Consider the following 461,373-nt stretch of genomic DNA (forward strand, 5'->3'; position numbering starts at 1 on the left):
CAAGAATTTCCACGCCTTCCAGGCCCTGGACAACATCAGCCTGGACATCCAGAGCGGCGAGCTGGTGGCGCTGCTGGGCCCGTCGGGCTGCGGCAAGACCACTCTGCTGCGGATCATCGCCGGCCTCGAAACCCCGGACCAGGGCAACATCGTGTTCCACGGCGAGGACGTTTCCGGCCACGACGTGCGTGATCGCAACGTCGGCTTTGTGTTCCAGCACTACGCCCTGTTCCGCCACATGACGGTGTTCGACAACGTCGCCTTCGGCTTGCGCATGAAGCCCAAGAACCAGCGCCCGAACGAAAGCCAGATCGCGACCAAGGTCCACGAGTTGTTGAACATGGTGCAACTGGACTGGCTCGCCGACCGTTACCCCGAGCAGCTTTCCGGCGGCCAGCGCCAGCGCATTGCCCTGGCCCGCGCATTGGCGGTGGAGCCCAAGGTATTGTTGCTGGACGAACCCTTCGGTGCCCTCGACGCCAAGGTCCGCAAGGAACTGCGCCGCTGGTTGGCGCGGTTGCACGAAGACATCAACCTGACTTCCGTGTTCGTGACCCACGACCAGGAAGAAGCCATGGAAGTCGCCGACCGGATCGTGGTGATGAACAAGGGAGTGATCGAGCAGATCGGCTCACCGGGCGACGTCTACGAAAACCCGGCCAGCGACTTTGTCTATCACTTCCTCGGCGACTCGAACCGCCTGCACCTGGGCGAGGATCGGCATGTGCTGTTCCGCCCCCATGAAGTCTCGCTGTCGCGTTCGGAGCTGGAAGATCACCATGCCGCCGAAGTGCGCGACATCCGCCCATTGGGTGCGACGACCCGAGTGACCTTGAAGGTGGAAGGCCAGAGCGAGCTGATCGAAGCTGAAGTGGTGAAGGATCACGACAGCCTGGTGGGCCTGGCGAAGGGCGAGACGCTGTTCTTCAAGCCGAAGGTCTGGCAGAAAGTCGCCAACCTCTAAGATCAGAAGCGTCGCGAGCAAGCTCGCTCCCACAGGGGATAGGGGTTGACCTGAAAGTTTGTGGGCACCCCAAAATCCTTGTGGGAGCGAGCTTGCTCGCGATGGCGTCCTCGACAGCACCCCGGCCCGAATCTGAATAACCCCGCTTGGCCTTGCTTCGATCTGTTCTACTTTTGCACCTGTTCTTGAATCAAACCCTACCTAGACTCTGACTTGCCAGGAGGCAAGTGAGAGTCCAATGACGGACCGATGTTATCTCCTGGCGCCCTGATGCCAAGGAGATGAGCATGAGAATGGAAGTCAGTCGGCATGGCCCGTTTGGCTGTGCATTGTTAAGTGTCTTGCTGGGCTCCTCTGCCAGCGCCGCCCCCTCGTTGTCACCGCAGATACCCTTCGATGTCACGGTTACCAAACCGGTTTCCCTGCCCAGCCTGCAAGCCAATTTCGATGACCTGTCATGGCAGACGTTCATTGCCTTGAACTGGCCGGCGCTGGACAACGGCGATCCCAATACCGGCACCTCCATCGGCAAGCAGGATGGCGCTACGGTGTGGGAAAGCTGGAAAGAGAGTTACCAGATCTTCCGGGCCAAGGGCCAGGCACCGCTGCCCTGGAATGCCCCGGCGACCCTGCCCGAGGCTTGCAAGTCGCTCAAGCCAGGTCGCCTCTTGCAGCAGATGGGCAAGGTTCCCGATGTCCTGGATGAGTTTATCCAGCCCTTCGAGAGCGGCCCGTTGGTGGATCAGAACGGCACCTACACGCGCAACGAAATCGTGGTCAATCAATCGATGTTCAACGGGATCGTCGACAACGGCCTGTACAGCATCGAAGGCCAGCAGAAGTTTTTTGCGGCGAACCCGACCAACACCGTGGCGTTCAGCTGCGGCGCCAACGAGACAAAACAGGTCGGTGCGCTGATGGTGAAGGCGTCGTGGAAAGTGCTGGGCCCCAACGACAATCGGCAGGATTTTCACACCGTCGATGCGCTGGTCTATACCCCAGGAAACAGCGATCCGAGCCATGGACCGATCGTCGAGGAGTCGTGTGTGTCCGAGCCGGTCGGGTTGGTGGGGTTGCACATGGTCCATAAGACAACCAGCGCGGCACAGTGGGTCTGGTCAACCTTTGAGCATGTGAAAAACGTGCCAGAAAAAACCACGCCCGTTGCCCAGCGTACGGGCCCGTATCTGTTCTACAACGCGGCCAGCAAAAGCGACATCAACCAGCCTCCGCCACGGCCATGGAACCCGGCGGTCAAGGCTACCCCCTCGCAAATCGTGCGCGAAGTGCCGCTGACCGAAGCCACTAAAACCCTGAACGCGACCTATCAAGCCCTGTTGCGCACGGTCAACCCGCAGAGCGTCTGGGCGAACTATCAATTGATCAGTACCCAGTGGCCGTCGGCACCACAGCCGAACTGCCAGATATCAGCCGCCAACCCGCTGGGCAGTCCCGCCCCGTTGTTCCTGGCCAACGCCACGCTGGAAACCTACATCCAGGGCACCGTGCCCCAGGCGTCTTCCAGTTGCATGGCGTGTCATGGCAATGCGGCCACCCATGTCACCGAATCCCCGCGCACCAGCTTCGCGGATTTCACCTATTTGCTCGAACGCGCGCAGTCCACGGCTGGACAAGGAGTCAAGCATGAGCAGTGATCTGGAAAATTTCGTAGGTCTTTCATCGGTCCTGACCGGTATCTCCACTGAGCGACTGGCGCCGGAGATCGACCAGGTGGGTTTGCCGCCGCTGTTTCTTGAATTCATCACGCCAAGAATCACGCCTGATGTGCTCAGTGCATTGCTGACCCAATACGCCAACCTGGCGGGGGATAATCAATCCCCGGATCAGATCGCCCAAGCGGTGTTGATGGACGGAGCGCTGCCGGCCGGCACGCAGACCGCCAAGGCCGCGCGTTCGATCATGAAGCTGTGGTTGTTGGGCGTTTGGTACCAACCCTATGACGCAGCGAGTTTCAAAAAGGATGAGCAGACCGTGGTGTCCGACCAGGCCTATATCAATGGCTGGGCCTGGAAAGCCGCCCAGGCTCATCCCATGGGCTACAGCGAGATGTTCTTTGGCTACTGGAACACGACGCCGCCCAGCCTTGAGGATTACACCGGGGTACCCGCCAACGCGCAGCAAGGAGCTTCGTCATGAGTACCGAACAAGCAGAGGTGGTCATCGTTGGTGCAGGACTGGCCGGCAGCATCATCGCTTATCAGTTGGGCATGGCCGGCGTGGATGTACTGGTGCTCGAATCGGGTCCGGAGATCCCGGCCAATCGTACGCAATATCTGGAGCGCTTCTACACCGCCACCCTGAAAACACCGGAATCGCCTTATCCTCCGGTATCGACCCTGGATACGCCGCGTGATCCGACCAGGGAAAACGCCCCGCGGGCAACCATCGCCGATCTGATCCTGGGTTGGAACAAACCAGAGGTCAGTTACTTGGTGCAGAAAGGCCCGTTGCCCTTCAACAGCACCTATGAACGGGTGGGCGGCGGGACGACCTGGCATTGGGTCGGGACGTGCCTGCGCATGGTGCCGAACGATTTTCGCCTGAAGAGCAAGTACGGCGTTGGGGTGGACTGGCCGATCGGCTACGACGATCTGCAAAGTGCCTATTGCCGGGCCGAGGCGGAAATCGGTGTGTCGGCCAATGTCGCCGACCAGGCTTATCTGGGCATGACCTTTCCCGAAGGTTATTCCTTCCCGATGCACAGCATTCCACTGTCGCTGGTTGACGGCAGTTTTGTCAGCGCTGTGACCGGGCAGACGTTCGACGGTTTGCCGCTGGTGGTCAGCCCGACCCCGGCGGGGCGCAATTCCCAGCCCTACGCCGGGCGGCGGGTGTGTGCCGGCAATACCAACTGCACACCGATCTGCCCGATCCAGGCCAAGTACGACGCGACCGTGACCATGAACAAGGCTTTGGCCACCGGTAAGGTCCGGGTCATGTACCGGACCGTGGCCAGCAAAGTGACTGTGGGCCCGGACAAGAACATCAATGGCATCGAATTCATTCAATATCAGCTTGGCGAGGGGCCCAAGACAGGAAACGGCGTGGCCATCGGGCAGCGTTATGTGATCGCCGCCCATGCCATCGAAACCCCTAAATTATTACTCAACTCCAAGAGCCCGGCCTGGCCTAAAGGTGTGGCCAACAGTAGCGGGCAGGTGGGCCGCAGTCTGTCCGACCATCCGATCTACCTGGCGTGGGGGCTGATGCCGGAAGGCAAGACAGTTTTCCCGTACCGTGGCCCGGTGTCCACCGCCGGTATCGAGAGCCTGCGTGACGGTGCCTTTCGCAGCCAGCGAGCGGCATGGCGCATTGAAATCGGCAACGAGGGCTGGAACTGGCCGGTTGGCGATCCTTACGTCACCGTAGCCGATTTTATCGACGGGGCGAACACAAGCCGCACCAACCCATTGCCATCGAAAGAGACACCGCCGCCACCCACTCAAGCGCTTTACGGCACGGCACTGATCAAAAAACTCAACGAGCTGTTCATTCGCCAGTTTCGGATCGGCTTCCTGGTGGAACAGGTGGAGGACCATCCCGACCAGTCCGACAGCTACATCGTGCCCTCGACGGATAACTACACGGACGGGCTCGGCATTCTTCGGCCGGAAATCCACTACAACCTTTCCGATTACACCAAGGAAGGTTTCAGACAGGCGAAGATATTGGCGAGCCACATCATCAAGGACCTGCTCGGTGCCGTGGAGCTGACGGCCCCCATTGGCAAAGGGACGTTCAGCTACAAAGGCGACGATTACAGCTTCCAGGGCGCCGGGCACCTGATGGGGACCTATCGCATGGGCGACGACCCCACCAAATCGGTGGTGGACAAATACCAGCGCAGTTGGGACCACAAGAACCTGTTCCTGGTGGGCGATGGCGTCTTCCCCAGCACCGGCACCTCGAACCCGAGCCTGACGATTGCGGCGCTGTCGTTCCAGGCCGGCGACACTGTGGCCAATGACCTGAAGGCGGTGACAATGCAGGTCCAGGCCAATAAAGCCTGGCAAGGCACCGGTGTGCAGGTCAACGGGCTGGTGCCGCGCCTGGTGCGCTACGTCAGCGGGTTATGGTGTGCCAGTCCGCAGGGCGGCAACGTCGATGGAAACGGCGGTTCGCGGCACATCGACTACGCCAGCTATGCGTTGCCCGGTGCGGCCGAAGGCGCTTTGATCGGTCGTGTGGGCGACAGTGGGACGCCGTTCCTGGTTGGCGATCTGGCGCAGGTTCCTGCCAGCGAGCAAGGGGAGTTGCAACTGTGCATCAACGATGACCTGACCGGGCAATACGGGTCTGGCTTGAAAGATAACACCGGCGCGCTGACGATACGGGTCGAGTTTGGTGCGCTGTAACGCTTGAGCGGTAACGATGCAACTCTTGTGGGAGCGAGCTTGCTCGCTCCCACAGGGGCGGCGGGGTATTGCGTTGTGTTCAGGCGGCCGAACGCTGGTTGCGCAACGCCACTGGCCCGACACGTTCTTCAATGGCTCGCTTCAGTTCGCCGCGAAGCCCCAGCAGGAAACCCGCTTCAACCACCACGAACAACGGCCCGACAATCAGCCCGGTGAGGTCATCGACAAACGCCGGTTTGCGGCCTTCGTAATAGTGACCGACAAACTGGATCACCCAACCCACCACGAACATCCCCAGGCCACAGCCCAGCCACACCGAGGTGCTTTGCGCGGCGAGCATCTGGCCCAGCCATACTGCCAGGCCCAGTAGCACCGTCATCAACACCCCCAGGCGCAACTCCAGGCGCAGATAGAACCAGGCACTGGCCACCGCTACCAGCAGCGCCGGCGACACCAGGAGCGCACCCACCTGCCAGCCTGGCCGTGACAACAACACGGCGACGGCGACGAAAATCAACGGAATGCCAATGAAGTGGCTGGCGATGTTGCGTGGGTCACGGTGATAGGCGGCGTATTGACTGAGATGATCGACGAGGCTTTTCATTGTTGTTCCTCCTGAGGTGATGCCTGCATGATGCCCAGGATCTATAAGGCGCTCTGTCAGTTAGCCGACACTTGTCCGGAGTTTTCATGAGTTCGCATCCCTGGCACGCGCACCTGATGGCTGGGCACTGGTACAGCCATTTGCCTGTTGAGTTACAGAATAGTCTGCTGGGGCTGTCGCGGGTGCGCCGCCTGCCGCCGGGGCATCGGCTGTTTCAGCGCGGTGATCCGCCTTGCGGGATGTACGCCGTGCTGGAGGGTGCGGTGCGGATCGGCGCGGTGAACGAGCAGGGCAAGGAAGCGCTGTTGAGCGTGGTGGAAGCCCCCCACTGGTTCGGCGAAATCTGCCTGTTCGATGGCCAGCCGCGGACCCATGACGCGGTTGTGGCAGGCCAATGTACGCTGCTGCACGTGCCCCAGGCGCCATTGCTGGCGTTCCTGCAAGAACAACCGATCTACTGGCGGCATCTGGCGTTGCTGATGAGCCACAAACTGCGCCTGACCTTCATCAACCTCGAACACCTGAGCCTGATGCCCGCCCCGGCGCGCCTGGCCCACCGCCTGTTGCTGATCGCCGAAGGCTACGGCGAAATCGAACCGGCGCGCCGGCTCTTGCAACTGCCCCAGGAACAACTGGCGTTGATGCTCTCGCTGTCGCGCCAGACCACCAACCAGATCCTCAAGGACCTGCAGGCCCAAGGCATTCTCCACCTGGGTTATGGCGAGATCGAAATCCTCGACATCGAGCGGTTGCGGGCGTTGACTGCGATCTGAAGCCGACCTGAACTATGTGGGAGCGAGCCTGCTCGCGATAAGGCCGGCCGAACCAACGCAAATCCCTAGCGCAACCCATCCCGAAACTGCCCCGGCGTCATCCCGGTCCAGCGCTTGAATGCGCGGCTGAAGCTGCTGGTGTCGGCAAACCCCAACAGATAACTGACCTCGCTCAGCGAGCAATGTGGATCCCGCAGGTGCAGCAGCGCGAGGTTTTCCCGGCACTCGTTGAGCAGGGCGTCGAAGCGGCAGCCTTCGTCGGCCAGGTGCCGTTGCAGGCTGCGCAGGCTCAGGTGCATGGCCTGAGCGATGCGCTCGGCACTGGGTTCGCCTTCGGGCAATTGGGCCTCGATGGCGGCACGCACCTTGCGTTCCCAGGTCAACGGTTTGAGCTGGGCGAGGGTGCGCTCGAGCACCGTTTCGTTGTGTTCGGCCAGCTCCGGATTGGCGTCGTCCAAGTGGCTGTCGAAATCCGTGAGGTTGAACTCCAGGCAATCCTGGGCCGCGCCGAAATACACCGGCGAGCGGAACACTTTGTGCCAGGGGCCGGGGTCCGCCGGTTCCGGACGCCGCAGGTACACCGCCAGCGGCGCGTAATCGCGGCCGAGGCGGTTGCGACAGGTGCGCACGTAAATCGCGGCGAACGCATCGATGGCTTCAAAGGCCGGCGCCGGACGGCCCTGGGGCACATCGAGACTGAAGCGGTAGCGGTCTTCGCCGCGGCTCAGTTGCAGCGTCAGCGCATCGCTGACCACCGGGTGATAGCGCACGATCCGCTCGAACACTTCCCGCAGGCTGCCGCTGGCCACCAGGGCATAGCCCAGTGCGTGAAACGTGGTGGGGCTGACGAAGCGCGATACTCGCAAGCCAATCGCCGGGTCGCCGCTGGCCTGTACCGCCAACGCCCACAGGCGCGTGGTTCCCGAGAGCGGGTAGCGGGCGTTCGGATCGTCCATCCACTGCGGGTCGAGGCCGGCCTCCAGGCACAGGGCATGGCTGTCCAGGCCCAACGCATCGAGCTGTTTGCGCAGCGCACGGGTCCAGCTGGCGAGGGAGGTCGGTTCAGTCATGACGATTGGCGCTTGCGGTCAACAGGTTGGCGTTTACGGCTACCACCCGAGGGGACAACGCCCGGCAGGATGAGCACATCGATAACAGAGGATGTAAGCCATGCAAGGCACTTGCGCAAGCCCCGAGCGATTGAATGCACAACAGCGAGCCGCCCATATTCGCCAAGTGGTCCTGGCCCGGGGCGAGCAATTGCGTCAGCGCTACCCGATTTTGCGCCACCAGGATGCACTGGGTGCGGGCATCCTGGCGTTCGCCCTGGCCGGGATGATCGGTTCGGCGCTGCTCTACATCAATGGCCATCTGGCCGGGTGGGCGTGCCTGCTGCTCAACGCTTTTTTCGCCTCACTGACCCACGAGCTGGAGCATGACCTGATCCACAGCATGTACTTTCGCAAGCAGCGCCTGCCTCACAACCTGATGATGGGGCTGGTGTGGCTGGCACGACCCAGCACCATCAACCCATGGATCCGCCGCCACCTGCACCTCAACCATCACAAGGTCTCCGGCAGCGAGGCCGACATGGAGGAGCGCGCCATCACAAACGGCGAGCCTTGGGGGCTGGCGCGGTTGCTGATGGTCGGCGACAACGTGATGTCGGCTTTCATCCGCCTGCTGCGGGCCAAGACCTGGGCGCACAAGCGCAGCATCCTCAAGCGCACGCTGAAGGTGTACTTCCCGCTGGCGCTGCTGCACTGGGGCGCCTGGTATGTGTTCCTCGGTTTTCATGGGGCCAACGGTGTCGCCAGCCTGCTGGGCACGTCGATTGACTGGTCGACGACTACGCTGGCGACGATGCAGGTGATCGACATCGCCGCAGTGGTGATCATCGGCCCGAACGTGCTGCGGACTTTTTGCCTGCACTTCATCAGTTCGAACATGCACTACTACGGCGACATCGAGCCGGGCAACGTCATCCAGCAGACCCAGGTGCTCAACCCGTGGTGGCTGTGGCCGTTGCAGGCGTTCTGCTTCAACTTCGGCAGCAGCCACGGGGTCCATCATTTCGTGGTGAAGGAACCGTTCTACATCCGCCAACTCACGGTGCCGGTGGCCCACAAAGTGATGCGCGAGATGGGCGTGCGGTTCAATGATTTTGGGACGTTTGGGCGGGCCAATCGGTTTGTGGGCGAGAAAGGGCCGGTGACGGAAGAGGTGAATACGGTACGGGTTTGAGACGGCTATTGAAAAAGCTCTTCGGCAAGCCCCGATATTTCAACCAAATCTGAATCCTGTGGCGAGGGAGCAAGCCCTCGCCACAGATTGTTGCAACCGGCCGCTCACCTCGGCGGCCACGCTTCGTTCGCCCTTGGGGCAGTCCCTCAGGCCTCCCGGCTGCATTCCAACGCATCCCATGGAAGCGTCTAATCTTCTCCTCTCGTCGGCCAACATCATAAAGCCCTAATTTTTTCCAACGGCGTGCCGACAGATTGGTATGCGTGCACCAAAGTGGAGCGGGTCAAAAGCCTGCTCGCGCTTTTACATGAAATGTTGCAACCGGAATGCACCCCCACTCCCTGCATAAGAAGCCTAACTAAATGAATCTAAAGTTCAGCCACAAAATCCTTCTTGCCGCCTCCGGTGTCGTGGTTCTGGCTTTTGCCCTCTTTACGCTCTACAACGACTATTTGCAGCGCAATACCATCGGCCGCAGCCTCGAGTCATCCATCGAGCAATCCGGTGACTTGACGGCCAGCAGCGTCCAGAACTGGATGAGTGGCCGGATCCTGGTGCTGGAAAACCTGGCGCAGAACATCGCGCATCAAGGTGCCGGTGCCGACTTGCCGGGGCTTGTCGATCAGCCGGCACTGACGTCGAATTTCCAGTTCACTTACGTGGGCCAGACCAACGGCGTCTTCACCCAACGCCCTGACGCAAAAATGCCCGACGGCTACGATCCGCGCCAACGTCCTTGGTACAAACAGGCCGTCAGCGTCGACAAAACCATGCTGACCCCGCCCTACCTGGCGGCGGTCGGCGGCCTGGTGGTGACTATCGCTTTGCCGGTGAAGCACAACGGCGAACTGCTCGGCGTGGTGGGCGGCGACCTGAGCCTGGAAACCCTGGTGAAAATCATCAACTCGGTGGATTTCGGCGGTATCGGTCATGCGTTCCTGATCAGCGGCGACGGGCAGGTGATCGTCAGCCCGGACAAGGACCAGGTGATGAAGAACCTCAAGGACATCTACCCTGGTACGCCGGTGCGCATCGGCAAAGGGACTCAGGAAGTTGAGCTGAACGGGAAGGACCGTATTCTTTCGTTTACCCCGGTCACTGGCTTGCCGAACGCCGAGTGGTACATCGGCCTGTCGATCGACAAGGAAAAAGCCTACGCACCGTTGAGCCAGTTCCGTACGTCTGCGTTGATTGCGATGTTTGTCGCGGTAGCGGCCATCGCGTTACTGCTGAGCATGTTGATCCAAGTATTGATGCGTCCATTGACCACCATGGGGCGCGCCATGCAGGACATCGCCCAGGGCGAAGGCGACCTGACCCGGCGTCTGGTCGTGCAGGGCAAGGATGAATTCGCGGTGTTGGGTGGTTCGTTCAACCAGTTCGTGGAGCGGATTCACGCTTCGATCTCCGAAGTGTCTTCCGCCACACGACAGGTGCATGATTTGTCCCAGCGGGTGATGACGTCGTCGAACGCCTCGCTCATCGGCTCGGATGAACAGAGTGCTCGCACCAATAGCGTGGCTGCGGCCATCAACCAGTTGGGCGCCGCGACCCAGGAAATCGCCCGCAATGCCGCCGATGCCTCGCAACATGCCAGCGGTGCCAGCGAGCAGGCCGATGATGGTCGTCAGGTGGTGGAAAAAACCATTCACGCGATGACCGAGTTGTCGCAGAAAATCAGCCTCTCGTGCACTCAGATCGAAACCCTGAACGCCAGCACCGACAACATCGGGCACATCCTGGATGTGATCAAGGGCATTTCCCAGCAAACCAACCTGTTGGCCTTGAACGCGGCTATCGAAGCGGCCCGGGCCGGTGAAGCCGGACGTGGTTTTGCGGTGGTGGCCGACGAAGTGCGCAACCTGGCGCATCGCACCCAGGAGTCGGCGGAAGAAATCCACAAGATGATCACCTCGCTGCAGGTCGGTTCCCGTGAAGCGGTGACCACGATGAACGCGAGTCAGGCCTCCAGTGAAGAAAGTGTGGAGGTGGCCAACCAGGCCGGTCTGCGGCTGGTCAGCGTGACGCAGCGAATCGGTGAGATCGACGGCATGAACCAGTCGGTGGCCGCCGCGACCGAAGAACAGACCGCTGTGGTGGAAACCCTCAACATGGACGTCAGCCACATCAACCTGTTGAACCAGCAAAGCGTGGCCAACCTCAATGAAACCCTGAAGGATTGCGATGCGTTGTCGCAGCAGGCCAATCGGTTGAAGCAGTTGGTGGACAGCTTCAAGATCTGAGGCCTCAGTCGACATCACCGCAAGCTGAGCCACCGCCATCGCGAGCAAGCTCGCTCCCACAGGGGATTGGCGGTGGCGTCCACCTCTGCCTCCAGAGGGGATTGGCGGTGGACCTGGGTTCGCGCCCACCTCTGTCTCCACAGGGGATGGGTGGTGAGCCTGGATCTTGGGTTCACTTCAGCTCAGTGTGGGAGCGAGCTTGCTCGCGATGGCGGTGGCACAGCCAACATCACTGCCAACTGACCCACCGCTTTCGCGAGCAAGCCCGTTCCCACAGGACATTGGCGCTTACTTGAACATCACTTGCACATTCGCCATCGCTTCATCGGCAAACCCTTGCAGGAAGTCCCTGAACCCCGACGGTGTATGGGCGTCGGTGTGGTCGGCGATGATGGTCCAGGTGGCGCGGCAGCGGTTGTCCGTCAGGGGCTCGACGCGCATCGCTGCCCAGAGGTTGTCGATGCCCAAAGTGTTGTAGATCAGCGTCCAGGTCATGTGCATGGCCTGATCGTCATGGCTATTGAGCTGTTCCACCACCAGGTTCTGGCCATCGCGGAAGAACTTCTTGCGCAGGGATCTCACGCCATTGCCGGTCATCTCAATACGCTCCAGTGCCGGGATGAATCGATCGAATCCACCAAAGTTACCCACCACTTCCCAGACGCTCGCCGCATCGCGTGCTACTTCCACCGAGGTTTCGACCTGGCAGATGTGGGGGTTCTTGATCAGGGTATCGGGTTGAAATGCATTCATGGTCTTGCTCCTTGCTTTGGGTTGGGTGGTTCAAATGAAATCGATGGCTTTGAGGTAGTCGGCGCCGCGACGTAGCAGGGCCGGGGATTTCTCCGGGTAGCGGGCACCCATCTGCCGCACGCCGGCACGGGCGTTGTCGTGGCTGATCAGCGAGATATCACCGATGTCTTCCTCGAAGCCGTTGAGGTAGAAGCCCAGCACGCCGAACAGCGCGTTGTCGGCGTCTACCCGGCCCAATTGCTGTTGCCAGTCGGCGACGCTCACCAGGGAAAACTCCCGGCCGCTGTCGCGGAACGACGCCACATAAGCATCCCAGCTCAACGGCTCGGGGTTGTGCAGGTTGAATACCGCCTGCGTTGGCTGGTAGCGGCTGGCGTGGAAGGCGATGAAGCGCGCCAGGAAATCCACCGGCATCAGGTCGAAATTGAGGGACAGGTCTGGCACCTGCCCCAACTGGATCGAGCCCTTGAGCATCAGCATCAAGCGGTTCTTGTGGGGCTGGCAAACCCCGGTCAGGCTGTTGAAGCTGATGTTGCCGGGGCGGAACAGATTGACCCACACCCCGCGCTCGCGGGCCCGCTGCAGGATTCGTTCGCCCACCCATTTGGACAGGTTGTAGCCGTTCTTGATGTAGATCGGCGGTGTCTTGGCGGCGGGCTGTTCGAGCACCTGGCCGTCGGCATCCAGGGCACTGGACGCCGAAAGCGTGGAGACGAAGTTGAAGATTTTCTTGCTGCGCCCTTCACACAGGCGCAGGCATTCAAAGATCGGCTCAACGTTGTCCCGCGCCAAAGACTCGTAGTCGAGCACATGATTGACGTGGGCAGCGTTGTGCACCAGTGCGCCGAAGGTGCGATCGATGCGGGTGTAGACGTCATCCGGCAAACCCAATTGCGGCTGGGTGATGTCGGCGGCGTAGACACTGACGCGGCTCAGATCCAGGTGGGTCAGGCGATTGTCCTGCAAGGCCTGGGCAAAGCGCTCGGCCGCGCTTTGCCCCGCGGATGCACGCACCAGGCACGCAACTTCGGTGGCGCCCCAATCCAGCAACGCCTCGACGATATGCACCCCGAGAAAGCTGTTGGCGCCGGTCACCACCACCTTGTGTACATCACCACACTGGCTGATGGGCAGCGGATCGAGGTTGAGCTCGGCTTCGGCGTCGATGAAGGCCTGGGGGCTGAGGGCCGAGGTGCTGCTTTGCTCTGGTCCGTCCAGCAACTTCGCCAAGGTCATCAGCGTGGGTGCTTCGATGAACCGATTGATCGACAAGCTGCGCCCGAAGGCCTCGCGGATGCCCAGCAGCAATTGCGACAGCAGGATCGAATGCCCGCCGAGGTTGAAGAAGCTCTCGTCGGTGGCGATGTCTTCGACTGGCAGCTCCAGCAGCTCGGCCCACAGTTGCTGCAACTGCTTTTCCAGGGCGTTCTGCGGCTGGCGTCGCTGGCTGCCGACTTGTACTTGCACCGCCGTGGCGAGCAGGGCTCGACGGTCGACCTTGCCATTGCTGGTGTAAGGCAGACTGGGCAACTCGACGTAGGCCGCCGGGTGCATGTAGCTGGGCAGCGTGTTTTGCACGTGCTCGCGCAGGGCCTGGAGGGCGGTGCCCGGCCGGTCTTCCCGGGGGTGAACCAGGAACGCCAGGATCCGCCGCCGTTCATCGATGCCCACCGCGACTTGGCGAAATAACTGGCTGTCGCGCAGGCAATGCTCGATCTCTTCGGGTTCGACCCGAAAGCCGCGGATCTTCACCTGGTTATCACGCCGTCCGCTCAGTTCAATGCCACTGTCGGTCCACTGGCCGATATCGCCGGTGCGATAGACCCGCAGCGTTTGCCCGGCGGGCAGCGTCAGGTTGAGATAGCGGTTCGCGGTCAGCCCCGGATCGTTCAGATAACCCAGGCCGACACCCGGCCCGGCGATGTACAGCTCACCCGGCGTGCCTTGCGGTACGGGTTGCAGTTGTTCGTCCAGGATCAGTACCCGGCCATTGGCGATGGGCACGCCGAGGTTGCGGTTATTGTCGCCGACGCTGAACTGCCGGGTGGTGGCCAATACCGTGGTTTCGGTCGGCCCGTAGATGTTGTGGAACTTGCATTGCGGTGCCAGCCGTTCAATCACGAACGGCTCACAGACATCACCACCGGTGATCAGGTGTGCCAGGCCGATCGGCGCGTCCAGTGGCATGACGCTCAGCAGCGCCGGCGGCAGGAACGCGTGGGTCACCTGCTGCGCGCCCATCAGCTCCACCAGTTGTTGCGGATCGCGCCGCTGGTCTTCGCTGGGGACCACCAGCAACGCGCCCTGGATGAAGGTCGGCAGGATATCCAGCAGTGAGGCGTCAAAGTTGATGGTGGAAAACTGCAGCGCCCGACTGTCGCGCTGCAACCCGACGTAATCGCCGTACCAGGCACAGAAATGGCTGAGGTTGCGATGGCTGAGCAACACGCCTTTGGGCTGGCCAGTGGTGCCGGAGGTGTAGATCGCCACGGCCGGTTCGTCGATGTCCACCACGCGACGGATCAGCGAGACCGGGATGCCGGGCTGGGGCGTCGGCAGCCGATGCACATCCAGCGTCGGCAGCACGAGGTCGCCCAGGTCGGTGTTGCCGTCATGCAGCAACAGGTCCGCCTTGGCGTTCTCCAGGATAAAGCGCCGGCGCTGTGCCGGGTGCTGCGGGTCGAGCGGCAGGTACACAGCCCCACAACCCAGTACTGCCAGGATTGCCGCATACAGCGGCGCGGACTTGGGCAGGCACACGCCGATCACCAGCGGGTGGTCGGAGGCTTCCCGCAGCATGGCCTGCACCGACTGCTGCAACCTCAGCGCCAGGCTGCGCAAGGCTTTGTAGTCGGTGAGTTGCCCATCGACCCATAGGGCCGCTTGTGTCGCCTCATCGAGCATGCGCTGTTCGATGCTATGCATCACCGGCACCTCGGCCGCGGCCAAGAGCCAGGGCACCGCTGGCCGGTTGAAGCGGTGCTCGAAGGCCAGCGGCTCCAGCGCATCAAGGCCGAGCCAAGGCTGCTCGGTCATCTGCGCCTGTATCGTCGGCCAGTGATCGAAGCAGGTTTCATCCCGGGAGAACTGACTGACCAGGCGTGCGCCGTTCTCGACCACCGCCGCCAACGTACGCAGGCGCAAGGACTGACCATTGCCGCAGGGTTGCGGCGCGATGACTTCCTGGCTTAACAGCTGCTGCACGGCGTCGCGAAAAACCAGCACCGGTTGTGGCAATGCCTGGCCGGGCACAACCTGCAAGGCCACGCGCACCTGAAGGTGCATCCGGGCCGGGAGGGTGTTCGGCACCGTACCGTCTTCAATCAATAAATCCAAGGCACCGTGGCTGGCCGACGATCCAGGAACCACGACCCCGTGGCCGTGCAGTTCCAGTTCCCGAGCCAGTTCGACCATGGCCTGGCTTACGCCAGACACTGCAATTTCGAGGCGTCTCATCGAAGTGTCCTCATGGGGTCAAGTAATCGGCGAGGGCGTCGCGCACGCAGGGGGACGCGAGCATTGAGCTGCCGCGCAAAAAGCGCGTGATATTGCCCACCAACGGATGGAAACGATTGATGGGATAGGCCAGCGCACTGGCGTCTTCACGCAACGACTGACGCACCGATTCGTCGACGGGCAGGTGCGCGATCAACTCGAAATCGAACGCCTGTTGCAGATCGCTCGCCAGGTACTGGGCGATGAAACCGGGCATCAATTGCGCGAGCACTTGACGGTCTGTTTCGGGCGCGGTGCGCCAGTAAATCTGCACCAGCCGGGTCCAGAAACCGGAGTGTCGTCCCTCATCGAGCAAGTGGTCGGCCATCAGTCCCTTGATCGAGGCCTTGACCGAATCGTCCCGGGCGAAAGCCGCCACTTCGTTGGTCACGGTGTTCTCGGCGATGGCGATGCAGATCAGCTCCACGGCGCTGAGCAAATGCTCCGGCGCCTGGGCCAGGGTCGCGGGTATCGCGCGGCTGAGCTCGATCTGCGTAGGCAATGGGATCGGGGCGATGCCGGTCATGTCGATGGTCTGCTGCATGAAATCCATCGCCACCAGCGCGTGATAATCCTCGTCGACCACCACGGTCATCGCGTCATAGCGGCAGGCGAAGGGGAACTCGATGCCGAAGCTGTTCTTGGCGATGCGGCGGGCGGTGTGGTCCACCAGTTCCGTCTCGAAAATCACCACATCGTTGATGAACTTGTAGAGGCTCTGCACCAGCACAAAGTCGCGCAGCTGCGGGCAGTGGCTGAGAAAGGTCTGGCTGTGCACCAGTGGCTGACGGCTCATGGGGAAGATCAGCTTGTCGTCGTCCTCAACCCGGCGCCGTGGTCGGGTGCGGATGGTGGCGCGGCTTTCCCAGGCGTCGGCGAAGGATTGGTATTCGACGGCGTTCATGGCGTCACCTGCGCAACCGGTTGGGCCATGCTCTGGCGCAAGCCATCCCACAGGGCCGCGCGGCTGTGGACGGCGGCGAGGGCGGCGGCCAATACCTCGGTTTCGCGCTGCGGGTCGCCATCGATCAGTCGGGCCAACAGTTTTTCCGCTGCCGGGCCATGGTCCTCGGAATCGACTTCGATGTGCCGCTGCAGGTAGTAACGAAAGGTCGGCGCCTGGTCCAGGCCAATGCCCCAGGCGTCCAGCATGCGCTGGAACATTTGCGGGATGACACTCTCGCGACCGTGCACGAACGCGGCGGCTACACTGTGGGCCGGGGCGTGCAGGGCGGTGTGCAGGGTCTGGCGGACGAAGCGTGCCGCCGCCGGTTCTACTTCGACACTCTCCAGCGCTGTCTCGGGGCTGACGCCTTCCTTTTGCAGGGTGATGAATTGCTCGATGGCGCGGGTATCGGCACCGACCTCGCGCATGGCATCCAGGTACAGTTCGAAATGGCTGCAGTAGCCTGCTCCAGGGCGGTCATCCGATTCCTCGCCCAAGACAATTTCGTTGATCAGGCGTGCCGCGTGCGGGTCTGCCGGCGGCAGCCAGGGCAGGTGCACACAGGTCAGTTCCCGTTGCAGCCGTTTGGTCAGTGACATGAAGTCCCACACGGCAAACACATGGCTTTCCATAAAGCGGCGTAACAGATCGATTGATGTTATTTCGGAAAAAACCGGGTGTTGGCCAAGTTCGTGTTTTTTCAGAGATAGTTGTTCTTTGGTTGGCTGCATTGGAACGTCCTCATCAATGATGTTGTGTCCGGAAAGTTGCCCGTTATTTATCAAGGCGAGCGGGCGCCTGAACCGGAATCCATGAATTACCCAAGTAGCTTAAGTGTTTGCCTTTAGTACGCGTCGCCAGCCTGTAGTGCTTGATTCTGAAGCGTTGGCCGAAAACGGAAACGGTCGATAACAACCCGGCGAATAAAAAACTAATACACAAAACAAGTAAGCGGCAAGAAGTTTTTTTATTATTTAAAGTGGTGAATTTATTGGGCGCGAAGTGGCCTGTTAAAACTTTTAATATAAGTTTTATTCAGGCGAAGAAGCTCCTTCCGATTTAGGGGTATCAGAATCGAATAGTTCGAGTGAATGCCTCACTCGGAGCACTTCAGAGATCAGGGGATTAAGAAGTTTGTGATTTAAGGGAGGGACACCGGTCGGACATCCGATCATCCCGCCAGTGGGCGACGCTCCTTGCGTATTGGCTTCGATTCGCCTGGTCTATCGCCAGGCGCTGACTTCTTCAGGTCTTTTTTTGAATCGACAAGCGCAAGAGTGAGCCCAAATCGATGGCAGTGCCATTGAACTGATGGGGCGCCGCATCGCCGCCACGGTTTGGTCGCGTCAGGTAGGCGAGAAGTGGGTCGCAAGGATATGTAAGAAGTTTTTACGCCGGCGGGACCGCCGGCGCAGGATCATCGGCCCGATTGTTGTTCCAGATACCGACGCATGGTGACACAGGCCTTTTCCAGGTGGCGTTCCAGCAAGGTAATGGCGTTATCGACGTCTTTGGCGCGCGCGGCTTCAAGCAGCGCGTGATGATCGTCCTGAGTCAGCTTGCCCAGTCCCATGGACGACAGATGAAAGCGCAAGAAGCGCTCTTCTTCATTGAGCTCGCGCTCCACCAGGTCCAGCAGCTTGCTATTGGGTGCCTTGTGATAAAGCGACATGTGAAACAGCCGATTGAGCTTGGCGATCTGGGCGTGATCGGTTTCTGTTTCCAACTGCTCGATGTACTGGGCTGCCAGTGTCAGGTCGCTGTCATCGAGCAGTGGAATGGACAGGCGCAAGGCGAAAGACTCCAGCACTGAACGCAAGGCGTAGGTTTCGACAGCATCATTGGTGATCAGCGGGGCCACCACGGCACCCTTGTGCTGGACCACGTTGAGCAGTGACTGCGCCTCAAGCTGGCGCAAGGCTTCGCGCACCGGCATGCGGCTCACGCCGAACAGATCGGCCAGTTCCTGCTGACGCAGGGCCGTGCCGCAGGGCAGGCGTCCGTCGAGAATAGCCTCACGCAGAGACTCTTCGATGATCGAGCGAGCCTGGGAAGCGGGGATGGGCCCGTTGACCTGGATGGTGCTGAGTGGTTTGGGCTTTTGTGTCACGACAACGCATCCTGACTGGTAGTAACGAAAATTGGATCCACGCGAACGTTAGTTACAGATTCCCCAACCGTCAAAGTCTCTCGGCCCCGGCTTCTGAACTAAAGTTTAGTCTGCCTGCGGTGATTGCACCCTGCCATTGTCTTTTAGTGGGCCAGGCTTCACCATCCAACGAAATTCCAACGGCCCCTTTCGGACGCACTCCCTTGGCTGCACCTTCCCCTGCTCTCAGGTCCTTGCGCTGGCTGTGTTCGGCATTGTTGCTGGCCGGCCTCATGCTGGGCGGCCTGCAGGCCGACTGGGACTTTGCGCAGATCAGCAGGCGGGCGCAAGCCTTATATGGGCCACTGGGCGAAGGGCAACAACGGATCGACGCCTGGCAGCAACTGTTGGCGACCCAGAAGCAAGTTCCAGAGCTCGAGCAGCTCAAGGTGGTGAACCTGTTCTTCAACAAGCAGGTGCGCTACGTGGAAGACATTGACCTGTGGCATGAGGTCGATTATTGGGAAACGCCAATCCAGGCCTTATGGAAGGGCGCTGGCGACTGTGAAGACTATGCCATCGCCAAGTACTTCAGCCTGCGCCATCTCGGGGTCTCCAGTGACAAACTGCGTATCACCTACGTCAAGGCCCTGCGGCAGAACCGTGCGCACATGGTGCTCACTTATTACGCCACGCCCGAGGCTATGCCGCTGGTGCTCGACAGCCTGATCGACGGCATCCAGCCGGCCAGCCAGCGAACTGACCTGCTGCCGGTCTACTCTTTCAATGCCGAAGGGCTGTGGCTGCCGGGCGCCAAGGGCAACAAGAAAGTGGGTGATACCAAGCGCCTGTCCCGGTGGCAGGATGTGTTGAAGAAAATGCAGGCCGAAGGTTTCCCGGTCGAGACGACTAACTAGGAGCGCGCGCTCAGATGTCCTTGTTCAAACAGCTGTTGATCGCTATCTGTCTGTTCCTGGTGGTTGCCTTCAGCGGCAGCTTCATGGTCAGCCTCGAAAGTTCGCGGGCCCAGTACGTCAACCAGTTGCGCTCCCACGCCCAGGACGCGGCTACGGCGCTGGCGTTGTCGCTGACGCCGAACATCGACGACCCGGCGATGGTGGAACTGATGGTCAGCTCGATTTTCGACAGCGGTTACTACGCCAGCATCCGCGTGGTCGATGTGGCGACCGACAAGACCCTCGTCGAGCGCACTGGTGTTCCGGATGCCGGCAGCGTGCCGCAATGGTTCGTCAAACTCATTGGCCTGGAGCCAGCGGGCGGCGATGCCATCGTCAGCCGCGGTTGGGAGCAGGCGGCGCGGGTCGAAGTGGTCAGCCACCCGATGTTCGCCCTCGCCAAGCTGTGGCAGAGCGCCTTGGGCAGCCTGGGTTGGTTGCTGCTGTGCGGCGCCGTGAGCGCGGTGCTGGGGGCCTTGTTGCTACGGCGCCAGCTCAAGCCGCTGGACTACATGGTGCATCAGTCCCACGCCATCGCCCGTCGTGAGTTCTTGAGCCTGCCGGAACTGCCGCGTACGCCTGAATTGCGTCGCGTGGTGCAGGCGATGAACCAGATGGTCGAGAAGCTCAAGGCTCTGTTCCAGGAACAGGCCGAGCGCAGTGAGAAGCTGCGGGTCGAGTCCTATCAGGACAACCTCACGGGCTTGGCTAACCGGCGTTATTTCGAAATGCAGCTCAATGCCCGGGTGAGCAACCCGGAGCAGGCCAGCTCCGGTTATCTGCTGTTGCTGCGGGTCAAGGACCTGGCCGGTTTGAACCAGCGGCTGGGCGGGCAGCGCACCGACCAGTTGCTCCAGGCGGTGGGCGAGCAATTGCTGCGCGAATGCGCGCGGTATCCGGAAACCCATAACCTGGTCACGCGTATTCGCGGTGGTGAGTTCGCGGTGCTGGCACCTGGGCTGGTGCGCGAGGAAGCGCTGCAACTGGCGCAGAACCTCGAAGCCGCATTGGCGAGCCTGCACGCCACCGGCGCGACTGACGTGGCGTCAGTGGCTTCCATCGGGCTGGCGCCGTTCGTCCATGGTGATTCGCCGCAAGCGGTGCTCCAGCTCGGCGACCAGGCCTTGGCCCAGGCCGAAAGCCAGGGCGAACCGGGTTGGGCCTGCCTGGAACACAGTGCGGTGGCCAGCGTAGGTGATGATCACCATGCCTGGCACACTTTGCTCGACCAGGCCTTGAATCATCAGCGTTTCGAGCTGTACTTCCAGCCGGTGGTGGCGGCCCGGGACACCCAAGTAGTACTGCATTACAAAGTGCTGTCGCGGTTGCTGGACGAGCAGGGCCAGACCATCCCTGCCGGGCGCTTCCTGCCGTGGCTGGAGCGTTTCGGCTGGACCGCGCGGCTGGATCGCTTGATGCTCGAACAGGTGCTCAAGCAAATGACCGGGCACGAACAATCCCTGGCGCTGAACCTGTCCTCGGCGACCCTGGCCGATCCTCAGGCACTGAACGGGATCTTTGAAATCCTGCGCGCCCATTCCAACCTCGGGCCGCGCCTGACGTTGGAGATCGGTGAAGAGCAATTGCCGGAGCAAGCCGTCCTGGAGCAATTGACCCGGCGCCTGCGCGAGCTTGGTTTTTCCCTGAGCCTGCAGCGTTTCGGTGGACGGTTCAGCATGATCGGCAACTTGTCGCGGTTGGGGTTGGCCTATCTGAAAATCGATGGCAGTTATATCCGTGCCATTGATCAGGAGAGTGACAAGCGCCTGTTCATTGAAGCGATCCAGCGTGCTGCTCACAGTATTGACCTGCCGTTGATTGCCGAGCGGGTTGAGACGGAAGGGGAGTTGGCGGTGATTCGGGAGATGGGGTTGTTTGGGGTGCAGGGGCAGTTGGTGGGTGAGCCTAAGCGTTGGGAGTGAGGCTGGCTGGTGAGGCGGCCTGTGCCCTTCTGACCGTGTACATATCCATTCCTGCGGTAACGGCCACTGGCGGTTCCGCCCTTACGGCGGGTCACTTTTGGCAAACGCCCCAAAAGTAACCAAAAGGTCTTGCCCCACCACTCGGCACCTCGCCTAGGCTCGGTGTGCCCGAACGCAGGCATTGCTCCGTGGGCCCGCCGCGAAGGGCCATCCATGGCCCAGCGCGGCTATCCCGGCATCCATGCCGGGATGCCCACTCCACAATGCCTGCGTTCGGCCAGCGTGGTTAACGGGGCGCCGAGATCAACGTCTACCGCGAGGCGGCCTTAGAGCCGACCTGGTTCTCCCGGTCGTACTCCGATCCCATTGTAGGAGCGAGCTTGCTCGCGATGGCGGTGGGTCAGTTTGCGGTGATGTTGGATGTGCTGGCGTCATCGCGAGCAAGCTCGCTCCCACAGGTTTTTGTATCGTGTGCGAATGTTGTGAACACCCGCAAACCTATGTGAGAGCGAGCCTGCTCGCGATGGCGGAGGGTCAGTTTGCGGTGGTGTTGGATGTGCTGGCGTCATCGCGAGCAAGCTCGCTCCCACAGGTTTTTGTATCGTGTGCGAATGTTGTGAACACCCGCAAACCTATGTGGGAGCGAGCCTGCTCGCGATGGCGGAGGGTCAGTTTGCGGTGATGTTGGATGTGCTGGCGTCATCGCGAGCAAGCTCGCTCCCACAGGTTTTTGTATCGTGTGCGAATGTTGTGAACACCCGCAAACCTATGTGGGAGCGAGCCTGCTCGCGATAGCGAAGGGTCAGTTTGCGGTGATGTTGGATGTGCTGGCGTCATCGCGAGCAAGTTCGCTCCCACAGGTTTTTGTATCGTGTGCGAATGTTGTGAACACCCGCAAACCTATGTGGGAGCGAGCTTGCTCGCGATAGCGAAGGGTCAGTTTGCGGTGGTGTTGGATGTGCTGGCGTCATCGCGAGCAGGCTCGCTCCCACAGGAGAAACGCGATCACTCAGAATCAGGTCGGCTCTAAGGCCGCCTCGTGGTGGACGTTGATCTCGGGCACACCGAGCCTAGGCGAGGTGCCGAGTGGTGGGGCAAAGCGTTTTTGGTTACTTTTGGCGCTTTTCCAAAAGTGACCCGCTGTAAGAGCGGAACCGCCAGTAGCCGTTACCGCAGAAACGGATATACACCCCCTCTGAAAGTAAGGTCCTAGGAGATTTCCTTCGAGTTGTGGCGAACTTGGTGAACTTGTCCGGCGTCTGCCCCGTGACTAGTCTGGGTTTGTCACTGAAAAAACGGTGACACGGACGTGCAAGTCCGAACAAACTGTTTAGGATGCGACGCTACATCGCTCAGGGGCTTTCTTCTGCCTACTGGCTTTATGGCGGCTGCACGTAGGAGATCCTTGGATCTGCTGGGTGTCCTAAACAGGCCCGGTCTTGCACACCTGCGTACGGCCGCCACCTTATTCGCGTGCAAGCGAACGGTGACGGTTTCCACTTAACTGTTTAGGAAGTCTCTATGTTCAAGGTCACTCCGAATCCGCCAGGAAACCCTGGCAATATCTCCGAAAAATCCTCGAAATCCAAAAAACTCGACGAAGCCGCCGAACGCGCCCTCGACTACTACCTCAATCCCAAACCAACCGATGAAGCCTCGGGAAAACCCCAAACCGCCCAGCTCTTCATGGTCTCCCCGGACATCGACACCGAAACCCTCCTGGCCAATGCCTCCGAAGACCTGCTGTCCATCAGCGCCATCGCCGCCGACCTGGCGGATGACGTCGACGGCTCGAGCCGCAGCGTGATCCTGGCAATCAGCCGAATGGCCGATGGGGTGCATCTGTTGGTGGAGCGGGCGATGGATCGGCTTGAAGTGCAAGCGTCGAGCTGACAGGCCTGCGGTGGATTGACGAACGCCATCGCGAGCAAGCTCGCTCCCACACTGGATCTGCGTCGAACCGACAGATCGAGATCAAAACCGATCAACTGTGGGAGCGAGCTTGCTCGCGATGACTTTCGCCCAGACAACTCGCCACAGGGATTTGTGCTCTGCCCGGAACGCGTCAATCCAGGCGGCAGGCTAGATCAACCCCTTCTCATCATCATCGATCAACCGGCTCAACCCACCCAATGCTTCCCGGGCCTGGGTGCGGTCCATCAGCTTGGCCTGGGCCGCCGGTGGCAGGTCGGTGACGCGGATGACGCCTTTGCTGGTCAGCACCTGGATCAAGTCGTCGAGTACCCGGATCATCTCCAGGTCGCTCTGCTTGAGCTGTTTGAGGCTGTTTTCTACCGCCTGGTTGGCGAACCAGTCCTGGATCTCGTGGTTGTCGGCCGGCAAGGTCTCGGTGGCTTCGGCGTAGGCGGTGGCTTCTACGCGCACCAGCAGGCCTTGTGCATCGCGTTGCACATAAAACATCGGGCATCCCTCATGTATGAAGCGGCGTCATGCTGGGCAGCATAGGCCAACTGTGGGGGAGTATGGAGGGTGAAGACGAAATCGTCATCCTGGGAGCAGCCGTGCACGACCGCCCTGTGAAGGGCGGCCGTGAGGGCCCGGTCAGCTGTTGTTGTGATCGACCTTGATGGTCGGGTCACTGCCGGCGATCAACGAGTTCAGGTTGACGTTCGACCAGTTGTTGCCTTCGAGTTTGATCGTCACGTCCGGTGTGGCCGCTGCGCCGTTGGCCGCGTTGAACTGGCCGGTGGTGCTGACCTGCAGCGAAGTCACGCCATCGACTGTGCTGATTTTCAGGAAGTGGTCGATGGTGCTGCCGGTTTCGCCCTGCAGCAGATCTCGCAGGTCGATCCGGTCGCCGTCGCTGGCCTTGAAGTCCTTGATCACGTCAGTGCCGGTATCGCCGGACTTCCAGACAAAGGTATCGCCTCCCAGGCCACCGATCAGGGTGTCATTGCCCGGGCCACCGGTCAGCGTGTCGTTGCCAGAGCCACCGAGCAGGATGTCATTGCCCTTGCCGCCATTGAGCGTGTCGTTGCCGCCCTGGCCGAAGAGGATGTCATTGCCGCCACCGCCCAACAGGGTGTCATTGCCATCGTGGGCGCCGGACACATCGAACGCGGTGTAGTGTTCGGTGATGTACTGGTGCACGTTGCTGGTGGTGACCTTGCTGACGTCCACGCCGCTTTGCTGGGCCACGAACGCCTGGATGGCCTGGTAACCCTCGCCGGCGATGCCGTTGAAGCTCACCAGGTCGCCGAACAGGATGTCGTTGCCCTCGCCGCCGTTGACCGTGTCGGAGCCCGGCAAGGTCGCTTCGGTGTGGCCGATGATCGAGTTGGCCAGGTTGTTCGGGTCGATGTTGGTCTGCGGTGTCGAGTCCGAATCGTAGGGTTTGAGGTCGTTCAAGGTCACGTCGTTGTTCAGGCCGATGGCCTCGACGGTGCTCAGGCCCTTGAGCAGCGTGAAGCTGTCGGTCGAGCCCGCTGCCGAATCGACATAGTTCCAATACTCGCCATAACCGGTACCGCCCTGGTTCGACAGTTCAAAGGTGCCATTGCCCTCGGCATGTACCGTGCCCACATAGCTATCGGTCCATTTCTTGCCGCTTTTGGTCGACAGGTACATCTCGCCGTTTTCGTAGATGGTGTACTTGTGCGTGCTGTCGATCGTCTGGGTGTAGTACTTGCCGACGCTGTAATTGGCCGCGCTCAAGACGTCGTCGAGCTTGACGGTGCCGTAAAGCGTCGGGTTGGTCTGTTCGCCGGTCTGGTAGTAAGTCGGCTTGCCGTCGGTAATGAAGTACGTCAGGTTCTTCGCCCCGGTATTGCTCAGGGCTTCGGTACTGTTGAAGAAGTTCGCCGTGGTCTTGAACACGTCTTCGTAGTTGGTACCGCCACCGGACACCATCGAGTCGAGCACCCCTTTGAGCAGGGTCAAGGCATTCGGATCGTTGAGGTTGACCGAGATCGACTTGTTCACCTGGCTGTCGAAGTCCGCCAGGAAGATGTTCACCGTCCCGGCATTGCTGCCCATGCTCTGCTTGAGGGTGTTGAACACCGAGGTCAGCGAGGTCTTGGCCGCGGCGATGGACGAGTCGCTCATGCTGCCGGAGCTGTCGACCATGAAGGCGATGTTGTAGTTGACCCCCGGTACCACGGTCAGCCCGCCGATGTCGGCGACCACGATATCGTTGCCGTCGGTGCCGGTGACGTTGTCACTGCCCGACGTGGCGGTGACCGCGTTATAGGTCGCTGGGTACACGGTGACTGGGATCTGCGCCGTGGTGGTCGCCGAACCGCCGAGGGCTTCGGTGGAGGTGGAGGTCACGGTCAGGTTGAGCTGGCCGTTGTAATAGGTCGGCGGGGTCAGGGTCAGGCTGCCCAGGTTCCAGCCACTGACCGACGCTTCACCATTGCTGCCCACGGTCGCAAAGTGGCCCGCGCCATCGCTCAGCACACTGCCTTCCGGCATGCCACCAATCTTCACGCTCAGGCTTTCGGAGCCGTCGGTGTCAGTCAGGGCGGTGGTGATTTTCGACAGGTGCACGCTGGTGCCTTCGGCGCCTTCGTTGAGTTTGAAGCCGTCGTAATAACCTTCGCCGTTGGTGCCGTGCAGATCGGAGACGGTCACGCCAGCGTTCGCCAGGTCGGTCACGCCGGTGTACAGCGGCACGCCCGCGCTGCTCAGGTCGACCGGCGTGCTGCCGTTGACCGACAGGTTCACGTCATAGCTGCCCGGGCCGGTCTGGTTGTGGTGGTAGATGTCCAGGGTGTAGTAGCCGCTGGAGGTCGGGGTGAACGAACCGTTCAACTTGCCGCCCGCGCCCCAGGTAATGGCCGCCACGTCTTTGCCGCCGATGGTCACCAGCAGGCTGTCGTCGCCGGTACCGCTGAAGGTGTAGGTCTTGCCGGCCTCGAGGAAGATCAGGCCCGAGGTTTTCGAGGCGGTGCCCGGGTTGACGTTGCTGTCAGACTGCACGTTGGTCACGGTGCTGGTGCTGTTCGGTGTGCCGGCGGCATCGATCACCGATTTAAGGGTGCCGGACGGCGCACCGCTGCCATCGGTGCCCAGGCCCGACAGGCCGGTCCAGACTTCCTTGATCAAACCGGTGGAAGTCACGGCGTTGCCGGCCACGTCGAGGGTCGGTGCGTCGGCGACTGGGGTGATGTCGATTTTCACTGTGCTGGTATTGCCCAGCGCCTGGCCGTCGGTTGGCTGGAATTTGACCTGTGCGTAGTCGGCCTGGTTGTTGCCCGTGCTGCTGCCAACATAACCATTGGCGCCGGACTCGTTGGCGTCCGGAGTGAAGCGCAGCTTGCCGGCGTCGATGTCAGCCTTGGTGAAGGTCTGGTTGTTGGCCACGTCCTTCCAGGTTGCACCGTCCAGGTACTGCAACTTGCCATCGGCCGGCAGCTCGGTGATTTTCACACCCAGGTTGGCGGCGGAACTGTCCACGTCGCTGACGCCGAAGGTCGACCAGCCGAGCACCAGCGAAGTGTCTTCGGTACCGGTCACGGCGCCGCCGGTGGCAACCGGCGCATCGTTGACCCCGACCACGTTCACCGTGGTGGTGGCGGTATTGGAGTAGCTGCTGCCATCGGTCACCGTCACGGTGATGATGCGCGGCACGGTGCTTGGATCGTCACTGTTGTTAATGAAGCTGATGTTCTTGATCTGCTGCATATAGTCGGCCAGCGTCGCGTTGCCCGACAGAGTCAGCGTGACTTTGCCATCGGTGCTGTTGGCGTTGATGCTGATGCCGTTGACGCTGTTACCCAGGTTCAGCGCATCGCCGGGCTGACGGTTGGTCAGCACGATGGTGGCACCGGTCAGCATGGTGCTGTCCGGGTCAGTGATGCTCAGATCGGTGTCGGCGATGGACACGCCCGGCCCGGTGGTGCCTTCGGTGAACGTTACCTGGTAATCGGCACCGGTCTTGCCACTTGAGTTGTTGGCGTCCAGGTCGAGAGCCGGAGGCGCATCGTTGTCGATGATCGAGGTGCTGACGCTGCCGTTGGTGCCGCTGACCGCCAGGTGCTCGAAGTTGCCACCAGTGGCCGAGTCGATCTTGACCACGAAGTTTTCCGTGCCTTCGGTGATCTTGTCGTCCAGCGTTGCCACATTGAAGGTCGCGCTGGTGGCGTTGGCCGGGATTTTCACGGTGTAGACACCAGTGAAGTCCGTGCCGTCGGCGGCGGTGCCGCTGTAGACGATCTTGAGTGTCACCTCGGTTTGCGCCGGGTTCGTCAGGCTGACGGTGTACGTGGCAGCCTGGCCTTCGGTGACCGACGTGCTGCCGGTGATACTGACGGTGGTGTTGTCGACGGTGTCGCCCACGGCCGTCGACGCGCCGGTCTTATCGACCGCGATGGCTTCGAGGTTGCCGCCGGAGGCCGATTTGATCGTCTCGGTGATGGACGGTGCACCGGTGTAGACATCGTTGCCGACGGCTACATCCAGAGCGCCCGAGCTTGCGCCGGCGGCGATGGTGATGGTCTTGCCGCTGTCGAGCGTGACGGTCACAGGACCGTTCTGCGCGGTGACCGGTTTGCCGTTGGCATCGGTCAGCGTGGCGGTGTAGGTGATGGTGCCGTTTTCGTTCACGGTCGGCGTGGCGGTCAGCGTCACGGTGGTGGTGTCGTTGACGTCGCTAACGATGGTTGTGGCAGGAGCGGTGTTCGGGGCGATGGCTTCCAGATTGCCGCCGGATGCATCTTTGATCGACTCGGTGACAGTGGTCGGACCTTGGTACACGTCATTACCAACCGCGACATCCAACACGCCCGAGCTTGCGCCGGCGGCGATGGTGATGGTCTTGCCGCTATCGAGCGTGACGGTCACCGGACCATTTTGCGCAGTGACCGGGTTGCCATTGGCATCGGTCAATGTGGCGGTGTAAGTGATCGTCCCGTTTTCGTTCACGGTTGGCGTGGCGGTCAGCGACACGGTGGTGGTGTCGTTGACATCGCTGACCACGGTGCTGACCGGAGCAGTGTTCGGGGCGATGGCTTCCAGGTTACCGCCAGAGGCCGAGGCAATCGACTCGGTCACGGTGGTCGGACCTTGGTAGACGTCGTTGCCAACAGCCACATCCAATACGCCCGAGCTTGCGCCCGCGGCGATGGTGATGGTTTTGCCGCTGTCCAAGGTCACGGTGACCGGACCGTTCTGCGCGGTGACCGGGTTGCCGTTGGCATCGGTCAGGGTCGCGGTGTAGGTGATGGTGCCGTTTTCGTTCACGGTTGGTGTCGCAGTCAAGGTCACCGTGGTGGTGTCGTTGACGTCGCTGACCACAGTGCTGACCGGAGCCGTGTTTGGCGCGATAGCTTCCAGGTTACCGCCGGAGGCCGAGGCAATCGACTCGGTCACGGTGGTCGGACCTTGGTAGACGTCGTTGCCAACAGCCACATCCAATACGCCCGAGCTTGCGCCGGCAGCGATGGTGATGGTTTTGCCGCTGTCCAAGGTGACCGTCACAGGACCGTTTTGCGCGGTGACCGGGTTGCCATTGGCGTCGGTCAGGGTGGCGGTGTAGGTGATGGTGCCGTTTTCGTTCACGGTCGGCGTAGCGCTCAACGTCACGGTAGTGGTGTCGTTGACATCGCTGACCACGGTGCTGACTGGCGCGGTGTTTGGAGCAATGGCTTCCAAGTTACCGCCCGATGCCGAGGCAATCGACTCGGTGACAGTGGTCGGACCTTGGTAAACGTCGTTGCCGACGGCCACGTCCAATACGCCCGAGCTTGCGCCCGCGGCGATGGTGATCGTTTTGCCGCTGTCCAAGGTGACCGTCACAGGACCGTTTTGTGCGGTGACCGGGTTGCCATTGGCGTCGGTCAAGGTCGCGGTGTAAGTGATGGTGCCGTTTTCATTCACGGTCGGCGTGGCGGTCAACGTCACGGTGGTGGTGTCGTTGACATCGCTAACGACGGTGCTGGCTGGAGTCGTGTTTGGTGCGATGGCCTCAAGGTTGCCGCCAGTCGCTTCTTTGATCGACTCAGTCACCGTCGTTGGGCCTTGGTAAACGTCATTACCAACCGCGACGTCCAATACGCCCGAGCTTGCACCGGCAGCGATGGTGATGGTTTTGCCGCTGTCCAAGGTCACGGTGACCGGACCGTTCTGCGCGGTGACCGGGTTGCCGTTGGCATCGGTCAAGGTCGCGGTGTAAGTGATCGTGCCGTTTTCGTTCACGGTCGGCGTGGCGGTCAACGTCACGGTAGTGGTGTCGTTGACATCGCTAACGACGGTGCTGGCTGGAGTCGTGTTCGGAGCAATGGCTTCGAGGTTGCCGCCAGTCGCTTCCTTGATCGACTCAGTCACCGTCGTTGGCCCTTGGTAAACGTCATTACCAACAGCGACGTCCAGTACGCCTGAGCTTGAACCGGTTGCAATGGTGATCGTTTTGCCGCTATCGAGCGTGACAGTGACCGGACCATTTTGCGCGGTGACCGGGTTGCCGTTGGCATCGGTCAGGGTCGCGGTGTAGGTGATGGTGCCGTTTTCGTTTACGGTCGGCGTAGCGCTCAACGTCACGGTAGTGGTGTCGTTGACATCGCTGACCACGGTGCTGACCGGAGCAGTATTCGGGGCGATGGCTTCCAGGTTGCCACCGGAGGCCGAGGCAATCGACTCCGTCACGGTGGTCGGACCTTGGTAGACGTCATTACCAACCGCGACATCCAACACACCGGAGCTTGCACCCGCCGCGATGGTGATGGTTTTGCCGCTGTCCAAGGTGACCGTCACAGGACCGTTTTGTGCGGTGACCGGGTTGCCGTTGGCATCGGTCAATGTGGCTGTGTAAGTGATCGTGCCGTTTTCGTTCACGGTTGGCGTAGCGCTCAACGTCACGGTAGTGGTGTCGTTGACATCGCTGACAACGGTGCTGACCGGAGCAGTATTCGGGGCGATGGCTTCCAGGTTGCCACCGGAGGCCGAGGCAATCGACTCCGTCACGGTGGTCGGACCTTGGTAGACGTCATTACCAACCGCGACATCCAACACACCGGAGCTTGCACCCGCCGCGATGGTGATGGTTTTGCCGCTGTCCAAGGTGACCGTCACAGGACCGTTTTGTGCGGTGACCGGGTTGCCATTGGCGTCGGTCAAGGTCGCGGTGTAAGTGATCGTACCGTTTTCGTTTACGGTCGGTGTCGCGGTCAACGTCACGGTAGTGGTGTCGTTGACGTCGCTGACCACGGTGTTGACCGGAGCCGTGTTTGGCGCGATGGCTTCCAGATTACCGCCGGTGGCAGTACTGATGCTTTCGGTGACGGTGGTTGGGCCTTGATAAACGTCATTACCAACAGCGACGTCCAATACGCCCGAGCTTGCGCCGGCAGCGATGGTGATGGTTTTGCCGCTGTCGAGTGTGACGGTTACTGGGCCATTCTGCGCAGTGACCGGGTTGCCATTGGCATTAGTCAGGGTCGCGGTGTAGGTGATGGTGCCGTTTTCGTTCACGGTTGGCGTGGCGGTCAACGTCACGGTAGTGGTGTCGTTGACATCGCTGACGACGGTGCTGGCTGGAGTCGTGTTCGGAGCAATGGCTTCGAGGTTGCCGCCAGTCGCTTCTTTGATCGACTCAGTAACTGTCGTTGGGCCTTGGTACACGTCGTTGCCGACGGCCACATCCAATACGCCCGAGCTTGCGCCCGCGGCGATGGTGATGGTTTTGCCGCTGTCCAAGGTCACGGTGACCGGGCCATTTTGCGCGGTGACCGGGTTGCCATTGGCGTCGGTCAAGGTCGCGGTGTAAGTGATGGTGCCGTTTTCGTTCACGGTTGGCGTGGCAGTCAGCGTCACCGTGGTGGTGTCGTTGACATCGCTAACGACGGTGCTGGCTGGAGTCGTGTTTGGTGCGATGGCTTCCAGATTACCGCCAGTGGCAGTACTGATGCTTTCGCTAATGGTCGTTGGGCCTTGGTAGACGTCGTTGCCGACAGCGACGTCCAATACGCCGGAACTTGCACCCGCCGCGATGGTGATGGTTTTGCCGCTGTCCAAGGTGACCGTCACAGGACCGTTTTGTGCGGTGACCGGGTTGCCATTGGCATCGGTCAAGGTCGCGGTGTAAGTGATCGTGCCGTTTTCGTTCACGGTTGGCGTGGCGGTCAGCGTCACGGTGGTGGTGTCGTTGACGTCGCTGACCACGGTGCTGACTGGCGCGGTATTCGGAGCAATGGCTTCGAGGTTGCCGCCAGTCGCTTCTTTGATCGACTCAGTAACTGTCGTTGGGCCTTGGTATACGTCATTACCAACCGCGACATCCAACACACCGGAGCTTGCACCCGCCGCGATGGTGATGGTTTTGCCGCTGTCCAAGGTGACCGTCACAGGACCGTTTTGTGCGGTGACCGGGTTGCCATTGGCGTCGGTCAAGGTCGCGGTGTAGGTGATGGTGCCGTTTTCATTCACGGTCGGTGTCGCGGTCAACGTCACGGTAGTGGTGTCGTTGACATCGCTAACGATGGTTGTGGCAGGAGCGGTGTTCGGGGCGATGGCTTCCAGGTTACCGCCGGAGGCCGAGGCAATCGACTCAGTCACCGTGGTTGGGCCTTGGTACACGTCGTTGCCAACAGCCACATCCAACACGCCCGAGCTTGCGCCTGCGGCGATGGTGATCGTTTTGCCGCTGTCGAGCGTGACGGTCACAGGACCGTTCTGCGCGGTGACCGGGTTGCCATTGGCATCGGTCAATGTGGCGGTGTAAGTGATCGTCCCGTTTTCGTTCACGGTTGGCGTGGCGGTCAGGGTCACGGTGGTGGTGTCGTTGACATCGCTGACCACGGTGCTGACCGGGGCAGTGTTCGGAGCAATGGCTTCCAAGTTACCGCCCGATGCCGAGGCAATCGACTCGGTGACAGTGGTTGGACCTTGGTACACGTCGTTGCCAACGGCAACATCCAGCACACCCGAGCTTGCGCCGGCGGCGATGGTGATGGTTTTGCCGCTGTCCAGGGTCACGGTCACCGGACCATTTTGCGCGGTGACTGGGTTGCCATTGGCGTCGGTCAAGGTCGCGGTGTAAGTGATGGTGCCGTTTTCGTTTACGGTCGGTGTCGCGGTCAACGTCACGGTAGTGGTGTCGTTGACATCGCTGACAACGGTGCTGACCGGAGCAGTGTTCGGGGCGATGGCTTCCAGGTTGCCACCGGAGGCCGAGGCAATCGACTCAGTCACCGTGGTTGGGCCTTGGTACACGTCGTTGCCGACGGCTACGTCCAATACGCCCGAGCTTGAACCAGCGGCGATGGTGATGGTTTTGCCGCTGTCCAAGGTGACCGTCACCGGGCCATTTTGCGCGGTGACCGGGTTGCCATTGGCGTCGGTCAAGGTCGCGGTGTAGGTGATGGTGCCGTTTTCATTCACGGTCGGTGTCGCGGTCAACGTCACGGTAGTGGTGTCGTTGACATCGCTAACGATGGTTGTGGCAGGAGCGGTGTTCGGGGCGATGGCTTCCAGGTTACCGCCGGAGGCCGAGGCAATCGACTCAGTCACCGTGGTTGGGCCTTGGTACACGTCGTTGCCAACAGCCACATCCAACACGCCCGAGCTTGCGCCTGCGGCGATGGTGATCGTTTTGCCGCTGTCGAGCGTGACGGTCACAGGGCCGTTCTGCGCGGTGACCGGGTTGCCATTGGCATCGGTCAGCGTGGCGGTGTAGGTGATCGTGCCGTTTTCGTTCACGGTCGGTGTTGCGGTCAGCGTCACCGTGGTGGTGTCGTTGACATCGCTGACCACAGTGCTGACTGGCGCGGTGTTTGGCGCGATGGCTTCGAGATTACCGCCGGAGGCCGAGGCAATCGACTCGGTGACAGTGGTCGGACCTTGGTACACGTCGTTGCCAACGGCAACATCCAGCACACCCGAGCTTGCGCCGGCGGCGATGGTGATCGTTTTGCCGCTGTCCAAGGTCACGGTCACCGGACCATTTTGCGCGGTGACTGGGTTGCCATTGGCATCGGTCAAGGTCGCGGTGTAAGTGATCGTGCCGTTTTCGTTCACGGTTGGCGTGGCGGTCAGCGTCACGGTGGTGGTGTCGTTGACGTCGCTGACCACGGTGCTGACTGGCGCGGTATTCGGAGCAATGGCTTCGAGGTTGCCGCCAGTCGCTTCTTTGATCGACTCAGTAACTGTCGTTGGGCCTTGGTATACGTCATTACCAACCGCGACATCCAACACGCCCGAGCTTGAACCGGTTGCAATGGTGATCGTTTTGCCGCTATCGAGCGTGACAGTGACCGGACCATTTTGCGCGGTGACCGGGTTGCCATTGGCGTCGGTCAAGGTCGCGGTGTAAGTGATCGTACCGTTTTCGTTCACGGTTGGTGTTGCGGTCAGCGTCACCGTGGTGGTGTCGTTGACATCGCTGACCACGGTGCTGACCGGGGCAGTGTTCGGAGCAATGGCTTCCAGATTGCCACCGGATGCCGAGGCAATCGACTCCGTCACGGTGGTCGGACCTTGGTAGACGTCGTTGCCGACGGCCACATCCAACACGCCCGAGCTAGCGCCAGCGGCGATGGTGATCGTTTTGCCGCTGTCGAGTGTGACGGTGACCGGACCGTTCTGCGCCGTGACCGGGTTGCCGTTGGCATCGGTCAGGGTCGCGGTGTAGGTGATGGTGCCGTTTTCGTTTACGGTCGGCGTGGCGGTCAAGGTCACCGTGGTGGTGTCGTTGACGTCGCTGACCACAGTGCTGACCGGAGTCGTGTTCGGCGCGATAGCTTCCAGATTACCGCCGGTGGCAGTACTGATGCTTTCGGTGACGGTGGTTGGGCCTTGGTAGACGTCGTTGCCGACGGCCACGTCCAATACGCCCGAGCTTGCGCCCGCGGCGATGGTGATGGTTTTGCCGCTGTCCAAGGTCACGGTGACCGGACCGTTCTGCGCCGTGACCGGGTTGCCGTTGGCATCGGTCAGGGTCGCGGTGTAGGTGATGGTGCCGTTTTCGTTCACGGTGGGCGTAGCGGTCAAGGTCACCGTGGTGGTGTCGTTGACGTCGCTGACCACGGTGCTGACTGGCGCGGTATTCGGAGCAATGGCTTCCAAGTTACCGCCCGATGCCGAGGCAATCGACTCGGTGACAGTGGTCGGACCTTGGTATACGTCATTACCAACCGCGACATCCAACACACCGGAGCTTGCACCCGCCGCGATGGTGATGGTTTTGCCGCTGTCCAAGGTGACCGTCACAGGACCGTTTTGTGCGGTGACCGGGTTGCCATTGGCGTCGGTCAAGGTCGCGGTGTAAGTGATCGTACCGTTTTCGTTCACGGTTGGTGTTGCGGTCAGCGTCACCGTGGTGGTGTCGTTGACATCGCTGACCACGGTGCTGACTGGCGCGGTATTCGGAGCAATGGCTTCCAAGTTACCGCCCGATGCCGAGGCAATCGACTCGGTGACAGTGGTCGGACCTTGGTAAACGTCGTTGCCGACGGCCACGTCCAATACGCCCGAGCTTGCGCCCGCGGCGATGGTGATGGTTTTGCCGCTGTCCAAGGTCACGGTCACAGGGCCGTTCTGCGCGGTGACCGGGTTGCCATTGGCGTCGGTCAGGGTCGCGGTGTAGGTGATCGTGCCGTTTTCGTTCACGGTTGGCGTAGCGGTCAACGTCACGGTAGTGGTGTCGTTGACGTCGCTGACCACAGTGCTGACCGGAGCCGTGTTTGGTGCGATAGCTTCCAGATTACCGCCAGTGGCAGTACTGATGCTTTCGCTGACGGTGGTTGGGCCTTGGTAGACGTCGTTGCCGACGGCCACGTCCAGTACGCCCGAGCTTGCGCCCGCGGCGATGGTGATGGTTTTGCCGCTGTCCAAGGTCACGGTCACCGGACCGTTCTGCGCGGTGACTGGGTTGCCGTTGGCATCGGTCAGCGTGGCGGTGTAGGTGATGGTGCCGTTTTCGTTCACGGTTGGTGTCGCGGTCAGCGTCACGGTAGTGGTGTCGTTGACGTCGCTGACCACAGTGCTGACCGGAGCCGTGTTTGGTGCGATAGCTTCCAGATTACCGCCAGTGGCAGTACTGATGCTTTCGCTGACGGTGGTTGGGCCTTGGTAGACGTCGTTGCCGACGGCCACGTCCAGTACGCCCGAGCTTGCGCCCGCGGCGATGGTGATGGTTTTGCCGCTGTCCAAGGTCACGGTCACCGGACCGTTCTGCGCGGTGACCGGGTTGCCGTTGGCATCGGTCAGCGTGGCGGTGTAGGTGATGGTGCCGTTTTCGTTCACGGTTGGTGTCGCGGTCAGCGTCACAGTAGTGGTGTCTATCGAATCGGTAATCGTAGTCACCGCAGGCGCGGTGCTCGGCACCAAATTCTCAAAGTTGCCGCCAGTCGCACCGGTAATGGTGGTGCTGACGGTGCTGCCGTTGTTGTAGACGTCATTGGCTGGCGTCTCGACATTGACGGTGCCGGTAGTCTGGCCGGCGGCGATGGTAATGACCGAGCCGTTGCTCAAGGTCACGGTCACCGGCGTCTGGGCCGGGTTAGTCAGCGTGGCGGTGTAGGTGATCTGGCCGCCTTCGGTCACGGTGTTGCCCGCCGTCAGGGCGACGGTGGTGGTGTCGATGGTGTCGGTGATCTGGGTCACGGCCGGCGTGGTGGGCAAGGTCACGGCAATGCCGGTACCGCCGGTGGTGCCCGTGACGGTCACACTGATCTGGCTTGGGTCGTTGTAGACCGTGTCGTTCGGCGCGAGTGGGACGTTGACGCTACCGGTGAGTTGACCCGCCGGGATCACGATGACCGCGCCGTTGGACAAGGTCACGGTCAGGTTGGTCTGCGGGGCCTGGGTCACGGTCGCAGTGTAGACCAGCACACCGCCGGCCTCGGTCAGGGTTGGCGTGGCGCTCAGGGTCATCGTTGCATTGAGCACGGCGTTGGCGGTCGTATCCGTGGTATCGCCACCGAGGATGTTGTTATCGGTGGCGGCAGCCGCAGCGAGACCTTCCGTTGGGAAACCGACGGTTGGGTCGACGCTGCCCGCAGTGGCATCCAGCACCACAAAGCTGTGGCCGCCACCGGCGGCACCACCAGTCCCCGCAGCGGTAGCGCCGGCGGCGGTGGCTTCCAGGTCGGTCGTCGGGTCGACGCCAGCGGCGATGGCTTGCTGCAGCTCTTCTACCGACGGTGCGGCCTGGGCAGTGGCTTGTGCCAGGTCAGTGGAAGAGTCCGGAGCATTGGCGCTCCACTGAGTGTCGCGGCCCAGGTCCAGGGAGCGACCGTCGGCCAGCTCCAGTGTGACGGCACCGGCAGGGCCGGTGTCCAGCTGCTCGCCCGTGTACAGGCGATCCCCTTCAATGAGTACGCGCCGAATGCCCTCGGGGGATACGGCGAAAACCTGACCAACAATGCTTTTGACAACGGCAACAACACTGCTCATTGAAGATTCTCCGGGTGCCACGCTCAGTAGACTTCCATGGACCCGGCAGCCTGCAGGCGGCAGCGGTCTGGACGTTCTTGCTCACTAAATAAGGTTGTTTTGACGCTTTTGTGTGTCAATAATTTGGCTGTAGATTTCCACATATTTTGTTTGTGCCAAACTATTGACCTTCTGCTGGCCATCCTAAACAATTGCTTTCGTAATGTCACATTGATATTTAAGCGGCGACCTGTTCTTTCGGTGCGTGTTCCAGCTCCTGTTTTGAACTTTCCGACATACGGTCATTCCGGTTGCCATCATCCGATGCAGCGCCACGTTTCGCTGTGATCCAAGACAAGTGTTTCAGGAAGAAATCCACCATGCGTTCGCCCTTGTTCATGGCTTTACCCTTTGCCCTCGCCGCCAGTTTCGTACAAGCACAAACCTTGCCGCAGGCCATGCAACAGGCGCTGGATGTCCATCCTGAAATTCAGGCCGGCGTGAACAGTCGCCTCGCGGCGGACTACCAGCTCAAGGCGGCCAAGGGCGGCTATCTGCCTAGGGTGGACCTTGCCGCCGGGTACGGTCGTGAAGGCACTGACAGCGTCACCACCCGCTCGGGCGGTAACAATCATTGGGAAACCCTGAACCGCAGCGAGTCGAGCCTGCGCCTGTCGCAGATGGTTTTTGACGGTTTTGCGACGTCAAGCGAAGTCGGGCGTCAACAAGCCACCGTCAACGCCCGTGCCTATTCGTTGCTGGACGCTTCCGAGCGCACCGGGTTGACGGTGGCCCAGGTCTACCTGGACGTGCTGACCCGTCGCGAGTTCGTGCGCCTGGCCGAGGAAAACCTCAAGAGTCATGAGCGCATCTTCGACCAGATCAAGCTGCGCACTTCCCGTGGCGTGGGCAGCGGTGCCGACCTGGACCAGGCCGAGGCGCGCATGGCCCAGGCCCGCAACAACCTGATCACCGAACAAACCAACCTGGCCGACGCCCAGACCAACTACCTCAGCGCCGTCGGCCAACTGCCGGACCAGTTGGAGCGCCCCGCCGACTTTATGGCGCTGTTGCCGGCCAACCTGACCGAAGCCCGTGCCCAGATGCTGGAAAACAGCCCGGTGCTGCGTTCGGCCGAAGCTGACATCGCCGCTGCCGAGCAACAGTACGAAGCCGCCAAGTCGAGCTTCTACCCACGTTTCGACGCCGAGCTGGGCCGTACCGCCGACAACGACCTGGATGGCCAGAACGGCCACAATAATGAATGGCAGGCCATGCTGCGCATGCGTTTCAACCTGTATGCCGGCGGCAGCAACAAGGCGGACCTGGAATCCAAGTCGTACCTGTCCAACCAGGCCCTGGATATTCGCAACAATGCGCTGCGTCAGCTCAATGAAGAGCTGGGCCTGGCCTGGAACGCCTTGAACAACGCCAACGCCCAGGTGCCGATCGCCCAGCAATATGTCGATCACAGCACCAGCGTGCGCACCGCCTACCAGAGGCAATTCAGCCTCGGCGAGCGAACCTTGCTCGACTTGCTCGACAGCGAAAACGAACTGTTCAGCGCATCCCGGCGCCTGGCGGAAATCAAGAATGTGCAGCTGTTCACGCAGTACCGGATCAAGGCAACCATGGGTCAGTTGTTGAAAAGCCAGGGTGTGGTCGCACCGTTGGCATCGGTTGTGCAGAACGACGTGAAACCCAAGGTTCAGTTGCCTGGGATGAATTGAGTCTACAACCCCGTTTTAATCAGTCAGAGTGCAGAGCGTGGAATCAGAAGTCAGTCCAGTCGAACTCGTTCATGACCCGCGCACGCTGCACGACGACCCGTTGCTGGACGGTCTGCTGGCGCTCTGCATGCTGCATCAGAAGCCGGCCAGCGCGGCGATGCTCACCACCGGCCTGCCGCTACCCAAGCAACGGCTGAGCGTCGAATTATTGTCGCGTGCGGCGGCCCGTGCCGGTTTGCAAGGCCGGGTGCTGCAACGCAAGCTCGAGCAAATTCCGACCATCGCCATGCCGGCGCTGTTGCTGCTCAAGGACGGTCGCAGCGCCGTGCTGCTGGGCTGGAGCGGCGACGATCAGGCGCGGCTGCTGCTCAGTGAAAGCGATGGTGGGGAGGTTACCGTCAGTCGCGAGCTGCTGGCCGATGACTACATTGGCAAGGTCTTCTTTGCCCAGCCGCAGCATAAATTTGACGTGAACCACGGCACGCTGATTCCTCGGGCGCGCTCGTGGTTTCGCGACACCCTCAAGCGATCCCGCTGGCTGTACGCCGACGCCATCGCCGCCAGCCTGCTGATCAACATCATCGCCATGGCCGCGCCGCTGTTCGTGATGAACGTCTACGACCGCGTGGTGCCGAACCAGGCCGAATCGACCCTGTGGGTGCTGGCCGTCGGTATCACCGGCGCCTATGTGTTCGACCTGATCCTCAAGATGCTGCGCAGCCTGTGCCTGGACCTGGCCGGCAAGAAAACCGACCTGATCATTTCGGCGACGCTGTTCGAGCGCATCGTCGGCATGTCCATGAAATACCGTCCGGCGCGGGTCGGCAGCTTTGCCCAGAACATCCATGAGTTCCAGAGCCTGCGGGACTTCCTGGCCTCGCTGACCCTCACCAGCCTGATCGATCTGCCGTTCACCTTGCTGATCTTCATGGTCATCGCGATTATCGGCGGGCATCTGGTGTGGATTCCGGTGCTGGCGTTCCCGATTGCCCTATTGATTGGCTATGCCTTGCAGAAGCCCCTGGTGGCAACCATGGAGCGCACCATGGCCTTGGGCGCCGAGCGTCAATCCAGCCTGATCGAAACCTTGGCTGGCCTGGACGCAGTGAAGGTCAACAACGCCGAGAGCGAGCGCCAGTACCAGTGGGAACAGACCATCGGCACCCTCAGCCGCCTCGAACTGCGGGTGAAGATGCTGTCCGGCCTGGCGATGAACATCACCTTGCTGATCCAGCAACTGGCCGGCGTGGTCATGATCGTCTTTGGCGTGTACCTGATCATCGCTGGCAACCTGAGCATGGGGGGGCTGGTTGCCTGCTACATGCTCAGCGGCCGCGCCCTCAGCCCATTGGCTTCGCTGTCGGGCCTGCTGACCCGCTACCAGCAGGCGCGGGTGACCATGACCTCGGTCGACCAGATGATGGAGCTGCCTCAGGAGCGCAATTTCGACGAGCGTCCGCTGAGCCGTAAGGTCTTGCAAGGCGCCGTCGAATGCCGTCAGTTGAATTTCACCTACCCGAACCAGCAGAACGCCGCGCTGAAGAACATCAACCTGGTGATCAAGCCGGGCGAGAAAATCGGCATCATCGGCCGCAGCGGTTCGGGCAAGAGCTCCCTGGCCAAGTTGCTGGTGGGCTTGTACCAGCCGGACGACGGCGCGTTGCTGGTGGACGGCGTGGACATCCGCCAGATCGACGTCAGCGAGCTGCGCTACAACATTGGCTACGTACCCCAGGACATCCAACTGCTGGCCGGTACCCTGCGGGACAACCTGACCTCCGGCGCCCGTTACGTCGAAGACGAGCTGGTGCTCCAGGCCGCGGAACTGGCGGGCGTGCATGAGTTCGCGCGCCTGCATCCGCAAGGCTATGAACTGCAGGTCGGCGAGCGCGGACAGAACCTGTCCGGCGGCCAGCGCCAGAACGTCGCCCTGGCCCGCGCATTGCTGCTCAACCCACCCATCCTGTTGCTGGACGAGCCCACCAGCGCCATGGACAACACCGGTGAAGAACGCTTGAAACAGCGCCTGGCCGCCGTGGTGGAGAACAAGACGGTACTGCTGGTGACGCACCGAGCGTCCTTACTGTCGCTGGTGGATCGCCTGCTGGTGATCGACCGTGGACAGATTCTCGCCGACGGCCCGAAAGCCGCTGTCATGGAAGCGTTGAAGAAGGGGCAGATCAGTGTTGCTTAAATCCGGTTTGAAGGGGGCCGTGGGCCGCTATTTCAAAGGCTCCGATTCGCTGCACGGGCAACCGCTGCCCGAAGTCAACAAGGCCTTGATCGAAGACGCCCCACGGGTGGTGCGCCTGACCATCTGGGGAATCATCGGCTTCTTTGTATTCCTCGGGCTGTGGGCTAACTTCGCTGTGATCGACGAAGTGACCAAGGGCGACGGCAAGGCGATTCCATCGTCCAAGATCCAGAAAATCCAGAACCTGGAAGGCGGGATCGTCGCCGAGCTGTTCGTCAAGGAAGGGCAGATTGTCGAGGCCGGCGCGCCGTTGATTCGTTTGGATGACACACGGTTTGTCTCCAACGTCGGCGAAACCGAGGCTGACCGCCTGTCCATGCTGTTGCGGGTCGAACGCCTGAGCGCCGAGGTCGATGATCGACCGCTGAATTTCCCGGCCGATGTGCTCAAGGCGGTGCCGGGCCAGGCGGCCAGCGAAGAGTCGCTGTACATCAGCCGCCGTCAGCAGCTGCACGATGAAATCGGCGGCTTGCAGGAACAGTTGATCCAACGTCAGCAAGAGCTGCGCGAGTTCGTGTCCAAGCAGGCGCAGTACCGTTCCGGCCTGGCGCTGCAACGCCAGGAAATCAACATGTCCGAGCCGCTGGTGGCCCAGGGCGCGGTATCGCCAGTGGAAGTGCTGCGGCTCAAGCGCGCCGAAGTCGAAACCCGCGGGCAACTGGACGCCACGACGCTGGCAATCCCCCGCGCCGAATCGGCGATCAAGGAAGTGCAGCGCAAGATCGACGAGACCCGCGGTAAATTCCGCAGCGAAGCTCTGACCCAGCTCAACGAGGCCCGCACCGACCTGAACAAGGCCCAGGCCACTGGCAAAGCCCTGGAAGATCGGGTGAGCCGGACCCTGGTGACATCGCCGGTACGCGGCATCGTCAACAAGTTACTGGTGAACACCATCGGCGGGGTGATCCAGCCCGGTAGCGACCTGGTGGAAATCGTGCCGCTGGACGACACCATTCTGGTGGAAGCGAAAATCCGTCCCCAGGACATTGCCTTCCTGCACCCCGGCCAGAGCGCCACGGTGAAATTCACGGCGTACGACTACACCATCTACGGCGGGCTGAAAGCCAAGCTGGAACAGATCGGTGCCGATACCATCACCGATGAAGACAAGAAAACCACCTACTACATCATCAAGCTGCGCACCGAACGCAGCCACCTGGGCACCGATGAAAAGCCGCTGCTGATCATCCCCGGCATGGTCGCGTCGGTGGACATCATCACCGGCAAGAAAACCGTGCTCAGCTACCTGCTCAAGCCCATCATCAAGGCCCGGGCCGAGGCGTTGCACGAGCGCTAGCGCTCGTTCCCACGCTCCGCGTGGGAATGCCTCCTGTGGCGCTCCGCGTCACGCTTTTGGAACGCAGAGCGTCCCTGGCTGCATTCCCACGCGGAGCGTGGGAACGATCAAAGTCCGGCGCACCGTCATCGCGAGCAAACTCGCTCCCACAGGTTCTGCCATATGGATATGCATTTTTAATATTTAAATTAACTTTCTTATACCTTTAAAGTCATCCCCCTGCGTACCTGCCGACCAATCGGCGCGCCGCACGACACAAACCGACACGGGACCTCCGTGAGTTTTTGATCGACGCGCGCCTGTAGAGCGCGCTGTGCGTGGGAGTGATGTATGCCAGCCGTCTCTTATTCTCCAGATTCACCTACCGCGAACATTGCGCCGCAGTCGTTCGAAATCCGCCCGTTCCGCGATGCCGTAGGCGCCGAGATTGTTGGCTTGGACTTGTCCCGACCGGTCAATGACCAGGACTTCGCCCGCATCCACCGTGCGCACCTCGACTATCACGTCGTGGTGTTCCGCGAGCAGCGCATCACCCCTGAACAACAGATCGCCTTCAGCCGCCGTTTCGGCGTGCTGCAAATCCATGTGCTCAAGCAGTTCCTGCTGGCTGGGCATCCGGAGATCCTCATCGTCTCCAACATCATCGAAAACGGCCAATCCATCGGCCTGGGGGATGCGGGCAAGTTCTGGCACTCCGACCTTTCCTATAAAGAACTGCCCAGCCTCGGCTCAATGCTTCACGCCCAAGAGCTGCCGAGCGAAGGCGGCGACACACTGTTCGCCGACATGCACAAGGCCTGGGACGGTCTGCCCGAAGCCTTGCGTAAAGCGGTTGAGGGCCGTTCGGCGGCGCATTCCTACACGGCGCGCTACAGCGAGACCAAATTCGAAGGCAACTGGCGCCCGACGCTGACGCCGGAGCAACTGGCCCAAGTCGCCGAAGTGGTGCATCCGATCGTGCGCACCCACCCGGAAACCGGGCGCAAGGCGTTGTTCGTCAGCGAGGGGTTCACCACCCGCATCGTCGGGCTGCCGGAGGATGAGAGCAACGCACTGCTGGCCCAGTTGTATGCCCACAGCGTGCTGCCCCAGAACATCTATCGCCATCAATGGCAGCCCCATGACTTGGTGTTCTGGGACAACCGCTCGTTGATCCACTTGGCCGCCGGTTGCCCGAGCCATCTGCGCCGCAAGCTGTATCGCACCACCATCCAGGGCGACGCCCCTTTCTGATCGGCTGCGCCTCGTGCACAGAGTCCGGAGAATCACCATGTCCAAACGCATTGCTTTTGCACCGCTGGCCGCAGCCATCGGCCTGGGGTTGAGTTTGCTGGCCGGCAGCCTGGTCGCGCCCGCCAGTGCCCACGCCGAGGGTGAGATTCGTATCGCCGAACAATTCGGCATCGTTTACTTGCTGCTCAACGTGGTTCGCGATCAACAGTTGATCGAAAAACATGGCAAGCAGGAAGGCATCGACATCAAGGTCGACTGGACCCAGTTGTCCGGCGGCGCGGCCGTCAACGATGCGTTGCTGTCGGGCTCCATCGACATTGCCGGGGCCGGTGTCGGGCCGTTGCTGACCATCTGGGACCGCACCCGTGGCAAGCAGAACGTCAAGGCGGTGGCTTCCCTGGGCAACTTTCCCTATTACCTGTTGAGCAACAACCCCAAGGTCAAGACCATCGCCGACTTCACCGAGCAGGACCGCATCGCGGTGCCGGCGGTGGGCGTTTCGGTGCAGTCGCGGTTCCTGCAATACGCTGCCGCGAAGCAGTGGGGCGACAAGGATTTCAATCGCCTGGACAAGTACACCCTGGCGGTTCCGCACCCGGACGCCACGGCGGCGTTGATTGCCGGTGGCACCGAGTTGACCGGGCATTTCTCCAACCCGCCTTTCCAGGATCAGGCCCTGCAAAATCCCAGCGTTCACGTGGTGCTCAACTCCTACGACGTGCTTGGGCCGAATTCGCCGACGGTGCTGTTCGCCACCGAGAAATTCCGCGATGAAAACCCGAAAACCTACAAGGCGTTCGTCGAGGCGCTGACCGAAGCGGCCGAGTTCGCCCAGAAGGACAAGGGCGCGGCGGCGGACACCTACCTGCGAGTGACCAAAGCCAAGATCGACCGGGCGACCTTGCTGAAGATCATCGATAACCCGCAGATCGAATTCACCGTCACCCCGAAAAACACCTACCCGCTGGCCGAATTCCTTTTCCGCGTTGGCGCGATCAAGAACAAACCTGCGTCATGGGAAGACTATTTCTTCCTGGACGCCAAACCGTTGCAGGGGAGCTGATCGTCATGAACGCGCGTTTGCAAGGCCTCGCGGCCAGCAACCCCACTCGCACCGGCACTGCGTTGTTGTCGGTGGATAACGTCAGCCTGGAATACCGCACCCCGCAGCGGGTGGTGCGGGCCACCCATCAAGTGAGTTTCGAAGTCGACCCGGCGGATCGTTTTGTACTGCTCGGCCCGTCCGGTTGCGGCAAGTCCACCTTGCTCAAGGCGATTGGTGGTTTCATCGCCCCTTGCGAAGGCGAGATTCGCTTGCAGGGGCAAACCGTCAGCGCGCCGGGGCCGGACCGGATCGTGGTGTTCCAGGAATTCGACCAACTGCCGCCGTGGAAAACCGTCAAGCAGAACGTGATGTTCGCACTGTTGGCGTCGGGCACGCTCAAGCGTCGCGAGGCCGAGGAGCGGGCACTGCATTATCTGGACAAGGTCGGCCTGGCGGCGTTTGCCGATGCCTATCCCCACACTTTGTCTGGAGGCATGAAGGCCCGCGTCGCGATTGCCCGGGCGTTGGCGATGCAACCGAAAATCCTGCTGATGGACGAACCCTTCGCCGCCCTCGATGCCCTGACCCGGCGCAAGATGCAGGAAGAATTGCTGCTGCTCTGGGAGGAGGTGCGCTTCACCTTGCTGTTCGTCACTCACTCCATCGAAGAGGCATTGGTGGTAGGTAATCGCATCCTATTGCTGTCACCGCACCCGGGACGAGTTCGGGCGGAAATCCACAGCCATCAATACGACTTGCACAGCCTCGGCGGCGTGGGGTTCCAGCATACGGCGCGGCGCATCCACGGGCTGCTATTCAATGAAGGCCAGCCGCTTGAAGCCGAGCGCGAGCTGGATTTCACCGATATTCGTATCGCGTACTAAGGGGAACGTTTCATGAGCCAATTATCACCTGCTCGCGAAGAATACGAAGTCGACCTGCAACCGTTGACCCATGTACCGCTGGAGCGAGAGCTACCCCTCGGCCAGCGCCTCTGGCAACAGGGCTGGCTGCGTAAAAGCCTGATCCTGTTGCTGCTGGCGGTGCTGTGGGAGAGTGTGGCGCGGTATCAGAACAATGACCTGCTGCTGCCGGGCTTCCTGCAAACCGCCAGCGCCTTGTACGACGGTTTGCTCAGCGGCGAGTTGCTGGGCAAGGTGTGGATTTCCCTGGTGGTGCTGATCAAGGGCTACCTGCTGGGCATCGTCCTGGCGTTTGGCCTGACCACACTGGCCGTGTCGACCCAGTTCGGTCGCGACGTGCTCAGCACCCTGACGTCGATGTTCAATCCGTTGCCGGCCATCGCCCTGCTACCGCTGGCGCTGCTGTGGTTCGGCCTGGGGCAGAACAGCCTGATTTTCGTGCTGGTGCATTCGGTACTGTGGGCGTTGGCGTTGAATATGTACGCGGGTTTTCTCGGCGTGTCGGAAACGCTGCGCATGGCTGGGCGCAACTACGGGCTCAAAGGTTTGCGCTTTGTGTTGTTCATCCTGATCCCGGCCGCGCTGCCGTCGATCCTCGCCGGGTTGAAGATCGGCTGGGCGTTTGCCTGGCGTACCCTGATCGCCGCCGAGCTGGTGTTCGGCGCCACCAGTGGCAAGGGTGGCTTGGGTTGGTACATCTTCCAGAACCGTAATGAGCTGTACACCGACAAGGTGTTTGCCGGGTTGGCGGTGGTGATTTTGATTGGGTTGCTGGTGGAGAACCTGGTGTTTGATTCGCTGGAGCGGGTGACGGTGAAGCGTTGGGGGATGCAGCGCTGATCAGTACTCCTCGCCGCAGTTCGAGGTGTCTGGGCTGACGTCATCGCGAGCTTGCTCGCGAAAGCGATCTTCAATCCACCCAGGTCTCTCAACCTGACACTTGAACCTCAATCCGATCCCCGTGGCGAGGAATTGCTCCCGCTGGCTTGAGAAGCAGGCCTCTCTTTGAGCGGATTTTATTTATCGCTGCCCAGCCTATTAGCCAAGTAAAGCTCCCTGCATTTCCTTTAGACTGGCCGCCCTCAAGCAAGCCTTCAGGACATGGAATGCCAACCCCTCCCAGCACCCTTCGCAAAGCCCTGGTCGTTTGGTTATATGCCGCCGCCCTGATGCATCTGCTCGCCGGCGCTACGCTGACCTGGGCCGGTCATTCGGGCCTGTTCGATGGTTATCTGCAGAACATCGAACAGGCTTTCTGGGGCGCCGACGTGGTGGTGCCCGCAACGGCCCGCATGCAGCAAGTCTGGTGGCTGGCCTTGTTCGGCGCCACGTTGCAAAGCTACGGGCTGTACATGCTCGCCCTCGTCCATATCGGTAATCGATTGAAGAGCGCCATGCCTTGGGGCTGGTTGATCGCCGGCATCGTGCTCTGGGCGCCCCAGGACATGTTGATTTCTGCCCAGGCCCGGGTCTGGTCGCACCTGTGGTTTGACGGCTTCGCACTGCTCGTATTACTGCCGCCGCTGCTCTGGCTCTATCGCCACGACCGCCGCATATCCCTGACTGACAACGCGTCGAGTGATTCAAACCATGCCTGACTTTTCACTGCTGGACTGGGCCATCACCCTGCTGATCGCCCAGGCGATCCTGGGTGCGCTGGATACCCTGTATCACCACGAACTCACCGTTGCATTGCCCTATCGCCACAGTGCCCGGTTGGAATTGTCCATCCATGCCCTGCGCTCGTGTTTCTACGGGATCCTGTTCCTGGGCATTGCGCATTTGGCCTTTGAAGGCACGTGGGCGATTGTCATCGCCTTGCTGTTCGCCTTGGAGATCGGCCTGACGCTCTGGGACTTCGTGGTCGAAGACCGGAGCCGCAAGCTGCCGCCCATCGAACGCATCATGCACACGGTGCTGGCGGTCAACGGCGGTGCCTTCTTCGCGCTGTATGGTGTGCAACTGGCGCAGTGGTCGAGTTTGCCCACCGGCCTGAGTGCGATCGACCTGGGCTGGCGCGGTTGGCTGCTGACCTTGTTCGCCATCGGCGTCACGGCTTCGGGGATTCGTGACGGGTTGGCGGCCTTGCGCATGCAACGCGCGGGCAAGCCCGCCAACCCGTTTGCCGGTGGCGCCTACAAGCGCGTGCTGGTCACGGGTGGCACCGGGTTTATCGGTGAAACCCTGGTCAACCAACTGCTCGACGCCGGGCACACGGTCAGCGTATTGGCTCGCGATCCCTTGAAAGCGGCCTATCTGTTCGACGGCCGCGCCCGTTGCCTGCGTTCGCTAGGCAAACTGGGCCATGACGAAACCTTCGATGTGGTGATCAACCTGGCGGGCGCACCGGTTGCCGGCCCACGCTGGAGCCTTGCGCGTCAGGCGCAACTCATCGCCAGCCGGGTCAATACCACCGAGGCGTTGATGGCTTGGCTGAAGAACGCCCGGCACAAGCCTGCGTTGTGGGTCCAGGCCTCTGCCATCGGGTTTTACGGCGTGCGTGACGCCAGCGAAAGCCTCGATGAAAGCGCCACCCGAGGCGATGGCTTCATGGCCGAGCTCTGTGCGCGCTGGGAAGCCTCAGCGTTGCCCGCCACCGAGTTGGGTGTGCGTCAGGTGGTGATGCGCCTGGGCGTGGTGTTCGGGCCGGGCGGCGCATTGCTGCCGCTGCTGATTCCGTTTCGCCTGGGGTTCGGCGGGCGGATGGGCGATGGTCGGCAAATCATGAGTTGGGTGCACCGCGACGATGTGATTGCCGTCATCGCCCGCACCTTCGATGACGAAAGCCTGAACGGTACCTACAACCTGGTGGCGCCAGAAACGGTCAGCCAGGCGCTGTTCGCCGAAAGCGTCGGCAAGGTGCTCAAGCGCCCGGTGTGGTTCCACATCCCCGCCGCGCCGGTGCGCGCCCTGGCCGGCGAAATGGCCCAGTTGTTCTTCGACGGCCAACGTGTGCTGCCAAACCGTCTTGTCGAGGCGGGCTATACGTTCCGCTACCCGACACTCGACGCAGCCTTGCGCGACCTGGCCTGAGGAGCATCCATGAGCAAGCCGCGGATGTACCTGCTGGCCGGCAACGGTAGCGCCGCCGATTGGTGGGATGACGCGTTGCCGCACTTTGAACGCTACGACGTGGTGCCATTGGAGTTACCAGGCTTTGGCAATAACCCACAGGTCCCTTGCGAAGACTTGTCGGCCTACGCCCAGGCGTTGCTGGCGGCGACGGACAAGGGCAGCGCGATCATGGCGGTTGGCGTGAACGCCTTGCTGGTGCTGCATGCGCTGCAACGCCGGCCGGGGCACTTTTGCCGCAGTGTGTTGCTGGCGCCGGTGGGCGCGTTTTTGTGGCAGCGGCGACTGCCGGCGTTGATGTCGCCGTTGCCGATTCGCAAGACCATTCACTGGTTGCTCGCGAACAAGCCGACGCTGTTTGCCCACAAGTTTTCCCGCCAGACCTGGACGCCCGCGCACTACCAACGCATGGGCGCTGGATATGCCCGCTGCCGTGCCTTTGTGCCGCACTGGGACTTGGTGCGTGCCGACACCGCGTTGCCGTTACTGGAGTGGATCACCGACCCGGTCGAACTGGTGTGGGGCGATCAGGACAAGGTGCTGGGCGTCGAGCAGGCGGCGGCATGGTCGGCCATTCTTGCCCGTGCCGATTTGACCATCAACCTGAAACCCGGTTGGGGCCATTACCCGTGGATCGACTCACCCGCTGAATTCGCCGCGTGGTTGGAGTCCGGCGAACGTGGGTTCGTTGCGCACACCAAAGGCGGTCGCTTGCGTCTGGCGGCACTGGCTGGGCAGCCGGTGCCGGCGGCGCTGTCGCTCAACGATTGCAACGACCCGCGCTTGCCGAGCTTCCTGGACAGCCAGCCGAACGCAACCTGGGCAGTACGCTCCTCCAGTTATGGGGAGGATCAGGCCGATGCAGCCAATGCCGGCTTGAGCACCACCTACCTGCGTGAGCCGACGGACAACGTGATGGCGCGCATCGCCGAGTTGAGTGCGGCAGGTGTCGAGGAAGTGGTGGTGCAGCGTTTCATCACGCCACGGCTGTCCGGGATTGCATTCGTGCGTCACCTGTCAGTTGAATTGGAATGGGTCGAAGGTCACCTGGAGTCGTTGGCCGATGGCATGGTGAGCCCGGAGCGGGCGATCATTTCCCGTCTCGGCGAGTCATGGAACAGCGGTGCATTCAAGCCAGCCCATGGCCTCACCGCCGAGGCGTTATGGCGGTTTCTCCAGGGCGTGTTGCGGGTCTTTCACTACGTGCCCGGCGACGTTGAATGGGCCTGGGACGGCACGCAACTGTGGCTGCTGCAGTACCGGCCGATCAGCGACTACGGTTGGCGCCGCCACCTGACCGCCGCCAACATCGCAGAGATCCTGCCGCCGCAGCCCAGCGTGTTGGTGGAGTACGCCCAGCGTCGTGCGGCGGCGAGCATCCCGGCGATCATGGCGCGTTGGGATTCACGGGTGTTGCAGGACAACGAGCCCTTCACGGCGGTGTTTGGCGGTGCTTCGTATATCAACAACGACCTGTTTCTCGCCCGCTTGGCCGACTGGGGCATCAGCGCCAGCAACTACGCCGGTGAGGTCGGTGGTGCCACCCCACATCTACCTTGGCGGCCCCTGCGCCTGCTGCGTTCGTTGCCGTTGTTCCTGCGTATGCAGCACATTGCGCGTGGTCATTTGCTGACGCTGGAAAACGGCTTGCAACGCTTCGACCGAGAGCTGTACGAACTGACCGGACAAGGCGCGGACGGTCAGCAACTGGCCGACTGGTTTACCCGCTTCTACGTGTTCGTGGTGCAGGGCAACCTGTGCATCGCGACGGCGTTGGCCAGCAGCGGCGGCGATCTGCTGGGGCGACCGCCGACTGCCTATGACGACCTTGAACACAGCCCCCATCGGCTGCCCTGGGAAACCGACCCGGCGACGCCACGCCCAGCACCGACCGAACTGCCATTGCAGGCCTTCCCCCAATGGTCCCTGGCGATTCGTGTTGCCCATTCGACCGGCCTGCCGGGTTTGCGCGGTTACTACCTGCAAGTGCGCGAATGGTATCGCGACAACCTGATGCGAATCTTCTTTCGCCTGCACCACGCCATGCCGACGGGGGACCGGGCACAGTGGTTCGCGCCGCACCCGGACATTCGCAGCCGCGACGGCAGCTTCTGGCAGGACGGTCGTGAAGGCACCGAGCAGGCAAGCGGCTTTTTGATCTACCCGGGTCAGGCTCAAGGCATTTTGGGTGAAGACATTCTGCTGGAAGACACCCTCGACCCTGGCCGTCATGCCCACTATCAAAGCGCCCGGGCAGTGATTGCGCGCATGGGCGGGCGCTTGTCCCATGGCTCGACGCTACTGCGTGAACTGCGCAAACCTTCGGCGGTATTGCCTCAGGTTGATGTAGCTTGGTTGGGGCGTGAGGTGGTGTATTGCGATGGTGAGTTGAGGTTGGTGGAGTAGGCCTGCGCGATGTCTGTCGATCACAGAACCTGTGGCGAGGGAGTGCGTTCAGCTCAGGGGCTGTTCTCAATCCTCAGAAACGAAAAAACCGGCCGAGGCCGGTTTTTTCACCCCAACGGCCAGAGAACTTAATCTCTGCGTACGGGGTTGAGTGGGGTCATCTTAAGTGGAAGAGGCCGTGGGGGCAACGCTATAAGTGCTGATGTTAATCGACCTGTGGCGAGGGGATTTATCCCCGCTGGACTGCGCAGCAGTCCCGAAACCTGACAACCTCGTTGAGCCAGGGAAATTGAATAAATCGCTTTGGGTCTGCTGCGCAGCCCAGCGGGGATAAATCCCCTCGCCACAGGTCGAGTATGACCACCAGATTTCTCACCTCTCACGACCTCTCCCTTGACGCCCCCCACCGCTGTCGTAGACTCCGCCCATCCGTCAGGGAGTAACGGTCATGCGGCGTTTGAGTAGTTGGGTTGTGGGATTGGCTTTTGTAGCGAGCGGTACCCAGGCGCAAACGCCTGTAGCAGACGATCCGTTGCTTGAGAGCAACGTCTCGGCCAGTGCGTCGGGCAACGAGGCGCGAGGGGTGCTTCGGGCGCGGGATCAGGCGGTGCTGGCCAGCGAGTTGGCCGGGCGTATCGTCGAGTTGCCGTTCAGTGAGGGCGAATCGTTCAAGAAGGGTGACACCCTGGCGCGGTTCGATTGCTCGGCGTATCAGGCCCAGCTCAATGCGGCCCAGGCGGCCAGCCGTGGTGCCGGTGAAGAGTTGGCGCATAACCGGCAATTGGCGGAATTGAAATCAGTCGGGCGGTTTGAAGTGTCGCGGGCCGAGGCCCGGCTCAACGAGACTCAGGCGCAGTCCCAGGTGTATCAGGTTCAGGTCAAGCGCTGCAGCGTGATCGCTCCGTTCGACGGGCAAGTGGTGGCGCGCAAGGTCCAGCGTTATGAGAGCGTGGCGGCCGGCGCGCCGTTGCTGGATGTGGTCGACAACCGCACCTTGGAGATCCATCTGCTGGTGCCGTCGCGCTGGATGAGCAGGCTCAAGCCCGGCCAGCCGTTCACGTTTATCCCCGATGAAACCGGCAAGCCATTGCAGGCAACGGTCAAGCGCCTGGGGGCGCGCATCGATGAGGGTAGCCAAACCCTGCTGCTGGTGGCGACCGTGCCGGATGCCAGCGGCTTGCTGTCCGGCATGAGTGGTACCGCGCGTTTCGCGGAGTCCAAGTGAACGCGCCGATAACGGGCAATGCCGAGCAGGTGTTTGCCCGCTTCCTCGACCTGGAACGCCAGACGCGGGCCGCGCGTACGCCGGCGCAGTTGAGCTACAGCCTGGTCAACGACGGCCAGGCCTTGTTCGGGTTTCGCCACGCTGCGTTATTGATCGCCGGTAAGGTCCAGGCCGTGACCGGCATCAGTGCCGTGGAACCGAATGCGCCGTTCGTGGCGTTCGTCGAGCAGGCGGTGGCGCAGTTGTTCAAGCAGGGAGTGTTGAACCAGGCCCGGGTGATTAGCGCCGATCTGGTCAGCGAATCCATCCGGGCAGACTGGCGAAGCCTGTCAGCCGGCCAAGTATTCTGGCTGCCATTGATCGATCATCAGGGCCAGGTGTTCGGCGGTTTGTGGCTGGCCCGCGACCTGCCGTGGACTCCGCCCGAGCAAGTACTGCTATCGCAACTGGGCGACACCTACAGCCATGCCTGGCTGGCGCTGCAACCGCGCAAGCCGTGGCGCCTGCGTTGGACACGTAAGCGCCAGGTGGCCCTGGTGGCGGTGCTGTTGCTGGGTTTGTTGATTCCGGTGCGCCAGTCGGTGCTGGCCCCGGCCGAGGTGGTGCCGTTGGGCGGACAGGTGGTGGCGGCACCACTGGACGGGGTGATCGCCGAGTTCCTGGTCAAGCCCAACCAGGCCGTCAAGAACGGTGACCTGCTGCTGCGCTTCGAAAGCACTAGCCTCAAGGCCCAGGCCGATGTCGCCGAACGTGCGCTTGGTGTGGCTGAGGCGGAACTCAAGGCCAATTCCCAACGCTCCTTTGCCGATGCGGAGTCGAGTTCGAAGATCGATCTGCTGGCTGCCCGTGTCGAACAGAAACGCGCCGAGCGCAACTACGCGCTTGAATTGCTCAAGCGCAGCGAAGTGCGTGCCGAGCGCGACGGCATTGCGGTGTTCGCCGATGCCGAACGCTGGCTCGGTAAACCGGTGCAGACCGGCGAGCGGTTAATGGAAATCGCCGACCCGAACCAGGCCGAGTTGCGTATCGAGCTGGCGGTGGGCGATGCGATTGCCCTGGCGCCCGGAGCGCAAGTGGCGCTGTTTCTCGACAGCGACCCGTTGCAACGGCACCTGGCCTGGCTCGAGCGTTCGGCCTACGAGGCGCAACCCACCGCCGCCGGGCAGCTGGCGTATCGGTTGGATGCACGTTTCGATGCGACGGCGCCACGCATCGGCTTGCGAGGCACGGCGAAAATTTTCGGTGACCGCGCCCCGCTGGCGCTGTATCTGTTGCGTCGGCCACTGGCCGGGCTGCGCCAGAGCGTAGGCCTGTAGCATGGACTTGCCGAGCCTGCGGCCGGACCTGCAATTGTCCCCGGCGGCGTCGGACCCGGACGGTTCGCCCCAGTGGACCCTGGCCGACCCGGTGCGCGGGCGTTATTTCAAGCTTGGCGCGGCGGCGATGCGCATGTTGCGGCACTGGTCCCTTGGCGACCCGGAACAGGTGCTGCAAGCCGCGAACCGCGAGCCGGGCCTGCCGCTCAATGGCGAATCGCTGGAGCAGTTGCTGGGCTTTTTGCGCGGTCACGATCTGATCAGCGCGATGGACCCGCAACAGCGCGACAGCTATCAATTCAAGACCGCTGCCCTGCGCCAGAGCCTGTGGCAGATCCTGCTGCACCAATACCTGTTCTTTCGCATTCCATTGTGGCGCCCGGACGCTTTTCTCAACCGCGCCTGGCCCTGGTTGGCGCGGTTTGGCCCGGGGATCCTGCGCTATGGCCTGCCGCTGACCCTGGGCCTGGGTATTTTCCTGGTGTCACGGGATTGGCAGCGCTTCGTCGCGACCTTTCCGCACCTGTTCAGCTTGGGCGGGGCGCTGGCGTTCGGGGTGGCGTTGTTCTTCGCCAAGCTGTGCCACGAATTCGGCCATGCCTTCATGGCCAAGCGCGCCGGGTGTCGTGTGCAAAGCATGGGCGTGGCGTTCATGGTGCTGTTGCCGATGTTCTATACCGACGTCAGCGATGCCTGGAGGATCAATGATCGTCGCGCGCGCTTGCTGATTGGCGCCGGTGGGGTCTTGGCCGAGCTGCTGCTGGCGTGCATCGCGTTGCTGGCCTGGTCGCTGCTGCCCGACGGGCCGGCGCGCACGGCGGCGTTCATGCTCGCCAGCGCCACGTGGATCACCACGCTGATCATCAATTTGAACCCGTTCATGCGCTTTGATGGCTACTTCCTGCTCAGCGATTTCTGGGGTGTGGATAACCTCCAGGGCCGCGCGTTCGCCTTGTGTCGCTGGCGTTTGCGCGAAGCCTTGTTCGGCTACGGCGCGGCAGCGCCGGAACCCTGGTCACCGAAGATGCGCCGCCGCTTGCTGGTGTGGGGGTACGGGTCCTGGTTGTGGCGCGCGGCGTTGTTTTTCGGCATTGCCCTGGCGGTCTATCACTTGTTCTTCAAGGTGCTGGGCATTTTCCTGATGTTGGTGGAATTGGTGTGGTTTATCTTTATGCCCATTGTGAATGAGTGGCGGCAATGGTGGAGCCGGCGCGAGCAGGCCCATGGTCCGCGAGTGATGCTGACCGGGCTGGTATTGCTGGCATTGGTGTTGGCGTTGTTACTGCCCTGGCGCAGCGCCGTGGAAGTGCCGGCCATGCTCGAGGCCGGGCGTGCCAGTGCCTTGCATGCGCCAGTGGCGGCACGGGTCAAGCAGGTGAATGTGCACGACGGTCAAACCGTGGCCCAGGGCGATGTGCTGATTGAGCTGGAGTCGCCGGACATGGCCTCGCGCCTGACCATCGTGCGCCGGGAAATCGAGATCCAGCAGTTGCAGATGCGCCGTCAGGCCGGGCGCAGCGAAACCGCCGCCGATGCCGGCATCGTCGAGCAGCAATTGGCCGAGGCGGTGGCCGAATACCGGGGGCTGGTTGCCCAGCGTGAACGCCTGTTGCTGCGTGCGCCCCATGCCGGCCAGGTACGTGACTTGCTGCCGCAGTTGTCGGTGGGGCGCTGGTTGTCGCCCACGCAGTCGTTGGCGCGGGTGGTGCAGGCTGATTCGCGGTTGCGCGGGTACTTGACCGAAGCCGAGCTCTGGCGGGTCGGGCCGGGTGCCACAGGACGTTTCATCGCTGACGATCCGATGCACACCTCCATTGCCGTGCAACTGAATGAGATCGACACCAACGGCGTGGCCTGGGTCGAACAGCAGGCGTTGACGTCCGACCACCACGGGCCGATTGCTGTACGTCGCGATTCGCAACAACGGGCCGAGCCTGTGCAGGCGCAGTATGGCGTGCGTTTGAGTGCTGTTGACGACACGTCCGCTCCGGTGCAACCGCTGCGAGGTGTGGTGGTGTTGCAGGGGCAGGGTGAGTCGGTGCTGGGAGCGGCCTGGCGTCGGTTGGCGGCGTTGGGCGTCAGGGAAAGCGGGTTTTAAGGAGCGAGTATGAATTCAGTGGCGGCAGAGGGGTTGGTGGTGCGGCCATCGCAGGTCAGCGATGGGCCATTTTTGCAGAGTCTTTACCAGGCGGCGCGGCCAGACCTGCAATGGATCGACGGCGAGCACGAGCAAGTCCAGCAAGTGGTTGCCCAGCAATTCCAAGTGCAGGAGCAAGGGTTGGGCGAGAATTTCCCCAACGCCATGCATTACGTCGTGGAAAAACTCGGCACCGCTATTGGCGCCTTGAGCACTGATTTTGGTCCCAATGAAATCCGCGTGCTGTACCTGGCCTTCATCCCCCAGGCCCGTGGGAAAGGTTATGGTCGGGCGGTGCTGCAAGGGGTGCAGAAAGCCGCGCAACAGATCCGCTGCCCGGTGGCGACCGTGGTCTGGAGCAGCAACCCTCATGCTCGCCAGCACTATCTGGCGCTGGGTTTTGAAGTGCAGGAACGCAACCCGGCGGCGGAGCGGTTGGTTTGGTATCCGAAGGGGAACTGAGCAGTTTCTGGCTCGCCCGTTATCCATTGTGGGAGCGAGCTTGCTCGCGATAGCGGTGGGTCAGTTTGAAGTGATGTTAGCTGTGCCGCCGCCATCGCGAGCAAGCTCGCTCCCACAAAAGGATCATCAGTCTTTAGTTAAATGCGATGTAGAAATACCCCAGCGCCGGATCCCGTCCCATGGGCGGTATCCGCGACACGAACACCCCTTCTAGCCTGCCAAGTTCAGGCACTTGCAGCGCGCACAAGCCATCGACGAAATCGGTGCTTTCCAGGCTATTGAACTCCACACTGAACGGTATGCGTTCGGTGTTGGGCATCTTCGATCGTGGTGTTTCTTCGAGGCTTTCGATTCGCACCGGCAAAGAGCTGCCGTCGGGCAGGGTCAGGCTGCTGGTCTGGCCCAGCAGCGGTTGAAAATGGCGGCTATGAACCTGTTCCAGCATGTCGACACTCCAAAAAACGGAGGGCCGCAGCCCTCCGGCTGTTCATCAGTTACGAGACGGGAAGAGACCATTCAAGGCGACACTGAAGTTGATCGCCAGGAACGGGTTCATGATCGCCAGCGGCAAGCCGTTGCCCGCCGGGGAAATCGTGCCGTCGATGGTAGTGCTCACGCCCTTGACCGGTACCGGCGAGGCGCCTATCTGGTCGGAATAGATATTCGCCGCGCCCGGTCCGGTGCCCGAGGTGCCGATGAACGAGTTGGTGGCCGTTGGCGTATTCACCGGGTTGCTGGCCGGGTTCGCCAGTTGCAGGGTGGTGGAGGCGGTGAGTCCCGCCATAGTGTGAGTGTGGGTGGGCAGGTTGTTGAGCGTCGGGGTGACGTTTTCGGTGCCGGCGACTTCGCCGATGACCCGCTGCGTCAGGCCCAGGCCGCTGCCTTGCCCCAAGAGCATGCGGCCTTGCAGATTGGGGAGCATGAAGTTGGTGGTGCCGTTGCCTCCGTAGTATGTGCCGAGCAAGGAGAACAACGCCTGGTACTGGGAAATGCCGAGTGTCTGCCCGTTGCACAGTGCCCACCCATTGGGGGCGAAGTTAAAGGCGAACGGCTGGATGGTGCCCATAAAGACTTCCATAGATTCCTCATCCCTTCAGATTGTTTAGTTGGCAATGCCGACAGGGTCCAAGGGAGAGGATTGCGATCAGCCCGACTTCTTCACTCCCTGGCCTGGTCACGCACGGCTGAGCGTAGACCGGGATGTTTGATTCTGCAGGTTGGAAGGGAGGAAAAATGCTGCCGATCTGCTTAATCGATTCAGGTTCGTATTGCGCCTATACCGTCCATCTTTTTTACAGATTCGGATGAATTTGATATCAAAGTACTACTAGGCGGCGATTGTTTCCTCGGCTACGCTTTGCGCTACAAAGGGACTACATACGGTGAAGGGATTGTCGCAGTTTCACTTTATTTCCGGTTTACCGCGGTCGGGGTCAACCCTGCTTTCTGCCATTTTGCTGCAGAATCCGCGCTTCCATGCCGGCATGACCAGCCCCGTCGGTTCGCTGTTCAGCAGCGTCCTGCAGCAATGCAGTGCCGGCAGTGAGTTCGGCTCGGTGATCGACACCGACCTGCGTCGCCGCCTATTGCGCGGACTCTTCGATTCCTACTACGCCGACAAAGCCGATAAACCGGTCATCTTCGATACAAACCGTCAGTGGTGCGCGCGCCTGCCGGCCTTGCACGACCTGTTTCCTCAAGCCAAGACCATCGCTTGTGTGCGCAACGTCGCCTGGGTACTCGACAGCCTGGAGCGGCTCTACCGCGCCAATCCGTTCGAGAACACCAAGCTGTTCAACGACGATGATGAGCGCAACACCGTCTACAGCCGCTGCGAAACCCTCGCCCAGCGCAACCGCCTGGTGGGATTCGCCTGGACGGCGCTCAAAGAGGCCTATTACGGCGAGAACGCCGAGTCCCTGTTGATCGTTGATTACGACCTGCTGAGCCAGGCGCCTGAGCGGGTGATGCGACTGGTGTACGAATTCATCGGTGAGCCCTGGTTCGAGCACGATTTCAATCATTTGACCTACGACGCCCCGGCCTTCGATCAGGCCCTGGGCGTTGCCGGCCTGCACAAGGTCAAGCCCAAGGTCGCGCCGCAGGCTCGGCGGACCTTGCTGCCGCCGGATCTGTTTGAAAAGTATGCCGAGTTGTCGTTCTGGCGCGATGGTTCCGCCAGCGCTGCCAATGTCATTCGTATGAAAACCGACGCCGCGACCAGCTGATCGCGGTTTTTTTCATTTGCGTGTTCAAGAAGTTCGAGTCCAGGTGATCGTCATGTGGTGGAGCAAAGCTAAGTCGCGGGTAACCGAGGGCACACAGGCCCTGGCATCGCCAATGATCATGTCCCTGGAGCCGCGAATGCTGTTCGACGGCGCGGTGGCCGCTACCGTGGCCGAGGCCGCGCAACCGGACGCCCATCCCACTGCCGATGCAGGCAAGACACCCACGGCTGACCAGGCTTCCGACACCCATGCACCGCAGGGGCAGGTCGACGCTACCCAGGCCGCCGTGCCGGGCAAGACCGTGGTATTTGTCGATTCCCGGGTCAAGGATTCCGCCAGTCTGCTCGAAGGCGTCGCGCCCGGTACCCAGGTCGTGCAGCTGGATGCTACCAAGGACGGCTTGCAGCAGATCGCCGATTACCTGGACACCCACCAAGGCATCAGCTCGGTGCAGATCATCGCCCACGGCAACGCTGGTGATCTGTGGCTGGGCAACAGCTACTTGTCGGCGGACAACGTCCAGGCCCGCAGCGACGTGCTGGCGCAGATCGGCCAGGACATGAACGCCGGTGGCGATATCCTGATCTACGGTTGCTACACCGCTGAAGGGGAACGTGGCCTCAGTCTGGTCGATTCATTGGCGCAGTTGACCGGCCGCGATGTGGCGGCGTCCAACGACCGCACCGGCCTCGGCGGCGACTGGGACCTGGAAATCGCCACCGGCAACATCGAAAGCGCCAATGTGCTCTCGGCCAACGCCATGAGCGAATACCAATGGGGCCTGGCCACCTGGACCGCCACCAACAACCTCAATTCGGGTGTCGGTTCTTTGCGCGCTGCCCTGGCCTCGGCGCAGAACGGCGACATCGTCACCTTCAATGCCGGCATGACCGTCGCGCTGACCCAGGTGTTGGACGTCAATAGAAACATCACCATCGATGGTGATCTCAACAACGATAACGTCGCCGATGTCACCCTCGATGGCCAGTTCCGGACCCAGGTCCTCAACGTGACGGCCGGCACCACGGCCACCCTCGATGGCCTGGTGATTACCCGGGGCATGGTGGCGGGCAACGGTGGTAACGGTGGCGACGATGCGCTCGTCGCCAAGGGTGGTGGTATCTACAATGCCGGTACCTTGACCCTGCGCAACGTTACGGTCACCTCGAACGCCGCTTCTGGTGGTGGCGGCGGCGGGGGCGTGACCCCGCAATACGCCGGTGGTGGCGGTGGCGGGGGTGGCGCGATCTCTGGCGGTACCGGCGGCAAGGGCGGCGATACCCTCAATGCCACGGGCTCTAACGGCTCGACTGGGCAGGGCGGTGCCGGTGGTGGTTTCTTCAACATGGGCGGGCGTGGCGGTTCCTCCACCGGTGGGGCTGGCGGTTCCGCCTATCCGGGCTATAGCACCGGCTCCGCGGGCGGTACGGCCGTCAGCGGTGCGCTGTCTATCGGCGGCGGTGGTGGTGGCGATGGCTATAACGACATCGGCGGTGCTGGTGGCGGAGCGGTCGGTGGTATTTATAACGATACCGGCGCGACCCTGCGGATCATCGGTAACTCGGTGATTTCCAACAACATCGGCGCGGGCGGCGGCGGTGGTGGCGGTGGCGCCGGTGGCGGCTACAACCACACGGGCGGTGCCGGCGGCGTTGGTGTCGGCGCCATCTGGAACAAAGGCTCGATCCTGATCACCGCAGCCAACTTCGCGGCCCTGGCCGGCAACGTCGGTGGCAGTGGCGTGGGTGGCACGAGTGCGGGTACCGCTGGTGTTTCGCCGGCGTCGGTGTCCAACGTCTACGGCGATGGCGGCACCATCAACACCAACTATGTGCCGGACGAGACGCCGCCCACCGCGACCGTCGTGGTGGCCAATACCAGCCTGAACTCCGGCGCTACGTCGACGGTGACCATCACCTTCTCCGAGGCCGTGACTGGCCTCACCGCAGCAGACCTGACGGTGCAGAACGGTAGCGTCGGCACCTTCACCAGTGGCGACGGCGGCATTACCTGGATCGGTACGCTGACCGCGGCCAGCAACATCGCCGATACCACCAACGTCATCACCCTCAATAACACGGGCGTTGCCGACCTGGCCGGCAACGCTGGCGTGGGCACCACCGACTCGAACAATTACGTGGTCAACGACACCGTGGCGCCCACGGCGTCCATCGTGGTGGCCGATACCGCTCTCAAGGTTGGTGAAACCTCGCTGGTGACCATCACTTTCTCCGAGGCCGTCAGTGGGTTTACCACCGCTGACTTGACGGTGGCCAACGGCTCGCTCAGCGGCTTGAGCAGCAGCGACGGCGGTATCACCTGGACGGCAACCCTGACCCCGGACGCGGCCATTACTGACACCACCAATCTGGTGATCCTCAACAACACCGGCGTTGCGGACTTGAGTGGCAACGCTGGCGTGGGTACCACCAACTCCAACAACTACGCTATCGACACCCAGCGTCCGACCGCGACGATCGTGGTAGCTGACACCGCGTTGAGTGTCGGCGAAACTTCGCTGGTGACCATCACCTTCAACGAGGCGGTGAGTGGTTTCACCACTGCCGACCTGACGGTCGCCAATGGCACGGTTACCGGCCTGAGCAGCGGCGACGGCGGTATTACCTGGACCGGCACGCTCACGCCAAGTGCCAGCGTCAGCGACACCACCAACCTGATCACCCTGGATAACACCGGCATTGCCGACTTGTCTGGAAACACCGGCAGCGGTACCACCGACTCGAACAACTACGCGATCGACACGCTACGCCCCACCGCCACCATCGTGGTGGCCGATACCGCGCTGAGGATCGGCGAAACCTCGCTGGTGACGATCACCTTCAGCGAGGCCGTGACCGGTTTCACTCTGGCCGACATGACCGTGGCCAACGGCAGCCTGAGTGGGCTGAGCAGCAGCGACGGCGGGATCACCTGGACCGCGACGCTCACCCCGAGCGCCAGTATCACCGATGCCACCAACCTGATCGTTCTGGCCAATACCGGCATTGTGGACGCGGCCGGCAACACCGGCACCGGTACCACCAGCTCCAACAACTATGCCGTCGACACCCAGCGTCCGACCGCGACTATCGTCGTGGCCGACAATGCCTTGAGCGTTGGCGAAACCTCCCAGGTAACCATCACCTTCAACGAAGCGGTGACAGGCTTTACCACCGCCGACCTGACGGTCGCCAACGGTACAATCACCGGATTGAGCACCGGCGATGGCGGCATTACCTGGACCGGCACGCTTACGCCAAGTGCCAGCGTCAGCGACACCACCAACCTGATCACCCTGGATAACACCGGGGTTGTGGACTCGGCGGGCAACGCTGGCAGCGGGACCACCGACTCGAACAACTACGCCATCGATACCGCGCGCCCGACCGCCACCATCGTGGTCGCCGATACGGCCATTGCCGTAGGCGAAACCTCGCTGGTGACCATCACCTTCAACGAGGCGGTGACCGGCTTTACCCTGGCCGACCTGACCGTGGCCAACGGCAGCCTGAGCGGGCTGAGCACCAGCGACAACATCACCTACACCGCGACCTTCACGCCCAGCGCTGGCATCAGCGATGCCACCAACCTGATCACGCTCAATAACATGGGCGTGGTGGATGGCGCGGGCAATACCGGCAGCGGTACCACCGACTCCAACAACTACGTCGTCGACACGCTGCGCCCGACCGCGACCATCGTGGTCGCCGATACGGCACTGAGTGTCGGTGAAACCTCGCTGGTCACCATCACTTTCTCCGAAGCGGTGACGGGTTTCGACAATTCCGACCTGAGCGTCGCCAACGGTACGCTGAGTGCGGTCAGCAGCAGTGATGGTGGCATCACCTGGACGGCCACCTTCACCCCGGCCCTCGGGGTCAGCGACACGTCCAACGTCATCACCCTGAACAACACCGGGGTCAGCGATGCGGCGGGCAACAGCGGTTCCGGCACCACCAACTCCAACAACTACCAGGTCGACACCAACGTTCCGACGGCGACCATCGTGATTGCCGATAGCACGCTGAGTATCGGCGAGACCTCACTGGTCACCGTGACGTTCAACTCGGCGGTCAGCGGCTTCGACAATTCGGACCTGACCGTCAGTAACGGCACACTCAGCACCATGAGCAGCACCGACGGCGGCGTGACCTGGACAGCCACGTTCACGCCGAGCGCGAGCATTTCCGATACCAGCAACGTGATCACCCTGGACAATACCGGCTTGATCAACGGCGCGGGCAACGCGGGCGTGGGCACCACCGATTCGAACAACTACGTCGTCGACACCGTACGTCCAACGGCGACCATTGTCGTCGCCGACACGGCCATTGCCGCGGGCGAAACCTCGCTGGTGACCATCACCTTCAGCGAGGCGGTGACGGCGTTCACCAGTGCCGACCTGACGGTCGCCAACGGTGTGATCTCGGGGCTGAGCAGCAGCGACGGCGGCATCACCTGGACCGCAACCTTCACGCCGACCAATGGCGTCTTCGATACCAGCAATGTCATCACGCTTAATTCCGGAAGCGTCGTCGACCTGGCGGGCAACATCAACACCGACTCTGCCAGCTCCAACAACTATGCGCTCGACAGCCAGCGTCCGACCGCCACCATCGTGCTGAGCGATTCGGTGTTGAAACCGGGTGAAACCGCCCAGGTGACCATCACGTTCAGCGAGGCGGTGACCGGTTTCAGCAACGCTGACCTGAGCGTCGCCAACGGCACGTTGAGCGCAGTCAGCAGCAGCGATGGCGGCCTGACCTGGACCGCGACCTTCACGCCGACCCTGGGCGTGACCGACGCCAGTAACCTGATCACCCTGGACAATACCGGCGTGAGCGACGCGGCTGGCAATACCGGGACAGGCACGACCGACTCGGCCAACTATGTGGTCGAGACGCAGGTACCGACGGCTACGATCGTGGTCGCCGACAACGCACTCAAGGTGGGGGAAACCTCACTGGTGACCATCACCTTCTCGGAAGCGGTCAGCGGGTTCGACAATGCCGACCTGAGTGTCAGCAATGGCACGTTGAGCAACGTCTCGTCCACCGATGGCGGTGTGACCTGGACGGCCACGTTTACCCCGGCAAGCAACATCACCGACACCAGCAACCTGATCAGCCTGGACACCAGCGGGGTGGTCAATGTCTCGGGGAACAGCGGTGTCGGCGTGGTGGACTCCAACAACTACGCGATCGACACGGTTCGCCCTGGCGCCACCATCACTGTGGGTGACACCACTCTGGGCATCGGCCAGAGCACGACGGTGACTATCAGCTTCACCGAGGCGGTGTCCGGTTTCGACTTGTCGGATCTGAGTGTCGCCAATGGCGTATTGTCCAATCTTGCCAGCAATGATGGCGGCCTGACCTGGACCGCGACCTTGACGCCAACTGCCGGCGTCAACGATGCCACCAACCTGATCCTGCTCGACGCCAGCACTGTGCAGGACATCGCCGGCAACGCCGGCGTGGGTATCGCGATCTCTGCCAACTACGCCCTCGACGCCACCCGGCCGACCGCGACCATCGTGGTCGCCGACCCGAACCTGACGGTGGGCGAGACGACCCAGGTGACCTTCACCTTCAGCGAAGCAGTGACGGATTTTGACTTGTCGGACCTCAGCGTCACCAACGGTGAACTGACCAACCTGACCACCAGCGACGGCGGCAGGACCTGGACGGCGACATTCACCCCAACGGTGAATCTCACCGACCCGAGCAACTTCATCGCCCTGGACACCAGCAACGTCAGCGACCTGTCGGGCAACGCCGGGGCCAGCGTGGCGGTGTCGAACAATTATGCGATCGATACCGTGGTGCCCAACGATGTGAAGCCGCCGCCGGAGTTCCTGACATCGGACCCTGTGACGGTCATTCCACCGTCCGAGGTGCCATTGCAGCCAATCGTCTTCACGCCACCGACGGGCGACCTTGGCACGCCGCTGGGCTTCCCGCCACTGTTCGAACAACGGGACGTGGGCGGTGGCCTTCGGCCGATAGGGGATATTTTCATCAACCGTGGCGAATTGGCGCCGAGCTATATCGCCCAGGTTTTCAGCAGCGACGCCGCGGGTGATGGCTCCGGCCAAGGCTTCCTGGGCTTTGGGGGTGGCGATGGCGGGGTGTTTGGCAGCAGCACCATCTCGGGCCTGTTCAATCGCGACACCGGTTCCGAAAGTGAATCGATGGACGCCTTTGGCAGCCAGTCGATGCAGGGCGGCGATGGTTCCCAAGGCGCGCGCGGGCTGTTCGGCGCGCCGACCCTGGGCCAGCAGCTGGAGCACCTCAAGAACATGGAGCAACGTCAGGTCGACGGCTTGGCAATGGCTTTACAGCAGGTCGGCATCAGCCAAGTGCAGGCCTGAGAACTCTAAAAATATAGTGGGCAGCCAGGGGCAATCCAGGGAATGAATAGAAGTCAGAAGTTATTCGGTGTGAGTTTGCTGGCGTTGGTGGTCAGTGGATGTGCGGTCACCAGCGAGCCGATCGATCGCAGCGTCAGCGAACAGCGCGCCCGAACCGACCTGCAGAACATGTACAAGGACCAGGAGCCCCTCAGTGGTCCCCTGACCCTGCACCAGGCCATGGCCCGGGCAGTGAAGTACAACCTCGAAGGTCGCTTGAAGATCATGGAGGAAGCCCTGGCCAAGCGTCAGTTGGACCTGGCCAGTTTCGACATGCTGCCGCGCATGGCCCTGGACGCCGGTTATGTGGGGCGTAACAACGTCAATGCCTCCAGCAGCCAGAGTGTCGAAACCGGCACCCAGTCCCTGGAACCGTCGACCTCCCAGGACCGCGACCGCGAGGTGGCGGACCTGACCATGGTCTGGAACGTGCTCGATTTCGGCGTCAGCTACATCAGCGCCAAGCAGGCCGGGGACCAGCGCCTGATCGTGCAGGAGCGCCGGCGCAAGGTGATCAACACCATCGTCCAGGACGTGCGTTCGGCCTACTGGCGGGCCATGGCCGCCGAGCGCCTGCTCAAGCAGATCGACAGCCTGATGGCACGGGTCGAGACTGCGCGTGGCAACAGCCAGAGCATGAGCGAACAGCGCATAGGCGACCCGGTGCAAGCCTTGGGTTACCAGCGCTCGCTGATCCAGGCCACCCGCCAGCTCGAAGAGCAGCGCCGGGCGCTGTCCCTGGCCAAGACCGAACTGGCGACCTTGATCAACTTGCCCTTGGGCACCGAGCTGACCCTGGCGACCCAGGATGAATATGACATCCCGGAACTCAAGGTCGACCTGGCCCGTCTCGAACAGGAAGCCCTGGCCAGCCGTCCGGAACTGCGCGAGCAGGACTACCAGACCCGCATCACCGCCGCCGAAACCCGCAAAGCCATGCTGCGCCTGTTGCCGGGGCTGGAGTTTTCCGCCGGCGGGCATTACGACAGCAACTCGTTCCTGGTGGAGCAGGGCTGGGCCGACTATGGCGTGAAAGTCACCTGGAACCTGTTCAACGTGATCTCCGCTCCGGCGGCCATCGACGTAGCCAAGGCTGGTGAGGAAGTGGCATCGGCGCGGCGTCAGGCGATGTCGATTGCCGTGCTGGCACAGTTGTACGTGGCCAATGCCAACTATCGCGAAGCGCTGCGCCAGTTCAAGACCAGCCAGCAACTGTCGGACATCGACGGGCAGATTGTCGGTCAGTTGCGCAGCCGTCACCAGGCTGCCGGCATCGGCGAGCTGGATCTGATCCAGGGTGAACTGAACACCCTGCAGGCCGATCTGCGCCGAGACCTGGCTTACGCCGACCTGCGCAATGCCTACGGGCAGATCTTCGCCAGCGCCGGCCTCGATCCACTGCCAAACGAAGTGCAATCGACCAAAGTACAGTCGATCGCCACAGCGCTGGCCAATCGTGAAGCGGCCTGGGCCCAGGGCAATATCGAGGTGCCGACAGCCGCAGTCACTCAATAACGGGGCGCGAGCATGACGCGCCCGGCGTATTCCCGGTTGCCGGTGACGGTGGACCTGCCGGTGCTGTTGCAGGCGCTGGCAGCCATTGAAGACGAGCGTTGGCAGGGGCATTTCAACAGCGCCTTCTACAGTGGCGACTGGAGCGGCGTGGCGCTGATTTCGGCGGCCGATGCCTTGACCGAATTGTCTCCCGGGCGTGGTCAGCCTGTGACGCGCGCGCCCTGGTCAGACGATCGGCGTTGGCGCGAAGCGTTGCGTGATTGCTCCCTGGAGATCGTCTCGGCCCGGCTGCTGCGGCTCGGGCCAGGTGGGTGCATTCACGAGCATCGTGACTATGACCTGGGCGGGCCTAACGCTGACCTGCGCCTGCATATTCCGCTGCTCAGTCCGCCGCAAGTGGATTTCTGGCTGGATAACCTGCGTATTCCTATGGCCGCGGGTGAGTGCTGGTTTCTCGACTTGTCGCGACCTCATCGGGTCGATAACCGCAGTGCAGAATCCAGGATTCACCTGGTGCTCGATTGCCGCCCAGGGCCATGGTTGGAACAGCAGATCGCCGAGGGGCTGCCCAGCACACCCGCCGCTGGTGTTGGGCAAAGCGATTTTGCACGATTTCAGCGGTGCGTAGAGACCGACCCTGACCTCGCTCGGACTTTGCAGAGCCTGCATGACCTGGACGCTTTCGTTGAGTGCGCGCTGGCGCTGGGGGCCGAGCAAGGGCTTCATTTTACCCGGGAAGAATTGCGGGCTGCGATGCGCAACGGTCGCCAACGGTGGAGAGGCCAATGGAAAACCTGAATCTGCATGGTTGGCTGCCGATCCGCCTCTGGCAAGAAGCAGGGCAATGGCAGGTCGATTGGTGCTGGTTTGGCGACACGCCATTGTCGCAGCCTTTTTTTGGCGATGCCGTGGATGACGCTCTGCGCCTGCCCTTCAACCAGGCGTTTCGCCGCCAGACCTCCTTGGACGTTCTCAGTCAGTGGCAACAACAAAGCCCGGGCCTTGCGCCCGGTGCGTTCATTTTTCATGCCTCGCGTTGTGGCTCGACCCTGATCAGCCAGATGCTGGCGCAACTGGACGATCACATCGTCATCTCCGAGCCTCCGCCCCTGGATACGTTGCTGCGCTGCGATTTACCGTCTGCCGAGCGGTGCGTGGCACTCAAGGGTTTGATGTCGGCCTATGGGCAGCGCCGTCGAGGTGTGGAGCAACGCCTGGTGATCAAGCTGGACGCCTGGAACATCGGTGAGCTGCCACTGCTGCGTGAATGTTTTCCCGACACACCCTGGCTGTTCCTGTACCGCGACCCCTTGGAAATAGCCGTCTCTCATCTGCGTCGTCCGGGCATGCACATGGTGCCGGGGATGATTGGTGCGAGTGTGCTGGACGATGGGGCGCCTTTCAGCAATCAGGAAGATTTCATCGCCCGCCGGTTGGGGCGGCTGTTGCAGGTAGGGCTGGAACAATGCCGGGCTTTTACCGGGCTGGCGGTCAATTACAACGAGCTGCCGGGGGCGATGGCCGGCAGGCTGGCAGCGTTCTTCGAGCTGGATGACGCGCAGCGCGGACGCGCGTTTGCGTCGGTGGGGCAGCATGCCAAGCAGCCGGAGCAGGTGTTTGCCAGTGACAGCGAGGGCAAGCGCCGGGAGGCTTCGGCGCTATTGCGTGGGCAGGTCACGCGGTGGGTGCAGGGGCCCTATGAAGCACTCGAAGCATTGCGCCGCAAAGACCCACCCTCAGTCCATCATCAATGCATCAAGACTTGTTGGGCGACAACTCCGCCATCCCCTTGAGCAATTCGATCGGCAACGGGAAAACGATGGTGGAGCTTTTATCCCCGGCAATCGCCCCCAGTGTCTGCATGTAGCGCAGTTGCATGGCACCCGGCTGGCGCCCGAGCATTTCAGCGGCTTGCATGAGTTTTTCCGAGGCCTGCAGCTCGCCTTCGGCATGGATCACCTTGGCCCGGCGCTCGCGCTCGGCCTCGGCTTGGCGGGCGATGGCGCGGATCATCGATTCGTTGAGGTCCACGTGCTTGATCTCGACGTTCGCCACTTTGATGCCCCAGGCATCGGTCTGGGCGTCGAGCACTTGCTGGATGTCGCTGTTCAATTGCTCGCGTTCGGCCAGCAACTGGTCCAGGTCATGCTTGCCGAGGACCGCACGCAAGGTGGTCTGGGCCAGTTGACTGGTGGCCATGAGAAAGTTCTCGACCTGGATGATCGCCTTCTGCGGGTCGAGCACGCGGAAATACAGCACCGCGTTGACCTTTACCGAGACGTTGTCGCGGGTGATCACGTCTTGCGGCGGTACGTCGAGCACAATGGTGCGCAGGTCGACGCGGATCATCTGCTGCACCACCGGAATCAGCAGGATCAACCCCGGGCCCTTGACTTGCCAGAACCGGCCGAGCTGGAAGACCACGGCACGTTCGTATTCACGCAGGATCCGAAACGTCGAAGCCGCCAGCGCGATCAATAGCAACAACAGCATCGTAAAACCGATTTGCATACCCATCTCAGACTCCTTGTGAGTCAGCCGGGGCCACTTCCAGCAGCAACCCCTTGCGGGCGATGACCCGCACCGCCTGCCCAGGCCGCAACGGCGTCGTGCTTGCCACCTGCCAGCGTTCGCCTTCCAACTGGACCCAGCCATGATGATTGTTCCCGCCCTGCAACGCGGTCACCGTCGTGATGTTGCCCAACAGCGCGGCATCGCCTGTGACGGGGCGGCGTGGTCGGGTTTTCAACGCGCGGATCAGCAGGACAATCAGCAGCAAGGCACTGACCAGCCCCAGGCCGATCATCAGGGGGACCGGTACATCGGCGTCGGTCAGGATGACCGAGCCGATCACGCACAAAATAATCCCGCCCAAACCGGCAACGCCGTAGTTGGGCAGCGCTGCCTCGGCGATCAGCAAAGCCACGCCCACGGCAATCAACCAGAACCCCACGGGGTTGGCCACCAGCAATGCGAGGCCATCGGCTGCCAATGCTGGCCCGCTCATGGCCAGCAGCGCGATTATTAAGTAGTGAATGTTCACGGGACCTCCGCAACGCATTCGGCGTGATGTTATTCAAAGTCTAGTCGAGCCTAGGGTTGATTGAATTTTGATCAGTCTGACGGTCGCCAAGGGGCTAGACTGAGGGATGTACCCAGCCATCCGTCTTATGCTCAGGAGCCCCGCATGGAATCGCCGATCCACAGCCTGCCCGCGCTGTTCAAACAATTGGGCCTGTCTGACGACGCCGTTGATATCGACAAATTCATTGCCGCCCATTCACCCCTCAAGCCTGAACTTCACTTGGCTGATGCGTTTTTCTGGAGCGAAAGCCAGCAGCAGTTGCTGCGTGAAGAAATCCTCGAAGATGCGGATTGGGCGGAAGTGGTGGACCAGTTGGACGTATTGCTGAGGAAGGGACGTAGCGAGTGAGGCACGCACCATTTGGAAGGTGAACCAAAAACCACAGGTTTAATTGTTTATTCCATAATTGAATTAATAAATATCTTCTTATTCCTTAAACAATATAACTCTCCTGCCTATACTCGTCCGGGAACAGACACGCAGGAGAGCAACCCATGCGCAACGAATCGATTCGCTACCTGATTGTGCCGGGCTGGCAAGGATCGCCGGAAAATCATTGGCAAACCCACTGGCAAAACAGCCTGCCCAACAGCGCCAGGGTCGAGCAGGCGGACTGGTTGACGCCCCGGCGTGAAGATTGGGTGGCGGCGCTGGCCGAAGCCATCGCTGTCGACAGTACGCCGGTGATCCTGATTGCCCATAGCCTGGGCTGCATCACGGTTGCCCATTGGGCCGCCACCGCGCCGGTGCAGTTTTTGCGGCAGGTCCGCGGGGCGTTGCTGGTGGCGCCGGCGGATGTCGAGCGGCCAGCCTGCGCCCCGGCGCTGCGCAATTTTGCGCCGATCCCCAGCGATCTGTTGCCGTTCCCAAGCCAAGTGGTGAGCTCCGACAACGACGCCGCCGTGAGCGCCCCGCGCGCCCTGGAGCTGGCGCGCAACTGGGGAGCCGAGGCCGGCATCCTGGCGGGGGCGGGGCATATCAACGTGAAGTCCGGTCACCAGCGTTGGGAGCAGGGTTTCGCTTACCTCTATCGTCTGCAAAATCGCATGGAGCATCACGCCTTGCGTCGCGCCTGAATTTTTAGCGCCCCCCGTCTCCCGGCGGTTTGGGGCGGGAGCCTGCCATGAGCTTGCATGAAACCTTCGGTCAGCCATTGCTGACCTTTCCCGATGCGGAAAAAAGCCCCCTGAGCATTCGCGCCAAGGCGCTGGTGTTCGTCGACCCACGTTCGCGGCAGTTGCGCCAGGAGCTGGAGCAACTGGCGCCGCGCTCAGTCTCGGTGCTGATACGCGGCGAGACCGGTACTGGCAAGGAACTGCTTGCCCGGCACATCCATCGCGAAAGTGATCGCGCCGGGTTGTTTGTGTCGGTCAATTGCGGTGCCATCAGCCCGACCTATGCTGACGCCGAACTGTTCGGCTATGCCGCTGGCAGCTACAGCGGCTCGGCCAGTAGCCGGGCCGGTTGGTTCGGCTCGGCCAATGGCGGCACCCTTTATCTGGACGAGATCGGCGATTTGCCGCTACCGATCCAGATCAAACTGCTGGCGGCCCTGGAAAACCATGAAGTCACCCGCGTCGGCGCCCATCAGCCCAGCCCCGTGGATGTGCGGTTGGTAGCGGCCACCAGCATTGACCTGGGGCAAGCGGTAGCCGCCGGGAAATTCCACGAGCGGCTCTACCACTACCTCAGCGAAGGTCGACTCGAGCTGCCGGCCCTGCGCGAGCGCTCGGGCGATATTCTGTCTCTGGCCGAATACTTCCTGGGCATTTACACCCAGCGCCTCGGCCTGAGCGTGCCGCTGATCAGCGAGGCGGCACAGCACGCGCTCGAACAGCACAGCTGGCCGGGCAATACCCGTGAACTGGAAAACGTCATTCATTTCGCGTTGCTGGTGAGCACGGGGGAGGAGATTTTGCCGGAGCACCTGAACTTGCCGTCCCAGTCATCGGCCCTGGAATTGATCGACCGCCAGGTGGCGCAGGTCGTTGCACAAGGCACGGACGCCGAGCGCACAGCCCTCAAGGCGCTGCTCAATCAATTGAGCCAAACGCTGTAGAAGACACCGCAATTGTGGCGAGGGGATTTATCCCCGCTGGGCTGCGAAGCAGCCCCCTGAGCGATAAAACTCAATCTGCCTGACACACCGGGGGGCGGCATTCAGGGCCGCTTCGCGCTCCAATGGGATAAATCCTCTCGTCACAAAGCGCGGCTTTTTCTATATGAGTAAAATGAATATGAACTTGAATAAAAGGTATTGTTAAGGAATAAAAAATGTCGGTATCTTCCACTTCACGTCAGCGATAGCACTTCGCTGGCACTCCCACATTTGGCCGTCGTCCAAGACGACAGTGATTTTCGATAAGGACACTGCATGAAAAAGGTTCTGTTGTTCACCGCATTGGCGGCAGCCCTGGCTTCGGGCCTGGCCCAGGCGGCGGAGAAACTGGTCGTCGCGGCCACTCCGGTGCCCCACGCTGAAATCCTCGAGCTGATCAAGCCGGCCCTGGCCAAAGAAGGCGTGGACCTGCAGATCAAGGTCTTCACCGACTACGTCCAACCCAACGTGCAGGTTGACCAGAAGCGCCTGGATGCCAACTACTTCCAGACCCTGCCATACCTCAAGAGCTTCAACGAAGGTAAAGGCACTAACCTGGTGACCGTGATCGGCGTTCATGTCGAACCGTTCGGTGGTTACTCGAAGAAAGTCAAAAGCCTGGCCGAGCTCAAAGACGGCGCCACTATCGCCATCCCCAACGAAGGCAGTAACAGCGGTCGCGCGCTGATCCTGTTGCAGAAAGCTGGCCTGATCGAACTCAAGGACCCGAAAAACGCCTTGGCAACGCCGAAAGACATCGCCAAGAACCCGCACAACTTCAAGTTCAAGGAACTGGAGTCGGCCATGTTGCCGCGTGTGCTGGATCAGGTCGACCTGGACATGATCAACACCAACTATGCCCTGGAGGCGGGTCTTAACCCGGCCAAGGATGCGCTGGTGATCGAGGGGGCGGATTCGCCTTACGTCAACTTTCTGGTAGCCCGTCCGGACAACAAGGACAGCGACGCGATCCAGAAACTGGCCAAGGCCCTGACCAGCCCGGAAGTGAAGGCGTTCATCGAGAAGAAATACAGCGGCGCGGTACTGCCGGCGTTCTGATTTACGCAGTAAACCTTCTCACGGTTTCAAGCGCCGACGGCTGATACAGCGTCGGCGTTTTTTTGTGCCCGCATTTTAACTGTGGGAGTGGGCAAGCTCGCTCCCACACAGGGGCCGATCAAACCACCCTGGTCTTCAACGCCCTGCGCAACGCCACCAACAACTTCACGATGTCTTGCGGATCCAGTCGCTGCGGCACTTTTACGTCAGCCATGTTCTCTTCCTTGTGATGGTTTGGCCGGGAGTCTGGCCAAAAGCTGTGCGTCCTTGAAGGGGGATTTCGAAAAAAAGATCCGTCCTACGGCGAAAAGAAAAATAGTCGTCTTCTTTCCCCGCGGCAAATTCGAAGGATAGTTTTTTGCGTGATATCGATATGCTTTAACAGTATTTAAATTGCGCTTCTTATGCCTTTAAAGTCAGTTCCTGCCGAGTAGCTATCCGCTGCCCATGGACCGCACCACCGCCGCTTACCGAGCGGCGTCCAGGATGTTCAATGACTTTCGATTACGCTTTTATCCTCAGCACGCTCCCGGCATTTCTCAAGGCGGTGGGTGTGACGCTGCAGGTTGGCCTTATCGCCATCGCCAGCTCGCTGCTGGTGGCACTGCTCAACGCGACGATTCTGGTGTTTCGCACGCCTTACCTGCAACGCCTGGTCGGGCTCTACGTGGAGCTGGCGCGCAACACGCCCCTGCTTATCCAGCTGTTCTTCGTTTACTTCGCGTTACCGGCCCTGGGTATCAAGGTCTCGGGATTTGCGGCAGCGATCATCACCATGACGTTCCTGGGCGGGGCTTATCTCACCGAAGTGCTGCGTGCCGGTGTGGACGCGGTGCCGGCGGCGCAACTGGAATCCGGTCGCTCCATCGGGCTGTCCCGCGGGCAGTTGTTGCGTTACGTGATCCTGCCGCAGGCCGGGATCCTCAGCCTGCCGTCGCTGTTCGCCAACTTCATTTTTTTGCTGAAGGAGACCACCGTGGTCTCGGCCGTGGCGGTGCCGGAGATTCTCTACACCACCAAAAGCTACATCGCGCTCTATTACAAGACCTACGAAATGCTCGCCGTGCTGACGCTGATATGCGTGCTGCTGTTTTTGCCGTTGTCGCTGCTGCTCAGCCGTCTGGAAAGGAGGCTCCAGCATGGCCAGTTCGGGTCTTGAATTGCTGTGGGTGTCGTTGCCGCAACTGGGCAAGGGCGCTGCGCACACCCTGTCTATTTCCTTTCTGAGCATCGCCATCAGCACCGTTGGCGGTGTGCTTTACGGCGTGTTGCGTACGTTGGGTGTGAAGTGGCTGGACGTTGTCCTGCGGGTCTACCTGGAGTTGTTCCGGGCGATTCCGGTGCTGGTCTGGTTGTATCTGCTGTTCTTCGGCCTGCCGATTTTTTTCGGCCTGAGTATTCCCAGCTTTTGGTGCGCTGTCCTGGTGTTGTCGCTGTGGGGCGCCAGTGAAGTCGGTGAAGTGGTGCGCGGCGCAGTGCATTCGTTGCCGCGCGGCCAGCGGGAGGCGGGTTTGTCGATTGGCCTGAGCGGTCCGCAACTCTACGGCCATGTACTGCTGCCGCAAGCGCTCAAACGCATGACGCCGCCAACCATCAACGTCTACACACGGATTATCAAGACCAGCTCCCTGGCCGTGCTGATTGGCGTGGTGGATGTGATCAAGGTCGGCCAGCAGATCATCGAGCGTACCTACGAATCCGTGCTGATCTACGGCGCGCTGTTCCTGTTTTTCTTTTTCATCTGCTACCCGCTCTCGGCCGCCTCGCGCGTGCTGGAGCGGCGCTGGACGCAAGCATGAGCGCATTGATCGAGTTCAAGGGTTTCAACAAGTTTTTTGGTGAACAGCAGGTGCTGGACGGCATCGACCTGCACGTGCAGCCAGGTGAAGTGATCGTCATCCTCGGCCCCAGCGGTTGTGGCAAAAGTACCTTGCTGCGCTGCCTCAATGGGCTGGAAGTGGCCCATAGCGGCAGCCTGACATTCGCCGGTCGCGAGTTGCTGGACAAAGGCACCGACTGGCGCGAAGTGCGACAGCGGATCGGCATGGTGTTCCAGAGCTACCACTTGTTCCCGCACATGAGCGTGCTCGATAACCTGCTGCTCGGCCCGGTCAAAGTGCAAAAACGCGAGCGCCGCGAAGCGCGCGACCAGGCCGAAGCCTTGCTGGCGCGGGTGGGCCTGCTGGACAAGCGCGATGCCTTTCCACGCCAGCTCTCTGGCGGCCAGCAGCAACGCATCGCCATCGTTCGCTCACTGTGCATGAACCCCAAGGTCATGCTGTTCGATGAAGTCACCGCCGCCCTCGACCCGGAAATGGTCAAGGAAGTGCTGGAGGTTATTCAGGGCTTGGCCCGCGAAGGCATGACGCTGTTGATCGTCACCCACGAAATGGCCTTCGCCCGAGCCGTGGCTGACCGCATTGTGTTCATGGATGGCGGGCGAATCCTTGAACAAAACCCTCCCGAGATGTTCTTTACGAACCCGCAGACCGCACGAGCGCAGCAGTTCCTGGAGAAGTTCTCCTACGTCGCCGCACTACCCAAAACGACTCAAACAAAGGAACTGGAACTGTCATGAAAACTGCCAAGTCTTCTCTGCTGCTACTGCCGCTGCTCGGTCTCGCACTGCTGGCCGGCTGCAATAAAACCGAAGAACCGCCAAAGCCAAAAACCGCCAGCGAAAGCACCGCGCCGGCCGGCTACCTGGACAAGATCAAGGCGCGGGACAAGTTGATCGTCGGGGTTTTCACCGACAAGCCACCGTTTGGTTTCGTCGATGAGGCGGGGCGGTATGTCGGCTTCGATACCGACATCGGCCGGCGATTCGCCAAGGACCTGCTCGGCGATGAGAACAAGGTCGAGTTCGTCGCGGTCGAGCCGGCGAGCCGGATTCCGTTCCTGCAAAGTGACAAGGTCGACCTGATCCTGGCCAACATGACCGTGACTCCGGAGCGCAAGGAAGCGGTGGAGTTCACCAACCCTAATCTGAAAGTCGCCGTGCAGGCGCTGGTGCCGCAAGCCAGCACCGTGAAAAGCCTTGATGACCTGGCGACCCGCACCACCATCGTCACCACCGGCACCACGGCGGATATCTGGCTGACCAAAAATCATCCGGACTGGAAACTGCTCAAGTTCGAGAAGAACTCCGAGTCCCTGCAAGCACTGGCCAACGGTCGTGGCGATGCCTATGCCCAGGACAATCTGGTGCTGTTCAGCTGGGCCAAGCAGAACCCCGGCTATCGCGTGCTAGCGCAGACACTGGGCGCCGAAGCGCCGATTGCACCGGCGGTGAAGAAAGGCAATGTCGAGCTGCGTGATTGGGTCAACGCCGAGTTGGCGAAGCTGGGTGAAGAGAAATACCTGCTCAAGCTGTACGACCAGTACGTGCGCAAGGAATTGAGCGATGACACCAAGCCTGAGAGTGTGATTGTCGAGGGTGGTAAGTGGCAGGGGTGATGGGTTGATCTTTTGATCGCCATCGCGAGCTAGATCGCTCCCACATTAGACCGGTTCACTGTGGGAGCGAGCTTGCTCGCGATTCGGTTGATCAGGCGCCGCTCAATCCGGCCAATGCCAAGCCGGCTCATCCAACGCTCGCTGTCCGACGATTCCGGTTTGCCCAAGCTCCTTTTCCAGCACGATGCAATTGCAGTCCTCATCTTGTTCCAGGGCGGCGATCAGGCGCGTGGCATGGGACACCACCCAGACCTGGCAATTGGCCGAAGCGCGGATGATCAGCCGCGCCAAGGCGGGCAACAGGTCCGGGTGCAGGCTGGTTTCCGGTTCGTTGAGCACCATCAACGAGGGTGGACGCGGGGTAAGCAGGGCTGCCACCAGCAACAGATAGCGCAGGGTTCCGTCGGACAGTTCGGCGGCGGACAGCGGCCGCAGCAAGCCGTGCTGTTGGAACGCGATGGCGAAACGTCCGCCTTGCAGTTTCTCTATGCGCAGGTGAGCACCGGGGAACGCGTCGCCAATGGCGGCATGCAAGGCCTCGACGTCACCGATTTCAAGGATGGTCTGCAGCGCGGCAGCCAGGTCGCGTCCGTCGTGGTGCAGCACCGGCGTGCGGGTGCCCAGTTGCGGTTGGCGCACCGGGGCGTCGGCATCGCTGCGGAAATGGTCGTAGAAGCGCCAGCGACGAATGAACTCGCGCATCTGCAGGACCTCCGGCGAAGTGCGCAGGCTGCCGACCTGGTCGAACAGGCTGTCAAAGGTCGGCGTGTGCTGGGCCAGCACATCCCATGAACGGCCTTCGCGGGCACGGATCATCGGCCCATTGCGATCCACCAGCAGGCTGGCTGGCCGAAACACCGGACCGGCCCAGATGCATTCGCGCTTGATTTCCGGGTCCAGTGAAAACGCGGAAAGACTGGGTTCCGGCAGGCCCAAGGCAATCGAATAGCTGAAGTCTTCACCGGCGAATCCCAGACGCAGGCGCTTGGTGCGCTGGCGCACAACTGCCTGGACCGGCACCTCGCCGTTGCGCATGCGTCGGCTGATTTCCTCCGGCCCGGCCCAGAAAGTCGAGTCCAGTCCGCCTTCGCGGGCCAGGGCGTTGACCACTCCACCCTGGGCCGTCTCGGCCAACAGACGCAGGGCGCGATACAGATTGGACTTGCCGCTGCCGTTGGGGCCGGTGATCAGGTTCAGCCGGGCCAGGGGGATGACCAGTTTGTTGATCGAGCGGTAATTGGCCACCGCCAGGGTCTTGAGCATGGGCAGGCTCCTACGGGGAGGCGATCAGTTTGCCTGATCTGCTGCGTCCATTGTATTCGTTGAACCCTGTTCTAAGCTCACAGTCGTATCGTCACTGGTACGCCCGTACAACGCAAAGGAGTCTGCATGGCTGGTCCCCGAATCAAACTGGTAGTTGGCCTGGGCCTCTGCGCACTACTGACCGGATGCGGTGATGAAAAGCCTGCGGAAAAAGCCCTGCCACGGGTCTTCGTGCAGCAAGCCGTGCCCTCCGAGTATGCGGCTTCGGTGACCCTGACCGGCGATGTCCAGGCTCGTGTGCAAACCGATCTGTCGTTTCGCGTGGGCGGCAAGATCATCGAGCGTAAGGTGGATGTCGGTGACCGGGTCTCGGCGAGGCAAGTGTTGGCGCGGCTTGACCCCCGGGACTTGCAGACCAGCGTCGACTCCGCCGAGGCCCAGGTGGCCGCCGAGCAGGCGCGGGTCAAGCAGAGCGCGGCGGCTTTCGTGCGTCAGCAGAAGCTCTTGCCCAAGGGGTACACCAGCCAGAGCGAATACGACGCGGCCCAGGCGCAACTGCGCAGCAGCCAGAGCGCATTGAGCGCTGCCCAGGCCCAACTGGCCAACGCCCGTGAACAACTGAGCTACACGGCGCTGATCGCCGAGGCGCCGGGGATCGTCACGGCGCGCCAGGCGGAAGTCGGCCAGGTGGTACAGGCGACAGAGCCGATCTTCAGCCTGGCCCGGGACGGCGAGCGCGACGCGGTGTTCAACATCTACGAATCCTTGCTGCACGAACCACCGTCGGATCCCTCCATCGTCATCAGCTTGCTGGACAACCCGGCTATCAAGACCACCGGTACGGTGCGCGAGATCACCCCGGCGGTGTCCGCCGACACGGGTACGGTGCAGGTCAAGGTCACCCTCGACGATTTACCCGAAGGTATGCACCTGGGGTCGGTAGTCAGCGCGACCGCCAAGTCCGCCGCCAAGACCGCGGTGCAATTGCCTTGGTCGGCGCTGACCAAGAACCTCAGCGACCCGGCCGTGTGGCTGGTGGACGGCGAGGGCAAGGCGCAACTGCAAACGGTGACGGTTGGCCGATACCTGACCGGCAAGGTCATCATCAGCGACGGTCTCAAGGGCGGTGAGAAAGTGGTCACTGCCGGCGGGCAATTGCTACACCCCGGCGTGCGCGTCGAGATTGCTGAAAATACCCATGAGCCATCCCCGACAGGAGCCCAGCCATGAAGCGTTGGTGGATGGTCTCGGCCGCCCTGTTGCTGGCAGCCTGTTCGAAGGAAGAAGCGCCCCCTGCGCCGGTGCGTCCGGTGTTGTCCATCGAGGTCCAGTCGCTCGACCAACAGGCCCTCGGGCGGTTCGCCGGGAACATCCAGGCCCGTTACGAGAGCAACGTGGGATTTCGCGTGCCGGGGCGGATCGCCCGCCGCTACGTCGATGTCGGTGCCGAGGTGAAGAAGGGCGACCTGCTCGCCACCCTCGACCCCACCGATCAACAGAACCAGTTGCGCGCGGCCCAGAGTGATCTGGCGCGGATCGAGGCGCAGTACATCAACGCCCAGGCCAATGCCCGTCGACAACAGCAGTTGTTTGACCGTGGCGTTGGTGCCCAGGCGCAATTGGACATCGCCCAGACGGACCTGAAAACCACCGGGGCGTCACTCGAACAGGCCCGTGCCACGATGGAACAGGCCCGCGATCAGCTCAATTACAGCGAACTGCGCACCGATCACGACGCGGTCGTCACGGCCTGGAGTGCCGAAGCCGGGCAGGTGGTCACTGCCGGCCAGCAAGTTGTCACCCTGGCCCGTCCCGACATCAAGGAAGCGGTGATCGACCTGCCGGCCGGCCTGGCCGAGCGCCTGCCCGAGGACGTGGTGTTCGAGGTCGCCGCGCAATTGGACCCGAGCATCCACACCACCGCCTCCCTGCGCGAGATCGAACCCCAGGCGCAGAGCGCCACCCGCACCCGCCGCGCGCGGCTGACGTTGAACGACACCCCGCCAGGTTTTCGCCTGGGCACGGCCATCAGCGTCACCCTGAGCTCGACCATCGAGCCGCGCATCGAGCTGCCGCTCAGCGCGCTGCAAGAGGTAAACGGCAAGGCGCGGATCTGGCTGATCGACCCGCAGAGCCAGACGGTATCTCCCCACGACGTGCGGATTCTCGAACGTTCGGCCGATTCGGTGCTGGTGGCCAACGGTATCAAGGCCGGCGACCGGGTGGTCAGCGCCGGCGTGAACAGTCTTCAGCCAGGACAGAAAGTGAAACTCGACGAGGACGCACGATGAAAGGGCCTTTCAATTTATCCGAATGGGCCCTGCGGCATCAGTCGTTCGTCTGGTACCTGATGTTCGTCGCGTTGTTGATGGGCGTATTTTCGTACATGAACCTGGGTCGCGAAGAAGACCCGTCGTTCACCATCAAAACCATGATCATCCAAACCCGCTGGCCGGGCGCGACCCAGGAAGAAACCCTCAAGCAGGTGACAGATCGCATCGAGAAAAAACTCGAAGAGCTCGATTCCCTCGATTACGTGAAAAGCTACACCCGACCGGGGGAGTCGACGGTGTTCGTGTACCTGCTCGATACCACCGGCGCCAAGGAAATTCCCGAGATCTGGTACCAGGTACGCAAGAAGATCGACGACATTCGCGGCGACTTCCCCCAAGGCCTGCAAGGGCCGGGCTTCAACGACGAGTTCGGTGACGTGTACGGTTCGGTCTACGCCTTCACCGGCGACGGCCTGTCGATGCGCCAGTTGCGCGATTACGTGGAGCAGGTGCGCGCCGAGATCCGCGAAGTGCCCGGGTTGGGCAAGGTGGAAATGATCGGCGAGCAGGATGAAGTGCTGTACCTGAACTTCTCCACGCGCAAACTCGCCGCCCTGGGCATCGACCAGCGCCAAGTGGTGCAGAGTCTGCAGTCGCAGAATGCCGTGACGCCGGCTGGGGTGATCGACGCCGGGCCGGAGCGGATTTCCGTGCGTACGTCCGGGCAGTTCCAATCGGAAAAGGACCTGGCCAACGTCAATCTGCGACTCAACGATCGCTTCTATCGATTGGCCGACATCGCGGATATCAGCCGCGGTTACGTTGATCCCGCGACACCGATGTTCCGCTTCAATGGCACGCCGGCCATTGGCCTTGCCATCGCGATGAAGAAGGGCGGCAACATCCAGGATTTCGGCAAGGCGCTGCATGCGCGCATGAACGAATTGACCGCCGACCTGCCGGTGGGGGTCGGCGTGCACACCGTGTCGGACCAGGCCGAAGTGGTGGAGGAGGCGGTCGGCGGCTTCACCAGCGCGTTGTTCGAGGCGGTGATCATCGTCCTGGTGGTGAGCTTCATCAGCCTTGGCATACGGGCTGGACTGGTGGTGGCCTGTTCGATTCCGCTGGTGCTGGCGATGGTCTTTTTGTTCATGGAGTACAGCGGCATCACTATGCAGCGGATCTCCCTCGGCGCCCTGATCATTGCCCTTGGCCTGCTGGTGGACGACGCAATGATCACCGTGGAGATGATGGTCACACGCCTGGAAAAAGGCGAAACCAAGGAGCAGGCCGCTACCTTTGCCTATACCTCGACGGCGTTCCCGATGCTCACCGGGACCCTGGTGACCGTGGCCGGTTTCGTGCCCATCGGCCTGAACGCCAGTTCCGCCGGCGAGTACACCTTTACTCTTTTTGCGGTGATCGCGGTGGCGATGCTGGTGTCGTGGATCGTCGCTGTATTGTTCGCCCCAGTGATCGGCGTGCACATCCTCAGCACCAACGTGAAACCTCACAGCGCCGAGCCGGGGCGCATTGGCCGGGCCTTCAACGGTGGCCTGCTGTGGGCGATGCGCAATCGCTGGTGGGCCATTGGCATCACTGTGCTGCTGTTCGTGCTGGCGGTGTTTTCCATGCGTTTTGTACAGAACCAGTTCTTCCCGTCCTCGGATCGGCCGGAAATCCTGGTGGACCTCAACCTGCCGCAAAACGCCTCGATGGATGAGACCCGCAAAGCCGTCGACCGCCTGGAAGCCACGCTCAAGGGTGACCCGGACATCGAGCGCTGGAGCACCTACATCGGCGAAGGCGCGATTCGTTTCTACCTGCCGCTGGACCAGCAACTGCAGAACCCGTACTACGCGCAACTGGTGATCGTCAGCAAAGGCCTGGAGTCACGCACGGCCCTCACCGAACGCCTGCAAAAGCGTCTGCGTGAAGACTTCGTCGGCATTGGCAGCTACGTGCAGGCCTTGGAAATGGGCCCGCCGGTGGGCCGGCCGATCCAGTACCGGGTCAGCGGCAAGGACGTCGACCAGGTGCGCAAGCACGCCATCGAACTGGCTACCGAGCTGGACAAGAACTCGCACATCGGCGAGATCATTTACGACTGGAACGAGCCGGGCAAGGTCCTGCGTATCGACATCGCCCAGGACAAGGCGCGGCAATTGGGCTTGTCGTCGGATGATGTGGCCAAGCTGATGAACAGCATTGTCAGTGGTTCGCCGGTGACCCAGGTCAACGACAATATTTACCTGATCGATGTGATTGGCCGCGCTGAAGATGCCGAGCGCGGTTCGCCGGAAACCCTGCAGAACCTGCAGATCGTCACCCCGAGTGGCACCTCGATTCCGCTGCTGGCGTTCGCCACCGTGCGCTATGAGCTGGAGCAGCCGCTGGTATGGCGCCGCGACCGCAAACCGACCATTACTATCAAGGCGGCGGTGCGCGACGAGATCCAACCCACGGATCTGGTGAAGCAGCTGCAACCGGACATCGACAAATTCGCCGCCGGCCTGCCGGTTGGCTACAAGGTCGCCACCGGCGGTACGGTGGAAGAGAGCAGCAAGGCCCAGGGGCCGATCGCCAGTGTGGTGCCGCTGATGCTGTTCTTGATGGCGACCTTCCTGATGATCCAGCTGCACAGCGTGCAGAAGCTGTTCCTGGTGGCCAGCGTCGCCCCTCTCGGATTGATCGGCGTGGTATTGGCGCTGGTACCGACGGGCACGCCCATGGGCTTCGTGGCGATCCTTGGGATTCTCGCGTTGATCGGCATCATCATCCGCAACTCGGTGATCCTGGTGACCCAGATCGATGAGTATGAACGGGACGGCTACGAACCTTGGGATGCCGTGGTGGAAGCGACCCAGCATCGGCGTCGGCCGATCCTGCTCACCGCAGCCGCGGCGAGCCTGGGGATGATCCCGATTGCGCGGGAAGTGTTCTGGGGGCCGATGGCCTACGCGATGATCGGCGGGATCATCATCGCCACCCTGCTGACGTTGCTGTTCCTGCCGGCGCTGTATGTGGCCTGGTACAAGATTCGCGAGCCGAAACGCGATTGAAGGGCCGAAGTTTAGCCCTGTGGCGAGGGAGCTTGCTCCCGCTGGGCGCGAAGCGCCCCCGACAAGGCCTGCTGCGCAGCCCATCGCGAGCAAGCTCCCACAGGGATCTTTGGTGAGCACATATTCTGTGAGCAACAGAGAACCGCTGTGGGAGCGAGCTTGCTCGCGATAGGGCCCATCCAGCCACCCAGGACTTCTTATTGACGCAACAGCCGCAACCCGTTGAACACCACCAACAAACTCACCCCCATGTCGGCAAACACCGCCATCCACATGGTGGCGAAGCCGGCAAAGGTCACCCCAAGGAAGATCGCCTTGATGACCAGCGCCAGGGCAATGTTCTGCTTCAGGATGTTTGAGGTCTGCCGCGACAGGCGAACGAAGGCCGGAATCTTGCGCAAATCATCGTCCATCAAGGCGACATCGGCAGTCTCGATAGCCGTGTCGGTACCGGCCGCCGCCATGGCGAAGCCGATTTCCGAGCGGGCCAGGGCCGGGGCGTCGTTGATGCCGTCGCCCACCATGCCGACGCGGTGACCCAGGGTGTACAAATCTTCGATGGCTTGCAGCTTGTCCTCCGGCAACAAATCACCGCGGGCCTGATCCATGCCCACCTGTGCAGCAATCGCTTCGGCGGTATGGGCATTGTCGCCGGTGAGCATCAGGGTCTTGATGCCCAGCTCATGCAGTTGCCGGATCGCTTCGCGGCTGGAGTCCTTCACGGTGTCGGCCACGGCAAACAGCGCCAAGGGGCCTGTACCGTCGAGCAGCAGCACCACGGACTTGCCTTGTTTTTCCAGGGCGAAGAGTTTTTCTTCCAGCTCGGGGGAGCACAGGCCCAGGTCCTCCACCAGGCGATGGTTGCCCAGGTGATAGGTCTTGCCGCCGATGTCGCCGCGGACGCCGCGCCCGGCAAGCGCCTCGAAGTTATCCACAACCTGCTGTGCCGGTTGCTTATCCACAGCTGCATGGGCAATCGCTCGGGAAACCGGGTGGTCGGAGCGGGCGGCGAGGCTGGCGGCCAGGGCTGGAGCGGTGCTTTCCACGGTGGGGTCCAGCGCCACATAGTCGGTTTGCACCGGCTTGCCGTGGGTGAGCGTGCCGGTCTTGTCCAAGGCCAGGTAGTCGAGCTTGTAGCCGCCCTCCAGGTACACGCCGCCTTTGACGAGGATGCCTTTGCGTGCCGCGGCGGCGAGGCCACTGACGATGGTCACGGGAGTGGAAATCACCAGTGCGCAAGGGCAGGCCACCACCAGCAGCACCAGCGCCCGGTAGATCCAGTCGAACCATGCCGCGCCCATGAACAGCGGTGGGATGACGGCTACGGCCAAGGCCAGGGCGAACACCGCCGGGGTGTAGATTTTCGAGAACTGATCGACGAAGCGCTGGGTCGGCGCGCGAGAGCCCTGGGCCTGTTCCACGGCGTGGATGATCCGCGCCAGGGTAGAGTGATCGGCCGCTGCGGTCACGGTGTATTCCAGTTCGCCGGCCTGGTTGATGGTACCGGCGAATACTTTGTCGCCAACGGTTTTTTCCACCGGCAGGCTTTCGCCGGTGATCGGTGCCTGGTCGACGGTGGAGCGGCCGGCGACCACGTCACCGTCCAGGCCCACGCGTTCGCCGGGGCGCACTCGCACGCGCGCGCCGAGTGCGATGGCCTTGACCGCCTGCACCTGCCAACTGCCATCGGCCTGTTGCACGGTGGCTTGCTCCGGGGCCATTTGCATCAGGCCGCCGATAGCATTGCGCGCCCGATCCAGGGATTTGGCTTCGATCAGTTCGGCCACGGTGAACAGGAACATCACCATCGCCGCTTCCGGCCATTGGCCGATCAACACCGCACCGGTCACGGCGATGCTCATCAGGGCATTGATGTTCAGGTTGCGGTTCTTCAGGGCGATCCAGCCCTTCTTGTACGTACCCAGGCCACCGCTGAGGATCGATACCAATGCCACCAGCGCGACCACCCAGTTTGGCGCGGCGCTGGTGAAATGGATCACCTCGGCGCCCAGGGCCGTCACGCCGGACAGCGCCAGCGGCCACCAAGGCTTGGCCGGGGCGGGCAGGTGGTTGGTTTCTGGTTTCTGGCCCGGGGTCAGTGGGTCGGCCTGCATCCCCAGGGACTCGATGGCCTTGATGATCGGCGCGTCGCTGGGCAAATCGTGGGTCACGCCCAGCACGCGGTTGATCAGGTTGAATTCCAGTTGCTGCACGCCTTCGAGCTTGCCGAGCTTGTTCTGGATCAGCGTCTGTTCGGTGGGGCAGTCCATGGCTTCGATGCGAAAACTGCTCAGCCGTGCACCGTCCGTCGGCGTCTTGCCGAGGTTGACCACCGCCGGTGCCGCTTTCGACGCGCAGCAGGAGTGTCCGTGGTCATGGCCGTGGGCGGGCTTGTGGATGTGGAGGGAATCGCTCATCGGGTTACGTCCGTGAAAAGTGCCTGTTGCACAGTAAAGACCCTGTAGCCACTATAGGGTCAAGCACCTATTTGGGAGGTCCACCATGAAGATCGGAGAACTGGCGAAAATCACCGACTGCCAGGTTGAAACCATCCGTTATTACGAACGCGAAGGCCTGCTGCCGGAACCGGCCCGCAGCGATGGCAATTACCGCGTCTATACCCAGGCCCATGCCGAGCGCCTGACGTTCATCCGTAACTGCCGCACCCTGGACATGACCCTGGAAGAGATCCGCAGTCTCCTGGCCCTGCGCGACAGCCCCCAGGACCAGTGCGAAAACGTCAACGCGCTGATCGACGAACACATCCAGCACGTCAAGGCCCGCATCGATGGGCTGTTGGCCTTGCAGGCACAACTGATCGACCTGCGCCATCGCTGCGGCGAAGGGCCGGACCTGGATCAATGCGGGATCTTGCAGCGCCTGGAGGTGAGCGGGGCGGTGGCGCCGGAAGTGGAGCATTCACATGTGGGCAGGAGTCATGGGCATTGAGCCCCTGTCGTCAATCTCGAACACACTGAGCCTTTTGTGGGAGCGAGCTTGCTCGCGATAGCGGAGTTTCAGTCACATCAATGGTGCATGTGAAGCCGCTATCGCGAGCAAGCTCGCTTCCACAGGGCATGGTGGTGTGGCTTAGACCGCCATCGGCGCCGTCATCGGTGCGTGGTGCTGGTAGCCTTCGAGGGAGAAGTCGCTGGGCTCCACGAGCTCCAGCCACTCAGGCTGGTACACACCGGTCTTGGCGAACTCCGGCACACGCTCGGAAATCACCAGTTTCGGCATAGGGAATGGCTCGCGCTTGAGCTGTTCCTTGAGCATGTCCAAGTGGTTTTCGTAGACGTGGGCATCGCCGATGAAATAGGTGAACCAGCGCGGCGTGTAGCCGGTCAGGCGGCCGATCAGGCTCAGCAGCGCGGCGCCTTCGGTGAGGTTGAACGGCGTGCCCAGGCCCAGGTCGTTGGAGCGGATGTAGAGGGTCAGGGAAATTTCCTTGGTCTCGACATTCGGGTGGAACTGGTAGAGCAGATGGCACGGCGGCAGGGCCATTTCATCGAGCTGGGCGCAGTTCCAGCCGTGGAACAGGATACGGCGGCTGCCCGGGTCCTTGATGATGGTGTCGACGCACTGGCGAACCTGGTCGATTGCCTTGTACAGCACCACGTAGGCCTGACCGTTTTCTTCGCCTTCGGCGATCTGCCGGTAACCCTGGGCCAGAGTCTGCTCGATGGCCGCCGGGTTGCTCAAAGGGACCTGTTTGTAGGCCGGCCATTTGCGCCACTGTACGCCGTAGATCTCGCCCAGGTCGTCTTCGCCCTGGCGGAAGGGGTTGGCCAGCCACTGGGCATTTTCGTTGGCGTTCTGGTCCCAGACCTTGCAGCCCAGGGCGCGGAATTCGGCGGCGTTGTTGACCCCACGGAGAAAACCGCACATCTCGCCGATGGCCGACTTGAAGGCCATTTTGCGGGTGGTAATGGCCGGAAAGCCTTTCTTCAGGTCATAGCGCAGCATGGCGCCGGGGAGGCTTATGGTGTCTACGCCCGTACGGTTGGCTTGTCGGGTACCGTGCTCGATGACGTCGGCCACCAGATCGAGATATTGCTTCATGGATTACCTGTGTCCTTGAACCCGGGGCCAGCGCCCCGGGGTTCGAATTTAAACCTTGGCCGTCGTAGCTGGCGCGCGATGATAGGCCAGCCAGATCAGGGCCAGGCCGCCGACGATCATCGGCAGGCACAGCACCTGGCCCATGGTCAGCCAGTTCCACGCCAGATAGCCGAGCTGCGCGTCCGGGACGCGGACGAACTCAACGATGAAGCGGAAGATGCCGTAAAAAAGGGCAAACATGCCCGATACCGCCATGGTCGGACGCGGCTTACGCGAAAACAGCCAGAGGATCAGGAATAGTGCCACGCCTTCCAAGGCGAACTGGTACAACTGCGACGGATGGCGCGGCAACTGTGCCGGGTCGCTGAACGGCGGGAAGATCATCGCCCACGGCACGTCGGTCGGCTTGCCCCACAATTCGGCATTGATGAAGTTGCCGATGCGCCCGGCGCCCAGGCCGATCGGCACCATCGGCGCGACGAAGTCCATCAGCTCGAAAAACGACTTGTTGTTGCGCTTGCCGAACCACAGGGCTGCCAGCATCACGCCGATGAACCCACCGTGGAACGACATGCCGCCCTTCCAGACCTCGAAGATCAGCGTCGGGTTGGCCAGGTAGGCGCTCAGGTCGTAGAACAGCACGTAGCCCAGGCGCCCGCCGACGATCACGCCCATGGACAGCCAGAACACCAGGTCGGAGAGCTTTTCCTTGTTCCAGGTCGGGTCGAAACGGTTGAGCCGGCGCGACGCCAGCAGCCAGGCGCCGCCGATGCCGACCAGGTACATCAGGCCGTACCAGTGGATTTTCAGCGGGCCGATGGCCAGGGCCACCGGATCGATCTGCGGGTAAGGCAGCATTGATATTCCTCGTAAACGTCAAAAATACCCGGGCGACGCTGCCACCTCGGGATTAAGCCAGGATTGCGTCAGAACAGGAAACTCAAGCCGACGCAGAACAGCAAAGCGGCGAACAGCCGTTTGAGCAAGCGTGGCGACAGGCGGTGGGCCAGCCGCGCACCGAAACGGGCGAAGACCATACTGGTCAGGGCGATGCCCAGCAACGCCGGCAAATACACAAAACCGAGACTATGGGCCGGCAGCAACGGATCGTGCCAGCCCAGAATCATGAAACTCAATGCGCTGACCACGGCGATGGGCAGCCCGCAGGCCGATGACGTCGCGACCGCTTGCTGCATCGGCACGCTGCGCCAGGTCAGGAACGGCACGGTCAGCGAACCGCCGCCGATGCCGAAGATCGCCGAGGCCCAGCCGATCACCGTGCCGGCCAAGGTCAGGCCGCCCTTGCCTGGCACCGTACGGCTGGCCTTGGGCTTGAGATCCAGGGCCAATTGCGCGGCGACGACCAGGGCGAACACGCCGATGATCCTCTGCAGGTGCGGACCGGAAATCGCTTCAGCGGTGATCGCGCCAAAACCGGCACCGATCAGGATGCCAACGGTCATCCAGGCGAACACCGGCCAGCGTACCGCGCCTTTGCGCTGATGCTCGCGTACGGCATTGACCGAGGTGAAGATGATCGACGCCAGCGAGGTGCCGACGGCCAGGTGCGTCAAGACCTGCGGGTCGAAACCCTGCAACGTGAAACTGAACACCAGCACCGGGACGATGATGATCCCGCCGCCCACGCCGAACAGCCCGGCCAGCACGCCGGCGCAGGCGCCGAGCAGCAGATAGAGCAAAAATTCCACCAGCGTCTCCCCGCCCATCCCCCGAAATAAGAGCGGCATGGTAACGGATCCAGGGCCTTTGGCTCTACTGAAGGCGATGGATGTGGGAGCGATGTCTGGGTAGAGTGACTTATTCTTTCAACTGACTGGCATTGCTAACGGGACTTCCTGATGTGCCTGATCATATTTGCCTGGCGCCCCGGCCACGCCCAGCCACTGATCGTGGCGGCCAACCGCGACGAGTTCTACGCCCGGCCGACCTTGCCTCTGGCGCAGTGGCCTGATGCGCCCCATGTCCATGCCGGTCGTGACCTGGAGGCCGGCGGTACCTGGCTCGGCGTTGGTGCCGAGGGTCGCTTTGCCGCCCTGACCAACATCCGTGACCCGGGTCAGTTGCCGGCATTCAAGTCGCGCGGTGAGCTGGTGGCTCGGTTCCTGACCGGAAATCTTTCGATTGTCGAGTACTTGAGCGAAGTGGTGCCCCGCGCCAGCGAGTTTGGCGGGTTCAACCTGCTGCTTGGCGATGGTACCGAGCTATGGCATTTCAACGCCCGCGATACCCAGCCACAGCGGCTGGCAGAAGGCGTTTATGGCCTGTCCAATGCCGGGCTGAATACGCCATGGCCCAAGGTGCTCAAGGCCCGCGCGGCGCTGGCCGAGGTGCTGGACGATCCGCAGCCCCAGGCCCTATTGGCGCTGCTGAACGACCCGCAACCCGCCCCGGTGGCTGAACTGCCGGATACGGGCGTGGGGCTGGCGACCGAGATGCTGCTGTCGAGCGTGTTCATTGCCAGTCCGGCTTATGGAACGCGGGCAAGCACGGCGTTGATTGTCCATGCCGATGGGACACGGCATATGGTCGAGCGCAGTTTCGGGCCGCATGGGGGGCATTTGGGAGAGGTGGAGGTCCGGGTCTAGCTTTGTGGTGTCAGGTCTGGCCCTATCGCGAGCAGGCTCGCTCCCACAGTGGATCTGCGGTGAACACATATTGTGTGAACAACCGAGATCTCCTGTGGGAGCGAGCCTGCTCGCGATAGGTGCGCTACAGATTCAGAGCGTCTTGTTCGAAGCCGGATTGATCATCCGCGCCAACCCTAGGTTCTTCAGCGCCAGTTGCAAGGAGCTGTGGATCACCTGCGGGTTGTCGATGGTCATCACCTCGGCCAGCAACTCCTGGGCCTTGCTGAGGTTGATCTGACGCAGCATCCACTTCACTTTCGGCAGGTTGGTGGCGTTCATCGACAGGCTGTCGAAACCCATCGCCATCAGCAGCACCGCCGCTGCCGGGTCGCCGGCCATTTCGCCGCAGATGCTCACCGGCTTGCCTTCGGCATGGGCGTCGCGCACCACGTTCTGCAAGGCTTGCAGCACCGCCGGGTGCAGGTAGTCGTACAGGTCGGCCACCCGTGGGTTGTTGCGGTCCACGGCCAGCAGGTACTGGGTCAGGTCGTTGGAGCCCACCGACAGGAAGTCCACCTGGCGCGCCAGTTCCTTGGTCTGGTACACCGCTGCCGGAATCTCGATCATCACGCCCACCGGCGGCATCGGCACGTCGGTGCCTTCGTCGCGTACTTCGCCCCAGGCCCTGTGGATCAGGTGCAGGGCTTCTTCCAGTTCATGGGTGCCGGAGATCATTGGCAACAGGATGCGCAGGTTGTTCAAGCCTTCGCTGGCCTTGAGCATGGCGCGGGCCTGGACCAGGAAGATTTCCGGGTGGTCGAGCGTTACGCGAATGCCGCGCCAGCCGAGGAACGGGTTGTCTTCCTTGATCGGGAAGTAGGACAGCGACTTGTCGCCACCGATGTCCAGGCTGCGCATGGTCACCGGCTGCGGGTGGAACGCGGCCAGTTGTTCGCGGTAGATCGCCAGCTGTTCCTTTTCGCTGGGGAAGCGCTGGTTGATCATGAACGGCACTTCGGTGCGGTACAGGCCCACACCCTCGGCGCCACGTTTTTGCGCCCGGGCCACGTCGGCCAGCAGGCCGGTGTTGACCCACAGCGGCATGCGGTGGCCGTCGAGGGTCACGCACGGCAGGTCCCGCAGCGCGTCCAGTCCCAGGGACAGTTGTTTTTCTTCCTCCACCACATCGGCAAACTGCTTGCGCAGTACTTCGCTGGGGTTGGTGTAGACCTCGCCGTGGTAGCCGTCGACGATCATCTGGATGCCGTCGACCTTGGAATACGGCAGGTCCACCAGGCCCATCACCGTCGGGATGCCCATGGCCCGGGCCAGGATCGCCACGTGGGAGTTACCCGAACCCAATACCGAGACCAGCCCCGCCAGTTTGCCTTCGGGCACTTCGCCGAGCATGGCCGGGGTCAGCTCTTCGCTGACCAGGATGGTGTTGTCCGGGTAGACCAGGGTCTGCTGGCGTTCCTGCTGCAAGTAGGCCAGCAACCGGCGGCCCAGGTCCTTGACGTCGGAGGCGCGTTCGCGCAGGTAGGCGTCGTCCATCAGCTCGAAACGGTTGACGTGGTCGGTCACCACCTGGCGCAACGCGCCCTGGGCCCATTGGCCGGTCTTGATGACCGTGGTCACTTCGCTGCCCAGGGAGGCGTCGTCGAGCATCATCAGGTAGACGTCGAACAGCGCGCGCTCTTCAGGGCGCAGTTGCGTCGCCAGCTTGGCCGACAGGGCGCGCATGTCGGCGCGCACACCTTCAATGGCGGTCTTGAACAAGCCCAGTTCGGCATCGATGTCGGTGATGGTCTTGTCCGGCACCACGTCGAGGTCGGCGGGCGGCAACATGACCACCGCCGTACCCACGGCCGCGCCCGGTGAGCCAGGCACGCCGACGAACTTGGCTTCCTGGATGCCCTTGCCCTGGCGTCCCAGGCCGCTGATCGAGCCGGTGGCCTCGGCATGGGCAATAACCCCGGCCAGTTGCGCGCTCATGGTCACGAGGAAGGCTTCTTCGCCCTCGTCGAACTGGCGGCGCTCTTTTTGCTGGATGACCAACACGCCGACAACGCGGCGGTGGTGGATGATCGGCGCCCCGAGGAACGAGGCGTAGCGTTCTTCCCCCGTTTCGGCGAAGTAACGATAGCGGGGGTGATCCGCAGCGTTCTCAAGGTTCAGGGGTTCTTCGCGCGTGCCGACCAGGCCGACCAGACCTTCATTGGGCGCCATGCTGACCTTGCCGATCGAGCGCTTGTTCAAGCCCTCGGTGGCCATCAGCACGAAACGGTTGGTCTCGGGGTCCAGCAGGTAGACCGAGCAGACCTGGCTGCCCATGGCCTCTTTGACGCGCAATACAATAATCCCCAACGCCGCCTTGAGATCCTTGGCGGAGTTAACTTCCTGGACGATCTTGCGCAGCGTATTGAGCATGGCTCGGGGTCGAACTCCGTCGTCAGTCGCGCGTCAGCAGGCGCGGGGCAAGCTCTTTGAGAGCGCGTCGATACACTTCGCGCTTGAATGTCACCACCTGGCCCAACGGATACCAATAGCTGACCCAGCGCCAGCCATCGAACTCCGGTTTACCGGTCAAATCCATCCGCACCCGCTGCTCGTTGGAGATCAGGCGCAGGAGAAACCATTTCTGCTTCTGGCCGATGCACAGCGGTTGGCTGTGCGTGCGAACCAGGCGTTGCGGCAAACGATAGCGCAACCAGCCTCGGGTGCAGGCGAGTATTTCGACATCTTCTCGCTCAAGCCCCACTTCTTCGTTCAACTCGCGGTACAAGGCCTCTTCCGGCGTCTCCTGGGGGTTGATCCCGCCCTGGGGAAACTGCCAGGCGTCTTGATTGATACGGCGAGCCCATAGCACCTGCCCTGCATCATTCGTAAGAATGATCCCCACATTGGGGCGGAAACCATCGGGATCGATCACGGCAAGAACCTCGCAAACGCATGTCGCCGCATTGTTCCACAAAGGTTGTGAAAGCAGCAACGAACTAACCACACACGTCACCTACCTTATGTGCACTCTTGTGAAAAGTCCGTATTCTGGACACCTTTCTTCAGAATTTTCAGCGAGTAACTGCAATGCGGCTGGCTTTATTCGACTTGGACAACACGCTGTTGGGTGGCGACAGCGATCACGCCTGGGGCGATTACCTGTGTGAGCGTGGTTTCCTCGATGCCGTTACCTATAAAGCGCGTAACGATGAGTTTTACCAGGATTACCTGGCCGGCAAGCTCGACAACGCCGAGTACCTGAATTTTTGCCTGGAAATCCTCGGTCGTACGGAAATGGATGTACTGGCACAGTGGCATCTGGACTACATGCGCGATTGTATCGAACCGATTGTGTTGCCCCAGGCCATCGAATTGTTGGAAAAGCACCGTGACGCCGGCGACAAGCTGGTGATCATCACCGCCACCAACCGCTTTGTCACCGGGCCGATTGCCGAGCGCCTGGGGGTCGAGACCCTGATTGCCACCGAGTGTGAAATGATCGATGGTCGCTACAGCGGGCGCAGTACCGATGTCCCGTGCTTTCGCGAGGGCAAGGTGACCCGGCTGAACCGCTGGCTGGAAGAGACCGGGCATTCGCTCGACGGCAGCTATTTCTACAGTGATTCGATGAACGATCTGGCGTTGCTGGAAGTGGTGACGCATCCGGTGGCGGTGGATCCGGATCCGAATCTTCGGGCCGAGGCCCAGAAGCGGGGTTGGCCGGTGATTTCGTTGCGCGGCTGAAATCGTCATCGCGAGCAAGCTCGCTCCCACAAGAGATTTGCGGCGATCACACAACTCCTGTGGGAGCGAGCTTGCTCGCGATGGGGGCGGCGCGGTCTAACGCCTTAAACCGGCTTGGCGCCCATCAACCCCGCAATGGCGATAAAGCAGACAACGCTGAACAGCGCCAAGGCAAAGGTAAACTTCCCGCTACCTCCCGGCGCCTTGCGCAGTTTGTTCAGCCGCACCAGGAGCCAGAACCCTGCCAGCGCCGCCACGGTGTAGAGCACGCTGGAAGCCAACAGCCAGGTCTGTCCCAGCGGCCAGCCGACCTGATGGACCATCCACCACCCCGTGAAGGGCAGGCTCGCCAGCGCAAGGATCATCACCAACCAGATGAACAGCCGCGGGCGTTGCAGCGTACGAGCCGCCGCGGTGGCATCGCCATTGCGGCGCGTGCGCCAGACCCAGATCGCCAACCCCAGGGCGCCTGCCAACAGCAACCCCGTGGCCACGACGTGGGCGACTTTCAGCACGGTTAACGTTTCCATCGTTCGATTTCCTTATGACTTGCTCAACAGCTTAGCCCCAGTGGTGCGGGGTCACCCCAGGAACAGCTGATACGCCGGGTTATCGCTCTCATCCCAATACGGATAGCCGATTTCTTCCAGCGCGGCCGGGACCAGGTGGCGTTCATCGTGGGGCACCTGCAACCCAGCGACAACACGGCCATCCGCCGCACCATGGTTGCGGTAGTGGAACATCGAGATATTCCAGCGACCACCCAGCTTGTTGAGGAAATTGAACAGCGCCCCCGGGCGTTCCGGGAATTCGAAGCGCAGCACTACTTCGTCGATAACGTGCGCCGCGTGCCCACCCACCATGTGGCGGATGTGCAGCTTGGCCAGTTCGTTGTCGGTCAGGTCCAGTACCGGGAAGCCTTGCTCGGTCAGGCTGGCGATCAGCGCGCTGCGCGGGTCGTTTTCCGGGTGCGTTTGTACGCCAACGAAGATGTGCGCTTCGCTGCCGGTGTTGTAGCGGTAGTTGAATTCGGTGATCTGGCGCTTGCCAATGGCTTCGCAGAACGCCTTGAAACTGCCCGGTTTCTCGGGGATGGTCACCGCGATGATCGCTTCGCGGCCTTCGCCCAGCTCGGCGCGTTCGGCGACGTGGCGCAAGCGGTCGAAGTTGACGTTGGCGCCGGAGTCGATAGCCACCAGCGTCTGGCCGCTGACGCCCCGCGACTCGACGTATTTCTTGATCCCGGCCACGCCCAACGCGCCGGCAGGTTCGGTGATCGAGCGGGTATCGTCGTAGATATCCTTGATGGCGGCGCAGATCTCGTCAGTGCTGACAGTGATCACTTCATCCACGTAGTGCTTGCAGATATCAAAGGTGTGCTGGCCGATCTGGGCCACGGCCACGCCGTCGGCAAACAGCCCCACGGTGGGCAGCACCACACGCTCACCGGCGGCCATGGCGGCTTGCAGGCAGTTGGAGTCGTCCGGTTCGACGCCGATGATCTTGATCTCCGGCCGCAGGTACTTCACGTAGGCCGCGATCCCGGCGATCAGCCCGCCGCCGCCCACCGGGACGAAAATCGCATCCAGGCGCCCCGGGTGCTGGCGCAGGATTTCCATCGCCACTGTGCCCTGCCCGGCAATGGTGTGGGGATCGTCATACGGGTGAATGTAGACATAGCCCTTTTCGTCCACCAGCTTCAGCGAATAGGCCAGGGCTTCGGGGAACGAGTCGCCGTGCAGCACCACTTTGCCGCCCCGTGAGCGCACGCCTTCGACCTTGATTTCCGGGGTGGTCTTGGGCATCACGATGGTGGCTTTGACGCCCAGCACTTTGGCCGCCAGGGCCAGGCCCTGGGCATGGTTGCCTGCCGATGCGGTGACCACGCCGCGTGCACGCTCTTCGTCGCTGAGTTGTGTCAGCTTGTTGTAGGCCCCGCGAATCTTGAACGAGAACACCGGCTGCAAGTCTTCGCGCTTGAGCAAAATACTGTTGCCCAGCCGCTCGGAAAGCTGGCGAGCGGTCTGTAGTGGGGTTTCTACGGCAACGTCGTAAACGCGCGAGGTGAGGATCTTTTTGACGTACTGTTCAAGCATCGGAAAGCATCACTGAGCGGGTTGGGCAGGGCCAAGGAGTCTAACCCGGCTTTTGGCTGGACGACCACACGAATTAAGTGGTTTGAAGGCGTCGAACGCCCTGTGGCGAGGGCGCTTGCGCCCGCTGGGTCGCGCAGCGGCCCCAGAAAAAGCGATGAGCGCTTCGCACTCAAGCGCGAGCTTGCTCCCCCACCACGGTTTCTACGCCTATAATGCCGGCCTTTCGTTCCCTCTCGGCACCCTCGGAGCCCGCATGACCCAGGATCAACTCAAACAGGCCGTGGCCCAGGCCGCTGTCGACCTCATCCTCCCGAAGCTGGATGACAAGAGCATCGTCGGGGTCGGCACCGGCTCAACGGCTAACTGCTTCATCGACGCGCTGGCTCGACACAAAGGCGCGTTCGACGGCGCGGTCGCCAGCTCCGAAGCCACTGCCGCGCGCCTCAAAGGCCACGGGATCCCGGTGTATGAGCTCAATACCGTGAGCGACCTGGAGTTCTACATCGACGGCGCCGACGAAAGCGACGCCCACCTGAACCTGATCAAGGGGGGCGGCGCGGCCCTGACACGCGAGAAGATCGTCGCCGCTGTGGCCAAGACTTTCATCTGCATCGCTGATGCCAGCAAGCTGGTGCCGGTGCTCGGTGCATTCCCGTTGCCAGTGGAAGTCATCCCGATGGCCCGCAGTCATGTAGCCCGCGAACTGGTGAAGCTGGGCGGCGACCCGGTGTACCGCGAAGGCGTGCTGACCGATAACGGCAATATCATCCTCGATGTGCACAACCTGCAGATCACCAACCCGGTGGAACTGGAAAGCCAGATCAACGCTATCGTTGGCGTGGTCACCAACGGTTTGTTCGCGGCTCGGCCAGCGGATGTGCTGTTGCTGGGGACTCCTGAAGGGGTGAAAACCCTGCGGGCTGAATAATCAGGTGACTGTGGCTGACACCTGACCCTGTGGGAGCGAGCTTGCTCGCTCCCACAGGGCTGCGCCAGGCGAGCATCAAGGCTACGGCTTCTTGAATACGTAGAACAGATTCGGCTCGCTCACCACATACAGGTTGCCGTCGTCATCCATGGCGAGGCCTTCGGCCTGGGGTACGGTTTTCTGCAAGCCTTGGCGGCCCTTGCTCAATGACAGCGTGCTCAAGGGGCGGCCGTCGATATCCAGCTCGATGATCAACCGCGACTCATCGGACAGCGCCAGCAAATGGCCGCTGCGCTCATCGTACTGCAAGCTCGAGAGGTCGCGCACGAACAGCCCGGCATCGCGCTTGGGGTTGTTGATCACGTGAACTGCGTAGGATTTTTCTGGATTTTGGTGGGGAAATCCGTGCACTTCATAAATCAGCATCGGGTCGCGTTCCTTGGCCACAAACAGCCGTTTGCCCACCGAGTCGTAAGCCAGCCCTTCGAACCCTTTGTTACCGCTCATGTGCACGCCAAGGGTCATTTGCTCGGCGTCGGCCGCGTCGAGGAATTGGGTGTCGTCCTCGAGGTGAATCTTGATCAGTCGTTGTTGGCGCTCGTCAGTGATGACGTAAGTGTTTTCGCTGATGAACTCCACCGCCTCCGGATCACCGAAGCCGATCAGCGCCACGCGCCGCAGGATCTTGCCGTCCAGTGACAGCTCGATCAGCTCGGCGTTCTTGTTGGTAACGGTGAAGAGACTCTCGCGTACCGGGTCGAATGTCAGCGCCGAAACGTCGTCGTCCAGGCCTTCGATCGCCTGCGCCTCCACCGCAACCCGATATTGATCCAGGCCGATGGCCTGTTCGCTAAGGGGGTGCCAGAGGGTATTGAGATTGAACCAGGCGCGTTCGAACAGGCGCAGGTACTGCCCCACAGCGATCGAGAGGGTCAGTGCGATCGTCAGTGCCATCAGAATCAAGGGTTTGGGGCGGGTGAGTCGGCGCATCTGGGTGGGCTCGGATAAGAACAGGCGGTTGGAAATACCACGGTTGCCTGAACTGAAGCTTAATGGCTGTGTGCCACACCCTACAACGAATGAGGAATGGTCCTACAGAGTCAGCCCTGTCAGCGTTGTTTCTCGAAACGATAGAAGAGGTTCGGCTCACTGACCATATAGAGGTTGCCTGCCTCATCGACAGTCACGCCTTCGGCACGGGGGATCGTGTCTTTCAGGCCATTGAAACCACCCAGTAGCGTCATGAAGCTGACCTGCTCACCTTTTTCGTCCAGCTCCAGCAGCAGATGGGAGTCGGCCGAAAGCACTAGCAGGTGTCCGGTACGCGGGTCGATTGCCAGGGCGGAGAGGTTACGCAGGTCCAATTCATTGCTGGTGTGGATCTGCTTGTCGCCCTGGAGCAAGCGGCTGCCGTCGCTTTTCCAGGTGAACAGCGCTGGCGGGCGTTCTTCCCCGAGCACCAATTGCTGGTTACGCGGATCCCAGACGACCGCCTCGAACCCCTTGTTCTGGTTCTTTGACGGGCCGAGGTCATAGTGAGGGAAGTCTGTATTGTTCAGTTCGCGGGTGTCGGCATCGACGTGGACGATGGTCAGCGCGTGATTGCGCTCATCGGTAATGGCCAGCAGGCCGTTTTCCATATAGGCCACGCCTTCGGGATTGCTCCAACCCACCAATGGGATTTTGCGCAGTACGTCACCTTGCAGGCTCAGCTCCACCAGGAACGGGTTTTTGCCCATGACCGCGAACAGGGTCTTGGTCTGCGGATTGTAGGTCACATCGGACGCCTCATCCTTCTCCATGCCTGGCAGTGGCTTGGCGTCGATCACCGCGCGGTAGTCCGGTAGCCAAGTGCTTTCCTGGCGTTGGGCGGGGCTTTGAAAATGTTCCGACAGCCAAAGCAGGGCCCGATCATCCCAATGCATCGCAAACGCCAAGCTGTAGGCGGCACCCAGCACCAGCAGCAACCAGGCGTACCAGGGTAGGGCGAAGCGAGAGCGGATGGGTTTGACGGGGGGCAGTGCTTGGGTCTTGGCCATCGGGGAATGCGTTCCAGATAATTCGGTTACGGGAATGGCTGGCTCAGATGCCGCATTCCTCGGAATTATCCGGATGGCATGTGAAAAAAACGGTAAATGGTGGGAGACCAACCGTACCCTGTGGGATCGAGCTTGCTCGCGATGAGGTCATCGCAGCCAATATTGATGTTGGCTGGCACACCGCAATCGCGAGCAAGCTCGCTTCCGCAGGACGTACACAGGGCAGCGGTTAGCGAACGCTGCTTTCGAAGCGGCTCGCCCCTGGCAGTTCCAATACCAGTTCATCGCCCACATTCAGCGGCCCGACGCCCGCCGGGGTACCGGTGAGGATCACGTCGCCGGCCTGCAGCGAGAAGCAGCCGGCCATGTATTGGATCATCGGCACGATAGGGTTGAGCATCAGGCTGCTGTTGCCGTCCTGGCGCACTTCACCGTTGATGGTCAGGCGAACGGGGATATCGGTCAGGTCGGCAAAGGTGCCGCTCGACACGAACGGTGCGAGCACTGCCGCGCCGTCGAAGGACTTGGCCACTTCCCAGGGCAGGCCCTTGGCCTTGAGTTCGGCCTGCTTGTCCCGCAGGGTCAGGTCCAGGGCCGGAGCGAAGCCGGAGATGGCGTCCAGCACTTCTTCGACACTCGGGCGGGTCGACAATGGCTTGCCGATCAGCACGGCGATTTCCGCCTCGTAGTGCACCGAGCCGCGCTCGGTCGGAATGCTGAAGCCGCCTTCCAGTGGCACCACGCAACTGCCGGGCTTGATGAACAGCAACGGTTCGGTGGGCACCGGATTATCCAGTTCCTTGGCATGTTCGGCGTAGTTACGGCCAATGCACACCACTTTCCCTACCGGGAAATGAATACGGGTACCGTCGACATACTGGTGCTGATAGCTCATTACCGACTCCTGCTTCTGGGATTCATCAGGTGTTTTTTAAACCGCGAAAATCTTGCCCGGGTTCATGATGCCGTTCGGGTCGAATACGGCCTTCACGGCTTTCATGTATTCGATTTCCACTGGCGAACGACTGTAGGTCAGGTAGTCACGCTTGGTCATGCCCACGCCGTGCTCGGCGGAAATCGAGCCGTTGTACTTCTCGACGGTTTCGAAGACCCATTTGTTCACGGTCGCGCACTTGGCGAAGAACTCATCCTTGCTCAGGTTTTCCGGCTTGAGGATGTTCAAGTGCAGGTTGCCGTCGCCAATGTGGCCGAACCAGACGATTTCGAAATCCGGATAGTGTTCGCCGACGATCGCATCGATTTCCCGCAAAAACGCTGGGACTTTCGAGACGGTAACCGAGATGTCGTTCTTGTACGGCGTCCAGTGGGAAATGGTTTCGGAGATGTATTCGCGCAGCTTCCACAGGTTCTGCAACTGGGTTTCGCTCTGGCTCATCACACCGTCCAGCACCCAGCCTTGCTCCACACAATGTTCGAAGGTTTCCAGGGCGTGGTTGGCGACTTCCTCGGTGGTGGCTTCGAATTCCAGCAGGGCGTAGAACGGGCACTCGGTTTCGAACGGTGCTGGCACGTCGCCACGGCCCAGCACCTTGGCCAGGGCTTTGTCGGAGAAGAATTCGAAGGCGGTCAGGTCGAGCTTGCCCTGGAAGGCGTGCAGCACGGGCATGATCGAGTCGAAGTCCGAGGTGCCGAGCACCATCGCCGTGAGGTTTTTCGGGGTGCGGTCCAGGCGCATGGTGGCCTCGACCACGAAGCCGAGGGTGCCCTCGGCGCCGATGAACAGCTGCCGCAAGTCGTAACCGGTGGCGTTCTTGATCAGGTCCTTGTTCAACTCCAGCAAGTCACCCTTGCCGGTGACGACTTTCATGCCGGCAACCCAGTTACGGGTCATGCCGTAACGAATGACCTTGATCCCGCCGGCATTGGTGCCGATATTGCCGCCAATCTGGCTGGAACCGGCCGAGGCGAAGTCTACCGGATAGTACAGGCCGTGTTCTTCCGCCTTGTTCTGCAATTGTTCGGTGACTACGCCCGGCTGGCAGACGGCGGTGCGGTCTGTGAGGTTCACGTCGAGAATCTGGTTCATGTAGTCGAATGACACGACCACCTCGCCGTTGGCCGCCACAGCTGCGGCGGAAAGCCCGGTGCGTCCGCCCGATGGCACCAGCGCAACCTTGTGCGCATTGGCCCAGCGCACGATGGCCTGGACCTGCTCGGTGGTCTTGGGGAAGACAATGGCGCTTGGCGCCGGGGCGAAGTGCTTGGTCCAATCCTTGCCGTAAGCGTTCAGGGAGTCGGCATCGGTCAGGACCTTGCCAGGCTCAACCAGGGTCTTCAGCTCATCTATCAGGGCAGGATTGGTCATCGACAGAACTCTCGAACAATTCATGGTCATCCTGAGAACGCTTCACGTCGCAGGAATGAGTGTTTAGCGGGGTGCATATGCTAGCATACCGACCCCGCAGCGTAGTGCCCAACGGCTGTTCTGCGGCGACGGCTGTCACGCCGGTCGGGTCAGCATGCGCTGTCCGATTCCCTGCCATTTTTCTCCGGGACACAGGTTTACGCAGATGAGCAAGACTTCTCTCGATAAGAGCAAGATCAAGTTCCTTCTTCTCGAAGGCGTCCACCAATCGGCTGTCGACGTCCTCAAGTCGGCGGGCTACACCAGCATCGAGTACATCACCAGTTCTCTGCCGGAAGCCCAGCTCAAGGAAAAGATCGCTGATGCTCACTTCATCGGCATTCGCTCCCGTACGCAATTGACCGAAGAGATCTTCGACCACGCCAAGAAACTGGTCGCGGTCGGCTGCTTCTGCATCGGCACCAACCAGGTTGACCTCAACGCGGCGCGCGAGCGCGGTATCGCGGTGTTCAACGCGCCGTACTCCAACACCCGTTCCGTTGCCGAGCTGGTATTGGCCGAAGCGATCCTGCTGCTGCGCGGCATCCCTGAGAAAAACGCGTCCTGCCACCGTGGCGGCTGGATCAAGAGCGCGGCCAACTCTTTCGAAATCCGCGGCAAGAAACTGGGGATCGTCGGCTACGGCTCGATCGGCACCCAGCTGTCGGTACTGGCTGAAGGCCTGGGCATGCAGGTGTTTTTCTACGACACCGTGACCAAGCTGCCGCTGGGCAACGCCACCCAGGTCAACAACTTGCACGAGTTGTTGGGCATGTCCGACATCGTGACCCTGCACGTGCCGGAAACCGCTGCCACCCAGTGGATGATCGGCGAGAAGGAAATCCGTGCCATCAAGAAGGGCGGGATCCTGATCAACGCCGCTCGTGGCACCGTGGTCGAGCTCGACGCCCTGGCCGAAGCGATCAAGGACAAGCACCTGATCGGCGCCGCCATCGACGTGTTCCCGGTGGAGCCACGCTCCAACGACGATATCTTCGAAAGCCCGCTGCGTGGCCTGGACAACGTGATCCTGACCCCGCACATCGGCGGCTCCACCGCTGAAGCCCAGGCCAACATCGGCCTGGAAGTGGCGGAAAAACTGGTCAAGTACAGCGACAACGGTACTTCGGTATCGTCGGTGAACTTCCCGGAAGTGGCCTTGCCGGCTCACCCTGGCAAGCACCGCCTGTTGCACATCCACGAGAACATCCCGGGTGTGATGAGCGAGATCAACAAGGTCTTCGCCGAAAACGGCATCAACATTTCCGGTCAGTTCCTGCAGACCAACGAGAAAGTCGGCTATGTCGTGATCGACGTCGACGCCGAATACTCGGACCTGGCGCAAGAGAAGCTGCAGCACATCAACGGCACGATTCGTTGCCGCGTGTTGTTCTAAGCAGGCCTGGCTTGCAATAAAAAAACGGGAGCCCCGCAGGGGGCTCCCGTTTTTTTCTGTCGAACACATAACCGGTGGGAGCGAGCTTGCTCGCGATTGCGGTGTGTCAGAAGCAGATCTATCAACTGAACCACCGCTATCGCGAGCAAGCTCGCTCCCACAAAAGGCCTGCAGTGTGTCGGTCGGTGCTGTTACTTCACGTTCACCGTGATCTTCTTGGAAACGATCGGTGGGTCGAACGGCATATGGCCGCTGTCACCCAGTTCCAGCTGCAAGGTATGCTTGCCCGGGGCCAGTTTGATGTCGGCCTGGGTTTGTGCCTTGCCAAAGTGCATGTGGTTGGCGTCGTTTGGAATCGGCGCACCTTCGGCAGGCAATTTGTCCACATCGATCAGCAAATGGTGATGGCCTGTATTTTTAGTCACGTCGCCCGCCGGTGCCAGGGCGATTTCCTTGACGCCGAACTTGACGGTGAATGCCTGGCCGACGGTGGCGCCGTCTTCCGGGGATACGATGAACACTTCTGCGCCTTTCGGCGCTGGAGTTGCGGCGGTTGCCAGCACGGAAGCACCCAGTAACAGGCCGGCCAATGCCGCACGAGACATAAAGCTTTTCATTTTTTTCTCCAGTTTTTCCATGAAATCCGCCTGGCCATGACAACTTCATGACCAATCGTTGTCGAAGCCTGCAACAACCATAGCAAAGCGCGCCTGAAACGAGCGTCGCTTGTATAAATTACAAAGGAGTGACCATGCGTTTCCTGCCTGGCCTGATCTGCCTGCTTCCCCTTTTGAGCCCTCTGGCCCATGCCGAACTGATCGACGATATCAATGACCGTGGCGAACTGCGCATTGCCCTCGAGGCCAATACCGCTCCTTTCAACTTCAAGGAAGACGGCAAGCTCACTGGCTTCGAAGTGGAGCTGGGCCAGATGTTGGCGGGTGAGCTCGACGTACAGCCCGATTTCGTAGTCACTGATGCCGGGGACTTGCTCAGTGGTGTGGAAAGCGGCAAGTACGACGTCGCCATCAACCACATAGCAATGACCCCGGAACTGGCGGAACGTTTCGACACCAGCGCCGTTTACAGCCATCCGGATGCACAACTGTTGGCGAGCAAGGAGGAGTCGCCACGTCCGCTGGTCATGGCGCAGTCGTTCCAGCCGCAGGAAAAGAGCGAGCCGGCACCGGACCTGGTGATTCCGTTCCAGAAGGGCAACCCGGCGTTCAAGGCCAGCCTGGACAATGCCCTGGCACGGATCAAGGAGGATGGGCGGTTGGAGCAGTTGTCGCAGAAGTGGTTGGGCAAGCAGCCTGCGGAAAACAATTGATACCCGGATTCAACGCGATACTTTGAGGCGAGGGGATAAATCCCCTCGCCTCAGGGGGGTTGGATCTCAAGCTTTACGCCAGACACTCGCCAGCCAAGGCTGCTGCTCGCGTGGCAGCCCCGCCGGCCGGTAGTAATGCTCCAGCTCCACAAAACCTGCTTCGCTGAGCAGCGTGCGCCACGCCGCCAGGTCGTGATAGGCGCCGAAGCGCTGGCCGTTCCAGCCTTCCTGGTTCTCGCCCCGAGGGTTGGAGCTGAACAGCACGCCACCGGGCTTGAGCGTGGCGTGCAGTTGTTTGAGCACCCGCGGCAGTTCCTGCAGCGGAATGTGAAACAGCACGGCGTTGGCGAAGATCCCGTCGAAGCGTTCGGCCGGCAGGTCGAGTTTCAAGAAGTCCTGTTGCCACACTTCACAGCCGCTGTCCTGGCGCGCCATCCGGGCAAATTCCGCTGAGCCGTCGAGGCCGACCGCGACATGGCCCATGCCGGTGAACGTGCGCAAATCGCGCCCCGGGCCACAGCCGAAATCCAGGATATGCAGCGGTGCCTGGCCCTGGATATGGCGCAGCAACGCGTCGATATTCTGACTGACATCGTGGTCACGGGTGCCTTCGCGAAAGCTATCGGCGACCGCGTTGTAATGGCCCAGGGTGGTAGCCGTGATGGCTTGCAGGTCTTCGGCGGTATGTTTCATGAGTCATGACTGGGTTGGGAGCGTCAGCCGACTATACCGCAAGGACACTGGCGGCTTCGCAGCCAATCGCGAGCAAGCTCGCTCCCACATGAAAAACCCCGCGTCAGCGTTTGTTCAGGCCCCGCGCCAAGCGGTCTCCGCCCAGCTGAATCACCGCCACCAAGGCCACCAGCAACACGATCACCGTGAGCATGATCTGGCTGTCGAAGCGTTGGTAGCCGTAGCGATAAGCGATGTCGCCCAGGCCGCCGGCGCCAATCGCTCCGGCCATGGCCGAGGAGTTGATCATGGTCACCAGGGTGATGGTAAAGCCGCCGACGATCCCGGGCAGGGCTTCGGGCAGCAGTACATGCCAGACGATGTGCCAACGGCGGCAACCCATGGCTTGGGCGGCTTCGATCAGGCCATGGTCGACCTCCCGCAGGCTGACTTCGGCGATGCGGGCGAAGAACGGCGTGGCGGCGATAGTCAATGGAACCACCGCAGCCCAGACGCCGTAAGTAGTGCCGACGATCAGCCGGGTGAACGGAATCAACGCCACCATCAGAATCAGGAACGGTATCGAGCGAAACAGATTCACGAACGCGCCCAAGGCGCGATTCAAGGCTGGCGCTTCATAGATCCCGCCCTTGCCGCTGGTGACCAGGATCACCGCCAGCGGAATGCCCGCCAGCAGCGCGATCAGCGACGACACGCCAACCATCAGGAACGTGTCGATGAAACCCTGCAATAAACGATCAAACCACATAACCCAGCACCTCCACCCGTTGCGCCCAGTTGCCGGCACGTTGACGCAATTCCTCGGCGCCCCATGACGAGCCGCTCACCGCGAGCAGCAATTGCCCCAGCCCGTGGCCCTGAATCCGTTCGATGCCGCCGTGCAACAGCCGTACCCGTCCGCCGAGGGCGCTGAACAACGCCGCGAGGTCTGGCTCGTCACGGCCAACCCCGGTGAATTGCACGCGCAGCACGGTCGCTGCATCCGCCGATGCCGGCTGCGCTTGCAGGCGGCTTTGCAGCTCGTCTGGCACGGCGTGTTGCAATGGCGCCAACAGCGTCCGGCTGACCTCATGTTGCGGGTTGCCGAACACTTCCCAAACCGGGCCCTGCTCGACGATTCGCCCTTGTTCGAGCACCACCACCCGGTCGCAGACTTCGCGAATCACCGCCATTTCATGGGTGATCAGCACGATGGTCAGGCCCAGTCGCTGATTGATCTGGCGCAGCAGACCGAGGATCGATTGGGTGGTCTCCGGATCCAGGGCTGATGTGGCCTCGTCGCACAGCAGAATCTGCGGGTCATGCACCAGCGCCCGGGCAATCCCGACCCGTTGCTTCTGCCCGCCGGAGAGCTGCGCCGGGTAGGCCTTGTGCTTGCCTTGCAAACCGACCAGTTCCAGCAGCTCGCGGACTTTGCGCTGGCGCTGTTCCTTGGGGACGCCGGCGACCTTCAGCGGCAGCTCGACGTTCTGCCACACGGTCTTGGCTGACATCAGGTTGAAGTGCTGGAAGATCATGCCGATGCGTCGGCGCAGTTCCACCAGGCGGTCCTCATCGAACTCGCCGATGTCCACCTGATCGATCAGCACCCGCCCGCTGCTGGGTTGTTCCAGACGGTTGATGGTGCGAATCAGTGACGACTTGCCGGCGCCGCTGCGGCCGATGATGCCGAACACCTCGCCGCGTTGGATCGCCAGGTCGATGCCGTGCAATGCAGCCACCGGACCTTGGCTGCCGTCGTAGGTCTTGCCCAGACCGATGAAACGCACATGGGCACGGTTCAGCTCCGGGTGCAGTTCAGTCTGTTCCGCGCTCTGGAGCGTGGGGGCTTCGTGTCGGAGTCGAGCGTTGACGGCGTTCATGGTCAACCTTCCCAGCCGGCCTGGTAGAGCTTGCCGTGGGCCTTGTCCAGGGCGGCACGCACCGCTGGCGAGTGCTGGTAGATGTCGACGAACTTGGCCAGGCGCGGGTCGTTCTTGCTCTTGGGCTGGATCACGAACTGAATGACGTATTCCTTGTGATCCAGGCCATCGAACAGCAAGGCCGACGAGGCATCGAAGGTCTTGGCCAGGCGGATGTAGGCCGGGTAGCCCTGCACCAGGTCGGCATCTTCATAGGCCCGCACCAGTTGCACGGCTTCGACCTGGAGGATCTTGAGTTTCTTCGGGTTGGCAACGATGTCGTCTTCAGTGGCCTTGTAGCCTACGCCTGGCTTGAGGGTGATCAACCCGGCTTTGGCTAGCAGTTGCAGGCCGCGACCGCTGTTGATCGGATCGTTGGCGATGGCCACGCTCGCGCCCTCGGGCAGTTCGTCGAAGCTTTTGTATTTCTTTGAATAGAGGCCGACGTTGTTGATGATTCCCGGCGCAAAGGGCACCAGGTCGAACCCGGCGGCGGCCTTGGCATTTTCCAGGAACGGAATGTGCTGGAAATAATTCACGTCGATATCACCGGAAGCCAGGCTGACGTTCGGCGCGATCCAGTCGCTGAACTCCACCAGCTCGACTTTCAGGCCTTGCTTGCCGGCTTCTTCCACGGCGGCCTCCAGGGGAATGGCGAACGCGGCGGTAGTACCGATTTTCAACGGTGCATCGGCAGCGAACAGCGCCGAGCTGAACAGGCCGAGGGCCAGGGCCAGTGCTTTGACTGGTAGGGAGAGCGCGTGTTTGGTCATGGTTTTTCCAGTCATTTATAGTCAGGTGCGGTTTTTTTTGGCGAGGGGATCAGTGTCGGTAGGTGGAGCCGGTGTGTCGTCCAGGTAGATGGGCCCCTGCCTGAAACAGCTTTTCGCGCAGGCTGCCGTCGTCGTATTCGGTCTTGTACGCGCCGCGTCGTTGCAGCTCGGGAATCACCAGGTCGATGAAGTCCACATAGCTTTGCGGTGTGACGATGCGGGTCAGGTTGAAGCCATCCAGGCCGGTTTCGGCGATCCATGACTCCAGTTCGTCGGCCACCTGCTCGGGCGACCCCACCACGGTGATGTAGCGACCGCCGAGGGCGTGTTGCTCCAATAATTTGCGCCGGGTCCAATCGTTGTTCTGCAGGGTCTTGGTGGCGGACTGGATGGCGTTGCTCTTGACGTACTGGATCGGTTCGTCCAGTTCGTACTGGGAAAAGTCGATGCCCGTCGACGCGGAAAAATGTGCCACCCCGGCCTCGGCGCTGGCATGGTCCAGGTACTCGGCATGCTTGGCCCAGGCGGCCGCTTCGGTCTGGCCGACGATCACGTTCAGGCCCATGAACACCTTGATGTCTTCGGCGTTGCGCCCAGCCTCGACGGCGCTGGCGCGGACCTTGTCCACCTGGACCTTGGTCGCCGGCTTGTTCTGGCCGCTGATGAACACGCACTCGGCATGCCGCCCGGCAAACAGCAGGCCGCGCTCCGAACTGCCGGCCTGGAACAACACCGGCGTGCGTTGGGGCGATGGTTCACAAAGGTGATAGCCCTCGACCTGATAGAACTCGCCCTGGTGCCGGACCTTGTGCACTTTCTCCGGCTGGGCATAGATCCGCTGCTCACGATCATTGAGCACGGCGTCGTTCTCCCAACTGCCCTCCCAGAGCTTGTAGAGCACTTGCAGGTACTCGTCGGCCTGGTCGTAGCGGCGGTCATGTTCGACCTGCGCAGTCAGGCCCATGGCTTTGGCGGCGCTGTCCAGATAGCCGGTGACGATGTTCCAGCCGACCCGGCCGCGACTCAGGTGATCGAGGGTGCTCATGCGGCGGGCGAACAGGTACGGCGGTTCGTAGCTCAGGTTGGCAGTGAGGCCGAAACCGAGATTTTTTGTCACGGCCGCCATCGCAGACACCAGCATCAATGGGTCGTTGACCGGCAGCTGGATCGACTCTTTGAGCGTGACGTCCACCGACTGCTGGTACACGTCGTAGACCCCGACGATGTCGGCGATGAACAGCCCGTCGAACAGCCCACGCTCGAGCAGTTGTGCCAACCCGGTCCAGTATTCCAGGGTGTTGTACTGGGTCGAGGTGTCCTGGGGATGGGTCCACAAGCCGTGATTGATGTGCCCGATGCAGTTCATGTTGAACGCGTTGAGCAGGATTTTTTTCTTGCCGTGGGCCATTAAATGGTCCCCCGCAGCGGCGGCTTTTCATCGTTGAGGTAGAAGTTACCCACCGCGTGATATTTCCAGCGCACCGGGTCGTGCAGGGTGTGCACCCGGGCGTTGCGCCAGTGGCGATCCAGCCCATATTCGGCCAGGGTCGCCTGGCTGCCAGCCAATTCGAATAGCGTGCTGCTGGCGGCCAGGGAAATTTCGGTGCTGATGGCGCGGGCTTCGGCCACGGCAATCGAGGCGGCGGCGACCGTTTCGGCTTGGGTGTCGGCCTGGGCCCGGTCGAGAAACTTGCCGGCGCGCTCCAGCAGGGCTTCGGCGGCGTGCAGGCGGATGCTCAGTTGGCCGAAACTCTTGAGGGTGTGCGGGTCTTCGGTGGCGACGTCGCTGGTGGCGTCGATCCATGGCCGGGTCTTGCTGCGGACAAAGTGCAGGGCGTCTTCATAGGCGGCGCGGGCGATGCCGGTGTCGATGGCCGCATGGAGAATCTGCGCCAGTGGTCCCACCGGCGTCGGGCGCTCGAAGGCGCTCTGGAAGGGCACGATATCTTCGGCGGCGACGTAGACGTCTTCGAACACCACTGAGCCACTGCCGGTGGTGCGCTGGCCGAAGCCGCTCCAGTCGTCGATGACCGTCAGGCCTTTGCTTTGGCCAGGGACGAATGCCAACTGCTGCACGCCATTTTCATCCACCACCGAGGTGGGAATACGCTGGGCGTAGATCGCTCCGGTGGCGTAGAACTTGCGGCCGTTGATGCGATAGCCCTCGCCGTCGCGGCGCAGTTGGGTGGTGCGGTCGTGGGCGGTCTTGGTGCCGAGTTCGGCCAGGGCGTTACCAAAACGCTGGCCGGCCAGCACTTCGGCGTACAGGCGTTGTTTTTGTGCTTGAGTGCCGTTTACCCGCAGCACTTCCAGGGCGTAGAAATGATTTTGCGGAATCTGCCCCAGCGAGCTGTCGGCCTGGGCAATCAGCGCGATGACTTTGGCCAGCGTGACGTTGGAAACCCCGGCGCCACCATAGGCCTGGGGCACGCTGATACCCCACAGGCCGGAGCGGGAAAACGCCTCCAGCTCCGGGTGCGGCAGGCGGCGCTCGCGGTCGCGCAGGGCACTGTCGCGCTTGAAGTCATCGGCCAGGTCGCTGGCTACGATCAGGGCTTGTTCATCGCTGGTGATCACCGCGACGTGTTGAGAAAGCGTCATGTACTGCTCCAGAGGTCGGGTCGTCAGATCCAGGAATGCCGGGCCGGCAAGGTGCCGTTCAGGTGATAGGCGCCTACGGCGTGATACTTCCAGCGCACCGGGTCGTGCAGGGTGTGCACCCGGGCGTTGCGCCAGTGGCGATCGAGGTTGAATTCGGCGAGGGTGGCGCGGCTGCCGGCCAACTCGAACAGCTTTTCACTGGCTAACAGGGCGATCTCGGTGGTGAGCACCTTGGCCTCGGCCACGGCAATCGAGGCGCGGGCAGCAGACAGCGCGGTGATCGGGGCGGCGCTGACCTGGTCCAACACGTGTCCGGCTTTGCGTAACAGAGCTTCAGCGGCGTGCAGCTCGATTTTCAGCTTGCCGATGTCGGCGATCACGTACAGGTCATCGCTGGCCCGCTCGACCTTGGCGTCGATCCAGGGTCGGGCCCGTTCACGCACGAAGGCGATGGCGTCGTCGATGGCGCCACGGGCAATGCCCGCGTCAATGGCGGCCTGGATCAGTTGCGAAATCGCGCCTTGGACATTCGGCGTTTCGTTGATACGCCAGTTATCCAGCACCAGTTCGGCGTCGACCCGCACATTGTTCAGCAGCACAGTGCCGCTGGCCGTGGTGCGTTGGCCGAAACCCGACCAATCGTCGACGATCCGCAGGCCCGGAGTGCCACGGCGCACGAACGCCAACACTTGCCGGCCTTCGTCATTCAGCGCCTTGACCGCCACCCAGTGGGCGAACAGCGCGCCGGTGGAATAGAACTTCTGACCGCTGATGACAAAACCGTCACCGTCAGCGGTGATCCGTGCCTTGAGTTCAAGGGTATTGCGGGTACCACGCTCCGGCCCGGCATTACCGATGCGCCAGCCTTCGAGCACGCTCTGCAACAGGATTTTTTTCTGCCGTTCGGTGCCTGTGCCGAGGATCAGGTGGAGTACGCCGAACTGGTTCTGCGGAATTTGCCCAAGGGCCGGGTCGGCAGCGGAAATGATCGCGAACACGTCGGCAAGGGTGGCGAACGAAACTTGTGGGCCACCGTATTCCCGAGGGATGGCGATGCTGCCCAGCCCACTGCGGGTGAATTGCTCGATCTCCGACCATGGCAGCTTGCGTTGTTGATCGCGCCGCGCGGCCTGCCGACGGGCGACCTGTGCCAGATCTTGGGCCGCTTTGATGGCCTCGGCATCGTTGCGCAGCACCTGTGCGGGCAGCAGCAGTGGTGCGATGTCCAGGTCGCTCTGGACCTTTGCTTGCGCCAGATCAGACATCACAGCCACTCCGTGGCTGCAAGCAGTGCCGTGGCGCTCTGCACTGGGGTGATTGCGTTGCGTTCCATACCCACCTCACATCTCAAGAAAACGCCGCGATGAAGGCGACGAGCGAAAATCAAGAATGTCCGGTGGTCCGGTTTATATACCCTAAGCGTGTGTAAATTATTTTTGAACTAACTTTTAGGAATATGTATAGGCTGGATTTAAATTGGGGCTATACGCGCACTGGGGCGAAGCGGCTTTTGTAGCGAGCGAGCAAGCCCCCTCGCTACAAAAGCGTTCCTCGCAAAAGTCCCGTATCAAGTTTTTTTGCGGCGCGGCTCAGCCGCCATGAGGGCTTCTTTGGGCGGGGTTTTCAGGTAGGGATTGATACAGCCGATCTTCAGTGTCCGCGGCGGCGCCCAGTGGGAGTTGTTGCCCACGCGGTCGAGGATGCAATAGGTCACTTCCAGGCGCAGGTCTTCCCCGGCTTCGAGAATGATCTGTGGCGGCACCCAGATGTTGATCGGCTGGCCTACCTCGCACGGTTTGATCCGGGGCAGGTCCATGCGTACATCGCCCCAGCGCAGGGTGACCGCATCGTCGGCGGCCATGTTCAGGTAGGGTTCGATAGTCAGCGGTACGCCGCGTTTGATCTGGCTCGGGTTCACGCCCTGACGCCGGATGGCTTCGGGAATACGCACCGGCGCCAGCCCTTGGTTTTCGTCGCCGCTCAGGGCTGACGGGTGGCCGCCCGGGGAGTCGAGCTTGACGTACACCCGTCGCGCTGCGGACAGTGCCGGTCCACGCCCGACCTGCATCACGCGGTAGTGGATGCACGAGGTCCCGCTGACGATGAAACTCTCCGGTACCCGCAGCGTAACGCTGCCTTGCAAGTCCGCCTGCGAGAGCAGGCGGGAACCCACGTAGCAGTTGTCCCAGAACAGTTCGATCAGATCTCCCGCGTCCATGCCGGGGTAGGGGGCAATGGCAATCTCCAGGTGAGCGGCGCTGGTGCGGTTGATGCCGTTGTGGCGGGTATTGGCCAGGTTGGGGGCGGCCAGTTCAGGAATATTCGACGTACATGTCATGGTGCTCTCCTTGATGCTTGAAAACGAAGTCCGTTTCGGGAAGATCAAAGGCGCTTTGATAATCGCGACATATTTTTATGTGCGCAGTCGTGATGGCTGACTGTAGTTAATCACTGCGCAGAATCAAATAATGCGCGTCGCCTGTTGGCCACTAGATAAGGGGTCCGTAGTTTCAGTGTCAATAGAGGCCCTTGCTTAATAATTGATTGTATAAGGCTTCAGAAATGTCCTACGCACCGGTGCCAATAATGCCTGGCGTCGAAGGCCCTTTTCCTAGGCTTGCCTTTTTTGCGTAAAGCGCTTGAAGGCGCCCTGGGGACTAAATTGGATCGCTGCCCAGATCGAAGGAAGTGTTACGGTGGGTATGCGCATGTTGCACATCTTAAATGTCGGCACGCTTGTTGAACGCCGTGCGCGTTGCAAGTTGTCTCGCTATTGATAAGTTGCAGGCCGTTCGATGTTGGCTCTGTTGCAGTTGTTTCACTTCCGTCCCTGGAAGTGAGGCAGCTGTAATAACTTACTGGGCGCCGTGTCCGGCCGAGAGGAACTTGCTGAGAAACTGTCGAGTGCGTTCTTCCTTGGGGGCTGCAAACAACGCCTTGGCTTCGCCTTGTTCGACGATCACACCCTTGTCGAAAAACACCACGCGGTTGGCCACGTCCCGGGCGAAGCCCATTTCGTGGGTCACGATGACCATGGTGCGTTTTTCTTCGGCCAAGCCGCGAATGGTTGCCAGGACTTCGCCCACCAGTTCCGGGTCCAAGGCCGAGGTCGGCTCGTCGAACAGGATCACCGCGGGCTCCATCGCCAAGGCTCGGGCGATCGCCACACGTTGTTGCTGGCCGCCGGAGAGGCGCCGAGGGTAGGCGTCTTCCTTGCCAGACAGGCCTACCTTGGCCAACAGTTTGCGGCCCAGTGCTTCGGCTTCTGCGCGCGGGGTCTTTTTCACCACCAGCGGACCCTCGATCACGTTCTCCAGCGCAGTGCGATGGGGAAACAGATTGAAGTTCTGGAACACAAAACCCACCTGCTGGCGCAAGCGACGCACCAGATTCTGCTGCTGGTTCAACGGACGGCTGCCATCGATTTCGATGTCGCCGACCTTGATCCGGCCGCTGCTGGGTTCTTCGAGGAAGTTCAGGCAGCGCAGGAAAGTGGTCTTGCCCGAGCCACTGGGGCCGATGATCGCCACCACTTCGCCTTCTTCGATCTTCAGGTCGATGCCGTTGAGCACCACCTGACCCTTGAACTGCTTTGTCAGTTTTTCCACGACAATCATGGGTCAGGACTCCTGGTCATGCCGATTGACCCGGGCTTCCAGGACGTTCTGCAGGTGCGAGAGCACGCTCGCCAGAATCCAATAGATCAGCGCGGCGGCAAGGTACATGGTGAAGATTTCGAAGGTCCGCGCAGTGATCAACTGTGCCTGGCGGAACAGCTCGGGTACCTGGATGGTCGCCGCCAACGCGGTGTCCTTGACCAGGGAAATGAAGCTGTTGCCCAGTGGCGGCAGGGCCGTGCGTGCGGCTTGCGGCAGGATGGCCCGGCGCAGGGTCTGGGCGCGGGTCATGCCGATACTCGCCGCCGCTTCCCACTGGCCGCGCTCGATGGAGCTGATGGCGGCCCGCAGGATTTCACAGGCATAGGCGGCCATGTTCAGCGAGAAGCCGATCAGGGCAGCCGGCAGCGGGTCCAGCTCGACACCCAGTTGCGGTAAGCCGTAATAGATCACGAACAACTGCACCAGCAGCGGCGTGCCGCGAAAGAACGACACGTAGATGCGGGCGATCCAGCTCACCAGTTTGAAGCGCGACAAGCGCATCAACGCCAGGCCGAACCCCAGCAGCAGGCCGAAAAACATCCCGCCCAGGCTGAGGATGACCGTGTAATACGCGCCCTTGAGCAGGAAGGGCGCGGAGTCCAGCGCGAGTTGAAAAGCCTCTTCCATTATTGAGTGACGTCAGCGCTGAAGTATTTTTCCGAGAGCTTTTTCAGCGTGCCGTCGGCGCGAAGTTTGTCGATGGCCTTGTTCACCGCGTCCAGCAGTTCAGGCTCGCCTTTGCGCAGGGCAATACCGGACTCCTGGCGGGAGAACGCTTCGCCGGCGGCGGCAGTGTCCTTGGCTTTCTTGGCATATTCGAGCGCGGCGAGGCGGTCGATCAGGATGGCGTCGATACGGCCAACGCGCAGGTCCTGGAATTTGGTCGGGTCATCTTCGTAGGTACGTACGTCAGCGCCGGGAACATTGGTTTTCACCCATTGTTCGTAGTTGGTGCCCAGGCCTACGCCGACTTTCTTGCCTGCCAGGTCAGCGGCGGTCTTGATGGTGTCTTTATTCTTGGTCAGGGTCAGCGCCTGAATCCCGGAAACGGTATATGGCGTGGAGAAGTCATATTTTTTCTTGCGCTCTTCGGAGATGGTCACTTGGTTGACCACGGCGTCCAGGCGCTTGGATTCCAGCGCCGCGAGGATGCCGTCCCATTTGGTCGGTTGCAGCTTGACCTTTACGCCCAGTTCCTTGGCCAGGGCTTCGGAAAACTCCACTTCGAAACCGGCCAACTTGCCGTCGGCGTCGACGAAACTGAACGGTGGGTAAGTGCCTTCCAGGCCAACGTTGATCACGCCGGCGTCTTTGATTTTTTGCAGTTGCTCACCGGCAACCGCTTGCCCCAACAGGCCGGCGCTCAGTGCCAGGCCCAGCGAACCCACCAACAGGTTGCGACGTAATGCAGAGAAATTCATGACAAGCCCCTGTGTTTTCTTATGAAGACGTTATTTTGGATGAGAAAAGGCGTAGCCGCGATCCGAAAAGATTGCCACATCCTGCCTTAAAGCAACCCGGGCGTCTCGCGGCAAATGCGCCTGTGGCCAGACTATAGGGTGGCGTTTATAGATTGGAAAATAATATTAAATCAATGGTATATGCCTGTTTGGAATGAATGCCTGTGGGAGCGAGCTTGCTCGCGATGGCGGTGGATCAGCCGAAATTTATTCAGCTGACACTCCGTCATCGCGAGCAAGCTCGCTCCCACAGACGTCTCCACTAAGGCTGGAACGCCGCGTTATAGGCAAACAACGCCGGCGCGCCACCGGTATGCAGGAAGAGGATCGGGCCTTCGTCGAAGCGGTCGCGGCCAATCCCATCGAGCAGGCCGGCCATGGCCTTGCCGGTATAGACCGGGTCCAGCAGCAGGCCTTCCTGGCTAGCCAGCAACTTGACCGCTGCCAGCGTACCGGCGTTCGGTTCGCCGTAGCGCGGGGCGAAGTATTCGTCCCACAGGTTCACCTTGAAGGCTGCTGGAACGGCAACATCCAGCAATTGGGCAGTGCGTTCGGCCAAACCCTGGACCTTCGGAAACTGGTCTTCCTCGCTGCGCGAAACGGTGACGCCGATGACGGGAAGCTCCGGCAGTGTTTCACTGAGGGCCAGCGCCAGGCCGCTGTGGGTTCCGGCACTGCCCGAGGCCAATACCACTGCGGCGAAATCAAGCCGGGTGTCTTTGATTTGCTCGGCCAGTTCCAGGCCCGCGCGCACATAGCCCAGCGCGCCCAGAGCGTTGGAGCCGCCGATTGGCACCAGATACGGCTTTTTCCCATTGCTGCGCAGGCGACCGGCGAGGGCCTGGAGCTGCTCATCGGCGTTGTCCAGGTTTTCGACCAATTCGACCTTGGCGTCGAACAGCTCCAGCAACAGTCGGTTGCCGTTGCCCAGGTAATTGCTGTCCTCGGTGCCTATGGGGTTTTCCAGCAACGCCACGCAACCCAGGCCCAGCTTCGCCGCCAGGGCAGCGGTCTGGCGAACATGGTTGGACTGGATCGCGCCGGCAGTGATGAGGGTATCGGCGCCTTGAGCCAGGGCATCGGCTGCCAGGTATTCGAGTTTGCGCAGCTTGTTGCCGCCCAGCGCCAAGGGCGTCAGGTCATCGCGCTTGATATAGATGTCGCGCCCGAGCCAGGTGGAGAGGCGGTCGAGTTTTTCCAGCGGTGTCGGGTGGCCGAGCAGGTCGAGACGATTAAAGCGGGCCAACTGTTGTTTGATCATGGGGCCGTACTGGTTGTAGGAGATGTCTGGACTATAGGCACGGCGATATTCATGGGCAACCGGCAATCGTTTGTCGGAGGGGGACGCATGATTTGTGAGCACCGAAAAACCTGTGGGAGCGAGCTTGCTCGCGATAGCGGTGGTTCAGTTGGCCTATCTATTTACTGACACACTGCAATCGCGAGCAGGCTCGCTCCCACAGGGGCGTGTGGTGTCTGTTGAACACTGAACGAATGCACATCAAGCAGCGTCTACCCTCCCACGGGCTCGCGTAGGAAACGTACCGTCGAACCCTGCGATTAGTCCTTAGCTGCCTATCTATGTTTAACTTGAACGTTCATTCAAGTTAAACCGTCGGTTTGCTGCCCGCTCACAACAGGAGGCTTGCCTTTGCCGAGTCCGTTTTCGATCGTCACTCTTTCCTTTTCCGCGGAGCCTCACTCATGAGTGCCTCGTCCCTTCCATCCAGCGGCCTGGTCCGCATGAATCCGCCAGTGTTTTATTTCGCGGCGACTTTCATCCTGTTGTTCGGCCTGGTGGTCATTGCCGTGCCGGAGCAGGCCGGTGCCTGGCTACTGGCGGCGCAGAACTGGGCGGCCAATACGGTTGGCTGGTATTACATGCTGGCGATGACCCTGTATCTGGTCTTCGTGGTGGTCACCGCCTTGTCCGGCTACGGCAAGATCAAGCTCGGTGCCGACCACGACGAACCCGAATTCAGTTACCTGTCCTGGGCTGGCATGTTGTTCGCCGCCGGCATCAGCATCACGCTGTTTTTCTTCTGCGTCTCCGAGCCGCTGACGCACTTGGTGCAGCCGCCCCAGGGCGAGGCCGGTACCGCTGACGCGGCGCGTCAGGCCATGCAGATTCTGTTTTTGCACTGGGGCCTGCATGGTTGGGGCGTGTTCGCTTTCGTCGGCATGGCCCTGGCGTACTTTGCCTATCGGCACAATTTGCCGCTGGCCCTGCGTTCGGCGTTGTACCCGCTGATCGGCAAGCGCATCAATGGCCCCATCGGCTATGCGGTGGACGGTTTCGGCATCATCGCCACGGTGTTCGGCCTCGGCGCGGACATGGGCTTTGGGGTGTTGCACCTTAACTCGGGCCTCGATTACCTGTTCGGTGTCGCCCACACCCAATGGATTCAAGTCGGCCTGATCGTGCTGATGATGGGCGCGGCGATCATCGTCGCGGTGGCCGGTGTCGACAAAGGCGTACGGGTCATGTCCGACATCAACATGCTGCTGGCCTGTGCGTTGCTGCTGTTCGTGTTGTTCGCCGGACCCACCCAGCATTTGCTCAACACCTTGATCCAGAACATCGGCGATTATCTCGGCGCCCTGCCGATGAAGAGTTTCGACCTGTACGCCTATAACGAACCCAGCGACTGGCTCGGCGGTTGGACGGTGTTCTACTGGGCCTGGTGGATCGCCTGGTCGCCATTCGTGGGGCTGTTCATCGCGCGGATTTCCCGTGGTCGCACCATCCGTGAGTTCGTGTTTGGCGTGTTGCTGATTCCTCTGGGCTTCACCCTGGCGTGGATGTCGATTTTCGGTAACAGTGCCATCGACCAGGTGCTGAACCACGGCATGAGTGCCCTGGGCATGTCGGCCCTGGAAAACCCGTCGATGAGCCTTTACCTGCTGCTGGAAACCTACCCGTGGAGCAAGACTGTCATCGCGGTCACGGTGTTCATCAGCTTTGTGTTCTTTGTCACGTCCGCCGACTCCGGCACTGTGGTGCTTTCGACACTGTCGGCCAAGGGCGGCAATCCCGATGAAGACGGGCCGAAATGGCTGCGGGTGTTCTGGGGCGCGATGACGGCGCTGGTGACCAGCGCGTTGCTGTTCTCCGGCAGCATCGATGCCTTGAAGTCGGCGGTGGTGCTGACCTCGTTGCCGTTCTCGCTGATTCTGTTGCTGATGATGTGGGGCCTGCACAAAGCGTTCTACCTGGAATCCCAGAAACAGATCGCGCAATTGCATTCCCTGGCGCCGGTGTCGGGTTCCCGCCGGGGCACGGGCGGTTGGCGCCAGCGCTTGAGCCAGGCGGTGCATTTCCCATCCCGCGACGAGGTGTACCGGTTCCTCGACACCACGGTTCGTCCGGCCATTGAAGAAGTGAAGGCGGTGTTCGTCGAGAAGGGCCTGACGGTGGTGACCCAGCCAGACCCGGCCAACGACAGCGTCAGTCTGGAAATCGGCCACGGAGAGCAGCATCCGTTCATCTATCAGGTGCAGATGCGCGGCTACTTCACGCCATCCTTCGCCCGGGGCGGCATGGGCTCCAAGGAGCTCAACAACCGTCGTTATTACCGTGCCGAAGTGCACTTGAGCGAAGGCAGCCAGGATTACGACCTGGTGGGCTATACCAAGGAGCAGGTGATCAACGACATCCTCGACCAGTACGAGCGACACATGCAGTTCCTGCATCTGGTGCGCTGATCGAGGCCCAAACCCAGCACACCGATTTTCATCTGCGCCGGCTTCATCGCGAGCAAGCTCGCTCCCACAAGGGCATCACTTAACCCTGTGGGAGCGAGCTTGCTCCGGGCGGCGATCCGACGATGGCGGTATGGCTGGCGGCGCGGAAAAAAACTTCAGACCAGCCCGCCGTTGGCCCGCAGGATCTGCCCGTTCACCCAGCCGGCGGCAGGGCTCACCAGGAAAGAAACAATGTTGGCGATGTCCTGCGGCTGACCAAGGCGTTCCAATGGCGGCATCTTGGCGTAGTTCTGGACCTGTTCTTCACTCTTTCCGTGCATGAACAATTCGGTCGCGACCGGGCCGGGAGCCACGGCATTGACGGTGATCTGGCGGCCGCGCAGTTCCTTGGCGAACACCTGGGTCAGGGATTCCACCGCAGCCTTGCTGGCGATGTAAACCGAGTAGCCGGGCAGGTTCAGGCCCACGGTGCTGCTGGAAAAATTCACGATCCGGCCACCCTCGTTCAGGCGGGTCGCGGCTTCGCGCAGGGTGTTGAACGTGCCACGGGTGTTGATGGCGAACGTCTGGTCGAACAGCTCGTCACTGTGCTGCGCCAGGGGCATCACCTGGAGAATGCCAGCGTTGTTGATCAACACATCGACCTTGCCCAGTTGCGCTTCGGTTTCATCGAACAGACGACGGACATCGGCGGCAGAGGATACGTCTGCCTTGATCGCTATGGCTTGGTGACCTGCCTGGCGCAATTGCACTACCAGTTTCGAGGCTTCGGTGGCGCTGTTGGCGTAGTTGATCGCGACGGCAAAACCTTCGCTGGCCAAATGCTTGGCGATTTCGGCGCCGATGCCGCGAGAGGCGCCGGTTACGATGGCTACTTTGGCTGTTTGAGTCGTCATGGCGGTGTCCTTTTAAAGTGGGTGAAGCCAGGTTCACATGTTTACTCCTGGCGATAAATCCCCGACAGTTGCCTTGACTGTTCAATAATTGCCAACAATAAGGGCGCTGGACTCCGATGGATCAAGTCAAAGCAATGAAGGTCTTCGTGCGCATCTACGAGCGCAGCAGCTTCACGCTGGCTGCCGAAGACCTGAACCTGCCCCGGGCGACGCTGACCTACACCCTCAATCAGTTCGAAGCCTGGCTCGGTGTGCGCTTGCTGGAGCGTAGCACCCGCAAGGTGCGTCCGACCCTCGACGGCGAGGCCTATTACCCACGTTGCGTGCAACTGCTGGCAGAGCTTGAAGAAGCCGAACTGGCGTTTCGCGGTGTGGCGCCCAAAGGCAAGCTAAGGGTGGACCTGCACGGAACCCAGGCCAGGTATTTCGTGATTCCGGCGCTGCCGCAGTTCATGGCCCGCTACCCCGAAATAGAACTGTTCATCAGCGAGGCGGACCGTTTCGTCGACCTGATTGCCGAAGGCGTCGATTGTGTACTGCGCTCCGGTACGCTGACGGATTCGTCATTGATCGGCCGGCGTGTCGCCAATCTTCGGCAGATCACCTGTGCCAGCCCCGGTTACTTGCGCCAGTACGGCGAACCGAAAAGCCTCGATGACTTGAAACATCACAAGGCGGTGAATTACGTCTCGCGGTCCACCGCCAAACTGTATCCGTTTCAGTTCATGGTCGATGGCGAACTCAAGGAGGTACCGATCGGGGGCACGTTGTCAGTGTCTGGCGCGGAAATCTACGCCGCCTCGGCCATCGCCGGCCTGGGCCTGATCCAATGCCCGTATTACCGAATGCATGAGCAGATCCGGCAGGGTTTGATCCAGGAAGTCCTCACCGACACCCCGCCGCCATCCATGCCGGTGTCGGTGCTTTATCCACACAATCGACTCATGTCGCCGCGGGTGCGGGTGTTTGTGGATTGGTTGGCGGAGGTGTTTGCGCAGGCGCGTTGACGCGGTCTCCGATTTCCGGGCACTGCAAGCCCGCTCCCACACCTGATATGCGAACTTTCCGCCTGACCGAGGCGTCTGTGAAATGTTAGCTTCTGCCACCAGCGTCCGAACAGAGAGCCTTTCGATGACCTACACCGCTGCCGAAAACCGCTACGAGTCCATTCCTTACCGCCGCGTCGGTCGCAGCGGGTTGGTGCTGCCGGCGCTGTCGCTGGGGTTGTGGCACAACTTTGGTGACAGCACGCCGATCGACACCCAGCGCGCCCTGCTGCGTACGGCGTTTGACCTGGGTATCAACCACTTCGACCTGGCGAACAATTACGGCCCGCCCTACGGCAGCGCCGAGATCAATTTTGGCCGTTTGCTGCGCGAAGATTTCAAGCAGTACCGCGATGAGTTGATCATCTCCAGCAAGGCCGGTTGGGACATGTGGCCGGGCCCATACGGCCAGGGCGGTGGCTCGCGCAAATACGTGTTGGCCAGCCTTGACCAGAGCCTGCAACGCCTGGGCTTGGACTATGTGGATATCTTCTATTCCCATCGCTTCGACCCCGATACCCCACTGGAAGAAACCGCCAGCGCACTGGCCACCGCCGTGCAGCAGGGCAAGGCGTTGTACATCGGCATCTCTTCGTATTCCGGTGTGAAGACCCGGGAAATGGCCGCGCTGCTCAAAGAGTGGAAAGTCCCGCTGCTGATCCACCAGCCGGCCTACAACCTGCTCAACCGCTGGGTGGAAAAAGACCTGCTGGACGCCACCGATGAACTGGGTACTGGTGTGATTGCCTTCACCCCGTTGGCCCAGGGCCTGCTGACCGACAAGTACCTCAAGGGCATTCCGGCCGATGCACGGGTCAACCGCCCGGGGGGCGGCTCATTGCAGGCTTCGCACCTGTCGCAGGAGAACATCGCCCATGTGCGCGCCCTCAATGAAATCGCTCAGCGGCGCGGCCAGAGCCTGGCGCAGATGGCCCTGGCCTGGACCCTGCGCGATCCACGCGTGACTAGCGCGCTGATTGGCGCCAGCCGGCCGGAGCAGATTATCGAGAACGTCGGAGCGTTGCAGAACCTGAGCTTCAGCGCTGAAGAACTGGCGCAGATCGACCGCTTTGCCCAGGAGGGTGGCATCAATCTCTGGGAAAAGCCTTCGTCGGCGGAATAACACCTCTGCAAGCACGGCGAACACAAAACCTTGTGGCGAGGGGATAAATCCCCTCGCCACAAAGGTGACCCAGGCTCTCAGACTCTTTTTGCCGTTCACCTGAAAAATGGCACATCCCCCAACACCGTCGCCCGGTGCATCACGCGCCGGGCCGGGCGATAGTCGTCCACGGCGAAATGCTGGGTGACGCGGTTGTCCCAGAACGCCACGTCGTTGACTTGCCAGCGCCAGCGCAGGGTGAACTCCGGGCGGGTGGCGTGGGCGAACAGCAGCTTCAGGATCGCCTCGCTTTCGCTTTCCGACAGTTCGTTTATGCGTGTGGTGAAGCCTTCGTTGACGAACAGCGAGCGACGTCCGCTCACCGGATGGGTGCGGATCACTGGATGGGACAACGGTGGGTTTTTCCGCCGCGCTTGTTCCCAGCGCGCCAGGTCCTCGGCGGTGTTGCCAAAGCGTTCCAAGGGAAACGAGCGGGTGAAATCGTGGGTTGCGGTCAGACCTTCCAGCAAGCGCTTCAACGGTGCCGACAAGGCCTCGTAAGCTGCAATGCCACTGGCCCACAAGGTATCGCCACCGAACGCCGGCAGCAGCTTGGCGCTGAGCACCGCGCCCAGGGCGGGGGTCGGTAAAAAGGTCACGTCGGTGTGCCACACCGCGTTGTCGCGAACATCGGTGACGGCGGTGTCGAGCACCAGCACCTCGGGCTGCTCCGGCACGTTGGGGTAGATCGGGTGAATGTGCAGGTCGCCAAAATACCCGGCGAAGCGCGCTTGCTGCGTCGGCTCGATTGGCTGGTCGCGAAAGAACAGCACCTGATGCTCAAGCAGGGCCTGCTCGATGATATCGCGATGTTCCTGGCTCAGGGGCTGGCTGATGTCGATCCCGCTGATCTGCGCACCAAGGGCGATGCTCAAAGGGGTAATGGTCGGGCGGTTCATTGTCGTGTTCTCGCAGTGGGGCGCCGAATGGTCGGCGTGGTCATTCGCTATCAATGGGCCTGGCCGTGCCACGGCACCCATTTGCGTTGCAGGGCGCGCAAACCCATCTCCATGGCGAAGGCGATCAGTGCGATCACCAGAATCCCCAGCACCACCACGTCTGTGACCAGGAACTGCGCTGCTGACTGAACCATGAACCCCAGGCCACTGGTGGCGGCAATCAGCTCGGCGGCCACCAGCGTCGACCAACCGACGCCCAGGCCAATGCGAATGCCGGTGAGGATGTCCGGTAACGCACTGGGCACGATCACGTGGCGAATCAACTGGGCTCGCGTGGCGCCCAACGATTGCGCGGCCCGCAACTTGGCCGGGTCGACGGTGCGCACACCCGTGGCGGTGGCGATGGCAATCGGCGCGAAGATCGCCAGGTAAATCAGTAGCACTTTCGACAACTCACCGATGCCGCACCAGATGACGATCAACGGCAGGTATGCCAACGGTGGAATTGGCCGGTAGAACTCGATCAATGGATCGAGCACGCCGCGAGCGACACGGTTGGCGCCGATGGCGATACCCACCGGCACCGCGGTCAGCACGGCGAACAGCAGGCCCACGCCGATTCGCTGAAGGCTGGCTGCCAAATGCTGCCAGAGGGTGGAGTCCATGTAGCCGCTGGTCGCCAGCAGCCAGCCCTTTTGCAGTACGGCAGAGGGCGAGGGCAGGAACAGCGGTTCGATCAGGCCACTGGCGGTGACGGCCCACCAGATCGCCAGCAGCGCGATCAGGGTCAAGCCGCTGATCCAGCGCGTACTCAGGTTGGACCTCGGGTCGATGGCCGTGCGCTTGGTTGCCGCTTCACTGACCACGGCTGGAACTTCGTAGCTGCTCATGCGCGCTCCTGTGGCCGAGTGGCGCTGCGTTGGGCGAACACCTTGGCGAGTACATGCTCGCGGGTTTCGATAAAACGTGGGTCGGACTTGATCGACCGCGCCGATTCCCCGGCCGCGTAGCGCTGGCCGAAGTCCAGGCTCAGGCGCTCGACGATCTGCCCTGGGTTGGGCGCCAGCAGAATCAGGTCGGTGGCCAGGAACACGGCTTCTTCGATGTCATGGGTAATGAGAAACACCGGTTTGTCGGTGCGCTGCCAGACTTGCAGCAGCAGTTCCTGCATCTGCTCGCGGGTGAAGGCGTCCAGTGCGCCGAAAGGCTCGTCCATCAGCAGCACGCGCGGCTCGGCTGCCAACGCCCGGGCCAGGCCCACACGCTGCTTCTGGCCACCGGAGAGCTGCCAGACGCGGCGTTGGTCGAAACCGGCCAGGTCCACCAGGGCGAGCATTTCCCGGGCTCGGGCCTCACGCTTTTCCTTGGCGACCCCGGCCAGTTCCAGGCCGAAGCCGACGTTTGCCAGCACGTCCTGCCAGGGCAGCAACGCATCGTCCTGGAACACTACGCCGCGTTCGGCACCCGGGCCCTTGACGGGTACACCGTCGAGGGTGATCTGCCCGGCGCTGGGCTCGACGAATCCGGCAATCAGGTTCAACAACGATGTCTTGCCGCTGCCGGACGGGCCGAGGGCAACCAGCAATTGCCGGGGCCCCAGGGTCAGGGAAATATCCGCCAGCACAGGTTCCGCTGCGCCGGGGTACTGTGCGCTGATGCGCTCCAGCTGTAGCAAAGCCATCGCCGTGACTCCTTCTATTGTTCGATCACTGGGTGATGTATTTGGCGCTGACAAAAGGCGCGTAGTCCGGCAGCACGGCTTCGACCTTACCCTGCTCTTTGAGGAAGGCTGCGGTGTCGGTGATGGCTTTGGTGGTCGGAGCACCGAGGCTCACGACCTGATCGGCTGCCAGGGGAAACACGTTGCCTTGCAGCAACAGCGGGATGTCGCTGGCCTTGGCGCCGGAGAGTTTCACCAGTTTGTCGATATTGGACGCATCGGCCAGCCAGGCTTGTGGGTCCTTGCGATACCGGGCATAGGCATCCAGGGTGACTTTGGCGAAGGCTGTGACAATTTCCGGATGCTTCTGAGCGAAGTCCTTGCGCACGATCCAGGCGTCGAAGGTCGGTGCGCCGAACTGGGCCAGTTCTGCGGAGCTGATCAGTACCTTGCCGTTTTCCTTGGCCACGCCCAGGGCCGGGTCCCAGACGTAGGTGGCGTCGATGTCGCCGCGCTTCCAGGCCGCAATGATGGCCGGTGGCGCGAGGTTGAGTACGGTGACTTTCGACGGGTCGATGTTCCAGTGCTTCAGCGCGGCGAGCAGGCTGTAGTGCCCGGTGGACACGAAGGGTACGGCGATCTTTTTGCCGATCAGGTCTTGAGGGGTCTTGATCCCGGAACCGTCGCGGGCTACCAGGGCTTCGGCGGCGCCGATCTGGGTGGCGATGAGGAAGGTTTCCACCGGGACCTTGCGGGTGATGGCCGCGGTCAACGGACTGGAACCGAGGTAGCCGATCTGCACGTCGCCCGAGGCGATGGCGGTGATGACATCGGCGCCGTTGTCGAATTTGCGCCAGTCGATCTTGGCTTGGGTGGCTTTTTCGTAGGCGCCATCGGCCTGGGCGACTTTGGCCGGGTCGACGGTGGTCTGGTAAGCGACGGTCAGGTCGGCCGCCTGGGCAAAAAGGCTCGCTGCGGCCAGGGAGGCGACCGCGAGAAGGCGAAGGGGGGAACGCAACGTCATGGGAAAGCTCCTCGACAGGTCGCCGGAGATTCGGCGTTCGAAGAGACTAAATGATCTAAGAATTCAAAAATAAATAACTTTTTCGAATGAGCTTATTTGCGAAAAATTCTATGCATCGGGCAGAAGTAGGGCTTGCCTGCAGCTTTTGTGGCGAGGGATAAATCCCCTCGCCACAAAAGCTGCACTTTCACGCAGGAGCCATGGAAATGTTTGGTCAGTTACTGATCGCCAGAATGCTCGCCTGATACGAACCCACGAACACATCGAAATCCCCCACCTCGTTCTGCTCCAGCTCAGTTTGCTGAACCAGGGATTCACGGGCGGCGTCTTCGAAGGCTGTCTGCTCCTGGGTTGGCAATGGCTCGGCGCGGAAGTATTCGGCGTGGGCTTTGCTTTGGCGCAGGGAGAACTGGGCAAAGCTTTCCTGATGCTCGGCCATGGCCGCCAGCACTTGGGCGGAGGGCGTCAGGGAGGGATCACGGACCTTCGCCAGTTGCGCGTCCAATGCCTGGCGGTGGGCGTCGCCACCGTGACTCTGGTCGAGCAGCGAGGCCAGCGGCGCGATTTTTTCCAGCAATTCGATGGCCCAGGCCTGCATGTCCACCGCTTGGCCTTGCCGCTGCAATTGCAGGCCAGGCTTGCGACCTTCCTTGACCACCGTCAGGAAGTTGCTCGTGGCGTTGCTGCACTCATTGTTTTCCAGCTGCGGGCTGTCGTTGAGGCCGCAATACAGCAGGAACGCATCGAGAAACCGCGATTCGGTGAGGTCGATGCCCATCGGCAGAAACGGGTTGATGTCCAGGCAACGCACTTCGACGTACTGGATGCCCCGGGCCATCAAGGCCTGGATCGGCCGCTCGCCGGTGTAGGTCACACGTTTGGGCCGGATGTTGGAGTAGTACTCGTTTTCGATCTGCAAGATGTTGGTATTGAGCTGCACCCACTCGCCGTTCTGGTGAGTGCCGACTTCAACGTAGGGCGCGTAGGGCGTTGCCACCGCTTTGCGCAGGCTATCGGTGTAGCTCGTCAGGTCGTTGTAGCACGGTGTCAGGCCGGCTTGGGCGTTGCTCTGGTAGCCCAGGTCGCTCATGCGCAGGCTGGTGGCGTAGGGCAGGTACAAGGTGTCCGGATCCAGTTGTTCCAACTGGTGCGGGCGACCGCGCAGGAAACCGGCGTCCAGGGCCGGCGAGGCGCCGAACAGGTACATCAACAACCAGCTGTAGCGGCGGAAATTGCGGATCAGTGCGATGTAGGCCGACGACTGGAAGTCACGGTCGCTGACCTCGACGCCTTCGGCCTGCCGGAGCAAGGGCCAGAGCTTTTCCGGCAGGGAAAAGTTGTAGTGGATCCCGGCGATGCACTGCATGGTCTTGCCGTAGCGCAGGGCCAGGCCCTTACGGTAGACGTACTTGAGCCGACCGATATTCGAGGTGCCGTAGTAGGCGATCGGGATGTCTTCTTCTTCCGGCAGCGGGCACGGCATCGAAGGACTCCACAGGTACTCGTCACCGAGCTTGCTGTAGGCAAACCGATGGATTTTGTCGAGGCTACGCAGGGTATCGGCTGGGTCGGCCAGGGCCGGGGTGATGAACTCCAGCAACGACTCGGAATAGTCCGTGGTGATCTGTTCGTTGGTCAACGCCGAACCCAGCGCCCGGGGATGCGGGGTCTGTGCCAGGCGCCCATGGTCCGTGACACGCAGGCATTCACGCTCGATGCCGTGCAGGCACTGTTCGAGCAGGGAGAGGTTGGCGCGCTCGCCGAGCAGGGCCAGGCGGCGGTTTAAAAGGTCGCTCAAGTTGAATTCCTTCACGCGTCAGTCGCCCCAATATGGGGGTGGGCAAGACGGTCTACAAGGGTGAAGTTAAAACTGGCGTTTTCGCCTGGTTTTTGTGTGGCTTAAGGCTAATCGTCGCAACCCCCTGTGGGAGCGAGCTTGCCCGCGATGGCGCAAGGTCAGTCAGCATGAACGTTGCTGAACCACCGCTATCGCGAGCAAGCTCGCTCCCACAGAAAAGCCCGACACCGCATTCGTGGCGTCGAAATTACCCCAAATCGATGATGGGGAGCTATAGGACAGCGAACGTGCCTTGCGCTTTTGCGACCAGTTTGTCGCCTTGCATCACCTCGGCCTCGACCACCAGTGTGCGCCGGCCCGGGTGGATGACCCGGGCGGTGCACAACACTTCGCCGTCGGAAACGGCGCGAATGTAGTTGATCTTGCATTCAATGGTCGCGCTCTGCTGGTCAAAGCCGTGGACACTGGAGCAGGCCAGGCCCATGGCGATGTCCACCAGGCTGAACAGCGCGCCGCCGTGCAGCTTGCCGCCACGATTGCGCAACGGCGGCTCAAGGCCCAGGGCGACTTGCGCCACCCCGTCCCCAAGGCTCTGCAAACGGCAGCCGAGCAGCTTGAAAAACGCACTTTCCACCAACCCGGCCGGCGCGTCCATCAGCGCTTCTTCAACTGCTTGGCGTTGGCGAACAACGAGGCCATGGCGTTGTTCGTCGGGGCCGCGCTGGTGGTTTCCTTGCGCGGCGCGGTGTTCTGCGACTGGCGCGGCGTCGAGCCCGGACGAGCCCCACGGGCACCGTCGACTTTCTCGCCCGGCGTGTCGCTCATGCGCATCGACAGGCCGACGCGTTTGCGTGGGATGTCGACTTCCATGACTTTCACTTTCACCACATCACCGGCCTTCACGGCTTCGCGCGGATCCTTGATGAATTTTTCCGACAGGGCCGAGATGTGCACCAGACCGTCCTGGTGCACGCCGATGTCGACGAAGGCTCCGAAGTTGGTGACGTTGGTCACCACGCCTTCGAGGATCATGCCCGGTTGCAGGTCCTTGAGGTCTTCGACGCCGTCCTGGAACTCGGCGGTCTTGAACTCGGGGCGCGGGTCGCGGCCGGGTTTCTCCAGTTCCTGGAGGATGTCGGTCACAGTCGGCAGGCCGAAGGTTTCGTCGGTGAATTTTTTCGGGTCCAGACGCTTGAGGAATGCGGCGTCGCCGATCAGCGAACGGATGTCGCGGTCGGTCTGGGCGGCGATGCGTTGCACCAGCGGGTAGGCTTCGGGGTGGACGGCCGACGAGTCGAGCGGATTGTCGCCGTTCATGACGCGTAGGAAACCGGCGGCCTGTTCGAAGGTTTTCTCGCCCAGGCGCGGGACTTTCTTCAACGCGGCGCGGGTCTTGAACGCGCCGTGTTCGTCACGGTGGGTGACGATGTTCTGCGCCAGCGTGGCGTTGAGGCCGGAGATACGCGCCAACAGCGCCACCGAGGCGGTGTTCACGTCCACGCCCACGGCGTTCACGCAATCCTCCACCACGGCGTCCAGGCCACGGGCCAGTTTCAACTGGGAAACGTCGTGCTGGTACTGGCCGACACCGATGGATTTCGGGTCGATCTTCACCAGCTCCGCCAGTGGGTCCTGCAGGCGCCGGGCGATGGACACCGCCCCACGGATCGACACGTCCAGGTCCGGGAATTCCTTGGAGGCCAGTTCCGATGCCGAATAAACCGAAGCGCCGGCTTCGGAGACCATGACTTTGGTCATCTTCATGGCCGGGTATTTCTTGATCAGCTCGGCGGCCAGTTTGTCGGTCTCGCGGCTGGCGGTGCCGTTGCCGATGGCGATCAGGTCCACCGAATGCTTGGCGCACAGGGCGGCGAGTACGGCGAGGGTCTGGTCCCACTTGTTGTGTGGCACGTGCGGGTAGACCGTGGCGTGGTCCAGCAGCTTGCCGGTGGAGTCCACCACCGCGACCTTGCAACCGGTGCGCAGGCCCGGGTCCAGGCCGAGGGTGGCACGCGGGCCGGCCGGCGCGGCCAGCAACAGGTCATGCAGGTTGTGGGCGAAGACGTTGATCGCCTCGGTCTCGGCGTTGTCGCGCAACTCTCCCAGCAGGTCGGTTTCCAGGTGGGTGTAGAGCTTGACCTTCCAAGTCCAGCGGACCACCTCGGCCAGCCATTTGTCGGCGGCGCGGTTCTGGTTCTGGATGCCGAATTGCTGGCCGATCATGCCTTCGCACGGGTGCATGGTGCCGGGCAGTTCATCGCCGACTTTCAGCGCGGAACTGAGGATGCCTTCGTTGCGGCCACGGAAAATCGCCAGTGCACGGTGGGACGGCATGCTCTTGAGCGGTTCGTCGTGTTCGAAATAATCGCGGAACTTGGCGCCTTCTTCCTCCTTGCCAGCGATCACGCGGGCGCTGAGGGTGGCTTCCTGCTTGAGGTAGTTGCGCAGTTTTTCCAGCAGGTTGGCGTCTTCGGCGAAGCGTTCCATGAGGATGTACTTGGCGCCTTCCAGCGCCGCTTTCACGTCCGCCACACCTTTTTCGGCGTCGACGAAGCGTGCGGCTTCGGTTTCCGGGGCCAGGGTCGGGTCGTTGAACAGGCCGTCGGCCAGCTCGCCAAGGCCAGCTTCCAGGGCGATCTGGCCCTTGGTGCGGCGCTTTTGCTTGTAGGGCAGGTACAAGTCTTCGAGGCGGGTCTTGGTGTCGGCCAGCTTGATGTCGCGTTCAAGTTGCGGGGTCAACTTGCCCTGCTCCTGAATGCTGGCCAGGATGCTGATGCGCCGTTCGTCGAGTTCTCGCAGGTAGCGCAGGCGCTCTTCCAGATGACGCAATTGGGTGTCATCGAGGCTACCGGTGACTTCTTTCCGGTAACGGGCGATAAAAGGTACCGTGGAGCCTTCATCGAGTAGCGCGACGGCCGCTTCGACCTGTTGTGGGCGTACGCCGAGTTCCTCGGCGATGCGGCTGTTGATGCTGTCCATAAAACCACCTGACAAATTGTGAAATCAGGCTCGCCACCGCGCAAACGGGGCTCGGCGAGACTGGTTGAGCGGCCTGGCGTGCGCCGCTGCCTGGGTCAAAAGGCTGCCTGTTGACCCGCGAAATTCAAAAAGTGCTGCCGGGCCAAGGGAAAAAAACGATACGCCGGGATAATGATCCGACATTCCCTGGCACAAAGGGCCGCGCATTATAACCAGCGTTCTGTCCTTCGGGGGGGCGTCGTGGTCTGTAGGCTTGATACCCGGATTCGTGGAGGTAGAGGAAAAATCTGCTAACAATGCACACGGTGCGTATAACGGCAGCTAGGCCATAATGCGCGCCAAGATCAAAGGAGCTTCCTATGAGCAGCACTGCACAAACTGCTGAAGGCGAAAAAATTCTTATCGTTGACGACGATCCCGGGCTGAGCAGCCTGCTGGAGCGTTTTTTCGTCAGCAAGGGCTACCGTGCCCGCACCGTACCGAACACCGAGCAAATGGATCGCCTGCTGGCCCGTGAGGTTTTCAACCTCGTGGTGCTGGACCTGATGTTGCCCGGTGAAGACGGCCTGACGGCTTGCCGTCGCCTGCGCGGCGCCAATAACCAGATTCCAATCATCATGCTCACCGCCAAAGGTGACGAACTGAGTCGTATCAAGGGCCTGGAACTGGGTGCCGACGACTACCTGGCCAAGCCGTTCAACCCCGACGAGCTGATGGCGCGGGTCAAGGCGGTACTGCGTCGTCAATCGGCTCCGGTCCCAGGTGCGCCGGGCAGCGAAGACGAGAGCGTGACCTTCGGCGACTATGAACTGTCCCTGGCCACTCGCGAGCTCAAGCGCGGCAATGAGATCCACATGCTCACCACCGGCGAGTTCGCCGTGCTCAAGGCCCTGGTGATGAACGCCCGCCAGCCGCTGACCCGCGACAAGCTGATGAACCTGGCCCGTGGGCGTGAGTGGGATGCATTGGAGCGCTCCATCGACGTGCAGATCTCCCGTCTGCGCCGGATGATCGAGCCCGATCCTTCCAAACCGCGGTATATCCAGACCGTCTGGGGCGTAGGTTATGTATTCGTGCCGGATGGCGCCGCCAGCAAGTGATCGGCGATTTGTAGGAGCGGGTAGCCTGGCTGGTTGAGTGTGTTCTTCCAGGCGACTCGCGGTCCGTCATTGTGCGAGCATCGCTCGCTCCTGCAAGTGTGTAGCGGTTATTCATGAAAACCCCCGTGTGGTTCCCCCAGAGTTTCTTCTCTCGCACCCTCTGGCTGGTGCTGATCGTCGTGCTCTTCTCCAAGGCGTTGACCCTGGTCTATCTGCTGATGAACGAAGACGTGCTGGTGGATCGGCAGTACAGCCACGGCGTTGCCTTGACCCTGCGGGCCTATTGGGCTGCCGACGAAACCAACCGAGCGAAAATCGCTGAAGCGGCGACCTTGATCCGGGTGGTCGGTGCCGGTGTGCCGGAGGGCGAGCAACACTGGCCTTACAGCGAGATTTATCAACGACAGATGCAGGCCGAACTCGGCGCCGACACCGAGGTGCGACTGCGTATGCACTCGCCGCCGGCGCTGTGGGTGCGTGCCCCGAGCCTGGGGGATGGCTGGCTGAAAGTGCCGCTGTACCCTCATCCGTTGCGCGGCCAGAAAATCTGGAACGTGCTCGGCTGGTTCCTGGCCATCGGCCTGCTGTCGACGGCTTCGGCGTGGATCTTCGTCAGCCAGCTCAACCAACCGCTCAAGCGCCTGGTCTACGCTGCCCGCCAACTGGGCCAGGGCCGTAGCGTGCGGCTGCCCATCAGCGACACGCCGAGCGAGATGACCGAGGTCTACCGTGCCTTCAATCAGATGGCCGAAGACGTCGAACAGGCCGGGCGCGAGCGCGAACTGATGCTCGCTGGTGTCTCCCACGACCTGCGCACTCCGCTGACCCGGCTACGGCTGTCGCTGGAGTTGATGGGCGAGCACACTGACCTGACCGATGAAATGGTCCGCGACATCGAAGATATGGACGCGATTCTCGATCAGTTCCTGGCGTTCATTCGCGACGGTCGTGACGAGTCGGTGGAAGAGGTGGACCTCAGCGAACTGGTGCGCGAAGTGGTCGCGCCCTATAACCAGGGCGAAGAAAAGGTGCACCTGCGCCTGGAGCCGATTCAACCGTTCCCGCTGCGCCGGGTGTCGATGAAGCGTCTGCTGAACAACCTGATTGGCAATGCCCTGAACCATGCTGGCACGGGCGTCGAGGTGGCGGCCTACGTCTCCGGCGACACCAGCGCGCCCTATGTGGTGTTGAGCGTCATGGACCGTGGCGCCGGCATCGATCCTTCGGAGTTGGAAGCCATTTTCAACCCTTTCACCCGAGGCGACCGTGCCCGGGGCGGGAAGGGTACGGGGCTGGGCCTGGCCATCGTCAAGCGCATCGCCTCGATGCATGGCGGCAACGTCGAGCTGCGCAACCGCGTCGGCGGTGGGCTGGAAGCGCGAGTGCGCTTGCCGTTGGGGTTGATGCTGCCTCGGGATGCGGTGTAGCCATCTCTCTCGAGTAAGGCAGATAACCTGTGGGAGCGAGCTTGCTCGCGATAGCGGTGTATCAGTCAAGATCAACTTTGCTGATCCACCGCCATCGCGAGCAAGCTCGCTCCCACAGGGTTTTGTGTCGGGTTAACCCTTGCCTTTTGTCCGAGTCATGTTCGGCCCGCCATTCTTTTCCAAGTGCTCGATGATGATCCCCGCCACATTCTTGCTGGTAGTGGTCTCGATCCCTTCCAGGCCCGGCGAAGAGTTGACTTCCATCACCAGTGGCCCGTGATTGGAGCGCAGGATGTCCACGCCGGCCACGGCCAGGCCCATGACTTTTGCGGCGCGCAGAGCGGTCATGCGTTCTTCTGGGGTGATCTTGATCAGGCTGGCACTGCCGCCGCGATGCAGGTTGGAGCGAAACTCACCCGGCTTGGCCTGGCGTTTCATCGAGGCGATCACCTTGTCGCCGACTACGAAGCAACGAATGTCCGCGCCGCCGGCTTCCTTGATGTATTCCTGGACCATGATGTTCTGTTTCAGGCCCATGAAGGCCTCGATCACCGACTCCGCCGCTGTCGCGGTTTCACACAGCACGACGCCGATGCCTTGAGTGCCTTCCAGCACCTTGATCACCAGTGGCGCGCCATTGACCATTGCGATCAGGTCGGGAATGTCGTCGGGTGAGTGGGCAAAACCGGTTACCGGCAAGCCAATCCCGCGCCGCGACAGCAATTGCAGCGAGCGCAGTTTGTCCCGGGATCGGGCAATGGCTACGGATTCGTTGAGGGGAAAAACGCCCATCATTTCGAACTGACGCAACACCGCGCAGCCATAGAACGTCACTGATGCGCCGATGCGCGGGATCACTGCATCGAACCCTTCCAGTGGCTTGCCACGATAGTGGATCTGCGGCTTGTGGCTGGCAATGTTCATATAGGCGCGCAGGGTATCGATCACCACCATTTCATGGCCACGTTCGGTGCCGGCTTCAACCAGGCGACGAGTGGAATACAGACGCGGGTTACGCGACAGCACAGCGATCTTCATGCAACACCTGTGGCAGAGGTAGTGGACACCGGGAACACCGGCTTGTCTTGAACGTATTTGATGCCCGGATTGACCACCAACTGGCCGTCGATCAAGGCTTTGGAACCCAATAGGAGGCGATAGCGCATGGATTTGCGGCAGGCCAGCGTGAACTCGACCCGCCAGATCCGATCACCCAATGCCAGCGTGGTGCTGATCACGTAGCGGACCTGGGCGTGGCCGTTGGAGCTTTTTATCGTTTTACGTGCCACCAGCGGGGCTTCGCAGCGACGATGGCGCAACTGCACCACCGTGCCCAGGTGCGCGGTGAAACGCACCCATTTTTCACCGTCGCGCTCGAACGGCTCGATGTCGGTGGCGTGCAGGCTGGAGGTGCTGGCACCGGTGTCGATTTTTGCCCGTAGGCCCGCGACTCCCAGATCCGGGAGCGCCACCCACTCGCGCAGACCGACAACGGTCAAATGGTCAAAAGTCTTCAATAAAAACAACCTGCGATCAGTACATCGGATCGTTGAACCCGCGAATCGCGGTATTCACGCAGAATAATCACAAAATGGCGACAGTTATCTACTCACCTGTTTCCGCGCGTAACTTTCCACACGGCTCGGGCCGGTGAAGTCGGCTCGGCGGGCATTCTATCTGTCGTGCCGGATTCGTGTGTCCGACAAAAACGGTAGTACAGTTCTGATTATTGGCAGAAAGAGGAATTGCAGTGGCACAAAAACAGGAAGAGGACGACAAGGTCCGTCTCGATAAGTGGTTGTGGGCAGCGCGATTCTATAAGACGCGGGCCCTCGCCAAGGCCGCCATCGAAAGCGGCAAGGTCCATCATCGGGGCGAACGCTGCAAACCGGGCAAGGAGCCGCGCATCGGCGACGAATTTGTCATTCGCACCGGGTTCGATGAAAAAACCGTGGTTGTCGAAGCCCTTTCGATCGTGCGCCGCGGCGCGCCTGAAGCGCAGGCGCTGTATCGCGAAACCGCAGCCAGCATCGCCAAGCGCGAAACCGCAGCGGCCCAACGCAAGGCCGGCGCCCTGGGTGTCAGCACCGATGGCAAGCCGAGCAAGAAGCAGCGCCGGGATCTGTTCAGGTTTCATGGCAGTAATAGCGAATAGGCGCGCAGGCCTGGATGCCTGTCAGTCAGGCGATTGTGGCGAGGGTATCTGTCCACAGGGGTGAATCGTGTGGATCTTCCCGTCAGGCAAGCCCAAGCCTTGCTTGGAACCCACCCCGAATGGCCATAAAATGCCCGCCAACAATTGTCATCACCTCAGATACCAGACCCTATGACTGATTTACCGGATACCGACTACACCCAGCGTTTCATCTTTGATGACAGCGACGCCCGCGGCGAGCTGGTGGCGTTGGAGCGTAGTTACGCCGAAGTCCTTGCCAAACATCCCTATCCGGAGCCGGTCGCACAAATGCTCGGTGAGCTGATGGCGGCTGCGGCACTGCTGGTCGGCACCTTGAAGTTCGATGGCTTGCTGATCCTCCAGGCCCGCTCCGATGGCCCGGTGCCGTTGCTGATGATCGAGTGCTCCAGTGAGCGCGAGATCCGTGGCCTGGCCCGCTATGATGCGCAGCAGATCGCGCCCGACGCGACGCTGGCCGACATGATGCCCAACGGCGTGCTGGCCCTGACGGTCGATCCGACCCAAGGCCAGCGCTACCAGGGCATTGTCGATCTCGACGGAGCGACCCTGGCCGATTGCTTCACCAACTACTTCGTCATGTCCCAGCAGACCAACACCCGCTTCTGGCTCTATGCCGACGGGCGGCGCGCTCGCGGTCTGCTGCTGCAACAATTGCCTGCCGACCGCCTTCGCGACCCGGAAGAGCGTGACGCCAGCTGGCAGCACATCACCGCTCTGGCCGGCACCTTGAGCGCCGATGAACTGTTGAGCCTGGACAATGAAACCGTGCTGCATCGCCTCTACCACGAAGAGACGGTGCGCCTGTTCGATGGCCAGCCGTTGCGCTTCCAATGCAGTTGCTCCCGTGAACGTTCCGGCAATGCGCTTGTCAGTCTGGGTCTGGAAGATGCGCAGCAACTGGTGATCGAGCATGGCGGTGCCATCGAGGTCGATTGCCAGTTTTGCAATGAGCGCTACCTGTTTGACGCGGCGGATATTGCTCAATTGTTCGCCGGTGCGGGTGTCGACACACCGTCAGATACTCGTCACTAAAACGGTTCAGCGCAGGTAAATCTCCTGGCAAACGCCGGATTTACGCCGTACTGACGGGAGGGCCCTACTTTTTTTGGGCTTTTCTGGCATAATCCGGCCCACTTTTTTCGGGTAGTAGTGCGCGACTTCCTACTACAAAACGTTTGGAGCACTCGGCCACGGGCCGACGGGGAACCTCATGACGCAAGCCAATAACGCCGTGTACATCGATCTGAGTGTCGATGATCTGGTTAAAGAAGCCCTGAGTCGCGGTGAAGGCGAGCTTGCCGATACTGGCGCGCTGGTTGTCCGTACCGGTCATCGTACCGGTCGCTCGCCGGTTGACCGTTTCATCGTAGAAGAGCCGACCACCCAGGACGCCATCGCCTGGGGCCCGATCAACCGCAAGTTCCCGGCCGACAAGTTCGATGCCCTGTGGAACCGCGTGGAAGCCTACCTGGGTGAGCGCGAGCGTTTCGTCTCCCACGTGCATGTAGGGTCCGATCCTGCGCACTACCTGCCGGTCAAGATGACCACCGAGACTGCCTGGCACAACCTGTTCGGCCGTTGCCTGTTCATCAACCCCGAGCAGTACAACGCCGGCGGCAAGGATGAATGGCAGATCCTCAACGCGCCGAATTTCGTCTGCGAGCCTGAGCGCGACGGCACCAACTCCGACGGCACCGTGATCATCAACTTTGCGGCCAAGAAAGTGCTGATCGCCGGCATGCGTTACGCCGGTGAAATGAAGAAAGCCCTGTTCTCCGTCCAGAACTTCTTGCTGCCAGCCGTTGACGTGTTGCCGATGCACTGCGCTGCCAACATGGGCGAAGAGGGCGACGTGACCCTGTTCTTCGGCCTGTCGGGTACTGGCAAGACCACCCTGTCCGCCGATGAAAGCCGCTACCTGATCGGCGACGACGAGCACGGCTGGGGCGTGGGCGTGGTCTTCAACATCGAAGGCGGTTGCTATGCCAAGTGCATCGACCTGTCCGAGAAGAACGAGCCGGTGATCTGGAAAGCCATCCAGCACGGCGCCGTACTGGAAAACGTCGTCCTGGATCCGGTCACCAAGAAAGCCGACTACGCCGACGACAGCCTGACCCAGAACAGCCGCGCCGCTTACCCGCGTGAGTTGATCGAAAAACGCGCGCCGAAAAACCTCGGTGGCGAGCCCAATGCGGTGATCTTCCTGACCTGCGACCTGACCGGCGTACTGCCGCCAGTGTCGATTCTCAGCGAAGAGCAAGCCGCCTACCACTTCCTGTCCGGCTACACCGCACTGGTGGGCTCGACCGAAATGGGTTCGGGCAGCGGCATCAAGTCGACATTCTCCACTTGCTTCGGCGCCCCGTTCTTCCCGCGCCCTGCCGGTGAATACGCGGAACTGCTGATCAAGCGTATCCGTGGCTTCGGCTCCAAGGTCTACCTGGTCAACACTGGCTGGACCGGTGGCGGCTATGGCGTCGGCAAACGCTTCAACATCCCGACCACCCGTGCGGTGATCGCGGCGATCCAGAGCGGCGCGCTGATCGGTGCGCAAACCGAACACCTGGACATCATCAACCTGGACGTGCCATTGGCTGTTCCAGGTGTCGAGACTGGCTTGTTGAACCCACGCAACACCTGGGCCGACAAAGCGGCATACGACGAAGCGGCCAAGGCTTTGGCCGGCTTGTTCACCGAGAACTTCAAGAAGTTCGACGTGAGCGATGCAATCAAGGCCGCTGGTCCGCAGCTGTAAGGCTCGGTTAGCGAATAAAAAACCGCCTTTTGTGGGCGGTTTTTTATTGGGTGGTTATTTGTATGAAAGACGAAACGCGGACGCCATATTGTCCTGTTCGCGCCTTGAGAGTCCCAATGCCTCTGCCAGGGTGGACCATTGGCTAACGGTCTCTTGGAACTGCGCAACGATGTCCTGTGCATCTGCTTGGCTGACCCGGAAATACTCGGCTACTTCTAGCGCGAGTTCCAAGTCCAGGGCGTTGTCCGCGTCGGTAATGTTGAGTTTCAGTCCATCGGCGTGTGGCACCGGGTTCATGTCGTAGGCAGCGGACAGGCGCCATCCTCGGCCAGGATCCAGGATAAATCCGTGGTTGCGCAGATGATCGTCGGTGTTGGAAACCAGGATGTTGAACACGATTCGAGACCATAGCTCACGCAAATCCGCCTTGGCTTCGGAGCCATGTTTGATCAGGACCTCTGCCAGCTCTAGATAACTGGCACCTGTTGACGCATCGTCGCCGTCCACGCGGTCGGTCATGGTCATTGCTGAGGCAAAGTGCAACCGGCCACCTCTCTCTGTGCGATCGAAGCGCTTGACCATGAAGCAGTGATGATCGCTCGCGTAGCGTCGAGCGAGAGCGCTGGCGACTCGTAAGCCACAATGATTGGCCAGGGCATTCACCACTATTTCCCAGCCGCCAACATCATAGTCATCGCGAGTGCTTGGGAACTTGGCTATCCATAAGTGCCCGTGTTCATCTGCCACACTGGCCTTCGGCCTGGCGCCCCCGAGTGAGCCACCTGGCGCGATCAGCATTTTCAGCCACTCTCGGCCATTGGGTGACGTGTTGTCCGGCTGTCTTCTTAGCCATGTGGCAATATTCCTTCATTTTTCAGCATCTACTGCCAAAATATTAGCACTTAGGTTGATGGCTTGCTGCGCTGACGTGGCGAAAGGAAAGGTGATTCTTGCGATATGACCTAATGACCTAAAACGTGAAAACTGCCATTATTCCAGCTGAAATAAAGCCAAACAGCCAGAATAATGCCACTTAAGACGCCTCGATCAACTAGGCCTCTTCCACTTCCCGCGTATCCCATCGTTGTGCCTTGATGGCCTTGTAGAGCATGCCGATGGTCAGCGGCATCTTGTTCCCACGGCCCTTGGCCCTGCGCTTTTGAAACACATCAAATCCTTCCGGTTGAAAGTAGCGGTAGGCGTCGTAGTCGATGAGGTCGATGGCGAACCGCTCCTCCAATGCTTCCATCAGATGTCGAGCGTCCGCGCCATCGCAGCCAAGATCGAGATTGATCGCCGTGTCCAGGCGAATGGTCTTGCGCTCCGGCAGGCCGATTTCTTCGTGAAGCAGTTCCATGAGCTGGCGCATGGCATGGTCGTCGGGGAAGTCGGGCGCGAGGTGCATGGTGAAATGTCCGGAGTAAAAGGGGGGCTGTAGCGGTGGGAAGTCTAGGGTGAAAGCGTTGTTCATTGGAAAAAGCAAAGATATCACCCAACTCCCAAAGGCGTTCTGCGGGCTTTTCCTGACCTTGTTCGTGCTCGATCAAAAACTGCCACTATGGAAAAAGTACAACAAACGCGGAAAACATCTAGGCGAGTTCAATCAAGGACTGGATCTTTATTTAACGTCTTACGACTGACCTCAACATTCAGCTCCGACCCTCAACGCAACCGCTGCCGCACTACCTCCAACAGCTCGCTACCATCCTGAGTCAACAGATAAAGCGCATGGACAATGCTGGGGATGTCTTTCACATCAGCGTGCTTGAAGCATAAGCAGTGAAGCGTTTCGAGCAGGTCGCTGGAGGCGCGGATGCGTTGGGCGGCGGCGTCGCAAAGGTCGTGGAGGTCGGCTTCGGTGTCGATGGCCAGGATCGGTGTGCTGTTGAGCCGCTGGTATCGGTCGGTGGACGGATTCTCTGTGTGCATTTGAGCCTCTTCAGTACGATTTTTCGAATCGCACCGCGGACTATAAAGAGCTCTTTCCAGGCGCCGCAATATGATCTGGAGGGACAGGTTATGTAGGGCATTTACCGATGTCTGACGCGTGGATTAATGATCTCTCTTGGATGTTGTTACCTATCCCCATTCTCCGAGCAACTATCAGGTGGGTCCTACAAGTACGCGGTAAAGGCTGCTTCAGAAACGGTAGGTCACTTCCCACAATTGAGTAGTAGATGGCAGCTTATTAGGCTGCCACGAAATCCTGCACATGAACCATCAGTCAGTCATTTGCCCAGGAGCGCGTCGTGAGGCTGCCTCAAGGTCCATCAGCCCTCTGCCGTAGGCTTCGCTATTGGCGTAGATACCCGTGCGGTTGGTTGTCGCCAGTAAGTGTTCACGCACTTGCTGCGGGCTGAATTGTGGGTAAAGGCTTTGCAGCGCCGCCAGTGCACCACTGACCAAGGCTGCGGCGGGAGAGGTGCCGGCGGTTTGCACGTAACGGCCATCCTTGCCCACCGTGAGCAGGCCTGCCTGGGCACCGCCATCGCCGCCGGGAACGGCCATGCACCAGGCGGCTGCTATGCCGCAATAGTTGGATTTTCCATTGATGGCGCTGCCGTCGTTTTTCAATGCAACCACAGCGATCCAGCCTTTCTCCAATTCAGGCATTGCCGCTGGCAATCCAGGTTCGGCCAAGGGCTCGCGTCTGAGTTCGTTGCCGGTGGGGAAGATAAACACCGCGCCATCCGACACCAGTTTTCGAGCAACGGCCAAGGCGTTGGGCATCACCTGGTTGTAACGCGCCTCGTTGATTTCGGTGGCGGGGATGGCGTTGGCCCATGAGTTGTTGAGCAGGCGCGCGCCCTTGTCGAAAGCGCTTTGCCAGGAGTTGGCGATTTCGCTGTCGAAGAAAAACGGCTCGTTGTCGTCACCAAAACGAAAGGGGAGCAACCGCGCGTTGAACGCGATGCCATGCATGCCCTGATCGTCCTTGTTGGCGGCGAGTATGCCGGCCATTTGCGTGCCATGGCCGACACGGTCCAGCGTTCCCGGGCGGTTTTCGACGTAGTCGAATCCGGGGTCACCCAGCCTGCCTTCGAACTCCTTCAGATTGGCGTTGAGCCCAGAATCGATCAGCGCCACGGTCACGTCCTGACCAGTGCCGCCACGCGCGTATAACGCCGACGCCTTGACGACGGCGAAGCCTTGCTGGGCGTGGTACTCCGGGGTTTCGAACGAGGCTGCTTCAATGTCGGGTTGTTCAGGCACGGTCAAACAACCGGCCAATAGAGAGGCTGACGTTATCGTCAGGGCGCGTAGTACGGAAAATGGGTGTGGCATGGTTCGTTCCTTGAACAAAGTATTAGGCCCCGGCTTCCTAAGCCTCGGTGTAACGCATGAATCGACGGCGCACCTTACCCGGCAAACGAAGTGGGAACGAGGCATCAAAGTGCCTGGATTTGTATCACCTCATGGCAAAGCCAAAGGGGGCTGAGGCTGTATCATCCGGTAGCGTTTTTTACCCCGACCTTTTCTCGACTCGCTGCGCTGCCCCGCTAGGCTTTGGGCTGCGCAGCAGTCAAAGGAGCGACCGCACATGCACAGCACCCTGGAACAGGTTTTCGGTTATCCACAGTTTCGTCCCGGCCAGGAAGCGGCCATCGGCGCCGTATTGGCCGGTCGGTCGGCGGCGGCCATTTTTCCCACCGGGTCCGGCAAGTCCCTGTGCTATCAATTACCGGCTTTGCTATTGCCGCACCTGACCCTGGTGGTCTCGCCACTGCTGGCGCTGATGCAGGACCAGTTGGCGTTTCTGCAGCGCCACGGCATCGCGTCGGCCAGTATCGATTCGGCCCAGAGCAGTGACGAAGCCAACGATGCCATGGCCCGAGCCCGTTCGGGCGAGTTGAAGATCCTGATGATTTCGGTGGAGCGGCTGAAGAACGAGCGCTTTCGCAATTTCCTGCAGCAGGTGCAGATCTCGCTGCTGGTGGTGGACGAAGCTCACTGTATCTCCGAATGGGGGCATAACTTCCGACCCGACTACCTCAAGCTTCCCGATTATCAACATCAGTTCAACATCCCCCAGGTGTTGCTGCTGACGGCCACCGCGACTCCCAAGGTCATCGCCGACATGCAGGCGAAGTTCGCCATCGCCGCCGCCGATGTCGTGACAACCGGTTTCTACCGGCCCAACCTCAATTTGCTGGTCGAGCCGGTGCTGGGTACGGACAAGCGCGGGCGACTGGTGCAATGGCTGGGTGAGCGTGCTGGGCAACCGAGCATCGTCTACGTCACCCAGCAGAGAACCGCCGAGCAGATTGCCGAGCATCTGGACCGGCACGGTATCGAGGCCGAGGCCTATCACGCCGGTTTGCCCCATGAGCAGCGCGAAGCCATCCAGCGACGTTTCATGGGCGGGCAGTCCAATTGCATCGTCGCGACCATTGCCTTTGGCATGGGCATCGACAAGAGCGATATCCGCAACGTGGTGCATTTCGACCTACCCAAGTCCATTGAAAACTACAGTCAGGAGATCGGTCGGGCCGGGCGAGACGGGCAGCCGTCCGATTGCCTGGTATTGGCTAACCGCGACAGCCTCAACGTGCTGGAAAACTTTGTGTATGGCGATACCCCGGAGCTGGAGGGCATTCGTTGCGTACTCGATGAGCTGAAGGTCGCCGCCCCCGATGGGCAATGGGAGTTTTTGTTGGGCCCGCTGGCAGACCAGAGCAATATCCGGCAACTGCCGCTCAAGACGCTGCTGGTCCAGTTGGAGCTGCGTCGGCTGATCGCACCGCGTTATGCCTATTTCGCCGAGTACCGCTTCAAGTTCCTGGCCGAGCCGCACACGCTGCTGGAGCGCTTCGAAGGTGAGCGCCGGGATTTCGTTTCGGCCATCATCCAGACCTCCAGTCGCGCCCGGAGCTGGGCCACGGTGAATTTCGACGGGATGTACCAGCAGTATCACGCCGAGCGTGATCGGGTGGTCAAGGCGCTGGACTATTTCCAGGAAAAGGGCTGGATCGAGCTGGAGAGCAAGCAGATGACCGAAGTGTACAGCGTGCTGGAGACAGACCTTGATGCGCAGGTCCTGGGGGCCGAGCTATATGCTCATTTCACCCGCCACGAGCGCGCTGAAATCGCGCGCATTCACGCCATGCTTGAGTTGTTCGCCACTGACCGTTGCCTCGGTTATCGCTTGGCGCAGTATTTCGGGGATGAGAATGCGCCCAGGCAGTGCGGTCATTGCTCGGTGTGCCATGGACATGTCACACACCTGCCGGAGCCACCTTCTTTGCCCGCGCTTGTGGATAAAAGCTTCGAGGCATTGAGCGGCGACTTTATCCACAGGCATGAGCAGCATACCGGCAGCGTGCCCTCCGCAGAGCGGCTGACCCGATTTCTGTGCGGGATCAGTGTGCCGCTGTTTACCAAACTGAAAGCGCGGACGATCAGGGGATATGCCGCGCTGGAGGAGTATCCGTACGCTGAAGTGCGCCAGTGGACTCAGGCGCATTTGTGAGCTGCATCCATCCGATGAATGCCCTGCATCACACGAATAAATTTCAAAAATAACCGGCTGCTGACTAAGGTGAAGGCTGTCTTTGGATCGCCAACAAGAGAGCAAACATGAGCCAGACACCCTTCGATATTCAGCGCGCCGCCGTGGTCGGTGCAGGCACCATGGGGCGGGGCATCGTGATGTGCCTGGCCAATGCGGGAGTGACAGTGCAGTGGGTCGACAACAACCCGCAGATGCTCGAACAGGCACTGGTGGCCGTGGCCGAGACCTATGCCCACAACGTGCGCCAAGGGCGAATCGATCAGGGTGAAGCCGACGCCCGGATTGCACGGGTGACGCGGGCAGACGATTACGCGGCGATCCGCAATGTGGACCTGGTGATCGAAGCGGTCTACGAAAACCTGGAGCTCAAGCAAAGAATCTTTCGCGAGTTGGACGGTCTGCTCAAGCCCGAGGCCATCCTGGCGAGCAACACTTCGGCGCTGGACATCGATGCCATCGCCGCCGCCACCCGCCGGCCAACCCAGGTGTTGGGCCTGCATTTCTTCAGCCCAGCGCACATCATGAAACTGCTGGAAATCGTTCGCGGCGCGCAAACTTCCAAAGCGGTGCTGGATGCGGCCCTGGTATTGGGCAAGCGCATGGGCAAGGTCAGCGTGGTGTCGGGCAATTGCCATGGCTTTATCGGCAACCGAATGCTCCACCCTTATGTGCTGGAGGCTCGCAAGATGTTGCTGGAGGGGGCATTTCCCCATCAGGTGGATACGGCCTTGCAGGGCTTCGGTTTTGCCATGGGGCCGTTTCGCATGTATGACGTGGTCGGGATCGACCTGGAGTGGCGCGCCCGTGAGCTGGCGGGCAAAGGCCAGGATGCGCCAGAGGTGCAAGTGGATAACCGGTTGTGCGCACTGGGGCGGTTCGGTCAGAAAAGCGGCAACGGCTACTATCATTACGCGCCCGGCAGCCGGCAAGCGGAGCATGATGTCGAGGTCGATGCGCTGGTGCAGCAGGTCAGCGAAGCGCTGGGCTTTCAGCGCCGCGAGATCGGGCCTGAGGAAATTCTCGAACGTTGCTTGCTGGCGCTGGTCAACGAAGGCGCGAAGATCCTGCAGGAAGGCATTGCCGAGTCGGCTCACGATATCGACCTGGTCTACCTCAATGGCTACGGGTTTCCTGCGGACAAGGGCGGCCCGATGGCCTGGGCCGACGGGCAGGGGCTCGAAGACATCCACGCACGCCTGCTGGAGCTCGAAACGAAGCAGGGTGACCAATGGAAACCCGCGCGCCTGATCGGCGAGTTGGCCGCGCAGGGTAAGGGCTTCGCACAGGCCTAGGCCCTCGCCACATCAAGACCATAGAGCGACCGTAAAGGACTTCTGATGCCCCAACGTACCGAATACCCCCACTTGCAACCCATCACCACGCGCTGGCATGACAACGATGTGTACGGTCACGTCAACAACGTCACCTATTACAGCTTTTTCGATACGGCGGTGAACACCTACCTGATCGAGGTCGGTGGCCTGGATATCCATGATGGAGACGTGGTGGGGTTCGTGGTGAGTTCGGCCTGCGACTATTTTGCGTCGATTGCCTTTCCTGACCGGATTGAAATCGGTCTGCGAGTCGCCAAGCTGGGCAGCAGCTCGGTGCAATACGAACTGGCGGTATTCAAGGCCGGGGAGGAGGAGGCTTGTGCCGCGGGGCGCTTTGTCCATGTATTCGTGGAGCGGGCGTCGAATCGACCAGTGGCGATTCCGGACCGGCTACGTGGGGCCCTGGAGCGGTTGGTGGTCTGAAACGAAAAATCGCAGCCTGCGGTCAGGCTCTGGGAAGAGCTGCCGCACGCTGCGATCTTTTAATCGCTGATAGTTAAAACCAGCGATTAGTCGCGATAGCGATGTTTATGCTTGCGATGCCCATAGGCATGGCCGCGACCTGGGTGGCCGTCGCGATAGTAGCGACGATCACCACGGCGACCTTCATAACGGTCGTCGTCATCGTCCTTGCCCATGTAGTTACCCAGCGCGCCACCAGCACCACCGCCGGCTGCTGCACCGATCAGGCTACCCGTGCTGCCGCCCACGCTGCGGCCAACCACGTTACCGCCGGCTGCGCCCAGCGCACCGCCGATCGCGGCTTCACCGCGGCTATGTTTGTCTGCACCAACTGCGCTACCACCCGCGCCGCCCAGGGCTGCGCCGATGGTGGAGCCGGTGTTGCCGCCCAGGGACTGGCCGACGACCGAACCCAAAACCCCGCCCAATGCGCCGCCAACACCTGCTTCGGCAGTGCCGCCAGCAGAAGCGACGCCACTGATCAGGCCAAGGGACAACAAGAGAATGGAGGAGAACTTCATAGAGGAGCCTCAAAGGGATGACGGCGCGATCCTGAGGCTGGCTTCGCTTGGTTACAATCGAAATCCGACGAGTAACACGACTTGTGCACAATTCTCTAAGTTATTGTTTTTTGGGTGGAACTTAAGACAAATTGACCGGTCTGTAGCTACTTCGGACAGGCCGTTTTCTATGGAAAACGGCCTTTTTTGTGGGCGCTAGAAAATACTTTGTGGGGAGGGGATAAATCCCCTCGCCACAGGTCAACCATGATCCAGGCAAGGTCGTGTCAGGCCGACTTGGCCAGGATCAACCCGTTCTCGCTCGCTGCTTCCAGGCGGATCGCCACGAATTTCGACGTTGGCGTGTGACTGCCGTCGCCGGTGCTTTCCAGTGGCACCAAAGGGTTCACTTCAGGGTAGTAGGCGGCAGCCTGCCCCGCTGGAATGTCGAACGCCAGCAGGGTAAAGCCTTTGACCCGCCGCTCGCGGCCGTCATCCCAGAGCGAGACGATGTCGGCCTTCTGGCCCGGCTTGAAGCCCAGGCGAATGATGTCCGCTTCATTGACGAACAACACATCACGTTGGCCCTTCACACCGCGATAGCGGTCATCGAGGCCATAGATAGTGGTGTTGTACTGATCATGGGAGCGCATGGACTGCATGATCAGGTCGGGCAATTGGCCGGTGGCGCGAGTGCGCTCATGCACCAGGTCTGTCGGCAACAGGTTGGGTTTGAAGTTGGCGCGACCCGACGCGGTGGCCCAGCGCCGCGCACCGGCGCTGTTGCCTAGGTAGAAACCGCCGGGGTTCTGGAGCTTTTCGTTGAAGTCCTTGAATCCCGGGACCGTGTCGGCGATCAGGTCGCGGATGCGGCTGTAGTCGGCCACCAGCCAGTTCCAGTCCACCGGGCGACTGCCCAGCGTGGCGGCGGCGATGCCGGCGATGATCCATGGCTCGGAGCGCATCTGGTTGGACAGCGGTTGCAACTGGCCCATGGAGGCGTGGACCATGCTGAAGGAGTCTTCGACGGTCACCGCTTGCGCGCCTTCGGTTTGCAAGTCGATGTCGGTACGCCCCAGGCACGGCAGGATCAGTGCCTCCTTACCGTGGGCCAGGTGGCTACGGTTGAGCTTGGTGCTGATCTGCACGGTCAGGTCGCAATTGGCCAGGGCCTGGAAGGTCCGCTGGCTGTCTGGTGTGGCTTGGGCGAAGTTGCCGCCCAGGCCAATGAAGACCTTCGCCTGGCCGTCGGCCATGGCGTGGATCGCCTCGACCACGTTGTGGCCGTTCTCGCGTGGCACCTTGAACTGGAAGCGTCGTTCCAGCGCATCGAGAAACACCGCCGGCGGGCGCTCGTTGATGCCCATGGTCCGGTCGCCCTGCACGTTGCTGTGGCCACGTACCGGGCACAGGCCTGCGCCTGGGCGGCCGATGTTGCCGCGCAGCATCATCAGGTTGGCGATTTCCTGGATGGTCGCCACTGAATGGCGATGCTGGGTGATGCCCATCGCCCAACACATGATCACGTTCTTGCTTTTGGCGTACATGCGCGCCGCTTGCTCGATCTCGACCAGGGGCAGCCCCGATTGCTCGACGATCTGCTCCCAAGGGGTGTCGTCGACCACGGCCAGGTAATCCAGCACATTGGTGCTGTGTTCGTTGAGGAATGCGTGGTCGAAGACTGCCGCAGCGCCGGTGTTCTGCGCTTCACGTTCCCATTGCAGCAGGAACTTCGCCATGCCACGCAATATCGCCATGTCGCCACCCAAGGCCGGGCGGAAATACGCGGTGTTGGTTGGTTTATCACCGTTGGTGAGCATTTCGAGCGGGTGCTGCGGGTGCTGGAAACGCTCCAGGCCACGCTCCTTGAGCGGGTTGATGCACACCACTTGGGCGCCGCGCTTGACCGCCTCGCGCAGCGGTTCGAGCATCCGGGGATGGTTGGTGCCAGGGTTCTGGCCCCAGACGAAAATCGCGTCGGCGTGTTCGAAGTCGTCGAAGGTCACCGTGCCCTTGCCCACGCCAACGCTCTGGGACAGCGCGACGCCACTGGCTTCGTGGCACATGTTCGAGCAGTCGGGGAAGTTGTTGGTGCCGTAGGCGCGCACGAACAGTTGATACAGGTAGGCGGCTTCGTTGCTGGCCCGGCCCGAGGTGTAGAACTCGGCCTGGTTCGGGCTGGAGAGCCCCTGCAGGTGCTTGCCGATCAAGGCAAACGCCGCTTCCCAACTGATGGGTTTGTAGCGGTCGGTTTCGGCGTCGTAGCTCATCGGTTCGGTCAGGCGACCTTGGTATTCGAGCCAATAGTCGCTCTGCTCCAGCAGCGAGGTCACGCTATGTTTGGCGAAAAACGCACCATCGACGCGGCGCTTGGTCGCTTCCCAGTTCACTGCCTTGGCGCCGTTCTCGCAGAACTTGACCATGCCGCTTTCCGGCGAGTCACCCCAGGCGCAGCCTGGGCAGTCGAAGCCACCGTTCTGGTTGGTCTTGAGCATCATGCGGATGTTTTTCAGCGCATTGTCGCTGGTCAGCCAGGCCTGGGCGACGCTGATCAGTGCGCCCCAACCACCGGCCGGGCCCTTGTAGGGCTTGTAGCGCGGTACGGGTTTCTGGTCGGCTTGTTGATGATTGCTCACGCTTGATTCTCCATCGCAGGGCTGTAGACCCGCGGCGCACTTTTTTGCGGCAGGTGGATGAGATTGAGGTTGTGTTGGCGGGCCCACTGCACGGCAAGGCCCGTGGGCGAGGACAGGCTGACGAGGGTTTGGATACCGGCGCGCAACACTTTCTGGATCAGCTCGAGACTGCAGCGACTGGTGACGATCGCCGCGCCACCGGCCACCGGGATCTGTTGCCGGATCAGCGCGCCGATCAGCTTGTCGAGGGCGTTGTGCCGGCCAATGTCTTCGCGGCCCAACAGCAATTGGCCCTGGGCGTCCATGAACAATGCCGCGTGTACCGCGCCGCAGTGCTGGCCCAGCGGTTGGAATTGGCCGATGCGTTGGCGCAGGCCATCGAGCCATTGCGCCGGTGGCAGCGGTGCGCCGGGTAGCACCTTGAGATCTGGCAGCGCCTGCTCCACCGCTTCCACCCCACAGAGCCCACAGCCGCTGGTGCCGGCCAACTGTCGGCGTTGCTGCTTGAGGTTCCAGAAGGCGCGGTTGGCGATGGTCACCTGGGCATAGTGCGCAGAACCTGCGCCGCTCAGCTGCAGGTCATAGATGTCCGATGAGTCTTCGATGATGCCGCTGCCGAGGCTGAAGCCGACGATGAAGTCTTCAAGGTCTGTGGGCGTGACCAACATGACGGCCTGGCTGATGCCGTTATAGGCAATCGCCAGCGCCACTTCCTCGGCCAGCGCGGTGCTGTCCGATTGGGAGCGGTCCAGATTGCAGTAGCGATAGCTCTGGCTGGCGGCCGGCGCGGATGTTTCCACTGCAGGCGCTGGACAGACCGGAGGCTTGTCGTTCATAGGCATCACTGAAAGTAGGAATAGTGTTAAGACTAAATGCGGCAATCTGCCACGTCTAATCGCTATTACTGATCTCTCAATAGATGACGTCGATCAAGATACTGTCGCTGATTTCTGATAAAGGGCAAAACAAGCCTCCGCCAAGGCCGAGCGCGGGGCGCCGCGCCGCATGATCAGCCCCAGCGGGACTAATGTCTGCGCGCTTTCGATGGGCTGGATGCGCAGGTCTTCGGTCAGGACATTCAGACCGCTGTCCAGAGGCATCACCGCACAGCACAAGCCGCCGTGCACGGCTTGTAGCAACTGGTGCACCGCGTCGGTTTGCAACAACGGTTGAGGTGTGAGCCCCCTGCTGTGGAAGTTGTGGTCGATGGATTGACGAAAATGCATGCCGCTGGTGAGCATGCCCAGGGGCAGTTCGATCAGCGCTTCCCAGCTCAGTGGTTGTTCACCGAAAAAGAAAAAACGCTGGTCGTAAAGCAGGCCCATGCGCGTGTGGCTGAAAGGCAGGGCCTCGAAACGCTCGTTGTCCAGGCGTTCTAGGTAGGAAATGCCCAGGTCGATACGGTTGTTCGCCAATTGTTCGAGGATGTGCTCGGAGCTCAAGGACGACAGTTCAAAACGCAGGCGAGGGTGCTCGGTGTGCAAGCGTTGCATCATCGACAGCGGGTCGAAGTCCGACAAGGGCACCACGCCCAGGCGCAGCGTACCCACCAGGTTGCCACGACAGGCCGCCGCTTCGGCCTGCAGACCGTCATAAGCCGCCAATACTGTGCGCGCCCAGGCCAGCACCCGTTCCCCCGGCGCGGTAAAGCCTTCAAAGCGTTGGCCACGGTTGACCAGCGGCAGGTCGAGTTCCTCCTCAAGGCTACGCAGGCGCATCGACAGGGTCGGCTGGGTAATATGGCAGCGTGCGGCGGCCTGGCCGAAGTGACGGGTTTCGTCGAGCGCGATGAGAAATTTCAGCTGCTTGATGTCCATCTTCGCTCCAAGGCGCGGGAAGGTTCGGATTCTAGCGCTTGCGCGCGGCGGGGTCATTGGTCGGTCGGGAACCGGCTACACCCGGCCTGGTCTAGTCTTTTGCGTCAGGACATTTAACCCAAGGAGCGTGCACCATGAGTCTTTTTAGCTTTGTGAAGGAAGCAGGCGAAAAAATTATCGACCTGCTAACCCCCGGTAACGCCAATGCCAGTGAGCAGTTGAAGGAACACATCAGCAAGGTGGGCCTGGGTAATCCGAATGTTCAAGCGACCATCGAGGGCGATAAGGTCACCGTTACCGGTGAAGTTGCAAGCCAGGAGGAGAAGGAAAAAATCCTGCTGGCGGTGGGCAACATTGCAGGCGTAGGCAGTGTTGACGATCAGATTACGGTGACCGGTCCGGTGGCAAAGGCCGCGCGTTTCGTGACTGTGAAGAAGGGCGATACACTCAGCGCCATCTCCAAGGCCGAGTATGGCGACGCGAACAAGTACAACAAGATTTTCGAAGCCAACAAGCCGATGCTGTCGCACCCGGACAAGATCTATCCAGGACAGGTGTTGCGTATCCCTGAGTAAACCTCAGGCCCCGAGTCGTGTTCATCGCGAGCCTGCTCGCGATGAAGGCGACGCGGTTTCAAAGCCCGGCAATCAAAGCCCGGCAATCAAAGCCCGGTAATCCCCCAATGCTTCAAACTCCCCCGTGTCCTTCGGCCCTTTGCGGCTGTCCGGCTCGCTGACTGCCAGCAGGTGGGCCACGCCGAATTCCCGGGCGCTGCGCAACACCGGCAAAGTGTCGTCGATAAACAGGCTGCGGGCCGGGTCGAAGTTCAGGTCAGCTTGCAGAGCATCCCAGAATTGCCGATTCTCCTTGGGGAAGCCGTAGTCGTGGGAGCTGATCAAACGGTCGAAGTAGGGGGCCAGTTCGATGCGCTCCAGCTTCAGCGACAGCGAATCGCGGTGGGCATTGGTGATCATCACCACGCGTTTACCGGCCCGCTGGATCGCCGCCAGGAAGGTGTCTGCGTCCGGTCGCAAGGCAATCAGGTGCGCGGTCTCCAGCTTCAGTTCGCGCACCGGCAGCTTCAGTTCGGTGCTCCAGAAATCCAGGCAATACCATTGCAACTGGCCAGCGTTGCGTTCGAACAACGGTTGCAACTCCATCTCGGCCATCGCCCGGCTCACACCGTGCAGTTCGGCGTAGCGCTGGGGCAGGTGTTCCATCCAGAAATGGTTGTCGTAATGCAGGTCCAGCAAGGTGCCGTCCATGTCCAGCAGAACCGTATCGATCTCATGCCAGGGCAGCGAGGCCATAAAACTTCTCCAGCGGTAATCGGATATCCGACACAAACAATCAGAATAGGCCGGGTATAGTAGCCCGCTATCGCCCAGGGAGCCGTTCATGCGCCAGAAACCCACCATACTCGATCGCCGGATCGTTGCCACCAGCCGCCTGTTTTGTGTGGAAGAACTGAAACTGCGTTTTTCCAACGGTGTAGAGCGCACTTATGAACGCCTGGCGAGCAAGGGCGCAGGTTACGGCGCGGTGATGATCGTGGCGATGCTCGATGCCGACCACGCGGTGCTGGTGGAGGAGTATTGCGGAGGCACCGACGCCTACGAACTGTCCCTGCCCAAGGGCTTGATCGAGCCGGGTGAAGATGTGTTGGCGGCGGCCGAGCGGGAGCTCAAGGAGGAGGCCGGTTTTGGCGCACGTCAGTTGGAGCACCTGACCGAGCTGTCGCTGTCCCCCGGTTATATGAGCCAGAAAATCCAAGTGGTGCTGGCGACTGATCTGTATGAGGAGCGGCTGGAGGGCGACGAGCCCGAGCCGATGGGGGTGGACAAGGTCAATCTGCGCGAGTTGTCTGGCCTGGCGCAAAACCCTCAATTCACCGAGGGTCGCGCCCTGGCGGCACTGTATCTGGCCCGTGACCTGCTGACTCAGCGCGGAGTGTTCCTGCCATGAATTTCCCCCATTCGCTGATGGCCCCTGTGGTCGAACTGGCGCTCAAGGCTGGCGAGGCGATCCTGCCGTTCTGGCGCGCCAATGTGCAGGTCAACCACAAGGCCGATGAGTCGCCGGTGACTGCCGCAGACATGGCGGCTCACGATGTGATTGTCGCCGGGCTGACGGCGCTGGCGCCGGACATTCCGATCCTCTCCGAAGAGGACGCCAATATTGCGCAAAGCGTACGTGCCGGTTGGCAGCGTTGGTGGCTGGTGGACCCGTTGGACGGGACCAAGGAGTTCATTTCCGGCAGTGAGGAGTTCACGGTCAACATTGCATTGGTCGAGCAAGGCCGGGTGGTGTTTGGCGTGGTGTCGATGCCCACCAACGGTCGCTTCTACGTTGGCGGCGCGGGGCTGGGGGCCTGGCGCGCCGACCAGGGTAGTGAGCCTTTGCCTATTACGGTGCGTAATGTACTGGCGCCGGGAGAAACCTTCACTGTGGTCGCCAGCCGCCGCCATACCAGTCCAGAGCAGGAACGTCTTCTGGGCGGCCTGAGCGAGAGCCTGGGCGAATTGCAACTGACCAGTATCGGCAGTTCGTTGAAGTTTTGCCTGGTAGCCGAAGGGGCGGCCGACTGTTACCCACGGTTGGCGCCGACGTCCCAGTGGGACACCGCCGCCGCCCAGGGTGTGCTGGAAGGGGCGGGTGGCGAGGTGCTGGATCTCAATGGCGAGCCGTTTTGTTATCCGGCTCGTGAATCGCTGTTGAATACGTCGTTCCTGGCGTTGCCGGCAAAAGTGGTGTGGCGTGCAAAGCTGTTGGAGCTTGCTCGCTCTTGAGCCCGGCTCGCCACAGAGGTTTCGTGGCGTTTCCAAAGTCAGCGGTGCAACACGTACTGCCCCTCAAACTCCACCGCTGGCTCATCGCTCCCGGTATTCAACACCTGGGTCTGCAAGGCCAGCCGCGCCCGTCCGTAGCGCCGGTAGGTGGCCAGGAAGCGCTTCCATACCTTCTCCTCTGGTGAGTCGCAGATGACTGTGGCGTCGCGGGTGACCGGCAACGGGTAGCTGATCTGCCCTTCCTGAATCACGATGTGCCCGTCTTCGATGCCTTCTTCACGCAAGGCCAGGTGCAACCAACCCCAGCCCCCCAGCACCGCGCCGCAGTACAGGCTGCCGCCGAACATGGTGCTCTTGTGATTGACGTTGGCCGCAAGCGGCAAGAACAGGCGCAGTTGCCGGGCCTGCCAATCGAGCACCTTGAGGCCCATGTCCCGCGTCAGGGGGATGTCGTGGTGCAGGATCGATTCCAGGTAACGACTGTCGCGGTTCATTGTGGGGCCTTTTGCTTGAAAGGAAATGACAATAACTCAATCGGACTCATCGGTCGGGCCGTGGCTGCTGTCGCCGAAGTTCAGCCCATGCTTGCGCAGTTTGTCGTGCAAGGTCTTGCGCGGGATGCCCAAGGCTTCCGCGAGGCTGCGTACCGAGCTGTGAGGTCGGGCCAGTTCGGCGGCGATCAGGGTCTTCTCGAAGTTTTCCACTTGTTCGCTCAGGCCGCCACTGACCACTTCCACCGGTACGCCGGGGCTGCCGTCCGGCGCGCTGTTGTCCAGGGCCAGTTCCAGGCCCAGGGCGAAGCGTTCGGCAGCGTTCTGCAGTTCTCGCACGTTGCCCGGCCAGGTATGGCGCAGTAGCAGCGCCCGTTGCGCCGGTTGCAACTCATGGGGCGGCAGGCCGTGGCGGGTGCTGGCTTCGTCGGCGAAGTACTGGAACAACATCAACGCATCCTCACCCCGTTCGCGCAATGGCGGTATGCGCAACGGCGCGACGTTCAGGCGGTAATACAGGTCGGCGCGAAAGCGCCCTTGATCGGCGGCCTGGCGCAGGTCTTCCTTGGTGGCGGCGATGACGCGGATGTCCAACGGGATCTGTTGATTGCCCCCCAGTCGTTCCACCACGCGCTCTTGCAGCAGACGCAGCAACTTGACCTGTACATCCAGGCTCATGCTTTCGATTTCATCGAGAAACAGCGTGCCGCCATTGGCGAACTCGAATTTGCCGATGCGGCGTTTCTGCGCACCGGTGAACGCGCCCGGCTCGTGACCGAACAGCTCGCTCTCCACCACCGACTCGGCCAGGGCCCCGGCGTTGATCGCCACGAACGGCCCGTTGCGCCGGCCCGAAAGGTCGTGCAAGGCACGGGCAACCACTTCCTTTCCTGCACCGGTTTCCCCGAGGATCAGCACGTCGGCGCGGGTCGCCGCCAGGGCCCCGATCTGCTCGCGCAGGCGCAACATTGGCGTCGATTGGCCGACCAGTCGGGCGCTGAGTTCATGACGATCGCTCAGGGCCAGGCGCAGGCTGCGGTTGTCCAGCACCAGTCGGCGCAAGGCCAGGGCCCGGCGCACGCTGTCGAGCAGATGATCGCTGGCGAAGGGTTTTTCCAGGAAGTCATAGGCCCCGGCGCGCATCGCCTGCACGGCCAGCGGCACATCACCGTGGCCGGTGATCAGCAGCACAGGCAGCTCCGGATCCTGGGCGTGGAGTTCGCTCAACAATTCGAGGCCGTCCATGCCGGGCATGCGGATATCACTGACCACCACACCCGGCCAGTCACGTGGCAGTTGCCCCGCCAGGCCCTTGGCCTCGGCCAGGGGCAGGATCTTCAGGCCGGCCAGGTCGAGGGTCTGGCTCAAGGCCTGACGCAAGTGGGGATCGTCGTCGATCAGCACCACCTCAATCCGGTTATCGATGGTCATACGCTACGGTCCTCGGACGGTTGCAGGCTCACTCCGGGGGCGCCGGCGCGCAGCTTCAGGGTGATCAGGGCACCGCCTTCCTTATGGTTGGCGAACGACAGTTCGCCGCCGAAGGCGCGCATCAGGGTGTCGCAGATCGCCAGCCCCAGGCCAAGGCCCTGGGTGCGGGTCTTGGTGGTGTAGAAGGGTTCGCCGGCGCGGCCAAGGGCTTCCATGCAAAACCCGGGGCCATTATCGCGGATATACAGGTTGACGCCGGTTTCGGTGGCCTGGGCACTGATCCAGAGTTTGCGCGGCGGGCCTTTCTCTGTGAGGGCATCGAGGGCGTTGGCCAGCAAGTTGCCGAGTACCTGGCGCAAACGGGTTTCCCCGGCCTCGACCCACAGTGTTGCGGCCGGCAGGTCGCGGACCAGCTCTACCTCCATGCTGCGTCGGCGCTTGGCGAGCAGCGCCAAGGCATCGTCCAAGGCCGGTTGCAGGGCAACGCTTTCCGGGGCATGCCGGTCGCGCCGGGCAAAAGCGCGCAAATGGGCGATGATCGAGGCCATGCGCCCGGTCAGTTCGCTGATCAGCTTGAGGTTGCCCCGGGCGTCCTCGGTACGCTGGTGGTCGAGCAGAATCTCGGCGTTTTCCGCATAACTTCGAATCGCCGCCAGCGGCTGGTTGAGTTCGTGGCTGATGCTGGCCGACATGGTGCCCAAGGCTGACAGTTTGCCGGCCTGCACCAGGTCATCCTGGGCGCGAACCAGTTCCTGCTGGGCCTGCTCGCGCTCCAACACTTCCTGCCTCAGGCGCCGATTCAGGCCCTCCAGATCACTGGTACGCTCGGCGACCCGGCCTTCGAGTTCGTGGCGAGCCTTGGCTTCGAAGGCGATCCGATCCAGGTAATGGCGCCTGCGCTGCATCATCAACCCGAGCAACAGCATCAACACCAGCAACGCCGCGCCGCCGATGGCCACCACGGTGCGCACCGGCCGGTCGATCAGCGTACGGGGGGCGAGGATGCTCACGCTCCAGCCAGTTTCTTCGATGGACTGGGTCTGGGTCAGCCAGGCGTTGGCATCCAGGTTCAACGGCTTGGGGTCGCGGGTCGGATAGGGTTGTACGGCACTGATGGCCTTTCCTTCTTCGTCACTCAAGGGGCGGGTCGCGCGGAATCGCCATTCCTGCCGTGAAGTGAGAATGACCACGCCGTTGTGATCGGTCACCAGCAGCTGCTCCGGGGTTTTGCCCCACAGGCTTTCGGTGTGGTCCAGGTCAACCTTGACCACCAGTACGCCGATGACTTTTTCCCGGTCGCGCACGGCGGCGGCGAAGAAATAGCCACGTTTGGCCGATGTAGTGCCCAGGCCGAAAAAGCGCCCCAGGCGTCCGGCCATGGCTTCTATGTAGTACGGCCGGAAGGCGAAATTGCGCCCGACGAAACTGTCGTGCTTGTCCCAGTTCGACGCGGCCAGGGTCTTGCCGGTGGCGTCCATCAAGTACATGACTTCGGCGCCGGTCTGGGCGCTTATGTTTTTCAGCAGCCGGTTGGCGTTGCCTTGGATGATGCCATCGTCCGGTGTCGACAGCGCCGCGCGCAAGGCCGGTAGCTCGCCGAGAATCTGCGGCAGTACTTCATAACGGTGCAACGTACCCAGCAGGTTGGCGACGTAGAGGTCCAGGGTCTGGCGATTCTGCCCGGCCAGTTCGCTACGGTAGTAACGCTCGGCGAGGTGCTCCAGCGGCCACAGCAATGGTGCCAGGCATAGCGCAAGCAAGGCCAGGCTGCGCCAACGGGGTCTGCGGGGAAGAGTGGAGTTCATGAGCATCAGGCGCCTGTGGGGACAGGCGCATTATGCCTAGGCTTGCTCGGCAAGACACTGGTGCAACGCGCTTCGCCAGTCTGGTTGGCTCACCCCCCATTCACGGAGCAGACGCGTGCAGTCGAGGCGCGAATTCAGTGGGCGGGGGGCCGGGGTCGGGTAAGCGCTGGACGGGATGGGTTCGAGCACGGCACAGGTCTTGTGTTGCTCGATCAGGTGTTCGCCGATGGCCTGGGCGAAACCGAACCAGGATGTCTCGCCCCGGGCCGTCAGGTGATAGGTACCCCAGGCGCCGCACTGACCGGTACGCCAACGCTCGATGAGCTTCGCGGTGCTGTCGGCGATGGTGCCAGCCCAGGTCGGTGCACCGATCTGGTCGGCCACCACGCGCAACTGTGGTTTTTCCTGGAGCAGGCGTTGCATGGTCAGCAGGAAGTTACGACCTGCCGTGGAATACACCCAACTGGTGCGCAGAATCAGGTGCTGGCCGCCGGCCTGGCGAATGGCGTCTTCGCCAGCCAGTTTGCTGCGCCCATAGACGCTCAACGGGTTAGTGGTGTCGTCTTCGGTGTAGGGGGCGGGCTTGCGGCCATCGAAGACGTAGTCGGTGGAGTAGTGGATCAGCGGGATACCCAGCTCAAGCGCCACCTGGGCCAGGACGCCCGGTGCGCTGGCGTTGATGGCGAACGCCAGCTGCGGTTCACTCTCGGCCTGGTCGACGGCCGTGTGGGCGGCGGCGTTGATGATCAAGTCGGGACGCAGGGCGCCGATGGGCGAGCCAATGAGATCCGGGCGCGCCAGGTCGAGCTGGTCGCTGCCGCATACGATCAACTCGCCCATGCCGGCCAGGCGCGACTGGAGTGCTCGGGATACCTGGCCGTTCTGGCCGATGATCAGAATACGCAAGGCAACACTCATGGGAACAGGTCCGCCTCGCTCAGGGTTTTGCCGGCCTGATCCTTGGGCGACAGGATCGGTGCGCCTTGCAGTGCCCAATCGATCGCCAACTGCGGATCGTCCCAGCGAATGCAACGTTCAGCCGAGGGGGCGTAGTAGTCCGTGGTTTTGTAGAGAAAATCCGCTGATTCGCTCAGCACCACGAAACCGTGGGCAAACCCCGGCGGAATCCACATTTGTTGGTGATTCTGCGCCGACAGGTGCACGCCTACCCATTGACCGAAAGTCGCTGAACTGCGGCGAATATCCACCGCCACGTCCAGGACTTCCCCCGCCGTGACGCGTACCAGTTTCCCTTGGGCCTGCTCGATCTGATAGTGCAGGCCGCGCAGAACGCCTTTGGCCGAGCGCGAATGGTTGTCCTGGACGAATTGCAGCGCACACCCTGTGGCTTCGGCAAATGCCCGGGCATTGAAGCTTTCATAGAAAAAGCCACGATCGTCACCGAAGACCTTCGGCTCGATGATCAGGACTTCCGGCAAGCGGGTGGCGATGACGTTCAATGGGTTTCTCCGGCGATCTTGAACAGGTACTGGCCGTAACCGGTCTTGCCGAAGTACTTGGCACGTTCAAGAACGTGCTCGCGGCTGACCCAGCCCTGTTGGTAGGCAATTTCTTCAAGGCAGGCGACTTTCAAGCCTTGGCGGTGCTCGATGGTTTGCACGTATTGCGAGGCTTCCAGCAGGCTGTCGTGGGTGCCGGTGTCGAGCCAGGCGAAACCGCGGCCAAAACGCTCGACATGCAGGTCGCCGCGTTGCAGGTAGGCGTTGTTGACGTCGGTGATCTCCAGTTCGCCGCGTGACGAGGGCTTGATGGTCTTGGCGATCTGGATCACGTCGTTATCGTAGAAGTACAAGCCCGTCACGGCATAACTGGACTTGGGCACGCTGGGTTTTTCTTCGATGGAAATGGCTCGCCCTTCAGGGTCGAAGTCAATCACGCCAAAACGCTCGGGATCCTTGACCCAATAACCAAACACCGTCGCACCGCTCTGCCGATTGGTGGCGGTCTGCAATTGTTCGCCGAAATGCTGGCCGTGGAAAATGTTGTCGCCCAGGATCAGGCAGACCGGATCGCTGCCAATAAATTGCTCGCCGATCAGGAACGCCTGGGCCAGGCCATCAGGTGACGGCTGTTCGGCGTAGCTGAAGTGCACGCCGAACTGGCTGCCGTCGCCCAACAGGCTTTGGTATTGCGGTAGGTCCTGTGGGGTGGAGATCACCAGGATGTCCTTGATGCCGGCGAGCATCAGTACCGAAATCGGGTAATAGATCATCGGTTTGTCGTAAACCGGCAATAACTGCTTGGAAACCCCGAGGGTTATCGGGTGCAGGCGTGTGCCGGAGCCGCCGGCCAGAACAATACCTTTCATCATGCAATCGCATCCTTGTTGTCGAGCGAGCCCAGGCGCTCGCCTTGATAGCTGCCGTCCTGGACACGCCGGCACCACAGCAGGTTTTCGAGGTACCACTGCACGGTTTTGCGCAGGCCGGTCTCGAAGGTTTCCCGGGGCGTCCAGCCCAATTCCCGTTCGATCTTGCCGGCATCGATGGCGTAGCGCAGATCGTGGCCGGGGCGATCTTTGACGAAAGTGATCAGGTCGGCATAGCCCGCGACCCCTTCGGGTTTGTGGGGCGCCAGCTCTTCGAGTAACGCGCAGATGTTGCGCACCACTTCGATGTTTTTTTGTTCATTGTGGCCGCCGATGTTGTAGGTCTCGCCGACCACGCCTTCGGTGACAACCTTGAGCAGCGCCCGGGCATGGTCTTCGACGTACAGCCAGTCGCGCACTTGCTGGCCATCGCCATACACGGGCAGCGGTTTACCGGCCAGCGCGTTGAGGATCACCAGGGGAATCAGTTTCTCGGGGAAGTGGAACGGCCCGTAGTTGTTCGAGCAATTGGTCAGCAGCACCGGCAAGCCGTAGGTGCGCTGCCAGGCACGGACCAAGTGATCGGACGCGGCTTTGCTGGCCGAATAGGGGGAACTTGGCGCATAAGCCGTGGTTTCGGTGAACAGATCGTCCACCCCGTGCAGGTCGCCATACACTTCGTCGGTGGAAATGTGATGGAAGCGAAACGCGCGTTTCTGCGCCTCGGGCAGGCTCTGCCAATAGGCCCTGGAGGCTTCCAGCAGGCTGTAGGTGCCGACGATGTTGGTCTGGATGAAGTCCGCCGGCCCGTCAATGGAACGATCGACGTGGGACTCCGCCGCCAGGTGCATGATGGCGTCGGGCTTGAACCGCGCGAGCACCGCGCTGACGGTCGGTTGATCGACGATATCGGCCTGCACGAATTCGTAGCGGCTGTCGTGATCGATACTGCTCAGCGATTCGAGATTGCCGGCATACGTCAGCTTGTCGAGGTTCAAGACCTGGTGTTCGGTATCCAGGATCAAGTGCCGTATGAGAGCTGAGCCGATGAAGCCGGCACCGCCAGTGATAAGAATGCGCATCCGGTTAAGCCTTTTCCGTGAGAGCCAAAGCATAGGAGCATAGCTTGTCGGCATGTCGGGGACGGTGCAAGCGAGATGTTTTGGGCGCTTTCCATGGGCCTGGTAATCCACCTGTAGCGGGGAGCCTGCTCCCGCTGGGCTGCAAAGCAGCTCCGGTTTTGGCAGTTGCTGTGCAACCGAGCGGGAGCAAGCGCCCTCGCCACTACAGCGCTCTGTCGGCCTGTCAAAAATGCGTCCGCGCCCACATCTCAATACAGAGGGGTTGCTTATCCCTCGACTCAGTGGCGAGATAGACATCCGATAAAACCACCTCAGGGGTCGTTGTATGCCGCTCGCCACGTTGGTTCACCGTGCCAGTTTGCCAAGCCCACAGATCAGCGCCGCACAGGCGTTGGTACTGCTGCGCTCGAATTACGGACTCAGCGGTGACCTGCGACCCCTTGGCAGCCAGCAGGACCTCAACTACCGCGTCGACAGCGAGCGCGGGCGGTTTGTATTGAAGATTTGCCACGGCGACTACGCCGTCCGTGAGCTCCAGGCCCAACATGCGGCCCTCAAGCAACTGGCCGGGCACAGCGCAGTGAAAGTGCCACGGGTGATGACTGCCAATAACGGCCAGGACCTGCTGACCCTGGAAGTCGACGGGCAAGCAGTCCATGTCCGGCTGCTGGAGTACATCGACGGCCAATCCCTCACCCAACTCAAACACCTGGGGCCGGAGCTGGTGACCGGTCTGGGTCGCTTGTGCGCGGAAATCGACCTGGCCCTGGCGACGTTCGAGCATCCAGGCCTGGAGCGCACGCTGCAATGGGACGCCCGTCACGCCAATACGCTGATCGGCCATCTGCTGCCGGTAATCCAGGATGACCAACGGCGCAATCTGATCGCCGAGGTCGCGCAACAGGCCGAGTGGCGTTTGCAGCCGCTCAAGGCCAGCCTGCCGGTGCAGGCGATTCATATGGACATCACCGATGACAACGCGGTCTGGCAGCGCGATGCCCAGCGCCAGTGGCAATTGCAGGGTGTGATCGATTTTGGCGACCTGGTCCGTACCTGGCGCATCACCGATCTGTCGGTGACGTGTGCGGCCCTGTTGCACCACGCCGACGGTGATCCGTTCTTTATCTTGCCGGCGATCAAGGCGTACCACGCGGTCAATCCGTTGCAACACGAAGAGCTGCTGGCGCTGTGGCCGCTGATCATGGCGCGTGCCGCTGTGCTGGTGCTCAGTGGTGAGCAGCAGGTCTCTATCGACCCGGATAACCAGTACAGTCGCGACAACCTGGAACATGAATGGGAAATTTTCCGGGTTGCCCACTCGGTGCCCCTCGAACTGATGGAAGCGGCGATTTTCACCGCCGTCGGCCAAAGTTTGCCGGCCATTGCCAGTGAAGGTTTCGCGCCGCTGTTGCCAACCCTGGTGGGGCGTGAATTTGCCCTGATCGACCTGGGCGTGCTGAGCCCGCATTTCGAAGCCGGTAACTGGGAGCAGCCGGGAATCGACCAGCGTCTGTTGAGCGAGGCCGCTGCTGTTCACGGGCTGGCCGCCAGCCGTTATGGGCAGTACCGGTTGTCTCGCACCCGACCGGACAGCGCCGTCGAACCTGAGACTTATCCATTGCACGTGGAGTTGAGTGTGCCTCGGGGCACGCCACTGGAGGCACCGTTCGCCGGGGTCGTGCACAAGACCGCCGACGGCATGCTGCAACTGGACAGCGTTCAGTCGAGCGTGCGGCTGTGGGGCGTCACATCGCCGTTGCATTCGGGGGCGGCGCTGGTCAAGGGGCAAGTGCTGGGCGAAGTGGAAGGGCCGTTGCGGGTCCAGTTGTGCCGGGGCGCGCAGTTGAATCCGCCGCTGTTCTGCACGCCATCCCGGGCCCCGGCCTGGCAGGCGCTTTGCCCTTCGCCAGCGGTGCTTTTGGGGCTGGCTTGCGATGCCGAGCCGGAGATCGATCCCCAGGCGTTGCTGGCCCGCCGCGACGCAAGCTTTGCCCGCTCGCAGAAGCACTACTACGTCGATCCGCCACGCATCGAGCGCGGCTGGCGCAACCATTTGATCGACATGCAGGGCCGCTCCTACCTGGACATGCTCAACAACGTCGCGGTGCTTGGGCACGGCCATCCACGCATGGCGGCGGTGGCTGCCCGGCAGTGGTCGCTACTCAACACCAACTCACGTTTCCATTATGCGGCGATCGCCGAGTTTTCCGAGCGCCTGTTGTCGCTGGCGCCGTCCAGCATGGACCGGGTGTTCCTGGTCAACAGCGGCACCGAGGCCAACGACCTGGCAATCCGCCTGGCCTGGGCCTACAGCGGTGGACGGGACATGCTCAGTGTCTTGGAGGCCTATCACGGCTGGTCGGTGGCGGCCGATGCGGTATCGACGTCCATCGCCGACAACCCTCAGGCCCTGAGCAGCCGCCCGGACTGGGTGCATCCGGTGACCGCGCCAAACACCTATCGGGGTGAATTCCGTGGCCCCAACAGCGCGCCGGACTACGTGCGCAGCGTAGAGCACAATCTGGCAAAAATTGCCGAGAAAAAACGCCAACTCGCCGGCTTCATCTGCGAACCGGTATACGGCAATGCCGGTGGGATCGCCCTGCCGCCAGGGTACTTGAAACAGGTCTACGCGATGGTGCGCGAGCGCGGTGGTGTCTGCATCGCCGACGAGGTGCAGGTCGGTTATGGGCGCATGGGCGAGTTTTTCTGGGGCTTTGAGGAGCAGGGTGTGGTGCCGGACATCATCACCATGGCCAAGGGTATGGGCAACGGCCAGCCGCTGGGAGCGGTCATCACTCGACGGGAGATCGCCGAGGCGTTGGAAGCCGAGGGCTATTTCTTCTCGTCCGCCGGCGGCAGCCCGGTCAGTTGCCGGATCGGCATGGCCGTGTTGGACGTCATGGAAGAAGAAAAACTCTGGGAAAACGCCCAAGTGGTGGGCGCGCATTTCAAGGCACGGCTGCAAGCCTTGATTGACCAGTATCCATTGGTCGGTGCGGTGCATGGCTCCGGGTTCTACCTGGGTGTGGAATTGATCCGTAACCGCGACACCCTGGAGCCGGCCACCGAAGAAACCACGGCGCTGTGCAGTCGTCTTCGGGAGTTGGGTATCTTCATGCAACCGACTGGCGACTACCTGAACATCCTCAAAATCAAGCCACCGATGGTCACCACGCGTCAGAGCGTGGATTTCTTCGTCGATATGTTGGCGAAGGTGCTGGACGAGGGGCTTTAAGGCGGGTCTTGCCCCCGTGGGAGCGAGCTTGCTCGCGATGGCGTTTTCCATGTCGACATTTTGTTGACTGACCTACCGCTATCGCGAGCAAGCTGCACCCTCGCAGTATCAATATCCACAACTCGATTTTTGTCGGTGTTTCTCGCTATTTTTCCATGGCGATGTGTTTTTTATACTTTAAAAGCAGATTTTTATCGATTATAAAGTCGGCATTGCGCGACGCATTCCCTCCCTCGCGTGCCGTTACCCTTTTGTATCGCTCACGGAGTCCTGACTCATGACAACTTTGCACAGCACTCCCCGCGCGGATGGTTTCCACATGCCTGCCGAGTGGGCACCCCAGACCCAGGTCTGGATGATCTGGCCCGAGCGCCCGGACAACTGGCGCCTGGGCGGTAAGCCTGCCCAGGCTGCCCACGTGGCGGTGGCCAAGGCCATCGCTCGTTTCGAACCGGTGACTGTGGCAGTGTCCGCGGCCCAGTACGAAAACGCCCTGGCGCGCCTCGACGTGCCGAATATCCGCTTGGTGGAGATGTCCAGTGACGACGCCTGGGTCCGAGATACGGGCCCGACTTTTGTCATCAATGACGACGGCGAGGTCCGTGGTGTCGACTGGGATTTCAACGCTTGGGGCGGTTTCGACGGCGGCCTGTATGCGCCGTGGAATCGTGATTCGCAAGTGGCCAGCAAGATTCTCGAGATCGAGCGCAGCCCGCGTTATCGCACCGAAGGTTTTGTACTCGAGGGCGGCTCGATCCATGTCGATGGCGAAGGCACCCTGATCACCACCGAAGAGTGCCTGCTCAACCGCAATCGCAATCCACACCTGAGCCGCGAAGATATCGAGGCGATGCTCAGCGCGCAGTTGGCGGTGGACAAGATCATCTGGCTGCCGGACGGTCTGTTCAATGACGAAACCGATGGCCATGTGGATAATTTCTGTTGCTACGTGCGTCCTGGCGAAGTGCTGCTCGCCTGGACCGACGACCCGCAGGATCCGAACTACGCCCGCTGCCACGCTGCGATGAACGTGCTGCAAAACAGCACTGACGCCAAGGGGCGCCCGTTCACAGTGCATAAAATGCCGATTCCAGGGCCGCTGTATGCCACCGAAGAGGAATGTGCAGGCGTGGATGCGGTGCAAGGTTCCCAGGAGCGCAATCCGAGCGTGCGGCTGGCCGGTTCCTACGTGAACTTCCTGATCGTCAACGGTGGCATCATCGCGCCGAGTTTTGACGATCCGTTGGATACCCAGGCCAGGGAAATTCTGCAGAACCTGTTTCCCCAGCACGAAGTGGTCATGGTGCCAGGGCGTGAACTGTTACTGGGGGGCGGGAATATCCATTGCCTTACCCAGCAGCAACCCGCGCCACACGTAAAATGAGTGGTGATGTAACAGCCTGGGGATAGCGATTGCGGCGGCCCTGTGTCGGCGTTTTTGGATCCATTCTGGCAAGCCCGCGGCCCGATTGGGGGCGCGGGCTTTTTTGTGCCTGTTTATTGGCGTCGCCGATACATTGGCATAGCTCTTGTATCTATATTTAGGCAGTTCTGGGGAGCGGAGCTGAGTTGTTTTGTCATAAACCTTGGATAAATTGGCCGCTCATCAACCAGGAGAGGGCGCTGGAATGAATATGATAAGCGAGCGCACATGCCATCCCTTGGCCGTTAATGGTGAGTCGCTGCAAGCTTTGGCTCAGTGGTTGAAGTCCAACGGAACGCGTCAGATCAGAGAACCTGATCCGCGCCGGGTGATCGTTGAACGCTACCCCGCTGGTCTTTTCAGCGAGGCGGAGCTGGAAGCGTTGTGGGATGTGATGCAAGGATAGAATTCGACGGATTGATAAAAGGCGCTGGCCGGGATGGCAGCGCTTTTTTTATGCCCCCAGGATTTAAAGTGCACACAAATCCCTGCGGGAGCGAGCTCCCACACTGGATAGTGGTTTTAGATAAATGGATCATTCGACCGCTTTTCGAAATAGATTGAAAGTCATTCCAGCGTTTTTCCGCAACACCCACGAGGCTACCCTGCTGCCATCGAATCCTCACGGCCAGCGGAGTTCTCATGACCATCCTTCATTACATCTACGATCCGCTGTGTGGCTGGTGCTACGGGGCCAAACCATTGGTGCAGGCCGCCCGGCGAGTGCTGCCAGTGATCGCCCATGGCGGTGGCATGATGACGGGTACCAATCGGCAGCAGGTCTCGCCGCAGTTGCGCAATTACGTGATGCCCCACGACCGGCGCATCGCCGAATACACCGGGCAGACGTTTGGTGAGGCCTACTACGAAGGCCTGCTGCGTGATACCGGTGCGGTGTTCGATTCGGCACCGCCGACCGCCGCCATCCTTGCTGCCGAACAACTCGGCGGCCTCGGCCTGGAGCTGCTCGGGCGCCTGCAGACTGCGCATTACGTCGAAGGTCGACGTATTGCTGACAACGCCGTGCTACTGGAACTGGCTCAATCCATTGGTCTTACAGCCCAAGTGTTCCAGCCGGCGTTCGATACGGCTGATGTGCAAGGCCATATCAAGGCCAGTCGCGCCCTGCTGGCCAAGCTCGGTGGCCAGGGCTTCCCGACGTTTGCCTTGGAGCGGGCCGGCCAGTTCACGTTGATCGACGTCGGTCCCTGGCTCGGCAAACCCGAGGCATTCGCCCAATGGTTGAGGCAAACCCTGCCGGTGCAGGCCTCTACGCCGGCCCCTGCCTGTGGTCTGGACGGCTGTTCTCCTTGAACGGTTCTTAGATGTTTTTCGCCTAATTACCGACGATTCACGAAATTGACACATTGTTGAGGGCGCGACTAGGATTCGCCCACGCCTGTGGCTAACAGCCATGACTCTTAAATAATAAAAAGGCCCGACACGATCACTCGTGGGCGGGCCTTTTCATTATTTCAGGAGCAAGAGTCCGAAAAAGAGCGCAAAAGCGCCATTTCGGCTGCCAGTCGCAGTGCGTATCAACCCGTACAAGGAAAATAAACATGTTGAACAAGCGCATTGGTTTGATCGCACTGGGGATTTTGAGCACGACGCACGCCATGGCCAACGACCAGGCTGAGTCCAAGGGGGTCGTTGAAGACAGCAGCCTGAAGGTGCTGTTGCGCAACGCTTACATCAATCGCGACTACAAAGACGGCAACCAGGACAAGGCCGAATGGGGCCAGGCAGCTATCGGTACATTCTCGTCCGGTTTCACCCAAGGCACCGTGGGTGTGGGTGTGGACGCTTTCGGCCTGTACGCATTGCGCCTTGATGGCGGCAAGGGACGTAGCGGGGCGGGCGGCATCGACTTCTTCAAGCAAGGCGACAGCGGCAACGCGGCCGATGATTTGTCCAGGTTTGGTGCAGCGGTCAAGTTCCGGGTCTCCAATACCGTGCTGGCCTACGGTGACCAGATGCCGGCCCTGCCGGTATTGAGCTATGACAACTCGCGCCTGCTACCGGAAAGCTACACCGGCACGCTGATCACTTCCAAAGAGATCAAGGGCCTGGAGTTGAACGCCGGTCGTTTCACCGCCGAGTCGCGCAAGAGCGCCGAAGGCCGTGACAGCGGTGGCCTGAAGTCGATCAACGTATTGGGTGGTAGCTATCAGTTCACCGAGCAGTTCAAGGCTGCGCTCTACGCCTCGGACGTCGAAGACGTGTTGAAGAAGCAATACGTGAACGCCAACTATGTGTTCCCGTTGGCCAAGGATCAATCCCTGACCCTGGACTTCAACGGTTATCGCACCAAGCTGGACAACAGCTACGTTCGCGAAAACAACGTCACCGGCGACGACAACAAGATCTGGAGCCTGGCCGCCACCTTTGTCACAGGGCCGCACAGCTTTACGCTCGCCCACCAGCGCAGCACTGGCGACAGCAACCTGGGCTACGCCTACGGCGGCTATCAACGCGAGCAGAATCGCGTGGGCGACGGCGGTAACACGATCTACCTGGCCAACTCCTACTGGTCCGACTTCAACGCTGAAGACGAACGCAGCTGGCAGTTAGGCTATGGCCTGGATTTCACCTCCTTCGGCGTACCGGGCCTGACCTATAACGTGGCTTATGTGCGTGGCGATAACATCACCACGTCCACCAGCGAAGGTGGCACCGAGCGCGAGATCTTCAACCAGTTCAAATACGTGGTCCAGAGTGGCCCGGCCAAGGACTTGAGCGTAAGGTTGCGCAGCTCCGTCCTGCGTGTGTCGCAGAAGTCCAGCGAGTACAACGTCAGCGGCAACGAGCTGCGGGTGTTCGTGGATTACCCGATCAACGTCTTCTGATGCCTGATTGTGTGACAAGCGCGTGATGAAACCCCCGACACCAAATCGGGGGTTTTTGCCTTTTGACGCCAGAAATATCGCAAAAAACGCCTGTTTTCTTGAGAAAAAATCGCACTAATGAAACTTCAACCGCCGTTTCAAACACGACTTGAAGTGCCTCAAATTCTTTCTCATGGACGTAAATCCTGCACCTACTAGATTAGGCCGCTCAACGCAGTGGAGACCTATGAAAAATGATCGTTCTGAACAGGGAAGTGGGCGAAGCGCTAAGACGTGACAAATACGTCAACGTTCGCGGTGGGGACTTCAACCTCTACGGTCATTTCGGTGATTTTGTCCGGCTGACCAAAAGCTGGGAAAACATGGAGCCCGACAGTTACTACGGCCAGGCCGAGTCAGGCATGCGTTTTCGCCGCTACAGCGATTTCGAATACAACCCCACGACCCGTGAGCTCAAGCAGCTCGAACACCGGGCCTACATTCAGTCCAAGACCAACAACAGCTATGTCGGCGGGCTGGAGCGGCACTTCCAGGACTTCTCCAACGAAGTGATCAACTCACCCGTGATGCGCAGCCTGATCGACACGGACTTCGAGGTTTACAAGAACGTCCTGCCGCAGGAACTGCACGATGAAATCTGGCAATGCCAGATCCATCAGATCCGCATCGAGATCAAGCCCGGCAAGCAGCTGGAAATCACCCCCGAAGGGATTCACTGCGACGGCTATCCATTCAGCGGCGTGCATTTCTGGGGGCGCCATAACGTAGCTGGCGCGGAAAGTCGTCTGTACTCTGCTCAGGAAGAGCAACTGGCGGCGACCACCTACGAGGACATCCTCGACACCACGTTCTTCCTCGATCGCGACATGCGCCATTACGTGACACCGGCCCGCAACGTTCACGCCCATGAAATGGCCTTCCGGCAGATCCTCGCCATTTCCTTCTCGCGGCCCGGGACCGCTTTCGACATTGTTCGCTGAACGGATCGAACCCATGGATGATCCGGTGCAGCAGGTTCTGCTGCGCCGGGCCCAGGTCAGGGACGCCGAACGACTGGAGCGGTTTTTTCGCGGATTCGACGAAGTGTCGTTCTGCGACTGGCAGGACGCCCGATTTTTGCGGGGGGTGTTGTTGCAGGACACCACCACCGCGTACCTGGCGGTCGATGCCAGCGGGGATGTGGTCGGCGCAGTGATCGGTGGCATGCTCGGCACCCGCGGCACGATCAATCACCTGGCCGTCAGCCCGGCACATCGCACCCGAGGCTTGGGCCAGCGTCTGGTGGAGGCCGCTTCGGCCGACATGAAACGGGTGGGCGTGCTGCGCATGTTCCTGTTCGTCGACGATGCTAATCTGGCCGGCAAGCGTTTCTGGGCTGCCCAGGGGTTCTGTGAGCCCCGGGGTGAAATCACATTCGAGAGGGATTTATGAACAAGACTTCCAGCCAGCCGCTGGTGGTCGAACCACAAGCCTCGCGTACCTTTGCTGAAGCCAGTCCGGTGGTAGCGGGTTATTTCACGGTTTCGTTTGTGTTCGGTCTGATGGCGGTCAACGCCGGGCTGCCGCTATGGTTGCCCGTGGCGATGTGCTTGTTCGTCTACGCGGGCGCTTCGCAATTCGCGGCATTGGCGTTGATTTCCAGCGGCGCCTCGTTGACCACCATCGTGCTCACCACGTTCTTGATCAATGCGCGGCATATGCTGATGTCGGTCTATATGGCCAAGGCTTTGCGAGCGCTGGGGCTCAGTCGTTTCGAGCGCTGGTGCTATGCGGTGGGGCTCACGGACGAGTCGTTCGCTTTCCACAGCGTCAAGCTCGGCAGCGGGGCGCCTGTGAGTGTGCGTTACCTGATCGGCTTCAACCTGTTTTGCCACACGTCCTGGGTGCTGGGTGGGTTGTTGGGGGCCGTGTGCGCGCAATACGCGGCGCACCTGATCAAGTATCAGCTCGATTACGCCCTGACCGCGATGATGCTCTACGTGCTGGTTTCGTTGTGCGACACCCGTAACAAGTTGATCGCGGCCCTGGCGGCTGTGGTCTGTATGGGCGGGCTGAGCCTGCTTGGCAGTTCGCCGTTCAATGTCTTCATCGCCACATTCGTTGGCTGCGGGGTGGGCGTATGCCTGACCAAACGTTCCTGATCCTGGTTGTCGTGCTGATGATGGCCGTGACTTTCCTGCCTCGCGCCCTGCCGTTGCAGGTCAACACTGAACACTGGCCACCGTTTGTCGCGCGCGCCTTGGAATACCTGCCGGTGGCGATCGTAGCGGCCATCAGCCTCACCCCGTTGTTGATCAAGGATCAGCGGATACAGCTCGATCGCCCGGAATTCTATGCCGCGATTCCAACGCTGTTATGTGCGTATTTCAGCCGCAACCTGTTTCTCAGTGTGGCGGTGGGCACGGCGTCGTACATCGCGCTCGGTTCGTTCCTGTAGCGTCAGGTCCACCACATCGTTCAGCGCCTGGCCGGACAACTCTGGATTGTTCACCGCCAGGCGAACCTCAAGGAAATCCTCGAAGTCCGGGAAAATCGCCAAGCCATTGCGCAGCGCCGCTTCCCTGGACACCAGCCCCAGGCCGTCGAGTTGAGTGATCAACGACAACGTCAGCGTTTCACTGCAGGAATACACCATCCGCTGGCTTGACCCGTATTCGCCCAGGCCCGCATCGAGAAAACGAAGAAAGCTGTGGGAGTACGGACATTCTTCTGCCGGACGCACCTGAAATTTATCGCCGAGCAAACCGAGGGAATCGTCCTCGTCGCCACAATGGGCGCCGACCACCTGCACTTGGACGTCAGGCATCGTGATGCTTGAAAAGCCACTTTGCTGGGCCCCGATCAGGATCGCCAGGTCAAAATCTTCGTTCTTGAGCTTGCTCAAGTTCTCCATCGACTCGGCGTAACTGAACTCCAGCTGGTACTGGGGGAATACGGCAATCAACCGATCGATCATCCGCCGGTTGAACTCCGCCGGCAGGGTGGTATTGAGCGCCACTTTAAGCGTGCGCTGTCGAGGGCTCTTGAGTGCCGCGACTTTCTCCTCCAACTGTCGCGTGGCCACCAGTACTTGATCCATAAAAGGGGTCAGTTCCGAGCCTTGGCTTGTCAACGTCAGGCCTTTGTTCGAACGTCGGAACAGCCGGAAACCGAACTGCTCTTCGACCTTGTTCAACTGCGCCGCCAATGCTTGCACCGTGAGACACGAATGTTCGGCTGCGGCCGACAACGAGCCGGTCTGCACGATGCGCATGAGGTTGCGTAGAGTTCTGCTATCCATGGGGTAATGCCCTCTGCATAAGTGGGCTCGCTATTGTTGTGCACTTGGTCGGGCCAGGCAGTGCATGGTCGCTATCATCATGCAACTTGCCACGGTTGTCGCGATTTTGTGCCGAAATGCTCCGACAAGCGATGGTTGGAGCTTATGTGGGATTTGCGGTTTTTGCCGGTTTGGCGTGTATGGGATTGTGTAATTTGTCAGGGGCAAAAGGTCACAAGGAAATGTCCTACGAATTCAAATCCGGCATTTTTTGTTCGCCTGCGAATTAAATTTCAATTTATATCCATATATGTACTATTCTCCCAGTACCACCCCGTGACAATGGAGCCCAGACCCATGGCTACTTCCTCCATCACCCTCAACGCACAGCAACAATTGGACTCCCCGGACGCGGGTCGAGTCGCGTTGAAGTTTTTCTTCAACCTCATGGCGTTGTGGGGCTGCAGCGTCGAGCAGCAGCGCACGTTACTGGGCAAGGTCGGCAACACGACCTTCTACAAATACAAACAGTTACCAGAAAACGTAAGACTGCCTCGTGACACCCTCGAGCGTATTTCCTACCTCATGGGTATTCACAAGGCGCTGAGCATCATCTTCAGCAACAACCGGGACCGCGCCTATCAATGGGTCAGCAGCCCCAATACCGCGGCGCCGTTCAACGGTCAGTCGGCATTGGCCTACATGCTGGCCGGGCGGGTGGTGGACATTGCCGACGTGCGCCGCTATCTCGATGGAGTGCGCGGTTGATGACACCACCAGTGACGGATCCGCAATGGAAACGGGCCTATCGGATCGTCAACAGCAGTTTCCCGCCGATCACGCTGTTCGAAGATGTACTCGATCCCGACGACCTGCCAACCGCTTATGCCCTGGAAGCGCTGACCAACGACCGGCTCATGGCGCAGGCCGGCGTGTTGTCCCGGGTGCGCCCCGAGGACCGTGTTTCCGGGCCTGGTTCCTCGCCGGTGATGGCGGCGTTTACCCACATAGGCAAAACCAGTCGCTTCAGCGATGGCACCTTCGGCGTCTATTACGCCGCCAGTAGTCAGGAAGCTGCCATTGCCGAAACCTGCTATCACCAAGCCAGATTTCTCGGTGCGACCAACGAGCCTGATCTGGAATTGACCATGCGCACATACGTCAACAAGGTCATCAAGCCCCTGCACGACATCCGCCACGACTATCCCCACCTCCACGACCCGGACCCTAGCGCCTACGGCCCGTCCCAGGTGTTCGCCCGGCAGCTGCGCGAAACCTTGTCCTGGGGCCTGCTCTACAACAGCGTCCGCCTGCCTGGCCACGAATGCGCTGCCGCGTTTCGTCCGCCAGCGGTTTCGATTCCGGTGCAGGGTAAACATCTTCGGTATGTCTGGAGTGCGCAGAAGCGGGAGATATCGTTTGTGTTTGAGGTGAGTCAGGTGTGAGCCGGACTATAAAAAGCCTCTGACGAATCGGCAACGGAACCTATTTAGAGGAATGAATAGATCCGTGGCGAGGGAGCTTGCTCCCGCTTGAGTGCGCAGCACTCATAAAAAGGGCTGCTGCGCAGCCCTGCTTGATCAGATCTTGAACTGCTGCACCGAAGCCTGCATCGACCCCGCCGCATTGTTCAATTGATCCGCCGTTTGCGTCAGGTTGTGAATCGAGCGAGTGTTTTCTCGAGATTGCTCGGCAATCGACTCCACTCGCCTGGCCATTTCATCGCTGGCCTTCGATTGTTCGGCAATGGTCTGGGAAATTTCCTCCACCACTTCGGCGGCATGTCGGGCGCCAGTACGGATTTCGCTGATGGAAACCCCGGCCTGCTGGGCCAGGTTCACACCTTCGTCCACGCGGCTGACACAAGCCTGCATGTTCGCCACCGCATCTCGGGCGCTGGTCTGGATGCGCTCGATCATCGCGGTAATTTCCTGGGTCGACTGGGTAGTGCGTGCCGCCAGGTTACGCACTTCATCGGCCACCACCGCAAAGCCGCGCCCTGCCTCGCCAGCACGGGCCGCTTCGATGGCGGCGTTGAGGGCCAGCAGGTTGGTTTGTTCGGCGATGCTCTTGATCACCTGAATGATGGAGTGAATGTCTTCGGACGAAGCGTCCAGAGCCGTGATTTTGCCGGACGATTGGTTAACCACTTCGGCGATCCGGTTCATGCCTTCCACGACCCCGAGAATCACCTGGCCGCCGCTGCTTGCCAACTGTTCGGATTGTGCCGAAATCGTCCGTGCGCTGTCGGCGTGCTGATGGATCTGGCTGATGTTCGCTATCATCTGCTCCATGCTCGCCGCCATGCTGGTGGCGCTATGGGCCTGCTGATCGGCGCTGGACACAATGTGCCGCGCCGTATCGCCCAAGGTCCGGGACGTACCATGCAACTCGTCGCTCTGGTTGCGGATCGTGGCGATCATCTGCCGCAAATTGGCCTGCATCTGCTCGATCACGCTCTGCAACTGACCGAGTTCATCTTTGCCATGCGCGCCCATCGACCGCTGCAAATCCCCTTGGGAAATCGCCTGGGTGTTGAGGATGATTTTGTTCAGCGGCGTAAGCACAGCCTTGAGCAGAGTCCACGACACCAGCGCCAGCGCCACGCACGTGGCCAGCAACGTGACGATCAGCCAACTTTGCGACGCTTGAATACTGTTGTCCTGATGCTCGCGCGACGACTGCGCCTGGTTTTCGATCAGCTCACTCACCGCCTCGTTGCGCTCTTCCAGTGCCGAAAACGCCGCGTCGAATTCGGTACGCAACGCATGCCCATCCTGAGCGCCGCTCAGCGCCTTGCCGATCACCTGTTTGGCTTTATCGATGTAGGTCTCGACCTGGGGCTTCAACTCGACAATTGCCTGGGCGACATCCTTTGGCAGCTTCGCCTCAGCATTCTCGGCGATAACTTTGCGCATCCGCTGCGTATGTTCATCGAACGCCTCCGTTACGTCCTTGGCCGCTTGAGCATCCCCCGGCGCCACCAGCAACGCCGCCAGCACATCGGCACGGATGGCGTCGTGCATCATGTCGGCCTCCATGTGCTTGCGCATGGCCGAAATACTGGTCTCATTCTGCACCAGGGCTTCGGTCATGGAGTGATACCCCCACAACCCGATGCCACCGAGCAAAAGGGCAAAGAAGAGGCTGATCAACCCCGAGCCTATGATCTTGCTGCGGATCTTCATCGCTTCGTGCTCCTGGAGCGGGGATTTGGGGAAGTGTAGTTGAGCGTCAGCGCAGCGCTTGGGATGGGCGATGCTGTTATCGAGGGTATCGGCGGGAGAAATGATTAGGTGAATGTTGCGCTACGCCTCTTGGCGAGGGAGCTTGATCCCGCTGGGCTGGAGCAGGCTCTCTATTGCCTGAGCCCCTTCTCCGATAGAAGGCAGCTAAAACCACGAGGCGTGCGAGAGCGAAGAGAAACGTTTATTCGGCTTATGATCATGCATCGACATACGTCATAAGGTAGTCCTGATGACCACTGCCCATGTTTTCATCGCCACCAGTCTGGATGGCTTCATCGCCAGGCCCGATGGTGACATTGACTGGCTTTTGCAGCGCGACGATCCAACTGAGGACCATGGCTATTCAGACTTCATCGCTGACAAGGATGTGATTGTGATGGGGCGGGGAAGCTATGAGAAGGTGCTGACCTTCGACACTTGGTTCTATGAACGACCCGTGGTGGTGCTGTCTGAACGGCTGGCGGATTCGCCAGTGCCCGAGGCGTTGAAGGGCAAGGTACGTTTCTCCAACCTTGCACCCATGGAACTGATGGAGGACTTGAAGAGGCAAGACGTGCGTCGGGTCTATGTCGATGGCGGGCAGGTGGTGCAATCATTCCTGCGCGATGGATTAGTCGCCGACATGGTGATTACCACTGTTCCTGTGCTGATCGGGTCGGGAAGGCCATTGTTCGGGGCCCTTCAGCAGGACGTTGAATTGAAACTGGTATCCAGCCGCTGCTTTCCTTCTGGGTTGGTACAGTCCACTTATCGGCTGGCCGCATGACTGGCCGCGTGTATGTCCAAGCCAAAGCAAGAAGGTTTTTCCGCTCTGAGAAGAGGGTCTGAAAGACGAAGTGCTCGGAGCACGCAGTGAGCTGGCTATGTAGGAGGCAGTGTTGTGCAGGGATAACTGGGCAATCACTGCTTCAGAAACAACAAAGCCCTCGCATTTCTGCGAGGGCTTTGTTTTGTATGGTGCCGGCACCAGGAGTCGAACCCGGGACCTACTGATTACAAGTCAGTTGCTCTACCAACTGAGCTATACCGGCGTGTGGGCGACGATTATAGCGATTGGGGGCGTTCTGTAAACCCCTGAATTCTGACTATTTTTGCATGGGGCTCGAGGCGTTGCAGAGTGGCGGTGATATCCAAGGGGGCAGGTGGGTGAAGTCCATACTGCGCGATACCGTGGGCTGTTGTACTACGCAGGATTCCAGACGTAACGACAGGCCCCGGGCCGTACCGAATTCGACGGTTATGTCGTTTCGCTCAGATGCTTATGCACAATGGGAAGGACGAAGCGCGTGGCACCTTGCGATTTTGTGACAGCTTTCTCGTTTGCTCGCAAATACCTGTTTTCATGGTTTTTTATCCATGTGAACAAAAAACGACCAGCCCTGAATCGGTCAGGAAATCGCGAATTTCTTGGATCCAGGCAGATTCCATCAACAGAGTTATCCACAGGCTGTTTCGCCTCAGTAACGCTCTGCCAGCAACATCAGGTTTCGTGGCGTCAGGGGCATTTCGCAGAAGGTGCCGAGGCGAACGTCGTAACCTTTTTGAGTGAGCAAAAGCGCTCGATCCAGTACCAGCCACAGTTCCAACGGGCGTCGGAAAAGCCCTCGCACCAATTCCAGATTGCGCACCTCGGCCAGGCGTTGGTGGCCCGCCGCTTCCAATGCGGCCCAATTCGGTGAGCCGACTGTGGATAAGTCCTTCAGGGCTGCCAGATCAATGCAGTACTGGGCGAAGGATTTTTCCAGCCAGGCACTGGGTAATGAGGGGGTAGGCAGGTAGTCGTCGCTTTCTCTGATCTGCCGTTGCAGCAGGTCGAAGCCCAGGCGCCAGGCCATGGACTGGTCCCGTTGCCGTCGGACGCGTGCGCCAGCGGTGACGGTTTCGCTCATTGGCAGGCCCAGATCGTCGAGCGACAGGTGTAGGGCGGAGCCAAAGGCTGCGTCGGACAGCGGTTGATATTGCTCGGTGCCGATGCGGTTGTAGCAGCACGGAGCGATAGCCAGTTGTCCACAACCGGTGGCGCTCGCCAAGTGCATCAGGCGCACATGCAGGTCGCCACAGGCGTGCAGGGCCACGGGTGTGTGTTCGGGGTAGATGACATTCGAGGCGTCCGCCGCCAGTACATCCTGCCGCAGGTGTGTGGCGAGCAGATGGTGACGTTGGCTCAGTTGCTGGCCGCTGGCGACCAGGGCCGGGTCGTATTCCAGGCAGGTCAGTTGTTGTTCGCCGTGCAGCAGGCGTCGGCCGAGATGGCCTTTGCCGGCGCACCAGTCCAGCCAATGAGTCGGTTCTATGGCGAAGCGCAGGCGGCTGGCGAATGCCTCGATTTGCTGCCACTTGCGACCGGGTACGTCGACGTTGAGGCGGTGGGCCGGCGCTTCAAGCACTTTGGCCGGTAATTGTGCGACGGCACTCAATGCGCGGGAAAGCGCTGCCAGTTCTGGAAATGGCGCTGGCGCGTCTTCAATCAACCACGGCTGATGATGGTCGTTTTCCGCAGCCTCCAGCGAACGCTGGCGTAGCCATTGGGCCAGTTCCGGGTGGGACTTTTCCCAGGGCAGCTGTAGATGGGTGAACGGACGCGGTTTCCACAGTGCCTGGTGCTCCGTGAGAAAAGCGTCCAACGCGGTGAAACGAGCGAGCAGCGCCTCGCCCGTCAGCACGCCGCTGTCAGCGTCCTTGGCAGGCATCGACGCGCAACCAGCGCTCCAGTTGCTTGAAGCCTTGCACCAACAGGAACGACATCACCAGGTAGAACATGCCAGCCGCGAAGAAGATCTCCACCGGCAGGTAAGTCCGGGCAATGATGGTGCGGGCCATGCCGGTGAGTTCCAGCAAGGTCACTGTGCTCGCCAGGGCGCTGGCCTTGAGCATCAGGATCACTTCGTTGCTGTAGGCCGGCAGGCCGATGCGCGCGGCGCGGGGTAGCATGATGTAGAGCAGCGCCTTGGGCCGCGACATGCCCAGGGCTCGCGCGGCTTCGATCTCGCCCCGTGGGATGGCCTGGATTGCGCCGCGCAGGATTTCGGCGATGTATGCGGCGGTGTGCAGAGTCATGGTGGCGGTGGCACACCAGAATGGATCGCGCAGGTATGGCCACAACACGCTGCTGCGCACGGCATCGAATTGCGCCAGGCCGTAGTAGACCAGGAACAGTTGAACCAATAACGGCGTGCCACGGAAAAAGAAGATGTAGGCGTAGGGCAGCGCCCGCACGTACCACAGGCGTGAAGAACGGGCGATGCCCAGTGGAATCGCCAGCAGCAGGCCGGCGATCACGGCGATGGCCACCAGCTCCAGGGTCAGTGTGGCGCCCTGGGCCAGCTTCGGCAGCCACTTGATGATGACGTCCCAGTTCATTGGGTGCTCCTGGTAAATCCACGGGCGGCGCGTCGTTCCAGCAGGTGCATGCCGATCATGGCGAGCACCGTCAGCCCCAGGTACATGAACGCGGCCACCGTATAGAAGGTGAACGGTTGCTTGGACACGGTCACGCCGATTTGCGCGTGGCGCATGATTTCTTCCAGGCCGATCACCGAGACCAGCGCTGTGTCTTTCATCAGAATCATGAACAGGTTGCCCAGGCCGGGCAGCGCGATGCGCCACATCTGCGGCAGGATCAACCGGGTGAAGATCCGCCACTTCGACAGGCCCAAGGCTACGCCGGCTTCGCGATGGCCCTTGGGAATCGCCAGGATCGCGCCGCGAAACACTTCCGTGGCGTAGGCGCCAAAGCACAGGCCCAGGGCGATGACGCCGGCGGCGAATGCGTCAAGGGCCAGCTCAGGGTTGCCGAAGTACTCGCCCAAGGCGCGCATCAGGTTGACGGTACCGAAGTAGATCAGCAGCACCCAGAGCAATTCCGGAATACCGCGCACCAGTGTCGAATACGTGCCGCCAAGCCATTGCAGCGGCTTGTACGGGGAGGTCTTGGCCAAGGCGCCGAGCAGGCCGAGCAGCAGCCCAAGGCACAGGGCCGAGAGCGCCAATTTGACGGTCATCAGCGCGCCGGCGGCGAGCGCCGGGCCGAATCCGTAGAGATCGATCATCATGGGTGTGTGTTCATATCGCGGCAGGCTTTGCTAAGGACCGGTGCTGCAAGAGCGGCACCGGCCAGGCACGTCAGGATCAGTAGATGCTGAACGGGAAGTACTTGTCGTTGATCTTTTTATAGGTGCCGTCGGCGACGATTTCTTTCAGCGCGGCGTTCAATTTCTCGCGCAGCGGGTCACCCTTGCGTACGGCGATGCCGATCTTGTCGCTTTCCACCAGTGGGTCGCCCTTGAATTCGTAAGCACGGCCAGCGTCGGTTTTCAGCCAATCGTAGTTCGCGTATTTATCCGCCAGGATCGCGTCGACGCGGCCGGAGGTCAGGTCCAGGTAGGCGTTTTCCTGGGTGTCGTAGAGCTTGGTGGTGACACCCTCATAATGGTCTTCAAGGTAGGTGCCAGCCAAGGTGGAGCGCTGTGCACCGATGACCTTGCCTTGGAGCGAGTCTTTATCGGTTTTGAAATCGACGTTTTTCGGTGCGATGAACTGCAGTTTGTTGGAGTAGTACGGGTCGGTGAAATCCACGGCCTGCTTACGCTCTTCGATGATTGACAGCGAAGAGATCAGGAAGTCGAACTTCTTGGCGTTCAGGGCCGGGATGATGCCGTCCCAATCGGAGGTGACCACTTCGCATTCGACTTTCATCTTGGCGCACAGGGCATCGCCGATGTCTTTGTCAAAACCCACGACCTGACCGCTGGCGTCCTTGTTGTTGAACGGCGGATAGGCGGCTTCGATGCCCATCTTCAGTTTGTCGGCTGCCATGGCGCTGGTTGAGAAGACCAGGCTGGCGGCTGCGGCCAGGAAGAATTTCTTGTAGGTCTGCATGTGTACTGCTCCGTTAGCGGTTGCTAGACATAAATTGTTTGCAGCGTGCCGAAAGCGGGTTCTCGAAGACCTGCTGGGGCGATCCTTGTTCCTCGACCAGGCCCTGATGGAGGAACACCACTTCGCTGGAAACCTGACGGGCAAATCCCATTTCGTGGGTTACCAACAGCATGGTGCGACCTTCTTCGGCCAAGGCGCGGATCACACTAAGTACTTCCTGGACCATTTCCGGGTCAAGGGCGGAGGTGGGTTCGTCGAACAGGATTACTTTGGGCTGCATCGCCAGGGTGCGGGCGATGGCGGCGCGCTGTTGCTGGCCGCCAGACAGCTCGGCAGGGTAGGCGTGACGCTTGTCGGCGATGCCGACCTTGGCCAGCAGGGCTTCGGCCACTTCGACGGCTTCGGCCTTGCTCTGGCCGAGCACTCGGCGCGGCGCTTCGATGATGTTGTCGAGCACGCTCATGTGCGGCCAGAGGTTAAAGTTTTGAAATACAAAACCGATCTCGCTGCGCAGGCGGTTGATCTGTTTGCCGTCGGCGGCCACCAGCTCACCGTTTTTTGCCGCCTTTAACTTGAGCTCTTCGCCGGCCACCAGAATCTGCCCCTGGTTGGGGTTTTCCAGCAGGTTGATGCAGCGCAGGAACGTGGACTTGCCGGACCCGGAGGAGCCCAGGATCGAGATCACATCGCCGTCGCGGGCGGTCAGCGAGACGCCTTTGAGCACCTCCAGCTTTCCGTAGCGTTTGTGCAGGTTGCGGATTTCAAGCGCGGGCGTGGCCTGAGCCATGTGCGGTCCTCATGGTGTGTGCTCCCTTGCTGTTAGCGGCCTTCCTTGGCGAGGCGGCCAAGCTAGCATGCGTCCGAAAGGCCGCCAACAGCGCTACGGGTGGTAAACCGGTGATGTGCGGCAGGTTGTCGCATAGGCGCAGCAGACTGTCGCGCCATCAACAACCGAACAGCCGTTTGAACCCTGTCTGCCGGTGAAGATTCCGGGGGAGTAGCGTAAAAAAAGGCGCGATGGTGCCAGCTTTGGGCGGGGGTTGGAAGGGTTAATCGGATGAGCGTGTCATTCCAATCCGCAGTCGACTCAACTTCCAATCGATCTAAACCGCAACGTCCATGAATCGATCAAATAAGGTGGATTTCCCTGAATCAGGAATTGCCGCCATGAAGTCTATCTACTGTCTTATCGCCATCGGCGCACTGCTATTCCCTCTTACGCTCAACGCCACAGACCTTACCCCTATCGACAACACAGGCGTTCAGGTCCAGCCGTTGCAACAGAACGGCATCACCTATCTGTCCGGCGGTATCGGCGAGGATGAAGCCCGGGCGATCGGACAGGCCCAGGGTTATAACCTGCACATGACATTTGCGATTGGCGTGGAAAACAAATACATCCCGGATGTGGATGTCACCGTCCAGAACGCGTCGGGACAAACGCTGCTGACACTGAATGACGCAGGGCCGCTGGTTTACGTGCAACTGCCGCCAGGCAAGTACACCGTAATGGCGACCCGCAACGGTGAGGTGCGCCGCGACACTGCTCAGGTTGGCAGCGGTGCCGCACGCAATTTGGTCTTCCATTGGAACGGTGACGAATAGCCGGTCGACTTATTCGCTAGCGGGCTCTTCCATCGACTGGCGATACCGATCCAGCGCCTCGCTGAAGTCCTTGATGAATTCCGGCGTGCTGAGCCAGCGCTGGGCGGTATCGCGGTCCATATCATCGACCCACATGCGGTAATCCACCAGCATGTCGGCGGCCAGGTTAGTGGCTGCCATGCTTTTGTTTTCGGCGTTTTTCAGGTCCAGCAGGCTCGGGCGTTCGCTGATCATCACGCTCAGGGACGCGAGCAGTGTGTCGAGCATTTCGCTGCGACTGATGGCCTCAGCTTCGCGCAGTTTGACGAACAGCTCCAGTACGTAGACTGGCGGTTGGGCGGTCGCGTGGGCCGGGTCCCCATACATTGGGATGGATTTGCGCCCGGTCATGCGGATCTGCTTGGCTTTGTCTTTGGCGCGCTTGGCGCGTTTTTGCTGTTTGTTCAGTGAGGCCATTGGGCTTCGGTTTCCAATTCGTTAGGGGCGGCCCGCAAGGCCTGGATTAGAGAAGGATGGGCTGCGACCGGTGATATGCAGGATAGCGTTCTTGAGGTCGCTGTTGCTGAAAAAGCGCGTAATCCTACATGGGTTTACTGAACATGCGGTTTTCGGAGGTCGACGGTCACGTCTTCAAGTCGCGCCCGTTCGCGATCCAGCTCATTGCGCAGTTCTTCTTCCGACCGCGCGCAGCACCTTCTGGCGTGCTTGGCGGATCAGTTCGCCAAGCTCGTTAATCAGCGGTGCGAGCTTTGGGTCATCTTGAGGCAGGAGGGAAGTCATCGAAAGGGCAACCGTGATGGTGGGCGGACCAAAAGGATGCTCCAGACAAAGTGTCGATGATGCCGGACGAGGCTGATTGCTCGGGAGGAAAAACAGCTGATTCGTGCAAGACGGGGATGACGCCACCTTATGTCGGTTGCCCTCTGTTTGTAGGAGCTATCCCAAGAGGGTGTCATCCATCGCGAGCGCCCTCATGACAAAGGCGCTTGGCGGGGTGATGGTCAGCTCGGGTCTTGCGCCAGCGCGTTGGACGCAGCGACGTAATCGGCTTGGAACTGCTCGCTCTCGACCCAGTCCAGTGCGGTCTGCTCGTCGACGTCCGTTGTCATGCGCCGATATTCGATCAGGGCGGTGATGATGAAGTCAGTGGCTTCTTCTTCGCCTTCCTGTTCCAGCACGAGTGCGAGCAATGGATGTCCCAGGAAAACTGCGCACATGGCCTGCTGACTGATCTTTTCTGCCGCACGCATGGCTTGGAACAACTCCGATAAATCCACGGTTTCCAGGTCGATGCGCTCGTCGTTCGGGTCCAGGAAGTCGTTCGGCGCGGCGGCACGTTGAATCCGGTTCTTCTTGGCTTTTGCCTTGGCGCGCTGGTTACGCTTCTGCTGTTTGTTTGCCGATGACATGGGTCAGATTCCTGACATGAAAATAAGGCGATCTATCCTACAGCGTCATGGCGGGCGCTTCGAATTCAATCCACTACAAACAACGTGGCACCCAGTGAGGTTGAAGAGCGATGGGGCTCGGCCTGGTCGGCTACCTGGTAGCTCATGCCTGGCTTGAGCACGAACTGTCGCCCGTCCTCCAGTTCGGTGTTCAACTCACCCTTCAGGCAAAACAGGATATGGCCCTTGCTGCACCAGTGGTCGGCCAGATACCCCGCCGTGTATTCCACCATCCGCACCCGGATATTCCCGAATTGCCGAGTGCGCCAGTAAGCGGTTCCGGTGACGCCTTTGTGTTCGGTGGGCTCGATGGTTGCCCAGTCGGTGGTGCCAAAGGGGATGTTGGTGATGTCCATGTCGACTCGCTCGCTACTAGAGGGAAGCGGAGGAATGTAGCCGAGTCGATAAGGCTGAGGAAGGAAATCCCGGGCAATAAAAAACCCCGATCAATTTCTTGATCGGGGTTTTCGGTATTTGGTGCCCAGAGACGGAATCGAACCGCCGACACGGGCATGAGTGCCGTAAACCCAGTAAAGTCAAGGAGTTCAGGCCCCTTGCTTGATGCGAAGTGTACTCATCCTGTGTACCTGAAACAAGGTGCACTGCCGCGTACTGGTGCTTGATCCTGCGCATCAGTCAAGCTTGCTTAGCAGGCATGCGCAAACAAAGCTTCAAGTTTCGTCACAAGGTTCCGGGCTCTCTTTGCTCGGTATCGGGAGGATAATTACAGGCGGCCCCTGGGGTGTGATATCTACACAGATGCGGGCAACAGAGTGGATTTCCGTTGGACCATTTTGTAAGGAGACAAACATGGCTACTGATTTCAAGGCTGCTGCGGCAAGAGCAAGTGCCGACTTTGCGAGGTTTACAGATGCAGAGCGAGAAGAATGGCAGGCGGAAAATGATCGGGCTCACCACGAGCAGCATGAACACTTCGAAGCCGCATACGCACTCGACCAGTGTTACCTGTGCCAAAAAGATTTCAAAACGCTGAGCCGGGATGAGCCATGCCTGCATTGGCTTTTGAGGCGGGGGAAATTCAAGAACAAGGACATCCTGTTGATAGCTTCAAAATACGGCTATCGGCAGATTTCCGCTTACCTAAGGTGGTGTGCAAATTGTGAACGGGTGTTGGCCAACATCAACGATCTCGTAGAGGAGGCGCCCGAAGGCAAGGTGCTGAGCTCTACGATTCGTTGGAAAAACATTGAGTGGTCCTTTGATTGTTCAACAAATGACTTTGCAGGACACAATGGCGCTCACACGAATTTCCCGCACTATCACTTTCAAATGCGAATCGATGGTCGGCAGTTTATTAATTTCAATGATTACCATCTGCCTTTTAGTGACAGCGATCTGTTCTTTTTCGAGCTTGAGAAGCAGCAGGGAATTAATATGGATTATGGAACCCATGGTGCTGGCATGCAGGCAGCGATGCAGTTTGATCCAAACGATTTGGTAGACAGTCTTTCGCCCACTAATGATGAAGAAGATGCGGCATTCGGGCTTTCAACAATGGTCATGGCTCATGACAAACCGATGAAAGGCGAGGACATCTACGCCGCCATACAGGAGTCCAAGGCCACTGGAAGGAGTATCGCCTCGATCTTGCACAAGAAATATGCAGGCACCGATATAGCGGTCCAGACGATTATTTCTCCTTCGGACACGGTTCTACCGATAACGCCAAGGACCGAGCATACTCGAAGATGACCCCCAACGGGGCCTATGGGTTTTCCCGCCAGGCCGGGGTTGTCCCATGCCGACGGACACCAGCAAGCCGCTCAATGAGGCGCTGAGAGAGCCGCTGAGGGTTGAGTCAGGTAGTGGTCAGTCTTGCCATTCGTTGAGACATTCTCTGTCAGGGCTGCTTAAGGCCGCTGCGATTCCTGAGGTAATCACTCAGAGCATTGCAGGCCACAGCTTGGGGGGCCGTCACCTACGATCTTTATGCGGGGTCTCAACGGCTTTCTGCGACGGCCCTGCATGAGGCCCTGTCCGCAGCTTTCAGCCTAACAGCGATTTGATCGTTTACGGGTCCCAGTGTAGCCCAAGCAGTTCGCGTGGCGGTTTGATCGTGCCCTTCCTCCCCTTAGATGTTTGGGCGTGGCACAACTATGGAGCTTCAGATGAAAGCAGCTGAAAAACCAGCCGGGAAGCGCGTCACACGGGTCAGTTTTACACTCGCTGTGCGTGATCGAGAGCAGGGAGAGCGCGTTACTTACACGATCGGACCAATCGATTCCGGTGAGCGAATCGAGAGTATGTGGTGTGATATCTCCTCTGATTTTCTTACGATTACCATGATGGTGACACCTAAGGGCCATGCCGCAGGTATGTCTGGTTCAGTGGATGAGCTCATCTCGGTCATAAAAAAAAGTCAGCCTGAGCAGCCCATCAAATCGCCCGGTAGTAGACGCAATAAGGCGAATCGGACCGATACTGAAGGTGAAATCGCTGTATTGGACGAAATTTTAAGAACCATGCTGGGTCATGCTGAGAGCATTTCTGAGCGGATCACCATTTTCCGAATCATCGAAATCACTGGGCCCATTGGGCTCTATGTCTACTTCCCTGAATCTGACAAAAAGAAACTGTCGGTTGCAAACTGGAAAAATAAGTAGCCGAACTGGACTTTATGGGCGTCGAGCTGGACGTACTGACCGGCCGCCAGAATACGACCTTCTGTTCGTAGCGACTCGGGTAGCCCGTGCGGCTGGCTTGAAGAACCCGAGTCATGCAGTCGGTCAGTTCCACGCCATCAAACGGGGCGTGAAGGTACAGGTTAGAGAGGTTGAGGTATCCCTTTCTAAATTAGAGAGGGATGGGCGACTGATCCCGATCAACTCGTGGCTCTTTGATGAGTCCCGTGTGTATGCCCTGCTCCTCCGTGGGAAAGCCCCAGCCTCTGAGACGTTCCGCAAGTGGGTCACTGAGGAGGTCCTACCGACCATCCGCAAGACTGGCCGTTACGACGCCGACCAGTCAGCCAATCCAATCGCGCAAAGCGTTATGGGTGAACTGAAGATGCTGTGACAGGACGTTGCGGACCTTAAAGCGCTGTTAGTAGCGGGCGTGAAGGGCCACGCACCGCTAAGACCGGCAAGCTAAGGCACCTTTTAAAACCCCTCACTGTTGGCGGAGCTATCCAACCGCCCGTGCGCCTTATTTCCACACAGGTTCGCTCAGGTCTAAGGGCGTCCGGAATAGCCCCAATTAAAAACACCCACTATCAGCAGGATGCCGCCAACGGTCCAGCTTTCACTCACCTGAAAGGAGCGCTCACAGCATGCAAAAAACTAAGGCAACTATCGCCGATCTCATAAAAGCTTCAAGCAATCTTTCCTCGAACGACCTCGCAGATTTCCATGCAATGCAAGCTGGTCGTAATCCCGTAGATGTGATCACGGCTGCTCACGATGAGACCACTTACGCAATCAAGCTTGGTCATCAAGTTTTGGCCGTAGGGGGTCATACCAACGGAGGCATTTGGTTCGTGACAACAAACGTCATTACGACGCTATCGCCCGGACAACGGTTTCGGTTCTACCGGATTCTCAAAGATCATCTGGCGTTCATAAAGCGCGAATCGCCTGTCGATGTGCCGTTCACAAATTTGGTGTCAATCGATAACAAGGCTCACATGCGACTCTTGGAAACCCTTGGGGCGACCTTCCAGGCCGACTGTGTGATGAGTCCCGCTGGCTTCCCTTTCAAACAATTCTGGTTATAGGAGGTTCTCTATGTGTGACCCAACAGGAGGGGTGGCTACCATGGCTATCCTCGCAGCAACAAGCGCCGCTATGAGCGCATCGGAAAACGCCAAGGCCAAAGGCCAAATGACCGATAACGAGCGCAGGCAGCAGAACGAAGTGGTCAAGCAAGCCAACTTCGCAGAGAACGACCAAAAGCTTGCCACCGTGGATAAGCAGGATGAAGCCCGTAGGCAGCTCACTGAGGTGAACCTTCAAGCCATCCGCAACGAAGGGACCATCAACGCGGCCATTGGTGAGTCCGGCCTGTCAGGCCACACCATGGACAGGCTCAAGAACTCGGTGTCAAACGATGCCAGTGCCCAACGCATGAACATCACCGACAACTACACACGCGACTACCAAGCCATCTTCGCGAATCGCGTGGGTAGCTCGGAGAGCGCCAAGGCTGCCGTCCGTGGTCTCGGTGGCAATAAATACAAGATCAACCAGATCGCCAATGCCCTGAACATTATTTCGGCAGGTGCTGGCGGTTACGCACAGGGCGAAAGCCTTGCCGCTTCTCGAAAGGCTAACAGGGCACCAACAGGCGGTCGCTCGGGTAGTTAGGCGTGTGACTGGTTGCGAAACTTTGGTCACATTTAGCGCTGATTTAAAAGTACCCACTATAAGCAGAGGGGGACTTAAAGTTATTTAGATAGTCTTTCTCTTTAAGGCCCCTCTCAGGCTTCCTTCTGGTGATGAATATCAACGACCAATAACCACCTCACCTAAAGGAGGGCCTAAGTGATGACTACTCGGCGGAAGACCTGTTTAGTTGTAATCCGCACTCTGGCTACCCACGTGTCACTTACCGATTCCTTGGTTTACTCCTTGTCGCTCTTGGAGTTAGTCAGGGTGGTCCTCTGGGCGAAGCCTTTGGGGATGTCGTCTGCGTTTTACTTGGTGGCTGTGCCATGGCCTCGTGAGGAATTCTCGCGGTCGTCAAAGCTCGCCGTTGTAAGCTACAGAACCTTTCCCGATACCGATGTCTTCCCGGACGGCGTTGAGAAGCGTAAGGGACTTATTACGAATTTCGGTCCATTCGTACTCAACATGGTCACCGGCTATTTTTAGCAGATGGTCGATAAGGCTATCTTGAGCATCCATAACGGTCTGTGGCGCCAGTATTGCGAGATAACCATACAGCCGAATTCGCTGCTCGTTGAATTCATCAAAATAGGCCTCGGCGTCCTCTTCAGTTAACCTCCCGCTCTCCTTCGAATCGAGTTTCGCAAGGAGACGTGCGACTATTTCAATTACTTCCCGATAGGCAATTATTTTGTCATTCTGGAATCGGAGGGTGTTTTCCTTGATGACGTCGAGGTCTCGCTTGGTTGCCTCAAGCTGAGCAGCAAGCTGATGTGTTTCGTTCGCCAGTATCCTACTTGCCCATATCTTTCCTAACCAAGAGGAGAGGGCAAAAACGATCACCCCGCCGGATCCCACTGATACGATTGTGGCGGTGAAAAGCTTGAATATGTCTTCCCAACTCACGATTAGCCTCCTTTTGGTATAAATCCCGAGTATGTCTGAATCGTGTAGGCCTCCGAGAGAGGCTATGAGGATTTGGGACAAAAATCTGAATGACCACCTCAATCCGGGTACGTCCGCACATACCCCCCGTGGGTGCCCTCGCGTGGTCCTAATCGCGCCGCGTGGGGTCCTTTTCGCGTGCCCTTGCGCGCTTCTGGATGAGAGCCCAAGAGAGTACCAAGGATTGGTCACGGTTCGATGGTCGTTCATAGGCGTTCCCTCCTCTGATAGGTGTTTGAAAGGCCTAATTGTTCGTGGTCCTTGGGGTGTGCATCAGCGACTACGGCTGGTGGTTGGATGAGTGTAGTTGTTTAGAGGGTGTTGACTATTCAAACGACCACAAATACAGTGACCACACCTAAACGACTACAGGACGCTACTCGATGTTCATCCGTGCTTACCTTCGGGCTTCCACTACTGACCAAGACGCTACTCGAGCCAAGGACCAGCTCACAGCCTTCGCACAGGATCATGGGCAGCGGGTAGCGACCTACTACACTGAGACCGAAAGTGGGGCGACCCTAAAGCGGCCTGAGCTGTTCCGCCTATTGTCCGATGCGCATCCCGGTGATGTTCTCTTGGTCGAACAGGTGGACCGGCTTTCGCGCCTCACGGATGCTGACTGGCAGAAGCTCCGGGGGATCATTAAGGACAAGGAGGTCCGAGTGGTCTCGCTTGATTTGCCTACCTCGCACCAGTTCATGGCGCAGGGAAGGGGGGCGTTGGACACTTTCACATCACGGATGCTTGGGGCCATCAACGATATGCTATTGGATATGCTCGCAGCGGTCGCTCGGAAGGACTACGAGGACCGTCGCCGTCGCCAAATGGATGGCATTAAGAAGGCGAAGGAGCAAGGCGCTTACAAGGGTCGTGGGGTCGATCAGGACAAGCGTCAGCGCATTCTGGAGTGTCTGGGCAAGGGGATGGGTATACGTGAAACAGCAAGGGCGACAGGAGTCAGCACCGCTACTGTGCAGCGGGCAATGAAGACGCCAAAATAAGTTTTGCGGCCAGTGGTCGAGTCTCGCCAAGTATTGATAATCGTAGTGTTAAAGACCTGCTTTGCGGAAGTCTGATATGAGTGTTTCCCGTGATTAACGAGCTGTCCATCAGGATGTGTACGTGCTGATATACGTACCGAACCAACTCGTCCACCTATCTGTAATATTAGATAGGTAGGTTTGGACATGGTTATTTGTTCTTCTTTTAGGTCGCTATGCGGTAGATTTCCGTGTTTTGTAGAAGTCGTCAATGTTCAAAATGGCGCGCCTGATTGAGCGGTAGTCGGTTTGGGGCACATCGACGAAGTTCTCCCCCTCATCCACTTGAAACAAACCTTTGGGTGCTTTGTGCGTATTGATTAAGTCAACATAGCACCCGTAGTCAATCGCAAATACGTCGAACCTTCGTCCCGGAATATCTTGTGCTGATACGCCTTCTCTAAGAATGTGAAGAACTCTTGCGTCATACAAAAAATCTATGAGCTCATCTTTCAGCTCTACCGGCACTAAAAATGCCTTTGCCTGCCGGTGCTGAATAACTTCGTCAATGATCCAGTTCAATAAATCGGCAGCTTCAGGCTTTGACAATAGAACACTTTGCTTTCCTCGAGCATACCAACTTTTGCCAGCCGCTCTAACATCAGGGATAGATATTTTTGACTCATCCGCACGTTGAGCTGCAAGCGATAGGATATTGATAGCATCTCTCGGCACGCCTTCTGCTGATCTGACATATTCATCAAATGCGTTAGACTGTGTGAAAAGTTCCAAGGAGAGCTTTGCCGCAGAGGGGTACTCAGTAGTAAATGTGTCATCCGAGCCGGATTTCATATGTCGAAAAAGTAGCTCTTCAAAAAATTTTCGCGCACGCTGTGGTTCGTTATCGAATACAAGGTATTCATCCAGATTTATGCTGGCCGCAGCGTCCGACCCAATTTCGATACCAATATATCCTGATGACTCGGTATTAATTCTGAAATTGCACCTTTGAGCGATAGCTGCGATTTTCACCGCTACCCCAGGGATAGGGAAAAGAGTCCTTCGAAGTAAGTCGGCCAGGTAAGGCTGAAGATCCAGAGGAATCTCGCTCCATTCATCGAGAATTACCCAGAGGCGTTTTCCCGGCAATTGATCAATCAATTTTTTAGCAGACTGGCTTAAGGAGCCGAAGTGGACCCTTAAACGGCGCTTACCTGTCACCTTCTGTTTGATGGCGTCGGTGGATGAGGCGGATTGGGCGTCAGACGTTGTCATTTTTATGGAGGGTGTAGCTGAGATATTCGCGTCGAGTGAAAGGCCGGTTTTTGTGTCGCTTGATGACTGCGTGCTGGCTTCTTCCTCCACAATTCCCTCAACAACTACCTCCGTTGCCGCTTCTGCGAAACCGTCAAGACAAGGTGCAATAGCTGATAAATTGTAGTCGGTGTCGTTATAGATTACTTTTTCGAGGACAGCGTCATGGATGGCGCCCAGTGTATCTGACAGTAAGCGTGTGGCCCGTTCGTATATTGTAAGCGATGGGTCGGAGTAGATGCCTCCGGTAGAACCTATAAGGCGCATGTCCAAGAAGACCGCGCACTCTTTGTTTTTCTCGATGACCTCGGTAAGGTAGGAAAGAATATGAGTCTTCCCTGTCCCCCGCCTTCCGAAAATCACTTGGCTTTCGGCGTTGCTTAGAATGGGTATAACTGGCCCAAGATCCACGAAAGATTCAACAAGATTTATCTTGTTGTTCTCTGCGCGTTTCGTCAGCTTCAATGCTTGGACATTTACTTCGCGCATTTGGCATTCCTTGCGTACTCAGGGGGGATTCCCAGAGCCTCTACGGGCTGTGCGACTTTGTCAATGTCTCATGGGCTTTGAATGTACTGAGGTCGGTGACGATGTCTGTGAGACGCCCATAGGATGAGATACTAAAGGAGCAGACCCGAAAGCCGTGCGATGCTCGGAAGGCGCGTCAAGCAGTCTTGCTGAGTTTTCAGAAGATGACGCTCGCCATAGCTTCTACTTACAGAGCCATCATCGTGGCCGGTGATTGCGTCATGTATTTCCTCTGGGATTCCCACCTCTCGACACATGGTCTTGAAGCTATGACGGAATCCATGGGAGGGGCTCACAGGCGTCTCAAGCTCGGCGACGTCACGCAGGTAAGCGCCCCATCGTTTTCCAAAGTTATGTCCGTACCAGCCTGTAGGGTTGGGCTTGAGAGCCGGGAAGAGTTGGCCCGAGGCGGGAAGGCCATCAACGTAGTCCAAGAAGCCAAGATCGATTAGGTCCTGATGGATAGCAACCAAGCGGTGACTGCCCTTGGTCTTCAGGGTTCTGTCGTCATCCGCCCCGTCCTCAGAGATCCCAAGGAGGTCCAAGTACCAGATGCCGTCTTCGGATTTGCGCACCTCATTGGCTTTCATCTGGGCAATCTCTTCCCGTCGAGCGCCCGTGTAGCAGAGCAAGAGAGGCAGCCATTTCCAAGCTTCTCCAAACGATGCCCGAGGAGCAATCCACTCGCCCTTAAACAGTGGGCTTGAGAAGACCTGAATGAGTTCCGCTTGGGTGTAGCCTTTCCGAGTGGCTGTGCGTGATTGCTTGGCGCTCGCTTTACGCAGGGACTTCGTGATGCCCGAGGCGACCACTGGGTTCTCTGTGATGTATTCCATCTGCACTGCGTAGGCCAAGACCGAAGAAAGACCCATCAGCTTGTTCTTGATCGTTGCGCTACTCAGCAAAGGCAGATCAAGTTGTTTCGCTCGGGCAATTTGCTCGTGAGCGTTGAGTCCTTTGAGACCTTCACCTTTAGACGGCAACTGACGAAGCAGGTTGTAGAACTCTTCAATTGTCTTGCGTTTGATTTGTTTAACCGGGAGGTCGCCCAATAGCTCTACGAATCGGACGATAGTGGTCTGATATTCCCCGGCGGTCTTCTCAACGTCACGCTTTCCATCGCCCATGTGACGGTGATTACGGGCCCAGTGCTCGAAGACCACGGAAAGGGTCTCGGCTGGGCTCTTTGCCTTCGCCTTGTCGATGCTCAAGGGAGCTTCGTGGGGTAGCTCAAAGACAGCAGAGTAATTGCCGTAGTGGCGCTTGTAGGCAATCTCGGACAACTCCAAATGCTGCGCCAAGAATGCTTCGTACAGATATTTATGGAAAGGTGTGCCGGGCAAGGGTATTGGCAGTGAAACCTTCGCCAGCTCGTCGGCTATCGTTTGATCGAGATGTTGTCGAGCGCGTGACTCCAGACCGTCGGGGCCCAGTAGGGCTTTTGGGCTTCTGACGCTGAAATGATCGCGTAGCGTTTCGTGGCCTACATCCTTCGAGCCGATGAGGTATCCCTCAAATCGTCCGGTTGATTCCATATGGTCAAGCTCAGCCTTCGCCCATCTCGCGGCGAGCTGAATAGCATCTTGAAGGGTGGGGGTGTGAGCGCCGGAAAGCTGGAGGCGGATGTTCAGGAAGAACTCTTCCGATTGACCCCATGCAGCTGCAAAACGGGTCTTTGCCTCGCGGGTATCTTTCGTGCCCAAGGTGCGCTTGTAGGTCTCGCCTGCCTCAGGAAGGAGCGGCTTGATGTCCTTCGGGATACGGCGGCGAATGTAGTAGGTCCCGGTGCGGGGATCTTTCCAAGGTTGTGCCATAAATCCCATCGTGTACCCGCCATGTGTACTCATGCGTGACGGGTTACAGCACTCCAAAAAGTAAAAACCCCCGAGACCTTTCGGAATCAGGGGTTTTCGGTATTTGGTGCCCAGAGACGGAATCGAACCGCCGACACGGGGATTTTCAATCCCCTGCTCTACCGACTGAGCTATCTGGGCAACGGGGCGCATTAAACGGGTTTTTCAGGGGGTCGTCAAGCAAGTTTTCAAAAAATATTTAATTATTACCGTCGCTTACGATCCGCCCCGATTCTGAGCAGCTTATTCGGACGGCGGCACGTAGCCTTCGGCCTTGGCGTATTCTTCGCCGGAAAAGAACTTGTCCATCTCGCCTTGAAGGTATTTGCGGTCTTCGGCGTTCATCATGTTCAGGCGTTTTTCGTTGATCAGCAGGGTCTGGTGTTTCTGCCAGTCGCCCCAGGCCTTGGCCGAGACATGGTCGTAAATATCCTGGCCTTTGGCGCCTGGGAACGGAGCGCGCTCCAGGCCTTCGAGTTCTTCTTTGTACTTGCGGCACATGATGGTGCGGGTCATTGCAACTCTCCTGCGTTCAATACGGCGGCCGCGCGTTCGAGCAATGTTTTGACCGGGGCGGCGAGGCCCAGGCGCGGCGGGGTGGCGAGGTTATACCAGAGCCAGTCGGCCTCGGCCACGTGATGGCCGGTTTCCCGGACCCGGACCAGCCAGGGTTCGATCGCCAACTGGAAGTGGCTGAAGGTGTGCACCAGGCTTGGCATCTCCTGGTGTTTGCCCAGTTCCAGCGAGTGTTGCAGGGCCAGGTGCTGCAGGTCGTCGAGGTCGTCGAGTTCCGGCAGGCTCCACAAACCACCCCACAACCCGGTGGAGGGGCGACGGTAAAGCAGGATCGCGCCTTCACGGTTGGCCAGCATCGGCATCAGCGTGCGTTTTTTCGGCACTTCCTTGCGCGGCTTGGGGATCGGATAGCGAGTCTCCAGGCCGAGCATGTGCGCCTCACAGCCGTTTTTCAGCGGGCAGAGCAGGCAACTGGGTTTGCTGCGGGTGCAGAGTGTGGCGCCCAGGTCCATCATCGCCTGGGTGTAGGCATTGACCCGGTCCTGGGGTGTGAAACGCTCGGCGGTGGCCCACAGCTGTTTGGCGATTTTTGGTTCGCCCGGGTAGCCTTCCTGGGCCGTGAAGCGCGCCAGTACGCGCTTGACGTTGCCATCGAGGATCGGTGCCCGCAGGCCCATGCTGATGCTGGCGATGGCGCCGGCTGTGGACAGGCCGATACCCGGCAGTTCAGTGAGTTTTTCCACGTCACGGGGGAATTCACCGCCGTACAGGTCGACGACGATCTTCGCGGTTTTCTGCAGGTTGCGGGCGCGGGTGTAGTAGCCCAACCCGGTCCACAGGTGCAGCACTTCGTCCTCTGGCGCGGCAGCCAGGGCTTCGACGGTGGGCAGCGAGGCCATGAACCGATCGAAGTAATTGAGTACGGTGCTGACCTGGGTTTGCTGCAGCATGATTTCCGAAACCCACACCCGATACGGCGTGATGCCTTGTTGCCAGGGCAAATCGTGGCGCCCGTGGCGGTCGAACCAGTCCAGTACGGCGCTGGAAAACTGCTCGGCTCTCATCGCTTGAACAGCCCCTTGAGCGCATCTTTCAGCTCGGGACTGACCTTGTCGCCCAGCTTCTCTTCGATCTTGTCACCGAGGCGGTCGCCGGCCAGTTTCGCCGCAACCTTGCCCATTCCTTCGTTGTCCAGGCGGCAGGCCTTGGCGCCCAGTTCCAGTGGCCCGCGGCAGCGCAACGGCCATTCGATGTCGACGTAGCGTTCGTTGACCTGGCAGGCCGGATCGGGCATGTCGCTCTTGTCGCCTTCGACGATGATGCCCACACGGTAGTCCATGCCCAGCACCCGCAGGTCGATGTCGCCGTTGCCGTTGACGGTCATGCCGGGAACGCGGACTTTCAGGTCCGGGTTGCTGGCCACGCCATTATTGAAGGTGAGGTTGCCGTTGAGTTGCTGGAACGGCGTGTCCTTGCCCCGGGGTTCACCGCTGAGGGTCTTGCGATTGAGGGTGGCGATGCCTTTGCACAGCTGCTGTTCAAGGTTGGCATTGAGCAGCACGCCATCATTGATGACGAAACCGGCGTTGCCGTTGAGGCTGTCGATCAGGGCTTTCTGGCTGTTGCCGCTGGCGGTGATGGTGCTGTTGAGCGTCACCAGGCCTTTGACCGGTGGATTCTTACCCTGGCTCTCGATGATTTTCTCGGCCGGCACCCGGTTGATGCGGGTTTGCAGGTTCAACTGCGGCGTGGGCTGGCGCACGTCCAGGGTGCCTTTGGCTTCGAAGTTGCCGTTGTACAAATCGCCCCGCAGGTTCTCCAGGGTCAGCAGGCCGCCAAGGCCCGTGGCCTTGAGCGCGGCGTTCTGGATGGGCAGTTTATCGAGGGTCAGTTGGCCGAAGGTCAGGTCGGCTTCCAGGTCCAGTTTGCTCAGGCGCTCCACCGGAAACAGTCGGTCGTTACTCCAGGCGCCCTGGGTCGGAGCGCTTGGCAGTGGCGTGCTGCCGGCACCGGCCATGGCGCTGGCTTCGGTGTTGTTGACCTCGGCCTCGCGAGCCGCCTTGCTACTGTCGGCTTCGGCGGATTTGGGTGGCAGGTAGCGGTCGACGTTGAACGTGTCGGCCTTGAGCTGCGCACGCAAGGATTGCTTGGCGAAGTCTTCCACGACGATACGACCATTGAAGCTGCTGTCGTCGATTTTCAGGTTGATGTCATTGAATTCGGCGCTGGTCGGTGTGCCGGCAATGCGACTGACCAGTTCGACCTTGCTCAGGCTGCCTTCGGCCATGGCCGGCAGTTTCTGGCCGATACTGTCGACAAAGTTTGCCAGGTCGAATTGGGCGATCGACACACCGCCGCTCAACTTTGGCGTTTTGTCGAGGTCGTTGACCTTCAGTTCACCCAAGGCGCGCAGCTGGTTGAGAGACAGCTTGATGCCAGTCCATTCGGCGACGTTTGCCGCTTTATCCACAAATAACTGGCCCTGGGCAGCGAAATTCAGGCTCTTGCCCTGCAGCGGATCGCCTGTGGCTTCACCCGACAGCTTCAGGTCTTCGAACTTGTAGCGCTGCAAGGCGCGTTCGAAGCGCAGTTCGCCAGTGACTTCGGTGCGCACGCGCACGGCCGGCTGGTTGCTGGACAGGAATGCGGTAAGGGTGACCGGGATATTGGTGGAGTCATGTACCGGGCCGGTACTCAATTGGATGCTTTCGGCGGTGAACAGCTTGCCGGTCTGCTCGTCGGTGTATTCGACCCGGGCGTTGTTCACGGTCAGGCTGTCGATGTCCAGGCGGGTCGGCTGGGCTGGCTTTTCTGCCGCAGTGCCGGTGGTGGGGGCTGGCTGTTCGGCAGGGGCCGGGGCATTCGCCGTCGTTGCCGAGGCGGGTGTCTTGCCGATGTCTTCCCAGTTGCCGTGGCCATTTTTGTCACGATTGAGTCGCAGGTTCAGGCCTTCGACCCGGACGTCGCTCATCTGCACTTCCCGGCGCAGCAACGGTATCACCCGCACTGACAGGCCGAGCATCTGCAGGTCGGCGAAAGGTTGTTTCGGGTTGGCCAGTGTCGCGACGCTGGCGTCATGCAACTCCAGACCCAACCATGGGAACAGGCTCCAGCCGATGTCGCCATTGAGGGTCAACTCAATGTGGGCCTTATCGCGGGCTATCTGGCGGATCTCTTCCTTGTAGTCGTTGGGATCGAAGAGGTGGGTCAGGGCAAAGCCCAGGGCCACAATGATCAGCAACAGCCCGAGAAGTACCAGACCCAGGATTTTGCCGAACGCTTTCATGGGCGAGTCCTTATAGGTTGAGTTCAAAATTTAGCCTGGGAGTATAACGCCCTGAATTGCTGGTGCGTTGGGTGATCGTCTCTCGCTCCCTCGCCACGGGATTTATGTAGGCCTTGATTAGCGTTCATCCAGCGTGATCTTCAATTTGGCCGCCAGTGCCTGGGCTTCCAGATGCCCGGCCGGGGCCAACAGCCGCAGTTCTGCGCCGTTCTCCGCGGCGATTCTCCGCGCTTCGCTCACCAGCCGTTCAGCCACGCCCCGACGGCGGGTAATGTTTCGTACGCACATATGGGACAAGTGCCAGGTGTCCTGGTGCCGTTGCAGGCGTGCGGCACCGAGTAGCCGGTCATTGAAGCGTGCCGCGATCAGCGAGCCGTCTTCCAGGCTGCCCTGTATGAGTTGTGCGGCGTCGACAAAAGGCTCGAACAGCCAAGTTGGGGCGTCTCGGTAGATTTTGTGCAGGTCCTGCTGGTCTTGGCCGGTGGCTTCGTTCAGGTGCTCGACGACGATGGGCATACACATTCCTGAAAAATAAACGGTTCACGCCCTACAGAAAGTCAGCAATGGCGCGATATGACAGATGACACGAAAAAGGTGATATCACTTTGATTCTTCTGTAACGATCAAATGGTAACCTTTGCCCGTTCGCCCGTCCTGTTGCGGCGTAATGTCGCACTAAAATGGAGCTTCACCAGAAAATACAGTCATGCCTGCGTGCAATGAAGGCTGACGGTGATGCGTGGCTGGCGAACCATTCTAATAACTGGGGGATACACCAATGAGCACGAGCATCACGGCCGGCGGCATCGCCGACCAGCCTGCGTTCCTCTCCAAGGAACGCATCATCGCCAAGCCCGGTTTCAACCGGTGGCTGGTTCCACCGGCCGCACTGGCCATTCACCTGTGCATCGGCATGGCCTACGGCTTCTCGGTGTTCTGGTTGCCACTGTCCAAAGCCTTGGGTGTCACCAAGCCTGTGGCCTGTGCGCCGGACATGAGCTTCATCTCGCAAGTCTTTTCGTCCCAATGTGACTGGCCGATCTCGATGCTCGGCTGGATCTACACCCTGTTCTTCATCTTCCTGGGTTGCTCGGCAGCCATCTGGGGTGGCTGGCTGGAACACGCCGGGCCACGCAAGGCTGGTGTTGTATCGGCATTGTGCTGGTGCGGTGGCCTGCTGATTTCCGCGCTGGGTATCTATACCCACCAGATATGGCTGATGTGGATCGGTTCCGGCGTGATCGGCGGTATTGGCCTGGGCCTGGGCTACATCTCCCCGGTCTCGACCCTGATCAAGTGGTTCCCGGACAAGCGTGGCATGGCCACCGGCATGGCGATCATGGGCTTTGGCGGCGGCGCGATGGTAGGTGCTCCGTTGGCTGCAGCGCTGATGAGCCACTTCGCTTCGCCGACTGGCGTGGGTGTGTGGCAAAGCTTCCTGGTCATGGCCGCGATCTACTTCGTGTTCATGATCGGTGGGGCCTTGTCGTACCGCGTCCCGCCGACAGGCTGGAAGCCTGAAGGCTGGACCCCGGCACCGAAGAAAGCCGCGAACGCGATGATCACCCATCGCCACGTTCACGTGAACGTCGCCTGGAAAACCCCGCAGTTCCGCCTGGTTTGGCTGGTGCTGTGCCTGAACGTATCCGCTGGTATCGGCATCCTGGGCATGGCTTCGCCACTGCTGCAGGAAGTGTTCGGTGGCAAGTTGCTCGGCAATGACCTGCCGTTCGGCCAGTTGGACGCTACGCAACTGGGCCAGATCGCCGCCATCGCCGCCGGTTTCACCGGTCTGCTGAGCCTGTTCAACATCGGTGGACGGTTCTTCTGGGCATCCTTCTCGGATTACCTGGGTCGCAAGAACACCTATTTCGTGTTCTTCGCCCTGGGCTTTGCCTTGTACGCGCTGATTCCGAACCTCGGTCACCTGGGCAGCGTCGCGCTGTTCGTGGCGGCGTTCTGCATCATCCTGTCGATGTACGGCGGCGGTTTCGCCACGGTGCCGGCCTACCTGGCGGACCTGTTCGGTACGCAAATGGTTGGCGCGATCCACGGTCGCCTGTTGACCGCATGGGCTGCGGCGGGCGTGCTGGGTCCGGTACTGGTGAACTACCTGCGTGAATATCAACTGAGCATCGGCGTTGAACGTGCCGCAGCCTATGACATCACCTTGTATATCCTCGCCGGCCTGCTGGTACTGGGCTTCCTGTGCAACCTGCTGGTTCGCCCGGTCGCCGACAAGTACTTCATGACCGACGCCGAGCTGGCTGCCGAGCAGGCGCTGGGCCATGACAAGGGTGCAGACAGCACCACTTCCCTGGAGTGGAAAGCCGCGCCGGGCACCAAGCCCCTGGCAGTCGCTGCCTGGCTGGTGGTGGGCATTCCGTTGGCGTGGGGCGTTTGGGTAACCCTGCAGAAGACGGCGGTGTTGTTCCACTAAGACCGTTGCCCTGACCCATTGGGTCAGGGCAACCCATGTGGGAGCGAGCTTGCTCGCGATGGGGGCGTGTCAGTCGACATTTCTGTTGGCTGGCCCACCCCCATCGTGAGCAAGCTCGCTCCCACAGTTGTTTTGGGTGATCACAAAAGCTTGTATGGACATGTCTATCGCCGACAACCCGTCAGGGATATCACCTCCCGTGTTTCTGTTTGCCGCTCGCGCCCCTATAATGGCTACCTTTTTCGCCCAATGATTTTGCGGAGCTGGTGATGGCCGAACGTAAGGCGTCTGTCGAGCGCGACACTCTGGAAACCCAGATCAAAGCCTCGATCAACCTGGATGGCACCGGAAAGGCCCGGTTTGATATCGGCGTGCCTTTTCTTGAGCACATGCTGGACCAGATCGCCCGTCACGGGCTGATCGACCTGGACATCGTCAGCAAAGGCGACTTGCACATCGACGACCACCACACGGTGGAAGACGTCGGTATCACCTTGGGCCAGGCCTTTACCAAGGCCATCGGCGACAAGAAGGGCATCCGTCGCTACGGCCATGCCTATGTGCCGCTCGATGAAGCGCTGTCGCGAGTGGTCATCGACTTCTCCGGTCGTCCGGGCCTGCAGATGCACGTGCCGTACACCCGTGCCACCGTCGGTGGCTTCGATGTCGATCTGTTCCAGGAGTTCTTCCAGGGCTTCGTCAACCACGCCAACGTGACCCTGCACATCGACAACCTGCGCGGGCACAACACTCACCACCAGATCGAAACCGTGTTCAAGGCATTCGGCCGCGCCCTGCGCATGGCCGTCGAGCTCGATGACCGCATGGCTGGGCAAATGCCTTCCACCAAGGGCGTGCTGTAATGCAGACGGTCGCGGTTATCGACTACGGCATGGGTAACCTGCACTCGGTGGCCAAGGCCCTCGAGCACGTGGGTGCTGGCAAGGTGCTGATCACCAGTGATGCCGCCGTGATTCGCGAAGCCGACCGGGTGGTTTTCCCCGGCGTCGGGGCGATTCGCGATTGCATGGCCGAGATTCGTCGCCTGGGCTTTGATTCGCTGGTGCATGAAGTCAGCCAGGACCGTCCGTTCCTTGGCATTTGCGTGGGCATGCAAGCCTTGCTTGAACGCAGCGAAGAGAACGACGGTGTCGATTGCATCAACATGTTCCCAGGCCAGGTGAAGTTCTTCGGCAAGGGCCTGCATGAAGACGGCGAGCACCTGAAGGTCCCGCACATGGGCTGGAACGAAGTGAAACAGACGGTGGATCACCCGCTGTGGCACAACATCCCGGACCTGGCGCGCTTCTATTTCGTGCACAGCTACTACATCGCCGCTGGCAATGCGCGGCAGGTGGTGGGCAGCGGTCACTATGGCGTCGATTTCGCTGCGGCCCTGGCCGACGGTTCGCGATTCGCCGTGCAGTTCCATCCGGAGAAGAGCCACACCCATGGCTTGCAGTTGCTGCAGAACTTCGCGGCGTGGGACGGTCGCTGGTAATGGCCCGCAAGAAACCGCCGATCCTCACCCTCACGCCCGAGCAGGAGAGCGAGGCGAACCGCAAGATCCAGCGGTTCATGGAGGAACGTTTCGAGCTGGACCTGGGCTCGTTCGAAGCGGCGGAAATTCTTGATCTGTTTACCCGCGAGATTGCGCCGCACTATTACAACAGGGCGATTTTCGATGTGCAGACGCACCTTAAAGAAAGGTTCGAAAGCATTGAAAGCGACCTGTGGGCGCTCGAGAAAAACTGATTTTCGAGCCAAGCTGAATATTCGTCTTTGAAGGTTTGCCAGATGCTGATTATCCCCGCTATCGATCTCAAGGACGGCGCTTGCGTACGTCTGCGTCAGGGCCGGATGGAAGATTCCACGGTGTTCTCCGATGACCCGGTGAGCATGGCCGCCAAGTGGGTGGAAGGTGGTTGCCGTCGCCTGCATCTGGTCGATCTGAACGGCGCTTTCGAAGGCCAGCCGGTGAACGGTGAGGTGGTCACGGCCATCGCCAAGCGCTATCCGAACCTGCCGATCCAGATCGGCGGCGGCATTCGTTCGCTGGAAACCATCGAACACTACGTCAAGGCTGGCGTGAGCTACGTGATCATCGGCACCAAGGCCGTCAAGGAGCCTGAGTTTGTCGCCGAAGCCTGCCGCGCCTTCCCGGGCAAGGTGATCGTTGGCCTGGACGCAAAAGACGGCTTCGTCGCCACCGACGGTTGGGCTGAAGTCAGTACCGTGCAGGTGATCGACCTGGCCAAGCGTTTCGAGGCTGACGGCGTGTCTGCCATTGTCTACACCGACATCGCCAAAGACGGCATGATGCAGGGCTGCAACGTCCCGTTCACCGCCGCCCTGGCCGCCGCGACGAAGATCCCGGTGATCGCCTCCGGCGGTATCCATAACCTGGGCGACATCAAGGCGCTGCTCGACGCCAAGGCGCCCGGCATCATCGGCGCGATCACCGGTCGCGCGATCTACGAAGGCACCCTGGACGTCGCCGAGGCCCAGGCCTTCTGCGATTCCTACAAAGGCTGAGGACTCACCATGGCGCTGGCCAAACGCATCATCCCTTGCCTGGACGTGGACAACGGTCGAGTGGTCAAGGGCGTGAAGTTCGAGAACATCCGTGACGCCGGCGACCCGGTGGAAATCGCCCGTCGCTACGACGAGCAGGGTGCCGACGAGATTACCTTCCTCGACATCACCGCCAGCGTCGACGGCCGTGATACCACCTTGCATACCGTCGAGCGCATGGCCAGCCAGGTGTTCATCCCGCTGACCGTGGGCGGCGGCGTGCGTACCGTGCAGGACATCCGCAACCTGCTCAACGCCGGTGCAGACAAGGTGTCCATCAACACGGCGGCGGTGTTCAACCCGGAATTCGTTGGCGAAGCGGCCCAGCACTTCGGCTCGCAATGCATTGTCGTCGCCATCGATGCCAAGAAGGTCTCCGGCCCGGGCGAAACCCCGCGTTGGGAAATCTTCACCCACGGTGGCCGCAAACCTACGGGGCTCGACGCCGTTGAATGGGCGAAGAAGATGGAAGGCCTGGGCGCCGGTGAGATCCTGCTGACCAGCATGGACCAGGACGGCATGAAAAACGGCTTCGACCTCGGTGTCACCCGCGCCATCAGCGATGCCCTGGGCATTCCGGTCATCGCCTCCGGTGGTGTCGGCAACCTGCAGCACCTGGCCGACGGGATTATCGAGGGCCATGCCAGCGCGGTACTGGCGGCGAGCATCTTCCACTTTGGCGAATACACCGTGCCGGAAGCCAAGGCCTATATGGCGCATCGCGGTATCTGCATTCGCTGATCGCTGGACACCATGGCGGGCCCAAGGCACTCTTGGGCACACCATGGATTGCGGTAGCCCGACATGCTCAAACGTCTCGTTCTTGCCTTTGCCGGCGTCACGTTGCTGCTCGCAGGCACCACCCGCGCCGCCGATACCTCATTGGTGTTGCTGACGGAAAACTTCCCGCCATACAACATGGCGAAAAATGGCAAGAACTTCGCCCAGGGCGAAAATATCAATGGCATCGCCGTGGACATCGTCCGCGAGATGTTCAAACGCGCCGATATCTCCTACAGCCTGACTCTGCGTTTTCCTTGGGAGCGAATCTACAAGCTCGCCTTGGAAAATCCTGGTTACGGTGTGTTTGTCATGGCGCGGTTGCCAGAGCGTGAAAAGCTTTTCAAATGGGTCGGCCCTATCGGCCCGGACGACTGGATCATGCTCGCCAAGGCTGACAGCAAGATAGCCCTCGACTCGCTGGAGCAGGCGCGTAAATACAAGATCGGCGCCTACAAGGGCGACGCGATTGCCGAGACGCTGACCAAGCAAGGGCTGAACCCGATTGTCGTATTGCGCGATCAGGACAACGCTAAAAAACTGCTCAGCGGCCAAATCGACCTGTGGGCCACCGGTGACCCGGCCGGGCGTTACCTGGCGCGTCAGGAAGGGGTGGACGATCTCAAGACCGTACTGCGATTCAATAGCGCCGAGTTGTACCTGGCGTTGAACAAAGACGTGCCTGACGACGTGGTCGCCCGACTGCAAGCGGCGCTGGATGAGCTGCGCAAGGAAGGTGCGGTGGAGGCGATCATGGCGCGGTATCTCTGACCGCCGATTCGGTTCCGGATGCGCAAATCTGTGGGAGAGAGCTTGCTCGCCAAAGCGGTGGGTCAGCTTGTAGAGATGTTGAATGCACAGCCGTCATCGCGAGCAAGCTCGCTCCCACAGGTATTGTGGGTTGCCTGCAAATAATGTGTTCACCGTGGATTAATGTGGGAGCGAGCCTGCTCGCGATGGCGGCGACTCGGTTTGAGACAGGGCCTACGCTGTCGCCGCTACCGATAAACCCCATCTTTCCCATGCCCAGCCATCGCCTGATTGCTGCGCAGGCTGATCATCGACTTGATGTCGATCCATTCGATGCCTTGGGCCTTGAGCCTGGGTAGTTCGCGTTCGAGCACCGCCAGGGTTTGCGGGTAGGGGTGGCCGATCATCACCGCTGAGCCCTGTCGGCGGGCCAGGTCAATGGCGCTCTGCAGTTGATGGGCAATGGCGGCTTCGGTGCGCTCGTCGTCCAGGAACACATCCCGCGAGACGCTGGCGAGGCCGATCTTCTGCGCCTCGGCGGCGGCGACGGTCTGGGCGCTGGTGCGGCTGTCGACAAAGAACTTGTGGCGCTGCTGCAAATTCGCCATCAGCCACGCCATGGCCTGGGGTTGGGCGGTCATGCGGCTGCCCATGTGGTTGTTGATCCCGCTGGTGTAGGGCACGGCCGCGAATGCGGCGTCCAGGCGTTTGCCCAGTTCTTCGATGGGCAGCTCCGGGTGCCAGGCGAACGGCCCGGTGGCCGGGTCCATGGGCATGTGCAGCATGACCAGCTTGCCGGCGCGATGGGCTTCTCGGGCGAATTCGGCGGCGTGGGGTGTGTCGGGCATGATCGCCGCAGTGACCGGGCCGGGGAGGGCCAATACTCGGCGATCCCGGGGCAGGTTTTGCCCCAGGTCGTCGATGATCAGGCTCAGGTACGCCTTGTGCGGCGAGGAAGGGCTGGCGGGAGCCGCGTTAACGGCTCCCGCCAGCAGGCACAACAGGACGAGGATGAAGCGCCGGCCCATCTCAGCGGCCGGAGGTGATGTTCAGTCCTTTGAGCAGGCTCAGGGCCTGGGCCAACTGGTAGTCGTCATCCTGCGGCATAGGCTTGGCCTTGGCGCCGGAACCGGTCGGTTTGTCGGCGCCGCCGTTGCCATTGCCCAGGTGGCCTTGCAGGTCGGCTTCCTTGAAGTACTCGCTGTCCTGCTCGTTGGTGATCTTGGCCTTGCGCACCTCGATGTCCGGGACGATGCCCTGGGCCTGGATGGAGCGGCCGTTGGGCGTGAAGTACAGCGCGGTGGTGATCTTCAGCGCACGGTCGTTGTTCAGTGGCAATACGGTCTGCACCGAGCCCTTGCCGAAGCTGGTGGTGCCCATGACCACGCCCCGCTTCTGGTCCTGCAGGGCACCAGCGACGATTTCCGACGCCGAAGCACTGCCGCCGTTGATCAGCACCACCAATGGCACGGCTTCGCTCAGGTCGTTGCCGGTGGCCGAGAAGCGCAGCTCGGAATTGGCGATACGGCCTTTGGTGTAGACGATCAGGCCCTTGGTGATGAAGTGATCGACCACTTCCACCGCCGACTGCAACACGCCGCCAGGGTTGTTGCGCAGGTCCAGGACCAGGCCGTTGAGTTTCTTGCCGTTGTCCTTGCGCATCTTGGCCAGGGCCTTGGCGACTTCTTCGCCGGTCTTGACCTGGAACTGGGTGATGCGGATGTAACCGTAGCCCGACTCCAGCAGTTGGCTCTTCACGCTCTTGACCTGGATGACCGCACGGGTCAGGGTCACGTCGAACGGTGTGCCGCCATCGCGCACCAGGGTCAGGGTGATCTTCTGACCGATCTTGCCGCGCATTTTGTCCACGGCTTCGGTCATGCTCTGGCCGCGGGTAGGCTGGCCATTGATCTTGACGATGAAGTCGCCGGCCTGGATGCCGGCCTTGGAGGCGGGGGTGTCATCGATTGGCGAGACCACTTTGACGAAACCGTCTTCGCTGCCGACCTCGATGCCCAGGCCACCGAACTCGCCGCTGGTGCTTTCCTGCAATTCGGCAAAATCGTCCGGGCCCAGGTAGGCCGAATGTGGGTCAAGGTTGCTGAGCATGCCTTTGATGGCGTTCTCCAGCAGCATCTTGTCATCCACCGGTTCGACATAGGCGGCCTTGATCCGGTCCATGACTTCGGCAAAGGTGCGCAGTTCGTCCAGCGGCAGCGGGGCCTTGGTGGTCGCGGCCGTGGTGGCTGGCGGCAACGGAGCCGGTTCAGCGGCAAAAGCCAGGGGAGCACCGATCACAAGGGCGATCGCCAGGGCCAGCGAGGTAAGGCGGGACAAATGCAGCATGTCGAACGAACTCCTTAATAGGATGGGCGCGCTTATCCTTGCGCACGACACCATTGGGCCGGGTCACTGGGGCGACCCTGCTGACGAATAGCGAAATACAGTGCTGGCGTATCCTGCCCGCCACTGTTACCGACCGTGGAGATGGACTCGCCGGCCTTGACCACATCTCCCGCCGACTTGAGCAGCGTCTGGTTGTGGCCATACAGACTCAAATAACCGTTGCCGTGATCGAGGATCACCAGCAGGCCGGCACCGCGCAGCCAGTCGGCGAATACCACGCGCCCGCCATGCACGGCATGCACTTGGCTGCCGGCCGAAGCGCTGATCATCACGCCGTCCCACTTGGTGCGGGTATCGTCACCGCGGGTTTCACCGAAGCGCGCCAGTAATCGACCATTGACCGGCCATGGAAGTTTGCCCCGGGCCGACGCAAAAGCACCGCCGAAGGTCTCGCCATCGCTGGAAACCAGGGCACCAGGGCTGGATTTGACCGGCTTGCGCGGTGCATCGCCGGAGTCAGCTTCGGCCTGGGCTTCACGCAAACGCTTTTTTTCGGCTTCCTGCTGGGCGATCAGCGCTTTCTGGCGCGCCTCTTCGGCCTCTCGAGCCTGGCGGGCCAGGGTTTCCTCGATGGTTTTCAATACGTTTGCCAGTTCGGCCTGGTCTTGCTCGCGGGCCTTGAGCTTGCTGTCGCGGGCTTTCACGTCGTCGTTGAGTTTGGCCAGCGCCACCTGACGCTCCTTGCGCACCTTTTCCAGTTCGTCGCGCTGGGTGTCGAGGCTGCTCTTCTGCACCAGCAACTGAGCCTGCTGCATCTCGATGTCTTTTTCGACGTTGGCCAGTTGGCGCAGGGTTTCGTTGAAGCTCTTGAGTTGCTCCAGGCGGGCCTGACTCAGGTAATCGTAATAAGTGAGGGTGCGGGCGAATTTCTCGGGGTTCTGCTGGTTGAGCAGCAGCTTGAGATACTCCTGGCGACCGTTCTGGTAGGCGGCTCGGGCCTGGATGGCGATCAGCTTTTGCTGTTCAGTGCGCGCGCTCTGGAGTTTTTTTTTCTCTCCATCGAGCCGCTGCAACTCGGATTCGCTTTTTTTCAGCTCTTTTTGCAGGGCGTCGACCTGTTTCTCCAGCTTGCCCATCTCGGTCTCGGTGCCGCGCAGGTCTTTCTGCACGCTGGATTTCTCTTCCTGCAGCTTGCCCAGCAGTTTTTTCAGCTCGGCAATGTCCTGACGCGTGGCTTCCAACTGCTGTTGGGTTTGCGCGCGCTCGTCGGCAAAGGCCGGTTGGAGCAGGCAGGTCAGAACGAGGGCTATCAGGACGCGAAGCATAGAGGCGGGCGACACCAGGGAAAGGGACGGCCTAGTATGCCCGCCCCACGCTGCAAAAAAAACGCCCATTTGGGGCTGTGTGATAACTGGCCCAAAAAACACCAAAACCAATGTGGGAGCGAGCTTGCTCGCGATGGCGTCAGTACATTCAACAAATATGTCGATTGAAAGATCACTATCGCGAGCAAGCTCGCTCCCACAGGGTTTGCGGTGAATCAGACCAGGATCGACGTCCCGGTCATCTCCGCTGGCTTCTCCATGCCCAGCAACATGAGCATGGTCGGTGCCACGTCAGCCAGCACGCCACCGTCGCGGACCTTGAAGTTGCGCTTGCCGACATAGATGAACGGCACCGGCTCGGTGGTGTGGGCGGTATGGGCCTGGCCGGTGGATTCGTCGGACATCTGCTCGACGTTGCCGTGGTCGGCCGTGATCAGTGCTTCGCCGCCGACTTTCTCCAGCGCCTCGACGATGCGGCCAACGCAGGTGTCCAGGCATTCCACAGCCTTGACCGCCGCGTCGAACACACCGCTGTGGCCGACCAAGTCGCCGTTGGCGTAGTTGACCAACGATCAGCTGTCCGTAACGTCTGGTTCTCAGATGGCCTCGACGATGCTGATCGGTCACTTCCGGTGCGCTCATCTCCGGTTGCAGGTCGTAGGTCGCGACTTTCGGCGATGGGATTCAGGATGCGCTCTTCGCCTGGGAACGGTTCTTCACGGCCACCGAGAAAAAGAACGTCACGTGGGCGTATTTCTCGGTTTCGGCGATGCGCAGCTGGGTCTTGCCGTTTTTCGCCAGATAATCGCCCAATACGTTTTCCAGGCTGCCGGCGGCGAAGGCCGACGGTGCGGGGATACTGGCGGCGTATTGAGTCAGCATCACGAAGCCGGCCAGTTTTCGGCTGGCGGGCGCGTTCGAATTCCTTGAAGTCGTCTTCGACAAACACGCGGGTCAGCTCGCGGGCGCGGTCGGCACGGAAGTTCATGAACACCACGGCGTCGCCGTCTTCGACTTTGACGGGCTCGCCGATGCTGGTGGCCTTGACGAACTCGTCGCTTTCGCCGCGTTCATAGGCGGCTTGCAGGCCTTCCTGGGCCGTGGCGGCGTTGAATTCGGCGCTGGCGTCGACGATCAGGTTGTAGGCCTGGGCCACACGGTCCCAACGGTTGTCGCGGTCCATGGCGTAGTAGCGGCCGATGATGCTGGCGATGCGGCCCTTGCCAAGCGCCTGGAAGGTGGCGTCCAGCAGTTCGATCGACGAGGTGGCGCTTTTCGGCGGCGTGTCGCGGCCATCGAGGAAGGCGTGCAGATAGATTTTCTCGGCACCGCGCTTGAACGCCAGTTCGGCCATGGCGATCAGGTGATCCTGGTGGCTGTGCACCCCACCGTCGGACAGCAGGCCCATGAAATGCACGGCCTTGCCGGCGGCCACGGCTTTATCCACGGCGGCGCAGATGGTCGGGTTCTCGAAGAATTCGCCGTCGCGGATCGCTTTGGTCACGCGGGTGAAGTCTTGATACACCACGCGGCCGGCGCCGAGGTTCATGTGGCCGACTTCGGAGTTGCCCATCTGCCCGTCCGGCAGGCCGACGTCCATGCCGCTGCCGGAGATCAGGCCGTTCGGCACGGTGGCCCACAAGCGGTCCAGCACAGGCTTCTTGGCCGAATACACGGCGTTGGATTCGTGGCTGTCACTGTGACCGAAGCCGTCGAGAATCATCAGGACCAAAGGTTTAGGCGTGGTAGTCATGGAATCCACTCGTGGCTGGTTAAAAGAAGACGATGGAAAAGGGACGGGCAGTTTAAAGGTAAGTTCCGACGGCGTCACCGCCGGGCGGGGTTTGGCCGGCCTTGTGTGCTGTGTATACTGGCCGACATTTTAACGCCCTGGAACCTCCTTCGATGGTTGCTCACCTGATTGAATTTGCCACTAACCACTACATTCTCGTCGGTATCTTCGTCGTACTGCTGGCATTGCTGGTAGCCCATACGATGCAGGGCGGCGGTCGTAGCCTGAGTACCGGCGAGCTGACTGCGCTGGTCAACAAGGATGCCGGCGTGGTGGTGGACATCCGCCCGAGCAAGGATTACGCCGCTGGTCACATTGTCGGGGCGGTGAACATCCCCCAGGACAAATTGATCGCGCGCATCGGTGAATTGGAAAAACACAAGGCCAAGACGCTGATTCTGGTGGACGCCCAGGGCCAGCACGCTGGTACTCACGCCCGCGAGCTGATGAAGTCCGGCTTCACCGCCGCCAAGCTGTCCGGTGGCGTTGCGAGCTGGAAAGCCGACAATCTGCCTCTGGTGAAGTGAGATGACCCACGTCGTTGTCTATTCCAGCGATTACTGCCCCTATTGCTCCCGGGCCAAGTTCCTGCTCCAGAACAAAGGCGTGGCTTTCGAAGAGATCAAGGTCGACGGCAAGCCGCAGCTGCGCGCCGAAATGACCCAGAAGGCCGGGCGCACCTCCGTGCCGCAGATCTGGATCGGCAGCACCCACGTGGGCGGTTGTGATGATCTGTTCGCCCTGGAGCGCGCCGGCAAGCTCGACGCGATGCTCAAGGCCTGAATTTCCTATTAATAGAACCTGAAAGTAAGAAGGATCTGCGATGACTGACCAACAGAACACAGCTGCCAGCGAAGAAGAAACCGCACCGCAATTCTCCTTGCAGCGCATTTATGTCCGTGACCTGTCCTTCGAGGCCCCGAAAAGCCCGGCGATCTTTCGCCAGCAGTGGGAGCCGAGCGTAGGCCTGGACCTGAACACCCGCCAGAAAGCTCTGGAAGATGACTTCCACGAAGTGGTGCTGACCCTGTCGGTGACCGTGAAGAATGGTGACGAAGTGGCGTTCATCGCCGAAGTGCAGCAGGCCGGGATCTTCCTGATCAAGAACCTGGATGCCGCTTCGATGAGCCACACCCTGGGTGCGTTCTGCCCGAACATCCTGTTCCCATACGCTCGCGAAACCCTGGACAGCCTGGTGACCCGCGGTTCGTTCCCGGCCCTGATGCTGGCCCCGGTGAACTTCGACGCCCTGTACGCCCAAGAGCTGCAACGCATGCAGCAAGAAGGCGGCGCGACCGTTCAGTAAGCGGCGCTGTCAGCCAGGCACAAGACCTGTGGGAGCGAGCTTGCTCGCGATAGCGGTTGATCAATCAGCATTGATGTTGACTGACTGGCCACCATCGCGAGCAAGCTCGCTCCCACAGGTGTTTCTGGCAGGCTGAAATTCAAGCGAAACCGTTCTGCCGCCACGCCTCGTAGACAGCCACCGCCACGGTGTTGGACAGGTTCAGGCTGCGGCAGCCTTCGCGCATCGGTAGGCGCAGGCGTTGGTCGGCGGGCAGGGCGTCCAGCACCTCGGCCGGCAGGCCACGGCTTTCCGGGCCGAACAGGAATGCGTCGCCAGCGACGAAACTGGCGTCATGGAATGGCCGCGAACCCTTGGTGGTAAAGGCGAACAGGCGCGGATGCCCTAGACTTTCCAGACAACTGGCGAGGTCGGCGTGACGCTGCAAGGTGGCATACTCATGGTAGTCGAGGCCGGCTCGGCGCAGGCGCTTGTCGTCCATCTCGAAACCCAGTGGTTCGATCAAATGCAGGTGGCAGCCGCTGTTGGCGCACAGCCTGATGACATTGCCGGTGTTCGGCGGAATTTCCGGTTGAAAAAGGATGACGTGAAACATGCACGGCTCCGCAGATAAAGATGAGCGGCATTCTACGCTGCAAACTGATGAACGTTCGAAGCTAATGCCTCGGGTGATGGGCTCCCTGGCGATCTTCGGCGTGATGGTCGGGCTGATGATTGGCCGCCTGACCACGCCCGACCCGAGCGAGCTGCAACGGATCGAAGTGACTGACGGGGCCTTGGTGGCTTGGTTCAACAACGAACCCAAGCTGCACGGGGAAGTCATTGACGGCTCGGTGGCTCTGTTGTTCGAAGCAGAAGGTCGACCGGAGAAAGGCCAACTCAAGCTCAACGGCAAGGACGTGAACTGGCGGGTGCGTTTGAGTGACAAGGGGTTGTTGCTGACGCTGGTAGCGGCGCGTCCGTTGCGGGGGGAGTGGGCCGGCAGCGAAGTCGATGATCGCTGGCGGCTGGAGATCCATCTCCAGGAGCAATAAAAGAGGGAATCCCCGGCCTGCCTGTACCAAGGTCCCCAAAACGGGAGGGCTCGCGCTCGGCGCATAGCCCTTGGTGTAAAGAAGGGAAACCTTGACCTGCCTGTATCAAGGCCCCCAAAACAGTGGGCTCGATGAGCCCGGTATAAAATGGGGAATCCCCGGCCTGCCTGTACCAAGGTCCCCGAAACTGGGTAGTGATTGAGTTATTGCAGGGGGCGTGCCAGTTTTTAATGGCTTGTCACAAAAAATCTGCTGATGGTGCGAAAAGCCCCGTATTCCGGGGCTTTTTCTTTTGTATGGGCTGTTTTTTTCCGCGTTTACCGGTTGGCTGAGGCTCGCGCGGCATGCGCAATTGCGGTTCGCCGTGCATTGATGCGGTGCATGAAGCCTTTAAAAGCATCGCGAGCAAGCTCGCTCCCACAATGGATTTTCGGTGTTCGCGAGCGCGTGAACACCACTGAACCCTGTGGGAGCGAGCTTGCTCGCGATTGGGTCTTCAAATGCAGCGAAGGGTTACAGAGCGATCAGCCTTCATCCCCATCATCATCATCCCCACCATCGACCTTCATCCCCAATTCCTTGATCTTGCGGGTCAAGGTATTGCGCCCCCAGCCCAGCAATACGGCGGCGTCGCGACGGCGACCGGCGGTGTGCTTGAGGGCGGTTTCGATCATGATCCGCTCGAAACTCGGCACGGCGCTGTCCAGCAGGCTCGATTGGCCGCGGGACAGGGCCTGGTCGGCCCACTGGCGCAAGGCTTGCTCCCAGTTGGTCACTGGGGCCGAGTCCTGCGGCAGGCTCAGCAGTTCCGGAGGCAGGTCGCTGATGTGCACTTCACGACCCGACGCCATCACCGTAATCCAGCGGCAGGTATTCTCCAGCTGGCGCACGTTGCCCGGCCACGGCAGGTTCTTGAGGTATTCCTCGGTTTCGCCCTTGAGCAGCTTGGGCTCCACCGCCAGTTCCTGGGCCGCGCGGCTGAGGAAGTGGCGGGCCAGGGTCGGGATGTCTTCGCGACGATCCGCCAGGCGCGGGATATGAATGCGGATCACGTTCAGGCGGTGGAACAGGTCTTCGCGGAACTTGCCAGCGTGAACCAGGGTTTCCAGGTTCTGGTGGGTCGCGGCGATGATGCGCACATCGACCTTGACCGGCGTATGCCCGCCCACCCGATAGAACTCACCGTCCGCCAGTACGCGCAACAAGCGAGTCTGGGTGTCGGCCGGCATGTCGCCGATTTCATCGAGGAACAACGTGCCGCCGTCGGCTTGTTCGAAGCGTCCGCGCCGTAGGTTGGCCGCGCCGGTGAACGCGCCTTTTTCGTGGCCGAACAACTCGGATTCCATCAGGTCCTTGGGAATTGCCGCCATGTTCAGTGCGATGAACGGCGATGCCGCCCGTGGGCTGTGGCGGTGCAGGGCGTGGGCCACCAGTTCTTTACCAGTGCCGGATTCGCCGTTGATCAGCACGGTGATGTTGGAGTGGCTCAGGCGCCCGATGGCGCGAAACACTTCCTGCATCGCCGGCGCTTCGCCGATGATTTCCGGGGTGCGGGCCAGGGCCGGCACCTCTTCCATGCCTTGTTGTTCCTGGGCGTGTTGATTGGCGCGCTTGACCAGCGACACTGCTTCATCAACGTCGAATGGCTTGGGCAAGTATTCGAAGGCCCCGCCCTGGTAGGACGCCACGGCGCTGTCCAGGTCGGAATGGGCGGTCATGATGATCACCGGTAGCCGCGGATGCTGCTCGCGAATCCGCGCCAACAGGTCCAGGCCGCTGGCGCCAGGCATGCGGATGTCGGAGATGATGACGTCCGGCTGCTGACGCGCCAGGCGACTCATCACCCCATCGGCGCTGTCGAAGCTCTGGGTGGTCATGCCTTCCTGTTGCAAGGCTTTTTCCAGGACCCAACGGATAGAACGGTCGTCATCGACGATCCACACGGTTTCACTACGGCTCATGTCGATGTGGCTCCTTGTTCCAGTGGCAGGAAGATCGAGAAAGTGGTGTGGCCGGGGTGGCTTTCACATTCGATCAAGCCCTGATGCTGACTGATGATGTTCTGGGTGATGGCCAGGCCCAGTCCGGTACCGTCCGGACGACCGCTGACCATGGGAAAGAAAATGGTTTCCTGCAGTTCCGCAGGGATGCCCGGGCCGTTGTCGATGATTTCGATCTTGGTCACCAGGCGATGGCGCACGTGGCCGATGGTGAACTGGCGCATGGCCCGGGTGCGCAGGCTGATGCGGCCCAGGCGCAGCTCGTTCTGGCTGCTGATGGCCTGCATCGCGTTGCGCACGATGTTCAGTACCGCCTGGATCATCTGCTCGCGGTCGATCAAGACGTCTGGAATGCTCGGATCGTAGTCGCGCACCAAGGTGATGCAACCTTGGCTTTCGGCTTCCACCAGGCTGCCGACACGCTCCAGCACTTCGTGGACGTTGCACATCGCCAGGGACGGTAGCTTGTTCGAGCCGAGCATGCGGTCCACCAGGTTTCGCAAGCGGTCGGCTTCCTCGATGATGACGTTGGTGTAGTCCTTGAGGCTTTCTTCCGGCAGTTCACGGGCGAGCAACTGCGCGGCGCCGCGAATTCCGCCGAGGGGGTTCTTGATTTCATGGGCCAGGCCGCGCACCAGCATCTTGCTGGTTTCCTGCTTGGACAACTGGGCCTCCTCCTTGGTGATGCGCAGCAGGCGATCACGCGGGTGCACTTCCAGCAGCAGCAAGGTGGCGCCGTTGTTCAGGATCGGTGTGACCGCGTAATCCACCGTCAGGGTCTGGCCGGTCAGTGCGGTGAGCATGGCTTCGCGCTTGGTGAATGGATGAGCCTGCTCCACCGCTTGGCGAAGGGAGTTGAGCGCTTCGGCAGACTCGGTGAACAACTCACTGATGAACTGCCCATGGCTGCGCTGGCCGCTAACGGCCAGGAGCATTTCCGCCGCCGGGTTCATGTACTCGAGGCGCAGTTCGGCGTCGAGCAGGATGGTCGCGGTGGTGAGGTTGTCGAGTAGCAAGCGGTGTAGTGCGTCGCTAATGGTCATCAGGACCTCTTTTGGAGCGTAGCAAGCACGCGTATGACGCGCTGGTACAAGGAAAATGCAAAAACCAAACCAAGGCTCCGAAAAGAAGCGTTTAGAGCCTCAAAAGGGCTTTATTCGCCCGTTTACGTGGCGTTCTGCCAGTTTTTGCGGGTACTTTCGAACCAAATTGGGTTGAAATCTGGGAAGGGTGCAAACACATGCACCAATATAGTGCGCCAACCTGAACGGTGTTAGAAGAACGGCAGGATGCTGCTTTTCTCTTCTTCGGGTTTATCGGCGAGGGGGCATTCGGGGCGTTGGCCATAATCGGCGGTGGCGCAGGGCTTGATACGGCGCTTCTGCGCCAAGGACGTACGTTGCATGTGGAACGGCTGGTTGGCGGTACGTTCGACGATGCGGTCTTGCTCATCGAGGATTTCCACCGCCAGATGATGGCTGCCTCGGTCAATGTTACTCAAGGCAAACACTGGGCTGGGTCCCGGTGCGCCGGTAGGTTGGCCATCGAGTAGCAGACGGTAGCGGTGGCCCTTTTGCAATCCGGGTTCGCTGGTGACACTGACGATCAATTCCCCGGCGGTACTGCGAATCGTGGCGTCCGGCTCCGGGATCAATAGCCGGAGCATTTCATAACGAAAAAGCGGCTCGGGCAGGTTCTTCGCTGTTGGCGTCGGTGCTGCGCTGGCGGGAGGCGGCGGCATCCGATTGCCAGGTGGTAGCTCAACTTTTCGGGCATTGCCGGGTCGCGGCTGATCGGTGAAGACGCGATTGCCTTGGGCATCTATGTAGGTATAGACCTGCGCCAAGCCCGGCTGCGCGGCCAGCGCGAGGCCCAGCGCGAGCAGCCAGCGGATCATGGCTGGTGCACCCGCTGCACGGTGAAGGTCACGGTTTCGCTCTGTTGCACGAGCGTGTCCCCGTCGATGACTTGAACCGCCAGGCTATGCTCGCCCCGATCGATATTCACCAATTGCAGGCGCGGTACATTGGTTGGCTGGCCGTAGGGTTGGCCGTCCAGCAGCAGGCGGAACAGCTGAGGGCTTTGCAGGCGCGGTTGGGCGCGGACGCCAACGGTGAAAGTACCGTTATTGGCGCGCAAGGCCTCCTCGGTGGGGATATTTGTCAGCTCCAGCACCTCATAGGCATTGCGCGGCTCGTCCTTGGCGATGGGGCCCGTGGGTGCGTCCGAGCTGGTTGAGGGCTGGCGTTCGATACTGTTGAGCGGCGGCAGTTCCACCGTCTGGGCCGGTACACCTTGGGGCGGCTGGTTGCTGTAGGCGGTGTTGCCGTCGGCGTCGGTGTACTTGTAGATCTGCGCGGCGGCAGGCAGCGCCAACAGCAGCAACAGAATGATTGAAAAACCACGACCCATGGAAAATTGACCGAAACGAAAAGTGATGGGTTGCAGCATAGGTCAGGTGAAGCGGTTGGCCCAAGTTGTTGCCCTCAATCCCCTGTGGGAGCGAGCTTGCTCGCGATGGCGGTGTGTCAGTCGCCAGGATGTTGGATGTGCTGGCCTCATCGCGAGCAAGCTCGCTCCCACAGGGTGGATTGTTGTCTTTAGGATTTTGTGAAGACACACAGCTCAGCAGTCGCCCGGATCAGGGCGAGCCGGTGCACCGGGTGCTGCTTGTTGTGGTGGGTGGCTTGGGCCAGCCATTGCGGGCACTGCGGGTCGGTGCGGTAGGGGGCGAAGTCAGCCAGTTGTTGCAGCAGGCGTTTTTGCAGTCGGTCGAGTTGCGGGCGGATCTGTCCCACCAGGTCCGGGCGTGGGAGGTCCGGGGCCTTACCTTCCAGGGCCCAGTCGGACAAATTGATGTACTGCACCAGTTTGTTGGCTTCTATCTGGGCGGCGAAGAATGCTTCCACGGTTTCGCTGCTCAGCTTGTAGACCGGTGCCTGGGCGACGGCGGCGGCAATGACTTCGCGCTCGCGCTGACGGTCTTCTACCGGTTTGTGGCTGTCCCATTTACTCAGCGCCACTTGATCGGCGAGGGCCAGGCGTTCGCCAATGGCGTTGAGCAGTGGGGTAAGGGCGTCCGGGGCAGGAGCAGAGGCGGCCTCGGCGGTGGAGGCCAGCAGCGCGGCAGACAGGGCAAGGCAGAGTTTGAAGCGCAAAGTCATGGGCAGTCTCGTCTTCTATGAGGGGGCGACGAGTCATCATGCACGTAACCTGCGTCCATAAAAAAGGCCTCCCGAAGGAGGCCTCTCTTTATTCACGCCGTGCGTGGCGGCGTTTACTGGATCAGCAGCTGTAGTACAGCTCATATTCCAGTGGGTGTACGAAGGTGCGAACCTTGATTTCTTCTTCGCTTTTCAGTGCGATGTAAGCATCGATGAAGTCATCGCTGAATACGCCGCCCTTGGTCAGGAACGCACGGCCCTTGTCCAGCTCTTCCAGGGCTTCTTTCAGGCTGCCGCAAACCTGTGGGATTTCCTTGGCCTCTTCAGGCGGCAGGTCATACAGGTTTTTGTCAGCGGCATCGCCAGGGTGGATCTTGTTCTGGATACCGTCCAGACCGGCCATCATCAGTGCAGCGAAGGCCAGGTACGGGTTGGCAGCCGGATCCGGGAAGCGAGCTTCGATACGGCGGGCTTTAGGGCTGTTCACGTAAGGAATACGGATCGAGGCGGAACGGTTGCGAGCCGAGTAGGCCAGCATGACCGGGGCTTCGAAGCCTGGTACCAGACGCTTGTAGGAGTTGGTCGACGGGTTGGTGAAGCCGTTCAGGGCCTTGCCGTGCTTGATGATGCCGCCGATGAAGTACAGGGCGGTGTCCGACAGGCCGGCATAACCTTCGCCTGCGAAGGTGTTCTTGCCGTCTTTGGAGATCGACATGTGAACGTGCATGCCCGAACCGTTGTCGCCGTACAGAGGCTTAGGCATGAAGGTCGCGGTGCGGCCGTATGCATCAGCAACGTTGTGTACGCAGTACTTCAGGGTCTGGACTTCGTCAGCCTTCTTGACCAGCGTGTTGAATTTCACGCCGATTTCGTTCTGGCCGGCAGTCGCCACTTCGTGGTGGTGAACTTCGACGGTCTGACCCATCTCTTCCAGTGCGTTGCACATGGAGGTACGGATTTCGTGGTCGTGGTCGAACGGTGGAACCGGGAAGTAACCGCCTTTGATACCTGGACGGTGGCCTTTGTTACCGCCTTCCACGTCCTGGTCGGACATCCACGAACCTTGTTCGGAGAAGATCTTGAACATGGAGCCGGAGATGTCGGACTTGAACTTGACCGAGTCGAAGATGAAGAATTCAGGCTCAGGACCGAAGAAAGCGGTGTCGCCGATACCGGTGGACTTCAAGTATTCCTCGGCGCGGTGGGCGATGGCGCGTGGGTCGCGGTCATAGCCTTGCATGGTCGAAGGTTCGATGATGTCGCAGACCAGGATCAGGGTCGGCTCTTCGGTGAACGGGTCCAGGACGGCGGTTTCGTCGTCCGGCATCAGGATCATGTCGGAGGCTTCGATGCCTTTCCAGCCAGAGATGGAGGAGCCGTCGAACATTTTCCCGATTTCAAAGAATTCGTCGTCCAGCGCATCACGGGCCGGCATGGTCACGTGATGTTGAGTACCTTTGGTGTCAGTGAAGCGCAGATCAATCCACTTGACGTCATGATCTTTGATGAGTTGAACCGACTTCGACATATGTCCTCCGGGTGGCTTCGGGCGGGTAGTGGAGTGCCCTTAGATATGGGTGATGCCGGCGCGAATACTCTGCCAAGGCAACCTGCCTCACAAGGGAGCAAATTGCATGCCAGTGCCCCAGCATGGGTTTTTTGCACCAAATCCACGCTTTTGAAGGCGTAAATCGCAGATTGTCAGACAATAACGCACTGCAATGTGGCGCCGTCAATCGATAATGACCTGTTTTGGTGCATGCAAAACCATCTGCACATTAACTGGTTAAACCTTGAGCAATTTCCGCTATAATCCGCGCCCCCCTTTTTCGGCTGGCCGTTCGCGCGCTGTTTTCATGAAACTAATCGTAAAAGTCTTCCCCGAGATCACCATCAAGAGCCGCCCGGTACGGATGCGTTTCATCCGCCAGTTGGCCAAGAACATCCGCACTGTGCTCCGTGATCTGGACCCGGTCGTGGTGGTGAGCGGCGTGTGGGACAATCTCGAATTGGAAACCCGCGTCAGCGAACCCAGGATCCTCAAGGAAATGACCGAGCGCCTGAGCTGCATGCCGGGTATCGCGCACTTCCTGCAGGTCGATGAATACCCGCTGGGGGATTTCGACGACATCCTTGCCAAGTGCATGCTTCATTATGGTGATGCCCTGGCCGGCAAGATTTTTTCGGTGCGTTGCAAGCGTGCCGGCAAGCACCCGTTCAGTTCGATGGATGTGGAAAAGTACGTCGGCAGCCAGCTGCGCCGGCAGTGTGGTGCGGCCGGTATTTCGTTGAAAGACCCACAGATCGAAGTACGTATCGAGATTCGCGACCAGCGCCTGTTCGTGATCCACAGCCAGCACAACAGCATCGGCGGTTATCCGCTGGGTTCGCTGGAGCAGACCCTGGTGCTGATGTCCGGCGGTTTCGACTCCACGGTCGCTGCCTATCAGATCATGCGTCGCGGCTTGATGAGCCATTTCTGCTTCTTCAACCTCGGCGGGCGCGCCCATGAACTGGGCGTGATGGAAGTCGCGCACTTCATCTGGAAGAAGTACGGCAGCTCCCAACGCGTGTTATTTGTGAGTGTGCCGTTCGAAGAAGTCCTGGGTGAGATTCTCGGCAAAGTCGATAACAGTCATATGGGCGTCATTTTGAAGCGTATGATGTTGCGCGCCGCTTCACGAATTGCCGACCGCCTGCAAATCGATGCGCTGGTGACGGGCGAGGCGATCTCCCAGGTATCCAGCCAGACGCTGCCGAACCTGTCGGTGATCGACTGCGTGACCGAGAAGCTGGTCTTGCGTCCGCTGATCGCCAGCCACAAGCAGGACATCATCGACCAGGCCAATGAAATCGGCACCGCCGACTTCGCCAGGCACATGCCCGAATACTGCGGGGTCATTTCGGTGAACCCCAAGACCCACGCCAAGCGCGGGCGGGTGGAGCACGAAGAGAAAGAATTCGACATGGCGGTGCTCGAGCGTGCGCTCGAAAACGCCAGGCTGGTACCAATCGATCGAGTCATCGATGAATTGGGCCAGGACATCCAGATTGAAGAAGTCGGCGAAGCGCTGGCCGGTCAGATCATCATCGACATCCGTCATCCGGACGACGCTGAAGACGACCCGCTGAGTGTCGCCGGCATCGAGGTAAAAACGATGCCGTTCTATGCAGTGAACGCGCGTTTCAAGGAACTGGACCCTACTCGCCAGTACCTGCTGTATTGCGACAAAGGCGTGATGAGTCGCCTGCATGCCCACCATTTGCTCAGTGAGGGGCATGCCAATGTGCGCGTTTATCGACCGAGCTAAGTGCCCGGGGCTGTTTGCCTGTGGCCTGCGTCACCGGCCCCCCGACGCCGCCGACAGGCTGTAACGGCTTTGTCGGACTCAACGTAAATCGCTGCCACGACCTGTCAGCACACCGAATCCTCTGATCGAGATACACAAGTGATCGAAAATCTACGCAACATCGCCATCATTGCTCACGTTGACCATGGTAAGACCACCCTGGTAGACAAACTCTTGCGTCAATCCGGCACCCTGGAGCGCAACGAGCTCAACGACGAGCGCGTGATGGACTCCAACGACCAGGAGAAAGAGCGCGGTATTACCATCCTGGCGAAAAACACCGCCATCAACTGGAACGGCTACCACATCAACATCGTGGACACCCCGGGCCACGCCGACTTCGGTGGTGAAGTAGAGCGCGTGATGTCGATGGTCGACTCCGTGCTGCTGCTGGTTGACGCCCAGGACGGCCCTATGCCGCAAACCCGTTTCGTGACCAAGAAGGCTTTCGAAGCCGGCCTGCGTCCGATCGTGGTCATCAACAAGGTTGACCGTCCAGGCGCGCGTCCGGACTGGGTTCTGGACCAGATCTTCGACCTGTTCGACAACCTCGGTGCCACCGAAGAACAGCTGGACTTCAAAGTCGTCTACGCCTCGGCCCTGAACGGTATTGCCGGTCTGGACCACACCGACATGGCCGAAGACATGACCCCGCTGTACCAGTCGATCGTCGACAACGTACCGGCGCCGAAAGTCGACCGTGACGGTCCGTTCCAGATGCAAATCTCGGCACTGGACTACAACAGCTTCCTGGGTGTTATCGGTGTTGGCCGTATCGCCCGTGGTCGCATCAAGCCGAACACCCCGGTCGTGGCGATCGATGCCGACGGCAAGAAGCGTAACGGTCGTATCCTCAAGCTGATGGGTCACCACGGTCTGCACCGCATCGACGTTGAAGAAGCGGCAGCCGGCGACATCGTCTGCATCAGCGGCTTCGAGCAACTGTTCATCTCCGACACCCTGTGCGACCCGATGAACGTCGAAGCGATGAAGCCGTTGACCGTCGACGAGCCAACCGTTTCCATGACCTTCCAGGTCAACGACTCGCCATTCTGCGGTAAAGAAGGCAAGTTCGTGACCAGCCGTAACATCAAGGAACGCCTGGACAAAGAGCTGCTCTACAACGTTGCACTGCGCGTTGAAGAAGGCGACTCGGCCGACAAGTTCAAGGTTTCCGGCCGTGGTGAGCTGCACCTCTCGGTACTGATCGAAACCATGCGTCGCGAAGGCTTCGAAATGGGCGTGGGTCGTCCTGAAGTGATCATCCGTATGGTTGACGGCGTCAAGCACGAACCGTACGAAAACGTGACCATCGACCTGCCGGAAGAATCCCAGGGCGCGATCATGGAGCAAATGGGCCTGCGTAAAGGCGACCTGACCAACATGGTTCCGGATGGCAAGGGCCGTGTGCGCCTTGAGTACAACATCCCGGCCCGTGGCCTGATCGGTTTCCGTAACGAGTTCCTGACCCTGACCTCCGGTGGCGGCATCCTGACTTCGATCTTCGATCGTTACGACGTGATGAAGTCCGGTGACATGTCCGGCCGTCAGAACGGCGTGCTGGTATCGGTTGCGACCGGCAAGGCACTGACCTACTCGCTGGAAACCCTGCAGGCTCGTGGCAAGCTGTTCGTTGAACACGGCCAGGACATCTACGAAGGTCAAATCGTCGGCCTGAACAGCCGCGACAACGACCTGGGCGTGAACCCGACCAAAGGCAAGAAGCTCGACAACATGCGTGCTTCGGGCAAAGACGAAACCATCGCCCTGGTTCCGCCGGTCAAGTTCACCCTGGAGCAGGCTCTGGAGTTCGTGCAAGAAGACGAGCTGTGTGAAGTCACTCCTAAGTCCATCCGTCTTCGCAAGAAGATCCTGGGCGAAAGCGAGCGTACCCGCGCTGCCAAGAAAAGCGGTAACTGAGTTTCGACTTAGTTAATGGCTGAAAAAAAACGCCCCTGATTGTGAGATCGGGGGCGTTTTTTTATGCCTGGAAGTTATGTGGTGTCTGTCAGGGCCCTATCGCGAGCAAGCTCGCTCCCACAGTTGATTTTCAGCGGATACAGATTTTGTGTCCGACATAAATCCACTGTGGGAGCGAGCTTGCTCGCGATGACTATGGTTCAGACACCACTGAGCCGTCAGCAGATCAGAACTTGTCCAACGTCCGCGGATTGCGCTCGCGCTCTACTTCCTTGGGCTTGTAGGCACAATACCCCGGCCGTGGCCCGACCCGCGGATGGTTGCGGCAGGTGTCCGGGCGCTTCTCGTAAATGGTGCACAACCGGCTCTTGCGGTCCAGATAAAGGCAATCGTTGTTGCTCATGCGCTGGAGCGTGAAGATCTCGGACTTCTGGTTGTAACGCTCGACGATCCCTTCCTTTTGCAGGCGCTTGGCGATGTTTTTCGGCGGGTCGCCCAGCTCGAATTCATCGACGATGCCAATCCGGATCAGGTCCTTGATCTTGACCTCCACCGGCAGCGTGCAGCAGCTCGACACGCAGGAACCGCACATCGGGGCGGAGTACTTGGCCCAGGTATCGAGTCGGTCGAGTTCCGCGGCGGCGATCAGGTTGGGCTTCATCATCAAGGTTTACCAGCATGCATCAGGGCGCGCGATGATACCGGGACTGGTGAAATTTTGAACGACCATCTGCCGGTTTTTTTTAATCCCCGCTAAAACGCTCCAGGAGCGGCACGCCCCCTGCATTCATTCGTTCATATGGCAGTTCCCTGGCGGCGATTCTCCGACACCTTGGAAAAACCACCGAACCAGAGCCTGTGCCGCCTGTCAGACCGACTAGGCTCAGACAATTCCATGCTCGTTCGAGGTCTCATCAATGACTCAAGAACCACTTGTTCGCGAAGCCGAAGTCGCTGCTTTTCGCGATGCTGTGTTGACCAAACTCACTTATGCCGTCGGCAAGGACCCGGATCATGCGTTTGATCACGACTGGTTCGAAGCCATTGCCCTGGCCGCCCGCGACCACATGGTCGACCACTGGATGGACCACACGCGGCAGATCTACCGCAAGGGCCAGAAGCGCGTCTATTACCTCTCCCTGGAGTTCCTCATCGGTCGTTTGCTCTACGACAGCCTGAGCAACCTTGGCTTGCTGGATACCGCTCGTGAAGCCTTGACCGAGCTGGGCGTGGACCTGGAACGCATCCGCCTGCTCGAGCCCGATGCGGCACTGGGCAACGGCGGTCTTGGCCGCTTGGCGGCGTGTTTCATGGAAAGCATGTCCACCCTGGGTATCGCCGGCCATGGCTACGGCATTCGTTATGAACACGGTCTGTTCCGCCAGGCCATCGTCGACGGCTGGCAGCAGGAGCAGACCGAGCATTGGTTGGATTTCGGCAACCCGTGGGAGTTCGAGCGGCCGGAGGTGGTCTACCCGATCGGCTTCGGTGGCGGCGTCGAGACGGTGACCGATGAGGCCGGCAAGACCCGGCAAGTCTGGACGCCGGGTGAAACCGTGCGTGCTATTGCCTATGACACCCCGGTGGTGGGTTGGCGTGGTGCCAGCGTCAACACCCTGCGCCTGTGGCGCGCCCGGGCGGTGGAAGACCTGCACTTGGAACGCTTCAATGCTGGCGACCACTTGGGCGCAGTGGCGGAAGTGGCCCGGGCCGAAAGCATTTCCCGCGTGTTGTACCCGGCCGACAGCACTGAAGCCGGCCAGGAACTGCGCCTGCGCCAGGAATACTTCTTCGTTGCCGCCTCACTGCAGGATTTGCTGCGCCGTCACCGCAACATGCACACCTCGGTGCTGACCTTGGGCGACCATGCGGCGATCCAGCTCAACGACACCCACCCATCGATCGCCGTGGCCGAGCTGATGCGGCAATTGGTGGACGTCTACGACGTGGCCTGGGATGCGGCCTGGCAGATCACCCAGGACACGCTGTCCTACACCAACCACACGTTGCTGCCCGAGGCCCTGGAAACCTGGCCGGTTGGGCTGATGGAGCGCATGCTGCCCCGGCACATGCAGATCATCTACCTGATCAACGCCCAGCACATCGATTCGCTGCGGGCCAAGGGCGTGCATGATTTCGACGTGCTGCGCTCGGTTTCGCTGATCGAAGAAGACAACGGTCGCCGGGTGCGCATGGGGAACCTGGCATTCCTCGGCTCCCACAGCGTCAATGGTGTGTCCGGGTTGCACACGCAATTGATGCGCAGCACGGTGTTCTCCGAGCTGCACAAGCTCTATCCGGATCGGATCAATAACAAGACCAACGGCATCACCTTCCGCCGCTGGTTGTTCCAGGCCAACTCCGAACTGACCTCGATGATGGTCGATGCCCTTGGCCCGAGCGTGCTCGACAACCCCGAGGAGCGCCTGATCGAGCTGGAGCCGTTCGCCGATAAACCGGCATTTCGCAAACAGTTCGCCGAGCAGCGCCTGCATAGCAAAAAAGCCCTCGCGTACCTGATTCACGAGCGGTTGGGCATTGCCGTGAACCCGGCGGCGATGTTTGACGTGCAGGTCAAGCGGATCCACGAATACAAACGCCAGTTGCTCAACCTGATGCACACCGTGGCGCTGTACCAGGCGATCCGTGCTGAACCAGAAGTGGATTGGGTGCCGCGGGTGAAAATTTTTGCCGGCAAGGCCGCCGCCAGTTACCACCAGGCCAAGCTGATCATCAAGCTGACCAACGACATCGCTCGGGTGGTGAACAACGACCCGACCGTGCGCGGCCTGCTCAAAGTGGTGTTCCTGCCCAACTACAACGTCAGCCTGGCCGAAAGCATCATCCCGGCGGCGGACCTGTCGGAGCAGATCTCCACGGCCGGTTTCGAAGCCTCGGGCACCAGTAACATGAAGTTCGGCCTCAACGGTGCGCTGACCATCGGCACCATGGACGGCGCTAACGTGGAGATGCACGAGCGCGTCGGCGGTGAGCACATGTTCATCTTCGGCCTGACCGCCGAACAGGTAGAAGCTCGCAAGCAGAACGGTGAATTCAGTGCCGCACCGGACATCGCCGCGTCCCATCGCCTCAATGATGTGCTACAGGCGATTCGTGGCGGGGTGTTCTCGCCGGATGATCCGATGCGCTACACCGGGCTGGTGGACTCGCTGGTGGACTATGACCGCTTCCTGGTCTGCGCCGATTTCGACTCGTACTGGAGCGCCCAGGCCAAGGTCGAAGAGCGTTGGCACGACTCCAAGCAGTGGTGGCGTTCAGCGGTGCTCAACACCGCGCGCATGGGCTGGTTCTCCTCGGACCGGACCATCCGCGAGTACGCCACCGACATCTGGAAAGCCCTGGAGTAGCGTTTGCTGTAAGAAATGTGAGCGAAGCCCAACGGTGGTTGGGCTTCGTCGATATACTAAGCGCCAGTTTCGCCGGGCTGTGTGGCTGGACTCAGTACTGGGGATGCCAACAATCCTATGTGGGAGCGAGCTTGCTCGCGATAGCCGTGGGTCAGGCAATATCAATGCGCCTGACACGCCGCTATCGCGAGCAAGCTCGCTCCCACAGGGTTTGGGTGGTTTCCACTGGACTGATCCAGGCACCGCATTGCCCCGGTTACGCCCGCAACGGGCCGCTTAGGGATATCGACCATGCAATGGATATTGACGCTGTTGGGCCTGGCACTGGGCTGGGTGGTGGATGAGTCGTTCGCCGATGCGCTGATAGGTGCGCTGGTGGGACTTGGCATCGCCCAGACCTTTGGCCTGAGCCGCCTCGCAGCCCAGGCCGCCAAGCAACAGGTTCTGTTGCAAGAGGCCCAGCAGAACGTGCTCACGCTGGACGCACGCCTGGCGGTTCTCGAACGCGGTAAGGTGGCCGAATCGAGTGAGCCGGCGTCGGCGCCCGAGGTTGTCGTACCCCAGGCCGCGAAGCCCGAGACGCGCACTGAGCCAGAACTCGTCGGGAATTGCCGCCAGACCTCGAGCCGGCTGCCGCGATGGCTACCCAGGCCAGCCAGCCGTTGCCCGATGATATCTGGACCCCTGCGCCAGCGACTTCCAGCAGGCGTGCCGACCGCGACTTTGCACCGTTGCCCCTGGAACCGATGGTTGCGGAGCCCGCGGCCCCTCGTGGCCCGAGTCTGTTCGACCGCGCCATGATGGGTGCACGCAACTGGTTGTTTGGCGGCAACACCGTGCTGCGGGTCGGCGTGGTGCTGTTGTTCCTCGGTCTGGCGTTTCTGCTGCGCTATGCCACCGAAGGCATGGTGGTACCGATCGAGCTGCGGTACGCCGGTGTTGCGGCCAGCGCCTTGGGCCTGCTGGGCCTGGGTTGGTGGCTGCGCCAACGCAACAACAATTATGCATTGATGCTCCAGGGCACCGGGATCGCGGTGCTGTACCTGACGGTGTTCGCCGCCATGCGCCTGCATCCGTTGCTCGACTCCAAGGCGGCCCTGGGCTTGCTGGTGGCGGTCACGGTGTTCTCAGCGATCCTGGCGGTGACCCAGAATGCCTTGGGCCTGGCCGCAGCCGCGGCGCTGGGCGGGTTTGCCGCGCCCATCCTGACTTCCACCGGCAGCGGCAACCACGTTGCCCTGTTCAGCTATTTCATCCTGCTCAATGCCGGCATCCTTGCGATTGCCTGGTTCAAGGCCTGGCGCCTGCTCAACCTGATTGGCTTTGTCGGCACCTTCGGTATCGGTTTCGCTTGGGGCCTGCGCTCGTACGCGCCGGAGCTGCTCTGGAGCACCGAGCCGTTCCTGATTCTGTTCTTCCTGATGTACCTGGCGATTGGCTTGTTGTTCACCCGCCGCAAACTGTTGGAAATGAACGATGCTCCCGAGGATGGCAGTCGGGACGCGGTGTTGCGCTGGTCAGCGCGCAAGGGCGATTACGTGGACGGTACGATGTTGTTCGCGCCCCCGCTGGTGGGCTTCGGCCTGCAGTTCGCGTTGGTGCAGCATTTGGAATTTGCCGCTGCGTTCAGCGCCCTGGCCCTGGGCATGATCTACATGGGCCTGGCTCGGGTGCTGATGGGTGGACGCGCCTTGCTGCTGGCTGAAACCTGCCTGGCCTTGGGGGTGATTTTTGCCAGCCTGGCGATTCCATTGGGGCTCGACGCCCGCTGGACCTCGGCGGCCTGGGCCGTGGAGGGCGCGGGGATCTTCTGGCTGGGCCTGCGCCAGCAACGCCCCTTGGCCCGGGCCTTTGCCTTGTTACTGCAACTGGGCTCGGCGCTGGCCTTCATCAGCGAACTGCGTCCCGGCGAAGGCAGCCTGCTGGATGGCGCCCCGTTGGGCGCATTGATGCTTGGCGGCGCCTTGCTGTTCACCTTCTACCAACTGCGCAAGGCTGCGCCGGAGCTCACCTCGAATTGGGAGCGCCAGGGTTTACCGGTGTTGGCTGTCCTGGGGCTCAGCTTCCTGTATTTGCTGGCGCCGCTGTTTTTCTTCACCCATGGCACCGCTATCGCCTGGGCCGTGGCCGGTTTGGTGACGCTGTTTGTGGGCCTGCGCCTGCAATCGCGCAGCTTCCTGTTCACCGCGTTTGCGGTGCAACTGCTCGGTGGTGCGCTGTTCCTGTTGCGCCTGCAGGGGGCCGAGGGCGACTCGGCGGCGGTGTTCAGTGCCGGCTGGAGCGGTTTGCTCAGCGCCTCCCTGATCGGCCTGGCGTTGATTGGCGGCATGTTGCTGGCGGCGCGCGATGACATGGTGCGCAACGATGTCCGGTTGCTGCGCGGGTTGTCAGTGGTGTTGCTGGCGGGGCTGGTGCTGATCAATCTCGCGGTGCTGTTCGTCCTGCCTTGGCAAACCGCGAGCGGGGTGTGGGCGGCCAGCGGTCTGCTGATCATCTGGCTGAGCCTGTACTTGAAGCAGCGAGTGAGCTTTGTGTTCGGCCTGCTGTTGCAACTGCTCGGCGGTGCGGCGTTCCTGACGGCGGGGCCGGCGCTACTGGGGCCGCTCAATACCGAGGATTTGCGACCTCTGGCCCATAGCGGGTTCTGGACACCGCTGGTGTTGGGCCTGGCGGCGTTGGTGGGGGCGTGGCGACTGCAGCGTGGCCATGCGGCAGCGGAATTCGAAGCCATGAGCTTGCAGCGCCTGTCCGAGATGTTGTTGATCTGGGGAGCCGGTTGGTGGGCGTTGGCGTGGGTCAGCGAAGTGCTGCGCTTTGCCCCGGTGAACCTGCAGGGCAGTTTGCTGCTGTTCGTCGCGGCGATCAGTGTGGCGCTGTGGACCGTCTTGGCGCTGCGTTTGAACTGGCCGGCGCTGGGGCTGCTGTGCACCTTGTTGATTCCGGCGGCGGGCTGTGTGCTGGTGGCAATGGGGCACAGCTACTATCACCCGGCCGCGGATTTCGGTTGGCTGGCCTGGCTGGCGGTATTTGGCGTGCACTTCCTCTCGCTCAAGCGCCTGGCGCCGATGCTGCCGGCCCAGGCGCGCAGTACCGCCCATGTGCTCGGTTGCTGGTTGCTGATGGCGGTGTTGATGCTGGAGTTGCGTTACGGCCTGCTGTTGCTGTCCGAGCAGTACAACGCCTGGCGCTGGTTGGGTTGGGCGATCTTGCCGAGCCTGTACCTGGTGTTGATGGCCGCGCCGCGTGCCTGGCCGTGGCCGGTCTCGGCCCAGCCGCGCGAATATCGTATTTACGCCGCGGCACCCATGGCGCTGTTGATGCTCGGTTGGTTCTGGCTGACCAACACCTTCAGCGATGGCACCGCGGAGCCATTGCCTTATGTGCCGCTGCTCAATCCCTTGGAGCTGGGCCTGCTGTTCGCCTTGTTCGGTGTCTATGTGTGGGCCCGCAACGCCGTGGCGCAATCGACGAACCGTTGGAGTCGCGTCGGACACATCGCCCAGTTGGTCGCCGGCGTGTCGCTGTTCGCCTTCTTCACCGCCCTGGTGATGCGCAGCGCCCACCAGTGGATGGGGGTGCCGTTCGAGCTGGATGCGTTGCTGGAGTCCATGTTCGTACAGGCCGGGCTTTCCATCGTCTGGACCCTGATCGCCCTGGGCTTGATGATTGGTGGGCATCTGCGGCATCGGCGTGAAGTGTGGCTGATCGGCGCGGCGTTGATTGCCGTGGTCGTGGCCAAGCTGTTCTTTGTTGAATTGAGTAACCGTGGCGGTCTGGCGCGGATCGTGTCGTTTATCGGTGTGGGTGTCTTGCTGCTGGTGGTCGGCTACTTCGCGCCACTGCCGCCAAAGCGTCCGGAAGCGGCCTCGCCGGCCGAACCGCCGATGCCTGTCAATGAGGGAGTGTCGTCTTGAGTCGCAAGTTGAGTCGGATCGGGCTGGGTGTGGTCGGGTTATGGATGGCATTGTCGGCTACGGCCCAGGAGCAACCGGCGGACTTTGCCCATCAGGTGCCGCTGGTCTTGAGTGGCGAAGGGCCTTGGTATCGCCTCCCATTGCCGTTGGATGTTCAGTTGCAGGCGCGACAGACCGACCTGAGCGATCTGCGGGTTTTCAACGCGGCCGGGCAAGCCCAGGCCTATGCATTGGTTCACGAGTCGGCCCAGAGCCGGGAAAACCGCATCCTTACCGATGTGAAGTGGTTCCCGCTGTACAACGCCGCCGATGACAACGAGCGCGCGCCCAGTGTGCGAGTGCAATCGAACGCCAATGGCACGCTGGTGGAAGTCCAGCCATCGAGTCGGCTCGAGGCGGGGGAGGAAGAGCTGCGTGGCTGGCTGTTGGATGCCAGCGCGATCAAGGCACCGCTGCAGCAGTTGATTCTCGACTGGACCAGCGAGCGCGACGGCTTCCAGCGCTTCACCATCGAGGCCAGTGACGACTTGCAATACTGGAAGTCATGGGGTGAAGGCCAGGTGGCGCGCCTGACCTTTGCCGATGAGCGGGTCGAGCAGCATGAGGTGAACCTGCCGGGGCAACCGGCGCGCTATCTGCGGTTGTTGTGGGATTCGCCGTCCTCCGCGCCGGTGCTGACCTCGGCCCAGTTGCAAAGCGCCAGCCGCGAAAGCCTGCCGTTGCCGTTGGTCTGGTCGAAACCTTTGACTGGCGCCACCACGAAGGCCGGTGAATACACCTGGCAACTGCCCATGGGGCTGAATATCGAGCAGGTGCAGGTCGACCTGAGCCAAGCCAACAGCCTGGCGCCGGTGACCCTGGCCGGGCGCCGGGAAAGCAGTCTGCCATGGCAGCCGATGGGCAGTGGCTTGCTGTATCGCCTGACTCAGAACGGCCAGGATGTGTTGCAGAACCAACTGCAACTGTCCGGCCAGACGGTCCAGCAATTGAAACTGACGGTGGACGAGCGTGGCGGTGGCCTGGGTAGTGAAGCCCCGGCCCTGCGCTTTGCCGTACGGCCGACCCAGGTGGTGTTCCTGGCGCGCGGCGAAGGGCCCTACAGCCTGGCGCTGGGCAGCGCGACGGTGAAAGCCGCCAGCTTGCCATTGACGACGCTGGTGCCCGATTACAAACCGTCACGCCTGGCGGCCCTGGGTACGGCGACGGTGAGTGGGCTGGCAACCTCGACACCGGAGGCGGCCGCTGCAACCACGCCTGCAACGGTCGAGACCAACTGGAAGAAAATCGGCTTGTGGGCGGTGTTGTTGATCAGTGTGCTGTTCCTCGCGGCGATGGCGTTCAGCTTGTTGCGCAAGCCGCCGGTCAAGAGTTGAGGTGCATTCATCGCGAGCAAGCTCGCTCCCACAGTTGACCGAGTTGTTTCGACAAACGCGGTCTATTGTGGGAGCGGGCTTGCTCGCGATGGCGTCCTCTCAATCAACAGAAATACCCAAGCGAGCCGCTACCCCGTGAACTCAATCCTCCATTCCCCGTCTCATAGGAGGAATTAAGTCCCGACTCGCGCTAAACTGCGCTGGTTTTTCCGCCCCCTATTCTTCGGAGCCGTCCATGTCCCGCGTTACCTTGAGTCGCTATTTGATTGAGCAGACCCGTAGCAACAACACCCCTGCCGATCTGCGCTTTTTGATCGAAGTGGTGGCGCGTGCGTGCAAGGAGATCAGCCACGCCGTCTCCAAAGGCGCACTGGGTGGTGTCCTGGGCAGCATGGGCACTGAAAACGTGCAGGGCGAAGTGCAGAAGAAGCTCGACGTGCTTTCCAACGAAATCCTGCTTGAAGCCAACGAATGGGGCGGCCACCTGGCCGGCATGGCGTCCGAGGAAATGGACAATGCCTACCAGATCCCGGGCAAATACCCCAAGGGTGCCTACCTGCTGGTATTCGACCCCCTGGACGGTTCGTCGAACATCGACATCAACGCGCCAGTCGGCACCATTTTCTCGGTGCTGCGTTGCCCGAACGAATACCTGAGCCAGAACGAAGCCCTGAATGAAAAGGCGTTCCTGCAGCCAGGCACCCAGCAGGTTGCCGCCGGTTATGCCATCTACGGCCCGCAGACCATGCTGGTGCTGACCTTGGGCGACGGCGTCAAAGGCTTCACCCTGGACCGCGAGATGGGCAGCTTCGTCCTGACCCACGAAGACATCACCATTCCTGAAACCACCCAGGAATTCGCCATCAACATGTCCAACCAGCGTCATTGGGAAGCCCCGGTAAAACGCTACGTCGAAGAATTGCTGGCGGGCGAAGAAGGTCCGCTGAAGAAGAACTACAACATGCGTTGGGTCGCCGCGATGGTTGCCGATGTGCACCGGATCCTCACCCGTGGCGGTCTGTTCATGTACCCACGCGACAGCCGCGAACCGTCCAAGCCGGGCAAACTGCGCCTGATGTATGAAGCCAACCCGATGTCGTTCCTGGTGGAGCAGGCGGGTGGTGCTTCCACCGACGGTCACCAGCGTATCCTCGACATCCAGCCTGAAGGCCTGCACCAGCGTGTGGCGGTGTTCCTTGGTTCCAAGGAAGAAGTCGCCCGCGCCACGGCCTACCACAAGGAATAAGGCATGGCCGAGCCCTGGCAGCCGTTGCTCGATTGGTGGTTCGGCTCAGCCGGCACACCGGACGAAATCGCCGCTGACAAGGGCAAGCTGTGGTTCGGCAAACGCCATGATCGCCAGGCGCGCGAGCGCTTCGGCGATCTGGTCGAGCAGGTACTGGCCGGCGGATTGACCGACTGGGCGCAACGCCCGGAAGGTTGGCTGGCCTTGGTGCTCTCACTCGACCAACTCCCGCGAATGATTTTTCGCGACACCCCCAAGGCTTTTTCCGGTGACCTGCGTGCCCAAGCGCTGGTGGCCCAGGGCCTGGCGGCGGGTTTCGACCGGCAACTCAAGCCGATCCAGCGGGTGTTCATCTACCTGGTACTCGAACACTGCGAAAACCTGGCGGTGCAGAACGAAGCCGTGTCACGGTTTATCGACCTGGTCCGAGAGCAACCCGAAGCGGATCGGGCGGTGTTTGAAGACAACCTGGATTATGCCGAGCGGCATCAGAAGATCATCGCGCGGTTTGGGCGGTTTCCCCATCGCAATGCGGTGTTGGGGCGCGAGTCTACGGCTGAGGAAATCGAGTTCTTGAACAGGCCTGGGTCCAGGTTCTGATTTTTGCTGTGAGGCTGATGCCGCTATCGCGAGCAAGCCCGCTCCCACATTCGACCGCGTGCTAACAGTAGGCTCGGTTCAATGTGGGAGCGAGCTTGCTCGCGATGGGGCCAGTCCAGGCGCTAGATTCGGAAGCTGCCTACCAACTGCTTCAACCGCGCCGCCTGCTGTTCCAGGTCAGCACAGGCGCGCAAGGTAGCCTGCAGGTTTTCCACGCCTTCCTGGTTCAGCGTGTTGATCTCGGTGATGTCGACATTGATCGATTCCACCACGGCGGTCTGTTCTTCGGTGGCGGTGGCCACGGACTGGTTCATGCCGTCGATTTCACCGATGCGCTGGGTCACGCTGCCCAGGCGTTCGCCGGCCTGGTTGGCGATGCCGACGCTGCTTTCGCTCTGGCGCTGGCTGTCGGTCATGGTCAGCACCGCTTCCCGGGCGCCGACTTGCAGTTCTTCGATCATCTTCTGCACTTGCTGCGCCGAATCCTGGGTGCGGTGGGCGAGGTTGCGCACTTCATCGGCCACCACCGCGAAGCCGCGTCCGGCTTCACCGGCCCGGGCGGCTTCGATGGCGGCATTCAGGGCGAGCAGGTTGGTCTGCTGGGAAATGCTGGTGATCACCTCCAGGATCTGGCCGATGTTCACTGTGTTGCTGTTCAGGGTTTCGATGTTGCCGCACGAATCGCTGATCTTGGCTGACAACTGCTGCATGGCGGCGATGGTTTTATCCACCACGTGCTGGCCGTCTTCAGCCAGGCTGCGGGCATCGCTGGAGTGCTGTGAAGCGAGGGCGGCGTTCTGGGCGATTTCCTGGGCGGCGGCGCCGAGTTGGTTGATGGCCGCGGCTACGCTGCTGGTGCGCGACGCCTGCTGGTCGGAGTTGAACATCGACGAGTTGGACGCACTGACCACGCGCAGGGCGACTTCATTGACCTGGCCGGTGGCCGAGGCTACCTCACGGATCGAGGTATGGATGCGCTCGACAAAACGGTTGAACGATGTACCCAGGGCGCCGAACTCATCGTGGCCATGGATGACCAGGCGTCGGGTCAGGTCGCCTTCGCCTTCGGCGATGTCATGCATGGCGCGGCCCATGGTCAGCAGCGGTTGCATCAGCACGCGGATCAACATGCCCAGTAGGGCGATGATGAACACCACGGCAATGGTCATGGCGATCAGTGCCGAGGTCCGGAACTCGCTGAGCATCGCCAGGGCGGTGTCCTTGTCGAGCACCAGTGCCACATACCAATCGGCCCCCGGCAAACCATTGACGTGGGTGAAGGAGATGAACTGGGTCTTGCCGTCGAGCTCGACCTCTTTGACGCCCGGGCTGATTTGCGGTGCACCGTTGGGGTAGGCCTCGGCCAGGGTCTTGAGTACGCGCTTGCTGTCAGGGTGGATGAGGATCTTGCCGTCGGCGCTGACGATGAACGCATGGCCGTGGCCGCCGAAATTCAGCGAGTTGATGATGGCGCTGACGCTGGACAGGTCGATGTCTGCACCGGCCACGCCGATCATCTGGTTCTGGTGCTGCACGGGGGTGGCGACGGTGATCACCAGTTTGCCCGACGAGGCGGCAATGTAGGGCTCGGTCACGATGGTTTGCTGTGCGCTACTGGCGGCCTTGTACCAGCCACGGGCGCGGGGGTCGTAATCGGCGGCGCGATTGCCGGCCGGTACCGAGAACATCACGCCGTCGGTGCCACCGAAATAGCTGAGCTGAAAATTGCTGGTGTATGCCGGCAGGCCCACGGCGCGTTTGAGGCTGTCGGCGCTGCTGCCGTCTACGGCGATCTGCTGGGCCAGCGATTGCAGCAATTGGATACGGCCTTCGACCCACGTCTGGATGTTACGACTGGTCAGGTTGCCGAGTTCCTGCATGGAGGTTTCGGTGCTGGCGTGCAGGCTTTGGCGCTGCCGATAGTCGTTGAACAGGATGAAACAGGCGAATGCAACGGCTACCACGAGAGCAGCAGCCAGCAGTATTTTGTGGCTGAATTTCATGTTTCTGGTCATTAAGAACACTACCGCGGAGAGACGGGTCAGGACGGGGCGTCAATTTGCCATAACGCAGTAGATTGCGCTGTTTCTTTTTATCGGCGCAGGAACCCGTCCCATCAGCCGTCTGCGATTCCATTCCGACGAAATGCACGATGCTGTCACAAACTGAGTGTTTCACCTATGAAACACCTGGCGAAGCCCAATAAATACTGGGGCCGTCGGGGAACCAGATGGGGGTTTTCTCTTCTAAGCTTCTGGTTGGCACCCTGCCACCCCCTTCCGTTCCAGGAGTTACACCATGTCGCTGCGATCTATCGCCTTGTTGTTTGTATGCGTCGTACTGACTGCGTGCAGCAAGGTCAACCAGGAAAACTATTCGAAGCTGTCGGCTGGCATGCCCAAGTCCGAAGTCGAAACGTTACTGGGGAAACCGACTGATTGTTCAGGCGCGCTCGGCATGTCCAGTTGCACCTGGGGCGATCAGAAAAGCTTTATCAGCGTGCAGTACGCTGGTGACAAAGTGTTGATGTTTTCCGGCCAAGGCCTGAAGTAAACCGGGGATAGTGTCCTGTGTGATCGGTTCTGCCAGTCAAGTTCGCCTTCGAATTTGAGCCGACGAACTCACCACGCAGGTCACTCAGTGCCCGCGGGAGAAAAATAATGATGCGGTTAGTGTTAGTGTTTTTAGCTGGCCTGGTTTTGGCTGGCTGTGCCACTTCTGGCGAAGACCCGTTGGCACCCAAGACTGTCAACAGCGTCAACCTCAAGCGTTACCAAGGGACCTGGTACGAGTTGGCCCGCCTGCCCATGTATTTCCAGCGCAATTGCGCCCAATCGGAAGCTCACTACACCCTCAAGCCTGACGGCAATATGGGTGTGCTCAATCGCTGCCTGACTTCGGACTGGCAGTGGGAAGAGGCCAAGGGCACTGCGACGCCACAGGTGCCGGGCAAGACCGACAAGCTCTGGGTCGAGTTCGACAACTGGTTTTCACGGATCGTGCCGGGCGTGGCGAAAGGGCAGTACTGGGTGTTGTACGTCAGCGACGACTACAAGACCGCCATCGTCGGCGACCCGAGCCGCCGCTATATGTGGCTGCTGTCCCGTACGCCGACCGTCAATAGCGTTGTGCGCGAAGAGCTGCTGAGCACGGCGCGTCAGCAGGGCTACGATACGACACGCTTGATCTGGCGCGCGTCGGATCGACAGATGGCCAAGACTTCGGACTAATTGCCTCCCGAGAACCAATGTGGGAGCGAGCTTGCTCGCGATGACGGACTTTCAATCAACCTCAGTGTTGAATGAGAAGGCCTCATCGCGAGCAAGCTCGCTCCCACATTTTTTATCCGTGTCAGCCTAAAAGTTCGCGCAGGACCTGGGTAAACGCCTGGGCGCTTTCTTCTTCGCCGGCATGGCGTCCGTCGCGCACCACCCATTGTCCGCCAACCATCACATCGCGCACCTGGCGATCCCCGCCGGCAAACAGCCAGCGATTGAGAATCCCGTCACCATGGGCCGTGGCCAGGTACGGATCGTTGCCATCGAGTACCAGCCAGTCGGCGCGCTTGCCGATTTCGAGGGCACCGACCGGTTGCCCCAAGGCCTGGGCGCCACCTTCCAGCGCCGCATCGAACAAGGTACGACCGACCATTGGCTGATCCGCCCGATACAAGCGGTTGCGGCGTTGGTCCCGCAGGCGCTGGCCATATTCCAACCAGCGCAACTCTTCGACCACACTGAGCGACACATGACTGTCGGAACCGATGCCCAGGCGCCCGCCTTGGGCGAGGAAGTCCACGGCTGGAAAAATTCCGTCGCCCAGGTTGGCTTCGGTGGTCAGGCACAGGCCGGCGATGGCCCGGCTCTTGGCCATGAGGCTGACTTCATCAGCGTTGGCGTGGGTCGCGTGGACCAGGCACCAGCGCTGATCCACCTCGGTGTTTTCGTACAGCCATTGCAACGGACGAGCGCCGCTCCAGCTCAGGCAATCGTCCACCTCTTTCTGCTGCTCGGCGATGTGGATATGTACCGGGCACTGACGGTCGCTCGCAGCCAGCACTTCCTGGATTTGTCCAGGTGTTACGGCGCGCAGGGAGTGAAAGCACAAACCCAGCGCCTGCGCCGGTTGTTTGGCCAAGACCGGCTGCAGGCGTGCTTGAAGTTTCAGGTAGTTCTCGCTGCTGTTGATGAAACGACGCTGTCCGTCATTGGGCGCCTGGCCGCCAAAACCGGAATGACTGTAGAGCACCGGCAGCAGCGTCAGGCCGATGCCGGCGGCGGTGGCGGCGTGGCTGATGCGCAACGCCAGTTCCGCCGGGTCGGCATAGGGCGCCCCGTCGGTGTCGTGGTGCACATAGTGGAATTCGGCGACCGAGGTGTAGCCGGCCTTGAGCATTTCGATGTACAGCTGCCGGGCGATGATGCCGAGCTGATCGGGACTGATTTTTCCGACAAGGCGGTACATCAAGTCGCGCCAGGTCCAGAAACTGTCATTGGGATTGCCCGCCACTTCCGCCAACCCGGCCATGGCGCGTTGGAAGGCGTGGGAGTGCAGGTTCGGCATGCCCGGCAACAGTGGACCGCCCAGCCGCTCGGCGCCATCTGCGTGGGAGTCGGCCTGGACATGAGTCAGGACGCCCTCGGCGCTGACCTCAAGACGTACAGCATTGGCCCATCCACTAGGCAGCAGCGCGCGTTCAGCAAAGAAGGCGGACATGGTTCAACCTCATCGTGCGTAATTTGTATATACATATACAGACGTTTGCCTGGCCGGTAAACTCCGGCAAGCTAGCATTCTTATTTGCAGAACAAGGAACCGCCGTGCCGACTCCGCCTGCCAAACCGCCGCTGGCCGCAAACATGGGTGAAAGTCCGGCGCCCTTGTACGCCCGCGTCAAACAGATGATCACCCAGCAGATCGACAGTGGAAACTGGCCGCCGCATTACCGCGTGCCATCGGAAAGCGAACTGGTCAGCCAGTTGGGCTTCAGCCGCATGACCATCAACCGGGCCCTGCGGGAGATGACCGCTGATGGCCTGTTGGTGCGCATGCAGGGGGTCGGCACCTTTGTGGCTGAACCCAAAAGCCAGTCCGCGTTGTTCGAAGTGCATAACATCGCCGACGAAATCGCTTCCCGCGGCCATCGTCACACATGCCAGGTCATCACTCTGGAAGAAGAAGCCGCCGGTTCCGAACGGGCCTTGGCCCTGGACATGCGTGAAGGGCAGAAGGTGTTCCACTCGTTGATCGTGCATTTTGAAAACGACATCCCCGTGCAAATCGAGGACCGTTTCGTTAATGCACTGGTGGCGCCGGACTATCTCAAGCAGGACTTTACCCTGCAAACCCCCTACGCCTATCTGAACCAGGTCGCGCCGTTGACTGAAGGCGAACATGTGGTCGAAGCGATCCTGGCCGAACCGAGCGAGTGCAAGCTGCTGCAGATCGAGCGGGGCGAGCCGTGCCTGTTGATCCGTCGCCGGACCTGGTCCGGGCGCCAGCCGGTGACGGCCGCGCGCCTGATTCATCCCGGCTCCCGTCATCGCCTGGAAGGACGATTTCATAAATGAGTGACTTGAAGGTTTTACGCGCTGCGGATTATCCACGCATGCCGTGGAAAAATGGCGGCGGCAGCACCGAGGAAATCACTCGCGATGCCGGAACCGGCCTGGAGGGCTTTGGCTGGCGTCTGTCGATTGCCGATATCGCTGAGTCGGGCGGTTTTTCTACATTCACCGGTTACGAGCGGATCATCAGCGTCTTGCAGGGTGATGGCATGACACTGAACGTCGACGGTCAAGTCACGCGGCCATTGCACCCGATGGACCCCTTTGCGTTCAGCGGCGAGAGCCATGTCTATTGCACGTTGCTGGGCGGACCTATCCGTGACTTCAACCTGATCTATGCGCCGCAGCGTTACCGCGTGCGATTGCAGTGGTTGGGAGGTCGACAGCGGTTTTTCAGCGAGGCGGGGACGGTGCTGGTGTTCAGCGCGGCCCCGGGATTGGCGATCGAGATTGGCGAGTCCGCCGTCAACCTGGGCCTCTACGACTGCTTGCAATTGAGCGGTAACACCGGGCTGCTGGACATCTCCAGCCACGGCCAATGCTGCGTGATCGAGCTGACTGCCCACTGACTTCAGCCCTGTCCCCCTGTGGTGAGGGGATAAATTCCCTCACCACAGATAATTCCCTCGTCAGATAAGTCCTTCGCCGTTTCCCTCGCGCACCAACTTGTTACCGAATGCCCCACTGTGGCGCAATACCACGCGTTCATGACGGTATTCCCTCATCTCAAAAATACCCCGCAGAAATTTCATCTGCCTGCCAAACCCTTCAACTAAAGGCCTTCAGGCCAAATCCAAAAGCGTTCTTGATCCGTCCTTTCAGAAGTTGGCCGCTTGATTGCATATGCTTGTACATACAAGTAAAGACGTATGCGTATGAGTCGCCGATATTCAACGCAACGTTCGCTAAATCGCTGCCCACTGCCCGGGCTGGTATGGATTGATCGCTGAGGAGTTTTTGCTGTGACCGACGCTACCCAAAAACCTGAAAAATACCGTGACGTTGAAATTCGCGCCCCTCGCGGTAACACGCTGACCGCCAAGAGCTGGCTGACTGAAGCGCCGCTGCGCATGTTGATGAACAACCTCGACCCGGAAGTCGCCGAGAACCCCAAGGAGCTGGTGGTTTACGGTGGCATTGGCCGCGCGGCGCGTAACTGGGAGTGCTATGACAAGATCGTCGAAAGCCTCACCAACCTCAATGACGACGAAACTTTGCTGGTGCAATCCGGCAAGCCGGTCGGCGTGTTCAAGACCCACAGCAATGCACCTCGCGTCCTGATCGCCAACTCCAACCTGGTTCCACATTGGGCCAGTTGGGAACACTTCAACGAACTCGACGCCAAGGGCCTGGCCATGTACGGCCAGATGACCGCCGGCAGCTGGATCTACATCGGCAGCCAGGGCATCGTGCAGGGCACCTACGAAACCTTCGTCGAAGCCGGTCGCCAGCATTACAACGATGACCTGAAAGGCAAGTGGGTCCTGACCGCCGGCCTGGGTGGCATGGGCGGTGCGCAACCGTTGGCCGCGACCCTGGCCGGTGCTTGCTCGCTGAACATCGAGTGCCAGCAGGTGAGTATCGATTTCCGCCTCAAGACCCGCTACGTCGACGAGCAGGCCACTGACCTGGATGACGCCTTGGCGCGTATTGCGAAATACACCGCAGAAGGCAAGGCGATTTCCATCGCGCTGTGTGGGAACGCTGCCGAAATCCTGCCGGAAATGGTCCGTCGTGGCGTTCGCCCGGACATGGTTACCGACCAGACCAGTGCCCACGACCCCCTCAACGGTTACCTGCCGGCCGGCTGGACCTGGGACCAATACCGTGCCCGCGCCAAGACCGAACCCGCCGCCGTGGTGAAGGCCGCCAAGCAGTCGATGGCCGTGCACGTAAAAGCCATGCTGGCCTTCCAGAAAATGGGCGTGCCGACCTTCGACTACGGCAACAACATCCGCCAGATGGCCCAGGAAGAGGGCGTCGAGAATGCCTTCGATTTCCCAGGCTTCGTACCGGCCTACATCCGTCCGCTGTTCTGCCGCGGTATCGGCCCGTTCCGTTGGGCCGCGCTGTCGGGTGATCCGCAGGACATCTACAAGACCGATGCCAAGGTCAAGGAGTTGATTCCCGACGACGCTCATCTGCACAACTGGCTGGACATGGCGCGTGAGCGCATCAGCTTCCAGGGTCTGCCAGCGCGTATCTGCTGGGTCGGCCTGGGCCTGCGGGCCAAGTTGGGCCTGGCGTTCAACGAAATGGTGCGCAGCGGCGAATTGTCGGCCCCGATCGTGATTGGCCGCGATCACCTGGACTCCGGCTCCGTGGCCAGCCCCAACCGTGAAACCGAATCCATGCAGGACGGTTCCGATGCCGTCTCCGACTGGCCGCTGCTCAATGCCTTGCTCAACACCGCCAGTGGCGCGACCTGGGTTTCGCTGCACCACGGTGGCGGCGTCGGCATGGGCTTCTCCCAGCATTCGGGCATGGTGATTGTCTGCGACGGTACCGATGAAGCGGCCGAGCGCATTGCCCGCGTGCTGCACAACGACCCGGCCACTGGCGTGATGCGCCATGCCGATGCCGGTTACCAGATCGCTATCGACTGCGCCAAGGAACAGGGGCTTAACCTGCCGATGATCACCGGCAAGTAACCCCGGAGCCCATGTGGGAGCGAGCTTGCTCGCGATGAGGGCGTGTCAGTCGATGCAACAGGTACCGACCCACCGCCATCGCGAGCAAGCTCGCTCCCACAGGGATGAATTCCAGAGCAATCCACAGAGGTTGAACCATGGCTGTCAGTAGCACACGCGCAAGCAGCAAGCCGTTGATCGAGAAACGCTCGATCGACTACATCCCGGAAGTGGAGAGACACGGCCGATTGTTGAGCCAGTTCACCCTCTGGATGGGGGCCAACCTGCAAATCACGGCCATTGTCACCGGCGCATTGGCGGTGGTGCTGGGTGGTGATGTGTTCTGGTCGTTGATCGGTTTGCTGATCGGTCAACTGCTCGGCGGTGGTGTCATGGCGTTGCATGCCGCGCAAGGGCCCAAGCTCGGCCTGCCGCAGATGATCTCCAGCCGGGTGCAGTTTGGTGTATATGGCGCGGCCATTCCGATCGTGCTGGTGTGCCTGATGTACCTGGGTTTCACCGCAACCGGAACCGTGCTTTCCGGCCAGGCGCTGGGCCAGTTGTTTGGCGTCAGCGACAGTGTCGGCATCCTCATTTTCGCCAGTGTCATTGTGCTGGTCACGGTGCTCGGTTATCGGGTAATTCACTTCATTGGCCGTGTCGCCAGCGTCATTGGTGTGATTGCCTTTGTTTACCTGTTCGCCCGCCTGATGAGCCAGACGGACGTTGGCGTACTCCTGAACATCCGCCATTTCAGCTGGAGCAGTTTCCTGCTGGCGGTGTCGCTCGCGGCATCCTGGCAGATCGCCTTCGGCCCCTACGTGGCTGACTATTCGCGTTACCTGCCGAGCAAGACTTCCTCGGTGAAAACCTTTTTTGCCGCAGGCGCCGGCTCAGTCATCGGCGCGCAGGTGGCGATGATCCTCGGCGTGTTTGCTGCCGCCTCGGCCAATGGGCAGTTTGCGGGTCACGAAGTGGCCTACATCGTTGGCCTGGGTGGTACCGGTGCCACCGCCGCGCTGCTGTACTTCAGCATCGCGTTCGGCAAGGTCACCATTTCCACGCTGAACTCCTACGGCAGCTTCATGTGCATTGCGACCATCATCAGCGGTTTTCGTGGTCACCTGAACGTCACGCGCTTGCAGCGTCTGGTCTTCGTGCTGGCCATCGTCGGCGCCGCGACCCTGATCGCGCTGCTCGGCCAGCACTCGTTCCTCGGTGCGTTCAAGTCCTTCATCCTGTTCTTGCTGGCGTTCTTTACGCCTTGGAGCGCGATCAACCTGGTGGACTACTACTGCATCACTCGCGAGCGCTATGACGTGCCGGCACTGGCGGACCCGAACGGTCGCTACGGTCGTTGGAATGCCCTTGGTATCAGCGTCTATGTCTTCGGTGTGCTGGTTCAACTGCCGTTCATTGCCACCAAGTTCTATACCGGTCCGCTGGTGGAAGCGATGGGGGGTGTGGATATTTCCTGGATCATCGGTCTGGTGGTCCCGGCGGGGCTGTATTACGTCGCCGCCAAGAAGTGGCACAGCGCTGTACCCGATCAATTGATCCTGCCGATCGAGCAGGACGCGGTTGACGCACAACCGAGCAGGGCGGGCCGCCTCCAAGCGGTCTGATGGGACGTTGACAGGGCTGGATGCCTCTTGACTGCCGTAAGCCAATTCACTGATTAGGAGCGTCACACAATGAAATCGAACAAGACCCTGCTGACCACGTTGCTTTCCATGGGCCTGCTGGCCAGCGCTGGCGCCACACAAGCGGCGGGTTGGTGCGAGTCGGGCAAACCGGTGAAGTTCGCCGGCCTGAACTGGGAAAGCGCCATGCTGCTGACCGACGTCCTGCAAGTGGTGCTGGAAAAAGGCTACGACTGCAAGACCGACAGCCTGCCAGGCAACTCCATCACCATGGAGAACGCCCTGAGCAGCAACGACATCCAGGTGTTTGCCGAGGAGTGGGTCGGCCGCAGCGAAGTCTGGAACAAGGCCGAGAAGGCCGGCAAGGTGGTCGGCGTAGGTGCGCCGGTGGTGGGCGCCATCGAAGGTTGGTATGTGCCGCGCTACGTGATTGAAGGCGACGCCAAGCGCAAGCTCCAAGCCAAGGCTCCAGGCCTGAAGAACATCGCTGACCTGGGCCAGTACGCCGCCGTGTTCAAGGACCCGGAAGAACCATCCAAGGGCCGTTTCTACAACTGCCCGGCCGGTTGGACCTGTGAGCTGGACAACAGCGAAATGCTGAAAAGCTATGGCCTGGAAAAAACCTACACCAACTTCCGCCCTGGCACCGGCCCGGCCTTGGATGCGGCGGTGCTGTCGAGCTACAAGCGTGGCGAGCCGATCCTGTTCTACTACTGGTCGCCGACGCCGCTGATGGGCCAGGTGGACCTGGTGAAACTGGAAGAAAAACCCGGTGTGGATAAAAGCGTGAGCATCAAGGTCGGCCTGTCCAAGACCTTCCACGACGAAGCCCCGGAACTGGTGGCGGTGCTGGAAAAGGTCAACCTGCCGATCGACATCCTGAACCAGAACCTCGGCCGTATGGCCAAGGAGCGGATCGAGTCGCCGAAACTGGCGAAGATCTTCCTGAAGGAACATCCTGAAGTCTGGCACGCCTGGGTCAGTGAAGACGCTGCCAAGAAAATCGACGCGGCTCTGTAGGTCGAATACCCCCGGCCAACCCTAGGGCTGGCCGGGACGTTCACTGCATCCACTTGATCGAGAGTCTCTTATGTTTCCCGAAAGCTTTACCTTCTCCATCGCCGACTGGGTCAACGGTTGGGTCGACTCCCTGGTGACCAACTATGGCGATGTGTTCCGGCACATCTCCGACACCTTGCTGTGGGCCATCGTCAACCTCGAAGGCCTGCTGCGCATGGCGCCCTGGTGGCTGATGCTGGCCATCGTTGGCGGCATTGCCTGGCATGCCACCCGCAAGGTCGTGGCCACGGCAGTGATCGTCGGCCTGCTGTTTCTGGTGGGCGCGGTGGGCCTGTGGGACAAACTGATGCAGACCCTCGCCCTGATGCTGGTGGCGACGCTGATCTCGGTATTGATCGGCATTCCGCTGGGCATTCTTTCGGCGCGCAGCAATCGCCTGCGTTCGGTGCTGATGCCATTGCTGGACATCATGCAGACCATGCCGAGTTTCGTGTACCTGATTCCGGTGTTGATGCTGTTTGGCCTGGGCAAGGTCCCAGCGATTTTCGCCACGGTGATCTACGCTGCGCCGCCACTGATTCGCTTGACCGACCTGGGCATCCGCCAGGTGGACGGCGAAGTCATGGAAGCCATCAACGCCTTCGGCGCCAACCGTTGGCAACAGCTGTTCGGCGTGCAACTGCCCCTGGCCCTGCCAAGCATCATGGCCGGGATCAACCAGACCACCATGATGGCCCTGTCGATGGTCGTCATCGCTTCGATGATCGGCGCCCGAGGCCTGGGTGAAGATGTGCTGGTTGGCATCCAGACCCTCAACGTCGGACGCGGCCTCGAAGCGGGGCTGGCAATCGTGATTCTCGCCGTGGTCATCGACCGCATTACCCAGGCCTATGGTCGTCCTCGGCATGAGGTGAGCAAATGAGCAACGCAGCCATCAGCAAGATCGAAGTCAAGAACGTCTTCAAGATTTTCGGCAATCGCTCCAAGGAAGCCCTGGAGCTGATCCGTCAGAACAAGACCAAGGACCAGGTACTGGCCGAAACCGGTTGCGTGGTCGGCGTGAACGACCTGTCGCTGAGTATCGGCACTGGCGAGATCTTCGTGATCATGGGCCTGTCCGGCTCCGGCAAGTCCACCCTGGTGCGGCACTTCAACCGGCTGATCGACCCCACCAGCGGCGCGATCCTGGTGGACGGTGAAGACATTCTGCAACTGGACATGGACGCCCTGCGCGAATTTCGCCGGCACAAGATCAGCATGGTGTTCCAGAGCTTCGGCCTGTTGCCCCACAAGAGCGTGCTGGACAACGTCGCCTATGGCTTGAAAGTGCGCGGCGAGAGCAAGCAGGTGTGCGCCGAGCGGGCGCTGCACTGGATCAACACCGTGGGCCTGAAGGGCTACGAGAACAAATACCCGCACCAGCTCTCCGGTGGCATGCGCCAGCGCGTGGGCCTGGCCCGCGCCTTGGCGGCGGACACCGACATCATCCTGATGGACGAGGCCTTCAGCGCCCTCGACCCGCTGATCCGCGCGGAAATGCAGGACCAGTTGCTGGAGCTGCAAAAGACCCTGCACAAGACCATCGTGTTCATCACCCACGACCTCGACGAGGCCGTGCGTATCGGCAACCGCATTGCGATTCTCAAGGACGGCAAGCTGATCCAGGTCGGCACGCCCCGGGAGATCCTGCACTCGCCGGCGGATGAGTATGTCGATCGGTTTGTGCAGCGGCGTGCGGCGGTGGTTTGAGGAATTTGTGGTGGCTGGGCTGGCCCCATCGCGAGCAAGCTCGCTCCCACAATGGGATCTCTCCTGTTCACAAATTCTGTGTCCAAAGGAAATCCCTGTGGGAGCGAGCTTGCTCGCGATAGGGCCGGCAAAGCTGCATCAATGTTCAAGTTGTAAGCACGAGGTTGAAGATGTCCCAGGCTGAAAAAATCGTAATCGCCGATGCCCCGTTGCGTTGGCAGGATGTGGTCGCTGTCGCCCGCTTCGGTGCTGTGCTTGAGCTGTCGGCCCAGGCTTGGGCGCGGATCGACAATGCCCAGGCCATCGTCCAGCGCATCGTCGAAAGTGGCGAGCGGGCCTACGGCGTCAACACCGGCCTGGGGGCCTTGTGCAATGTCTCGCTCAAGGACGAACAACTCAGCCAACTGTCACGCAACACCCTGCTCAGCCATGCCTGTGGCGTGGGCACGCCGCTTTCCGATGAGCAAACCCGGGCGATTCTCTGCGCCGCGATCCTCAATTACAGCCACGGAAAATCCGGCATTCACCGCCGGGTGGTCGAAGCTTTGCTGGCGCTGCTCAATCGCGGGATCACGCCGCAAGTGCCGTCCCAGGGTTCGGTGGGTTACCTGACCCACATGGCCCATATCAGCATCGCGCTGCTGGGCGTTGGCAATGTCAGCTATCGCGGGCAAATAGTCCCGGCGCAACAGGCCCTGGCCGCAGAGGGCTTGCAACCGGTGCAACTGGGGGCCAAGGACGGTCTGTGCCTGGTCAACGGCACGCCGTGCATGACCGGCCTCAGTTGCCTGGCCCTGGCCGATGCAACGCGGCTGGTGCAATGGGCCGATGTGATCGGTGCCATGAGCTTCGAGGCCCAGCGCGGACAGATCGCCGCGTTCGATGCCGAGATTATCGCCCTCAAGCCGCACCCGGGCATGCAGCAGGTTGGGGTCAATTTGCGGGCCTTGCTCGACGGCAGTGAAGTCATCGCCTCGAGCCTGGGCATTCGCACTCAGGATGCCCTGAGCATCCGCTCGATCCCCCAAGTGCACGGTGCCGCTCGCGATCAGTTGGAGCATGCCCGTAAACAGATCGAAACCGAACTCAACGCCACCACCGATAACCCGCTGTTACTGGGTACGCCGGAAAACTTCCGGGTCATGTCCCAGGCCAACCCTCACGGCCAATCGGTGGCGTTGGCGGCTGACCTGCTGGCGATTGCCATGGCCGAGATCGGCTCCATCGCCGAGCGCCGCCTCGACCGCTTGATCAACCCCCACGTCAGTGGCCTGCCGGCCTTTCTGGTGGCCAACCCTGGCGTGAATTCGGGGATGATGATCGTGCAGTATGTCGCCGCTTCGCTGTGCGCGGAAAATCGCCAACTGGCGCAACCGGCGGTGCTCGACAATTTCGTCACTTCAGGGCTGCAGGAAGATCACTTGAGCATGGGCACCAACGCCGCCCTGAAGCTGCATCGAGCGCTGGAAAACTGCACGCAGATCCTCGCCATTGAATACTTGCTGGCGGCCCAGGCCTTTGAATTTCTCAAGGCGCAGCACTTCGGTGCTGGCACCGATATCGCCTGGAAACTGCTGCGTGAGCGCGTTCCGGCCTACGACCAGGACCGCTGGCTGGCGCCGGATATCGCCAGCGCCGCCGCGCTGCTTAAAGACCCAACCGTGTTGCACAACGCTTTACCGAATTTGAATTGATCGAAAACCGCCAGCGTGCCAAGGCATCCATCGCCCAAAAGGCGAGGGTGACGGATAACGGAACATTCCGGAGCGACCGGCGGGTGAAAACAAAACTCTCAAAAGGAGCAATACATGACTGCCTTAAACCTGATTCCCGGCCAACTGAGCCTGGCTCAATTGCGTGACATCTATCAGCAACCCGTGACCCTGAGCCTCGACGCCAGCGCCTCGGCGCAGATCGAGGCCAGTGTCGCCTGCGTTGAGCAGATCCTTGCCGAGAACCGCACTGCCTACGGCATCAACACCGGTTTTGGCTTGTTGGCCTCGACCCGCATCGCCAGCGAAGACCTGGAAAACCTGCAACGCTCCCTGGTGCTGTCCCATGCCGCCGGGGTGGGCGAGCCGATCAGTGATGCGTTGGTCCGGCTGGTCATGGTGCTCAAGGTCAACAGCCTGAGCCGGGGTTTTTCCGGGATCCGCCGGCAGGTGATCGATGCGCTGATCGCGCTGATCAATGCCGAGGTCTATCCGCATATTCCGCTCAAAGGTTCGGTCGGTGCTTCTGGTGACCTGGCACCGCTGGCGCACATGTCCCTGGTGCTGCTGGGCGAGGGTAAGGCTCGTTACAAGGGCGAATGGCTGCCGGCTGTCGAGGCGCTGAAAGTCGCCGGCCTGGCGCCGCTGACGCTGGCGGCGAAAGAAGGCCTGGCACTGCTCAACGGCACCCAGGTGTCCACCGCGTTTGCCCTGCGTGGCCTGTTCGAGGGCGAAGACCTGTTCGCCGGTGCCCTGGCCCTGGGCAGCCTGACAGTGGAAGCGGTGCTCGGCTCGCGCTCGCCGTTCGATGCGCGCATCCATGCCGCTCGCGGCCAGAGGGGCCAGATCGATGTCGCGGCGGCGTACCGTGATCTGCTGGGCGAGCGCAGTGAAGTTTCCGATTCACACCAGAACTGCGACAAGGTCCAGGACCCCTACTCCCTGCGCTGCCAGCCGCAAGTGATGGGCGCCTGCCTGACCCAGTTCCGCCAGGCCGCCGAAGTGCTGGTGATCGAGGCCAATGCGGTGTCGGATAACCCGCTGGTGTTCGCCGCCGAGGGCGACGTGATTTCCGGTGGCAACTTCCACGCCGAACCGGTGGCGATGGCGGCCGACAACATGGCCTTGGCGATTGCCGAAATCGGCTCCCTGAGCGAGCGCCGTATTTCGTTGATGATGGACAAGCACATGTCGCAACTGCCGCCGTTCCTGGTGGCCAACGGCGGGGTGAACTCCGGCTTCATGATTGCCCAGGTTACCGCGGCCGCCCTGGCCAGCGAAAACAAGGCCCTGTCCCATCCCCATTCGGTGGACAGCCTGCCGACCTCGGCCAACCAGGAAGACCACGTTTCCATGGCCCCGGCCGCCGGCAAGCGTTTGTGGGAAATGGCCGAGAACACCCGTGGAATTCTGGCGGTGGAATGGCTGGCGGCATGCCAGGGGCTGGACCTGCGTGGCGGTTTGAAGACCTCCGCGAAGCTGGAACAGGCCCGCGCGCTCTTGCGTGCAGACGTACCGTTTTATGAGAAGGACCGGTTCTTTGCGCCGGACATCAATGCGGCCAGTGAACTGTTGGCCAGTCGTTGCTTGAACGAGCTGGTCACAGCGCAATTGCTGCCGAGCCTGTAAGGGCCTCATCGTGAGCAAGCTCGCTCCCACAGGGGATCGGTGTCGAACCCCATTTGGGGTATGCCCCTGATCCCTGTGGGAGCGAGCCTGCTCGCGAATCGATTTTGAATGAGACGAGGAGACTCGGGATGAAAACCCTCTGGCAAAACTGCCACGCCGCCACCATGGCCCAGGGCGTCTACTCGATCATCGAAGACGCCGCCATCGTTACCCTGGGCGAGCACATTCAATGGATCGGCCCGCGCGCGGAGCTGCCCGCCGGAGACTACCCGGCGGTTACGGACCTCAAGGGCGCCTGGGTCACCCCGGGGCTGATCGACTGCCACACCCACACGGTGTTTGGTGGCAACCGCAGCGGTGAGTTCGAACAGCGTCTGCAAGGCGTCAGCTACGCCGAGATCGCGGCGGCCGGCGGAGGCATCGCCAGCACCGTGCGTGCCACTCGCGCCGCCAGTGAAGACGAGCTGTTCGCCAGCGCCGCCAAACGCCTGCAAAGCCTGATGCGCGACGGCGTGACCACGGTGGAAATCAAGTCCGGCTACGGCCTGGACCTGGCCAGCGAACGCAAAATCCTGCGCGTCATCCGTCGCCTTGGCGCCGAACTGCCGGTCAGCGTTCGCAGCACCTGTCTGGCGGCCCACGCCTTGCCACCGGAATTCAAAGATCAGGCCGATGATTACATCGAGCACATCTGCACCGAGATGCTGCCAGCGCTGGCGGCCGAAGGGCTGGTGGATGCGGTGGATGCCTTTTGCGAATACCTGGCGTTTTCCCCGGCACAAGTCGAGCGGGTGTTTATCACTGCTCAACAACTGGGGCTGCCAGTGAAGCTGCACGCCGAGCAATTGTCGTCCCTGCACGGTTCAAGCCTGGCGGCGCGTTACCAGGCGCTGTCGGCCGATCACCTGGAATTCATGACCGAGGACGATGCCAGGGCCATGGCCGAGTCCGGCACGGTGGCGGTGCTGCTGCCAGGGGCGTTTTATTTCCTGCGCGAAACCCAACTGCCGCCCATGGACGCCCTGCGCAAGCACGGCGTGAAGATCGCCGTGGCCAGCGATCTCAACCCTGGCACCTCGCCGGCGCTGTCGCTGCGCTTGATGTTGAACATGGCCTGCACGTGCTTTCGGATGACCCCCGAAGAAGCCCTGGCCGGGGCGACTATTCATGCCGCCCAGGCCTTGGGTATGGCGGACACCCACGGTTCGCTGGAAGCCGGCAAAGTGGCGGATTTTGTCGCCTGGCACATCGACCGTCCGGCTGACCTGGCGTACTGGCTCGGTGGCGAACTGGAAAAACGCGTCGTGCGTCACGGCGTTGAAATCGATTGAGGAGAACGGCTGTGGAGAAGGTCCTGAATTTCAAGCAAGGGCGCGTGCCGCTGTTGATCAGCATGCCCCATGCCGGCCTGCGTCTGACCCCGGCGGTAGAGGCCGGGTTGATCCCCGAGGCCCAGAGCCTGCCGGACACCGACTGGCATATTCCCCGGCTCTACGAGTTCGCTGCCGAATTGGGCGCCAGCACCCTGGCCGCTGAGTACTCTCGGTTCGTCATCGACCTGAATCGTCCTTCCGACGACAAGCCGATGTACGTCGGCGCCACCACTGGCTTGTACCCGGCGACGCTGTTCGATGGCGTGCCGTTGTTTCGCCAAGGGCTGGAGCCGTCGGCCGAGGAACGGGCGGCTTATTTGCAGCAGGTCTGGACGCCGTACCATCAGGCCTTGCAACAGGAACTGGCGCGGCTCAAGGCTGAGTTCGGCTATGCCTTGTTGTTCGATGCTCATTCGATCCGTTCGGTGATCCCGCACCTGTTCGACGGCAAGCTGCCGGATTTCAACCTGGGTACCTTCAACGGCGCCAGCTGCGACCCGGCGCTGGCCAGCCAGCTCGAAGCCATCTGCGCCCGCCATAGCGAATTCACCCATGTGCTCAACGGGCGTTTCAAGGGTGGACACATCACCCGACACTACGGCAACCCGGCCGAGCACATCCACGCGGTGCAACTGGAGCTGTGCCAGAGCACCTACATGGAAGAGTTCGAACCGTTCAACTACCGTGCGGATTTGGCGGAACCGACCCAGGTCGTGCTCATGCAATTGCTGGAAGGTTTGCTGGCGTGGGGGCGGCAGACGTACAAGAAATAAAGGCTTACGCGATTCTTCTGTGGCGAGGGGAGTCATCTGTGGGAGCAAAGCTTGCTCGCGATACAGGCGCCTCGGTTTCAGGGAAACGGCGGTGTCTTCATCGCGGGCATGCCTTGCTCCCACAGATCCTCTCGCTACAGGTTTGTTTTGTTCTTGAGCCTCGGGCGGGAACGGTCGCCACTGTGCAAAACCGAGTCGCCACAGTTCACCTTCAGCCCCTCGGCGCTGCGTAATGTTCCGGTCACGGTGCAGCAAGACACCGACCTACAATAATCCGCTGCCGCACGAGACCTTCCCGATGAAAAGACTGTTCAAACGCTGTCTGTCGATCCTCTGCGGTACCGCCATTTTGAGCAGCGGGGCGATGGCTGCCGAGCCGGCGTCCTGCCAGGCCGTGCGCATGGGCGTGGTCAACTGGACCGACGTGATAGCCACCAGCGGCATGGCCGATGTACTGCTCACGGGCCTGGGCTACGAAAGCAAGCAGACCAGTGCCGTGCAACAGATCATCTTCGCCGGCATCCGCGACAAGCGCCTCGATATCTTCCTGGGCTACTGGAAACCGGCGATGGACAAGAACATCGCCCCGTTCCTGGCGGCCAACCAGGTGAAGGTGTTGGATAAGCCGAGTCTGTCTGATGCCCAGGCCACGCTGGCGGTGCCGGACTATGTGGCCGCCGCAGGGCTCAAGACTTTCGCCGACATCGCCCGATTCAAGGATCAACTGGGCGGCAAGATCTACGGCATCGAGCCGGGCAGTGGTGCCAACACCACCATCAAGACCATGATCGAAACCAACCACTTCGGCCTCAAGGACTTCAAGCTGATCGAATCCGGCGAGGCGGGCATGCTCGCCGCGGTGCAACGGGCGGTGAATCGCAAGGAGTTCGTGGTGTTCGTTGGCTGGACCCCGCACCCGATGAATATCAACATGAACATCACCTACCTGACCGGCAGTGAAGACGTCTACGGCCCGAACGAGGGCGCCGCAACTGTCTCCACCGTGACCGCGCCGGACTACGCCCAGCGGTGTCCGAACGTGAACCGTTTGCTGGAGAACCTGAGCTTCACTGCCGCCCAGGAAAGCCAGTTGATGGTGCCGATCATGGAGCGCAAGACCCCACAGGACGTGGCCCGGCAATGGTTGCGTGATCATCCTGAGGATCTTCAGCGCTGGCTGGCCGGAGTCACCAGCTTCGACGGCAAGGATGGCGTGGCGGCGGTGCAGGCCAGTCTAAAGAACTGACACAATTTTCTGGACACTGATAACTCCTGTGGCGAGGGGATAAATCCCCTCGCCACGCCACAGGTTGCACTTCGCCCAAGGACATATCTGGTTGTCACTCCTATGGCTTACCCACTCTCCCAGGCGATGTCAGCCTTCATCGACAAAACCCTGAGCTTCAACACCTCGGACAACAGCCTTGCCGGCTCGCGTCAGGCCTACGCTCAAATGTGCCGGGCGTTCACCCCGCCGCGCCCGGAGGCGTTGGCGGTCGAGGATTTCGAGTTGGCTGGCGTGGCCGTACGGGCCTATCACCCCAAGATCGCTGCGCCGGCCGAAGGCTGGCCGTGCATGCTCTACCTGCACGGAGGCGGTTGGGTGGTGGGGGACCTGGACTCCCATGACTTCATCTGCATGGAGCTGGCCACCACCCTTGGCGTGCTGGTCGTGGCGGTGGATTATCGGCTGGCCCCGGAGCATCCGTTTCCTGCGGGGTTCGAAGATTGCCTCGCGGTGTGGCGCGATCTGACGAGCGCCCCCTTTGCCATCGACCCTCACCGTCGGCTGGTGGCCGGTGACAGCGCCGGGGGTAACCTTGCCGCTGCGTTATGCCTGGCCTTGCGCGATGCCGGGCATGCGTTGCCCCAGGCCCAGGTGCTGATTTATCCGGCCCTCGGTGGCCCGGCGCATCTGCCTTCGCGGCACGAGTGTGCCGATGCACCGTTGCTGAGCCGCCGTGATCTGGAGAGTTATCACGCTCTCTACCTGAACGACGCTCAACCGTCTGCCCAGGCCATGCCGTTGCTCGCCGATGACCTGAGCGGCCTGCCGCCGGCGCTGATCATCGTGGCGCAATGGGATCCGCTGCGCGACGACGGCGTCCTTTATAGCGAGCGGCTGAACGCCGCAGGGGTGGACGCTGTGCTGTATGTCGGCGGAGGACTGGTTCACGGTTGTCTACGTGGCCGGGGCCAGGTGCCAGAGGTCGATCAGATGTATCGCACTCTGCTGGCGTACCTGGCTGACACGCTTTGACTGCGCAGGGGGCATGCTCATTAAGGTAATTCGGGTTTATGATGCCGGACGGCAGACTAAATAGAAGTCCCTACAGGGATGACTCGACCCCTTACGGAGCGCTCAATGCAGACTTTGTACCCGCAGATCAAACCCCATGCCCGGCACGATCTGGCTGTCGATGACACCCACACGCTCTACGTCGATGAAAGCGGCTCCCCCGAAGGCCTGCCGGTGGTGTTCATCCACGGCGGCCCGGGAGCGGGTTGCGATGCGCAGAGCCGTCGCTACTTCGATCCGAACCTCTATCGCATCGTCACCTTCGATCAGCGGGGTTGTGGTCGTTCCACGCCTCATGCCAGCCTCGAGAACAACACCACCTGGGATCTGGTCGAAGACCTGGAGCGCATTCGCAAGCACCTGGGCATCGAAAAGTGGGTGCTGTTTGGTGGCTCCTGGGGCTCGACCCTGGCCCTGGCCTACGCCCAGACCCATCCGGAGCGGGTACACGGGATGATTCTGCGTGGGATCTTTCTCTGCCGTCCGCAGGAAATCGAGTGGTTCTATCAGGCCGGCGCCAGCCGCCTGTTTCCCGACTACTGGCAGGACTACATCGCACCGATCCCGCTGGACGAACGCGACGACCTGCTCAGCGCCTTCCACAAGCGCCTGACCGGCAATGACCAGATCGCCCAGATGCACGCGGCCAAGGCCTGGTCCACCTGGGAGGGGCGTACCGCGACCCTGCGCCCGAATCCGCTGGTGGTCGATCGCTTCTCCGAGCCGCAGCGTGCGCTGTCGATCGCCCGGATCGAATGCCATTACTTCACCAACAACGCCTTCCTCGAACCCAACCAGCTGATTCGGGATATGGGCAAGATCGCCCATTTGCCGGGCGTCATCGTGCATGGCCGTTACGACGTGATCTGCCCGCTGGACAATGCCTGGGAACTGCACCAGAACTGGCCCAACAGCGAATTGCAGGTGATCCGCGACGCCGGTCACGCAGCTTCCGAGCCGGGCATCACCGATGCGCTGGTGCGTGCCGCTGCGCAAATGGCCCGACGCTTGCTCGACCTGCCGCCCGAAGAAGCATGAAGGGGTTGTTGCAACGGGTTCGCGGCGCCCGGGTCGAAGTTGCAGGCGAGATCGTTGGCGCCGTAGACCAGGGCTTGCTGGTGCTGGTGGCCGTCGAGCCCGGGGATACCCGGGCCAGCGCCGACAAACTCCTGCATAAGCTGCTTAACTATCGGGTATTCAGTGACGCCGACGGCAAGATGAACCTGTCCTTGGCAGACGTCGGCGGCGGTTTGTTGCTGGTGTCGCAGTTCACCCTGGCAGCGGACACCAAAAGTGGCTTGCGCCCGAGCTTTTCGACGGCCGCGCCTCCGTTGCTGGGAGAAGAATTGTTCAACTATTTGCTCAGCCAAGCGAAACAGGTGCATGGCACTGTGGCATCAGGTAGATTCGGCGCCGACATGCAAGTGCATCTGGTCAACGATGGTCCGGTAACCTTTCTGTTACAGGTCTGAAAGTGTCTGAAACATCTTTTCGGGTCTGTTTCGAGGCTAAACGGGGAGTTTTCTCGATAAATACTTTGCTATCCCTGATGCGTTGTCACGCGGCCTACTAGATAATCGCGCGCTACGGGGGATCAGCGTTCGCTGGTCCATTTGACTTAGGTAGAGACTTGTCCTGGTCCGTTTGGGGAATCATTTTCTCCCACCGGAGTCGGAACAATGCTCGCCAACTTGGCAAGAGTGGTCCGCGGGGGTGGTTTTTCAATGCCGATACCCTGCAGATACTTTATCTGGCCGTTGGTTTTTTGATCTGTTTTCGGCGAGGGTTGCTCGTGATTGTTAGTCCCTGTAATGCACAAAAGATGTCTGCCAAACGGTTTAGAAACGCTCTGGTAGCGGGCTCGGCCCTGTTGTGCCTGTTCGGCGCGGGCCAACTGTGGGCATTCAGCCTGGATGATGTATCGGCGAAGGCTCAAGAACTGGCCGGGCAAAAATTCGAAGCCCCGCGCAGTAATCTGCCGAACGAATTCCGCGAAATGAAATTCGCTGACTATCAAAAAATCCGTTTCCGCACCGAAAAAGCCGAATGGGCCGACCAGAAGACCCCGTTCAGGCTGTCCTTCTATCACCAGGGGATGCATTTCGACACCCCGGTGAAAATCAACGAAATCACCGCGACCACCGTCGAAGAGATCAAGTACGACCCGTCGCGCTTCGATTTCGGTGACGTGAAGTTCGACCCCAAGGCCACCGAACAGTTGGGCTACGCGGGTTTCCGTGTGCTGTACCCGATCAACAAGGCCGACAAGCAAGACGAAATCATGACCATGCTGGGCGCGAGCTACTTCCGCGTCATTGGCAAGGGTCAGACTTACGGCTTGTCCGCCCGCGGCATGGCCATCGACACCGCCTTGCCATCCGGTGAGGAATTCCCGCGCTTTCGCGAATTCTGGATCCAGCGCCCGAAACCGACCGACAAGCACCTGGTGATCTTCGCCCTGCTGGATTCGCCGCGGGCAACTGGCGCCTATCGCCTGACCTTGCGCCCGGGCACCGACACCATCGTAGACGTGAAATCGCGCATGTTCCTGCGTGACCGCGTGACCAAGCTGGGCGTTGCCCCGCTTACAAGCATGTTCCTGTTCGGCGCCAACCAACCGTCCAAAGTGCTGAACTACCGTCGCGAACTGCACGATTCCAGTGGCCTGTCGATCCACGCCGGTAACGGCGAGTGGATCTGGCGCCCGCTGAACAACCCGAAACACCTGGCCGTGAGCAACTTCTCGGTAGAAAACCCGCGTGGTTTCGGCCTGCTGCAACGGGGTCGTGACTTCAGCCACTACGAAGACCTGGACGACCGCTACGAAAAACGTCCAAGCGCCTGGATCGAACCGAAGGGCGATTGGGGCAAGGGCTCTGTCGACCTGGTGGAAATTCCGACCGCCGACGAGACCAACGACAACATCGTAGCGTTCTGGAGCCCGGAAAAACTGCCGGAGCCAGGCCAGCCGCTGGACTTCTCCTACCGTCTGCACTGGACCCTCGACGAAGCCAACCTGCATTCGCCGGACAGCGCCTGGGTCAAGCAGACCCTGCGTTCCACCGGGGACGTGAAGCAATCCAACCTGATCCGTCAACCGGACGGTAGCGTCGCCTACCTGGTGGATTTCGAAGGTCCGTCCCTGCAAGCCCTGCCGGAAAACGCCGACGTGCGTAGCCAGGTGAGCGTCGGCGACAACGCCGAGATCGTCGAGAACAGCGTGCGCTACAACCCTGAAACCAAGGGCTGGCGCTTGACGTTGCGCATGAAGATCAAAGACCCGGGCAAGGCGACCGAGATGCGCGCTGCGCTGGTCCGGCCGCTTGTTCCGGTCGAGGAACCTGCCGCGTCGCATTCGGTGACCACCCTGGCCAAGGCCGACAAGATCGCCAAGCAACAGAACGAGAAAGAGAAAGAAAAAGAGCAAGGAACAGAGAAGGAAAAAGAAGCCAAGGCCGTCAAGGCGGCGTCCGCCGCTGTTGAGGCGACCCCAACCCCGCAGGAACCGGAACAGACTGAGCAAGTCCTGACCGAGACCTGGAGCTATCAGTTGCCTGCCGATGAGTAATACTTCAGTACAGCCAGAGTCTCTCAGCGAGTATCTGGCACATTTGCCCATGACCGACGAGCAGCGCGCCGAGCTGGCGGGCTGCACGTCTTTCAGCGAGTTGCACGAACGCTTGTCGTCTTCGACCTTCGATGCACCTGCCGAGGCGGCACAAGCCTCGGTGGGCCGTCGCCTGACTCTGAGCACCGCCGAGGAGCTCGAGGACGCCGAGATGCTGTCGGTCGACGCCAGCGGTCGCGTGTGCCTGAAGGCTACGCCACCGATTCGTCGGACCAAGGTCGTGCCGGAACCGTGGCGTACCAATATCCTGGTGCGTGGCTGGCGCCGCCTGACCGGCCGCACCAACCCGCCGAAGCCGCCCAAGGATGAGCGTGTGCTGCCCCATGCGCGCTGGCGTACCGTGGGGTCGACCCGCCGCTACATCCTGCTGATATTGATGCTCGGCCAGACCATCGTGGCTGGCTGGTACATGAAAGGCATCATGCCCTACCAGGGCTGGTCGTTCGTGGACCTGGAAGAAGTCCTGCACCAACCGCTGTTGCAGACCGCCACGCAAGTGCTGCCGTATGCGCTGCAAACCAGCATCCTGATTCTGTTCGGGATCCTGTTCTGCTGGGTGTCGGCAGGTTTCTGGACGGCGCTGATGGGCTTCCTCGAATTGCTCACCGGTCACGACAAGTACCGGATCTCCGGCGCCAGCGCCGGCAACGAGCCGATTCCCAAGGACGCCCGCACCGCGCTGGTGATGCCGATCTGCAACGAGGACGTGCCGCGGGTGTTCGCCGGTTTGCGCGCGACCTTCGAGTCGGTGGCCGCCACCGGTGACCTGGATCGTTTCGACTTCTTCGTGCTCAGCGACAGTAACGAAAGCGATATCTGCGTGGCCGAACAACAGGCCTGGTTGGATGTCTGCCGTGAAGCCGGGGGGTTCGGCAAGATCTTCTATCGCCGTCGTCGCCGCCGCGTGAAGCGCAAGAGCGGCAACCTCGACGACTTCTGCCGTCGTTGGGGCAGCGATTACAAGTACATGGTCGTGCTCGACGCTGACAGCGTCATGAGCGGGACGTGCCTGACCAGCCTGGTGCGCTTGATGGAAGCCACGCCGGACGCCGGCATCATCCAGACTGCGCCGCGCGCGTCAGGCATGGACACGCTGTATGCGCGCATGCAGCAGTTCGCTACGCGGGTGTACGGTCCGCTGTTCACCGCCGGCCTGCACTTCTGGCAGTTGGGTGAATCCCACTACTGGGGCCACAACGCGATCATCCGCATGAAGCCGTTCATCGAGCACTGCGCCCTGGCGCCGTTGCCCGGTAAAGGCGCGTTCGCCGGTGCCATCCTGTCCCACGACTTCGTCGAAGCCGCGCTGATGCGTCGTGCCGGCTGGGGCGTGTGGATTGCCTATGACCTTCCGGGCAGCTACGAAGAACTGCCGCCGAACCTGCTGGACGAACTCAAGCGTGACCGTCGCTGGTGCCACGGTAACCTGATGAACTTCCGGCTATTCCTGGTCAAGGGCATGCACCCGGTGCACCGTGCGGTGTTCCTGACCGGTGTGATGTCCTACCTGTCGGCACCCCTGTGGTTCTTCTTCCTGGTACTGTCCACTGCGTTGTTGGCGGTGAACACGCTGATGGAGCCGCAGTACTTCCTCGAACCGCGCCAGCTCTATCCGTTGTGGCCACAATGGCACCCTGAAAAAGCCATCGCGCTGTTCTCGACCACCATCGTGCTGCTGTTCCTGCCCAAGTTGCTGAGCATCGTGCTGATCTGGGCCAAGGGTGCGAAGGAGTTCGGTGGCAAGTTCAAGGTGACGTTGTCGATGCTGCTGGAGATGCTGTTCTCCATGCTGCTGGCGCCGGTACGGATGATTTTCCACACCCGTTTCGTGCTCGCCGCGTTCCTGGGCTGGGCTGCGACCTGGAACTCGCCACAACGTGACGACGACTCCACGCCATGGAGCGAAGCGGTCAAGCGCCACGGCCCGCAAACCCTGCTGGGCTTCTTCTGGGCCCTGCTGGTGATCTGGCTGAACCCGAGCTTCCTGTGGTGGTTGGTGCCGATTGTCGGTTCGCTGATGCTGTCGATCCCGGTATCGGTGATTTCCAGCCGTGTTGGCTTGGGCTTGAAGTCCCGTGATGAAAGCCTGTTCCTGATTCCTGAGGAATACGCACCGCCACAGGAACTGTTGTCGACGGACCAGTACACCCATGAAAACCGTTGGCACGCGCTGAAAGACGGTTTCATCCGGGCGGTGGTCGATCCGCAACAGAACGCCTTGGCCTACGCGCTGGCTACCTCGCGTCATGGCCAGGCCGAGCCGATTGAATGGCTGCGGGTCGAGCGTGTTCGTCACGCCCTGAAGGCTGGCCCGTCCGGGCTCAGCAACAGCGAGCGACTGGCGCTGTTGAGCGACCCGGTGGCTTTGTCCCGTCTGCATGAGCAGGTCTGGAGCGAGGCTCATCCCGAGTGGCTGGCGGCGTGGCGCGAATCGGTCAAGGCCGATCCCCATGCACCGTTGCTACCGCTTCAGCCGGTGAGCGCACAGCCTCAAGTGGCCTGATACGCAAAAAGCCCCGCTTCTGAAAGGAAGCGGGCTTTTTGTTGGGTGCAATTTGAGTTTTGAACAGCGCCCGTGGCAAGGTCAGGATTGTGTATTGACGTTGTCCAGGGCTCGGTTTGCCAACATGCCACTCAGCTCGATCAGTTGCAGGATGCCAAGGGCAACGTGGCGCCGCGAGCCTTTCAGGTCGAACGCAAGGTCGCTGATCATGGCGTCGGCTGAGGCCAGGTTTTCGCTGAGGTTGACCAGCAGGCTTTCGGTGTCGATGCCGTCGGCCCAGTCGAAAGTAACCAAAGCGCTTCTCAAAAGTGAGCCGCCGTCAGGGCGGAACCCTAAGTAGCCGTTACCTAAATAACGGATATACACACAAAGGGCGGCTGCGCCACCCAGCGGGAGCAAGCTCCCTCGCCACGGGTTTTGCGTAGGCCCACTAGACCCGGAACCGCCCCACCAACGTCTGCAAATGCACCCCCAACCGCGCCAGTTCAGCGCTCGAAGCGGCAGTCTCTTCGCTGGACGACGCCGTTTGCTCCGACACATCACGTACATTCAGCACACTGCGGTTGATCTCTTCGGCCACCGCACTCTGCTGCTCGGCGGCGGCGGCGATCTGCTGGTTCATCGACTGGATCGACGAGACCGTGCGGGTGATGTTTTCCAGCGAGCCACCGGCGCGGCGGGTCAGCTCGACGCTGCTGTCGGTCAGGTTGCGGCTGTTGTCCAGGGTGGTGGCGACCTGTTCCGTGCCCGATTGCAGACCCAGGATCAGCTCTTCGATTTCTTCGGTGGACTTCTGGGTACGTTGGGCCAGGCTGCGAACCTCGTCGGCCACCACCGCAAAACCACGTCCGGCTTCACCGGCCCGGGCGGCCTCGATGGCGGCGTTGAGGGCCAGCAGGTTGGTTTGCTGGGCGACGGATTTGATCACGTCCAGCACACTGCCGATCTTGTCGCTTTCTCGCTTCAGATCGCCCATGGCGGTGGTGGAGTTACCGACTTCGAGTGCCAGGCGTTCGATCTGGGCAATCGCTTCTCCGACCACCTTGTCGCCTTCGCGCGCCTGGGAATCGGCAGCGGCTGCGGCCTCGGAGGCTTCTTCGGCATTGCGGGCCACTTCCTGCACCGTGGCGGTCATTTCGTGCATGGCGGTGGCGACCTGGTCGGTTTCCACTTTCTGGCTGTTGACCCCGGCACTGGTCTGTTCGGTAACGGCCGAGAGCTGCTCGGCGGCGCTGGCGATTTGCGTGACGCCTTCGCTGATGCCGCCGATCAATTGCCGCAGGCCCACGGTCATGCTCTGCATGGCGCGCTGTAGCTGGCCCAGTTCGTCGCGGCGGTCAGAGGTCAGGTTGTGGGTCAAGTCGCCCGCCGCCACGCGTTCGGCGATCGTGAGGGTCTGGCCCAGAGGGCCGACGATCTGTCGGGTGATGACCAGGGCTGCGATGACGCCAAACAGCAGCGCGAGAACAGCGGCCACTACCAGCACGGTCTTGGCCTCGGCTGCGTCGCGGTCGCGAACGGCGGTTTGGGAGACGGTCAGTTTTTGGCTGGCGTCGATCAATACGTCGCCTTGCGCTGCCATGCGCTGGAGTGCAGCGGCGTTGTCGATCTGGGAGTCGCGGAACTGGCTGACCGCTGCGCGATAGACATTGATCGAGTCGTTGGCCTGTTGCAGGTTGGCGGCATGTTCCTCGGGCAATTGCTCCGGCAAGCGTGCGAGAAGTTTGAGGACATTGTCGATGGCCTCAAGGGCCGGTTGCTGGGCTTCGCTCTTGCCGCTATAGGTGTAGCCGCGAACTTGATAGCGCGCTTGCTGGACCGCCTTGCTCAGTGTCACAACGCTGTTGAACTGGGCGACGCTGTCGCCTTGCAGCAACGATTTCTCCACTTCAGCGACGCGGGCCACAGCGTTGTCTGCACTGGCGCCGAGCTTGCTACGGGCATCTTCGCGGCTGGCGGTAGCGCGGGTCATCTCGGCGAAGGCGTTTTTGTACTCGGCAACGGCGGCCAGTTGTTTATCGATCAGGGCTACATCGGCCGGTTGCTCGATCAGTTGGCGGGCGGTCTTCAGCCCGGCTTCGAGTTTTCCGATCAGGTCGTTGACTTGCTGCGGACCCTTCTCGCCCCGTGAGGTGTCGTAGTCCATGCGTGCCAGGCGCAAGTCCTTGGTCAGATCGTTCAGGCTGGCAATGAACCCCAGTTTGTCGCCACGGCTGATCACGTTACCCAGGCTGCTCCAGCCGGTGAAGGCGATCATCACGGTCAGGAACAGCACCAGGCCGAAGCCGAAACCCAATTTGCGATTGACGCTTACGTTACCCAGCCATCGGAACATGCCGTTACTCCCTGCAGCGTTGATTTTATATGCTGGGAGCTATATCGACCGGTAGGAAGGGTTCTGTAGAGAACAGGAGTCAGTTACTTCTCTGAATGAGAGTGCTTGCTTGCGTTCGGCTGCAAAACGGTCGTCAGTTCGAGCGCGGTGCATGGACGCGTCGCGTCCGGCGGGAGCTAGCTCCCTCGCCTTGGGTTCTATGCCTGCCCCGTTGGTTAGACCTTGAAGCGTCCCACCAGTGTCTGCAAATGAACGCCCAGCCGTGCCAGTTCGGCACTGGAGGCGGCGGTTTCCTCGCTGGAAGCGGCGGTTTGTTCGGACACATCGCGCACGTTCACGACGCTGCGGTTGATCTCTTCGGCCACGGCGCTCTGCTGCTCGGCCGCGGCGGCGATCTGCTGATTCATCGATTGGATTGCCGAGACCGTGCGGGTGATGTTTTCCAGTGAGCCGCCGGCGCGTCGGGTCAGTTCGACGCTGCTGTCGGTCAGGTTGCGGCTGTTGTCCAGGGTGGTCGCGACCTGCTCGGTGCCCGATTGCAGGCCCAGGATCAGTTCCTCGATCTCTTCAGTGGACTTCTGGGTGCGCTGGGCCAGGCTGCGCACCTCGTCGGCCACCACCGCAAAACCACGCCCGGCCTCACCGGCCCGGGCCGCTTCGATGGCGGCGTTGAGGGCCAGCAGGTTGGTTTGCTGGGCCACGGATTTGATCACGTCCAGCACGCTACCGATTTTGTCGCTCTCGCGTTTGAGATGACCCATGGCTTCGGTGGAGTTGCCCACTTCCTTGGACAGGCGTTCGATCTGGGCGATGGCTTCGCCGACCACTTTTTCGCCTTCGCGAGCTTGTTGGTCGGCGGCAACGGCTGCTTCGGAGGCCTCCTCGGCATTGCGCGCCACTTCCTGCACTGTGGCGGTCATTTCGTGCATGGCTGTGGCGACCTGATCGGTTTCCACTTTCTGGCTGTTGACCCCGGCGCTGGTCTGTTCGGTAACGGTCGAGAGCTGTTCGGCGGCGCTGGCGATTTGCGTGACGCCGTCGCTGATGCCGCTGATCAGTTGCCGCAGGCTGATCACCATCCGCTGCAGGCTGCCTTGCAGCTGGCCCATGTCGTCACGGCGGGTGACCACCAGGTTTTGACTCAAGTCGCCGGAGGCGACACGTTCGAGGGCGACCAGGGTTTGCTGCAGTGGAGCGACGATCTGCCGGGTAATGATCCATGCGGCCAGCAGGCCAAACGCTAACGCCAGGATGGTGACGATGATCAGCGTTTCTTTTGCTTGAGCCGTCTCCTGGTCGCGCTTCTCGGTTTGCGAGGTAGTCAATTGATTGTTCAGCTCATGCAAACGGTTGTCTTGCTCCACCATTCTTTTGAAGGCTGAGGCGCTGGTCACCTGCGAATCACGGAATTGGCTGACGGCTGCGCGATAGGCTTTCATCGATTCACTGGCTTGTTGCAGGTTGGCGGTGTGTTGTTCCGGCAGTTTGCCCGGTAGGCTTTCAAGGTTTTTCAAGACGTTTTCGATGGCAGCCAACGCTGGTTGCTCAGCTTCCGCCTTGCCGCTGTAGGTGTAGCCGCGGACCTGGTAGCGCGCTTGCTGGAGCAGTTTGCTCTGCTCAACCACACCATTGAACTGCGTGACACTGTCGCCTTGGCGCAGGGCATTTTCGACTTCTGTCACCTTGGCCACGGCGTTGTCGGCGTTGGCGCCAAGCTTGGAGCGGGCCGATTCGCGGTTCTGCGTCGCCTGGGTCAAGTCGGCAAAGGCACGCTTGAACTCATCGAGAATAGTCAGTTGTTGGTTGAGCAACTCCTGGTCTGCCGGGCGCACAAACCGTTTGAGGGCAGCTTTTATGCTCTCCTGGAGCTTGTCCAGGACCTCGCTGACGGCAGCTGGCCCTTGTTCGCCGCGGCGCATCTCATAGTCGAGGCTGGCGACGCGCAAATCCTTGGCCAACTCATTGAGGCTGGCGATGGAAGCCTGTTTATCGGCACGGCTGATTACGCTGCTCAGGCTGTTCCAACCTGCGAAGGTGCTCAGGAGGGTCATAAGCAGGACCAGGCCAAAGCCGAAACCTAGCTTGCGGTTGACACTTACGTTTCCCAGCTTTTCGGTTAGCCAACTGAACATGCCGATACTCCTTCGAACCTTTTATAGGTCTTATGAGAAGAGTATCGACCATGTCACGGGGATCTGTAGAAAATAGGTGGGGGCATTGCCGCGGTGAGGGCGCTCGGCTGCGAAGCGCTCGTCAGTCCAAGCGAGGTGGGTGGCCGCTCGCGCCCAAGCGGGCGCAGAGCCCTCTCCATGGGTTGTATGCCTGCTCTTGAGGTTAGACCTTGAAGCGTCCTACCAGTGTCTGCAAGTGAACGCCCAGCCGCGCCAGTTCGGCACTGGAGGCGGCGGTTTCCTCGCTGGAAGCGGCGGTCTGTTCGGACACATCGCGCACGTTCACGACGCTGCGGTTGATCTCTTCGGCCACGGCGCTCTGCTGCTCGGCCGCGGCGGCGATCTGCTGATTCATCGATTGGATTGCCGAGACAGTACGGGTGATGTTTTCCAGTGAGCCGCCGGCGCGCCGGGTCAGTTCGACGCTGCTGTCGGTCAGGTTGCGGCTGTTGTCCAGGGTGGTCGCGACCTGTTCGGTGCCCGATTGCAGGCTGCCGATCAGCGCTTCGATTTCTTCGGTGGACTTCTGGGTTCGCTGGGCCAGGCCACGAACCTCGTCGGCCACCACCGCAAAACCACGTCCGGCGTCACCGGCCCGAGCCGCCTCGATGGCGGCGTTGAGAGCCAGCAGGTTGGTTTGCTGGGCGACGGATTTGATCACGTCCAGCACACTGCCGATCTTGTCACTCTCGCGTTTGAGATGACCCATGGCTTCGGTGGAGTTACCCACTTCCTTGGACAGGCGTTCGATCTGGGCGATGGCTTCACCCACCACTTTTTCGCCTTCGCGAGCCTGCTGGTCCGCGGCGACCGCTGCTTCGGAGGCTTGCTCGGCATTGCGCGCCACTTCCTGCACCGTGGCGGTCATTTCGTGCATGGCGGTGGCGACCTGGTCGGTTTCCACTTTCTGGCTGTTGACCCCGGCGCTGGTCTGTTCGGTAACGGCCGAGAGCTGTTCGGCGGCGCTGGCGATTTGCGTGACGCTGTCGCTGATACCGCCGATCAATTGGCGCAGGCCCACGGTCATGCTCTGCATGGCACGTTGCAGTTGGCCCAGTTCGTCGCGGCGCTCGGAGCTGAGGTCGTGGGTCAAGTCACCTGCCGCCACGCGCTCGGCGACTTTTAGGGTCTGCTCCAGCGGGCTGACGATCTGCCGAGTAATGGCCATGGCTGCGATCACCCCGAGCAACAGGGCCAGCGCGGCGGCTGAAACCAGGAGCATTTTGGCTTTGTCGGCATCATGGTCGCGCACGACTGTTTGAGACAGGGTGAGGTCTCTACTGGCCCCGCGTAGCACAACCCCCAAGTCGGACATGCGCTGGATAGCGGCAGCGCTGGCGGTCTGGGCTTCACGGAACTGGCTGACTGCAGCACGATAGGTTTTGAACGACTCGCTGGCCTGTTGCAGATTGACGGCGTGTTCATCGGGCAGTTGGGCCGGCAGGCTGCCGAGGATTTTCAACGCGTTATCGATGGCATCCAGGGCCGGTTGTTCGGCGTCGGCCTGACCGCTGTAGGTATAGCCGCGAACCTGATAGCGGGCTTGCTGGATTGCCTTGCCCAGGCTTACCACACTGTCGAGTTGAGTAGCGTCGCCGCCTTGCCGTATGGCGTTTTCAACGCTGGCGACGCGGGCCACGGCATTATCCGCGCTGGCGCCCAATTTTCCGCGCGCACCCTCACGACTGGCAATGGCACGGGTCAACTCGGCGAAGGCAACCTTGTAGTCGGCGACAGCGGCCAGTTGTTTGTCGATGAGTGCTACATCGGCGGGCTGCTCGACCGGTTGACGGGCGGTCTGGAGCCCGGGCTCCAATTTGCCGATCAGATCGTTGATTTCCCCCGGACCTTTTTCACCGCGGGTCGAGTAATAGTCCATGCGTGCAGAGCGCAGGTCCTTGGTCAGGTCGTTCAGGCTGGCGATGAGCCCCAGCGTATCGCCGCGGGCAATCACGCTACCCAGGCCGGTCCATCCGGTGAAGGCGATCATCAAGGTTAAGAGCAGTACCAGACCGAAACCGAAGCCGAGTTTGCGATTGACGCCTACGTTACCTAGCCATTGGAACATGCTGATACTCCCTTGGAGGGCGAAACTGCTTTGTATAAAGCACTATCGGCCCATCAGGGGGGAACTGGAGAAATGAGCTAAATGAGCTTGGACACTGTGGCAAGCCACGGGGATCAGAACAACCGTGCGAGCAGGGCGGTGACCGCGGTCTCGACCCGCAGGATCCGCTCGCCCAATTGCACCGGTTGCAGGCCGGCCTTGGCCAGCAGGTCGATCTCGTAGGGAATCCAGCCGCCCTCCGGGCCGATCGCCAAGGTCACCGGCTCTGCCAGCGCACGCGGGCAGGGCGGGTAGTTGCCGGGATGACCGACCAGGCCCAAGGTGCCGTCGGTAATGGCCGGCAGGCGGTCTTCAACGAAGGGTTTGAAGCGTTTTTCGATGATGATTTCCGGCAGCACGCTGTCCCGGGCTTGTTCCAGGCCCAGGATCAGTTGCTCGCGAATGGCCTCGGGCTCGAGGAACGGCGTCTGCCAGAAGCTCTTTTCCACGCGATAGCTGTTGACCAGCACTACGCGCGGCACGCCCATGGTGGCGATGGTCTGGAACACCCGCCGGAGCATTTTCGGACGCGGCAGGGCCAGCACCAGGGTCAGCGGCAACTTGGCCGGTGCAGGCTGGTCGAGGGTCACTTGCAGTTCCGCCTCGCGGGCTTCCAGGCGCAGCACCTGGGCCGTGCCCATCAACCCGCCGATGCGCCCGACCCGCAGACTGTCACCGACGGCGCTGCGATGGACTTCCTGCATGTGGGTCAACCGACGATCGCTCAGGATCACGCGGTCCGGCCCGATGAAATCGGCCTCTTCGAGCAGCAGCAGGTTCACGCTTGGGTCGCTGGCGGCTGGTCGTTATGGTCGTCGGCCGGCTGTTCGTGCGGCTCTTCACTGCGTTTGCGTACCAGGGCGCCGAACAGGATGCCGATCTCGAACAATAGCCACATCGGCACGGCCAGCAGGGTCTGGGAGAAGATGTCTGGCGGTGTCAGGATCATGCCGACCACGAAGCAGCCGATGATCACGTAGGGGCGGATCTTCTTCAGGTAGGCAACGTCAACCACGCCGATCCACACCAGCAGCACCACCGCCACGGGGATTTCGAACGCCACGCCGAAGGCGAAGAACAGCGTCATGACGAAATCCAGGTAACTGGTGATGTCGGTCATCATCTCCACGCCTGCCGGCGTAGCGGCGGCGAAGAACTTGAAGATCAGCGGGAATACGAAGAAATAGGCGAAGGCCATGCCGGTGTAGAACAGCAGGATGCTGGACACCAGTAGCGGCACGGCGATGCGTTTTTCATGCTTGTACAGGCCCGGTGCGATGAAGCCCCAGATCTGGTGCAGGATCACCGGGATCGCCAGGAACAGCGAGACCATCATGGTCAGCTTCAGAGGCGTCAGGAACGGCGATGACACGTCGGTGGCGATCATCGTCGCACCCACCGGCAGGTACTGGCGCAGCGGTGTGGAGACGAAGGTGTAGATCTGCTGGGTGAAGGAAAACAGCCCGGCGAAGATGATGAAAACCGCCGCGACGCAACGCAACAGGCGGGTGCGCAACTCGGTCAGGTGCGATACCAGCGGCATCGGCTGGTCGTTCTCGGGGATATCGCTCATGGGGCTCGCGGCGGCAAAGTAGGGTCGTTAGGCACTTCCGGCGTTGTCGCCGTCGGGGCGGGTTGCACCGGTTTGGCAGGCTCGGTCACCACGGGCGCCGAGTCATCCACCGAGGCCTGTGGCGCAATTGTCGGTTCGGCCACAGGTTGTACCGGCGTCGGTTCCTGCTGGGTCGGCGTGAAGATTTTCCGCGCCTCCTGCTCCAGGGACAGAATGTGTTCGTTGTGAAGTTGCCGACGAATCTCGTCGGCCCCGATTTCACGTTCAACTTCCTGTTTGATCGCGTTGAAGCTGCGCTTCAGTCGCCCGATCCAGAGACCGGCGGTGCGCGCAGCCCCCGGCAGACGCTCGGGGCCCAGCACCAGCAGGGCGACGAGGCCGACGAGCAGCAGTTCAGTGAAGCTGATCCCAAACATTAGTCAGTGCTCACGAGTCTTTACGGACGGGCTCTTCGACTTTCTGGGCCTGCACGTCGATGGTGTGCGGCGCATTCACAGGCTGGGCAGCCTGGGGGTGTACCGGTTGGGTCGGCTGCGCCGGTTGGCCGGGGGCCGCCGTAGGATCGGTGGGCTTTTCGTCATCGTTCATGGCCTTGCGAAAGCCCTTGATCGACTCGCCGACATCGGTGCCGAGGTTTTTCAGTTTCTTGGTACCGAACACCAGGACGACAACTACCAGAATGACGATCCAGTGTTTCCAGTCAAAAATACCCATGTGGCTATTCCTCTCAACAGTTGATCAGGTGGACGGACGCGAGGCTTTCTCGACGTGCCCGGACAGACCGAAACGACGGTCCAGTTCATCCAGTACAGCCTGTGGGTGCTGCCCCAGTTGGGCAAGCATGACCAGGCTGTGGAACCACAGGTCGGCGGTCTCGTAGATCACGTCGCTGCAATCGCCGCTGATGGCGGCGTCCTTGGCGGCGATGATGGTCTCGACCGATTCTTCGCCGACTTTTTCCAGAATCTTGTTCAAACCCTTGTGGTACAGGCTGGCGACATAGGAACTGTCGGCCGCGGCGCCTTTGCGCTCTTCCAGCACCTGGGCCAGGCGGGTCAGGGTGTCACTCATGGGTATGTCCTGAATAAATGGCATGCGGGTCCTTGAGCACGGGGTCGACGGTTTTCCAGTCGCCGTTCTCGAAGACGCGATAGAAGCAGCTTTGACGGCCGGTGTGGCAGGCAATCTCACCGACTTGCTCGACCATCAGGATGATGACGTCGCCGTCGCAGTCCAGGCGCATCTCATGCAGGTGCTGCACATGCCCGGATTCTTCACCTTTGCGCCACAGCTTGCCACGGGAACGTGACCAATAGATGGCGCGGTTCTCGGCGGCGGTCAGGGCCAGTGCTTCGCGGTTCATCCAGGCCATCATCAATACGCGCCCGGTCTTGTGATCCTGGGCGATGGCCGGCACCAGGCCGTCAGCGTCCCATTTGATCTCGTCCTGCCAGTTTTTCATCTTTGACTCCGACAATGGACCGCGCACCTGAAGTCGGCGGGCCCAGCGTTGAAACAGTGTGCCAGCGCGAACCGGTGCTGGCTATCGGCGAACGACCAGATACAAACCGACGATTATCATGATACCGGCCGGCCAGTGACCCAGTTGGCTCAACGGCCCACCGGTCGCCAGTACCGCGCCGCCGCCCAAGTGGGCCGCTCCCAGCAGGCGCAGGAACCAGTCGTCCCGGCGCTTGTGCCAGGGGGGCGCAGGATCGTGGGCATGCGGCTGGGACATGCGTTCGAGCAGGTCGCGGGTCATGTTGGCCAAGTGCGGGATCTGCTCGAACTGGCTCTGGACGTTGCCCAGCAAGGTCTTGGGGCTGACGCGCTCGCGCATCCAGCGTTCAAGGAAGGGCTGGGCGGTGTTCCACAGGTCCAGCTCTGGGTACAGCTGGCGACCGAGCCCTTCGATGTTCAACAGGGTTTTCTGCAACAACACCAGCTGTGGCTGGACTTCCATGTTGAAGCGGCGCGCGGTCTGGAACAGGCGCATCAGCACCTGGCCGAAGGAAATATCTTTTAACGGTTTTTCGAAGATCGGTTCGCACACGGTACGGATTGCCGCTTCGAACTCGTTGAGCTTGGTCTCGGCCGGCACCCAGCCCGAATCGATGTGCAGTTGTGCCACGCGACGGTAATCACGCTTGAAGAAGGCGAACAGGTTGCGGGCCAGGTAATCCTGGTCTTCGGGAGTCAGGCTGCCGACGATGCCACAGTCGATGGCAATGTATTGCGGGCTCCACGGCTGTACGGTGCTGACGAAGATGTTGCCCGGGTGCATGTCGGCGTGGAAGAAACTGTCGCGAAACACCTGGGTGAAAAAGATTTCCACGCCGCGCTCGGCCAGCAGTTTCATGTCGGTGCGCTGGTCGGCCAGGGTCGCCAGGTCGGTGACCTGGATGCCGTAGATGCGCTCCATCACCAACACTTTCGGGCGGCACCAGTCCCAATAGACTTGCGGCACATAGAGCAGCGGCGAGCCTTCGAAGTTGCGGCGCAGTTGGCTGGCGTTGGCGGCTTCGCGCAGCAGGTCGAGTTCGTCGTAGATGGTTTTTTCGTAGTCCTGGACCACGTCCACCGGGTGCAGCAGGCGCGCATCGGCCGACAGCCGTTCGGCGGCGCGGGCGAGGATGAACAGCCACGCCAGGTCCTGGGCAATGATCGGCTTGAGGCCCGGGCGGATGACCTTGACCACCACTTCTTCGCCGCTCTTGAGTTGCGCAGCATGAACCTGGGCCACGGAGGCCGAGGCCAGTGGCTCGACGTCGAAACGGCTGAAGACTTCGCTGATCTTTTTGCCCAACTGCTCTTCGATCAACGCCACCGATACCTTGGAATCGAACGGCGGCACGCGGTCTTGCAACTTCATCAGTTCATCGGCGATGTCTTCGGGCAACAGATCGCGACGGGTCGAGAGGATTTGCCCGAACTTGATGAAGATCGGCCCCAGGTCCTGCAAGGCCAGGCGCAGGCGTGCACCGCGCGTCAGCTCCAGCGTGCGGCGAGGGAACCAACGCCACGGCAGCACGAAGCGCAATGCCAACAGAAACCAGGGCAGCGGCAGGGCGAACAGCAGGTCATCGAGGCGGTAGCGGATCACGACGCGCTGGATGCGCAACAAACGGCGGACGGCAAGCAGCTTCATGCGTTATCGCTTGGTTTCAAGGGTTCGGGAAAGGCGCTCGAAACGCGCCTCGAGACGTTCCAGGTCAAGCTTGATCTGGTCCAGTTCATCAAAACGGGCTTGCGCTTCGCGTTGGCCTACGAGAGTACGCGATTCTTCGGCCAGGTATTCACCCAGATTCTGCCCCAGGCTGGCGAAGCCCTGGCGATACCAGCGGCTGCGGCTACGCAAATGACCACTGAGCAACTGGGTGGCCACCGGACCGAGCCAGCGGGACACTTCGTATTCCCAGTCCAGCTCCAGGTCCTGGAGGATCTGCGCCAACTCCAGCAGTACGCCGCTGTCGCCGTCGAGCTCCACGTCGGGGCTGTGCAGCACGGCGGTCTTGTCCTTGCCCAGGGCCAGGTTCAGCAGGCTCGATGCCGGGGCGCGCAAGGTACAGTCCGCTTCGGCTTCCCAGTGCGCGGCGAGCATCAGGCCCTCGTCGCTTGGCAGGATGAACAACTGCAAGGCCGGGCTGCGGCAGTCCACGGCGATCACCTTGCCGCTCAAGTGCGTCAGGCGCGTCAGCGCCGTGCTGTCCAGGCGCAGTACGCGGTTGATACCGAGTTCGACGCTGGCAAGCAGGCCGGTGAGCAGCATCAGGGCTTGATACCGCGGTGCAAGGCGACGATGCCGGCGGTCATGTTGTGGTAGGTCACGCGGTCGAAACCGGCCTCGACCATCATCGACTTCAGGGTTTCCTGGTTCGGGTGCATGCGGATCGATTCGGCCAGGTAGCGATAGCTTTCCGCGTCGTTGGTGATCAGCTTGCCCATCAGCGGCATGAAGGCGAACGAGTAGGCATCGTAGGCCTTGGACATCAGCGCGTTGGTCGGCTTGGAGAACTCCAGCACCAGCAGGCGGCCACCGGGCTTGAGCACGCGCAGCATCGAGCGCAGGGCATCTTCCTTGTGGGTGACGTTGCGCAGGCCGAAGGCGATGGTCACGCAGTCGAAATGGTTGTCGGGGAATGGCAGCTTCTCGGCGTCGGCCTGGACGAACTCGACATTGCCGGCCACACCCAGGTCCAGCAGGCGGTCGCGACCGACCTTGAGCATGGACTCGTTGATGTCGGCGAGCACCACTTGGCCGGTCGGCCCGACGATGTGGGAGAACTTTTTCGTCAGGTCACCGGTGCCGCCAGCGATGTCCAGCACCCGATTGCCGCTGCGCACGCCTGACAGTTCGATCGCGAAACGCTTCCACAGGCGGTGCATGCCGCCGGAGAGCAGGTCGTTCATCAAGTCATATTTGGCGGCTACCGAGTGGAAAACCTCAGCGACTTTTTCCGCCTTCTGGCTTTCCGGCACGTTCTTGAAGCCGAAGTGAGTGGTGGGTTCGGCATCGCTGCCTTTGCGCTGATCAGTCATATCGCTGTCACCAAAAAAGAATGCGGGACATTCTAATCCCGGTGGAGGGCTTTGTCTTGGCAAGGCTGCAGGTAAGATGCGCCATCGCCGGGACGTTTTGACGCAGCCAGGGTCTGAAACGTTCAGGCAGGTCCCGATAACACAGGAGTCATCAGATGGCCCGTATAACAGTTGAGCGTGCCCACGGCCTGGGTAAGGAAGCGGCCCGCGCAAAGGCTGACCAGTTGGCGCAGAAGTTGTCCGATAGCTATGGCCTGGAGCCGCAGTGGGCCGGCGACACCCTGAAACTCAAGCGTTCCGGGGTCAAGGGCGAAGTGCATGTGGGCGAGGACTCGATCCGCGTCGACGTGGAACTGGGTATGTTGATGTCGGCAATGAGCAGCACGATCAAGACGGAAATCGAAAAGGCGTTGGATAAAGCGTTGGCCTGATTGATCGAAGGGAGGCGCAGCACTCAAGTTCACCACGATCCAAATGTGTGCGAGCTTGCTCGCGATTGCAGTGTGTCATTCAACAACAATGTTGCTGATCCATCGCTATTGCGAGCAAGCTCGCTCCCACAGGGGAAGTCATTGCCCTCAGGTTCTGTATCGGTTGTTAGGGTGCCCTTTCTAATTATTGTCACTATTTTGTGCCTGAGCCCGTCCGTGTGCGGGCAGTTCCTCAAACCTGTTTTCGAGTGAGGTGCACCATGGCCAAAGTTGTTCTGAAGAAAAAAACCGACGTTGAATCTTCCACGCTCAGCGACGTGAAAACGTACGCGCGCAAGATCTGGCTGGCTGGCCTGGGCGCCTATACCAAGGTCGGACAAGAGGGCGGCGAGTACTTCCAGGAGTTGGTAAAGGCTGGCGAAGTTATTGAAAAAAAAGGCAAAAAGAACATTGCCGGAAAACTTGAAGCGGCCAACAGCGAATTGATTGAAGCCAAGACTGAGGTCAGTTCTTTCAAGGCCCGGGTTGAAGTGCAACTCGATAAAGTCGAGAAGGTATTTGATGCTCGCGTTGCAAGTGCCTTGAATCGTATCGGCATTCCGTCTAAACATGACGTTGAGACACTCTCTGCTAAGCTCGATGAGCTGACAGCATTGCTCGAACGTGTCGCGCGTAAACATTAAGGAGAACGGGATGGCTGGCAAAAAAATCACAGAAAAAGAAGGCAGCTCGTGGGCCGGGAAGATTGAAAAGTATTCCCGCAAAATCTGGCTTGCTGGTTTAGGCGTGTACTCGAAGATCGACACTGACGGCAGCAAGCTCTTCGAGTCCCTGGTTAAGGACGGCGAGAAAGCCGAAAAACTCACCAAGACGGCGGTCGGCAAACAAGTCGATGCGGCCAAGGACACTGCCGAGTCCGCCAAATCGCGAATCGGTGGTGTGAAGGATCGGGCACTGGGCAAGTGGGACGAACTGGAAGGGGCTTTCGATAAGCGCCTGAACAGTGCGATCTCGCGTCTGGGCGTGCCGAGCCGCAATGAAGTGAAGGCGCTGCACAGCAAGGTCGATACGTTGACCAAGCAGATCGAAAAACTCACTGGGGCCAAGGTCACACCGGTAGCGGCCAAGACAGCCGCGGCCAAGCCGGCTGCGAAAACGGCGGCCAAGCCACTGGCCAAGGCAGCGGCAAAAACCGTCGCCAAGCCGGCGGCAAAGGCAGCGGCCAAGCCAGCGGCTAAAACCGCTGCAGCCAAACCTGCTGCCAAGGCAGCGGCCAAGCCGGTTGCGGCCAAAGCAGCAGCCAAGCCTGCTGCCAAACCCGCGGCTAAAACCGCAGCGGCCAAACCAGCCGCGGCCAAAACGGCAGCCAAACCTGCCGCCAAGCCTGTGGCCAAAGCAGCCGCTAAACCTGCGGCGGCGAAAAAGCCGGCCGTGAAAAAACCGACCGCGCCAAAAGCAGCCGCACCGAAGGCGCCGACTGCGGCCGCCAAACCGGCTACCCCGGCGAGCACGGCGAGCACGGCGAACTCCGCCGCAGCGCCAACCCCGGTCGCCACCCCAGCCGCGCCGGCTCCATCGACGCCTACCACCCAGTCCTGATTTTTAAGGACACGCAAAAACGCCCGGCCTGTGAAGGCCGGGCGTTTTTGTTTGTACGCAGATCAAAATGTGGGAGCGAGCTTGCTCGCGATTGCGGTGTATCAGTCAAGATCAATACTGCCGACCCACCGCTATCGCGAGCAAGCTCGCTCCCACAGGTTGCTTATTCGTGCTCTTCCAAGTACCGCAACGCCAGTCGCTCGGTCGCCACCTTGGTTGCCGGCGGCAGGTGCGGGGCCACCAGCATCATGATCTGATAGACCACCAGCCGTACTTCGCCGTCGCGATCCAGGATCCGCTGATAGTCCAGCGAGAACAGCAAGGTCATGGTGATCTGCTCGACCAACTGTCCCAGGGCCTGGGTGTCGCTGACCAACATGCCCTGGGCCTTGAGCTGTGCCAGCAGCGATGCCAGCGTGCGTTTGAGGGCATTGAGCAACTGGCGGATGCCCTTGGCCAGCTTTGGCAGGCGCCCCGCCAGGTTCGACAGGTCCTGGAACAGAAAACGGTATTGGGCCAGGCGTTCGACGATCAGGTGCAGGAACAACCAGTAGTCTTCCGGCGCCAGTTGGACATCGGCGGGTGGGTCCAGCAGTGGTGCCAATTGGGCCTGGAATCGTTCGAACAGCCCGAGGACCAGCGGTTCCTTGCCATGAAAGTGGTAATAGAGGTTGCCGGGGCTGATGCCCATTTCGTTGGCAATTTCCATGGTGGAAACGTTCGGTTCGCCCTTTTCATTGAATAATTGCAGGGCACATTCAAGGATGCGGTCGCGGGTTTTCATCCGGTCTTCTTAGTGATGGAGTCGTGCCACGGCCACCAACCTGGCCGTGGAGTGGGGCGTTCAGCGCACGCGCACATAGGTCCCGGGCGCCGCTTCCAGAGGCGGGTAGTTGGCGTTGCCCAGGGTCATCAGGGTTTCATGCTGGGCACCGGAACGCTCCTGGATCCAGCCCAGCCATTGTGGCCACCAACTGCCGTCGACGTGCTTGGCGTCGAAGTACCAGGCCCGTGGGTCGCTGCTCAGTTTCGGGCTTTCGACGTAATTGGCCTTGGGGTTGCTCGGCGGGTTGAGGATGCTCTGGACGTGACCGCTGTTGGACAACACGAAGCGCCGTTCGCCACCGAGCAGCAGCGTGGAGCGATACACCGCATCCCACGGCGTGATGTGATCGTTGATGCCGGCCACGCTAAAGCTGTCTACCGTCACTTTCTGCAGGTCTATCGGCGTGCCGCACACCTCCAGGCCGCCGACATGGGTCAGGGGATTGTGCTTGAAGAAGTCCAGCAAGTCGCCGTGCAGGGCCGCCGGCAAGCGGGTGCAGTCGTTGTTCCAGTAGAGGATGTCGAAGGCCGGTGGCTCCTTGCCCAGCAGGTAGTTGTTGATGAAGTACGTCCAGATCAGGTCGTTGGGGCGCATCCAGGCAAACACCCGGGCCAGGTCGCGGCCATCGAGGATGCCTTTCTGGTAGGAGCGACGCTTGGCGGCTTCGAGGGTCTGCTCGTCGATGAACAACGTGGCCGGGCTGTCGATCTGGCTGTCGAGCAGGCTCACCAGGTAGGTGGCGCTCGCCACCCGGCGCAGCTGACGCTTGGCTTGCAGGTGGCCTTGCAGCGCGGCAATGGTCATCCCGCCGGCGCAGGCGCCCATCAGGTTGACCTCGCGGGCACCGGTGATCGCCCGGCACACGTTCATGGCTTCTTCCGTCGCCTGGACGTAGCTGGACAGGCCCCATTCGCGATGGCGCACATCTGGGTTGCGCCAGCTGATGATGAACACCTGCAGGCCGTTTTTCAGGGCGTACTGGACGAAGCTGTTGGAAGGGCTCAGGTCGAAGATGTAGAACTTGTTGATCTGCGGCGGCACGATCAGCAGGGGCTTGGCGTACTGCTTTTCGCTCATGGACTTGTACTGGATCAGCTCCAGCATCTCATTGCGAAACACCACCGCGCCGGGAGTGGTGGCCAGGGTCTTGCCGACTTCGAAGGCATTGGGCGTGGTTTGCCGTGGCAACCCGTCGTTGTGCAACAGATCGTCCACCAGGTGGCTGAGGCCACGGACCAGGCTGGAGCCACCGGAGTTGAACAGTTCCTTGACCGCCAGCGGGTTGAGCAAGGTGTTGGAGGGCGACACGGCGTCATTGAGCAGAGAGAAGGCGAAGTGTGCACGAGCACGATCGTCCGGGTTCATGTCGCTTTCGTCGATCCAGCTCCTGATCTGTTTCTGCCAGCTCAGGTAGGCCTGCAGACTGCGGCGATAGAACGGATTGAGCTGCCAGGTCGGGTCGGCGAAGCGCTGGTCGGTGGGCGCGGGATGCAGGGTTTCACCTAGCAACACACGGCCCAACTGACTGCCCAGGCGCAATGCATGGCGGGCACTGTGGACCGGGTTGCGCAAGCCGTGTACGGCTACGCTGCGCAAGGTGGACAGCAGGTCCCTGCCGCGCAGTCCGGTGATCGCACTTTGTGCATTGATGAAACTGGCAGGGGCGGGCATGGAGCCCTTCGCCGGTTTGTCGCGCATGAGTCAACTCCTTCGTCATCAGGCTAAAAACAAACACACCGAACCAGACAACATAGTCGCTGTTTCGGGTTGCTGCGCGATCCGGCGTCCTGCCAGGCGCTATGGACGGTGTCAGCCACCGCCCAGGGGCGCGGGATGCGGGTGCATGATCGCGCGCTGACGTTCTTCCTCCAGAAATTTCATGATGATCGGTGCCACGGCCTCGGCCCGGGTAATCAGGAACAGATGGCCGTCATCGATGATGTGCAGTTGGGCGTTGGGAATGCGCCAGGCCAGCATGCGCATGTTGATCAACGGGATCAGTGGGTCATCGTCACCGGCCAGCACCAGGGTTGGCTGGTGGATCTTGTGCAACCAATGGATGCTGGTCCAGCCCAGGCCGGCGAACAGTTGCCAGTAGTAACCGAGCTTGCCCGCCGAGCGAACCTTGGCCGCGTGGCTGGCTGCCAGGCTCGGGTCACGGCGGAACGAGCCGCCATAAATCAGCGGAGCGATACGCATCACATGGGACGGCTGAACGTAGCGCCGGGGGCTGGCCATCATCCATAGGACTTTGGGCTTGCCCGGCACCATCACTGCTCCGGCGGCGGTGGCTGCCAGGACCAGCTTCTTGCAGCGCTCCGGGTAGTCATGGGCGAACTGCTGGGCCAGGGCGCCGCCCCAGGACACACCAATCACGTTGACCTGCCCATAGTCGAGGTAGTCGAGCATGCGCGCGGTAAGTTTTGCCAGGCCGGGAAAGCGATACGGTCGGCTGGGCGTCGACGAGCCGCCGACACCGGGCACATCGAAGGCGATGACTTCCAGGTCCGGGTCAAGGGCCTCGATGAACGGGAATACCAGCTCCAGGTTGGCACCGATGCCGTTGAAAATCAGCAGGGGCGTCAAGTGAGGCTTGCCGGGGCGTACCGCGGTGCGCAAGGTCTGGCCATCCAGATCGACGGTACGGAAAATGTACGGTTGCGGCATGCTTCAAGCCCTGTGGGTTGGGTCGCTGTCTTTCATTTTTCCCCCGACCCCCTGTGGGAGCGAGCTTGCTCGCGATGACGGCGGTACATCCAATATCAATGTTGGCTGACACACCGCAATCGCGAGCAGGCTCGCTCCCACAGGGGATCTGCCGTGAACATGAGTTTTATGTTCACCAGCGCTGTGGGCCTTGCATTCAGTGTCGGCTGGCGGGATGTATTCGTGAGCAAGCCCACTCCCGCAGCAGACGAGTTGCATCCCTTACCGCTCATGCACATAAGTGCCGGGCGCCGCTTCACCGGCCGGGTAGGTCTTGTTGCCCAACACGGTGGGGGCTTTTTTCAGTTTGCCCGAGCGCTCGGCCTGCCAGGCCTGCCAGTGCAGCCACCAGGAGTCAGTGTGCTTGGTGGAGTTCTCCTGCCAATCCTCGGCCTTGGCCGGCATATCCTCGCTGGTCATGTAGCGCGACTTGGGGTTGCCCGGCGGGTTGAGGATGCTCTGGATATGACCGCTGCTCGACAGCACGAATTCCACTTTTCCACCAAACAGCTGTGCCGACTTGTAGCAGGACTTCCATGGGGTGATGTGGTCGTTGGTACCCGCCAGGGAAAAGATGTCGGCAGTGACCTGCTTGAGGTCGATCGGCGTGCCGCACACTTCCAGTGCATTGGGCCGGATCAACGGGTTGTTTTTGAACATCTCGATGAGGTCGCCGTGAAACGCCGCCGGTAGCCGCGTGGTGTCGTTGTTCCAGAACAGGATGTCGAATACCGGCGGCTCGTTGCCCAGCAGGTAGTTGTTGACCCAGTAGTTCCAGATCAGGTCGTTGGGGCGCATCCAGGCGAAGACCTTGGCCATGTCGCGGCCCTCGAGCACGCCAGCCTGGTAGGAGTGGCGCTTGGCCGCCTCCAGGGTCTGCTCGTCGACGAACAGCGCTACGTCGGTGTCCAGGGTGGTATCGAGCACGCTGACCAGCAGGGTCAGGGCGTTGACCTTCTTCTCACCGAGGGCGGCGTAGTGACCCAGCAGCGCGGTGCAGGTGATGCCGCCCGAGCAGGCACCCAGCATGTTCACGTCCTTGCTGCCAGTGATGGCCGTGACCACGTCCACCGCTTCCTTGAGCGCCTCGATGTAGGTCGACAGGCCCCACTCGCGTTGTTCCTTGGTGGGGTTGCGCCAACTGACGATGAAGGTCTGCACATTGCTGCGCAGGCAGAAGCGCGCCAGGCTCTTGTCCGGGCTGAGGTCGAAGACGTAGAACTTGTTGATCTGCGGCGGTACCACCAACAGCGGACGCTCGTGGACCTGCTCGGTGATGGGGCGGTACTGGATCAGTTCCAGCACGTCGTTGCGAAACACCACGGCGCCTTCAGTCACGCCCAGGCTCTTGCCGACTTCGAAGGCGCCCATGTCGACCTGGCTCGGCATCCCACCGTTGTGCACCAGGTCTTTGGCCAGGTGGGACAGGCCGTCCAGCAGGCTCTTGCCGCCGGTTTCGAAGAAGCGTTTGACCGCCGCCGGGTTGGCCGCCGAGTTGGTCGGGGCCATGGCTTCGGTCATCAGGTTGATCACGAAATGCCCGCGGCTGATGTCTTGGGGCGAAAGGCTGCTGTCGTCGATCCAGGCGTGCAGCTCCTTGCGCCACGCCAGGTAGGTTTGCAGATAACGTTTGTAGAGCGGGTTCTGGCTCCACGCCGGGTCGGCGAAGCGACGGTCATCGCTCGAAGGTTGCAGCGCGGATTTGCCGAACAGGACGTTCTTGAGTTCTACACCGAAATGGGCGACATGCTTGACGCTGTGCAGCGGTTGCTTGATGGCCTGGGTCAGCACCATTCGGGCAGAGGCCAGCAGATCTTTTCTGCGCAAGCCGACGACAGGATTCAACCCCAGGGTATTTTCCGAGGCCTGGTACTTCAGGTCATCGTTGTTCTTGTTGCTCATCTACGACGCTCCATTGTCCTTCAGACGAGTACCCGGACCGTGCCGTAAAGCCACACAGCCAATACCGGATACGCTGCTCGGGTGACCGTTAATTCCGCATCGAGGCCAATGAGGAAACTTGTGCAGGGAACCCGCAGGTTCCTTTGCAGGGAACTTGCCAGCTCCATTGGTTACCCGAGTTTAATTTTTTTCGCAAGCAGGCCAGTCATTGACGTTGCCGCGCGGGCATTCAAGCAGATGAGTCTAGAAAATTCGCCCTAAAGCGCCAGCCCGTGAGTTAGAGCATCAGCTTGACGACGGACTCGCTCGGGTCACGGGTTTTTCCGGCTGCCTTGAGCTCAGCAAGATAATCGTTCCACAAGTCTTGCTGGCGTACCGCCAACTGGTAGAGGTAGTCCCAGGTGAACAGTCCGCTGTCGTGGCCGTCGTCGAAGGTCAGTTTCAGTGCGTACTGGCCGGCCGGCTCGACCTTGCTCAGGCCGACGTTGAGCTTGCCGTATTGCAGGATGGGTTTGCCATGGCCCTGGACCTCGGCGGAAGGCGAATGCACCCGCAGGAACTCGGCGGGCAGGTGATATTCCTCGTCCGGCGCGTATTTGAGCGTCAGGGTCTTGGAGGCTTTGTGCAGGTTGATGGCGGTGGGGAGTTTGGTCATGGCCTCTGATCCGTCTCTGAAGGGAGCCTTGATCTGCAAAAACGACAAAGGTCCATGTGGGAGCGAGCTTGCTCGCGATAGCGGTTTGACAGTCAACGCATTGGTTGAATGATACGCCGCCATCGCGAGCAAGCTCGCTCCCACAGGTCCGAGCAAACCTGTCGGTGACTTACAGGATATACCGTGACAGATCTTCGTTCTGCGCCAATTCACCCAGGTGGCTGTTGACGTACTCGGCGTCGATGAGGATCGGCGCTTCGTTGTGGGCGCTGGCCAGATCGCCGGCGCTGAACGACACTTCCTCAAGCAGGCGTTCGAGCAGCGTATGCAGGCGACGGGCACCGATGTTCTCGGTCTTCTCGTTGACCTGCCAGGCGATCTGCGCCAGGCGCTTGATGCCTTCCGGGGTGAACTCGATGGTCAGGCCTTCCGTCTTGAGCAGCGCGCAATACTGTTCGGTGAGAGAAGCATGGGGCTCGCTGAGGATGCGTTCGAAGTCTTCCGGTGTCAGTGCCTTGAGTTCGACCCGGATCGGCAGGCGACCCTGCAGTTCCGGCACCAGGTCGCTCGGCTTGCTCAGGTGGAACGCACCGGAGGCGATGAACAGAATGTGGTCGGTCTTGACCATGCCCAGCTTGGTGTTGACCGTGCAGCCTTCGATCAGCGGCAGCAAGTCGCGCTGTACGCCTTCGCGGGAGACATCGGCGCCGCCGACATTGCCACGCTTGGCGACCTTGTCGATTTCGTCGATGAATACGATGCCGTGTTGCTCGACCGCTTCCAGCGCCTTGGCCTTCAACTCTTCTTCGTTGACCAGGCGGCTGGCTTCTTCATCGCGCACCAGCTTGAGCGCTTCCTTGACCTTGAGCTTACGGTTCTTGCGCTTGCCCTTGCCCATGTTGGCGAACAGGCTTTGCAACTGGTTGGTCATTTCTTCCATGCCCGGCGGCGCGGAAATATCGACGCCGGCCATTTCAGCCACTTCGATCTCGATTTCCTTGTCGTCCAGTTGACCTTCGCGCAGGCGCTTGCGGAACAGCTGGCGGGTGTTGGAGTCCTGGGTCGCGGCGGACTCGGCGTTGAAGCCCATGCGCGCCGGTGGCAGCAGGGCGTCGAGAATGCGTTCTTCGGCGGCATCTTCGGCGCGGTGGCGAACCTTGGTGATTTCCTGTTCGCGCAGCAACTTGATGGCGGCATCGGCCAGGTCACGGATGATCGACTCGACGTCGCGCCCCACATAGCCGACTTCGGTGAACTTGGTGGCTTCGACCTTGATGAACGGCGCGTTGGCGAGTTTGGCCAGGCGACGGGCGATCTCGGTTTTACCGACACCGGTCGGGCCGATCATCAGGATGTTCTTGGGGGTTACTTCGACGCGCAGCTCTTCGGGCAGCTGCATCCGCCGCCAGCGGTTACGCAGGGCGATGGCGACGGCGCGCTTGGCATCGTCCTGGCCGATGATGTGGCGGTTGAGTTCGTGGACGATTTCGCGGGGAGTCATGGACATAATAATTGGCGGTCCTCAAGCAAGAATGAGCCGTGGCGTGGTGGCCTGGACGGGCTTATTCCGCGAGATCCTGCTCCTCAATGGTTTGAGTGTGGTTGGTGAAGACACAGATGTCGCCGGCAATGCCCAGGGCAGTCTCGACGATCTCGCGGGCCGACAGGTCAGTCTTTTTTAGCAGGGCACTGGCCGCAGCCTGGGCGTAGGCGCCGCCGGAACCCATGGCGATCAGGCCATCCTCGGGCTCAACGACGTCACCGTTGCCGGTGATGATCAGCGAGGCGTCCTTGTTGGCGACCGCGAGCATGGCTTCGAGGCGGCTCAGGGAGCGGTCGGTACGCCATTCCTTGGCCAGTTCCACGGCGGCGCGAACCAGGTGGCCCTGATGTTTCTCAAGCTGGCCTTCGAAACGTTCGAACAGGGTGAACGCGTCGGCGGTGGCGCCGGCGAAACCGGCGATGACCTGGCCGTGATACAGGCGGCGGACTTTCTTCGCATTGCCTTTCATCACGGTGTTACCCAGTGAAACCTGGCCGTCGCCGCCCATGACGACTTTGCCATGACGGCGGACTGAAACGATGGTGGTCAAGGGAGAGTCTCCACGCAGCGGGGCGAAAATGCCCGGATGGAACTCATATGGGGGTGGCGTGGGTTTTTTCAACTGTGGGGGCGCAGAGGGGATGAGCGGTCTGCGGATGATCGCTCCCACGCAGAGCGTGGGAGCGATCAATGCATCTAGCGGCTCTGGCGTTGTTGTAACAACAGGTTGCTGAAACCGCTGCTGGCCAGTTGTTTCTGGGCCTTGGTCAGGTCTTCGCGGTTGCTGAACGGACCGACCAGTACCCGGTACCAGGTTTCGTCCTTCACAGTCCCGGACTCCACAGACACGGACTGCCCCAGCAGAATGATCTGCGCCCGCACTTTGTCGGCGTCGGCCTCCTTGCGAAACGAGCCGGCCTGGAGGAAGAACTTCGTCACCGGCGCTGCCTTCTGCACAGGCGGGGCCGGTGGCGGTGTGATGCCGGCCAGGGCCGCCTGGGCGCGGGCGGTATCGATTTTTGCTGCTTCGGCCGGGGTCACTGGGGTAGTGGGCACTTGCGGCGTCGGCAGGGTTTTCTCCGGCACGGCATCGGGCGGCACGATGACTTCCGATTCCGGCAGCAGGGTGTAGAAGTCGTATTTGGGCTTCACCGGTTGCGTCGGGCTCGGCGGAGTCTTGTTGGCCTCGGCGATGCGCGTGGCTTTCTGTTGCTCTTGCCGTACGCGCTTGACGTCATCGCCCTGGCCCGGCTCCAGCTTCATCAGAAACACAATGAAAGCGCCGACGGTCAGGCCGATGGCCATCCACAACCAGCCCGGAATCGGCTTTTTGGCCGGGGCTTGGTAACGACTGGCGCCGCGCTTGGGTGCAGGTTTTTTCTTGGCGGCCAACTTACATGCGCTCCAGGGTTTCCAGGCCCAGCAGTTCCAGGCCTTGCTTGAGCGTACGTCCGGTCAGCGCGGCGAGGCGCAGGCGGCTCTGCATTTGCTCTGGGGTTTGTGCGCTGAGGATCGGGCAGTTCTCGTAGAAGCTGGAGAACAGGCCGGCCACATCGTACAGGTATGCGCACAGAGTGTGCGGTGTGCCCTTGTCGGCAACGTTGTTCAGCACTTCACCGAACTGCGCCAGTTTGGCGGCCAGTTCCTGTTCCTGAGCAGCTTCAAGCACGATCTGGCCGTCCACTTCACTGAAGCTCTTGCCGAGCTTGCGGAACACTCCTGCCACGCGGGTGTAGGCATACAGCAGGTACGGCGCGGTGTTGCCTTCGAAATTGAGCATCAGGTCGAAGTTGAAGCTGTAGTCACTGGTGCGGTGCTTGGACAGGTCGGCGTATTTCACCGCGTCGATGCCCACGACCTTGGCGATCTTGCGCAGTTCGTCTTCGGCCAGGTCCGGGTTCTTGCCCTTGACCAGGGTGTAGGCGCGCTCCTGAGCTTCGGTCAGCAGGTCGATCAGCTTCACCGTGCCGCCATCGCGGGTCTTGAACGGACGACCGTCGGCGCCATTCATGGTACCGAAGCCCATGTGCTCCATTTCCATTGGGCGGGTTACGAAACCGGCCTGGCGCGCGACTTCGAACACCTGCTGGAAGTGCAGGGCCTGCCGCTGGTCGACGAAGTACAGGACCCGATCGGCCTTGAGCACGCCGTTGCGGTAGCGCACGGCTGCCAGGTCAGTGGTGGCATAGAGATAGCCACCGTCGGCCTTGACGATGATCACTGGCAACGGCTCGCCATCCGCGGTCTTGAACTGGTCGAGGAACACGCACTGGGCGCCGTTGCTTTCCACCAGCATGCCCTTGGCCTTGAGGTCGTTGACCACATTGATCAGGTCGTCGTTGTAGGCGCTTTCGCCCATCACGTCGGCCATGGTCAATTTGACGTTCAGCAGTTCGTAGATTTTCTGGCAGTGGGACAGGGAGATGTCCTTGAACTTGCTCCACAGCGCCAGGCATTCGGCATCGCCGGCCTGCAGCTTGACCACCAGGCCACGGGCGCGGTCGGCGAATTCGGGCGACTCGTCGAAGCGTTGCTTGGCGGCGCGGTAGAAGTTCTCCAGGTCCGACAGCTCGTCGCTGGTGATGGGGTTTTCCTGCAGGTAGGCCATCAGCATGCCGAACTGGGTGCCCCAGTCGCCGACGTGGTTCTGGCGGATCACCGTGTCGCCGAGAAACTCCAGGACCCGGGCCACGCCGTCGCCGATGATGGTAGAGCGCAGGTGGCCGACGTGCATTTCCTTGGCCAGGTTGGGGGCCGAGAGGTCGACCACGGTGCGCTGCAACGGGCCGGCCTTGCGCACGCCGAGGCGTGCGTCGGCCAGGGCCGCGTCCAGGCGGGAGGCCAGGGCCTGGGTGTTCTGGAAAAAGTTGATGAAGCCGGGGCCGGCAATGTCAGCCTTGCTGACGTTCTCATCGGCGGGCAACGCGGCGATGATTTTCTCCGCCAGGTCCCGCGGTTTCATGCCGGCCGGTTTGGCGAGCATCATCGCGATGTTGCTGGCGAAGTCACCGTGGGTCTTGTCGCGGGTGTTTTCGACCTGAATCGCCGGCGACAGGCCTTCTGGCAGCACACCTTCAGTGACGAGTTGGGCGATGGCTTGCTGGATGAGCTGGCGAATGGTGTCTTTCATGGTCTTCTCTTTCAACCGCAGGCGCGGCGGCGCTTCGATGCGCTGGTGGAAAAACTGGGCATTATCCGTGGCGAAGGCGGGCTTGCCAACTGTAGCGGGTCGGGTGGGGATATGTGGGGACTATTCTTGATGGCCTGGATGCACTCAGCCTACCTGTGGGGGCAAAGCTTGCGATCTGCTCAATCAATACAAATCCACCGGATCCACATCCAGCGACCAGCGTACCGCTCGCCCGCTGGGCATTTGTTCCAACAGCAACAGCCAGGCACTCAATAGCCGATGCAGCGGTGCCCGGGCATTGGCTTGTAATAAAAGTTGCGCCCGATAGCGCCCGGCCCGGCGCTCCATCGGAGCCGGAACCGGGCCCAATAGTTCTATGCCGGTGAGGTTCTGCTGCGCCAGCAAACGCTCGGCCTCGCTACAAGCTTCGTCGAGGAACGCTTCGGCCTGCCCCGGCTTATGTGCTTCGGCCCGCAACAGCGCCAGGTGCGCAAACGGTGGCAGACCGGCGCTGCGCCGTTCGCTCAAGGCCTGTTCGGCGAAGGCGAAGTAGCCTTGTTCAGTCAGCTGTATCAGCAGCGGGTGGTCGGCCAGGTGGGTCTGGATAATCACCTTGCCCGGCTCCTCGGCCCGCCCGGCGCGGCCCGCGACCTGGACGATCAACTGCGCCATGCGCTCGCTGGCGCGGAAGTCGCCGGAGAACAGCCCGCCGTCGGCGTCGAGGATCGACACCAGCGTGACCCGGGGGAAGTGGTGGCCTTTGGCGAGCATTTGCGTGCCCACCAGGATACATGGCTGGCCTTTCTGGATCGTGGCGAACAGCTGGTTCATCGCGTCCTTGCGCGAGGTGCTGTCGCGGTCCACCCGCAGCACCGGGTAATCGGGAAACAGGATGCCGAGTCGTTCTTCGGCGCGTTCGGTGCCGGCGCCGACTGGGCGCAAATCCACTTTGCCGCACTGCGGACAGTGCCTTGGCACTCGCTCGACGTGGCCGCAATGGTGGCAGCGCAGCTCGCCATGGCGTTGATGTACGGTCATCCGCGCATCGCAGCGTTCGCAACCGGACATCCAGCCACAGTCATGGCACAACAGCGTCGGGGCAAAACCCCGGCGGTTAAGGAATACCAAGACCTGTTGCCCGGCGGCCAGGGTCTGGCCGATGGCTTGCTGCATCGGCCCGGAAATGCCGCTGTCCAGCGGACGGCTTTTCACGTCCAGGCGCAGGAACCGCGGTTGCTTGGCGCCGCCGGCCCGTTCGTTCAGGCGCAGCAGGCCATAACGGCCGGTATAGGCGTTGTGCAGGCTCTCCAGGGACGGCGTCGCCGAGCCGAGGACAATGGGGATGTTTTCCTGGCGCGCGCGCACCAGTGCCAGGTCGCGGGCGTGGTAGCGCAGACCTTCCTGCTGCTTATAGGAGCCGTCGTGTTCTTCGTCGATGATGATCAGGCCTGGGTTCTTCATCGGTGTGAACAGGGCCGAACGGGTGCCGATGATGATGTCGGCCTCACCGTCCCGGGCGGCGAGCCAGGCTTCCAGGCGTTCGCGGTCGTTGACCGCCGAATGCACCAGGGCAATCCGGGCGTTGAAGCGCTGTTCGAAGCGCGCCAGGGTTTGCGGGCCGAGGTTGATTTCTGGAATCAGTACCAAGGCCTGCTTGCCGGCTTCCAGGGTCTGGCGGATCAGCTGTAGATAAACTTCGGTCTTGCCGCTGCCGGTGACGCCCGCCAGAAGAAAGGCGTGATAACTGTCGAAGCCGGCGCGAATCGCCTCGCAAGCAGCCCGCTGTTCGGTATTGAGCGGCAGTTCCGGTTGGGCCAGCCAATGTTCATGGCGCGCGCCGGGGGCGTGCCTGCGAACTTCCACTTGGACCAGGTCCTTGGCCAGTAGTAGATCGAGGCTGTCCTTGCTGAGCATCAGTTTGCTCAACAGTTGATGGGCTACCCCGTGGGGGTGCTGGGCCAGGGTCGCCAGGGCCTCGCGCTGGCGCGGCGCGCGGGCAATGCGCGGGTCGTCCAGCGAGGCGCCGGGTGTCACCGACCAGAACCGTTCCTGACGCGCCTCGGCCAGTTCGCCCTGGCGCAGCAGCACCGGCAGCGCCCAGCTCAAGGTGTCGCCGAGGCTGTGCTGATAATACTGGGAGGTCCACAGGCACAGCTTGAACAGCGACGCCGGCAAGGGGGGCGTGGCATCGAGCAGGGCCAGGGCCGGCTTGAGCTTGTCGGCTGGCACTTCGCTGTGGTCGGTGACCTCCACCAGAATCCCGATCATTTCCCGCCGGCCAAACGGCACCCGCAGACGCATGCCCGGGTGCAACTGGGCGCGCAGGACTCCGGCCGGGGCGCGGTAGTCGAACAGGCGGCGCAGTGGCGAAGGTAGGGCGAGGCGCAGAATGGCGTCGGGCACGCGGGGATCTCGGTAGGCGGACAAGTTCGCAAGGCTGAGCGCGATCGAATGTGGGAGCGAGCTTGCTCGCGATGGCGGCGTGTCCGGCAACATCCATGCGGCTGATTCACCGCTATCGCGAGCAAGCTCGCTCCCACAGGGATTGTGCTTGAGGGCGCGAGCCTAGCAGACGGTTGGTACAAGTCATAGCTTGCGTGATTGATGTTGTCTGGTAGAATCCGCGGCCTAATTACGTGCGGTATTCAACAATAGTGTTGGGTGGCGGCACGCTAGCCTGAGGAAAACAGCATGAAAACCGATATCCATCCGGAATACCCAGTAATTGCCGTGACTTGCAGCTGCGGCAACAAATTCGAAACGCGTTCGACCTTCGGCAAAGCCCTGGCGATCGACGTTTGCAACGAATGCCACCCGTTCTACACCGGTAAGCAAAAGACTCTGGATACCGGCGGCCGCGTTCAGAAGTTCGCCGATCGTTTCGGTGCTTTCGGCGCTACCAAAAAGGCCTGAGGCTAATCATTTTGGATGGTCGTCTCGACTGCTCCAGACTGATAAAGAAGGCGTCCCTTGTGGGCGCCTTTTTTGTGTCTGCGATTTGGCTGGCGGGCGCCCAGGCTTTCTGTCCGGCACCCTCGGGCCTTATCCAGGTGACGGTCCAGCGGGTGGTGGATGGCGACACCCTGCGCCTGACGGATGGTCGCAGTGTGCGCATGATTGGCCTCAATAGTCCTGAACTCGGTCGGCGGGGGCGTTCCGACGAGCCTTTTGCCGTGGTGGCTCGCCGGCGCCTCGAGACGCTGGTGGCTGCCGGTGGTGGGCGCGTGGGGTTGCTGCTTGGCAAGGAGGGCAAGGACCGTTACGGCCGCACCTTGGCCCATGTCTACAGCGTCGATGGCAATAATCTCGAAGCGCAATTGCTCGCCGAGGGGTTGGGTTTTCACGTGGCGGTAGCGCCAAATGTCGATCTGGTGGACTGCCAGCGTGCCGCCGAACGTCAGGCGCGTGAAGCGGGCCTGGGGTTGTGGAAACGCTCGCCGGTACTCAAGACGCGTCAGGTCAAGGCTTCGGGCTTCGCCGTGCTCAGTGGGCGGGTGAGTGAGGTCAGGCGCAATCGAGGCGGTGTTTGGCTTCAATTGCCGGATTCGGTTGTATTGCGCGTCGAATCCAATCTGCTTGGCCGCTTTGATATGGCCTCGCTTGAACGCCTCAAAGGCAGGCGAATTGAGGCGCGAGGCTGGGTCGTTGATCGTTCGCGGCGGGGCGGGCTTGAATCAGGTCAGGCGCGCTGGCTGCTGCCGTTGACCGATCCGGCCATGCTGAGTACGGTACCGCAATAAAAATTGTAGACATTTTACAGTCTGATTGTATGCATATAGCCCTTGTGTTTCGCGGCTCTTGGCCCAAAGTCGTAGGACGGGGCGCTTGACACGGGTGACTGGTCAGTCTTGTAGGGACTTTGCGAGGCGCGTATCCTCGGCGGTCCGTCTGTCCAACACAGTAAAAAGCGGAATGCCCACATGTCTGATCTGAAAACTGCCGCTCTCGAATATCACGCTAATCCTCGTCCAGGGAAGCTGAGTGTCGAGCTCACCAAGGCCACCGCTACTGCCCGCGATCTGTCGCTGGCCTACAGCCCCGGCGTAGCCGAACCAGTACGCGAAATCGCTCGCGACCCTGAGCTGGCCTACAAATACACCGGTAAGGGCAACCTGGTTGCAGTCATTTCCGATGGCACCGCGATTCTCGGTCTGGGTAACCTTGGCCCATTGGCTTCCAAGCCGGTCATGGAAGGCAAGGGTGTGCTGTTCAAGCGCTTCGCAGGCATCGATGTGTTCGACATCGAAGTCGACTCCGAAAGCCCGCAAGCCTTCATCGACACCGTCAAGCGTATCTCCATCACCTTCGGCGGCATCAACCTGGAAGACATCAAGGCGCCTGAGTGCTTCGAGATCGAACGTGCCCTGATCGAACAGTGCGACATTCCGGTGTTCCACGATGACCAGCACGGCACCGCGATCGTGACCGCGGCCGGTATGATCAACGCCCTGGAAATCGCTGGCAAAACCCTGCCTGAAGCCAAGATCGTCTGCCTCGGTGCCGGCGCTGCGGCCATCTCCTGCATGAAGTTGCTGGTGAGCATGGGCGCGAAAATCGAAAATATCTTCATGGTTGACCGTACCGGTGTGATCCACTCCGGCCGTGACGACCTGAACCAGTACAAGGCCGTGTTTGCCCACGCGACCGACAAGCGCTCCCTGGCCGACGCGCTGGACGGTGCCGACGTGTTCGTCGGCCTGTCGGGCCCGAACCTGCTGAGCGCGGAAAACCTGCTGCGCATGGCGCCGAACCCGATCGTGTTCGCGTGCTCGAACCCAGACCCGGAAATCTCCCCGGAGCTGGCTCACGCTACCCGCAACGACGTGATCATGGCTACCGGCCGTTCGGACTACCCGAACCAGGTCAACAACGTACTGGGCTTCCCGTTCATCTTCCGTGGTGCCCTGGACGTTCGCGCCAAACGCATCAACGAAGAAATGAAGGTCGCGGCTGCCAACGCTCTGCGCGAACTGGCCAAGCTGCCGGTGCCCCAGGAAGTGTGCGACGCCTATGGCGGCATCAAGCTGGAATTCGGTCGTGAGTACATCATTCCGAAACCAATGGACGCCCGCCTGATCACCCTGATCTCCGACGCTGTGGCCAAGGCTGCAATCGAGACTGGCGTAGCCACCCTGCCGTATCCGAAGAACTACCCGCTCAAGAGCGTGGATGACGTGTTCAACGGCTAAGTCGTTGTAGCGCTTCAACGAAAAACCCCGGCTCCTGTGAGTCGGGGTTTTTTATTGCCTGCCGATTCGTGTAACCGCCGGCAATCCCCTGTGGGAGCTTGCTCGCGATGACGGCGGGTCAGCTTGTATTGATGTTGAATGCCAGGCCGCAATCGCGAGCAAGCTCGCTCCCACAGGGTTGTGTGTTGATCATTGATCGTTCCCACGTTCTGCGTGGGAACAATCAAAAGCCCCACACTTCTTTCGAAGGTGGGGCTTTTGGATGAGGTCTGCTCAGAACAAATCGATCGGCGCCGCTTCGTCCGCCGGCAATGGGCTGCCCGGCGCAACACCATTGCCCAGCTCATTGACCGACGGCGGAGTGTCTTCACTCTTGAACAGTTCGAAGTACGCGCCCGGGGTGCCAGGGGTGGCGGCGCGACCGCTGACCGGGTCGACGCGCAGGCTGAGGATGCCTTCGGGCTCCGGCTGGGTGTGAGGCGGTTTGTCCTTGAGTGCGGCGCCCATGTAGCTCATCCAGATCGGCAGTGCGACCGTGCCACCGAACTCGCGACGGCCCAGGCTCTCGGGTTGGTCGAAGCCGGTCCAGACGGTGGTCACGTAGTCGGCGTTATAGCCCGAGAACCAGGCGTCCTTGGATTCGTTGGTGGTACCGGTCTTGCCCGCCAGGTCGGTGCGACCCAGGGCCAGGGCACGGCGGCCGGTGCCGAGCTTGATCACGTCCTGCAGCATGCTGTTGAGAATGTAGGTGGTGCGCCCATCGACAATGCGCTCGGCGACGGCGGGTGCTTGCGGCAGGCCCGGGGCTGTCGTGGCTTCGCCCGGTGTCGCATTGACCGTGAACGTCTGGGTGGCCGGCGCGGCTACGCCGTCGCTGGCCTGCTCACCGGTGGGCACCCGTGGCGGGTTGGCGACGAACAGCGTCTCGCCGTTGCGGCTTTCGATCTTGTCGATGATGTACGGAGTGATCTTGTATCCGCCGTTGGCGAACGTACTCCAGCCGGTGGCGATTTCCATCGGTGTCAGGGTCGCGGTGCCCAGTGCCAGGGACAGGTTGCGCGGCAGATCCTGCTTGTTGAAGCCGAACTTGCTGATGTAGTCGATGGTGCGGTCCACGCCCAGCGCCTGCAGCAGGCGGATCGACACAAGGTTGCGGGACTTGTACAGCGCTTCGCGCAGGCGGATCGGGCCCAGGAACGTATTGGTGTCGTTCTTCGGCCGCCAGACCTTGTCCAGGTATTCATCGACGAACACGATCGGCGCATCGTTCACCAGGCTGGCGGCGGTGTAGCCGTTGTCCAGAGCGGCGCTGTAGACGAATGGCTTGAAGCTCGAGCCCGGCTGGCGCTTGGCCTGCAATGCGCGGTTGTAGTTGCTTTGCTCGAAGGCGAAGCCGCCCACCAGCGAGCGGATGGCGCCGTCCTGCGGGTCGAGGGACACCAGCGCGCCTTGGGCAGCGGGGACTTGGCTGAACTTGAGGGTGTTGTCCGCCTGGCGCTGTACCCGGATCAGATCGCCAACCTGGGCCACGTCAGACGGCTGCCGGGGGTTGGCGCCCATGCTGTTGGTATTGAGGAACGGACGCGCCCATTTCATGCTGTCCCAGGCCACATGCTCTTCCAGCTCGCCGTTGCGGGTCAGCACCTTGATGCCATCCTTGTCCACCGAAGTGACGATGGCCGGTTCCAGGCCGCTGATGGGGCGCTGTTTGGTCAGCTCAAGGGCCCAGGCTTCCTTGGTCTTGCCCGGCAGGCGCGATTCAGGTCCACGGTAACCGTGGCGCTGGTCGTAGGTCATCAGGCCTTCGTGCAGGGCGGTGTTGGCCATTTCCTGCAAGTTGCTCGGTACCGTGGTGGTCACGCGGAAACCTTCGGTATAGGCATCGCTGCCATAGCGGCCGACCATCTCGGCGCGGGCCATCTCGGCGATGTACGGGGCGTTCACTTCCGGGGTTGGTACGTGATAGCTGGCGTTCAATGGCTCGTTGATCGCCGCGGTGTAGTCGGCTTCGCTGATCTTGCCGAGCTTGTACATGCGCCCCAGGATCCAGTCGCGCCGTTCTTTGCTGCGCGCCGGGTTGGCCAGCGGGTTGAAGCGCGACGGTGCCTTGGGCAGGCCGGCGATCATCGCCATCTGCGCCAGGCTTACATCACGGATCGACTTGCCGTAGTACACCTGCGCCGCCGCCTCGATGCCGTAGGCGCGGTTACCCAGGTAAATCTTGTTCACGTACAGCTCGAGGATTTCATCCTTGGTCAACTGCCGCTCTATTTGCAGGGCCAGAAGGATCTCGGTGGTCTTGCGCGAGAAGCTGCGCTCACTGGTCAGGAAGAAGTTCTTGGCCACCTGCATGGTGATGGTGCTGCCGCCGGACTGGATGTGTCCGCTCTTGACCAACTGGCTGGCGGCGCGCATCAGGCTGCCCGGATCGACGCCGTAGTGATTGGCGAAGTTGTCGTCTTCAGCACTTAGTAACGCATTGATGAAGTTGGGGGGAATGTCGGCGAAACGGATGGGTGTACGGCGCATTTCGCCAAATTCGGCGATCAACTTGTTGTCGCTGCTGTACACCCGCAGAGGAATCTGCAACTGAATACTTCTCAGCGCCTCCACGGACGGCAAACCCGGACTAAGGTAAAGAAACGCACCGCTCAGACCCAAGAGCAGTCCGCAGAAAACGGCGACGATGGACCATCCGAAAAATTTCAGCAGACGAATCAAGGCTTTTGGATATCCAGGCAAAGAATGAAAAAGACGCCAGGTGCAGGGAAGGACCCGTGCGTGCAGCAAAGCGAAAAAAAACGCTGGGCATTATAAGCATTTTTTTTCGTCGAAAACGCCATCCGGACGTCCGTCGGGCCGGGGTGATTGAACGCAATGCATATTAGAGAGTCCGTAACTCACGGATAGTCATAGGGAATTGGTAGTGCTACGACTCTTCAATAAAAAAGCCCATACGCTTCTGGGGATAGACATCAGCTCCACGTCGGTGAAGCTGCTTGAGTTGAGCCGCCAGGGCGACCGGTACCGCGTCGAGTCTTACGCGGTCGAACCATTGCCGGCCAACGCCGTGGTTGAAAAGAATATCGCCGAGCTCGAAGGGGTGGGGCAGGCATTGTCTCGGGTGCTGGCCAAGGCCAAGACACCCTCGCGCAACGTGGCCGTCGCCGTGGCCGGTTCAGCGGTAATCACCAAGACCATCGAGATGGACGCCGGGTTGTCCGACGATGACATGGAAAACCAGCTCAAGATCGAGGCCGACCAGTACATACCTTATCCGCTGGATGAGGTGGCCATCGATTTCGAAGTCCTCGGCCCGTCACCGCGTAGCACCGAGCGAGTCGAGGTGCTGCTGGCGGCCTGTCGCAAGGAAAACGTCGAGGTCCGCGAGGCTGCGCTGGCGCTGGCCGGGCTGACGGCCCGGGTGGTCGATGTGGAAGCCTATGCGCTGGAGCGCGCCTTTGGCCTGCTCGCCACGCAGCTGGCCGCGTCCCAGGAACGGCTGACGGTGGCGGTCATCGACATCGGCGCCACCATGACCACCCTCAGCGTGCTGCACAACGGGCGGATCATCTATACCCGCGAGCAATTGTTCGGTGGACGCCAGCTCACCGAGGAAATCCAGCGTCGCTATGGCCTGACGGCCGAACAGGCGGGCCTGGCAAAGAAGCAGGGTGGCCTGCCGGACGATTACCTCAGTGAGGTGCTGCAACCTTTTCGCGAGGCCTTGGTGCAACAGGTTTCGCGGTCCTTGCAGTTTTTCTTCGCTTCGGGCCAGTACAGCGCGGTTGACCATATTTTGTTGGCCGGGGGCTCGGCGTCGGTCGCAGGCCTGGATCGGTTGATCGAACAACGCCTGGGCACACCGACCCAGGTGGCCAACCCGTTTACCAACATGGCCCTGAGCAGCAAGGTGAATGCGGGCGCCTTGGCCAGTGATGCGCCGGCGCTGATGATTGCCTGCGGGCTGGCCCTCAGGAGTTTCGACTGATGGCGCGGATCAACCTTCTCCCCTGGCGCGAAGCGTTGCGCGAAGAACGTCGCAAACGCTTTTTGCTGGCATTGGTGGGGGCGCTGGTGGGGGCAGTGGGCTTGACCCTGATCGCAGTCCAGTACCTCAACAGTGCCATCGACCAGCAAGTGGCGCGTAACAGTCATCTCTCCGAGCAGATCGCCGTGCTCGACGAACGCATCAAGCAAATCAGCGAACTCAAAGCCCGGCGCCAGCAACTGCTGGAGCGCATGCGCATCATCCAGGATCTGCAGGGTAACCGACCGGTCAGCGGACGCATCTTCGACCAACTGGCGCGGACCCTGCCGGACGGAGTGTATTTCACCGAAGTGAAAATGGAAGACAAGACGCTCTCGATCAAAGGCGCTGCGGAATCGAACAACCGGGTTTCGGACCTCATGCGCAACCTGGACGCGTCGGACCTGTTCGATGCGCCCAGCCTGACGGAGGTTAAGGCCACCACGGCTGGGCAGCTCGACCAGGCCAATGTGTTCCAGCTGACGGTCCGCCAGACTCGTCCGGCCGATGGGGAGGACGCTCAATGAAGCCGGGGGAGTGGTTCGCCGCGCTGCGCAAGATCGACATCAGTGACCTGGATACCAACAACATCGGCGCCTGGCCGGCCCCAATCAAATGGCTGGCCGGTGCCTTGCTGGTGGTCCTGGTGCTGGGCCTGGGCTATAACTTTGCCTTGAGTGACCTGCAGAACCAGTTGCAGCAAGTGCGCCAGGAAGAAGATACCCTCAAGGCGCAGTTCGCGGGCAAGGCCCACATGGCTGCGAACCTGGAGCGCTACATCGAGCAGATGAAGCAGATGGAAACATCCTTTGGTGTGCTGTTGCGACAATTGCCCAGTGACACCGAGGTCCCGGGGCTGCTCGAAGACATTACCCGCACCGGCCTGGGCAGCGGCCTGGAGTTCGAGGAAATCAAACTGCTGCCCGAAGTCGCCCAGCCGTTCTACATCGAGCTGCCGATCCAGATCACCGTGACCGGCGGCTACCACGACCTGGCAACGTTCGTCAGCGGTGTGGCCGGGTTGCCCCGGATCGTCACGCTGCACGATTTCGAGATCGCGCCGATGGAGCCCGAGGCAGGCGCGAAGCTGCGCATGAGCATCCAGGCCAAGACCTACCGGTATAACGAGCAGGAGGCTCAGCCATGAAGCCGGCCTGCCGCATTTGCCTGCTGGCAGGACTGGTCGCGTTGGCTGGTTGCAACAATGACAGCGGTTTCGACGACCTGGACGCCTACATGAACGAAGTGCGCCTGCGCCCACCCGGCAAGATCGAGCCGACGCCGACGTTCAGGCCCTACGAAACCTTCACCTACAGCGCCGCCAACCTGCGCAGCCCGTTCACCCGGCAGGTCCGGGTGGACCAGGCCAATCGGCAGCAGGGCTCACGCAACGTCCGGCCCGACCCCAACCGAGTCAAGCAATACCTGGAAGGCTTCAACATCGAGCAATTTGAAATGGTCGGTACGATCTCCAATGTCAGCGGCTCCTTCGCGCTGTTACGCGGCGCAGGCGGGGTGCATCGGCTCAAGGTCGGTGACTATCTGGGACGCAACGACGGGCGAATTGTCGCCATCAGCGCCACCCAGGTCGATGTGGTCGAAATCGTTCCAGATGGCGAAGGTGCCTGGCTGGAGCGACCACGGACCATTCCTTTGAAAGAGCATTCATAGTGGAACTCGAACAATGAACAGGATTTTTTCTGCCCTCGGTATTTCGCTATGGATAGCGCTGTTGTCGCCGATGGTTCATGCGGCCAACCTGAAGACGCTGGATGTGGCGGCGTTGCCGGGTGACCGCATCGAGTTGAAACTCGCCTTCGATGGGCCGCCGCCGACGCCTCGGGGCTACACCACCGATCAGCCGGCCCGGATCGCGCTGGACCTGCCCGGCGTGAGTAATCAACTGGCCAGTAAGCGCCGTGACCTGGGCGGTGGCAACGCACGCAGTGCCACCGTGGTCGAGGCGGGCGACCGTACGCGGCTGATCATCGGCCTTACCCAACTGGCGCCGTATGACACCCGGATCGAAGGCAACAACCTGTTCGTGGTGGTTGGCAAAGGCATCGCGCCCAAGGCCACGACCCAGGCTGCGCGTCCGGCGGTTGCCAGTGCCGCGCCTGCCAGGGCCAGCGCGCCGGTGGGCAAGGCTATCCGTGGCGTGGATTTCCAGCGCGGAACCCAGGGTGAAGGCAATGTGGTGATCGATCTGTCGGACCCTTCCATCGCTCCGGACATCCAGGAGCGTGAAGGCAAGATCATCCTCAATTTCGCCAGGACCCAGTTGCCCGAGCCGCTGCGGGTGCGCCTGGACGTCAAGGACTTCGCCACCCCGGTGCAGTTCGTCAATGCCATTGCCGGCGGCGACCGGGCGACCATCAGCATCGAACCCAGCGGCACCTTCGATTATTCCACCTACCAGACCGACAACAAGCTGACCGTCAGCGTCCGGCCGATGACGGTAGAGGACCTGCAAAAACGCAATTCCGATCGCGCCGCCTACAGCGGTGAGAAACTCTCGCTGAACTTCCAGGACATCGAAGTGCGTTCGGTCCTGCAACTGATCGCCGATTTCACCAATTTGAACCTGGTGGCAAGTGACACGGTGCAGGGCGGCATTACCCTGCGGCTACAGAACGTGCCTTGGGATCAGGCGCTGGACTTGGTGCTCAAGACCAAAGGGCTGGATAAGCGCAAGGTCGGCAACGTGCTGCTGGTGGCCCCGGCCGATGAAATCGCGGCGCGCGAGCGCCAGGAGTTGGAGTCCCAGAAGCAGATTGCCGACCTGGCGCCGCTGCGGCGTGAGTTGCTGCAGGTCAATTACGCGAAGGCCGCGGACATCGCCAAGCTGTTCCAGTCGGTGACCAGTGCCGAAGCGAAAGCCGATGAGCGCGGCACGATCACGGTGGATGAGCGTACCAACAACATCATTGCCTACCAGACCCAGGACCGCCTCGACGAGCTACGCCGGATCGTGGCGCAGCTGGATATTCCGGTGCGCCAGGTGATGATCGAGGCGCGGATCGTCGAGGCCAACGTCGATTACGACAAAAGCCTGGGTGTGCGTTGGGGCGGTTCGATCCAGAACAAGGGCAACTGGAGTTCCTCCGGGGTCACCACCGGCGACTCCACCACCATTGGCACGCCGGGCAGCACCAGCACCAACCAGCCATTTGTCGATCTGGGCGCGTCGGGTAACACCTCTGGAATCGGCATTGCGTTCATTACCGACAACGTGCTGCTGGATCTGGAGCTGACGGCCATGGAGAAAACCGGCAACGGCGAAATCGTCTCCCAGCCCAAGGTGGTGACGTCCGACAAGGAGACGGCCAAAATCCTCAAGGGCACGGAGATTCCTTATCAGGAAGCCAGCTCCAGCGGTGCTACCTCGGTGTCGTTCAAGGAGGCCTCGCTGTCGCTGGAGGTGACCCCGCAGATCACCCCGGACAACCGCATCATCATGGAGGTCAAGGTCACCAAGGATGAGCCGGACTACCTGAACAAGGTAAATGATGTGCCACCGATCAAGAAAAACGAGGTCAACGCCAAGGTCCTGGTCAATGATGGCGAGACCATTGTGATTGGCGGGGTTTTCTCAAATACTCAGAGCAAGGTTGTAGATAAGGTGCCATTTCTTGGCGATGTGCCGTATCTTGGCCGCCTTTTCCGGCGTGATGTGGTTTCGGAGACAAAATCCGAGCTGCTGGTGTTCCTCACTCCGCGTATCATGAACAACCAGGCGATTGCTGTGAGTCGTTGATTCTGTGCGAAATTTGATTCTTGTTGGGCCGATGGGCGCTGGAAAAAGCACCATCGGCCGTTTGCTGGCCAAAGAGCTGCGCCTGCCATTCAAAGATTCCGACAAGGAAATTGAATTGCGCACGGGCGCCAATATCCCATGGATTTTCGACAAGGAAGGCGAACCGGGCTTTCGTGACCGTGAGCAGGCGATGATCGCCGAGCTGTGCGCGTTCGATGGCGTGGTGCTGGCCACGGGCGGCGGCGCGGTCATGCGCGAAGCCAATCGTCGGGCGCTGCATGCCGGCGGACGAGTGGTCTACCTGCACGCCTCCGTCGAACAGCAGGTCGGACGCACCGCCCGGGACCGCAACCGACCGTTGTTGCGCACCGCCGACCCGGCCAAGACCCTGCGGGACCTGCTGGAACTGCGCGATCCGCTGTACCGGGAAATCGCCGATCTGGTGGTGGAGACCGACGAGCGGCCGCCGCGGATGGTGGTGCTGGACATTCTCGAGCGCCTGCAGCAGCTGCCTCCCCGTTAATGCGCCTCGCGAAATGCGCTATCCTCGACGTCCCGTCGGGGCCCGCCTGGAGCGTGGCGGATAGCCATCTCAAGGCGCCAGGGCAAGCACCCGGGGCTTTCGTTAATTGCAGGCAGGACGCCTGATTCCATCTTCACTGTGGGGACACATGCAGACACTTAAGGTCGACCTGGGCGAGCGCAGCTACCCGATTCACATTGGCGAAGGTTTGCTGGACCAGCCCGAACTGCTGGCGCCGCATATTGCCGGGCGGCAAGTGGCGATCATCTCCAACGAGACCGTCGCGCCTCTGTATCTGGAGCGCCTGGCCCGCAGCCTGTCGGCCTTCTCGGTCATTTCCGTGGTGTTGCCCGACGGTGAGGCGTTCAAGACCTGGGAAACCTTGCAGCTGATTTTCGATGGCCTGCTGACTGCGCGGCATGACCGTCGTACCACGGTGGTCGCCCTGGGTGGCGGGGTGATTGGCGACATGGCCGGTTTTGCCGCCGCCTGCTATCAGCGCGGCGTCGATTTCATCCAGATTCCCACCACGCTGCTGTCCCAGGTCGACTCGTCGGTAGGCGGCAAGACCGGGATCAACCATCCGCTGGGCAAGAACATGGTCGGTGCTTTCTATCAGCCCAACGTGGTGCTGATCGATACCGCCACCCTCAATACCTTGCCGGCCCGCGAACTCTCTGCCGGGCTGGCGGAAGTCATCAAGTACGGGCTGATCTGCGACGAGCCGTTCCTGGGCTGGCTCGAAGATAACGTCGATCGCTTGCGTGCGCTGGATCAAACGACCCTGACCTACGCCATCGAGCGCTCCTGCGCCGCCAAGGCCGCCGTGGTGGGTGCCGATGAGCGTGAGTCGGGGGTTCGCGCCACGCTCAACCTGGGCCACACCTTCGGCCATGCCATCGAAACCCACATGGGCTATGGTGTCTGGCTGCATGGCGAGGCAGTTGCGGCCGGCACGGTCATGGCCCTGGAGATGTCTGCGCGTCTGGGCTGGATCAGTGAGCAGGAACGCGATCGCGGTATCCGTCTATTCCAGCGCGCCGGCCTGCCGGTGGTTCCGCCCGAGGAAATGACTGAGGCGGATTTCCTTGAACACATGGCAATCGACAAAAAAGTGATCGACGGTCGTCTGCGCCTGGTGCTGCTGCGCCACATGGGCGAAGCGGTGGTGACCGACGATTATCCGAAAGAGGTTCTACAGGCCACGCTGGGAGCGGACTACCGCGCCCTGGCTCAGCTTAAAGGTTAATAAGATTCCGATGACTAGTTTGCATGCCGACGAGGCTTTCCTCGGCCATTTCCAGTTGAGTCATGACCCTTTCGCTCCACGGGTCCCGGGCTTCAAATTCTTTCCCGCCCAGCGCAAGCCGGTGCTGGGCCAGTTGCATCACCTGGCCCGCTACAGCCAACTGCTCCTGGTGGTTACCGGCCCCCAGGGCAGCGGCAAGACCTTGCTGCGCCAGGCCCTGGTGGCCAGCACCAACAAGCAGTCGGTGCAAAGCGTGGTGGTCTCGGCCCGTGGTGCCGGTGACGCCGCCGGTATATTGCGCCAGGTGGCCCAGGCGCTGAACGTCGCCCAGGCCGAGATCGGCGCGATTCTCGATCAGATCGTGCAACTGGCGCTGACCGGGCAGGAAGTCTATCTGCTGGTGGACGACGCCGAGCAGCTCGACGAGTCGGCCCTGGAAGCCCTGCTGGCCCTGGCCGCCGGGGCGCCGGAAGGTCGTCCCCATGTGTTCCTGTTCGGAGAGTCGTCGCTGATCGCCGATCTGGATCAACTGAACCTTGAGGAAGAGCGCTTCCACGTCATCGAGCTGGCGCCCTACACCGAAGAGGAAACCCGTGAATACCTGGCCCAGCGTCTTGAGGGCGCGGGTCGGGGTATCGAACTTTTCACCGCCGATCAGATCTCTGAGATTCACGAGAGCTCCGATGGCTGGCCTGGCACCATCAACCAGGTTGCCCGAGATGCTCTGATCGAAGTCATGATTGCCAGCCGCTCTGCGGTGAAGCGTCCAAGTATGGGGTTCAACATGCCGAAGAAACACGTATTGGCGATTTCCGCCGTGGTCGTGGTCGCGGTCGCCGCCGCCTGGCTGATGCCGGGTCGCAACAAGGCACCGACCACGGGCGCACCTGCCAACGAACAGGCACAACTGCCCCTCGGTCAGGGCACGCCACAACCCAACGGTGGTGCGCCGGCAGTGGAATTTGCCGGTAACACCCAGCCGATGCCGCTGCCGTTGGTCGGCCAGTCGCAACCGGTCATGCGTGGTCCCCTGGCCGAAGCCGCGGGTGGCATCACCGAAGGCGACGACGGCGCAGCGCCGCCGATCGACGACAGCAGCGATGTGCCGCCGACCGTGACCACCACTGCACCGCCCGCAGGCGTGCCGGCTGGCCCGGCGCCATCGCCTGCCCCGACCGCCAAGCCGACTCCAGCCCCGACCCAGTTGGCTAGCGCCAAGCCTGCTCCTGCGCCGGCCGCGAAACCGACGCCAGCGCCAGCTCCAGCGACCAAGCCTGCCGCTACCCCGGCCAAGGCCACGGGCGGTAGCTGGTACGCCGGCCAGGCTCCGAGCAACTACGTGGTGCAGATCCTCGGCACCAGCTCCGAAGCCACGGCGCAGAACTTCGTCAAGGAACAGGGCGGCGAGTACCGGTATTTCAAGAAAGTGCTCAACGGCAAGCCGCTGTACGTCATCACCTATGGCAGCTTTGCCAGTCGTGATGCAGCCGTTTCCGCCATCAAGGCCTTGCCAGCGAAGGTTCAGGCTGGTAAACCTTGGCCTCGCACTGTCGCCAGCGTCCAACAGGAACTGGCTGCAACTCGCTGAAGATTCGGTGGCCTTACCCAGGCCGCCTCTCCCGGCAACCTCAAAATTTCCGCAGGGGCGAGCGACCTTTCAGGCCGCGCGCCTTGTGGTGTCTGCGTCACAGTAGCGTTTGAGTCGTAGCGGTCGAACCCAAAAAAGTTTTGACTAGCACAGCATATAGCTTTAAACCTTTCACAAATGCGACATGGATTTGCGACAGTTCGTCGTCAAATTTGTGAGCCTCTGTGTCGGTGTGTACAATGACCTCCCTTTTGCCCCCGCAAAGCTGGCGTACGTTCGGCGCGGCATGCAACTGGTTGAATTGAAAAGAAATTTGCCTCGATAAGGGGCAGCCTGGTGAGAAAGTGTCTATGAAAGCAGGTCTGTACCAACCAGATGAATTCAAGGATAACTGTGGTTTCGGCCTGATAGCCCATATGCAGGGCGAGGCGAGCCACACCCTTTTGCAAACGGCCATTGAGGCCCTGACCTGCATGACCCACCGCGGTGGGATCAACGCCGACGGCAAGACCGGTGACGGTTGCGGCTTGCTGATTCAAAAGCCTGACGAGTTCCTGCGTGCCATTGCCCAGGAAACGTTTGGCGTGACCCTGCCCAAGCAGTACGCCGTGGGCATGGTGTTCTTCAACCAGGACCCGGTGAAGGCGCAAGCGGCTCGCGAGAACATGAACCGCGAGATCCTGGCCGCCGGCCTGCAACTGGTGGGTTGGCGCAAAGTGCCGATCGACACCAGCGTCCTCGGCCGCCTTGCCCTCGAGCGCCTGCCGCAGATCGAGCAGGTGTTCATCGCTGGCGATGGCCTGAGCGACCAGGACATGTCGATCAAGCTGTTCAGCTCCCGTCGTCGCTCGTCGGTGGCCAACGCCGCTGACACCGACCACTACATCTGCAGCTTTTCCCACAAGACCATCATCTATAAAGGCCTGATGATGCCGGCGGACCTCACCGCCTTCTATCCGGACCTGAGCGACGAGCGCCTGAAAACCGCGATTTGCGTGTTCCACCAGCGCTTCTCCACCAATACCCTGCCGAAATGGCCGCTGGCCCAGCCATTCCGCTTCCTTGCCCACAACGGCGAGATCAACACCATTACTGGCAACCGCAACTGGGCCGTGGCCCGTCGCACCAAGTTCGCCAATGACCTGATGCCGGACCTCGAAGAACTCGGCCCGCTGGTCAACCGCGTGGGCTCGGACTCCTCGAGCATGGACAACATGCTGGAACTGATGGTGACCGGTGGCATCGACCTGTTCCGTGGCGTGCGCATGCTGGTGCCGCCGGCCTGGCAGAACGTCGAGACCATGGACCCGGACCTGCGGGCCTTCTACGAATACAACTCCATGCACATGGAGCCGTGGGATGGCCCGGCCGGTATCGTCATGACCGACGGTCGCTACGCCGTGTGCCTGCTGGACCGTAACGGTCTGCGCCCGGCGCGCTGGGTCACCACCACCAACGGGTTCATCACCCTGGCTTCGGAAATCGGTGTCTGGAACTACCAGCCCGAGGACGTCATCGCCAAGGGCCGCGTAGGCCCTGGCCAGATCTTTGCCGTGGACACCGAAACCGGCCAGATCCTCGACACCGACGCGATCGACAACCGCCTCAAGTCCCGTCATCCGTACAAGCAATGGCTGCGCAAGAATGCCCTGCGCATCCAGGCAACCATGGAAGACAATGACCACGGTTCGGCTTTCTACGACGTCGATCAGCTCAAGCAGTACATGAAGATGTACCAGGTGACGTTCGAAGAGCGTGACCAGGTGCTGCGTCCGCTCGGCGAGCAGGGCTACGAAGCGGTCGGCTCCATGGGTGACGACACGCCGATGGCCGTGCTGTCGCAGCGCGTGCGCACGCCGTACGACTATTTCCGCCAGCAGTTCGCCCAGGTGACCAACCCGCCGATCGACCCGCTGCGCGAAGCGATCGTCATGTCCCTGGAAATCTGCCTCGGTGCCGAGCGCAACATTTTCCAGGAATCGCCGGAGCACGCCTCGCGCGTGATCCTCAGCTCGCCGGTCATTTCTCCGGCCAAGTGGCGCTCGCTGACCAACCTCGACCGTCCGGGCTTCGCGCGCCAGGTCATCGACCTGAACTACGACGAAAGCGTCGGCCTGGAAGCGGCGATCCGCAACGTCGCCGATCAGGCTGAAGAAGCCGCGCGCGCCGGGCGCACCCAGATCGTGCTGAGCGACCGCCACATTGCGCCGGGCAAACTGCCGATCCACGCCTCGCTGGCCACCGGTGCGGTGCACCACCGCCTGACCGAAAAAGGCCTGCGCTGCGACTCCAACATCCTGGTGGAAACCGCTACTGCCCGCGATCCGCATCACTTCGCGGTGCTGATCGGTTTCGGCGCCTCGGCGGTGTATCCGTTCCTGGCCTACGAAGTGCTGGGCGATCTGATCCGCACCGGTGAAGTGCTGGGCGACCTCTATGAGGTGTTCAAGAACTACCGCAAGGGCATCACCAAGGGCCTGCTCAAGATCCTGTCGAAGATGGGCATCTCGACCATCGCCTCGTACCGTGGCGCGCAACTGTTCGAGGCCATCGGCCTGTCGGAAGAGGTCTGCGAGCTGAGCTTCCGTGGCGTGCCGAGCCGCATCAAGGGTGCGCGCTTCGTCGACATCGAAGCCGAGCAGAAAGCCCTGGCGGCCGAAGCCTGGAGCCCGCGCAAGCCGATCCAGCAGGGTGGCCTGTTGAAGTTCGTCCATGGCGGCGAATACCACGCCTACAACCCGGACGTGGTCAACACCTTGCAAGCGGCCGTGCAGCAGGGCGACTACAGCAAGTTCAAGGAATACACCTCGCTGGTGGACAACCGTCCGGTGTCGATGATCCGCGACCTGCTCAAGGTCAAGACCCTCGACACGCCGCTGGACATCAGTGAAGTGGAACCGCTGGAATCGGTGCTCAAACGCTTCGATTCCGCCGGTATCTCCCTCGGCGCCCTGTCCCCGGAAGCCCACGAAGCCCTGGCCGAAGCCATGAACCGCCTTGGTGCGCGTTCCAACTCCGGTGAAGGCGGCGAAGACCCGGCGCGCTATGGCACCATCAAGAGTTCGAAAATCAAGCAGGTTGCCACTGGCCGCTTCGGTGTGACGCCGGAATACCTAGTCAACGCTGAAGTGCTGCAAATCAAGGTGGCCCAGGGCGCCAAGCCTGGTGAGGGCGGCCAACTGCCCGGTGGCAAGGTCAACGGCCTGATCGCCAAGCTGCGTTATGCCGTGCCTGGCGTGACCCTGATCTCGCCGCCGCCGCATCACGACATCTACTCGATCGAAGACTTGTCGCAACTGATCTTCGACCTCAAGCAGGTGAACCCGAAGGCGCTGGTCTCGGTGAAACTGGTGGCGGAAGCGGGCGTCGGCACCATCGCTGCCGGTGTGGCCAAGGCCTATGCCGACCTGATCACCATTTCCGGCTACGACGGAGGCACCGGCGCATCGCCGCTGACCTCGATCAAGTACGCCGGTGCGCCGTGGGAACTGGGCCTGGCTGAAACCCACCAGACCCTGCGCGGCAACGATTTGCGCGGCAAGGTCCGGGTGCAGACCGACGGTGGCCTGAAAACCGGCCTGGACGTGATCAAGGCGGCCATTCTCGGCGCTGAGAGCTTCGGCTTTGGCACCGCGCCGATGATCGCCCTGGGCTGCAAGTACCTGCGCATCTGTCACCTGAACAACTGCGCCACCGGCGTGGCAACCCAGAACGAAAAGCTGCGCAAGGACCACTACATCGGTACCGTCGACATGGTGGTGAATTTCTTCACCTACGTGGCCGAAGAGACCCGCGAATGGCTGGCGAAGTTGGGCGTGCGCTCGCTCGAAGAACTGATCGGCCGTACTGACCTGCTGGAAGTGCTCGAGGGCCAGACCGCCAAGCAGCATCACCTGGACCTGACCCCGTTGTTGGGCAGCGATCACATTCCGGCAGACAAGCCACAGTTCTGCCAGGTAGACCGCAACCCGCCGTTCGACAAGGGTGAGCTGGCCGAGAAGATGGTCGACATGGCCGCTGCGGCGATCAACGACCTGAGCGGTGCCGAGTTCGCCTTGGATATCTGCAACTGCGACCGCTCCATCGGCGCACGGATCTCCGGCGAAATCGCGCGCAAGCACGGCAACCAGGGCATGGCCAAGGCGCCGATCACCTTCCGTTTCAAGGGCACGGCCGGCCAGAGCTTCGGCGTCTGGAACGCCGGTGGCCTGGACATGTACCTGGAAGGCGACGCGAACGACTACGTGGGCAAGGGCATGACCGGCGGCAAACTGGTCATCGTTCCACCCAAGGGCAGCATCTACAAGACTCAGGACAGTGCCATCATCGGCAACACCTGCCTCTACGGTGCTACGGGCGGCAAGCTGTTCGCCGCCGGCACCGCAGGCGAGCGTTTTGCCGTGCGTAACTCCGGCGCCCACACTGTGGTAGAAGGCACCGGCGATCACTGCTGCGAGTACATGACCGGTGGTTTTGTCTGCGTGTTGGGCAAGACCGGTTACAACTTCGGCTCTGGCATGACTGGCGGTTTCGCCTATGTGCTCGACCAGGACAACACCTTCGTTGACCGGGTCAACCACGAACTGGTGGAAATCCAGCGGATCAGCGGCGAGGCGATGGAAGCCTACCGCAGCCACCTGCAACGTGTGCTGGATGAATACGTCGAGGAAACCAACAGCGAGTGGGGACGTAACCTCGCCGAAAACCTCGATGACTATCTGCGTCGTTTCTGGCTGGTCAAGCCCAAGGCTGCCAACCTGAAATCGTTGCTTTCCAGCACTCGTGCCAACCCGCAGTGATATGCGCCTGAAGAGTTTGATGAGGTTTTAACAATGGCTGAACGTCTGAATAACGACTTCCAGTTCATCGATGTCGGGCGCAAGGATCCGAAGAAGAAACTGTTGCGTCAACGCAAGAAAGAGTTCGTGGAAATCTACGAGCCTTTCAAACCCCAGCAGTCGGCCGATCAGGCCCACCGCTGCCTGGGTTGCGGTAACCCGTACTGCGAATGGAAGTGCCCGGTGCACAACTTCATTCCAAACTGGTTGAAGCTGGTGGCCGAGGGCAACATCCTCCAGGCCGCCGAGCTGTCCCACCAGACCAACACCCTGCCGGAAGTCTGCGGTCGGGTGTGCCCGCAGGATCGCCTGTGCGAAGGTGCGTGCACCCTCAACGACGGTTTTGGCGCGGTGACCATCGGTTCGGTGGAGAAGTACATCACCGACACCGCGTTCGCCATGGGCTGGCGCCCGGACATGTCCAAGGTCAAGCCGACCGGCAAGCGTGTGGCGATCATCGGTGCCGGCCCGGCGGGCCTGGGCTGTGCCGACGTGCTGGTGCGCGGCGGCGTGACCCCGGTGGTGTTCGACAAGAACCCGGAAATCGGTGGCCTGCTGACCTTCGGTATCCCCGAGTTCAAGCTGGAAAAGACCGTGCTGAGCAATCGCCGCGAAGTCTTCACCGGCATGGGCATCGAGTTCCGCCTGAACACCGAGGTGGGCAAGGACGTGACCATGGAGCAACTGCTCGAAGAATATGATGCGGTATTCATGGGCATGGGCACCTACACCTACATGAAGGGCGGCTTTGCCGGTGAGGACCTGCCGGGCGTCTACGACGCACTGGATTTCCTGATCGCCAACGTCAACCGCAACCTGGGCTTTGAAAAGTCGCCGGAAGATTTCGTCGATATGAAAGGCAAGAAGGTCGTGGTACTGGGCGGCGGTGACACGGCGATGGACTGCAACCGTACTTCGATTCGCCAGGGCGCCAAGTCGGTGACCTGCGCCTACCGTCGTGACGAAGCCAACATGCCCGGCTCGCGCAAAGAGGTGAAGAACGCCAAGGAAGAAGGCGTGAAATTCCTCTACAACCGCCAGCCGATCGCCATTGTCGGTGAAGACAAGGTCGAAGGCGTGAAGGTGGTCGAGACCCGTCTCGGCGAGCCGGACGCCCGTGGCCGCCGCAGCCCCGAGCCGATCCCCGGTTCCGAAGAGATCATCCCGGCCGACGCCGTGGTCATCGCCTTCGGCTTCCGCCCGAGCCCGGCACCGTGGTTCGAGCAGTTCAGCATCCAGACCGACAGTCAGGGCCGCGTCGTGGCCCCGGAACAAGGCCAGTACAAGCACCAGACCAGCAACCCGAAGATCTTCGCCGGTGGCGACATGGTCCGCGGTTCCGACCTGGTGGTGACAGCGATCTTCGAAGGCCGTAATGCGGCGGAAGGGATCCTGGATTACCTGGGGGTCTGATCATTTCCTGAATTGGAATGCGATCAAATGTGGGAGCGAGCTTGCTCGCGATAGCGGCGAATCAGTCGACGAAAATGTTGACTGTGATGCCCTCATCGCGAGCAAGCTCGCTCCCACAGTGGTTTTTGGTGTTGCCTGATACCGCGACAAATTGCCCCGATAGATAAAAGGCACGGCTCTTGCCGTGCCTTTTGCCTCGCGCTCTGAGAAAATGCCCGCACTTTTTTTCCGGATGCCGACATGACTGCCCTGAAGAACGACCGTTTCCTTCGCGCCCTGCTCAAGCAACCCGTAGACGTCACCCCGGTGTGGATGATGCGCCAGGCCGGTCGCTACCTGCCGGAGTACCGCGCCAGTCGCGCCAAGGCCGGTGACTTCATGAGCCTGTGCATGAACCCCCAGTTCGCTTGCGAAGTGACCATGCAACCGCTGGATCGCTATCCGCAGCTGGACGCGGCGATCCTGTTCTCCGACATCCTCACCATCCCCGACGCCATGGGTCAGGGCCTGTACTTCGAGACCGGCGAAGGCCCGCGCTTCAAGAAAGTCGTCAGTACCCTGGCCGACATCGAAGCGCTGCCGATTCCCGATCCGCAGAAGGACCTGGGCTACGTCATGGACGCGGTCAGCACCATCCGCCGCGAGCTCAACGGTCGTGTGCCGCTGATCGGCTTCTCCGGTAGCCCATGGACCCTGGCCACCTACATGGTCGAAGGTGGCTCGTCGAAGGACTTCCGCAAGACCAAGGCGATGCTCTACGACAACCCGCAAGCCATGCACCTGTTGCTGGACAAGTTGGCGCAGTCGGTCACCTCTTACCTCAACGGCCAGATCCTGGCCGGTGCGCAAGCGGTGCAGATCTTCGATACCTGGGGCGGCAACCTGTCGGCGGCGGCGTACCAGGAGTTTTCCCTGGCCTACATGCGCAAGATCGTCAGCGGCCTGATCCGCGAGCATGAAGGTCGTAAAGTGCCGGTGATCCTGTTCACCAAGAACGGCGGCCTATGGCTGGAAAGTATCGCCGATGCCGGCGCCGACGCCCTGGGCCTGGACTGGACCTGCGACATTGGCAACGCCCGCGAGCGCGTAGGGCATAAAGTCGCCTTGCAAGGCAACATGGACCCGACCGTGCTTTACGCCAAGCCGGAAGCCATCCGCGCCGAAGTTGGACGCATCCTCGCCAGCTACGGCAGTGGCAGCGGCCACGTGTTCAACCTCGGCCACGGCATCACCCCGGAAGTCGATCCGGAACACGCCGGTGCTTTCCTGAGGGCGGTGCACGAGTTGTCGGCGCAATACCACCAGTAATCGCTGTCCAGCGTCACCCCGCCTGTCCGGACCCGTGCCGGACAGGCTTTTTTTTGCCTGTTTTTTATTTGTTAAATGTAAAGCGTCAGTTGTTTTGTCTGATGTGTCTGTTTGGTTTGTTTGATAGTTATTTCCGTTCGTAAGAAGTTTCTCAAACTATGTAAGAGAAAAAGCTTCAGAGATCATTCCTTCTATTTTGAGAGATTTTTCCTACATAGGAACTGTTCAACTTTCTATAAGGTTCGGCGCTTGTGAGGTCTGGCGCTGAACGATCCGGCGGGCCTTTCAAGATGACGGTAATTCGTCTTTCAATCTCGATGAGTAGTCTGGAACTTATATGAAAAACAACTTCAATAGGGGCAATGTATTAACGGGGTGTGCTTCGTCGTTAGTTCTGTTGTCGGCCATGGTGGCGTCCCAAGGTGTGCATGCACATGGTTTCGTCGACGTGCCACCTTCTCGCGCACTGTTGTGCCAGAAAGGTGTCAACCTAAACTGCGGTGGCGCGCAATACGAGCCGCATAGTACCGGCGAGACCTTCAAGGGTTTCCCGAATGGTGCAGGTGGCGGGCCGCTGCAAGGCCCTATCGACGGCAAAATCGCCAGCGGCGGCAACGCCAACTTTTCTGCCCTTGATGCGCAATCGGCTTCGCGCTGGCACCTGACCGAAATCAGGGACCGCAACATTACCTTTCAATGGCAATATATCGCGCCGCACCGGACGAGCAAACACGAATACTTCATTACCCGCGACGGTTGGAACCCGAACCAAGCGCTCAAGCGCTCCTCGTTCGACAGCACGCCGTTCTGTACGGTGGATGGCGGTCATCAAGTTCCGGTAGGCGGTGCCCCGCACAACTGCGTCATTCCTGACAGTAAATCGGGTCATCACGTCATCCTGGCCGTCTGGACAGTGGGCGACACGGATAACGCATTCTACAACCCGGTGGATGTGAACATTCTCGCTGAAGCCGCATTGCCGGGCGGCTGGTTGCCGGTGGGCAGCATTACGCCATCGACCCCGTTGCTGGCGGGTGACAAGGTCAAGGCCCGGGCCTTCTCCGCCACCGGCGAAAATGCCGAGTACAGCGTAGAAATCAGTATCGACAACGCTGAAGAAGGCAAGCCTGAGAATTGGTCGTTCAAACTGGCCGAAGCCATCAACAACGCCCATGCCCTGATTCGTGCCGGTATTCGTGACGAAGACGGCAATATCGCGCCGGTCAAAGGTACCAACAGGCTGTATGCCCAGAAAGAAAGCGGTGTGACCGGCTATCAAGTGCAACTGGACATGCAGGAAGACGCCAACGCCAGCATGGAACTGTCCCCCCTGCAGCCAGAGTACGTACTCGACAAAGGTCGGGTCAGCATGGCGCTCATCGCGCAGACAAACCGCAGGATGAACCTTGAAGCCACGTTGTTCGATGAGAAGAACAAGCAGGTGGGTATCGTGCAGACCGTAGGTGAAGGCAATACAGGCTTGAGCCTGGACTTGCGCGGCGCCGCCCCTGGCACGCACACCCTGACGCTGGTGGGCACCACCGAAGACGGCCGCACCACGCGCCAGGAGACCCAGACGGTCACCCTGACCGGTGAGGGCGTCGGCATCGAATACGATTTCGTGTTCCCTGACGGCCTCGGCGACTACACCGCCGGCACGAAAGTGCTGCAGTCCAAGACTGACGAAGTCTTCGAGTGCAAGCCGTTCCCTGCGTCCGGCTTCTGCAACCAGTACAGCCAGTCGGCGAACGGTTTCGAACCGGGTGTCGGTGCGTCCTGGCAAAGCGCCTGGGACAAGCTGTAAGTCCTGACAGGCATGGCTTCAGGCGGTCCCCACGGTCTGCCTGAAGCCTTCACACGAGAACGCGCTGATGCATTCCCATTCCAATTATTCCCGGCGGCGGGTCCTGCTGCACTGGCTGTCGGCCGGCATTATTTTATGGGCGTTGGTGTCCGGGTTTTATGTCGCTTACAAACCGGTATCAGCCGCCACCGAACACTGGGTCGGGTCACTCAATGTGTCGCTGACGACCGTGTTCATTCCGCTGTTTGTGTGGCGGTCCTGGCTGTTTATCTGCGCGTCGAAAACCTGTGGAACGGTGTTGTCACTGACCAAAAGGCTGGCCTTGGCGATACACACGCTGATCTACCTGAGCATCGGCGTCGTGCTGGTGACGGGCGTGCTGATGATGAAAAGCGCCATCAGTGTTTTCGGGCTCGTTCGAATCCCCCAGCCGCTGGACGATCCATCGCTGATCCAGCTGGCCAACACCGTCCATACCCAGTCTTGCGTGGTGCTTTCGACACTCATCGCGCTGCATTTGTGCGCCGTGCTCTGGCATGAGTTATCCGGACGCCGGGTGGTGCGGCGAATGTCGTTCGCCAAGCGTGCAGGCGCGACTATTGAGCGAGCGCAAAGGTGAGTGTTTCCGTTTGGGTTGGCAGCCGTCTGCCGAAGGCGTTGCTGGTGCTCGTGCCGCTGCTGTACGGCTTATTGCTGGCCGGACAGGAGTGGCGTTTTCGCCAGGCATTGGCGCGTGATGTGCCAGTGGTGGATGAGTCGCAGGCTGTTCCGGTTCGTGCACTCCCCAACGTGCAAGCCGTGGCGACGGTACTCGGCCTGACGCCTGAAGGTGCCCACTCACCCAGCGCCGAACCGCTGACCTTACAGGCCAGTTTTGTCGCCGACCAGGGTTTGTCGCGGGCATTGCTGGCCGACGCCACAGGCCCGCGTATCTATCAGGTGGGGGAGCGTTTGCCTGGCGGCAGTGTGTTGCGCCGGGTCGAGGCCAGCCATGTGATGTTGTGGCGCAACGGACGTGAAGAGCGACTGGCCCTGCAACAGGAAACAAAACCCTTGCTGCGCCGATTGGACCGCGAAGGCCAGGGGCCTGCACCGCTTCAGGCCGCGCAATACCTACGCCCGGTGGCCGGGCAATCAGAGTGATCGAATCATGAACAGCTTCATCCGGGGCCGCGTATCGCGCGTCCTGTTCTGTCTCGCCGTGTCTTGCCCGCTGACACTACCTGGTTCGCTGCGGGCCGAGGAGGCCAAATGGCAACTGGCGATGAACAATGCCGAACTGCGCGACGTGGTCGAGGAAATCTCGGCGATTCTGGGCAAGACGGTGGTGCTTGATCCCAAGGTGTCGGGGCGCATTAGCGTCATGTCCCGCCAGGCGCTGGACCGCGAAGGTGTGCGTCGATTGTTCTATTCGGTACTCGATGCGCACAACTTCACCGTGATCGATGAAGGCGAGCGAATCCTGATCACGCCGGTCAGCGAGGCCAAGACCCGCGCTGGTGTCAGCGACCCGAAAAGCGCCACGCCGTCGCAGTTCGTCACCCGCGTCATCGAGCTGCAATCGAGCATTGCCGCCGATATCGCCGGGCTGGTCCGGCCGCTGGTGTCGGCCAATGGTTACCTCGGGCCATCGGTATCGTCCAATGCGTTGGTGGTCACCGATACGGCCGCCAATGTGCAGCGCATCACTGCAGTGGTGCGGCAGCTGGACTCGGGGCGCAACCGCAATCATGTGGTGGTGCGCTTGCGCCATGCCCAGGCTGTGGATATCGCGCCGGTCATGGAGGCCTCCGGGGGCAAGCGCGAGGGCGATACGGCGGGCCTGGTGATCGCCGACGCCCGCAGCAATCGCCTGGTGATCATTGGCGCGCCAGCGGTGCGTCAGCGCCTGGTCGACCTGGCCCGGACCCTCGATGTCCCCGCCACCGCTTCCCAGGACAACGCGCGGGTCATTCGCCTGCGCCACAGCGATGCCAAGCAATTGGCCGAGGTGCTGGAAGTCGTCGGGCAGGATAAGAGGAATGCACCAGCGCCGACTGGCCTGCGGGAAAGTGCCCCCGCCAGCTCATTCATGATCAAGGCCGACGAAAGCCAGAATGCCCTGGTGCTGATCGCCGAACCGGCCCAGGTACGGACCATCGAAAACATCGTTCGCGAGTTGGACCAACCCCGCGCCCAAGTGCTTATCCACGCGGCCATCGTCGAGATTTCCGGGGACATTGCCGAAGCACTGGGGGTGCAGTGGGGCCTCAACCGCGGCGACGCGACCGGGTTCATCAATTTTCCGGGAACCGACATCCCGATCATCGGCGGCATGGACGTCAACAAGCTGGATAAGTCGACCGAAGGCGGGCTTCTGCGCCTGGGCGGTGATCGCTTCAGTGCGCTGGTGTCGGCGCTGGCGAGCAATACCCGCAGCAACCTGCTGTCCACCCCCAGCCTGCTGACCCTGGATAACCAGGAAGCGGAAATCATCGTTGGCCAGAACGTCCCGTTCAAGACCGGCTCCTACGCCACCAACAGCAGCGGTGCGGACAACCCGTTCACCACCGTGGAGCGCAAGGATGTTGGCATCAGCCTCAAGGTCAAGCCCTACATCAACGAGGGGTCTACCTTGCGCCTTGAAGTCCAGCAGGAAGTCTCGGACATTGCGCCGTCTGTCTCCGGCGTGGACTCCTCGGACCTGATTACCAACAAGCGGGCCTTGAAAAGCACGATCCTGGCGGACGACGGCGAGATCATCGTGATCGGCGGCCTGATTCGCGACAGTGTCCGCACCCAGGAAAGCGGGGTGCCGCTGCTGCGCAGTATCCCGTACCTGGGGGCGCTGTTTCGCTGGAATCGCGACACCCAGACCAAAAGCAACCTGATGGTGTTCCTGCGTCCCACCATCGTACGCAGCAATGAAGACTTGGCCGAGGTCAGCCGCCAGCGCTACGACGCGCTACGGGAACTGAGCAAGCCGGGCTCGCGGAAAAACAATTCGCTGTTGCTGCCCCGCGATGCCCGCCAGTTGTTCGAGTCGTCTACCGAGGCAGCGGCGAGCGACTCGCGCCAACAGTCTCCGGGTGACTCGTGAGTGATTCGCAGGCTTTGCTGCCCTTTGGTTTTGCCAAGCGTTTTGGGGTGCTGCTCGAAGGTGAGGGGCCGGCCTCGAGCCTGGTGATGCGCGGTGATACACCACTAACCGCCGTGGCAGAAGTGCGGCGCTTGTGTGGTCGGGACTTGCCGATCCAGGTCCTGGACGCGGCACAGTTCGCCACACGCCTGGCCAGTGTCTATCGCCAGGGCCAGCGCGCCGCCGAGCAGGTTGCTCAAGGCCTGGACGAGGAACTGGACCTGCTCAGCCTGGCCGATCAAGTACCGCAGACCACCGACCTGCTGGAGCAGCAGGGCGATGCGCCGATCATTCGGCTGATCAATGCCCTGCTCAGCGAAGCGGTTCGCGAACACGCATCCGACGTGCATCTGGAAACGTTCGAGCACTATTTGTCGGTGCGCATGCGCATCGACGGTCAGTTGCAGGAAATGCTGCGCCCGCGCCGTGAGCTGGCGAACCTGCTGGTGTCGCGGATCAAGGTCATGGCCCGTTTGGACATCGCCGAAAAGCGCGTGCCCCAGGACGGGCGAATGGCCTTGCGGCTGGCCGGGCACGAAGTCGATGTGCGGGTCTCGACCTTGCCGTCGGCCCATGGTGAGCGCGTGGTGTTGCGTCTGCTCGACAAGCAGGCCGGGCGCCTGGACCTGCAACGCCTGGGCCTGCCCGACGACACCCTGGCGGGGCTGCGCCAGTTGCTCGGTAAGCCCCATGGCATTGTGTTGGTCACCGGGCCCACCGGCTCGGGGAAAACCACCAGCCTGTACGCGGCGCTCAGCAGCATCAACGACCAGAGCCGCAACATCCTCACCGTCGAAGACCCGATCGAATATCACCTGCCGGGGATCGGCCAGATGCCGGTCAATCCGAAAGTCGACATGACCTTTGCCCGCGGCCTGCGGGCCATTTTGCGCCAGGATCCGGACGTGGTGATGGTCGGTGAAATCCGCGACCGCGAGACCGCCGAAATCGCCGTCCAGGCGTCCCTGACCGGGCACCTGGTGCTCTCGACCCTGCACACCAATACCGCCGTCGGCGCGGTCACGCGGCTGGTGGACATGGGCGTGGATGCGTATCTGCTGGCCTCGTCCCTGGCCGGCATCGTCGCCCAGCGCTTGTTGCGGACCTTGTGCCCGTCCTGCAAGACGCCCTATGTGGCCGACGCCGCCACTTGTCTGCGCCTGGGCCTTGAAGCCGGAGCCGCGCCACGGCTGTTCAAGGCCCAAGGCTGCGATCAATGCCAGAAAGGTTATCGCGGGCGCTTGGGTATCTATGAACTGGTGAATGTCGGCGCTGGGTTGTCGCAGCTGATTCATCAGGGGGCCACCGAGCAGGCGTTGGCTTCTGAGGCACGCAAGACCTCGCGCAGTCTGTTCCAGGACGGGCGCCAGCGGGTGCTCGAAGGCCTGACCAGCGTCGATGAACTGCTGCGCATCACCCAGGAGGATTAGCGTCATGCCGACCTTCGACTACCGGGCCGAAGATGCCCAGGGCCGACGCTGCAAGGGCCGGGTGGAAGGCGACAGCCCCCGGCATGCTCGTCAGTTGTTGCGCGAGCGCGGCTTGCTGCCCAGCGAGCTGCGCGAAGCCGGGGAGTCGCGAACCATCGGCATCCGGCCTGCTGGGGGGCGTCTGAGTCCGGCTGATCTGGCGTTGCTGACACTGCAGCTTTCCACCCTGATCCAGGCCGGCCTGCCCCTCGAGGAAGCACTCGGTGCGGTGGCGCAACAGAGCCAGAAACGCCGCGTTGCCCATCTGTTGTCGGCGGTGCGCAGTCGTGTAATGGAAGGCCACGCGTTGGCGACTGCGCTGAGGGCCTTTCCCCAGGCGTTTCCCGAGCTGTTCTGCGCCACCGTTGCGGCCGGCGAGCAATCCGGCCACTTGGGTCAGGTGCTGGAGCAATTGGCGAACTACACCCAGGCGCGCCAGGCGTCGCGCCAGCGCATTCAACTGGCGTTGGTGTATCCGCTGATTCTGATGCTGGCCTGCGTCGCGATTGTCGCGTTCCTGCTGGGCTACGTGGTGCCGGATGTGGTGAAGATTTTCGTCGACAGCGGCCAATCGTTGCCTTGGCTGACCCAGGCGCTGATCGCGGTGAGCGATGGCTTGCGCCGCTATGGCCTGCTGCTGCTCGGCGCGTTGGCTGGGCTGCTTGGCCTATGGCGCTGGAGCCTGCGCCAACCGGTGTGGCGCCTGCGTTGGCATCGCCTGCTGCTCAGGTTGCCGTTGTTGGGCGAGGTGCTGCGGGCGATGGAAGCTGCTCGCTTCGCCAGCACCCTGGCGATCCTGAGCAAAAGCGCAGTGCCGTTGGTGGAGGCCCTGCACATCGCCGCCCAGGTAATCGGCAACCTGGCCATTCGCGCGCGCATGGCCGACGTCGCCCGTTCGGTGCGCGAGGGCGGGACCCTGACCCGTGCCCTGGAGCTCGGCGGGGATATCCCGCCGCTGATGCTGCACATGATTGCCAGCGGCGAACGCGCCGGCGAACTCGACAGCATGTTGGCCCGGGCCGCCGAACAACAGGAGGCCAGCCTCGCGGCGCGCATCGCGCTGGTGGTGAGCCTTTTCGAACCGGCCATGTTGGTGCTGATGGGCGGCGTCGTGCTGCTGATCGTCATGGCCATTCTGCTTCCTATCTTGAGCCTCAACCAATTGGTGAATTGACCCATGAAACTTGAAAACAATCGACCGGCCCGTCCTCAGCGCGGCTTCACCCTGATCGAAATCATGGTGGTGGTGGTCATCATCGGTGTCCTCGGCGCCATTGTCGTGCCGCAGTTCATGAGCCGGCCCGATCAAGCCAAGGTCACCGCCGCTCGCACCGACATCCAGGCGATTGCCACGGCTCTGGAAATGTACCGTCTCGACAACGCTCATTACCCTTCGACCCAGCAAGGCCTGGAGGCGCTGAGCAAGCGTCCGTCCGGTACGCCGGTGGCAAAGAACTGGAACCCCCAGGGTTACCTGAAAAGCTTGCCGATCGATCCCTGGGGCACGCCGTACCAGTTCCTCAACCCCGGCCTCAGGTCACTCGATGGCGGCTATGACCTGTACTCGCTGGGCGCCGACGGCGTGCCAGGCGGCGAGGGCTTTGCTGCCGACATCGGCAATTGGGCCGAGTGAACATGGGCCGTCATTCTCGGGGGTTCACCTTGCTGGAACTGATGGTTGTCATTGTGTTGATCGGGGTGGTGGTGGGCATGGTCAGTCTGGCTATCGGCCCGAGCCCGACGCGTGAGGCCCGACAGCAAGCCCAGGACTTCATCCGTGTGGTGCAGCAACTGCGCGAACGCGCGGTACTGGATGGGCAGGAGTACGGGGTGCGCCTACAGCCACGTGGCTATCAGGCATTGCGACTTGAGTCTCTGGGCTGGACAGCGGTGTCGGCAGTGCATCGGCTGCCTGAAAGCCTGACGCTTGGGCTGGAGCAGGATGGCCATCTCCTGACGCTTGACGATGCCCAAGGCCCGCCACAGTTGTTGATGCTCAGCAGTGACGAGATCAGTGCGTTCAGGTTGTTCATCAAAGTCGCAGGCCAGACTATTTCCCAGGTCGTGAGTGATGGCTTGGCGGAGCCGCTGATCGATGAATGACGCTCGCAAGCTGGCCGCCGATTGCCAGGGGTTCACGTTGTTGGAGGTGATGATCGCGCTGGCGATTTTCGCCACGTTGGCGGCTGCGGTGCTGTCGGCCAGCCAGTTCGTGCTCAAGCAAAGCGCCGGGCTTGAGGACCGTCTGTTCGGTGCCTGGCTGGCGGACAACCAGCTCAGCGAGCTGCGTCTGCAAGCCGCTACGCCGCTTGGTCAACAGCGCCTGGCTCGGCACCTGGATCAGCGCGACTGGATCTTGCAACAGCGTGTCGCCCCGGCCCGCGACCCGCGCCTGCTTCAGGTCGAGATCCAGGTCAGCCGGGCCGGAGGCCCAACTGTCGTGCACCGCACTACCGGATGGATCCGCAACCATCATGAATAGGCAGTCAGGCTTCACCTTGTTGGAACTGGTCATCGCCATCGCCATTTTTGCCCTGCTTGGCCTGGCCAGTTGGCGCCTGTTCGACAGTGTCGTGCGTACCCAGCAGGGCGCCGGTCAACATGAGCGTGAAGTCAGGGCCTTGCAGCGCGCCGTGGGAGTCATCGAGCGGGATGCGTGGCAGGTCGTTGCCGATTCCATCGTGCTCGCGTCAGGGCGCCTGCAATTGCAGCGTAGCCATTGGCCCAATCCACTGGACCAGCCACGCAGCGAGCGGCAAACGGTGAGCTATCGACTCGAGGGCGCGGTGTTGTGGCGCGACAGTCGCGGTGAAGGGCCGGTCATCGTGCAACCGCATAAATTGCTCGAGGACGTACGTAGCCTGAGCTGGCGTGTATTCGATGTGCAACGGGGCTGGCACGGCGAAACCGTGCGCGGCAATGCGCCGCTGGCGTTGGAACTGGTGATTTCCACGGGGCGTTTCCGGCAGATCCGCCGTGTGCTGCTGTTGCCTGGAGCGTTGCCGTGAACCGACAACGGGGCGTGGCGCTGATCAGTGTGTTGTTGGTCCTGAGCCTGGCGCTGCTGCTCACTGCCGGCATGCTGCGCAGCCATCGCCTGTTGTTGCAGAGCAGCGCCCAGCAGTTGCAGTACGTCCAGCTACGTCAAATGGGGCTGGCCGCTGAAGCCTGGGCGCAGGCGGTGTTGGAAGGCAGCGCGATAACCTCGTCCGGGCCGGTAGACCTGAGCCAGGATTGGGCCCGGCTCAAGCCTGCATTCGAGAGGGAAGACGCCGAGATTCACATCGATATCCAGGATTTGTCCGGGCGTCTGAACCTCAACGCGTTACTGGTCCAGGGCCAAACCGATCAAATCACGCTCGGCCGTTGGACGCGATTGTTGGCGTTGCTGGATTTGCCCGCGCTGTCGTTGCCCCAGGTCGGAGTGGTGCAGGAGTTGAGTCAACTGCGCCTTTTGCCGGGCTTCGACGGCCAGACGCTGCGGCGCCTGGAACCTTGGGTGGTGTTGCTGCCCAAGGACGCGAAGCTGAATATCAACACCGCCCCGCAACTATTACTGATGACCCTGTACGGCATGGAAGAGGGGCCGGCCAAGGCGTTGGTCAACCAGCGTTCCCACACGCCCTACGCCAGCGTGCAGGCCTTTACCAATGACCCGCTGTTGTCCGGGGTGGGCGTCGGCAGCCATGGCTTGGGCGTGAGCAGCCGCTGGTTCCGAATCACCGTGAGCGTGACCCGCGCCGGCAGCCGTCTGCGCCTGGTCTCGGACATTGAGCGCGACCCCGTTAGCGGACGCTGGACGGTGAATCAGCGTCGTTTTTTACCCATCAGCCCCAGTGAGCGCCCTTAGATGAAAACCTGGCTTTACCTGACGCCCGACGGCATGGAGGCGCCTTGCGCCAACTGGCCGTGTTGCGTGTGGTCGCCCACGGGCGAACGGCGTTACCTGCCCTTGCATGAAGCCGCCCGCGAGTTGCACGGGCGAGTCGTCGACGTGCTGTTGCCGATGGAAATGTGCAGTTGGCTGCGCAGCGATCCGTGGCCCTCTCGACGCCAGCCGCGACCCCAGGCCCTGGCGTTCGCCATCGAAGAACAGTTGAGTGAAAACCTGGAGACGTTGCACATCAGCGTCGGCGAACGGGACCGTCAGCAGTGCTATCCGCTGATGGTGACCGGGCGCTCTCGGTTCCAGGCGATGCTGGCGCTATTGGCCGAGCTAGGCCTCGATGTACGCGCGATGCATGTCGACGCCGACCTGCTGCCCGATGACAAGGCTTTCGCCGTGCGCTGGTTCGGTCGCTGGCTGTTGGGCGGAGCGCTGGCGGCACGGGTGTCGTTGTCGGCCCGGGCCATGGCAACGCTCAAGCCTGAGTTGCCCGAGGACATCCACTGGCTGGACGAGGGACGTGATCGCGAAGGCATCGATGAGTGGTTGCTCAGCGTTGGCGGACACCCTATCGACCTGCTGCAGGGCGAGTTTCGTCGACGTCGCCAGCCATTGCCGTGGCGTGGCGTAGCGGTTACCGCGTTGGGATTGTTATTGCTCACCTGGGCATTGAGCGAAGCCCGTGTACGCTTTCTGGAAAGCGAAACCCGGCGCCTGTACGTTCAGAGTGAGCAGCGCTTCAGGTCGCTGTATCCCGAGCAAACCCGGATCGTCGATCTGGCAGCGCAGTTCCAGGCGTTGCACAGTCGCCGTGGGCAAAGCCAGGACACCCAGGTCGCGCGTCTGGTCCGTCTGACAGAACAGGTCATTGGCGCGACCAACGTCGAAGTGCAGCGCATCGACTTTCGGGAAAACGAAGGTTGGAAAGTCCAGCTGACGGCCAACAGCTTCGTCGAGCTTGAGCAACTGCGTGAGCGCGGCCAGCAAAACGGACTGCCCGTTTCCCTGGGCAGCGCCAGCAAACAAAACAACCGAGTGCAGGCCACCCTCACGCTGGAGAACAGTTGATGAACTTCAATAGCCTGAAACGGGCCTGGGGAAGGGTGTCACGCCGCGAGCAAGGATTGTTGCTGGGCCTCGCCGTGCTGTTGCTGATAGTCGTGGCCTACACCTCGATCTGGCAACCCACACGGCAACGGCTGGAGGTTGCCGAGCGCCAGTATCGCCAACAGGCCGAGCTGCACGCCCGGATCCAACGCGCCGAGCCCGCCCGGGATACGGCTGCCACGACACAGCCTTTGTCGGTGCGCGTCAATGACAGTGCGACTGCGGCGGGGTTGGACATCGCCGAGATGGAGGTCGACGGCGATTCGTTGCGACTGGCCGTCAGTGGCGATGCCAATCAGTTGCTCCATTGGTTGAATCAACGTGAACAGGAGGGCGCGGCGCTGCAGTCGCTGACCTTGGAGGCACGTAATCGTGTGTTGGAGGCACGGGTGATGTTGCGTCAATGATCGACCGGTGAATGGGTGATGGCTAAACCTGCACATTCCCCGGCAACAACGGCAACTTCGCCAGTTTCACCGCCACCAGCAACGCCACCACCAGCAACGTGCCGATGAACAGACCGACACCGTTCCACCCACCCAGGTGCCACGCCACGCCGCCCGCCGTACCCGCAACACTCGACCCGGCGTAATAGCTGAACAGGTACAGCGACGATGCCTGGCCCTTGGCCTTGAGGGCGCGGCGGCCGATCCAGCTGCTGGCGACCGAATGCGCGCCGAAGAAGCCGAAGGTGAACACCAGCATGCCCAGGACCACCAGCCACAGTGGCGTGGCCATGGTCAGCGCGAGGCCGGCCAGCATCAGCGCGATGGTTGCCCAGAGCATTTTGCGCCGACCGAGTTTGTCTGCCAGCGCACCGACTTTCGCCGAGCTGTAGATACCCGACAGGTACACCACTGACAGCAACCCGACAAAGGCCTGATCCAGATGATAAGGCTCGGCCAGCAGGCGGTAGCCGATGTAGTTGAACAGCGTCACGAACGCGCCCATCAACACGAAGGCTTCGAGAAACAGCAACGGCAGGCCGGCATCGCGAAAGTGCATGGTGAAACCGTCCAGCAGGCTGCGCGGGTGCAGCGAGCGCGGCCGGAAGTTGCGTGACTCGGGCAGAATCCTCCAGAACACCGCGGCGGCGATCAGGGCCAGGCCGCCGATCACCAGCATTGCGGTGTGCCAGCTGACAAAATCGATCAAAACCCCGGTGATCAGGCGCCCGCACATCCCGCCAATGGCGTTGCCGGCGATATACAGTCCCATCGCCAGGCCGATGTGCCTAGGGTGGATCTCCTCGCTCAAGTAGGTCATCGCGACCGCTGCCAACCCGCTCAACGACAGGCCCACCAACGCGCGCATCACCAATACGCCTTGCCAGGTCGGCATCATGGCACTGGCAATCGTGCACACCGAGGCCGCGAACAGTGCCGCGACCATCACCGGCTTGCGGCCGATGCGGTCGGAAATCGGGCCAGTGATCAACAGGCCGATGGCGAGCAGGCCGGTCGCCACCGACAGGATCAGGCTGCTCTGCGCCGCGTTGATGGAAAACTCCTTGGACAGGAGCGGCATCATCGGTTGCACGCAATACAGCAAGGCGAATGTCGCAAAGCCACCGCTGAACAGCGCCAGCACCGTGCGCATGAACATCGGCGTGCCTTTCTCGATGTAGATGTCCTTCAATTCGGCGACGACATCATCCTGCACACGAGGTGGGATTTCATGGGCCAGTGGAGCGACAGCTGTTTTCACGGTGGACCTCGAACGAGCACGGCCAGGCAGGCAGGCAATGAAAAAAGCATATAGCCGGCTAATGTTTCTATCCAATATATTGTTCGACCTGTTTAAGACGTTCTGCGACCTATTGGATTGCCCATGGAATTGCGTCATCTGCGTTACTTCATCGCCGTGGCCGAAGAGCTGCATTTTGGCCGCGCGGCCCTGGCCCTGGGCATCTCCCAACCGCCCTTGAGCCAGCAGATCCAGGCGCTGGAGCAGGAGATCGGTGCGCGGCTGTTCGAGCGCACCAATCGTCGGGTCGAACTGAGCGAGGCCGGGAGGCTGTTTCTTGAAGAGGCGCGGCGGGTGCTGGTCCAGGTCGACAAGGCCGCCGACGTGGCTCGCCGTGCCCAACTGGGGGAATTGGGCGAGCTGAAAATCGGCTTCACTTCCTCGGCGCCGTTCAACTCGACCATTCCCCAAGCGATTTTCACGTTCCGCCAACGTTTTCCAGCCGTGCACCTGAACCTGCGGGAAATGAGCAGCACCCAGGTCGCGGATGCATTGGTGGACGAAGCGATCGAGGTGGGCATCATGCGCCCGCTTCCACTGCCCGACTCCTTGCAGGAAATCGAACTCAGCCGCGAACCGTTGGTGGCCGTGCTCAGCTCCAAGCATCCCCTGGCCCAGGGCAGCGAAGCGGGCCTGTTTCTCTCAGCGCTGGCCCAGGAACCCTTCGTATTCTTCCCCCGCAGCTACGGCAGCGGTCTCTACGCGCAACTCCTGAGCCTGGCCCGCGATGCCGGCTTCAGCCCGCACTTCGCCCAGGAAGCCGGCGAAGCCATGACCATCATCGGCCTGGTCGCGGCGGGGCTGGGCGTCTCGGTCCTGCCGGCGTCTTACCAGCGCATGCGTATCGACGGCGTGGTCTATCGAGCGCTGCTCGACCCGGCGGCGGTGTCGGCGGTGTGGCTGGTACAGCGCAAGGACCAGCGTTCGCCGATGGCGAAGGCGTTTGTGGAGTTGCTGACTAAAAGTACGGCTGATGTTTGAGCTGGTGCCGAGTCAATTGGACATGATGTGCGACAAGTCAGCCTGTTTGTGAAGGGCGCCGTGAGGCGCCCTTCTTCGAACTATTTACCGTATTCCTTAGCCCTCCCAAACCGTCGCAGGCTTATTGGCGTGATAATCATAAAACCCTTGGAGGGTCCAGGTATCGCCCTTGCGTTCAAACGCCGCGCGCCATGCGCCTCTGCCACTGCCGGGGGATAGCTGGGCCATGTCGTACCAGTAATATTTGTTGATTCGTTTTGTCGTGGCTCTGCCGGCTCGAATGTCATCCATGATTTCTGTCACCTTGGCTCTGGCCGCTTCGGGAAAGTTGTCATATGACATCTGGGTTTCTGCCAGTGTGCTGAGGCTCACCGTAAATTTTTCCGTTGCGGTGGATGCTTCTGCCAGTACCGGCGCAGTGCTGGTGGTCGGTGACTTGCCAGGGACCTTTTTCGTCGGGACCTGGGTCACGACTTCGATATCGAACGTGTCGTAGTTCGAGAGGTTTTTCGTGAAGTTGGTGATGTCCTCACCGGTGACTAATAAGGTCTTTCGCTGCGACTTGCCTTTGTTGGCGATGACATAAGGAATCTTATTATTCCGGATTTCCGTCAGGAGTCCGGGTATGCGTCTTTTTTTCATCTCGTCCCTGAAGGCGCTGTACTTTTTATTTTTATATTCCAGGAGGTTTTCCGGATTTCCTTTGTATTTCTCCCTGGCGGCTTCTACTTCGGGTCCCTCCCCTGAGTACAGGTCGCCCAGCTCGGCCCAGAAGCGTTTTTCCGCGACTTCGATCACGTCATGAATATCGCCCTGGATCTTATCCATGGCGGCTTTCTTTCGCCCCTGTTGAGGGGTGATGGTGATGAATAAGGCGCCGGTGAGGTTGTCTGTCAAGGAGGACATCATCATCTTCAAGTCGCCTTCGCTGTCGAAAAGCTCTTTCTTGAGCGGCAGGGTCATGTCGAATATTTTTATTTTTTGCGGGGGCGTAAGCACGATCCCTCTTTCCTCTGCGCTGATGTCCCGGGTGCAGTAGTCGACGGCCTGCCATACGTTGAATTTGTACATCAGGCTTTCGTGGGGGTTTTTATGTTGCGCGAGGCCGTGGAGTCTTTTGTTTATCTTTATCTGGTTTATTCGGGAGAGATAAGTGTCGATGTCGCGCACGTGGATGTCATTCATGCTCTCACGCAGGATGCGCTCGGCCAGCTCTTCGGGCATTGAGTGGATGATCTTCTTTACCTGATCCACCACTTCCCGAGGCGGCCAGCGATGGTCCACCAGTAAGCCTTCTACCAATGCGTTGTAGGTTTTCTGTTGCGGGGTTTCCGGCGTCCGGCCGAATAGACTTTGTATGATTCCGCCACCGAGCAGCCGTTTTGGCTCTTCGATCTGCCATCGGTTATTTTTCCAAGTCACGGGCAGTTGATGAGTACGGTTGTTCGACGCATAGATAATCCGTTCACCCGCTTGTATCGCGGTTTTACTGTAGCCACTCCCTAGCTTTAAATAGCCTTGTCCACCCGCGTCCCTGAACAGGTTACGACCCTCGGGTATCAGCCCTTTGCCGTCAAAGCCTTTCAGAAGGAACGGTCCCAGCTCCGGGTCAGGCATGCGTGGCAGGGACGACAGTTCTGGTCGGTCCTTGCTTCGGCGTCGAGCTGCGCGGGCCATGATCAGATCCTGCCCGGCCTCAGCCATGACCTCTCCCAACCCGCTGATGAAGTCACTGGTCCACTGGCTGAAGCTGCCACCCTCGTCCTTTATTGCCGACACTGCGGCGCCTCCAGCCATCACCGGCAGAATCGCGCGACCCAATACCCCGCCCAGGCGGCCCGCGTAGAACATGGCCATCGCCCCCGTCAGCAACGTGATGCCATTCCTGCGTCCCTCCTGGGCCGCTGCGCTGTTGCGCTCGGCGTTCGTCACCGTTAGCGCGTCAGCCGTCTTGAGCGCGTGGGTGACCTGGGTTTCGTGCAGTGCCTTGAGCAAGTCGCCTTTCACCACGGGGGAGGCGACCTTCAACGCGAAATCATCCTGAACCCGATGCTTTATCCATGAGAAGGTGGACTGCGTGACTTTCTTTATCTTCTCGTTGAGCGTCAGGTTTTCCGCTGCTGGCACCAGGCTGGCGAGTTGATCGGCTTGTTCCATCAGCGGCAGTTGTGAAATCAGCCAGCGGGTCATTTCCAGCGTACTGATGAGTGTCTGGACCAGGACCGCTTCCAACTCCCTTTCGCTTCCTGCGTGGATGTCCCTGAACACTTTTGCGTCCGGCGCGCCCGGCGTGTACAGCGTCAATGAAGGCCGGCTGGAGAGTTTCCTGACGCCGAAGACCAGCAGCTCTTTCAGCACGCTGTCGCCCCACTGGATCTGCCGGACCGCCACCTCGTGCCCGTTGACCTTGCGGCGTGCCTCGGGCGTCGGGCTGTCCAACGCTGCCAGCACCAGGTTCAGGCCGGTGTTGTCCTTGTCGTGGGTAAAGTCGCCCGAGATATGCGCGGCCCAGGCTTGCGCCCGCATTTGTTTGGCTTTGAGGGACATCCATTCGGCCTGGCGCTCCCGGGCCGCAAGCCGCAACGCGGGTGGGATACGGGTACCCACGTTTGTCCTTTCAATGACCTCTACGATCTGCGCAAAGCTCAGCGGTCCCTCTTCGGTGTGGTGCGCAGCATTGCGTTCGTCCGGCGTCAGGTTGGCCATCGCCCATTCCGTCATGGACCGGCAGTCATCGAATATCGCCTCCACGTTGCCTCGGGATACACCAGACCCGAACGGCGACTCGCCCGTCGGTGCGTGCGGGTCGAGGGTCTGCCTGCGGATACACAGGGATACCTGCTCAGGATCGACCGGGGCGTATTTGTCTTTGATGAACCCGGCGAGCAGCGCGCGGGTCCGGTCCCGGAGGGCGTCAAGGGAAGCCAGTGTCACGGGATCTGGCGGGGGAGGGGTATCCGCCAGGGATGTCTGCAAGTCCTGCAGCGCGTTCCACCAGGCCACGCGGTCGCTGCCGATCACGTGCGGGTTGGCGTGCAGCCAGTCGTCCAGTTTTTTCTGGTACAGCCGTAACGCGCGCTCGTCCATGGCGCCCGCCAGGTCCAGCCTATCCTTGACGTTCGCCGCGGCATCGATCCTGTCTATCCAGGTATTGATCTTCTCATCTTCTCCCGGCCCGTTCAGCAGCGCATCGCTGACGGCGGTTTTTTGCGCCGCTCGCAGGTCCGTAACCAGGTGGGCAAGGAAGTCCCCGGCGATGGGGGCGGTGGTCACTTCATACTGAACGTCATCGTCCATCTCCAGACTGGCTTTCAGCGCTGCCAGGTCGACGTATACCTCCAGCGGCTTACCCGGGCTGTACAACAGCGCGCTTCCCGGGTAGTCGACATTGTCACGCTGGGTCAACGCAACGGCGCCCGATACCGGCACGCTGAACCCCCATCCTTCGGGGGTGATACTCAGCCCATAGACCCCGGGCCGGTCACGCTCCGCCAGCCTGTCGCGATCTGTCGCGTCCGGTGCCGACAGCGCCTGTTTCGTCACGGCCTTGTGCAGCGGCAGGCTGAGTGTTCCGTCCAGTTGGTGCAGATCGGCCTGTGCCTTGAGTTGCCTACCGAATTCATCGGCCAGCCATTCGCTGACACTGCGGTCCTGGCTAGGGTCGGGTGGGTTGTCCCAGAAGTTGTCCAATGCCCGCGCCAGCAGTCGTTCATACGACGCGGGAGTGATGCTTATCAGCTGCTTGATTGTTTGCTTGGCGTCACGGCTATTCAGGGCTGCCGGCATATCCGTGACGCCGATCAGATCGGTGACGATGTCGATATTGCCCAATTCGTCGAAGAACTCGTGCGCGTTGATCTTTCCTGCCACCGCACGCCAGAAAAGCCTGTCGAGGGGGACCGTTTCCGCCACCTTGCGTTTAAATGCCGGCGCGTCGGTTGTGCCCTCAGCTTGGGGGGCGGCTTCGTCCTGCAGCCGGCACACGAGTATTTCGTTGACTGCCAGCTTGTTCGTCAGGGTGGGGAAGGCTTTGCTGAACCAGTCATTCAAGTGCCGCGCAGCCACCTTCGAGGCGCGCGGAACGGCGTCGTTCAGACGGATCATCTGTTGCTGCGAGGCATTGAGTTGGTTTACCAGCAGGGCGCTAGCGGTCTGTAATGGGGTTTTCTCCAGCATGTTCTCTTCCTGAGAAGTTTTCGGAAGGAACAACCTATTGAAGAAGCGCGAAGACGGGGCGGTATATAGATACCGCATGGAGCGGCGTCAGGCGGTGTACAGGGATTAAGGACACATCATTCAGGTGGGAGCGAGCTTGCTCGCGATAAATTCTGCCGGGTCATGCCGACGGTTATTTTTTATCACGCAAAAATGTCAGGATCGCCTCGCAGGTAGCCTGGGTTTTTTCTTCCAGTACCCAATGCCCGGTATTGTGCAATATGAAAGAGTACGGTTGCGTAGTGATGTATTTGACTTGTTCGGCCAAGGTCTTTCCTCTCGAATGGTCGCCACCGATGGTGAGCACAGGCAGCGTCAATTTATGGTGGGCGAACGCTTGGTTGTCATTCACATCATTCTCTAGCCAGGCCGAATAAAGCTTGAAGGCCGCCTCCATGCGTCCAGGCCGAGAATAATCTTTCACCAACGCAGTCCGCACGCTATCCGACACTGGGTTGTTGCGGGAAAATACAAAGTTATCAAAAAACATGTTCAGGTAAGTTTCTTCCCGTCCTTGGACCATGTTCAAGGCTGCCTCGCCAAAGAAGCGAAAATGCCATTTGCTTGCAATGCCGCCTGCCGGATCGCCGTTGTAGGCCGTTTCCCATCCCGGGATGCCAGGAATGAATCCGTCCATCAAGACAATACGTTTGGTTTCCTCCGGATAAAGTGCCCCGTAGGCGTAGGCAATAATTAAACCCATGTCATGTCCGACAACGTCGACCCGCTTGATGTTCAGGCTGCTGACCAGCTCGTGCAAGTCATGCGCCATGCTCTTTTTGTCATAGCCGCTTTCTGAGATATCAGTTTCCCCCGCGCCGCGATAATCAGGAACGATAGGCGTATGACCGGCACGCACCAATGTGCCCATCAATGCTTCCCAATTGCGCCAGCTTCCCGGGAACCCATGCACCAGCAACACCGGGTTTTCGCCATCACCGCTTATAAGATAGTGAAGGCGAATGCCGTTCACATAGGCATAGGCACGTGTAAATGTTGCTCCGTCGACAACAATGTTGTTTTGTTCCGCAGAAGATGATGTGGCCTGCTGTCGAGACGACACGGGTGGGACGCCCGACCAAGCTATTGTATCCATCAGTTTCTTATCCATTTTGGAAACCGGATTTAATTTACAAAACGCGAGTTACAGCTCATAAGGCGAGCTGGGTTGTCGAGCGTTAACCTGCAAGATATTTGAAAATGGAGAGGCCTTTTTTGCAGATGTTTAAAGCCTGAAGCCATTCCTGATCTCACCGATACTGTCGAAGATGACAGTTCCGACAAGCGGTAAGATGGCTTGCATGTTTGCGCTTACATATAAGATATCCCGTTGCTGACTCAGCAGTCGGTTAGGCCCTGCGCTAAGCTGGGAACTTCAGGTCTTTCTCCGGAGATAACAATTGATCGTCCAAAGAGCACTTTCTGGGTGGCACTCATTTATTGAGTGTTATGGCTTCAGTTTGGTCTTTAAATATTTTCGGAAGTTGAGTGGTCTGCTTTCCGAGTTTTTTTGCCGGCGGGAGGCTGTGCCAGTCCTTGGAACACGATCCTTTCGATACTGAAAACTTGTGGTGACGGGGCGCGAGCACTCCAGAAAAAGGGCTGCTACGCAGCCCAGCGGGAGCAAGCTCCCTCGCCACCAGGAAAGCGTCGGGGGGTTTCTTTAGCGCTTTACTGCACCTTCGCCAAATCCCCTTTCAACGCAACGCCCGCCATGATCGCGCCAGCGTGGCATTCGTAGGTGGTCGGGTCCTTGCGTTCGTTGCTCTTGTAGAAGCTGACGATGTTGGTGACGGCGTTGGCACCGGCATTCTTGGCGGCCTGGTGCAGGCTGATCAGGGCCGATTGCAGGACCCATTCGCAGGCGACTTCATCGGATTTGTTGAAGGCGTTGGTTTTCTTGTTGGTCACCGCGCCTGGGCTGACCACGGTGACATTGCCGGCCGGTTTGTTGCCGGCCAGGTAGAACTTCACGCTGCCGTCGATTTTGCCGGTGCGGATGGCTTCGGCGACGACTTTGTCGAAAGGCAGGAACAGCGCGGTATCACGGGCCTGGCTGAGGGTCGGCAGGGTGCTGAGCAACAGGGCGGCGGTAACGGCGATTTTCTTCAACGACATGATGGTCTCCTGACCAGGGTTACAGGGATTCGAAATCCAATTCAGTGCCAGCGACGGAAGATCAGCGAGGTGTTGACCCCACCAAAGGCGAAGTTGTTGTTCATCACGTATTCGTGACTCATCGCCCGGAATTCGTTGCGCAGGTAATCGAGCTTGCCGCACTGGGGGTCGACCTCGTCGAGGTTGAAGGTGTGCACGTACAGGTCGCGGTTCATCATTTCGATGCTGAACCAGGATTCCAGTGCGCCGCAGGCCCCCAGGGTGTGGCCGAGGAAACTCTTTTGCGAACTGATGGGCATGTGTTCGCCAAACAGGCTGCTGGTGGCCAGGGTTTCGGCGATGTCGCCCTGTTCGGTGGCGGTGCCGTGGCCGTTGACGTAGCCGATGGCAGACGGGGCGAGGCCGGCGTCTTCCAGGGCCAGTTCCATGGCCCGGCGCATGGTGCTCAGTTCGGGACGGGTGGCGTGTTGGCCGTCGGCGTTGCTGCCAAAGCCGACGATTTCGGCATGGATTTTTGCGCCACGGGCCAGGGCGTGTTCCAGTTCTTCGAGTACGAGCATGCCGGCGCCTTCACCGATCACCAGGCCATCACGGCCCTTGTCGTAGGGGCGTGGGCTGGTCTGTGGGGCATCGTTTTTCAGGCTGGTGGCGTAGAGCGCGTCGAAGACCATCGCTTCGGTCGGGCACAGCTCTTCCGCGCCACCGGCCAGCATCAGCGGCAGGCGGCCGAACTTGATCGCCTCGTAGGCGTAGCCGATGCCGTGGCTGCCGCTGGTGCAGGCGCTGGAGGTGGGGATCAGGCGCCCGGTCAGCCCGAAGAAGATGCTGATGTTGGCCGCCGTGGTGTGGGGCATCATCCGCACATAGGAATTGGCGTTCAGCCCTTCGGCCACGCTGTTGAGCAGCATGTTGCCAAAGGCCTTGATCTCGTCGGTGCTGCCGGTGGACGAACCGCAGGACACGCCCATGCGCCCGTCCTTGATCGACTCGTCGCCCAAGAGGCCGGCGTCGGCCAGGGCCTGTTCCGCCGCGCCCACCGCCAGGCGCGAGACCCGGCCCATGCTGCGCAGTTGCTTGCGTGTCCAGTGGGCCGGGACCTGGAAATCATCGATAGGTCCTGCCAGGCGAGTATTGAGTTCGGTGAAGCGATCCCACTCATCCATGCGACGGATGCCGCTGCGGTTGGCGGCGAAGTTGGCGGCGATGGTGTCCCAGTCGCTACCCAGGGAAGTGATGCCGGCCATGCCGGTGACGACGACGCGCTTCATCAGCACAGGCCTCCGTTGACGGCCAGGACCTGGCGGGTGATGTAGCCGGCTTCGGCGGACATCAGGAAATTCACCGCGCCCGCCACCTCTTCTGGAGTGCCCATGCGTTGGGCGGGGATCATTTTCATCAGTTCTTCCACGGGCACGTTTTCATCGAGCATGGCGGTATCGATCAGGCCGGGCGCGACGCAATTGACGGTGATCTTGCGCTTGCCCAACTCGATTGCCAACGCCTTGGCCGCGCCGATCAAACCGGCCTTCGAGGCACTGTAGTTGACCTGGCCGCGGTTGCCGATCAGCCCCGAAACCGAGGTGATGCAGACGATTCGCCCGGCGGCGCGACGACGGATCATCGGCATCATCACCGGATGCAACACGTTGTAGAAACCGTCGAGGTTGGTGCGCATCACGGTGTCCCAGTCATCCTCGCTCAGGGCCGGGAAGGCGCCATCGCGGGTCAGGCCGGCGTTGAGCACCACGCCGTAATAGGCTCCGTGGGTTTCGACATCGGCTTCGAGGATGGCTTTGCACGCGGCGCGGTCGGACACGTCGAATTGCAGCACCCGGGCATTGCGGCCCAGGGCCTGGATTTGCGCCTGGACGGCTTCGGCCTCGGTGCGGCCACTGCGGCAATGCAGCACGATGTCGTGCCCGGCCTGGGCCAGGCGCAGGGCGATGGCACGGCCGATACCACGGCTGGAGCCGGTGACCAGTACGGATTCAGTCATGGCTGGTTTCCTGTTGCGGACGGTTCATGAAGGTATTGGGCGCCATGGGGCGGACGGAACACGTTCAGCCGGGCCGTAGCGTGGATGCCAGGGGCGTGGATGTGGCATTCGAACACGCCCATGCCGTTGTCGTCTTCCAGGGAGCGCACGCCGTGGATGGCCAGCTCGGCGCCGGCGGGAAAATATTCGACGTTGCATTCGAACTTGCGGGTGCCGAGCAGGAACCCCAGCTCCACCGCATCGCCGCGTTGGCGTGCGTGACAACCAGCGAACGCCGCGACACTCTGGGCCATCAGTTCGATGCCGACCCAGGCCGGCAACCCGCCGTCATCGCGGCTGAAGAGGCCGCCGGGTTTGACGGTGGCGTGGGTATGGATCTGCTCGTCATCGAAGGCCAGGATCCGGTCGATGAGAATCATGTCGCCGGCATGGGGCAGCAGTTCGGCGAGTGGCCAGTCAATCATGGGGCGTCTCCGATAATCAGGCTGACGTTGTTGCCGCCGAAGGCGAACGAGTTGCTCATCAGTCGGCGCGGTGAGGTCGGGTTCAGGCGGGTGTTGGCGTTGACCCAGTCCAGTGCAGGCAGCCCGGGATCGGCCTGGCCATCCCAGATATGCGGTGGCAGGGCCTGGGCGGTATTTTGTGTGCTCAGGCTCAACCAGCAAAACGCCGCTTCCAGCGCCCCGGCTGCGCCGAGGGTATGGCCGGTCATCGGCTTGGTGGACGAACATGGCACCCCCGCCGGAAACAGCCCGGCCACTGCCAGGCTTTCCATGGCGTCATTGTGCTGCGTTGCGGTGCCGTGCAGGTTCAAGTAGTCGATCTGGCTGGCCTCGAGGCCCGCGCAGTGCAGGGCCTTTTCCATGGCCTGGCGGGCGCCGCGCCCGGTGGGTTCCGGAGCGGAAATATGGTGGGCATCGGAACTGGCGCCGTCGCCCAGCAAGGCAATCGGTGCACCGTCTCCTGGTGTCTTGCTCATGAGAAACAGCACTGCCGCTTCGCCAATGTTGATACCACTGCGGTTCACCGAAAACGGATTGCAGCGTTCACTCGATACTGCTTCGAGCGCCGAAAAGCCATTGAGGGTCAGCTTGCACAGGCTGTCCACGCCACCGCAGAGCACGGCATCGCACAGGCCCAGGTCCAGCAGGCGACGGGCGCTCATCAAGGCGCGGGCGCTGGAGGTGCAGGCGGTGGAAATCACGTAGGACGGACCGCTCAGGTCGAGCCAGTCGGCGAGAAAGTTGGCCGGCGCGCTGAGTTCCTGTTGCTGGTAATCGTAGCCGTCGGGGAAGCGCTGTTCGCGCAGGTAATGGGCAATGCCGCTACTGGCTTCGTCGATGCCCGAGGTGCTGGTGCCCAGCACGATGCCGATCCGGGCGCGCCCGTAGGCCTGGATGGCCCGGTCGATCTCGGGCCGGATCTGCAAGCCGGCTTCCAGCAACAACTGGTTGTTGCGGCTGCGTTGCGCCGCCAGAGCGTCGGGGATGGCCGCGAGTTCACCCGACACCGAGGCCACCGGCAAGGCACGTTCGGCCACCCAGCCCGCCTCGACCCGCACGCCTGAGCAGTCGCCGGCAAACAGGTTGCGCGCCACGTCATGTTTGTTGCGGCCGAGGGCGCAGATCACCCCGAGGGCATTCAAATAGGCAGTCATGGGGCGCTCTCGGTCAACGGTGTGATGCGGTAGTGCGGGCCTTGGGGCAGGCTCAGTGCGAAATCCAGCGGCCGCTGGTAGCGAACCTGCCAGCGGGCATCGAGGGTTCGCTGCCCATCCTGTTGTCGCGCGGTCGGGTAGTTGCCGGGCAGTTCGGCTTCGGGTGTCAGGGCGAACAACAGCGCGGCGAACAATTCCCGGGCCTCGGCATTGGGTGGCAGCAGACCGTCGGCCTGCCACTTGCCATCGACCAGGCGTTGGCGGGCTACGGGAATGCCCAGCGGGTCCATCATCGACCAGCGGATGCCAGCGGCTTCACGCTGTATCACCAACAGCCAATCCAGACGTTGACCGGCCAGTTGCCGCTCGATGTGCAATTGCAGTGGCAGCGCCAGGGTCGGCGCGCGCGCGGGCAGCGGCGCATGGCTGGCGCAGGCGCTGAGCAGCAACAGGCAGCCGATAAGCAGGGCACGAATCATCCGCTGGCTCCTTCGACGGGCTTGCGAGCCACCACATTGACCAGGGTTTCCTCCCGCTCGCCGAACGGCTTGGGGCGGCGCAGGCCAAAACGCTCCAGCAAGCCGAAGTCCTTGGCGCGACTCCACCACAGATATGGGTAGGACACGTTGCGGGCTTCGAATTGGAAGCCTTGGCTGCGGATCATGTCCAGGTACTGGGCGGCACTTTTCTGCACGTGCATGGGGTGACGGAACAGCCAGCGGATCACCCAGGTATCGATGTAGGCCTCGGTGGATTCGGCGAACATCAGGTAGCCACCGGGCTTGAGTACGCGATAGAACTCGGCGAGGGCTTTTTCCTGCTCCACCAGATGATGGAAGGTCTGGTGGCAGAACAACAGGTCGACGCTGGCATCCGGCACCGCCAACGTCGCGCAATCGCTGCCGATCAGTTCCACGGTCATGCCCTGGCGCGTCGCTTCCTCCAAGCTCAGGTCGAGACTATGGGGGTCGGCGTCGACCCCGATCAGGCGCTGCGGCGTGAACACCTGGCGCAGGTACTGGAACGATTTGCCCTGGCCGCAGCCGGCGTCCAGCAGCACCGGGTTGGCCGGCAGCGGGGTACTGAACAGGTTGCGCAGGTCGTTGATCGCTACCCGCAACACATGGTGCTGCCAGGTGTGGCTGCGCAGGAACCAGAAACCGAAGCGGGTCTCTTCGACGTAGTTGTCGCTCAGGTAGCTCATGGCTGCAGACTCATGGTGCCGGGCTCGCGCAGATTTCCGAGAGCATGCGCAGGCGCCGCTTGGGTTCGCTGACGAACGGGTTGCGCTGATCCCAGGCATAGCCGGCCAGGATCGAGCTGATCATGCGCCGAATGTCGTCCGAGCCTTCGGTGTAGAAAATCACGTCCTGGAACGTGCCGGCGTACCAGCCCTCGACGTAGCAGCGGAAGGTATCGACGCCGCGCTTGAGCGGTTCGGCGAACTCGCTCTGCCAGTCCACGCTCTCGCCTTGCAGCTGGCGATGCAGCACGTCGGCGGCCATGCTCGCCGAGCGCATGGCGATGGTCACACCGGAGGAGAACACCGGGTCGAGGAATTCCGCGGCGTTGCCCAGCAGGGCGAAGCCAGGGCCGTGCAGGGTCTTGACGTTGGCCGAGTAGCCGCCAATGGTCCGCGCCGGGGTATCCCACACCGCGTTCTGCAGCACTCCGGCCAGGCTTGGGGTTTCGTCGATGAAACCGCGCAGGCAGGCGTCTAGGTCGTCGGTGCGGCCGGCGAAATGTTCCGCGGCGGCGACCACGCCCACCGAGCAACGTCCGTCGCTGAACGGAATGGTCCAGAACCACACGTCGCGCTTGCTCGGGTGGGTGGTGATGAGGATCTTTTCGCGGTCGAAGGTCGCAGCGTCGATGCGATCTTCAATGTGGGTGAACACCGCTTGGCGTACCGGAAAATTGGACGGTGCCTCAAGGTCCAGCAGGCGCGGCAAGACTCGCCCGTAGCCGCTGGCGTCGAGCACGAAATCGGCCTCGACCCGGTACTCGCTGCCGTCCTCGCGTTGCACGCCCAGTCGGGGTTTCGGTGCATCGAAATCGACGCTGGCAATGGCTTGGCCATAGCGGATCTCCACACCTTGCAGCGCCGCCTGATCGGCCAGCAACTTGTCGAAGTCCGCGCGCTGCACCTGGAAGGTCGTGGGCTTGCCGTTGCTGAAGGTGTCGCCGAAGTCGAAGGCGCTGTAGCGCTCGCCCCAGGCGAACGCCGCACCGTTCTTGCGCTGGAATCCGGCGGCGTTCACCGCGTCGAGCATGCCGGCCTCTTCGACGAAGTCCAGGCAATGGGACAACAGGCTTTCGCCGATAGAGAACCGTGGGAAATGCTGACGCTCGATGACCAGTACATCGTGGCCCTTGCGCTTGAGCAGTGCGGCCGCGATAGCGCCGGAAGGGCCGGCGCCGATGATGACGACCTGGCGATATTCCGTTTCAGTAACAGGCATTGGAATTCCTCGAATATCCATAGTCATCGTGGGTCTTGTCCTTGAGCGGATATGGGGTGTTCCTGGTGCCCGGCCCACGGCGCCAGCATGAAGCTGAACGCCAGCCCCAGGCTCACCGCCAGGCCGAAATTACTCACCGCCGGTGTGCTGGACAGCGCCAGCAGGCCGAACGACAGCCAGGTGGTGATCGCCGCCAGCAACGTGCCCAGCAGGCTCACCGCCGCGCCGCCGATCTGCTCACGCATCAGGATCGCGTAGTCGACGCCGATGGCCGTCACCAACAACAGGCCGAACAGGCTGAACAGCGTCAACGGCTGCCCCAGCCAGCCGAGGCTCGCCAGGCTGCACAGCGCGGCCAGCAGCGGCAGGGCGACGATGCGCAAGGCACCGCCGACGCCGAATGGCCAGATCAACACCAGCACGATCAGCGCGCAGGACGCCAGTTTCAACTCGGCGGCGCTGATCTGCGTAGCGGCAAACACCCGGTTCAAGTCCCCCAGGCGATCCACCAGTTGGACACCGGGCAGATCCACCGCCTGCACCCGCAGCAGCGCAGCATCGTTCAAACCTTGCAAGCTGATCACCGCCGCCACGCCTTGCGCCGTCGGGCCGAGCCAGAGTGTGCGATACGGCTCGGCCAACGGACCGCTCAGCGCGGCGTCAATGTCGGTCACCGGCAGGGCCTGTAACTGCGCCAGTTCCCCTTGCAGGGCTGCGACCGGGACGCCCAGGTCCAGCAGCGGCTGCCAGAACGTTGGCAGCCGGGCCAGGGCCTCGCGCACTTTCTGCTGTTCGGCCGGCGGGCTGACCAATTGGTTCAGCGACAGGTAGCCCTGGAGTTTTTCCAGGCCGATCAACTGATCCAGGCGTTCGTTGAGGGCGGTCTGGCGCTCCAGCAGCTGTGGCTGGTTATCGGCACGGATCAGGAAGAACTGGCTGGTGGGCTGGAAACCGGTGATGCGGGCGACATCGCGGGCTTCATCGGTCAGGTGCTGGGGCGTGCCGATCCACTGGCGGATGTCGTTTTTCGTGGTCAGGTGCCAGAGCCCGCCCGCGCAGAACGTCAGCAGCAACGCCAGCAGGACCGGCGTGCGCACTCGTTTGAGCAGAGCTTCGCGGGCCTTGAGCAGGTATTGGCAGACCTTGAGCGGCCATTGCGCCGGACGCAGCTCTGCGCCCTTGAGCAGCGCCGGCAGCAGGCAGACCGCGCTCAGGTAGGCGCCGAGCAGGCCGGCAGCGGAAAATATCGCGATCTGGGTCAGGGCCGGGAAAGGCGTCCAAGCCAGGGCCAGGTAACCGATGCAGGTGGTCACAAGGCTCAGGCTCAGCCCCGGCAGGGTCAGGCGCAAGGCCGGCCAACTGCGCCACGGCTTGAGGCTCCAGCTCTTGGACAGGTAGTGCAGCGGGTAATCCACGGCCACGCCGATCAGGCTGGAACCCAACACCAGGGTCATGACATGCATGCGGCCAAACAGGGCCACGCAGGCCACCGCGCCGAACAGCATGCCCACCAACACGGGCACGAACGCCAGCCACACCCGCAGGCGTCGGAAGGCCAGTAACAACAGCAACAGAATACCGACTGTCGCCCCACCGCCGACCCAGGTGATTTCCCGCGATGCCTGTTGCTGGCCGCTGGCGGCGTACAGCAGGCCACTGGCCGCCAGCAGTTGACCTTGGGCCTGGCCGGCCTGATCACGGCTGTGTTGCAGCAACTCGGCCACTTGCAGTGGCAGGTTCATGTCGAAAGCGTTGCCATGGGTGCGGGCCCGCAGCATCACCCAATGTTTGCCGTCGGCTTCGGCGATCAACGCCCCGCTGCCCACGTCCAGTTGTATCGCGCCGCGTTGCGGCTGGCTGTTCTGGATGCGTCCGGTCAGCCCCAGCCAGTCGTCCTGGCTCGGCACCAGGCTGAAGCCGCTGAACGGATCGAACAGGGCCTGTACCCGTTGTTGGATGAACGCCTCGGGCTGGTCGATCAATTGCTGCCGGTCTGCCGTCGAGAGCATCGCCAGCCGACCGTCAAGCAATTGCCTGCGCAGGGCTGGCAGGTCAGCCTGCAACGTCCACTGGACTTTGTCGAACAGGCCGCTGGCCTGCCACTGCTCGCCCAGGTTCTGTGCCAGGGCAATGGCTTGCTGGCGATCCGTGTGACCGACCAGCACGAGCACCTCGCGATTGAGCGGCTCCTGCATGCGTTGTTCGGCGATCAGTTCCAGGGCATCGGGAGACGTACCCGGCACCAGTTCCATGAGGTTGACCGACAGTGGCGCACCGTTGCGCCATTGCCAACCGGCGAGTGCCAGCACTGCCAGCAGCAGGATCAGGAACAGGCGTGGCAACATCCGCTCACTCGGCAAAATCATGTTGCTCCGCTTCGCTCAAGGGTTGCGTGCTGGTAGCGTCCTGCATGCGCAGCACGGTGCTGTCGCCCTGGGTTTCCAGCAGTTCGATGCGCTGCACCAGTTCGCCGCCGTCGATGTTGATCTGGTTGAAGACCTGTTTGAGCAGCACCGAGCGCGGTGTCAGGGTGAGCTTCCATTGTTGCGGCTCACCGGACAGGCTCAGCTCGAAATCCCGTTGCAAGCCACTGCTGTCGCCTTGTAACACCGCCAGGAACAGACGGTTCTGTTCGGCGCCAGCGCTCTTGTTCGGCAGCATTTGCCAGGCGTTGCCATCGCGCCGGGCGATGCCTTGCGCGGTGATGCGGTAGTCCTGTTGCAGCGGGGTTTGCAGCAGCCAGAGCAGGCCGTGGTTTTTTGCCAGGACAAAACGGCCCTTGCTGGTGAGGGGCTGGGGCAGGGCGCGCAGGTGTTTTTCCTGAATGAACTGCCCGTGGATCACGTCCGGGCGGGCCAGTTGCTCACTCAGCTGTTGCAGGTCGAAGGCCTGGGCCAGGGGCGACAGGCAGCACAACAGCAGCCAGGCTGACAGGCGCTTCATGGCAGCTTCCTTTCGACGGCATCGACAAACACCCGGGGCGAGGCCAGCAGCATTTCCCGGCTGGTCATGTCCACGGCCACCTGCACGGAGCTGGCACGGGTCAGGCGTTCGCCGGTTGCCGCGTCGCTGATCAGGTAGTTGATCTTCAGCCGGTTTTCCCATTCCACCAGGCTGGCGCGCACGGTCAGGGTCTGGCCGAACACGGCGCTGCGTACGTAGCGCAGTTGCAGGTCGATGATTGGCCACGCATGGCCGGACTCGAGCATGTCGTTGTAGTTGTGGCCGATCAGGTCGAGCAAGGCGCAGCGGGCCACTTCCAGGTATTTGACGTAATGACCGTGCCAGACCACGTTCATCGAATCGACGTCGAAAAACGGCACCTCGATCCGGGTGTCGACGTGCAGGACTCCCTTACTGCGCATGCAGCCTCCAGTGTTGTGCGGCGATGCGCTGCAGGCACAGGCGCAGTTCGCCTTCCAGGGCACGGTCTTCGATCACCGGTGGGAAGTCCTCGGCCAGTTGTTCGCGCATGGCGGCCAGGGCCGGCGGCAGTGGTCGCGCGTCTTCAGCACGGCTGCGCAGCCACACGCCCTGGTTGGCGGCCAGTAGCGTCGCGGCGGCCACTTGTTCGGTCAGCTCCAGCACGCGGATCGCATCCCGGGCGGCGATGGTGCCCATGCTCACCTTGTCCTGGTTGTGGCATTCGGTGGAGCGTGAGAACACGCTGGCCGGCATGGTGTTTTTCAGGGCTTCGGCGGTCCAGGCGCTGGTGCCGATCTGCACGGCCTTGAAACCATGGTTGAGCATTGCCCGGTCGGCGCTGGCGCCGGACAGGTTGCTCGGCAGGCCATGGTTGTAACGCTCGTCCACCAGCAGCGCGAGTTGCCGATCCAGCAAGTCGGCGACGTTGGCCACCAGGTTCTTCAGGCTGTCCATGGCGAAGGCGATATGCCCGCCGTAGAAATGCCCACCGTGCAGGACCCGCTCGGCTTCGGCGTCGATGATCGGGTTGTCGTTGGCGCTGTTGAGTTCGGTTTCGATGAACGAACGCAGCCAGTTCAGGCTGTCGGCCAGCACGCCGAGCACATGGGGTGCGCAGCGCAGGGAATAGCGATCCTGCAGGCGATGCAGCGGCGCGGTCGGGGCGTCGATCGCCAGGTCCTGGCGCAGCCACGCGGCAACTTGCATCTGCCCTGGGTGTGGCTTGGCGGCGAACAAGCGTTCGTCGAAGTGTTCCGGATTGCCTTGCAGGGCGACGACGTTGAGCGCGGTGATGCGGGTCGCCAGCTGCAGCAGGTAGTCCGCGCGGGCGAAGGCCAGGCAGGCCAGGCCGGTCATCACGGCGGTGCCGTTCATCAGCGCCAGGGCTTCCTTGGGTCGCAGCACCAACGGGGTCCAGCCCAGCTCGCGGTGCACATCGGCGGCCAGACGGCGTTCGCCACGGAACATCACGTCCCGTTCGCCGGACAGGGTCGCGGCGACGTAGGACAGCGGCGTCAGGTCGCCGCTGGCACCCACCGAACCTTCTTCCGGGATCAGCGGCAGGATGTCGTGTTCGAGAAAGGCCTGCAGGCGTTCCAGCAACTCCACCCGTACCCCGGACACGCCGTGGCACAGCGACTGCAAACGCGCCGCCAGCACTGCACGGGTGGCCTGGGCGTCCAGCAGCTTGCCCAGGCCGCAGCCGTGGAACGTATACAAGTGACGTGGCAGGGCTTCGACGTGGTGCAATGGCACGGCCACCACGCAGGAATCGCCGTAACCGGTGGTTACGCCGTAGATCACGCCTTCCTTGTCCAGCAAAGAGTCGAGGAATTGCGCACCCTTGGCGATGCGCTGGCGGAACGCCGGGTCATCCTGCAACTGTGTCGGCGTCTGACGGTTGGCCAGGGCCAAGACATCTTCGATGCGCAAGGGGCGTTCGCCGAAGGTTACCGGCTCAAGAGTGGGCTTCGTCATCGGTCTTCCAGAAAGGGTAAAAGTTGAACCACTGTTGCGGCGCCTGGAGGCAATACTGCGCCAGGCGTTCGGCGTAGCGGCCGGCCCAGAGGGCGATCACTTGCTCGCGGTCGGTGCGTTTCCACGCCACGGCATCGGCGAAGGGCTCGAGGGTGACTCGATAGCGTCCCTCGTGCTTGAGGCACATCAGCAGGTTGACCGGGCATTTCAGCAGGCCGGCCAGCAGCCACGGCCCTTGGGGAAATGCGGCGCGATGGCCCATGAAGTCCACGGTCACACTGCGCCCGCCGTGCAGCGGCACGCGGTCGCCGGCGATTGCCAGCCACTCGCCGCGCTCCAGGCGTTCGCTCAGTTGCAACATGATCAGCGGGTCCAGCTCGCTGACCTGGATCAGCCGCAGGTGCGTGGCACCGGCTTCGCCCAGCAGGCGATTGAACTGCTCGGCGTGCTTGGTGTGCACCAGCACGTTCATGGTCACTTTCTCGCCCAGCTCGGCCAGGGCCCGGCACATCTCCAGGTTGCCCAGGTGTGCGCCCACCAGCATCTGCCCGCGGGTGTCACGCAAGTGATTGCGCAGCAGCGCCTTGTCGACGATTTCGATCTGTTCGATGCTCAGCTTGCCGTTCCAGACATCGAGCTTGTCCAGCAGGGAGTCGGCAAACGCCATGAACTGGCCGAACACCCTCCGGTGGGTCGGACGCAGCTCGGGGCGCTCGCTCCAGTCGGCCAGGCGTTGCTGGTATTGCCAGGCGGCCTGCCGGGCACTGCGACCGAAAACGAAGAAATACAGGACGATGCCGTACAGCAGTGGGCTGAGTAAACGGCGGCCCAGCACCTTGGCGGCGAACGCGGTGAATTTCATCAGCCAGAAACTGCCGCGTTCCTGGCGGTCGGCCCAGTGTTGCTTATCTGCCTGAAGGCTCATGCCCGCCACCGTCGCCAGAGAATCATGGGAGAACGCACCAGCATGCCGAAGAACAACCGGGTGTGCATGCTGGAAATCAGCACGTTGTCGTGGAACAGGCGAAAGTGCGAGACACCGTCCTGGGGGTAATGAACCCGGGTGTGTAGCCAGCGCATCGGTTGATTGCGCCAAGCCAGGCGTACGAGGATGTCGGAGTCGAAGTCCATGCGTTTGCCGATGTTCGCCGAGTCGATCAGCGCCAGGGTCGGTGGCAAGGGATAGACCCGAAAGCCACACATGGAGTCGCGGATTTGCAGGGACAGGCTGTTGATCCAGACCATGACGTGCGTCAGGTAGCGCGCGTACAGACGGCCTTTCGGCACGCTGGCGTCGTAGTGCGGATAACCACAGATCACCGCGTCCGGGTGGGCACGGGATTGCTCGATGAAGGTTTTCACGTCGCCAAGGTCGTGCTGCCCGTCGGCGTCCACCTGCAAGGCGTGGCTGAAACCCAGGCGCGAAGCCTCCCTTAAGCCGGTCATCACCGCGCCGCCCTTGCCCTGGTTGACGGCCAGCCTGATCAGATGAACCTGCTCGTCTTCGGCCAATTGCTCCAGCACGGACGCGCAGGCGGGGCTGCTGGCGTCGTCCACCAGCACACAGGGCAGGCCGTTGGTGAGCAACGCCTGGACCACCGCCGTGATGGCGGTTTCGTGGTTGTAGACCGGGATGACGGCGCAGGGGTTATGCATATTTTTCACCTGCCGCCCATTTATTGTGGCGAGGGGATTTAGCGAAACGTCGCATCGTCCCACTCGAGTGCGAAGCGCTCACCATCGGTCTGTGTCGTTGCACAGAATTTGGGGTTGCTGCGCAACCCAGCGGGGATAAATCCCTTCGCCACAGGAGTGCAGCGGTGCGGTTAGTCATCGGCCACCCCCAACACAATTCGCCCACTGGAACAGGCCGCCGTGTCATTGCGATAGGCGAAATACAGCTTGCCGCGCTCACGGTCGAAGCGCAGGTGCAGTTGGATTTCATCGCCGGGGCGAACCAGTTGCTGGAACTTCAGCACTTCCATGCCGACGAACCGGGGCGGCAAGTCCAGCAGTTGTCGGCCCAGGCTCATGGCCCAATCGACTTGCACCACGCCGGGCAGCACCGGTGCGGTGGGGAAATGGCCGCTGAAGTACGCCAGGTCAGGCGGCACGACCAGTTGCAAGCTCCATTCACCGTTGGTTTCGACTTGGTCCAGCACTTCGGGGGCCTTGGGACGCGGCGACATCAGCAGGGCTTCGACTTCGGCCTGGGGCAACTTGCCTTGGGCATTGAGCGGTAACTGCCGCAGCCAGCGCCAGCGTCGAGGCAGGGCGAGGGTTTCGCAATGCTCGCTCAGGTGCTTGCGCAGGCCTTCGGTAACAGCGCGCCGGCCCAGGTTGCGCAAGGCGTGCAAGCCGTTTTCGCTCAGCACCAGCAGTGCGCCAAGGGAGGCGCGCTTCTCCTGCACTACCCCCAGCCGCGCTTCGCTGACCCAGTCATGAGCCACCAGCGCCTGTTCCAACATCGGCAGGGAAATGCGTTTTTCTTCGAGCTTGACGATACGGTCCAAGCGTCCGAGTAACTCGAAACGTCCGTCCGCGGCGATTCGCGCTGCGTCGGCGGTGTGTTCCACATGGCCGGCCGGCAAGTAAGGTGAAGCGATCAGCAAGGCACCGTCGCGGTCCTGGCTCAACTCGACACCGGTAAACGGTTGCCACGGTTCGGTGCCTTGGCGCCAGGCAATGCCGCCGGTTTCCGAACTGCCGAAAATCTCCGTCGGCCATTGCCCCAAGCGCTGTTGCAGGCTTTGGGCGGCCTCGGCCGGCAAGGCGCCACCGGAGGAAAACACCCGGCGCACGCTGCTCAAGGCCGGCCAATCGAGGTTGTCACCCATGCGCTTGAGCAGCGCCGGGCTGGCGACCCAGGCGAAGGCCGGGTACTCGCGGCTGGCGCGCTGCAGGTCCTCCGGGAAGGCCAACTGCCGCCGCACGAACGCCCGCCCGGCGCACAGTGGCCACAGCACTCGGAACAGCAGGCCGTAGATGTGCTGGGTGGCGACGCTGCCGATCATGCAGGCCGGGCCCAGGTCGGCGCCCCACAACTGCTCCAAGGCGTGGACTTCGTTACTCAACTGGCGCAGGTTTTTCTCGATGCGCTTGGGCTCGCCGCTGGAGCCGGAGGTGCACAGGCTCAGCCAGCAGTGGTCGAGGTCCAGTTCGGCGGCGTCCAGTGGGGCCAGGCGCAAGTCGCCAGGCTGCGTGTCTGCGGGCTGGTCGGTCAGCCACAGGTCGACCTCCGCCGACCAGCGCTGGCGGGTTTGCGCTTGCAAATCGGCCGGCAGTAGCACGCTGGCCCCGGCGCGCCAGGCGCCCAGCAGGGCTGCGGCCAATTCGGCCGCGTCTTCCAGGTGCACGGCCACCCGCCGTACGCCCCGGGCTTGCAGGCCGGCGGCCAGGCGCAACGCATCGTCGCGCAACTGCGAATGGTCCAGCGCCGGATCGACGGTAATAGCGCGCTCCGGCTCAGCCCCGAGCAACATCTGCTCAAGTGTTATCCAATTCATGGGCGGCCTCTTACCCGTTGTCGTATGAGCCATTCAATGGCAAACAGCAGCCCCATCAATCCGTAGGAAATCAGGCCGGTGTACAACATCCACCAGCTCAGCGGCGCCCACAGGGTCAGGGCGGCGGCGAGCAAACCGTTACACAGGAAAAATACACTCCAGGCCACTGTGACCTGGCGGGTGTACACCACCGCCTTGGCTGGCAGTTGCGGTTCGCGCAGGCGGGCCAGGCGTTCGATCATCGGCGGGCCATACTTCAGGCTCAGGACGAACAGCCCGAGCATGAAGGCGCTGATCAGCACCGGATACCAGCGCAGCAGGAGCGGGCTGTCGAACAGCGCCAGCAGCAGGCAAAACACGATGGCCGTGGCCGCCATCCAGCGGCTGCCGGGCCCGCCCTTGCCGAGCAATGCCCGGGCCAGCCACAGGCTACCCAGTAGCAGGCCGAACTGCCACGGGGCGAAATGCTCCATGCCGAAATACACCGCAAAGGGGTACAGCAGGCCCGCCAGCAGCAGGCCCAGGCCAATCAGCCGGCTCATGCGGCCGGTTGGACCAGTCGATAGACCGCCTCGACCACGTCATTGACGGTACGCACTGACTTGAATTCTTCAGCGGCGATTTTCTTGCCGGTCTGACGCTTGATGTGGTCGATCAGGTCGACCGCGTCGATGCTGTCGATTTCCAGGTCCTGGTACAGGTTCGATTCCAGCGTTACGCGTTCAGGGGCCAGTTCGAAAAGCTCGACCAGAGCATCGCGCAGGGTATTGAAAATGTCGTCACGAGTTTGCATGGTCCGGTCTCAGGGGCGTTTTGCAGTGACGAAGGCCGCAAGGCTTGCCACATTGCTGAAATGGTTACGGGTGTCCTTGGCGTCGGCATCTATCTTGATGCCGTACTCCTTCTGGATGGCCAGGCCTAGCTCCAGGGCATCCACCGAGTCCAGGCCCAGGCCTTCGCCGAACAGGGTCTGGTGGTCGCCGATGTCGTCGATGTCGATGTCCTCCAGGCCTAGGGCATCGATGATCAACTGTTTGATATCGATGATCAGCTGTTTGGTGTCACGGTGCAGATCGCTCATCTTCGGCGAGCTCCTTGATGAAATAGTGATGCAAAAAATCGTTGAGCCGGCGCGAAGCCTGAGGTGGCGGGCCAAGCGCGGCAAAGGCCTGTGGATCTATATCGGCCCCCACATGAAAACTGAAGTGCACGCGGCGATGGGGGATGCGATACCAGGGTTCGGCCTTGGTCAGGGTGGTGGGGCAGACCTTGATGGTGACGGGGGTGAGGATTTTCGCACCGCGCAGGGCAATGGCCGCCGCGCCCCGATGAAAGGCTGGTGCATGGCCGGGTTGGGTGCGCGTACCTTCGGGAAACACGATCAGGCTCTGGCCGTCTTGCAGGGCATCGCTGGCGGCATCGAGCATGTCCATGCTGCCGTCGTTGCTGATGTATTGGGTCGAGCGCAGCGGCCCGCGGGTAAAGGGGTTGTCCCACAGGCTTTGCTTGACCACACAGTTGGCGTCGGGCACCAGCCCGATCAGGAACACCACGTCGATCAGCGACGGGTGGTTGGCGATGATCATCTGCCCGGGGCGGCCGAGTTTTTCGGCACCGTCGATCTGATAGGTGAGCACACCGGTGCGGGCCATGAACCGGATAAAAAACCAGAACAGCCGTCCGACCGTACGACGGGCCCGTTGTCGATGGGCTTGGGCATCGCCGGGCAGCCAGGCCAGCAACGGAAACACCAGCAAGCGCAGGCACAGCCCGCCGAGCCCGAACAGGGCAAAGCTTGCGGCGGTCGCGAACAGGCGCCAGTAATAGGCGTCGCGATGTTTACCGGTCATCGGCTGCGTTGCCAGGTCCATACACGATTCTTCCAGGCATGTTGGCAGGTGGTTGCGTTGTCCAGCAGCGTACGCAACAGATCCAGGGCATGGGGCCAGTCGCTACCAGGCATTTGGCCAGCCGCCGCGCACAGGTCCAATTGCCAGTCATTGCCCGGGGTCAGCAGCAGGCCTACCGCATAGGGAAAGGGGACGTCGTTGACCCAGGGGGCATACACGTGTGGTGGTTGTTCTTCGGTGATCACCAGCAGCACGGCCGGTGCGCCTTCGTTCAACAGTGCGGCAGCTTCCAGCACGCCGTGCTCCAGCCCGTCGCCAGTGGCGGCCAGGGCGGTCATCTCGCTGGTTTCGCCGCGCATGATCGACCATAGGCCGATTACCGCGTTATGCACCGACAGGCTGAATTGGGTAGGCGACAAGGGTTGGTCGGCCGCCAGGTCCTTGAGAATCTCGAAAGTGCGCGGGGTTTCGCCATGGCGGGAAATAAAGACCAACGGTAGATCTGGCAGGCCCTCGGCCAGTGGCCAGCCAACACTGAAGGCCATCCGCGCCAGGCGGCTGAGGCGTCGGCGTTGCATGGCCGGCAGGAACGATACGTCAGGGGCGGCATCGCTGAGCGGCAACACGACCGGCTGTCGGCTCCAGGCCTGCCAGTCGTCCACGCTTTCGAGCCCAGGGGCCCACGCGCGCCATTGGGCGATATTGAAATTGATCACAAAATTCATCCCACCCCTGCGGGCTTTTATTGTCACGGCTCAGTGGTTTGACCCGCGTCCAACCCTGCATGGTCTTGCGACCCAAGTGGCGCGCATTATCCCGGTGCGATTGGCTTGTAGCAAATACTGGTTACATTTTGCCCAACGAAATGTACGGCTTGGTCCAGTCGCGAATTATTGTCGCGATCATTGCCGGCCTGTCTGTCGGTTCTTTCTGTCTTTTCCGGGCGAATTGACGTTTCGATTGTTGGAAAAGCCACTGTTGCCGTAGTCCTTCTACGCAGAAGGTAGCTAAGCGGCATCGCGGCCAACTACACTCGGGAATCTTTGATACACGGAGGTTTTGACATGCGGCGTGTGGTGTTCAATCAGAAAGGTGGCGTGGGCAAATCCAGCATCGCCTGCAATCTGGCGGCGGTCAGCGCCAGCGAGGGGTATCGCACGCTGTTGGTGGACCTGGATGCCCAGGCCAACTCCACGCAATACCTGACGGGCCTGACCGGCGATGACATTCCCATGGGGATTGCCGACTTCTTCAAGCAAACCCTGTCATCCGGGCCCTTTTCGAAAAAGAACAAGGTGGATATCTACGAAACGCCGTTCGACAACCTGCACGTCATTACCGCCACCGCTGAACTGACGGATCTGCAGCCCAAGCTTGAGGCCAAGCACAAGATCAACAAGCTGCGCAAACTGCTTGAAGAGCTGGAAGAGGATTACGATCGGATCTATCTGGATACCCCGCCAGCGCTGAATTTCTATGCGGTTTCAGCGTTGATCGCCGCCGACCGGGTGCTGATCCCCTTCGACTGTGACAGCTTCTCCCGACAGGCGCTGTATGGGTTGCTGGCGGAAATCGAAGAGCTCAAGGACGACCATAACGAAGGCTTGGAAGTCGAAGGCATCGTGGTCAACCAGTTCCAGGCCCGCGCCAGCCTGCCGCAGCAGATCCTCGACGAATTGATTGCCGAAGGCTTGCCGGTATTGCCGGTGTACCTGAGCAGCTCGGTGCGCATGCGCGAATCCCACCAGGCCAGCCTGCCGTTGATTCACCTGGACCCGCGGCACAAGCTGACCCTGCAGTTCGTGGAGTTGCATGGGTTGCTCGAAGGCGCCTGATTGATCGAGATCTACTGTGGGAGCGAGCTTGCTCGCGATGACGGCGGCACATTCAACATGAAGGTTGTTTGTCAGTCCGCTATCGCGAGCAAGCTCGCTCCCACATGAGTGCTTTGATTCAAATCCCCTGGCTACGCAACCAACCCATCAACTGCGGCAACGGCAACGCCCCGCTCTGGCGCGCGACTTCCCGACCGTCCTTGAACAGAATCAGGCTGGGAATCGAGCGGATCCCCAACTGCGCCGATAACTGTTGATTGGCCTCGCTGTCGAGCTTGGCCATCCGGCATTTGCCCGTCAGTTGCGCGGCGGCCTGTTCGAACACGGGCGCGAAGGCCTTGCAGGGCCCGCACCAATCGGCCCAGACATCCACCAGCAGCGGCAGGTCGCCCTTGATCTGGCTGGCGTAGTCGCCTTGCTTGAGTTCGAACGGCTTGTTCAATAGCACCTGGGCCTTGCAGCGCCCGCACTTGGGCTGGTCGCCCAGGCGTTCGGCGGGGATGCGGTTGAGCCCGTTGCAGTGGGGGCAGGGGATCAGCATCAGGTCAGTCTCCAGAAAAAAATCATCGATATAGATTGAACACTATATAGAAACCACCGCAAAAACCTGTGGGAGCGAGCTTGCTCGCGATTGCGGTCTACCAGTCAATGATGCATCGACTATCAGACTGCTATCGCGAGCAAGCTCGCTCCCACAGGGTCGCTTATTGCTGCCGCTTATTTAGCGTTGGTCAGCGTGTTGTAGCTGGTCATCAGGTTGCGGTAGTCCGGGATGTGGTTGGAGAACAAGGTCGCCAGCCCTTCCACATCGTTGCGCCAGTCGCGGTGCAGTTCGCAAGCCAGGCCGAACCAGGTCATCAGTTGCGCACCCGAGGAAGACATGCGGTCCCAGGCCGATTGACGGGTCAGCTCGTTGAAGGTACCGGAGGCATCGGTGACCACGAACACCTCGAAACCTTCGGCCAGGGCCGACAGGGCCGGGAAGGCCACGCAGACCTCAGTGACGACGCCGGCGATGATCAGTTGCTTCTTGCCGGTGGCCTTGATCGCCTTGACGAAATCTTCGTTGTCCCAGGCGTTGATCTGGCCGGGACGGGCGATGTACGGCGCATCCGGGAACAGGGTCTTGAGTTCTGGCATCAGCGGGCCGTTGGGGCCTGTTTCGAAGCTGGTGGTGAGGATGGTTGGCAACTTGAAGTATTTGGCCAGGTCGGCCAGGGCCAGCACGTTGTTCTTGAAGCGGTCCGGGTCGATGTCACGCACCAGGGACAGCAGGCCAGCCTGGTGGTCTACCAGCAGAACGGCGGCGTTATCTTTGTCGAGACGGTTGTAGGAAGTAGTCATGGCTTAGCCCTCATTAAGTTTTGGTTGCCGAAGGTTTCGGCGTGGTTAAGGTTTTTAATGTCGGTGTAGCGATTGATCGGTGACTCATCCGGTCGAAGCGCTCCGGCGTCAATCCGTGTTGCGTTTCGATGGGTGTAGATTAAAACTGGCACCTTTGATGCGCTAGACTGCGAAAATCAGCCTTAGCGTTCTATTTGGAGAACGATCATCGAAGACCTCAACACGCTTTACTACTTCACCCAGGTGGTCGAGCACGGCGGTTTCGCCGCTGCCGGCCGGGCGCTAGACATGCCCAAGTCGAAGCTCAGCCGGCGGATCGCCCAACTGGAAGAGCGCCTTGGGGTGCGGTTGATCCATCGCACCAGTCGTCATTGCTCGTTGACGGAGATCGGCCAGGCCTACTACCAGCGCTGCCTGGCGATGCGGGTCGAGGCTGAGAGCGCGGCCGAAGTGATCGAACGCAACCGCTCCGAACCCCAGGGGCTGGTGCGCATCAGTTGCCCGACAGCGTTGCTCAACAGCTGGGTCGGGCCGATGCTGACCCGCTACATGCTCAAGTTCCCGCGGGTGGAGTTGTTCATCGAGAGCACCAACCGCCGGGTCGACCTGATCCATGAGGGTTTCGATATCGCGTTGCGGGTGCGCTTTCCGCCACTGGAAAACACCGACATGGTCATGAAAGTCCTGGGCAACAGCACCCAATGCCTGGTGGGCAGCCCGGTTTACCGCGAGCGCTTGTCTTCACCCGCCTCCCCGGCGGACCTCAACGGTTTGCCGAGCGTGCACTGGGGCGCGGCGCAGCGCGAATATCAGTGGGAATTGTTCGGCCCGGACGGCACCCGCGCGCTGATCCGCCATGAACCGCGCATGGTCACCGATGACCTGCTGGCCCTGCGTCACGCCGTGCTGGCGGGCATCGGTATCGCCCACTTGCCCGCCGTGGTGGTGCGCGAAGACCTGGCCGCTGGGCGGCTGGTGGAACTGGTACCTGGCTGGACGCCCAAGTGCGGGATCGTCCATGCGATCTTCGCCTCGCGGCGCGGGTTGCTGCCTTCGGTGCGCACGTTGATTGATTTTCTCGCCGAAGAATTCAGCCAGAGTGATATGGCGTAGCGTGGAGGCAGCTATGCCAGCGTATTTCCCTTGTGTGGGCTTGCTTGCGATGGTGGCCTGATAGTTGGTCGGGGGGGGACCGGGTACATATCCATTTCTGCGGTAACGGCCACTTAGGGTTCCGCCCTGACGGCGGCTCACTTTTGAGAAGCGCAAAAGTAAGCAAAACGCTTTTGCCCCACCACTCGGCACCTCGCCTAGGCTCGGTGTGCCCTCACTCCGGCATTGCTCCGTGGGCCCGCCGCGAAGGGCCATCCATGGCCCAGCGCGGCTATCCCGGCATCCATGCCGGGATGCCCACTCCACAATGCCTGCGTTCGGCCATCGTGGTTAACGGGGCGCCAAAATCTACGTCCAACGCGAGGCGGCCTGACAGCCGGCCTGGTTCTTGCGGGCGGTGTACACCAATCAGAGCTGTTTGAGCTGGACCTGTGGGAGCAAAGCTTGCTCGCGAAGGCGGCCTGACAGCTGGCCAGGCTCTCCCACTCGTACTCCAATCCCATTGTGGAGCTTGCACTCAAGGCTGCCATTCATCAGGTGCGCCGCACTGAAAAGGTGTCATGGCCTCAAAAAAGACACCACGTACCTGTTTGCAACCTCAGGAGGTCCCATGAGCCATCCTCAAGACCCAACCACTCCCCAGGCAGTGGACAACCCTAATGACGACGGCTTCGTCCTCGGCACCGCCGGCCGCGATGAAGACCCCAATGCCGCCCCGCCCTACGCCATTGATCGTCGCCACGAACGGGATGAGCTGACCCCCGAAGACGCCCGTGGCCTGCCTGGTTATCCCGAGGAAAAGCCGCCGAGCAAACCGGCTGGCGAAGAGGGGACCGAGACAGAACCGGGCATCGAGACGCCTGAGCAGGGGAACGATAAGGTAGGTTGAGCAGGGCTCACATCCGCTCACATTCTTTGCCGAAGCCTGAAGCCTTGAGTCACTAGGCTAAAAAAGCACTTGGGCGACCATCTGTCTTATTCGGCTATATCGCAATTTGCGATGGGCTGGATCTGTGTTTAACTCCTCCATAGCAAAATGCGATAAGGATGTTGCATGCATGTGATTACCGAGAAACGCATTTGGGAGGCCAAGGAAAAATGGCCTCACTGCGCCAATTCGCTGGATCAATGGTATCGGCTTATCAAACGCAACAGCCCGTCTGACTTCGCTGCGATGAAATCTATTTTTCCCGCAACCGACAAGGTCGGCCCGCTACATGTGTTCGATATTGGTGGCAATAAGTTGCGACTGATCGCTGTGGTTCGCTACCGACCTCAGCGCTTGTACATCAAATGTTTGCTGGATCATCAGGAATACGACAGAGGCAAGTGGAAGGAGGAACGGGGATGAGTGCACTGATCGAACAAGTCGCCGCCCATTGGGAGTTTGTGTCGCCCTTGCTGCGCAAACCCAGGAACGAGGAGGACTACGACCGGTTGGTTGCAGCGCTCGATGAATTGTTGGAGCGGGTTGGCGAAGACGAAGCCCATCCCTTGATGAGCCTGGTGGACATCATCGGTGAATGGATCGAGGCCTGGGATCATCAACACCGGCCAATGCCCAAGGCCACTGGCGTTGAGGCGCTTCGTTATCTGATGCGCGAACACGGTTTGAGCCAGAGCGATTTGCCGGGCATAGGCGCCCAGTCGGTGGTATCGGAGATATTGAGCGGCAAGCGCCAGCTCAATTTAAGGCAGATCCGCTGGTTGGCGGAGCGCTTCGGCGTATCGGTTGAGACCTTTATTTGATGGCTTGGCGCGGCGCACTAACTGCGGCGAGGGAGCTTGCTCCCGCGCCACAGGGGGAGGCGCTATGTCGACTGGCGGGGCTCGACGTTGTCCAGTACCCGGTTCGCCAACAAGCTACTCAGTTCGATCAGTTGCTGAATGCCCATGGCAATGTGTCGCCTGGAGCCTTTCAGATCGAATGCCAGGTCACTGACCATGGCGTTGGCCGAGGCCAGGTTTTCGCTGAGGTTGGCGAGCAGGGTTTCGGTGTCGATGCCATTGACGACGGTGAACAGTTGGCTGGGATCAGCCTCGGGTTTGCTGGGTTTGGGGTTGAGGTAGCAGTCGAGGACGCGCTCGGCCGTTTCGTCGAATTCTTTTGAGTTTGGGTGGGCTGGATCGGTATCTGGCGGGTTGGGGGTTGCTTTGAACATGGCGAATCTCCGTGATTGGTTGAGCCGCCACGACCTATCGCTAAACAAGTAAAGGTGGCGGCTGTACGCAGGTTAGCGATCCGGGTCACAGAACCCCCGGGTAGACCAGAAGGTCTCCCACGCACAGCCACCATTACGCGAGGTGCAGACGTAAAAGACTGCAATCGAGACTGGGCATTGTTGCGTCTGTGTTGAGTCGGATCGCTAAACCCGATCGCTGATTTTCAGCGACCAGGAAACGATAAAGCCCGACCCCAAGGCGCACAAACCGGCGGATTCTGGCGCAGTTGTAGGTAACGGCGCAAGGCGGCGTAGCCTGGTCCTGAATGGTCCTACATCGGAATAAACACGCTGACTGTTACAGGGAGTGGGTTGGCTTGATGTTCAAGCGTTGGACTGAGAAGTCTGTGGTGAATTGAAGATCGCCATCGCGAGCAAGCTCGCTCCCACATTGGGGAACTGTATGGCCGCGATATTTGCGACAACACCCAATCCCTGTGGGAGCGAGCTTGCTCGCGATGACTGTCGTTCAGGCAAACCTGAACGTTACGACGAACAACTGATCTCCAGATGCTTGCCCCACTCCGGCGGACGTTGCGCGTAGCTGTCCATGCCCGGTTGTTCTTCGAAGGGGTTGCTCAGCACCGTGTGCAAGCGACGGACTTCTTCGTAGTCGCCTGACTCGGCAGCGTCGATGGCTTTCTGTGCGAGGTAGTTGCGCAGCACGTACAGCGGGTTGACGGCGTGCATGCGGGTGCGGCGCTGGTCCTGATCGACAACGCCCTCGCGGCTGACGCGGGCAATGTACAGCTCGCCCCAGGCGTCGAAACCCTTGAGGTCGACGAAGTCATCGCGAAGGATGGCGATGGCTTGTTCGGGGGATTGATCGCCCAGCCGGCGGAAGAACAGGCTGTAGTCGACGCCGCTGTTCTGCATCAGTTGCAGCAGGCGCTCCACCAGTTTCTGGTCATCTTCTTCGGCGCGGGTCAGGCCGAGGCGGCGGCGCATCAGGTCCAGGTAGTGGGCCTGGAACAGCGGCAGGTACAGGCCAAGGGTTTCGCGCAGGGCTTCGACGCTGATGAACGGCGTCAAGGCCTGGGCCAGGGCGCTGAGGTTCCACTGGCCGATGGGCACCTGGTTGCTGAACGAGTAGCGGCCCTGGTCATCGGAGTGGTTGCAGATGAAGTTGGCGTCAAAATCGTCGAGGAAGGCGAACGGCCCGAAGTCGAAGGTGATGCCCAGGATCGACATGTTGTCGGTGTTCATCACGCCGTGACAGAAACCGTAGGCTTGCCATTTGGCAATCAGCTCGGCGTTGCGCTCGACGATTTCGCGGAACATCGCCAGGTACGGTTCCGGTTGTTCACGGCACTCGGCGAAGTGCAGGTTCAACACGTGCTCGGCGAGGGCGGCATGCAGCTCGGGTTTCTTGGTGTAGTAGAAATATTCAAAATGCCCGAAGCGCACATGGCTGGGCGCCAGGCGCAGCACCATGGCGGCGCGCTCCTGCTTTTCGCGCCATACCGGGGTGTCCGAACCGATTACGCACAACGCGCGAGTGGTGGGGATGCCCAGGGCGTGCAGCGCTTCAGAAGCGAGGAATTCGCGAATCGAAGAGCGCAGAACCGCCCGCCCGTCGCCCATCCGTGAAAACGGTGTCTGGCCGGCACCCTTGAGGTGCAAGTCCCAGTGCTCGCCGGCCTCGTTGTACACCTCGCCCAACAGTAACCCGCGGCCATCGCCCAGTTGCGGGTTGTAGTGACCGAACTGGTGCCCCGAATACACCATCGCCCGCGGCTCGGTTTCGGCCCACAACTTGTGGCCGCCAAAGATCTCGGCAAACAGCGGTGCCTGGGCTTCGCTTGGGTCCAGGTCCAGCAAAGCCATCGCGGCCGGGCTGGCGACGACCAGTCGTGGATTGTCGATGGGCTCGGGCAGCACGTGGGTCGATAAACCGTCGCCCAGGCGGGCGAAGCGGTTATCGAAGGTCAACGTTTCCAGCGTTTTCATGGCCGTCTCCGGCGCGATGCCTGCAAGGCATCCCGCGATCAGTCGAGTGTGTCTTGCGGCGGCTCGGGCACCGGTTTGATGTTGGCTACGGTCGAGGGCACGGGCGTGACGGTTTTTTTATCAGGCTCGGCGGGCACCAGTTTGTATTCCTGGCCCTGCAGGTTCTTCAGATAGATTTCCATCTGTCGGAAGGAGATGTTGATGTGCTCCTTCTTGAATTCACGGTTGATGAAGCGGTTGATCTCATCCAGCACCGGGTTGCGGTCACCGAGGTCGCGTACGTGCATGCGCAGCTCATGGTCCAGGGTGCTTTCACCGAAATTCAGGAAATACACGATCGGTTCCGGTTCCTTCAACACCCGCGGGTTCTCGCGGGCGGCCTTGAGCAGCAGTTCGCGCACCCGATCCAGGTCCGAGCCGTAGTCCACGCCCAGTTTCAGGGTCACCCGGGTCACGGTGTCGGTCAGCGACCAGTTGATCAACTGCCCGGTGATGAAGGTCTTGTTCGGGACAATGATGTCCTTGCGGTCGAAGTCGGTGATGGTGGTCGCGCGAATGCGGATCTTGCTGACCGTGCCCGACAGGTTGCCGATGGTGATGGTGTCGCCGATCCGCACCGGGCGCTCGAACAGGATCATGATCCCGGAGATGAAGTTGGCGAAGATCTCCTGCATGCCGAAGCCCAGGCCCACCGACAGCGCGGCCACCAACCATTGCAGTTTGTCCCAGCTCACGCCGAGGGTGGACAGGGTGGTGACGAAGCCGACGCCAGCAATCACATAAGACAGCAATGTGGTGGTGGCATAGGCGCTGCCCTGGGCCAGGTTCAGTTTCGACAGTACGAACACTTCCAGCAGGCCCGGCAGGTTGCGCGCCAGGGCGAAGGTGATGCCGATGATGATCAGCGCGCCGAGCATGTCACCGATGCTGATGGGCACCATGCTCATGTTGGCGCCGGTACCGCTGGTGTATTCGTAGAGGGTGATGTTGTCCAGGTACGAGAACACGCTGATCAGGTCCGACCAGACCCAATACAGCGCGGCGATGAAGCCGCCGAGCAGGGCCAGGCGGATCAGGCGCAGGGACTGTTCGTTGACCTTCTCGATGTCCAGCGTCGGTTCTTCGATCACCGCTTCGCCGTCGCCGGCTTCCTTGGCCGCCTGACGCTTGGCCAGGGCGCGCTGGTAGGCCAGGCGCCGTGCCGCGACCGACAGACCGCGCACGAAGGTAGCTTCGATCACCAGCCAGAACATCAGCAGGTACAAAGTGTTGATCAGCCGGTCGCTGAGTTTCAGCGCGGTGTAGTAGTAGCCAAAGCACACGGCCACGAACAGCGCGATCGGCAGGGCCGTGAACATCACCCCGACGGCCTTGCGAAACAGCGAGGTGTTCTGGTGCGTCGGGCTGCTGAGCAGCAGGCGACTGAGCAGCCACGCCATCAGGGCGTAGCAGGTCAGCACCACCGGCATGCCGAGCACGTCATCGGCCAGGGCCGAGGGTTGCAGTTCGGCCACGGCCACCACGGCCACGAGCGCCAGTACCACCAGCCCGAGGCGACGGATCCATCCCTGCAGGAATTCGACTTGGGGTTTCTCCCAACGGAAATGCAATTCGGCCACGCCGCCTGGGGCCAGTACGCGATAGGCGGTGTAGAACACCAGCCAGGCCTGGCCGATTTGCAGCAGCGCCGCGCCGAGGTTGGCGTTCTGGCCACGGGCGTCGATCTGCAAGGCGTAGCCGCACAGCGCCAGGGCCAACGCCAACGGCATCGCCAAAAGGATATTGATCAGGATTGCCTGGGGCGTGTGCCACTGGCTGTCGCGCTTGAAGTGGCCAACGTCCTGGTGAACCTTGTTCAGCCGGGCATAGAGACTCTTGCGCCGCCACAGCAGCGCCCCGATCAGCAGTGCCAAGGGCAGGAACAGCAGCGGCCGTTGGGTCAGGCCATCGGCCAGTTCACTGAGGCTCGAAGCCCAGGGCAGTGAGTCGACCTGTTTCTCCAGGCGCACCGGCACGCTGCGCATCCATTCGAAATCCAGCGGTTTGTTGCTGGGGATCCAGAACATCTGTTCTTCAAGGGTTTCGCGCAGGTTTTGGGCGGTGCTGAGCAGTTGTTTCTGGTTGAGCTGCAAGGTGATGGATTCGTTGAGCACTGCGCTCAATTCGCGGTTCAGGCGTTCCAGCAGGTCGACGCGGGTCAGTGCCAGGTCCAGCAGGGTCTTGCGCAGTTGCGGTGTGGCTTGCTCCGACGGCTGGGAGGCCAGCAGGTTGTCGACATAGGCGCTTGGATTGTTCAGCAACTCGCGCTGTTGGCTGACTTCGAACTGGTACAGGCGGATGTCGGCGATCTGGTCGGCCAGGTTCTGGTCCAGCTTCAAGCGTGGCAGGGTCTGGCGTTGCTTGTAGAGAATCTTGGAGAGCAGCAGGCTGCCCTTTAGCACGCTGATCTGCTCGTCCAGGGCGGCGTCGGTCTGGGTGACGCTGTCCAGCAGTTGCTTGGTCTGCAGGTTCTGCTGGGTGACCTCGTTGAGACGGTCGGTGCTCTTGAGCAGGTAATCGGAGAGCTTCAGGTTGGCCGCGCTTTCGGTCGCCAGCAGGCTGCTGCCGCCAGCCTTCTGGGCTTCGATGGACTGCTGGGTCACCGTCTCCTGGGACTGGGCCAGGCGCTTCTGGTTGATCAGGTTTTGCAGGTCCTGGATTTCCTGCTCCGTGCGGGCGATTTTTTCCATCAGCAAGTCGTGCTGGCCGTTGCCCAGGTCTTGCAACTGGCTGTTGCCGGCCAGTTCCTGGCGGCGTAGTGGAATCAGCGCATTGAGTGCTGCCAGTTCGGCGGTGAGCTGGTCGCGTTGTTCGCTGCTCAGGGTCTTGCCGGCGTCCCTGCCGGCCTTGAGTGTGGCGTTGATCTGTTGGATGCGGGTCTGGCTGTTGGAAATTTCCGCCTGGGCGCGCTCGGGGCGGGTTTGGGCGGTGATGACCAGGCTGTTGGCATCGGCCAGGGCTTTTTGCAGATCACCCTGCTGGGTGGAGCGATCCGTCAGCATCTGCTCGAGCTGGGGAATCGGCAGGTTGGCGTAACGTTGCGCAACCGGCACCACCGTGCTGCCCTTGAGCCGCGCCAGCTCGCGCTGGTTTTCGATGTTCTGCTTGGGAGCGGTTGCCAACTGCTGCTTGAGCGCGAGCAGCTTCTGTTCGTAGTCGGCCTTGTTGTTGAGCTGCGTCAGGGTGTTTTGCAGCACTGCCTGCAAGGCCTTCTGCTCGGCTTCCGGCAGTTTGCGGTCGGCAATCTTGTCCAGGCTGGCCTCTACCGAGGCGCTGGTGAGCGGTTCAGCGGCTTGCAGCGAGCAGATGGAAAGACTCAGGCCCAGCAGGGCGATGGCGAAAAAGGAGCGCAGGGTAGGCATAGAGACCGGTCAAGCAAGTGAGAGTGGGAGCAGTTTAGAGGAACAAGCCGGGACCCGGGCGACTTCCTTCGGGGAATCTGACGCCCACTTTGCCGATCTTGTTCCCGTCCATGACCGCGACGGTCCACAGGGTGTTGTTCCATTCCACCTGGTCACCGACTACCGGTGCGCCACCGACTTTCTGGGCGATGAAGCGGCCCAGGGACATGTCGGGATCGATACCGTCCAGTTGCAGCCCGTACAGCGCCGCAACCGCGGCCAGCTGGGCGTCTCCTTCGAGTACGAAGTCGCCGAAGAAGCGCAGATCCAGGCCCCGTTGCGGCGCTTGGCTGAACAGTTTTCCCAGGGCCGGTAAATCGTGTTCATGGCCGATAACACACAGCAAATCATCGACTTCCAGCACGGTACTACCCGACGGATGGAGCAATTGCTGGCCACGAAACAGCGCCGCGATGCGCGTGCCGTCGGGCATTTTCAGGTCTCGCAAGGGCGAGCCGATGCACCATTTTTCCGCACCGAGGCGATAGATGAACAGCTCCCACTCACTGGTGACGTGGACTTCCAGCGCGGCCCGGGAAATCGGCAGGGGCTCGGGCGGGACGGTCACGTGCAGCAACTTGGCGACCCATGGCAGGCTTGTGCCCTGCACCAGCAGCGAAACCAGCACGATAAAGAACGCCAGGTTGAAATAGAGCTGGGCATGGGGCAGGCCGGCCATCAACGGGAACACCGCCAGGATGATCGGTACAGCGCCGCGCAGGCCGACCCAGGAAATGAACGCCTTTTCGCGACCGTGGAAAGCCTTGAACGGCAACAGGCCGACCATGACCGACAGCGGGCGGGCAAACAGAATCATCCACAATGCCAGGCCCAGGGCGGGCAGGGCGATGGGCAGCAGGTCATGGGGCGTGACCAGCAGCCCCAGCACCAGGAACATGCCGATCTGCGCCAGCCAGGCCATGCCGTCGAGCATGTGCAGGATGCCGTGGCGGCTGCGCACCGGACGGTTGCCGATCACCAGGCCGCACAGGTACACCGCGAGGAAGCCGCTGCCGTGCAGGGCGTTGGTCAAGGCGAACACGGCCAGGCCGCCGCTGATGACGAGGATCGGGTACAGGCCGTTGGCCAGGTTGATGCGATTGACCAGTTGCAGCATCAGCCAGCCACCGCCCAGGCCGATCACCGCGCCGATGCCGAACTCGCGCACCAGATGGCCCAGCAGGCTCCAGTGCAGGCCGGTTTCGCCACTGGCAAGCATGCCGATCAGGGTCACGGTGAGGAACACCGCCATGGGGTCGTTGCTGCCGGACTCGATCTCGAGAGTGGCGCTGACCCGTTCATTCAAGCCCTTGCCGCCCAGCAGCGAGAACACTGCCGCGGCATCCGTCGAGCCGACGATCGCGCCGATCAGCAGGCCCTGGATCAGGTTCAGGTTGAACAGCCATGCCGCCGCCAATCCGGTCAGCCCGGTGGTGATCAATACCCCGATCGTGGCCAGCGACAGCGCCGGCCACAAAGCCACGCGAAAACTCGAGACCCGCGTGCGCAAGCCGCCGTCCAGCAGGATGACCGCCAGTGCAAGGTTGCCCACCAGGTAGGCCGTGGCGTAGTTATCGAAAAGAATACCGGCGCCGTCGACACCGGCCACCATGCCCACGGCCAGGATAATCACCAGAATCGGGATGCCCAGGCGGGACGAAAGAGAACTGACCAGAATGCTCGCACCTACCAGCAACGCGCCGATCAAGAACAGGCTGTTGATGGTCGTTGCAGTCAAAGGCGTTACTCCGGGAAAACTGAAGGGCGGGCACAGACTGACCATGCAGTCTGCGTGCCAGCGATTCTAACCTGTTGAAATGTGATGCTGTCAAAAAAGGTTGGGAGAGTGGGTAGCTGATCGTTCCACGCAGAGCGTGGGAACGATCAGATCAGAGATGGGGCTTAAAGGCTGAACCGCCCAACCATGCTGTTCAGGTCCACAGCCAGGCGCGACAGCTCGGCGCTGGCGGCGCTGGTCTGGTTGGCACCGGTGGCCGATTGCACTGAAAGGTCGCGGATGTTCACCAGGTTGCGGTCCACTTCACGGGCTACCTGGGCTTGTTCTTCGGCGGCGCTGGCGATCACCAGGTTGCGCTCGTTGATCTCGACGATGGCGCTGTTGATCGTGTCCAGGGACATACCTGCACCGCGAGCGATATTCAGGGTCGACTCGGCACGTTCGGTGCTGTTGCGCATCGAATCCACGGCGTGTTCGGTGCCGCTCTGGATGCTGCCGATCATGCGCTCGATCTCGCTGGTCGACTGCTGGGTGCGGTGAGCCAGGGCGCGTACTTCGTCCGCCACCACGGCAAAACCGCGACCGGCTTCACCAGCACGGGCCGCTTCGATGGCGGCGTTCAGCGCCAGCAGGTTGGTCTGGTCGGCCAGGCCGCGAATCACGTCCAGCACCTTGCCAATGTCACGGGACTCATCGGCCAGGTTGCCGATCAATGCTGCGGTGCTTTGCACGTCGGCGCTCATGCGTTCGATGGCGCTGACGGTTTCCTGCACCAAATCACGACCGTCACCAGCGGAAGTGGTGGCGTTTTTCGACGCTTCGGAGGTGCTGACCGCATTGCGCGCCACTTCTTCCACGGCGCTGGTCATTTCGTTGACTGCGGTGGCGGCCTGTTCGATTTCGTTGTTCTGCTGGGTCAGGCCGCGGGCGCTTTCATCGGTGACACTGTTGAGTTCTTCGGCGGCGGAAGCCAGTTGAGTGGCTGAACCGGAGATCCGCTGCAGGGTGTCGCGCAGTTTTTCCTGCATGGTCGACATTGCCCGCAGCAGGCGACCAGCCTCGTCGCTGCCGTCGACGGTAATCGGCCGGGTCAGGTTGCCCTTGGCGATTTCCTCGGCGGCGTCCAGGGCGTTGGCAATCGGTTTGGTAATGCTGTTGGTCAGCAGCCAGGCGAACAGCAGGGTCAGGCCGGTGGCGATGACCAGCAGCGCGACGACCAGATTGAACGCTTTCGAATATTGTTGCTCCGCGTTCTGGTTGAAAGCCTCGGCTTGGCGGTTATTGATGTCCAACAGGCGGCCAAGGACTGCGTTGACGGCTTCGGAGTTGCTCAGCAGTTCGGTGTTGAGCAATGCCCGCAGTTCCTCGATCTGATTACCCCGCGACAGGGTTTTCATCCGCTCTTCGAGCTGACGGTACTGACCCAGCAGTTGCACATATTGATCGTAGGCGGCCCGTTCTTCCGGGGCGCTGATGAGTTTTTCGTAGGCCGTCTGGGCGGCGCGGATCTGTTGGTTGCGTTGCTCGAACAGCTCATAGGTTTTCTGCTGGATGTCCGGTTCGCGGTTGGTCAGCAAACGATAGGACAGCACCCGCAGGCGCAGAGTGAGCTGGGTGAATTCATCCAGGGCCTTGATGCTGGGCACGCTGTTCTCGGCGATGTTTTGGCCGGACGATCGAATGTTGCTCATCTGGGTCAGGGCAAACACCCCCAGGGCCAGCATCAGGGCGCCGATCAGGGCAAACCCGAGGAACGCCCGCGGCGCGATATTCATATTACGTAGAGACATGGAAAGTACCGGGAAGAGACGCGTCCGTGCTGGGCTTGACTACTGTTCCCTGACTTATCGGTCATACGACTAAAGTCTTGAGGGCACCCTGTGCTTTTGTCACTGAGCAAAGACCGCGGTGCGACGAAGGGTCGGAACCAGATTCCCCATACGCAGTCTCTAAAACTCGCCGCAAAAGCACTGCCGCCCGGTAAAGCGTGGTATTGGCAGTGACTTTTCTTTATCGTACGCGCCCCTTGAAAAAGCCTGGAAATCAATATGTTGGAAGCATCCCTCAGCCAGCTGGAGCAACTGGTCAACGACCTGGTGCAACAGAACCGTCATCTCACTGGCCAGAACGAAACCCTGAGCGCGGAACTTGCCAGGGCCAAGGATGAAAACGAAAGCCTGCAACTGAGCCTGATGGAGCAGGAAGAACTGCACGGCGCCACCGCCGCCCGTATCCAGGCCCTGATCGAGCGCGCCAGCACCGGTCCTGTCAGCGCATGAAGCACGGTGCTGATGGGGTGACAGTCATCTCGATCCTGGGAGAGGACTATTCAATCAAGGCACCGGCCGGGCAGGAACAGGCCCTGCTGGACGCCGCATCGATGCTCAAGGCCGCCCTGGCCGACACCAAGAGGAAATACCCGACGCTGATCGGTGATCGCCTGCTGGTACTGGCAGCGATGAACCTGTGCTCGCAACAGATCGAAATGCAAAAGGTTCATCAAGCGGAACTCGACCGTTATCAAGAGCAAGTCAGCGCCACGGTCGAGGTGATTGCCAAGACGATCCAGCAGGCCTGAAACCGTTAGCGAATGTTGACTGTGTGGCTTATGTGGGAGCGAGCTTGCTCGCGATGGCGTCAGCACGGCTACCTGTGTGTTGGCTGAAACACCGCTATCGCGAGCAAGCTCGCTCCCACAGTGGATCGGTGGTGAACGCAGGTTTTGTGTTCACTGGGAATCCCCTGTGGGAGCGAGCTTGCTCGCGATTGGGTTGCAGCCGCGCCACCAAAGCTGGATCAGAACCACTCATCCCGCATCCCGAGGCACGTATCATCCCGCGCCTCAAGCAGGTCCAACTCATGGTGGCAACCCGGTACTTCCCAGGTCAGGAAGTAGCGCGCCGCTTGCAGCTTGCCTTTATAGAAGTCGCTGTCCGCCGCATTCCCCCTGGCCAAGCCTTCCTCGGCGCGAATCGCCTGTTCCAGCCAGCGCCAGCCAATCACCATGTGCCCAAACACCTTCAAGTACAGCGCCGAGTTGGCGAGGCTGCTGTTGACCTTGCCCTGGCCCAGGTCCGTCAGCAGGCCGAGGGTGACCGTTTGCAGGCGCGCTACCAGGGCTTCCAGCGGCTGGCGCAACGACGTCAGTGATTCATGGGCCTGGGCGCGTTCGCTGGTGTCGGCCACCAGGCGGATCAGTTGCTTGAGCCCGGCGCCGCCGTTTTGTGCCAGTTTGCGCCCTAGCAGGTCCAGGGACTGGATGCCGTGGGTGCCTTCGTGGATCGGGTTCAGGCGGTTGTCGCGGTAATACTGCTCCACCGGGTATTCGCGGGTGTAGCCGTGGCCGCCGAGAATCTGGATCGCCAGCTCGTTGGCCTTCAGGCAGAACTCCGAGGGCCAGGATTTGACGATGGGGGTCAGCAAGTCCAGCAGCTCATGGGCGCGCCGGCGCTCGACTTCGCTCTCAAGGGTGGTGGTGTCGTCGAACAGCCGCGCGGCGTACAGGCCCAGGTCAAACGAACCCTCGACGTAGGCCTTCTGGGTCAGCAGCATGCGGCGTACGTCGGCGTGCTGGATGATCGCCACGGGGGCGGTGGTCGGGTCCTTACTGTCGGGCACCCGTCCTTGGGGACGCTCGCGGGCGTATTCCAGGGAATACAGGTAGCCGGCGTAACCCAGCATTACCGCGCCCATGCCGACACCGATCCGTGCCTCGTTCATCATCTGGAACATGTAGCTCAGGCCGTGGTGCGGTTTTCCTACCAGGTAACCGACGCATTCGCCGTTGTCACCGAAATTCAGCGCCGTGGAGGTGGTGCCGCGCCAGCCCATCTTGTGGAACAACCCGGCCAACAGCACATCGTTGCGTTGGCCGAGGCTGCCGTCGTCATTGACCAGGAACTTGGGCACGATAAACAGCGAAATACCCTTAACGCCAGGCGGCGCGTCCGGCAGTTTCGCCAGGACCATGTGCACGATATTTTCCGACAACGGATGATCGCCGCCAGAGATGAAGATCTTGTTGCCTTTGAGCCGATAGCTGCCGTCAGGCGCCGGCTCTGCACGGGTGCGAATATCCGACAGCGAAGAGCCCGCGTGAGGCTCGGTCAGGGCCATGGTGCCGAAGAAACGCCCGTCGATCATCGGTTGCAGGAAGCGTTGCTTCTGTTCCTCGCTGCCGAAGCTTTCGATCAGGTTCGCCGCGCCCATGGTCAGGAACGGGTAAGAGGTGGAAGCGGCGTTGGCCGCCTGGAAATGCGCGAAGCAGGCCTGGGACAGCAACGTCGGCAGTTGCATGCCGCCGGCGTCGAAGCTGCGCGCGGCGTTGAGAAAACCGGCCTCGAGGAAAGCATCCACTGCCGGCTTCACTTCTGGAATCAGAATCGCCTGGCCGTTCTCGTAGCGCGGTTCGTTTTCATCGTTCTTACGGTTGTGCGGGGCGAAAAATTTCTCGGCGATGCTGCGGGCCGTGCCGAGGGCCGCGTCGAAGGTTTCGCGATTGTGTTCGGCAAACCGCTCGCGCTGGGTCAGGCCCTCGGCATCAAGGACTTCATACAGCTCGAAAGCCAGATTGCGGGAACTGAGCAACGTCTCGGACATGGCGGCCTACCTTTTTTTGGAATGGGCCGAGTCTAGGCGTGGGAATAGAGGCTGAACAGGATGATTGATTTGGGTGATGGAGGAGTGAGGGCGCTGCTAATCGAATGTGGGAGCGAACTTGCTCGCGATAGCGGTGGATCAGTCGACAACATTCCTGACTGAACCACCGCTATCGCGAGCAAGTTCGCTCCCACAGGATAGGGGGCTGAGCATCTATTGCAGATGCTCAGCTAATCCCTCGCTTAGCCGATGGTCATCAGGCTGGCGTTACCACCCGCCGCAGCGGTGTTGACGCTCAACGCCCGCTCGATCACCAAGCGCTCCAGCGCAATGTTGGTTTCGCCCTGGGACAAACCGTGCACTCCAACGATGGCGCCGGCGCGCTTGGCCACCTGCTGGCAAACGCTGCGCAGTTGGTCCGAGTCGCCGTGGTGCAGGACGGCGTCGAACAGCACGTCGTCCTTGGCCCAGTCGGCCACCCGCTGGATGCGTGCCTGAATCTCCTTCGGCAAGCGTGCGAACAAGGCTTTGCTGGTGTCGGTTTCCGGCCACACGGCCGAGCCACCTACAGCCAGCACGGCCGCCAGTTGCGTCAGCAGATCGCCTTCCACGTCCGCCAGGCACAGCACGTGCTCGCGGGGCAGGATGGCGTAGCTGTTGCGCTCGCCGGTCGGGCCGGTCAGGGTCCGGGTGATACCGCTTTGCGATTGGGCGGCGAACTGCACGCACAGGGCGCTCAGTTCGGCCAGCTTCTGGCTGTCGGCCCAGGCTTGCAGGGCCGTCAGCGGCTTGCTCATGGCATCGCGCAAACGCAGGTCCGGCGCAGTCAGGGCGTCGCCACGCACGAAGGATTGCTGGATGGCATCGGTTGGACGGGTCGACAGCAGGCGGTACAGGTACAGCGGACCGCCCGCCTTGGGGCCGGTGCCCGACAGGCCTTCACCACCGAACGGCTGTACACCGACCACGGCCCCGACAATGTTGCGGTTCACGTAGACGTTGCCGGCATGGACGTTGTCGACCACTTTGGCGATGGTCTCGTCGATACGGGTGTGCACGCCGAGGGTCAGGCCATAGCCGGAGGCGTTGATCTGGCTGATCAACTGATCCAGCTCCTTGCGCTTGTAACGCACCACGTGCAGCACCGGGCCAAAGATCTCGCGTTGCAGCTCGTCGAAGCTTTCCAGTTCGATCAGGGTCGGCATCACAAAGGTGCCCCGCTTGCACTCGTCGCTGTCGGCGATGGCCATCTGGTACACGGTGCGACCTTTGTCACGCATGGCTTGGATGTGTTTCTCGATGCCGGCCTTGGCTTCAGCGTCGATCACCGGGCCGATGTCTACCGACAAGCGCTCGGGGTTGCCGAGGCGTGATTCAGCCATGGCGCCCTTGAGCATTTCGATGACGCGGTCGGCGGAATCTTCCTGCAGGCACAGCACCCGCAGGGCCGAGCAGCGTTGGCCGGCACTGTCGAAGGCCGAGGACACCACATCGATGACCACTTGCTCGGTCAGCGCCGAGGAGTCGACGATCATTGCGTTCTGGCCGCCGGTTTCGGCAATCAGCGGGATCGGACGGCCCTGGTTGTCCAGGCGACCGGCGATGTTGCGCTGCAACAGGCGAGCGACTTCGGTGGAACCGGTAAACATCACGCCTTTAACCCGGTCGTCACCCACCAGGCGGGCGCCGACGGTTTCGCCACGGCCCGGCAGCAGTTGCAGCACTCCTTCCGGAATGCCGGCTTCGAGCATCAGGCGCACTGCTTGTGCGGCAACCAATGGCGTCTGTTCGGCAGGCTTGGCCAATACCGGGTTACCGGCGGCCAGGGCAGCGGCCACCTGGCCGCTGAAGATCGCCAACGGGAAGTTCCACGGACTGATGCAGACCACCGGGCCCAGTGGGCGGTGGGCGTCGTTGGTGAAGTCGTTGCGGGCCTGCACCGCGTAGTAGCGCAGGAAATCCACGGCTTCACGTACTTCGGCGATGGCGTTGGCGAAGGTCTTGCCGGCTTCGCGGGCCAACAGGCCCATCAGTGGCTGGATCTCGCCTTCCATCAGGTCGGCGGCACGCTCGAGGATCGCGGCGCGTTCGGCTGGCGGGGTGGCCTGCCAGATCGGCGCGGCGTTGAGGGCGCACTGAATGGCGTTGTCGACGTCGGTGATCGTGGCTTCCTGCACATGGCCGACCACGTCACGATGATCGGACGGGTTCAACACCGCTGCCGGAGTTTCTTCGCTGGCGGCACAGCCGAGCATCGGCACGGCTTTCCAATCGTTATGGGCAGTGGCCAGCAAGGCGCAGGACAGCGAAGCCAAACGATGTTCGTTGGCCAGGTCGATGCCGCTGGAGTTGGCTCGGTCGCTGCCGTACAAGTCGCGAGGTAGCGGAATACGTGGGTGTGGCAGGCCGAAGCCGCCTTCCAGCGTCGCCATCTGCTCGATGCTGGCCACTGGATCGGCCACCAGCTCCTGAATCGAGATGGACTGGTCGGCGATACGGTTGACGAACGAGGTGTTCGCGCCGTTTTCCAGCAGGCGACGTACCAGGTAAGCCAGCAATGTTTCGTGGGTGCCGACTGGTGCGTACACGCGGCACGGACGGTTCAGCTTGCCTTCGGAAACCTTGCCTACAACTTGTTCATACAACGGTTCGCCCATGCCGTGCAGGCATTGGAACTCGTACTGGCCCGGGTAATAGTTCTGGCCGGCGATATGGTAGATGGCTGCCAGGGTATGGGCGTTGTGCGTAGCGAACTGCGGGTAGATGACTTCCGGCACCGACAGCAATTTGCGCGCGCAGGCGATGTAGGAAACATCGGTGTACACCTTGCGGGTATAGACCGGGTAGCCTTCCAGGCCTTCGACCTGGGCGCGCTTGATTTCGCTGTCCCAGTACGCGCCTTTCACCAGGCGGATCATCAGGCGATGACGGCTGCGGCGCGCCAGGTCGATGACGTAGTCGATCACGTATGGGCAACGCTTCTGGTACGCCTGGATCACGAAGCCGATGCCGTTCCAGCCGGTCAGTTGCGGCTCGAAGCACAGGCGCTCCAGCAGGTCCAGGGACAGTTCGAGGCGGTCCGCCTCTTCGGCGTCGATGTTCAGGCCGATGTCGTATTGCTTGGCCAGCAGGGTCAGCGACAGCAGGCGCGGGTACAGCTCTTCCATCACACGCTCGTACTGGGCACGACTGTAACGCGGGTGCAGAGCCGAGAGCTTGATGGAAATGCCCGGACCTTCATAAATCCCACGGCCGTGGGACGCTTTGCCGATCGAATGGATGGCTTGTTCGTACGAGGCCAGGTACTTCTGGGCGTCATGTTCGGTGAGTGCGGCTTCACCCAGCATGTCGTAGGAATAGCGGAAGCCTTTGGCTTCGAACTTGCTGGCGTTGGCCAGGGCTTCGGCGATGGTTTCGCCGGTGACGAACTGCTCGCCCATCAGGCGCATGGCCATGTCGACGCCCTTGCGGATCATCGGCTCGCCGCTCTTGCCGATGATGCGGCTCAGGGAGGAGGTCAGGCCGGCTTCGTTATGGGTAGCGACCAACTTACCGGTCAGCAACAGGCCCCAGGTGGCGGCGTTGACGAACAGCGATGGGCTGTTGCCCAAGTGCGGTTGCCAGTTGCCGGTGCTGATCTTGTCGCGGATCAGTGCGTCGCGGGTGCCTTTGTCCGGGATGCGCAGCAGCGCTTCGGCCAGGCACATCAGTGCCACGCCTTCCTGGGACGACAGGGAAAATTCCTGCAACAGGCCCTGAACAATACCGGCACGGCCACCGGCATTTTTCTGGTTACGCAGCTTTTCTGCAATCGAGGCGGCCAGCTTGTTAGTGGCTTCGGCCATTTCGGCTGGCAGGCGTGCCTGTTCGATCAGCATCGGCACCACTTCCGGCTCTGGGCGGCGGTAAGCGGCGGTGATGGAGGCGCGCAGAACCGACTGCGGCAGGATGCTCTCGGCAAATTCCAGGAAGCATTGGTGGGCGTGGTCGACCTGGACGTCGCCGGCGTCATCGCTGTCGACGCGGGGCGAACCGTTCAGCTCGGTCAGGGTTGCACCACCCTCGAGTTTTTCCAGGTAATTGAAAATTGCCTGTTTGATCAGCCAGTGCGGTGTGCGATCAATCGAGGTCGCGGCCGCCTTGAGGCGTTCGCGGGTCGGGTCGTCGAGTTTGACCCCAAGGGTGGTGGTAGCCATATTTTTATCCTCATGTTTACCACGTATCGCGTGGCATCAGCTGGCGGCAAGATTAGCTGTGGGATGATTGAGGTGCAACCGGGTGCAACCCTTTTTTTCTCGAAATGACAGGCAGCTCATCCGGAAGCGAATGCTGTTCGGTTGATCCTGCACCGGCTTAGTGCTTTGGCTGCCAGCTGAGTGCTGGAAACTGCGCTAAAAGGGGGCAAGAAACACAGGTTTTGCGATAAAACCGATCAGGTGCAACTTATTCGAGCGAAACTGGTTGCACCTTATTTGATTTGTTGAATAGCATTCGCGGCCAAGGTGCAACCGGCTATCCGCCGAGGGGCATCGGCTGATGGCTTTCCTGGGGAAACATCAGTCATAAATTCGCGGGACTGCAAATCGTCGCTACAGCCTCTGTGTTGTCGGCGCTTTCAACTGCCACCGCTACATAAAAACAAAGCCAGGGCGTAACTCATGAGTGTAAGTAATCCCACCTTGATCACTTTTGTGATCTACATCGCAGCCATGGTCCTGATCGGGCTGATGGCTTATCGCTCCACCAATAACCTTTCCGATTACATCCTGGGCGGTCGCAGCCTGGGTAGCGTCGTGACGGCACTGTCTGCTGGTGCTTCCGACATGAGCGGTTGGTTGTTGATGGGGTTGCCCGGCGCGATCTACATGTCCGGCCTGTCGGAAAGCTGGATTGCCATCGGCCTGATCGCCGGTGCCTACCTGAACTGGTTGTTCGTGGCCGGTCGCCTGCGGGTACAGACCGAGCACAACGGCGATGCACTGACGCTGCCGGACTACTTCTCCAGCCGTTTCGAAGATAAGAGCGGTGTGCTGCGGATCATCTCGGCAGTGGTGATCCTGGTGTTCTTCACCATCTACTGCGCTTCCGGCATCGTGGCCGGTGCCCGTCTGTTCGAAAGCACCTTCGGCATGTCCTACGAGACAGCGCTGTGGGCCGGTGCAGCAGCGACCATTGCCTACACCTTCGTCGGTGGTTTCCTGGCCGTGAGCTGGACCGACACCGTACAAGCCACCCTGATGATCTTCGCGTTGATCCTTACGCCAATCATCGTGTTGCTGGCCACTGGCGGCGTGGACACCACGTTCCTGGCGATCGAAGCAAAAGATCCTACGTCGTTCGATATGCTGAAAAACACCACCTTCATCGGCGTGATCTCGCTGATGGGCTGGGGCCTGGGCTACTTCGGCCAACCGCACATCCTGGCGCGTTTCATGGCGGCTGATTCGGTCAAGTCCATCGCCAACGCCCGTCGCATCTCCATGACCTGGATGATCCTCTGCCTGGGTGGCACCGTGGCCGTTGGCTTCTTCGGTATCGCTTACTTCTCGGCACACCCCGACGTGGCCGGTCCCGTGACCGATAACCCTGAGCGAGTGTTCATCGAGCTGGCGAAAATCCTGTTCAACCCATGGGTTGCCGGTGTGTTGCTGTCGGCCATCCTGGCGGCGGTGATGAGCACCCTGAGCTGCCAGTTGCTGGTGTGCTCCAGCGCCCTGACTGAAGACTTCTACAAGACCTTCCTGCGCAAGAGCGCTTCACAGCTGGAACTGGTCTGGGTCGGTCGCGCCATGGTGCTGCTGGTGGCCTTGGTTGCCATCGCCCTGGCTGCCAACCCGGAAAACCGCGTACTGGGCCTGGTGAGCTACGCCTGGGCTGGTTTCGGTGCCGCCTTCGGCCCGGTTGTCCTGATTTCCGTGATCTGGAAGAACATGACTCGTAACGGCGCGCTGGCCGGCATCCTGGTGGGTGCGATCACCGTGATCGTCTGGAAGCACTTCTCGTTGCTGGGTCTGTACGAAATCATCCCGGGTTTCATCTTCGCCAGCCTGGCCATCTACCTCGTCAGCAAGATGGGTTCGCCTACCGCCGGTATGCTGCAGCGCTTCGATGCGGCCGAGAAAGATTTTCGCCTGAACCAGTAAGATCTTCCGCGAGGCCTGGATGGCTCGCTTGAAGGTGTCAATAAAAACGGCCCGTCTCCACTGGAGGCGGGCCGTTTTTTATGGGATATCAGTCGGGGGCTTGGCTGGGGTAAAGCGTCTGGTTCCGCAGTCCGCCCTTCGCAGCACATATCAGTTGCATGCCTGTCCGACATCGTCGTACGTGGTGCCTATCTTCAGGCCGGAAATATAGTTTTTTACATCCTCCATGACGCCTGGCTGATGTTTGTTATAAGCGCCCCATTTAGGTTCGTTCGCGCCTATGTTCGTGCCGTCCCAGGTTCTTCCGAAGAAACGTTCCTGGCCATTGCTGAATACCTGTGCTTGACCATCGAACCATAGCTCCGCCCAGCCGCTGCTCGATTGATTGGAGGTATGTATGGCCAAGACAAGGCAATACCATTTGAACGGCTCAATGGGTTTGCTCCAGATAATGCCGGATGTCTCGGCTGGTGTGCCGTAATAGAAAAGCCTCAGGTTGCCGTCCTTGGCGCTCATCAGGAATGGATAGTTTTGTTGATGCCCCGTTTCATAGGACTTCCACTGGAACGGGTGATGATTGCTCTGGGTGTCATTCAGTTTGAAAGACCAGCCAATGAAGTAGGTTTTATTTTTTTCGAATCTATAGAGGGTATGATTGGCACCGGTCCTGATATTGCGCGCTTCGCAGCGGGGTTCGCCGGAACTCTTATGGAATAACCAGGACTTGCCTCGGACCGTATCGTCTATCACGGTGATGCTGGAGGGAGCCGGACATTCGCTCACAGCATTTCCAAATATTTTTTCTTTACCAATAGGATTGGCGGCGTCTCCATCCCAAATCAATTGGGCTTCTGCGAGGGGGCAAAGATCAAACAAAATCATCAGACATGTAGCGGCGAACAAAGAGGGCTTCATGGTGCGCTCCTAAGTGTTGTGATCTTTTTAGCTTTTTTTGAATGTGGATAGGCTTGGCAGCCAGTGAATCGTGCTGTCGATCATTTCTTTTTTTGCTTTTTTTGAAGCTGTCAGTCCTGACAGTTTTTAACGTTGTTTTTTTATATGAAGTTGGTAAGAATTTTTTTGGTTTTGCTGGAAAGGATCTGCTGGTACTTGCGATCCTCTCCGTCATTCCTAATGTCACTTCGTGTGGGTGTCAGGCTGGTTGAGAAAGATCAACACGCCCAAAATTGCCATATAGAACCTGAACGCGGCATCCTGGCCGTTCCAGATTTCTGATTGCCACATCAGGAACCATTCCCCACCGACGACCATGAAGCCGAAAAACCAGACGAAGAAGCCCACTGTCAGACCGGCAACAGTCCACCCCTTGGCGCGGGCGAACACCGAGGCCTCGGCCCGGCGTGCCTGCCACAGTTTCACTGCGCCGTAACCCAAAAGCCCCGCTGTCAGCGCTTCGCCGAAGATGATCAGCCAATAGGCGCCATGCCACATCCAGGGTTGATCGATGGCCCGGTATCGGGCGGCATTGTCGGGGAATGTGGTGTCCATGCTCAGCACGTGATGGACGAAATTGAAGTTGGAGCTGTAGTCCGTGACGTTGTTGAACACGGTCAGGAAGGCGAACGCTGCGAGCGCCAGAATCATTGTGATTTTTGCGTAACGGATCGTCATCGGTGCGTCCTTTGCTTTTTGCGGCGAAAGAACGTTAGCACGGCCAGTTGCAGTCCCGAGCCCGTCAATGTGTAGGAAGTTGCTGATTGTTCGTGCGGCGACTTCAGTTTGCCGTCACGCAAGGAATGTCTGTCGGAAAACACAGCGGATACCGCATGCCTTTATCTTCTTGGGTGTAAGGCAAATCTGTTTTTCATGACGGTTGATCAGCTTTCCATGGGGCTCATGCACAATCCCCCGCCTCCATTTTGCAGAGGCACATCGGATGTTCCCGCCTGCCAACCAACCGCGTTTCACGTTGACGCTCGACAGCGGACCGAATGAGCTCAAGGTGCTTGAGTTCAAGGGTACGGAAGCCATCAGTCAACCCTATCGTTTTGACCTGGAGCTGGTCAGTGAGCGGTCTGACCTGGCACTGGAAGAACTTCTGCATCGCCAGTCATTTCTGGGTTTCGGTGAAGGGGAAGGTGGCATACACGGTCAGGTCTATAGCGCAACCCAGGGGGATTCGGGCAAGCGCCTGACCCGTTACCAGATAAGCCTGGTGCCCCGCCTGGCCTACCTGCGCCATCGCATCAATCAGCGGATTTTCCAGCACCTGAGCGTGCCCGATATTGTCGCCCGGGTGTTGAAGGAACACGGGATCCTGGCGGATGCCTGCCAGTTCACGCTTGGCGGGCAGTACCCCGAGCGCCAATATTGTGTGCAGTATGGCGAAAGCGACCTGGCCTTCATCGAGCGGATTTGCGCCGAAGTCGGTATCCATTACCACTTCAGGCACCGCCCTGACGGCCATCTGCTGGTGTTCGGTGACGACCAGACGGTGTTTCCCCGCCTGCCCGAATCGACGCTGTACCTGCCGGACAGCGGCATGGTCGCCGACGAGCCGGCAATCAAGCGCCTGGCGGTGCGGCTCCAGACCCGCAGCACTGCCGTGACGTTGCGCGATTACGACTTCCGCAAGCCCGGCTTGTTATTGGAAACGCACCTGGATAATCGGCAGCGTCCTGCCCTTGAGGACTATCGCTATCCCGGCGGTTTCTCTGCCCGTGACGACGGCATGTATCTGACTCGGCGCGCCCTTGAGCGCCATGGCGCCGACTACCGCGTGGCAGAGGGCAGTAGCGATGAACGCGCCTTCGTCAGCGGACATTTCATGTGCATCAGGGAACATCCTCGGGAGCAATGGAATGATCTCTGGCTCCTGACGCGTGTCGACCATCATGGCCGTCGACCGCAGGTGCTGGAAGAAGTCGCCAGTGCCGTCCCGGATGAATTCCAGGGTTACAAAAATACCTTTCTCGCCACGCCTTGGGACGTGTTCTTTCGGCCACCCCTGTATCACGAAAAGCCTCGGGCCCATGGTTATCAGTCGGCGGTGGTGACCGGGCCGGTCGACAGCGAGATCCATTGCGATGAGTTCGGGCGGGTCAAGGTGCAGTTGGCCTGGGATCGCGACGGTAAACACGACGAACATTCCAGCTGCTGGCTGCGTGTGGCCTCCGGTTGGGCCCACGATCACTATGGCGCGGTGATGATCCCCCGGGTTGGCATGGAAGTCCTGGTCGGGTTCATCGACGGTGACGTGGACAAGCCGATGGTGGTGGGTTGCCTGCCCAATGGCGCCAACCCGGTGCCGCTGGACTTACCGGCGGACAAGACCCGCAGCCTGTTGCGCAGCCGGAGCAGCCCTGGCGGGGGAGGTTACAACGAACTGCGCATCGAGGATCGCAAGGGGGCCGAGGAGATCTACCTGAGGGCCCAGCGAAACTGGACCCAGCATGTGCTGCACGACCAGCGGGTGCAGGTCGACCATGAGCGCAGCATTGTCGTCACCGGTACGGCGCGACACGAGCTCAAGGCCGATGAACAGCGCCTTACCCATGGTCGGCGTCGGGCTGAAGTCCGGCAGGATGATCATCTGCTGGTGAGTGGCGAGCGGCATATTCGTGTAGGCAGCCAGGTGCTGAGTGCCAGCCAACAGTTTCATGTCAGCGCCGGCCAACACGTGGTATTGGAGGCGGGTGCCAGTGTGACCCTCCAGGCTGGCGGTCATTGGATCAACATCGGGGCTGGCGGGATCTCCAGCAGCGTGCCGATCGAGGTCGGTGGGGCGCCGATGGCGGTCATGAGTGCGGCATCCGGCGTTCCAGACAGTGTCGAGAAGCGGGTCGCTGCGCTGCCTGCGCTTTCCCTCGCGCAAATCCTCAGTTTCCAGGGCTCGGCGCCGTTCTGCGAGGAGTGTGAACGTTGCAGAAGCGGCGTCTGCGTAGCGCCATCGGTCTTTCGCAAACCTGTCGATATCCAGGAGCGACCATGAACAGCGGTCAATCTCCCCGCGCCTGGCTTGAGGACCATCCTTTGCAGGCCGGCGAGCAACTTTTCGTCATCTTCAGCAATGCCAGTAGCGCCGGGGTGTTGTCGGCCTGGAAGCGCTCGATGAACTCGGAGGCGAGCCCGATCTGGGCCGACACGCCGTACGCCGAGTGGGAATCGGTCATGCCCTATGTAGGGCTTGTTAGCGTGGACAGCGGATTTCTTGATTGGATAGCCGCCACCGACTCGCTCGATTGGGGCTGGCTGGCGGTTTCGTGTGTGAGCCAGCAGACCCTTGCCGAACATTTGCGGGGGCTCACGCAAGTGTTGTTGCCGGGCGGCAAGCCGGTCTTCCTGCGGTTTTGGGATGGACGCTTTATGCGGTCGATCCTGCAGTCGACGGAGGTGGAGGCCGGGCAACTCTTGCCGGTCATCACGCGCTGCCTGATCAACGGGCAATCCCTTGAGATCGTGGGGAATGCCCAGCGGGCGGCCCGGGCTTTTCCGTGGTGGCAAGTACCTGTCGCGCTGTTGGAGACAATGGCCGAGGTTCCGACGGACTGTCTGTTGGATAACTTGCTCACTTGGCTGGGCGAAGAGCATCCGTATTTGTTCGAGCGGGTCGACGACAGCGTCCTGCGTTGCAAGATTGCCTACTTTCTTGAGCGATCGGAGCCGGTTGAGGCATCAAAGGCGCCATTGCTGGCGTATCTGGCGCGAGAGCTGGGCTGATTGTGGCCTGTCCGCCGGGCTGCGAACGCCTGACGTCCGACGCGCTTCGAGGTAAACTCGTCGCCCTTCGCAGGAGCCGCCATGAATTATCGCCACGCCTTCCACGCCGGCAATCACGCCGATGTATTCAAACACCTGACCTTGACCCGCCTCATCGCCTTGATGTCGCGCAAGGAGCAACCCTTCGCCTACCTCGATACCCATGCGGGCATCGGGTTGTACGACTTGCAGGGTGACCAGGCCAACCGTACCGGTGAGTATCTGGAAGGCATCGCACGATTGTGGGGCGAGGGCAATCTGCCGCCGTTGACCGCCGATTACATGAAGGTGCTGCACGAGATGAACCCGGACGGGCAGTTGCGCTACTACCCGGGTTCGCCGGAGCTGGCGCGGCGCCTGACCCGGCCGCAGGACCGGGTGCTGCTCAATGAGAAACACCCTGAAGACGGTGTGTTGCTCAAGGACAACATGAAAGGTGACCGTCGCGTGGCGGTGCACCTGGGTGAAGGTTGGCATGTGTCGCGGGCGCTGCTGCCGGTGGCGGAGAAGCGAGCCCTGATGCTGATCGATCCGCCCTTCGAGCAGCTTGACGAAATGCAGCGCTGCGCCGCTTCGCTCAAGGAGGCCATTGGCCGGATGCGCCAGACAGTGGCTGCCATCTGGTACCCGGTGAAGGACCAACGGATGTTGCGCCGCTTCTACCAGGACCTGGCCGGCACGGGGGCGCCGAAATTGTTGCGGGTGGAGCTGCTGGTGCACCCGCTGGCGACGCCCAACAGCCTGAACGGCTCCGGCCTGGCGATTGCCAATCCGCCATGGGGGCTGGAGGAAGAGTTGCGTGAGCTGTTGCCGTGGCTGTCGAAAAAACTTGGGCAGACCCAGGGTGGCTGGCAGATGGATTGGTTGATTGCTGAAGGCTGATCAGCATTGGATGGCGTCTGGAAGGACGCCATCGCGAGCAAGCTCGCTCCCACATTGGTTTTGAGGCATCAGCAATATTTGTGTTCGCCACCGGACCTGTGGGAGCGAGCTTGCTCGCGAAGCTTTTCAGCGGCAAAAGTCAGATCGGGCAAGTCACGCCTGTCCCGCCAATCCCGCAATAACCTTCGGGGTTCTTCGCCAGGTATTGCTGGTGATAGGCCTCGGCGAAGTAGAACGTCGGTGCCTCTTCGATTTCGGTGGTGATGGTGCCTTTGCCAGCCTTGGTCAACTCGGCCTGGAACACTTGCTTGCTGTGCTTGGCCGCCGCCAGTTGAGCCGGGTTGGTGGCATAAATGACCGAACGGTATTGGGTGCCGATGTCATTGCCCTGGCGCATACCCTGGGTCGGGTTGTGCAGTTCCCAGAACATCTTCAGAAGCTCCTCGTAGCTGACCTTTGCCGGTTCGTAGACCACCAGTACCACTTCGCTGTGGCCGGTAAGGCCTGAGCAGACCTCTTCATACGTCGGGTTCGGCGTAAAACCTCCGGCGTAACCCACCGCGGTACTGACCACGCCTTCGCGCTGCCAGAACTTGCGCTCGGCACCCCAGAAACAGCCCAGGCCGAAGATCGCGAAATCCACGTCCATGGCAAATGGGCCGAGCAGTGGTGCGTCGTGGACGAAGTGTTTTTCCGGCACGGTCATTGGAGTTTCGCGGCCAGGCAAAGCTTGTTCTTGAGTAGGGAGCACGTTTTTGTTCACCAGAATTTCCGAGCGCAAGACCATCATCAGTCCTCTCAGTCAGATTGAGTTGAGTGAATAAGACCGTCAGTGTGCCTTAGAAACGCCGGTTCGAGCTATAAGTTGCCGTCAGACGAGCGGCCCGCGGGGGTAACGCTTGAGCTTCTCGACCAGCTCCGCGCCGGGAATCGGGCGGTCGAACAGGTAGCCCTGGCCGACGTCGCAGCGGTGACGGCGCAGAAAGGCCAGTTGCTGGGCAGTTTCGATGCCTTCGGCCACGACCTTGAGTTTCAGGTTGTGGGCCATGGCGATCACGGCGGAGGTGATTTCCATGTCGTCCTGATTGTCCGGGATCTCATGGATGAAGCTACGATCGATCTTGATGATGTCGATCGGGAATTTTTTCAGGTAACTCAGGGATGAATAACCGGTGCCGAAGTCGTCCATGGCCAGGGTCAGGCCCAGTCGCTTTAGCTGATCGAGCTGCAAGTGGGTGTCTTCGGTGGCTTCCAGCAGCAAGCCTTCGGTCAGCTCCAATTCCAGCAGGCGGGCTGGCAGTTGCTCTTCCTTGAGGATGCTGGCGATGGAAGCGACCAGGTCCGGGTCGGAGAACTGCTTGGGCGACAGGTTGATGGCCACTTGCAGGTTACCCAGGCCGGCGGCGGTCAATTGCTTGCTCATGCGGCAGGCCTGACGGGCGATCCATTTACCGATGGGAATAATCAGGCCGGTTTCTTCGGCCACGCTGATGAACTGATCCGGGCGGATCATGCCCTTCTCCGGATGGTTCCAGCGCAACAGCGCTTCCATGCCCAGCAGGCGGCCGCTGCGCAGGCACAGCTTGGGCTGGTAGAACACGTCCAGTTCGTTCTGAGTCAGGGCGCGGCGCAGGTTGTTTTCCACAAACAGCTTGTAGCTGGCCTCGGCATTCAGCGCCTCGGTGAAGACCTGGACCTGATGCTTGCCATTGGCCTTGGCCTTGTGCAGGGCAAGCCCGGCGTTGCGCATCAGCGTCTGAGGATCACGGCCGTGCAGCGGCGCGCAGGCCAGGCCCACGGAGCCTGTCACGCTGATCAACTGGTTATCGACGAACATCGGTTTGTCGAGCGTCATCAGCAACTGGCTGGCGACCTGTTGCCCGGTCTCCAGGTCGGTGTCATCGAGCAACACGGCGAATTCGTTACTGGCGAACCGTGCGAGGCTGCCGCTTGGGCTCAGGCTGTTGCGCAAGCGTCGGGCCAGGCTGATCAGCAGCTTGTCACCGGTCTGGTGGCCGAGGCTGTCGTTGATGCGCTTGAAGTTGTCGATGTCCACCAGCAGCAGGCTGATGGGCGAATTGCTGTCCCGGGCGAAGCGTTCATCGAGGTTGCGGATGAACGCTGGGCGGTTGCCCAGGTTGGTCAGGTTGTCGGTGTAGGCCAGGCGCTCGATGCGCTGCTGGGCCAGTTTGGTCTGGGTGATGTCTTCGTAGATGCCGATGTAATGGGTCAGTTCGCGGTTATCGCCGTAGACCTTGGAAATCGACAATTGGCCCCAGTAAGGTTCCAGGTTCTTGCGCCGGCTTTTGAACTCCCCCTGCCAGCTATTGCTCTGGGCCAGGGCCGACGGTGCGTCGAACAGCAGCTCGCTGAGGTTCTCCAGGGCTGGCAGTTCCGACAGACGCTGGCCGTGGACTTCTTCGGTGGAGTATTGGGTGATGGCGGTGAAGCTCGGGTTGACGTACTCCACCACGCCGTCGCAATTGACCAGCAGGAATGCGTTGGCACTCTGCTCCACGGCGCGCTGGAACAAGTGCAGGGCGCTGGTCGCGGTTCGTCGGTTGTGGTTGTTGATGACCTGGGCGAACTGGTCGGCCAGTTCACCGGCAAAGGCGATTTCGTCCGATTGCCAGGCGCGGGTGACGCCCACCTGTTCCAGGCACAATACGCCGACCACCTGGCCGTCGATACGAATGCTGGCGTCGAGAATGGCGTTGACGTCGCGGGCGCGCAGGTTCTCGGCCAGTTCCCGGGTGCGTGGGTCGCGCATCGCATTGTGGGCGTCGATGGCGCGACAGGTCTGCAGCGCCTCCATGTAATCGGGATACTGGGTGACGTCGATCACGTCCGGCAGGAAGTATTCCTGGGAGCCGCGGCTGAAGGCCGAAATCGGCACCAGCTTGCCGTCTACCAAGTCCCAGATGCTGGCGCAGTCGATCTGGTAGATATCACAGGCGCTGCGAGTAATGAGTTCGGCGGCTTCGTGCAGCGAATTGTTAGCGCTGTAGCGCTGACGGGTCAGCAGCAGGATCAGGTCTTGTTGGGCGCGCACCCGGTCCAGATGCTGGAGCTGCTCTTGCTGGGCTCGCTGGTTCAATTCCAGGGCGATCTGCAGGCGCGAGTTCTGGGTTTCCAGGTCCAGGGACGGCATCGACGGTCCGCTTTGCAGCAAGCCGTCCACCACCAGCAGGTAACCGCGCAACAGATGGCGGGTGTGCTGCTTGTAGGCTTCACCCGTTTCCAGCAGGTTCATGGGGCCCTTGGTGGTATGAAGCGTATAGCGGATCTGGTAATGCGAGGACTGGGCCAGTTGTTGCTGGATCGCGTCGTGCAGTTGATAGCGCGCTTCGGGCTCCATCAGGCTGGCATAGGGGGCGCTGACCAGCGAGCACAGCTCTACTGCCGGCAGGCCGAAGTAACGTTCGCAGTTGGGGTCGAGGAACAATAGCGCCCAGCTTGCTTCATTCAGCCGTTCGAAACGCAGCATGCCGAGCCGCGAGGGCACCGGTAACTGCGTCACTACCTCGGCCGCCATACGGCTGGCGGCATCGGGTTGGCTTTTCATGAGGAAACTCGCTTCGAAAATGCTGATCGCGCCGGGCTGACGCCCTTGTTATTACGGACTGCGGCAAGGTTGCATCATTGCGGCACTGGCTGACAAGAGAGATGAAGGCCAAGTGCTATAAACCTTATATCGGCCGACAGGGGGATTTCTGCAGTTGCCAGCCGATCAGAGGGCATGGGGGGTTATACCACCCGTCAGCGCAATGGGATATCGACCGTTTGCAATGGGTGGCCGTCGCGGTCGTGGAAGGTGACTTGAACGCTCTGCGCCGCGACATGCAGGCGAGCGAAGTTGTCCTGGCTGACCACCGGGCTGGTGAGCGCATAGTGATATTCACCGTGCTCAGTCCGGGCCAGGGGTAGGTCAAAAATAAAATCCGAGGCTTTTGCAAACGGCAGCAATTTGCTGTTGTAAAACGGCGAGGAAACGACGGTGTTGACCTCGAAATCAGGATCCTGGCTGTGGTACAGGCGACTGGTCATGGAGCCATGGACGTCGCCGGATACGAAAATCACGTTTTTGATCCCCTGGTTGCGAATGGTTTCCAGCAGGCGAAGACGTTGTTTCGCGAAGGCCTGCCAGGCGTCCCCGTCATTGCGTTTGCTGTCAGGGAAGAACATGACGCTGGTCACGACGAATTTGACCCGGGCGGGGCTGTGGATAAGCCATTTGAGCAGGGTCTGTTCCTGTTCATCGTCCAGGATGCGTCGATCATCCGCCGCCAGGTTGCGTTGCGTCCGGCTGTCGGTGACGAACCATTCAATATCGCCGTGGGCAACGAGATACCAGTAGCGTTTCAATGACTTATTGAATGTACCCGCGCTTGAAAGTTCATGGGCGGGACTATGGCTGGCCTGGTAAAGCGAATAAGCACTCATGGCATTTGCATACAATACTTCGTCATTGCCGGTTTTATAGGCTGGCCAGTTGTCTTCGATTTCATGGTCGTCGAGGATCATGTAAGTCGGTACCGAGGACATTAACTTTCTGATGTGCGGCTGGGTAAAGGCGGTACGGTATTTAAAGAGAATGTTTTTATAGTTTCGGTCCGGAGCAATGACATTCAAATCGTCCAGATAAACCTGGTCGCCGGTCATCAAGACAGCATTGATCGGCGGGTCGGCCTGCTCCACGACACGGTTGATACCGGCAAAAGTGCGGTCTCCCAGTCCGGGAAGCAGCGGGACGCCGCGAGTGATTCGCAAGTAACGGCAAGAGCCCACGATATAAGCGCGTGGCGTACTGGTTTCATGGGGCTGCGTGCGTAGATGGTAGGTTTTCCTGGGCCATTGCAGCGGCAGTTCCTGAACCGTTTCCACGGTATGGGTTGGGCTTAAGGGGCTGAGCCAGCCTGCCTGGTATTCATAGGTGGTGTCGGGTTGAAGGCCTTGCAAGACGATGACATCGGTCATGTCGCGGTAGGCCTTGAGTTGCACGAAGTGCCCTTTCGACCAGGCAGTATCACCCTGGCGTCTATAACGAATGCCGGCGAATGCCAGATTGTTGTCATGGTCGCCGCGCAGGAATATCCGTGCGTGATCAGTTGTTGTGTGGCCGACAATAGGGCCGACGGTAGGTGTGAACATATTCGAATCCATTCGAAGTTTTTATTGGATGCAAGTATCAAGTTGCCTCGGCGGTTTGATGCTAAAGCCCGGTGATCCATAAATATTGATAGGGAAGGGGGCGCAAGTTGTGGGTAATGGCTAATAGAAGGCGTAGTCATTTAAAACTTGTGTGGTAGGAAAAGTGCCGCGTTGCCTGACCTTCCGCTATCGCGAGCAAGCTCGCTCCCACAATGGATTTGCGGTGCTGCACATCGTACTTGCAATGAATGAGGCCCCTGTGGGAGCGAGCTTGCTCGCGATGAGGCCGGCATGCCCACACCTCCATGATGTTCGACTTGAATTTCAGGCAAAAAAAGCCCCGCCAAACGGGCGGGGTTGAGGTACGAGCGTGGCGCTCGGAAAACGGTGGTCCGAATGGCCCTCCGCAAGGGAGGGCCGCCCGGTGTTACAGCAGGATGGTGCGGATGTCGCCCAACAGGTCGCTCAGACGCTTGGTGAAGCGTGCGGCGGCGGCGCCGTTGATCACACGGTGATCGTAGGACAGCGACAACGGCAACATCAGCTTCGGCTGGAAAGCTTTACCGTCCCAGACCGGCTGGATGGTGGCCTTGGAGACACCCAGGATCGCCACTTCCGGCGCGTTGACGATCGGCGTGAAGCCGGTGCCGCCAATGTGGCCGAGGCTGGAGATGGTGAAGCAGGCGCCCTGCATGTCGTCGGCGGTGAGCTTCTTGTTCCGGGCCTTTTCAGCCAGGGCAGCGGCTTCGCCAGCCAGTTGCAGCAGGCTCTTCTGGTCGACGTTGCGGATGACCGGTACCAGCAGGCCTTCCGGGGTGTCGACGGCAAAGCCGATGTGTACGTATTTCTTGCGGATCACAGCCTTGCCACTTGGGGCCAGGGAGGCGTTGAAGTCCGGCAGTTCCTTGAGCAGATGTGCGCACGCCTTGAGCAGCAGCGGCAGTACGGTCAGCTTCACGCCGGCCTTTTCCGCCACGGCTTTCTGTGCCACGCGGAAAGCTTCCAGCTCGGTGATGTCGGCCTGATCGAACTGAGTCACATGCGGAATGTTCAGCCAGCTGCGATGCAGGCTCGACGCGCCGATTTGCATCAGGCGAGTCATGGCCACTTCTTCGGTTTCGCCGAAGCGGCTGAAATCCACCGCCGGGATCGGCGGGATACCTGCGCCGCCGGTGGCGCCTTCGGCCGGTGCGTTCTTGGCCTTCTGCATCATGGCCTTGACGTAAGCCTGCACGTCTTCTTTCAACACGCGGCCGTGTGGGCCGCTCGGGCCGACGGCAGACAGCTCGACGCCGAATTCACGGGCCAGCTGACGTACCGCAGGACCGGCGTGCACCTTGGCACCACTTGGCGCAGGTGCGGCGGCAGGGGCTGGAGCCGCCTCAGCCTTGGCAGCAGGCGCGGCAGCGGCCGGTGCCGGAGCAGCTTCGGTCTTGGCAGCCGGTGCATCGGTCTGGACTGGTGCGACAGGTGCGGCAGCACCGGCCACTTTCAGCTTCAGGATCAGATCACCGGTGCCCACTTCGTCTTCCAGCTTGATCTCGACGCTTTCCACCACACCGGCGGCTGGCGACGGGATTTCCATGCTGGCCTTGTCGGATTCCAGGGTGATCAGCGACTGGTCGGCTTCGACGGTATCGCCGACCTTGACCAGTACTTCGATGATCTTGGCCTTGCCCGACGAGCCGATGTCCGGAACATGAATGTCCTGGACCGTGGCAGCGGCAGGCGCAGCGGCCGGAGCGGGAGCTGCCGCGGCAGCCGGTGCAGCAGCGGCAGGCTTTTCAGCCGCCGCCGGGGCGGCAGCAGGAGCCGTCGCTTCAGGCGCCGCAGCGGCGCCCTCGACTTCCAGCTCCAGCAGTTCGTCGCCTTCTTTCAGGCGGTCGCCCAGCTTCACTTTCAGGCTCTTGATGATACCGGCCTTCGGCGCAGGCACTTCCATGCTGGCCTTGTCCGATTCAAGCGTCAGGATGCTCTGGTCGGCTTCGATACGGTCGCCGACCTTCACAAACAGTTCAATTACTTCACCTTCACCGCTGCCGATGTCAGGTACGCGAATGAGTTCGCTCACGAAAATTCTCCTCAGCAGTCCAGTGGGTTGCGTTTTTCTGGATCGATGCCGAACTTGACGATGGCCTCGGCCACCACCTTGGGTTCGATATCGCCACGGTCAGCCAAGGCTTCCAGGGCTGCCAACACAACGAACTTACGGTCGACTTCGAAGAAGTGACGCAGCTTCTTGCGGCTGTCGCTACGGCCGAAGCCGTCGGTGCCCAGCACTTTGAATTCCTTGGAAGGAACCCACTGGCGGATCTGCTCGGCGAACAGCTTCATGTAGTCGGTAGAGGCGATGACCGGACCTTTACGGCCGTTCAGGCATTCTTCGACGTAGCTCAGCTTAGGCTTCTGGCCAGGGTGCAGGCGGTTGCTGCGCTCTACGGCCAGACCGTCGCGACGCAGTTCGTTGAAGCTGGTAACGCTCCACACGTCGGCGCCGACGTTGAACTCTTCACGCAGGATCTTCGCTGCTTCACGCACTTCGCGCAGGATGGTGCCGGAGCCCATCAGCTGGACGTGGTGCGCCGCTTCGCGGGTGTCTTCCTCGAGCAGGTACATGCCCTTGACGATGCCCGCCTCGACGCCGGCCGGCATGGCTGGCTGCTGGTAGGACTCGTTCATCACGGTGATGTAGTAGAAGACGTCCTGTTGCTCTTCGGTCATCTTCTTCATGCCGTCCTGGATGATCACCGCCAGCTCATAGCCATAGGTTGGATCATAGGTGCGGCAGTTCGGGATGGTCCCGGCCAGCATGTGGCTGTGGCCATCTTCGTGTTGCAGGCCTTCGCCGTTCAGCGTGGTCCGGCCGGCGGTACCGCCGATCAGGAAGCCACGGGTACGGCTGTCGCCGGCGGCCCAGGCCAGGTCACCGATACGCTGGAAGCCGAACATCGAGTAGAAGATGTAGAACGGCAGCATCGGCTGGTTGTGGCTGGAGTACGAAGTGCCGGCGGCAATGAAGGAGCTCATGGCGCCCGCTTCGTTGATGCCTTCTTCGAGGATCTGGCCCTTCTTGTCTTCGCGGTAGAACATCACCTGGTCTTTATCGACTGGCTCGTAGAGCTGGCCGACGGAGGAGTAGATGCCCAACTGGCGGAACATGCCTTCCATACCGAAGGTACGGGCTTCGTCCGGGATGATCGGGACGATGCGCTGGCCGATTTCCTTGTCCTTGACCAGTTGCGCGAGGATCCGCACGAAGGCCATGGTGGTGGAGATTTCACGGTCGCCCGAGCCGTCCAGGATCGCCTTGAGGGTTTCCAGGGGTGGGGTCGGGACGCTGAAGCTCTTGGCGCGGCGCTGTGGTACGAAACCGCCCAGCGCGGCACGGCGCTCGGCCAGGTAACGGGCTTCGGCGCTGCCTTCTTCGGGTTTGAAGAACGGCAGGTTTTCCAGCTCGCTGTCCTTGACCGGGATGTCGAAGCGGTCACGGAACAACTTCAGGCTGTCGACATCGACCTTCTTGGTGTTGTGCGCGGTGTTCTTCGCTTCGCCGGCACCGGTGCCATAACCCTTGATGGTCTTGGCCAGGATGACGGTTGGTTGTTCTTTGTGGTTGACCGCTTCGTGGTACGCCGCATAGACCTTGTACGGGTCGTGGCCGCCACGGTTGAGTTTCCAGATCTCGTCATCGGACAAGTCTGCAACCATTGCCTTGAGTTCAGGCGTGTTGAAGAAGTGCTCACGGACGAACGCGCCGTCCTTGGCCTTGTAGTTCTGGTATTCGCCGTCGATGACTTCGTCCATGCGGCGTTGCAGGATGCCGTCGACGTCCTTGGCCAGCAGCGGGTCCCAGAAACGGCCCCAGATGACTTTGTTGACGTTCCACTGAGCGCCACGGAACACGCCTTCGAGTTCCTGGATGATCTTGCCGTTGCCGCGAACCGGGCCGTCGAGGCGCTGCAGGTTGCAGTTGATGACGAAGATCAGGTTATCCAGTTTCTCGCGGCCAGCCAGGGAGATCGCGCCCAGGGATTCCGGCTCGTCGCACTCGCCGTCGCCCATGAAGCACCAGACTTTCTGCTTGCCTGGCTGGATGAAACCACGGGCTTCCAGGTACTTCATGAAGCGTGCCTGGTAAATCGCCTGGATCGGGCCCAGACCCATGGAAACGGTGGGGAACTGCCAGAAATCAGGCATCAGCCAAGGGTGTGGATACGAAGACAGGCCGTTGCCGTCCACTTCCTGACGGAAGTTGTTCATCTGGTCTTCGCTGATGCGGCCTTCCATGAACGCACGGGCGTAGACGCCTGGCGATGCGTGCCCTTGGAAGTAGATCAGGTCGCCGCCGTGTTCGTCGGTCGGGGCCTGGAAGAAGTAGTTGAAGCCGATGTCATACAGCGTCGCGCTGGAGGCGAAGCTGGAGATGTGACCGCCCAGGTCAGAATCTTTCAGGTTGGTACGCATGACCATGGCCAACGCGTTCCAACGTACCAGCGAGCGAATGCGGCGTTCCATGAACAGGTCGCCAGGCATGCGTGCTTCGTGGGTTACGGGGATCGTGTTGCGGTATGGCGTGGTGATGGCGTAGGGCAGTTGCGAACCGCTGCGGGTTGCGAGTTCGCCCATACGGGTCATCAGATAATGAGCACGGTCTTCGCCTTCTTTGTCGAGAACCGATTCCAGGGCGTCCAGCCATTCCTGGGTTTCGACGGGATCGAGGTCTTGCATGGCTTGCTCCAGGGCGGAAAGGCTACCAGAATCGGTTGCCTGAGTTTGCGACTGGCCTTGTGGGCAGACGATTATAAATTCTTGGATTGCCGAAGGTTGGCTCGGCGGCGTGTAGTTTTACTACAAATCGTCGGCCGTTTCAGCCTTTCGAATGTATAGACGAGTAGTAAAACTACACATGAGCGGCTCGTGGCCCCTCGTTTCGTTGTGAGAATAATCGTTACTGTTGGTCTTTAGCCAACACGAACAGGTAAAAACTTGATGCCGGCTGCCAATAAAATCAGATTTTCAGCTATTTATCATCTTTGTTCGACAGTCAATCAGGTAGTGTCTTTTGAAAAAACACTACATCCAGTCTTCCCCGCGCCGATCAAGGATAGACCATGAGCCTGCCCACGCTTGCCGAAGTACCGGCCATTCTCCAGTCATTGGTCAGTCGTGCCGAGCAGTCGTTCCGTGCGGCGGTCGCCTTGTTCAACGACGACCACGGGTTATCTGCCTGGACGCCCGAGCGTTGGGACGCGTTCAAGCGTGTTGCCGCTGCCAGTGATTTTGTCATCGAGCAGAGTCTCCGTGACCCTGCGATGCTGTTGGATCTGGTGCGCAGCGGCGAGCTGGATCGCAGCCTCAGCCCCGGTGAAATGTGCGCACAGATCGGCGCCGCAGTGCGGGCCGCCGAGACCGAGGATGAGTTGGGGCGCGTCCTGCGCCGCCAACGCACCCGTCAGCAGGTGCGGATCATCTGGCGTGACCTGACCCGCCAGGCCGACCTGGTCCAGACCTGTCGCGACCTTTCGGATATGGCCGACACTTGCATCGACCAGGCTTATCAATGGCTATACCAGCGCCTCAGCCAGCAATTCGGCACGCCCACTGGCCGGCGTAGCGGTGAGCCGCAGCAGATGGTCATCCTGGGCATGGGCAAGCTCGGTGCGGTGGAGCTGAACCTGTCGTCGGACATCGACCTGATTTTCGCCTACCCCGAGGGTGGCGAAACCGTCGGTGCGAAGCGTCCGCTGGATAACCAGGAGTTTTTCATTCGCGTTGGCCAGCGCCTGATCAAGGCCCTGGACCCGATGACCGTCGACGGTTTCGTATTTCGCGTCGACATGCGCCTGCGCCCCTACGGTTCGGCCGGTGCGCTGGTGCTGAGCTTCAATGCCTTGGAACAGTATTACCAGGACCAGGGCCGCGACTGGGAACGCTACGCGATGATCAAGGCGCGGGTGGTGGCCGGCGATCAGGTGGCGGGTGCGCAGTTGCTCGACATGCTGCGTCCATTCGTTTATCGCCGTTACCTGGATTTTTCCGCCATTGAAGCGTTGCGCACCATGAAGCAGCTGATCCAGCAGGAAGTGCGGCGCAAAGGCATGGCCGACAACATCAAGCTGGGCTCGGGCGGCATTCGCGAGGTGGAGTTCATCGCCCAGGCGTTCCAGTTGATCCATGGCGGTCGCGACTTGAGCTTGCAGCAACGCCCGTTGCTCAAAGTGCTGGGTACCCTGGAAGGCCAGGGCTATCTGCCGGCCAAGGTGGTCGATGAGCTGCGCCAGGGTTACGAATTCCTGCGTTATACCGAACATGCGATCCAGGCCATTGCCGACCGTCAGACCCAGATGTTGCCGGACAACCCGCAGGACCAGGCGCGCATTGCGTTCATGCTGGGCTTTGCCGACTGGGCAGCGTTCCATGAACAATTGATGTACTGGCGCACACGTGTGGCCTGGCATTTCGGCCAGGTCATCGCTGACCCGGATGAAGACGAGGGCAGCGAAAGTGAAGTGGTGGTGGGTGGCGAATGGTTGCCATTGTGGGAAGACAGCCAGGACGAAGGGGCTGCGTGTCGTCAACTGCAGGAGGGTGGGTTTGTCGATGGGCCCAAAGCCCTCAAGGCCCTGGCTGCCCTGCGCGCCAGCCCGCAATTGCGTGCCATGCAGCGCCTGGGGCGTGAGCGTCTGGATGCGTTCATTCCGCGGCTGCTGGCCCAGGCGGTGGAGCATGCCAATCCGGATCTGGTGCTGGAACGGGTGCTGCCGCTGGTGGAAGCCGTGGCCCGCCGTTCGGCCTATCTGGTCCTGCTCACGGAAAACCCCGGTGCCCTGCGGCGTTTGCTGACGCTGTGCGCGGCGAGCCCGTGGATCGCCGAGCAGATCACTCGTTTTCCGTTGCTGCTCGATGAGTTGCTCAATGAGGGCCGCTTGTTCAAGCCGCCGTTGGCGCCGGAACTGGCGGCAGAGTTGCGTGAGCGTCTGACGCGAATTCCCGAGGATGACCTCGAGCAGCAAATGGAGGCGCTGCGGCATTTCAAGTTGGCGCACCGTCTGCGGGTGGCCGCCTCGGAAATCGCCGGTAGCCTGCCATTGATGAAAGTCAGCGATTACCTGACCTGGCTGGCCGAGGCGATCCTCGAGCAGGTACTGGCCCTGGCCTGGCGCCAGACGGTGGCCAAGCATGGCGTGCCGTTGCGCACCAATGGCGGCCTGTGCGATCCGGGCTTCATTATTGTCGGTTATGGGAAAGTCGGCGGCCTGGAATTGGGGCATGGTTCCGACCTGGACCTGGTGTTCATCCACGATGGCGACCCACAGGCGGAAACCGATGGCCCGAAACCTATCGACGGCGCGCAGTTCTTTACTCGGCTCGGCCAGCGGATCATTCACTTGCTGACCGCCCAGACCAACTCCGGGCAGCTGTATGAAGTGGACATGCGTCTGCGACCGTCCGGGGCGTCGGGCTTGTTGGTCAGTTCCCTCGGGGCGTTTGCTCGTTATCAGGAGAACGAAGCCTGGACCTGGGAACACCAGGCGTTGGTGCGGGCCCGAGTGTTGGTGGGCAGCCAGGACGTGGGGCAGGCGTTCGAGAAAGTCCGCGCCCAGGTGTTGGGACGCAAGCGTGATTTGCCGACGCTGCGCCAGGAGGTCAGCGAGATGCGCGCCAAGATGCGCGATAATCTGGGCAGCAAGGCCACCGCCGCCGGGACTGCGGCAAATGCCTTCGAGGCCACGGCACCCTTCGACCTCAAGCAGGATGCCGGAGGTATCGTCGATATTGAATTTATGGTGCAATACGCGGCCCTGGCGTGGTCCGAGGAACACCCGTCACTGCTGCGCTACACCGACAACATCCGCATCCTGGAAGGGTTGCAGGAGGTCGGGCTGATGCCGGTTGAAGACGCCACCCTGTTGCGCGAGGCCTATAAAGCCTACCGCTCCGCCGCTCACCGCCAGGCCTTGCAGAAAGAAGCCGGGGTGATTGCAGGCGACCAGTTCATGGATGAGCGCAGGCAGGTAGTGCGGATCTGGCGAGAGCTGGGCCTGAGCTGAAGGTTTGAATGTGGGGGCGGGCATGCTCGCTAAGGCGGACTGTCAGGCAACCTTGATGTTGGGTGAGTTGGCCCCTTCGCAAGCAAGCCCGCTCCCACAGTTGTAGATTGAAGGCAACAGGCAACGACCTAAGCCACAGTGATTCTCGAGGCGGGGAGGCGTAGGCCTCCCCGTATCGTTTTTGGAAACCACATGAATATTCTGATCGTTGGGCCCAGTTGGGTCGGTGACATGGTGATGGCGCAGACACTGTTCCAGTGCCTGAAGCAGCGCCATCCACAGTGCGAAATCGATGTCCTGGCTCCAGAGTGGAGCCGACCGATTCTTGAGCGTATGCCCGAGGTACGCAAGGCCTTGAGCTTCCCGCTTGGCCATGGCGTATTGGAGCTGGCAACCCGTCGACGCATCGGCAAATCCCTGGCCGGTCAGTACGACCAGGCGATCCTGTTGCCCAACTCCTTGAAGTCGGCGCTGGTGCCGTTCTTCGCCGGCATCCCCAAACGCACCGGCTGGCGTGGCGAGTTTCGCTACGGTCTGCTCAACGATGTGCGTACGCTGGACAAAGACCGCTACCCGCTGATGATCGAGCGCTTCATGGCCCTGGCCTACGAACCGGGTGTTGAGCTACCCAAACCGTACCCGCGCCCCAGCCTTGCGATCGACCCGGTCAGCCGTGAGGCGGCGTTGACCAAGTTCGGCCTGAGCCTGGATCGCCCGGTGCTGGCCCTGTGCCCAGGTGCCGAGTTTGGTGAATCCAAGCGCTGGCCGGCGGAGCATTACGCCCAGGTCGCCGAAGCGAAGATTCGCGACGGTTGGCAAGTCTGGCTGTTCGGCTCGAAAAAGGATCACCCGGTGGGCGAAGACATCCGCTCGCGGCTGATTCCAGGCCTTCGGGAAGAGTCAGTGAACCTCAGCGGCGATACGTCCCTGGCCGAGGCCATTGATTTGTTGTCCTGCGCCGATTGCGTGGTGTCCAACGACTCCGGCCTGATGCACGTGGCCGCTGCCCTGAACCGCCCATTGGTGGCGGTCTACGGCTCCACGTCGCCAGGCTTCACGCCACCGCTGGCCGACAAGGTCGAAATCGTGCGCCTGGGCATCGAATGCAGCCCGTGCTTCGACCGCACCTGCCGCTTCGGTCATTACAACTGCCTGCGCCAGCTCATGCCATTGTCGGTGAACGAGGCCTTGGAGCGTTTGCAGGGCACACCCGTGGAGGTTCAGTAACTTGCGGGTATTGCTGATCAAGACCTCTTCGCTGGGGGATGTGATTCACGCGCTGCCGGCGCTGACTGACGCGGCGCGGGCGATTCCTGGCATTAAATTCGATTGGGTGGTGGAGGAAGGCTTCGCCGAAATCCCCACCTGGCACCCGGCCGTGGGCAAGGTCATCCCGGTGGCGATTCGTCGCTGGCGCAAGAACCTCTGGCAAACCATCAAGAGCGGCGAGTGGCGCCGCTTCAAGCAGAGCGTGCGGGCCGAAAGGTACGACTTGGTCATCGACGCCCAAGGCCTGCTGAAAAGCGCCTGGCTGACCCGTTACGTCAAGGCGCCGGTCGCGGGCCTGGATCAGCACTCGGCCCGCGAACCCTTGGCCGCGCGTTTTTATTCGCGCCGCCTGGCAGTGGCCCGTGGTCAGCATGCGGTGGAGCGCGTGCGGCAACTGTTCGCCTTGGCGCTGGGGTATGACCTGCCCAAGACCCAGGGCAGCTACGGCCTGAACGTCGATCGCCTGGTGGAATTGCCGCGCAGATACCCTTATGTCGTATTCCTGCATGGCACGACGTGGGAATCCAAGCATTGGCCCGAGCTCTACTGGCGTCAGCTCACCGAACGCATGGGGCTGCTCGGCGTGGTGGTGAAGCTGCCGTGGGGCAACCCGTTGGAAAAGGCCCGGGCCGAACGCATCGCCAAGGGCCTGCGCAATGTCGAGGTCTTGCCGAAACTGAACCTGGGCGGCGTCGGCAAGGTACTCGCCGGTGCCCAGGCCTGCGTGGCGGTGGACACCGGTCTCGGTCATCTGGCCGCGGCCCTCGACGTACCGACCATCTCGCTGCTCGGCCCCACCAACCCGAGGCTGACTGGCGCCTATGGCAAGAGCCAGGTTCACCTCGCCAGCGATTTCCCTTGCGCGCCCTGCATGCAGAAACAATGCACCTACCCGCCGACCGCCGAAGATGCCCGTCGGTTTGACCTGAAACGCGAGCAGCCCCTGTGCTTCACGCGTCTGAACCCCGAGCGTGTTGCCAGCCACCTGAGCACGTTATTGGCTGAGGAGCCGCGCTGATGCAATTGGCTTTTGTCCTTTACAAGTACTTCCCCTTCGGAGGCTTGCAGCGTGATTTCATGCGCATCGCCCTGGAATGCCAGCGACGCGGTCACCAGATCCGCGTCTATACGCTGATCTGGGAAGGTGACGTCCCGCCGGGCTTCGAGGTGCTGGTGGCGCCGGTCAAGGCGCTGTTCAACCACCGTCGCAACGAAAAACTCAGCGCGTGGATGGAAGCCGACCTGGCCAAGCGCCCGGTGGACCGTTTGATTGGCTTCAACAAGATGCCCGGCCTGGATGTGTATTACGCCGCCGACGGCTGCTTCGAAGACAAGGCGCAGAACCTGCGTAACTCGCTGTACCGGCGTTGGGGCCGCTACCGGCACTTCGCTGAGTACGAGCGGGCGGTGTTCGCCAAGGATGCCAAGACCGACGTGCTGATGATTTCCGAAGTCCAGCAGCCGCTGTTCATCAAGCACTACGGCACGCCGCTGGAACGCTTTCACCTGCTGCCGCCGGGCATCGCCCAGGACCGGCGCCGCCCCGCCGATGCCGACGAGATCCGCGCCGCGTTCCGTGCCGAATTCGAGCTGGCCGACGATGACCTGTTGTTGGTGCAAATCGGTTCCGGGTTCAAGACCAAGGGCGTGGATCGTAGTCTCAAGGCCCTGGCCGCGTTGCCCACCGAGTTGAGAAAACGCACCCGGCTGTTTGTAATTGGCCAGGACGACCCCAAAGTATTCCAACTGCAGAGCGCCGCGCTGGGGCTCGGTGACAACGTGCGGTTCCTCAAGGGTCGCAGTGATATTCCGCGTTTCCTGCTGGGCGCCGACCTGTTGATCCATCCGGCGTACAACGAGAACACCGGCACCGTACTGCTCGAAGCGCTGGTGGCCGGTTTGCCGGTGCTGGTCAGCGCGGTGTGCGGGTATGCCCATTACATCGCCGAGGCCGACAGCGGCCTGGTGCTCGACGAGCCATTCGAACAGGCCCAGCTCACCGAATACCTGGGCCGTATGTTGAGCGACGCCGACGCACGGGCGACCTGGAGCCGCAACGGTCTGGCCTTCGCCGAGACGGCCGACCTCTACAGCATGCCGCAGCACGCGGCGGACGTGATATTGGCGGAGCACGCGCAATGAAATTGATGCTGGCCGAACCGTTCAAGAGCCTTTGGGCCGGGCGCGATGCGTTCGCCGAAGTCGAGGCGCTCAAGGGCGAGGTCTATCGTGAACTGGAAGCCCGGCGCACCTTGCGCACGGAGGTGGACGGTCGCGGCTTTTTCGTGAAGATTCACCGCGGCATCGGTTGGGGCGAAATTTTCAAGAATCTGTTCACCGCCAAGCTGCCGGTACTCGGTGCGGGCCAGGAATGGAAGGCGATCCAGCGCTTGCAGGAAGTCGGCGTGCCGACCATGACCGCTGTCGCCTATGGCGAGAAGGGCAGCAACCCGGCGGACCAGCATTCGTTCATTGTCACCGAGGAACTGGCGCCGACCGTCAGCCTTGAAGACTTCAGCATCGATTGGCTCAAGCAGCCGCCGCAGCCGGCACTCAAGCATGCGCTGATCGCCGAGGTCGCACGCATGACCGGCATGATGCACCGTGCCGGGGTCAACCATCGTGACTGCTATATCTGCCACTTTTTGCTGCATACCGACAAACCGGTGACTCCGGGGGATTTCAAACTCTCGGTGATCGACCTGCACCGCGCCCAGACCCGTGCGGCCATTACGACCCGTTGGCGCAACAAGGATCTGGCGGCGCTGTATTTCTCGGCGCTGGACATCGGTCTGACCCGCCGCGACAAGCTGCGTTTCCTCAAGGGCTATTTCCAGCAGCCGCTGCGCCGGATCCTCGCCGAAGAGGCTGCGTTGCTGGCCTGGCTCGAAGGCAAGGCCAACAAGCTTTACGCCCGAAAACAGCGGTACGGGGACGCGCTCTGATGTCGGGTTGGAAACTGGAACCGGCCTATGCCGAGCTGGCGCAGGATTTCGGTAGCCTGGAGGCCGTGTTTGCCCTCCAGGGCGAGCGTCTGACGCGCGACCCGCTCTCAGAGGTGATTCGGGTGCAGCGCAACGGCGTGAATTACTACGTCAAGCGCTACGTTGGGGCCGGCAAGGGCTTGCGCCGTTATCTGGGCAAGCCAAGGGTCAAGTCCGAATGGCAGAACCTCAAGCGCTTCGCCAAATGGGGCATCCCCACCGCCGAAATCGTCGCCTGGGGCTTGGAGCGAAACGGTGCAGCCTATGCCCGTGGCGCGATGATCACCCGCGAACTGCCTCATACCGAAGACCTCTCGGCCCTGGCCGATCGTCAAGATTCGCGCCTGGCCGATCGAGCCTGGGTCGACGAGGTGAGTCGGCAATTGGCTGGCTACACGCGGACCATGCACGACCACCGTTTCACCCATAACGATCTGAAGTGGCGCAACCTGCTGATCGATGACCGAGCCAAGCTGTTCCTGATTGACTGCCCAAATGGCGATTTCTGGCGCGGTTTCTGGCTCAAGTACCGCATCACCAAGGACTTGGCGTGCCTGGATAAAGTAGCCAAATACCACTTGTCGGCCACCCAGCGCCTGCGTTTTTACCTGCAATATCGCCAGCGTGAGCGGCTCGATGCGTGCGACAAGAAGCGCATCCGTCACGTGGTGAGATTTTTCGAGGGGCGTGAATGACTGATTTCCTGGCCGCTGAAGACCGGGCGTTGCTGCAACGTCATGGCCTGGACAGCTTCGAGGCCCTGTGGGCGCGGCAACTGGACGCGGTGGATGAGCCCAATACCTCGGGTGGTGGCTGGAGCAGCGTGTTCCGGCTGGACCTGGAAGGGCAAGGCTATTACCTCAAGCGCCAGAGCAATTACCTGACCCGGACCTTGTCCCACCCGTTTGGCGAGCCGAGTTTTTCCCGGGAGTTTCGTAACATCAGCCGTTATCGGCGGTTGGGCATTCCGGCGCTGCAAGCGGTGTTCTATGGCCAGCGCAAGGTCGACGGCGAGGTGCGGGCGATCCTGCTGACCCGTGCCCTGGACGGCTGGGATGACCTGGACTCGCTGCTACAGCGCTGGCCGACCCTGACGGCGGCGCAACGCGCCACCATCTTGAAAGCCTGCGGCCAGTTGGCGCGGCGCCTGCACGGCATGCATCAGGTTCACGGTTGCTTCTATCCCAAGCACATCTTTCTGCAAACCACTGCCAGCGGCTATCAGGCGCAACTGATCGACCTGGAAAAGACCCGGCCGCTGTTGTTCGGCCAGCGGGATCGGGTCAAGGATCTGGAGCCCTTGCTGCGTCGCGCCTCGATCTGGAATCAGGACGATGTGCGCCAGCTGCTGGCGACCTACTTGGACCAGCCGCTCGACAGTGATCTGGTCGACAGCTGGATGACCCGCCTGAGCGCCCGGCGCAACCATAAGGAAGCCCGTTGATGCACTTGTCCGAATTGAAGAGCGCCGGCCGCAACCCCGGCCTGCCTCTGAGCCTGGAGCTGGCCGATGCAGCCGGCCCGGCGAAGTTGCAGCTGCTTACGCTGTTGCGGGTGTTGCCGGGGCAGCGTTATGTCGGTGCGGGCGTCTGGCGCGGGCGACCGGTGCTGGCCAAGTTGCTGGTGGGCAGCAAGGCTGCCCGGCATTTTCAACGGGAATTGCAAGGCGTGCGCCTGCTGGCGGAGCAAGGGCTGACAACCCCGTTGTTGTTGGCCGATGGCCTGAAAGAGGGCGAGGGCGGCTGGTTGTTGTTCGAGTTGCTCGAAGGTGCCGAGAGCCTGGGGGATGCCTGGAAACAGGTCGAGCACCTGCCGTTGCTGGCTGATGAACAAACAGCGGTATTGGCCGAAGCTCTGGGGGCCATTGCACAACTGCACGGCAAGGGCCTGTGGCAAGAAGACTTGCACCTGGACAATCTGCTGCGCCACGACGGCAAGCTCTATTTGATCGACGGTGCTGGCATCCGCGCTGAAACCCCAGGGCAACCGTTGTCACGGCACAAAGTCCTGGAGAACCTGGGGGTGTTTTTTGCCCAGCTTCCCAAATCCATCGAGCCGTTCAATGAAGAACTCTTGGTGTATTACCTGCTGGGCAACGCCGAACACGCGCTGCCCATGGAAGCGTTGCAAAAACAGATCGACAAGGTCCACGCCTGGCGCCTGAAGGACTTCCTGGCGAAGGTTGGGCGCGAATGCAGCCTGTTCAGTGTACGGCGCGGGCCTTTCGGCCTACGGGCGATCCGGCGCGATGAAGAAGCGGCCATGATGCCGGTGCTGGAACAGGCTGATGCCTTGCTCGACCAGGGTCACCTGTACAAGACCGGTGGCGCGGCGAGTGTCGGCAAAGTCAATGTGAATGGCCGCACGTTGGTGATCAAACGCTACAACATCAAGAACTTCGCCCATTGGCTCAAGCGCTTCTGGCGTCCGAGCCGCGCCTGGCATTCCTGGCGCGAAGGCCATCGCCTGGCGTTCCTCGGCATCGCCACGCCCAAGCCGCTGGCCTTGCTGGAGAAGCGTTTCCTGTGGCTGCGCCGCGGCGCCTATCTGGTGACCGAGCATCTGTCGGGCCCTGACATCATCGAGCGTTTCGCCCCCTACGTGGAAAGTGGTGACGCGCCAGAGCCTGAACTGCTGGCGCTGGACCGGCTGTTCGCCGACCTGATACGCGAGCGCATCAGCCACGGCGATTTGAAGGGCCACAACCTGTTCTGGCAGCAGGACCGCTGGGCGCTGATCGACCTGGATTCCATGTGCCAACACCGCACCCACGCCAGCTTCGCCCCGGCCTACGCCCGGGATCGCGCACGGTTCATGCGCAATTGGCCGGAGAGTAGTGCGTTGTATCGGGTGATTGATGGGCGGTTGCCCAAGGATGTCGAAAGCGCGCCATGAGATCGTTGCCACGCTCCCGCGTGGGAACGCTGCCAGAGACGCTCCGCGTTCCGCTTTTGGGAGGTGACGCAGAGCGTCACGGGATGCATTCCCACTCGGAGCATGGGAGCGATCAAAATCCTGGGGCCGACTTGCCGTGGTTCCTCAAAACGGTACTCCCCAAGCTTGCCGCGTGTCCCTAGAGGCTTAAGGCCGCTTTTAAGCTATAATCCCGCCCTTTCTGCCCCGCGCCCTGGCGAGCGGCACATCAATTTTTCGCGGCGCTTGTCGCCCGTTTGCAGACATAAGAGGCTAGACCCCTGTGGCATTGACGATTCTTGGCCTGTCCGGCGCCCTTAGCCATGATCCTTCCGCAGCGCTGTACATTGACGGCAAGCTGATCGCGGCGGCTGAGGAAGAGCGCTTCGTACGCGATAAACATGCAAAGAACCGCATGCCCTACGAGTCGGCGAAGTTCTGCCTGGAGCAGGCCGGCATCAAGCCTTCCGATGTTGACGTGGTAGCGATCCCGTTCGCCCCGATCAGCCTGTTCGGCGAAGCCCGTTGGCACTACGCCAAGCGTTACTGGTACGCCCCGGACCGCGCCCTCGATGCGATCCTGATGGGTAACCGTCGCTACAAGCGCTATCGCCGCAAGATCGTCTGGTGCCTGGAGCAACTGGGCTTCGATCCGAAAAAGATCAAGATCGAGCCGGTCGAGCACCACTTGGCCCACGCTTCCAGTGCCTATCACTGCTCGGGCTTCCAGGAGAAAACCGCGATCCTGGGCATCGACGGCAAAGGCGAATACGCCACGACCTTCTTTGGCTACGGTGAAAACGGCAAGATCCACAAGATCAAGGAATTCTTCGATCCAGACTCCCTTGGCGGCCTGTACGGCGCGATCACCGAGTTCCTGGGCTTTGAAATGCTCGACGGTGAGTTCAAGGTCATGGGCATGGCCCCCTACGGCGATGCCAGCAAGTACGACTTCTCGCGCCTGGCTTCGTTCGAAAACGGCGAGCTGGTGATCAACACCGACTACGCCAACGTGATCGGCCTGCGTCGCTATAAAGAGAAGGGCAAGGGTTTCTACTTCTCGCCGAAGCTGATCGAATGGCTCGGCCCGAAACGTGAAGGCGACATCGCCGACGAGCCGTACATTCACTACGCGGCCAGCATGCAGGCGCTGTTCGAGAAGCTCGCGCTGCAAATGATCGACCATTATCTGGGCGACGTACTCAAGGAAACCGGCAAGCTGGCTTTCGCTGGCGGCTGCGCGTTGAACGTCAAGCTTAACCAGAAAATCATCGCCCGCGACGACGTCAAGGAACTGTTCGTGCAACCGGCTTCCGGTGACGCCGGTACCGCAGTGGGTGCGGCAGCTTATGTGTCCCACGCCCGTGGCGTGCCGGTGGAGAAGATGGAGCACGTCTATCTCGGCCCGGCCTACAGCAACGAAGACGTGATCGCCGCCTGCGCTCGTCATCCGAGCAAGCCTGCATGGCGCAAGATCGACAACCCCCCTGAGCGCATCGCCAAGATCATGGTCGATGGCAACCCGGTGGCCTGGTTCCAGGGGCGCATGGAGTTTGGCCCGCGTGCCTTGGGCGGTCGCTCGATCATTGGTTGCCCGAGCGCCAGCGGTGTAGCCGATCGCATCAACGAACAGATCAAGTTCCGCGAGCGCTGGAGGCCTTTCTGCCCGTCGATGCTGGACACCGTCGCACCTCAGATGATCAAGGTCGATCACCCGGCGCCGTTCATGACCTTCACCTTTGAAGTGGCTGAAGAGTGGAAGACCCGTGTGCCGGAAGTCGTCCATGAGGACGGTACGTCCCGGGCCCAGGTGCTCAAGCGCGAATACAACCCGCGCTACTACGACATGATGAAGGCGCTGGAAGTCCTGACCGGCAACGGCGTATCCCTGAACACCTCGCTCAATCGTCGTGGCGAACCGATGATCTGCTCGCCGACCGACGCGTTGAACATGTTTTTTGGCTCCGACCTGCAGTACTTGATCATGGAAGATATCCTGGTGGTCAAAGACGGCGTGGATGCTTATGACACGTTCGGCTGAGCGACATGTGCTGCAGTTCTGTCACGGTTATGACGGGCCGTTCCTGGACTGCGCCCGTCAGTACGCCAGCCTGTTCGCTGGCACTGGCTATCGTGTCACCACAGTGTTTCTGACCGGGGTGGCGGATGCGCAAGTCGCCGCTGGTTGTGCCTCGGACGAGGTGCTGTTCATGGAATACAGCTCCAGCGCCATTCGCGGCCTGAAGCTGGGCGCCATCAGCGATCTGCGCAAGATCGCTGCTTCGCGCAATTTCAGTTTTTGCATTGCCCATCGCTTCAAGCCGATCTACATCGCTCTGCTCGGCACGGGTTTGCCGGTGATTGGTGTGCATCATGCCTTTGGTGACTACCAACGGCGCCCTCGTCGGATGTTCGCCCAGTTCTTTCACAAGCGCCTGAGCTTGCTCGGGGTTTCCGATGCGGTGCGTGACGATATGCGCCGCTGCCTGCCGAAATGGCCGGCCACCCGGATCCAGACCCTCTACAACCGCATCGACCTCGATGCCGTGCAGGCCAGCCAGGTCTCCCGCGAGGAGGCACGGCAGACCTTGGGGCTGGACATGGACGCATGGATCGTCGGCAACGTCGGCCGCCTGCATCCTGACAAGGACCAGGCCACGCTGTTGCGCGCCTTTGCTGCGGCGCTGGCGTACCTGCCGGCGAACAGCCAGCTGGCGATTCTCGGCAAGGGCCGTCTGGAGCAGGATCTCAGGGAGTTGGCGCTGGAGTTGGGCATTGCCGACCGCGTGCTGCTCCTTGGCCAAGTACCCGAGGCGCGCCGCTATTTCCGTGCCTTTGATGTATTTGCCTTGAGTTCCGATCATGAACCGTTCGGCATGGTGCTGCTCGAAGCCATGGCCGCTGGCGTGCCCCTGTTGGCGACGGCCTGTGGCGGGGCGAAGGAAGTGGTCGAAGGCGTGGGCATCCTGTTTCCAATGGGCGACGCCGACCACATGGCCCAGGCACTGCAACACCTGGCGGTGATGGATGATTTGCAGCGTCGCCAATGCGCCGAGCTGATGCTCGATCGCTTGCGCGAGCGCTTCTCGGATCGCGCCGTGCGCGAGGCATTCTGGCGTTTGCCTCAAGTTACCGAACTGGCGCCGAGGGGCTGATGCTCAACCGATTCCAAGGCTGGCGCGAGCGCGGCTGGACAGCCGTAGACGCATCGATTTATGCCCAGGCCTGGCAGCGTTTTGGCGGCAGCGTGGCCACCCACCCCCTGGTGGTCGAGCGTCTGGCGGCCCTGGCCGGGATTCCCGTGCGTTATCTGGCATTCGAGCAGGGCGGCGAACTCAAGGCGGCGATTCCAACCTGGGGGCGCGACCTGGCGCTGTCCAAGGATGTGCTCAAACGCAGCGGTAAAAAAGGCTTGTTCGACCTGGGCAATGCCGAACTGATTCTGCCGGCGGCACCCGATGCACTGGCGCCGTTGCGCCATCGAGGCCGTTACCTGTCGGCCCTCAACGAGGGGCGCTTCAGTGGCTTGAAGCTGCAGCAGGAACAGTTGGCCATGGCCCGCACGCCGGAGGAGCTGTCCAAGAAGTTTCGCTACAACCAGCGCCGTGAGCTGCGCTTGCTGGAAGAAGCGGGCGGGGTGGTGAGGCCGGTCAGCGAGTTTTCCAGCGCAGAACTGGCGTCGATCTACTGCGACCTGTTCCTGCGTCGCTGGGGCTTTGCGGCCACCGGTGCCGAACGCATGGGCGAGGTGATCGAGCTGCTGCGCGAATGGCTGATCGGCTCGGTGATCTTTCTCAACGATGCGCCGATTGCCATTCAACTGGTGTATCGCGTCGAAGCACCGCAGTGGATCAGTGTCGAGTACATCAACGGTGGCGTCGACCCGCAGACCCGCGAATTCAGCCCTGGCAGCGTGTTGAGCTTCCTCAACACCCAAAGCGCGTGGGAACACGCCCGTGCCGCCGGCAAGCCGTTGCGCTTTTCATTCGGCCGGGCGGACCGGGAGTACAAGGACCGTTGGTGCAACCCCGTGCCGGTGTTTACCGTATGACCGCCCCCCTGAGCCGCAAGCAACAGTTACTCAAGCGCCATCGTCGCAATAAGCGCGTGGGGTTGTTGCTCGCCCTCATCGTGCTGGTCTTGCTGGGTGTCGCGCTGGCCTGGTGGCTGCCGCTGGTGCTCGCGGTGCTCGGCTGGATCGCCCACGAGGCGTGGTTCGCCGATCATCTGTTCTATTCGCCCAAGGACGATTACCAGTACAGCTTCCCGCCCTTCACCCAGCAACCCAAGGTGCATTTGAATGCTGGGCGGCTACGGTTGGACGAGGGTGTGATCCTGGACGATGGCGCGACGCTGGTCCTCGCGCTGCGGGTCAAGAGTACCTGGCTGGGGCGCTTCCTCGACCCGGTCGTCGAGTTGTCGGGCGGCGAACATCCGGATCGACAAACCTTCGAACGTGGGGTCAACGGCCTGCGTTATCTCAACCTCAGCGAGCAGGGAGACGTGCTGTCCCGAGGCGATCTGCGTCTGCGCGGGCGCTTCTGTCGCTTGCTGGGCGAGCCGAAGCTCTGGTCTTTCGCCCCTGCGGATGTGCAGCGTCAGCGGACGATGGTCATCGCCCCCCACGCCGACGATGCGGAGCTGGCCGCCTATGGGTTGTACAGCCAGGCTGATGAAGCCTGGATCGTGACCCTGACCGCGGGTGAAATCGAAGCCGAACATTATCAGCAGATGGGCCTGGACCGCGTCGAAGCCGCGCGGCTCAAGGGCCGTTTGCGCGCCTGGGACAGCATTGCCGTGCCCCGTTGGGCCGGGGTGCCCGAATCCCGTTGTGTGCAGCTGGGATACTTCTGCCTGCAACTGGCGGCCATGCAAGCGGCACCAAGCCTGCCCCAAGGCTCTCGCGAGGCGGACCTGAGCGATACCCGGCTGTTTCGCCAGTTGAACCCGTTTGTGCTGCCAGGCGATGCCGACGGCGCACCGACCTGGAACAACCTGCTGGCAGACCTGCGCGAACTGTTGCTCAAGGCGCGTCCCGAGGTGCTAGTGCTGCCGCACCCGACGCTCGACCCGCACCCCGATCACCTCTGCGCGCATCACGCTGTCATGCAAGCCCTCGAAGGCCTGGAATGGCAGCCCGGCATACTGCTCGGTTACGCCAATCACCTGCACGACAATGACCGCTGGCCCATGGGCGATGCGGGCACGGGCATTGCGTTGCCGCCGTTCTTCGACCCGGCCCGGCCGATGCATCCCGTCAGCCTGCCACTGACATTGGCAGCCCAGCGCGACAAGGCCATGGCGTTGGGCATGATGCACGATCTGCAGCCGCAAGCGCCGTTCAAGCGGCGCCTTCGCCGCAAGATCCAGCGCCTGCTGGCCGGGCGCACCGGTTCCGCGTATGGCGAGAACGAGTTTTTTCGTAAGGCTGTGCGGCGCCATGAACTGTTCTGGTGGCTGTAAGGGCCCAAGGCGGGGCCTTTTTGCGCTGCAGCACAAAAAGGCCTCCGGTTATTTATCAAGTGGTTCGGTGCTGCAAGGAAGACGATGAAAGTTCTATTTCTGGTGCAGAAAGAACAGCGGGCCATCCTGGATCGGCTCTACGAAGGTGTGGCCGCTCATTGCGAGTGCGACCTGCGTTGGCTCGACAGCCAGGAGCAACGCAACCTGCGGGGATATTTCCGCCGCCATGTGGACGTATCGCGTTATGACCGGATCGTGTTTTTCCTGCGCTTCAAGCAGGAGATCCGTCAGGTCGGCTTCATCCGCACGATCCCCAACCTGGTGATCCTCGAGCACGACGCCTACCAGAATTACATCCCCTGCAAATACACCGGCAAGTTCAGTGCGCATTATCGTCGTCTGCCGTGGGTACGGGTGATCAGTTCCGGCTTCATGGTGACCGAGCGTCTGCGCAGTGAAGGTTTCGATGCGGTTTTCGTACCCAAGGGCTACGACCAGTCGCTATTGCAGGATCGGGGTCGTGAACGGGATATCGAGTTGGCCTTCGTCGGCAGCACCAACAGCGTCGCTTACAGCGGCCGCAAGGCGCTGCTGGATGAACTGGGTCGTGTTGAACCGCTGGTAGTGACCCGAACCAAGTCCGGTGAGGAATATTGCGAAACCCTCAACCGTATTCGGTTTTTCGTCAGCGCCGACGTAGGCATGGGCGAATTCATGATCAAGAATTTCGAAGCCATGGCCTGCGGCTGCGTATTGCTGGCGTTCGATCAAGGGGCCGAGGAGGCTCGTGCCCTGGGTCTGCAGGACATGCATAACGTGGTGTTGTACCGCGACATCCCGCAGCTGCAGGAAAAGCTTTCCCGCCTGCGTGCTGACCCCGAGCTGGCGCGCAATGTGGCGCGCAACGGTCAGGAGCTGGCGCTGGAGCAGTTCACTTTCGCGCGCATCGGGCAGAAAATCGTTGAGGCGTTGGGAGCACCTCTGCGTCCGCGTGCGCCGTTGAGTCTGCTGGAAAAGTTGCGCCAGAAGCTGGGTGTTTGATCAGGAGCCGTTTGGTCAATTGATGTTCAGGCAACGTTTGGCTCAATGGTATTTCTGATCAGCCTTTTGGTAACAGGAGCATTACCCCGTTAATAGTCAATTGCGATCGGCTCATACCCACGCCGGCTTCGCTTGTGAAGAAGCCTTGACGCTTTTTGTTATGTGCATCTGACTTGACGGTGGTGATATTGGAAGGGATGCTGCTTCGATGTGAGAACGTGCCCGTTGAGTGTCAGCACTTGGCGGGCGGCAGGCGCTGCGAGCAAATCAAATTGTCCCTGGTTCTCTGTTCGGCGCCTGCGTTGGCTGGCTTATCAACTGCTCAATGCTTCGACGCACGAGTCTTGTTTCGCGATAAAAGGTTTGCTGCTCGATGAGCATTATTAATGTCATGTGGGCGGGCGGTTTACCGTTCGCTTCGGTACACAAGGTCCATCATCAGATACTTTCGCAGGCCGAGCCTGCAACGCCCGTCAAGACATGGCTCTTGCAGGGCTCCAAGTCCGTCTGCCAGGTCGATGTGGGGTCAGTGCTGGAATGGAATCTAACCTCCGCACGGCTCAAGGGCCGACATCTCTGGCGCCTGTTCAAACCCTGGATGCGTAGCCGTTTCCGTCAGGCTTTGCTCGATAGCGATGCCCGTGTGGTGCTGCTCGATGGCCTTGGTGTCGCTCGCCTCCTGTTGCCGGTTCTCGAGGGCATGCCGCAGATACGCGTGGTCGTGATTTTCCATGGCGTGACGCGGCTCAATGCCGCAGGCCGTGAACTGCTGCGTGGGTTCCCAGCCTCGCGTCTGAGAATAGTGGCGGTCTCCGAGACCCTGGCAAAGTCGCTCCAGGACAAACTGGACCTTCAGGTCACTGTCCTGCGCAGCGCATTCGATCCAGGTGTTTTTCAGTCTTTACTCATGTCTCGCGAAGAAGCGCGCACCCGACTGGGTTTGCCTCCGACGGGCACGCGGATATTTGGCGCCGTAGGACGATTGGTGGACAACAAGGGGTTCGCCTGCCTGTTGGAAGCGTTTGCGCGAGCGGCAGCCAGCCAGCCCGACTGGCGCTTGGTGATCGTCGGCGAAGGGCCTGCGCGTGAGGCCTTGCAGGCGCGAATTGCCCAGCCGGATCTGATCGACAAGGTGGTGCTGACAGGGCATCTGGAGGATGTCGCGAAGCTTTACAGGGCATTCGACTGGGTGTTGATTCCGTCCCTCGACGAGGGGCTTGGCCTGATCCTCCAGGAGGCGGTCCTGGCTGGTATCCCGGTGTTGGCCAGCGAGCTTGCCGTATTCCGTGAACAGTTGGGCGATGCTGGCTGGTATGCACCGGTAAATGACGAAGCAGCCTGGAGCGAGGCAATCGTACGGGCTTCACTGGCCTCAGCCGACGCGGTCGCAGCGCTCCAGTACCAGGCGCTGGCGCCTGACGAGGCCTGGCTGAATTTCAGCCAGACCTCCAGGCAATTGATCTCAGGCAGCCAATAGAGCGTTTTCCAGCGCCTGCATCGGAAAGCTCTCGTTCAGGTTCTCCCGGGCAATATAACGAGCAAAGTGCTGCAAGTTGCGGTGAGCCAGGTAACGTGGCAATGGCGCGCGCAGGAAGCGCATGTCGGCCACATCGATCAAGCCCAGTTTGTTCTCAGGCGTAACGACGATATTGCCCAAGTGCAGCGAGCGGAAATAGATACCGCTGGCGTGCAGGTTGCGGATCAGCTCGACGAGTGCCGGAAGGGTCTGCTGCCAGTTGAAGTTTTCCTGATTCGATAATTGACGCAGGGTTTTTCCTGGAAGCGGCCGATACAGTACGGCGGTCATGCCGGACTTTTGCAATTTGTAGGAGGCCAGGACGTCGAGCGTCGGTACGCCGAGCGTTTGCAAGCGGGCCGCATTATTGATGAATCGCGTTGAGTAAGGCCGTAAAAGAGCCGAAGAAAAAAGCCGCTTGCGGCGAAACAATTTGAGGATGTTCCCATCCTGCAACAGATAGACTTTTGGGCCGTAGCTGTCGGCCTCCAGAATGCTGGCGCCTTCAATCAATTGATTCAAAGCGGCTTGGGGAAGCCGTGAGGATTGCATCGTAGGGAAACCTTGTTGAAAGAACCGGTGCCGTGGCGGGCCATGATGCCCAAAAGTTTTTGTTTTAACCATGCCGGTTCGGCTGGTAGACCGTTTAGGAGCGATAGATGCAAGCAACACGTTGGGCGCAGGTATGGATGGCTTTTGGCTTTTTATGGTTTTTGCTGGCGATAGCCTTGGCACCGACCAATAAAGTTTATCAACAGGGGTTGGTTGCATTTGTCTGGTTACCGGCGATTCTATTCGCCTGGCCGGCGCGTCATCGACTGCTGGAGCTGTGGCGTGCACAACGCTTGATCTACACGGCATTGCTGGCGCTGGCGGTCTGGGCCTTGATTACCTTGTTCTGGGCCGAGGCGCCGGAGCCCGCCCGAGAGGCCAAGCGGTTGCTCTATATCCTGGTGTTCCTGTTGTTTTTCCCTATCTTTGCCGACGGCCAGCCTGAGCGCGTGATTCGTCTCATGCAATGGGGCGGGGTGGGTCTTGCACTGACCGCTTTGATAGCCATCGTCCACTTCTACGGTATTGCAAACCATCCCTGGATGGCACGTCTGGAGGGCTTGGGTGAGCTGTCCCATCCTATTCTTGGCGGTTATGTGATTGGGTTGGCGGCGATTTGGATGCTGCACTGGGTGCCGCGGCGTATTGGGCTGCAAGCAGTTTGGGCGATTGCCTTGGCCCTGCTGGGGGTATTTGTGGTGCTGTGCCAGAGTCGTGGTGCGGCGCTGGCCTTGTTGCTCAGTGTGCTGGTTATGCCACTTTACTGCCGGGACCAGCGCACCCGAGTGATCGCCGCCGCAGCCCTGGTACTGGCCATGCTGACCTTCTGGCTGCTCGAACCGCTGGTCATGGCACGTGGTGCGTCCTATCGCCCCGAAATTTTCATGTCGAGCCTGCGCATGATTGCCGAGCACCCATGGGGAGGTCTGGGGCTGGCGAGCGACTACAGGGTTGCCACGGTCGGTCACTCTTTCGATCATGCCCACAATTTGTTCAATCACGTCGCCATTCTGCTCGGGTTGCCGGGCCTGTTGCTCTGGTGCATCGTCTGGTTCGCCGTGCTGCGTGAAGCTTGGCGGGCCCGGGATACCCTGCTGGGCCGCGGCGTACTCGGTATGTGGGTGTTTTCCTTCCTGGCGATGCAGTTCGACGCCGCGAGCCTGACCGGAACCCCGCGTGCCGAATGGTTCATCAGTTGGTTGCCGATAGGCCTGGCTAGCGTTTTGACCTGGGCGCAGGCCAAGTCCAATGGCTGTGATAAAATTCCGCGTTCTTCCTAACCAGTGAGCCCGACGATGAGTGACGCACCGCCCAAAGCGGAACAGGATTCCAGCCTGAAGATCTATTTTCGGTTGCTGGGATACGTCAAACCCTACGCGGGCATTTTCCTGCTGAGTATCGTAGGTTTCATAATATTTGCTTCCACCCAGCCCATGCTGGCCGGGATCCTCAAGTACTTTGTCGACGGCTTGAGCAACCCCGATGCGGTGCTCTTTCCCAACGTACCGTACCTCAAGGACGTGAAGCTGCTGATGGCCGTGCCGTTGCTGATCGTTCTGATCGCTGCTTGGCAGGGCATTGGGTCGTTCCTGGGCAATTATTACCTGGCCAGGGTTTCCCTGGGGTTGGTGCATGACCTGCGGGTCGAGTTATTCAACAAGTTGCTCGTGCTGCCCAACCGCTATTTCGACACTCACAACTCCGGGCACCTGATTTCCCGTATTACGTTTAACGTGACGATGGTCACCGGCGCCGCCACCGATGCCATCAAAGTGGTGATCCGCGAAGGGCTCTCCGTGGTGTTTCTCTTCGCTTACCTGATATGGATGAACTGGAAACTGACGTTGGTGATGCTGGCGATCCTCCCGCTGATCGCGATGATGGTCGGCAATGCCAGCAAGAAATTTCGCAAGCAGAGCAAAAAGATCCAAGTGGCCATGGGCGATGTCACTCATGTGGCGTCCGAGACCATCCAGGGTTACCGCGTTGTGCGCAGCTTCGGCGGCGAGGCTTACGAGCAGCAGCGTTTCAACCGCGCGAGCCAGGGCAATACCGATAAACAGCTGCGTATGACTCGCACTGGCGCTGTCTATACGCCGATGTTGCAATTGGTGATCTACACCGCCATGGCGGCCCTGATGTTCCTCGTGCTCTTCCTGCGCGGTGATGCGACGGCTGGTGACCTGGTGGCCTACATCACCGCGGCCGGCCTGTTGCCCAAGCCCATTCGCCAACTCTCGGAAGTCAGCTCGACCATCCAGAAGGGCGTGGCCGGTGCCGAGAGCATCTTCGAGCAACTGGACGTCGAGCCGGAAGTCGACAGGGGCACTGTCGAGTTGCCGCGCGTGAGCGGCCGTCTCGAGGTGCGCAACCTGAGCTTCACCTATCCTGGTGCTGACCGTGAGGTGCTCAAGGACATCAATTTCACCGCGGCCCCCGGGCAGATGATTGCGCTGGTAGGGCGCTCGGGCAGCGGCAAGTCGACCCTGGCGAGCCTCATCCCGCGCTTCTATCACCATGATGTCGGCCAGATATTGCTCGACGACGTGGAAATCGAGGACTACCGCTTGCGCAACTTGCGTCGTCACGTTGCCCAGGTGACCCAGCACGTCACGCTGTTCAACGATACGGTCGCCAACAATATCGCCTATGGGGACTTGGCCGGAGCGCCACGAGCCGACATTGAAAAGGCCGCTCGAGACGCCTACGCCATGGACTTTATCGAACAGTTACCCAAGGGGCTGGACACCGAGGTGGGCGAAAACGGAGTCCTGCTGTCCGGTGGCCAGCGCCAGCGCCTGGCGATCGCCCGGGCACTGCTGAAGAACGCACCGCTGCTGATTCTCGACGAGGCCACCTCGGCGCTGGACACCGAGTCCGAAAGGCATATCCAGGCTGCGCTGGACCAGGTGATGAAAGGCCGAACGACGTTGGTCATTGCCCACCGCCTGTCGACCATCGAAAAGGCCGATATGATTCTGGTGATGGATCAAGGTCGTATCGTCGAGCGTGGTTCTCACAGCGAACTCCTGGCGCAAAACGGCTACTACGCGCGCCTTCACGCCATGGGGTTGGATGCTCCTGCCCAGGACATCGCCTGAACGCGGCTGATGCCTGTGGGGGCAAGATAAGCGCCCACAGGCATTTGTATCGATACAGATACCCGCATTGACCAATCCACAATAAATCTGCGACTCGCGCTTGGTAAGGTTCTGGCCACAGGACTTTCCTGAACGAACTTTAGTGATCGAGGGAGCCATCCCTTCGCGCGGGTACTGCAATGCTGCAACGTTATCTCTGGAAGCTGCTGCCCAAGTCGCAGCGCTCCTTTTTATTGGGACGCCTGTCGGTTGTCGATCGACAGGTGGTCAACAAGTCGATGTCGGCCAACTGCCGTTTCCCCGAAGCCTTCGCCCAACGCGCCTGTTTGTTCATCCATGTGCCCAAATGCGCCGGCAGCAGCGTTTGCGTAGGCATGTTCGATGGCTACAGCCCCGGGCACCTGCCGCTGTATTGGTATGAACAGCAATTTCCAGTGCAGTATGCGGCCAGTTTCAAGTTTGCTTTTGTTCGCGATCCGCTGGAACGTGCGTATTCGGCCTATGCTTTTCTGCGGGGCAATAAATTGGGCGCGCGCGACCATGCGGCGCAGAAACTGGTGAGCCAATACCGCGACTTCGATGATTTCGTCCTCCGGTGGCTGCACCCAGAGAACATTGCACGGCAAATGCACTTCGCCGCCCAGACGGACTTCCTTACTGACTCCCTTGGCCATCTGGCAATGGACTTCATCGGTTATCAGGAGTATCTGGAGCGCGATTATCAGCGGGTGTGTGAACATCTGGGGCTGAGCGCGACGTTGCCCCATGTGAATTTCTCCCGGCAGCGTGCTTCGGTGCCGGTGCGGGAAATCTGTTCGGTGCGCACCCGTCGGCTGGTGCGCCGGGTGTACCAACGTGACTACGAGATGCTCGGTTATGAATGAGACGTCAAAGGTATCGATGCAACAGGCGCGGATTCGCCCTTATGCGCCGGCGCTCACGCCGCAGGATCGGGCCGCCATCAAAGCCCAGCGACCACGCTGCATCTGGCTGACCGGGCTATCGGGGGCCGGCAAGTCGACGCTGGCCAATGCCTTGGAGGTGCGGCTCAACCAGCAAGGCTTGCATACGGCCTTGCTCGACGGCGACAACTTGCGCCAGGGGTTGTGCCGAGGCTTGGGAATGGATGCCGAAGCCCGCAAGGAAAATATCCGACGTATCGCCGAAGTGGCGCGTCTGATGGTCGATGCTGGCCTGATCGTCATCGTTGCGGCTATCTCACCGTTTCGCGCCGACCGGGACGCGGCCCGACAGTTATTCCCCGAGGGCACCTTTATCGAGGTTTATGTCAGCACGCCTTTCGACGTCTGTGCCCAGCGCGATCCCAAGGGCTTGTACCGTGAGGCCCGCGCCGGGCGGATCAAGAATTTCACTGGCCTCGACAGCCCTTACGAGGCGCCGTTTGCGCCGGACTGCGAGATCAATACTTGCGAGGTGGAGCTGGCCCTGGCCTGTGAGCGACTGTCGGTACTCCTGAAGAACTGATTGAAAACGCCCTCCAGCATCCCGATGTAGCCATGGGCGAGCCTTGCGCCAACCCTGTGCTAATATCCCCGCCCTGTTCATTTTGTATGTGGGATGCTCCATGAAGTTGTCCATGCCGCGATTCGATCAAGCCCCTGTATTGGTGGTCGGCGATGTCATGCTCGACCGCTATTGGCATGGCGGTACCTCACGGATTTCCCCTGAGGCGCCGGTACCGGTGGTCAAGGTCGAGCACATCGAGGATCGCCCCGGTGGTGCCGCCAACGTTGCCCTGAACATCGCGGCCCTCGGCGCGCCGGCCTCCTTGGTGGGTGTGACCGGTGACGATGAAGCGGCCGAAAGCCTGACCAACAGCCTCAAGGGCGCGGGGGTGCGGGCCGTATTCCAGCGCATTGCGCACCAGCCGACCATCGTCAAGCTGCGGGTCATGAGCCGTCACCAGCAACTGCTGCGGATCGATTTCGAAGAACCGTTCGCCACCGATCCCCTGGCCCTTGGAGCCGAGGTCGACCGCTTGCTCGAAGGCGTCAAGGTGCTGGTGTTGTCGGACTACGGCAAAGGGGCGTTGAAAAACCATCAGGCGCTGATCCAGGCCGCCCGTGCCCGTGGCATTCCGGTAGTGGCCGACCCCAAGGGCAAGGATTTTTCCATCTACCGTGGCGCGAGCCTGATCACACCGAACCTCAGCGAGTTCGAAGCCATCGTCGGCGGTTGCGTCGATGAGCACGACTTGGTGAGCAAAGGCGCGCAGTTGATGCAGGACCTGGAGCTTGGCGCCTTGCTGGTGACCCGCGGCGAGCATGGCATGACCCTGCTGCGTCCCGATCACCCTGCGCTGCACCTGCCGGCCCGTGCCCGAGAGGTGTTCGACGTGACGGGGGCCGGTGACACCGTGATCTCCACCCTGGCCGCCGCGCTCGCCGCAGGTGAGGAACTGCCCCATGCGGTGGCGCTGGCGAACCTGGCGGCGGGCATCGTCGTCGGCAAGCTGGGTACGGCGGCGATCAGCGCCCCGGAACTGCGGCGCGCCATCCAACGCGAGGAGGGTTCCGAGCGAGGCGTCCTGGGCTTGGAGCAATTGTTGCTGGCTGTCGATGATGCTCGGGCCCACAACGAGAGAATCGTTTTTACCAACGGTTGCTTCGACATTCTGCATGCCGGCCACGTGACGTACCTCGAGCAGGCCAGGGCCCAGGGGGATCGTCTGATCGTCGCGGTCAATGACGACGCCTCCGTGAGTCGTCTCAAAGGGCCGGGCCGCCCGATCAACAGCGTCGACCGGCGTATGGCGGTCCTGGCCGGTCTTGGTGCGGTGGATTGGGTGATAAGCTTCAGTGAAGGCACGCCGGAAAACCTGCTGCGCCAGGTCAAGCCGGATGTGCTGGTCAAGGGTGGCGATTATGGGATCGATCAGGTCGTCGGAGCTGACATCGTCACGGCCTACGGCGGCACGGTGAAGGTGTTGGGACTGGTGGAAAACAGCTCGACGACGGCGATTGTCGAGAAGATCCGCAGTCGTTGACGGACTTACCCTACACTCCGGGGGAGGCCTCGCGTGGCAAGCGCCTGTCCCCCGGATAATGGAGGCCGGGCATCGGTGCTACTTTCTTTGAGTTACGGTTAATTTTCTTATGAAGGTCATGCTCCTGGTTATGGATGAGCAGCGTGTGATCCTTGATCGCCTGTACGACGTCGTGCGAGAGAGCTGCGACGATTGCACGATCTATCGCTTGAGTAAGCAACAACAGATGAACCTCGGTCGGTTCCTGGCGTCGATCAAGTGGGTGGATTTCGATCGGGTGGTGATTTTTTCGCGAGTTAAACGCCTCGTCCCACAACTGAGCGTATTGAAGTGCATTCCGGGGCTGATCTTCCTTGAGCACGACGCTTATCAGAACTACATGCGCGAAAGTAAATACAAAGGTGTCTACTCGCGCTTGTATCGGCGTCTGCCCAGTTGTCGTGTCTTGGTGTCGGGGGCGGTGGTGGCCCGGCGAATGCAAGCCGAGAACATCGATGCGGTGTTCGTTTCCAAGGGCTATGACGAACAGATGCTGCGCAACACCGGCAGCGTCCGCGATATTCCCGTGGGATTTCTCGGAAGCCTCAAGAGCACCGAATACGCCCAGCGCAAAGCATTGCTTGAATCCCTGGTTCGGCGCACCGGCATGCTCGTGACCCGAACTCAGTCTGGTAATGAATATCTGGAAACGCTCAACCGCATCAAGATCTTTGTCAGCGCCGACCTGGGCATGGGGGAGTTCATGATCAAGAACTTCGAGGCCATGGCCTGTGGCTGCGTGCTATTGGCCTGGAGTCAGGGCGAGGAAGATCGATTACTAGGCTTTGAGGACATGATTAACGTGGTCTTCTACCGCTCCGAGGACGAGGCGCTACAGAAGCTTGAGCTGCTGCAGCGAGACCCGGAACTGGCTGCGCGGATCGCTCATAACGGCCAGGCCTTCGCCGAAAGCCGGTATTCTTTTGCGCGCGTCGGGCGTGCCCTGGCCGATGAAATTCAACGTGACATGCGTCCCTGGCAAGCCCCTTCGGCGTTCACCCGTTGGTGGGTCAAGCTGCGCTATGGCATGAAGGTGCCGGAATAAACGACATGGATGATCGAGGGGCTCAAACCAGTGACGAAATGGCGCTCGACGAGCTGCCTGGTGGTCATCAATCGGTACTCGCTGCGCTGCCCCAGGCGTTGAAGGATTGCTTGGCCGGGGCCGCGCGGGTGGTGCTGGTGGCGAATAATCCGGCGATCACTGCGGCCGACTTCCAGGCGCTCGATATCGGTAGCGACGACGTGGTCGTGACGTTCAACACCTGCGTGAAGTCGGCGCTGCTCAACCCGCAGAGCGTCAATGTGTTCGTGCATGGTTTCAATGCACCCGACGCCTATTTCTTCGGCCTCCCTTATAAGCCCGAGGTGCAGCGATTGATCGACCAGCCCGGTGCGCGCTGTTTCACCATGCTGGTGGGGTGCACCGGGGCTATGTCGCCGCTGCCGGGTGTGGCCCTGTATTGGGAGCGCATGCCGTTACCTCCTTTGTGGCACTATCCGGTCGACAGGCCGGGTGGCAAGCGCTATGTCGGCCCTTCGACGGGTTTCAATGCCTTGGTGCTGTTCGATTGGCTGCGCGCTCACGTGGGTTATACCTACCAGATAATGACCCTGGGCTTTTCCAACGAGGCGGGAAAATTCTGGGGTGGACACGCCTGGGATTATGAGCGGCAGTGGCTGCTCGAGGCCGATGTGATCGTCGTGCCATTGCAGCGTCGCCGTTGGTGGCAAGGATGGTTTCGTCGCTGAGTAATATTGGCCAGGTGGGTAGCCCGATGAGATGTCGTCGGGGGCAAGGTTTTTTACGACAGGGGCAGGACGTGTGTTGAAAGTCGCGGTGGCATTTTTTGGTATCCCGAGAAACTCGGCGATCTGCTTCCCTTCTATTCGGGAAAACGTCCTGGCGCAAATCCCGCCTGGCAGCGAAGTGCAGTGTTTTTACCACCTGTACAAAATCGACGAGATCCACAATCCGCGCTCAGGTGAGCAAGGCGAGCTGAAAGCGGACAACTATGCGCCGTTCAGCACCATGACTGGCCGCCTCGAGTCGACCACCGGGATTCTGGAGCGCTGGGATTTCGAGCGGGTCAAGGCTTTCGGCGATGCTTGGGCGGACGAGCACATCTCCCTCAGAAACCTGATCTATCAGCTCAACTCCCTACACACCGTGACGGCCATGATGGAGCCTTTTGATCCGGATTTCGTCGTGTTCGTGCGTCCCGACATTTTTTACCACTCAGCCCTTCCAGCCTATGTATTTGCTCTCCCCGACGCCCGCCGGTTGAATGCCTACGTTCCGGATTGGCAATGGTGGGGCGGCTTGAACGATCGTTTTGCGATTTGCGGGCGGGACGCCTACCAGGCCTATGGCAAGCGTATCGAACGTATTTTCGATTTTTGCGCGGCGACAGGTAGAAAGCTGCATTCGGAACGTCTGCTCAAATACGCATTGCAGCAGGCGCGGGTCAGGGTTTGCACCCTGCCGACTGCTGCATCACGGGTGAGGATCAACGGCACCCTCGCCGAAGAGTCGTTCTCGCCCAAACGCAACATGGGTAAGCGCGAGAATCGTTATTTCCATCTGTTCGCGCAGTGGCGCACCTATCTGGATAAGCGGCGCTCCACCTGAGGCTATTTGTGCAGCGTTCCGCGAACCATGCGCATCAGGCCCATGGCCTTCTTGTGCAAACTGGTCAAGCCTTGGCGACGAGGGGGGTGCACCTCCAGGCCTTGTTTCACAAGCCAATCCTTCCAGCGGATACGCTCGTCGCGAACCACCCAGCCCTCCTGGCTGGCGAAGCTTTCAGCCAGGTGCAGGCCTCGTGTACTGGCCGCCACCAATTGATCGCGCTTGAGCGTATACAACTCACCGACCGGCTTGCCGTCTTCAAGGGGCATCAGGTACAAATCCGGCCGTTTGCGATCCAGGCGCGCCACCAGTTGATCGCCCTCAAGTCGTTCATCAACGTGAAACAGGCTCAGGGATTTGGCTTCCTTGGGCACATCCAGGCGCAAATCGTAAATCAGTTGCAGCGATGCCGTCGGCAGATGCACGTAGGCCCGTGGTCGCTCGATCAACTGCAGATTGGCACTGCGTACCGGGCGGGCCGAGCCGGACAGCGGCGTCAGGCGAAACGGCAAGGCTTCGCGGTAATGCAGCGCCGTGGCGTAGGGGGCGGGTAGCCAGGTGTCGTTGAAACGCCCGCCGAGCCAGCCTTCCGGGGTTTCCAGCAGGCATTCTTCGGCAATTTCATTGATGGCGGTGAGCAGTGGCAGGTTCAGCTCATGGGCCGGGACGTAGCCAGAAATCAGCTTGAGCACCACATCACCGCGATCCTGTCGCCTTTGGCGTACCAGCACCCAATAGTCGCGGTTCTGCCAATGCAGGGTCAGCCGCACCGAGACGCCCAGGTTCGCCAGCTCCAGGGAAAAGCGTTCGGCATTGTCCACCGTCACCGGACGGCGACGCTGCAAGGTCTGGGAGAAGTTCAACGGCATCCCGACGCTCTGGTAACTCAGGCCTTCGGGTGTCGCTTCAACGAAAAGGGGCAGGGTCTTGAAGTTGCTCGGGTTCTTTCTGATAAGCGTACGCGGCATGTCGGCTCCTTCCTTAAGGCCGCGCGAGGCGGCGTCAGTTTTTACGTAGGACCTTGGCTACGGTCGCGACGTTATGGGCGAGGTGCAGCGGATTGATGGTGCCGACAATAGCACTGGCGACCCCGGGATGCTCAAACAACAGTTCGAAACTGGCACGGACCGGGTCCACGCCCGGGCTCAGGCAGACATGACCGCTGGCCAGGGCCTTCTTCACCAGGATCGCTTTGCCGTGCTCGGCCGCGTAGTCAATGACAACCTTCTCGTTTCGTTCGTTCAGATTGTAGGTGACCATGGCGCAATCGCCTTGCTCCAGGGCTTTCAAACCGCCGTCGACGGTTTTCCCGGAAAAGCCGAAGCCGCCGATCTTGCCCTCGCGCTTGAGCGCCGCCAGGGTCGGGTAGACCTCACTGTCGTTGAGGATCGCCAGGTCATTGCCGTCGGAGTGCACCAGTACCAGGTCGATATAGTCGGTTTCCAGGCGCTTGAGGCTGCGTTCCACCGAGAAACGAGTATGGGTGGCGCTGAAGTCGTGGCGTGACTGGCCGTCGCTGAATTCTTCCCCGACCTTGCTGACAATCACCCAGTCCTGGCGCTGGCCACGCAACAGCGGGCCGAGGCGCTCTTCGCTGCGGCCATAGGCCGGCGCGGTGTCGATCAGGTTGATGCCTAGCTCGCGCGCCAGTTTGAGCAGCATGCGCGCTTCGTCGTCGTCGGGAATCCGGAACCCGTTGGGATACTTGACGCCCTGATCGCGACCGAGCTTGACGGTACCCAGGCCCAGGGGGGAGACCCTGGGGCCGTTATGGCCCAGCGGGCGATAGAAGTCGTGCAGGGTCGGTTGGCTCATGGCAACAGTTGCTCCCAGGCCGGGACGCCCATGGGCGGTTTCGGCAGGTCCGGCAACGGGGCCGGGTGACTGGGCTGGACGCCATCGCGCTGCAGCGCACTGATCACCCTGTCGGCGAAGTCCGGGGCCAGGGCCAGTTTGGTCGGCCAGCCCACCAGCAAGCGATCCTGCTCGGCGAGGAAGGCATTGTCCGGGCGGGTCAGGCCCGATTGCAGGGGCTCGGCGCGGTCTACCCGCAGCGTGGCCCATTGTGCGGTACTGAGGTCGACCCATGGCAGCAATTGGCCGAGTTCCTTCTGGGCGGCGGCGATCTGCGCAGCGGGCTCGCGGGCCACGCCGTCACCTTCGGCGAGGTCGCCACCCAAGTACCAGACCCATTGGCCATCAGCGGCCGGATGGGTGGTCACGGTGACGCGCGGCTTCGGTCCGCCGCCCAGGCAATGGGCGTAGAGCGGCTTGAGGCTCGGGCCCTTGACCAGGACCATGTGCAGCGGCCGGCGCTGCATGGCCGGTTGGTCCAGGCCCAAGGCGGCGAGCACGTCGGCGGTGCCACCTCCGGCGCTGAGGACAATGCGCTGGGCGCGGATCTGGCGACCATCCACCTTCAGTCCCACCAGTGCGTCGCCTTCGCGCAGCGGCTCGATGTGTTGCCCTGCCAGCAAGCCGTCGCCGGCCAGTTCGGCCAGCCGTGAGATCAGGCTGGGCACGTCCACCACCAGCTCGGCCAGGCGATAGACCTTGCCTTTGAAACGCTTGTCTTGCAGGGCCGGTGGCAGTTGCTCGCCCTTGACCTGATCGACCCGCCCGCGCACGGCCTTGCTGGCGAAGAAACTGGTGAGGTTGCCGGCCAGGGTGCCGGGGGACCAGAGGTAATGGGCATCGGACAGCAGGCGCACGCCGGACAGGTCCAGTTCACCCTCGCCCTTCAGGGCTTCACGCCAACGCCGCGGCATGTCGGCGATGGCTTCCGAGGCACCGGTCAAGGCGCCGTGCAAGGCGTACTTGGCGCCGCCATGGATGATGCCCTGGGATTTGACGCTCTGCCCGCCGCCGAGGCTGGCGCTTTCCACCAACACGGTCGAAAAACCCTGGCGACGCAGGCGCGCGTTCAGCCAGAGGCCGGCGACTCCGGCGCCGACAATCAGAACGTCGGTGGAAATAACGGATGGCATGCAGCGACCTCAGTGTTCAAGACGAGGGCGCAGTATACAGACTCGGTGCAGAGGGAATTTGTTGACGATCAATCGCGGCATGGATAAACCCGTGGCGAGGGAGATTGCTCCCTCGCCACGGAGTATTCGAGCTCGAATGATCAGCGGGTTTCAGTGCCCGGCAGTCTTGGAAAAGAGTTGGATCACGACAACCCCAAGCACAATCAACGCCATCCCCAGCATTGCCGGCACGTCCAGCTTCTGACCGTAGATGAACAGCGCTGCCACGCTGACCATGACGATCCCCAATCCGGCCCATACCGCATACGCCACGCCCACCGGGACGGTGCGCACCACCAGGGTGAGCATCCCGAATGCGGTGGCATAGCCGACGATGACCAGCAACAGGGGCAGCGGAGTGCTCAAGCCTTTGATCGCTTTCATCGAAACGGTGGCGATCACTTCGGCGCAGATGGCGATGGCCAGGTAGTAGTAGGCGTTCATGGACGATTCCTCTGTGTATGTTGCGTCTTTCGATGTCGCCATTTTAGGGTTGCGTCAGATGGGGTAAAGTCATTACCTATCTGTATAAGAGATAGGTTGAGCCATGAACGTGCAATGGAATCTGGAACAATTGCGGCTGTTTGTCGGTGTTGCCGAAAAGCGCTCGTTTTCTGCGGTGGCTCGGGACCAGCGCAAGGCTCAATCAGCCATCAGCAGTGCGATTGCCTTGCTGGAAGACGACTTGGGGGTGAGTCTGTTCGAGCGCAGCAGTGGCCGGCAGCCCAGGCTCACCGACGTCGGCGAAGCCTTGCTCGAAGAAGCCAGGGAAGTGCTGCGTCAGTGCGAGCGCCTCAACGGTCGGGCCCTGGCCTTGATGCGTGGGCAGGAAGCGTCGTTGCGCCTGGCCCAGGATGAAGCCATGCCCTATCAGCCGGTCATCGACAGTCTGGCGGCCTTGGCCGAGCAATTTCCCACCCTCGAAGTGCAACTGGCCAGCGCCGCCCAGGGCGATGTGGCGCGCAAACTGGTGGAGCGGCGCGCCGACCTCGGCTTGCTGTTCTATCACGACCAGATCCCCGAGGCGCTGGAGCGCCGGGTACTGGGCAGCGTCGAAATGGTCACGGTATGCGGCCGGGACCATCCCCTGGCGAACCATGATTATGTGACCTGCCGGGAAATGGCCCGGCATCGCCAGTTGTTGATGGCGACCCAGTCCAGCGTCTACCCCGGCAGCGAGCAGGCCAGCCCGCAAGTCTGGCGAGCCGACAGTTTCTATGTGTTGGCCGAATGGCTGAGGAGTGGCCTGGGCTGGGCCTGGCTGCCTCGGCATGTGGTGCAATACCCCGCGTACCTGGGCGACATGGTCGAACTCAGCAGCGAATGGACCCCGCCGGCCCTGGTGGTGGAACTGGTCTGGCGCCGCGACGAACCCCTGGGCCCGGCCGCGCGCTGGCTGGCGGAACGTTTTGCCGTGCAGTTGCAGGCGATCGGCTGAAAAACCGATAAACTCCGCCGCCATGAACAGAACTCTCTATAGCGCGTTGTTTTATCTGGGGCTGCCACTGGTAGCGATTCGGCTGTGGCTGCGGGCGCGCAAGGCGCCGGCGTATGCCCGGCGTATCGGTGAGCGTTTTTCCTGGGGCTTGCCGGCCATGGTGCCGGGGGGCATTTGGGTCCACGCCGTGTCGGTAGGCGAAAGTATTGCCGCTGCGCCGATGATCCGCGCCTTGCTGCAACGCTATCCACAGCTGCCGATCACGGTCACTTGCATGACGCCCACCGGTTCGGAGCGGATCCAGGCGATGTTCGCCAACGAACCACGCATCCAGCATTGCTACCTGCCTTACGACTTGCCCTGCGCGGCCAAACGTTTTCTCGACCGGGTTCGGCCGTGCCTGGCGGTGATCATGGAAACCGAGCTGTGGCCCAACCACATCCATCAATGTGCCAGGCGCGGTATTCCCGTGGCCTTGGCCAACGCGCGGCTATCGGAACGTTCGGCACGCGGTTATGCGCGTTTTCCCCAGTTGACCCGGCCGATGCTCGCCGAGATGAGCCTGTTTGCCGTCCAGACCGAAGCCGAAGCCGAGCGTTTCCGCCAGTTGGGTGCCCGGGCGGAAACCGTCGAGGTCACCGGCTCCATCAAATTCGACCTGACCATCGACCCGCAACTGCTGGAAAGCGCCAGTGCCTTGCGCCGCCAGTGGCAAGCGACGGAGCGCCCGGTGTGGATTGCTGCCAGCACCCATGAAGGCGAAGACGAAGTGGTGCTCGCCGCCCACCGTCGGCTGCTCGACAGTTATCCCGATGGGTTGCTGATCCTGGTGCCGCGGCATCCCGAGCGTTTTGATGCCGTGCATCAGCTCTGTGAGAACCAAGGCTTCGCCACGGCCCGGCGCTCCAGCGCTCAACCGGTCACCGCCCAGACGTCAGTGTTGTTGGGTGACACCATGGGCGAACTGCTGTTTCTCTACGCTTTGGCCGACAGTGCTTTTGTCGGTGGCAGTCTGGTGCCCAATGGCGGACACAACCTGCTGGAGCCAGCGGCGCTGGCGAAGCCGGTGCTCAGCGGGCCACACCTGTTCAACTTCCTCGAAATCGCCGCGCAATTGCGCGCCGCCGGAGCGTTGGCGGAAGTGGACGATGCCCAAAGCCTGGCCTTGGCGGTACAGCGCCTGTTCGAACTGCCGCGCGATGCCCAGCGCATGGCCGAGGCGGGGTTGAAGGTGATGCGCACCAATCAGGGCGCGTTGCAGCGATTGCTGGAGGGGTTGGGGCGGTTGATCGCCAGGCAGTGATCATTCCCACGCAGAGCGTGGGAACGATTGTTGCTGGTGAGGTCGGTGCACTACTGCGCCGGTCGCGAACGCAACTGCTGCGCCGCCGCCTGCGCCAAATCCGGCGGCAGGAAGTCCCTGTCCGGGTTGTAGTCAGGCTTGAGATAGCGTGACAGATCCTGCAGATCCGCCGGGCTCAACGTGCCGGCGGCCTGCTTGAGACGCAGGTTGTCGAGGATGTAGTCGTAGCGGGCATTGTTGTAGTTGCGCACCGAGGTGTACAGCTGACGCTGGGCATCGAGCACATCGACGATGTTGCGGGTGCCGACCTGATAGCCGATCTCCGTGGCTTCCACCGCGCTCTGGTTGGAGATGATCGACTGGCGCCGGGCCTGGACCTGTTCCACGTCGGTGTTCACCGCGCGGTGCAGGTTGCGGGTGTTTTCCACCACCTGCCGACGCAGGCCTTCGCGTTGTTGTTCGGTCTGGGTGAGCTGCGAGTAGGACTCGCGCACCTGGGAGCTGGTCAGCCCGCCACTGAAAATCGGAATATTCAGTTGCAAGGCCAGCGTGCGCTGATCGACGTCGCCACTGTAGGCGCGGCCAAATGCGTTCGGGTTGCTGAAGCCCAGGGCGTCGTTGTCGCCTTTTTCGTACTTCGCCACGGCATCCAGCGTCGGCGCATGCCCGGCCTTGCGCTGGCGCAAGGTGTCTTCGGCGGCGGTAACAGCGTAGTTGCTGGCCAGCAGGTTAAGGTTCTGTTTGGCGGCGGTGTCGACCCAGGCCTTGGCATCGTTGGGTGTCGGCGGCAGGATCGGCAGGGTATGGACGATGCCCTGGAGCGAGTTGTACTGGCGGTTGGTCAGGGTGATCAACGCTTCGAAGGCATCGTCGACCTGGCGCTGGGCGAGAATCCGGTTGGCGCGAGCGGTGTCGTAGCTGGCCTGGGATTGCAGCACATCGGTCTTGTCCGACAGGCCCACGTCGAAGCGTTCGTTGGACTGGTCGAGCTGACGCTTGAACGCGGCTTCCTCGGCTTTGGTCGAGGCCAGGTTGTCCTGGCTGCGCAGCACATTGAAATAGCTCTCGGCGCTTTGCAGGATCATGTTCTGTTCGGTGGCCGATAGCTGCAGCGACGCTTGTTCGTTCACCGACTTGGCGGCCTGGAACTGGAACCAGCGGTCGGCACGAAACAGCGGCTGGGAGAGCGTGGCCTGGTAGGAGCGAGCGCTACGGGTTGCAACAGCGGCGGGCTGGTCAATATCGGTGCGCACGTTGGCGACTTCGGCACCCCCGGAAAGGTTCGGCAGCAACCCGGCACGCGCCTGGGGCACCACTTCCTTCTGGGCGCCGTACTGGGCACGGGCCGCGGCCAGATCGGCGTTGTTGTCCACCGCTTCCTGGTACACGCTCACCAGATCGGTTTTGGTGGTCAAGGGCGCTTCGGCAGCCCAGGCCATTCCATTGGACGCACAAGACACGGCGAGGGCCAGTGAGAGTTTGCGCAGCATGAGGCGTTCCCTACTTCTCAAATGATTGCGCACAAGAGGCGCGGCGTAGCGAGTGTAGTTGCGCCCGCGCACGGCAACAATCCTGTATATGCGCCATTCATCACGCCTTTTGCCCTGGCGATGGCGTTCTGGCGTGGTTGTGTCTAGACTGGCCGGGTTCTTGTCGGGGTGCCTTGCTATGAGGCTGAGATCGAATAATTTCGGATCCCGTTGAACCTGATCAGGTTAGCGCCTGCGTAGGGAACAAGATTTCTCGTCACCCGGCGAGTCCTCTTGTGCTTCGTCCGGGATGTTGTTCGACCATCGATTTTCGATTTTCGAGCATGCTCGAGCAGCAAGCACAGCGTCCGCACTGTCGTGCAGGGATGCGTCCATTCGTTACAGGTTCGCTCCGACAAAAATCCACTGCCTGGATGTGTGTCTGGAGAGCCCGTGATGACGACAAAAGCAAAAAACGCGACCAACCTCAGTGATTCGGCCAAGGTCGATGAGCAATCGGTCCAGCCCTTTACCCGCTCGCAAAAAATCTATGTCCAGGGCAGCCGCCCGGATATCCGCGTGCCCATGCGCGAAATCAGCCTCGACGTGACCCCCACCGACTTCGGCGGCGAAATCAACGCGCCGGTGGTGGTGTACGACACTTCGGGCCCTTACACCGACCCGAATGTGATCATTGACGTGCGCAAGGGGCTGGCCGACGTGCGCTCTTCGTGGATCGAAGCCCGTGGCGACACCGAGCGCCTGGCCGGCCTGAGCTCCAACTTCGGCCAGGAACGCCTGGCCGACCCCGAGCTGACCAAACTGCGTTTCGCCCACGTGAACAACCCGCGTCGTGCCAAACCGGGCGCCAACGTCAGCCAGATGCACTACGCGCGCAAAGGCATCATCACCGCCGAGATGGAATACGTCGCCATCCGCGAAAACATGAAGCTGGAAGTGGCCCGCGCCGCCGGCCTGCTGGAGCAGCAACACGCCGGCCACAGCTTCGGCGCCAGCGTGCCGAAAGTCATCACCCCGGAATTCGTGCGTGATGAAATCGCCCGTGGTCGTGCGATCATCCCGGCCAACATCAACCACACCGAACTGGAACCGATGATCATCGGCCGTAACTTCCTGGTGAAGATCAACGGCAACATCGGCAACAGTGCGCTGGGTTCGTCCATCGAAGAAGAAGTGGCGAAACTGACCTGGGGCATTCGCTGGGGTTCGGACACGGTCATGGACCTGTCCACCGGCAAGCACATCCATGAAACCCGCGAGTGGATCATCCGCAACTCGCCGGTACCGATCGGCACCGTGCCGATCTACCAGGCTTTGGAAAAAGTCGGCGGCGTGGCCGAAGACCTGACCTGGGAGCTGTTCCGCGACACATTGATCGAGCAGGCTGAACAGGGCGTGGACTACTTCACCATCCACGCTGGCGTGCTGCTGCGCTACGTGCCGATGACCGCCAAGCGCGTCACCGGTATCGTCAGCCGTGGTGGTTCGATCATGGCCAAGTGGTGCCTGGCGCACCATAAAGAGAACTTCCTCTACACCCACTTCGAAGACATCTGCGAAATCATGAAGGCCTACGACGTCAGCTTCTCGCTGGGCGATGGCCTGCGTCCAGGCTCGATTGCCGATGCCAACGACGAAGCGCAGTTCGGTGAGCTGGAAACCCTCGGCGAGCTGACCAAGATCGCCTGGAAGCACGATGTGCAGTGCATGATCGAAGGCCCGGGCCACGTGCCGATGCAACTGATCAAAGAGAACATGGACAAGCAGCTCGAGTGCTGCGACGAGGCGCCGTTCTACACCCTCGGCCCACTGACCACCGACATCGCCCCGGGCTACGACCACATCACCTCCGGTATCGGTGCGGCGATGATCGGCTGGTTCGGCTGCGCGATGCTCTGCTACGTCACGCCGAAGGAACACCTCGGCTTGCCGAACAAGGATGACGTGAAGACCGGGATCATCACCTACAAGATCGCCGCCCACGCGGCCGATCTGGCCAAAGGTCACCCGGGCGCGCAGATCCGCGACAACGCCTTGAGCAAGGCGCGCTTCGAGTTCCGTTGGGAAGACCAGTTCAACCTCGGCCTCGACCCGGACACCGCTCGCTCGTACCACGACGAAACCCTGCCGAAGGACTCGGCCAAGGTCGCGCATTTCTGCTCGATGTGCGGGCCGAAGTTCTGCTCGATGAAAATCACCCAGGAAGTGCGCGAGTACGCGGCCAATCAGCGCATCGAAGCGGTGGATGTCGATGTCGCCCAGGGCTTGGCGGAACAGGCTGAGCGGTTCAAGAAGGAAGGTAGTCAGCTTTACAAGAAAGTGTGATGTGAGCCGAAGGCGGCGGTGACTTCACCGCCGTCATCGCGAGCAAGCTCGCTCCCACAGTGGATCTCGGTCGTTCACAAATCTTGTGCTCACCGCAAGTCCCCTGTGGGAGCGAGCTTGCTCGCGATAGCGGCCAAAAAAACAACAGATATTCCTCTGAGATAACACTCTTGAACATCCAACCCAGCACCTACTCTCCAGACACCGCCGTCCCCCTGGACAAACGCGTCTTCGGCGCCCGCGATCTGTTTTCCCTGTGGTTTTCCCTCGGCATCGGCCTGATGGTCTTGCAGGTCGGCGCCTTGTTGGCGCCGGGCCTGGGCCTGAGTGGTTCGCTGCTGGCGATTTTCCTCGGCACGCTGGTGGGCGTCCTACTGTTGGCGGCCGTCGGGGTGATCGGCAGCGATACTGGCCTGTCGGCCATGGCCGCCCTCAAGCTCAGCCTCGGCGGCAAGGGCGCGAGCGTGCCGGCGGTGTTGAACTTGCTGCAGTTGATCGGCTGGGGTTCATTCGAAATCATCGTCATGCGTGACGCCGCCAGCCTGCTCGGCGCCCGGGCTTTCAGTGAAGGCAGCCTGGGAGCGAGTCCGCTGTTGTGGACGCTGTTCTTCGGCGCCCTGGCGACCCTGCTTGCGGTGAGCGGGCCGCTGACGTTCGTGCGCAAGGTCCTGCGTAAGTGGGGTATCTGGTTGCTGCTGGCGGCGTGCATCTGGCTGACCTGGAACCTGTTCGCCAAGGCTGACCTGGCCACGTTGTGGGCCGAGGCGGGCGACGGCTCGATGCCACTGGCGGTGGGTTTCGATATCGCGATTGCCATGCCGTTGTCCTGGCTGCCGCTGATTGCCGACTATTCACGCTTCGGCAAGCGCGCCAAAAATGTATTTGGCGGCACCGCGCTGGGGTTCTTTATCGGTAACGTCTGGTTGATGAGCCTGGGCGTTGCCTACACCCTGGCGTTCGCGCCAAGCGGTGAGGTCAATGCGCTGCTGCTGGCCCTGGCTGGCGCCGGGTTGGGGATTCCGCTGCTGCTGATTCTGCTGGACGAGTCGGAAAATGCCTTCGCCGACATTCACTCGGCAGCGGTCTCCAGCGGCATGTTGTCGGGGCTGAAGGTCGAACACCTGGCCTTGGCGATTGGCGTCATCTGCACGTTGATCGCCTGCTTCGCACCGTTGGCGCAGTACCAGAACTTCCTGTTGCTGATCGGTTCGGTGTTCGCGCCGCTGTTCGGCGTGGTGCTGGTGGACCACTTCATCCTGCGCAAACGCAGCAGCCAGGTGTTGTCAGCCGCGTTGCGCTGGCCGGCACTGTTGGCCTGGCTGGGTGGGGTGAGCACTTATCATCTACTGGCCAATTTTTACCCGGACATCGGCGCAACCCTGCCGTCGTTGATCCTGGCAGGGTTGCTGCAACTGTTGCTGGGCCGGGCCTTCAGCTACGGCCGGGAAACAGCTCGGGCCTGAGAATGCCATTGAGGCGCGGGTAAGCGATCTTCAGTTCGATATGGCCCAGGGCATACGGTGCAATGGTGCTCACTTCGTACTTGAGGATCACCCCGCCGTAGGTCAGCGCCACGTTCGGGGTTTTCTGGAACGCCCACTGCTTCATGAAGTCGGGTTCCTGATCCAGCTTGGTGCTGATCAGCCAGCTGTTGTGGGCGACCTGGGCGGCTTTCCAGAATGCCTCTTCCTGGCCCGGCAGCAGCATGTCCGACAAGCTCAGCACCTTGTGTTGCGGGCGCGAATAGTTGATGAAACCGCGCCCCGGCGTACCGTGGGCACCGCCGGTGTCCAGGTAGCTGGACAGCTCGATGATCACCAAGCCGTCATGCTGCTCACGTACCTTGGCTTGCAAATAGCTGCTGTTACGCGGGGCGGCGCTGCGCAAAAACTGCTCGCGATAGGCGGCCAGCGTCGGTGCCACGGGGGCGTCGGGGGTGGTGCGGGTCAGTTCCAGCAAGCGTTTTTCAATAATGCCGTCCAGGGCCGGTTCGGCGGGGAAGTGCAAGGTATCGATGTTCACCAATGGGCAATCGGCGCTGGCGCAACCGGGCTGCAGTTGTTCAGAGGCGTCGCGGGTGGTTTCCAGCGGGGCGCGGTAGTTGGGTTGGAACAGACTTTGGCAAGCGCCCAGGGTCAGGGCAATGGCGGCCACGGAGGCAGTTTTGAAAAGCGACATGGGCGTCCTTCATGGAACAGGGGAAAGGCGAAAAGTTACCCGCTTCGACTGTCAGCAGGACAATCAGTTCGCCACTAAGCTCATTAGAGTTCTTTCACCTTCTGCCGTCCATCTCGATGAATGGAAAGGGGCTGCATCAAAGGGTATGGGCGCGTTAGGATGGCGCGAAGCCGAGGTTGGAACCTCGTATTGATTCACTGCACACGAGGATTGTCATGACCGACTTCGCCAACGCCGCACCGAGCACCGTGGATATCGTCAAGCGCGAGAGCTGCTTCCAGGGTTTCTACAAACTCGACCGTGTGCACTTGCGTCACGAACTGTTTGCCGGCGGCATGAGCCGTGAAATCAGCCGCGAGCTGTTCGTGCGGCACGACGCGGTGTGCGTGCTGCCCTACGACCCGCAGCGCGATGAAGTGGTGTTGATCGAGCAGTTTCGCGTCGGCGCCATGGACAAGGCTGCCAACCCGTGGCTGGTGGAATTGGTGGCCGGCCTGATCGACAAGGACGAGCAACCGGAAGAAGTTGCTCATCGCGAAGCGCAGGAGGAAGCTGGGCTGATCTTCGCTGCGCTCTGGCCGATGACCAAGTATTTTCCGTCGCCGGGCGGCAGTGATGAATTCGTCCATTTGTACTTGGGGCGTTGCGACAGCACGGGGGCGGGCGGACTGCATGGCCTGGAGGAAGAAGCCGAGGATATCCGCGTCAAGGTCTGGTCCTTCGACGATGCCCTGCAAGCTGTGCGCGACGGAAAAATCTGCAATGCACCGAGCATCATCGCCCTGCAATGGCTGGCCTTGAACCGCGAGGAAGTGAGGGGGCTATGGTCCTGAACAAGCTGCGCGATCGCTATCGCGTCGATCTGGTGGGGTTGCAGGCGGCCTGTGAGGCCAACTACGCCCGCCTGATGCGGTTGTTGCCGGACATGCGCAACGATCCGGCGCCACGGCGCATCGCCGTGACCCACGGCGACCAGATGCTTGGCGTGCTGGCCCTCGAGGTGTTGCAAGCCTGCCCGTACACCACCACGTTGCAAGTACGCCAGGAACACAGCCTGCCCTGGTTGCCGGTGCCGCAACTGGAGGTTCAGGTCTATCACGATGCGCGCATGGCCGAAGTCGTGAGCGCTGAACATGCACGACGTTTTCGCGGCATCTATCCTTACCCCAATGCGTCAATGCACCAGCCGGACGAGAAGGCCCAGTTGAATCTGTTTTTGGGTGAGTGGCTGAGTCATTGCCTGGCGCTGGGTCACGAGTTCGAAGTCGTTCGGTAGTTGTTTTTCAAATACTGGACACTGGTTGTGAACCGGTTCCGGTTCGCGGGTTTCCCCTTTCGATCTTCCCCAGCATAATTGCGGCTTCATCCAACGGCGTGAGTACGCCTGGGAGAGAGCGATTTGCCGAGCGTATCCACCTTGACCACTGCCGATACGGCGTTGCTGGTCCAACTGTCCGACAGTCATCTGTTCGCCGAGGCCGAGGGTTCGTTGCTGGGCATGAACACCCGTGACAGCCTGCGGGCGGTCATTGACCTGGTGCTCAAGCAGCAACCCAATATCGATCTGATGCTTGCCACGGGGGATCTGTCCCAGGACGGCACGCTGGAGTCCTATGAGGCGTTTCGGCAACTGACGGCGTGTCTTGATGCGCCGGCGCGGTGGATTCCTGGTAACCATGATGAGCCGCAGGTGATGCTCAAGGCCGCGGTCAAGAGCGTGTTGCTCGATCCTGTGGTGGACATCGGCAATTGGCGCGTGACGATGCTGGACTCCGCCGTGCCGGGGTCGGTGCCGGGTTTTTTGGCTGAGGAACAGTTGATTCTGTTGGCCAATGCCTTGAGCGAGGCGCCGGAGCGGCATCACCTTGTTTGTCTGCATCATCATCCTGTTTCGATTGGGTGTGCGTGGATGGAGCCGATTGGGTTGCGTAATCCTGAGGCGCTGTTTGCGGTGTTGGATCGGTTTCCTCAGGTGCGTGCTGTTCTGTGGGGGCATGTGCATCAGGAGGTTGATCGGGTGCGGGAGGGGGTTCGTTTGTTGGCTTCGCCTTCGACCTGTATTCAGTTTGAGCCGGGGAGTGAGGATTTTGCGGTGGGCTCGCAGGCGCCGGGGTATCGGTGGTTGCGGCTTTGGCCGGATGGGCGGTTGGAGACGGGGGTTGAGCGGGTGGTTGGGTTTGAGTTCACTCCGGATTACGAGTCCAACGGGTATTGAGGGCGAGGCGGCCTTACAGCCGGCCTGTTTCTCACTGCTGTACTCCGATCCAATTGTGGGAGCGAGCTTGCTCGCGATGGCGGCTTGACTGAGTACATATCCATTTCTGCGGTAACGGCCGCTTATGGTTCCGCCCTTACGGCGGGTCACTTTCGAAAAGCGCGAAAGTAACCAAAGCGCTTTTGCCCCACCACTCGGCACCTCGCCTAGGCTCGGTGTGCCCTCACTCCGGCATTGCTCCGTGGGCCCGCCGCGAAGGGCCATCCATGGCCCAGCGCGGCTATCCCGGCATCCATGCCGGGATGCCCACTCCGCAATACCTGCGTTCGGCCATCGTGGTTAACGGGGCGCTGAGATCAACGTCCACCCCACCACGAGGCGGCCTGATAGCCGACCTGGTTCTTGGTGGGACCGCGTTTCTCCTGTGGGAGCGGGCTTGCTCGCGAAGGCGACGGTACATTCAGCATTGATGCAAGCAGACCCACCGCTTTCGCGAGCAAGCCCGCTCCCACAGGGATCGGCGATGGACGCTCATCTTATAAACGACCAAAAACCTGTGTGGGAGCGAGCTTGCTCGCGATGGCGGCCTGACAGCCGACCAGGGTTTGTGGGAATGGTCGGACACCCCTCCGGGCTGCATTAGATTTTTCCGACGAGCTCTGGCGGTTGCCGGGTGGGAAGGGCTGTCGCTAACCTTTTTCCGTCGCTGAAAACTCAGCGGCCGGGTCTGGAAACCCGAAAGTAGGGGGCGTTATTTCAATCCTAATGGAGCGCTCAACATGTCTGAAAGTAACTCTGGGCCAACAAAAAACGATTTCATTTCTCCCGAAGCCAGCCAGATTCCCCCAATGCTTGATGAAGCCGCCAAGCGTGCCATCGACCATTATCTCGACCCCAAGCCCCAACCCAAGAAGAAACAACCCTCAAGCCAATTGTTCTCCGTCGCGGAGAGCGCAGACACCGAAACCCTCCTAGCCAACCTCAGCGAAACCCTGGCCTCCGCCAACGCCATGCTCGGCGACCTGACCTTCGACCTGGAAGGCTCGCGTCGGCATTTCGCCCTGGGAGTCCAGCAGATGATCGAGCTCAGTGAGTTGTTGGCGAATCGGGCGTTGGATATCGTCGATCCGCGCTAACGGCGAGCGGGAGCATTGTGGGGGGAGCACTTATTGCCGACCTGTCTCCGGTGGCAGTACTTCAATCCAACTGTGGGAGCTTGCTCGCGAAGACGGTGGCACATCCAACGCTGATGCAGGCTGATCCAACGCCATCGCGAGCAAGCTCGCTCCCACAGGGGGAACGCGGTCCCACCAAGAACCAGGTCGGCTACTAGGCCGCCTCATGGCGGACGTTGATCTCGGCGCCCCGTTAACCACGATGGCCGCACGCAGGCATTGCGCAGTGGGCAACCCGGTATGGATGCCGGGTTAGCCGCGCTGGGCCATGGATGGCCCTTCGCGGCGGCCCATGGAGCAATGCCGGAGTGCGGGCATGCCGAGCCTAGGCGAGGTGCCGAGTGGTGGGGCAGGAGCGCTTTGGTTACTTTCGCGCTTTTCGAAAGTGACCCGCCGTAAGGGCAGAACCATAAGTCGCCGTTACCGCAGCAATGGATATGTACCCGGTCAACAACATCCCGGCCGGCTGTCAGGCCGCCATCGCGAGCAAGCTTTGCTCCCACAGGCACCGTGATCAACTGATCATCGGCGACAACAAGACGGTCAAATCCCCCAAACCCCCACAAACTCCCTGTAAACTCCGGCCTTTGCCCAACACCCAGGGAGTCGGCAATGTCGGGTTCTATCCTTTATATCCATGGCTTCAACAGCGCCCCAGCATCGACCAAGGCCTGCCAGTTGACCGAGGTGATGGCCCGCCTCGGCCTGAGCGACCAACTGCTGGTGCCAGCCTTGCATCACCACCCCCGCGAAGCCATCGGTCAGCTGGAGCAAGCGATTACACAACTGGGACGGCCGCTGCTGGTCGGCAGCTCGCTCGGCGGCTACTATGCGACTCACTTGGCCGAGCGCCACGGCCTCAAGGCCCTGCTGATCAACCCTGCCGTCAGCCCGCATCGGATGTTTGACGGTTACCTGGGCACGCAGAAGAATTTGTACACCGACGAAACCTGGGAGTTGACCCACGACCACGTCACGGCCCTGGCCGAACTGGAAGTGCCGGCGCCCCAGGATCCGCAGCGGTTTCAGGTATGGTTGCAAACCGGTGACGAAACGCTGGATTATCGCCACGCCCAGCAGTATTACCGCGCCTGTGCCTTGCGCATCCAGGCCGGCGGCGACCACAGTTACCAAGGGTTTGCCCAGCAGTTGCCGGCGCTGTTGAGTTTTGCCGGCATTGGCGCCGATTTGTACCAGGCGATCGACTTCACGTCGCTGTGAGCCCATCGCCCCTTTTTCATTGAACACTGACGACGAGACCCCATGGCCACTCCCAGCGCTAGCTCTTATAACGCAGACGCCATCGAAGTCCTCTCGGGCCTCGACCCGGTGCGCAAGCGCCCCGGCATGTACACCGATACCAGTCGGCCGAACCACCTTGCCCAGGAAGTCATCGACAACAGTGTCGACGAAGCCTTGGCCGGGCATGCGAAGTCGGTGCAGGTCATCCTGCACGCCGACCATTCGCTGGAAGTCAGCGACGACGGTCGCGGCATGCCGGTGGACATTCACCCTGAAGAGGGTGTGTCCGGTGTCGAGCTCATCCTCACCAAGCTCCACGCGGGCGGCAAGTTTTCCAACAAGAACTACCAGTTCTCCGGCGGTCTGCACGGGGTGGGTATTTCTGTGGTCAACGCCTTGTCGACCCAGGTGCGGGTGCGGGTCAAGCGTGACGGCAACGAATACCAGATGACTTTCGCCGATGGCTACAAGGCCACTGAGCTGGAAGTGATCGGGACCGTCGGCAAGCGCAACACCGGCACCAGCGTGTATTTCGCCCCGGACCCGAAGTATTTCGACTCGCCGAAATTCTCCGTCACCCGCCTCAAGCACGTGCTCAAGGCCAAGGCGGTGCTGTGCCCGGGGCTGTTGGTCAGTTTCGAGGACAAGGCCACCGGCGAGAAAGTCGAGTGGCATTACGAAGACGGCCTGCGTTCTTATCTGGTGGACGCGGTCAACGATTTCGAACGCCTGCCCAACGAGCCGTTCTGCGGTAGCCTGGCCGGCAACAAGGAAGCGGTGGACTGGGCGCTGTTGTGGCTGCCCGAAGGTGGCGAAAGCGTCCAGGAAAGCTACGTCAACCTGATTCCCACGGCCCAGGGCGGCACCCACGTCAACGGGTTGCGCCAGGGTTTGCTCGATGCGATGCGCGAGTTCTGCGAGTTCCGCAATCTGCTGCCCCGTGGCGTGAAGCTGGCGCCGGAGGACGTCTGGGAACGGATTGCCTTCGTGTTGTCGATGAAGATGCAGGAACCACAGTTCTCCGGCCAGACCAAGGAGCGCCTGTCGTCCCGTGAAGCGGCGGCGTTTGTTTCCGGTGTGGTCAAGGACGCGTTCAGCCTGTGGCTCAACGCCAACCCGGAAACCGGTTTGGCCCTGGCGGAACTGGCAATCAACAACGCCGGCCGTCGCCTCAAGGCCAGCAAGAAGGTCGAGCGCAAGCGCATCACCCAAGGGCCGGCGTTGCCGGGCAAGCTCGCCGATTGCGCCGGGCAGGACCCGATGCGTTCCGAGCTGTTCCTGGTGGAAGGTGACTCCGCCGGTGGGTCGGCCAAGCAAGCGCGGGACAAAGAGTTCCAGGCAATCCTGCCGCTGCGGGGCAAGATCCTCAACACCTGGGAAGTGGACGGCAGCGAAGTGCTGGCCAGTCAGGAGGTGCATAACATCGCGGTGGCCATCGGTGTCGATCCAGGCGCCGAGGACATGAGCCAGTTGCGCTACGGCAAGATCTGCATCCTCGCCGACGCCGACTCCGACGGCCTGCACATCGCCACGTTGCTCTGCGCGTTGTTCGTCCAGCATTTCCGTCCGCTGGTGGACGCCGGCCACGTCTACGTCGCGATGCCGCCGCTGTACCGGATCGACCTGGGCAAGGAAATCTACTACGCCCTCGACGAAGCCGAGCGCGACGGCATTCTTGACCGTCTGGTGGCCGAGAAGAAGCGCGGCAAGCCGCAGGTCACTCGATTCAAAGGCCTGGGCGAAATGAACCCGCCGCAACTGCGCGAAACCACCATGGATCCGAACACTCGCCGTCTGGTGCAGTTGACCCTGGATGATTTCGAGGCGACGTCGGAGATGATGGATATGCTGCTGGCGAAGAAGCGCGCCGGTGATCGCAAGTCCTGGCTCGAATCCAAAGGGGACCTGGCCGAGGTGCTGGCCTGATGCGCAACGGTTTCGCCCTGGCGTTATTGCTGTGGGCGGGGGTTGTCGTTGCCGAACCTGCACCCGAACTGAAGTTGCTGTCCGAGCACGCCGTCGATGGCATGCGCGGCGGTAATCTGTCCGGGCTGGCCCTGTGCGGCGGCGAAATGTGGACGGTGTCTGATCGTGACGATGATCGGATCTACCGTCTCGCGCCGTCCGAGGCTCCTGTCTGGCAGGCGCAAGTGGTCGATATCGAGGTGCCTGAGGTTCCGGACAGCGGTTTCCCCTGGGGCTTGAAATCCCGAACCTGGGCGGCGTCGTTCCTGCGCGGTGGCGAGCTGGATTTCGAAGGCATCAGTTGCGACAGTGCTGGCAATCGCTATGTGGTCAGCGAGTCCCATGCCGCGGTGTTGCAGGTGCCGCCGTCGGGACCTGCGTCCTGGTTGAAAATCGCCCCGACACTGATCCGTCAGGCCCGTGCCAGTGGCATGTTGTTGCATTTCAATGCCCTGTTCGAAGGCCTGGCGATCAACCCGGCTGGCGATCAATTATGGCTGGCGGCCGAGCGCGAACGTCGCGGCCTGTTGCTGATCAAGCGCCAGCAAACAGTGTGGGACTGCGACGGCAATTGCGTGCTGCTGAGCGAAGCGGGGCTGGAGATGCAGCCTGCGCAGTTCGCCAATGCGAAGGCGGTCTCACGGGATTTCGCCGATCTGTCATTGTTCAACGGCAAGCTGTTTACCCTGGAGCGCAACGCCTTCCAGATCTGCCGGCGTGACCCGCTGACTGCCAAGGTGGAGCGCTGCTGGTCGTTCGCCGCCGAGGCGTTGCAGGATAATCGGCGTTACCCACAGGCCTATGGTTTGGCCGAAGCGCTGGTCGTGGACGCCGAGGGTGCCTGGATCGGCCTGGACAACAACGACGGTGCGCGGGTTGACGGCGAAACTCGGCCGATCATCTGGCGCTTCGCCGCGCCGGACGGTGGCTGGGGCGCTGCGCCATGAGTCAGCCGCCGCCGGGCAAGCGTGCTGGCCGGGTGTTGATGATCTTGGCCTGGTGCGCGGCGCTGTTCCTGGCAACGCGGTTTTTTGCTCAATGGGAGCAGCGCCAGCAAAACCCCAATGCCCAGGTGTATTCGCAAAGAGGCGAAGGGTTTATCGAGGTGAAGTTGGTCGGCAATGTGCAGGGGCATTTCGTCGCCAGCGGTCAGATAAACGGCCAGCCGGTGGATTTCATGCTCGACACGGGCGCCACCGACGTGGCGATTCCGGTGGAGTTGGCCGAGCGCCTCAAGCTGGAAAAAGGTTTTGGCGTGACGTTGAGTACCGCCAACGGTTTGAGCGAGGGCTATCGCACCCGCATCGACCGGCTGCAATTGGGTGACATCGTTTTGCGCGATGTCCGTGCCCTGGTGGCGCCAGGCCTGGGTGGCACGCAAGTGCTGCTGGGCATGAGCGCCCTGAACAAACTTGAATTTACCCAGCGCGACGGCACCATGCTGCTGCGCCAGACAACGAACTGATGAGGCCCGCATGAGCGACATTCTTGCAGACAGCTTAGACGGCGTAGAGCGCCGATCGCTGGCTGACTTCACCGAAAATGCCTACCTCAATTACTCCATGTACGTGATCATGGACCGTGCCTTGCCGCACATTGGCGACGGTTTGAAGCCGGTCCAGCGGCGAATCATCTATGCCATGAGTGAGCTGGGGCTGGATGCCGATTCCAAGCACAAGAAGTCGGCGCGTACCGTCGGTGACGTGCTTGGTAAGTTCCACCCCCACGGTGACTCGGCCTGCTATGAAGCCATGGTGCTGATGGCCCAGCCGTTCAGCTATCGCTACACCCTGGTGGACGGGCAGGGCAACTGGGGTGCGCCGGACGATCCCAAGTCCTTCGCCGCCATGCGTTACACCGAGGCGCGGCTGTCGCGTTATTCCGAAGTGCTGCTCAGCGAACTGGGCCAGGGCACGGCGGACTGGGGCCCGAACTTCGACGGCACCCTGGATGAACCCTTGGTGTTGCCGGCACGTTTGCCGAATATCCTGCTCAATGGCACCACCGGCATCGCCGTGGGCATGGCCACTGACGTACCGCCTCACAACCTGCGGGAAGTGGCCACGGCGTGCGTGCGTCTGCTGGACGAGCCCAAAGCCACGGTGGAGCAACTCTGCGAGCACATCCAGGGCCCGGACTACCCAACCGAAGCGGAGATCATCACCCCGCGCGCCGACCTGCTGAAAATCTACGAGACCGGTCGCGGTTCGGTGCGCATGCGCGCCGTGTACCACATTGAAGATGGCGACATCATCGTCACCGCATTGCCGCATCAAGTATCCGGGGCCAAGGTCCTGGAACAAATTGCGGCGATGATGCAGGCAAAACCATCGAAAGCGCCGCAAGTTGCCGACCTGCGCGATGAGTCCGACCACGAAAACCCATGCCGTATCGTGATCATTCCGGTCAATAGCCGGGTCGATCACGACGCACTGATGCAGCACCTGTTCGCCAGCACCGATCTGGAATCCAGTTACCGGGTCAACATCAACATCATCGGCCTGGACGGCAAGCCGCAGTTGAAGAACCTGCGAGCGCTGCTGGTGGAGTGGCTGGAGTTTCGGGTCAAAACGGTGCGCCGGCGCCTGCAATTCCGCCTGGACAAGGTCGAACGCCGCCTGCACCTGTTGGACGGTTTGCTGATCGCCTACCTCAACCTGGATGAAGTGATCCACATCATCCGCACCGAGGAACACCCCAAGGCCAGCTTGATCACGCGCTTCGCCCTGAGTGAAATCCAGGCCGACTACATCCTCGATACCCGTCTGCGGCAATTGGCGCGGCTGGAAGAGATGAAGTTGCGCGCCGAGCAGGATGAACTGCTCAAGGAACAGGCCAAGCTGCAAGCGCTGCTGGGCAGCGAAGCCAAGCTGAAAAAGCTGGTGCGCACCGAACTGCTCAAGGACGCCGAGACCTATGGCGACGACCGTCGTTCGCCAATTGTCGAGCGTGCCGAAGCCAAAGCGCTGACCGAGCACGACCTGCTGCCAAACGAGAAAGTGACCGTCGTACTGTCGGAAAAAGGCTGGGTGCGTTCCGCCAAGGGTCATGATATTGACGCGGCGGGGCTTTCCTACAAGGCCGGGGACGGTTTCAAGGCGCTGGCGGCCGGGCGTTCCAACCAGTTTGCGGTTTTCGTCGACTCTACCGGGCGCAGCTATTCGGTGCCGGCCCACACCCTGCCTTCGGCTCGCGGCCAGGGCGAGCCGCTGACTGGACGATTAACTCCGCCACCGGGTGCAACTTTTGAATGCGTGCTGATGCCTGATGATGATGGGCTGTACGTTATTGCATCGGATGCGGGTTACGGGTTCGTGGTCAAGGGTGAGGATCTGCAAGCCAAGAACAAGGCGGGCAAGGCGTTGTTGAGCCTGCCGAACAACGCCAAGGTCATTGCGCCGCGCCCGGTCAGCGACCGTGAGAGCAATTGGCTGGCATCGGTAACGACCGAAGGTCGCTTGCTGGTCTTCAAGATCAGCGACTTGCCTCAGTTGGGTAAAGGCAAGGGCAACAAGATCATCGGTATTTCCGGCGAACGGGTGGCCAGCCGCGAGGAATATGTCACGGATATTGCAGTGTTACCGGAAGGCGCCACGCTTGTGCTACAGGCTGGAAAGCGTACGCTTTCGTTGAAGGCAGACGATCTTGAACATTACAAAGGTGAACGCGGTCGGCGGGGCAACAAGCTTCCAAGGGGATTTCAACGGGTCGATGCACTGCTCGTCGAAAACCTGAATTAAGCGTCCTAGAGGGCTCGGTCTGCGATTAAAAGCCGCAGGCCGACGCTTTCGCGCTGGAGTCGGAACGCATATTCACGGATGATAGGCCCTTTCAAGCGCCGGCGTGGCCGAGCGTTCTTCATATTGACCGAGTTTTTTTTCACTGTGGTAAGCCTTGTGGCCGCCACCTGGACGGGACGATGACTGCTCTGCGCCTTCCTATTTTGTGGCTCGCTGGCCTGCTTGGCCTGGCGGGTTGCAGCGTCAACCAGCCTGTGTCGCTGTATCAACTCGACAGTGGAACCCCGGCTCAGCCTGCGCAAAGCGCAGGCATGGCGGTCTTGCTGGGGCCGGTGTTGATCGCGGACTACCTGCAACGCGAAACCTTATTGCAACGCCAACCGGACGGTAGCCTGCAGGCCGCCACTGACGGTCGCTGGGCCGGCAGCCTGTCTTCGGACATCGACCAGTTGCTGCTGCGCCAGGTGGCCGGGCATCTGGACAGCCAGCGCGTGGTGTTGGCGCCGGCCACTCAAGGCTTTACGCCGGATGTCCAGGTGTTGCTGTCGATTACCCGCCTGGATTCGGGCAAATCGCAACCGGCGGTGCTCGATGCTCAATGGCGCTTGATCGACCGTCGAGGCAAGGTGCGGGAGAACCGCATTGTGCACTTGCAAGAACAACATGCCGGCACCACCGCTGCGCAAGTCCAGGCCCAAGGCGTGCTTCTGCAGCGCCTGGCCGAGCAGTTGTCCGTCTCGCTCAAGCCTTTGGCCAACCAGCCTCCTGTCGCAGAAGTTCCACGCAAGCCCGCTCCTGCCCCAGCCAAGCCGGTTGAGAAGGAAAAAGACAAGATTCCCATGGCCTTGCCAATTCGCACGGACATGGAAGTGTTCAGGTTCTGATGGTTGGAAAGGATGCAAAACGAAGCCCGCCTTGATAGCGGGCTTTGTTGTTTCTGCACTCTTATTTCTCAACGACGTCAGGCAAGATGAGTGCCCGGCACATCAGGCCTCCCCCGAATAACGACAAGGAAGAGTTGAATCCCTATGAAAACGACTGCCAGTTGCACATTTCAGATAACGGGCTGGGATGAAAATCCCTCCCAAATTCTTGAGGGCGCTCCCAAACTCTCACATGCCAAAATCACGCAGTCCTATAGCGGCGCTATCGAGGGAACCAGCAGTGTCGAATACCTGATGTCCTATAGTGCCGACGGCACCGCGTGCTTCGTAGGGTTTGAGCGGATTTGTGCGGTGGTGGCAGGTCAACGTGGAACATTCGTAGCCCGGCATTCGGGATCATTTTCCGACGGTAAAGCGCGCAGTACCTGGAGTGTCGTGGAAGGTGCCGGCACCGGAGAACTGGTCAGTCTGCGTGGCAATGGCAGCTATGTGGCTGGCCATGGTGAGCCGGCACAAGTGTCCTTTGAGTATTCGTTTGAGTCCGACAGCTAAGATTTTGCTGGGTGGGCGCGACTCTGTAGCCTGGATTGCGCTGTTTGTCCTGGCCTCATCGCGAGCAAGCTCGCTCCCACAAGGGATCTCTGCAAGCCGCAGACCCAGTGTGTGAGCGAGCTTGCTCGCGATGTCGGCGGCGCAGCCACAAAAAAGCCCGCAGACAATCACTCATCTGCGGGCTCCGTCATTTCAAGTGCTGAGGCTCAACCCTGGCGTTCATGCATCCGTGCCAGTTGCCGTTCCAGCATCGATGGATAGGGCTCCATCAGACGCTCCACGCAGCACGCGCCTTCCGGGCTGGCGATGGGGCGGATACGCGCGCGTTGGCGGATCAGCGCATTGTCGTTGATCTTGCGCTCCACCAGCAGCAGGTTGCGGCTGTGCTGCGACAGGGCCAGGGCGTCCTGGGCGGTTTCGGTCAGCAGCAGGTCGATCTGGCTCAGGCCGAACAGCTCGTCACCCAAGGTCAGGCCCAGTTGCAATTGCAGGGTGATGCCGCTGTCGGCGACCTCGATCTGCAACTGGTGGCCCAGGGCTCGCAGCAATTCACCGCAGCAGATGGCGTTGGTCAGGTAGTCGTCACCGCTGTCTTCGGTATGGAACAGCATCAGCGTGCTGCCGTCGTTCAGGGTGTGCACTTCGCCCTGATACAGCGAGGCGGCCTGGTCGAGGCAGTCGCGGTAGCGTTCGAGCAGTTCCTTCAGACGCGCCTGGGGCAGGCGCCGTAGTTGTTCCTGGGCACCCAATTGCACGGCCAGCACGGCACTGTGCTGTGGCTGGTTCGAGGCGACAGGCCGAACGACTGGCTGCGGCCCGCCGGCGATCGATTCGTCCCGCAGATCGGCAAAGGCGTCGTCGTCCTCATCGTCTTCAACCGTACGCACCACATGGCGTGGAGCCGCTTTGGCGGCAGGCATCGGCTGGCTTTCATCGAAGCCCGGATCGCGCAGGTTGCGCACTTCGAAGCCTGGCTCGGCATCGTCGTCATCCACGTAGTCGATGTCCTCGGGCTCTGGTACAGGCTCAGGTTCCGGGGCGAAGCTGGCGTGCAGTTGCCGGGCCAGGTCGCCGATTTCGTCCTGGCGCTGGGTGGCCGGGGTGTGTTCGTCGATGTCCCGCAGCCAGACCCGCAATTGCAGCAGCGGCGTGGAGATGTGGCGACCCAGGCGCAGGCTCAAGGCCAGTGCCAGCGCCAGCAGTATCGCGCTGAGGATGCCCATGCTTTGCAGGCTGATGGTCATCGGTTGCTGGAACTGATCCATGTCCAGGCTGATGCGCAGTTGTCCGGCGGTCACGTCCTGAAAGGTGATCTTGCTCTGGTACATGCCGCCGGATTCGCCCAGCAGGCCAGGCTTGGGCCGCTGCCCGGCCTCGGCGAGGATGCGGTTGTCCACGCTGTAGATGGCAGCGTGGGCCACCAGTTTGTTCTTGGTCAGGTTGTTGAGCAGTACATTGAGGCTGAGGATGTCGTTGGACACCAGCAGCTCAGTGGCGGACGTGGCGGTCTGGGTGGTCAGGCTCTCACCCAGGGCATCGGCCTGCTCATGCATGGCCTGCTTGAACTGCAGGCCCATCACGCAGGCATAGATGACCAGGGCCAAGGCGACCAGGATCACGTTATGGCTGGCAATGCGCAATGCAATCGGCACACGACGGTGGCGCAGTGCACGGAAGATCAGCAGGAAGAAATTGTCGGTTTTGACTGGCGTGGGCCGGTTCACTGAGCTCGGCTCTTTGTCCGTGAAATTGACGCGCAGTATAGCGACAGCCCCATGACCGGCAAAGCACTGGCGGTGCCCGATGGTCACTGAATGTGGGTAGAATGCGGTTTTTTTCCACCTGCGGGGGTGCGCCTTGCGCGAAATCGTCCTGATAAACATCACTGGCAGCGACCGTCCGGGTCTGACTGCGGCCATTACTGGCGTTCTGGCCCAGGGTGGTGTGAACATTCTCGACATCGGTCAGGCGGTGATTCATGACACGCTGTCGTTCGGCATCCTGGTTGAAATCCCGGACGCCGAACAGAGCAAGTCGGTGCTCAAGGACATCCTGTTCACCGCGTACAAACTCGACCAGCAGGTGCGGTTCACTCCGGTCTCCGAAGCCGACTACCAGCATTGGGTGAGCGGCCAGGGCAAGAAGCGCCACATCGTTACGCTATTGACCCGCAAGGTCACTGCCGAACAATTGCAGCGCGTCAGTTCGATCACCGCCAAATATGACCTGAATATCGATCACATCGACCGTCTGTCCGGGCGCATGCCGCTGGACACTCCGGACGACAAAGGCAAGGGCTGCATCGAATTCTCCGTGCGCGGCGAACCGGCTGACCCCCAGGCGTTGCGTGCCGAGTTCCTGAGCGTGGCCCAGGAGCTGAACGTCGACATCGCGTTCCAGGAAGACTCACTGTTCCGTCGTAACCGTCGCCTGGCGGTGTTCGATATGGATTCGACGCTGATCGAAGCTGAAGTCATCGACGAACTGGCCAAGGCTGCCGGCGTCGGCGACAAGGTCTCGGCCATCACTGAGCGAGCCATGGCTGGCGAGCTGGATTTTCGTGCCAGCTTCAAGGAGCGCCTGGCACTGCTCAAGGGGCTGGATGTCAGCGTGCTGGATTCCATCGGAGCCTCCCTGCGCCTGACCGAAGGTGCCGAGACCCTGTTCGCCGAACTCAAGCGTCTGGGCTACAAGACTGCCATCCTGTCCGGCGGCTTCACCTATTTCGCCAAGCAGTTGCAGGCCAAGCTCGGCATCGACTACGTGTTCGCCAACGAACTGGAAGTGGTGGACGGCAAGGTGACCGGCGTCGCCGTCGAGCCGATCGTCGATGCCCAGCGCAAGGCGGACTTGCTGCGTGAACTGGCCGAAAAAGAAGGCCTGCGCCTGGAGCAGACCATCGCCGTGGGGGACGGCGCCAACGACCTGCCGATGCTGGCGATCGCCGGCTTGGGCGTAGCGTTCCGGGCCAAGCCGCTGGTCAAGCAGTCGGCCAGGCAGGCGATCTCTACGCTGGGCCTGGATGGAGTGTTGTATCTGCTGGGCTTCAGGGATCGTGACGGGCAGCTCTGAGTAATATTTCGATTTTGATCGTTCCCACGCTCCTGCGTGGGAGCATCGCCGGGGATGCTCCGCGTTCCGCTTCTGGAAGGTGACGCGGAGCGTGGGAACGATCAAAACAGAGGGTGCAGCGCTGCTTAAAGCGACTTCCACAACGAATCAAAATTCCCTTCTTGCTCGTTGCCATCCTCGGTGGCGGCTGAATCCTCCTGGTGATAGGCAAACTGGTTGAAGCTGTGGGTGCTGGTGACCCGTCGGTCCAGCCCGGCGCGGCGTTCCTGGCCGTTGGTATTGATCAGCACCTGCTGTCCCTCCTGGAAGGGCAGGCGCGGGGCGATCATGGTGGGGGGAAGGTCAATGGCGCTGATCTCGGGGAGTAACAGCCCGCGCAGGTAGTGACCGTGCTCATTCTCTTGGCGGACCAGTTGCAACCCGCACGGCTGGGCATGGGGGGCGACAAGCTCGATGCCCATTTGCATGGCGCCATTGCGCACCTGGCGGATCCAGCGCACCACGGCGATGCTCCAGGCTTGATCACTGGTGTCCCGGATACCGACCATTTCCCCCGCTTGCAGTTGTTCCGGCACCTCTTTCGGCCAACCAAGGCAGTAACCGCCAGGGCTGTGATTGATGATCGGCAAGTCGTAGGTGGGGAAGTGATGCTGGTTGTCAGAACTGGTGCCGTCGTCATCGGCCGGATTGACCGGATACTCGATTTCTTCATAGGGCAACAGCTCGTTGTCGCCGGCCGGGGCGGCGTCGAAGGCTTGCCTCCAGGTGTCGTTGGTCCTGGTTGGCAAGGCTTCGAAACGGGCCTTGCGTGTGTTGGGGTTTTTCAGTATTTCGCTGAAAGAGCGCTCGCCGCCAAGGTAATAGTGCAGCGCACTCATGCCCACGCACAGGGTCAGCGTGCCGTTGCCCTCGGTACGCTGGAAGCTGCGTTCGGCCGCTTCGCCCCAGGCGGCTTGCAGGTGATGCAAGGTGTCGGCACTCATGCCGCCAGGAACTGGCAGGGTGTGATCGGCCGGTTGTGCCAGGTGAGTGGTGATCGCGCACACCAGTGGCTGTGGATCAAAGCCCTGCAAGGTCGGCTGCTGCTCGGCCCTGAACTTGGAGCGATAACGCGGCCCGATGTCCAGTTCCGGTGCAACGGCAAACAAGCTGGCGGTGACGGCGGCCGGATCCATCTTGACCCACTGGCTCCAGGATTCCAGCACCTCGGCCAGCCGGGCGATCTGACCCTGGCGCAGTTGATTGCTGCGTGAAGCGCCCAGCAGCAGGGCGACCACATAGGTTTGCTCGGCATTCAACTGATGAACCTGGCTGGCCAGTTCATCGCCTACGTTGAGGTGTTGCAAGCGGTGCTGGCAGGCAATCCGATACAACTGATGCAAGTCGAGCCACAGCCCTTCGGGCACAGGGCTATATAGCTGGGTGACACGCAGCAGGGTGCCGTCGAGGGCATGCATGGCCCGTTGCAATGCAGTGCTCAGCAGGCGGGCCTGGTCCTTGGTGTACTTCGAGGCGATGCGTGCCACGATCTGTTTGTAGCCCATCGCCAGATGACTTTGCAGGGCCTGGCACAGGTTGACGATCTTGCGCGAGCGCTCATCCAGCACAATGGCTTGTTGCAGGAAATGCCGCTCCAGGTGCTTGCAGACGTAATACACCTCGGGCCGCAGCAGTTCGAGCAGTTGCAGGCGATTGTCGCTGGGCGTGAGCAATTGGTTGAGTTCGCCAAGGGCCTGGTACAGCAAGCGGGCGGTTTCGCCGATGTTGGCCTTGGGCAGGTTGGCGATCCAGCGCTTGAGGTCGCGTGGCGTGGCGTCGCAGAACGACAGGCGTGATTGCGTCGGGGTCAGGACACGCAATAGCTGGAGAGGGCTGGTCTCATTCATGCCGTGGACGGGCTCCGGCGGGAAATGAAAGGGATGTTTCCAACTCTAGCAGTTGTAGCCAAAAGACGTGCGCTATCTATGCTGGATACCCTGTGGGAGCGAGCAAGCTCGCTCCCACATTTGATCTTTTACTCAGGCCTTTGGCAGCGCCAGCCCCTGGCCCATCTGCACCGGCGAGCCGGCCACCAGTTCTTCAGCCCATTTCACCTGGTCCGGCCCGAACAGCACAATGGCGGTCGAGCCCAGTTTGAAGCGGCCCAGTTCGGCGCCTTTTTCCAGGTGGATCGGTGCGCGAGCGGCTTCGTCATAGCGGAAAGTCTTGAGTTCACGCTTGGGCGGTGTCACCAGGCCGGCCCAGACGGTTTCGATGGATGCCACGATCATCGCGCCCACCAGGACCACGGCCATCGGCCCACGCTCGGTGTCGAAAATGCACGCCACGCGCTCGTTACGAGCAAACAGCTCAGGAACGTTTTCAGCAGTGGTCTGGTTGACCGAGAAAATTCGCCCGGGAATGTAGACCATCTCCCGCAGCGTGCCGGCCAGTGGCATGTGCACCCGGTGGTAATCCTTGGGCGAGAGGTAAATGGTGGCGAAGTCACCGCCCATGAATGGCGCCGCGTTGGCCGCGTCACCACCGAGCAGTTCCAGCACGCTGAAGCTGTGCCCCTTGGCCTGGAATACCCGGCCATGCTCGATCGGGCCGAGCTGGCTGACGGCACCGTCGGCGGGGCTGAGGATCGCCCCCGGGGTTGGGTCCAGCGGGCGGGCGCCGTCTTTCAAGGCGCGGGTGAAGAAAGCGTTGAAGTGCTCGTAGGCCGTCAGGTCTTCCACCAGGGCCTGGGACATGTCCACTTGATAACGCTTGGCGAACCACGCGGTGAAGGCATTCTTGAACCAGCGCACACGGCATTCGGCAATGCAGCCGGCCAGCCGCGACAGCAGATGATGGGGCAGCAGGTATTGAGAGAGGATGAACAAGCGGTTTTTCATTAACTGTCCTTAAGAACTTCAGAGCTCGATAGGGGTGTCGGGGTGATTGCCCCATTCGCCCCAGGAACCGGCATAGCCTTTGACTCGTGGATAACCGAGCGCCTTGGCCACCAGATAGGTGAAGCCAGAGCGGTGGTGGGTCTGGCAGTGAGTGATGATTTCTTTGTCCGGCGTGATGCCCAATTGTTCAAGGATCTGTGGCATATCCTTGCGAATGCGCAGGTTGCGCGCCTGGTCCATGCCGGCAGTCCATTCGAAGTTGACCGCGCCGGGGATGTGTCCGCCCCTGGCGGCGACGACTTTCTCGCCGGAGTATTCCAGCGGACCGCGTGCGTCCCAGATCGCCAGGTCGGCGGCGCCGAGACGGCTTTGCAGGTATTCGCGGGTGGCAGTGGGTTCGTCGTGCAGTGTCAGGCTTACCGGGCCGGCGACGGGTGCGGGCACTTCAGTGGAGACCGGCAAACCCTCGTCCAGCCACGACAGCAGGCCGCCGTCGAGGTAGTGGTAGTTCGAGTGGCCGATCACGTCCAGCAGCCAGATAAAACGCCCGGCCCAGCCGCCGCCTTCATCGTCATAGACCACGTAGACCGCATCCGGGTTGTGCCCGAGTTCGCCGAACAGTGCTTGCAGATCGGCTTTGGCCGGCAACAGGCCTGGCGCTGGGGGCTGGCCCAGTTGCGTACGCTTGGGGTCGACGAAACGTGCGCCGGGGATGTGGCCGGTGCTGTAGCGGGCGGCGCTGGTCAGGTCCACCAGAATCAGTTCGCGGGCGTCGAGGCGCGGCAGCAGCTCGCTCGGCTCGATCACCAGCGGCAAGCCAGAGAAGTCAGGCATGTGAGGTCTCCAGGGGCGCAAAGGGAAACGATTGTATCAAGTTCAGCGGCCGCGGTTGGTGAAGGTATGCAAGGCCCTTTCGATGCATTGCACGGTTTTGCCGAAGGCCTGTACGGTCACATCCGAAAACGGTCCGCCGCCCTGATCGACCACCACCAGCATGATCACCCGGCCGTTGCACGTCAGCGAACGCAACAGCAGGTGCTCACCCCGGAACAGGCTGCGCAGGCCCGGCGGCAGCAGCGCGGAAAACTGGGCATTGTTGTCCGGGGTCAGGCGAACCTGGGCCTGCTGGGCCAGCAACCGTTGCAGGACCTTGCTCTGGCTGATGGAGAAACTCATGGCCGCAGCTTCTGCAGGCAGGCCAGCGGTTTGATGCACGCGCACGCTGGTCTGGCTGCGGTCGGCCATCAGGATCATCACCCGGCGCATGCCGCAGGCCGCCAACGCATCCCGGGCCGAGGTGGTCAGGTGCATGGCATTGCTGAAGGGGCTCGGTTCCACCAGCAGGGCAGAGCATTGCTTGCGCCACCGGGTCAGGTCTTCGGCGCTGGGTGGGGCGGGCGGCAGCAACCCAGGGTGGATGCGGTGGCTGTCCCAGGGCCAGATCAGCGCCACGGCTGGATGCCAGAGATCTGGCATGGCGTGGTGGCGGGCGCTGATGACGGCTTGTTGATGCAGTTGCTGCTGGACTTCATCCATCGGCATTTGCAGATACAAGCTGGTCAGGTATTGCCAGCGCTGGCTATGGGGGCAATCCCACGCCTGTTGTGCCGAAAGGGCCAGGCCGTTGGCCAGTAGCACGGTATTGGCCGGCTGATTGAGCCAGCGCCGCAGGGTTGGGTCATCGTCCAGGCGATTCTGTTGGCGCAGCGGGTGTTCGCTGTCCCGGGCAATGCGTAGCACTTTTACCAGCTCGCGGCGTTCGCTGAGCAACAGGCGATAGCCTTGCATCACCCAGATCGGCAGGCGCCAGGCTTCTACCAGGGCCAGGCAAATTTTCAGCAGGCCGACGCCGAACAGTTCGCGCTCCACCTTGCTGGCTGGCTCGCCTTTATGGATGACCCGCAACTCCCACTCTCCCAGCAAGCGTGGGTGGGTCAGGGCCAGTGGCCAGAGCGGCGACAGAAACAGCAGGCTGCCCCAGTGGATGTCTTGCCACAGCCGCGCCAGGCGGCTGGCAAAAAAACCATTGGCCTGTTGCGTTGCGTGCTGGCTGATCAATTGCACCTGGCGCAGGGCGACGGGTATCTGCTGTTCCGGCAGCGAGGGCAGGCGTGCAAGCAGTTCTTCGGTGCGCTTGAGGCCGAGGCGGTTGATCGCTACTTCGAGATTTTCCGCAGGTTCTGCAAGGCTGCCGTGGGTGTGATGGTTGGCTTCGCGGATGACACTCAACGCCAGGGCGGGGCTGTCCTGGATCAGTTCGGCGATGTCTCGCAATGACCGGCGGCTGTCGGCAACAGCCTTGCAGACCAAGTCGTGACTGGCCTGGGGCACCGGCAGGTGTACGCCTTCGAGCAGCTTTACCCAGCCTTCGAGCGTGGTCGGCCGTGGAGTTGGAACCTTCGTTTCGTTAGCCATGGTTGGACGCGATCATCGCATAGAGTATCTACGCCCGGAACGGGGCAAACTGGCTTTTCGCCAGAACTGGCTATAGTCTGGCGCAGTTTTGCCGATAAGTAGAAGAAGAGATTTTTCAGCTTCCGAATATGACCTTGAACCCGACTTAAATAAGTACTTTCTATCTATGGCTAAAATTATCGGCATCATTGTCGTGTTCGCGAGCGTACTCGGCGGATACGTGCTCTCCCATGGCAAGATTGCAGCCCTGATCCAGCCTTTCGAGGTGATGATCATCGGTGGCGCGGCCCTTGGCGCATTCCTGCAGGCCAACCCCGGCTACATGACAATGCACGTGCTCAAGAAGTCCTTGGGCATGTTCAGTTCGCGTTTCAGCCACACCTTCTACCTCGAGGTGTTGGGGCTGATCTACGAGATCCTCAACAAGAGCCGCCGCGAAGGCATGATGGCGATCGAAGGGGATATCGAAGATGCCGCCGCCAGCCCGATATTCGCCAAGTACCCCGCGGTGCTCAAAGATGCCCGGATGACGGCGTTCATCTGTGATTACCTGCGCATCATGTCGTCTGGCAACATGGCCCCCCATGAGCTCGAAGGGCTGTTCGACATGGAACTCTACAGCCTCAAGGAAGACCTGGAGCACCCGTCCCACGCGGTCACCGGTATCGCCGACGCCATGCCGGGCTTTGGTATCGTCGCGGCGGTATTGGGCATCGTGGTGACCATGGCTTCCCTGGGCGACGGTGACCAGAAATCCATCGGTCTGCACGTGGGTGCGGCACTGGTGGGGACCTTCTTCGGTATTTTGGCCGCGTATGGTTTCTTCGGCCCTCTGGCCCACTCCCTGGCCCACGACGCCAAGGAAGAGCTCAACGTCTACGAAGCCATCAAGGCTTCCCTGGTGGCCTCGGCCTCGGGCATGCCGCCATCGCTGGCGGTGGAGTTCGGCCGCAAGGTCCTGTACCCGGCGCACCGTCCAAGCTTCGCCGAGCTGGAACAAGCGGTTCGCGGTCGCTAAGTCATGGAAAATAACCAGCCGATCATTATCAAGCGCGTCAAGCGCATAGCCGCGGGGCATCACGGGGGCGCCTGGAAAATCGCCTTCGCCGACTTTGCGACGGCGATGATGGCGTTCTTCCTGGTGCTGTGGCTGCTGTCCACCGCGACCCCGGAACAGAAGATCGCCATCGCCGGTTACTTCAAGGACCCGGTCGGTTTTACTGAAAGCGGCACGCCGTACATCATCGACCTGGGTGGTTCACCGACCCTGGCGCCGGAAACGACCCTCAACCCTGAAGTCAAGTCCGAGCCCCAGCCCGACAAAGTGACGGTGGATTCCGAGCAGGTCGAAGGCATGGCCGAGCAGATCGAGCGCGAGCGCCTGGAATTGTTGCTGCAGGAGTTGCAGAACAAGGTCGAGGAGAACCCGCAGCTGCAGAAATTCAAGGACCAGATCCTGTTCGAAATCACGCCGAACGGCTTGCGCATCCAGATCATGGACGCCGAGAACCGGCCGATGTTCGATTCCGGCAGTGCGCGCCTGAAGCCTTACTTCGAAGACATTCTGCTGGCCATGGCTGACACCATCAAAGCGGTGCCGAACAAAATCAGCATCAGCGGTCATACCGATGCCAAGCCCTATGTCGGCAAAGGTGATTTCGGTAACTGGGAACTGTCCGCTAACCGCGCCAACGCGGCACGTCGTGCCCTGGTGGCCGGCAGTTATCCGGACGAACAGGTGGCGCGGGTGGTCGGTTACGCATCCTCGGCGTTGTTCGACCGCAAGGATCCGTTCAACCCGGTCAACCGGCGTATCGATATCGTGGTGTTGACCAAGAAGGCCCAGCAGGCCATCGAAGGTTCGCAAACCGATGACCCGGCGCCGGATCCGGCCCAGGGCCAGGGCGCACCGGGTGAAGTACCGGCAACGCCTGGGGCGGCGGCTGATCCGAACGCCTTGCCGGCGGATAAGCAGCCGGTGCCGGCCCACGAGCTGCGCGAGCGTCTGAACCTGTTCGAGGACGCTGCGCCCAAGCCTGCCGAGACGCCTGCGCAGTAACCCACAAAAAAGCCGACATCATTGTCGGCTTTTTTGTGAATCATTGTTTTCTGATCGTTCCCACGCTCTGCGTGGGACGCTGAGCGTCACCAGATGCGTTACCACGCAGAGTGTGGGAACGATTCTATAACCGGGATCAGTAACTGCTTTCCGGCAGGCTGGCGATGATCGAGCGGTAGCTGTTCATCCGTTGCTGATGCACGCGACCTTCTTCCAAGGCCTTGAGCAGGGCACAACCGGGTTCGCGATCGTGCTTGCAGTCGCGGAAGCGGCAGGTGCCGATCAGCTCGTTGAACTCGATGAATCCGGCTTCGACATCGGCCCGGCTGACGTGACCCAAGCCAAACTCGCGGATGCCCGGCGAGTCGATCAGTTCACCGCCGCCGGGGAAGTGGAACAGCCGCGCGGTGGTGGTGGTGTGGGTGCCTTGGCCAGACAGTTCGGACAACGGCCCGACACGGGTCTCGACGTCCGGCAGCAGGCTGTTGACCAGCGACGACTTGCCGACACCGGACTGGCCGACGAACACACTGATGCGTCCGTCCAGTTGTTCCTGCAATTTTTCCATCCCGTCGCCGTGATGAGCCGAGACTTCCAGCACCGGGTAACCCAAGTCCCGATAGACCGACAGCAAAGCGTTCAGCGCAGGAGCGTTGTGTTCGTCGATCAGGTCGAACTTGTTGAGCAGCAGCAACGGGCGGATGCCGGCGTGCTCGGCGGCTACCAGGTAACGGTCGATCAGGTTGGCGTGAGGCTCGGGCAGCGGCGCAAAGACGATGACGATCATGTCAACGTTGGCGGCCACCGGCTTGAGCTGGCCTCGGCTGTCCGGGCGGCACAGCTCGGTGTGACGCGGTAATTGCGCCACGATTACGCCGATGCCCTGGTTGCCGGCGCGCCAGACGACCTGGTCGCCCGTCACCAGTGCCGGCAGGTTGGCCCGCAAGTGGCAGCGGAACACCTGGCCGGCCAGTTCGCCTTCCCGGGCCTCGACCTCGACTTGCACGCCGAAGTGGGCGATCACCAGGCCCGTCTGTTCAGGGCCCAGGTCGCCACCCTCCAGGGCTTCGACAGCACTGGATTCGCGTTTGGCGGCGCGGGCGGCGCGCTCGCCCTGGATCTTTTCGATGCGCCAGTTTTGACGACGATTGAGTTGGCGTTTGGCCATGGGTGTTCCGTATGAAGAAATGCAGCGAATAGGGTAAAACGGCCGCGAGTTTAGCACGCCCAAGGGCCTGCCTAGGCTAAACTGCGTGGCTACGCCGAGGAGCTCCCCTATGCAAAACCCGCAGAACCTGATCTGGATCGACCTGGAAATGACCGGTCTGAACCCTGACACCGATGTCATCATCGAAATGGCCACCATCGTCACCGACAGTGACCTCAACACCTTGGCCGAAGGCCCGGTGATCGCGATCCATCACCGCGACGAGATCCTGGCTGGCATGGACGAATGGAACACTCGCCAGCACGGCGGCTCTGGCCTTACCCAGCGGGTACGCGAGAGCAAAATCAGCATGGCCGAGGCCGAGGCCCAGACCATCGCCTTCCTGGAGCAGTGGGTGCCAAAGGGCAAGTCGCCGATCTGTGGCAACAGCATCTGCCAGGATCGTCGCTTCCTCTATACCCACATGAAATCCCTGGAAAGCTACTTCCACTACCGCAACCTGGACGTCTCCACCCTCAAGGAGCTGGCTGCTCGCTGGGCTCCAGAAGTGCGTGACAGTTTCCAGAAGGGCGGCAGCCACCTGGCCCTGGACGACATTCGCGAGTCCATCGCCGAGTTGCAGCATTACCGTAAGCACTTCATCAAGTTCTAAGTCGGCTCCCAGGCTATTGCAGCGAGGCGGCAGGCGGGGAAGCTGTGGTGGCGAGGGAGCAGTTTGGGCTGGGGGGCGTGATGTTTAGGCTGGGGCCGTTGCCTTGCCCCCTTTTGGTGCCTGCCCGAAATGGCTAGACTGCGCGCCTTCCAGTAAGGACCGCCCCTCATGTTGCTGATGCTTTATCTGATCGCCATCACCGCCGAAGCCATGACCGGCGCCTTGTCCGCCGGGCGCCGTGGCATGGACTGGTTCGGCGTGGTGCTGATCGCCTGCGTCACGGCATTGGGTGGCGGTTCGGTGCGTGATGTGCTGCTCGGGCATTACCCGCTCACTTGGGTCAAGCACCCGGAATACCTGGTACTGACCACCGCAGCGGCGATGCTCACGGTTTTCCTCGCGCGCTGGATGCGCCATCTGCGCTCGCTGTTCCTGGTGCTCGACGCCGTGGGCCTGGTGGCGTTTACCCTGATCGGCTGTATGACCGCCCTGGAAATGGGCCACGGCATGCTGGTGGCGTCGGTCAGCGGTGTCATCACGGGCGTGTTCGGCGGCATCCTGCGGGACATATTCTGCAACGACATCCCGCTGATCTTCCGCCGCGAACTCTACGCCAGCGTCTCGTTTGCCGCAGCATGGTGTTATCTATTGTGTGTCTTCCTGCAACTGCCGAGCGAGCAGGCGATCCTCATCACTTTGTTCGGTGGCTTTTTGTTGCGGCTCCTGGCTATCCGCTTTCACTGGGAAATGCCCAAGTTCGTTTATAACGACGAGGTCTGACGCTCGGCGTGTTGGCGCAACGCCCATTCCACATGTTCGCGCACCAGTTCTGACGGATAATCGCGCCGCGCTTGCAGTGCCTGTAGCACCGGAATCGTTGACGGTGCGTTCCCCAGGCCTACCGCCAGGTTGCGTAGCCAGCGTTCGTAACCGGCGCGGCGCAGCGGCGAACCTTCGGTGCTGCTCAGAAACCGATCCTCGTCCCACATGAACAGCTCGGCCAGCCCGGCATTGTCCAGGTTGTGCCGCGGCTTGAAGTCGCTTTCCCCGGAAGGCCGGGCGAAGCGGTTCCACGGGCAGACGATCTGGCAGTCATCACAACCGAACACCCGATTGCCGATCAACGGCCGCAGTTCTTCGGGGATGGCGCTTTTCAGTTCGATGGTCAGGTAGGAAATGCAGCGTCGGGCATCCAGCACGTAGGGGCCGACGAAGGCATTCGTCGGGCAGATGTCCAGGCACGCAGTGCATTTTCCGCAGTGTTCGCTGGCGTGGGGTGGGTCCACCGGCAGGGGCAGGTCGACAAACAGCTCGCTCAAGAAGAAATAGCTGCCAGCCTTGCGGTTCAACACCAGGGTGTTCTTGCCGATCCAACCCAGGCCGGCCTGTTCGGCGATGGCTTTTTCCAGCACCGGGGCGCTGTCGACGAAGGCGCGATAACCGAAGGGGCCGATGACCGCCTGAATTTTTTCTGCCAGTTGCTGCACACGTTTACGGATCAATTTGTGGTAATCGCGGCCCAATGCATAGCGCGAGACATAGGCTTTTTCCGGTTGGCCAAGCAATTGCGCCATTTGTGTGTCGCCCGGCAGGTAGTCCATGCGCAGGGAAACCACCCGCAATGTGCCCGGCACCAGCTCTTCGGGGTGCGAGCGTTTGCTGCCATGGGCGCCCATGTATTCCATCTCGCCGTGATAACCCGCGTCGAGCCAGCGCTGCAAATGCTGCTCGTGCTCGGCAAGGTCCAGGCCGCTGATGCCGACTTGCTGGAAGCCCAGCTCGCGGCCCCAGTCCTTGATGGAGAGGGCGAGGGCAGGGAGGTCTGTGGAAATGGCAGGCATGAGGCGAGAGAAACCGGAGCTGAGATGCGTATAATTCTGCCAGACATCGGAGCCCGAAGACGCATGCCGCACACTAAAGATGATTTTCCCGACGCGCTGTACAGTGCCGCGCAGGTCCGGGCCCTCGACGCACAACTGATCGCGGCAGGTACCAGCGGCTTCGAATTGATGCAGCGCGCGGCCCGTGCCACCTGGCGAGCGATCGTCCGGCATTGGCCTGAGGCCGGCGAGCTGACCGTGCTGGCCGGTCACGGTAACAACGCCGGCGACGGTTATCTGGTGGCAACCTTGGCCCGGCGGGCCGGGTGGTCGGCGCGGGTGGTGGCAGTGGGCGAGCCCCGGCGATTGCAGGGTGACGCCGCCAATGCCCATGCCGAGGCCGTGGCGGTGGGGGTGCAGGTAGAACCGTGGTCGGATGAGATCGAATTGCGTGGCGTGCTGCTCGACGCCTTGCTCGGCACCGGGTTGAGTGGCGACGTACGCGAGCCTTATGTGCGGGCCATCGACACGATCAACGTCAGCGGCCTGCCGGTCGCGGCGGTGGATATTCCCTCGGGGCTGTGCGCTGATACCGGGCGAGTGCTGGGCACGGCGGTGACGGCCGACCTGACCGTGACGTTCATTGGCCTGAAGCTGGGCCTGTTCACGGGCGATGCGGCGGATCGGGTTGGCGAACTGGTGTTCAACGATCTCCACGCCGATCCTGACATCGTTGAATCGGCAGCGGTCAGTGCCCGACTGCTCTCATCCCATAATCTGCCGCGTCTGGCGCCCCGTGTACCCACCACTCACAAAGGCCGGTTGGGTCATGTGCTGTTGATTGGTGGCGACCGGGGCTTTGGCGGCGCGATCCAGATGAGCGCCGAAAGCGCACTGCGTTGCGGCGCGGGCATGGTTTCGATGGCGACCCGCAGCGAGCATGTCTCGGCTGCGCTGACGCGTTTGCCTGAGGTCATGGTGCAGGGCACTCATTCGGCCAATCAATTGATGGGGTTGCTCAAGCAGGCCAGTGTGCTGGTGGTCGGGCCAGGGCTGGGCCAGGCCGCGTGGGGGCGTAGCCTGTTGTCGGCGGCCGCCAATGCGCTATTGCCGCAAGTGTGGGATGCCGATGCGCTGAACCTGCTGAGCAGCGGCGCTGTCAGTCTGCCTGAACACTGTGTCATCACCCCGCATCCGGGCGAGGCGGCGCGGCTTCTGGACTTGTCCACGGCCCAGGTGCAGGCCGATCGTCCAGCAGCGGCCCACGCCTTGAGCCAGAAATATACCGCCACGGTGATCCTCAAGGGCGCCGGCAGCCTGATCGCCAGTCCGGACGGTCGCCTGGCGGTTTGCAGCCAGGGCCATCCAGCCATGGCCAGCGCCGGCCTGGGGGATGTGTTGGCCGGGGTGGTCGGCGCGTTGCTCGCTCAGGGCATGGATAGTTTTGATGCGGCGTGCCTGGCGGTCTGGCTGCACGCCAATGCCGGTGCGCAAGCCGGTCGATCGGGCCGGGGGCTGGCGGCGACCGATCTGATCCCGGCCATTCGTCAGTTGTTGGAGGAGCATTCACCGTGTCTGAAGTAACCCTGTACGTGGCGGACGAACAAGCCATGACGGCATTCGGGGCGCGCGTTGCACGCATCACGGCGGGCCATGGCCTGATTTTTCTCGAAGGTGACCTCGGAGCGGGGAAAACCACCTTGTCCCGTGGCATTATTCGCGGCCTCGGACACGTCGGCTCAGTCAAAAGCCCCACGTTCACCTTGGTCGAGCCCTACGAGATTGGCGACATCCGTGCCTTCCATTTCGACCTGTATCGACTGGTGGATCCTGAAGAGCTGGAATTCCTTGGTATTCGCGATTATTTCGAAGATGACGCTCTGTGCCTGATCGAATGGCCCCAGAAAGGTGCAGGCTTTTTGCCAAAGCCTGACCTGACCATTACCATTGGCGCGCAGAACGGCGGGCGTTTGCTGAAATTGACGCCGCAAGGCTCGCGTGGCGAGTCGTGGTGTGCCGCTTTGGCATTGGAAACTAATTAATGATGGGGTTTGGTATGCGCTTTCGCGCGGTGGTTGCTGTCGTAGGACTGTTGCTTACGGCACTGGCCGTCGATGCTGTGGCCGAGACAAAGGTCAACAGCGTTCGCCTCTGGCGAGCGCCGGACAACACGCGGCTGGTCTTCGACCTGACGGGCCCGGTGCAACACAGCGTATTCACCCTGACCGCCCCGGATCGCCTGGTGATCGACATCAATGGCGCGTCCCTGGGCGCGCCATTGAACGTGGCCACCGCCAATACACCGATTACCGCGATGCGTTCGGCCCAACGGACGCCGACCGACCTGCGGGTGGTCATCGACCTGAAAAAAGCCGTGACCCCGAAAAGCTTCACCCTGGCCCCGAACGCTCAGTACGGCAACCGACTGGTGGTGGATCTGTTCGATAACCCGGCCGACGCCGCGCCACCTTCGCCGCCGCCGACCAATGTCGCCACGATACCGGCGGTGCCGGTGACGCCGACCGAACCGGCGATCAAGCTGCCACCGGCCCCGGCCGGCAAGCGCGACATCATCGTGGTGATCGACGCCGGTCACGGTGGCGAAGACCCGGGGGCCTCGGGCTCGCGTGGGCAGCGTGAAAAAGACGTGGTGCTGTCCATCGCCCGCGAGCTGCAGCGCCAGGTCAACGGCATGAAAGGCTTCCGTGCCGAGCTGACCCGTACCGGCGACTACTTCATTCCGTTGCGTGGGCGTACCGAAATCGCTCGCAAGAAAGGCGCCGACCTGTTCGTCTCCATCCACGCCGACGCCGCGCCTTCGGCCGCTGCGTTCGGGGCCTCGGTATTTGCCTTGTCCGATCGTGGCGCCACCTCGGAAACTGCCCGTTGGCTGGCCGACAGCGAAAACCGTTCCGACCTGATCGGTGGTGCCGGTAACGTCAGTCTCGACGACAAGGACCGGATGCTTGCCGGTGTGTTGCTCGATTTGTCGATGACCGCCTCGTTGACCTCCAGCCTGAACGTCGGCCAGAAGGTCTTGAGCAACATCGGTCGCGTTACGCCGCTGCATAAACAGCGCGTCGAACAGGCCGGGTTCATGGTGCTCAAGTCGCCGGACATTCCGTCGATCCTGGTGGAAACCGGCTTCATCTCCAACGCCAATGAAGCGTCCAAGCTGTCCTCCGCCAATCATCAGCAGGCGCTGGCCCGCTCGATCAGCAGCGGCGTGCGGCAGTTCTTCCAGCAGAACCCACCGCCGGGCACCTACATTGCCTGGTTGCGCGACTCCGGCAAGATTGTCCAGGGCCCGCGGGACCATCGGGTCAGTCCTGGTGAAACCCTGGCGATGATCGCTGTGCGCTATCAGGTGTCGCCTGCCACCTTGCGCAGTGCCAACAACCTCAAGAGCGACGAGCTCAAGATCGGCCAGACCCTGACCATTCCCGGCAATGACGTGGCGGTTCAGCAATGAGTGACGAAGTGATCGGCAGCAACGCCCGTATCGAACTGCTCAGCCCACGGCTGGCGAACCAGATCGCCGCCGGCGAAGTGGTCGAGCGGCCGGCGTCGGTCATCAAGGAGTTGCTGGAAAACAGCCTCGACTCCGGGGCCAAGCGCATCGATGTGGATGTCGAGCAAGGCGGCGTCAAGCTGCTGCGGGTACGCGATGACGGTGGCGGTATTTCTTCCGACGACCTGCCGCTGGCCCTGGCGCGCCACGCCACCAGCAAGATTCGCGATCTGGAAGACCTCGAGCGGGTCATGAGCCTGGGCTTTCGTGGCGAGGCGCTGGCGTCCATCAGTTCGGTGTCGCGCCTGACACTTACCTCCCGCACCCGCGACGCCGAGCAGGCCTGGCAAGTCGAGACCGAAGGCCGGGACATGGCCTCTCGCGTGCAGCCGGCGGCTCATCCGGTGGGGACCTCGGTGGAGGTGCGCGACCTGTTCTTCAACACCCCGGCCCGGCGCAAGTTTCTCAAGGCCGAGAAGACCGAATTCGATCACTTGCAGGAAGTCATCAAGCGCCTGGCCCTGGCGCGTTTTGACGTGGCGTTCCATTTGCGCCACAACGGCAAGACCATCCTCAGCCTGCACGAGGCCCACGACGATGCGGCCCGCGCCCGGCGGGTGGGTGCGGTGTGCGGTGCCGGGTTCCTGGAACAGGCGTTGCCCATCGAGGTGGAGCGCAATGGCCTGCATCTGTGGGGGTGGGTTGGCTTGCCGACCTTCTCCCGTAGCCAGGCGGACTTGCAATATTTTTATGTGAACGGCCGGGCGGTGCGCGACAAACTGGTGGCCCACGCCGTGCGCCAGGCTTATCGCGACGTGCTGTTCAACGGTCGGCATCCGACTTTTGTGCTGTTTTTTGAAGTCGACCCGGCGGTGGTGGACGTCAACGTGCACCCGACCAAGCATGAGGTGCGTTTTCGTGACGGGCGCATGGTCCACGATTTCCTCTACGGCACCTTGCACCGCGCCTTGGGCGATGTACGCCCGGAAGATCAACTGGCGGCCCCGGCGGCGGTCGGCGGCATGGTCCGGCCTAGCGGGTTGGAAGCGGGCGAATTCGGGCCCCAGGGCGAAATGCGCCTGGCGGCCAACGCGTTGCTGGAACAGCCGCAAGCGCAACCGAGCTACAACACGGCCGGTAGCGGGGCTGGCAGCGGCTATCAGTATCAATACACCCCGCGCCCGCAATCCAACGTGCCAGTGGCCGAGGCCCAGGCGGCGTATCGCGAGTTCTTCAAACCCTTGCCTGAACCCGGTGCGGCGGCATTGCCCGACGGCCAGGGCGACATCCCGCCGTTGGGTTATGCCCTGGCGCAACTCAAAGGTATTTATATCCTTTCGGAAAATGCCCAGGGCCTGGTGCTGGTGGACATGCACGCCGCCCACGAGCGGATCATGTACGAGCGGTTGAAAATCGCCATGGCCAGCGAAGGCCTGAGCGGCCAGCCGCTGTTGGTGCCCGAATCCCTGGCAGTCAGCCAGCGCGAAGCCGATTGCGCCGAAGAGCATGTGAGTTGGTTCCAGCGCCTGGGCTTTGAATTGCAACGCCTGGGCCCGGAAACCCTGGCGATTCGCCAGATCCCGGCGTTGTTGAAACAGGCCGAGGCCAATCGCCTGGTCAGCGACGTGCTGGCGGACCTGATGGAGTACGGCACCAGCGACCGGATTCAGGCACACCTGAACGAACTGCTCGGCACCATGGCCTGCCACGGCGCGATCCGCGCCAACCGGCGCCTGGCCCTGCCGGAAATGAACGGCCTGCTGCGGGACATGGAAAACACCGAACGCAGCGGTCAATGCAACCATGGCCGGCCGACCTGGACCCAATTGGGCCTGGACGACCTGGACAAACTGTTCCTGCGCGGTCGTTGATGAACCAGTTGCCACCGGCGATTTTCCTGATGGGGCCGACTGCCGCCGGCAAGACCGACCTGGCTATCGAATTGACCAAGGTGTTGCCCTGCGAGCTGATCAGCGTCGATTCGGCCCTGGTTTACCGAGGCATGGACATTGGCACGGCCAAGCCGTCTAAAGAGCTGCTGGCCGAGTATCCGCACCGACTGATCGACATCCTCGACCCGGCCGAGGCCTACTCGGCCGCGGATTTTCGTCGCGATGCCCTCCAGGCCATGGCCGAGATCACCGCGCGGGGCAAGATTCCGCTGCTGGTGGGCGGCACGATGCTGTATTACAAGGCCTTGGTCGATGGCTTGGCGGATATGCCGGCAGCCGACCCCGAGGTGCGCGCGCAGATCGAAGAAGAGGCTGCACGCCTTGGCTGGCAAGCGCTGCATGAGCAATTGGCGGCCATTGACCCGGAGTCGGCGGCGCGTATTCACCCCAACGACCCGCAGCGGCTCAGTCGGGCCCTGGAGGTTTATCGGGTCAGCGGCCAGAGCATGACAGCCCTGCGCCAGCGACAATCTGCGCAAAGTACTGAAGCAGCCGCTTCGGGACTGCAACAATTGCCCTATACTGTCGCGAATCTGGCTATCGCTCCGGCGAACCGGCAAGTGCTGCATCGGCGAATTGAACAAAGATTCACTTTAATGTTGGAACAGGGATTCGTCGACGAGGTCGTAGCCCTGCGTGAGCGAAGTGACCTGCATGCCGGGTTGCCGTCTATACGTGCGGTGGGTTATCGACAAGTCTGGGATTACCTGGACGGCAAGCTGACGTCAGCCGAGATGCAGGAGCGTGGGATCATTGCCACGCGCCAATTGGCGAAACGCCAGTTCACCTGGCTGCGCAGCTGGACTGACTTGCATTGGCTTGACAGTCTCGATTGCGACAATCTGCCACGCGCCTTGAAATACCTCGGGACCATCTCCATATTGAGCTGAGTCCTTGCAATTGCCGTCTATCCTTGGGGGTGTGACGGCCCAAGCCATCTGATTCCGATTTTTATAATTGATCCTTAAAGGAGTGCGGCACATGTCAAAAGGGCATTCGCTACAAGACCCTTACTTGAACACTTTACGTAAAGAGAAAGTTGGGGTGTCCATCTATCTGGTCAACGGGATCAAACTACAAGGCACGATCGAGTCTTTCGACCAGTTCGTCATCCTTCTGAAAAACACCGTCAGCCAGATGGTCTACAAGCACGCGATCTCGACAGTCGTGCCAGTCCGTCCAATTCGTCTGCCTAGCGCAACCGAATCCGAAGGCGGTGACGCTGAGCCGGGTAACGCCTGATAGGAGTCTCCTTTGTTCTTTGAGCGCCACGGTGGTGGTGAACGGGCCATTCTCGTTCACTTGGATGGACAGGACCCTGAGGCGCGCGAAGATCCGCAGGAGTTTCAGGAATTGGCAATTTCGGCCGGCGCCGAGACCGTCGCGTTTTTCAACGTGCCGCGTCATCGGCCAACCGCCAAATTCCTGATCGGCAGTGGCAAGGTCGAGGAGTTGCGCGACCTGGTCAAGGCCGAGCAGGTCGACCTGGTGATTTTCAATCACATCCTCACGCCCAGTCAGGAACGCAACCTCGAACGTGTTTTCGAGTGCCGCGTGATCGACCGTACGGGGCTGATTCTCGACATTTTCGCCCAACGCGCCCGTACCCATGAAGGCAAGCTCCAGGTCGAACTGGCCCAGCTTGAGCACATGAGTACGCGGCTGGTTCGTGGCTGGACTCACCTTGAGCGGCAGAAGGGCGGTATCGGCCTGCGCGGTCCGGGTGAAACCCAGTTGGAAACCGACCGGCGTCTGCTGCGGGTTCGCCTGCGCCAGATCAAGGGGCGCCTGGAGAAGGTCCGCAGCCAGCGTGAGCAGTCGCGGCGCGGTCGCAAGCGCGCGGACATCCCGACGGTTTCACTGGTGGGTTATACCAACGCCGGCAAATCGACCCTGTTCAATAACGTCACCCAATCCGACGTCTATGCCGCCGACCAGTTGTTCGCCACGCTCGACCCGACCCTGCGCCGGCTCGACCTGGACGACCTCGGGCCCATCGTGCTGGCCGACACCGTAGGTTTCATCCGTCACCTGCCGCATAAGCTGGTCGAGGCTTTCCGAGCTACGCTCGAAGAGTCGAGCAACTCCGACCTGCTGCTGCACGTGATCGATGCCGCAGAGCCGGACCGGATGCTGCAGATCGAGCAAGTGATGGTGGTGCTGGGCGAGATCGGGGCCCAGGACTTGCCGATCCTTGAGGTATACAACAAACTCGATTTGCTCGAAGGCGTGGAGCCGCAGATCCAGCGCGATGCCGATGGCAAGCCGCAACGGGTCTGGTTATCGGCCCGTGACGGCACCGGCTTGGACCTGCTCAAGCAGGCTGTGGCGGAGTTGTTGGGCAATGATCTGTTCGTCGGCACGCTGAAATTGCCGCAACGTTTCGCCCGGCTGCGTGCCCAGTTCTTTGAGCTGGGGGCGGTGCAAAAAGAAGAACACGACGAAGAAGGCGTCTGCCTGCTGGCTGTTCGCCTGCCTCGGTCGGAGCTTAACCGGCTGGTCAGCCGTGAAGGGCTGCAACCGATGGAATTCATCGAGCAACACACTTTGCAATAAAAGCCTGAGAAAGCTGTGTCAGGCATTCTGTAGCATTGGTCGGCGCGCCGTGGGTGCGTCTTTGCTTTATCAGATGGAGAGCGCTATGGCTTGGAATGAGCCGGGTGGCAACTCGAATAATCAGGATCCTTGGGGTGGCAAGCGTCGTAACAACGGCGACCGCAAGGGGCCGCCAGATCTCGACGAGGCCTTCCGAAAGCTGCAGGAAAGCCTGAACGGTTTGTTCGGTGGTGGTAAAAAACGCGGTGACGATGGTGGCGGTCGTCCGGGCAAGGGCGGCGGTTTCGGCCTGCTCGGCATCGGCCTTGTCGTGCTCGCGGCTATTTGGCTGTACAGCGCGGTCTATGTCGTGGACGAGCAGGAGCAGGCCGTGGTGCTGCGCTTCGGTAAGTACTACGAGACGGTTGGCCCGGGCTTGAACATCTATTTCCCGCCGATCGATCAGAAGTACATGGAAAACGTCACGCGTGAGCGTGCCTATACCAAGCAGGGCCAGATGCTGACCGAAGACGAGAACATCGTCGAAGTGCCGCTGACCGTGCAATACAAGATCACCAACCTGCAAGACTTTGTACTGAACGTCGACCAGCCGGAAACCAGCCTGCAGCATGCGACCGAGAGTGCCTTGCGCCATGTGGTGGGTTCCACCGCCATGGACCAGGTGCTGACCGAAGGGCGTGAGCTGATGGCCAGCGAGATCAAGGAGCGCCTGCAACGGTTCCTCGATACCTATCGCACCGGTATCACCGTGACCCAGGTCAACGTCCAGAGCGCCGCGGCGCCGCGTGAAGTCCAGGAAGCCTTCGACGACGTGATTCGTGCTCGAGAAGACGAACAGCGTTCGCGCAACCAGGCCGAGACCTATGCCAACGGCGTCGTGCCGGAAGCGCGTGGCCAGGCCCAGCGCATTATCGAAGATGCCAACGGCTACCGCGATGAAGTGGTTTCCCGGGCCAAGGGTGAGGCGGATCGCTTCACCAAGCTGGTGGCCGAGTATCGCAAGGCTCCAGAAGTTACCCGCGAGCGTCTGTACCTGGACACCATGCAGGAAGTCTTCAGCAACACCAGCAAGGTCCTCGTGACCGGCAACAAGAACGGCCAGAGCAATCTGCTGTACCTGCCGCTGGACAAGATGGTCGAAAGCGGTCGCAACACCAGCGCGCCGTCGACTGGCGCGGCAGCTATCAACAATGACGGCAACGCCCGTGCGGCGGATCTGCAGCAACAGCAAGCACGTACCAGGGAGAGTCGCTGATGAGCAATAAATCGCTGATCGCCCTTATTGTCGGTGTCGTCGTGGCGATCGCTGCCTGGAACTGCTTCTACATCGTGGCTCAGACCGAGCGTGCGGTGTTGCTGCAGTTTGGTCGCGTGGTCCAGGCTGATGTCCAGCCGGGGCTGCATGTGAAGGTGCCGTACGTCAACAAGGTGCGCAAGTTCGACGGTCGCCTGATGACGCTGGATGCACCGACGCAGCGCTTCCTGACGCTGGAAAAGAAAGCCGTGATGGTGGACGCCTACGCCAAGTGGCGGGTGAAGGATGCCGAGCGCTTCTACACCGCGACCTCCGGTCTCAAGCAGATCGCCGACGAGCGTTTGTCCCGTCGTCTGGAGTCGGGCCTGCGTGACCAGTTCGGTAAGCGTACGCTGCATGAAGTCGTGTCCGGTGAGCGTGATGCGCTCATGGCCGACATCACCCGTTCGCTGAATACGATGGCGGAAAAAGAGTTGGGCATCGAAGTGGTCGATGTCCGGGTCAAGGCCATCGACCTGCCGAAGGAAGTGAACCGCAGCGTATTCGAGCGCATGAGCACCGAGCGTGAGCGTGAAGCCCGCGAGCACCGCGCCAAGGGTAACGAGCTGGCCGAAGGCATCCGTGCCGACGCCGATCGCCAACGTCGCGTGCTGCTGGCCGAAGCCTATCGTGAATCGGAAGAGGTCCGCGGTGATGGTGACGCCCAGGCCGCTTCGATCTACGCCAAGGCCTATGGTCAGGACCAGGAGTTCTATGGGTTCTACCGTAGCCTGCGCGCTTATCGTGAAAGTTTTGCGAACAAATCCGACGTCATGGTCCTGGACCCAAGCAGCGACTTCTTCCGTTACCTGGAAAAGGCCAAGCCTTGATGCGGCGTTGACCTGAGGTGCTCCGCCCGGCGGCTAAAGCGTCGGGCGGGGTGATCCTTTGGGAAAACGTGTGTATGATGCGGCAGCCGGGAAATTCCCGGCTTTTTTGCGTCTGCACGTTTGATTGCGTTTTGTAGTTGCAGGCGTCGAGTTGAACGACTCGACAGGTTTCTCGAGGAAAGTGCTGGGCGAGGCCGATTGCTGGCCATTCGTCACGTCGCCCTTGCGCGTGTTTTGCGTACGGCACAGGTATTTTCTGCTTCACTCAAGGCCAGCCCGAAAGCTGGCCGCCCGGACCATAGGGGAATGGCGTAATGGCAACGGTAGACCGCTGGCTGCTGCCAGATGGCATCGAAGAAGTACTGCCACCGGAAGCTGCGCGTATCGAAGTAGCGCGTCGCCAGGTGTTGGATCTGTTCCAGAGCTGGGGTTACGAGTTCGTCGTCACCCCGCATATCGAGTACCTGGAATCGCTGCTGACCGGCGCGGGCCAGGACCTGGATTTGCGCACCTTCAAGGTTATCGATCCGCAGTCGGGCCGGCAGATGGGCTTTCGTGCCGACATCACGCCACAAGTGGCGCGCATCGACGCCCACACCCTGCGCCGTGAAGGCCCGAGCCGCCTGTGTTACGCCGGCAGTGTGCTGCATGCCCAACCGCGCGCCTTGTCGTCTTCGCGCAGCCCGATCCAATTGGGTGCCGAGCTGTATGGCGACGCCAGTCCCAGCAGCGACGTGGAAGTCATCAGCCTGATGTTGGCCATGTTGCAACTGGCTGACGTACCGGATGTCCACATGGACCTGGGTCATGTCGGCATCTATCGCGGCCTGGCCCGTGCGGCCGGTCTGTCCGGGGAAGTGGAGCAACAGTTGTTCGATGCCCTGCAACGCAAGGCTATCGACGAAGTCATCAGCCTGACCGAAGGCTTGCCGGCCGATCTGTCGGGCATGCTGCGGGCGTTGGTGGACCTGTGCGGTGGTCGTGAAGTATTGGCGGCGGCCCGCGAACGCCTGGCCCATGCGCCAGCGCCAGTATTGGCGGCGCTGGATGATTTGCTGGCGATTGCCGAGCGCCTGTCGGTGCGTTTCCCCGAGCTGCCGCTGTATTTCGACCTGGGCGAGTTGCGCGGTTATCACTACCACACCGGCGTCGTGTTTGCGGTGTTCGTACCGGGCGTAGGCCAGTCCATTGCCCAGGGCGGTCGTTATGACGATATCGGCGCCGACTTCGGTCGGGCCCGTCCGGCGACTGGCTTCTCTACCGATTTGAAAACCCTGGTGACCCTGGGGCGTGCTGAAATCGAGCTACCGTCTGGCGGTATCTGGATGCCTGACAGTACGGATGCGGCACTCTGGCAGACGGTCTGCCAGTTGCGCAGTGAGGGTCAGCGCGTCGTCCAGGCTTTGCCTGGGCAACCTTTGGCCGCCGCCCGTGAAGCGGACTGCGACCGGCAATTGATTCAGCAGAACGGGCTTTGGCAAGTATTGCCGCTGGCTTCTTGAGTTTTCCTGCCGGCTGCGGCCGGCACCAAGTTTGCGCGAATGAGGACAAGTGTTATGGGTAAGAATGTCGTAGTCCTGGGCACCCAGTGGGGTGATGAGGGCAAAGGCAAGATCGTTGATCTGCTGACCGAACATGCTGCCGCCGTAGTGCGCTACCAGGGTGGCCACAACGCAGGTCACACCTTGGTGATCGACGGTGAAAAGACCGTTCTGCACCTGATTCCGTCGGGCGTGCTGCGCGAAGGCGTGCAGTGCCTGATCGGCAACGGTGTGGTGGTGGCTCCCGACGCCTTGCTGCGGGAAATCATCAAGCTGGAAGAGAAAGGCGTACCGGTGCGCGAGCGCCTGCGTATCAGCCCGTCCTGCCCGCTGATCCTGTCCTACCACGTTGCGCTGGACCAGGCCCGTGAAAAGGCCCGTGGCGAGCTGAAGATCGGCACCACCGGTCGTGGCATCGGCCCGGCCTACGAAGACAAAGTGGCTCGTCGTGGCCTGCGCATCGGCGACTTGTTCCATCGCGAGCGTTTCGCCGCCAAGCTGGGTGAGTTGCTGGACTACCACAACTTTGTCCTGGTCAATTATTACAAAGAGCCGGCCATCGACTTCCAGAAAACCCTGGACGAGTGCATGGAGTATGCCGAGCTGCTCAAGCCGATGATGCTCGACGTCACTGCCGAGCTACACGAGCTGCGTCGCGCCGGCAAGGACATCATGTTCGAAGGTGCCCAGGGTTCGTTGCTGGACATCGACCACGGTACCTATCCGTACGTTACCAGCTCCAACACCACCGCCGGCGGTATCGCCACGGGTTCGGGGTTTGGTCCGATGTACCTGGATTACATCCTGGGTATCACCAAGGCCTACACCACCCGCGTCGGTTCGGGCCCGTTCCCGACTGAGCTGTTCGACGACGTGGGTGCCTTCCTGGCCAAGCGCGGTCACGAGTTCGGTGCTACCACCGGTCGTGCCCGTCGTTGTGGTTGGTTCGATGCCGTCATCCTGCGTCGTGCCATCGACGTCAACAGCATCTCGGGCCTGTGCCTGACCAAGCTGGACGTGTTGGACGGCCTGGAAACCATCAATATCTGCGTGGGCTACAAGAACCAGGACGGCGCCGTCATCGACGCACCGACCGACGCGGACAGCTACATCGGCCTGGAGCCGGTGTACGAGCAGATGCCTGGCTGGACCGAATCGACCGTGGGCGCCAAGACCCTGGAAGAGCTGCCAGTGGCGGCCCGCAACTACATCAAGCGCGTTGAAGAGTTGGTCGGTGCGCCGATCGACATTATTTCGACGGGGCCAGATCGCAACGAAACCATCGTTCTGCGTCACCCGTTTGCCTGATAAGTCGTTGATGTAAAACACAAAGGCCCCTCGTTTGGGGCCTTTGTCGTTTCTGCCGGCCGGACGGCACGACCTTTGCTACGCATCGTTAACAATAAGTGCTTCTTTGAAGTGCCATCAATTTAATGGCGTTTAGTAGAGGGATTCCCCTGTGTCGGCCGTTCTCTCACTGTTACAAAGCCGTCTGTTGCGGCCCGTGTTCGTTACCCTGGGTATCGCCCTTTTGGTGCAGGTGCTGGTGGCCGTCGCGCTGACTCGAAGCACGGTCACCGCGCTGGAGGCCGAACTAGGGGCCCGGCTGGGGGATGATAGTCAGAAATTGTCTGGCGAACTGGAGCAGGCCGGGCGGGAGGTTACCTCCAGCCTGGACAGTTTGTCTGCCAGCACTCGGCAGCGCCTCACCGTCGGATTATCGACGCGGCTAAAGGACGAGCAGGCACAGTTGCGTACGACCCTCGAGAAAGCGCTCAAGGATTCCGCCAATGATATGGCGCAACTCCTGGCTTCCGTCGCCCCTCGTGCCATGTGGGACAACGACGTGCCCACGCTCTCCGAATTCGCCCGTCGGGCCCAGCGCAATCCCAATGTGCTATTCGTCATCTATGACGA

383 protein-coding genes, 2 tRNA genes, 6 pseudogenes and 1 riboswitch (2 of these 392 cut by a window edge) are annotated in these 461,373 nt (G+C 61.0%); of the genes and pseudogenes, 213 read left to right on the forward strand and 178 right to left on the reverse strand.

Annotated elements, in window-relative coordinates:
- The 4 genes from SGN16_RS00810 to SGN16_RS00825 form a co-directional block, all read left to right on the forward strand.
- Positions 1 to 964 carry the 3' portion of a sulfate ABC transporter ATP-binding protein gene (locus SGN16_RS00810; RefSeq protein WP_339101959.1) on the forward strand. Its footprint begins 26 nt before the window's first position, so the window shows 964 of its 990 coding nt (coding positions 27–990); the start codon falls outside the window, past its left edge; it ends in the stop codon at positions 962 to 964.
- A gap of 293 nt (positions 965 to 1,257) precedes the next feature.
- Complete coding sequence (locus SGN16_RS00815) at positions 1,258 to 2,619, forward strand: cytochrome C (RefSeq protein WP_246883130.1); 1,362 nt, start codon at positions 1,258 to 1,260, stop codon at positions 2,617 to 2,619.
- On the forward strand, positions 2,609 to 3,121 hold the full coding sequence (locus SGN16_RS00820; RefSeq protein ID WP_210642269.1) for a sorbitol dehydrogenase: 513 nt from the start codon (positions 2,609 to 2,611) through the stop codon (positions 3,119 to 3,121). The genes SGN16_RS00815 and SGN16_RS00820 overlap by 11 nt, the downstream gene beginning before the upstream one ends.
- The gene (locus SGN16_RS00825) at positions 3,118 to 5,340 is read left to right on the forward strand and encodes a GMC family oxidoreductase (RefSeq protein WP_339101960.1); all 2,223 of its coding nucleotides are present in this window, start codon (positions 3,118 to 3,120) and stop codon (positions 5,338 to 5,340) included. Before SGN16_RS00820 ends, SGN16_RS00825 begins: the two co-directional genes overlap by 4 nt.
- A gap of 79 nt (positions 5,341 to 5,419) precedes the next feature.
- Here SGN16_RS00825 and SGN16_RS00830 read toward each other — a convergent pair whose 3' ends face one another.
- Entirely contained in the window at positions 5,420 to 5,944 is a 525-nt protein-coding gene (locus SGN16_RS00830; protein WP_210642271.1) for an Mpo1-like protein, read from the reverse strand.
- A gap of 86 nt (positions 5,945 to 6,030) precedes the next feature.
- On the opposite strand from SGN16_RS00830, the gene SGN16_RS00835 reads away from it, so the two are divergent.
- A complete protein-coding gene (locus SGN16_RS00835; protein ID WP_210642272.1) occupies positions 6,031 to 6,717 on the forward strand; it encodes a Crp/Fnr family transcriptional regulator in 687 nt (228 codons plus the stop codon).
- A 65-nt stretch (positions 6,718 to 6,782) separates the two neighbouring features.
- Here the strand turns inward: SGN16_RS00835 and SGN16_RS00840 are convergent, their stop codons facing one another.
- The gene (locus tag SGN16_RS00840) at positions 6,783 to 7,787 is read right to left on the reverse strand and encodes an AraC family transcriptional regulator (RefSeq protein WP_210642273.1); all 1,005 of its coding nucleotides are present in this window, start codon (positions 7,785 to 7,787) and stop codon (positions 6,783 to 6,785) included.
- Positions 7,788 to 7,887: 100 nt separating this feature from the next.
- On the opposite strand from SGN16_RS00840, the gene SGN16_RS00845 reads away from it, so the two are divergent.
- Together SGN16_RS00845 and SGN16_RS00850 are read left to right on the forward strand one after the other, a co-directional pair.
- A complete protein-coding gene (locus SGN16_RS00845) occupies positions 7,888 to 8,961 on the forward strand; it encodes a fatty acid desaturase (RefSeq protein WP_210642274.1) in 1,074 nt (357 codons plus the stop codon).
- A gap of 362 nt (positions 8,962 to 9,323) precedes the next feature.
- The gene (locus SGN16_RS00850; RefSeq protein WP_210642275.1) at positions 9,324 to 11,204 is read left to right on the forward strand and encodes a methyl-accepting chemotaxis protein; all 1,881 of its coding nucleotides are present in this window, start codon (positions 9,324 to 9,326) and stop codon (positions 11,202 to 11,204) included.
- Positions 11,205 to 11,492: 288 nt separating this feature from the next.
- Here SGN16_RS00850 and SGN16_RS00855 read toward each other — a convergent pair whose 3' ends face one another.
- The 5 genes from SGN16_RS00855 to SGN16_RS00875 all read right to left on the reverse strand — a co-directional run bounded on the left by SGN16_RS00855 (position 11,493) and on the right by SGN16_RS00875 (position 18,508).
- Entirely contained in the window at positions 11,493 to 11,957 is a 465-nt protein-coding gene (locus SGN16_RS00855; protein ID WP_210642276.1) for an SRPBCC family protein, read from the reverse strand.
- A gap of 30 nt (positions 11,958 to 11,987) precedes the next feature.
- Positions 11,988 to 15,413, reverse strand: a complete 3,426-nt coding sequence (locus SGN16_RS00860; RefSeq protein ID WP_339101961.1) for a non-ribosomal peptide synthetase — start codon at positions 15,411 to 15,413, stop codon at positions 11,988 to 11,990.
- A 10-nt stretch (positions 15,414 to 15,423) separates the two neighbouring features.
- Positions 15,424 to 16,356 carry a diiron oxygenase gene (locus SGN16_RS00865; RefSeq protein ID WP_210642278.1) on the reverse strand — a complete coding sequence of 311 codons (933 nt, stop codon included), beginning with the start codon at positions 16,354 to 16,356 and terminating at the stop codon, positions 15,424 to 15,426.
- Positions 16,353 to 17,129 carry a DUF3050 domain-containing protein gene (locus SGN16_RS00870; protein ID WP_210642279.1) on the reverse strand — a complete coding sequence of 259 codons (777 nt, stop codon included), beginning with the start codon at positions 17,127 to 17,129 and terminating at the stop codon, positions 16,353 to 16,355. Before SGN16_RS00870 ends, SGN16_RS00865 begins: the two co-directional genes overlap by 4 nt.
- 686 nt (positions 17,130 to 17,815) lie before the next feature.
- Complete coding sequence (locus SGN16_RS00875) at positions 17,816 to 18,508, reverse strand: GntR family transcriptional regulator (RefSeq protein ID WP_339101962.1); 693 nt, start codon at positions 18,506 to 18,508, stop codon at positions 17,816 to 17,818.
- A 203-nt stretch (positions 18,509 to 18,711) separates the two neighbouring features.
- Here SGN16_RS00875 and lapG point away from each other — a divergent pair, with 203 nt between their 5' ends.
- The 4 genes and pseudogenes from lapG (at position 18,712) to SGN16_RS00895 (ending at position 23,258) form a co-directional block, all read left to right on the forward strand.
- On the forward strand, positions 18,712 to 19,404 hold the full coding sequence (gene lapG, locus SGN16_RS00880; RefSeq protein WP_210642281.1) for a cysteine protease LapG: 693 nt from the start codon (positions 18,712 to 18,714) through the stop codon (positions 19,402 to 19,404).
- Between the two features lie 14 nt (positions 19,405 to 19,418).
- On the forward strand, positions 19,419 to 21,365 hold the full coding sequence (gene lapD / locus SGN16_RS00885; RefSeq protein WP_339101965.1) for a cyclic di-GMP receptor LapD: 1,947 nt from the start codon (positions 19,419 to 19,421) through the stop codon (positions 21,363 to 21,365).
- Positions 21,366 to 21,578: 213 nt separating this feature from the next.
- Positions 21,579 to 21,691, forward strand: a pseudogene (locus SGN16_RS00890) (nucleoid-structuring protein H-NS); the annotation flags it as partial.
- A gap of 1,195 nt (positions 21,692 to 22,886) precedes the next feature.
- On the forward strand, positions 22,887 to 23,258 hold the full coding sequence (locus tag SGN16_RS00895) for a DUF6124 family protein (protein ID WP_339101967.1): 372 nt from the start codon (positions 22,887 to 22,889) through the stop codon (positions 23,256 to 23,258).
- A gap of 189 nt (positions 23,259 to 23,447) precedes the next feature.
- On the opposite strand, the gene SGN16_RS00900 is transcribed toward SGN16_RS00895, so the two are convergent.
- The 3 genes from SGN16_RS00900 to SGN16_RS00910 form a co-directional block, all read right to left on the reverse strand.
- Positions 23,448 to 23,786 (reverse strand): hypothetical protein, encoded by a 339-nt coding sequence (locus tag SGN16_RS00900; protein WP_003196545.1) that lies wholly within the window; start codon positions 23,784 to 23,786, stop codon positions 23,448 to 23,450.
- Between the two features lie 141 nt (positions 23,787 to 23,927).
- Complete coding sequence (locus SGN16_RS00905) at positions 23,928 to 36,716, reverse strand: retention module-containing protein (protein WP_339101970.1); 12,789 nt, start codon at positions 36,714 to 36,716, stop codon at positions 23,928 to 23,930.
- 217 nt (positions 36,717 to 36,933) lie between these two features.
- On the reverse strand, positions 36,934 to 37,095 hold the full coding sequence (locus tag SGN16_RS00910; RefSeq protein WP_210642285.1) for a hypothetical protein: 162 nt from the start codon (positions 37,093 to 37,095) through the stop codon (positions 36,934 to 36,936).
- Between SGN16_RS00910 and SGN16_RS00915 the strand changes: the two genes are divergently transcribed.
- The 14 genes from SGN16_RS00915 (at position 37,076) to SGN16_RS00980 (ending at position 55,795) form a co-directional block, all read left to right on the forward strand.
- Positions 37,076 to 38,425 (forward strand): TolC family outer membrane protein, encoded by a 1,350-nt coding sequence (locus tag SGN16_RS00915; RefSeq protein WP_210642286.1) that lies wholly within the window; start codon positions 37,076 to 37,078, stop codon positions 38,423 to 38,425. The two genes, SGN16_RS00910 and SGN16_RS00915, sit on opposite strands and share 20 nt — an antisense overlap.
- Positions 38,426 to 38,462: 37 nt before the next feature.
- Positions 38,463 to 40,619 carry a type I secretion system permease/ATPase gene (locus tag SGN16_RS00920; RefSeq protein WP_210642287.1) on the forward strand — a complete coding sequence of 719 codons (2,157 nt, stop codon included), beginning with the start codon at positions 38,463 to 38,465 and terminating at the stop codon, positions 40,617 to 40,619.
- A complete protein-coding gene (locus tag SGN16_RS00925) occupies positions 40,609 to 41,976 on the forward strand; it encodes an HlyD family type I secretion periplasmic adaptor subunit (RefSeq protein ID WP_210642288.1) in 1,368 nt (455 codons plus the stop codon). The genes SGN16_RS00920 and SGN16_RS00925 overlap by 11 nt, the downstream gene beginning before the upstream one ends.
- A 330-nt stretch (positions 41,977 to 42,306) precedes the next feature.
- On the forward strand, positions 42,307 to 43,209 hold the full coding sequence (locus SGN16_RS00930; RefSeq protein ID WP_210642289.1) for a TauD/TfdA family dioxygenase: 903 nt from the start codon (positions 42,307 to 42,309) through the stop codon (positions 43,207 to 43,209).
- A gap of 37 nt (positions 43,210 to 43,246) precedes the next feature.
- A complete protein-coding gene (locus SGN16_RS00935) occupies positions 43,247 to 44,272 on the forward strand; it encodes an ABC transporter substrate-binding protein (RefSeq protein ID WP_335943678.1) in 1,026 nt (341 codons plus the stop codon).
- 5 nt (positions 44,273 to 44,277) lie between these two features.
- Positions 44,278 to 45,138, forward strand: a complete 861-nt coding sequence (locus SGN16_RS00940) for an ABC transporter ATP-binding protein (RefSeq protein WP_335943679.1) — start codon at positions 44,278 to 44,280, stop codon at positions 45,136 to 45,138.
- Positions 45,139 to 45,150: 12 nt separating this feature from the next.
- The gene (locus tag SGN16_RS00945) at positions 45,151 to 46,017 is read left to right on the forward strand and encodes an ABC transporter permease (protein ID WP_335943680.1); all 867 of its coding nucleotides are present in this window, start codon (positions 45,151 to 45,153) and stop codon (positions 46,015 to 46,017) included.
- Positions 46,018 to 46,283: 266 nt separating this feature from the next.
- Positions 46,284 to 46,775, forward strand: a complete 492-nt coding sequence (locus tag SGN16_RS00950; protein ID WP_335943681.1) for a cell division protein — start codon at positions 46,284 to 46,286, stop codon at positions 46,773 to 46,775.
- On the forward strand, positions 46,768 to 48,210 hold the full coding sequence (locus SGN16_RS00955) for a TIGR01777 family oxidoreductase (RefSeq protein WP_210642294.1): 1,443 nt from the start codon (positions 46,768 to 46,770) through the stop codon (positions 48,208 to 48,210). The genes SGN16_RS00950 and SGN16_RS00955 overlap by 8 nt, the downstream gene beginning before the upstream one ends.
- A 9-nt stretch (positions 48,211 to 48,219) precedes the next feature.
- Positions 48,220 to 50,655, forward strand: coding sequence for an alpha/beta hydrolase (locus SGN16_RS00960; RefSeq protein ID WP_335943682.1), 2,436 nt, complete (start codon positions 48,220 to 48,222; stop codon positions 50,653 to 50,655).
- A 448-nt stretch (positions 50,656 to 51,103) separates the two neighbouring features.
- On the forward strand, positions 51,104 to 51,880 hold the full coding sequence (locus SGN16_RS00965; RefSeq protein WP_335943683.1) for an efflux RND transporter periplasmic adaptor subunit: 777 nt from the start codon (positions 51,104 to 51,106) through the stop codon (positions 51,878 to 51,880).
- Positions 51,877 to 53,196, forward strand: a complete 1,320-nt coding sequence (locus SGN16_RS00970) for an HlyD family efflux transporter periplasmic adaptor subunit (RefSeq protein WP_335943684.1) — start codon at positions 51,877 to 51,879, stop codon at positions 53,194 to 53,196. The genes SGN16_RS00965 and SGN16_RS00970 overlap by 4 nt, the downstream gene beginning before the upstream one ends.
- A 1-nt stretch (position 53,197) precedes the next feature.
- Positions 53,198 to 55,294, forward strand: coding sequence for a biotin/lipoyl-binding protein (locus SGN16_RS00975; protein ID WP_335943685.1), 2,097 nt, complete (start codon positions 53,198 to 53,200; stop codon positions 55,292 to 55,294).
- Positions 55,295 to 55,303: 9 nt separating this feature from the next.
- Complete coding sequence (locus SGN16_RS00980) at positions 55,304 to 55,795, forward strand: GNAT family N-acetyltransferase (protein WP_210642299.1); 492 nt, start codon at positions 55,304 to 55,306, stop codon at positions 55,793 to 55,795.
- Between the two features lie 133 nt (positions 55,796 to 55,928).
- Here the strand turns inward: SGN16_RS00980 and SGN16_RS00985 are convergent, their stop codons facing one another.
- On the reverse strand, positions 55,929 to 56,240 hold the full coding sequence (locus SGN16_RS00985) for a hypothetical protein (RefSeq protein WP_210642300.1): 312 nt from the start codon (positions 56,238 to 56,240) through the stop codon (positions 55,929 to 55,931).
- Between the two features lie 45 nt (positions 56,241 to 56,285).
- Positions 56,286 to 56,873 carry a tail fiber protein gene (locus tag SGN16_RS00990; RefSeq protein ID WP_210642301.1) on the reverse strand — a complete coding sequence of 196 codons (588 nt, stop codon included), beginning with the start codon at positions 56,871 to 56,873 and terminating at the stop codon, positions 56,286 to 56,288.
- A 304-nt stretch (positions 56,874 to 57,177) separates the two neighbouring features.
- Here SGN16_RS00990 and SGN16_RS00995 point away from each other — a divergent pair, with 304 nt between their 5' ends.
- Genes SGN16_RS00995 through SGN16_RS01015 form a run of 5 tightly spaced genes read left to right on the forward strand, consistent with a single transcriptional unit; the run spans position 57,178 to position 67,743 of the window.
- Entirely contained in the window at positions 57,178 to 58,023 is an 846-nt protein-coding gene (locus SGN16_RS00995) for a sulfotransferase (protein WP_210642302.1), read from the forward strand.
- Between the two features lie 52 nt (positions 58,024 to 58,075).
- On the forward strand, positions 58,076 to 64,396 hold the full coding sequence (locus SGN16_RS01000) for an Ig-like domain-containing protein (protein ID WP_335943686.1): 6,321 nt from the start codon (positions 58,076 to 58,078) through the stop codon (positions 64,394 to 64,396).
- A 42-nt stretch (positions 64,397 to 64,438) separates the two neighbouring features.
- Complete coding sequence (locus SGN16_RS01005) at positions 64,439 to 65,950, forward strand: TolC family protein (RefSeq protein WP_210642304.1); 1,512 nt, start codon at positions 64,439 to 64,441, stop codon at positions 65,948 to 65,950.
- Positions 65,951 to 65,962: 12 nt separating this feature from the next.
- On the forward strand, positions 65,963 to 66,748 hold the full coding sequence (locus tag SGN16_RS01010) for an aspartyl/asparaginyl beta-hydroxylase domain-containing protein (protein WP_335943687.1): 786 nt from the start codon (positions 65,963 to 65,965) through the stop codon (positions 66,746 to 66,748).
- The gene (locus SGN16_RS01015; protein WP_335943688.1) at positions 66,736 to 67,743 is read left to right on the forward strand and encodes a sulfotransferase family protein; all 1,008 of its coding nucleotides are present in this window, start codon (positions 66,736 to 66,738) and stop codon (positions 67,741 to 67,743) included. Before SGN16_RS01010 ends, SGN16_RS01015 begins: the two co-directional genes overlap by 13 nt.
- Here the strand turns inward: SGN16_RS01015 and SGN16_RS01020 are convergent.
- Both SGN16_RS01020 and SGN16_RS01025 read right to left on the reverse strand, forming a co-directional pair.
- A complete protein-coding gene (locus SGN16_RS01020; protein ID WP_210642306.1) occupies positions 67,706 to 68,467 on the reverse strand; it encodes a slipin family protein in 762 nt (253 codons plus the stop codon). The two genes, SGN16_RS01015 and SGN16_RS01020, sit on opposite strands and share 38 nt — an antisense overlap.
- A gap of 1 nt (position 68,468) precedes the next feature.
- On the reverse strand, positions 68,469 to 68,993 hold the full coding sequence (locus SGN16_RS01025; protein WP_210642307.1) for an NfeD family protein: 525 nt from the start codon (positions 68,991 to 68,993) through the stop codon (positions 68,469 to 68,471).
- Positions 68,994 to 69,137: 144 nt separating this feature from the next.
- Between SGN16_RS01025 and SGN16_RS01030 the strand changes: the two genes are divergently transcribed.
- The 8 genes from SGN16_RS01030 (at position 69,138) to SGN16_RS01065 (ending at position 75,648) form a co-directional block, all read left to right on the forward strand.
- Positions 69,138 to 69,383 carry a DUF2789 domain-containing protein gene (locus SGN16_RS01030; RefSeq protein ID WP_210642308.1) on the forward strand — a complete coding sequence of 82 codons (246 nt, stop codon included), beginning with the start codon at positions 69,138 to 69,140 and terminating at the stop codon, positions 69,381 to 69,383.
- Between the two features lie 146 nt (positions 69,384 to 69,529).
- Complete coding sequence (locus tag SGN16_RS01035) at positions 69,530 to 70,111, forward strand: alpha/beta hydrolase (RefSeq protein WP_210642309.1); 582 nt, start codon at positions 69,530 to 69,532, stop codon at positions 70,109 to 70,111.
- A 47-nt stretch (positions 70,112 to 70,158) separates the two neighbouring features.
- Complete coding sequence (locus SGN16_RS01040) at positions 70,159 to 71,094, forward strand: sigma 54-interacting transcriptional regulator (protein WP_210642310.1); 936 nt, start codon at positions 70,159 to 70,161, stop codon at positions 71,092 to 71,094.
- Between the two features lie 315 nt (positions 71,095 to 71,409).
- Positions 71,410 to 72,192, forward strand: a complete 783-nt coding sequence (locus SGN16_RS01045; protein ID WP_210642311.1) for a MetQ/NlpA family ABC transporter substrate-binding protein — start codon at positions 71,410 to 71,412, stop codon at positions 72,190 to 72,192.
- A gap of 493 nt (positions 72,193 to 72,685) precedes the next feature.
- A complete protein-coding gene (locus SGN16_RS01050; RefSeq protein ID WP_210642312.1) occupies positions 72,686 to 73,351 on the forward strand; it encodes an amino acid ABC transporter permease in 666 nt (221 codons plus the stop codon).
- A complete protein-coding gene (locus SGN16_RS01055) occupies positions 73,332 to 73,991 on the forward strand; it encodes an amino acid ABC transporter permease (RefSeq protein WP_335943689.1) in 660 nt (219 codons plus the stop codon). Before SGN16_RS01050 ends, SGN16_RS01055 begins: the two co-directional genes overlap by 20 nt.
- Positions 73,988 to 74,770: an amino acid ABC transporter ATP-binding protein gene (locus SGN16_RS01060; RefSeq protein WP_210642314.1), complete on the forward strand. Its 783-nt coding sequence runs from the start codon at positions 73,988 to 73,990 to the stop codon at positions 74,768 to 74,770. The genes SGN16_RS01055 and SGN16_RS01060 overlap by 4 nt, the downstream gene beginning before the upstream one ends.
- On the forward strand, positions 74,767 to 75,648 hold the full coding sequence (locus SGN16_RS01065; RefSeq protein ID WP_210642315.1) for a transporter substrate-binding domain-containing protein: 882 nt from the start codon (positions 74,767 to 74,769) through the stop codon (positions 75,646 to 75,648). Before SGN16_RS01060 ends, SGN16_RS01065 begins: the two co-directional genes overlap by 4 nt.
- Before the next feature lie 102 nt (positions 75,649 to 75,750).
- Here the strand turns inward: SGN16_RS01065 and SGN16_RS01070 are convergent, their stop codons facing one another.
- Positions 75,751 to 76,911, reverse strand: a complete 1,161-nt coding sequence (locus SGN16_RS01070) for an AAA family ATPase (protein WP_335943690.1) — start codon at positions 76,909 to 76,911, stop codon at positions 75,751 to 75,753.
- Positions 76,912 to 77,037: 126 nt separating this feature from the next.
- On the opposite strand from SGN16_RS01070, the gene SGN16_RS01075 reads away from it, so the two are divergent.
- From SGN16_RS01075 to SGN16_RS01085, 3 genes are read left to right on the forward strand one after another with little or no spacing between them, the layout of a single operon-like run.
- Complete coding sequence (locus SGN16_RS01075) at positions 77,038 to 78,141, forward strand: efflux RND transporter periplasmic adaptor subunit (RefSeq protein ID WP_210642317.1); 1,104 nt, start codon at positions 77,038 to 77,040, stop codon at positions 78,139 to 78,141.
- On the forward strand, positions 78,138 to 79,202 hold the full coding sequence (locus SGN16_RS01080) for an efflux RND transporter periplasmic adaptor subunit (RefSeq protein WP_335943691.1): 1,065 nt from the start codon (positions 78,138 to 78,140) through the stop codon (positions 79,200 to 79,202). The genes SGN16_RS01075 and SGN16_RS01080 overlap by 4 nt, the downstream gene beginning before the upstream one ends.
- The gene (locus SGN16_RS01085; protein WP_335943692.1) at positions 79,199 to 82,246 is read left to right on the forward strand and encodes an efflux RND transporter permease subunit; all 3,048 of its coding nucleotides are present in this window, start codon (positions 79,199 to 79,201) and stop codon (positions 82,244 to 82,246) included. Before SGN16_RS01080 ends, SGN16_RS01085 begins: the two co-directional genes overlap by 4 nt.
- A 197-nt stretch (positions 82,247 to 82,443) precedes the next feature.
- On the opposite strand, the gene SGN16_RS01090 is transcribed toward SGN16_RS01085, so the two are convergent.
- On the reverse strand, positions 82,444 to 84,663 hold the full coding sequence (locus SGN16_RS01090) for a heavy metal translocating P-type ATPase (protein WP_335943693.1): 2,220 nt from the start codon (positions 84,661 to 84,663) through the stop codon (positions 82,444 to 82,446).
- Between the two features lie 85 nt (positions 84,664 to 84,748).
- On the opposite strand from SGN16_RS01090, the gene cadR reads away from it, so the two are divergent.
- Positions 84,749 to 85,195 carry a Cd(II)/Pb(II)-responsive transcriptional regulator gene (cadR, locus tag SGN16_RS01095; protein WP_335943694.1) on the forward strand — a complete coding sequence of 149 codons (447 nt, stop codon included), beginning with the start codon at positions 84,749 to 84,751 and terminating at the stop codon, positions 85,193 to 85,195.
- 141 nt (positions 85,196 to 85,336) lie between these two features.
- Here cadR and SGN16_RS01100 read toward each other — a convergent pair whose 3' ends face one another.
- The 3 genes from SGN16_RS01100 to SGN16_RS01110 all read right to left on the reverse strand — a co-directional run bounded on the left by SGN16_RS01100 (position 85,337) and on the right by SGN16_RS01110 (position 88,017).
- Positions 85,337 to 86,308, reverse strand: a complete 972-nt coding sequence (locus SGN16_RS01100) for a thymidylate synthase (RefSeq protein WP_335943695.1) — start codon at positions 86,306 to 86,308, stop codon at positions 85,337 to 85,339.
- A gap of 48 nt (positions 86,309 to 86,356) precedes the next feature.
- The gene (lgt, locus tag SGN16_RS01105) at positions 86,357 to 87,166 is read right to left on the reverse strand and encodes a prolipoprotein diacylglyceryl transferase (RefSeq protein WP_335943696.1); all 810 of its coding nucleotides are present in this window, start codon (positions 87,164 to 87,166) and stop codon (positions 86,357 to 86,359) included.
- Between the two features lie 68 nt (positions 87,167 to 87,234).
- The gene (locus tag SGN16_RS01110; RefSeq protein WP_109752344.1) at positions 87,235 to 88,017 is read right to left on the reverse strand and encodes a sulfite exporter TauE/SafE family protein; all 783 of its coding nucleotides are present in this window, start codon (positions 88,015 to 88,017) and stop codon (positions 87,235 to 87,237) included.
- Positions 88,018 to 88,167: 150 nt separating this feature from the next.
- On the opposite strand from SGN16_RS01110, the gene SGN16_RS01115 reads away from it, so the two are divergent.
- Positions 88,168 to 88,914, forward strand: a complete 747-nt coding sequence (locus tag SGN16_RS01115; protein WP_210642323.1) for an NRDE family protein — start codon at positions 88,168 to 88,170, stop codon at positions 88,912 to 88,914.
- A 132-nt stretch (positions 88,915 to 89,046) separates the two neighbouring features.
- Here the strand turns inward: SGN16_RS01115 and ptsP are convergent, their stop codons facing one another.
- Positions 89,047 to 91,326 (reverse strand): phosphoenolpyruvate--protein phosphotransferase, encoded by a 2,280-nt coding sequence (ptsP, locus tag SGN16_RS01120; RefSeq protein ID WP_058546640.1) that lies wholly within the window; start codon positions 91,324 to 91,326, stop codon positions 89,047 to 89,049.
- Positions 91,327 to 91,348: 22 nt separating this feature from the next.
- Positions 91,349 to 91,828, reverse strand: a complete 480-nt coding sequence (locus tag SGN16_RS01125; RefSeq protein WP_003186867.1) for an RNA pyrophosphohydrolase — start codon at positions 91,826 to 91,828, stop codon at positions 91,349 to 91,351.
- Between the two features lie 155 nt (positions 91,829 to 91,983).
- On the opposite strand from SGN16_RS01125, the gene SGN16_RS01130 reads away from it, so the two are divergent.
- Positions 91,984 to 92,640, forward strand: a complete 657-nt coding sequence (locus tag SGN16_RS01130) for an HAD family hydrolase (protein ID WP_210642324.1) — start codon at positions 91,984 to 91,986, stop codon at positions 92,638 to 92,640.
- A gap of 104 nt (positions 92,641 to 92,744) precedes the next feature.
- Here the strand turns inward: SGN16_RS01130 and SGN16_RS01135 are convergent, their stop codons facing one another.
- Both SGN16_RS01135 and ilvA read right to left on the reverse strand, forming a co-directional pair.
- On the reverse strand, positions 92,745 to 93,170 hold the full coding sequence (locus SGN16_RS01135) for a DUF2269 family protein (protein ID WP_210642325.1): 426 nt from the start codon (positions 93,168 to 93,170) through the stop codon (positions 92,745 to 92,747).
- Between the two features lie 51 nt (positions 93,171 to 93,221).
- The gene (ilvA, locus tag SGN16_RS01140; protein WP_210642326.1) at positions 93,222 to 94,736 is read right to left on the reverse strand and encodes a threonine ammonia-lyase, biosynthetic; all 1,515 of its coding nucleotides are present in this window, start codon (positions 94,734 to 94,736) and stop codon (positions 93,222 to 93,224) included.
- A gap of 253 nt (positions 94,737 to 94,989) precedes the next feature.
- Between ilvA and rpiA the strand changes: the two genes are divergently transcribed.
- Entirely contained in the window at positions 94,990 to 95,664 is a 675-nt protein-coding gene (gene rpiA, locus SGN16_RS01145; protein WP_210642327.1) for a ribose-5-phosphate isomerase RpiA, read from the forward strand.
- A gap of 81 nt (positions 95,665 to 95,745) precedes the next feature.
- Here the strand turns inward: rpiA and SGN16_RS01150 are convergent, their stop codons facing one another.
- From SGN16_RS01150 to SGN16_RS01165, 4 genes are all read right to left on the reverse strand, one after another.
- Complete coding sequence (locus SGN16_RS01150) at positions 95,746 to 96,654, reverse strand: SdiA-regulated domain-containing protein (protein WP_210642328.1); 909 nt, start codon at positions 96,652 to 96,654, stop codon at positions 95,746 to 95,748.
- A gap of 119 nt (positions 96,655 to 96,773) precedes the next feature.
- Positions 96,774 to 97,703 carry an SdiA-regulated domain-containing protein gene (locus SGN16_RS01155; protein WP_210642329.1) on the reverse strand — a complete coding sequence of 310 codons (930 nt, stop codon included), beginning with the start codon at positions 97,701 to 97,703 and terminating at the stop codon, positions 96,774 to 96,776.
- A gap of 229 nt (positions 97,704 to 97,932) precedes the next feature.
- A complete protein-coding gene (locus tag SGN16_RS01160; RefSeq protein ID WP_210642330.1) occupies positions 97,933 to 98,598 on the reverse strand; it encodes a fumarylacetoacetate hydrolase family protein in 666 nt (221 codons plus the stop codon).
- A gap of 36 nt (positions 98,599 to 98,634) precedes the next feature.
- Positions 98,635 to 100,029, reverse strand: a complete 1,395-nt coding sequence (locus tag SGN16_RS01165; protein WP_335943698.1) for an FAD-binding oxidoreductase — start codon at positions 100,027 to 100,029, stop codon at positions 98,635 to 98,637.
- Between the two features lie 205 nt (positions 100,030 to 100,234).
- Here SGN16_RS01165 and serA point away from each other — a divergent pair, with 205 nt between their 5' ends.
- The gene (gene serA / locus SGN16_RS01170; RefSeq protein ID WP_210642332.1) at positions 100,235 to 101,464 is read left to right on the forward strand and encodes a phosphoglycerate dehydrogenase; all 1,230 of its coding nucleotides are present in this window, start codon (positions 100,235 to 100,237) and stop codon (positions 101,462 to 101,464) included.
- A 191-nt stretch (positions 101,465 to 101,655) separates the two neighbouring features.
- On the opposite strand, the gene SGN16_RS01175 is transcribed toward serA, so the two are convergent.
- Entirely contained in the window at positions 101,656 to 102,081 is a 426-nt protein-coding gene (locus tag SGN16_RS01175; RefSeq protein ID WP_210642333.1) for a DUF4399 domain-containing protein, read from the reverse strand.
- A gap of 134 nt (positions 102,082 to 102,215) precedes the next feature.
- Between SGN16_RS01175 and SGN16_RS01180 the strand changes: the two genes are divergently transcribed.
- Entirely contained in the window at positions 102,216 to 102,794 is a 579-nt protein-coding gene (locus SGN16_RS01180; protein ID WP_210642334.1) for a transporter substrate-binding domain-containing protein, read from the forward strand.
- A 66-nt stretch (positions 102,795 to 102,860) separates the two neighbouring features.
- Here the strand turns inward: SGN16_RS01180 and SGN16_RS01185 are convergent, their stop codons facing one another.
- The 12 genes from SGN16_RS01185 to SGN16_RS01240 all read right to left on the reverse strand — a co-directional run bounded on the left by SGN16_RS01185 (position 102,861) and on the right by SGN16_RS01240 (position 115,142).
- Positions 102,861 to 103,487: a class I SAM-dependent methyltransferase gene (locus SGN16_RS01185; RefSeq protein WP_210642335.1), complete on the reverse strand. Its 627-nt coding sequence runs from the start codon at positions 103,485 to 103,487 to the stop codon at positions 102,861 to 102,863.
- A gap of 103 nt (positions 103,488 to 103,590) precedes the next feature.
- Complete coding sequence (locus SGN16_RS01190; RefSeq protein ID WP_025211262.1) at positions 103,591 to 104,235, reverse strand: methionine ABC transporter permease; 645 nt, start codon at positions 104,233 to 104,235, stop codon at positions 103,591 to 103,593.
- Positions 104,225 to 105,349 (reverse strand): ATP-binding cassette domain-containing protein, encoded by a 1,125-nt coding sequence (locus SGN16_RS01195; RefSeq protein ID WP_335943699.1) that lies wholly within the window; start codon positions 105,347 to 105,349, stop codon positions 104,225 to 104,227. The genes SGN16_RS01190 and SGN16_RS01195 overlap by 11 nt, the downstream gene beginning before the upstream one ends.
- Before the next feature lie 2 nt (positions 105,350 to 105,351).
- Positions 105,352 to 106,161: a MetQ/NlpA family ABC transporter substrate-binding protein gene (locus SGN16_RS01200; protein ID WP_335943700.1), complete on the reverse strand. Its 810-nt coding sequence runs from the start codon at positions 106,159 to 106,161 to the stop codon at positions 105,352 to 105,354.
- Positions 106,162 to 106,210: 49 nt separating this feature from the next.
- On the reverse strand, positions 106,211 to 107,569 hold the full coding sequence (locus SGN16_RS01205) for an LLM class flavin-dependent oxidoreductase (RefSeq protein ID WP_210642338.1): 1,359 nt from the start codon (positions 107,567 to 107,569) through the stop codon (positions 106,211 to 106,213).
- Positions 107,569 to 108,762 carry an SfnB family sulfur acquisition oxidoreductase gene (locus SGN16_RS01210; protein ID WP_210642339.1) on the reverse strand — a complete coding sequence of 398 codons (1,194 nt, stop codon included), beginning with the start codon at positions 108,760 to 108,762 and terminating at the stop codon, positions 107,569 to 107,571. The genes SGN16_RS01205 and SGN16_RS01210 overlap by 1 nt, the downstream gene beginning before the upstream one ends.
- A 23-nt stretch (positions 108,763 to 108,785) precedes the next feature.
- Positions 108,786 to 110,027 (reverse strand): SfnB family sulfur acquisition oxidoreductase, encoded by a 1,242-nt coding sequence (locus tag SGN16_RS01215; protein ID WP_335943701.1) that lies wholly within the window; start codon positions 110,025 to 110,027, stop codon positions 108,786 to 108,788.
- A 302-nt stretch (positions 110,028 to 110,329) separates the two neighbouring features.
- Positions 110,330 to 111,100 (reverse strand): hypothetical protein, encoded by a 771-nt coding sequence (locus tag SGN16_RS01220; protein WP_210642341.1) that lies wholly within the window; start codon positions 111,098 to 111,100, stop codon positions 110,330 to 110,332.
- Between the two features lie 517 nt (positions 111,101 to 111,617).
- Entirely contained in the window at positions 111,618 to 112,379 is a 762-nt protein-coding gene (tcyN, locus tag SGN16_RS01225) for an L-cystine ABC transporter ATP-binding protein TcyN (protein WP_210642342.1), read from the reverse strand.
- A 3-nt stretch (positions 112,380 to 112,382) separates the two neighbouring features.
- Positions 112,383 to 113,048 carry a cystine ABC transporter permease gene (gene tcyL / locus SGN16_RS01230; RefSeq protein ID WP_135843164.1) on the reverse strand — a complete coding sequence of 222 codons (666 nt, stop codon included), beginning with the start codon at positions 113,046 to 113,048 and terminating at the stop codon, positions 112,383 to 112,385.
- Positions 113,048 to 113,842: a cystine ABC transporter substrate-binding protein gene (gene tcyJ / locus SGN16_RS01235; RefSeq protein ID WP_210642343.1), complete on the reverse strand. Its 795-nt coding sequence runs from the start codon at positions 113,840 to 113,842 to the stop codon at positions 113,048 to 113,050. Before tcyJ ends, tcyL begins: the two co-directional genes overlap by 1 nt.
- A gap of 301 nt (positions 113,843 to 114,143) precedes the next feature.
- On the reverse strand, positions 114,144 to 115,142 hold the full coding sequence (locus SGN16_RS01240; RefSeq protein WP_335943926.1) for a D-cysteine desulfhydrase: 999 nt from the start codon (positions 115,140 to 115,142) through the stop codon (positions 114,144 to 114,146).
- Positions 115,143 to 115,624: 482 nt separating this feature from the next.
- Between SGN16_RS01240 and betT the strand changes: the two genes are divergently transcribed.
- Positions 115,625 to 117,586 carry a choline transporter BetT gene (gene betT, locus SGN16_RS01245; protein ID WP_335943927.1) on the forward strand — a complete coding sequence of 654 codons (1,962 nt, stop codon included), beginning with the start codon at positions 115,625 to 115,627 and terminating at the stop codon, positions 117,584 to 117,586.
- A gap of 155 nt (positions 117,587 to 117,741) precedes the next feature.
- Here the strand turns inward: betT and SGN16_RS01250 are convergent, their stop codons facing one another.
- Positions 117,742 to 118,482, reverse strand: coding sequence for an SDR family oxidoreductase (locus SGN16_RS01250; RefSeq protein ID WP_335943702.1), 741 nt, complete (start codon positions 118,480 to 118,482; stop codon positions 117,742 to 117,744).
- Between the two features lie 116 nt (positions 118,483 to 118,598).
- On the opposite strand from SGN16_RS01250, the gene SGN16_RS01255 reads away from it, so the two are divergent.
- Together SGN16_RS01255 and mgrA are read left to right on the forward strand one after the other, a co-directional pair.
- Positions 118,599 to 119,489 carry a LysR family transcriptional regulator gene (locus tag SGN16_RS01255; RefSeq protein ID WP_335943703.1) on the forward strand — a complete coding sequence of 297 codons (891 nt, stop codon included), beginning with the start codon at positions 118,599 to 118,601 and terminating at the stop codon, positions 119,487 to 119,489.
- A 124-nt stretch (positions 119,490 to 119,613) separates the two neighbouring features.
- Positions 119,614 to 120,651 (forward strand): L-glyceraldehyde 3-phosphate reductase, encoded by a 1,038-nt coding sequence (gene mgrA / locus SGN16_RS01260; RefSeq protein WP_335943704.1) that lies wholly within the window; start codon positions 119,614 to 119,616, stop codon positions 120,649 to 120,651.
- Positions 120,652 to 120,746: 95 nt separating this feature from the next.
- Here the strand turns inward: mgrA and tauD are convergent, their stop codons facing one another.
- From tauD to SGN16_RS01295, 7 genes are all read right to left on the reverse strand, one after another.
- A complete protein-coding gene (tauD, locus tag SGN16_RS01265; protein WP_210642348.1) occupies positions 120,747 to 121,589 on the reverse strand; it encodes a taurine dioxygenase in 843 nt (280 codons plus the stop codon).
- A 50-nt stretch (positions 121,590 to 121,639) separates the two neighbouring features.
- A complete protein-coding gene (gene tauC / locus SGN16_RS01270; RefSeq protein WP_210642349.1) occupies positions 121,640 to 122,479 on the reverse strand; it encodes a taurine ABC transporter permease TauC in 840 nt (279 codons plus the stop codon).
- Positions 122,476 to 123,270 carry a taurine ABC transporter ATP-binding subunit gene (gene tauB, locus SGN16_RS01275; protein WP_335943705.1) on the reverse strand — a complete coding sequence of 265 codons (795 nt, stop codon included), beginning with the start codon at positions 123,268 to 123,270 and terminating at the stop codon, positions 122,476 to 122,478. The genes tauC and tauB overlap by 4 nt, the downstream gene beginning before the upstream one ends.
- 25 nt (positions 123,271 to 123,295) lie before the next feature.
- Positions 123,296 to 124,273 (reverse strand): taurine ABC transporter substrate-binding protein, encoded by a 978-nt coding sequence (gene tauA, locus SGN16_RS01280; protein ID WP_210642351.1) that lies wholly within the window; start codon positions 124,271 to 124,273, stop codon positions 123,296 to 123,298.
- A gap of 214 nt (positions 124,274 to 124,487) precedes the next feature.
- Positions 124,488 to 126,071, reverse strand: coding sequence for a glutamate--cysteine ligase (gene gshA / locus SGN16_RS01285; protein ID WP_210642352.1), 1,584 nt, complete (start codon positions 126,069 to 126,071; stop codon positions 124,488 to 124,490).
- 271 nt (positions 126,072 to 126,342) lie between these two features.
- Entirely contained in the window at positions 126,343 to 126,726 is a 384-nt protein-coding gene (locus tag SGN16_RS01290; protein ID WP_210642353.1) for a PaaI family thioesterase, read from the reverse strand.
- On the reverse strand, positions 126,726 to 129,050 hold the full coding sequence (locus SGN16_RS01295) for a Tex family protein (protein ID WP_210642354.1): 2,325 nt from the start codon (positions 129,048 to 129,050) through the stop codon (positions 126,726 to 126,728). The genes SGN16_RS01290 and SGN16_RS01295 overlap by 1 nt, the downstream gene beginning before the upstream one ends.
- 359 nt (positions 129,051 to 129,409) lie before the next feature.
- On the opposite strand from SGN16_RS01295, the gene ompR reads away from it, so the two are divergent.
- Together ompR and SGN16_RS01305 are read left to right on the forward strand one after the other, a co-directional pair.
- Positions 129,410 to 130,150 carry a two-component system response regulator OmpR gene (gene ompR, locus SGN16_RS01300; RefSeq protein ID WP_003186825.1) on the forward strand — a complete coding sequence of 247 codons (741 nt, stop codon included), beginning with the start codon at positions 129,410 to 129,412 and terminating at the stop codon, positions 130,148 to 130,150.
- Between the two features lie 113 nt (positions 130,151 to 130,263).
- Positions 130,264 to 131,577, forward strand: coding sequence for an ATP-binding protein (locus tag SGN16_RS01305; RefSeq protein ID WP_210642355.1), 1,314 nt, complete (start codon positions 130,264 to 130,266; stop codon positions 131,575 to 131,577).
- Between the two features lie 132 nt (positions 131,578 to 131,709).
- On the opposite strand, the gene rimK is transcribed toward SGN16_RS01305, so the two are convergent.
- Both rimK and SGN16_RS01315 read right to left on the reverse strand, forming a co-directional pair.
- Complete coding sequence (gene rimK / locus SGN16_RS01310; RefSeq protein ID WP_003196697.1) at positions 131,710 to 132,615, reverse strand: 30S ribosomal protein S6--L-glutamate ligase; 906 nt, start codon at positions 132,613 to 132,615, stop codon at positions 131,710 to 131,712.
- Positions 132,612 to 133,076, reverse strand: coding sequence for an ATP-dependent zinc protease (locus tag SGN16_RS01315; RefSeq protein ID WP_171061301.1), 465 nt, complete (start codon positions 133,074 to 133,076; stop codon positions 132,612 to 132,614). The genes rimK and SGN16_RS01315 overlap by 4 nt, the downstream gene beginning before the upstream one ends.
- Positions 133,077 to 133,327: 251 nt before the next feature.
- On the opposite strand from SGN16_RS01315, the gene SGN16_RS01320 reads away from it, so the two are divergent.
- The 3 genes from SGN16_RS01320 (at position 133,328) to SGN16_RS01330 (ending at position 136,529) form a co-directional block, all read left to right on the forward strand.
- Entirely contained in the window at positions 133,328 to 133,732 is a 405-nt protein-coding gene (locus SGN16_RS01320) for a S4 domain-containing protein (protein WP_210642356.1), read from the forward strand.
- Positions 133,733 to 133,903: 171 nt separating this feature from the next.
- Positions 133,904 to 134,806: an Hsp33 family molecular chaperone HslO gene (gene hslO / locus SGN16_RS01325; protein WP_210642357.1), complete on the forward strand. Its 903-nt coding sequence runs from the start codon at positions 133,904 to 133,906 to the stop codon at positions 134,804 to 134,806.
- 178 nt (positions 134,807 to 134,984) lie between these two features.
- Positions 134,985 to 136,529: a phosphoenolpyruvate carboxykinase gene (locus SGN16_RS01330; RefSeq protein ID WP_210642358.1), complete on the forward strand. Its 1,545-nt coding sequence runs from the start codon at positions 134,985 to 134,987 to the stop codon at positions 136,527 to 136,529.
- Between the two features lie 54 nt (positions 136,530 to 136,583).
- On the opposite strand, the pseudogene SGN16_RS01335 reads toward SGN16_RS01330, so the two are convergent.
- A pseudogene (locus SGN16_RS01335) lies at positions 136,584 to 137,366 on the reverse strand (HipA domain-containing protein); the annotation flags it as partial.
- 214 nt (positions 137,367 to 137,580) lie between these two features.
- Positions 137,581 to 137,934 (reverse strand): DUF1493 family protein, encoded by a 354-nt coding sequence (locus tag SGN16_RS01340; RefSeq protein WP_210642361.1) that lies wholly within the window; start codon positions 137,932 to 137,934, stop codon positions 137,581 to 137,583.
- A gap of 49 nt (positions 137,935 to 137,983) precedes the next feature.
- On the opposite strand from SGN16_RS01340, the gene SGN16_RS01345 reads away from it, so the two are divergent.
- A complete protein-coding gene (locus SGN16_RS01345; protein WP_210645476.1) occupies positions 137,984 to 138,169 on the forward strand; it encodes a hypothetical protein in 186 nt (61 codons plus the stop codon).
- A gap of 22 nt (positions 138,170 to 138,191) precedes the next feature.
- Here the strand turns inward: SGN16_RS01345 and SGN16_RS01350 are convergent, their stop codons facing one another.
- Together SGN16_RS01350 and SGN16_RS01355 are read right to left on the reverse strand one after the other, a co-directional pair.
- A complete protein-coding gene (locus SGN16_RS01350; RefSeq protein ID WP_210642362.1) occupies positions 138,192 to 138,458 on the reverse strand; it encodes a hypothetical protein in 267 nt (88 codons plus the stop codon).
- A 291-nt stretch (positions 138,459 to 138,749) separates the two neighbouring features.
- Positions 138,750 to 139,814, reverse strand: a complete 1,065-nt coding sequence (locus SGN16_RS01355; protein ID WP_335943706.1) for a S8 family peptidase — start codon at positions 139,812 to 139,814, stop codon at positions 138,750 to 138,752.
- 256 nt (positions 139,815 to 140,070) lie between these two features.
- Between SGN16_RS01355 and SGN16_RS01360 the strand changes: the two genes are divergently transcribed.
- From SGN16_RS01360 to SGN16_RS01370, 3 genes are all read left to right on the forward strand, one after another.
- On the forward strand, positions 140,071 to 141,999 hold the full coding sequence (locus SGN16_RS01360) for an ATP-dependent DNA helicase RecQ (RefSeq protein ID WP_335943707.1): 1,929 nt from the start codon (positions 140,071 to 140,073) through the stop codon (positions 141,997 to 141,999).
- 107 nt (positions 142,000 to 142,106) lie between these two features.
- Complete coding sequence (locus SGN16_RS01365; RefSeq protein WP_335943708.1) at positions 142,107 to 143,333, forward strand: 3-hydroxyacyl-CoA dehydrogenase NAD-binding domain-containing protein; 1,227 nt, start codon at positions 142,107 to 142,109, stop codon at positions 143,331 to 143,333.
- A gap of 45 nt (positions 143,334 to 143,378) precedes the next feature.
- Positions 143,379 to 143,798 carry a thioesterase family protein gene (locus SGN16_RS01370; RefSeq protein WP_210642366.1) on the forward strand — a complete coding sequence of 140 codons (420 nt, stop codon included), beginning with the start codon at positions 143,379 to 143,381 and terminating at the stop codon, positions 143,796 to 143,798.
- Positions 143,799 to 143,884: 86 nt separating this feature from the next.
- Here the strand turns inward: SGN16_RS01370 and SGN16_RS01375 are convergent, their stop codons facing one another.
- From SGN16_RS01375 to SGN16_RS01390, 4 genes are all read right to left on the reverse strand, one after another.
- On the reverse strand, positions 143,885 to 144,358 hold the full coding sequence (locus SGN16_RS01375; RefSeq protein ID WP_210642367.1) for a glycine zipper domain-containing protein: 474 nt from the start codon (positions 144,356 to 144,358) through the stop codon (positions 143,885 to 143,887).
- Between the two features lie 266 nt (positions 144,359 to 144,624).
- A complete protein-coding gene (locus SGN16_RS01380) occupies positions 144,625 to 146,973 on the reverse strand; it encodes an FdhF/YdeP family oxidoreductase (RefSeq protein WP_210642368.1) in 2,349 nt (782 codons plus the stop codon).
- Positions 146,970 to 147,809, reverse strand: a complete 840-nt coding sequence (gene fdhD, locus SGN16_RS01385) for a formate dehydrogenase accessory sulfurtransferase FdhD (RefSeq protein WP_335943709.1) — start codon at positions 147,807 to 147,809, stop codon at positions 146,970 to 146,972. The genes SGN16_RS01380 and fdhD overlap by 4 nt, the downstream gene beginning before the upstream one ends.
- 93 nt (positions 147,810 to 147,902) lie before the next feature.
- Positions 147,903 to 148,790, reverse strand: a complete 888-nt coding sequence (locus tag SGN16_RS01390) for a LysR family transcriptional regulator (protein ID WP_210642370.1) — start codon at positions 148,788 to 148,790, stop codon at positions 147,903 to 147,905.
- Between the two features lie 134 nt (positions 148,791 to 148,924).
- Here SGN16_RS01390 and lysM point away from each other — a divergent pair, with 134 nt between their 5' ends.
- A complete protein-coding gene (gene lysM, locus SGN16_RS01395) occupies positions 148,925 to 149,365 on the forward strand; it encodes a peptidoglycan-binding protein LysM (protein ID WP_335943710.1) in 441 nt (146 codons plus the stop codon).
- A gap of 72 nt (positions 149,366 to 149,437) precedes the next feature.
- On the opposite strand, the gene yrfG is transcribed toward lysM, so the two are convergent.
- Positions 149,438 to 150,100 carry a GMP/IMP nucleotidase gene (yrfG, locus tag SGN16_RS01400; RefSeq protein ID WP_210642371.1) on the reverse strand — a complete coding sequence of 221 codons (663 nt, stop codon included), beginning with the start codon at positions 150,098 to 150,100 and terminating at the stop codon, positions 149,438 to 149,440.
- Positions 150,101 to 150,188: 88 nt separating this feature from the next.
- On the opposite strand from yrfG, the gene nudE reads away from it, so the two are divergent.
- Both nudE and cysQ read left to right on the forward strand, forming a co-directional pair.
- Positions 150,189 to 150,755: an ADP compounds hydrolase NudE gene (gene nudE / locus SGN16_RS01405; RefSeq protein WP_210642372.1), complete on the forward strand. Its 567-nt coding sequence runs from the start codon at positions 150,189 to 150,191 to the stop codon at positions 150,753 to 150,755.
- On the forward strand, positions 150,752 to 151,579 hold the full coding sequence (gene cysQ / locus SGN16_RS01410; RefSeq protein WP_335943711.1) for a 3'(2'),5'-bisphosphate nucleotidase CysQ: 828 nt from the start codon (positions 150,752 to 150,754) through the stop codon (positions 151,577 to 151,579). The genes nudE and cysQ overlap by 4 nt, the downstream gene beginning before the upstream one ends.
- Positions 151,580 to 151,617: 38 nt before the next feature.
- Here the strand turns inward: cysQ and SGN16_RS01415 are convergent, their stop codons facing one another.
- From SGN16_RS01415 to rfbB, 7 genes are read right to left on the reverse strand one after another with little or no spacing between them, the layout of a single operon-like run.
- Complete coding sequence (locus SGN16_RS01415) at positions 151,618 to 152,073, reverse strand: thioesterase domain-containing protein (RefSeq protein WP_210642374.1); 456 nt, start codon at positions 152,071 to 152,073, stop codon at positions 151,618 to 151,620.
- A gap of 36 nt (positions 152,074 to 152,109) precedes the next feature.
- Entirely contained in the window at positions 152,110 to 153,501 is a 1,392-nt protein-coding gene (locus tag SGN16_RS01420) for a sigma-54 dependent transcriptional regulator (RefSeq protein ID WP_335943712.1), read from the reverse strand.
- The gene (locus SGN16_RS01425; protein WP_335943713.1) at positions 153,498 to 155,306 is read right to left on the reverse strand and encodes an ATP-binding protein; all 1,809 of its coding nucleotides are present in this window, start codon (positions 155,304 to 155,306) and stop codon (positions 153,498 to 153,500) included. The genes SGN16_RS01420 and SGN16_RS01425 overlap by 4 nt, the downstream gene beginning before the upstream one ends.
- 36 nt (positions 155,307 to 155,342) lie before the next feature.
- Positions 155,343 to 156,224: a dTDP-4-dehydrorhamnose reductase gene (gene rfbD / locus SGN16_RS01430; RefSeq protein WP_335943714.1), complete on the reverse strand. Its 882-nt coding sequence runs from the start codon at positions 156,222 to 156,224 to the stop codon at positions 155,343 to 155,345.
- Positions 156,221 to 156,766, reverse strand: a complete 546-nt coding sequence (gene rfbC / locus SGN16_RS01435; protein WP_335943715.1) for a dTDP-4-dehydrorhamnose 3,5-epimerase — start codon at positions 156,764 to 156,766, stop codon at positions 156,221 to 156,223. Before rfbC ends, rfbD begins: the two co-directional genes overlap by 4 nt.
- A complete protein-coding gene (rfbA, locus tag SGN16_RS01440; protein WP_210642379.1) occupies positions 156,763 to 157,638 on the reverse strand; it encodes a glucose-1-phosphate thymidylyltransferase RfbA in 876 nt (291 codons plus the stop codon). The genes rfbC and rfbA overlap by 4 nt, the downstream gene beginning before the upstream one ends.
- Positions 157,635 to 158,717, reverse strand: coding sequence for a dTDP-glucose 4,6-dehydratase (rfbB, locus tag SGN16_RS01445; protein WP_210642380.1), 1,083 nt, complete (start codon positions 158,715 to 158,717; stop codon positions 157,635 to 157,637). Before rfbB ends, rfbA begins: the two co-directional genes overlap by 4 nt.
- 325 nt (positions 158,718 to 159,042) lie before the next feature.
- Here rfbB and SGN16_RS01450 point away from each other — a divergent pair, with 325 nt between their 5' ends.
- From SGN16_RS01450 to SGN16_RS01490, 9 genes are all read left to right on the forward strand, one after another.
- Entirely contained in the window at positions 159,043 to 161,955 is a 2,913-nt protein-coding gene (locus tag SGN16_RS01450; protein ID WP_335943716.1) for an aminotransferase, read from the forward strand.
- A gap of 277 nt (positions 161,956 to 162,232) precedes the next feature.
- Positions 162,233 to 163,339, forward strand: a complete 1,107-nt coding sequence (gene aguA / locus SGN16_RS01455) for an agmatine deiminase (RefSeq protein WP_210642382.1) — start codon at positions 162,233 to 162,235, stop codon at positions 163,337 to 163,339.
- Between the two features lie 244 nt (positions 163,340 to 163,583).
- Positions 163,584 to 163,784 carry a hypothetical protein gene (locus tag SGN16_RS01460; RefSeq protein WP_109751950.1) on the forward strand — a complete coding sequence of 67 codons (201 nt, stop codon included), beginning with the start codon at positions 163,584 to 163,586 and terminating at the stop codon, positions 163,782 to 163,784.
- A gap of 236 nt (positions 163,785 to 164,020) precedes the next feature.
- On the forward strand, positions 164,021 to 164,692 hold the full coding sequence (locus SGN16_RS01465) for a DsbA family protein (protein ID WP_210642383.1): 672 nt from the start codon (positions 164,021 to 164,023) through the stop codon (positions 164,690 to 164,692).
- A gap of 248 nt (positions 164,693 to 164,940) precedes the next feature.
- Positions 164,941 to 166,227 carry an OprD family porin gene (locus SGN16_RS01470; protein WP_335943717.1) on the forward strand — a complete coding sequence of 429 codons (1,287 nt, stop codon included), beginning with the start codon at positions 164,941 to 164,943 and terminating at the stop codon, positions 166,225 to 166,227.
- Positions 166,228 to 166,460: 233 nt separating this feature from the next.
- Positions 166,461 to 167,207 (forward strand): 2OG-Fe dioxygenase family protein, encoded by a 747-nt coding sequence (locus SGN16_RS01475; protein ID WP_210642385.1) that lies wholly within the window; start codon positions 166,461 to 166,463, stop codon positions 167,205 to 167,207.
- A 13-nt stretch (positions 167,208 to 167,220) separates the two neighbouring features.
- The gene (locus SGN16_RS01480; RefSeq protein WP_335943718.1) at positions 167,221 to 167,658 is read left to right on the forward strand and encodes a GNAT family N-acetyltransferase; all 438 of its coding nucleotides are present in this window, start codon (positions 167,221 to 167,223) and stop codon (positions 167,656 to 167,658) included.
- Positions 167,655 to 168,368, forward strand: a complete 714-nt coding sequence (locus tag SGN16_RS01485; protein ID WP_335943719.1) for an AzlC family ABC transporter permease — start codon at positions 167,655 to 167,657, stop codon at positions 168,366 to 168,368. The genes SGN16_RS01480 and SGN16_RS01485 overlap by 4 nt, the downstream gene beginning before the upstream one ends.
- Positions 168,347 to 168,664, forward strand: coding sequence for an AzlD domain-containing protein (locus tag SGN16_RS01490; RefSeq protein WP_210642388.1), 318 nt, complete (start codon positions 168,347 to 168,349; stop codon positions 168,662 to 168,664). Before SGN16_RS01485 ends, SGN16_RS01490 begins: the two co-directional genes overlap by 22 nt.
- Here SGN16_RS01490 and SGN16_RS01495 read toward each other — a convergent pair.
- A complete protein-coding gene (locus tag SGN16_RS01495) occupies positions 168,581 to 169,507 on the reverse strand; it encodes a LysR family transcriptional regulator (RefSeq protein WP_210642389.1) in 927 nt (308 codons plus the stop codon). The two genes, SGN16_RS01490 and SGN16_RS01495, sit on opposite strands and share 84 nt — an antisense overlap.
- Before the next feature lie 336 nt (positions 169,508 to 169,843).
- On the opposite strand from SGN16_RS01495, the gene SGN16_RS01500 reads away from it, so the two are divergent.
- Positions 169,844 to 170,254 carry an MbcA/ParS/Xre antitoxin family protein gene (locus SGN16_RS01500; protein WP_210642390.1) on the forward strand — a complete coding sequence of 137 codons (411 nt, stop codon included), beginning with the start codon at positions 169,844 to 169,846 and terminating at the stop codon, positions 170,252 to 170,254.
- Positions 170,254 to 170,931, forward strand: a complete 678-nt coding sequence (locus tag SGN16_RS01505) for an RES family NAD+ phosphorylase (RefSeq protein ID WP_335943720.1) — start codon at positions 170,254 to 170,256, stop codon at positions 170,929 to 170,931. Before SGN16_RS01500 ends, SGN16_RS01505 begins: the two co-directional genes overlap by 1 nt.
- Before the next feature lie 135 nt (positions 170,932 to 171,066).
- Here the strand turns inward: SGN16_RS01505 and SGN16_RS01510 are convergent, their stop codons facing one another.
- Complete coding sequence (locus SGN16_RS01510; RefSeq protein ID WP_210642392.1) at positions 171,067 to 172,674, reverse strand: methyl-accepting chemotaxis protein; 1,608 nt, start codon at positions 172,672 to 172,674, stop codon at positions 171,067 to 171,069.
- Positions 172,675 to 172,963: 289 nt separating this feature from the next.
- Here SGN16_RS01510 and SGN16_RS01515 point away from each other — a divergent pair, with 289 nt between their 5' ends.
- Positions 172,964 to 173,500 (forward strand): dihydrofolate reductase family protein, encoded by a 537-nt coding sequence (locus SGN16_RS01515; RefSeq protein WP_335943721.1) that lies wholly within the window; start codon positions 172,964 to 172,966, stop codon positions 173,498 to 173,500.
- Positions 173,501 to 173,689: 189 nt separating this feature from the next.
- Here SGN16_RS01515 and SGN16_RS01520 read toward each other — a convergent pair.
- From SGN16_RS01520 to SGN16_RS01545, 6 genes are all read right to left on the reverse strand, one after another.
- Positions 173,690 to 173,765 (reverse strand) — tRNA-Thr (locus SGN16_RS01520).
- A gap of 426 nt (positions 173,766 to 174,191) precedes the next feature.
- Positions 174,192 to 175,424 carry a methyltransferase gene (locus tag SGN16_RS01525; protein ID WP_335943722.1) on the reverse strand — a complete coding sequence of 411 codons (1,233 nt, stop codon included), beginning with the start codon at positions 175,422 to 175,424 and terminating at the stop codon, positions 174,192 to 174,194.
- Positions 175,405 to 176,094: an ABC transporter permease gene (locus SGN16_RS01530; protein ID WP_210642400.1), complete on the reverse strand. Its 690-nt coding sequence runs from the start codon at positions 176,092 to 176,094 to the stop codon at positions 175,405 to 175,407. Before SGN16_RS01530 ends, SGN16_RS01525 begins: the two co-directional genes overlap by 20 nt.
- Complete coding sequence (locus SGN16_RS01535) at positions 176,091 to 176,786, reverse strand: ABC transporter permease (protein WP_210642401.1); 696 nt, start codon at positions 176,784 to 176,786, stop codon at positions 176,091 to 176,093. Before SGN16_RS01535 ends, SGN16_RS01530 begins: the two co-directional genes overlap by 4 nt.
- Positions 176,787 to 176,862: 76 nt before the next feature.
- On the reverse strand, positions 176,863 to 177,612 hold the full coding sequence (locus tag SGN16_RS01540; RefSeq protein WP_335943723.1) for an ABC transporter substrate-binding protein: 750 nt from the start codon (positions 177,610 to 177,612) through the stop codon (positions 176,863 to 176,865).
- A 13-nt stretch (positions 177,613 to 177,625) separates the two neighbouring features.
- Positions 177,626 to 178,399 (reverse strand): ABC transporter ATP-binding protein, encoded by a 774-nt coding sequence (locus SGN16_RS01545; protein ID WP_092401369.1) that lies wholly within the window; start codon positions 178,397 to 178,399, stop codon positions 177,626 to 177,628.
- A gap of 380 nt (positions 178,400 to 178,779) precedes the next feature.
- Here SGN16_RS01545 and SGN16_RS01550 point away from each other — a divergent pair, with 380 nt between their 5' ends.
- Complete coding sequence (locus tag SGN16_RS01550) at positions 178,780 to 179,217, forward strand: carboxypeptidase regulatory-like domain-containing protein (RefSeq protein ID WP_335943724.1); 438 nt, start codon at positions 178,780 to 178,782, stop codon at positions 179,215 to 179,217.
- A gap of 9 nt (positions 179,218 to 179,226) precedes the next feature.
- Here SGN16_RS01550 and SGN16_RS01555 read toward each other — a convergent pair whose 3' ends face one another.
- The 3 genes from SGN16_RS01555 to SGN16_RS01565 all read right to left on the reverse strand — a co-directional run bounded on the left by SGN16_RS01555 (position 179,227) and on the right by SGN16_RS01565 (position 181,021).
- Positions 179,227 to 179,673, reverse strand: a complete 447-nt coding sequence (locus SGN16_RS01555; protein WP_335943725.1) for a hypothetical protein — start codon at positions 179,671 to 179,673, stop codon at positions 179,227 to 179,229.
- A gap of 545 nt (positions 179,674 to 180,218) precedes the next feature.
- Positions 180,219 to 180,626 (reverse strand): hypothetical protein, encoded by a 408-nt coding sequence (locus SGN16_RS01560; RefSeq protein ID WP_210642406.1) that lies wholly within the window; start codon positions 180,624 to 180,626, stop codon positions 180,219 to 180,221.
- Between the two features lie 65 nt (positions 180,627 to 180,691).
- Positions 180,692 to 181,021 carry a DHCW motif cupin fold protein gene (locus SGN16_RS01565; protein ID WP_210642407.1) on the reverse strand — a complete coding sequence of 110 codons (330 nt, stop codon included), beginning with the start codon at positions 181,019 to 181,021 and terminating at the stop codon, positions 180,692 to 180,694.
- Positions 181,022 to 181,475: 454 nt separating this feature from the next.
- Here SGN16_RS01565 and SGN16_RS01570 point away from each other — a divergent pair, with 454 nt between their 5' ends.
- From SGN16_RS01570 to SGN16_RS01585, 4 genes are all read left to right on the forward strand, one after another.
- Positions 181,476 to 182,378: a hypothetical protein gene (locus SGN16_RS01570; protein WP_335943726.1), complete on the forward strand. Its 903-nt coding sequence runs from the start codon at positions 181,476 to 181,478 to the stop codon at positions 182,376 to 182,378.
- Between the two features lie 416 nt (positions 182,379 to 182,794).
- The gene (locus SGN16_RS01575) at positions 182,795 to 183,289 is read left to right on the forward strand and encodes a hypothetical protein (RefSeq protein WP_335943727.1); all 495 of its coding nucleotides are present in this window, start codon (positions 182,795 to 182,797) and stop codon (positions 183,287 to 183,289) included.
- 665 nt (positions 183,290 to 183,954) lie between these two features.
- A complete protein-coding gene (locus SGN16_RS01580) occupies positions 183,955 to 184,398 on the forward strand; it encodes a phage protein Gp13 family protein (protein ID WP_335943728.1) in 444 nt (147 codons plus the stop codon).
- 40 nt (positions 184,399 to 184,438) lie between these two features.
- Complete coding sequence (locus SGN16_RS01585; protein ID WP_335943729.1) at positions 184,439 to 184,987, forward strand: hypothetical protein; 549 nt, start codon at positions 184,439 to 184,441, stop codon at positions 184,985 to 184,987.
- 375 nt (positions 184,988 to 185,362) lie between these two features.
- On the opposite strand, the gene SGN16_RS01590 is transcribed toward SGN16_RS01585, so the two are convergent.
- The gene (locus tag SGN16_RS01590; protein WP_335943730.1) at positions 185,363 to 185,914 is read right to left on the reverse strand and encodes a hypothetical protein; all 552 of its coding nucleotides are present in this window, start codon (positions 185,912 to 185,914) and stop codon (positions 185,363 to 185,365) included.
- 422 nt (positions 185,915 to 186,336) lie between these two features.
- Between SGN16_RS01590 and SGN16_RS01595 the strand changes: the two genes are divergently transcribed.
- On the forward strand, positions 186,337 to 186,957 hold the full coding sequence (locus SGN16_RS01595) for a recombinase family protein (RefSeq protein WP_335943731.1): 621 nt from the start codon (positions 186,337 to 186,339) through the stop codon (positions 186,955 to 186,957).
- A 213-nt stretch (positions 186,958 to 187,170) separates the two neighbouring features.
- Here SGN16_RS01595 and SGN16_RS01600 read toward each other — a convergent pair whose 3' ends face one another.
- The 7 genes from SGN16_RS01600 to panM all read right to left on the reverse strand — a co-directional run bounded on the left by SGN16_RS01600 (position 187,171) and on the right by panM (position 194,949).
- Positions 187,171 to 188,739: a hypothetical protein gene (locus SGN16_RS01600; RefSeq protein ID WP_335943732.1), complete on the reverse strand. Its 1,569-nt coding sequence runs from the start codon at positions 188,737 to 188,739 to the stop codon at positions 187,171 to 187,173.
- A 131-nt stretch (positions 188,740 to 188,870) separates the two neighbouring features.
- Positions 188,871 to 190,592: a site-specific integrase gene (locus SGN16_RS01605; RefSeq protein ID WP_335943733.1), complete on the reverse strand. Its 1,722-nt coding sequence runs from the start codon at positions 190,590 to 190,592 to the stop codon at positions 188,871 to 188,873.
- 104 nt (positions 190,593 to 190,696) lie between these two features.
- Positions 190,697 to 190,772: transfer RNA gene (locus SGN16_RS01610), tRNA-Phe, on the reverse strand.
- A 102-nt stretch (positions 190,773 to 190,874) separates the two neighbouring features.
- Complete coding sequence (locus SGN16_RS01615) at positions 190,875 to 191,147, reverse strand: oxidative damage protection protein (protein WP_210642408.1); 273 nt, start codon at positions 191,145 to 191,147, stop codon at positions 190,875 to 190,877.
- The gene (gene mutY, locus SGN16_RS01620; protein WP_335943734.1) at positions 191,144 to 192,211 is read right to left on the reverse strand and encodes an A/G-specific adenine glycosylase; all 1,068 of its coding nucleotides are present in this window, start codon (positions 192,209 to 192,211) and stop codon (positions 191,144 to 191,146) included. The genes SGN16_RS01615 and mutY overlap by 4 nt, the downstream gene beginning before the upstream one ends.
- Positions 192,208 to 194,433 carry an AsmA family protein gene (locus SGN16_RS01625; RefSeq protein ID WP_335943735.1) on the reverse strand — a complete coding sequence of 742 codons (2,226 nt, stop codon included), beginning with the start codon at positions 194,431 to 194,433 and terminating at the stop codon, positions 192,208 to 192,210. The genes mutY and SGN16_RS01625 overlap by 4 nt, the downstream gene beginning before the upstream one ends.
- 117 nt (positions 194,434 to 194,550) lie before the next feature.
- Entirely contained in the window at positions 194,551 to 194,949 is a 399-nt protein-coding gene (panM, locus tag SGN16_RS01630; RefSeq protein WP_335943736.1) for an aspartate 1-decarboxylase autocleavage activator PanM, read from the reverse strand.
- Positions 194,950 to 195,211: 262 nt separating this feature from the next.
- Here panM and SGN16_RS01635 point away from each other — a divergent pair, with 262 nt between their 5' ends.
- The 7 genes from SGN16_RS01635 to SGN16_RS01665 all read left to right on the forward strand — a co-directional run bounded on the left by SGN16_RS01635 (position 195,212) and on the right by SGN16_RS01665 (position 200,998).
- Positions 195,212 to 196,873, forward strand: a complete 1,662-nt coding sequence (locus SGN16_RS01635) for an OFA family MFS transporter (RefSeq protein WP_210642412.1) — start codon at positions 195,212 to 195,214, stop codon at positions 196,871 to 196,873.
- A gap of 269 nt (positions 196,874 to 197,142) precedes the next feature.
- The gene (gene hisB, locus SGN16_RS01640; protein WP_003186751.1) at positions 197,143 to 197,736 is read left to right on the forward strand and encodes an imidazoleglycerol-phosphate dehydratase HisB; all 594 of its coding nucleotides are present in this window, start codon (positions 197,143 to 197,145) and stop codon (positions 197,734 to 197,736) included.
- A complete protein-coding gene (hisH, locus tag SGN16_RS01645) occupies positions 197,736 to 198,374 on the forward strand; it encodes an imidazole glycerol phosphate synthase subunit HisH (protein ID WP_210642413.1) in 639 nt (212 codons plus the stop codon). Before hisB ends, hisH begins: the two co-directional genes overlap by 1 nt.
- Positions 198,374 to 198,628, forward strand: coding sequence for a DUF2164 domain-containing protein (locus tag SGN16_RS01650; protein ID WP_003186749.1), 255 nt, complete (start codon positions 198,374 to 198,376; stop codon positions 198,626 to 198,628). The genes hisH and SGN16_RS01650 overlap by 1 nt, the downstream gene beginning before the upstream one ends.
- A gap of 42 nt (positions 198,629 to 198,670) precedes the next feature.
- Complete coding sequence (hisA, locus tag SGN16_RS01655; RefSeq protein ID WP_060739613.1) at positions 198,671 to 199,408, forward strand: 1-(5-phosphoribosyl)-5-[(5-phosphoribosylamino)methylideneamino]imidazole-4-carboxamide isomerase; 738 nt, start codon at positions 198,671 to 198,673, stop codon at positions 199,406 to 199,408.
- Between the two features lie 9 nt (positions 199,409 to 199,417).
- On the forward strand, positions 199,418 to 200,188 hold the full coding sequence (gene hisF, locus SGN16_RS01660) for an imidazole glycerol phosphate synthase subunit HisF (protein WP_123345509.1): 771 nt from the start codon (positions 199,418 to 199,420) through the stop codon (positions 200,186 to 200,188).
- A gap of 63 nt (positions 200,189 to 200,251) precedes the next feature.
- On the forward strand, positions 200,252 to 200,998 hold the full coding sequence (locus SGN16_RS01665) for an ABC transporter substrate-binding protein (protein ID WP_210642414.1): 747 nt from the start codon (positions 200,252 to 200,254) through the stop codon (positions 200,996 to 200,998).
- A 227-nt stretch (positions 200,999 to 201,225) separates the two neighbouring features.
- Here SGN16_RS01665 and SGN16_RS01670 read toward each other — a convergent pair whose 3' ends face one another.
- The 6 genes and pseudogenes from SGN16_RS01670 to gpmI form a co-directional block, all read right to left on the reverse strand.
- Complete coding sequence (locus SGN16_RS01670) at positions 201,226 to 202,005, reverse strand: divergent polysaccharide deacetylase family protein (RefSeq protein WP_335943737.1); 780 nt, start codon at positions 202,003 to 202,005, stop codon at positions 201,226 to 201,228.
- Between the two features lies 1 nt (position 202,006).
- On the reverse strand, positions 202,007 to 203,323 hold the full coding sequence (locus SGN16_RS01675) for a S41 family peptidase (protein WP_210642416.1): 1,317 nt from the start codon (positions 203,321 to 203,323) through the stop codon (positions 202,007 to 202,009).
- A 32-nt stretch (positions 203,324 to 203,355) separates the two neighbouring features.
- Entirely contained in the window at positions 203,356 to 204,648 is a 1,293-nt protein-coding gene (locus tag SGN16_RS01680; RefSeq protein ID WP_210642417.1) for a murein hydrolase activator EnvC, read from the reverse strand.
- Between the two features lie 215 nt (positions 204,649 to 204,863).
- A complete protein-coding gene (locus SGN16_RS01685) occupies positions 204,864 to 205,175 on the reverse strand; it encodes a hypothetical protein (RefSeq protein WP_339101980.1) in 312 nt (103 codons plus the stop codon).
- 157 nt (positions 205,176 to 205,332) lie between these two features.
- Positions 205,333 to 205,432, reverse strand: a pseudogene (locus SGN16_RS01690) (hypothetical protein); the annotation flags it as partial.
- Positions 205,391 to 206,401 (reverse strand): annotated as a pseudogene (gpmI, locus tag SGN16_RS01695) (2,3-bisphosphoglycerate-independent phosphoglycerate mutase); the annotation flags it as partial. The pseudogenes gpmI and SGN16_RS01690, both read right to left, overlap by 42 nt.
- Positions 206,402 to 206,553: 152 nt before the next feature.
- Between gpmI and SGN16_RS01700 the strand changes: the two are divergent.
- From SGN16_RS01700 to secB, 3 genes are read left to right on the forward strand one after another with little or no spacing between them, the layout of a single operon-like run.
- Positions 206,554 to 206,967 carry a rhodanese-like domain-containing protein gene (locus SGN16_RS01700; RefSeq protein WP_135843238.1) on the forward strand — a complete coding sequence of 138 codons (414 nt, stop codon included), beginning with the start codon at positions 206,554 to 206,556 and terminating at the stop codon, positions 206,965 to 206,967.
- Between the two features lies 1 nt (position 206,968).
- The gene (gene grxC / locus SGN16_RS01705) at positions 206,969 to 207,223 is read left to right on the forward strand and encodes a glutaredoxin 3 (protein WP_053148644.1); all 255 of its coding nucleotides are present in this window, start codon (positions 206,969 to 206,971) and stop codon (positions 207,221 to 207,223) included.
- A 40-nt stretch (positions 207,224 to 207,263) separates the two neighbouring features.
- The gene (secB, locus tag SGN16_RS01710) at positions 207,264 to 207,746 is read left to right on the forward strand and encodes a protein-export chaperone SecB (RefSeq protein WP_135843240.1); all 483 of its coding nucleotides are present in this window, start codon (positions 207,264 to 207,266) and stop codon (positions 207,744 to 207,746) included.
- Between the two features lie 139 nt (positions 207,747 to 207,885).
- Here secB and trmL read toward each other — a convergent pair whose 3' ends face one another.
- Positions 207,886 to 208,341, reverse strand: a complete 456-nt coding sequence (gene trmL / locus SGN16_RS01715; protein WP_058546236.1) for a tRNA (uridine(34)/cytosine(34)/5-carboxymethylaminomethyluridine(34)-2'-O)-methyltransferase TrmL — start codon at positions 208,339 to 208,341, stop codon at positions 207,886 to 207,888.
- Here trmL and SGN16_RS01720 point away from each other — a divergent pair.
- A complete protein-coding gene (locus tag SGN16_RS01720; protein ID WP_210642419.1) occupies positions 208,340 to 208,780 on the forward strand; it encodes a hypothetical protein in 441 nt (146 codons plus the stop codon). The two genes, trmL and SGN16_RS01720, sit on opposite strands and share 2 nt — an antisense overlap.
- A gap of 524 nt (positions 208,781 to 209,304) precedes the next feature.
- On the opposite strand, the gene ntrC is transcribed toward SGN16_RS01720, so the two are convergent.
- The 6 genes from ntrC to glnA form a co-directional block, all read right to left on the reverse strand.
- Complete coding sequence (gene ntrC / locus SGN16_RS01725) at positions 209,305 to 210,741, reverse strand: nitrogen regulation protein NR(I) (protein WP_109751990.1); 1,437 nt, start codon at positions 210,739 to 210,741, stop codon at positions 209,305 to 209,307.
- Entirely contained in the window at positions 210,738 to 211,823 is a 1,086-nt protein-coding gene (gene glnL / locus SGN16_RS01730; protein ID WP_003186732.1) for a nitrogen regulation protein NR(II), read from the reverse strand. The genes ntrC and glnL overlap by 4 nt, the downstream gene beginning before the upstream one ends.
- 230 nt (positions 211,824 to 212,053) lie before the next feature.
- A complete protein-coding gene (locus SGN16_RS01735) occupies positions 212,054 to 212,677 on the reverse strand; it encodes a DUF4124 domain-containing protein (RefSeq protein ID WP_335943738.1) in 624 nt (207 codons plus the stop codon).
- Positions 212,674 to 213,192, reverse strand: a complete 519-nt coding sequence (locus tag SGN16_RS01740) for a DUF4124 domain-containing protein (protein ID WP_335943739.1) — start codon at positions 213,190 to 213,192, stop codon at positions 212,674 to 212,676. Before SGN16_RS01740 ends, SGN16_RS01735 begins: the two co-directional genes overlap by 4 nt.
- A 188-nt stretch (positions 213,193 to 213,380) precedes the next feature.
- Positions 213,381 to 213,944 carry a chorismate mutase gene (locus tag SGN16_RS01745; protein WP_335943740.1) on the reverse strand — a complete coding sequence of 188 codons (564 nt, stop codon included), beginning with the start codon at positions 213,942 to 213,944 and terminating at the stop codon, positions 213,381 to 213,383.
- Between the two features lie 121 nt (positions 213,945 to 214,065).
- Positions 214,066 to 215,472: a type I glutamate--ammonia ligase gene (gene glnA, locus SGN16_RS01750; RefSeq protein ID WP_003196860.1), complete on the reverse strand. Its 1,407-nt coding sequence runs from the start codon at positions 215,470 to 215,472 to the stop codon at positions 214,066 to 214,068.
- 328 nt (positions 215,473 to 215,800) lie between these two features.
- Between glnA and thiI the strand changes: the two genes are divergently transcribed.
- Positions 215,801 to 217,255 (forward strand): tRNA uracil 4-sulfurtransferase ThiI, encoded by a 1,455-nt coding sequence (thiI, locus tag SGN16_RS01755; RefSeq protein WP_335943741.1) that lies wholly within the window; start codon positions 215,801 to 215,803, stop codon positions 217,253 to 217,255.
- 138 nt (positions 217,256 to 217,393) lie between these two features.
- Positions 217,394 to 219,214, forward strand: coding sequence for a translational GTPase TypA (gene typA / locus SGN16_RS01760; protein WP_210642425.1), 1,821 nt, complete (start codon positions 217,394 to 217,396; stop codon positions 219,212 to 219,214).
- A gap of 226 nt (positions 219,215 to 219,440) precedes the next feature.
- Here typA and SGN16_RS01765 read toward each other — a convergent pair whose 3' ends face one another.
- Positions 219,441 to 219,878: a YkgJ family cysteine cluster protein gene (locus SGN16_RS01765; protein ID WP_135843250.1), complete on the reverse strand. Its 438-nt coding sequence runs from the start codon at positions 219,876 to 219,878 to the stop codon at positions 219,441 to 219,443.
- 253 nt (positions 219,879 to 220,131) lie between these two features.
- Between SGN16_RS01765 and SGN16_RS01770 the strand changes: the two genes are divergently transcribed.
- From SGN16_RS01770 to SGN16_RS01790, 5 genes and pseudogenes are all read left to right on the forward strand, one after another.
- Positions 220,132 to 222,582 carry a glycogen/starch/alpha-glucan phosphorylase gene (locus tag SGN16_RS01770; RefSeq protein WP_210642426.1) on the forward strand — a complete coding sequence of 817 codons (2,451 nt, stop codon included), beginning with the start codon at positions 220,132 to 220,134 and terminating at the stop codon, positions 222,580 to 222,582.
- 291 nt (positions 222,583 to 222,873) lie between these two features.
- Positions 222,874 to 226,496, forward strand: a pseudogene (locus SGN16_RS01775) (DUF2339 domain-containing protein).
- On the forward strand, positions 226,493 to 227,869 hold the full coding sequence (locus SGN16_RS01780; RefSeq protein WP_335943743.1) for a DUF3999 domain-containing protein: 1,377 nt from the start codon (positions 226,493 to 226,495) through the stop codon (positions 227,867 to 227,869). The pseudogene SGN16_RS01775 and the gene SGN16_RS01780 overlap by 4 nt, the downstream one beginning before the upstream one ends.
- A 235-nt stretch (positions 227,870 to 228,104) precedes the next feature.
- Positions 228,105 to 229,115, forward strand: a complete 1,011-nt coding sequence (locus SGN16_RS01785) for a class 1 fructose-bisphosphatase (RefSeq protein WP_210642429.1) — start codon at positions 228,105 to 228,107, stop codon at positions 229,113 to 229,115.
- Between the two features lie 3 nt (positions 229,116 to 229,118).
- Positions 229,119 to 229,715: a DUF924 family protein gene (locus tag SGN16_RS01790; RefSeq protein WP_335943744.1), complete on the forward strand. Its 597-nt coding sequence runs from the start codon at positions 229,119 to 229,121 to the stop codon at positions 229,713 to 229,715.
- Positions 229,716 to 229,837: 122 nt separating this feature from the next.
- Here the strand turns inward: SGN16_RS01790 and SGN16_RS01795 are convergent, their stop codons facing one another.
- Positions 229,838 to 231,730 (reverse strand): methyl-accepting chemotaxis protein, encoded by a 1,893-nt coding sequence (locus SGN16_RS01795; protein WP_210642431.1) that lies wholly within the window; start codon positions 231,728 to 231,730, stop codon positions 229,838 to 229,840.
- A gap of 283 nt (positions 231,731 to 232,013) precedes the next feature.
- Here SGN16_RS01795 and SGN16_RS01800 point away from each other — a divergent pair, with 283 nt between their 5' ends.
- Both SGN16_RS01800 and SGN16_RS01805 read left to right on the forward strand, forming a co-directional pair.
- Positions 232,014 to 232,268, forward strand: coding sequence for a hypothetical protein (locus SGN16_RS01800; protein ID WP_003196877.1), 255 nt, complete (start codon positions 232,014 to 232,016; stop codon positions 232,266 to 232,268).
- Positions 232,269 to 232,375: 107 nt separating this feature from the next.
- Positions 232,376 to 232,945 (forward strand): lipocalin family protein, encoded by a 570-nt coding sequence (locus SGN16_RS01805; protein ID WP_210642432.1) that lies wholly within the window; start codon positions 232,376 to 232,378, stop codon positions 232,943 to 232,945.
- A gap of 121 nt (positions 232,946 to 233,066) precedes the next feature.
- On the opposite strand, the gene SGN16_RS01810 is transcribed toward SGN16_RS01805, so the two are convergent.
- Positions 233,067 to 234,431 (reverse strand): formimidoylglutamate deiminase, encoded by a 1,365-nt coding sequence (locus SGN16_RS01810; protein WP_210642433.1) that lies wholly within the window; start codon positions 234,429 to 234,431, stop codon positions 233,067 to 233,069.
- Between the two features lie 143 nt (positions 234,432 to 234,574).
- Between SGN16_RS01810 and hutC the strand changes: the two genes are divergently transcribed.
- From hutC to mdoH, 17 genes are all read left to right on the forward strand, one after another.
- Positions 234,575 to 235,285: a histidine utilization repressor gene (gene hutC, locus SGN16_RS01815; RefSeq protein WP_210645068.1), complete on the forward strand. Its 711-nt coding sequence runs from the start codon at positions 234,575 to 234,577 to the stop codon at positions 235,283 to 235,285.
- Positions 235,282 to 235,851 carry a HutD family protein gene (locus tag SGN16_RS01820; protein WP_335943745.1) on the forward strand — a complete coding sequence of 190 codons (570 nt, stop codon included), beginning with the start codon at positions 235,282 to 235,284 and terminating at the stop codon, positions 235,849 to 235,851. Before hutC ends, SGN16_RS01820 begins: the two co-directional genes overlap by 4 nt.
- A gap of 393 nt (positions 235,852 to 236,244) precedes the next feature.
- Positions 236,245 to 237,933, forward strand: a complete 1,689-nt coding sequence (hutU, locus tag SGN16_RS01825; RefSeq protein ID WP_210642435.1) for a urocanate hydratase — start codon at positions 236,245 to 236,247, stop codon at positions 237,931 to 237,933.
- A gap of 137 nt (positions 237,934 to 238,070) precedes the next feature.
- Positions 238,071 to 239,537, forward strand: coding sequence for a cytosine permease (locus tag SGN16_RS01830; protein WP_335943746.1), 1,467 nt, complete (start codon positions 238,071 to 238,073; stop codon positions 239,535 to 239,537).
- A 69-nt stretch (positions 239,538 to 239,606) separates the two neighbouring features.
- A complete protein-coding gene (locus tag SGN16_RS01835; protein WP_210642437.1) occupies positions 239,607 to 240,575 on the forward strand; it encodes an ABC transporter substrate-binding protein in 969 nt (322 codons plus the stop codon).
- Positions 240,576 to 240,645: 70 nt separating this feature from the next.
- On the forward strand, positions 240,646 to 241,497 hold the full coding sequence (locus SGN16_RS01840; RefSeq protein WP_003196893.1) for a proline/glycine betaine ABC transporter permease: 852 nt from the start codon (positions 240,646 to 240,648) through the stop codon (positions 241,495 to 241,497).
- A complete protein-coding gene (locus SGN16_RS01845) occupies positions 241,494 to 242,324 on the forward strand; it encodes a glycine betaine/L-proline ABC transporter ATP-binding protein (protein ID WP_050586211.1) in 831 nt (276 codons plus the stop codon). The genes SGN16_RS01840 and SGN16_RS01845 overlap by 4 nt, the downstream gene beginning before the upstream one ends.
- Before the next feature lie 170 nt (positions 242,325 to 242,494).
- Positions 242,495 to 244,018, forward strand: a complete 1,524-nt coding sequence (gene hutH, locus SGN16_RS01850) for a histidine ammonia-lyase (protein ID WP_335943747.1) — start codon at positions 242,495 to 242,497, stop codon at positions 244,016 to 244,018.
- 114 nt (positions 244,019 to 244,132) lie between these two features.
- Complete coding sequence (gene hutH / locus SGN16_RS01855; protein WP_210642439.1) at positions 244,133 to 245,665, forward strand: histidine ammonia-lyase; 1,533 nt, start codon at positions 244,133 to 244,135, stop codon at positions 245,663 to 245,665.
- Positions 245,666 to 245,793: 128 nt separating this feature from the next.
- Positions 245,794 to 246,996: an imidazolonepropionase gene (gene hutI, locus SGN16_RS01860; RefSeq protein WP_335943748.1), complete on the forward strand. Its 1,203-nt coding sequence runs from the start codon at positions 245,794 to 245,796 to the stop codon at positions 246,994 to 246,996.
- 11 nt (positions 246,997 to 247,007) lie between these two features.
- The gene (hutG, locus tag SGN16_RS01865) at positions 247,008 to 247,811 is read left to right on the forward strand and encodes an N-formylglutamate deformylase (RefSeq protein ID WP_335943749.1); all 804 of its coding nucleotides are present in this window, start codon (positions 247,008 to 247,010) and stop codon (positions 247,809 to 247,811) included.
- Positions 247,812 to 248,109: 298 nt separating this feature from the next.
- Positions 248,110 to 249,057, forward strand: a complete 948-nt coding sequence (locus SGN16_RS01870) for a choline ABC transporter substrate-binding protein (RefSeq protein WP_210642442.1) — start codon at positions 248,110 to 248,112, stop codon at positions 249,055 to 249,057.
- A gap of 102 nt (positions 249,058 to 249,159) precedes the next feature.
- Positions 249,160 to 250,071, forward strand: a complete 912-nt coding sequence (locus tag SGN16_RS01875; RefSeq protein ID WP_210642443.1) for an alpha/beta hydrolase — start codon at positions 249,160 to 249,162, stop codon at positions 250,069 to 250,071.
- Between the two features lie 105 nt (positions 250,072 to 250,176).
- Positions 250,177 to 251,148: a prolyl aminopeptidase gene (pip, locus tag SGN16_RS01880; RefSeq protein ID WP_210642444.1), complete on the forward strand. Its 972-nt coding sequence runs from the start codon at positions 250,177 to 250,179 to the stop codon at positions 251,146 to 251,148.
- Positions 251,145 to 251,582, forward strand: coding sequence for a D-aminoacyl-tRNA deacylase (dtd, locus tag SGN16_RS01885; protein ID WP_210642445.1), 438 nt, complete (start codon positions 251,145 to 251,147; stop codon positions 251,580 to 251,582). Before pip ends, dtd begins: the two co-directional genes overlap by 4 nt.
- A 320-nt stretch (positions 251,583 to 251,902) precedes the next feature.
- Positions 251,903 to 253,678: a glucan biosynthesis protein G gene (locus tag SGN16_RS01890; protein WP_210642446.1), complete on the forward strand. Its 1,776-nt coding sequence runs from the start codon at positions 251,903 to 251,905 to the stop codon at positions 253,676 to 253,678.
- Positions 253,671 to 256,241, forward strand: a complete 2,571-nt coding sequence (gene mdoH / locus SGN16_RS01895) for a glucans biosynthesis glucosyltransferase MdoH (RefSeq protein WP_335943750.1) — start codon at positions 253,671 to 253,673, stop codon at positions 256,239 to 256,241. The genes SGN16_RS01890 and mdoH overlap by 8 nt, the downstream gene beginning before the upstream one ends.
- An 81-nt stretch (positions 256,242 to 256,322) precedes the next feature.
- On the opposite strand, the pseudogene SGN16_RS01900 reads toward mdoH, so the two are convergent.
- From SGN16_RS01900 to ubiE, 13 genes and pseudogenes are all read right to left on the reverse strand, one after another.
- Positions 256,323 to 256,514, reverse strand: a pseudogene (locus SGN16_RS01900) (DUF6124 family protein); the annotation flags it as partial.
- 157 nt (positions 256,515 to 256,671) lie between these two features.
- The gene (locus SGN16_RS01905) at positions 256,672 to 258,576 is read right to left on the reverse strand and encodes a methyl-accepting chemotaxis protein (protein ID WP_335943751.1); all 1,905 of its coding nucleotides are present in this window, start codon (positions 258,574 to 258,576) and stop codon (positions 256,672 to 256,674) included.
- Between the two features lie 215 nt (positions 258,577 to 258,791).
- Positions 258,792 to 260,708, reverse strand: a complete 1,917-nt coding sequence (locus SGN16_RS01910) for a methyl-accepting chemotaxis protein (RefSeq protein ID WP_335943752.1) — start codon at positions 260,706 to 260,708, stop codon at positions 258,792 to 258,794.
- A gap of 202 nt (positions 260,709 to 260,910) precedes the next feature.
- Positions 260,911 to 262,815 carry a methyl-accepting chemotaxis protein gene (locus SGN16_RS01915; protein WP_335943753.1) on the reverse strand — a complete coding sequence of 635 codons (1,905 nt, stop codon included), beginning with the start codon at positions 262,813 to 262,815 and terminating at the stop codon, positions 260,911 to 260,913.
- A gap of 113 nt (positions 262,816 to 262,928) precedes the next feature.
- A complete protein-coding gene (locus SGN16_RS01920) occupies positions 262,929 to 263,636 on the reverse strand; it encodes a 16S rRNA (uracil(1498)-N(3))-methyltransferase (RefSeq protein ID WP_210642451.1) in 708 nt (235 codons plus the stop codon).
- Entirely contained in the window at positions 263,633 to 264,427 is a 795-nt protein-coding gene (tatC, locus tag SGN16_RS01925) for a twin-arginine translocase subunit TatC (protein ID WP_210642452.1), read from the reverse strand. The genes SGN16_RS01920 and tatC overlap by 4 nt, the downstream gene beginning before the upstream one ends.
- Positions 264,424 to 264,843 (reverse strand): Sec-independent protein translocase protein TatB, encoded by a 420-nt coding sequence (gene tatB, locus SGN16_RS01930; RefSeq protein ID WP_210642453.1) that lies wholly within the window; start codon positions 264,841 to 264,843, stop codon positions 264,424 to 264,426. The genes tatC and tatB overlap by 4 nt, the downstream gene beginning before the upstream one ends.
- A gap of 10 nt (positions 264,844 to 264,853) precedes the next feature.
- Positions 264,854 to 265,141 carry a twin-arginine translocase TatA/TatE family subunit gene (locus tag SGN16_RS01935; RefSeq protein ID WP_210642454.1) on the reverse strand — a complete coding sequence of 96 codons (288 nt, stop codon included), beginning with the start codon at positions 265,139 to 265,141 and terminating at the stop codon, positions 264,854 to 264,856.
- 24 nt (positions 265,142 to 265,165) lie between these two features.
- Positions 265,166 to 265,498 carry a phosphoribosyl-ATP diphosphatase gene (locus tag SGN16_RS01940; protein ID WP_210642455.1) on the reverse strand — a complete coding sequence of 111 codons (333 nt, stop codon included), beginning with the start codon at positions 265,496 to 265,498 and terminating at the stop codon, positions 265,166 to 265,168.
- Positions 265,491 to 265,889, reverse strand: coding sequence for a phosphoribosyl-AMP cyclohydrolase (gene hisI, locus SGN16_RS01945; RefSeq protein WP_003196931.1), 399 nt, complete (start codon positions 265,887 to 265,889; stop codon positions 265,491 to 265,493). Before hisI ends, SGN16_RS01940 begins: the two co-directional genes overlap by 8 nt.
- A gap of 81 nt (positions 265,890 to 265,970) precedes the next feature.
- Positions 265,971 to 267,575: a ubiquinone biosynthesis regulatory protein kinase UbiB gene (gene ubiB / locus SGN16_RS01950; RefSeq protein ID WP_210642456.1), complete on the reverse strand. Its 1,605-nt coding sequence runs from the start codon at positions 267,573 to 267,575 to the stop codon at positions 265,971 to 265,973.
- A gap of 3 nt (positions 267,576 to 267,578) precedes the next feature.
- Positions 267,579 to 268,196 carry an SCP2 domain-containing protein gene (locus SGN16_RS01955; RefSeq protein ID WP_335943754.1) on the reverse strand — a complete coding sequence of 206 codons (618 nt, stop codon included), beginning with the start codon at positions 268,194 to 268,196 and terminating at the stop codon, positions 267,579 to 267,581.
- Positions 268,196 to 268,966: a bifunctional demethylmenaquinone methyltransferase/2-methoxy-6-polyprenyl-1,4-benzoquinol methylase UbiE gene (gene ubiE / locus SGN16_RS01960; RefSeq protein WP_210642458.1), complete on the reverse strand. Its 771-nt coding sequence runs from the start codon at positions 268,964 to 268,966 to the stop codon at positions 268,196 to 268,198. The genes SGN16_RS01955 and ubiE overlap by 1 nt, the downstream gene beginning before the upstream one ends.
- 155 nt (positions 268,967 to 269,121) lie before the next feature.
- On the opposite strand from ubiE, the gene SGN16_RS01965 reads away from it, so the two are divergent.
- From SGN16_RS01965 to SGN16_RS01975, 3 genes are all read left to right on the forward strand, one after another.
- Positions 269,122 to 269,397: a polyhydroxyalkanoic acid system family protein gene (locus tag SGN16_RS01965; protein ID WP_335943755.1), complete on the forward strand. Its 276-nt coding sequence runs from the start codon at positions 269,122 to 269,124 to the stop codon at positions 269,395 to 269,397.
- Positions 269,398 to 269,657: 260 nt separating this feature from the next.
- On the forward strand, positions 269,658 to 270,080 hold the full coding sequence (locus SGN16_RS01970) for a phasin family protein (RefSeq protein ID WP_210642460.1): 423 nt from the start codon (positions 269,658 to 269,660) through the stop codon (positions 270,078 to 270,080).
- A 10-nt stretch (positions 270,081 to 270,090) separates the two neighbouring features.
- A complete protein-coding gene (locus SGN16_RS01975) occupies positions 270,091 to 270,996 on the forward strand; it encodes a phasin family protein (protein ID WP_335943928.1) in 906 nt (301 codons plus the stop codon).
- 163 nt (positions 270,997 to 271,159) lie between these two features.
- On the opposite strand, the gene SGN16_RS01980 is transcribed toward SGN16_RS01975, so the two are convergent.
- From SGN16_RS01980 to SGN16_RS02025, 10 genes are all read right to left on the reverse strand, one after another.
- On the reverse strand, positions 271,160 to 271,780 hold the full coding sequence (locus tag SGN16_RS01980; RefSeq protein WP_210642461.1) for a TetR/AcrR family transcriptional regulator: 621 nt from the start codon (positions 271,778 to 271,780) through the stop codon (positions 271,160 to 271,162).
- Between the two features lie 60 nt (positions 271,781 to 271,840).
- Entirely contained in the window at positions 271,841 to 273,520 is a 1,680-nt protein-coding gene (phaC, locus tag SGN16_RS01985) for a class II poly(R)-hydroxyalkanoic acid synthase (protein ID WP_210642462.1), read from the reverse strand.
- A 111-nt stretch (positions 273,521 to 273,631) separates the two neighbouring features.
- The gene (gene phaZ, locus SGN16_RS01990) at positions 273,632 to 274,489 is read right to left on the reverse strand and encodes a poly(3-hydroxyalkanoate) depolymerase (protein ID WP_335943756.1); all 858 of its coding nucleotides are present in this window, start codon (positions 274,487 to 274,489) and stop codon (positions 273,632 to 273,634) included.
- A 261-nt stretch (positions 274,490 to 274,750) separates the two neighbouring features.
- Positions 274,751 to 276,430: a class II poly(R)-hydroxyalkanoic acid synthase gene (phaC, locus tag SGN16_RS01995; protein ID WP_210642464.1), complete on the reverse strand. Its 1,680-nt coding sequence runs from the start codon at positions 276,428 to 276,430 to the stop codon at positions 274,751 to 274,753.
- 277 nt (positions 276,431 to 276,707) lie between these two features.
- Positions 276,708 to 277,085, reverse strand: coding sequence for a DUF971 domain-containing protein (locus SGN16_RS02000; protein ID WP_210642465.1), 378 nt, complete (start codon positions 277,083 to 277,085; stop codon positions 276,708 to 276,710).
- A 169-nt stretch (positions 277,086 to 277,254) separates the two neighbouring features.
- Entirely contained in the window at positions 277,255 to 278,592 is a 1,338-nt protein-coding gene (hslU, locus tag SGN16_RS02005) for an ATP-dependent protease ATPase subunit HslU (RefSeq protein WP_210642466.1), read from the reverse strand.
- Positions 278,593 to 278,647: 55 nt separating this feature from the next.
- Positions 278,648 to 279,178 carry an ATP-dependent protease subunit HslV gene (hslV, locus tag SGN16_RS02010; protein WP_003186641.1) on the reverse strand — a complete coding sequence of 177 codons (531 nt, stop codon included), beginning with the start codon at positions 279,176 to 279,178 and terminating at the stop codon, positions 278,648 to 278,650.
- 146 nt (positions 279,179 to 279,324) lie between these two features.
- Positions 279,325 to 280,020, reverse strand: a complete 696-nt coding sequence (locus tag SGN16_RS02015; RefSeq protein WP_335943757.1) for an SPOR domain-containing protein — start codon at positions 280,018 to 280,020, stop codon at positions 279,325 to 279,327.
- A 1-nt stretch (position 280,021) separates the two neighbouring features.
- Positions 280,022 to 281,758, reverse strand: coding sequence for an arginine--tRNA ligase (gene argS, locus SGN16_RS02020; protein WP_210642468.1), 1,737 nt, complete (start codon positions 281,756 to 281,758; stop codon positions 280,022 to 280,024).
- Between the two features lie 183 nt (positions 281,759 to 281,941).
- Positions 281,942 to 284,161 carry a primosomal protein N' gene (locus SGN16_RS02025; protein ID WP_210642469.1) on the reverse strand — a complete coding sequence of 740 codons (2,220 nt, stop codon included), beginning with the start codon at positions 284,159 to 284,161 and terminating at the stop codon, positions 281,942 to 281,944.
- A 288-nt stretch (positions 284,162 to 284,449) separates the two neighbouring features.
- Between SGN16_RS02025 and rpmE the strand changes: the two genes are divergently transcribed.
- From rpmE to SGN16_RS02040, 3 genes are all read left to right on the forward strand, one after another.
- Positions 284,450 to 284,671: a 50S ribosomal protein L31 gene (gene rpmE, locus SGN16_RS02030; protein ID WP_210642470.1), complete on the forward strand. Its 222-nt coding sequence runs from the start codon at positions 284,450 to 284,452 to the stop codon at positions 284,669 to 284,671.
- A gap of 11 nt (positions 284,672 to 284,682) precedes the next feature.
- Positions 284,683 to 285,498 carry a thermonuclease family protein gene (locus tag SGN16_RS02035; RefSeq protein WP_335943758.1) on the forward strand — a complete coding sequence of 272 codons (816 nt, stop codon included), beginning with the start codon at positions 284,683 to 284,685 and terminating at the stop codon, positions 285,496 to 285,498.
- A 180-nt stretch (positions 285,499 to 285,678) separates the two neighbouring features.
- Positions 285,679 to 286,947, forward strand: coding sequence for a malic enzyme-like NAD(P)-binding protein (locus tag SGN16_RS02040; protein WP_030140993.1), 1,269 nt, complete (start codon positions 285,679 to 285,681; stop codon positions 286,945 to 286,947).
- A gap of 273 nt (positions 286,948 to 287,220) precedes the next feature.
- Here the strand turns inward: SGN16_RS02040 and SGN16_RS02045 are convergent, their stop codons facing one another.
- Entirely contained in the window at positions 287,221 to 289,665 is a 2,445-nt protein-coding gene (locus SGN16_RS02045) for a penicillin-binding protein 1A (RefSeq protein WP_210645072.1), read from the reverse strand.
- A 208-nt stretch (positions 289,666 to 289,873) separates the two neighbouring features.
- Here SGN16_RS02045 and SGN16_RS02050 point away from each other — a divergent pair, with 208 nt between their 5' ends.
- From SGN16_RS02050 to gspM, 24 genes are all read left to right on the forward strand, one after another.
- Positions 289,874 to 290,938, forward strand: coding sequence for a pilus assembly protein PilM (locus SGN16_RS02050; protein WP_210642472.1), 1,065 nt, complete (start codon positions 289,874 to 289,876; stop codon positions 290,936 to 290,938).
- Positions 290,938 to 291,504, forward strand: a complete 567-nt coding sequence (locus SGN16_RS02055; protein WP_210642473.1) for a PilN domain-containing protein — start codon at positions 290,938 to 290,940, stop codon at positions 291,502 to 291,504. The genes SGN16_RS02050 and SGN16_RS02055 overlap by 1 nt, the downstream gene beginning before the upstream one ends.
- Positions 291,501 to 292,124 (forward strand): type 4a pilus biogenesis protein PilO, encoded by a 624-nt coding sequence (gene pilO, locus SGN16_RS02060; protein WP_335943759.1) that lies wholly within the window; start codon positions 291,501 to 291,503, stop codon positions 292,122 to 292,124. The genes SGN16_RS02055 and pilO overlap by 4 nt, the downstream gene beginning before the upstream one ends.
- Positions 292,121 to 292,648 (forward strand): pilus assembly protein PilP, encoded by a 528-nt coding sequence (locus tag SGN16_RS02065; RefSeq protein ID WP_210642475.1) that lies wholly within the window; start codon positions 292,121 to 292,123, stop codon positions 292,646 to 292,648. The genes pilO and SGN16_RS02065 overlap by 4 nt, the downstream gene beginning before the upstream one ends.
- 13 nt (positions 292,649 to 292,661) lie before the next feature.
- Entirely contained in the window at positions 292,662 to 294,734 is a 2,073-nt protein-coding gene (gene pilQ / locus SGN16_RS02070; RefSeq protein WP_210642476.1) for a type IV pilus secretin PilQ, read from the forward strand.
- Positions 294,735 to 294,738: 4 nt separating this feature from the next.
- Positions 294,739 to 295,257: a shikimate kinase AroK gene (gene aroK / locus SGN16_RS02075; protein WP_024779904.1), complete on the forward strand. Its 519-nt coding sequence runs from the start codon at positions 294,739 to 294,741 to the stop codon at positions 295,255 to 295,257.
- 148 nt (positions 295,258 to 295,405) lie between these two features.
- Entirely contained in the window at positions 295,406 to 296,506 is a 1,101-nt protein-coding gene (gene aroB / locus SGN16_RS02080; protein ID WP_335943760.1) for a 3-dehydroquinate synthase, read from the forward strand.
- Between the two features lie 10 nt (positions 296,507 to 296,516).
- On the forward strand, positions 296,517 to 298,094 hold the full coding sequence (locus SGN16_RS02085; protein WP_335943761.1) for an AAA family ATPase: 1,578 nt from the start codon (positions 296,517 to 296,519) through the stop codon (positions 298,092 to 298,094).
- 350 nt (positions 298,095 to 298,444) lie between these two features.
- Complete coding sequence (gene gltB / locus SGN16_RS02090) at positions 298,445 to 302,893, forward strand: glutamate synthase large subunit (protein ID WP_210642479.1); 4,449 nt, start codon at positions 298,445 to 298,447, stop codon at positions 302,891 to 302,893.
- A gap of 33 nt (positions 302,894 to 302,926) precedes the next feature.
- The gene (locus SGN16_RS02095; RefSeq protein ID WP_039592434.1) at positions 302,927 to 304,345 is read left to right on the forward strand and encodes an FAD-dependent oxidoreductase; all 1,419 of its coding nucleotides are present in this window, start codon (positions 302,927 to 302,929) and stop codon (positions 304,343 to 304,345) included.
- A 240-nt stretch (positions 304,346 to 304,585) separates the two neighbouring features.
- Positions 304,586 to 305,653 (forward strand): uroporphyrinogen decarboxylase, encoded by a 1,068-nt coding sequence (gene hemE, locus SGN16_RS02100; RefSeq protein WP_063323298.1) that lies wholly within the window; start codon positions 304,586 to 304,588, stop codon positions 305,651 to 305,653.
- A 337-nt stretch (positions 305,654 to 305,990) separates the two neighbouring features.
- The gene (gbpA, locus tag SGN16_RS02105) at positions 305,991 to 307,457 is read left to right on the forward strand and encodes an N-acetylglucosamine-binding protein GbpA (protein WP_335943762.1); all 1,467 of its coding nucleotides are present in this window, start codon (positions 305,991 to 305,993) and stop codon (positions 307,455 to 307,457) included.
- 67 nt (positions 307,458 to 307,524) lie between these two features.
- Positions 307,525 to 308,076, forward strand: coding sequence for a cytochrome b/b6 domain-containing protein (locus SGN16_RS02110; RefSeq protein WP_335943763.1), 552 nt, complete (start codon positions 307,525 to 307,527; stop codon positions 308,074 to 308,076).
- Positions 308,073 to 308,600 carry a type II secretion system protein N gene (locus tag SGN16_RS02115; RefSeq protein ID WP_335943764.1) on the forward strand — a complete coding sequence of 176 codons (528 nt, stop codon included), beginning with the start codon at positions 308,073 to 308,075 and terminating at the stop codon, positions 308,598 to 308,600. The genes SGN16_RS02110 and SGN16_RS02115 overlap by 4 nt, the downstream gene beginning before the upstream one ends.
- Before the next feature lie 7 nt (positions 308,601 to 308,607).
- Positions 308,608 to 310,536 carry a type II secretion system secretin GspD gene (gspD, locus tag SGN16_RS02120; protein ID WP_335943765.1) on the forward strand — a complete coding sequence of 643 codons (1,929 nt, stop codon included), beginning with the start codon at positions 308,608 to 308,610 and terminating at the stop codon, positions 310,534 to 310,536.
- The gene (gene gspE / locus SGN16_RS02125; protein ID WP_335943766.1) at positions 310,533 to 312,005 is read left to right on the forward strand and encodes a type II secretion system ATPase GspE; all 1,473 of its coding nucleotides are present in this window, start codon (positions 310,533 to 310,535) and stop codon (positions 312,003 to 312,005) included. The genes gspD and gspE overlap by 4 nt, the downstream gene beginning before the upstream one ends.
- Positions 312,006 to 312,009: 4 nt before the next feature.
- The gene (gene gspF, locus SGN16_RS02130) at positions 312,010 to 313,218 is read left to right on the forward strand and encodes a type II secretion system inner membrane protein GspF (protein ID WP_335943767.1); all 1,209 of its coding nucleotides are present in this window, start codon (positions 312,010 to 312,012) and stop codon (positions 313,216 to 313,218) included.
- 3 nt (positions 313,219 to 313,221) lie between these two features.
- A complete protein-coding gene (gene gspG, locus SGN16_RS02135; protein ID WP_210642486.1) occupies positions 313,222 to 313,677 on the forward strand; it encodes a type II secretion system major pseudopilin GspG in 456 nt (151 codons plus the stop codon).
- A gap of 2 nt (positions 313,678 to 313,679) precedes the next feature.
- The gene (gene gspH / locus SGN16_RS02140; protein ID WP_210642487.1) at positions 313,680 to 314,147 is read left to right on the forward strand and encodes a type II secretion system minor pseudopilin GspH; all 468 of its coding nucleotides are present in this window, start codon (positions 313,680 to 313,682) and stop codon (positions 314,145 to 314,147) included.
- Positions 314,140 to 314,526 carry a type II secretion system minor pseudopilin GspI gene (gene gspI, locus SGN16_RS02145; RefSeq protein WP_210642488.1) on the forward strand — a complete coding sequence of 129 codons (387 nt, stop codon included), beginning with the start codon at positions 314,140 to 314,142 and terminating at the stop codon, positions 314,524 to 314,526. Before gspH ends, gspI begins: the two co-directional genes overlap by 8 nt.
- Positions 314,519 to 315,052, forward strand: coding sequence for a type II secretion system protein GspJ (locus tag SGN16_RS02150; protein ID WP_335943768.1), 534 nt, complete (start codon positions 314,519 to 314,521; stop codon positions 315,050 to 315,052). The genes gspI and SGN16_RS02150 overlap by 8 nt, the downstream gene beginning before the upstream one ends.
- Positions 315,049 to 315,894 (forward strand): type II secretion system protein GspK, encoded by an 846-nt coding sequence (locus SGN16_RS02155; protein ID WP_335943769.1) that lies wholly within the window; start codon positions 315,049 to 315,051, stop codon positions 315,892 to 315,894. Before SGN16_RS02150 ends, SGN16_RS02155 begins: the two co-directional genes overlap by 4 nt.
- A complete protein-coding gene (gene gspL, locus SGN16_RS02160) occupies positions 315,895 to 316,998 on the forward strand; it encodes a type II secretion system protein GspL (RefSeq protein WP_335943770.1) in 1,104 nt (367 codons plus the stop codon).
- Complete coding sequence (gspM, locus tag SGN16_RS02165; RefSeq protein WP_210642492.1) at positions 316,998 to 317,444, forward strand: type II secretion system protein GspM; 447 nt, start codon at positions 316,998 to 317,000, stop codon at positions 317,442 to 317,444. The genes gspL and gspM overlap by 1 nt, the downstream gene beginning before the upstream one ends.
- A 22-nt stretch (positions 317,445 to 317,466) precedes the next feature.
- Here gspM and SGN16_RS02170 read toward each other — a convergent pair whose 3' ends face one another.
- Positions 317,467 to 318,642 carry an MFS transporter gene (locus SGN16_RS02170; RefSeq protein WP_335943929.1) on the reverse strand — a complete coding sequence of 392 codons (1,176 nt, stop codon included), beginning with the start codon at positions 318,640 to 318,642 and terminating at the stop codon, positions 317,467 to 317,469.
- A 225-nt stretch (positions 318,643 to 318,867) separates the two neighbouring features.
- On the opposite strand from SGN16_RS02170, the gene SGN16_RS02175 reads away from it, so the two are divergent.
- Positions 318,868 to 319,764 (forward strand): LysR family transcriptional regulator, encoded by an 897-nt coding sequence (locus SGN16_RS02175; protein WP_210642494.1) that lies wholly within the window; start codon positions 318,868 to 318,870, stop codon positions 319,762 to 319,764.
- Between the two features lie 96 nt (positions 319,765 to 319,860).
- On the opposite strand, the gene SGN16_RS02180 is transcribed toward SGN16_RS02175, so the two are convergent.
- The 22 genes from SGN16_RS02180 to SGN16_RS02285 all read right to left on the reverse strand — a co-directional run bounded on the left by SGN16_RS02180 (position 319,861) and on the right by SGN16_RS02285 (position 343,195).
- Positions 319,861 to 323,940 carry a DUF6543 domain-containing protein gene (locus tag SGN16_RS02180; protein WP_335943771.1) on the reverse strand — a complete coding sequence of 1,360 codons (4,080 nt, stop codon included), beginning with the start codon at positions 323,938 to 323,940 and terminating at the stop codon, positions 319,861 to 319,863.
- Between the two features lie 172 nt (positions 323,941 to 324,112).
- Positions 324,113 to 325,090 (reverse strand): alpha/beta hydrolase, encoded by a 978-nt coding sequence (locus tag SGN16_RS02185; RefSeq protein WP_335943772.1) that lies wholly within the window; start codon positions 325,088 to 325,090, stop codon positions 324,113 to 324,115.
- A 560-nt stretch (positions 325,091 to 325,650) separates the two neighbouring features.
- Positions 325,651 to 326,097, reverse strand: a complete 447-nt coding sequence (locus tag SGN16_RS02190; protein WP_210642496.1) for an excinuclease — start codon at positions 326,095 to 326,097, stop codon at positions 325,651 to 325,653.
- A gap of 41 nt (positions 326,098 to 326,138) precedes the next feature.
- A complete protein-coding gene (locus SGN16_RS02195) occupies positions 326,139 to 327,365 on the reverse strand; it encodes a beta-ketoacyl-ACP synthase (protein ID WP_210642497.1) in 1,227 nt (408 codons plus the stop codon).
- Positions 327,365 to 328,093 carry a 3-oxoacyl-ACP reductase FabG gene (gene fabG, locus SGN16_RS02200; RefSeq protein WP_335943773.1) on the reverse strand — a complete coding sequence of 243 codons (729 nt, stop codon included), beginning with the start codon at positions 328,091 to 328,093 and terminating at the stop codon, positions 327,365 to 327,367. Before fabG ends, SGN16_RS02195 begins: the two co-directional genes overlap by 1 nt.
- The gene (locus SGN16_RS02205; protein ID WP_210642499.1) at positions 328,090 to 328,557 is read right to left on the reverse strand and encodes a hotdog family protein; all 468 of its coding nucleotides are present in this window, start codon (positions 328,555 to 328,557) and stop codon (positions 328,090 to 328,092) included. Before SGN16_RS02205 ends, fabG begins: the two co-directional genes overlap by 4 nt.
- A complete protein-coding gene (locus SGN16_RS02210; RefSeq protein WP_335943774.1) occupies positions 328,554 to 329,750 on the reverse strand; it encodes a beta-ketoacyl-[acyl-carrier-protein] synthase family protein in 1,197 nt (398 codons plus the stop codon). The genes SGN16_RS02205 and SGN16_RS02210 overlap by 4 nt, the downstream gene beginning before the upstream one ends.
- Positions 329,747 to 330,229 carry a hypothetical protein gene (locus SGN16_RS02215; RefSeq protein WP_335943775.1) on the reverse strand — a complete coding sequence of 161 codons (483 nt, stop codon included), beginning with the start codon at positions 330,227 to 330,229 and terminating at the stop codon, positions 329,747 to 329,749. The genes SGN16_RS02210 and SGN16_RS02215 overlap by 4 nt, the downstream gene beginning before the upstream one ends.
- Entirely contained in the window at positions 330,226 to 330,954 is a 729-nt protein-coding gene (locus tag SGN16_RS02220; RefSeq protein WP_335943776.1) for a methyltransferase domain-containing protein, read from the reverse strand. The genes SGN16_RS02215 and SGN16_RS02220 overlap by 4 nt, the downstream gene beginning before the upstream one ends.
- 10 nt (positions 330,955 to 330,964) lie before the next feature.
- A complete protein-coding gene (locus SGN16_RS02225; protein ID WP_210642503.1) occupies positions 330,965 to 332,212 on the reverse strand; it encodes an NAD(P)/FAD-dependent oxidoreductase in 1,248 nt (415 codons plus the stop codon).
- Positions 332,213 to 332,235: 23 nt separating this feature from the next.
- Positions 332,236 to 334,578 carry a hypothetical protein gene (locus SGN16_RS02230; RefSeq protein ID WP_210642504.1) on the reverse strand — a complete coding sequence of 781 codons (2,343 nt, stop codon included), beginning with the start codon at positions 334,576 to 334,578 and terminating at the stop codon, positions 332,236 to 332,238.
- Positions 334,562 to 335,155, reverse strand: coding sequence for an outer membrane lipoprotein carrier protein LolA (locus tag SGN16_RS02235; protein WP_210642505.1), 594 nt, complete (start codon positions 335,153 to 335,155; stop codon positions 334,562 to 334,564). Before SGN16_RS02235 ends, SGN16_RS02230 begins: the two co-directional genes overlap by 17 nt.
- Complete coding sequence (locus tag SGN16_RS02240) at positions 335,152 to 335,577, reverse strand: acyl-CoA thioesterase (RefSeq protein WP_335943777.1); 426 nt, start codon at positions 335,575 to 335,577, stop codon at positions 335,152 to 335,154. The genes SGN16_RS02235 and SGN16_RS02240 overlap by 4 nt, the downstream gene beginning before the upstream one ends.
- Positions 335,567 to 337,114, reverse strand: coding sequence for an aromatic amino acid ammonia-lyase (locus SGN16_RS02245; RefSeq protein WP_335943778.1), 1,548 nt, complete (start codon positions 337,112 to 337,114; stop codon positions 335,567 to 335,569). The genes SGN16_RS02240 and SGN16_RS02245 overlap by 11 nt, the downstream gene beginning before the upstream one ends.
- The gene (locus SGN16_RS02250) at positions 337,095 to 338,039 is read right to left on the reverse strand and encodes a glycosyl transferase (protein WP_210642508.1); all 945 of its coding nucleotides are present in this window, start codon (positions 338,037 to 338,039) and stop codon (positions 337,095 to 337,097) included. Before SGN16_RS02250 ends, SGN16_RS02245 begins: the two co-directional genes overlap by 20 nt.
- Complete coding sequence (locus SGN16_RS02255; RefSeq protein ID WP_335943779.1) at positions 338,036 to 338,770, reverse strand: glycosyltransferase family 2 protein; 735 nt, start codon at positions 338,768 to 338,770, stop codon at positions 338,036 to 338,038. Before SGN16_RS02255 ends, SGN16_RS02250 begins: the two co-directional genes overlap by 4 nt.
- Positions 338,771 to 338,940: 170 nt before the next feature.
- Positions 338,941 to 340,620, reverse strand: a complete 1,680-nt coding sequence (locus SGN16_RS02260; protein WP_335943780.1) for an AMP-binding protein — start codon at positions 340,618 to 340,620, stop codon at positions 338,941 to 338,943.
- On the reverse strand, positions 340,617 to 341,162 hold the full coding sequence (locus tag SGN16_RS02265; protein ID WP_210642511.1) for a hypothetical protein: 546 nt from the start codon (positions 341,160 to 341,162) through the stop codon (positions 340,617 to 340,619). The genes SGN16_RS02260 and SGN16_RS02265 overlap by 4 nt, the downstream gene beginning before the upstream one ends.
- Positions 341,159 to 341,413, reverse strand: a complete 255-nt coding sequence (locus tag SGN16_RS02270; RefSeq protein ID WP_134922557.1) for an acyl carrier protein — start codon at positions 341,411 to 341,413, stop codon at positions 341,159 to 341,161. The genes SGN16_RS02265 and SGN16_RS02270 overlap by 4 nt, the downstream gene beginning before the upstream one ends.
- Before the next feature lie 9 nt (positions 341,414 to 341,422).
- Positions 341,423 to 341,701: a phosphopantetheine-binding protein gene (locus tag SGN16_RS02275; protein ID WP_210642512.1), complete on the reverse strand. Its 279-nt coding sequence runs from the start codon at positions 341,699 to 341,701 to the stop codon at positions 341,423 to 341,425.
- Positions 341,682 to 342,491, reverse strand: a complete 810-nt coding sequence (locus SGN16_RS02280; protein ID WP_210642513.1) for a lysophospholipid acyltransferase family protein — start codon at positions 342,489 to 342,491, stop codon at positions 341,682 to 341,684. Before SGN16_RS02280 ends, SGN16_RS02275 begins: the two co-directional genes overlap by 20 nt.
- On the reverse strand, positions 342,467 to 343,195 hold the full coding sequence (locus SGN16_RS02285; protein ID WP_335943781.1) for a beta-ketoacyl synthase chain length factor: 729 nt from the start codon (positions 343,193 to 343,195) through the stop codon (positions 342,467 to 342,469). Before SGN16_RS02285 ends, SGN16_RS02280 begins: the two co-directional genes overlap by 25 nt.
- Before the next feature lie 339 nt (positions 343,196 to 343,534).
- On the opposite strand from SGN16_RS02285, the gene SGN16_RS02290 reads away from it, so the two are divergent.
- Positions 343,535 to 344,305, forward strand: a complete 771-nt coding sequence (locus tag SGN16_RS02290; protein ID WP_335943782.1) for a ParA family protein — start codon at positions 343,535 to 343,537, stop codon at positions 344,303 to 344,305.
- Positions 344,306 to 344,423: 118 nt separating this feature from the next.
- Here SGN16_RS02290 and trxC read toward each other — a convergent pair whose 3' ends face one another.
- Both trxC and ycaC read right to left on the reverse strand, forming a co-directional pair.
- On the reverse strand, positions 344,424 to 344,846 hold the full coding sequence (gene trxC, locus SGN16_RS02295) for a thioredoxin TrxC (protein WP_210642516.1): 423 nt from the start codon (positions 344,844 to 344,846) through the stop codon (positions 344,424 to 344,426).
- A 176-nt stretch (positions 344,847 to 345,022) separates the two neighbouring features.
- Complete coding sequence (gene ycaC, locus SGN16_RS02300) at positions 345,023 to 345,649, reverse strand: isochorismate family cysteine hydrolase YcaC (RefSeq protein ID WP_109752086.1); 627 nt, start codon at positions 345,647 to 345,649, stop codon at positions 345,023 to 345,025.
- A gap of 207 nt (positions 345,650 to 345,856) precedes the next feature.
- Here ycaC and SGN16_RS02305 point away from each other — a divergent pair, with 207 nt between their 5' ends.
- The 4 genes from SGN16_RS02305 to SGN16_RS02320 all read left to right on the forward strand — a co-directional run bounded on the left by SGN16_RS02305 (position 345,857) and on the right by SGN16_RS02320 (position 348,511).
- Entirely contained in the window at positions 345,857 to 346,762 is a 906-nt protein-coding gene (locus tag SGN16_RS02305; RefSeq protein ID WP_210645076.1) for a LysR family transcriptional regulator, read from the forward strand.
- Between the two features lie 610 nt (positions 346,763 to 347,372).
- Positions 347,373 to 347,651 carry a hypothetical protein gene (locus SGN16_RS02310; RefSeq protein ID WP_335943783.1) on the forward strand — a complete coding sequence of 93 codons (279 nt, stop codon included), beginning with the start codon at positions 347,373 to 347,375 and terminating at the stop codon, positions 347,649 to 347,651.
- 165 nt (positions 347,652 to 347,816) lie between these two features.
- The gene (locus SGN16_RS02315) at positions 347,817 to 348,113 is read left to right on the forward strand and encodes a type II toxin-antitoxin system HigB family toxin (protein WP_335943784.1); all 297 of its coding nucleotides are present in this window, start codon (positions 347,817 to 347,819) and stop codon (positions 348,111 to 348,113) included.
- A complete protein-coding gene (locus SGN16_RS02320) occupies positions 348,110 to 348,511 on the forward strand; it encodes a transcriptional regulator (RefSeq protein ID WP_335943785.1) in 402 nt (133 codons plus the stop codon). Before SGN16_RS02315 ends, SGN16_RS02320 begins: the two co-directional genes overlap by 4 nt.
- 62 nt (positions 348,512 to 348,573) lie before the next feature.
- On the opposite strand, the gene SGN16_RS02325 is transcribed toward SGN16_RS02320, so the two are convergent.
- From SGN16_RS02325 to SGN16_RS02345, 5 genes are all read right to left on the reverse strand, one after another.
- Positions 348,574 to 348,924: a DUF6124 family protein gene (locus SGN16_RS02325; protein ID WP_335943786.1), complete on the reverse strand. Its 351-nt coding sequence runs from the start codon at positions 348,922 to 348,924 to the stop codon at positions 348,574 to 348,576.
- Positions 348,925 to 349,470: 546 nt separating this feature from the next.
- Positions 349,471 to 350,934, reverse strand: coding sequence for a YdiU family protein (locus SGN16_RS02330; protein WP_339101985.1), 1,464 nt, complete (start codon positions 350,932 to 350,934; stop codon positions 349,471 to 349,473).
- A 38-nt stretch (positions 350,935 to 350,972) separates the two neighbouring features.
- Positions 350,973 to 354,335: a mechanosensitive channel MscK gene (mscK, locus tag SGN16_RS02335; protein ID WP_210642522.1), complete on the reverse strand. Its 3,363-nt coding sequence runs from the start codon at positions 354,333 to 354,335 to the stop codon at positions 350,973 to 350,975.
- 34 nt (positions 354,336 to 354,369) lie between these two features.
- Positions 354,370 to 356,112, reverse strand: coding sequence for a potassium/proton antiporter (locus SGN16_RS02340; protein WP_210642523.1), 1,743 nt, complete (start codon positions 356,110 to 356,112; stop codon positions 354,370 to 354,372).
- Between the two features lie 164 nt (positions 356,113 to 356,276).
- A complete protein-coding gene (locus SGN16_RS02345; RefSeq protein WP_210642524.1) occupies positions 356,277 to 357,902 on the reverse strand; it encodes a methyl-accepting chemotaxis protein in 1,626 nt (541 codons plus the stop codon).
- A gap of 258 nt (positions 357,903 to 358,160) precedes the next feature.
- Between SGN16_RS02345 and SGN16_RS02350 the strand changes: the two genes are divergently transcribed.
- Entirely contained in the window at positions 358,161 to 358,391 is a 231-nt protein-coding gene (locus tag SGN16_RS02350; protein WP_210642525.1) for a hypothetical protein, read from the forward strand.
- Entirely contained in the window at positions 358,388 to 358,690 is a 303-nt protein-coding gene (locus tag SGN16_RS02355) for a cell division protein ZapA (RefSeq protein WP_335943787.1), read from the forward strand. The genes SGN16_RS02350 and SGN16_RS02355 overlap by 4 nt, the downstream gene beginning before the upstream one ends.
- Before the next feature lie 218 nt (positions 358,691 to 358,908).
- On the opposite strand, the gene SGN16_RS02360 is transcribed toward SGN16_RS02355, so the two are convergent.
- Together SGN16_RS02360 and putA are read right to left on the reverse strand one after the other, a co-directional pair.
- Complete coding sequence (locus SGN16_RS02360; RefSeq protein ID WP_335943788.1) at positions 358,909 to 360,711, reverse strand: acyl-CoA dehydrogenase; 1,803 nt, start codon at positions 360,709 to 360,711, stop codon at positions 358,909 to 358,911.
- Positions 360,712 to 360,953: 242 nt separating this feature from the next.
- A complete protein-coding gene (putA, locus tag SGN16_RS02365) occupies positions 360,954 to 364,907 on the reverse strand; it encodes a trifunctional transcriptional regulator/proline dehydrogenase/L-glutamate gamma-semialdehyde dehydrogenase (protein WP_335943789.1) in 3,954 nt (1,317 codons plus the stop codon).
- 462 nt (positions 364,908 to 365,369) lie between these two features.
- On the opposite strand from putA, the gene putP reads away from it, so the two are divergent.
- Positions 365,370 to 366,854: a sodium/proline symporter PutP gene (putP, locus tag SGN16_RS02370; RefSeq protein WP_335943790.1), complete on the forward strand. Its 1,485-nt coding sequence runs from the start codon at positions 365,370 to 365,372 to the stop codon at positions 366,852 to 366,854.
- Positions 366,855 to 367,004: 150 nt separating this feature from the next.
- On the opposite strand, the gene SGN16_RS02375 is transcribed toward putP, so the two are convergent.
- The gene (locus SGN16_RS02375; protein ID WP_335943791.1) at positions 367,005 to 367,769 is read right to left on the reverse strand and encodes a heparin lyase I family protein; all 765 of its coding nucleotides are present in this window, start codon (positions 367,767 to 367,769) and stop codon (positions 367,005 to 367,007) included.
- Between the two features lie 222 nt (positions 367,770 to 367,991).
- Positions 367,992 to 368,486, reverse strand: a complete 495-nt coding sequence (locus SGN16_RS02380; RefSeq protein WP_335943792.1) for a DUF2165 domain-containing protein — start codon at positions 368,484 to 368,486, stop codon at positions 367,992 to 367,994.
- A 265-nt stretch (positions 368,487 to 368,751) separates the two neighbouring features.
- Between SGN16_RS02380 and tssI the strand changes: the two genes are divergently transcribed.
- The 3 genes from tssI to rlmJ all read left to right on the forward strand — a co-directional run bounded on the left by tssI (position 368,752) and on the right by rlmJ (position 372,455).
- Positions 368,752 to 370,806, forward strand: a complete 2,055-nt coding sequence (gene tssI, locus SGN16_RS02385; RefSeq protein WP_335943793.1) for a type VI secretion system tip protein TssI/VgrG — start codon at positions 368,752 to 368,754, stop codon at positions 370,804 to 370,806.
- On the forward strand, positions 370,803 to 371,534 hold the full coding sequence (locus SGN16_RS02390; RefSeq protein ID WP_335943794.1) for a DUF4123 domain-containing protein: 732 nt from the start codon (positions 370,803 to 370,805) through the stop codon (positions 371,532 to 371,534). Before tssI ends, SGN16_RS02390 begins: the two co-directional genes overlap by 4 nt.
- Before the next feature lie 81 nt (positions 371,535 to 371,615).
- Positions 371,616 to 372,455: a 23S rRNA (adenine(2030)-N(6))-methyltransferase RlmJ gene (gene rlmJ, locus SGN16_RS02395; RefSeq protein ID WP_210642534.1), complete on the forward strand. Its 840-nt coding sequence runs from the start codon at positions 371,616 to 371,618 to the stop codon at positions 372,453 to 372,455.
- Between the two features lie 139 nt (positions 372,456 to 372,594).
- Here rlmJ and msrA read toward each other — a convergent pair whose 3' ends face one another.
- The 5 genes from msrA to aceE form a co-directional block, all read right to left on the reverse strand.
- Positions 372,595 to 373,242 carry a peptide-methionine (S)-S-oxide reductase MsrA gene (msrA, locus tag SGN16_RS02400; RefSeq protein ID WP_335943930.1) on the reverse strand — a complete coding sequence of 216 codons (648 nt, stop codon included), beginning with the start codon at positions 373,240 to 373,242 and terminating at the stop codon, positions 372,595 to 372,597.
- A gap of 84 nt (positions 373,243 to 373,326) precedes the next feature.
- Entirely contained in the window at positions 373,327 to 376,020 is a 2,694-nt protein-coding gene (locus SGN16_RS02405) for a GGDEF and EAL domain-containing protein (RefSeq protein ID WP_210642535.1), read from the reverse strand.
- 194 nt (positions 376,021 to 376,214) lie between these two features.
- On the reverse strand, positions 376,215 to 377,606 hold the full coding sequence (locus SGN16_RS02410) for an alkaline phosphatase D family protein (protein ID WP_335943795.1): 1,392 nt from the start codon (positions 377,604 to 377,606) through the stop codon (positions 376,215 to 376,217).
- Between the two features lie 427 nt (positions 377,607 to 378,033).
- Entirely contained in the window at positions 378,034 to 379,677 is a 1,644-nt protein-coding gene (gene aceF, locus SGN16_RS02415; RefSeq protein WP_335943796.1) for a dihydrolipoyllysine-residue acetyltransferase, read from the reverse strand.
- An 11-nt stretch (positions 379,678 to 379,688) separates the two neighbouring features.
- Positions 379,689 to 382,334 (reverse strand): pyruvate dehydrogenase (acetyl-transferring), homodimeric type, encoded by a 2,646-nt coding sequence (aceE, locus tag SGN16_RS02420; protein WP_063323231.1) that lies wholly within the window; start codon positions 382,332 to 382,334, stop codon positions 379,689 to 379,691.
- Positions 382,335 to 382,717: 383 nt separating this feature from the next.
- Here aceE and glnE point away from each other — a divergent pair, with 383 nt between their 5' ends.
- From glnE to SGN16_RS02490, 14 genes are all read left to right on the forward strand, one after another.
- Positions 382,718 to 385,657 (forward strand): bifunctional [glutamate--ammonia ligase]-adenylyl-L-tyrosine phosphorylase/[glutamate--ammonia-ligase] adenylyltransferase, encoded by a 2,940-nt coding sequence (glnE, locus tag SGN16_RS02425; protein ID WP_335943797.1) that lies wholly within the window; start codon positions 382,718 to 382,720, stop codon positions 385,655 to 385,657.
- Between the two features lie 192 nt (positions 385,658 to 385,849).
- A complete protein-coding gene (gene waaF, locus SGN16_RS02430) occupies positions 385,850 to 386,884 on the forward strand; it encodes a lipopolysaccharide heptosyltransferase II (protein WP_335943798.1) in 1,035 nt (344 codons plus the stop codon).
- Between the two features lies 1 nt (position 386,885).
- On the forward strand, positions 386,886 to 387,944 hold the full coding sequence (waaC, locus tag SGN16_RS02435; protein WP_335943799.1) for a lipopolysaccharide heptosyltransferase I: 1,059 nt from the start codon (positions 386,886 to 386,888) through the stop codon (positions 387,942 to 387,944).
- Entirely contained in the window at positions 387,944 to 389,068 is a 1,125-nt protein-coding gene (locus SGN16_RS02440) for a glycosyltransferase family 4 protein (protein WP_335943800.1), read from the forward strand. Before waaC ends, SGN16_RS02440 begins: the two co-directional genes overlap by 1 nt.
- A complete protein-coding gene (gene rfaP, locus SGN16_RS02445) occupies positions 389,065 to 389,871 on the forward strand; it encodes a lipopolysaccharide core heptose(I) kinase RfaP (protein WP_210642542.1) in 807 nt (268 codons plus the stop codon). The genes SGN16_RS02440 and rfaP overlap by 4 nt, the downstream gene beginning before the upstream one ends.
- Positions 389,871 to 390,605, forward strand: a complete 735-nt coding sequence (locus SGN16_RS02450) for a lipopolysaccharide kinase InaA family protein (RefSeq protein WP_210642543.1) — start codon at positions 389,871 to 389,873, stop codon at positions 390,603 to 390,605. The genes rfaP and SGN16_RS02450 overlap by 1 nt, the downstream gene beginning before the upstream one ends.
- Positions 390,602 to 391,354: a lipopolysaccharide kinase InaA family protein gene (locus tag SGN16_RS02455; protein ID WP_335943801.1), complete on the forward strand. Its 753-nt coding sequence runs from the start codon at positions 390,602 to 390,604 to the stop codon at positions 391,352 to 391,354. Before SGN16_RS02450 ends, SGN16_RS02455 begins: the two co-directional genes overlap by 4 nt.
- Positions 391,354 to 392,805: a lipopolysaccharide kinase InaA family protein gene (locus SGN16_RS02460; protein WP_335943802.1), complete on the forward strand. Its 1,452-nt coding sequence runs from the start codon at positions 391,354 to 391,356 to the stop codon at positions 392,803 to 392,805. The genes SGN16_RS02455 and SGN16_RS02460 overlap by 1 nt, the downstream gene beginning before the upstream one ends.
- A 301-nt stretch (positions 392,806 to 393,106) precedes the next feature.
- Positions 393,107 to 394,864: a carbamoyltransferase gene (locus tag SGN16_RS02465; RefSeq protein ID WP_335943803.1), complete on the forward strand. Its 1,758-nt coding sequence runs from the start codon at positions 393,107 to 393,109 to the stop codon at positions 394,862 to 394,864.
- Positions 394,848 to 395,978: a glycosyltransferase gene (locus SGN16_RS02470; protein WP_210642546.1), complete on the forward strand. Its 1,131-nt coding sequence runs from the start codon at positions 394,848 to 394,850 to the stop codon at positions 395,976 to 395,978. Before SGN16_RS02465 ends, SGN16_RS02470 begins: the two co-directional genes overlap by 17 nt.
- A complete protein-coding gene (locus SGN16_RS02475) occupies positions 395,978 to 396,874 on the forward strand; it encodes an antimicrobial resistance protein Mig-14 (protein WP_210642547.1) in 897 nt (298 codons plus the stop codon). Before SGN16_RS02470 ends, SGN16_RS02475 begins: the two co-directional genes overlap by 1 nt.
- A gap of 8 nt (positions 396,875 to 396,882) precedes the next feature.
- Positions 396,883 to 398,286, forward strand: coding sequence for a PIG-L family deacetylase (locus SGN16_RS02480; protein ID WP_335943931.1), 1,404 nt, complete (start codon positions 396,883 to 396,885; stop codon positions 398,284 to 398,286).
- An 84-nt stretch (positions 398,287 to 398,370) separates the two neighbouring features.
- Positions 398,371 to 399,327 (forward strand): glycosyltransferase, encoded by a 957-nt coding sequence (locus SGN16_RS02485; protein WP_210642548.1) that lies wholly within the window; start codon positions 398,371 to 398,373, stop codon positions 399,325 to 399,327.
- A 373-nt stretch (positions 399,328 to 399,700) separates the two neighbouring features.
- Positions 399,701 to 400,804 carry a glycosyltransferase family 4 protein gene (locus tag SGN16_RS02490; protein ID WP_335943804.1) on the forward strand — a complete coding sequence of 368 codons (1,104 nt, stop codon included), beginning with the start codon at positions 399,701 to 399,703 and terminating at the stop codon, positions 400,802 to 400,804.
- On the opposite strand, the gene SGN16_RS02495 is transcribed toward SGN16_RS02490, so the two are convergent.
- Entirely contained in the window at positions 400,790 to 401,395 is a 606-nt protein-coding gene (locus tag SGN16_RS02495; RefSeq protein ID WP_210642550.1) for a toluene tolerance protein, read from the reverse strand. The genes SGN16_RS02490 and SGN16_RS02495 overlap by 15 nt on opposite strands.
- Before the next feature lie 107 nt (positions 401,396 to 401,502).
- Here SGN16_RS02495 and SGN16_RS02500 point away from each other — a divergent pair, with 107 nt between their 5' ends.
- The 8 genes from SGN16_RS02500 to SGN16_RS02535 all read left to right on the forward strand — a co-directional run bounded on the left by SGN16_RS02500 (position 401,503) and on the right by SGN16_RS02535 (position 410,174).
- Positions 401,503 to 402,675, forward strand: coding sequence for an O-antigen ligase family protein (locus SGN16_RS02500; RefSeq protein WP_335943805.1), 1,173 nt, complete (start codon positions 401,503 to 401,505; stop codon positions 402,673 to 402,675).
- Positions 402,676 to 402,690: 15 nt separating this feature from the next.
- On the forward strand, positions 402,691 to 404,496 hold the full coding sequence (gene msbA, locus SGN16_RS02505; RefSeq protein WP_335943806.1) for a lipid A export permease/ATP-binding protein MsbA: 1,806 nt from the start codon (positions 402,691 to 402,693) through the stop codon (positions 404,494 to 404,496).
- Between the two features lie 179 nt (positions 404,497 to 404,675).
- The gene (locus SGN16_RS02510; protein ID WP_335943807.1) at positions 404,676 to 405,380 is read left to right on the forward strand and encodes a sulfotransferase family 2 domain-containing protein; all 705 of its coding nucleotides are present in this window, start codon (positions 404,676 to 404,678) and stop codon (positions 405,378 to 405,380) included.
- Positions 405,373 to 405,981 (forward strand): adenylyl-sulfate kinase, encoded by a 609-nt coding sequence (cysC, locus tag SGN16_RS02515; protein WP_335943808.1) that lies wholly within the window; start codon positions 405,373 to 405,375, stop codon positions 405,979 to 405,981. The genes SGN16_RS02510 and cysC overlap by 8 nt, the downstream gene beginning before the upstream one ends.
- A gap of 100 nt (positions 405,982 to 406,081) precedes the next feature.
- Positions 406,082 to 407,503 carry a bifunctional D-glycero-beta-D-manno-heptose-7-phosphate kinase/D-glycero-beta-D-manno-heptose 1-phosphate adenylyltransferase HldE gene (hldE, locus tag SGN16_RS02520; protein WP_335943809.1) on the forward strand — a complete coding sequence of 474 codons (1,422 nt, stop codon included), beginning with the start codon at positions 406,082 to 406,084 and terminating at the stop codon, positions 407,501 to 407,503.
- A 109-nt stretch (positions 407,504 to 407,612) separates the two neighbouring features.
- Positions 407,613 to 408,587 carry a glycosyltransferase gene (locus SGN16_RS02525; protein ID WP_335943810.1) on the forward strand — a complete coding sequence of 325 codons (975 nt, stop codon included), beginning with the start codon at positions 407,613 to 407,615 and terminating at the stop codon, positions 408,585 to 408,587.
- A gap of 5 nt (positions 408,588 to 408,592) precedes the next feature.
- The gene (locus SGN16_RS02530) at positions 408,593 to 409,294 is read left to right on the forward strand and encodes a hypothetical protein (protein WP_210642557.1); all 702 of its coding nucleotides are present in this window, start codon (positions 408,593 to 408,595) and stop codon (positions 409,292 to 409,294) included.
- Positions 409,295 to 409,367: 73 nt separating this feature from the next.
- Positions 409,368 to 410,174: a hypothetical protein gene (locus SGN16_RS02535; RefSeq protein ID WP_210642558.1), complete on the forward strand. Its 807-nt coding sequence runs from the start codon at positions 409,368 to 409,370 to the stop codon at positions 410,172 to 410,174.
- Between the two features lie 2 nt (positions 410,175 to 410,176).
- Here SGN16_RS02535 and SGN16_RS02540 read toward each other — a convergent pair whose 3' ends face one another.
- The 4 genes from SGN16_RS02540 to SGN16_RS02555 all read right to left on the reverse strand — a co-directional run bounded on the left by SGN16_RS02540 (position 410,177) and on the right by SGN16_RS02555 (position 413,644).
- Complete coding sequence (locus SGN16_RS02540) at positions 410,177 to 411,142, reverse strand: metal ABC transporter ATPase (RefSeq protein WP_210642559.1); 966 nt, start codon at positions 411,140 to 411,142, stop codon at positions 410,177 to 410,179.
- A 34-nt stretch (positions 411,143 to 411,176) separates the two neighbouring features.
- Positions 411,177 to 411,989 (reverse strand): aldo/keto reductase, encoded by an 813-nt coding sequence (locus SGN16_RS02545; RefSeq protein WP_210642560.1) that lies wholly within the window; start codon positions 411,987 to 411,989, stop codon positions 411,177 to 411,179.
- Positions 411,986 to 413,161: an FAD-dependent oxidoreductase gene (locus SGN16_RS02550; RefSeq protein WP_335943811.1), complete on the reverse strand. Its 1,176-nt coding sequence runs from the start codon at positions 413,159 to 413,161 to the stop codon at positions 411,986 to 411,988. Before SGN16_RS02550 ends, SGN16_RS02545 begins: the two co-directional genes overlap by 4 nt.
- A 150-nt stretch (positions 413,162 to 413,311) precedes the next feature.
- Positions 413,312 to 413,644 carry a multidrug efflux SMR transporter gene (locus tag SGN16_RS02555; RefSeq protein WP_072340081.1) on the reverse strand — a complete coding sequence of 111 codons (333 nt, stop codon included), beginning with the start codon at positions 413,642 to 413,644 and terminating at the stop codon, positions 413,312 to 413,314.
- 103 nt (positions 413,645 to 413,747) lie between these two features.
- Here SGN16_RS02555 and SGN16_RS02560 point away from each other — a divergent pair, with 103 nt between their 5' ends.
- Both SGN16_RS02560 and waaA read left to right on the forward strand, forming a co-directional pair.
- Complete coding sequence (locus SGN16_RS02560; RefSeq protein WP_335943812.1) at positions 413,748 to 414,638, forward strand: LysR family transcriptional regulator; 891 nt, start codon at positions 413,748 to 413,750, stop codon at positions 414,636 to 414,638.
- Positions 414,639 to 414,660: 22 nt separating this feature from the next.
- On the forward strand, positions 414,661 to 415,941 hold the full coding sequence (gene waaA / locus SGN16_RS02565) for a lipid IV(A) 3-deoxy-D-manno-octulosonic acid transferase (protein WP_335943813.1): 1,281 nt from the start codon (positions 414,661 to 414,663) through the stop codon (positions 415,939 to 415,941).
- A gap of 50 nt (positions 415,942 to 415,991) precedes the next feature.
- Here the strand turns inward: waaA and SGN16_RS02570 are convergent, their stop codons facing one another.
- Positions 415,992 to 417,431 (reverse strand): TolC family outer membrane protein, encoded by a 1,440-nt coding sequence (locus SGN16_RS02570; protein WP_335943814.1) that lies wholly within the window; start codon positions 417,429 to 417,431, stop codon positions 415,992 to 415,994.
- Between the two features lie 154 nt (positions 417,432 to 417,585).
- A riboswitch (TPP riboswitch) is annotated at positions 417,586 to 417,691 on the forward strand.
- 175 nt (positions 417,692 to 417,866) lie between these two features.
- Between SGN16_RS02570 and thiC the strand changes: the two genes are divergently transcribed.
- Entirely contained in the window at positions 417,867 to 419,756 is a 1,890-nt protein-coding gene (gene thiC / locus SGN16_RS02575) for a phosphomethylpyrimidine synthase ThiC (RefSeq protein WP_210642565.1), read from the forward strand.
- 170 nt (positions 419,757 to 419,926) lie between these two features.
- Positions 419,927 to 421,219, forward strand: coding sequence for a putative hydroxymethylpyrimidine transporter CytX (cytX, locus tag SGN16_RS02580; RefSeq protein WP_210642566.1), 1,293 nt, complete (start codon positions 419,927 to 419,929; stop codon positions 421,217 to 421,219).
- On the opposite strand, the gene SGN16_RS02585 is transcribed toward cytX, so the two are convergent.
- On the reverse strand, positions 421,188 to 421,934 hold the full coding sequence (locus tag SGN16_RS02585) for a DUF3298 domain-containing protein (protein WP_210642567.1): 747 nt from the start codon (positions 421,932 to 421,934) through the stop codon (positions 421,188 to 421,190). The genes cytX and SGN16_RS02585 overlap by 32 nt on opposite strands.
- Before the next feature lie 215 nt (positions 421,935 to 422,149).
- On the opposite strand from SGN16_RS02585, the gene SGN16_RS02590 reads away from it, so the two are divergent.
- From SGN16_RS02590 to SGN16_RS02640, 11 genes are all read left to right on the forward strand, one after another.
- Positions 422,150 to 422,767, forward strand: a complete 618-nt coding sequence (locus SGN16_RS02590; RefSeq protein ID WP_335943815.1) for an NUDIX domain-containing protein — start codon at positions 422,150 to 422,152, stop codon at positions 422,765 to 422,767.
- The gene (locus tag SGN16_RS02595) at positions 422,758 to 423,210 is read left to right on the forward strand and encodes a DUF1249 domain-containing protein (protein WP_014336275.1); all 453 of its coding nucleotides are present in this window, start codon (positions 422,758 to 422,760) and stop codon (positions 423,208 to 423,210) included. Before SGN16_RS02590 ends, SGN16_RS02595 begins: the two co-directional genes overlap by 10 nt.
- A gap of 123 nt (positions 423,211 to 423,333) precedes the next feature.
- Complete coding sequence (gene cpdA, locus SGN16_RS02600; protein ID WP_335943816.1) at positions 423,334 to 424,149, forward strand: 3',5'-cyclic-AMP phosphodiesterase; 816 nt, start codon at positions 423,334 to 423,336, stop codon at positions 424,147 to 424,149.
- A 779-nt stretch (positions 424,150 to 424,928) separates the two neighbouring features.
- Positions 424,929 to 425,285 carry a DUF6124 family protein gene (locus SGN16_RS02605; protein WP_335943817.1) on the forward strand — a complete coding sequence of 119 codons (357 nt, stop codon included), beginning with the start codon at positions 424,929 to 424,931 and terminating at the stop codon, positions 425,283 to 425,285.
- 651 nt (positions 425,286 to 425,936) lie between these two features.
- Positions 425,937 to 426,545 (forward strand): YqiA/YcfP family alpha/beta fold hydrolase, encoded by a 609-nt coding sequence (locus SGN16_RS02610; protein ID WP_335943818.1) that lies wholly within the window; start codon positions 425,937 to 425,939, stop codon positions 426,543 to 426,545.
- A gap of 42 nt (positions 426,546 to 426,587) precedes the next feature.
- Positions 426,588 to 428,492 carry a DNA topoisomerase IV subunit B gene (gene parE, locus SGN16_RS02615; protein ID WP_210642571.1) on the forward strand — a complete coding sequence of 635 codons (1,905 nt, stop codon included), beginning with the start codon at positions 426,588 to 426,590 and terminating at the stop codon, positions 428,490 to 428,492.
- Complete coding sequence (locus SGN16_RS02620) at positions 428,492 to 429,478, forward strand: esterase-like activity of phytase family protein (RefSeq protein WP_335943819.1); 987 nt, start codon at positions 428,492 to 428,494, stop codon at positions 429,476 to 429,478. Before parE ends, SGN16_RS02620 begins: the two co-directional genes overlap by 1 nt.
- On the forward strand, positions 429,475 to 429,996 hold the full coding sequence (locus SGN16_RS02625; RefSeq protein WP_335943820.1) for a TIGR02281 family clan AA aspartic protease: 522 nt from the start codon (positions 429,475 to 429,477) through the stop codon (positions 429,994 to 429,996). Before SGN16_RS02620 ends, SGN16_RS02625 begins: the two co-directional genes overlap by 4 nt.
- A gap of 10 nt (positions 429,997 to 430,006) precedes the next feature.
- Positions 430,007 to 432,271 carry a DNA topoisomerase IV subunit A gene (parC, locus tag SGN16_RS02630; RefSeq protein ID WP_335943821.1) on the forward strand — a complete coding sequence of 755 codons (2,265 nt, stop codon included), beginning with the start codon at positions 430,007 to 430,009 and terminating at the stop codon, positions 432,269 to 432,271.
- A 179-nt stretch (positions 432,272 to 432,450) separates the two neighbouring features.
- Positions 432,451 to 433,155 carry a PqiC family protein gene (locus tag SGN16_RS02635; RefSeq protein ID WP_210642575.1) on the forward strand — a complete coding sequence of 235 codons (705 nt, stop codon included), beginning with the start codon at positions 432,451 to 432,453 and terminating at the stop codon, positions 433,153 to 433,155.
- Positions 433,156 to 433,299: 144 nt separating this feature from the next.
- The gene (locus SGN16_RS02640) at positions 433,300 to 433,707 is read left to right on the forward strand and encodes a DUF3224 domain-containing protein (protein ID WP_335943822.1); all 408 of its coding nucleotides are present in this window, start codon (positions 433,300 to 433,302) and stop codon (positions 433,705 to 433,707) included.
- 206 nt (positions 433,708 to 433,913) lie between these two features.
- On the opposite strand, the gene SGN16_RS02645 is transcribed toward SGN16_RS02640, so the two are convergent.
- The gene (locus tag SGN16_RS02645; RefSeq protein WP_335943823.1) at positions 433,914 to 435,431 is read right to left on the reverse strand and encodes an AhpA/YtjB family protein; all 1,518 of its coding nucleotides are present in this window, start codon (positions 435,429 to 435,431) and stop codon (positions 433,914 to 433,916) included.
- Positions 435,432 to 435,564: 133 nt separating this feature from the next.
- On the opposite strand from SGN16_RS02645, the gene serB reads away from it, so the two are divergent.
- Positions 435,565 to 436,779 (forward strand): phosphoserine phosphatase SerB, encoded by a 1,215-nt coding sequence (gene serB, locus SGN16_RS02650; RefSeq protein WP_210642578.1) that lies wholly within the window; start codon positions 435,565 to 435,567, stop codon positions 436,777 to 436,779.
- 125 nt (positions 436,780 to 436,904) lie between these two features.
- On the opposite strand, the gene SGN16_RS02655 is transcribed toward serB, so the two are convergent.
- The 4 genes from SGN16_RS02655 to SGN16_RS02670 form a co-directional block, all read right to left on the reverse strand.
- Positions 436,905 to 438,665 carry a molecular chaperone gene (locus SGN16_RS02655; RefSeq protein ID WP_335943824.1) on the reverse strand — a complete coding sequence of 587 codons (1,761 nt, stop codon included), beginning with the start codon at positions 438,663 to 438,665 and terminating at the stop codon, positions 436,905 to 436,907.
- A 132-nt stretch (positions 438,666 to 438,797) separates the two neighbouring features.
- Positions 438,798 to 439,658, reverse strand: coding sequence for an archaetidylserine decarboxylase (gene asd / locus SGN16_RS02660; protein ID WP_335943825.1), 861 nt, complete (start codon positions 439,656 to 439,658; stop codon positions 438,798 to 438,800).
- A gap of 18 nt (positions 439,659 to 439,676) precedes the next feature.
- Positions 439,677 to 440,492: a thiosulfate sulfurtransferase gene (gene rhdA, locus SGN16_RS02665; protein ID WP_210642581.1), complete on the reverse strand. Its 816-nt coding sequence runs from the start codon at positions 440,490 to 440,492 to the stop codon at positions 439,677 to 439,679.
- Positions 440,493 to 440,534: 42 nt separating this feature from the next.
- Positions 440,535 to 442,073, reverse strand: coding sequence for an HDOD domain-containing protein (locus SGN16_RS02670; protein WP_210642582.1), 1,539 nt, complete (start codon positions 442,071 to 442,073; stop codon positions 440,535 to 440,537).
- A gap of 166 nt (positions 442,074 to 442,239) precedes the next feature.
- Here SGN16_RS02670 and motA point away from each other — a divergent pair, with 166 nt between their 5' ends.
- The gene (motA, locus tag SGN16_RS02675; protein ID WP_003197198.1) at positions 442,240 to 443,091 is read left to right on the forward strand and encodes a flagellar motor stator protein MotA; all 852 of its coding nucleotides are present in this window, start codon (positions 442,240 to 442,242) and stop codon (positions 443,089 to 443,091) included.
- 3 nt (positions 443,092 to 443,094) lie between these two features.
- Positions 443,095 to 444,132 (forward strand): flagellar motor protein MotB, encoded by a 1,038-nt coding sequence (motB, locus tag SGN16_RS02680; protein WP_210642583.1) that lies wholly within the window; start codon positions 443,095 to 443,097, stop codon positions 444,130 to 444,132.
- Between the two features lie 136 nt (positions 444,133 to 444,268).
- Here the strand turns inward: motB and rsgA are convergent, their stop codons facing one another.
- The gene (rsgA, locus tag SGN16_RS02685; RefSeq protein ID WP_210642584.1) at positions 444,269 to 445,300 is read right to left on the reverse strand and encodes a small ribosomal subunit biogenesis GTPase RsgA; all 1,032 of its coding nucleotides are present in this window, start codon (positions 445,298 to 445,300) and stop codon (positions 444,269 to 444,271) included.
- A gap of 109 nt (positions 445,301 to 445,409) precedes the next feature.
- On the opposite strand from rsgA, the gene orn reads away from it, so the two are divergent.
- Both orn and SGN16_RS02695 read left to right on the forward strand, forming a co-directional pair.
- A complete protein-coding gene (gene orn / locus SGN16_RS02690) occupies positions 445,410 to 445,952 on the forward strand; it encodes an oligoribonuclease (RefSeq protein ID WP_335943826.1) in 543 nt (180 codons plus the stop codon).
- Positions 445,953 to 446,120: 168 nt separating this feature from the next.
- Positions 446,121 to 446,732 (forward strand): trimeric intracellular cation channel family protein, encoded by a 612-nt coding sequence (locus SGN16_RS02695; RefSeq protein WP_058546520.1) that lies wholly within the window; start codon positions 446,121 to 446,123, stop codon positions 446,730 to 446,732.
- On the opposite strand, the gene queG is transcribed toward SGN16_RS02695, so the two are convergent.
- Complete coding sequence (gene queG, locus SGN16_RS02700; RefSeq protein ID WP_335943827.1) at positions 446,714 to 447,793, reverse strand: tRNA epoxyqueuosine(34) reductase QueG; 1,080 nt, start codon at positions 447,791 to 447,793, stop codon at positions 446,714 to 446,716. The genes SGN16_RS02695 and queG overlap by 19 nt on opposite strands.
- A 63-nt stretch (positions 447,794 to 447,856) precedes the next feature.
- On the opposite strand from queG, the gene SGN16_RS02705 reads away from it, so the two are divergent.
- The 12 genes from SGN16_RS02705 to SGN16_RS02760 all read left to right on the forward strand — a co-directional run.
- Positions 447,857 to 449,356, forward strand: coding sequence for an NAD(P)H-hydrate dehydratase (locus SGN16_RS02705; protein ID WP_335943828.1), 1,500 nt, complete (start codon positions 447,857 to 447,859; stop codon positions 449,354 to 449,356).
- Positions 449,344 to 449,814 (forward strand): tRNA (adenosine(37)-N6)-threonylcarbamoyltransferase complex ATPase subunit type 1 TsaE, encoded by a 471-nt coding sequence (tsaE, locus tag SGN16_RS02710; RefSeq protein ID WP_335943829.1) that lies wholly within the window; start codon positions 449,344 to 449,346, stop codon positions 449,812 to 449,814. Before SGN16_RS02705 ends, tsaE begins: the two co-directional genes overlap by 13 nt.
- Positions 449,814 to 451,244 carry an N-acetylmuramoyl-L-alanine amidase gene (locus tag SGN16_RS02715; protein WP_281728934.1) on the forward strand — a complete coding sequence of 477 codons (1,431 nt, stop codon included), beginning with the start codon at positions 449,814 to 449,816 and terminating at the stop codon, positions 451,242 to 451,244. Before tsaE ends, SGN16_RS02715 begins: the two co-directional genes overlap by 1 nt.
- A complete protein-coding gene (mutL, locus tag SGN16_RS02720; RefSeq protein ID WP_210642588.1) occupies positions 451,241 to 453,154 on the forward strand; it encodes a DNA mismatch repair endonuclease MutL in 1,914 nt (637 codons plus the stop codon). Before SGN16_RS02715 ends, mutL begins: the two co-directional genes overlap by 4 nt.
- Positions 453,154 to 454,125: a tRNA (adenosine(37)-N6)-dimethylallyltransferase MiaA gene (gene miaA / locus SGN16_RS02725; protein WP_210642589.1), complete on the forward strand. Its 972-nt coding sequence runs from the start codon at positions 453,154 to 453,156 to the stop codon at positions 454,123 to 454,125. Before mutL ends, miaA begins: the two co-directional genes overlap by 1 nt.
- Before the next feature lie 91 nt (positions 454,126 to 454,216).
- The gene (gene hfq, locus SGN16_RS02730) at positions 454,217 to 454,477 is read left to right on the forward strand and encodes an RNA chaperone Hfq (RefSeq protein ID WP_003186419.1); all 261 of its coding nucleotides are present in this window, start codon (positions 454,217 to 454,219) and stop codon (positions 454,475 to 454,477) included.
- A 12-nt stretch (positions 454,478 to 454,489) separates the two neighbouring features.
- Complete coding sequence (gene hflX / locus SGN16_RS02735) at positions 454,490 to 455,791, forward strand: ribosome rescue GTPase HflX (RefSeq protein ID WP_210642590.1); 1,302 nt, start codon at positions 454,490 to 454,492, stop codon at positions 455,789 to 455,791.
- A gap of 85 nt (positions 455,792 to 455,876) precedes the next feature.
- On the forward strand, positions 455,877 to 457,046 hold the full coding sequence (gene hflK, locus SGN16_RS02740; RefSeq protein ID WP_210642591.1) for an FtsH protease activity modulator HflK: 1,170 nt from the start codon (positions 455,877 to 455,879) through the stop codon (positions 457,044 to 457,046).
- Positions 457,046 to 457,915 carry a protease modulator HflC gene (gene hflC / locus SGN16_RS02745; RefSeq protein WP_210642592.1) on the forward strand — a complete coding sequence of 290 codons (870 nt, stop codon included), beginning with the start codon at positions 457,046 to 457,048 and terminating at the stop codon, positions 457,913 to 457,915. The genes hflK and hflC overlap by 1 nt, the downstream gene beginning before the upstream one ends.
- Before the next feature lie 314 nt (positions 457,916 to 458,229).
- Positions 458,230 to 459,417: an ATP phosphoribosyltransferase regulatory subunit gene (locus SGN16_RS02750; protein WP_210642593.1), complete on the forward strand. Its 1,188-nt coding sequence runs from the start codon at positions 458,230 to 458,232 to the stop codon at positions 459,415 to 459,417.
- A gap of 54 nt (positions 459,418 to 459,471) precedes the next feature.
- Complete coding sequence (locus SGN16_RS02755) at positions 459,472 to 460,764, forward strand: adenylosuccinate synthase (RefSeq protein WP_003186407.1); 1,293 nt, start codon at positions 459,472 to 459,474, stop codon at positions 460,762 to 460,764.
- Positions 460,765 to 460,915: 151 nt separating this feature from the next.
- Positions 460,916 to 461,373, forward strand: the start of a protein-coding gene (locus SGN16_RS02760) for a methyl-accepting chemotaxis protein (protein WP_210642594.1). The gene runs 1,477 nt beyond the window's last position; 458 of the gene's 1,935 nt are visible here — the first part of the coding sequence; its start codon is at positions 460,916 to 460,918; its stop codon lies off the right edge, out of view.

Origin of the sequence: Pseudomonas sp. G166 (assembly GCF_037027455.2) — a bacterium.
In the GTDB taxonomy this organism is placed as follows: domain Bacteria; phylum Pseudomonadota; class Gammaproteobacteria; order Pseudomonadales; family Pseudomonadaceae; genus Aquipseudomonas.

Excerpts from the sequence above, each read along its gene's own strand:
- SGN16_RS02525 (WP_335943810.1), top strand. The coding sequence starts at position 407,613 with ATGAAGGTCATGCTCCTGGTTATGGATGAGCAGCGTGTGATCCTTGAT.
- SGN16_RS01795 (WP_210642431.1), bottom strand. The coding sequence starts at position 231,730 with ATGACCAGAAACATGAAATTCAGCCACAAAATACTGCTGGCTGCTGCT.
- SGN16_RS01635 (WP_210642412.1), top strand. The coding sequence starts at position 195,212 with ATGAGCACGAGCATCACGGCCGGCGGCATCGCCGACCAGCCTGCGTTC.
- panM (WP_335943736.1), bottom strand. The coding sequence starts at position 194,949 with ATGCCCATCGTCGTCGAGCACCTGAACGAAGCCACCGGCCAAGACCAG.
- SGN16_RS02640 (WP_335943822.1), top strand. The coding sequence starts at position 433,300 with ATGAAAACGACTGCCAGTTGCACATTTCAGATAACGGGCTGGGATGAA.
- motB (WP_210642583.1), top strand. The coding sequence starts at position 443,095 with ATGGAAAATAACCAGCCGATCATTATCAAGCGCGTCAAGCGCATAGCC.
- trxC (WP_210642516.1), bottom strand. The coding sequence starts at position 344,846 with ATGCTGATCCCCTGCCCCCACTGCAACGGGCTCAACCGCATCCCCGCC.
- SGN16_RS00905 (WP_339101970.1), bottom strand. The coding sequence starts at position 36,716 with ATGAGCAGTGTTGTTGCCGTTGTCAAAAGCATTGTTGGTCAGGTTTTC.
- ptsP (WP_058546640.1), bottom strand. The coding sequence starts at position 91,326 with ATGCTCAATACGCTGCGCAAGATCGTCCAGGAAGTTAACTCCGCCAAG.
- SGN16_RS02500 (WP_335943805.1), top strand. The coding sequence starts at position 401,503 with ATGCAAGCAACACGTTGGGCGCAGGTATGGATGGCTTTTGGCTTTTTA.
- SGN16_RS01490 (WP_210642388.1), top strand. The coding sequence starts at position 168,347 with ATGCCTGACCAAACGTTCCTGATCCTGGTTGTCGTGCTGATGATGGCC.
- msbA (WP_335943806.1), top strand. The coding sequence starts at position 402,691 with ATGAGTGACGCACCGCCCAAAGCGGAACAGGATTCCAGCCTGAAGATC.
- SGN16_RS00830 (WP_210642271.1), bottom strand. The coding sequence starts at position 5,944 with ATGAAAAGCCTCGTCGATCATCTCAGTCAATACGCCGCCTATCACCGT.
- SGN16_RS01460 (WP_109751950.1), top strand. The coding sequence starts at position 163,584 with ATGAATATGATAAGCGAGCGCACATGCCATCCCTTGGCCGTTAATGGT.
- SGN16_RS00945 (WP_335943680.1), top strand. The coding sequence starts at position 45,151 with ATGAGCCAATTATCACCTGCTCGCGAAGAATACGAAGTCGACCTGCAA.
- SGN16_RS00865 (WP_210642278.1), bottom strand. The coding sequence starts at position 16,356 with ATGAACGCCGTCGAATACCAATCCTTCGCCGACGCCTGGGAAAGCCGC.
- SGN16_RS02450 (WP_210642543.1), top strand. The coding sequence starts at position 389,871 with ATGTCGGGTTGGAAACTGGAACCGGCCTATGCCGAGCTGGCGCAGGAT.
- SGN16_RS00960 (WP_335943682.1), top strand. The coding sequence starts at position 48,220 with ATGAGCAAGCCGCGGATGTACCTGCTGGCCGGCAACGGTAGCGCCGCC.
- SGN16_RS00980 (WP_210642299.1), top strand. The coding sequence starts at position 55,304 with ATGAATTCAGTGGCGGCAGAGGGGTTGGTGGTGCGGCCATCGCAGGTC.
- SGN16_RS01770 (WP_210642426.1), top strand. The coding sequence starts at position 220,132 with ATGACTCAAGAACCACTTGTTCGCGAAGCCGAAGTCGCTGCTTTTCGC.
- putA (WP_335943789.1), bottom strand. The coding sequence starts at position 364,907 with ATGGCTACCACCACCCTTGGGGTCAAACTCGACGACCCGACCCGCGAA.
- SGN16_RS02000 (WP_210642465.1), bottom strand. The coding sequence starts at position 277,085 with ATGACCAAACTCCCCACCGCCATCAACCTGCACAAAGCCTCCAAGACC.
- SGN16_RS01565 (WP_210642407.1), bottom strand. The coding sequence starts at position 181,021 with ATGGACATCACCAACATCCCCTTTGGCACCACCGACTGGGCAACCATC.
- rpiA (WP_210642327.1), top strand. The coding sequence starts at position 94,990 with ATGACCCAGGATCAACTCAAACAGGCCGTGGCCCAGGCCGCTGTCGAC.
- SGN16_RS02375 (WP_335943791.1), bottom strand. The coding sequence starts at position 367,769 with ATGAAGCCCTCTTTGTTCGCCGCTACATGTCTGATGATTTTGTTTGAT.
- SGN16_RS00990 (WP_210642301.1), bottom strand. The coding sequence starts at position 56,873 with ATGGAAGTCTTTATGGGCACCATCCAGCCGTTCGCCTTTAACTTCGCC.
- SGN16_RS00935 (WP_335943678.1), top strand. The coding sequence starts at position 43,247 with ATGTCCAAACGCATTGCTTTTGCACCGCTGGCCGCAGCCATCGGCCTG.
- SGN16_RS01555 (WP_335943725.1), bottom strand. The coding sequence starts at position 179,673 with ATGGCCTCACTGAACAAACAGCAAAAACGCGCCAAGCGCGCCAAAGAC.
- SGN16_RS02315 (WP_335943784.1), top strand. The coding sequence starts at position 347,817 with ATGCATGTGATTACCGAGAAACGCATTTGGGAGGCCAAGGAAAAATGG.
- hutH (WP_335943747.1), top strand. The coding sequence starts at position 242,495 with ATGTCCCAGGCTGAAAAAATCGTAATCGCCGATGCCCCGTTGCGTTGG.
- gspD (WP_335943765.1), top strand. The coding sequence starts at position 308,608 with ATGAACAGCTTCATCCGGGGCCGCGTATCGCGCGTCCTGTTCTGTCTC.
- SGN16_RS02110 (WP_335943763.1), top strand. The coding sequence starts at position 307,525 with ATGCATTCCCATTCCAATTATTCCCGGCGGCGGGTCCTGCTGCACTGG.
- SGN16_RS02670 (WP_210642582.1), bottom strand. The coding sequence starts at position 442,073 with ATGGCTAACGAAACGAAGGTTCCAACTCCACGGCCGACCACGCTCGAA.
- SGN16_RS02610 (WP_335943818.1), top strand. The coding sequence starts at position 425,937 with ATGTCGGGTTCTATCCTTTATATCCATGGCTTCAACAGCGCCCCAGCA.
- tauA (WP_210642351.1), bottom strand. The coding sequence starts at position 124,273 with ATGACGTTGCGTTCCCCCCTTCGCCTTCTCGCGGTCGCCTCCCTGGCC.
- aceE (WP_063323231.1), bottom strand. The coding sequence starts at position 382,334 with ATGCAAGACCTCGATCCCGTCGAAACCCAGGAATGGCTGGACGCCCTG.
- SGN16_RS02620 (WP_335943819.1), top strand. The coding sequence starts at position 428,492 with ATGCGCAACGGTTTCGCCCTGGCGTTATTGCTGTGGGCGGGGGTTGTC.
- SGN16_RS01015 (WP_335943688.1), top strand. The coding sequence starts at position 66,736 with ATGGAAAACCTGAATCTGCATGGTTGGCTGCCGATCCGCCTCTGGCAA.
- SGN16_RS01670 (WP_335943737.1), bottom strand. The coding sequence starts at position 202,005 with ATGGGCCGGCGCTTCATCCTCGTCCTGTTGTGCCTGCTGGCGGGAGCC.
- SGN16_RS01045 (WP_210642311.1), top strand. The coding sequence starts at position 71,410 with ATGAAAAAGGTTCTGTTGTTCACCGCATTGGCGGCAGCCCTGGCTTCG.
- rfbB (WP_210642380.1), bottom strand. The coding sequence starts at position 158,717 with ATGCGCATTCTTATCACTGGCGGTGCCGGCTTCATCGGCTCAGCTCTC.
- tatB (WP_210642453.1), bottom strand. The coding sequence starts at position 264,843 with ATGTTTGGGATCAGCTTCACTGAACTGCTGCTCGTCGGCCTCGTCGCC.
- SGN16_RS02460 (WP_335943802.1), top strand. The coding sequence starts at position 391,354 with ATGCACTTGTCCGAATTGAAGAGCGCCGGCCGCAACCCCGGCCTGCCT.
- SGN16_RS02655 (WP_335943824.1), bottom strand. The coding sequence starts at position 438,665 with ATGAATGAGACCAGCCCTCTCCAGCTATTGCGTGTCCTGACCCCGACG.
- SGN16_RS02625 (WP_335943820.1), top strand. The coding sequence starts at position 429,475 with ATGAGTCAGCCGCCGCCGGGCAAGCGTGCTGGCCGGGTGTTGATGATC.
- SGN16_RS01030 (WP_210642308.1), top strand. The coding sequence starts at position 69,138 with ATGGAATCGCCGATCCACAGCCTGCCCGCGCTGTTCAAACAATTGGGC.
- SGN16_RS02055 (WP_210642473.1), top strand. The coding sequence starts at position 290,938 with ATGGCGCGGATCAACCTTCTCCCCTGGCGCGAAGCGTTGCGCGAAGAA.
- SGN16_RS02405 (WP_210642535.1), bottom strand. The coding sequence starts at position 376,020 with ATGAAAAGCCAACCCGATGCCGCCAGCCGTATGGCGGCCGAGGTAGTG.
- SGN16_RS01820 (WP_335943745.1), top strand. The coding sequence starts at position 235,282 with ATGAGTGACTTGAAGGTTTTACGCGCTGCGGATTATCCACGCATGCCG.
- SGN16_RS00860 (WP_339101961.1), bottom strand. The coding sequence starts at position 15,413 with ATGAGACGCCTCGAAATTGCAGTGTCTGGCGTAAGCCAGGCCATGGTC.
- argS (WP_210642468.1), bottom strand. The coding sequence starts at position 281,758 with ATGAAAGACACCATTCGCCAGCTCATCCAGCAAGCCATCGCCCAACTC.
- SGN16_RS02180 (WP_335943771.1), bottom strand. The coding sequence starts at position 323,940 with ATGCTGGAGAAAACCCCATTACAGACCGCTAGCGCCCTGCTGGTAAAC.
- betT (WP_335943927.1), top strand. The coding sequence starts at position 115,625 with ATGAATCCGCCAGTGTTTTATTTCGCGGCGACTTTCATCCTGTTGTTC.
- SGN16_RS01505 (WP_335943720.1), top strand. The coding sequence starts at position 170,254 with ATGACACCACCAGTGACGGATCCGCAATGGAAACGGGCCTATCGGATC.
- SGN16_RS00985 (WP_210642300.1), bottom strand. The coding sequence starts at position 56,240 with ATGCTGGAACAGGTTCATAGCCGCCATTTTCAACCGCTGCTGGGCCAG.
- phaC (WP_210642462.1), bottom strand. The coding sequence starts at position 273,520 with ATGCGCGACAAACCGGCGAAGGGCTCCATGCCCGCCCCTGCCAGTTTC.
- SGN16_RS02215 (WP_335943775.1), bottom strand. The coding sequence starts at position 330,229 with ATGATTCGTGCCCTGCTTATCGGCTGCCTGTTGCTGCTCAGCGCCTGC.
- SGN16_RS01500 (WP_210642390.1), top strand. The coding sequence starts at position 169,844 with ATGGCTACTTCCTCCATCACCCTCAACGCACAGCAACAATTGGACTCC.
- SGN16_RS01510 (WP_210642392.1), bottom strand. The coding sequence starts at position 172,674 with ATGAAGATCCGCAGCAAGATCATAGGCTCGGGGTTGATCAGCCTCTTC.
- asd (WP_335943825.1), bottom strand. The coding sequence starts at position 439,658 with ATGAAAAACCGCTTGTTCATCCTCTCTCAATACCTGCTGCCCCATCAT.
- hisF (WP_123345509.1), top strand. The coding sequence starts at position 199,418 with ATGGCGCTGGCCAAACGCATCATCCCTTGCCTGGACGTGGACAACGGT.
- tauB (WP_335943705.1), bottom strand. The coding sequence starts at position 123,270 with ATGGCTTTGCTACAGCTGGAGCGCATCAGCGCACAGTACCCCGGCGCA.
- SGN16_RS02085 (WP_335943761.1), top strand. The coding sequence starts at position 296,517 with ATGACTAGTTTGCATGCCGACGAGGCTTTCCTCGGCCATTTCCAGTTG.
- SGN16_RS01495 (WP_210642389.1), bottom strand. The coding sequence starts at position 169,507 with ATGGATAGCAGAACTCTACGCAACCTCATGCGCATCGTGCAGACCGGC.
- SGN16_RS01340 (WP_210642361.1), bottom strand. The coding sequence starts at position 137,934 with ATGCACCTCGCGCCCGACTTCCCCGACGACCATGCCATGCGCCAGCTC.
- cadR (WP_335943694.1), top strand. The coding sequence starts at position 84,749 with ATGAAGATCGGAGAACTGGCGAAAATCACCGACTGCCAGGTTGAAACC.
- miaA (WP_210642589.1), top strand. The coding sequence starts at position 453,154 with ATGAACCAGTTGCCACCGGCGATTTTCCTGATGGGGCCGACTGCCGCC.
- SGN16_RS02235 (WP_210642505.1), bottom strand. The coding sequence starts at position 335,155 with ATGAAGCGCCTGTCAGCCTGGCTGCTGTTGTGCTGCCTGTCGCCCCTG.
- hflK (WP_210642591.1), top strand. The coding sequence starts at position 455,877 with ATGGCTTGGAATGAGCCGGGTGGCAACTCGAATAATCAGGATCCTTGG.
- SGN16_RS02495 (WP_210642550.1), bottom strand. The coding sequence starts at position 401,395 with ATGCAATCCTCACGGCTTCCCCAAGCCGCTTTGAATCAATTGATTGAA.
- waaA (WP_335943813.1), top strand. The coding sequence starts at position 414,661 with ATGAACAGAACTCTCTATAGCGCGTTGTTTTATCTGGGGCTGCCACTG.
- SGN16_RS02485 (WP_210642548.1), top strand. The coding sequence starts at position 398,371 with ATGAAAGTTCTATTTCTGGTGCAGAAAGAACAGCGGGCCATCCTGGAT.
- hutH (WP_210642439.1), top strand. The coding sequence starts at position 244,133 with ATGACTGCCTTAAACCTGATTCCCGGCCAACTGAGCCTGGCTCAATTG.
- SGN16_RS01800 (WP_003196877.1), top strand. The coding sequence starts at position 232,014 with ATGTCGCTGCGATCTATCGCCTTGTTGTTTGTATGCGTCGTACTGACT.
- parE (WP_210642571.1), top strand. The coding sequence starts at position 426,588 with ATGGCCACTCCCAGCGCTAGCTCTTATAACGCAGACGCCATCGAAGTC.
- lapD (WP_339101965.1), top strand. The coding sequence starts at position 19,419 with ATGTCCTTGTTCAAACAGCTGTTGATCGCTATCTGTCTGTTCCTGGTG.
- SGN16_RS01540 (WP_335943723.1), bottom strand. The coding sequence starts at position 177,612 with ATGCAGACCTACAAGAAATTCTTCCTGGCCGCAGCCGCCAGCCTGGTC.
- SGN16_RS01115 (WP_210642323.1), top strand. The coding sequence starts at position 88,168 with ATGTGCCTGATCATATTTGCCTGGCGCCCCGGCCACGCCCAGCCACTG.
- SGN16_RS02470 (WP_210642546.1), top strand. The coding sequence starts at position 394,848 with ATGACACGTTCGGCTGAGCGACATGTGCTGCAGTTCTGTCACGGTTAT.
- trmL (WP_058546236.1), bottom strand. The coding sequence starts at position 208,341 with ATGTTTCACGTCATCCTTTTTCAACCGGAAATTCCGCCGAACACCGGC.
- SGN16_RS01055 (WP_335943689.1), top strand. The coding sequence starts at position 73,332 with ATGGCCAGTTCGGGTCTTGAATTGCTGTGGGTGTCGTTGCCGCAACTG.
- hisA (WP_060739613.1), top strand. The coding sequence starts at position 198,671 with ATGCTGATTATCCCCGCTATCGATCTCAAGGACGGCGCTTGCGTACGT.
- SGN16_RS02265 (WP_210642511.1), bottom strand. The coding sequence starts at position 341,162 with ATGAGCCGGCTGATTGGCCTGGGCCTGCTGCTGGCGGGCCTGCTGTAC.
- SGN16_RS01570 (WP_335943726.1), top strand. The coding sequence starts at position 181,476 with ATGGCTACTGATTTCAAGGCTGCTGCGGCAAGAGCAAGTGCCGACTTT.
- SGN16_RS01210 (WP_210642339.1), bottom strand. The coding sequence starts at position 108,762 with ATGACGCTTTCTCAACACGTCGCGGTGATCACCAGCGATGAACAAGCC.
- SGN16_RS00915 (WP_210642286.1), top strand. The coding sequence starts at position 37,076 with ATGCGTTCGCCCTTGTTCATGGCTTTACCCTTTGCCCTCGCCGCCAGT.
- SGN16_RS01295 (WP_210642354.1), bottom strand. The coding sequence starts at position 129,050 with ATGGACAGCATCAACAGCCGCATCGCCGAGGAACTCGGCGTACGCCCA.
- glnE (WP_335943797.1), top strand. The coding sequence starts at position 382,718 with ATGAGCCTGCCCACGCTTGCCGAAGTACCGGCCATTCTCCAGTCATTG.
- SGN16_RS00930 (WP_210642289.1), top strand. The coding sequence starts at position 42,307 with ATGCCAGCCGTCTCTTATTCTCCAGATTCACCTACCGCGAACATTGCG.
- lysM (WP_335943710.1), top strand. The coding sequence starts at position 148,925 with ATGAGTCTTTTTAGCTTTGTGAAGGAAGCAGGCGAAAAAATTATCGAC.
- hisB (WP_003186751.1), top strand. The coding sequence starts at position 197,143 with ATGGCCGAACGTAAGGCGTCTGTCGAGCGCGACACTCTGGAAACCCAG.
- SGN16_RS01980 (WP_210642461.1), bottom strand. The coding sequence starts at position 271,780 with ATGAAAACCCGCGACCGCATCCTTGAATGTGCCCTGCAATTATTCAAT.
- SGN16_RS01205 (WP_210642338.1), bottom strand. The coding sequence starts at position 107,569 with ATGGCCCACGGCAAGAAAAAAATCCTGCTCAACGCGTTCAACATGAAC.
- mscK (WP_210642522.1), bottom strand. The coding sequence starts at position 354,335 with ATGCCTACCCTGCGCTCCTTTTTCGCCATCGCCCTGCTGGGCCTGAGT.
- SGN16_RS02065 (WP_210642475.1), top strand. The coding sequence starts at position 292,121 with ATGAAGCCGGCCTGCCGCATTTGCCTGCTGGCAGGACTGGTCGCGTTG.
- SGN16_RS02555 (WP_072340081.1), bottom strand. The coding sequence starts at position 413,644 with ATGAACGCCTACTACTACCTGGCCATCGCCATCTGCGCCGAAGTGATC.
- SGN16_RS02590 (WP_335943815.1), top strand. The coding sequence starts at position 422,150 with ATGACCGACTTCGCCAACGCCGCACCGAGCACCGTGGATATCGTCAAG.
- SGN16_RS00850 (WP_210642275.1), top strand. The coding sequence starts at position 9,324 with ATGAATCTAAAGTTCAGCCACAAAATCCTTCTTGCCGCCTCCGGTGTC.
- ycaC (WP_109752086.1), bottom strand. The coding sequence starts at position 345,649 with ATGACTACTTCCTACAACCGTCTCGACAAAGATAACGCCGCCGTTCTG.
- mutL (WP_210642588.1), top strand. The coding sequence starts at position 451,241 with ATGAGTGACGAAGTGATCGGCAGCAACGCCCGTATCGAACTGCTCAGC.
- SGN16_RS01060 (WP_210642314.1), top strand. The coding sequence starts at position 73,988 with ATGAGCGCATTGATCGAGTTCAAGGGTTTCAACAAGTTTTTTGGTGAA.
- hutC (WP_210645068.1), top strand. The coding sequence starts at position 234,575 with ATGGGTGAAAGTCCGGCGCCCTTGTACGCCCGCGTCAAACAGATGATC.
- glnA (WP_003196860.1), bottom strand. The coding sequence starts at position 215,472 with ATGTCGAAGTCGGTTCAACTCATCAAAGATCATGACGTCAAGTGGATT.
- SGN16_RS01390 (WP_210642370.1), bottom strand. The coding sequence starts at position 148,790 with ATGGACATCAAGCAGCTGAAATTTCTCATCGCGCTCGACGAAACCCGT.
- phaZ (WP_335943756.1), bottom strand. The coding sequence starts at position 274,489 with ATGCCGCAACCGTACATTTTCCGTACCGTCGATCTGGATGGCCAGACC.
- SGN16_RS01470 (WP_335943717.1), top strand. The coding sequence starts at position 164,941 with ATGTTGAACAAGCGCATTGGTTTGATCGCACTGGGGATTTTGAGCACG.
- SGN16_RS01090 (WP_335943693.1), bottom strand. The coding sequence starts at position 84,663 with ATGAGCGATTCCCTCCACATCCACAAGCCCGCCCACGGCCATGACCAC.
- ilvA (WP_210642326.1), bottom strand. The coding sequence starts at position 94,736 with ATGCTTGAACAGTACGTCAAAAAGATCCTCACCTCGCGCGTTTACGAC.
- SGN16_RS01415 (WP_210642374.1), bottom strand. The coding sequence starts at position 152,073 with ATGAACCGCGACAGTCGTTACCTGGAATCGATCCTGCACCACGACATC.
- yrfG (WP_210642371.1), bottom strand. The coding sequence starts at position 150,100 with ATGGCCTCGCTGCCCTGGCATGAGATCGATACGGTTCTGCTGGACATG.
- SGN16_RS01330 (WP_210642358.1), top strand. The coding sequence starts at position 134,985 with ATGACGCAAGCCAATAACGCCGTGTACATCGATCTGAGTGTCGATGAT.
- SGN16_RS01870 (WP_210642442.1), top strand. The coding sequence starts at position 248,110 with ATGAAAAGACTGTTCAAACGCTGTCTGTCGATCCTCTGCGGTACCGCC.
- waaF (WP_335943798.1), top strand. The coding sequence starts at position 385,850 with ATGAATATTCTGATCGTTGGGCCCAGTTGGGTCGGTGACATGGTGATG.
- SGN16_RS01600 (WP_335943732.1), bottom strand. The coding sequence starts at position 188,739 with ATGCGCGAAGTAAATGTCCAAGCATTGAAGCTGACGAAACGCGCAGAG.
- SGN16_RS02475 (WP_210642547.1), top strand. The coding sequence starts at position 395,978 with ATGCTCAACCGATTCCAAGGCTGGCGCGAGCGCGGCTGGACAGCCGTA.
- ompR (WP_003186825.1), top strand. The coding sequence starts at position 129,410 with ATGAGCAGCACTGCACAAACTGCTGAAGGCGAAAAAATTCTTATCGTT.
- SGN16_RS01785 (WP_210642429.1), top strand. The coding sequence starts at position 228,105 with ATGTCCCGCGTTACCTTGAGTCGCTATTTGATTGAGCAGACCCGTAGC.
- SGN16_RS02635 (WP_210642575.1), top strand. The coding sequence starts at position 432,451 with ATGACTGCTCTGCGCCTTCCTATTTTGTGGCTCGCTGGCCTGCTTGGC.
- SGN16_RS00815 (WP_246883130.1), top strand. The coding sequence starts at position 1,258 with ATGGAAGTCAGTCGGCATGGCCCGTTTGGCTGTGCATTGTTAAGTGTC.
- SGN16_RS00950 (WP_335943681.1), top strand. The coding sequence starts at position 46,284 with ATGCCAACCCCTCCCAGCACCCTTCGCAAAGCCCTGGTCGTTTGGTTA.
- orn (WP_335943826.1), top strand. The coding sequence starts at position 445,410 with ATGCAAAACCCGCAGAACCTGATCTGGATCGACCTGGAAATGACCGGT.
- tssI (WP_335943793.1), top strand. The coding sequence starts at position 368,752 with ATGTTCCCGCCTGCCAACCAACCGCGTTTCACGTTGACGCTCGACAGC.
- parC (WP_335943821.1), top strand. The coding sequence starts at position 430,007 with ATGAGCGACATTCTTGCAGACAGCTTAGACGGCGTAGAGCGCCGATCG.
- SGN16_RS02195 (WP_210642497.1), bottom strand. The coding sequence starts at position 327,365 with ATGAAGCGCGTCGTCGTCACCGGCATGGCCGGCATCACTTCCCTGGGT.
- SGN16_RS01550 (WP_335943724.1), top strand. The coding sequence starts at position 178,780 with ATGAAGTCTATCTACTGTCTTATCGCCATCGGCGCACTGCTATTCCCT.
- hslU (WP_210642466.1), bottom strand. The coding sequence starts at position 278,592 with ATGTCCATGACTCCCCGCGAAATCGTCCACGAACTCAACCGCCACATC.
- SGN16_RS01360 (WP_335943707.1), top strand. The coding sequence starts at position 140,071 with ATGCACAGCACCCTGGAACAGGTTTTCGGTTATCCACAGTTTCGTCCC.
- SGN16_RS01955 (WP_335943754.1), bottom strand. The coding sequence starts at position 268,196 with ATGCTGCTCACCGGCCTGCTTGCCAGCGTCGAACTCGGTATCAACCGC.
- hflC (WP_210642592.1), top strand. The coding sequence starts at position 457,046 with ATGAGCAATAAATCGCTGATCGCCCTTATTGTCGGTGTCGTCGTGGCG.
- SGN16_RS02540 (WP_210642559.1), bottom strand. The coding sequence starts at position 411,142 with ATGCCGCGTACGCTTATCAGAAAGAACCCGAGCAACTTCAAGACCCTG.
- SGN16_RS01465 (WP_210642383.1), top strand. The coding sequence starts at position 164,021 with ATGACCATCCTTCATTACATCTACGATCCGCTGTGTGGCTGGTGCTAC.
- SGN16_RS01065 (WP_210642315.1), top strand. The coding sequence starts at position 74,767 with ATGAAAACTGCCAAGTCTTCTCTGCTGCTACTGCCGCTGCTCGGTCTC.
- SGN16_RS02170 (WP_335943929.1), bottom strand. The coding sequence starts at position 318,642 with ATGTTCATGCGCACGGTGCTGGCGCTGTTCAGCGGTGGCTTTGCGACA.
- SGN16_RS01745 (WP_335943740.1), bottom strand. The coding sequence starts at position 213,944 with ATGACTTTGCGCTTCAAACTCTGCCTTGCCCTGTCTGCCGCGCTGCTG.
- gspF (WP_335943767.1), top strand. The coding sequence starts at position 312,010 with ATGCCGACCTTCGACTACCGGGCCGAAGATGCCCAGGGCCGACGCTGC.
- SGN16_RS02230 (WP_210642504.1), bottom strand. The coding sequence starts at position 334,578 with ATGATTTTGCCGAGTGAGCGGATGTTGCCACGCCTGTTCCTGATCCTG.
- SGN16_RS01970 (WP_210642460.1), top strand. The coding sequence starts at position 269,658 with ATGGCCAAAGTTGTTCTGAAGAAAAAAACCGACGTTGAATCTTCCACG.
- SGN16_RS02285 (WP_335943781.1), bottom strand. The coding sequence starts at position 343,195 with ATGAATTTTGTGATCAATTTCAATATCGCCCAATGGCGCGCGTGGGCC.
- rpmE (WP_210642470.1), top strand. The coding sequence starts at position 284,450 with ATGAAAACCGATATCCATCCGGAATACCCAGTAATTGCCGTGACTTGC.
- SGN16_RS01155 (WP_210642329.1), bottom strand. The coding sequence starts at position 97,703 with ATGGCCAAGACCCAAGCACTGCCCCCCGTCAAACCCATCCGCTCTCGC.
- glnL (WP_003186732.1), bottom strand. The coding sequence starts at position 211,823 with ATGACCATTAGCGACGCACTACACCGCTTGCTACTCGACAACCTCACC.
- aguA (WP_210642382.1), top strand. The coding sequence starts at position 162,233 with ATGACAACTTTGCACAGCACTCCCCGCGCGGATGGTTTCCACATGCCT.
- SGN16_RS01740 (WP_335943739.1), bottom strand. The coding sequence starts at position 213,192 with ATGGGTCGTGGTTTTTCAATCATTCTGTTGCTGCTGTTGGCGCTGCCT.
- SGN16_RS01615 (WP_210642408.1), bottom strand. The coding sequence starts at position 191,147 with ATGACCCGCACCATCATGTGCCGCAAGTACAAAGAAGAACTCGAAGGC.
- motA (WP_003197198.1), top strand. The coding sequence starts at position 442,240 with ATGGCTAAAATTATCGGCATCATTGTCGTGTTCGCGAGCGTACTCGGC.
- SGN16_RS00965 (WP_335943683.1), top strand. The coding sequence starts at position 51,104 with ATGCGGCGTTTGAGTAGTTGGGTTGTGGGATTGGCTTTTGTAGCGAGC.
- SGN16_RS01425 (WP_335943713.1), bottom strand. The coding sequence starts at position 155,306 with ATGAACTCCACTCTTCCCCGCAGACCCCGTTGGCGCAGCCTGGCCTTG.
- SGN16_RS02695 (WP_058546520.1), top strand. The coding sequence starts at position 446,121 with ATGTTGCTGATGCTTTATCTGATCGCCATCACCGCCGAAGCCATGACC.
- gspH (WP_210642487.1), top strand. The coding sequence starts at position 313,680 with ATGGGCCGTCATTCTCGGGGGTTCACCTTGCTGGAACTGATGGTTGTC.
- fabG (WP_335943773.1), bottom strand. The coding sequence starts at position 328,093 with ATGACTGAATCCGTACTGGTCACCGGCTCCAGCCGTGGTATCGGCCGT.
- SGN16_RS02320 (WP_335943785.1), top strand. The coding sequence starts at position 348,110 with ATGAGTGCACTGATCGAACAAGTCGCCGCCCATTGGGAGTTTGTGTCG.
- tatC (WP_210642452.1), bottom strand. The coding sequence starts at position 264,427 with ATGAGCGATATCCCCGAGAACGACCAGCCGATGCCGCTGGTATCGCAC.
- SGN16_RS00975 (WP_335943685.1), top strand. The coding sequence starts at position 53,198 with ATGGACTTGCCGAGCCTGCGGCCGGACCTGCAATTGTCCCCGGCGGCG.
- SGN16_RS01840 (WP_003196893.1), top strand. The coding sequence starts at position 240,646 with ATGTTTCCCGAAAGCTTTACCTTCTCCATCGCCGACTGGGTCAACGGT.
- SGN16_RS01215 (WP_335943701.1), bottom strand. The coding sequence starts at position 110,027 with ATGTCTGATCTGGCGCAAGCAAAGGTCCAGAGCGACCTGGACATCGCA.
- SGN16_RS02185 (WP_335943772.1), bottom strand. The coding sequence starts at position 325,090 with ATGGATAAGAAACTGATGGATACAATAGCTTGGTCGGGCGTCCCACCC.
- SGN16_RS02360 (WP_335943788.1), bottom strand. The coding sequence starts at position 360,711 with ATGTCCGAGACGTTGCTCAGTTCCCGCAATCTGGCTTTCGAGCTGTAT.
- SGN16_RS01000 (WP_335943686.1), top strand. The coding sequence starts at position 58,076 with ATGTGGTGGAGCAAAGCTAAGTCGCGGGTAACCGAGGGCACACAGGCC.
- SGN16_RS01010 (WP_335943687.1), top strand. The coding sequence starts at position 65,963 with ATGACGCGCCCGGCGTATTCCCGGTTGCCGGTGACGGTGGACCTGCCG.
- thiC (WP_210642565.1), top strand. The coding sequence starts at position 417,867 with ATGACGACAAAAGCAAAAAACGCGACCAACCTCAGTGATTCGGCCAAG.
- SGN16_RS02345 (WP_210642524.1), bottom strand. The coding sequence starts at position 357,902 with ATGTCTCTACGTAATATGAATATCGCGCCGCGGGCGTTCCTCGGGTTT.
- SGN16_RS01240 (WP_335943926.1), bottom strand. The coding sequence starts at position 115,142 with ATGATCAAACAACAGTTGGCCCGCTTTAATCGTCTCGACCTGCTCGGC.
- SGN16_RS02750 (WP_210642593.1), top strand. The coding sequence starts at position 458,230 with ATGGCAACGGTAGACCGCTGGCTGCTGCCAGATGGCATCGAAGAAGTA.
- SGN16_RS02095 (WP_039592434.1), top strand. The coding sequence starts at position 302,927 with ATGGCTGAACGTCTGAATAACGACTTCCAGTTCATCGATGTCGGGCGC.
- SGN16_RS02250 (WP_210642508.1), bottom strand. The coding sequence starts at position 338,039 with ATGAGCCTTCAGGCAGATAAGCAACACTGGGCCGACCGCCAGGAACGC.
- rsgA (WP_210642584.1), bottom strand. The coding sequence starts at position 445,300 with ATGGCCAAACGCCAACTCAATCGTCGTCAAAACTGGCGCATCGAAAAG.
- tcyJ (WP_210642343.1), bottom strand. The coding sequence starts at position 113,842 with ATGAATTTCTCTGCATTACGTCGCAACCTGTTGGTGGGTTCGCTGGGC.
- SGN16_RS01675 (WP_210642416.1), bottom strand. The coding sequence starts at position 203,323 with ATGCTGCATTTGTCCCGCCTTACCTCGCTGGCCCTGGCGATCGCCCTT.
- ubiE (WP_210642458.1), bottom strand. The coding sequence starts at position 268,966 with ATGACTGATCAGCGCAAAGGCAGCGATGCCGAACCCACCACTCACTTC.
- SGN16_RS01485 (WP_335943719.1), top strand. The coding sequence starts at position 167,655 with ATGAACAAGACTTCCAGCCAGCCGCTGGTGGTCGAACCACAAGCCTCG.
- SGN16_RS01355 (WP_335943706.1), bottom strand. The coding sequence starts at position 139,814 with ATGCCACACCCATTTTCCGTACTACGCGCCCTGACGATAACGTCAGCC.
- tcyN (WP_210642342.1), bottom strand. The coding sequence starts at position 112,379 with ATGATTGTCGTGGAAAAACTGACAAAGCAGTTCAAGGGTCAGGTGGTG.
- SGN16_RS02755 (WP_003186407.1), top strand. The coding sequence starts at position 459,472 with ATGGGTAAGAATGTCGTAGTCCTGGGCACCCAGTGGGGTGATGAGGGC.
- SGN16_RS02510 (WP_335943807.1), top strand. The coding sequence starts at position 404,676 with ATGCTGCAACGTTATCTCTGGAAGCTGCTGCCCAAGTCGCAGCGCTCC.
- SGN16_RS01580 (WP_335943728.1), top strand. The coding sequence starts at position 183,955 with ATGCAAAAAACTAAGGCAACTATCGCCGATCTCATAAAAGCTTCAAGC.
- SGN16_RS01835 (WP_210642437.1), top strand. The coding sequence starts at position 239,607 with ATGAAATCGAACAAGACCCTGCTGACCACGTTGCTTTCCATGGGCCTG.
- hfq (WP_003186419.1), top strand. The coding sequence starts at position 454,217 with ATGTCAAAAGGGCATTCGCTACAAGACCCTTACTTGAACACTTTACGT.
- SGN16_RS01830 (WP_335943746.1), top strand. The coding sequence starts at position 238,071 with ATGGCTGTCAGTAGCACACGCGCAAGCAGCAAGCCGTTGATCGAGAAA.
- SGN16_RS02210 (WP_335943774.1), bottom strand. The coding sequence starts at position 329,750 with ATGACTGCCTATTTGAATGCCCTCGGGGTGATCTGCGCCCTCGGCCGC.
- SGN16_RS02225 (WP_210642503.1), bottom strand. The coding sequence starts at position 332,212 with ATGCCTGTTACTGAAACGGAATATCGCCAGGTCGTCATCATCGGCGCC.
- SGN16_RS02545 (WP_210642560.1), bottom strand. The coding sequence starts at position 411,989 with ATGAGCCAACCGACCCTGCACGACTTCTATCGCCCGCTGGGCCATAAC.
- SGN16_RS01350 (WP_210642362.1), bottom strand. The coding sequence starts at position 138,458 with ATGCACACAGAGAATCCGTCCACCGACCGATACCAGCGGCTCAACAGC.
- SGN16_RS01940 (WP_210642455.1), bottom strand. The coding sequence starts at position 265,498 with ATGAGTGACACCCTGACCCGCCTGGCCCAGGTGCTGGAAGAGCGCAAA.
- SGN16_RS01185 (WP_210642335.1), bottom strand. The coding sequence starts at position 103,487 with ATGAAACATACCGCCGAAGACCTGCAAGCCATCACGGCTACCACCCTG.
- pip (WP_210642444.1), top strand. The coding sequence starts at position 250,177 with ATGCAGACTTTGTACCCGCAGATCAAACCCCATGCCCGGCACGATCTG.
- SGN16_RS01575 (WP_335943727.1), top strand. The coding sequence starts at position 182,795 with ATGAAAGCAGCTGAAAAACCAGCCGGGAAGCGCGTCACACGGGTCAGT.
- SGN16_RS01525 (WP_335943722.1), bottom strand. The coding sequence starts at position 175,424 with ATGCCTGCCAAGGACGCTGACAGCGGCGTGCTGACGGGCGAGGCGCTG.
- SGN16_RS01250 (WP_335943702.1), bottom strand. The coding sequence starts at position 118,482 with ATGACGACTCAAACAGCCAAAGTAGCCATCGTAACCGGCGCCTCTCGC.
- SGN16_RS01700 (WP_135843238.1), top strand. The coding sequence starts at position 206,554 with ATGGTTGCTCACCTGATTGAATTTGCCACTAACCACTACATTCTCGTC.
- dtd (WP_210642445.1), top strand. The coding sequence starts at position 251,145 with ATGAAGGGGTTGTTGCAACGGGTTCGCGGCGCCCGGGTCGAAGTTGCA.
- SGN16_RS00955 (WP_210642294.1), top strand. The coding sequence starts at position 46,768 with ATGCCTGACTTTTCACTGCTGGACTGGGCCATCACCCTGCTGATCGCC.
- rfaP (WP_210642542.1), top strand. The coding sequence starts at position 389,065 with ATGAAATTGATGCTGGCCGAACCGTTCAAGAGCCTTTGGGCCGGGCGC.
- secB (WP_135843240.1), top strand. The coding sequence starts at position 207,264 with ATGACTGACCAACAGAACACAGCTGCCAGCGAAGAAGAAACCGCACCG.
- mutY (WP_335943734.1), bottom strand. The coding sequence starts at position 192,211 with ATGAGAGCCGAGCAGTTTTCCAGCGCCGTACTGGACTGGTTCGACCGC.
- SGN16_RS01255 (WP_335943703.1), top strand. The coding sequence starts at position 118,599 with ATGGATCAAGTCAAAGCAATGAAGGTCTTCGTGCGCATCTACGAGCGC.
- gspI (WP_210642488.1), top strand. The coding sequence starts at position 314,140 with ATGAATGACGCTCGCAAGCTGGCCGCCGATTGCCAGGGGTTCACGTTG.
- SGN16_RS02440 (WP_335943800.1), top strand. The coding sequence starts at position 387,944 with ATGCAATTGGCTTTTGTCCTTTACAAGTACTTCCCCTTCGGAGGCTTG.
- SGN16_RS01810 (WP_210642433.1), bottom strand. The coding sequence starts at position 234,431 with ATGTCCGCCTTCTTTGCTGAACGCGCGCTGCTGCCTAGTGGATGGGCC.
- SGN16_RS02175 (WP_210642494.1), top strand. The coding sequence starts at position 318,868 with ATGGAATTGCGTCATCTGCGTTACTTCATCGCCGTGGCCGAAGAGCTG.
- SGN16_RS01080 (WP_335943691.1), top strand. The coding sequence starts at position 78,138 with ATGAAGCGTTGGTGGATGGTCTCGGCCGCCCTGTTGCTGGCAGCCTGT.
- SGN16_RS02325 (WP_335943786.1), bottom strand. The coding sequence starts at position 348,924 with ATGTTCAAAGCAACCCCCAACCCGCCAGATACCGATCCAGCCCACCCA.
- rlmJ (WP_210642534.1), top strand. The coding sequence starts at position 371,616 with ATGAATTATCGCCACGCCTTCCACGCCGGCAATCACGCCGATGTATTC.
- cysQ (WP_335943711.1), top strand. The coding sequence starts at position 150,752 with ATGAATTTCCCCCATTCGCTGATGGCCCCTGTGGTCGAACTGGCGCTC.
- SGN16_RS02455 (WP_335943801.1), top strand. The coding sequence starts at position 390,602 with ATGACTGATTTCCTGGCCGCTGAAGACCGGGCGTTGCTGCAACGTCAT.
- SGN16_RS01965 (WP_335943755.1), top strand. The coding sequence starts at position 269,122 with ATGGCCCGTATAACAGTTGAGCGTGCCCACGGCCTGGGTAAGGAAGCG.
- SGN16_RS02715 (WP_281728934.1), top strand. The coding sequence starts at position 449,814 with ATGATGGGGTTTGGTATGCGCTTTCGCGCGGTGGTTGCTGTCGTAGGA.
- mgrA (WP_335943704.1), top strand. The coding sequence starts at position 119,614 with ATGACCTACACCGCTGCCGAAAACCGCTACGAGTCCATTCCTTACCGC.
- gspM (WP_210642492.1), top strand. The coding sequence starts at position 316,998 with ATGAACTTCAATAGCCTGAAACGGGCCTGGGGAAGGGTGTCACGCCGC.
- SGN16_RS02040 (WP_030140993.1), top strand. The coding sequence starts at position 285,679 with ATGTCTGATCTGAAAACTGCCGCTCTCGAATATCACGCTAATCCTCGT.
- hisH (WP_210642413.1), top strand. The coding sequence starts at position 197,736 with ATGCAGACGGTCGCGGTTATCGACTACGGCATGGGTAACCTGCACTCG.
- SGN16_RS02490 (WP_335943804.1), top strand. The coding sequence starts at position 399,701 with ATGAGCATTATTAATGTCATGTGGGCGGGCGGTTTACCGTTCGCTTCG.
- SGN16_RS02255 (WP_335943779.1), bottom strand. The coding sequence starts at position 338,770 with ATGCATAACCCCTGCGCCGTCATCCCGGTCTACAACCACGAAACCGCC.
- SGN16_RS01190 (WP_025211262.1), bottom strand. The coding sequence starts at position 104,235 with ATGTGGTTTGATCGTTTATTGCAGGGTTTCATCGACACGTTCCTGATG.
- fdhD (WP_335943709.1), bottom strand. The coding sequence starts at position 147,809 with ATGAACGACAAGCCTCCGGTCTGTCCAGCGCCTGCAGTGGAAACATCC.
- SGN16_RS02190 (WP_210642496.1), bottom strand. The coding sequence starts at position 326,097 with ATGTCGTTGAAGAAAATCGCCGTTACCGCCGCCCTGTTGCTCAGCACC.
- SGN16_RS02595 (WP_014336275.1), top strand. The coding sequence starts at position 422,758 with ATGGTCCTGAACAAGCTGCGCGATCGCTATCGCGTCGATCTGGTGGGG.
- SGN16_RS01905 (WP_335943751.1), bottom strand. The coding sequence starts at position 258,576 with ATGTTCCGATGGCTGGGTAACGTAAGCGTCAATCGCAAATTGGGTTTC.
- SGN16_RS02350 (WP_210642525.1), top strand. The coding sequence starts at position 358,161 with ATGTTGGAAGCATCCCTCAGCCAGCTGGAGCAACTGGTCAACGACCTG.
- SGN16_RS01160 (WP_210642330.1), bottom strand. The coding sequence starts at position 98,598 with ATGAGCTATCAGCACCAGTATGTCGACGGTACCCGTATTCATTTCCCG.
- SGN16_RS01020 (WP_210642306.1), bottom strand. The coding sequence starts at position 68,467 with ATGGGTATGCAAATCGGTTTTACGATGCTGTTGTTGCTATTGATCGCG.
- SGN16_RS01875 (WP_210642443.1), top strand. The coding sequence starts at position 249,160 with ATGGCTTACCCACTCTCCCAGGCGATGTCAGCCTTCATCGACAAAACC.
- pilQ (WP_210642476.1), top strand. The coding sequence starts at position 292,662 with ATGAACAGGATTTTTTCTGCCCTCGGTATTTCGCTATGGATAGCGCTG.
- putP (WP_335943790.1), top strand. The coding sequence starts at position 365,370 with ATGAGTGTAAGTAATCCCACCTTGATCACTTTTGTGATCTACATCGCA.
- SGN16_RS01085 (WP_335943692.1), top strand. The coding sequence starts at position 79,199 with ATGAAAGGGCCTTTCAATTTATCCGAATGGGCCCTGCGGCATCAGTCG.
- phaC (WP_210642464.1), bottom strand. The coding sequence starts at position 276,430 with ATGAGCAACAAGAACAACGATGACCTGAAGTACCAGGCCTCGGAAAAT.
- SGN16_RS02260 (WP_335943780.1), bottom strand. The coding sequence starts at position 340,620 with ATGAATTGGATAACACTTGAGCAGATGTTGCTCGGGGCTGAGCCGGAG.
- SGN16_RS02220 (WP_335943776.1), bottom strand. The coding sequence starts at position 330,954 with ATGAGCTACCTGAGCGACAACTACGTCGAAGAGACCCGCTTCGGTTTC.
- SGN16_RS01595 (WP_335943731.1), top strand. The coding sequence starts at position 186,337 with ATGTTCATCCGTGCTTACCTTCGGGCTTCCACTACTGACCAAGACGCT.
- SGN16_RS01035 (WP_210642309.1), top strand. The coding sequence starts at position 69,530 with ATGCGCAACGAATCGATTCGCTACCTGATTGTGCCGGGCTGGCAAGGA.
- SGN16_RS01365 (WP_335943708.1), top strand. The coding sequence starts at position 142,107 with ATGAGCCAGACACCCTTCGATATTCAGCGCGCCGCCGTGGTCGGTGCA.
- SGN16_RS01375 (WP_210642367.1), bottom strand. The coding sequence starts at position 144,358 with ATGAAGTTCTCCTCCATTCTCTTGTTGTCCCTTGGCCTGATCAGTGGC.
- SGN16_RS01790 (WP_335943744.1), top strand. The coding sequence starts at position 229,119 with ATGGCCGAGCCCTGGCAGCCGTTGCTCGATTGGTGGTTCGGCTCAGCC.
- SGN16_RS01070 (WP_335943690.1), bottom strand. The coding sequence starts at position 76,911 with ATGCTCAAGACCCTGGCGGTGGCCAATTACCGCTCGATCAACAAACTG.
- gspG (WP_210642486.1), top strand. The coding sequence starts at position 313,222 with ATGAAACTTGAAAACAATCGACCGGCCCGTCCTCAGCGCGGCTTCACC.
- gspL (WP_335943770.1), top strand. The coding sequence starts at position 315,895 with ATGAAAACCTGGCTTTACCTGACGCCCGACGGCATGGAGGCGCCTTGC.
- SGN16_RS00895 (WP_339101967.1), top strand. The coding sequence starts at position 22,887 with ATGTTCAAGGTCACTCCGAATCCGCCAGGAAACCCTGGCAATATCTCC.
- rimK (WP_003196697.1), bottom strand. The coding sequence starts at position 132,615 with ATGAAGATCGCTGTGCTGTCGCGTAACCCGCGTCTGTATTCCACTCGT.
- SGN16_RS02150 (WP_335943768.1), top strand. The coding sequence starts at position 314,519 with ATGAATAGGCAGTCAGGCTTCACCTTGTTGGAACTGGTCATCGCCATC.
- SGN16_RS02205 (WP_210642499.1), bottom strand. The coding sequence starts at position 328,557 with ATGATTGACTGGCCACTCGCCGAACTGCTGCCCCATGCCGGCGACATG.
- ntrC (WP_109751990.1), bottom strand. The coding sequence starts at position 210,741 with ATGAGCCGTAGTGAAACCGTGTGGATCGTCGATGACGACCGTTCTATC.
- SGN16_RS01535 (WP_210642401.1), bottom strand. The coding sequence starts at position 176,786 with ATGATGATCGATCTCTACGGATTCGGCCCGGCGCTCGCCGCCGGCGCG.
- SGN16_RS01420 (WP_335943712.1), bottom strand. The coding sequence starts at position 153,501 with ATGACCATCGATAACCGGATTGAGGTGGTGCTGATCGACGACGATCCC.
- SGN16_RS02280 (WP_210642513.1), bottom strand. The coding sequence starts at position 342,491 with ATGGACCTGGCAACGCAGCCGATGACCGGTAAACATCGCGACGCCTAT.
- SGN16_RS01150 (WP_210642328.1), bottom strand. The coding sequence starts at position 96,654 with ATGCGCCGACTCACCCGCCCCAAACCCTTGATTCTGATGGCACTGACG.
- tcyL (WP_135843164.1), bottom strand. The coding sequence starts at position 113,048 with ATGGAAGAGGCTTTTCAACTCGCGCTGGACTCCGCGCCCTTCCTGCTC.
- hldE (WP_335943809.1), top strand. The coding sequence starts at position 406,082 with ATGAAGTTGTCCATGCCGCGATTCGATCAAGCCCCTGTATTGGTGGTC.
- SGN16_RS01975 (WP_335943928.1), top strand. The coding sequence starts at position 270,091 with ATGGCTGGCAAAAAAATCACAGAAAAAGAAGGCAGCTCGTGGGCCGGG.
- SGN16_RS02330 (WP_339101985.1), bottom strand. The coding sequence starts at position 350,934 with ATGAAAACGCTGGAAACGTTGACCTTCGATAACCGCTTCGCCCGCCTG.
- SGN16_RS01680 (WP_210642417.1), bottom strand. The coding sequence starts at position 204,648 with ATGCTTCGCGTCCTGATAGCCCTCGTTCTGACCTGCCTGCTCCAACCG.
- SGN16_RS01290 (WP_210642353.1), bottom strand. The coding sequence starts at position 126,726 with ATGGACGCGCCGGCCGGGTTGGTGGAAAGTGCGTTTTTCAAGCTGCTC.
- SGN16_RS01935 (WP_210642454.1), bottom strand. The coding sequence starts at position 265,141 with ATGGGTATTTTTGACTGGAAACACTGGATCGTCATTCTGGTAGTTGTC.
- grxC (WP_053148644.1), top strand. The coding sequence starts at position 206,969 with ATGACCCACGTCGTTGTCTATTCCAGCGATTACTGCCCCTATTGCTCC.
- SGN16_RS02390 (WP_335943794.1), top strand. The coding sequence starts at position 370,803 with ATGAACAGCGGTCAATCTCCCCGCGCCTGGCTTGAGGACCATCCTTTG.
- SGN16_RS01050 (WP_210642312.1), top strand. The coding sequence starts at position 72,686 with ATGACTTTCGATTACGCTTTTATCCTCAGCACGCTCCCGGCATTTCTC.
- SGN16_RS00845 (WP_210642274.1), top strand. The coding sequence starts at position 7,888 with ATGCAAGGCACTTGCGCAAGCCCCGAGCGATTGAATGCACAACAGCGA.
- SGN16_RS01475 (WP_210642385.1), top strand. The coding sequence starts at position 166,461 with ATGATCGTTCTGAACAGGGAAGTGGGCGAAGCGCTAAGACGTGACAAA.
- SGN16_RS01765 (WP_135843250.1), bottom strand. The coding sequence starts at position 219,878 with ATGATGAAGCCCAACCTGATCGCCGCCGCGGAACTCGACCGACTCGAT.
- SGN16_RS00820 (WP_210642269.1), top strand. The coding sequence starts at position 2,609 with ATGAGCAGTGATCTGGAAAATTTCGTAGGTCTTTCATCGGTCCTGACC.
- SGN16_RS01200 (WP_335943700.1), bottom strand. The coding sequence starts at position 106,161 with ATGACCAAACACGCGCTCTCCCTACCAGTCAAAGCACTGGCCCTGGCC.
- SGN16_RS02355 (WP_335943787.1), top strand. The coding sequence starts at position 358,388 with ATGAAGCACGGTGCTGATGGGGTGACAGTCATCTCGATCCTGGGAGAG.
- SGN16_RS00835 (WP_210642272.1), top strand. The coding sequence starts at position 6,031 with ATGAGTTCGCATCCCTGGCACGCGCACCTGATGGCTGGGCACTGGTAC.
- SGN16_RS02705 (WP_335943828.1), top strand. The coding sequence starts at position 447,857 with ATGCCGCACACTAAAGATGATTTTCCCGACGCGCTGTACAGTGCCGCG.
- SGN16_RS01545 (WP_092401369.1), bottom strand. The coding sequence starts at position 178,399 with ATGGCTCAGGCCACGCCCGCGCTTGAAATCCGCAACCTGCACAAACGC.
- gltB (WP_210642479.1), top strand. The coding sequence starts at position 298,445 with ATGAAAGCAGGTCTGTACCAACCAGATGAATTCAAGGATAACTGTGGT.
- SGN16_RS01480 (WP_335943718.1), top strand. The coding sequence starts at position 167,221 with ATGGATGATCCGGTGCAGCAGGTTCTGCTGCGCCGGGCCCAGGTCAGG.
- rfbA (WP_210642379.1), bottom strand. The coding sequence starts at position 157,638 with ATGATGAAAGGTATTGTTCTGGCCGGCGGCTCCGGCACACGCCTGCAC.
- SGN16_RS00855 (WP_210642276.1), bottom strand. The coding sequence starts at position 11,957 with ATGAATGCATTTCAACCCGATACCCTGATCAAGAACCCCCACATCTGC.
- SGN16_RS02270 (WP_134922557.1), bottom strand. The coding sequence starts at position 341,413 with ATGCAAACTCGTGACGACATTTTCAATACCCTGCGCGATGCTCTGGTC.
- SGN16_RS01650 (WP_003186749.1), top strand. The coding sequence starts at position 198,374 with ATGGCCCGCAAGAAACCGCCGATCCTCACCCTCACGCCCGAGCAGGAG.
- hutI (WP_335943748.1), top strand. The coding sequence starts at position 245,794 with ATGAAAACCCTCTGGCAAAACTGCCACGCCGCCACCATGGCCCAGGGC.
- rhdA (WP_210642581.1), bottom strand. The coding sequence starts at position 440,492 with ATGCCTGACTTCTCTGGCTTGCCGCTGGTGATCGAGCCGAGCGAGCTG.
- SGN16_RS02605 (WP_335943817.1), top strand. The coding sequence starts at position 424,929 with ATGTCTGAAAGTAACTCTGGGCCAACAAAAAACGATTTCATTTCTCCC.
- SGN16_RS02380 (WP_335943792.1), bottom strand. The coding sequence starts at position 368,486 with ATGACGATCCGTTACGCAAAAATCACAATGATTCTGGCGCTCGCAGCG.
- SGN16_RS02560 (WP_335943812.1), top strand. The coding sequence starts at position 413,748 with ATGAACGTGCAATGGAATCTGGAACAATTGCGGCTGTTTGTCGGTGTT.
- SGN16_RS02530 (WP_210642557.1), top strand. The coding sequence starts at position 408,593 with ATGGATGATCGAGGGGCTCAAACCAGTGACGAAATGGCGCTCGACGAG.
- SGN16_RS00900 (WP_003196545.1), bottom strand. The coding sequence starts at position 23,786 with ATGTTTTATGTGCAACGCGATGCACAAGGCCTGCTGGTGCGCGTAGAA.
- msrA (WP_335943930.1), bottom strand. The coding sequence starts at position 373,242 with ATGGTCTTGCGCTCGGAAATTCTGGTGAACAAAAACGTGCTCCCTACT.
- thiI (WP_335943741.1), top strand. The coding sequence starts at position 215,801 with ATGAAACTAATCGTAAAAGTCTTCCCCGAGATCACCATCAAGAGCCGC.
- serA (WP_210642332.1), top strand. The coding sequence starts at position 100,235 with ATGAGCAAGACTTCTCTCGATAAGAGCAAGATCAAGTTCCTTCTTCTC.
- SGN16_RS02245 (WP_335943778.1), bottom strand. The coding sequence starts at position 337,114 with ATGACGAAGCCCACTCTTGAGCCGGTAACCTTCGGCGAACGCCCCTTG.
- SGN16_RS01665 (WP_210642414.1), top strand. The coding sequence starts at position 200,252 with ATGCTCAAACGTCTCGTTCTTGCCTTTGCCGGCGTCACGTTGCTGCTC.
- nudE (WP_210642372.1), top strand. The coding sequence starts at position 150,189 with ATGCGCCAGAAACCCACCATACTCGATCGCCGGATCGTTGCCACCAGC.
- tauC (WP_210642349.1), bottom strand. The coding sequence starts at position 122,479 with ATGAGCAGCTACGAAGTTCCAGCCGTGGTCAGTGAAGCGGCAACCAAG.
- SGN16_RS02585 (WP_210642567.1), bottom strand. The coding sequence starts at position 421,934 with ATGTCGCTTTTCAAAACTGCCTCCGTGGCCGCCATTGCCCTGACCCTG.
- SGN16_RS02310 (WP_335943783.1), top strand. The coding sequence starts at position 347,373 with ATGAGCCATCCTCAAGACCCAACCACTCCCCAGGCAGTGGACAACCCT.
- aroB (WP_335943760.1), top strand. The coding sequence starts at position 295,406 with ATGCAGACACTTAAGGTCGACCTGGGCGAGCGCAGCTACCCGATTCAC.
- SGN16_RS01530 (WP_210642400.1), bottom strand. The coding sequence starts at position 176,094 with ATGAACTGGGACGTCATCATCAAGTGGCTGCCGAAGCTGGCCCAGGGC.
- SGN16_RS01220 (WP_210642341.1), bottom strand. The coding sequence starts at position 111,100 with ATGACATGTACGTCGAATATTCCTGAACTGGCCGCCCCCAACCTGGCC.
- SGN16_RS01305 (WP_210642355.1), top strand. The coding sequence starts at position 130,264 with ATGAAAACCCCCGTGTGGTTCCCCCAGAGTTTCTTCTCTCGCACCCTC.
- SGN16_RS01180 (WP_210642334.1), top strand. The coding sequence starts at position 102,216 with ATGCGTTTCCTGCCTGGCCTGATCTGCCTGCTTCCCCTTTTGAGCCCT.
- SGN16_RS01735 (WP_335943738.1), bottom strand. The coding sequence starts at position 212,677 with ATGATCCGCTGGCTGCTCGCGCTGGGCCTCGCGCTGGCCGCGCAGCCG.
- SGN16_RS01075 (WP_210642317.1), top strand. The coding sequence starts at position 77,038 with ATGGCTGGTCCCCGAATCAAACTGGTAGTTGGCCTGGGCCTCTGCGCA.
- SGN16_RS01515 (WP_335943721.1), top strand. The coding sequence starts at position 172,964 with ATGACCACTGCCCATGTTTTCATCGCCACCAGTCTGGATGGCTTCATC.
- SGN16_RS01720 (WP_210642419.1), top strand. The coding sequence starts at position 208,340 with ATGCACGGCTCCGCAGATAAAGATGAGCGGCATTCTACGCTGCAAACT.
- SGN16_RS01805 (WP_210642432.1), top strand. The coding sequence starts at position 232,376 with ATGATGCGGTTAGTGTTAGTGTTTTTAGCTGGCCTGGTTTTGGCTGGC.
- SGN16_RS00910 (WP_210642285.1), bottom strand. The coding sequence starts at position 37,095 with ATGAACAAGGGCGAACGCATGGTGGATTTCTTCCTGAAACACTTGTCT.
- SGN16_RS02290 (WP_335943782.1), top strand. The coding sequence starts at position 343,535 with ATGCGGCGTGTGGTGTTCAATCAGAAAGGTGGCGTGGGCAAATCCAGC.
- SGN16_RS02550 (WP_335943811.1), bottom strand. The coding sequence starts at position 413,161 with ATGCCATCCGTTATTTCCACCGACGTTCTGATTGTCGGCGCCGGAGTC.
- SGN16_RS00840 (WP_210642273.1), bottom strand. The coding sequence starts at position 7,787 with ATGACTGAACCGACCTCCCTCGCCAGCTGGACCCGTGCGCTGCGCAAA.
- hemE (WP_063323298.1), top strand. The coding sequence starts at position 304,586 with ATGACTGCCCTGAAGAACGACCGTTTCCTTCGCGCCCTGCTCAAGCAA.
- SGN16_RS00940 (WP_335943679.1), top strand. The coding sequence starts at position 44,278 with ATGAACGCGCGTTTGCAAGGCCTCGCGGCCAGCAACCCCACTCGCACC.
- SGN16_RS01130 (WP_210642324.1), top strand. The coding sequence starts at position 91,984 with ATGCGGCTGGCTTTATTCGACTTGGACAACACGCTGTTGGGTGGCGAC.
- SGN16_RS02240 (WP_335943777.1), bottom strand. The coding sequence starts at position 335,577 with ATGCGCAGTAAGGGAGTCCTGCACGTCGACACCCGGATCGAGGTGCCG.
- SGN16_RS00825 (WP_339101960.1), top strand. The coding sequence starts at position 3,118 with ATGAGTACCGAACAAGCAGAGGTGGTCATCGTTGGTGCAGGACTGGCC.
- SGN16_RS01005 (WP_210642304.1), top strand. The coding sequence starts at position 64,439 with ATGAATAGAAGTCAGAAGTTATTCGGTGTGAGTTTGCTGGCGTTGGTG.
- hslO (WP_210642357.1), top strand. The coding sequence starts at position 133,904 with ATGACTGATTTACCGGATACCGACTACACCCAGCGTTTCATCTTTGAT.
- SGN16_RS01845 (WP_050586211.1), top strand. The coding sequence starts at position 241,494 with ATGAGCAACGCAGCCATCAGCAAGATCGAAGTCAAGAACGTCTTCAAG.
- SGN16_RS00870 (WP_210642279.1), bottom strand. The coding sequence starts at position 17,129 with ATGCAGCCAACCAAAGAACAACTATCTCTGAAAAAACACGAACTTGGC.
- SGN16_RS01135 (WP_210642325.1), bottom strand. The coding sequence starts at position 93,170 with ATGGAAACGTTAACCGTGCTGAAAGTCGCCCACGTCGTGGCCACGGGG.
- SGN16_RS01910 (WP_335943752.1), bottom strand. The coding sequence starts at position 260,708 with ATGTTCAGTTGGCTAACCGAAAAGCTGGGAAACGTAAGTGTCAACCGC.
- pilO (WP_335943759.1), top strand. The coding sequence starts at position 291,501 with ATGAAGCCGGGGGAGTGGTTCGCCGCGCTGCGCAAGATCGACATCAGT.
- ubiB (WP_210642456.1), bottom strand. The coding sequence starts at position 267,575 with ATGAAGCTGCTTGCCGTCCGCCGTTTGTTGCGCATCCAGCGCGTCGTG.
- SGN16_RS01370 (WP_210642366.1), top strand. The coding sequence starts at position 143,379 with ATGCCCCAACGTACCGAATACCCCCACTTGCAACCCATCACCACGCGC.
- queG (WP_335943827.1), bottom strand. The coding sequence starts at position 447,793 with ATGCCTGCCATTTCCACAGACCTCCCTGCCCTCGCCCTCTCCATCAAG.
- SGN16_RS01625 (WP_335943735.1), bottom strand. The coding sequence starts at position 194,433 with ATGAAAGCGTTCGGCAAAATCCTGGGTCTGGTACTTCTCGGGCTGTTG.
- SGN16_RS01175 (WP_210642333.1), bottom strand. The coding sequence starts at position 102,081 with ATGAAAAGCTTTATGTCTCGTGCGGCATTGGCCGGCCTGTTACTGGGT.
- lgt (WP_335943696.1), bottom strand. The coding sequence starts at position 87,166 with ATGCTGCCTTACCCGCAGATCGATCCGGTGGCCCTGGCCATCGGCCCG.
- hisI (WP_003196931.1), bottom strand. The coding sequence starts at position 265,889 with ATGAAAAACTGGCAGGACGAGATCAAATGGGACGCTGACGGCCTGGTG.
- cysC (WP_335943808.1), top strand. The coding sequence starts at position 405,373 with ATGAATGAGACGTCAAAGGTATCGATGCAACAGGCGCGGATTCGCCCT.
- SGN16_RS01605 (WP_335943733.1), bottom strand. The coding sequence starts at position 190,592 with ATGGCACAACCTTGGAAAGATCCCCGCACCGGGACCTACTACATTCGC.
- SGN16_RS01915 (WP_335943753.1), bottom strand. The coding sequence starts at position 262,815 with ATGTTCCAATGGCTAGGTAACGTAGGCGTCAATCGCAAACTCGGCTTC.
- SGN16_RS01165 (WP_335943698.1), bottom strand. The coding sequence starts at position 100,029 with ATGACCAATCCTGCCCTGATAGATGAGCTGAAGACCCTGGTTGAGCCT.
- rfbD (WP_335943714.1), bottom strand. The coding sequence starts at position 156,224 with ATGAGTGTTGCCTTGCGTATTCTGATCATCGGCCAGAACGGCCAGGTA.
- mdoH (WP_335943750.1), top strand. The coding sequence starts at position 253,671 with ATGAGTAATACTTCAGTACAGCCAGAGTCTCTCAGCGAGTATCTGGCA.
- SGN16_RS01585 (WP_335943729.1), top strand. The coding sequence starts at position 184,439 with ATGGCTATCCTCGCAGCAACAAGCGCCGCTATGAGCGCATCGGAAAAC.
- SGN16_RS01560 (WP_210642406.1), bottom strand. The coding sequence starts at position 180,626 with ATGTCATCGGCAAACAAACAGCAGAAGCGTAACCAGCGCGCCAAGGCA.
- gbpA (WP_335943762.1), top strand. The coding sequence starts at position 305,991 with ATGAAAAACAACTTCAATAGGGGCAATGTATTAACGGGGTGTGCTTCG.
- SGN16_RS02275 (WP_210642512.1), bottom strand. The coding sequence starts at position 341,701 with ATGAGCGATCTGCACCGTGACACCAAACAGCTGATCATCGATATCAAA.
- SGN16_RS01195 (WP_335943699.1), bottom strand. The coding sequence starts at position 105,349 with ATGAACGCCGTCAACGCTCGACTCCGACACGAAGCCCCCACGCTCCAG.
- SGN16_RS02570 (WP_335943814.1), bottom strand. The coding sequence starts at position 417,431 with ATGCTGCGCAAACTCTCACTGGCCCTCGCCGTGTCTTGTGCGTCCAAT.
- SGN16_RS01450 (WP_335943716.1), top strand. The coding sequence starts at position 159,043 with ATGCCGCTCGCCACGTTGGTTCACCGTGCCAGTTTGCCAAGCCCACAG.
- tauD (WP_210642348.1), bottom strand. The coding sequence starts at position 121,589 with ATGAACCGCCCGACCATTACCCCTTTGAGCATCGCCCTTGGTGCGCAG.
- SGN16_RS01040 (WP_210642310.1), top strand. The coding sequence starts at position 70,159 with ATGAGCTTGCATGAAACCTTCGGTCAGCCATTGCTGACCTTTCCCGAT.
- SGN16_RS01100 (WP_335943695.1), bottom strand. The coding sequence starts at position 86,308 with ATGAAGCAATATCTCGATCTGGTGGCCGACGTCATCGAGCACGGTACC.
- SGN16_RS02410 (WP_335943795.1), bottom strand. The coding sequence starts at position 377,606 with ATGTTCACACCTACCGTCGGCCCTATTGTCGGCCACACAACAACTGAT.